Source organism: Shewanella sp. H8 (assembly GCF_040285065.1).
Taxonomy (GTDB): domain Bacteria; phylum Pseudomonadota; class Gammaproteobacteria; order Enterobacterales; family Shewanellaceae; genus Shewanella; species Shewanella polaris.
Genome location: NZ_CP157213.1, coordinates 980,413 through 1,441,785, shown reverse-complemented (window position 1 = coordinate 1,441,785; position 461,373 = coordinate 980,413). Strand labels below are relative to the sequence as shown.

The window sequence follows — 461,373 nt, the reverse complement described above, 5'->3', positions numbered from 1 at the left end:
ACTTAATGCGTTATGAGGAATAAAGTATTCCTGACTAAAATGAACCGGTATCGAGCATTTTGTAACGGATAGCTAAACGGGTCAACTCAACATCACCACCAATGCCAAGCTTAGCAAATAATCGATAACGATAACTATTGACCGTTTTTGGACTTAAATTTAATTTTTCCGAGATGTCATTAACCTTTTCACCATTGGTTATCATCATCATGATTTGTAATTCACGTTCAGACAAGCTGCTAAATGGGTTTTCGTCAGAGTGATTAAATTGACTGAGCGCCATTTGCTGGGCAATTTCTGGTGACAGATATCGTTGGCCACGAGCAACTTGAGTAATTGCGCGTAATACTTCAGGCGATGTAGACCCTTTTGTTAGATACCCAGAAGCCCCCGCCTGCATCACTTTAGTCGGAAATGGATCTTCAGTTTGTACGGTTAACACAATAATTTTTGCATCTGGCTGATAGCGCAAAATCTTACGGGTGGCTTCTAACCCCCCCATGCCAGGCATATTCATGTCCATTAAAATGACATCGGCTTCATTCTGTCGAGACCACTGTACTGCGGTTTCGCCATCAGGAGCTTCACCAACGACTTTAATACCACGCTCATCTTCTAAAATGCGACGAATACCCGTTCTCACGAGCTCATGATCGTCAACCAAATATACAGATATCACCTAAACCCACCTATTATTATATGTAACTCAATTTTGAATTTTAGGGCCATTTTTATATATAAAACATTTACATGCGAAATGTTACCGTGAAAATTCAAGGTAGCATTACATATCTTACACATCCCACTAAGCAGTATGAATTTAGCATCTTTACATTTACTTACACAAGCAAAGTCATAATTGAACGTGAGGGATGTATATAAAATACACTGCTTTGTTATATGAGCATTGCAATTTTAACCTTTTTGAATCATTCACCTTGAAGTGTAGCAATAATGGTGCGCGCAGAAGCATGGTCTCGATGCTCACATAAATATAACCCTTGCCAAAGACCAAGGTTAAAGCGTCCGTTAGTAATCGGGATTGTTTGACTCACGCCTATCAAGGTCGACTTTATATGGGCAGGCATATCATCAGCCCCTTCATAAGTGTGTTGAAAGTAAGGTGCATCTTCCGGCGCGAGTACATTAAAATGACGTTCCATATCTCCACGAACCGTGGGATCAGCATTTTCGTTAATGGTCAATGATGCTGAAGTGTGCTGAATAAACACATGCAATAATCCAACATTCAATGATCTCAGCTCTGGCAGTAATTTCATCACTTCGTCGGTAATTAAATGAAATCCCCGTCGCTGAGGTTTAAGTATTAATTCTCGTTGTAACCACATTAAATCCATCTCCATCGTATCCGAACTTACAGATAACAGCCATGGCAGTTTCGGTCACATCATTAAATGCCAAATCTGAAGCAGATATAAGAATATTGTACATTCTGAAGTGTCTATTACTCATTGCCACATAATTTACGCTATTTACTCATTTTTAACCGATTTACATCAACGTCACGGTAAATGAACTAACTTACATCAACAAACCTTATCAAATTTATAACCTTGTTAACCCCTATATTGATAGACAAAGACTGACGTGCTAAACAGTAAGCATTCAATGTTAATGCACAACTCGTTATTGCTTGAAATTAATCCCATAATGACATTTCAATTGCCACATAACCCTAAGTGTAAAAAAGAAGAGAAATATTATTGAATAGCGGTGTTTCAAGTGATATTTAACCATGGTTGGATGGTGCTATTTCTCTCTATATTCATATTAAAAAAACAAAGCCACTTGCTAACGGCGTCCGCCTTGTCGATATGTTATGTACCAAGGTTAAACGTTAAATAGTCATAATCATTAATCGAGTAAGCAGAAACCCCAAATTGAATATCACACAGAAGAACACGATCCCATTGAGACGATCCTTGCACTAATGGAATAATGTCATATAGGTTTACTCATAAAAATGACTTAAAAGAGCAATAAGCACTTAAACATAAGAAATTTTACCGCAGATACTAAGAACTCCACAGTCATCATGTCCAAGGCAGAACATGATGACTGAGCTGTTAATTTATTAAGACAAGCATCATATTAATTAATAATGAATGTCCTATGCTATGTAATGTCCAATATAAACACTACAAACATGCCCCCCAATTAATACCATCCGTACTGCATTGCTTTATATTAGTATGATTACTTTGCTCAGTTAACCGAGTCCAGCTAATCACCCCAGTATTTGCATCATAGTTTTTATCGGTGGTCACTCTATGTTCTTGAGAGTCGTCAGTTTTACGTTTGTACCAACTAAAGTCAGTATCTTGTATGCCAGTATCATCTGTAAACGTATAACCATAATCAGTTAATAAAGTGACTAACTCTGTGGTTGAATATTCTGCAGAACGGTCTTGTAAATTAACCCAATCATTAAGCGTGGGAAATGCCCCATTCGTTTTAAATTGTGAAAACTGCATAAGATAATTAATATTGTTTTCACTATAATCAACGTAATAAACACGCTCATAAGCTTGAGTAAAAATGTCGGCCGTGAATTGACACTCACCAGTATCTGTTGAGTAGGTATTGCTTAATGTAAATTGTACCGGTACGAGTTCGACGTCATGAGTAACCATAACACTTTCGTTATTAAAACAAGTCTCTAACTGGCCATCAGCGGTATTTCGCTCATCATAACTAGCGATGTACCTGCCATTATCCCCCCATGAAAATGCGTTGTTATGACGGCGATAATAGACATATAGAACGGCATCAGTTACGTCGCCATTATCATCGCTGACCATTCTTGCTGATTCTGAGAAAAATTGACGATCGTCAGGGTAGAAAACAACGATATCTCGGTACCAGACATTTTCAGTAAGCTCTTCTGCTGCAGGCGCTTTATCTAGATAATGAATGACTCGAATATAACTAGCGTCTTTGTATGAATCATTTTTTAACAGTTCAGCTTTCTTCTTCAAACTTAAGCTTAACCCTGTAACGTAACGGCGTGCCGTCTGTTGCAGTGCTTGATTGCCATTTTCAATAAAATCACTGAATAAATCATCAATCGATATATTAGATTTTCGAGTAAAATCATCAATGGCTTCATTGATAAGCGAAGCATAGTTCAGCTGGCTTTGAGGATTTTCAATGATCTGCTTACAACTAGCTTGAAGGACCTCGGTATTTTTATCTGTACTGTTAACGGTAGGAGATGAAGATAACATGTCCCAAACAGCCGACGTTAATGGCGTAATATATGCGGCTTGTTCAGGATTAAACTGACCATAAAGCGGTGGGTAAACAAGTTGATAAGCGGAGGTAACAACACCTTCGGTTTCATCAATTGCACCGACAGGAACATCAACTCTTACTGGTACTAAAGTTGCACATACTTGTTGTTCGGCATTATATTTCAACGAATACTCACCGCCTGTATCGGTGACGTCATTTGGTTCATCTTCATCAAACTCACCATTATTGTTAATATCTAACCACACTGTTGCACCAGTTAAATAGCCATCAATCACTCTACCTTGATGCCCTTGTTGTAAAGGGATAGGTAATACAGTAAGCAGTGTTTCAACACTATTTGTTGCACCTTCATTATCGGTAACAGTTAGTTGCAAACGAAATTCGGTCTCTTGTTGTACGTCAGGAGCAATAAAACCAGTTACAGATTGCGTGGAATCAAAAAACACAATCGAGGGTGCACCATTGTCAATTTGTAGCCATTGATAAGTTTGAATTTGGCCATCGGAATCAGCACTACTGGAGCCATTCAATTGAACTTCGGTCATAGAAATAACAGATGAAATAGACGTGATATTGGCTATTGGAATAATATTTTCCAGAGGTGGAGGTTGAATCAATGATATTGGTTCTGATTCACCGTCACTGCCACCACCACATGCTGTTAAACCCAGTAATATCGTTAATGTTATTATTCTTTTTAAATTCACTGTATATCCTTATTTAATAGTTGGCTCTATTTAATAGTTGGCCCTGCATTATTGTTAATTAAAAGGAGGCTAATTGTTAAATAAATGCACCATTTTGGTTAATTCAAAAGATACTATCACTGTTAATGATTCAAACAAAGCTAAAATTATAATTTTAACAAGTTGATATTTAATATGAATACGCCACTAAGCACTGCGTCTTAAGCGTTTAAAACTAATCACCGTGGATGTTTATAATTAAAGATAATTTAGCGAAATAATAGACACACAGCTCATTAGACCGAAAACATTAATTGCAACAGTAAACGCTAACGCTCAAAACTAGAATTTAAGTCGGATTAATTTTACTCGATAAATATTGTCCCACTCACTAGGGTGGGTTTATAAAGTACCTTATAGTATAATTTTAAGCTCGATGCTAGAAATCAGACCTAAGTCAATGTGCGATACAAGATGTTCCTAAATATCGTGTAAATGCCGGCAATTAACTGTTGAAATGATACTCAATGATTTTAGATACAACATTTGGGAAAAAGCACATATATGTTACCCGTAATAGAAAATGACAAACCTTGGGTTTTAGTTGGGTTTTATCAGTCCCTAGTAAAACCTTTAGGGGCTATCGGTTTGATCTTGGGAATGATATCAATATTTGGATATCTTTTCGGCATTGAAGCATTATATAGACCAATGGCAAATGGACCCGCTACTAACCCGTTAACCGCAATATGCATGATTTTTATTGGACTAGGTTTGCTATCCACTCTGAATAAAAAAAATCAGAAGCTGCAGTATTTACTTGGGATTGTTGTCATTATCATTACAGTAGCAAACATCTCAGATTTTATTTTTAATGCAAATTTATCGACACACATTACCCCATTCTATAGCCAAGTATTACTTGACCAAGAGTTAGGAAAACCCAATGACTTAGGGATTAATTCCGCTTTGATGTTTTTGGGGTTAGGTTTTAGCCTAACATTATTCCACTTTAATAAACTTACTGCAGCTCAACTGATTGCTTTCATCACTTTAGCCATACCCATGATATCCATTACTGGTTATGCATATGGACTAAACGAATTTTATGGAAAAATGTCACTATTAACGGCTTCCACCGGTGTTGCTTTTTCAATCGCCACGTTAGCGTTAACAGCAAATATTGGCGCGGTAAAAGCAATACTCAGTCCTTATATTGGTGGAAGAATAGCTAGGTTACAAACCATTTGTGGATATGCTATTCCAAGTATTCTTGGCTACCTTTTGGTCAAATCACTTAATTCTGCTGGCATCGATTCGTTTGGTCTCTATGTTGTGACAATATGTTGGTTTATCATTTTGATGGTGAGTATCTCAGCAATATTTCAAGAAAGAGTCGACATTGAACGTCGCAAAGGCGAACAGTTATTATCAATTGCAGCCATGAGTGACAATCTAACAGGACTGGCGAATCGAAGAAAATTTCTTGATTTTGGGCAAGAAGCCATTGAACGAATTAAACGTACTCGTAAACAAGTTTGGATCTTAATGATAGATATTGATTACTTCAAACGAATCAATGATACCGCTGGTCATGCTATGGGAGATAAAGTGTTAATAGCAGTAAGCCAGACGCTTAAAGAATCAGTTCGAATTGTCGACTTAGTCAGTCGAATGGGCGGAGAAGAATTTTCTATTATATTGATTGATGCTGATATTAAAGGGGTTGAGTTAGTTGCTGAAAAAATCCGTTCTAACGTGGGTAATATGCAAGTCGAAGGTTGGACTAATTTACATGGCGCGGTCAATATTTCTATCGGCTGTGGATTAAACGATGGCAATCAGACTCTCGATGAAACCCTTAAAGATGCCGACGGCGCATTATATCAAGCTAAAAATAATGGCCGAAATCAAGTTTGCTTTGCTCGAAAATAACAAAATAGTAACGAGCGCAACTAACTACAGACCTTACAAACAAAGCATTTGAAACCGAGATATTTGATTGCTATATACATTTTTCCGTTGATGATATAGCAATCATCTTGTAAATATTGAGGCCATTAACCCACACGATTTGACAACTCAAATATACGATTAGCTGATACTATTAAGTTGATTGACTACTGTTTATCTAGAGGTAATTAAAAAATTACCTCTATTTTCAATAAATTAAACAAACCTATATTGATATTTCATTAACTAAAACAGCTCTGTTTTTACCCAACGTTATTCAAATTGATTCTGAGATAAAAGACTTGTCACCATGAGGTAATGACAAAAAATATAAGTATATAAATATAAAATTTTCGCTGGCTACATTACCTTATTGACGATAGTCATCAATACTTGCAAGCACTTGAATAACGACAACTCAGTTGATACCAACTAACTCAGAACAAAAACCTCATAAAATCAAATGTGAAAATCAAAATAAATATTGATAGTCACACACCCAATTTATAAATGAGTCCAGAAAAACCCGTGGTCCGAACGGAGCAAAAGTCGCCGGATAATTCACTAATCCCACCAAGAATAATTAACTATGTCTCAAACAAATTATAAAGTTGACTAATACATCCAAATAACACTTGCATACTTGCGCAAGTGATCGTACATTGCGTTTTGTACTTAATTCTACTTTTAAGAGGCAACAACGTGGATATAAATAAAATTACAATTGCATTGAATGAATTCATTCATGTAGGAGGGGCACTAATTATTGTTATAGCTGTAGTTTCTGTTTTAACAGGCTTTATGCGCGAATATATTCCACAAGATAAGCTACAAAAAAAACTTGTTAAACATGAAAAATGGGGACCATTACTGGGTGCTCTGTTTGGAATGTTGACACCTTTTTGTAGCGCTTCTGTTGTGCCTGTTACTATGGGAATGGCAACTATGGGTGTGTCATTAGGTACCCTTTTAAGCTTTTTGATTTCAGCACCGCTTTGTAATTTTATTGTATTGGCCATGATATTCGCCACCTTCGGATTAAAAGTGACACTGAGTTACTTAGCGATTACCTTATTTGCAGCAATCTTTGGCGGATGGTTTATTACCAAAACACCTTGGCGCAATGAAATTAAGCGCGGGGGCGAGTTAGAAACCAAAACAGCCCCACCACGTTGTTCAGCATCAATAGCTAAAACGCAAAGCTGTGCTACATCACAACCAGCACAGACATGCGGCAGTATAAATAGTGGCTGTGACTATTCAGCTACACTCACTATGGTTGACGTAATCCCCTCAAAATCGACTAATGCACTGCGTTTTGCGTGGGCTTTATTCAAAAAAATCATCCCCTATGTATTGCTTGGTGCTCTGATCAGTGGCGTGTCTGCAGCATACTTATCTGCAGATATCGTTGAAAAGTATGTCGGTGGAGACAATGTGTTTTCGATCTTAATTGCCGCTGTAATTGGGGTTCCAGTATATTTACGTATCGAAATGGCTATTCCACTTCTTAAAGTATTGATTGTGAAAGGTATGGGTATGGGTCCAGCTATGGCGCTTATTATCGGGGGAACTGGTGCGAGTCTTCCAGAAATTGCACTTGTTTCTGCTGTGCTAAAGCCAAAAGCCGTTGTTGCGTTCGTCTCAATTATACTCACAACAGCCATTATCGGTGGCCTATTATTTCAATATGTTATTTAACATCTAACTAAGTGATTGTTGGTTATTCCTAATAGACTCATTTTTTACATGTACAAATTAATTATTACACATGAAATCAATGAGTCTTATCTATCCTAATGTCTCATTTATAGAGTTGATTATGAAAATTGGAATATTGTTATGTGGTGATGTACCAACTCCCTTAACGGAAAAATTTGGAGATTACCCAAGTTGTCTTAAAAATCAATTGAATTTGGAACGTGACGCAAAGGTGACAGTTTTGAACGTTTATCAAAAACTAGAATTGCCAAGTGATATTGATAATTATGACGGTTACATCATCGGTGGAAGTCTCTCTGGAGTAAATGATGACCTTGACTGGATAAAACAACTAACACTATTTATTCGTAATGTTTTCTATAGTGGGAAAAAACTTCTAGGCATTTGCTTCGGACATCAAATGATCCATCATGCATTAGGTGGTGTTGTCATGCGCTCCCCTGCTGGTTGGGGGTTAGGTGCTTATGAAGTGACATTACGCCAAGACTTTGAACAACTACACGCTGGAGAAACAATATCAATATTAGCCATCCATCAAGATCAAGTTGTTCGGCCTGCAAAATGTTTTGATATTATCGCCGGAAATGATTTTTGTCCCAATTATCTAACACGATATAAAAAACAAGTATTAACGGTTCAAGGCCATCCAGAATTTAATTTCCTATTTTTTTCAGCATTAATCAATGCAAGTGAAAACAGTTTTTCACCAGCAATATTAGAACATGCAGTAGAAGGACGTACGAGCGAAAAAGATAGACTTTATTTTAACCATTGCGCCAATAATTTTATCCTTGAACGATAAGAGAGGCCTCTAATGCAACAAATTTTATTCGTCAAAACGATAAGCAAGATGTTATCTGGTATAAGTAAATGGTGCGCTTATAGTCAAATGTATCAATTACTGTTAGCGCTTTTTAACGGTGCAGAATGGTCCGAACAGACAAAAGTAGGTAGAAATATTGCATTGCTCGGAATTTTCTGCCCTTTTTTCTGGTTTGCTTTGTTTTCTGGTGCAGATTCATCGGTACTTACTTTTCATGCTTGTCATTCAAGTATCGTTTTCTTAATTGGAGTCGTTATAATGATTATCAGTCTCACAAACAAAAAGCAAAACTGATGGATAATGAACAATATATAGATGCTTTAAAAGCACTCGCCGAACCCAATAGGCTGCGTCTATTTTGGCTACTAATACATGTTGACCAACGAATTACGCTTGCTGAAGCCATGGATGTGACCAAAGAGACGCAATATAATGTATCGCGGAATTTAAAAATACTTTACAAAGCAAAACTACTCACTCAAGAAAAATCAGGTAAGTGGGTTTATTACACTCTTGCGGAACAGAAACTGCCTCATTGGTGTGCCATTGTTGAATCAGTACGAACTCTTCCACCAACGGGATTCTCGGATGTGTCATCCCGTTGTATGAAACGTTTAGCAATGAGAGTTAACAATCAATGTGTGGTTGGACCCAATAGTGATGAATGGCTCAATCAATTTTAAAATGATTGTTTAAAGAAATGAGTTTTACAAAGCCCTGCTTACAATCACACTTTAAATCAATCAATGATGAGTTAAAACAATAACGCGAATAAAGGCGCGGTGATCACCATGGCTATACCAGTAAAAATCATCGTTAAACTTGCGACAACGCCTTCTTCTCGGCCAATTTGATTCGCTTTAGCTGCTCCAGCACCATGGGCTGATGCGCCTAATGATATTCCTCGTGCCAAGCTGCTTTTTATCTTGGCAGCTTTAAAAAGAGGGTCACAAATGAGCATTCCCATAATACCTGTCACTAACACTAACATTGCGGTTAGTTCAGGGACCCCACCAAATGCACTTGTTGCTTCAATAGCAAAGGGAGTTGAAACCGACCTTACAATTAGGCTTTTAGATAGTTCTGCCGGCATATGAGTGAAATGGAGAATCAACCATGATGAGCCAACGCCCAAACATAACCCCACTAAGACACCAACACTTATGGTTAATGGATAACGCTTAATCAGAGCCCTTTCTTTATAAATGGGTACCGCAAAAGCAATTGTCGCAGGCGCTAATAACGCAGGCAGCCAATGGGTAAATTGAAAATAATCGACTAATGGAATTTGAAATATCACCACAGTCAACAAAATAATAGTTGGTGCTAAAATAATGGGGGCAAACCAAATGCGCTGCTGACGTAAGTACAAACGCTTACTAAAATAATAACCTACCAACGTGAGTAATAAACACAATACACCTAATAATGAACTATTCATTGCTACTACCCATTCAATTCAATTTAAACTGCACGTAAACGCTGAGATGTAATGTTGTTTAAACGTTGCTGACGTTCAAATTTAAATAGCTTATCGACAATAAACGCCGTCCCCAATAAGACACTCGTACTCGCCAATAACATACATATAATCAACTCAGCACCATAGCTTTCGAGTATTAATTTATACTTGGTCATAGCGACTACAGGGGGGATAAAAAATAATAGCAAATCACCAATTAACCATGCTGAACCTTGATTAACAATTTTTTCGGGAACCCACTTACAAGACAATAAGACTAATAACACCCCCAAACCAATAACACTGCCAGGAATAATAGAATGAACGGAGTGAGCTGCCAATTGACATAACCAAGCAAATAAACATAAACCACTCACTTGGATAATTAAGGTTGTTTTACACTTTAAATAAGTGTTATGGGTATTCAGTAAAGATAACATTTGGTTTCACGACATGGTTTTTTAGTTGATATAAAGAGTTTACCCTTGCTTAATTGATAAAAAAAATGAATATTAATGATTGACTACATCACTTTTGGTTATGGTAATGGATCTTAAAGCACTGCACTATTTCATTGAGGTTGTTAATGCTGGCGGTTTCGCTAAAGCATGTCACACAGCATTTGTAACTCAACCGGCCCTCTCAAAGGCGATACGCCTACTGGAAGAAGAACTTGGTATGGTATTGCTAGAACGCGGTAAACGCGGCTCACAAATACGGTTAACTGAAGCTGGCCAAGTAGTATATCAACATGCATTAACGTTACTGGAAGGTCGCCAACACATGATGGCTGAGCTCGATAGTTTACGTAACTTAAGTGGTGGTACGCTAAGGCTAGGTTTAGCGCCGCTTGGAAGTGCTGAGTTATTTGCCCCTGTGATAGCAAAGTTTAGGCAGCAATATCCTAATGTTGAGTTGAAGTTACTGGTACGCGGTGGGATAGAACAAACTGTAGCCTTACACAAAGATGAAATAGAGCTTGCGACTGGCATTATTGATTTCGAAGATGAGTTTGATGGTATTCGCGTTCGTAATGAGTCAATGGTGGTAGTACTGCCCGCAGCTCATGAGTTAGCGAGTAAAAATACCCTACAGTTAAGTGAACTGAATCAATTAGCTCAGGTGATGTTTGAACCAGAATACGCCCTATATGAACTAGTATTAGCCGCTTGTGCAAAGGCAGGATTTAAACCGATAAATATCACTCGTGTTAGCCATGCCGATTTTGGTATTGCACTGGTGGCCGCTGGCATAGGGGTAATGATACTGCCAAAAATTATTGCTGAACGATACAGAGTCGATGCGGTTGTTAATATTCCCTTAGCCAGTGAGGATTTACGTTGGGAACTATCGCTGTTTTGGCGTAAACAAAAACATTTATCTTTTGCGGCGCAAGCCATGCTTAAACTAGTGAAACAACATTTGAGTCAACTAGAGAGTCAACCAAAAATCTAATCAACTGAACAACATATACGTTTTACAAAAAATTTCTAACCCAAGTCTGACACTCTGTCTTTCACCCAATAAAAAGGCCTTATTCTTGTTCGTTGGATTTTGCGGAGGGATAGCTTGCTTGTAATAAAGAGGAACCCTTGGGTTCAAAGTCCTATCTTTCGCCCAAATAAAAAGGCCTTATCTTTGAGATGCCTTACTAGTTGGATCTTTCGGAGGGATAGTTTGCTTGTAATAAAGAGGAACCCTTGGGTTCAAAGTCCTATCTTTCGCCCAAATAAAAAGGCCTTATCTTTCGATAAGGCCTTTTTATTTGAATGTGGCGGAGGGATAGGGATTTGAACCCTAGAACGGGATAAACCGTTGCCGGTTTTCAAGACCGGTGCATTCGGCCACTCTGCCATCCCTCCGAACGGGCAGAATAATATAAGTAACGCGTTTGGATGTAAACCATAATTTAAAAAAAATTATCTGAATGGATAGCATTTAATCAAAATAAGCATATTTTTATCATCATTAATACCTATGTTGACAATGACAATGTCTATTCGCTGACTTTTTATTGTCTTTAATCATTTAAATGACAATGAGATGACATTGAATGATGGAATCTGCTGAGGCTTTTACGGCGCTTTATGCTAATATCATTTCATTATTTTCATTGTCGCAGTCAAATTACCACTATATGAATTCAACGCTATTGCCTAGTGCGAAACTCGCTCCTCAATATCATTTACCAGACTCATCGACTTGTGCATTTTTCCCTAGTCATTTATTGCTTGGTCAAGAACGAGTTGTCGATACCTTCAAACTCATGAGCAAAATAGATTCACAACATTTATTTCTTGCTGATTTTTTAGGTGTAGATAGACCACTATTTATCGATGCGTTGGTAACTCAAGCGAATACACCATCAAGTCAATACTTGGTGGCAACTAAAAAGTTACAGGAAGATAGTGAGATTCAATTTAAATGGCAGCAAACGCTTCCACCTGAACATGTCGGTATTATCGCTAAACAAGAGTCACTGTTTTGCTATTTACAAGGGACAATTCGCCGTGCGGATCTACTAGGTAGAATGCTTAAAACGGATAAATCAAGCGTTTATAAGCCTGGCGCTTTAGCGTCTAACCATTTCGTGTTTATTTGCTTAGCATCATTATGGCAGCGAGAAAACCTTTGGGATTTGTTAATGCAAATTCTGCATGATGGTTTTTACCGCATCAATAATGAGTTAGCCCCCATTCCACTTAATTGTAAGATCATACTTGTAGGTTCGGGTTTATCGTATAGTCAGCTTAGAGTTGAAGATCGAAACTTTAGTCGTCATTTTCCATTGCTGGCTGAAATGAGCAACGAAGTCGATTTAACACAGCATCCTGAGTCTGCGTATGTACAGTGGTTGAATGTGCTTGCCCACGCAGAATCGGTTGAGTTAGAACCGCCTAGTCTATTACCGATATTTTGGTATAGCTCCCGTTTGGTCGAGCATCAGCAACGGTTAAGTTTAAGCATGTTGGAATTTAGACAACTATTAGGTCAAGCAAAAGCCTATTGTGGTCAATCTGCATTAAATGCTGGCGCTATTGCTAAAGCATTGGAAAAGTTAACCTTCCGTCATAATAGTTCTGAAGTATATTCTGCTCAAAGTTTTGATGATAATTTCATCAATCTGCCAACTAAAGGCGCTATGGTAGGCCAAATTAATGCCCTTACGGTGATAGATACTGGTGATTATACGTATGGCGAACCTGCACGTATTACCTCATCAGTTCATTATGGCGATGGTGAAGTGGCAGATATTGAACGTAAATCAGAGCTAGGCGGCAATATTCACGCTAAGGGCATGATGATCCTATCTGCTTGCTTATACCGAATTTTTGGTCGTGATGCACCTCTTCATCTCAATGCTAATATTGTATTTGAGCAGTCTTATCAAGAAATTGATGGTGATAGTGCTTCACTCGCAGAGTATTGCTGTTTAATGTCTGCAATAGCAGAGCAACCTATTATTCAAAGTTTAGCGGTGACAGGCGCATTAGATCAGTTTGGCAATGTGCAAGCGATTGGTGGCGTAAATGAAAAAATTGAAGGTTTCTTTAATTTATGTCAACGCCGAGGCCTAAGCGGTGAACAAGGTGTTATTATGCCTAAAGCCAATGTATTACAATTGAATCTCGAACCCGCTGTCATTGAGGCTATTGATAAAGGATTATTTCATATCCATGCTATTGAACATATGGATCAAGCAGTTGAACTGCTGATGCAGATGCCTGCTGGTATTGCCAATGAAGATAATGACTTTGATCCAGACACGCTTTACGGATTAGTACAACAACGTTTAGATAAATTAGCAGGGCAAGATGACGACGATGTGCAATTGAACTTTTTTGCTAAATTGTTAGCTAGATTACACATTATATAGTGATCGGAGTTGTTTAGCTTACACGTGTTCGCTATCTTGTTAAAATTATCAGTCAATTAAGTGGTATGAATTTAAATGGAAAAAGCTAATAGTTTCACGAAAGAACAACTTATCGCCTGTGGTCATGGCAACCTTTTAGGTCCAAACAGACCACGTTTACCTGTCGACAATATGTTGATGATAGATCGTATTATTACCATTAATGAAAATGGTGGAGAATATGGTAAAGGTGAAATTATTGCTGAACTTGATATCACACCTGACTTATGGTTTTTTGATTGCCACTTTGTCAGTGATCCCGTTATGCCTGGTTGCTTAGGTTTAGATGCAATGTGGCAACTGGTTGGCTTTTACTTAGGCTGGGAAGGCGCTGAAGGTAAAGGTCGTGCATTAGGCGTTGGTGAGGTGAAATTTACCGGACAAGTATTGCCTGAAGCCAAGAAAGTGACTTACAAGCTCAATATTAAACGTAAAATTCATCGTAAATTGGTTATGGGTATTGCCGATGCTACTATGGAAGTCGATGGTCGCCAAATTTATGCTGCAACTGATTTAAAAGTGGGTATTTTCAGCGACACCTCAACGTTTTAAACACTCTCGGTAACCTTGATTAGCTTCCATTATCACATTTAATGCCCTCCGATATTTATCGCGAGGGCATTTTTTTATTTGTGGCTCGTTAGGTTAAGTATTACTTGTTAAATAGGCCATTGAGGCGACCGTCAATACCTTCACGCCAACCGCCTAACCATTGAGACCGAGAATCCAGATTTGAATGGGGGCAAACCTCTTTCGATCGCCCTCCCACTCCGGCTTGAAATCCTTTTGAAAATGCCCTGTCTAAACGATCTCTTTTCTGTCTTTTCATATAAATGCCCTCTTCCATTGACAGGCTTCTGTTGACACGATGTAGCTGAAGCCTTGAATATAGGAATAGAACGTTTTTTAACCAAAATCAATCTAAAAAAACGTCACTTTAATGATTTTCTATTAAGATATTGAGAATTAAGTTAAAAAAAATCGAGGTTTTTTACCTCGATTTTCTATAATTCTAGACTACCTCGTTGGTTTGAGGTACTAGATGCTATTGATTAGAGTAAGCTACTTTTTGACTCGACGACGTAACCATAATAATGGCAAGGTGAATAGCCAAGCAAAGCTAGCTGCACCTAAACGCTCATAAGACTCATCATCATCGTCTACATCAGAAGAACTACAGGCTTCACCACCAGTGGTCTTCAAAACAACCATACGTGGCAAGTAAGATGTGACAGGATCACCATTACCATCTAATTCAAACAGAGGTAACCCATTCTCACCAATGATTAATTCACCATAGATATCGTATTGATATTCAGGCTTAAGGATAAACCCAGTCCCGACGATAGTGCCATCTTCATTAATACTATTAGCTTCTACGATTGATATATCAGTTCCATAGGTTAATATTTCACCGGTACCATCTTCAACACTTATAGTGTGACGAACCCATTCACCATCAGTATTTTTCTCATAACCTTTAGACTCACAGGTTAACTGATCATTTAAGTTTACAAATTCGCTGGTGTTATTATCAAATAAGAAACCAACTTTCGGACGAGGTTTTTCTTGATCGTAGGTAGATTCAATATAACCAACCACTTGACCTTGATTATTGATGTCTTTTGGCTTACTGCTTAAATCTGATAACGACGTTAGGAAGTCATTAGGCGTTATGATGCCTTCTTCTGGATTATTGGTATCTAATGTAAAGAACTTACTACGTAAATAACCATCAATATACTTGCTGTAACTGCCCACAAGAATACCGGAATCATTGATATCATAAGCAATGGAATAATAGACTTCGTCATCCATTTCAACCCAATTGTATTGATAGTCGCCATTAGCATCTTTTATCCAATAGGCAGCATCAAAGTACAAATCATCTTCGTTACCATTACGATATACATGAGAACGACCTGCAACATCACCGTTAGAGTTAATACCAAGACCTTGCGCTGTATAAATAAGCGTTGAATCTTCGTCAGGGGTAAGTCCCAATTCCAATACTGTTAGCTCTGGTAAACCATCTTCATCTAAATTATCGAGATCCCACACAAAACCACGAGTTTGATAATTAATATAACGCGTGCCGTAATCTTCATCAGGGTATTGCCAAGCCTGTACACAAATATCTGTTGGAATTGGATTATCTGCATCGGTATCTTCTGCAGCAGTAATACAAGCATCGATAAGGTCTTCACTTGAGGACGATAAGGCTGTGCTGCCATAACCTACTACAAGGTTATTGCTATTCACCCTTGAAGCAACAGACCAACCACCCACTTCAACAGTCGCAGCATCAATGTCAGCAGTTTGTTCACGCTCATAAGTAGTATAAGAAGGTAATAACGGATATTCGATGTCATTTTTGACGGCTATACCGCGCATTTCAAAATCACGATAGTAAAAGTACTCTTGAGTGGTGCTGGTACCTTCGTAATCTAAAGTGAGTTCTTCACCCGTATAAGCACCTACTTTGACACCATTGTTGTTGATACCGTAAAAATAGGTATCTACATCGTTCACAATTAATTCATCGTCTGAATCAGTATCAGTACTAGAAGGATCAAATGTGCCCGCTAAGCTAAAAAATTCAGGAACCCAAGAACCCACGGAGGCATTTTCACTTGAAATGAAGGTAAAGTTGTTAGCTTCAATTTCAGAATAGACTGAATAGGTAATGGTTTCAGCTTCAGAAATACCATCTTCCACATCAATGATTGAATCATCAACGTCATCTACCGTTAACTTATTTTTACCTTTGGAAATGCCAACGAGTTCATCTTCATCATTAATGGCCATGGCATAGCCATTTCGTGTGCCATCAAGGGTACCGTTTAAATCGAAATCTTCGATATTAACAATTTCATATACTGATGCAGCTTGGGCCGATCCAATGACACTTAGAACACCTATCGCAACAAGTGATAAGGCTTTATCAAACTTTAACTTCATGTAACTATTCCTGTTTTATTATGCTTTACTTCAGTGACTCAAGCTCTTCCCATCGCTCGAAGCAAACTTCTAAATTTTGTTCTTTTTCAGCCAACAGTTGTAATTTTTTATTCACTAAATCCTGTGGTTGACTATAGAAATCTGCGCCTGCAACTGTTTGTTGCAATTGCGCAATATCTTGTTCGAGCTGTTCCATTTGGCTCGGAAGTGTTTCTAATTCTTTTTGCAATTTATAAGACAGTTTTTTGGTAGCTTTCTCAGGGGTGCTTACAGGCTTTTTCTCAACCACTGCAGAAGGTTGGACAACAATATCTACAACAGGTTCCTCAGAATAAAATTTTGCGCCTTGAGCGACGGCATCTTGGTAGCCACCAACATACTCAGCCCATTGACCATTACCAGCAAACCACCAACTACTAGTAACTGTGTTATCGATAAATGCCCTATCGTGACTCACGATAAGTAATGTACCTGCAAAATCGGCAAGTAGCGACTCTAACAACTCTAAAGTCTCAATATCAAGATCGTTTGTTGGTTCATCAAGAATAATTAAATTTGCTGGACGCAATAATAATCTCGCCAGTAGCAAACGGTTCTTTTCACCACCCGAAAGTGCTTTTACAGGAGTACGAGCACGCATTGGCGAAAATAAAAAGTCTTGCAGATAACTCAGAATATGGCGATCTTGACCATTAATTGTGACGGTACTTTTACCGTCTCCAACATTTTCTTCTACGGTTTTCTCTGGATCAAGCGCTTCACGATACTGGTCAAAGTAAGCAACGTCTAGTTTGGTGCCCACTTTTATTTCGCCTGATTGAGGTTTGAGCTTTTCAATCAGCAACTTGATGAGTGTTGATTTACCACAACCATTTGGACCAATTAATGCAATTCGGTCACCGCGAATGACTGTGGTATTGAAGTTTTTCACCAAATTTTTGTCAGGTAAATTATAGTTAAGATCTTTTATATCAAATACTAACTTACCAGAGCGTTCGGTATCAGACACCGCCATTTTGGCGTTACCTTGACGGTTTAAGCGTTCGCTACGTTCGGTACGTAATGCTTTTAACGCTCGTACGCGGCCTTCATTTCGAGTACGGCGAGCCTTAACACCTTGACGGATCCAAGTTTCTTCGTCGGCAAGTTTCTTATCAAAATGCGCGTTTTTCTCGGCTTCAACACGTAACCATTCTTGCTTACCATCTAAATAGGCTTGGTAGTTACCAGGAAACGAAATAACCACACCGCGATCTAAATCGACAATACGCGTTGCCATGCGCTGAATAAAACCACGGTCATGGCTTACAAATACGATTGCGCCTTTAAAGCTCAATAAAAATTGCTCTAACCACTCAATGGTATCAATATCGAGATGGTTGGTTGGTTCGTCAAGCAACAGTAAATCTGGGTTAACGACCAATGCGCGAGCTAATGCCACTTTGCGCTGCCAACCACCAGACAATTCGTTTAATGGCTTATCTGGATCTAAGCCTAACAATTCACAGTTTTGAATAATACGCGAATCTAATTGCCAACCTTCATTGTGATCTAACACTTCTTGCAGACGTTGCATTTGATTAAGCATGCGTTCCATCTGCTCAGGATTGGCATCTGCAACATCATGGGATAATTGATGGTACTTTTCTAAAGCTTCACCAATTTCTTTAAGGCCTGCTGCAATGTAAGCGTAAACCGTTCCAGTTTCTGCTTTAGGAGGATCTTGTTGTAAACGGCTAACATTAACGTCATTTGCAATATTAAACTCACCATCATCAAGTAATACATCACCTGATAACACTTTCATTAAACTTGATTTACCAGTGCCGTTGCGACCAACAATACACACGCGTTCACCAGGTTCGATGGTAAAATCTGCATTTTTCAGCAAGGGAGTGTAACCGTAGGCTAACGAGCCATTATTAATGCGTACCAGACTCAATCTAATCTCCTAAAAATTCTTGTAATTGCTCGGCATCAAAAGGCCAAAATAGTTCACGTTTACCCTGTACAAATACCGGAATATTCATACCGTAACGTTCTGCAAGTGATTCGTTCTCGCAAATATCAATATGTTGATAATCGATAGCAGTTTGTTCAATCAAAGCTTGGGCTATGTCACACAGATGACAACCCTCTGTGTGATAAAGCACGTACGCTATTGAACTATTTTTTTGCATGGGTCAGTAACCACACATTATGAATATGCGGATTACGTTTATAATCCAGCGGTAAACATAAATGGTCGATATTAGTCACGTCGATACCAGCTTGATTTAACGCTTCAATATCCATTTTAAATTTACGTTTGTTATTTGAAAATATAAGCTCGCCATTTGGAGACAACAGCTTAATCAGTTCACCTAACATTTCAGCATGGTCACGTTGAACATCCCAACTGTCTTCCATACGTTTTGAATTTGAAAACGTAGGAGGATCAATAAAAATTAGATCAAACTTCTGTTGGCTGTTGTCTTTGATCCACTGTAAACAGTCTGCTTGAATAAAGTCGTATTGTTTACCCGACAATCCATTTAAGGCAAAATTTTCTTTAGCCCAAGTGATGTAGGTGTTGGACATATCGATGGTTGTGACCGATTTAGCCCCACCAATAGCCGCATGTACAGAGGCAGAACCAGTATATGCGAATAAGTTAAGGACATTCTTACCCTTAGATTTATCGCCAACCAACTTACGTGTAACACGGTGATCAAGGAACAAACCAGTATCCAAATACCCCGTTAAGTTGAGTTTAAATTTAGCACCGTATTCTTGTGTAATAACTTCAACTTTACGTTCATCAATCTTTTGATACTGGCTAGCACCTTTTTGACGCTCACGGGTTTTTAACGTAATACGATCTGGATGGATACCTAAAGCACCAGGCAACGCTAATAACACATCACTAATACGGCGTTTAGTAACCGCTTCTGGGATCGTTGCTGGTGCTGAGTATTCTTGAATAACCACATAATCGACATATTTATCAATCGCGACGTTATATTCTGGCAAATCGGCATCATATAATCGGTAGCTGTCGATGCGCTCTTTTTTAGCCCATTTAGCAAATTGTTTAACATTCTTTTTAATGCGATTAGCAAATGCTGGAGCGATGTCGGTAATATCAACGCCTTCTGGCAATACCGGTACATCTCGGCGAGTACTTTTAGCATGCAAAGTGTAAATATTGAACGCGCACTCTAATGCACCGTTAAACATTTTCATCTGCTTATCGGCTTTAAGTTTTAGAGAAGAAATTAGTTCAATATCGCTGCACAACATGGCAATTTTCCAGCCACCAAACTCTTTCTTAAACTTGTCACCTAATTGGTAGTAGAGTTGTAAAAGTTCAGTCACATTACCTAAACGCTCACCATAAGGAGGATTAGAAATCAAAAAGCCTTCACTCACTGGTGGAGTGACATCGAGTGCATCTGACACGCTAAATTCAATTAATTCAGCCACACCAGCATTTTCAGCATTGCGCTTAGCGATAGAAATCAGGTGAGGTTCTATGTCTGAACCGTAAAATTTGAGCTTACAACGAGTTTTGCCCAATGTTGCACGCGCTTGAGCTTCGTCAAAAATAACCTGCCACATTGCTTTATTGTGACTTTGCCAATTTTCGAAACCAAATTTCTCGCGTTTTAACCCTGGTGCAATATCGGCAGCCATTAATGCAGCTTCAATGAGTACCGTTCCACTACCACAAAATGGGTCAAGTACAGTAATAGGGTTAGCTTGCCAACCACTGCGTACCAACATATTAGCAGCGAGATTTTCTTTTAATGGTGCTTCACCCGTAGTTGAACGGTACCCACGCTGATGTAAAGAGGCGCCAGAGAAGTTCATTGAAATAGTTAGTTGACCGTTACGGTAATGAGCATCAATTTTAAAATCTGGATTAACACGTTCTACATCCGGACGAGGTGTACCATCATCACGAAAACGGTCAACTACAGCATCTTTAATTTTCAACGCACCAAATTGAGTGTTGTTAATAAATCCACCCGTGCCGTGAAAATCAATACTGAAGGTTTTTTTATGGGAAAAATGTGATGGCCAATCAATGCAGTATGCTGCGTTATAAAGTTGCTCAGCAGAATCACAAGCACCTTTATAGATCACTAATACGATACGACTCGCTAAACGGGTCCATAATGTAATTCGATAAGCCAGCTCTAGAGATGCACTAAAATACACTCCGGCAACACTTTCTTTGACGTCGGTGGCTCCAAACTCTTTAAGTTCAGAAGCAAGGCTATATTCGAAACCCTTTGGGGCAGCAGCAAAAAAATTAAACATGTATTAGTCAGTCATCGGTTACGCAAAATTCAGTGCAGCATTATACCTGCTCAAACACATAACCCCAACGACTTATCGAAATGGGCGGTTAAATTAGCTTATTTTAGGGCTAATTTGGTATTATTGTACGATAAAGCAGTGACTCGCTTATTTTACCAGCAAACAAATTACAAGCGCCTAGATTTTGCTTGCAAATATAAAGCGAGATCGCTATAGTTCGCCCCGCTTTGAAGCAGACTGTTAAACACGTTAACTAGCAAGTTTGATAGAATGAATTAAAGCAGCGTTTATCGGACGCGGGATGGAGCAGTTGGTAGCTCGTCGGGCTCATAACCCGAAGGTCGTAGGTTCAAGTCCTGCTCCCGCAACCATTTCTTTAGTCAATAGAATTAAAACAATTGAAAGCGTTTATCGGACGCGGGATGGAGCAGTTGGTAGCTCGTCGGGCTCATAACCCGAAGGTCGTAGGTTCAAGTCCTGCTCCCGCAACCAATTCTTGTTTAACAAGAATAAAGATAAACGGATTGAGAATACATTCTTCGTCAATAGAATTAAAATAATTGATAGCGTTTATCGGACGCGGGATGGAGCAGTTGGTAGCTCGTCGGGCTCATAACCCGAAGGTCGTAGGTTCAAGTCCTGCTCCCGCAACCATTTTCTTGTTTAACAAGAATAAAGATAAACGGATTGAGAATACATTCTTCGTCAATAGAATTAAAATAATTGATAGCGTTTATCGGACGCGGAATAGAACTATTGATAGCTCGTAGGGCTCAACTTTATATAAACAAGAGTCGAAGGTCGTAGCTTTTTATCAAGTCCTGCTCCCGCAACCACTTTCTTATTGATAAGAATAATTAAACGCAGTCAAAATCAGTCGCGGGATGGAGCAGTTGGTAGCTCGTCGGGCTCATAACCCGAAGGTCGTAGGTTCAAGTCCTGCTCCCGCAACCAATTTTGAAAAGTAGAAGATAATGTATTCTTAATCAATAGAATTAAAATAATTGATAGCGTTTATCGGACGCGGGATGGAGCAGTTGGTAGCTCGTCGGGCTCATAACCCGAAGGTCGTAGGTTCAAGTCCTGCTCCCGCAACCATTTTCTATTAGTAAATATCTATTCTTACCTAAAATCACATCATAAAAAAAGCACTTAACTAGATTCGTCTGGCTCAGATTTTATAAACAAAAAGTCGAAGGTCGTAGTCTTTTATCAAGTCCTGCTCCCGCAACCATTTTCTATTAGTAAATATCCATTCTTACCTAAAATCACATCATAAGAACAGCACCTAACTAGATTCATCGGGATCAGCTTTTTATCAATAAAGAATTGAAGGTCGTAGCTTTTTATCAAGCCCTGCTCCCACAATCATTTTCTATTAGTAAATATCCATTCTTACCTAAAAGCGCATCATAAACCCGGCTCCAAACTCGTCAAGCTCAAAGTTGAAAACGGTTATAACCTCAAGACAATAATTATCATCAAGAAACGAACAACATATTGTCTTATTGTTAGCATTTTATTTCGATGTTGGCAGCGATAATTTCCACCAGCTAAGCATTCCATCTTCAAGTTGATATACTTCATCAAGTCCAAACTGTTTGAGTTTTCTAACCCCTGGAATACTTCGATGAGCTGATAAACAAATAACAACAGTTGTTAAGTCTTGTGATAGACCAAGCTGTTTTATTTTTTCAATTGAAAACGATGTAATAGGCAGGTTTAACGAGCCTTCAATATGTGATTTGTCCCATTCCATTTTAGACCGAACATCTACAATCTGAATATCATTTTTTTGTAGGCGTTTATACACCTCTGGGGCGCTCATTTCGGGCACTTTCCCAAGCGGTAGCCACTGGAACAGTTTCTTTAATATCGGCATATATACATTCCTAATATGAGTCCTAAAATGAAGTCCTAAAAAACTTCATTCAGAACGTTCAAACCTGACTAAGTCATCAATCTAATGACGATTAGCACAAATCTCATTATTTTCACTTAAAGGTCTTTTATAATGGTCTTTCTATTTATAACGTCTACCACTTGAGTCAATAATTCAAGTTTTCATCAACTTATGATCTGTATTTATCTCACAGGCTGCAAATCAAACATTCATTACTAACAAATCCCCATAGTCTCTCCGCTATTTGAATACAATTACGCTGCATGGCATGACAAGTCATTACCATGATTAAACATTACAAACATTCCCAGTGATACTTGTCAGACCTTTATGGCAAAGTATTTTATGTTTTAACACGCTCAAATAAAAATGCCGGATGATTTCTCATCCGGCATTTTTTGTATACTTAAAAAAGTTACTTCAACCAGTGTTTCACTTTAGTGCGATTATTATTGTCTCGGCTTTGCTTAATCAATTCATCATCAGCTTTGATTTGAGTCGTTTTAGCTAAACGGTCATAAAGCAAAACATTCACAGATGCGGCTAAATTCATACACCCGACAGTAGGTACATACACAACATCATCAGCAGCATCAATTAATTGCTGTGGAATGGTGCCATCTTCCGGACCGAAAATATAAAAGGCATTATCTGGATGAATAAATAAAGGCAACGGCGTCGCCCCAACAACAAGATCAACACATACTATCGTTGCGCCATCAGGCACACTATCAAGTAGTGACTCTACGCCAACTAATGGGATACGCTTGGCGGCATCTTTAGTGTCCACATCGTATTGGGCATCACCCGACTTAGCCGCTAATTCGTAGCGTTTGCCTGTATAGCAAACATTATCGACATTGTAACAACCTGCAGCTCGCATAATGCCGCCAACATTGACCGGCGTTTTTGGGTTAACTAAACCAATAGTAACTTGTTGAAAAGGAGAATTTACCATAAAAGCTGTTTATCTATTCCAAGTTATGCCGCTTGAGCGGCAATACGTTGACGTAACTGCTGCCATGCAGCTTCCACTAATGAAAAATCGTGTTCATCTAATTCTTCATTTGCCAACGCAAGACATTTAACCAACTTTTGATCAAGCGCGGCTAAATCTTGTTCAGGTTCGACTTCTAACTCGGCTAATACTACGGCTACGTGGCCTTGTAAATAACCACAGGCAAATAACGCATCGTCATCGCTGTGGCTAACGCTGTCTTCAATCCAAGACTCTAATGCTGCATCGTACTGCTCTAACATGTTCTAATTCTCCACTAAATCTGGGTTGGCTACTTGATACATCACGTAATCATGGTAACCCGTGACTATTTTGTAATAGCCAGTAAGCGCTTTATCTAATTCAGGGTCGCCACTATCCACAATTAATGGTCTACCTTCAAGTGCTTTTAGCTTAGTTTTTGTGGCTAGGATTAAAATATCGTCTTTTTCTAGTTGCCGGATGAGTTCCGGTGACAACTGCTGATTGCCACGGCCCAATATATGCCCTTGCCCGCCGATTAAGGTAATCACCAGTTTGGCCCTAGGATACATTTTTTTATCAGCGATTAACGCGAGTAATTGCTGTGCTGTAACATCCTTAGCAATGACGCTTTTATGATGAATAACATCGACACCAAGCAAAGTATTGTCTAAGCCAAGGTCTTCCATTACTGCCGCTACGGTGCTACCTGATCCCATGATATAAAGTTCATCGTCCATCGATTCGATCACATCCGCGGCAATATCGGCCAACACTAATTCATCAACCTCTTTACCGCCCATCTTCACGGCTTGTATATAACGTGGAGCAGCAGGAACCGTCATTTCACCAAACCGTTTCGCTTTTACAATTCCCTGCCTAAAGGCAATCTCATCAATGTCCATGATGTCAGCAGACATTAAGCTCACTAACTCACCTTTGAGTAACATACTGACGACGAGCCCAGAAGCATGTGGGGTTATACCATAAACACCCGAGTGAATTTTAACACCAGCAGGAACGCCCAACACCGGAAACGAGTCATCAACCATAGAATAAATATCGCGTGCAGTACCATCGCCACCCGCAAATAATAATAAATCCAGTTTTTGCGTTAGCAAACCGATAACAGCTTGTTGTGTATCTAGCGAAGATGTTGTTTCGTGACAGGTATAAATCTCTTGAGTGGTAAACCCCATTTGGCGACATAATTCCCCTCCCATGTCACCAGATGCAGTAATAATTTCGATTTGTGGCGCAAACGGTAAAATGACTTCCAGAGCCTGTTGCATACGTAATTGTGCTTTTGGCGTTGCTCCTTTGGCTACAGCTTCTACCGCCACGCCATCAGAACCTTTTAAAGCAACACTGCCGCCGAGGCCTGCTAACGGATTAATGATTACCCCTAAGCGAAAACGTTTCACGTCGACTCCTTAATACTGTGATTACAAGGTATTGCGACAACACAAGTAAGATTAGCTTTTTAGTGTATTAGCAGGTGCTTCGCCATTAATATTGGGAATAAGCAATACCGCTATCATAGATAAAAATGCACAAGCGGCAGCAAATACCCAAACCCACATTGTACTACTACCATCTCCCCAAATCATGCCACTTATCCAAGTGCCTAATGCACCGCCTACACCAAAGCTGACACTGGCATATAACGCTTGTCCAGTGCTGCGATGACTGACATTAAAATGACGGTGAATAAAATGGATGGAAGCGGCATGGACTAAACCAAAAGTAAATGCATGCAATAATTGGCTAATGACCAATAATGAAACGTGTTCAACACCAAAAGCTAACAGTAACCAACGAACGACTGTTAACAAAATACTCACAACAAGTAATACTCGAATACCGTATTGACGAATAAGCCGGGATGAATAAAAGAAGATAACAATTTCGGCTAGCACACCTAAGGCAACTAGCACTCCAGCGATGGTCTCGGAGTAGCCAACCTGCTTTAGATACAATACAAAAAAGCCATAAAATGGTCCGACACTCATCTGCAGCAACATTGCAGACAACATAAACCACACCAATGATGCATCAAATGTTAGTTTAGGCCGTTCAGATTTATTGACTACCACACTGCGGTTAGCTGGTAATGGTAATGAGCAAGCAAACAAACCTAAAAACAATATCATCCCCATATAAGGCAATATTTCTGGGCCCCAATGATCAATGGCTAGGCCACCACTAATGACCAGAACGATATACCCTACGCTACCCCAGCTACGAATAGCACCATAACGCTCAGCTTTATCGCCTAGCGTTTCTAACGTAATCACTTCTAACTGAGCAAGAATAGAATTCCAAAAAAAAGTGTATATTGCCAAACTAACCGCAAGGTATAAGAAGCTGCCGTCAAAGAAAAAACTGATGTAGGTAATCGCTGCAGCACTGGATCCAAGCTTTATCAATTCTGAACGCATACCAGTACGATCGGCCACGGCCGCCCACACATTAGGCGCGACAATTCGAGTGGCCATTAAAATGGCCAACAAAAAACCTATCTCTTGGGCATTGAAACCTCGGCTATCAAAGAATACTCCTAAATAGGGAACCATGATGCCAAGAATAGAGAAAAAGAAGAAATAACAAGCGCTGAGCCAGCGTAAATCTGGCTCAGCGCGTTTAACTGAAGGCATTATCGCATTCCGATTACAGGGGTTTGGCTAGTCACATCGTGGTTTTGCGCACGATGTCTCAATAAATGATCCATCAACACAATTGCGAGCATCGCTTCGGCAATAGGCACAGCACGAATGCCGACACAAGGATCATGACGACCTTTCGTAATCATATCAATAGTCTCGCCCTGCACTGTCATGCTTTGACCCGGTACGCTAATACTCGAAGTAGGTTTTAGCGCAATATGAGCCACAACAGGTTGGCCAGATGAAATGCCGCCCAATACACCACCAGCATGGTTAGACGCAAAGCCTTGAGGTGACATTAAGTCACGACCTTCAGAGCCTTTCTGAGTAACAACGCCAAAACCATCACCAATTTCAACGCCTTTAACTGCATTTATGCCCATTAACGCATGCGCGATATCAGCATCAAGACGATCAAATACCGGTTCTCCTAATCCCACCGGAACACCAGTGGCGGCAACAGTAATTTTGGCGCCTATTGAATCACCAGATTTACGTAAGCCACGCATGTACTCATCTAACGCTTCTAATTTAGTGGCATCAGGGAAGAAAAATGCATTTTGCTCAATTTGAGCTAAATCAATAGTGTCAGCACTTATAGGTCCTAATTGAGCTAGGTATCCATGAATTTCAATACCATGAACTTGCTTGAGGTATTTTTTTGCTACCGCACCAGCGGCTACTCGCATTGCTGTTTCACGTGCAGACGAACGGCCACCACCACGATAATCACGCATGCCATATTTTTGTTGATAGGTATAATCTGCATGACCAGGACGAAAAGTGTCTTTAATGTCTGAATAATCCTGGCTGCGTTGATCGGTGTTCTCAATCAACAAACCAATAGAAGTGCCAGTGGTTTTACCTTCAAACACTCCAGACAAAATTCTCACTTCATCAGCTTCTCGGCGTGCCGTTGTGTAGCGTGACGTGCCAGGACGACGACGGTCTAAATCATGTTGCATATCCTCAACAGTTAACTCCAGTCCTGGAGGACAACCATCAATGATACAACCTAGTGCAACACCATGGCTTTCACCAAATGTTGTAACAACAAAATTTTGACCAATACTATTTCCTGACATGCGCGTTAACTACCTCTGTTAATTATTCACTTCATTGAGTACGATTCTTACCGCTATTATTCACTATCTTTATAGATGGCGAAAAGTGATTCATTTTCAACTAGCTGATCACGGGTTAACACAAATACGCCATCACCACCAAATTCAAAATCAACCCAAGTAAACGGCATATCAGGATATTGCTCAATCAGATGTACCATTGAATTACCAACTTCAACGACCAGCAAACCACTTTCGGTAAGATAATCTGCTGCATTAGCTAAGATACGCTTGGTTAAATCTAAACCATCATTACCAGATGCTAACCCAATCTCGGGTTCATGATGATATTCTTCAGGCATATCGCCAATATCTTCAGCATCAACATAGGGAGGGTTAGATACAATTAAGTCGTAATGCTGACCTTTTGGGATTGCCGAGAACAAATCAGATTGCATCGGGAAAACACGATCCAATACACCCAAAGATTCAATATTAATTTGCGCGACTTCTAGTGCATCTTCGCTAATATCTAACGCGTCAACTTCAGCGTCTTCAAATGCATAGGCACAAGCAATGGCAATACAAGCACTACCGGTACATAAATCCAAAATGCGATTAACCGGTTTGTTGTATAACCAAGGGCTAAATTGATTATTAATCATTTCGGCAATGGGTGAACGCGGTACAAGTACGCGTTCATCGACGTAAAATTCAAGCCCTGCAAAATTAGCTTTATTGGTCAAATACGGTACCGGTAAACGTTCACGTACACGGCGAATAATCAACTCAACAATTTTGTGTTTTTCACTACTGGTTAAGTTACTTAAAATAACCTGCTGGCCAACTTCTTCGGGTAAATGTAATGCATCAAAAACCAATGCAACCGCTTCATCCCAAGCATTATCCGTTCCGTGACCATAATAAATACCGGCATCATTAAAACGGCTGACAGCCCAACGTAACATATCAGCGATGGTACGTAACTCAGTGACAGCTTCATCTACAAAGATCTTATCCAAAACACACTCCTCAAAAATTGTTCTGAGCTATTGTAACTGATGTCTATTAAGATGACCTAGAATTCAATACAATACCCTAATGAAAGACGATAATTATTCAGACTTATCGCTGTTTAGTGCATTAATAGAGGGAATCAAACCGCTAAGGCAAGATACTCACCACTTTAAACAGCCTGTCAAAGCCAAACAACAGTTCGAAATAAAAGAACAGCAGATCCATGCTGATAGCTATTTTTCGGATACGTATCAGCCGCTTCTGCCGGTCGATGGTCCTATGCGTTGGATTAATAACAACACAGATAAACATGAATTAAAACGCTTAAGACGAGGAGATTACTCACCCGACCTATTGCTTGATTTACACGGAATGCGTCAAGCAGAAGCTAAACTTGAATTAGCAGCACTTATCCAAGCATGTGTGAAGCAAAGCACAATATGTTGCTGTGTGATGCACGGTTATGGAATGGGGATTCTAAAGCAACAAACACCAATGTGGTTAGCGCAACACCCAAATGTTAAAGCGTTTCATCAGGCACCGAAGGAATGGGGTGGCGATGCGGCATTATTAGTATTAATTGATATAGGTGATCAACCTCACCGACGTTGATCAAAGAATAAATTTTCTGCAAGCTGCAAGCTGCAAGTAAGGTAAGTAACTACTTACCTTACTTTAACGGTACAAGTTAACTGTTCATTATTTAACAAAATAATTATTTATAAATAATCGTAATCAACACAGCCATTACAATACAACTTGATGTGGTGAGATCATTGTCACTATACGATTATCAGACTCATTTTTATCAATGTGAGCCACTGCCGAGGTTGCAAATAAAGGTGGTTCCATACTCGGAACAAACTCACTCACCATAAAGCCTAATATTGGCATATGTGAAATGACCAACACATTATCTGCTTTATATTGTTCAGCATAAGCCAATATGATATCTACAGCTATTTTAGGATCACCAGACGGAACAACATCATCATCAACTACCCATTTTCTGGGTTCAGGTAAGTGGGTACTTACCTCTTGCCAAGATTGTTGAGCACGAAGGTACGGGCTAACAATGACCAAATCAAAATGACTAACCTGTTTAGCTAACCAATTTGCCATTAATTCAGTCTCAATACGGCCAGTTTCTGTTAATTTTCGCTCTTTATCTGACGGCGCGTCAAAACTCGCTTCGCCATGACGCATCAAAAATAGCTGCATACTTCTCTCATGATGATTTTTATTATTGTTCCTTGCCAATTGTAGCGCTAATCACTGCAACAACAAACCCAGTAGAAGGGTTATTTAGATAAACTTTAGTCGATAATTAAATAAAATAAGCCAAGGTAATTTGCTAAAAAGTAATAACAAGATCAATATATAACAAGTTATCTTTTCTGGAGCCTCCTCTTGCCTGAATTTCCAGCGGTTTATAAAAGCAAAAATGATCATCGTCAATATCAATATCGAGTATTAAACAATCAACTTCGAGTGTTGTTAGTTGAAGATATGCAATCAAATCAAGCAGCTGCATCTATGGCTGTCAACGTTGGTCATTTTGACGATCCCGCAACTCGACCTGGTATGGCGCATTTTCTTGAACACATGTTGTTTTTAGGTACCGAGAAATATCCAGACTCTGGCGAATACCATGCTTATATTAATCAACATGGTGGTAACAATAATGCGTGGACAGGCACAGAACAGACTAATTTTTTCTATAGTATCAACGCAGAAGCTTTAGAAGGTTCATTAGACCGATTTAGCCAATTTTTTATTGCTCCTAAGTTTGACTTAGAATTAGTTGATCGAGAAAGACAGGCAATCGAATCTGAATTTAGTTTAAAATTAAAAGATGATATTCGCCGAGTTTACCAAGTTCAAAAAGAAACCGTTAACCCCAAGCACCCTTTTTCGAAATTTTCCGTCGGTAATCAAACAACCTTAGCGGGTAAACAAGCAGACATTCGAGATGAGTTGCTGGCTTTTTATCAACAACATTACAGCGCCAATATCATGACATTATGCGTTGTCGCCCCCCGTCCAATAGCAGAACTGGGCATTATCGTTGAGCAATATTTTTCAAAGATCCTCAATAGAAATGTAAGTAAACACTATCCATCTGAAGCGTTGATAACAGAGGCTCAACAACAGAAACATATACAAATTGTACCGTTAAAAGATCAAAAGCGAGTCAGTATTAGCTTCGCACTGCCACAGATAGATCAATTTTATAAGCGAAAACCACTCACATTTATCAGCCATTTGCTTGGTAATGAAAGTCCGGGAAGTTTACTGTCCTATTTAAAAGTACAGGGATTAGCCAATAACTTATCTGCTGGCGGTGGAGTTAATGGTTACAATTTTAAAGACTATTCAATCAGCATACAATTAACCGACAAAGGATTTGCTGAACTTGATGAAGTCGTATCCTGTGTATTTGAATACATAGAACTGATTAAGCAACAAGGTATTCAAACATGGCGCTACCAAGAACGAGCTAATTTACTTGATACAGCATTTCGTTTCCAAGAACAGATCAAAACCTTGGATTTAGCGAGTCATCTCAGCATCAACATGCACCATTACGATATAAAAGACATTATTTATGGCGACTATCGTATGGATGAGATGCTTGAGGATGAAACCAAGCAATTGCTGTGCATGATGTCGGTGAACAATATGCGCCTCATCACAGTAGCAAAAGACTCGCAGGTTGATAGTCAAGCAAAATGGTATGACACCCCTTACCAAGTCAGCTCATTAACGGCTCAACAAATAGCAAAATGGTCAGCAATTTCTATAAGAGAAACACTTAAACTTCCTGAAAAAAATCCGTTTATTGTCGCCAACCCACGAGCTCGAGCAGACAAAAGTAATACACCAATACCGGCCATAGTCGCTGAAGGTGAAGGCTATCGTATTTGGCACAAAAAAGATGATGAATTCAAAGTTCCTAAAGGACATTTATACTTATCAATGGACTCAGATCAAGCCAGCTCTACGCCAAAAAAAGCAGCTTTAACTAGGCTGTACGTTGAAATGCTTATTGATTATCTAACGGAGCCGACTTACCAAGCAGAGGTTGCAGGACTTAATTACAATATCTACCCTCACCAAGGCGGTATTACGCTGCATTTAACAGGTTTTACCGGTAACCAAGAAAAGTTATTAACCTTGATTATCAATAAAGCACGCGAACGTAATTTTACTGAACAGCGCTTTAACATGATTAAAAAACAGATTTTACGTAGCTGGAATAATGTTGCTCAAGCCAAACCAATATCACAATTATTTACCAGTTTAACCGTCTCGCTGCAAAAAAGAAGTTTTGAACCCGCGAGAATGGCAGAGGAACTGGCATTACTCACCCTTGATGATTTACATAATCACGTAAGCGAATTTTATAAAAAAATATATCTTGAAGGATTAGTTTACGGAGATTGGCTAGTTGAAGAAGCTCAACAACTTGGCAAGCGATTACAACATCTATTGTCTTTAGTCACCAAACCCAGCGCCGAATCATCACGCGAACTTATCAACCTCGATAAAAGAGGCTCGTTACTTCTCGAAAAAGCCATTGATCATCAAGATAGTGCGATTATAGTCTACTACCAATCTCGAATGGCAACTCCGGAACGTATGGCGTTATTCAGTTTATTAAACCATACCATGTCATCTACCTTTTTCCATGAATTGCGCACTAAGCAGCAATTAGGTTACATGGTCGGTACTGGTTATTTACCACTAAACCGACACCCTGGGCTAATTTTTTATGTTCAGTCCCCCACAACAGGTCCAAGACAACTGCTCGAAGCAATTGACGAGTTCATAGCCGACTTTAATTATGCTGTTATGCAAATTACCAATGAACAATGGGAAAGCACTAAACAAGGCATGATCGCTCAAATAATGGAACACGATACCAATCTAAAAACTCGCAGCCAACGTTATTGGGTGAGCTTAGGTAATCGTGATTATGCATTTAATCAACGTGAAATGGTTGTGGCTTGTGTGGAACAACTCACAAGAGCCGATTTAATCAAGTTTATGGTAGCTCACATGCGCAGTAAGAATTGCGATCGATTAGTGCTGTTTAACAGTGGCGAACAGCATAATCAACAAACAAATTTGCGTTCAGATAATATGATCGTTGATTTAAAGGCGTTTAAACAGCAGGCCGATAAATTTCAGTTTTAGTGAATCTCTATCTCAGAAAAATGAAAAACATAAAATGAAAAATAAGTTGTTGTTAAGTTAACAAAGCTTGGCAAGCGAGGTTAACGGTACAAGGTACTAAATAAAACGTAAGTATTATTATAACTAATTGATTAAAAAATAACTTTATGCAATTTTTATTGTAATATCTGAGTAATATTCTATCAATCGCACTTTTTTTGTTAACATGCTTTTGACAAAGGGCCAGCTTTCTGAAAAAGTAGTCAATTCATCAACTTCTTTGCGGCATCAAAAGAGAATAAGTATAAATCTATGCCTAAAATATTACTATTAATCTGTGTTTATTTTATTTTTAGCTTCGGCGTAACAGCCATTGAAGCTGATGACACAGAACCAAAGTTTGATATCCTGCTTAACCACACTAATTATGGTGTTGCTGATGGTTTATCCCAGGACACCGTAACGTCCATCGTTGAAGATCCAGAGGGTTACGTTTGGGTTGGCACAATCAATGGGTTAAACCGTTTTGATGGCAACGAATTCAAACAATTCTATGCTGATGATAATGCAAATTCTCTACCCAGTTCTTTTATTCGCAATTTGCTTATAGATGATAATGGCATACTGCTAGTCGGAACGGATAAAGGTCTGGTTCAATTTGATAAGGAAACAGAAACTTTTACTAGAAACAGTATTTCTGCCCTAATTGGTGAACAAGCCGTTTGGTCAATATCAAAACAAGATGATGATATTTTCATCGGTTTAAATAATAAGTTTATATCTTATAAAAATAAAAAAGATGAGAATTCAGTTTTTGAGGACGAAAATCTAAAAGAAATAAAAAACATAATAAAGGTTGATGATACTTTTTACATTAGAAACTATGATGGCAATATTTTCAAAAAGAATATTAAAAATACAACTAAAATATTAGATGAATCTAATGACATTATAAGAATCAATACAAAAGTAATTGCTTCAACCGAAAAGGGATTATACTTTATCAATGAAAAGGTTAAAAAAATATCTTCTTTAAAACTCATGAGCTTATCCGCTGAAGATAGTCAAAAAAACAATATCATTGGCTTGTATGGAAATAAATTATTCAGTTTTGAAATAGTTAACAATGAAATCAAATGGAAGTCTTTAGGTGAACTTAGAATTAAAAGTGAAAAGTTCATTAAATCTTTTATATTTTCCAATGGGAAAAACTTTTACATTTCCAACTACACTGATGGGTTTATAGCCATTTCACCTGAAAATAACTTTATAAAAACAATTAAAGGAATATCAAACAACATATGGTCTATATCAAAATATAAAGATGATATATTTTTAGTTAATGATAAAAAAAATATATATGTATATAACAATAATATTATATTAACCAATATCATTAATACTTCTCTACCACACGGACCAAAAACAATATTAGTATTAGATAACCGAGCATTTATTGGAACTAAATCTGGACTGTATTTAATAAACATTGAAACTGGCACAGAAAAAAAACTAAATAGTGAATTAATTGTCAACATAAAATATAACAAAGAAACAAACCAAATTTACAGTTCAAATTTTAAAGGTGAAATACAAATTTTATCAACAACTGGTGAAGTTGTAGAAGAAATAAAAACCAATCTTGACTACCCTATTTATGACATGATAAAAGTTGATTCTAAGTTATGGATTGCATCACAAGCAGGATTGCTAGTATGGGAAAATAATAGCATAACAAATGTTTTTAATGAGGATATAGTCTTTAATATCGCAATTAAACAAAGCACCATATATTTTGGTACTCGGAATTCGATTTTTTCAATAGATAAAAACAAAATTAACAAACCAATAATAATACTTAATAGAAAAAAAATTATATCTTCAATGGCAATCATTAATAATTTAATGGTCGCATCGTCAAATAGAGAAATCTATATCATCAACCTTGACACCAATATCATTCACACATTAAATACTAAGAATGGTGCATTGAAAGATTACAACACTCAATCGTTACTAGCATTGAATAACTCTGTGTTGTTTGGAGGACCAGACGGGATCAGTGTAATAGAACCTAATAATATTTTAACGGCGATGTCAAAAAATACCGTAGACACAATAAAGCTAACTGACTTTCTACTATTTAATCGTCATGTCAATATCGGGTCTGGCATCCTAGAAAAACCAATAAACAACTCAGAAAAAATAACATTAAAATACTCGGACTACCCATTCACAATTAAATTTAATATTTTAGGTAAAAACAATAATGATTTTGATTTTTTTTATTACTTAGAAGATCTCGAAAAAAACTGGCTATCTACAAATGGAAATAATAATGTAACTTACACTAACTTATCTGCAGGACAATATACCTTTAAGGTATATGCAAAAAACAAACTCTCAAGTAAAAATACGGATATAAAAAGTATTAAAATATTAGTAACACCTCCTTGGTGGTTATCTTTAGAAGCCAAATTGGTCTACGGTATATTTATATTACTTATTATAACGTTATCTTTCAGAGTTATAATTCGTCGTCGAGAAATCCAAAAGCAAATAGCCCAAAGTGAAGAACGCTTAAAGCTATCCTTATGGGGCAGCGGCGATGAAATGTGGGATTGGGATATTGAAAGTGGCAAAATCTACCGTTCTAACATTTGGGGCTCTTTAGACTTTCCTCAAGACGGTCGCCGCTCGGGTAACCCTGATGAAGAAAGTAATATCCACCCACTAGACAGAGAACGGGTGACAAAAGCCTTAAACGATCACTTTAATGCCCTAACTGATCACTTTGAAATTGCTTATCGCGTTAAAGCGCGTAATCAGCAGTGGATCTGGATTTTAGACAGAGCCAAAATAGTTGAGCGCGACCAAAAAGACCAGCCTCTGCGAATGACTGGCACCATTAAAGACATTAATAATATCAAACAAGCCGAAGAGCAATTACGTTTGTTTGCTCGAGCAATCGAAAACATCTCAGAAGGAATGTTTATCCTCAATGAGAAGTATCAATTTGTTGAAGTTAATAATGCTTGTTGTGAGCTGACCGCATCAACAAAAGAAAAGTTTGTCTCCGAAACGCTTAATTTTACTCGCTATCCAGCAAGTTATTCGGAACAAATAAGGAGCTTGCTAAAACAACAGGGGCGTTGGAGCGGTGAACTTGAAGCCAGTAAAGGTAAAGACAATTTTTTCTTAATGGAAATCACAATTGACGCAATATACAATGAACAAGGTGAAACAAGTCATTATGTTGGCGTATTTTCCGATATAACCCGCCGTAAGCAACAAGAAGAAGAACTGAGAAAACTAACCAATAATGATTTGCTTACAGGTCTTCCTAATCGCTCTAGCTTGCAAGTGACACTCAGTAACTTAGTTAAAAAAGATGTTCATCACACTCTGATGGTGCTTGATTTAGATAATTTTAAACGTATAAATGACTCATTAGGTCATCAAATTGGTGATGACCTATTAATTGGTGTTGCCGAACGAATTCAGTTAGCCATTCCTAAGCATGCCAGCTTATACCGTCTAGGAGGCGATGAGTTCGCCTTACTTGTCGATCAACATCCAGATATCGGTTCATGTGCTGCTATTGCAACACAAGTGATAAATTGTCTAAAACCTGCCTTCAACCTTAATAATGACTCACTGGTGCTAGGTATTAGTATCGGCATTGTGCTTTATCCTGAAGACGAGCAAAATGAACAAGCATTATTGCGCAAAGCAGATATAGCTATGTATCACGCTAAATCTGGTGGTGGAAATCGCTATCAATTTTATTCAGAATCATTAAACCAAAATGCACTACGCCAGCTAGAAATAGAAAATCTGATCCGAGAAGCATTAAAAGATGACTTATTTGAAGTGTATTACCAACCTAAAATTGATGTAAAAATGGATCGACTCAATGGCATGGAAGCATTAGTTAGACTCAATCATCCTAAATTAGGCCTGATTGGACCAAATGAGTTTATCCCCCTTGCTGAAGAAAATGGTTTAATAGTAGAAATTGGTGATGTTGTACTAAGAAAAGCCTGTTTTGCCGCGCAAAAATGGCTCGAATTAGGTCTATTTAGCGGCAGAGTCGCTGTCAATTTATCGTCGAGGCAGTTTGCACTCCCTGATTTACAGCAACGAATAGAGTCAACTTTACGACTCACAAAACTTCCGGCCAAACACTTAGAACTAGAGATTACTGAAGGCACTGTCATCAAAAATCCAGAACAGGCCATTAAAGTAATGCAACAATTAGCGAAAATGGGCGTCAGTCTGGCGCTTGACGATTTTGGTACTGGCTATTCTTCTTTATCATATCTAAAAAGATTCCCTATTCACTGTTTAAAAATCGATAAAACTTTTGTTGATGATATAGATAAATCAGACCGAGATCTCAAGATGGTCGATTCTATTATTACCATTGCCCACAATATGGGATTAACAGTTGTTGGTGAAGGTGTAGAACAAACAGCACAACTCAATATATTAAAAGCACTTAACTGTGAAGAAATTCAAGGCTATATCTATAGTAAGCCTATTAGAGAAGCTGACTTTGAGCTAATGCTGACAGCAGATAAGCTTAAATTTGACACTATTAACGGCACCTTAACGAAAAAATAAATCATTCATTCTTATATTTGGCACGACAAATGCTAATTAAAACTCAGTTGTCAAAATAATATTGTTATTTAACCCTGAGCTTGAATTACTAAATATAAGAGAGATTAAAAATGATTAAAGGAATAATTACAGTAGCTGTTATATCTGCATTATCTATCAGTAGTGTTAATATTATAAATGGATCAGATACACGAACGGCTAGTATCCCAGCAATTAAAGTTCTAAATACTCAAACGGCTAGTATTCCAGCAATCAAAGTGCTTGATATACAAACAGCTAGCATTCCTGCAATTAAAGTTCTAAACACTCAAATGGCTAGTATTCCAGCAATCAAAGTGCTTGATATGCAAACCGCTAGTATTCCAGCAATCAAAGTGCTTGATACGCAAACAGCTAGCATTCCTGCAATTAAAGTACTAAATACGCAAATGGCTAGTATTCCAGCAATCAAAGTGCTTGATACGCAAACAGCTAGCATTCCTGCAATTAAAGTGCTTGATATGCAAACAGTTAGTATTCCAGCAATCAAAGTGCTTGATACGCAAACAGTTAGCATTCCTGCAATTAAAGTGCTTGATATGCAAACAGTTAGTATTCCTGCAATTAAAGTACTAAATACGCAAATGGCTAGTATTCCAGCAATCAAAGTGCTTGATACGCAAACAGCTAGCATTCCTGCAATTAAAGTGCTTGATATGCAAACAGTTAGTATTCCAGCAATCAAAGTGCTTGATACGCAAACAGTTAGCATTCCTGCAATTAAAGTGCTTGATATGCAAACAGTTAGTATTCCAGCAATCAAAGTGCTTGATACGCAAACAGTTAGCATTCCTGCAATTAAAGTTCTAAATACTCAAACAGCTAGTATCCCAGCTATTAAAGTCCTAGATACACAAACAGCTAGTATTCCTGCAATTAAAGTTTTAAACACCCAAACAGCTTAAGGAGAACCCTATGTTTACTTCTCTAAAAATAGCACTTGGTTTAGCAAAACCAGCTCGTAAAAAAGTAAAATTACCTGAAGGTTTAAACCACCTTGAAGTTATCCAAGCAAGAGCTTGGTGGAAGTAATTCGTAAGATACTGATGATTAATCATCAGCCATAAAAAAGGAGCTTAAGCTCCTTTTTTTATGGCTGAATGTTGATACAGCAAACCAAAATTAGTTTAGCAATCTATTCTATATCGCCCATGTCGCCAAACTTTCATATCAGCTAAGCGTTTATGTGTACTAAATAAAGGGTAAGTAAGTGGCCCTAGAATACAGCCAACGCATCTTCAGCGCTTTACAGCTAGTCCATGTTTATAAGCAGCAAATCCAAATAAAAAGCCACTGCTTACATTTTGATACTAAAAGCAAAAATAACCCACTGAACAACATTCTCACAGAACCTCAAACAACTCAGTTAATCTAATCCCTCCGACTCTTATTAGACTCGTAAAGAATAACCTTAATATTAGATGATATTAGCTATTACGGCTTAATTCAGAAGTTAAATTCATATGATGGAATAACATTATAATACTTTAAAATAGGTATTATACCGAAAAGAAGTATCGAATTGATCAAAAATCAGGCAAAAGAATGCCTTTATACAATAAAAAAGCGGCAATAACTTACCGCTTTTTTACAAACCGATAACTAAAAAGCTATCAGATAGAAGTATTTACTTTATTTTTTATAAAATAAACTTCCATCATTAGCCATGTTTACTAACGTATCACATGGTGCAAAACGATCACCGTAGAGTGTTTGGTAACGATGTAACGTTGTCACTAAATTGGCGGCACCTAAAGTATCAATGTAACGGAATGGACCACCAAGAAATGGCGGGAAACCAATACCAAATATGGCACCAATATCACCGTCTCTAGCTGAGGCGATAATCCCCTCTTCTAAACATCGAACCGCTTCGTTTAACATTTGGATAGTACAACGCTCTGCTACTTCTTTCGCTTCTTTATCCGAAGCGGTTGCAATATCCAACACCTTGTAAATAGACTCGTCTACTAACTTGGCTTTTTTGGCTTTAGGTCCATATTGATAGAAACCTTTCCCATTTTTACGACCTTTACGATCATCAGCTAATAATTTGTCAAAAGCCGCAGGCGCTTTAAATCTATCACCCAATTCTTTTTCTAATATAGGCGAAATCTTAGCACCAACATCAATACCCACTTCATCAAGCAATGTCATTGGGCCAACGGGAAAACCGAATTTAACCAGAGCATTATCGACATGCTCTATTCGTTGACCTTCTAGTAATAACTGCGCCGCTTCATTCATATAAAGTGCAAGAATACGATTAACGTAAAAACCAGCGCCGTCTTGTACAACTATTGGCGTTTTACCTTGCTTACGAGCAAAGGCAACTGTTGTGGCAATTGTTTCAGGTGATGTGCTTTTATGCGCAATCACTTCAACTAATGGCATTTTTTCTACTGGAGAGAAATAATGTAAACCAATTACATTTTCAGGACGTTTTGCCGCTTCGGCAATCTGCCCAATGGGTAACGATGAAGTATTAGAAGCAAAAATGGTGTTTTCACCACACTCACGTTCAACATCTTTCACCATTTGATGTTTCAAAGCTAAGTCTTCAAATACTGCTTCAACAACAATATCAGCATCTTTAATTCCGTTATACTCAGTGGTGGTCGTCATTAATGCCATTATATTATCGCGAACGGCAGGTATCATATGACGACGCTTAACACCTTTATCTAATAGATAATAAGCATATGCTAAGGCATTACTCAAACCTTGTTCTGAAATATCTTTAACGCGAACAGGTATCTTTGCCTTAGTGGTTGTTACAGACGCAATACCGCCGCCCATTAAACCGCCACCTATCACCATCACTTTTTTGACTTCGCGAGGTTCAGCACCTTCTGCACCAGTCTCTTTTTTCATCTCAGTCGTAGCAAAAAATAAACTTCTTAACGCAGCAGATTCTTTAGACATCACCAAATTAGCAAAATGAGTGGCTTCAACTTCTAAGCCTTTCACCACACCTTTACTCATACCTTGACGAACGCAGTCAATAATCTTAGCTGGGGCAGGATAATTACCTTGAGTTTTCTTGAGCACTTGCTTGCGTGCTTGATCAAAAATAATGTCTCGGGTAAATGACGTTGATTCTAAAAACTGATTAATTTTAGATTGAACGACAGGTTTAGCGGCTTTCTTGCCTTTCTTAGCTAACTCAATCGCAGTTTCAAGCAAAATAGAATTGGGTACAACATCATTCACTAAGCCCATTTTCAATGCTTGTTTAGGACGAATTTGTTTACCGGTTAACATCATATCCAGTGCGGTAGTAATACCCACTAAACGAGGTAAACGCTGAGTACCACCAGTACCAGGTAGCAAACCGAGTTGCACTTCTGGCAAACCTAACATGGTTTTTTTATCATCACTGCATATACGTAAATGACATGCTAGCGCTAACTCTAAACCACCGCCTAAACAAGCACCGTTTATGGCCGCAACAACAGGAATCGATAATCCTTCAAGTTCTGAAAATAATACATGACCTTGTTGTGACAATGCCTTTGCATCCGCTTCACTCTTACATGCTGCAAGCATGCTAATATCAGCACCGGCAACAAAAGAATCGACTTTCCCAGAAATTATAACCAACCCTGTGATGTCTGAATCAGCTTTAACTTCAGTTAAAATATCTGTAATTTCAGGGCCAAACTCTGCTCTTAAGGTGTTCATGGTTTCACCAGGAACATCCATGGTTAAAATCGCAATACCATCGTCACGACGAGCTAAATTAAATGTTTTTTCCATGCTCATTACTCCACCTCTAAAATCATTGCGACGCCTAAACCACCTGCAGCACAAGCAGTTGCCAAACCAGTACCACCACCACGGCGCTTAAGTTCACGACATACTTGAGTGATCAAACGGGTACCAGTTGCCGCAAAAGGATGACCATAAGCCAGCGAACCACCTAAAACGTTAAACTTACTCATGTCGATTTCGCCAATAGCGCGATTACGACCTAATTTCTCTTGGGCAAACTTTTTAGAACCAAACATTTGCATATTCGCCAATGTTTGCGCAGCAAATGCTTCGTGCATTTCAATCAAGGTTAAATCTTCTAATTCCATACCGGCACGTTTTAATGCTAATGGTGTGGCATATGAAGGACCCATCAACAAATCTTGCCAAACATCAATGGCAGTAAACGCATAACTTTTGATGAAACCTATTGGCTGATAACCCAATGCTTTGGCTCGGCCTTCACTCATTAGAATAATCGCAGATGCACCATCGGTAAGCGGCGTGCTGTTGGCTGCTGTTACCGTGCCGTGTTTGCGGTCAAACGCGGGACGTAATTTAGCATAAGACTCTAATACCGAGTTTTCACGAATATTATTATCGCGATCGATAAAGGTTTTATACGGCGGAACATGCGCTGTCATCACTTCATCGTGAAGAACACCTGAATTCCAAGCTTCGGTCGCCAAAGTATGCGATCGGTGGGCTAATGCATCCTGATCGGCACGACTAATATGATAAGTCTTTGCCATCTGTTCTGCAGTTTGTCCCATAGACAAACCTGTTGAGTACTCAGCAACGGCTGGCGGTACAGGTAAAAGATCTTTCAAACCTAAACGACGTGCAATCGCAAATTTCTCTTTAAACGAACGCGCTTTATTGAGATCGACTAAAGCATGAGCCAGTTTTCTTGATACTCCAATTGGTAAAACCGAAGACGAATCTGAACCACCGGCTAAACCGATTTCAATATTACCGGTCATAATGGACTCAGCCACGTTAACGGTAGATTGAAAACTCGTCGCACAAGCGCGAGTAACAGAATAAGCATCTGTATTGACATTCATCCCAGTTCCTAACACAATTTCACGAGCGATATTGGGCGCAGCGGTCATTTGTACCACTTTACCAAATACAAGTTGTTCAATTAATTTAGGGTCAATTTCAGAGCGAGACAGCAACTCATTTACTACCATTTTGCCCATATCCAACGCATTCACGCCATGAAAAGCGGTTGCTTGTTTCGCAAATGGGGTTCGTAAACCGGCAACAATCGCAATGCGATCACCCCGGGAATTTGTTACTTGTTGTCTATCACTCATATGCCACCCTCTATTATTGTTAGCTCAACTCGGCTCCGCCGGTAAGTTTCTATTTTTTGTTAGATAATCTGGTCAGACCATCAAAGTGTGATCTGATTCTAACTTTTTATTGAATAGTTTTAAACAGGCGTTTACAACTATCGTTCAAGTAAAGCGTTAAATTGTGTTAATCCTACTAGCCAAAAACCAATAGAATTCATAACATAGGTTCTAATAACCCCAATACCAACTAAATAAATTGAGTACTGCTATGCCGTTAAGTCGTTTCCACTCACTTCGCGCCTATTTAGATTCTGTCGTATTAGGCCAGCCCGTATTAACTGAAAACTTGCTGATAGCACTTATCGCCAATGGACACTTATTAGTTGAAGGCCCTCCAGGGTTAGCCAAAACCCGTGCTGTAAAAGCCTTGTGTGATGGAGTTGAAGGTGAGTTTCATCGGATTCAGTTCACGCCCGACTTACTACCAGCCGATTTAACGGGTACCGATATTTATCGTCAACAAACGGGTACATTTGAATTTGAAGCCGGACCTATTTTCCATAATTTAATCCTTGCTGACGAAATTAACCGTGCCCCAGCCAAAGTACAATCGGCTTTATTAGAGGCAATGGCTGAAGGCCAAGTTACCGTAGGTAAACACAGTTATCCTTTACCGGAACTGTTTTTAGTAATGGCAACACAAAACCCGCTAGAAAATGAAGGGACTTATCCGCTGCCAGAAGCACAATTAGATCGTTTCTTAATGCATTTAAACCTTGATTATCCTAGCGCTGAAACTGAATTTGAAATTTTACGCCAATCCCGTAATGAGGCCAAAACCCATCAATTACCAACAATAGAGCCCGTCGCCCAAGCCGATGTGTTTGCAGCACGGGACCAAGCATTAGAGATTTATTTAGCTGAACCCTTAGAAAAATATATTGTTGAAATTGTGATGGCAACGCGCCAACCTTCCCGCTACAGCGCTGAGCTAGCAAAATGGCTTGAATATGGTGTAAGCCCGCGCGCGACGATCTCGTTAGAACGTTGTGCAAGAGCACGAGCTTGGTTATATGAGCGTGATTTTGTATCACCAGAAGATATTCAAGCTGTAGCGCCTAATGTATTACGACATCGTTTGTTACTCAGTTACCAAGCTCAAGCTGAAGGCGTTACGGCCGATCAGGTAATTGATCACATACTTAGCCAAGTTGCTGTACCGTAAATGTTCCCATTCGAACACCTATTATTAAGCATTATCAGGTTATGATGAACCAAACTAATTCATTACCACTTTACAGTGATGGTGTGAGCTTAAATGAGCAAGAGCTTATAGCTTGTCAAAGTCTGTCGCGCGCGATTCCCGATCGTAAATCACGCGCAAAAGCAGCATTGTCAGGTCATCGAAGCAGTCTTATCAAAGGCCGCGGGATGGAGTTTGCTGAAGTGCGTCATTACCAAAATGGTGATGACGTTCGCACCATTGACTGGCGGGTAACGGCGCGCACAGGAGTGGCACACACTAAGTTGTTTGTTGAAGAGCGTGAACGCCCTATTCTGCTATTAATTGATTTAAGCCACAGCTTGTATTTTGGCTCACAACTCTTACTTCAATCGGTTCAAGTGGCACATTTAGCCGCAACATTAGGTTGGAACGCTATCAATAATGGCGATAGAATTGGCGCATTAATAGCCAGTGAAACAAATCATTTAGAGCTCAAACCACGTAATCGTCGTCAAGGTATTTTGCAGCTAACCTCAGGACTAATTAATGCTCATCAGCAGCAATTAGACCAAATTAATCAATTGTCACCCGATCCAGGTCATATGTTTAAAGCCTGCCAACGTTTACAGCGTATTGCGAAACCAGGATCACTTATTTGGATAATCACAGACGGGCAACACATTAACCAACAATGCTTAGCACCATTAACTGAATTATCCCGCTACTGTGATATTGGTGCATTTGTCGTAACCGATCCTTTAAGACAAGGGACTTTAGCGTTACCCAAAGAATTTGCCTTACCGGTGCGTGATGGCCAGCAACAACTGACGTTAACACGCCAAAGTTATGAAGCTTGGCTAAGCACTCAGCAACAACAAATACAGCAATTTGTCTCGTTAATGAATTTGATTAAAGTGCAACCAAAATTTATTGATGCAGGCAAACCGCTCAGTGCACAATTGGAAATTTTACGTTAAATGACCACTTCAAATTTACCAACACAGCCAATGCCTACTGATGAACATGTATCAGCATTATCTCAAATGCAAGATATTCAATTACCGGATCCAGTAAGCGCAATTCCCATTGCACCTGGATATTGGATAATCGCAGCTGTATTTATCATTTTAATATTGTGGTTAGCCAAGCGCTTATATAAACAGCGCCAATATCATGCTCCACGCAAAAAAGCGCTGACGCTACTCCAGAGTTATAACATTGAAGATGATAACTTCGCCGCACAGGTAAATAGCTTACTTAAGCGCACCGCATTAACGTATTTACCTCGCGAACATTTTGCCAAACTCAACGGACAACCTTGGTTTGATTGGTTAGATACTCGTATGGCGCCTGAACAACAACATAAAATTGGCCAGTTATTAATTAAGCGTCATCAGGCTAACGGTCTAAACCCATCTGAAAAAGTGCAATTACTACATTTAGCAAGCGCTTGGTTAAGTAATAAACGTCATTTTAATGATGTAACCTTAGCATCCAACCCTACGCATCAGGAGGCCTAATGTTAGCACTTTATTGGCCATGGTTATTAATATTGCTACCGCTACCGTTATTGATTAAACGTGTCAATATGAACAGCGCTGGCGGGTATTTACAATTACCGGGGATTGCCTCAACGGTCACCAACACCACCCCAACAAACCATAAATTTGGCCGAAAACGATACTGGTTAATGTGGCTTTTTTTGTTATTAGCAATAGCCCGTCCACAATGGCTTGGCGATCCAATTGAACTACCAGCAAAAGGCCGCGATTTAATGATGGCTGTTGATTTATCGGGCAGTATGCAAATTGAAGACATGGTAGTAAACGGTAAAACGGTTAACCGATTTACGCTAATACAACATGTGCTTAGTGACTTTATTGAACGTCGAAAAGGTGATCGGCTCGGGCTAATCCTATTTGCTGACCATGCATATTTACAAGCACCACTGACGTTAGATCGTCGCTCAGTTGCCACATTTTTAGATGATGCGCAGATAGGCTTAGTCGGTAAACAAACCGCTATAGGTGAAGCAATAGCACTTGCAGTTAAACGCTTTGATAAAGTGGATGAAAGTAACCGAGTATTGATTTTACTGACAGACGGTTCTAATAACGCCGGCAACATAGAGCCAGACGTTGCCGCGCAAATTGCCGCTAAGCGTAATATCACCATTTACACTATTGGTGTTGGCGCTGATGTATTAGAACGTCGCACTATATTTGGCAAAGAACGTGTTAATCCATCAATGGATTTAGATGAAGGTCAACTCAAAAAAATAGCAGACCTAACTAAAGGTCGTTATTTTAGAGCTCGAAACAGTGAAGATCTCGAAGGTATTTATCAAGAAATAGATAAACTAGAACCTGTGAGTCGAGATCAATTGAGTTATCGCCCTAAAAGTGAATTATTCTATTGGCCTTTATTAATGTCATTATTAGTCAGTTTCTTAATTAGTTTGCAACAACTATGGCCTTCGTTGTCATTACCTAAAACAAACACAAGCAAAGAGGCGAACCGATAATGGTACATTTTATTCGCCCTGAGTGGCTTTTGGGGCTCATTCCAGTATTGATATTAAGTACACTGTTTTGGCGAAAACAGAGTCAACAATCTGCTTGGAAGCAATATATCGCCCCGCATTTAAGCCAATTATTAATAAGCCAAACCGTTGAGAAAACCCATCAACCAAAATGGTTATTAATAGCTTGTTGGATCATTGCCGTTATAGCGATTGCTGGCCCTGCATTAAATAAACAAAGTCTGCCGGTATTTGCTACCGAGCAAGGTAGAGTGCTAGTGATGGACATGTCTCAGTCCATGTTCGCTACTGACTTAAGTCCTAATCGGTTGTCTTATGCTAAATTTAGAGCGACCGATTTACTTAGTGAGTTAAAAGAAGGTGAAACCGGACTGATAGCCTATGCCGGTGATGCTTACACTATTAGTCCGTTAACTCGTGACAGTGGCACCATTTTAAATTTACTGCCTACATTATCGCCCGATATTATGCCGACCAAAGGCTCAAACTTGGCAGCAGCATTAGCTCTGGCAGAAAAACTGCTCGAACAAGGCGGTCACGTCACAGGTGACATTATTGTTATGACCGATGGCATTTCTGCACATCAATTTAATCAAGCAACCACAGTGCTAAACAGCCGTTATCGTCTATCGATCATGGCTTTTGGCAGTAAGCAAGGAGCCCCTATCCGATTAGCTGACGGCCAATTACTACGTGATAATAGTAACGAAGTCGTTGTCGCTAAAACAGATTACGGTTTATTACAAAAACTGGTGCAACAACATCAAGGGATCCTCGTCCCTGCGCAAACTGATGGCAGCGATGTTACCACCCTAACCCAGTGGTTGGCATCCGACGGTAAAGCAACCGAAACAGAACTTGCTGGAGAAGCATGGCAAGATCTGGGACCATACCTTGCTATGTTATTAATCATCCCGATGTTAATGAGTTTTAGACAAGGATTATTAACCATCTTGCTTAACCCAGCATTGTTGCTGGCGACTGCAATGGCATTTAGTCTGACACAGAGCCAACCGGCGCAAGCCTCAGTGTGGCAAGATTTATGGCAAACCCAAGATCAACAAGCACAATCGGCATTCCAACAAGGTGAATTTGCTCAGGCTGCTGACACATTTAAAGACTCGCAATGGCGTGCTTCTGCCCATTATAAAGCGGGTGATTATCAACAAGCACTAGAAGGATTTGAGCAAGATAATAGTGCCCAAGGTTTATATAATCAGGGTAATGCGCTGATGCAGCTAAAAGATTATAAAGAAGCAATCACTCGTTACCAAAAAGCCATTGCCGCCCAGTCTCCTTTTAGCGAGGCAGAAAAGAATTTGGCCTTAGCTCAACAATTGCTTCAACAACAGCAACAAGATCCCTCTAAGCAAGAGTCGGATAAGTCAGAACAAGATCAATCAAATTCAAATGATGACAATTCATCATCAGAGCAATCTTCGTCAGATAAAAGCGATTCAGATCAATCAAAGCCTGATCAGTCACAATCAGGCCAACAGAAAAATCAACAGGGTCAACAAGATCAATCTGGCCAACAAAGCCAAGATCAGAGCACGGAAAATCAATCTAACGATAACAATGACCGTTCATCTGATAGCGAGCAACAACAGTCACAGAATCAACAGCCACAAGCTGATCAGACATCAAACTCTGATGAACAGCAAAACGGTGAGCAATCGCAATCGGCACAGAATGATCAGCAACAAAGTGACCAAAAACAAAATAGCGCTGAGCCGCAGGCACCACAATCATCTGAAGGTAACCAATCTTCTCAACAAAATGATGTTGCAAACCAAGACACGCCAGAGAGTAACGAAGCGAGTATGCAGGCCAATGCGAGTAAAAGTGGTGAACAACAAACTGATGACAGTCAAAAAATGAATACTTCTGCAGCCTCAGCACAACCAAGTGACAAAACGGCAACAGAAGGTAAATCATCAGAAGTGATATCTGCATCGCAAGCAAACCAAGATAAACTGCCAGCAGATATGGAACGAGCCCTTCGCGCTATCAACGAAGACCCACAAGTGTTGATCCGTAATAAAATGCAGCTCGAATATCAAAAACGTCGTCAAAATAGTCAACCGACTAAGGATAATGAACAGTGGTAATTAGAACCTTTTGTAGCCTATTGCTATTCATCATTGCAGCCCCGGTATTTGCCCTTAGCCAAGTGCAAGCAACAATAGATCGTAACCCTGTCATTGCTGGGGAGTACTTTGTGCTCGATATTACGGCCGATGATGACCTCAGCGCTGGAGCGTTAGATACTTCAGTGTTACTCAAAAACTTTATTGTTGGCAGAACCAGTGTTGGCCGCAGTACCAAAATGGTTAACTTTGACACTACAAAAGAAACCCGATGGCAGGTATTACTGTCACCTAAATCATTAGGTGATGTCACCATACCGGCGTTCAATATCAACGGAGTAAGTTCACAGCCCATCTCGGTGAAGGTCATGCCTCAAGGTGCCAAGACCAGTGAAGCACAAAACGTGTTTATTAAGACTAACACCAATACTTCTGACGCTTATGTCGGTCAATTAATTACCTATAAAGTGAAGCTCTATTTAGCCGTTGAGCTGCAACGCGGTGTCATAAGTGCTCCCACCGTAGAAGGTGCGCAAGTCAAACAAATTGGTGAAGACAAAGACGGTAGCGAAATTGTCGATGGCCGTCGGTTTAGAGTGATAGAACGCACTTACGGTATTATTGCCGATCTCCCAGGAGAATTAGTCATCAACGGCGCGAGCTTTTCAGGCGATGTACTTGTGGAAGCGCCAAGACGAGGTGGAATGTTTGGCTTTAACGAAAGTCGGCCGATGCAAACTGAAGCAGAAAGACAAGTCATTCAAATCAATTCAACACCGCCAAGCTACCAAGGAAAATGGCTTGTCAGTGACATTGCAGTATTAAAAGAAACTTGGCCAGACGATATCAGCGAATTTGAAGTAGGCAGCCCTATTACTCGCACCATTAGCTTGATAGCATCAAATACCGATGACACCAGCTTGCCCGATATCGATATACCGCTGGTTGAAGGATTAAAAGCCTATCCAGAAAAGCCTTTAAGGCAAACCTTTGTACGCGACAATCAAGTGGTATCACAGTACAGTTTAACGACAGCCATAGTACCAACAAAACCGGGTACATACACATTGCCAGAGATACGGGTGCCTTGGTGGAATCCACATCTTAAAAAACAACAATTTGCCACTCTTCCTGCGCGTACTATTAATGTTATTGGCAGTACCGTAACGCCAACAGATATTCCATCAGCGGACCGTTTTACGGTAAATAGCTCTGCTGGATATTGGCCGTGGATTAGCGGAGTATTGGCACTACTGTGGATAATAACGTTAGTATTATGGCGAAAAGCGGTAGCAGCAAACACTAGGGATAATCAGGTTTCTCCTAACCACAAAAAAACGCCATTAAAAAGCACTACCTCAGAATTAAAAGCCATTATTCATGCTTGCGATCGTAATGACAGTAGTGCCGCTATTAAAGCATTACAAGATTACTTTAGCGATCGCTTAGGTCAGCCAATGAGCTTGACTCAAATTAGTAGATTATCAACACAACTTGAAATTGCCATTAGTAAATTACAAGCTGATAAATACAGCCGTCATCCTCAAGCTATGGACAAAAAGTCACTCATAGATGCAATTTCAGCCTATCAACAGCCATCTCAAGCCAGTAGCAAATCGATAATTGCAGAGCTTAACCCTTAGATTAAAAAGCTAAATAGCAGAGTGTTTCTGCTATTTAGCTTGCTATTAATCCCACCTCTTTTTAAGCTGTTACATATGATTAACTCAAAAAAGTTAAAAAATGTTTGATTACCTGCGTAAGAAAAAGGCTGAACCCGCGGTCTTATCTGAGATGCTAACAAAACAACGACGATACGATAGCCTTGTCAGGGCGCTTCATACCGACATTTTTCGCTATGCCTTTTGGTTATGTGGTGATAAACATGTCGCAGAAGATATTACTCAAGAAACGTTCTTACGAGCGTGGCGCTCTTTGGACTCTTTAAATGACGAAAAAGCCGCTAAAGCCTGGTTAATTACCATTTTAAGACGAGAAAATGCCAGACGTTTTGAGCGTAAACAATTTGACTACAGTGACGTTGAACAAGATTTACTTGAAGATGTTTTATCGACAAGTCATGAAGATGATACCGAGCAGTATTGGTTACGTCGTCAAATAGGTAAACTCGATATTGAATACCGAGAGCCTTTGTTATTGCAGTTGATTGGCGGGTTTAGTGGTGATGAAATTGCCACCATGCTCGAACTTAATCGAAACACGGTAATGACCCGTTTATTTAGAGCCAGAAACCAGTTAAAAGACGCTCTCGAAGCACCAGAGGTAAGAGGTCAATCAAATGGATGATCTACAGTTTCGTCGCCAAGCATACGGTGACCCCAACAATCAATCTGAAGAATTTTTAGCTCATTTAGCTGAAAATCAAGATGATGCTAAATTTGTCAAAGACCTAAAAGCATTTGACCATAAACTCACTCAAGCACTCAGTATAGATGTGCCTAATGATTTAGCGGATAAATTAATTTTACGACAGCAATTAAGCCAACATCAAAAGAGCAAAAAACACACTCGTTATATGATGGCGATGGCGGCATCAGTGGCTTTCATTGTGGGTGTAAGCTTTAGTTTATTGCGCTTTACGCCAGTAAACCTAGGAGATAACTCATTAGCGCATGTTCATCATGAAACCAAAGCATTAATCATGGAACAGGATATTGACTTTAATGATGTTAATTTTAAACTAGCCAGTATAGATGGATTGAGTGATTCCAAGTTTATCCAACAACCTGGGCGTGTTTTTTACACTTCATATTGTGATTTTCAAGGTATCAAATCATTACATTTGGTGATGGCTGACGAGCTTGGAAACAAGGTTACCCTGTTCATTGTGCCCATAGAAAACCGGATTGTATTAGAAGAAGCCTTTGCTGATAATCAGTATAAAGGCAAAAGCTTTCAAACAGCCGATGCCTATATGGTCTTGGTTGGAGAACCCGCTTCAGACCTTGATTTTGTCAAAAAAGAAGTTGAAAACACCTTTATTTAATATCTACTGATAACCATTTAAAATCCGCTACTTCATTGAATAGCGGATTTTTTTTCAACTAGAAAAATCAAAGTGTGAACTAAATCAAACTTCTGCTAGCATGTTGACCATAAGAATAATAACTTGGAAGCAATATGGATATTCAAACACCAATCATCATTACCTTCATCGGATACCTCGCCTTAATGATGGCAATTGGTTACTGGGCCTACTGCAAAACCGATACCGTGGATGATTACATTCTTGGTGGCAGAAAAATGGGCCCCGCTGTAACAGCGTTAAGTGTTGGCGCATCAGATATGTCAGGTTGGTTATTACTTGGTTTGCCTGGTGCCGTATATTTAAGTGGATTAGGCGAAGCATGGATTGGTTTTGGATTAGTGTTTGGGGCTTGGCTTAATTGGCTATTTGTTGCTAGACGTCTGCGCATTTACACCCAAATGGCCGATAATGCATTAACATTACCCGACTTTTTTGAAAATCGATTTAATGATTCTCATGGGCTATTAAGACTTGTTTCGGCATTAACAATCCTAATTTTTTTCACCTTCTATACTTCTTCAGGCATGGTCGGCGGCGCAATATTATTTGAAAAAGTATTTGGCCTCGATTATACCGTTGCCTTATTGATCGGTTCATTCATTATCGTTTCTTATACCTTTGTTGGCGGATTTTTTGCCGTTAGTTGGACAGACTTCTTTCAAGGTTGCTTAATGTTAGTCGCGCTCGTCATTGTACCTATTTCAATCTTTAGCGAACCTAATACACAAGCCAATTTTGAACACATTGATCCCACCATGTTGTCGTTTATTAGTGAAAACACCACGGTGATAGGTCTTGTATCTTTATTGGCTTGGGGACTGGGTTATTTTGGTCAGCCGCATATTTTGTCTCGTTTCATGGCAATTGGAAATCCAAAAGATCTGATGCTTTCACGTCGTATTGCCATGAGTTGGATGTTAGTGTCGCTAGTCGGTGCCTTAGCAACAGGTATTGCTGGTAGTCTTTACTTTGCCGCAGAGCCACTTAAAAACCCAGAGACGGTCTTTATTCATTTAGCCAATGCAGCTTTTAATCCTTGGGTAGGCGGCTTACTCATTGCGGCCATTTTATCTGCCATCATGAGTACCATTGATTCACAATTATTGGTCTGTTCTAGTGTAATCACTGAAGATTTTTATCTTAAATGGTTGCGTCCTCAAGCTAGCAGTAAAGAATTAATGTTAGTGGGTCGAATAGGTGTCATTGCTATCGCCTTAGTTGCAGGCTTAGTTGCGTTAAACCCGGAAAGCAGTGTATTGGGTTTAGTCAGTTATGCATGGGCTGGGTTTGGCGCGGCTTTTGGTCCTGTGGTGCTATTATCACTTTTTTGGCAGGGTTATAGCCGTAATGGGGCTATTGCAACCATTTTGGTGGGTGCGATAACTGTTGTAGTGTGGAAACAAATGACCGGGGGGCTTTTTGAGTTATATGAAATCGTTCCTGGGTTTGTTTTGGCAATGTTATTTGGCATTATTATTAGTAAAGTTTCACCACCAACACAGAAAACTATCGCAGATTTCAACGTTTTTCGTCGTTCATTAACATCATAATTTTTACATAATTGAATGATATAAATAGCTCAACTTCTGTTCTCGAGGTTGCGTTATTTATTAACCGTTATTTCACCATTAGATAATAAACAACAATAAGTAAGACGATGTTAAGCGGTAAAAACCGATTGTTCTAAATTGTCATTCAGGCGCTTAATATTCATTCAGTATGAATAAACTTTAATTTACTTTATTTGGTTGTTTACTATCACATTAGTGCTGCCGCTAATTTACATATAGTGCCACGCTATCAAACACCTACTTCACGATTAAGATCTTAAATTAACTTAATGTTAACAACAGCTAACATCTGGTCGGAGTTGTTACATTGATCGCACTTACCTAAGATGCCCTAAATTTTTGCCGTCAACTCTCTAAAGTGATTAAAATTAACTCGAAAACGGTAATAACAAATGGGAAATAATAATGAATAAATTCAACAAGACACTCATTGCTGCTGCAGTAGGTTTAATCAGCGCACAAACGTCTGCAGCTGGTTTCCAGTTAAACAGTCAATCCGCTACTGGTATTGGTCGTGCCATGGCTGGTGATGCTGTTATTGCTGACAACGCCTCAGTTTTATCTCGAAATCCTGCAGCAATGGCTCTTTTTGATGAAACAGCACTATCTTTAGGCGTCGTTTATGCTGATATTGATGTATCGGTATCTGATATAGAAGGCAGTTTTGCTGGACAAGATGTCGTTTTTGGTAGTGAACATGATGCGGCTGAAGCTAAACTCATCCCAAATTTTTATTATATCAATCCCATTAACGACAAAATGGCTTTCGGGGTTGCCGCATTCACTAACTATGGTACCGGTACCGACTTAGGTGACTTGTCAAACAGAGCTCCTACTATTAGCGGTAATGCTGTCGCACTTCCACCGCCAGTTGATTTATTAGGTAATACTGAAGTGGTTACTATTAATTTCAATACCAGTATGTCATACCGAGTAAATGATGAGTTTAGTTTTGGTTTCGGTATTGATGCTATTTATGCCAGCGGAACCCTAACTCGAACTAACGAGCAATTGGGTAGCTTAGTTGATGTTGATGCTGATGGTTGGGCATTAGGCGGGATTGTCGGAGTGGTTTATGAAGTCAACCCAGATAACCGCTTTGGTTTAAGCTATCGTATAAGCCCTAAACTCACAGCTAAAGGTGATGTGAACTACTTGTATTCTGAATACAATGAAATTGATATTCCACTTGCTGATATTGCTCAGTTTGCCGGTTTCCACCAGCTAACAGACAAATTTGCCGTGCATTATACGGCCCAATGGACTAATTGGAGTGCATTCGACAAAATCGTGGTTAAAGACGGCGAGAATGGTGTCGACAAAGCTGATTTAAAAGAATACCACTGGAAAGATTCGTGGTTCTTAAGTTTAGGCGCTACTTATAATCTTACCCAAGATTGGACTTTACGCGCAGGGTTAGCAACCGACCAAGGTGTGGTTGATCAGCATTCATCTTTATCTATCCCAGATTCTGACCGAACTTGGTATACCGCTGGTGTGAGTTACGATTTAAATCAACAATCTACCGTTGATTTTGGTGTTGCTTTGGTTCGCGGAGAAGATGTAACGGTGTTAGAAGATAGTAACCTTCTTGCACAAGTCGCTGGGTATAATAGTGAAATATCAGCTCAAACCCGCTCAAATGCTGTTTATTACTCAGTACAATATAACTACAGCTTTTAACTAGCTGTTTTTAAATATTAATATCTATTGTTTTTTTTTGCGCTCACTCACGACGGGCTAAAAAACCAAACGGATTCCACTAAGTCGCCGGTTATCTTTAATTGGCGGCTTTTTATATCAACATGTTCTAATTTATAAAGTTTTACAATTTATCGGTTGCTTAACTGGTTAAAGTCCATTAGAATTTTCTTATGAACATCAATCAAGGCTATCGCTATGTCTCACTTATCCAAAAAATTATTCTTCAGTGCCATCTTAGCCTCAATCATTTTACCCGGTGCTGCACAAGCCTCTGATGTTAAAACATTAACACTTGCATATTCCCAACAACTTCAACCACGACTTTACGATGCTAAAATTGAAGCAATTAAAGCAGCAACGGTGTCGGCGCAAACCTCAGGGCGAATAATAAAAATCTTGTTTGATGTGAACGATCTTGTTCCGCAAGGTGCGGCATTATTAGAGATAACCAACAAAGAACAAGGCGCTGGATTAGCGGGTGCCGAAGCTGAACTCGCAAAAGCAGAAGCCCTTAACAGCGAGGCTCAAGCGCAATATCTCCGTTATAAGACTTTGTTCCCAAAGGGAGCGATATCTAAAGGCGCAATGGATGAAGCCACTGCCAAAGCAAAATCCAGTAAACAAGCCGTCAGCGCAGCTCAAGCGTTATTAATTAAGGCGAAAGAAAGCTTAAATTATACTGTCGTTAGCGCGCCCTTTAGTGGCCGAATGACCCAACGTTTTATTGAATTAGGTGAAACGATATCCTACGGCCAAGCGTTATTTTCCGGTTACGATACTCAACACCTCAGAGTCGTATTTCAAATACCACAACAAGACGTAGCCCTATGGCAGCAACAGGATCAAGTAACCGTACAATTGTTCAACGGAGATAAAATCACTTCAAAAGAGATTAACGTATACCAATTTGCCGATCCGCAGACTCATCAACATCAAGTTAGAGTCAACCTTGATGCTAATAACATCGAAAATGTGACTGTTGGTGAGTGGAGTAAAGTTATAATAGACATTCCTAGCGAACCCAGTTTAATGATCCCACTATCAGCTATACACCAAGTCAGTGATTTGACGTCTGTATACCGTAAAAATGCAGATAAGGTAGTACTCAATCAAGTGCGTATAGGCCGAATTGATACTAAAAATAATACTGCAGAAGTATTATCCGGCCTCATGGTTGGTGACGAAATTGTTATTGACGCCGGCCGTTATTTAATTAATTCCTCAGCAGCACAAGCTCAGGAGTAATCTCAATGACAACACCAAATGATTCAAAAAAACTCGGTATTTCTGGCTCCATAGCAAAGACATTTCAACATAATGCCATTACACCTTTGTTAGCCATTTTGGGGTTATTACTCGGTATTTTTGCCGTAATCATCACCCCAAAAGAAGAAGAACCTCAAATTGATGTCACTTTTGCTGATGTGTTTATTCCCTACCCTGGTGCTACACCCACAGAAGTAGAGAATCAAGTTACCTTGCCAGCAGAACGCATCATTTCTGAAATAAAAGGGATTGATACGCTTTACTCCTTTTCTCAGCCTGATGGCGCGCTCATTATTGCCATTTTTGAAGTTGGGGTTCCACGAGATGAAGCCGTGGTTAATTTATATAACCAACTTTACTCAAATAGCGACAAGTTTAATCATGCAGCAGGTATTGGTCAGCCGTTAATCAAACCCAGAGGCATTGACGATGTGCCAATAGTAGGATTAACGCTTTGGTCTAAAGACCCTAGCATGACGGCAGAGCAACTCACCTTAGTTGCATCAGGTCTAGAAACTGAACTAAAACGGATACCGGGTACACGAGAGATTTATACCCAAGGTGGCCATGAAATAGTGTTAAATGTGCGTATAGATCCGGTGAAAATGAACAGCTTCGGGGTGACATTTACCGATATCAGTAACGCACTGCAGAATAATAACCAAGCGTCGACCCTCGGTTCGATGACGCAATATAATCAAGAAATTAAGCTGCAAACGGGTCAGTTTTTACAAACTCCGGATGATGTCAGTAATCTATTAATCAAAGTGAATCAACCCGAGGCAACTACAGAACAAACTCCATTGCCTCAAGCAGTATATTTATCTGATATTGCCAATGTAAGTCTTAAAAGCGATATCCCCAAACAACACGTTTGGCATGTAACAGATAAAGGCACTTATCCTGCTGTTACTATCGCAATCGGTAAACAAGCCGGTCAAAATGCCGTTGATATTGCTAATGCTGTGTTAGCTAAAATCGATGCCGTCGATAATGTGTTAATTCCAGATAATGTTGACGTTGCAGTCTCCCGAAACTACGGTAAAACAGCCGGAGATAAATCCAACACCCTTATATTCAAGCTGATTTTTGCTACATCTGCAGTTGTGCTCTTGGTGTTTTTCGCCATGGGATTACGCGAGTCAGCCGTGGTCGGTGTTGCGATTATTATCACTCTCGCCATTACCCTGTTTGCATCTTGGGCATGGGGATTTACGTTAAATCGGATTTCATTGTTTGCACTTATTTTCTCTATTGGTATTTTGGTCGATGATGCCATCGTGGTGGTAGAGAATATTCACCGACATATGGCAATGAGTGATAAACCCATTGGTGAACTTATTCCTCATGCCGTTGATGAGGTGGGCGGACCAACAATATTAGCCACCTTTACGGTAATTGCAGCGTTATTACCTATGGCATTTGTATCAGGACTAATGGGACCATACATGAGCCCAATTCCAATTAATGCCAGCATGGGGATGATTATTTCATTGTTAATCGCCTTTATTATGACGCCTTGGCTAAGCAACCATTTACTTAAGCCTCATAAAACGTCATCTAGTTCAAATAGTGCAGCGACAAATACTGGCATTGCGGTTGAAGAAGACAATCGATTAACACGTTTGTTTACGCGAATAATGAGTCCTTTTTTAATCGGCGAGCATGCCCCAAAAGCACGTAAAGGCTTAGCTTTAGGGATCATATTATTGATTGTCTTTGCTACCGCCTTACCTGTAATGCAAGCTGTGGTATTAAAAATGCTGCCTTTTGATAATAAATCAGAGTTTCAGGTGATGGTCGACATGCCTGAAGGAACTCCTGTGGAGCAAACACAAAGAGTACTACAAGATCTTAGTCAATATCTCAGCAATGTAGAAGAGGTTGAGCATTTACAGTTGTACGCCGGTACACATGCTCCAATGAACTTTAATGGTTTGGTACGACATTATTTTTTACGTAGCAGCCAAGAGCTGGGAGAAATCCAAGTTAATCTAGTGGATAAGAAACATCGCGACCGTGACAGTCACACGATTGCATCATCTGTACGCGAACCATTGCAACAAATTGGTCTACGCTATCAAGCCAATATCAAGATTGTTGAAGTGCCTCCAGGACCGCCAGTTTGGTCCCCTATCGTAGCCGAGGTTTATGCACCTAACACTGAGTTACGTGAGCAAGCAGCCAATGACTTGTTACAGCGTTTCAAAGATACTGAATACGTTGTTGATATGGATATCTATCTGCCAGCACAGCAACAGAAATGGCAAGTCATTATTGACCGTAATAAAGCCAGTTTAATGGGGGTTTCTTATGCAAGTATCGTGGAAGCTATCAGCACTGCTGTTGATGGTAAGGATGTCAATTATTTACATCAAGAACAGTTAATGCAGCCCACGCCGATAAGATTACAGCTTGATGAAGCGGCTAAATTGGACTTAAAACAAGTATTGCTATTACGTTTGCCGAGTCAGTCAGGTAGCACAGTACCATTGGCTGAATTAGTAAAAGTACATCAACAGACTATTAATGCACCGATTGTTCATAAAAACATGGTGCCAATGATCATGGTCATTGCTGATATGGCAGGCCCAACAGGCAGCCCTCTTTATGGGATGTTCGACATGGTTAGTCAAATTAATCAACAAAATGAACAAGGTGACTCAAGCTATCCTATTCAACAAAACTTGGTTAATCAGCCTGATGGATTAACAGATGTATCTATTTTATGGGACGGTGAATGGAAAATAACTTATGAAACCTTCCGCGATATGGGTATTGCATATGCCGTTGGCATGATCGCCATTTACTTACTCGTAGTGGGTCAATTTAAATCTTATATTGTGCCACTCATTATCATGGCGCCAATTCCATTAACTATTATCGGCGTTATGCCAGGACATGCTTTGTTAGGCGCTCAATTCACCGCGCCTTCTATGATAGGCATGATAGCGCTAGCCGGCATTATTGTTCGAAACTCAATATTGCTAGTTGATTTCATTAATCAACAAATAGCCGCAGGCGTGCCTTTAGAGCAAGCTGTTATCCACTCTGGCGCGGTACGGGCAAAGCCCATTATGTTAACAGCATTAGCGGCAATAATTGGAGCATTATTTATTATTGATGACCCCATTTTTAATGGTTTGGCCATCAGTTTAATTTTCGGGATTTTTATCTCAACCATTTTAACGTTAGTCGTTATTCCGGTGTTGTATTTTTCTGTGATGAAACATAAACACACGATTAAAGAAAGTTAACTTATTATTTTGCAAACAGGGCAAAGCCCAATAGGAAGTTAAAAATGTCATTAGAAAGATGTATTATAGCCTTTGGCGGTTTTATGGTTTTACTGTCCGTAGTGCTAACCGTAACCGTCAGCCCATATTTTGTCTGGCTTACTGTATTTGTAGGCGCTAACCTATTCCAGAGTGCATTTACAGGTTTTTGTCCTGCCGCGATAGTAATGAAAAAAATGGGCATCAAAACTGCTGCTGAAATAGCCTTAAGTAAATAACAAGGAAATAATTGTGTTTAAAAAATCTATACTGTTGCCTGCCAAATTTATATTGGCACTCTTAGTCATGTTAACTGCATCATTAATGCCTACGTTGGCAGCAGAGCAAGATCCTAGCGTTGCATGGGAAAAAATAGACCGCGGTGTCATGTTAATTGATGTGCGCACAGCTGAAGAGTTTGCTGCAGGCCATATTCACAGGGCAATTAATATTCCCTTTGAGAATATCGTACCTGAGTTAGCAAAACTCAATATCACTAAAGATACTGAAGTAGTTCTTTATTGTCGCAGTGGTAATCGTAGTGGTATGGCACAGGAATCACTCATTAAACAAGGTTATAGCAACACCTATAATGCTGGTGGTTTAGATAACTTGATCTCCGAAAGAAAACCTCACTAACAATATAAAACTACAGTTATAGACAGTGATTTTATTGATCATATCTAACAGTTTATCGTATTGATATCCTCATCATATCAATACGATAAACCTTGTCATTATCACTGCCTACATTTAGCCTGTAAAACATTATTTACGTACAATATTAGATAATTATTCATTAGCATATAATGGATTAATTTATGCACTTTTAAATTATACGACTTCATAATTTTAGTCTTTATAAATCAGGGCAATAATACATTCCCGAGTCAACCATTAGTGCATCTTAATTCAACTTTAACGAGTTTTAACTCAACCCAATACATTCATCAGTACCCATTCATTGATAAAAAACATTAACATACTGTTTACATGTGACAGAAATATGATTACCTTTTAAACAGGTAAGCAGAATAAGCTTATCAATAAAACATAATTATAAAAGACATTACGTCCCCTGATTAACATGGAAGATAATATGAAAAATCATAAAAACCCAGCTGTCGTGCTTAGCATGACTGCACTCGCTTTGGCTATTTCAACTCAAGTCAACGCAGCACCAGCCCCTTCTCAACTCTCAGCAACTAACCAACAGATTCAGCAAGAATCTCCCCTACCTAAACGTTATATTGTTAAATTTCGAAATGACAATGCCGCACAAACATTGAGTAGTAGTGCAGCAATACAAAATTTGGCTGTAGAAACAGACAGCAATAGCATGTCTTATGAACCTCGTTCAAATGAAGTATTCACTCAGTATAGAGCGTTAAATAGCGTTAAAGCACGAGAAATGAAACGTGTTGGTCGTAGTAATAGTTACTCGGTGAAACTCGACTCGCCTTCGATTAAAGCATTGCGTTTGCGTCAAGACGTTGAATATGTAGAAGAGGATTTGCCTCGTAGACTGCTCGCAGAGACAACGCCTTGGGGACAAACTTTTGTTGGTGCAACAGTCTTAAGTGACAGCCAAGCAGGTAATCGTACTATCTGTATTATTGATTCTGGTTATGACCGTAGCCACAATGATTTAAGTGGTAACAATGCAACTGGTACCAATAATTCAGGCACAGGTAACTGGTATCAACCAGGTAATAATAATGCTCATGGTACTCATGTAGCAGGTACCATTGCCGCTATTGCTAATAGTGAAGGTGTTGTTGGGGTAATGCCTAATCAAAATGCCAATATTCACGTTGTTAAAGTATTTAATGAGGCAGGATGGGGTTACTCGTCATCATTAGTAGCCGCTATCGATACCTGTGTTGATTCAGGTAACGCAAACGTTGTCACCATGAGCTTAGGTGGCAGTGGCTCAACAACCACTGAGCGCAATGCATTAACGGCTCATTACAATAATGGAGTGTTATTAATTGCGGCGGCGGGTAATGCTGGCGACAGTTCTTATAGCTACCCAGCATCTTATGATAGCGTTATGTCTGTTGCGGCAGTTGACAGCAATCTCGATCATGCTGCTTTTTCACAGTATACAGACCAAGTTGAAATTTCGGGACCCGGTGAGGCAATTCTATCAACGGTAACCGTCGGCGAAGGTCGTTTAGCTGATATAACCATTGGTGGCCAATCATACTTTAACAATGGCGTAGTACCGCACAACCGCTTAACGCCATCAGGGAGCAGCTATACTGCTGCACCTATTAACGCGAGTGCTACGGCCACACTGGCTGAATGTACCGTGAGTGGGTCTAGCTTTAACTGCGGTAATATGAGCAACAAAATTTGTTTAGTTGAACGTGTTGGGAATCAAGGTTCTAGCTATCCCGAAATAGACTCAACAAAGGCCTGTAAAGATGCTGGTGCATCTGGGATCATCGTCTACAGTAATAGTGCGTTACCTGGCTTACAAAATCCATTTTTGGTTGATGCTAATAGTGACATAACCGTTCCATCTGTCTCTGTAGATCGTGCTACGGGTCTGGCACTTAAAGCCCAAATAGGCCAATCCGCTACGGTAAGTAACCAAGGTAATGAAGATTACGAATATTACAATGGTACCTCAATGGCAACACCACATGTGTCAGGGGTAGCAACATTGGTGTGGAGTTACCACCCGGAATGTAGCGCCAGTGAAGTACGTGCAGCATTAAATGCAACAGCAGATGACCTAAGCGTTGCCGGTCGTGATAACCAAACAGGTTACGGTATGGTCAATGCAACCGCAGCAAAAGCTTACCTAGACGAATCATGTAATGGCCCAACCGATCCGGGAACAGGTTCTGGTGACAGCGTACTTGAAAACGGTGTGGCAAAAACAGCTTTAGCTGGTGCTAAAAACGATGAGTTATATTTCTCGTTAGATGTTCCTGCAGGCGCAAGTGATTTAAGTTTCACCATGAGTGGTGGTACAGGTGATGCTGACTTGTATGTACAGTATGGCGCATCTCCTACCAGCAGTAGTTACGACTGTCGTCCATGGAAAAGTGGTAATGCTGAATCTTGCCCAATAGCAACACCTCAATCTGGTACCTACTATGTGATGGTACAAGGTTACAGTGCATTTAATGGTGTAGGTTTAGTGGCTAACTACACCGCTGGTAGCACTGGTGGCAGCAACACAGGCGGCCCTGCTAGCTACACTAATACTGGGAATTATACGATCCCAGACAACAGCACTACTGGCATTACTAGTCCTATAACGGTTAGCCGCAGTGGTGATTCTGGAACGGTATCAGTGTCTATAGGAATTATTCATACTTATATTGGTGATTTAAAAATCCAGTTAGTTAGCCCTACGGGCCAAACTGTTGTACTGCATAACAACGCTGGTGGTGGTACTGATAATCTAACCCAGACTTACACAGCTAATATGGCAGGTGTTGAGTCAAGTGGTATATGGACATTGAAAGCAGTTGATAATGCCAACCAAGACACCGGATATATCGATACTTGGAGTTTAAGCTTCCAATAATATAGTTCGGTTGAACATAAAAATAGCCACATAATGTGGCTATTTTTTATTCATTAGTTAATGGGGGGTTAACTTTAATATTATGGTACTTTCAGTCCAACAGGTTGCTGATTTTTAGTAATAACGTCAAATATTGATGCAAAAGAGTTTGGTGTACTTACATCGACGGCAAGCTTTAATCGGCGAGCAATATCATTAGCAGATAATACGCCTCGAATAGTATGATTTTCTCGATCTAACACTAAACAATGCTGTTGCCCTGCTGACTGTAATGTCTCAATCACATCACCTATTCGTGCATAACTTAAATCGTCAAAATCAATCGCTTTAAGTTGTTCCTTAGGGATCATAAAATCAGCAACCGTAAGCTGTTCACGCTGATGTCCCGCAGCAACACGTTTTAATATCTCTTGATTTTGTAAAGACTCATAACTGATTAAGCCGATAAATCGATCTTTATTATCGATCACCAATTTTAGACGTACATGAGACTTCTGCATTAAATGTTCAACGTTTACAGCTGATGTACTCGATTCAATAACTTGTGGAGTTACTTTCTTAAAATCAGTAAACACATTTATAGCCGAAGAAAGCATCGAAATGTCTTCATGAGCTTCTGGCGAGGTCAATTCATCAATTCTTTCAATTGGGTACAGGGCTAATTGCTTCACAATAACATCCTTAATCAATAACTATCGTAAAAATAAAACATCATATATATTAATGATTTAGTCAGTCATTTGATGTTTACTATCTGATTTGATTATCTGCCTGTGTTTTTATTAGTACAAGACCCATTTAATTAAACTTAATTAACCATTGCTAAACTAAGGTTGAAATCACTTTATTGTCGTTACAAATATGGTTCAGACCGCTACTTACTTTAATATTTCAGGCTCGATCAACACACTATCATTTGCATCAGATAACCACACTTGCCCCTCGCTTATGCTGACTTGTAATGCCATATTTCGATTAACAAATACCTCCATTTGTTTGACCGCCTCTTCAGGAAAATTGATCACCGTTAAATTATTGTATCGGATGAAGGCTTGCTGGTTTTGTTGCCACCAAATAGGCACACTTCGACCACCATAAGTATATAGAATGACTTGTTTTGATCGTCCACAAGCTTTTCTGAGCCACTTTTCGTCCGCTTGACCAAACTCAACCCAAAGATCGATTTCACCACTCAAGCTTTTGTCCCAAAGCTCTGCTTCATCATCAACGCATAAACCTTTACTAAACACTAAACTATCTGATGCATTTAAGGCGAAAGCCAGTAAACGTACCATCATACGAGTGTCCGTTTCAGATGGGTGTTGTGCTAGGGTAAATTGATGATCCGCATAATAATGACGATCCATATCAGCAATCTGCAGTGATACTTTAAAAACGGTAGCTTTAGCAGCCATATAAGGGTTCCAAACAATATAAAAAAACGAGTCTACTACAAAGTAGACTCGTCATAATAGAATATCTGGAAAAACGCTTTAAATCGCGCCAGGTCGTAGATGTTTTGCCATCGGGAAATGTGCACTGAACTGAGCGATTTGAGCAACAGAAGAAACGATTAGCATACGACTTCCTTGTTCATATTGATGTGTGATATCACTTACTAAAGGAATAACGTCTCTGTTTGCATCTCGCCTTAATAATTCATTAATCTCACTATCCAGCGCACTATCGCTGTAGATCACGTCTAACGTCTGTAACAAAGGCATTGCAGCAATCGGGAGTAAATGTGCCGGCGTATCCACAGTCAACAAGAGGATTTCCCCCTTAACACCAAAGTTGTCAAAGGCCTCTAGATAGCGCTGTTCTGTTGACGAATCAAATTTATCTTGGTTAATGGTAAAAAACCGCTCCCAAAACAATCGTCTATCTTTTCCAGCAAGCAATTTATTTTGTACTTCTTCGCGTTTACTGGCAACAAAATCAAACAGAGGGGCTAACGATGACGGTAGCATTGTCTCGAGGCGGGAACGAATAGTTCGCGCAAAAACTGGCGCTGCACCTGCGGTACTTATCGCAACCACTAACCGACCGCGATCCACTATCGAAGGCGTAATAAATCGACAAAATTTAGGACTATCGACCACATTCACCCAAATCCCCCGCTCAGTTGCCAATTGCGCAAAATCCTTGTTCAATTGCTCATCGGCAGTAGCAAGATAAATGATATCAACATTGGCAATATCATCACTGCGCACTTCGCGGCGAGACAACTGAATGCGCCCTAGGGAATAATAATGTTCAATATCGTTGGCAACCGTTGGTGCTATTACATGAATATGAGCATCTGTACGAGACAACAGATCTAGTTTACGAGTGGCAACCTCACCAGCACCCACCAATAAGACCCGCAGACCTTGAGTATCAACAAATAATGGGAAATATTGCATTAACCTACTCAGTCTTCAACGATAGGGAATTGATGTTGTATCCATGCACGGTAACCACCAATCATTGAGGCAACTTGCGTATAACCCATAAGCTGTAAGTTATAGGCAGATAATGCTGCACGTTGACCTGCTCCACAATAAAGTAATATTGGGGTATTTTCATCTGGGAAACGATGCTCTATATCACGTTCAATAATGCCACGACTGAGGTGTTTTGCATTAGGTAAATGTCCTTGTAACCACTCGCTATCTTCTCGTACATCAATTAATTGCAATTGATCTTGTTGTTGATATTGTTCAATCGTTAACAAAGTTACATGGGGTAAAACAGAATCAACCAAACTAGCGAATGCTGGTGATGCTTGCATAATACTTCCTTAAGATAGGTAACGTCACTCATCCGTGACACATTAAGTATCCAATACGTCATAAACTTAAAAGTGGTTTCACAAAATTATTTATATGCTCACACTGGTTGACTAAAAACGATCTTATCCAAGTGCTTATTCATTATGCATTTCACTTTTTGGGGAACTGCATTGCCAACACAATTCAAAACTTCCTTCGTTAATTTCATGGCATTGAACACATTGCCATTGAGGTTGCTCGATATCGAGTGCATCAAGTAACGTTTGCGCAGCGACAAGTTGATTATTTGCTACCCATAACTCGACCGTCTGCATTTCTATAGGCAAACCGCCGACACCACCAATGAGTGCCTCGCCTTTAAGATCAACTTCAATGCCACTGGTTTCAAGTAACCCTTTCCATGTGTGAGCCTGCAGTAGATTACCACCGGCCAATAATACTTTTCGTTGTTCCATGCGTTATCCTGCTGCATTGCTCTTGCTGGCAAATTTGTTTTATCCTACTTCCTCTATCAAAATCTGTCGAGTCTTGTTTATAAGTTGGACATTTGCCATAGACAATGGTTATGTTAACTATATACAAGCTATTCGCATTTAATAACATTATAAGCGGGTTTCTACATGACAAAAATAGTCTTAAAAGGTGTATTTCAAATCACAGCTTGGAATGAATCGACTTATGCTGAACACGACAATAACAGCAAACAAACCATTGCTGAAATTACTCAAACTTATTCTGGTGATATCAATGGTTCAGCTCAAATTCGCTATGTAATGTCATATCAAAATGGGGAGGCTGCGGTATTTGTTGGAATGGAGTACTTAACCATAAACACGCCAGAAATAGCTGGCACCATAGTGTTACAACATAATGGGGTATTTTCACAAGGTGTTGCCCAAAGCCAGTTCAATATAATCGCTGACTCGGGTACCGAAAACTTGCATCAATTTATTGGTCACGGTGAGTTTACATCAACTGAAAACGGCCAAGCTGAATACCTCATTACCTTAGATCATGACTAAGATAACTATTTCTCGTTTGGAGACGAATGTAGGTACATTTAGAGTATCTGGCACTATGACGTTAACTTCACTGATTTTAAACGCTATTGAAATACTCGGCAGTGATGGATGGGAAGCTCTGATAATCGATCCACAAACTCAATGGTACAAAACGTTAATTGCTGCCTGTGAAGTGCATTTAGCAGAACAAAAGAAGTTAACTTAGCCATAAAAAGAAACCCCAGCAAGCTGGGGTTTCTTTTTAGTGATTAAGATTAATAATACCTATTAAGGCATCATTGAAGGTTGATCTGCACCTTCTTTCTCAATCTCTACTGGTAACATATGCTCACGGTTAATACCCAATTTAATGGCTAAATAACTTGCCACATAAATCGATGAGTATGTACCAACAAAAATACCTAATAACAATGCAGTTGCAAAGCCATGGATCATTGTGCCGCCTTTTAAAAACAGCGCTATAACGGTAATTAATGTAGTACCTGTGGTAATAACAGTACGACTCATAGTCTGAGTGATTGAGGTATTTACAATCTCTACTGGAGTAGCTTTACGCATTTTAAGGAAGTTTTCACGGATACGGTCATACACTACGATAGTATCGTTAAGTGAGTAACCCACAACCGTTAATAAACCTGCCAATACAGTCAAGTCAAACTCAAGCTGTAATACCGAAAATACCCCTAAGGTTACAATAACGTCATGTGCTAACGCGGCAACAGAACCTGCAGCTAAGCGCCATTCAAAACGAAAGGATACATAGATAAGAATACAAATTAAGGCAACAATAACCGCTAAGCCACCCTGCTCAGCTAATTCCTTACCGACTTGTGGCCCAACAAATTCAACACGTTTTTGAATCACGCCTGAATCAATTGACTGGGCTGCAGTTAATACTGCCGCAACCTGCACATCGCTTTTTAGCTCATTTCTGACGGGTAGACGAACTAAAATGTCGCGGCTTGAACCAAAGTTCTGTACCACTGCACCTTCTGCTTCATCTGTCGTCATTGTTGCACGTAAAGCATTTAAGTCGACTGGAGCTGAAAACTCCATTTCAACAACCGTACCACCGGTAAAGTCTAATCCCCAGTTAATACCTTGGACGCCTAACGACACAAAAGAAGCAATAACTAAGATCAACGACATAACACTAATAGGAAGTGCATGACGAAGGAAGTCGACGGTGTTCTTTACTGAAAATATCTGCAACATATTCAACTTCTCCCTTAGATAGACAAAGACTTAACGCGCTTACCACCCCAAACCGCATTCACGATTGAGCGAGTGCCAACTATGGCTGTAAACATCGAAGTCGCGATACCTATCATTAAGGTAACAGCAAAGCCTTTCACCGCACCGGTACCGACAGCAAATAAAATTAACGCGGTCATAAAGGTGGTGATGTTAGCATCGGCAATCGTTGAAAACGCATTACCATAACCTTCATGGATAGCTTGTTGAACGCTGCGACCAGCAAGTAGCTCTTCGCGAATACGCTCAAAAATAAGCACGTTACCATCAACAGCCATACCCACTGTTAGCACCATGCCGGCAATACCCGGTAAGGTTAACACCGCACCTGGGATCATAGACATCACACCAACAACCATGATGAGGTTAGCCATCAATGCAAGATTAGCAATAAAACCAAATGCACGGTAATAAATCATCATGAAGATTAATACGACAACCATACCCCAAACCATCGCTTGAACACCGTTTTGAATGTTTTCAGCACCTAGGCTTGGACCAATGGTTCTTTCTTCAACAATCGTTACTGGCGCAATCAACGCACCCGCACGTAACAGTAACGCTAAGCTTTGTGCTTCAGTGTGTTCTAGACCGGTAATCACAAAGTTACGGCCTAAACGAGCTTGGATAGTTGCAACAGAAATAACTTCTTCAATCCGAGTCATTTTCACTGTGCCATCAGGATTGCGTGTACCGCTATCTTTATATTCGATAAACAATGTTGCCATTGGTTTACCGATATTATCTTTGGTGACGTTAGAGAATATTGAGCCGCCTTTTGAATCAAGATTAATAGCGACCTGAGGACGGCTATATTGATCAAAAGTAGGTTGAGCACCAGTGATATGATCACCCGTTAGCATCACTTCCTTCTTCAATACTGCAATTCCGCCTTCACGACGTTGATATACTTCATCACCAGGAGGGACACGACCACTTGCAGCAGCACTTACGTCAGCTTTGTCATCAACCATACGAAATTCAATCGATGCCGTAGCGCCTAAAATTTCTTTTGCACGAGCAGTGTCTTGTACTCCGGGCAGCTCAACAATAATACGCTCGGCGCCTTGGCGTTGTACTACCGGCTCAGCTACACCCAACTCGTTTACACGGTTACGAATGGTGGTAATGTTTTGTTGTAATGCTTCTTCCTTAATTTGCTTAAGATAAGCATCACTCATAGTAGCAAGAAGCATAAACTCATCACCGCTACTTGCATCGGTGTATGTCATGTCATTGCTGCGAGTTTTTAAATAAGTCTCAGCTTGGTCAACCGTTTCAGCATCTCGAAACTTAATCGCAATTCCGTTTGGCGTTTTACGAATACCAGCATAACGAATTTTTTCTTCACGAAGCTGGCTTCTGAAATCAGCTATTTTAGCTTCTTCCATTTTACGGACTGCTTCGCCCATATCCACTTCCATTAAGAAATGAACTCCACCACGTAAATCTAAACCTAATTTCATCGGCGACCCACCAACAGCTTCAAGCCATTCAGGGGTTGCCGGTGCTAAGTTCAATGCCACGGTATATTTTTGACCAAGCAGTTCAGCGATAGCCTCTTTGGCCACCAGCTGCTGCTCTGGGTTTTGCACGCGAACTAATAATTGACCATTTTCGAGCTCTGCACGCTTTACAGCAATACCCTGAGCCTTTAATAAATCAACCACAGACGTTTGAGTCGATGCCGTAACTTCTGCACCACGAGTTGCGACAATTTGCACCGCATGGTCTTCACCAAACAAATTTGGAATTGCATAAAAACTACCAATGGCGATGACAAGCATCACCATGATATTTTTCCACATTGGGTATTTATTTAACACACAATAGCCCTCTTGGCTTATAACGACTGGATAGAACCTTTAGGCAATACCGCTGCGATATAATCCTTTTTAATCGTGATTTGGTTGTTATCATTAATGGCTAATAATACATAATCACTTTCGTCACCAATTTTGGTCACTTTACCAAGAATGCCACCACTAGTTAACACTTCATCACCTTTTGAAATCGATGCCATTAGGTTTTTGTGCTCTTTAACACGCTTTGACTGTGGACGGAAAATCATGAAGTAAAAAATTAATCCAAACATGACGAGCATGAAGACTAACTGCATGGTTTCGCCACCGGCTGCACCACTGATTGGACTTGCATATGCATTTGAAATAAACATAGTTCTCTCTTCTTATTAGCTAAAATTAAACGATTAACTCAGGTACTTCACGACCAAGACTGGTGTAGAACTCCTTAACAAAGGTGTCTAATGTACCTGTCTCAATTGCGCCACGCAAACCTTCCATCAACATTTGGTAATAACGTAAATTATGAATGGTGTTTAAACGTGCACCTAAAATTTCATTGCAACGATCTAAATGGTACAAATAAGCACGTGAATAGTTTTTACAAGTGTAACAATCACACTTAGCATCTAATGTTGCAGTGTCATCACGATGACGTGCATTGCGAATTTTAATCACACCTTCACTGGTAAATAAATGGCCATTACGGGCATTTCGCGTTGGCATGACACAATCAAACATATCGACACCACGGCGCACCCCTTCAACTAAATCTTCAGGTTTACCTACGCCCATTAAATAACGTGGCTTATCCGCAGGAATTTGCGGGCAAACATGCTCTAAAATGCGGTGCATATCTGCTTTAGGCTCACCCACAGCTAAGCCACCTACGGCATAACCATCAAAACCAATATCTACAAGACCCTTTACACTCTCGTCACGTAAATCTTCAAACACGCCACCTTGAATAATACCAAACAAAGAATTTGGATTTTCTAAGCGGTCAAATTCATCACGTGAACGTTTAGCCCAACGCAGTGACATTTGCATCGACTTACGCGCTTCATCATGTGTTGCTGGATACGGAGTACATTCATCAAAAATCATCACTACGTCAGATCCCAAAGAATCCTGAATTTGCATTGATTTTTCTGGATCTAAGAAAATCTTTTCACCATTTATTGGTGAACGGAAATGAACACCTTCTTCAGTGATTTTACGAATATCACCCAAACTGAACACTTGGAATCCACCCGAGTCAGTTAAAATGGGACGCTGCCAGTTCATAAAGTCATGAAGGTCACCATGCTTACGCATGATTTCTTCGCCTGGACGTAACCACAAATGGAAGGTGTTACCCAATAAAATGTCGGCGCCAGTGGCTCGCACTTCTTCAGGTGTCATGCCTTTTACCGTACCGTATGTTCCCACTGGCATAAATGCTGGCGTTTCAACAGTGCCACGATCAAAAATAAGTCGTCCGCGACGTGCACGACCGTCCGTTGTGTCTAATTCAAATTTCATAAATCACCTTGCCAGATAAACAGTCTGACTTGTTTAGTTTCTATAGTTATGAGGGTAAATTTTAATGCTTCAAGGTTACTGACACATTAAATCAAAAAAACACCCACTATTGTGGGCGAGTATATTAAATCAAATTGATTGCTTAGGGGGCTTTTTTCGTCACAAACATGGCATCACCATAGCTAAAAAAGCGATATTTTTGTGTTATGGCGTGTTGATAGGCATTCATTACCTCATCAAAACCGGCAAAAGCACTTAATAACATGATTAATGTTGACTCGGGCAAATGAAAATTGGTCACCATCGCATCAACTATTTTAAATTGATAACCTGGGTAAATAAAAATATCGGTATCGCCACTGAACGCTTTTAATGGACCATCTCCACTCGCTCGAGCTGCACTTTCAAGTGAACGAACTGACGTGGTACCAACGGCAACGACACGATGACCATTGGCTTTAGTTTGTGCTATAAGGTCAACGACATCTTGCGGAACGTTAGCCCACTCTGAATGCATCTTGTGCTCAAGAATATTATCGACTCGTACTGGTTGGAACGTACCAGCTCCCACATGCAAGGTCACAAACGCAATATTGACACCCTTGGCTTTTAACTCTGCCAGCATGGCATCATCGAAATGTAAGCCTGCGGTAGGAGCAGCAACGGCGCCTGGTGTTTGGTTATATACCGTTTGATAACGCTCTTTATCAGCATCTTCATCCGGACGGTCAATATAAGGAGGCAGTGGCATATGGCCGACGTCTTCAAGTACTTCTAATATGGTTTTATCAGACAGTAACTCAAGCTCAAATAATGCATCATGACGCGCTAGCATTTTCATTTGATAGCCGCCATCTAAATCAATAAGCGTATCAACTTTAGGGGATTTTGAACTGCGAACATGGGCTAAGATACGCTTATCGTCAAGCATGCGCTCAACGAGAATTTCAAGCTTGCCACCAGTGGACTTTTGGCCGAACAAACGCGCAGGAATAACTCGAGTGTTATTGAACACCATCAAGTCACCAGGATTGATCATATTGAGTAAATCAGTAAAGTGCTTGTCAGCGAGTTCACCGTTTTGACCACTTAATGTGAGTAAACGCGAAGCATTACGTTGTGCTGTCGGATAGCGAGCAATCAGCTCATCTGGTAGGTCGAATGAAAAATCTGCTACACGCATAGTATAATCTCAACAATAAAAACGGCCGCTAGTCTATGGCTACTGCGGGTTAAGATCAAGTTTGGTGATTACTTTGTCGGCTTTTGTTCTATCGACTCGATGTTGATACCGTCCAATTCAATAGTATTTGGCTTCACTGAATCAAAGCTGTGATGTGATTTATATGAATGCTCTTCATAACGCATGTCGATATGTACTTTATTTCGTTTGGGTGTAGCAGGCCTACCCAATAATTTTTTAATCCACTCTTTCATCTTCCTTGATCCTTAAAATTAATCCTATACCCTTTAACAGTACTTACATCTATCGCAACAATATAATGTTAATACTCAATGACATTCGCACGTAAATCGTTATGATTACGTAAATACGAGTACTTCCCTGTAACGTCTTGTTACAAACGGTTAGTATCATACTGTAAAATAATAAAATTAGAAGTACAATTTATGAACTTTTTAGCTCACTTACATTTAGCCGACATCAGCGATACCCACTTAATAGCTAATTTGTCGGGTGATTTCGCCAAAGGTAACATAGGACAACACCCAAAACATTTACAACAAGGCATATGGCTTCATCGTCAAATAGATCAGGTTACTGACAGCCATGAAATTATTGTCGATCTCCTGAAACTGTTTCCTAAAACATCACGCCGTGTGGCACCGATATTAATTGATTTGGTATTCGATCATTACTTAGCGTTTTATTGGGAAGAGTATCATCACCAACCATTAGATGAGTTTTGCCAAAAAGCGTATCAACAACTGAATGCGACAGCGGAATTGCCTCCAACATTACAAGCCATTGCACCGCAAATTATCCAACAAGATTGGTTAAATAGTTACCAAACAAGACAAGGCTTAAATCAAGCGATTAAAGGTGTGAGCAAGCGTTTATCTAAACCAGAACTGTTTGATCATGCCATTAAGGATATTGATAAGATTTATATTGATATTGAAATTGCATTTAGGACTTTCTATCCGCAATTGATGGCCTATAGCAAAATTTATAGCCGTAAAACTCCAATAGAATATTTACCTTAATTGAAGGCAACAAGAGGAGTGAGATAAGTATGGCGCCATGGTTTATTAACCTACAGTTCAAACTAAAATCCAGACGCTTTTGGTTAACCAGCTTACGCGATATCATACTTATTGGCGTTATATTATTTGCCATTGCGAGTTATTTACAGCGAGATATGAAAACAGGTGTTGCCACTCCAATTAACGCACATTCGATTACTCAGAAGCCAATTTCATTATTTACCTCAACAGCAACTGGCGCTCAACAACATGCAAAATGGCAAACAAATTCTCATAAACCCACCTTAGTTTATTTTTGGGGTACTTGGTGTCCGGTATGCAGCGTCACCTCGCCAATGGTGGACTCGGTTAACCTAAAGCAAGATTATCAAGTAGTTTCCATTGCGGTAGCCTCTGGTACCGATGCAGGCATTAATACTTTTATGCAACAACATCATTATCACTTTGATGTAATCAACCAACAAAAACAGCCTCAAACAATATCATTGAGCCAACAATGGGGCGCAATGGCCTTACCTGCTATTTATATTGTTGATACTGAAAATAATATTCGATTTGTGACCTCTGGGATAACCAGTAGTTGGGGAATGTCACTTCGATTATGGTTAGCAAGGTGGTAAAGCAAATTTCATAAAATACCTTATGCACTGGGTAATTGTTTTTTTTCGTTATCTGCAAAATTTTGTTAGTATTCGCAATGTTAATTTTTGCATCATGAATAACTGATTCCGTCCTATAAGAGAGAACGCCCTATAATGCACATCTTTACTTATCAGCCGCCGTCCATTCCATGGTTGGACATACGCTATAAAGACCGTGACATTATCGTCATCAATAAACCTTCAGGTTTGTTATCAAATCCTGGGCGATCACCTGATACACACGATACGGCAATAACCCGTTTACAACGATGCTATCCAGAAGCTATTCTCATCCATCGCTTAGATTGTGACACTTCAGGCATCTTAATTTTTGCTCGAACCAAAAAAGCAGAATCGCATTTAAAAATACAATTTCAAAACCGCCAAGCTAAAAAAATATATATTGCTGAAGTCATGGGCCATGTCAGCGAGCAACAAGGCAAAGTAAACTTTGCCATTGGGCCAAATCCTGATTCGCCACCATTCCAAATACTCACAGACTCAGGCAAAGCAGCGCTAACCTACTTTCAAGTGCTTGAGCATAGAGTTCAGTCGACCTTGATGGAACTTAAACCGCACACAGGTCGCACCCATCAACTTAGAGTGCATATGCTTGCGCTGGGACACGCTATTTTAGGTGATGAATTCTATGGCGATACCGAAACAATAAATGCCAGTAAACGCTTAAACCTACATGCGCAATCACTCACAATTACCCACCCTTACAGCCAAGTCGAAATGACCTTTTTTAGTCAGCATCCGTTTTAATACCACGGCAATTTATACCCAATTAGACAAAAAAATACCGACACAATTGCGTCGGTATTTTTTAATGAATATACATAACCTCAACTCGGGTTAATACATAGGATAAGTAAGCTAAAATAACAACATTTGGCCTCTTTCATTTCAAACTTGTCACTTGTTTTGTTAATAAGACGTATTGACGCCTCAATAGCTAGCCTATTGCAAGTCGATACAACAAAGGTAGCAAGACAAAGGACTGTTTGATAACTGTTTATTATCCCGAGCTGAGGTCACATACAATATTAACTGACTTGAGCGGCTTGCTTTGCCTCTTTAACTTCAGCCGCTTCACATGCTGCAGCAGTAAAGATCACATCAGTTGAGCTGTTAAGCGCCGTTTCAGCTGAATCTTGAATCACACCAATAATAAAGCCAACAGCGACAACTTGCATGGCAATATCATTAGAAATACCAAACAAACTACATGCTAATGGAATTAATAGTAGCGATCCACCAGCAACACCAGAGGCACCACAAGCAGAAACAGATGCGATGACACTCAATAATAATGCCGTCAAAAAGTCTATTTGAATACCCAAAGTATGGGCTGCGGCTAAGGTCAATACCGTAATGGTAATTGCTGCGCCGCCCATATTAATCGTGGCGCCTAATGGAATTGAGACAGAATAAGTGTCTTTATGCAGTTTTAGTTCTTCACACAAAGCCATGTTGACCGGAATATTAGCAGCACTTGAACGAGTAAAAAATGCTGTCACTCCACTCTCACGTAGACACTTAAATACTAATGGATAAGGGTTACGTTTAATTTTGACATAAACAATAATAGGGTTAACAACCAACGCAATAAATAGCATGGAGCCAACAAGTACCATTAATAGTTGGCCGTAACCGGCTATTGCTTCAAAGCCAGTTTCAGCAAATGTCGCAGCCACTAGACCGAAAATACCAATTGGCGCAAGACGGATGACAAAACGGACAATGTTAGATACCGCATCACTGACATCAGAAAGCATCCGTTTAGAACTGTCACTGGCATGATGCATGGTTATACCTAATCCTGCACCCCAAACTAAAATACCAATATAATTGCCGGTTAATAATGCGTTAACAGGATTATCGACAATTTTAAATAATAAGGTATTAATGACTTCGCTAATCCCTTGAGGAGGATTTGAGCCTTCAATACCAGTGGTTAACAATAAAGTAGTTGGAAATGCAAAACTGAATAATACAGCAGTTAATGCTGCCGCAAAGGTTCCCAATAGATATAGAGCAATAATTGGGCGCATATTGGTTTGACTATTTTTCTTTTGATTGGCAATCGATGATGCTACCAAAACAAAAACCAGGATCGGTGCTATAGCTTTTAGCGCTCCTACAAAAAGAGAGCCTAAAAAGGCCACATTATTAGCCCCAGTTGTGGAAATACTTGCCAGGACCACGCCCAAAATAATTCCGCTGATAATCTGTAGCACAAGGCTACCGCTAGCGATACGAGCTAACAGTGATGTTTTTTGATTCATTGCTTAACCTATGATTATTATATTTATGGCGTTTTGTCTGTTGGTGGACACTTATCGTTAATCAAATTGTTTAACCACATTAGCTGGCTATTGCTTAGCGATGGCTTTGCGAAACGTAAAGCCTTCTTTTGTGAACAGCCAAAATACCGAACATGACAAAAGTCTTGTAGCTATATATCAGGATGCCATGTGATAAGTCTAGTGTTAACCCAAAATGAATAAAAAAATCACTTGTCGGTCATTAAGTAAGCATTACCAATAGCGGGACCAACAAATAAAAAAGATTACCTTTCCGCTCCTCATTAAACCGTCTCTATCGCCTCAGCACCTCTTAACATTGCCTCAATTAACTCTTTAGCATCAAATTTGGTGAGCGCTTCATTAGCACCGACTTGTTTCGCTTGGCTAACACTAATTTCACTGGATAACGAAGTATGTAAAATAATATATGCATGCTCAATAGCAGGGTTATTCTTAACTTCAAAAGCCAATTCATATCCATCAAGCCCTGGCATTTCAATATCACTCACCAGTAAGTCAATTGGCATTCGGTCTTCTGCGGCTTGTTGCATAATGGAAAGAGCGTCACGACCATCGGCCGTCACTTGATAGGGGATATTAATTGAGTCTAGTGCGTCAGATAATTGCTTACGGGCTACTTTAGAGTCATCAACCAACAAAATATGCAATGGCTTTAATTTTTCACGTTGAACATCTGTCAATATTGCACGATGAGAAATAGGATCGTCAGGAAAGATCTTTGATAATAATAACTCAACATCCAGTAATTGAACTAATTGATCATCAAAACGGGTTACTCCTGTTAAAAAGGCGTTTTGACCTAAGTTACCAGACGGAGCTTCAATGTTTCGCCAGTTACACTCAATGATTTTATCGATGGCTCGAACCAGAAAGCCAATAACCATTCGCTGGCAATCCGTAATAATGATATAGCAATCTTTACGCTCGGAGTCGGTAATAGGTTTATAACCAACCGCTGCAGCCATATCTATCACAGGAAGAGTATGACCCCTCATAGTTGCAGCTCCCAGAATGGCGGGGTGAGAATGTGGAATTTTAGTTAGAGGTGTATAAGGCACGAGTTCACGAATTTTCAAAGTACCTAAAGCAAACAGTTGTGTTTGGTTCAACTTAAAAAGCAATAAACCCTGTGATTGATTCGCTTTGCTCATTTTCGGACTCATCATTACCCCTTTAATGGAAGACTAAAATCGATTTAACTATAGCATTTATCGTCAATTTTTAGATTAACTTTAATCATCAATTTTATCTAAAAACGTCATTACAAATCACAAAATTAGCAATTCATCCGATAATAGTTAACTTTTATATCGTTTCTATTACGATTTTAATTAACTAGATAATACTTGAGTAATAATAGATGCTTGAATAACAAGTATTGGTGATAACAATAATGAGCAAATAATATTAATAAATTTTTTATTAGGATCTTCGACACAATTAACAGTGAAAATTATAAATCGCCTCCCTCCTCTTACTGCAATACAAATATATCAGCCGTGACTGACTAAGCTGTCAATTAGGTAATTGCATCACACTTGGGGTTTGGAGGATTTAATTAATCGATACGTTATTAAAATAACAAAGGGAAACAATAATGATTAAATCAGTTGCTGATCTAATCGATTGTTTCCCTATAATACGTTGATTAATATTTACTTAAATCAATTCGAACTTGATTGTAGCTCGTAAAGTACGTCATAAACAAACTGATCCCAACCTTCAGCCTCAAAGGCTAAACCACTGGCATTACGAACTTGGCTAACGGCATGCAAAGGTGCTGCACCGTTTTCCATCATATAATAAGCCATTACCATTTCGGTGCGATTAATCCCAGAGCGACAATGGAGTAACACTGGTAACTGATCGGCTTCACATTCACGAATAAATGTTAAAACCTGAGGAAGTATTTCAGCACAAATGGCTAGGTCATGCGGTTTAGGTGGAATATTATCAGGTAAATTAAACACTTTATGACGAAGACCTAATTCAGCCATAGCGTCGGTATCACAACCTTCAGCATTATTTAATGATGCGATTGCACCGAAACCAGCCTGCTTAAACTCAGCTAAATCCCACGCATCTTTGTTTGGACCACTACGGCCTGCAATTTGTCCATCAACTAACCAAAAAATATGTTTCATATTACCTACTACTAATCTGGTTTTTTAGCCCAAATATCAACATTAACTGAGGACAACTTCTTACGTTTTTTCTTGCCGCTACCTTCTGGCTTCGCCATTGGCTTAGGTTGTTCCAGTACGCTTTCAGGCACTACATCATCAGCCTCAAATCCGTTAACTTGTTCACGTTCAAGGCGAATTTGATTCTTTTTCTCAATAACAGAGAAGTGATGATACTCATCATGCGACAACAAGGTCAACGCTAAACCGACCTCTCCCGCACGTCCGCTGCGACCAATTCGATGCATATAATCTGCTGGACTGCGCGGTAAGTCAAAATTTATTACTACAGGTAATTTTTCAATATCAAGGCCACGAGCAGCAATGTCTGTTGCAATAAGCACTTGAATATCACCAGCCTTAAAACCTTCCAATACACGACTTCTCGCGCCTTGGGCTTTATCACCGTGAAACACCTCTGCAGTGATACCACGTTTAGCCAGTTTTTGAGCTAAATGATTGCAACTATTTTTAGCGCCAACAAAAATCAACACTTGGCGCCATTGATGCTGTTGTAGTAAATGTGCAAGTAAAGCGGTCTTTTTTTCACGATTAACCGTCATTACCCGTTGTACTAACGTACTCGCCTCAGCGCTTTGTAATTGTATCTCAAGCGGGTTAACGAGCAGCGCTTGCGTTAGTTGGCGAACTTCATCTGGGAAAGTCGCTGAAAACAATAACGTTTGTTTTTGTTTAGGAAGTAAATTGAGTACTTGATTCAATTCCACAGTAAAACCAAGGCTTAACATTCTGTCAGCCTCATCAAGTACTAACGTGGTCACTTGGGACAGCTTTAATGCATTTGACGATACTAAATCGAGTAAACGACCAGGCGTCGCGACCACCACATCCGCACCACCACGCAATGCTAGCATTTGAGTATTAACAGATACACCGCCAAATGCAGCAACCACTTTAATGTCGCCATTTAAATGAACCGCATAGGATTTAAAGCTGTCGGCAACTTGCTTAGCAAGTTCTCGCGTTGGTACCAAGACTAACGCACTAACAAAATTACCTTTGGCAGATGTTGTTGCCCGACGACTCACCAATTGATGTAATATCGGCAATGCAAAAGCCGCTGTTTTACCTGAGCCAGTATTGGCACCCGCCAGTAAATCTTTACCAGTTAGTGTGCTAGGAATGGTTTCAGCTTGGATTGGTGTAGGCTGAAGGTATTTAAGCTCGGTTAATCTGGCCAACAATGGAGTATGCAGGCCAAATTCAGCGAAAGTCGTAGCTAAAGAAGCTTGGGTCATGTATCAAATGCGCTCAAAAAAATGGATATCAATCGCACATTTTAACGTACTTTGGCACGGCAGTCAGATAAATTAGTTAATTTCTTCAATCCCTTCTAAGTCCAGTAGCCACTGCTTCATATCGAGCCCATAAGCATAACCAGTTAACTTACCGCCTTTGCCTATCACCCGATGACAAGGAACGATAATAGCAATTGGGTTTGCACCATTTGCAGCCCCAACAGCTCTGACGGCTTTAGGTCGTCCAATAGTATTAGCGATATCACTGTAACTGCAGCGCTGACCGAATGTTAATTGACTCAGAGCAAGCCAAACCTCATGTTGAAAAACAGTCCCCTTAGGCGCTAGAGGAACACTAAAATGTTGCCTTTGATTAGCGAAGTACTCTGTTAATTGAATGACCGTTGAATCAATATGTTGTTGGGCTTGTATCAATAAATCTTGAGTCGTCTCAGTATTACTTTGTTGGAGTCTAAACTGAGTTTGAATCTCTACAAGCGAGCTCGTTTGGGCAAGGTCTTCAACCTGCAGATGGGTTAATCCATGCTCAGATGCTTTAAGAGAGAGTAAACCAACAGGACTTGTGACTAAAGCATGGCACTTGGGCGAAGTAAAATGGGTCATAATACTATCCGTTTTTTGCAGCGACAGGATCGTTACCCCAAAGCTGGAAGGTTAAGTAGCTGCCCCAAGGTGATGCTTGTTTTGCAATGTCGGCAGCAATGCTTATGTAGGATTTAGGGTTTTCAATGGGGTTACCCGATTGCTCATGTAATGCATGAAGACGATTTTTGATGACTAAATCAGAACTAAAAAACACATCAGGATCACTCAAACCTCGCATATTTGCATAAGCAACAGTCCATGGGCCGATACCTTTTACAGACAACCAATCGTCAGGTGTTGAGTCAGCATTCTGATGCACAAATTGCCCCAAGGCATTTAATGCTAATTTTCGAGCGCCTGGCATTTTAAGTTCATCTAAGGAAGCGTTAGCAATAGCTTGTGCCGTAGGAAATAACCGCCAAGTATTACCATCGATGAACAGCGTTTCGCCATAGGATTCTACCAATAAATTTAATAGCTTAGTGGCTTGCACGACACTGACTTGTTGCCCTAATACGGCACGGCAAGCGGCTTCAAATACACTGCCAGCGGCAGGAATACGTAAACCATTATCAATTTGGGCACCTAATTTAATGATGGGAGATAATGCCTGCTGGATTATCTCCATGTCAGCATCTAAATCAAACATACGGCGTAATTGCAGAGTAATATAATGCAAGGATTTAATATCATTTGCATCAGCTAAGTAAATACTCACATCAAGTTGGGATTTATCGGCATTTGGTGAAATGTAAAAAACGCCTTCTACGCCATTAAACGAAAAGGTTCGGCCATAACGTCCCGAAATATCATCAATGACCTCCATATCATCAACTTGACGAAAGGCATAAAAAGCCAACATCTTCGCCCAATTAAAGGGGGGACGGTAAGATAATGCTAATGTTATTGGTTTAATGTTAGTGCTCACTTGATTATCTTTATAAGGATGAGTTACATCAGTTGAATGTCGGCTCTTTTGGCGTAATTCGCTAGGTGTTAACAATAGTTCTTGCTTAAAAATTTCATTAAACCGCCTGATACTATTAAAGCCAGCAGCCATGGCGACCTCTGTCATTGATAATTGTGTTTGGTGTAATAACTGCTTAGCAAACATCAACTGCTGATATAACGCAAAACGTTTAGGTGAAGCCCCCAAACCTTGGTTGAAGAGCTTATTTAAATACCGACTGCTAATACCTAATTTATCAGCCAACTTGACGACCGTTCCTGAATTCTCACCATTTAAAAAGCCTTGATCAATTAACGCGATGGCTCGCATTAATGTTGTTTGAGTGCCTAACCACGCAAATGAACTTGGTGCACTATCGGGCCGGCATCGCAGACAAGGCCTAAGCCCTGCATTAGCCGCTTTTATCGCAGAATCAAAGTAACGGACATTTTTTTCATAGGGTGCAGGGGCGGGACAAATCGATCGGCAGTAAATACCAGTAGTGAGCACACCAGTAAAAAATTGACCATCAAAACGAGTGTCACGACTAAGCCTTGCTTGCTGGCAGATCTGTGCTGCAATATAACAATCACTATTAATCTGGACCATTAGTCTATTTAGCCTTATATCACTCAATGGAAAACTGAACTATTTTCTGCTTATAGCGTATTTAAGAGATTACTTTACCGAAATACAACAACCACGACTAGCGGAAAACGGAACTCAATCGTTTCGTATATGGTAACAATTTAACCCATTACATTTGGCCTTTTTGCGTTATCCTAGTTAGCAGAATTTTCACCATTAAGTTAGAGCATTAGATGTTTAAATTTTTTGAATCATTGACCCAAGCTTTACCGCAAGAAGAACCGACTCAGCCACCCAATACTTTGTACGCATTTTGTCGTCATTATACCCGCGGGTTTGGTTTGCCTTTAATTATCATGTCAGTACTAACAGCCATAATGGCAATGTTGGAAGTGTCACTGTTTGGCTTTATGGGACAACTGGTAGATTGGTTAGTCACCAAAAATCCGCAAACATTATGGCAAGATGAAAGCACTACCTTGATTACCATGTCAGTGATTGTCTTAGTCGTCATACCGCTGGTTGTCTGGTTACATGCTTCTATCGTGCACCAAACGCTTTTGGGTAACTACCCCATGGCCATTCGTTGGCAAGCACATCGCTATTTACTCAAACAAAGTATTTCATTTTATCAAGATGACTTTGCAGGACGGATCGCCACAAAGGTAATGCAAACTTCGCTTGCTGTACGTGAAACGGTTATGAAATTACTGGATGTACTGATGTATATTTTAGTGTATTTCACCTCTATGTTGGTCATGATTGCCACTGCAGACTTACGTTTAATGTTACCCATGCTCGTTTGGTTAGCGGCTTATGTGTTGATTCAATGGAAACTCGTTCCAAAGCTGAAAGCAATATCGACAGAACAAGCCGATGCTCGCTCGACAATGACTGGCCGTATTGTCGACAGTTACACCAACATATCAACCGTAAAGCTGTTCTCGCATACGACACAAGAAGCTGACTATGCCCAAGATAGTATGACGCGTTTCTTAAAAACCGTTTATGGCCAAATGCGTCTGGTCACGATCATTAATGTTTTAGTGCAAATCATTAATTACTTATTAGCGTTCACCATTGCAGCTGTGTCTATTTGGTTATGGGCAGACAATGCGATTACTGTTGGTGCCATTGCGATTGCGGTGAGTTTAGCGTTACGTTTAAATGGCATGTCACAATGGATTATGTGGGAAATTAGTTCACTATTTGAAAATATTGGTACCGTTACCGATGGTATGAATACCTTATCAAAACCCATTGCTATCCAAGATAAAATCGATGCAAAAGACATTGTTGTTGACCACGGTAAAATCGATTTCAATCAGGTTTGCTTTCATTATGGTGAAAAAACAGGCGTCATTGAGCAACTAAACTTGAATATTAAAGCAGGTGAAAAAGTCGGCTTAGTGGGACGGTCTGGTGCAGGGAAATCGACCTTAGTAAACTTATTAATGCGTTTTCATGATGTTGAAAAAGGCCAAATACTGATTGATGATCAACCTATAACGGATATAACCCAAGACTCATTACGGGCAAATATTGGTATGGTGACTCAGGATACGTCGTTATTACATCGTTCTATCCGTGAAAACATTCTGTATGGTGATCCACATGCCAGTGATGAAAAATTAATGGCGGCGATAACTCAAGCACAAGCTGCAGAGTTTATTGACAATTTAACTGATCCCTTTGGCAACAAGGGACTCGATGCTCAAGTTGGTGAACGCGGCGTTAAGCTGTCTGGTGGCCAACGCCAACGGATTGCCATTGCAAGAGTATTACTTAAGAATGCGCCAATTCTATTGCTTGATGAAGCCACTTCAGCATTAGACTCTGAAGTCGAAGCCGCGATTCAAGAGTCTCTTTATGAATTGATGGAAGGTAAAACAGTAATAGCGATAGCGCATCGGCTCTCAACGATTGCAGCTATGGATAGACTCATTGTATTAGATAAAGGCTGTGTCGTTGAACAAGGTACTCATCAAGAGCTGATTAATGCCAAAGGGATATACGCACAACTGTGGGCCCATCAAACTGGCGGTTTTTTAGGATTAGATTAATCAAAACTTGAACCATTAACATTAGTTAGCCACTCAAATATGAGTGGCTTTTTTATGCACAGGAATAAAAAATAGGCAAAAAAGTGTAAGTAGAATATTAATTGCTTGGACTGCTTGGATTGCTTGGACTGCTTGGATTGCTTGGATTGCTTGGATTGCTTGGATTGCTTGGATTGCTTGGATTGCTTGGATTGCTTGGATTGCTTGGATTGCTTGGATTGCTTGGATTGCTTGGATTGCTTGGATTGCTTGGATTGCTTGGATTGCTTGGATTGCTTGGATTGCTTGGATTGCTTGGTAAAACTTTGAAGGATGTAAGAGGAATAATACAGAAATAAAATATGGTGGTCGCTACTGGGCTCGAACCAGTGACCCCCTCCTTGTAAGGGAGGTGCTCTCCCAGCTGAGCTAAGCGACCTGGGATAAAACGATAAATAAAGTACAAATTGATATGGTGGTCGCTACTGGGCTCGAACCAGTGACCCCCTCCTTGTAAGGGAGGTGCTCTCCCAGCTGAGCTAAGCGACCTGGGAATATCAATTCTTTTAACATAGTAAAATATGGTGGTCGCTACTGGGCTCGAACCAGTGACCCCCTCCTTGTAAGGGAGGTGCTCTCCCAGCTGAGCTAAGCGACCTGGGATATTTTACTTTCGAGTCACCACTCTATTTGAGAAATGGTGGTCGCTACTGGGCTCGAACCAGTGACCCCCTCCTTGTAAGGGAGGTGCTCTCCCAGCTGAGCTAAGCGACCTGGGACTCTACACAACAGTTTACATAAATTATATGGTGGTCGCTACTGGGCTCGAACCAGTGACCCCCTCCTTGTAAGGGAGGTGCTCTCCCAGCTGAGCTAAGCGACCTGGGATATAATTAACAGTAATAACTTCATAAATGAAATTATGGTGGTCGATACTGGGCTCGAACCAGTGACCCCCTCCTTGTAAGGGAGGTGCTCTCCCAGCTGAGCTAATCGACCTCGCTGTGTGGGGCCGTATTATAGGGGGCAAGCAAAACCTGTCAACGCTTTTTATTTAAAAAAACGTCAGTCGGACTAAATTTGTTCGCTTTGATGCATTGTTAAACAAAGATTTGACTCGATAAAAAAAGGAATATTCAAAAACTATCACAGGTTTAACGGTCCGCCATTTCCACTAACGAGTTTGGCTGTTAGAATGGCAACCACATTTTTGCTTGTCTTCTTTTTATAGACGTATTTATATAGGTTAGTGTCCGATTATGACAACTAAGACGCGTTTTGCCCCAAGTCCAACTGGCTTTTTACATGTAGGCGGTGCTCGTACTGCTTTATATTCATGGTTACATGCAAAAGCAAATAACGGTGAATTTGTACTTCGTATTGAAGACACCGATATTGAACGTTCAACTCAAGAAGCTTGTGATGCGATTCTTGATGGTATGAACTGGTTAGGTTTAACGTGGGATGAAGGTCCTTATTATCAGACTAAACGTTTTGATCGTTACAACGAAATTATTGAGCAGATGCTAGATAACGGCACGGCTTATAAATGTTATTGCTCACGTGAGCGTGTTGAAAAAATGCGTGAAGATCAGGCTGCACAAGGATTACAACAAAAATACGACGGTTGCTGTCGTGACCTTGCGCCTCGTGATACTAACGAGCCGTTTGTTGTGCGCTTTAAAAACCCAATCGAAGGCAGTGTGATCTTTGATGATCACGTTCGTGGTCGCATTGAAATTTCAAACGATATGCTTGATGATCTTATTATTAAGCGTACCGATGGCGTACCAACTTACAACTTCTGTGTTGTCGTTGATGACTGGGATATGGGTATTACGTGCGTTGTTCGTGGTGAAGACCATATCAACAATACCCCTCGCCAGATTAATATCCTTAAAGCATTAGGAGCTCCTATTCCTGAATATGCTCATGTTTCGATGATTTTGGGTGATGATGGTGCCAAATTATCTAAGCGTCATGGCGCTGTCGGTGTAATGCAGTATCGTGATGATGGTTATTTACCTGAAGCACTATTAAATTATCTTGTTCGTTTAGGCTGGTCTCATGGTGATCAAGAAGTATTTTCAATGGAAGAATTGAAAACACTATTTAAATTAGATGACATCAATAAAGCCGCTTCAGCTTTTAATACCGATAAACTTATTTGGTTAAATCAACATTATATCAAATCACTTGATCCTGTTTATGTTGCATCGCATTTACAGTGGCATATGGATGACCAAAAGATTGATACCAGTAATGGCCCTGCATTACCTGAAATTGTGACTGCATTATCTGAACGCGCTAAAACATTAAAAGAGTTAGCAGCTTCTAGTCGTTATTTCTATGAAGACTTTGATAACTTCGATGAAGCTCAGGCTAAAAAGCACCTACGTGGTGTGGCAATGGAGCCTTTAACCTTGTTCAATCAAAAGTTAGCAGCAATAACAGACTGGACAGTTGAAAATATTCATCAAGCAATTGAAGCTACAGCAGCAGATCTTGAGGTGGGTATGGGTAAAGTCGGAATGCCACTACGTGTTGCGGTAACGGGCGCTGGGCAGTCTCCTGCGTTAGACTTAACCTTATATTTAATTGGAAAAGATCGATCTGCACAAAGAATATCCAAAGCGATTGAATTTGTAGCAAATAGAATAAATTCCTAAAAAACGAGTTGACACTTTTGGGTATGCTGCATAGAATGCGCCTCGCAGTTGAGACATGACTTCAGATTTTTTTGTAGCATATCCAAAAGCAATTTGTAAGAGGGGCTATAGCTCAGCTGGGAGAGCGCTTCGCTGGCAGTGAAGAGGTCCACGGTTCGATCCCGTGTAGCTCCACCACTTACGAATATATCTTTAACTAGATAATAGCATTGATGTTTAGCCTACAGACATTGATGAGTATTCACTCAATACAGAGTATAACGTATCAAATGTGTCCCATTCGTCTAGAAATAGAGCTTAGGACATCGCTAACTTTGGTTTATAAAGAGTCGGCGGTAACAGGGGGTCGAATCCTTAGGGTTTTGATCTTCATTATAGGTAACTAGCACTGGTGTTTAGCCTACAGACACTAATGAGTATTCACTCGATGCAGAGTATAACGTATCAAATGTGTCCCATTCGTCTAGAAGTAGAGCTTAGGACATCGCCCACTTTGGTTTATAAAGAGTCGGCGGTAACAGGGGTTCGAATCCTTAGGGTTTTGAGCTTCATTATAGGTAACTAGCATTGGTGTTTAGCCTACAGACACCAATGAGTACTCACTCGATACAGAGTATAACGTATCAACTGTGTCCCATTCGTCTAGAGGCCTAGGACACCGCCCTTTCACGGCGGTAACAGGGGTTCGAATCCCCTATGGGATACCATATTTAAGATGGTTGAACATGATTCGAAACTATTGTTTTAGAAAATGTGTTTGATGATCTATATAACACTGGTGTTTAGCCTACAGACACCAATGAGTATTCACTCGATGCAGAGTATAACGTATCAACTGTGTCCCATTCGTCTAGAAATAGAGCTTAGGACATCGCCCACTTTGGTTTATAAAGAGTCGGCGTTAACAGGGGTTCGAATCCTTAGGGTTTTGATCTTTATTATAGGTAACTAGCACTGGTGTTTAGCCTACTGACACCAATGAGTATTCACTCGATGCAGAGTATAACGTATCAACTGTGTCCCATTCGTCTAGAGGCCTAGGACACCGCCCTTTCACGGCGGTAACAGGGGTTCGAATCCCCTATGGGATACCATATTTAAGATGGTTGAACATAATTCGAAACTATTGTTTTAGAAAAAGTGTTTGATGATCTATATATCACTGGTGTTTAGCCTACAGACACCAATGAGTATTCACTCGATGCAGAGTATAACGTATCAAATGTGTCCCATTCGTCTAGAAATAGAGCTTAGGACATCGCCCACTTTGGTTTATAAAGAGTCGGCGGTAACAGGGGTTCGAATTCTTAGGGTTTTGATCTTCATTATAGGTAACTAGCACTGGTGTTTAGCCTACAGACACTAATGAGTATTCACTCGATGCAGAGTATAACGTATCAACTGTGTCCCATTCGTCTAGAGGCCTAGGACACCGCCCTTTCACGGCGGTAACAGGGGTTCGAATCCCCTATGGGATACCATATTTAAGATGGTTGAACATGATTCGAAACTATTGTTTTAGAAAAAGTGTTTGATGATCTATATAGCACTGGTGTTTAGCCTACAGACACCAATGAGTATTCACTCGATGCAGAGTATAACGTATCAAATGTGTCCCATTCGTCTAGAAATAGAGCTTAGGACATCGCCCACTTTGGTTTATAAAGAGTCGGCGGTAACAGGGGTTCGAATTCTTAGGGTTTTGATCTTCATTATAGGTAACTAGCACTGGTGTTTAGCCTACAGACACTAATGAGTATTCACTCGATGCAGAGTATAACGTATCAACTGTGTCCCATTCGTCTAGAGGCCTAGGACACCGCCCTTTCACGGCGGTAACAGGGGTTCGAATCCCCTATGGGATACCATATTTAAGATGGTTGAACATGATTCGAAACTATTGTTTTAGAAAAAGTGTTTGATGATCTATATAGCACTGGTGTTTAGCCTACAGACACCAATGAGTATTCACTCGATGCAGAGTATAACGTATCAAATGTGTCCCATTCGTCTAGAGGCCTAGGACACCGCCCTTTCACGGCGGTAACAGGGGTTCGAATCCCCTATGGGATACCATATTTAAGATGGTTGAACATGATTCGAAACTATTGTTTTAGAAAAAGTGTTTGATGATCTATATAGCACTGGTGTTTAGCCTACAGACACCAATGAGTATTCACTCGATACAGAGTATAACATATCAAATGTGTCCCATTCGTCTAGAGGCCTAGGACACCGCCCTTTCACGGCGGTAACAGGGGTTCGAATCCCCTATGGGATACCATATTTCAAATTTTAGTCGTTATTTAGCTAAAGTTCGGGGCTATAGCTCAGCTGGGAGAGCGCTTCGCTGGCAGTGAAGAGGTCCACGGTTCGATCCCGTGTAGCTCCACCAATCATTTAATATTCGAATATGATTCTACATATTTGAGATAAAAAACCACCTCACGGTGGTTTTTTTGTTTGTGTCCTTTTACGCTGTTATCCAATGTATCCGCATAAACAGATAATCAAATTCATTCTCCCTAAATCAATAACTTCTAAGCAATTCTTTTTAATGAGATCTATATAGCATCACAACAAAATGTGTGACATTCCACCCAACCATACCCCCTCGGTGTGTGACTATCCGCACACTAAATCAGTATAACTATACACACATAAATTAAAGTTAATAAATATCATACGGTTACAAATGGTTAACATTCTGGCCTGATGCTTGCTAAGTTTTATCTATCCTCATAAAGCGTTTATGGCGTCCTTGTTCTGGAACAAGTCACCACCTTGAGGAAAATATAACACTAAAAAAAGGAAGTTAACTACCATGAAAAAATCGATAAATACTTTTATACGTCCACTAAAGTCAATGGCTAAACTAGCCGCTGTAGCTTCAATTCTGGCAGCGAGTTTTAATGTTTTTGCTGAGCCTGTAGAAATTAAGTTTTCTCATGTTGTTGCAGAGAACACGCCAAAAGGACAAATGGCACTTAAGTTTAAAGAATTAATAGAACAACGTTTACCTGGTGAATATGTTGTGAACGTATTTCCTAACTCACAGTTATTTGGGGATAACAACGAGCTAGCAGCATTGCTGTTAAACGATGTGCAGTTTGTAGCACCATCACTATCTAAGTTTGAGCGTTATACAAAAAAACTACAAATCTTTGATTTACCATTCTTATTTGAAGATATGGCGGCCGTTGATCGCTTCCAACAATCGGATGCGGGCCAAAAACTATTGAACTCAATGAACCGAAAAGGGGTTGTCGGCCTAGGTTACCTTCACAATGGTATGAAGCAATTTTCTGCCAATGACCCACTAGAATTACCTAAAGATGCTAAGGGTAAAAAGTTTCGTATTATGGCATCAGACGTGATTGCAGCTCAGTTTGATGCTGTTGGTGCTATTCCGGTTAAAAAGCCTTTCTCTGAAGTGTTCACCCTGTTACAAACACGCGCTATTGATGGTCAAGAAAATACTTGGTCAAATATCTATTCAAAGAAATTCTATGAGGTGCAAAGCTACATAACCGAAAGTAATCATGGTGTTTTAGATTACATGGTCGTGACCTCAAATACTTTCTGGAAAAGTCTACCCGCTGACAAACGCGCAATCTTTAAATCTTCACTTGAAGAGGCTATTGCACTTGGCAACAGCATTGCAGCAGAAAAAGGCAATAAAGATAAGCAAACTATTTTAGATTCAGGACGTTCTGAATTAGTGACATTAACGCCTGCGGATCGTCAACAATGGGTTAATTCAATGAAACCTGTTTGGGCTAAATTTGAAGATCAAATTGGTAAAGACATGATTAATGCAGCACAAGCTGCAAATACCAAATAGTCTCAATACTAAATGTGGTACTGAGTTGCTTATTGGATCAGTACCACCCTTTTTTTACTCAAGGAGTATGACCGTGATTTCAAGACTATTTGGTTATTTTGAAGAAGGGTTCCTTAATCTTTTGATTACACTCATGACATTGCTTGTTTTTGGCGAAGTCATTGCACGATTCTTTTTTAATACGGGTTTTTTATGGATCCAAGAACTTACCCTCACTCTATGTGGTTGGTTCGTACTTTTTGGTATGTCTTATGGTGTAAAAGTAGGGGCTCATATCGGTGTTGATGCCTTTGTTTCTAAATTGTCAGGCAAGCCTCAAAAAGCAGTCGCCATCTTTGCATGCTTATGCTGCTTGGTTTACTGCGGAATATTTTTAAAAGGATCGTGGGACTACCTCAGCCAAATGTATCAAATTGGCATCCCTATGGAAGATATTGATTTTCCGGCTTGGTTTATTCATCAACTTGACCCTGACTTTGCTTGGGAGACTTTACGTATTGATGTAGAAGACGGGGCAATACCTATCTGGTTATCTCAAAGTATTATAATAATCGGTTTCACTATGCTCACTTGGCGTTTTATTGAATTATTTATCGCTATCTTAAAGAACCAGGCTGTTGGCTTCCAATTGGCTGACGAAGCTAAAGACAGTATGCATTTAATCGATGAAGCTGCACTATCCGCATCACCTGAACAACAAAATGATAAGGATGCGAAATAATGACTATAGCCACACTATTTCTCGCTTTATTTATTTGCATGATGATTGGGATGCCTATTGCGATAGCCTTAGGTTTTTCAAGCATACTCACGATTTTGTTATTTTCAAATGATTCGCTCGCCTCAATTGTACTAAAACTGTATGGGTCAACCTCAGAGCATTACACCTTATTAGCCATCCCGTTCTTTATTTTATCATCAGCATTTTTGTCTACTGGTGGTGTAGCAAGGCGCATTATCGACTTTGCTATGGACAGTGTCGGTCATATACGTGGTGGTCTTGCCATGGCATCCGTTATGGCTTGTATGTTATTTGCAGCCGTATCGGGCTCATCTCCAGCCACTGTTGCTGCAATTGGTTCTATTGTCATTGTCGGCATGGTGCGCGCTGGTTATCCAGAAAAGTTTGCCGCTGGTGTGATTACCACATCAGGAACGTTAGGCATTTTAATCCCCCCTTCTATTGTTATGCTGGTTTATGCCGCAGCAACTGAAGTGTCAGCAGCAAGAATGTTTATGGCAGGCTTAATTCCAGGGTTAATGATGGGCTTTATTTTAATGTTGGCTATCTACATAGTTGCCCGTATAAAAAAGCTCCCTTCACGTCCTTTCCCAGGAATAAAAGCCCTAGGTTTATCAAGTGCCAAGGCTTTTGGCGGCTTAGCATTAATCTTTATTGTATTAGGTGCCATTTATGGTGGTGTCGCGAGTCCGACTGAAGCCGCTGCTGTAGCTTGTGTATATGCTTACTTTATTGCTGTATTTGGATATCGTGATATTGGGCCACTCAAAAATGTTGCTTGGCGTAATAAACAAGAATCTATAGCGGTCGCTTCATTACGAAACATTGCCTACATGCTACTTGCTGTTATCAAAACACCTATTGATAAAGAAATTCGTCATGTTGTACGAGATGGCGCTAAAGTCAGTATTATGTTGTTATTCATTATTGCCAATGCAATGTTATTCGCGCACGTTTTAACAACTGAACGTATCCCGCACATTATTGCAGAAGCAATTGTGAGTTTAGGCTTACCAGCATGGGGCTTTTTAATCATAGTTAACTTGTTATTATTAGCCGCCGGTAACTTTATGGAACCTTCAGCCATTTTGTTAATTATGGCCCCCATTCTGTTTCCTATAGCAACCCAACTTGGTATTGATCCTATCCACCTAGGGATCATTATGGTAGTAAACATGGAGATAGGCATGCTCACACCGCCCGTAGGACTCAATCTCTTTGTTACGGCTGGGATTACTGGTAAAAGTATGGGATGGGTCATTCAGTCCTGCCTGCCTTGGCTAGTACTGTTACTCGGTTTCTTAATGTTAATTACTTATATTCCACAAATTTCACTATTTCTACCGGAATACATCGACAAATTAAACGGTTACTAGTTTAATAATTAGCGTATTATAAACGAGCCTTAATTAAGGCTCGTTTTTTTATCTCATCACTAAGTCATAATAGCCACAGGGAATATGAATGCTTTCATTCTCTAGTATCAAAAAACGGAATTTCTTTATAGGCATGTTGCTTATTTTAGGCCTGTTATTCACTCTAAAAATTACATATTGGTATTTACTGGAACAAGGCACAGAGACAATTGCCGAACAGTCTGATAAACAAATCAATGAATTGGTGATTTTTATTGATAATGCACTTTCACATTACGAAAATATCCCAGCGGTACTGGCACAGAACCCCATTTTAGAACAGGGCTTACTCGATCAGCAAAACCCTCAAACGATTGAAAAACTCAATGCTTACCTATCTGAGTTGCAACAAGTTACCGAATCATCAGACATTTACCTTACAGATGCACTCGGTGTCGCTATTGCAGCCAGTAATTGGAATATACCAAACTCTTTTATCAATCATGACTATTCATTTAGGCCCTACTTTATTGATGCTATCTCTGGCAAATCAGGACAGTATTACGCGGTCGGTACGTCATCAAATAAACGTGGCTTTTATTTTGCAAATCCGGTTTATCATAAGGGTGTGGTATTAGGGGTTATCGTCGTAAAAGTCGATATTAGTTTAATTGAGCAGCAAAGTAGTGGAATTGCAATTGCCAGCCAATATGAATTTATGATCAGTGATCCTGATAATATCGTATTTCTTTCGAGTGTAAATAGTTGGCGATTTAACTCATTAACACCGCTAACTCAAGCCAAACGTTTTGCGTTAAATGCTTCCAAACGGTATGCCAACAGACCTATTGGAGAGCTCAGTTTGAGCCCTAGTTTTATCGTCAGTGATGCAGATACATCTCCGGTATATAAAATATCATCATTAGACGGGAACGCTAAATACCTCGAACGGCATCAACTAATGCCAAATGCAAATTGGAACGTTCACATTCTCGCGCCAATGAAGCCTTTATATGAATCGTTACCACCGGTCATGCTATTGGCCACTACCCTGTATTTATTATTGGCATTATTTATACTGTACAGTATAGAGCGTCGTAAAAATTTGCGTAGAATGCGTCAAGAACAAAATCAACTAGAACAACGCGTAAAAGATCGTACGTTAGCATTAGAACAAGCCAACACGCAGCTTAAAGATACCCAAGATGAACTAATCCAAGCAGCAAAGCTTACTGTGATTGGCGGTCTTTCTGCCAGCATTAACCATGAACTTAATCAACCTTTGGCTGCATTAAGAAGTTACGCCCAAAATACTCAAACGTTTATAGATCGTAATATGATTGATGATGCGGGAAGTAATATCAAAATAATGATAGAACTAACTGACAGACTTGCTGATATTATTGGTCAATTTAAGAGTTTTACCCGCAAATCCCAAGGTAAAGATAGCGCCATTGAAGTTAACCAATCCATTGAGCAAGCACTCACTATCGTTCAGCCCGAAATGGACAAACAGAGTGTTAGGTTGTCATTAACGTTATTAGATGGAAAATGCCAAATATGGGGCGACAGTGTCAGGCTACAGCAAGTATTAGTTAACTTAATAAGTAATGCCATTGTTGCAATGCAGCAATCCATTGAACGACTGTTGCGAATTGAAGTCTATTGCGACAGTAAAGTGAATATTAATATTCAAGACAATGGTCCAGGCGTAAGAGAAAGCCAAATGAGTAAAATATTTGAGCCCTACTACACCACCAGTGAACGCCAAGGATTAGGGCTAGGATTATCTATATCGCAGCGAATAATCGAATCAATGCAAGGCTCTATCACTGTCGAGAATGCACAACAAGGTGGCGCCATTTTTCATATTATTTTGCCGCTTTATTTACGTGAGGAAGTGTAAACGTGACCCAAATACAAGACATCAACAACTACCAAGTCATTATTGTTGACGATGAGCCCTATATCGGCACAGTATTACAGCAATTATTTAAGCTCGAAAACATCAAAGCTTTGGCCATTACCGACCCACAGATCATTGCTCACCACATCAGTCCAAATTGGCCAGGGATAATAATCTCCGATGTGAATATGCCACAATTAGATGGCTTAAGCTTATTACAACAACTAAAGAAGCAAGATAATGACTTGCCCGTTGTATTGCTGACCGGATTTGGTGATATTGCCATGGCAGTCGATGCATTAAAAAAAGGTGCTTACGACTTTATCGAAAAACCGTTTAACAACGAACATATATTAGATGTGACCAAACGCGCATTGGATAAACGATCTTTAACTCTAGAAAACCGAAAATTAAAGCGCGAACTAGAATCTCACATCGCACCTGGCCCACGAATTCTAGGCAACAGCCCAAGCATAATGAAGATGCGTAACTTAATCGACCAAGTACTCGACACACCTGCAGATATTATGATTGAAGGTGAAACTGGTGCAGGTAAAGAATTAGTCGCACGCTATTTACATGATCATTGCTATCGAAACAAAGCCAACTTTGTTGCTATTAACTGCGGGGCAATCCCTGAAAACTTAATCGAAAGCGAACTCTTTGGTGCAGAATCAGGAGCTTTTACCGGTATAGATAAACGTCGTATTGGTAAATTCGAATACGCCAACGGTGGCACGCTATTTTTAGATGAAATCGAAAGTACCCCAATGGCGTTGCAAGTTAAATTACTTCGAGTGTTAGAAGACCGAAAAGTAGAACGTTTAGGATCTAATACCCTTATCGATCTAGATATTCGGGTGATTGCCGCCACAAAACTCAACCTACAAAAATTATGCGAGCAAGGTCTATTCAGACAAGATTTACTTTATCGTCTAAACTTAGTCACCATCGTCATCCCACCACTTCGAGAACGTCTCGAAGACATACCGTTATTATTTTTGCACTTCGCTCGCATTGCATCTGCACGTTACCATAAAGCGTTAATCGCATTAACTCCTCAACAAACCATAGTGCTTAGCTCTCATGATTGGCCAGGCAATGTGCGTGAATTACGCAATTTAGCCGAGCGTTACGTATTACTTGGCGCTGAAGCCGCTTTTGCAGGTAACTTAGACAATCACACCACCATGCACACGAGTATGTCACTGCAACAACGAGTTGAGTTTTTTGAACGAATGCAGATTGAAGAAGCATTAAGTCACAATAAAGGCAGCATCAAATTAACCATGGAACAACTCGAGCTACCACGTAAAACCTTGTACGATAAAATGCGCAAGTTCGACCTTGATAGAAAGCAATTTATCGAGAGCTAATTAGACGCGGATACATCAACGAGCTGCTGCTTTTGATGTATCCCTAAACGCCAAATAGCCACCAGCAACAATGCTAAAAGGCTCATAGACCCCACCACAACCCCATTCCATTCAGCTTCATGCCAAAACAACATTAGGTATGGCCCACCTAAAGAGGCACCAAGATAATAACAACATAAATACAGCGATGTAGCCTTAGCACGATGAGTGGTAGCTCGAATGGCCACAAATGAATTGCAACAGCTATGGGTTAAGAAAAAACCACAAGCGTTAATCAAAAAACCGATAACAATCGCTGTTAGTGTATCCACCAAGGTCAACAAGGTACCAACTAGCATTAAGCATAGTGCTACCCTAAATAATGGCATTGAACCATAACGTACAATCCATTTTGCCGACAGGTAAGACGCAAAGGTGCCACTTAAATAACATAAAAAAATCAATGTTGCGTGAAAGCGACTCAAACCATAGGGTTCAGCCATAATATGCAACTGAATAAAGCTAAACTGATTAACCATCATCATAAATGCTAAGCCACCAATAATATAAGCCAAGCGCATTTGAGAGTCAGACAAATGAAACACAAAACCGTCAATATCTTGTTTAACCTTACGTAGCAACGACACTCTTTGTTTAATTATTTGGGGTTTAATTTCTTTTCGTGGTAATAAATATGTTACCAATGCCACACCCATTAATGTCACCACAAACACCAAACCCATAGACGACTGCCATGACAAGTTTTGTGCCATCAATCCACCAAAGATTCGCCCCGCGATTCCGCCAATACTGTTGGACATTATGTATACAGCAGCAGCTTTCAGCATAAATGAAGGTGCCAATTGATCTTTAAAATACGCCATTGCAATTGCAGGTACTGCCGCTAACAAAATTCCCTGCAGTAAACGCACCCACAATAAATCATCAAATGTTTGAGCAAATATTAATAAGATATTTGATGCAGCTAACAGCCACAAACTCACGACGATAGGAGCTAGCCGCCCAATTCTGTCAGATAATATCGCATAAAAAAGCAATGAAAATGCCAACGTAAAACTGGTAACAGACAACACTAAAGTGGCTTGTGCGCCCGACACATCAAAATGCTCAGCAATAGAAGGCAACATGCCTTGTACCGTGTACAAATTAATATAAATCACCATAGAAGCGATACACAAAGCCCAAATCAAACGAGTTTGCGCATGAGAACGATAAATAGGGGTTAACTCTGTCATAAACAACCTAAACAACACTATTAGGGTAGAAAAAGATTATTACCCGTCACATGAATAAATCAATGACGGGGCTAAGAGTTTGTGAGCTACGTTGTTGTTACCTTTGCTTAACCCGTTTCATTAAGACTTGAGTGGTAAATTGACCGTTATTGATCACATGATACTTATTATAAGTCTGAAAAATTGCCTTGCCTTGGTAAGTAATCATCGCAACCACACCATAATCAATACTATTATTAATTAACTCCGCCGGTAAGGTAAATTTAAACGGTACAGGTGCTGTGGCAATATCAAAATTTTTCTGTGAAATAATCGCACCAGGGGTATTAAAATCAATCAAGGCAATGTTAATTTTACAACCTTGAGGCAAGGCAACTTTTTCAGCATAACCGGCATAGCCATAAACAATCACAGGTTTTTCTGGTTCTACGGTTACACAACCATTTAGCATCAAAGTCATGAAAGCGACAAACACTAATATTATTCTTTTCTTAATCATTATTTTCACCCTACTTGGTCATTCTGATTAAACCTTCCTGTGTGGCCGAAGCCACAAGGCGTCCTTGTTGATCAAAAAACTGTCCTTTAACAAAACCACGCCCACCGCCAGCATTTGGGCTATCAATACAATACAAAAGCCACTCCTCCATATTAAATGGCCTATGAAACCACATCGCATGATCAATAGTCGCCATTCGCATGCCCGACGTTAAATAAGACACCCCATGGGGTTGAGTCGCGGTGGCTAAAAAATTAAAGTCTGATGCATAAGCGAGTAAATATTCTTGAATACTGTGATCTGAAGGGACTTGGCCATTAGCGCGTATCCAAACATAACGTTTAGGTTCACATGGACTAGGAGCTATCGGATCAATAGGATTAACTGAGCGCATTTCTATTGGAGAATCTGCCATAAACTTTTCAAGCATTGCCGCAGGTACTTTATCACGCATGGTCATCGCGAGTTCTTGTTGATTCAGCAACCCCTCAGGCCCAGGCACATTTGGCATTTTGTCTTGATGACTAAAACCTTCTTCAACAGTCTGGAATGAACAGGCCATATAAAAAATTGGTCGACCTTTTTGAATAGCCTTCACTCTACGCGCACTAAAATTGCCACCATCACGCATATTTTCAACATCATAAATTATCGGTAATTTTTCATCACCAGCACGTAAAAAATATGAATGTAAAGAATGTACATGGCGATCTTCACTAACGGTTTGTTTTGCCGCGCTTAATGCTTGCCCCATTACCTGACCACCAAACACATGTCCAAAACCTAAATCTTGGCTTTGGCCACGAAACAGGCCATCCTCAAGTTTTTCAAGTGATAATAATGACAATAAATCGTTTAATACCTGACTCATAACACCTTCTCTACAACATCAATTAACCTTAGATTACCTTAGTTAAGCTGATTTTTTCTAGCTTAATCTATCCTAATGACTGAATTTAGTTTTCAAATGACAATTTCTAAAATAGTGATGCAACGCAAATATTCATATCTGCAGTTTAATTGAATATTTGATATGCTATTAGACATGACTAATCAATGCTGCGTCTCACAATATTATGCAATCTAGCTCAATTCAATCATGGTTTATGGCGATTCGTCCTCGAACGTTACCTGCTGCAATTGGTCCATTATTAATTGGCAATATGCTCGCCATCGGGCTAGAACAATTTAGCTTACTCATCGCCTTTACTTCAATGCTATGTGCCATATTGTTACAAATATCTGTTAACCTCGCTAATGACTATTTTGACTTTAAAAATGGCATCGATACCGAAGAACGAATTGGCCCTGTTAGAGTAACCCAAAGCGGTATCCTTGCTCCCTCAGCGGTGCGTAATGCTATGATCGGATGCCTAATCACAGCGTTATTAGTCGGTTCATTGCTGATTTTTCATGGTGGATGGCCCATTGCTATTCTTGCTGCGGCCTCTATTTTAGGTGCGTTATGTTATAGCGGAGGCCCTTATCCGCTTGCCTCACATGGATTAGGCGAAATAGCTGCATTCGTGTTTTTTGGTCTAGTGGCCGTTGTCGGCAGTTATTACCTACAAGCAGGAGCAACCACGTTAACAGCATGGTTACTTGGTTGTGCCATTGGCTTTTTTAATGCCGCTATCATGCTAGTTAATAATACTCGCGATATTTCTACCGACACCAAAGCAGGTAAAAATACTTTGGCCGTTCGTATTGGTGAGGCGCAAGCAAAAATTCTGTATCAAAGCTTTGTCTATTTACCTTTTGGGATCATCATAGGGGGCTTTTTGTTAGGTTCACTCGATGGATTGCCGGTATTGTTATCAGGCGTATCATTAGTCATTGCACGGAATCTCAGCCACGAATTTCATAATAATTCTGGTGAGGCATTAAATCCGATACTTGGCCAAACAGCAAAATTAACTATGATTTTCAGTCTACTATTTAGCACTGGATTGTATTTCTCTTTGGCTTAAAAACCTTATAACGTCAACGCAAAAACCATTAAAAAGGCGCCTAATTTTACAATTAGGCGCCTTTTTTAGCGATGTTACCGACTACATTTTAGATAACGTACGTTGCTTCGCACTCCAATCTAAATGGTATTTATCGCCCGCAGGTTTGTCTACACGCTCAAAGGTGTGCGAACCAAAAAAGTCACGCTGACCTTGTAACAAGTTAGCGGGTAATGTTTCGCAGCGGTAACTGTCATAATATGCAATAGCAGAACTCATACATGGTGCAGGAATACCTTGCATAACAGAGGCCGCAACTGTTTTACGCCAATTAAGATGTTTCTGTGACAATGTTTGACTAAAACTGTCAGCCATCAACAAGTTTTCAAGGTTTGCATCATCTTGATAAGCCTGAGTAATTGATTGCAGGAACCTAGCACGAATAATACAACCAGCTCGCCAAATTTTAGCTATTTCAGCAAAATCTAAAGACCATTTTTGCTCTTTAGCATTCATCGCCATCAGCTGGAATCCTTGCGCATAGCAACAAACTTTGGCGCAATATAATGCATCTTCAAGATTAGCAATAAACTCCACTTTTTCTGCATCACTAAAACTAACAGGTGCAGGGCCTGCAAGCTTTGCGTTTAACTGCATACGTAAGTTTTTCTGGGTACTCACTGCACGTGCGTAAACGGCTTCTGCAATGGTTGGTGCTGGACAACCAATTTGTAAACTACTCACCGCAGTCCATAGACCAGTGCCTTTTTGACCCGCTTTATCCAAAATCATTTCGACTAGCGGTTTACTTGTTAATGGATCGGCTTGCTGCAAGACTTCTGCACTGATTTCCATAAGATAACTGTTAAGAATACCTTTATTCCAACCATTGAACACATCACCGATGTCATGGGCAGACATGCCTAAACCATCACTGAGTAATTGATAGGCTTCGCAAATAAGCTGCATATCCGCATATTCAATACCGTTGTGAACCATTTTAACATAATGACCAGAGCCAGCAGGACCAATATAAGTCGTACACGGCTCACCTTCGGTTACTGGATTACCCGGTTCAAAACGCTCAATAGGTAAACCGGTTGCCGAATCCACTTTAGCGGCAATGGCTTTCCAAATCGGTTCAACATAACGCCATGCGCTTTCATGACCACTTGGCATTAATGACGGGCCAAAACGTGCGCCGACTTCACCACCAGATACCGCTGAACTAAAGAAAACAAACTGATCTTTATAACGTGCTTCGCGTTCTATTGTGTCAGTCCATAAACTGTTGCCAGTATCGATAACAATATCGTTTACTTCAATACCTGCCTCTATCAGAGATTTACACACACCGTCTACTGGTGCGCCGGCAGGCACTGATAAGACAATAACTCGAGGGGTAGTCAAATTGGCAAGCATTTCTGAAAGATTATGACAAGCTTGCATGCGTACTGCTATACCCGTTTTTCGCTCGTTTTGCTCTTGAGTAATCGCGGCATTAACTTTCTGAGTATCTAAATCGAAAACAGCAACATGATAGCCGTTATCTGCTATGTTTAATGCAAGGTTTTTGCCCATCACACCGAGGCCAATAACGCCGACGTGAGATTGTTTGAAGTGGTTAGTCATTAGCATATTTCCACTGGTCACAGAGATTAATCGCGTAGTGCGAATCCATTTGGAAGATGATTATACTGATTTATGTAACTAAATTACAGTCACAAAATGTGCATACACTATTACATAAAATGCAATATAGGTGATAAATAAAACACTATCCAAAATACATCATTAAAGACAATAGCTTAATAAATAATATCAACACAGGTTAAGAGATGGGGTAAGTCCGCCAATATCAGAGTTTTTTGCCTATTTCATATCAAACTTGTCTTTTTTTTACTCACTATGGATATTGACACACCTATAGCGCATCTATATAAGTCAATAAGCACCATTAGTTAGTAAGACAAGATGATTTAATCACCGTTTATTATCTTGAGCGTAGTTAAATAAAATCAATGATAAAATAAAGGTTGATACTTTTCAGTATCAACCTTTATCACTCTATTTTACATTATTTAATGAACGATATTTTAGCAATAAGCTATCGCTTATTTAACGCCATGCATAACATCGACACCTTCACTTTTCCCCTCAGCATGACAAAGAATACAGCTTTCATTACCGGGTTGATAAATAGCACCTGAACTCGCGTCGGCTTGATAAACACCGCCAAATGCTCTCGCATGTCCGGCCCATTGATCAATATTGCTGTGGCAAGTCGCACAAACTGACACAGTAGGTGAATACTCTGCTGTTTCACCAGCTAACGTTGCACCTTTTCGTGCCACAATAACTGAGGATTCATATGCTAAGTTTTCTAATGTTAACTGACCCTCATCATGGCAAGCACGACAATTACTTGCATCACCAGGATATGTCATCATTTCACGATCACCGTCAATCGTATCTTGAGTTGTACGCGTATTGGCATGCAACGAATGCACTAACTCACGATAACTCAAACTATTTTCAAGTGTTCTAGATGCTTTGATACTTGCTTCACCAGGAGTATGCATAACAGTCGCATTCATGAATTTAACCATGTTATTACTATGACAACTTTTACAACTACCATCAGCCAAACCTGTGGCTATTTGTGGTGCGTGACATGATCCACAATCAGCGCCGTTAGCAGGAGCGACTAACATAGAGTGAGCGGTATTGATGCGGTCTTGGAACTGATTATCATGACAGGCAACACACTTTTGCTCACTAACAAGTTCAGTGTATTTTGTAACGTTTGCTGTTAACGCAATAGCAGAATCAGCTGAAACTTCTACCGATGTTGCGGTGTCTGATTCACATGAAGTCACAATTCCAGTCTCTTTATCGCCACAAACAAAAGCTTTAGCGTATAACGACCCCGTAGTCGTAAGTCCAAAATCTGCCGTATTAATATTGCTAATTACAGCGGTAATTTTGTTGTCAGCTCTCACTAAGCTAACATTATCGTCACCATCAATAAGGTTCCATACTAAACGTTGGCCATTATTGGCTGGCATATTAACTTGGTTTTCATTACCAACTGCAACTAACCATAAACTTTCAAATGAAGGATCGGAGTCAGGGCTTAAACTGAGGCTATCGAACGTTAATTCGGCGGTTAATGTGCCAGCATCGCTATCTAATACACTACTTGTCAGTGCAAATTGATATTTCGCTGCTACGGTTTCATTAATTTTTGCCGTCGCATTATGGAATAAAGCAGAACCTAGCGGATTATTAGCATCTGGATGACAGCCACTGCAGCTCATGTCCCATGCTTGTGGAAAAGCATCTCGATCATGAAATAACCCAACAGCAGTTCCATCCCAGTTTTCTGGCGCATATTCTTCATGACAACTTAAACAGGTTTCTTGGCCAGGATATTGATAAAAATCGGCTTGTGGCACCACGTCTTCAATATGACATTGCTGACATTGATGCATATCACCAGGATAAGTTACACCACTATAATCATGCACTGCACCATGATAACCAACAATTACATAATCACTCTTATGAATTTTATGTACTAATGTTGCCATACCAATACTGGCACCCGTTTCAGGATCACCAGAATAACTGGTGTGACACATCACACAACCTTCATAATCAAAGCGCTTACCACCATGCATTAATATACTGTTGTCAGATGTTAAATCAGTAGTGTGACAACGATTACAACTTTGTTCTTGAGATACCAACACACGACTGTCGGCAGGATCAGCTTCGACACCCGTGAGAGGATCAAAATCAAATGTAGTATTAACCAACATGGTAGAAGCAGATGCTTCAGCGTATGGCAATAACTCTAGATAGATACGGTGAACTAACTCTGGGGCATAATGAGTATCAATAGCATCAATTGCAGAATAGCTTTCTAATGTTTGTTTAAAAGTATAACGATATACTCCATTACCTATAGATGTTATGCACTCCACTCCGCAATCGGTTTCAATACCAGCTTGCCATTGACTCCCTTTATTCTCATCCCAACCTGTTTTTAAATCGTTATCAGCCACATCTCCAGGTTCAACGAGATTATTAATGTAACTAGTCCACTGAGGTTGTGGGGATAAATCAGAATTTTCTTCTGCAGTAACAATCTCTTGATCACTATTTAATGGTCTAATTCGTTTTTGTTCGTCACCTAATTTGGCTATACCGGCGCCAAGTGTCGGAATAGACTCTAATGTATCGAGACCGACAACAGCAACACCGTTGGCATTACTCAAGTAAAAATCAAATGAAACAGCAAGATTATCATCAATTGAGACCGTTTCTATTGATGCTTTTAAAGATTTAGCCGACAAAATAGAAACATTTACATTCCCATCGCCAACATCTTCTCCCACTGGATCATCTGAACTATCCGAACAAGCCGTAAGCGTAAATATGGGAACCAATATAAATGGCAGCATCAACCATGGCTTATATTTCCCCGCTAATTTTACATTCATCATAGGTATTCCTTTTTTATTTTTGTCACGGACAACTCTATTTATAATGATTTCTCATCTGAAAGAATATTATCGTGATTAAGATCATGTAAATAATTATATTGGTACAATTTGACTAAGTATTAATTAAATATACAACAAGCATTTGTATTACAGAAAACGACATATGAAATCGGCAATTATAAAATGTAGAATTAAACTAACTTATAATCCAAAACAGAAAATACCAAAATTAAAATACAATAAATTAATATCTAAAACTCAATCCAATATAATATATTCGCTTAAATAGTGACTCATTTTATACATTCATAAAATTGTGGACAATTGCGGATTCAAACGTGATCAATATCAACTTATTTCAATTATTATTAGCCAATACTTACACTAGATTAATTAAAAGAATAATTATATTTTCAGTTAATAACTAATATAAGGAAAACGAAAATGATTACAAGGAGAACGTTACTTGCCAATGGAGCAAAAGTTGCTGTTGGTACAGTTTACTACGGAACCTTGGCTAGTTTTCTAACTGGTTGTGGAAGTAGTGATGATGATACAAGTGAAACCCCTGTAGTAAAAGTTCTTGCTGGTGGGTTAATGGTCGTAAATCCTGTTTATTGTGTTGGTTGTCGTCGTTGTGAAATTGCTTGTAGTTGGAGTCATGGAACCTCTGCCGTAAGTCCAAGCACAGCAAGAATCAAAGTTGATAGAAATCTTAATTTTGGTCCTTTAGGTGTTCAAGCCAACTATGAAGACCAGCGTGGCGAACAAGGAGATGGCACTATTGTTCCGTCTACATGTCGCCAATGTGATGTCTGTATGACAGTGTGCCCTCAAGGCGCTATTTATATCAATGAGGCCACAGGAGCAAGAGTTGTAGATGACTCTCTTTGTGTTGGTTGTGGCTATTGTGCAGACAAGTGCCCACAACAAGTTATCACAATTGATAGCCTAACAAGAAAGTCACTTAAGTGTGATCTTTGTGAAGGAGCTCCTAACTGCGCCCAAGTTTGTCCGACTGGTGCTATCAAATTTTATACGTGGGAAGACGCCGTTGCTGCAGTGGAACAGCATGAGAAATATTTAACTCTCATTTAACTCTCATTTAAATATTAATAAATTTTAAGGAATCATTATGAGTAGTACATATGGCGGATGGGCTGGTTATATTCTACGAGTGAATTTAACGACAAGTACAATTACTAAAGAAACAACAGAAAAATACCACGATTATATTGGCGGCATGGGTATTGGTTATAAAGTATTATGGGATAACCACGTCGATGGAATTAAAGCAACCGATGAAGAAAATAGATTAGTTATTTCAGCCGGCCCACTAAGTGGTTCTGGCGCAATATGTTCTGCACGAACAACTATTACCTCTCGAAACCCTGTAATCAGGGGGCATTTAATTACCGACGGACATTTTGGTGGCCATTTTTCACCTGAATTAAAATATGCTGGATACGATGCAATCATTATTGAAGGTAAATCGCCTTCGCCTGTGTGGTTAAAAATTCTTGATGACAAAGTTACAATTGAACCTGCAGATTCATTATGGGGCGTGGGCATATTTGATACCTTTGCCGCTATTAGTAAAATGATGGGACAACAAGCCCAAGTGGCAGCAATTGGCCCAGCCGGAGAAAACTTAGTTGCACAATCCACCATACAAACCCAAGGTGGTCACTCTGCCGGTGGGCATGGTTCAGTATTAGGTTCTAAAAAATTAAAAGGCATTGGTATTATCGGTACAGGTCGTGTAGAAATTGCCGAAAGCACGACCAATGAACAACTACGTGCACTGGATGATCACATTCTAGGTATTATCGGCGCAAACAATCAGGGCGTGGTCCCTCATGACCCTCAGTCTTGGGCAGAATTTAACGCTGGTATTAGTCGTTGGCGTGGAGGTCCTGGGGTGACTTGGGGTGCAGCAGATGACCCAGTTATTCTGGAAGAAACACCTTGGGATGACCGTCAAAAAGTCGGTATGCGCACATCAATGGCCGAAATGTATTTTGGCCGTGAAGAAGCCAATAAAATCTTTAAACGCCCTGGTGGTTGTCACTCTTGCCCAATCCGGTGTTTTTGTGAACTCAAAAACCCTAAAATGAAAACTGAGTATAACTTACCAACAGAATACCTCACCAACACGTGTATGGGATTTCTAGATCCTTGGTATTCAATGGGTCAACCTGGTAACGGTGAAAAAAAGACTGATATCATGACTATTGGTGGTTATTACATGGATAACTTAGCGATTTGGAGTGCCTATGGTCAATTGTCACACCTAATGCGCGAATTCACTAAACGTTCATTTTGGGAAATTTTATTACCTGCTGAAGAGTTTGCAGCCATAAATTGGGAACAGTATGCAAATCTAGATGCCCACTTTATGCAAGATTATTATACTCGTATTGGTTTAGCCAAATCTTATAATGGCTCGAATTATTTTGGACGTTTTCTCGGTACCGGATTACACAATTTTATTAATGATGAAGGTGAATTGTATAACATTCAAGATGTTCTCGATGATGTTGAATCACCAAGAATGGCAGGATTAACATTTGCCCTTGAATCTGATGCTGAAGAGAATTTATTAGGTCAAACCTATAGTGTATTCCTTGATGAAGGCGTACATGTCTTTAACCGTTCAATGGTGGGTGGTCTACACCATGCGAGTGAAGCCGCTGGTCAAGTCGGTGCATTATTGGCAACGGTATTTAACCGCGACCCACAATGTCACTCACATATTAATTTAATTAATTGTGGCCTACCTTATGCAAAAATTGCCGAAGTAGCGGAATCAATGTGGGGCGAAAATGCTTTTGACCCTGTTAAACACTATACAGCGATGAATGTTTCTAAAGCCAAGTTTGCCAAATGGTGTTTAGTGAAAAACGTTCTACATGATTCTCTTACTGTGTGTAACTGGATGTTCCCACTGCTTGTCTCTCCAGATGTTAACAAAGACTATCTTGGTGATAGCTCAATTGAATCACAAATGTTCTCTCTGGTTACAGGGATTGAAACCTCCGAGCAAGAGCTTGATGATAAAGCAGAGAGAGTCTTACAACTTCACCGTGCATTATCAGTACTACAAATGAAAGAACCGGATCAACGTAACAAACATGATGCATTATGTGAGTGGGTTTATGACATGGATCCAGAAGCTGCATTTGGCGATGAAGGTACAATAAAAATGGATCGTGACGACATTCAACTTGGATTAGACTTGTTCTATGAAGAAATGGGCTGGGATCAAGCAACCGGTGTTCCTACACGTGCCACCCTTGAGAAATTTAATCTTGGCTACGCAGCAGATAGACTTGAAGGCTTAGGTTTATTACCTGCTTAATTCGATGGTGAAATTATGATTGAATTAGTTGATTACATCCGTTTATTAAGTCGAGATGGTCGCCTTGTTACTGCAGATCAAATTATTGCAGTAGCAGGTCTAGAGTTAGAAATAGAGGATATCAATGCCGCATATCAAACATTAATTGAAGATGAACAATATGCAGATATTGTTATTATCGAAGCAAAAGATGATTTTTACTTTTACTCTAAAAAGTACATAGTAAAAAGTTACGCGGTGCAATGGATTGGTGTTCACAATGGTGATTTACTTGACACAATAGCTAACGAAGTTAGACGCTATTCAGAACTAGGTGAAGTTATTCCTGCAAGTAACTTCACTCATCCTCCCTATAATTTGGAGAAGGCAGAGTTAGGTGAATTATTAGGTAAATTCCAAGCTGCAGAAGGCTTTGATGATATCGGTATGCAAACATCTAACGACGGAGTTGAGCAATTTTTTTCAACTAAATTTATAACAATCAAGTACGCATCGGTTTTGGGTAATGTAGATCCTTTTGAATATTCTGCATAACCCAATAATATAAACGATATTAAAAAGTGCCAAGTTAATACTTGGCACTTTTTTAATTGTTCGAATCCTAATCTTCACGTCAATTGACCTATTTCAATTAACCTATTTTCAGCTCATAACAACATACACGCCTCAATATATTTAATTCAGCCAATCACACCATTAAACGGTTAACTCTTTAGCCAATGCATCGGCATAACCCATCTTAGTCAATGCACTACGAATGATGTCCAAGGTCATCGGGTCTTCAATCGTTGCTGGAACCGTATATTCATTGTTATCGGCAATTTTACGCATTGTAGCGCGCAATATTTTACCCGAACGGGTTTTGGGTAATTTTTGTACCGCACTGACTAATCTAAATGCAGCTACAGGGCCGATTTCATGGCGCACTAATGCTAGTAACTCTTTGTATAAAACCTCATCTGACAAAGTGACGCCATTTTTAAGCACCACTAACCCAAGTGGCACTTGGCCTTTAAGTTTATCTTGCACACCAATTACCGCAGCCTCTGCGACAGCCTCGTGTTGGCATAACACCTCTTCAAATCGACCTGTGGACAAACGGTGTCCAGCAACATTTATGATGTCGTCAATCCGGCTCATAATGTATAAATAACCATCCTCATCAATATAACCCGCATCTCCGGTTAAGTAATAACCTGGATACATAGACAAGTAACTGTCGATATAGCGTTTATCGTTTTGCCATAAAGTCGTCAACGTACCCGGTGGTAAGGGCTGTTTAATCACTACATTTCCACTTTCATTCGTGGCCACTTGTTCGCCCATGGCATCTAAAATTTCAACTTGATAACCAGGCACAGCTCTTGCTGGCGAACCCGCTTTAATTTCAATAGGGTCAGTTCCCATTAAATTTGCCGCCACAGGCCAACCAGTTTCAGTTTGCCACCAGTGATCAACCACAGGTTTACCTAAGTGTCGCTGACTCCAGTTTAGGGTTTCAGGATCGCAACGCTCACCCGCTAAATACATTTGCTTCAGACAGGATAAATCAAATTGTTTGATAAAGTCGCCTTCTGGATCTTCCCGCTTAATGGCACGAATAGCCGTTGGTGCAGTAAAAAAGCTCCGCACTTGTTTTTGTTCGATAATACGCCAAAATGCGCCAGCATCAGGAGTACCAATAGGCTTACCTTCATACATTATGGTTGTTGCGCCAACCAGTAATGGCCCATATACAATGTACGAGTGCCCCACCACCCAACCCACATCGGATGCAGCCCAAAAAACATCGCCTACACCAATGTCATAAATGTGTTTCATCGACCACGCTAATGCAACAGCATGGCCGCCATTATCACGCACAACACCTTTAGGTTGCCCTGTTGTGCCTGAGGTATATAACACATACAAAGGATCGGTTGCATCGAGCGATACACACTCAGCGTCTGGCGCATCTACTAGCGCTTCGTACCAATTAACATCTCGGGGCGAGATAAGCTCAGCTTGGAATTCAGTACGATTTAAAATAATACAATGGTCAACTTTATGACTTGCTTGAGATAATGCGTCATCAAGTAGAGGCTTATACGGTACAACACCAGAAGGCTCAATACCGCAAGAAGCTGATAAGATTAGTTTAGGTTTGGCATCATTAATGCGGGTCGACAACTCATTCGCTGCAAAACCACCAAATACCACTGAGTGGATAGCGCCAATTCGAGCACATGCCAGCATGGCATAGGCAGTTTCTGGCACCATTGGCATGTAAATAACCACTCGGTCACCTTTTTCAACACCTAGAGACACCATCAATCCAGCCAATCGTTTTACCTGCGCCAATACAGATTGATAACTGATTGAGTATTCATTTTGAGTGACAGGGCTAATATAATGAATCGCAGTTTGCTCTCCTCTTCCTGCCAATACATGGCGATCTAAAGCATTAAAACAAGTATTCATTTTTCCATCAGCAAACCAACGATAAAAAGGTTTGTTGCTATCATCTAAGACCATTTTTGGCGCAAGGTCCCAACTAATGGCCTTTGCTGCTTGTTGCCAAAAGACTTCGGGCTCGGCTATCGATTGTGCGTGCATTGATAGTCCCAAATCAGCCATGTTGCTCTCCATTCATCAACTTATATTGTAATGATTATGAGCAGAATTCATCGAATAGCCCAATTAGACAAAGGGATAACATCCATCAACATTGATAAAAAAGCCTATAGTTTCAATCGAGTGTTTAATTGCAAGCAACCCAATAACCACTAATAAAATATCCACAAAATAACAATAGGTTAAGGTATAATACCCCCATAAGTGGCAAGCAAAATTAACACGCACTTAGCCAAATATAATTTGAAACCCACCCTTGCAAACTTTACCTTTACGTAAACTTCATATATCTTGCATCAAAAGGAACACTTTTGGTGACATGATGAGCACAATCCATAACCCACAATCGACATATTCTATCAGTGACTTATCAAAAGAATTTGATATCACCACCCGCAGTATTCGCTTTTACGAAGATCAAGGTTTGATTAAACCTAAACGTCGTGGACAAACACGCATATACAGCCTGAAAGACCGAGTCCGTTTAAAACTCATATTACGCGGTAAACGCCTTGGCTTTTCGTTAGCTGAAACCCGCCGTCTATTTGAGCTTTACGATGCAGATAAAAGTAGCTCTACTCAGCTCAACACCATGCTTGACTTGGTTAACGACAAAAAATCAGCATTACAACAACAAATGGACGACATTAAAGTTGTGCTCATGGAACTCAACTCCGCCGAGCAGCAATGTAAAGCGGCATTAGTGGATAACTCAGTTAACAAAACCAAATAACAACAAAATATAAATGGCTGACTCAATTCAGCCAATAGCTTTGCCCCACTGCCAAAAACGCAACCATAAAGCGTTGGCAGCACATTTATTGCCAGACGATAATAAAAATTCAACAGGACACAAGCAAATGAGCAACTTATATACCAGCCTAAACTTCGGTTTAGGTGAAGATGTAGATATGTTACGTGACGCCGTTCGTGGTTTTGCCGCCAACGAAATTGCCCCCATGGCCGCCCAAGTCGATATCGACAATGCGTTTCCAAATCAATTATGGTCAGTACTTGGCGATATGGGTTTATTAGGTGTCACTGTTGATGAGCAATATGGCGGCGCTAACATGGGCTATCTGGCTCACGTGGTGGCAATGGAAGAAATCTCCCGCGCATCAGCATCTATTGGATTAAGTTATGGCGCTCATTCAAACTTATGTGTGAACCAAATTAACCGTAATGGTAATGACGCTCAAAAAGCCAAATACTTACCTAAGCTCGTCAGCGGCGAGCACATTGGTGCACTTGCCATGAGCGAACCCAATGCGGGTTCTGATGTGGTTTCAATGAAACTGCATGCTCGCAAAGAAGGCGATCGCTACATCTTAAATGGCAATAAAATGTGGATCACTAACGGTCCTGATGCCCATACCTATGTGATTTACGCAAAAACCGACTTAGAAAAAGGCGCACATGGCATTAGCGCTTTTATCGTCGAGCGTGAATCGAAAGGTTTTAGCCAAGCTCAGAAACTCGACAAGCTCGGTATGCGCGGTTCGAACACTTGTGAATTGGTATTTGAAGATTGCGAAGTGCCAGAAGAAAACATCTTAGGCGGCCTCAACAATGGCGTAAAAGTGCTAATGAGCGGCCTTGATTACGAACGAGTGGTGTTGTCTGGTGGGCCATTGGGCATTATGTCTGCTTGTATGGACATCGTAATCCCGTACATTCATGAACGCGAACAGTTTGGTAAGTCGATTGGTCAATTCCAACTAGTACAAGGCAAGTTAGCCGATATGTACACAGGTATGAACGCTGCACGCGCTTATGTTTACAGTGTTGCCAAGTCATGTGACCGTGGGGAAACAACCCGAAAAGATGCCGCTGGCGCCATTTTATACAGTGCAGAACTTGCCACTAAAATGGCTTTAGATGCTATTCAATTATTGGGCGGCAATGGCTATGTAAACGAATACGCAACAGGGCGTTTATTGCGTGATGCCAAGCTTTACGAAATTGGTGCAGGCACCTCTGAAATTCGCCGCATGTTAATTGGTCGCGAATTGTTTAACGAGTCAAAATAGCCAGCCTTTACAGTACGAAGGCGACATATCAAGCGTGCCATGTCGCCTTAATCAAGCCCCCTATTTTTTGCTTCATTAAGGATATAGAAATGACGCAACTGAGCAGCCGTATCAATCCTCGCAGTGACGAATTTAAAGCCAAGTCAGACAGCATGGCGTTATTGGTCGATGATCTTCAACAAAAACTCAAAAAAATCGAACAAGGTGGTGGCCCTGTTGCCTTAGAACGCCATTTATCTCGTGGTAAATTATTGCCGCGCCAGCGCGTTGAAAAGCTGCTCGACCCGGGTTCACCCTTTTTAGAAATATCGCAATTTGCCGCTTACGAAGTCTATGACGAAGAAGTCCCAGCGGCAGGCGTTATTGCTGGTATCGGTCGTGTCAGTGGTGTTGAGTGCATGATCATCGCCAACGATGCCACGGTCAAAGGTGGCACATACTACCCAATTACCGTGAAAAAACATTTACGTGCGCAAGACATCGCTAGCCGTTGTCACTTACCGTGTATCTACTTAGTCGATTCAGGCGGCGCGAATTTACCCCGCCAAGATGAAGTATTTCCAGACCGCGATCATTTCGGCAGAATTTTTTATAATCAAGCAAAAATGTCAGCCAAAGGTATTCCGCAAATTGCTGTCGTTATGGGTTTGTGTACCGCAGGCGGCGCCTACGTTCCTGCAATGGCCGATGAATCTATTATTGTCAAAGATCAAGGCACCATCTTTTTAGCCGGCCCTCCATTAGTGAAAGCAGCAACCGGTGAAGAAGTCAGTGCAGAAGAGCTTGGCGGTGCAGAAGTTCACACTAAAATATCCGGTGTTGCCGATCATTTAGCGCAAAATGATGACCACGCGCTTGAGCTTGCTCGCCGAGCAGTACTGCGTCTTAATCATCAAAAAGAAATCAAAAGCCTATTAAGTCCAGCCAAACCTCCTAAGTTCGATATCCATGAATTGTACGGCATTGTCGGTACGGATCTTAAAAAGCCGTTTGATGTAAAAGAAGTCATTGCCCGTGTGGTTGATGACTCTGATTTTGACGAATTTAAAGCCAACTACGGTGCAACCTTAGTGTGTGGTTTTGCGCGTATTCACGGTTATCCTGTCGGTATTGTGGCCAATAACGGCATTTTGTTTTCGGAGTCGGCGCAAAAAGGCGCTCACTTCATTGAACTGTGTTGCCAACGTAAAATTCCGCTGTTATTCCTGCAAAACATTACCGGCTTTATGGTGGGTAAAAAGTACGAACACGAAGGCATTGCTAAACATGGTGCCAAAATGGTAACCGCAGTATCTTGTGCCAATGTGCCTAAATTTACCGTCATTATCGGTGGCAGTTATGGCGCTGGTAATTACGGTATGTGTGGTCGCGCATTCGAACCAACCATGATGTGGATGTGGCCTAACGCGCGTATTTCGGTAATGGGCGGCGAACAAGCTGCAGGCGTATTAGCCACAGTGCGCCGCGATGGTTTAGCTCGTAAAGACGTTGAATGGTCTGCAGAAGATGAGCAAGCCTTCCGTAAACCAATTGTTGAGCAATACGAAAAAGAAGGTCATCCATATCATGCCAGTGCCCGACTTTGGGATGATGGCATTATTGATCCGGCGCAAACACGTGACGTGGTCGGCTTAGCCTTATCGGCAGCATTAAATGCTCCTATTGAAGACACCCGCTTTGGGGTGTTCCGCATGTAATTCATGTGGTTAATTCAGATAAATAAGGAGTAAAAAATAATGCTATCAAACCAATACAAATTCATTGAATGCCGTCTATACCAAGGCGTGGCAGAGCTCATTTTAAACCGAGTTGAAGTGCATAATGCCTTTGATGAAGTGATGATCAGCGAGATGATCGAGGCTATCGAACATTTTGCCAAAGACAGTCAATGCAATATGTTGATATTACGTGCTAATGGCAAAAACTTCAGTGCTGGCGCCGATCTTAATTGGATGCTCAAACAAGCCCAAATGGACTTTGAACAAAACCTGGCTGATGCCCACCAGCTTGCCAAGCTGATGCATGTATTAGACAAGTTTCCAAAACCAACCATTGCCTTAGTACAAGGCGCAGCCTTTGGTGGTGCATTAGGGTTGATTTGCTGCTGCGATATTGCCATTGCCAACACTCGCGCCAGTTTTTGTTTAAGCGAAGTGAAGCTAGGTCTTATCCCTGCTGTGATAAGTCCGTATGTGATTCGTGCCATGGGTAATCGCCAATCACGCCGCTTTATGCTGACCGCTGAACGCTTTAGTGCTGATGTTGCCTTAACCCATCAAGTCATTCACGAAGTTAACGACGACTTAGATGCTGCTGCGGCCCCTTTTATCGCAGCATTTAATGCCAACAGTCCTCAGGGCATGGCATGGGCAAAAAATCTCGTATCGCATTTAGAAAACTGCGTGATTGACGACGCTACGCTCAATTTTACCAGCGAGCAAATTGCTCGTATTCGTGTATCAGATGAAGGTCAAGAAGGCCTTAATGCTTTCTTTGAAAAACGTACGCCTACATGGCAAGCCGCTAAATCTGATCCACAAGGAGCCTAATAATGTTTACCAAATTACTGATCGCTAACCGTGGTGAAATTGCTTGCCGTATTATTAAAACGGCTCAAACCATGGGTGTTCGCACCATCGCCCTTTATTCCGATGCCGACAAAGATGCCCGTCATGTGGCCATGGCGGATGAATCGTTTTACTTAGGTGGCAGCGCCCCTGCCGACTCATATCTAAAAGCCGACTTAATCATCGACATCGCCAAAAAATCGGGCGCAGAAGCGATTCATCCTGGATATGGTTTTTTATCTGAAAACGCCGAGTTTGCCCGTAAATGTGAGCAAAATGGTATCGCCTTTGTCGGACCGGGTAGCGATGCGATTGATGCCATGGGCAGCAAAAGTGCCGCCAAAGACATCATGTCAAAAGCCAATGTGCCCTTAGTGCCGGGTTATCATGGCGACGATCAAACGGATGCTACGTTAATAGCAGAAGCCAAAGCTGTTGGCTTCCCGTTACTGATTAAAGCTGCCTATGGTGGCGGTGGTAAAGGAATGCGCATCGTTGAAAACGACGGTGAAATTCTTGAAGCCATTAAATCCGCACGCCGTGAAGCCAGCTCGTCATTTGGCAATGACAAACTGTTAATGGAACGCTACTTACGTCAACCACGTCATGTTGAAGTGCAAGTGTTTGCCGACACTCAAGGGAACGCTATTTACTTATCTGATCGTGACTGTTCTATTCAACGTCGCCATCAAAAAGTGGTTGAAGAAGCGCCAGCCCCCGGTTTGTCTGACGAACTACGAGCACAAATGGGTAACGCCGCCGTTGCAGCCGCCAAAGCCATTGATTATGTTGGCGCGGGCACCGTTGAGTTTTTACTGGATACCGACAACAGCTTCTACTTCATGGAAATGAACACCCGTTTGCAAGTGGAGCACCCAGTTACCGAAATGGTGACTGGCCAAGACCTAGTAAAATGGCAGTTAGTTGTCGCCAGTGGTGGTGAATTACCGCTGCGCCAAGATGAAGTGCGTATCCATGGTCACTCATTTGAAGTGCGAATTTACGCTGAAGATCCGCAAAACGAATTTTTACCTGCCAGCGGTAAGCTAAACTTTTTACGCGAACCAGAACAAAATCGTCACGTGCGTATCGATTCAGGTATTCGTGAAAACGATGTCATCAGTAACTTTTATGACCCGATGATCGCCAAATTAATTGTGTGGGACGAGTCACGCCCTCGCGCACTACAACGTTTAGTACACGCACTTGAGTCATACCAAATCAGTGGCCTTAAACATAACATCGAGTTTTTAGCCAATATTGCTGAACACCCAGCCTTTGCTGCGGCAGACTTCTGCACCGACTTTATTGAGCGTTATGGCGACACCTTAATTGGTGATGCTGCTATTGAAGCCGACACAGCGTTAGCACTAGCAGGACTTTTTCAAGTCTTATCGCGCAAGAAAGCAGCCAAAGCATTGGCCATTAACAGTGCTGATCCGTATTCACCTTGGGGCCTCGTGAGCGGTTTTAGACTCAACAGTTCAAGCGTGCATCATGTGTCGTTATTAACTGACACATCAGCCGAAGTGCAACAGCATGACTTGCTACTGACCGCCGTTGGCGAGCAATATCAATTGTGTTTACACGACCAAGTGTTGACGTTAGCTGGTGAATTGAAAGCCGACTTACTCTTAGCTGAGATTAATGGCCATAAGAGCAAAATCCCTGTTAGCCATCAAGGCGATGACTTTACGCTATTTCTACCTTCTGGCAGTTATCACTTTAAAGCCATATTGGCTCAAGTCATTGAAGAAGTGATTAACCATGCAGATAAGCTTAAAGCACCAATGAATGGCACTGTTGTGACCCATTTAGTGGAAGTGGGCGAGCAAGTCAAAGCAGGCCAAGGCTTATTGGTAATGGAAGCCATGAAAATGGAATACACTATCGAAGCACCGTTTGATGGTGTGGTGAGCGAGTTTTATTTCCAAAGCGGTGAGCTTGTGAGTGACGGTGCACAACTATTAAATGTTGAACCATTAGCCATTGAAGCTAACGTCGAGGAAGCGTAAATGTTATCCACTAAAGTCAGCATTTTTGAAGTCGGTGCGCGTGACGGTTTACAAAATGAAGTGCCAGTGACCACTGCAGACAAACTCACGCTAATAACACAACTTGCCGATGCAGGTGTTAAGCGCATTGAAGCGGGCAGCTTTGTGTCACCTAAGTGGGTGCCACAAATGGCTGATTCCGATGCCGTATTGCAGCAACTCAAACGACAAACTGGTGTGGTTTACAGTGCATTAACACCTAACCTAAAAGGGTTTGAACTAGCCCTTACTGCAGGCGCGGATGAAGTGGCTATTTTTGGCGCTGCATCAGAAAGCTTCAGTCAAAAAAATATTAATTGCTCTATCGATGAGTCAATCGAACGCTTTATTCCGTTAATGGAAGCGGCCAAAAAACACAATATAGCAGTGCGCGGGTACGTGTCTTGTGTGCTTGGTTGCCCATACGAAGGCGATATTGATGTTAATGAAGTCGCTAGAGTGTCTGAGATCCTTTTCCAGATGGGTTGCTACGAAATCTCATTAGGCGACACCATCGGCGTTGGTACTCCCAATAAAGCACTGCAGATGGTTGAGGCGGTCGCCAAAGTGGTTCCGGTTGATAAGTTAGCTTTGCATTTCCACGACACATACGGCCAAGCGTTAGCCAATATTCTGGCTTGTCTCGACACTGGTGTCAGCGTGTTTGATGCATCGGTTGCCGGTCTCGGTGGTTGTCCATACGCGAAAGGGGCGTCTGGCAATCTCGCCACTGAAGATCTGGTTTATATGTTCCATGGCATGGGAATAGATACCGGTATTGACCTCGCTAAGCTTGCACTGGCTGGCGACAATATTAGCCGTATTTTGGGGCGCGCTAATGGGTCTAAAGTGGCAAATGCAATCAGAACATAATCACATATACTCACACTGGTTAGCAGAAAAATACTCACCGTTGTGAACATAACAATAAGGACAACAAGATGGCAGGATTCAATAAAGTCGTCCACAGCTATGACGAAGCACTAGCAGGACTAAATGACAACATGACCATTATGGTCGGCGGGTTTGGTTTGTGTGGTATCCCTGAAGGCTTAATTAACCACATGGTTAAATTAGGTGTAAAAGGCTTAACCGCCATTTCAAACAATGCTGGTGTTGATGATTTTGGTTTAGGCTTATTGCTTAAACAACATCAAATTTCGACCATGATTGCCTCTTATGTTGGCGAAAATGCCACCTTTGAACAACAAATGTTGTCTGGTGAGCTTAATGTAATACTCACGCCACAAGGCACATTGGCTGAAAAAATTCGTGCTGGCGGCGCTGGCATTCCAGCATTTTTCACCGCTACAGGTTACGGCACGCCGATTGCTGACGGTAAAGAAACCCGCGAAATTAAAGGTCGTCACTACGTATTAGAAGAATCATTGACGGCAGACTTTGCCTTAGTTCGTGCATGGAAAGCCGACACTATGGGTAATTTGGTGTTTCGTAAAACCGCCGCTAACTTCAATCCAATGATGGCTACCGCAGGTAAAATTACCGTGGTTGAGGCTGAAGAAATTGTTGAACCAGGCGAGCTCGACCCAGACCACATTCATACACCAGGTATCTATGTTGATCGCGTTATCAAAGCCAGCTTTGAAAAACGTATTGAACAACGTACCGTCAAAGCTGCGAAATAAGGGAGATAACACCATGGCACTGACCAGAGAACAACTCGCCCAGCGCGTAGCAAAAGAATTGCAAGACGGTTTTTACGTTAATTTAGGTATTGGTATCCCTACCCTTGTGGCTAACTATATTCCACAAGGTATGCAAGTGATGCTGCAATCTGAAAATGGTTTACTCGGCATGGGCGAGTTTCCAACCGAAGAAACCATAGACGCCGATCTCATCAACGCTGGCAAACAAACAGTCACCGCAGTTGCTGGATCGTCATTCTTTTCATCAGCAGAAAGCTTTGCGATGATCCGTGGCGGCCACGTAGACTTAACCGTATTAGGCGCATTTGAAGTCGATGTTAACGGCTCTATCGCCTCATGGATGATCCCAGGAAAACTGATTAAGGGCATGGGCGGCGCAATGGATTTAGTCGCAGGTGCTGACAATATCATTGTCACCATGATGCATGCAGACAAACACGGTAATTCAAAATTATTATCAAAATGTGAACTGCCATTAACCGGTTATGGTTGCATTAAACGTGTAATGACAGATTTGGCCTTTATGGAAATTAAAGATGGCGCATTCCATCTGTTAGAACGCGCACCAGGTGTATCTGTTGAAGAGATTGTCACAAAAACCGCTGGTAAGTTAGTGGTGCCAGAGCATGTGCCTGAAATGACCTTTTAATGTAAAATACACCATCATCAATAAAGCCCAGTTTCCCCGCTGGGCTTTATATTATCTGCATATTAATGAACATGGTTATTCCTCTGCGGGAATAACCAATACATTACTGCGCATACGGCCTAAAATGGCTTCCGCAGTATTACCAATAATGCGACCTAACAATCCTTGTCGTTGCCTTGCACCGATCACAAAATATTCACTATTTAATCGACATGCCAGCTCAAACAAACACAAATCTGGTTCCCCAGATATAATGTGCATACAATCGGAATCTATACCGATATCTGCAATTTGCTGTTTATGATCTGCATAGGCTTTTTTAACTAAAGCGTTAATGTCGAGCAAATCCATATCGCGAATAATTTGAGGGATTCTTAGCACATAAGCAGCATGCAACTGAGTTCCGGTAGCCTCTGCTAGTTGCTTCCCATGCACAATAACAGCGTCATTGAGGCGTTGTTTGGTTGAATTTTTAGTGTCTAAATCAATAGAAATAAGCGTGGTTCCACCTTTATTGAGTGGATTGTTTGTAAGTAATAATAATGGGATTTTAGTATGACGAATTAACTGCCAATCTGTGGGTAGATAATGATCAGCATGATGGACGGCCTTAATCATAAGATCGAAACTATGTCGTGCAGAATGATGGCAAGCATGTTCAAAAAGATACTTACTCCATATTAGATGTAACGGAACATCTTTAGCGTCAAGGGAGTCTAATTGAGCTAACAGTTGATATTCTCGTTGCTCCATTAACGTCTTCTGCACCAGCCCAGCAAGTCGTGGTTGATCAGTGTCTTCGGCACCTAAATATGCATAAATGTAAGCAAAGACCTCTGCTCGCTTATTCATCTGTTTTGTTAATGTTAATCCAATAGCAACGGCATCAGTATGCGCTTGTTCCATTTGAGCAATAATAAACACTTTGTTCATTTAAATCTCCTTATATCAGCTGACTTTTCACTGCGACAAGCGCCTAGGAACAGCACCATTGAGGTCAATAAGTAAACATTTATAGATAAGCTTAATAAAGCCGACAGGCTGGTCCCACCTAATTATCACTCTTAAATTCCAATGGCGAAAATGAGGTTATATAACTGAGCAAAACGTGAGCAAGTAACTATCTTTAGATTAGCCAATAGCGTAAGTTTGTGCTTAAGAATCAGTAAAAAAGTTGATCAAAATCAATTTTTTTAAGCAATATAGATCAATTGCATATTGCTCAACTTAAGGGGGAACCATGGCAATAGACAATTTTGTTATGTCACTATTTCTCATTCTGGTTGCTGGTAGAATATTAGGTGAACTAATTGACAGGATAGGGTTTCCAATTGTCGTGGGCGAAGTCATTGCTGGCATTCTAATTGGTCCCTCATTATTAAATTGGGTCACACCTAATAGCACTTTAGCTGTCATCGCGGAGCTTGGTGTCATTTTGTTGTTATTTGATATTGGCTGTGAAACCTCCATCAAAAAACTGGCTTATTCAGGCAGCAAAGCTGTCAAAGTCGCGGCGTTAGGTATTTTAACGCCATTCATCGTTATTGGGTTGGCTAGCTTTTATTGGCTTTCTATACCGCCCTTTACTGCATTATTTTTTGGTTGTGCTCTATCGGCCACCAGCATTAGCATTTCAATGTCCGTATTAGCATTAAACAATCAAACCCAAACTACGGCTGGACAAATTATTCTGGGGGCTGCAGTCATTGATGATATCGTTGGTGTAATATTACTGAGTGTGTTGTTTAATTTTGCCTCATCTGGTGAGTTAGATATAAGCTCAACATTAATATTATTTATCATGATAGCTAGCTTCATTATTCTCAGTCCGCCACTGGTCAGGGTTATTATCTATTTAACTCGCGGGCTACACATTAAAGCGCACGTACCCGGTTATGACATTTTTGTGGTGATGTCGATTATTTGTTTATTTGCTTGGTTAGCACACTGGTTTGGTACCCCAGCAATTTTAGGTGGATTTGCTGTCGGTATGGGTTTGTCACGGCAATTCACTTCGCCTTTTAATAAATACCTTAAAAACCCCTTTGCTTATACCTTGAAACTAGAAAAAGCAGCAAAGCCGTTAGTTCAACTACTTAGTCCAGTCTTTTTCGTTTATGTCGGTATTAGCTTAGATCTAAGTCAGCTTGATATGAGTTATACAGGCTTATTAATACTCGCTTGGCTGACCGTAATCGCTGTTGCGAGTAAATTTATCGTAGGGCTATTGGCCAGCTCAAACTGGCAAGAAAGGTTCATTGTCGGTTCGGCAATGGTGCCAAGGGGCGAGGTAGGATTAGTGTTTGCTGAAATGGGCCGCCAGCTTGGCGTCATTGAAGCTAAAGAGTTTGCCATATTAGTCATGATTATTGCTTTAACCACCCTAATTGGACCGCTGATATTAAAATATGCACTGAGGAACAAAATCTAATGGCTATCTATGTCCACGATACTGTTCTCGCTAGCAAATGAGAACAATGAACAAAAATAGCCCGATTGTTGCTTTCGCTATTTTATCAAAAACTGCACCGCTTTATCTAAGTTAGGATCATCAGGATTAGCAGTATTGGTTACCCACGCAATATGACCGCTACGGTCAATGAATACTGTTGTTGGTGTTCCCCTAACGCCATACAAGTTAGCAACCTCATCCCCCAATACCAGCGTCTTCATCTCTACGCCGCGTTCACGTAAACTTTGTCCGGGTTTGGCATTAGCGTCTTCATTAAAACTAATACCAATCATCTTCAAATCAGTATCCTGATAGTTAAGTCGAAGTTTCTCTAAACCGGGTTGAAGCTTTTTACAATAAGGGCACCATGTGGCCCAAAAATGCAAAATCACCGGTTTGCCAGCATAATCATGTAAATTGAATGCCTTACCGTCAGCCGTGAATAATTCGAAATTAGGTGCCACGGAGTCATCCACTTTCGCGGCGGCATCAGCTATACCTAATGGTACAAAAGACAACAATAATAAGCCAAATGCACTCAAGCTTGAATAAATCGATTTCATAACCACCCCCTTTAATGAGTATTTTTTGATAGACAACAGATATAGACCGGACAAAGACCTTTATGTATTCGTTAATCAGTTAACATCAACATTATTGCCCAATAATAAAGATAATATTAAGCAATCGCTAACCAACTCATGGATAAAACGACAAGTGGATCGGGTTTTATATACCAACAAAATAAGGTCCGCCTGTCAGTAAAATTTTGCTGAGTTTTTAATCAAATTGGCGTAGATTAAATAGACAGACTTAATCAGATTGGACCTGTAGCCAGTTTCAGCTTTGCTACCCACGCCAAGCTGAAACACACAGTAACCAAGGAATGATCTTATGCCTATTTATCAAGCTCCTCTTCGAGATTATCATTTTATTCTGTCTGAACTGCTCAATGTCTATCAACAAACTGATTTACGCGGTTTTGATGAATTAGATGAAGATCTCACCGATGCGATTCTACAGGGCGTTGCCGACTTCGCCACCAAGGTCATGCTACCACTCAATGCGAGTGGTGACTTAGAGGGCTGTAAACTGGTAGGCGGTAAGGTCATTACTCCAAAAGGCTTTAAGCAAGCTTATAAACAATATGTAGAAGACGGCTGGGCAACATTAACCTGTGATCCTGAGTTTGGCGGCCAAGGCCTGCCTGAAGTCATTGGTACCTTTGCCACTGAAATGAAATCGGCTACCAACATGGCATTTGCTATGTATCCAGGATTAACCCATGGTGCGTATTCAGCTATTCATGTTCACGGTAGCGATGCATTAAAACAAAAGTATTTAGCCAAATTGGTCAGTGGCGAGTGGACCGGGACCATGAACTTAACAGAGTCGCATGCTGGTACAGATTTAGCCTTGCTTCGCACTAAAGCCATTCCTGCAGCTGATGGCTTATTTGCTATTAGTGGGGAGAAAATATTTATCTCATCTGGCGATCACGACCTAGCCGAAAATATCGTTCATTTAGTATTAGCTCGCTTACCAGATGCGCCAGCAGGCGTTAAAGGGATTTCGTTATTTGCCGTACCTAAATTTTTAGTGAATGATGACGGTAGCTTAGGCAAAGCTAACACCCTAAGTGCGACAAGTTTAGAGCATAAAATGGGCATCCACGGAAACTCGACTTGTGTGATGCATTTTGACAGCGCGATAGGTGAATTAGTAGGTGCAGCGCATCAAGGCTTAAAAGCCATGTTCACCATGATGAACCAAGCACGTTTAGGGGTCGGTCTTCAAGGTTTAGGCGTATCAGATATTGCTTATCAAAATGCCCTCGTCTATGCCAAAGAACGTATTCAAGGCCGTGCATTAAGTGGTATTAAACAACCTGAACAAGCCGCAGACTCATTATTGGTCCATGGTGATATTCGTCGTATGCTGTTATCGCAAAAGTCATTTAACGAAGGTACACGTGCATTAATGGGCCAGCAAGCGTTATGGCTTGACCAAGCAGAACGTCACACCGCCCCTGCTCAAGCAAAACAAGCCTCTGCACTAGCAGCGCTATTTACGCCTATCGTTAAAGGCTTTGTCACCGACCAGGGGTTTAAAGCCTGTGTGGATGCACAGCAAGTATATGGTGGTCATGGTTATATTACCGAATGGGGTATGGAACAGTTTGTGAGAGATAGCCGGATTGCAATGATTTACGAAGGTACAAACGGAGTACAAGCTCTTGATTTAGTCGGCCGTAAATTACTTTCCGATAAAGGCGCTGCATTAAAGATATGGTCAGGTATGGTTAGAGAGTTGATTGAGCAACACTCAACTAATGAAGATATGAAGCCTTATCTTGCAGGATTAATCGATGCGGCTGGCGATCTCGAAAAAGCCACCGGATTTATTGTGCAATCAGCCAGTAAAAATCCAGACATCATTGGCGCTGCATCCATGGCCTATATGCAATTATTTGGTATTACAGCATTAGCTTGGATGTGGACTCGAATTGCAGCAACATCAATAGCGGCATTAGAAATGGGCACTGAAGAAAGTCAATTTTACCAAGCAAAACTTAATACTGCTAAGTTCTTTATGACTTATTGGGGTAGCCAAACCCGTAGTTTACGCAAACAAATTGAAGCCAGTAGCGCTAACATTGTTGAATTTACCGACTCTGACTTTTAATCGCTAATATGATAATTTAAAGCCGCCCCAATTGACTTGAAGCGGCTTTTTTATTCAGTCATGTTGGAGTTAACTTAATCCCACAAAAACTCACGAAAATGCTTTCGACAAACCGACTCATAACTTTCATTACCACCAATGGCAACTTGCTCACCTTCACTCATAGGCTTACCGTCATGATCAAGACGGACAACCATGTTAGCTTTGCGGCCACAATGACAAATAGTTTTCAATTCGACTAACTTATCAGCCCACGCTAATAAATAATGGCTGCCAGTAAACAACTCACCTTGAAAGTCATTACGTAAACCATAACATAACACTGGAATATCCATGTTATCGACTACATGTGTTATCTGCCTGACTTGCTCTTTACTTAAAAACTGACTTTCATCAATCAATACGCAATGAATTTTTTGCTCATTATTGGCCGTCGAAATTAGCTCAATTAAATTATCAGTGCTACCGAATACCTGCGCATCGGTTTCAATGCCAATACGTGATGACACTTTGCCGACACCATAACGATTGTCTATCGATGCCGTCATCACTAAGGTGTGCATACCACGTTCGCGATAATTATAAGAAGACTGCAGTAATGATGTTGATTTACCGGCGTTCATTGCCGAATAATAAAAATACAGTTGCGCCAAAATGAAGCGTCCCAATAGTTAGTCAGATAATGTCGTTCATTTTACCTTTATTAACATCGCAACAACAAACAAAAATGCCATATTCGTTATGAATACGGCATTTTTATGCGGTAGTAATCTGTTTATTAATTTACATTAGCAGATTAATTTGCGTGCACAAAATAATGATCAAGCATTACTTTTTAGCAACAAAGTGCAGTACAACAATACTAATAGCAAACATTACCGAACAGCAAAGTAATCCGGCGATTAAGGAACCCGTAAAACCAAGTACGATATATCCCACGAAACTTATCAATGCTGCAATCAGTGCATAAGGTAACTGCGTTACTACATGGTCAATATGGTGACAAGTCGCCCCTGTTGACGACAAAATAGTGGTATCAGAGATAGGCGAGCAATGATCGCCAAATACCGCACCAGATAACACAGCAGCTAACATAGGCAACATCATAGTACTGTCACTGCCCATGGCCATATCTGCGGCAATAGGTAACATAATCCCAAAGGTACCCCAACTAGTTCCGGTTGAAAATGCCGTAATACCCGCTAATAAAAACAACACGGCAGGCAGCATGGCAAACGGAATATTATCGGTGGCTAAACTGGCCATGTACTTGCCTGTTTCTAACTCACCTATTACGCTAGCAATAGTCCAAGCAAACAGTAAAATATATATTGCTGGCAACATAGAACGCGCACCAACCAGCATCCCAGATAGCAACATAGGCAACTCAACTTTTTGTTGAATGCCTAAAATCACCGTGGCAATGAGACCAATAATCGATCCAAAAAATAAAGATGAACTTACATCAGTATTTTCAAATGCACCCAACACATTAAAGGGTAAATCTTTAGCTGCTAATGCATCAGCACCGCTTGAAACCATAAAATATATTGTGGCAAACACTAATATGGCGATAGGCAAAAATAAGCCCATCACCTTACCAGTATCCGCTTCGGGTAAATCGGATACCGCGCCTGGTGGTTGCCCTTTAGATTCATCGAACAAATTACCGCGTAATGCATTTAATTCATGTTGACGCATAGGGCCAACATCTAAGCCAAATGCCGCGACAAATAGCAGTAACAACAACGAAAACACCGCATAAAAGTTCATTGGGATCATTTGCATAAAAACACTTAAATAACCAGAGTCAGTAAATCCATGCGCCGTTAAAATACCACCAATTAACGCGATGATATATGCCCCCCAGCTAGACACTGGTGAAATAACACATATAGGTGCAGCAGTAGAATCGAGAATATAAGCTAATTTGGCCCGCGAGATATGATAACGATCAGTAATAGGCCGAGAAATAGAACCTACCACTAAACTATTAAAATAATCATCAATAAATACCACACAACCCAAAAACATGGTCATCAGCTTGGCATCACGTTTACTGCGTATATGTTGTTTAGCCCAATCAGCGAATGCCCGAGCAGAACCACTCACGGTAATTAACGCGGTTATCATGCCTAGTACAACCAAAAAACCTAAAATATACACATTCCAATTGTTCAATCCACCGTCTTTCCAAACGAGTTGACCTACTGTGTGTAATATATATTCACTGGTAGCAATAACTGAAAAGTCGCTCAGTAACAAAGCACCAATAACAATGCCTAACCCTAGCGAAAGTAGCACCTTACGGGTTAAAATGGCGAGTAAAATAGCCACAAGTGGTGGCAAAACGGAAAGTGCCGAATCGGCATAACTTATTATCATAATTTAATTATTTCTTCGTTGGATACGAATAGAGAAAACTAGAAATAAGGCTAAACATACGCCGAAAGAGTATGCATTAACTTAACTAGTAGCGCTCCACAGTAATACCCACTTAATATGAATATCATTCTTTTATCATATAGATAAAAACTCTATGACAGTGCAGCCCCTTTCGAGTACTGCACCAACAAATGTGTTTGATAGACTCATTTGTTTCGGCATTGCATCCTTTAATACTGAATTATTGGCATCACCCAATTCAATACGACTTTTACGCAATGCACCTCTACTTTGGCCATTTGCATTTAAAATGCATTACAAACAGCGCGAACATACAATCATAAACGACTTATTCTATGCCAGAAAAAAACACTAAATCGCAGTACAAATAACAATATTGCCAACAAAATCCACAATTGCATAGCATTAGTCTAACGTTTTTAAGTCAAATGCACACTAGCGTAATGGGCACAAAAACAGCAACAGCATCAAACTATTGATTTTTGAACTGACATTTTTAAAACTCAACATAAAAACTAATACTAATTCAAAACTAATCTAACACTAGCCCAATAAAAAAGGTTTCTACTTTATGAGTAGAAACCTTTTGAATAGAACAACGGACGTTTAATCGCGCTTCAAAGTCGGCTGAAAACACTAACTTAATCAACGCCTCCATCTAACGACTTAACGTCAGATTAAATTAGATTGTTCAATGCTGGTACTGCTTCAAATAAGTCGGCAACCAAACCATAATCCGCCACTTGAAAAATAGGGGCTTCAGGGTCTTTGTTAATAGCAACAATCACCTTAGAGTCTTTCATACCAGCAAGATGCTGGATTGCACCAGAAATACCCACTGCGATATACAAATCTGGCGCGACGATTTTACCCGTTTGACCCACTTGTAAGTCGTTTGGAACAAAGCCAGCATCAACCGCAGCACGAGAAGCACCCACAGCCGCGCCCAGTTTATCGGCAAGTTGTTCCAAAATAGCAAAGTTTTCACCGCTACCCATACCACGGCCACCAGACACAATAATGCCAGCATTACCGAGTTCAGGACGCGCTGATTCTGTTAACGATTGAGAGATAAACTCAGTACGCGCCTCAATAGCTTGACTAAGATTAACCACTTCAGCACTGCCTGTTGATGCGACGGCATCAAATGCACTTGAACGCACTGTCATGACTTTTTTATCATCTAAACTTTGCACGGTTGCTAAAGCATTACCCGCATAAATAGGGCGAACAAAAGTGTCACTACTGACAACTTCAATCACTTCAGAAAGTTGTGACACATCTAATAATGCTGCCACACGCGGTAACGTATCTTTACCAATACTGGTTGCTGCCGCTAGAATATGCTCATAGTCGCCCGCAATCTCTACAACTAATTTTGATACATTTTCAGCTAGTTGAGCACCATATTGAGCACCATCAGCAACTAACACTTTACTCACACCTGCCAAACTTTGTGCTGCACTTACTGCAGCGCTACAATCAACACCAGCAACTAACACATGGATATCACCACCAATTGCGGTTGCCGCGCTGACCACTTTGGCCGTATCGGTTTTTAAACTAACATTATCATGTTCTGCTAATACTAAAATGGCCATGTTAGATCACCTTCGCTTCATTTTTTAACTTCTCAACCAACTCTTCTACAGAAGACACCATAATACCCGCTTTACGATCAACAGGAGGAGTGACCTTAAGCACAGTTTGATGTGCTTTTAAGCTAACACCTAAATCAGAAATCGTCAGCGTTTCTAGCGGTTTACGCTTGGCCTTCATAATATTAGGCAATGATGCATAACGAGGCTCGTTTAAGCGAAGGTCGACCGTAACAATCGCCGGTAAAGGCATTTTTAAAGTTTGTAATCCGCCATCTATCTCACGAGTCACTGTGACAGTATCACCATCAACTTTGACCTCTGATGCAAATGTCGCTTGGGGCATATCAGTTAATGCCGCTAACATTTGTCCAGTTTGGTTGTTGTCACCGTCAATCGATTGCTTACCGAATAATATTAATTGCGCTTGTTCTTTTTCTTGCACGGCTTTTAACAGTTTAGCAATTGACAATGGTACTAGATCTTCATCAGTTTCAATATGAATTGCTCTATCGGCCCCCAGAGCCATAGCCGTTCTTAATTGTTCCTGTACCACTTTTGCGCCCACACTCACCACGACAACTTCGGTGGCAATGCCAGCTTCTTTCAAGCGCACAGCTTCTTCTATTGCAATTTCACAAAATGGATTTAACGCCATTTTAAGGTTAGTAGTCTCAACACTTGTGTTATCAGCTTTTACCCTGACTTTCACATTGGCATCGACTACACGTTTAACAGGCACCAAGACTTTCATAGGGTTTCCTTCCTACAACTTCAATGAACGTGGACAACACATTGACTGTGGCCAATGCAATATGGGTTTACTCTACGTCCTGCTAACGTTAACGTCAACAAAAGTCAAACGCTTGTTTACATGTTTTTGTTGTGATAATGGCAACCAAACAGAACAAACCCTCATTGATTATTTGCTTAATTTATACATTTATATAAATTATATTTCATAAAAAGATAATTTAATTTGATTCAATACCGAATAGTTTCTATTATTGTATCCATATTCAGTGTTTATTAAACTTTATGGGTAATCATTAGGGATTTAAATTTACTTATATTAATAATAAGACTATAAAAAACAACATTAATACTTAAATTAACCAAAAAGATAGATAATTTTATCTATTATCGCTTTTACATTTATTAATAAATCATTTAGGGAATTTACAACATGAGTGACTTTTTAGACATATTAACCCATGGCCGTCGTTTTAAAGCTGCAATAAAAGAATTATCTCTTGATGATTTACGTGAAACAGCTGCCAAATTAGAAAAAATTATTACCGAACGTGAAGAAGAAGAAAAATTAGAACTTGAAGCGAATGCTGAACGTAATGCTCGGATTGCAGAAATTCTTGCTCAAATTGAAAACAGCGGTTTATCTATTGAAGATTTAGGTGAAGTCACGTCTTCAGTTAAAACAGCAACTAAAAAGCGTGCGCCACGTCCAGCAAAATATCAAATCACTGTTGATGGCGAATTAATTCAATGGACAGGTCAAGGTCGCATGCCAACCGTATTCAAACAACAAGTTGATAGCGGAAAAAATATGACTGAATTTTTAATTCCTGGCATGGAATAATTATTCTAACCAGCGATTAACAACACGATTACGTTTTTAGATTAAAAAGGGCTTACTTACGGTAAGCTCTTTTTTTATGACATTAGATTGCTTTATCATCACCATGAGACAAGGTAAACTACCCTTATTGAACCACTCTTATTAATTGAAGGTGACGGTTATGACTTCCCCCCTTAAATATGCATTTATTGCCTCTTCTATAGCACTATTATTAAGTGCATGCGCAAGTGATTATGCGTTCAACAGTAATTTAGACAAAAAAGCAATCAATGATTACTTTAAAGTCGGCGATGTAACGTTATATGAAGGAACTAATCAACCTAGAGGAAAGTTTGATGTATTAGGTTTAGTTGAAGGCGAAGCCTGCCAAGAAACCCTTCGAGATGCACCGCCACAAATGGCCGTTGCACGTACAAATGCCAGAAGAGCAGCGGCAGACATAGGTGCTAATGGTTTTGTGGTTAAAAGCTGTTTTATGATAAATGAAGCAGACAACAGCTGCATTAGCCGTGCTCTTTGTGTTGGGCAAGCGATTAAAACCCTTACAGAAAAATAACAACTCAATATAATATATTGGTAGCCTATAAATGATGAGTGCTCATATAACACTCATCAACATTATTTATATTTAAGTTATGATTCCCTTTCTCTGCTTAATTCAGGTATTGCATGACACAAGGCAACGATCAACACCAGCAAATAGATCCTATTAATAACCGTTCTAGCGTTCCGTTTAGCAGTCAATTAAATGCAGTTGCAATATGCAGAACACCTTATAAGCAAAAATTTGGTATCCCGCGTCAGCCTGGACTAGTCAATGCCATTGGCTATATTGAATTTGAGCCAGATTTTAATCACCTTGATGCTGTAAGAGGAATAGAACAATATTCTCACCTATGGTTATTATTTTGTTTTCATGAAAATCTAGCTCAAGGCTGGAAAACCACAGTACGCCCTCCCCGTCTTGGCGGTAATGAAAAACTAGGAGTGTTTGCTACACGTTCGACATTTAGACCCAATGGGATTGGTCAATCAGTGGTCAAACTCCATAGTGTTGTTCAACGTAAAGGTAAAGTGTGTTTAATGATCTCTGGCATGGATTTATTAGACGGCACACCTATTATCGATATTAAACCCTATGTTCCGTTCTCCGATGCGATAACTGATGCTAAAGGTGGAATTGCCCAAGATGCTCCCGTGCTTATTCCAGTAACTTATACCCCTGTTGCAGCAACTCAAATTAGCCAATATACCATTCAACAACAATACCAAGGCTTAGCCGAATTAATTAATGGCGTATTATCCCAAGACCCTCGCCCAGCCTATAAAAAAGCCAAAGATGATCCCAAACGCTATCAAGTGGCGCTGTATGATTTAGATATTTTTTGGCATGTCACGAAGCAAGGAATTGAAGTATTAGAGCTTAAACCGACCAAAGTGACATTATTAAAGGATTAAGCTTATGCCAGACATTGATTATCAAGCTCAACACAAAAAACGTTTATCATGGATGCCATGGCTATACTTTTCACTTAAACCCAAACATCTCCTTTGGGCTAAACCTTGGCAAGATGAAATTCAACAGCAACTTTGCCAATTAGAAACGATTCATATTGGTGAGCAATGTTTTATTGCCCCACAAGCACAACTTTTTGCTGAACCGGGTCGTGATATCTCTATTGGTAACCAATGCATGATTGCCGCCGATGTGTTTATGCATGGCCCTATCACCTTAGGTAATGAAGTGGCCATTAATCATTGTTGCAGTTTAGATGGTGGTCGTAAAGGTATCAAAATTGGTAGCCAAACTCGTATTGCTAACAACGTCACTGTTTATGCCTTTAACCATGGAATGTCAGCCGACACACCTATCTATAAACAACCTGCAACATCCAAAGGGGTAGTGATTGGCCAAGATGTATGGATTGGCGCTCAAGTAGGTATTGTTGACGGTGTGACCATTGGAGATAGTGTTGTCGTTGGCATGGGCTGCATTGTCACAAAAGATGTTCCAGCTTACGCCATCATTGCCGGTAATCCTGCTCGAGTCATTGGCGATAGACGAGATAAATAACTTCTATAAAGAATGGAAGGTGAAATAAGAAATACATAAGTTGACAAAAATCAGTTTATTTCTCGTCTGCAATATCAAACTTGCCATTTAAGCATCACAAAGCCTACTGTTGAATTGAATTAGCAGGTGACATCATTAATGCAGGTGCTAAAATGGCGCTCATTAATAGCAACTATTTTGGACATTGGTAATGCGAGTTAGTAAGTACCTGCTTTCAACACAAAAAGAAACTCCTGCAAACGCAGAGGTGATTAGCCATCAGTTAATGTTACGCGCGGGTATGATCCGCCGTAATGCGTCAGGTCTTTACAGCTGGTTACCGTCAGGTTTACGTGTATTACGTAAAGTTGAAGCCATTGTTCGTGAAGAAATGAACAAAACGGGCGCTATCGAAATATTAATGCCGTTAGTACAACCAGCTGATCTATGGGTTGAAACAGGCCGCTGGGATAAGTTTGGCCCTGAATTACTGCGTTTCCAAGATCGCAATAATCGAGACTTTGTATTGGGACCAACCCATGAAGAAGTCATCACAGATTTAGTCCGTAAAGAATTAAGTTCATACAAACAATTGCCAATTACTCTTTACCAAGTACAGACCAAATTTCGTGATGAAGTACGCCCTCGTTTTGGCGTAATGCGTGCACGTGAATTCTTGATGAAAGATGCCTATTCTTTCCATTTAGATCAAGAAACAATGGACAGTACTTACCACGCAATGCACACCGCATACAGTAATATTCTGACACGAATGGGCTTATCATTCCGCCCAGTGCTAGCAGATACAGGCTCTATTGGCGGTAGCTTGTCGCATGAATTCCATGTACTCGCTAGCAGTGGTGAAGATTTAATCGCTTATTCAACAGGTAGCGACTATGCCGCTAACATTGAAAAAGCAGAATCACCAATGCCAAGCCAAACACGTGCACAGGCAACGCAAGCAATGACGTTAGTGGATACCCCTAACGCAAAAACGATTGCAGAATTAGTTGAACAATTTGGCCTAGACATCACCCAAACGATTAAAACGCTAATTGTTAAGGGTGCAACAGAAGAAGCACCATTAGTCGCATTAGTGATTCGTGGCGATCATGAACTTAACGAAATCAAATCTGACAAACTTGAATTAGTCGCATCACCATTTGAATTTGCATCAGAAGCTGAAATTCGTGATGCCGTGGGTGCAGGTCCAGGTTCTATCGGACCTGTTGGATTGACCATGCCAATTATTGTTGATCATAGCGTCACTGTGATGAGCGATTTTGCTGCTGGTGCAAATACTGATGATAAACACTATTTCGGCATCAACTGGGAACGTGATTTGCCGTTAGCTACTGCAGCGGATATTCGTAATGTCGTTGAAGGAGAACCAACACCAGACGGTCTTGGTACTTATGCCATGGCGCGTGGTATTGAAGTTGGTCATATTTTCCAACTAGGTACAAGCTACTCTACATCAATGAATGCCACTGTGTTGGACGAAAATGGTAAAGCACAAGTGTTATTGATGGGTTGTTACGGTGTCGGTGTCAGCCGTATTGTGGCTGCAGCCATTGAGCAAAATAACGATGACCGCGGTATTATTTGGCCAGAGTCGATTGCTCCTTTCACTGTGGGTATTTTACCAATGAATATGCATAAATCGCATCGCGTTGCTGACATTGCCGAAAAACTTTACCAAGACTTAACCGATGCAGGTGTTGAAGTCTTAATGGATGATCGTAAAGAACGTCCAGGTGTGATGTTTGCAGACATGGAATTAATTGGTTTGCCTCATGTGGTCGTTATAGGCGACCGAAATATCGATGCGGGAGTATTTGAATATAAAAACCGCCGCACCGGTGAGAAGCAAGATATTCCATTTGATGAAATCGTGGCATTTTTAACGAATGCAGCCAAAGGCTAATAGTTAATAGTTAATAGTTAATAGTTAATAGTTAACGAGATGGTATTTTAAGAACGCACTTTACGGTGCGTTTTTTTATTTCTGTTAGAAGATAATTGATGCTTATGTTTATCAACAGCAGTGACTATTAAGAGCTTAATATCCACGACAACTAGAACAACGACAAAACGAAAGTCTGAACTCGTACAAATGAAAAACAACATAGTCGACTTATTGGTAACTGGTGTATGACGTAAAAACAACTCATACTAGCATTCAAAATATTAAAAGTATAAAGGATCAAGATTGTCAGTATCAATAGCATTGGTGTTAGGTGGTGGTGGCGCTAGAGCAGCGTATCAAATAGGCGTATTGAAAGCCCTAGTGCAATGTTATCCACGCAATCACAATGTCCCATTCGATATTATTTGCGGGACGTCCGCAGGCGCGATTAACGCAACGTCACTGGCAACCCATGCATCTTGTTTTCATCTAGCGATAAAAAAACTCGATTGGGTCTGGCGTCATTTTGAAACAGATAAAGTATATCGAGCTTCCATCCCCCAAGTATTAAGACACTTGGGTCGAATGGCCATTAAAGGCTTACAAGGTGACAAGGTGAGCACTGATGCAAGCAGCTTACTCGATAATCAACCATTACGCGAATTGCTGAACAATCTAATTGATTTTAAAAGAATTGACCGTAATATCAGCAATAATGCCCTCAAAGCAATTAGTATCGACGCCTCCTGCTATAACAACTCACGATCGTACAGCTTTTATCAGGGTAATGAACATATTGACGATTGGCAGCGCGCGAGACGAATTGGTATTCGTAGCTTATTAAATACCGAACATTTATTGGCAAGCTCTGCTATTCCAATGGTATTTCCATCAATTAAACTTAATCAAGCCTATTATGGCGATGGGTCTGTACATCAGTTATCACCATTATCAAGCCCTATTCATCTTGGTGCGAATAAAATATTTGTGATTAATTTAGACAGCCCTCATAAACATTTCCCAATCGAGTTTGAACAACATCCTAAAACAGCAACAATAGCCGGACATTTATTAGATACCATTTTCTCGGACACATTAAACAGTGACTTAGAACGCTTGCAGCGAGTAAACACCACAGTATCAAAAATTTCACCTCAAGAACGAGAAGCGTTAAATCTCCGCCATATTGAAACCTTAGTGATTAAACCAAGCCAAGATTTAAGCCGTATTGCAGCGCGTTATTATGACGACATGCCCTTTGCGATTAAGACGTTATTAAAGTTCATAGGCATTAATCGCCAATCTGACTCGAGTATCGTATCGTATTTATTATTCGAAAAAAGCTATACCACTACCTTGATGGATTTGGGTTATCAAGATGCGATGGACAGAATTGATGAAATAAAACAATTTTTTGATATCTCAACGACGACTTAATATTCAACCACGATACTATGCTTAGATGACTAATACTGGTTAAGGATGTCATGTCCGTTATCAAAAATTGAATTATCTTTGCGGTATCATTTTCTCATGCAATAATTTTTACCATCAATGATGAAATATTTCGCTTTAGCTTATTATTAACTTTAGGTAAAAAGAACTTGTACCAACAGCGGTACAGCTATCTGGAATGTTGAAAATGTCACACTCATTTGAATTTGATGAAGATGATGCGCCATGGGGCGATAGCATCAAGGGAAAACCAAAATCGAAAAAAGTAAAACAACGCCGTCGAGATACTAAGCGACGTTACTTTGACGATAATGTTGGAATGGAGTTAGCGCCTGCTAAGTGGAAATAATTTAACAGGATTTTCTCATCAAGTTTAAAAAGCAAGTTGCCTGCAGCTTGCTTTTTTATTGAAAAATGGCCTTGATAAACTCAAGACCATTTAATGAATAACATTGACCCTTAAATAACTGATAACTGTTGATGTCGATATCCCACCTCATACTGACTTAATCAATTTTTACCGACAAAGTGCAGTCTTCTTAAAGATACAATATCGTTGCCAGCCCTAAAAAAGTAAAAAAACCAACCACATCTGTCACTGTTGTCAGAATAACTGATCCTGATAAAGCCGCATCTTGCTTAAAACGCTGTAGGATCATTGGCACCATTACTCCCGCAATGGCAGCAACAGCCATATTAATTAAAATGGCACAGGCAATAACCACGCCCATAATCGTATCGCTAAACCACCAACCGGCGATAATACCAATAACAATCGACCACAAAAGACCATTAAGCGCACCGATCCCGAGTTCATTTTTCATCAACGACATCACGTTACCAGCAGAAATCTGACCCATGGCCATACCGCGGATCATTAGCGTTAACGACTGGCTGCCCGCAATACCGCCCATTGAAGCAACGATAGGCATCAATACCGCTAATGCAACCACTTGCGACAACACATTTTCAAATAATCCGATAGTCGCAGACGCTAAAAATGCAGTCAGTAAGTTAATCCCAAGCCACACAGCTCGACGTTTTGCGCCCACCACGATTGGTGCAAATAAATCGTCATGTTCATCCATACCAGCGGTAGCCATTAATTGGGCTTCGTAATGTTCACGCACTAGGGCGGTAGCCGTTCGCAGTGTCATTCGCCCAATCAAAATGCCTTCTTCATCAACAACAGGTAACTCAAGTTCACTACTGTGCTCAATAGCTTCCGCCGCTTCTATTAATGATGAATCAGCAGAGATAACACGGTTATCTTCCCATATTAGCGTCTGCAATTGAGTATCAAGATCGGCCGTTTTAAAAACGTCATAACGACGTACCGTCCCCAAATATTTATCGACGTTATCCACTAAAAAAATATGGTCATTACAATCTAAATCAATTCGACGAAAAAAACGTTGTCCTTGAGCGACTGTAGACGTAAGACTTAATGCCAACATCTGGTGATCAGCATAACGACCAATTTCATTTTCAGAATATTGGTCATACAACTCAAAGTGCTTACGTTGACGCTCCCCCATCTGTGCTAATGCACGATCGGTAATATCATCAGGTAACGAATCACTCCATTCAATAAGGTCTTCTGGACTTAATTGAGAAAAAAGTAAGTCTAATTCCTCATCGGGCATTTTCTTAACAATGCCCAAACGAGGATCAGCACGCATCAAGTTTAGAACATCAACACGTTCTGCAACGTTGACTTGTTGCCAACGATCATAACGTTCATCAAGTGGCAAAGATTCTAATAGTAACGCAATGGTCCCAGGTTCAGCTTCAGTTAAAATATCACTGAACACTTCTGCCTGCTCATCACCTTCAGCTTCCGTTAACAGATGCACCACTTGACTAACATCGGCTTGGGGTTGCGAACTAGTATCGACTTCATCTTCAGGACCAAGTTCGTTGTTCAATTCACTCATTAGCCCGTCCTTAATTCTTGGTAGTTAAATATGCGCGAACTATATTTAAATTAGTAGTTATAAGCAAATAGATAAATTAAGTTGCGCACAATTTAATTGCTACCCCATAACTTTTACTTTATAGTTTAACTCTCATATATAAGGAGTCTCACATGGCCACAACAATTTACTCTATCACCGTAAAAGATATCCAAGGCAATGACGTTGTCATGGAGCACTTTAAAGATAAAGTTTTACTTATCGTAAACACGGCAAGTAAGTGTGGTTTCACGCCTCAATATAAAGCACTAGAAGCCTTATATCAGCAATATAAAGACCGTGGTTTAGTTATTTTAGGATTCCCATGTAATCAGTTCGGCAAGCAAGAACAAGGCAATGAAGAAGAGATCAGCCAGTTCTGCGAACTTAACTTTGGTGTGACCTTCCCACTCTTTAGCAAAATTGAAGTGAATGGTACTAATACCCATCCCTTGTATCACTTTCTTAAAAAATCTGCCAAAGGCCTTTTAGGTAGCGAGTCAATTAAATGGAATTTCACTAAATTTTTAGTCGATAAGCAAGGTAACGTAATTGAACGTTATGCGCCAACAACTAAGCCTGAAGAGCTTAACGCTATCATTGAAAAGCTACTTGGTTAACCGTCACGTTTACCCATAATCAAATCCCGGCAATAAATATAAGCTTGCTTTGGGTGATTGATATCAGGTTAATCACCTTATCTTTGCCAACTAGATGTCGATAAGTGGCACCTAACAGATAAATATCCTGCACAGCCAAATGTTCATTTATTGGAAATGCTCAAGTCATAAAAAATATCATAAAAAACATCAAAACCTAAGTTAATGATAAATATCTATTTTAAAATTAACATCGATATTTTAATAAAAATAATACGTTTATATTGAACTTTTATACCATCAGGTACTCAAACTTAGTAACAGTGATATTCACTTTTGTTCATCATCTCCCTGGGACTTCTAGCGCGGTCCCCTTGATCGCTAAGTCGATCGATAGGCAATCATTTGATTGCCTTTTTTTATGTCTGTTTAATCCCTATTTTTCGCTTTCAATAAGAACTCAATCGCTGCAATGTATGAATTGTTTATCATCGACAGTATTCACTTAACAATTAGGCAATGATAATAATGCCGTCGCATGACCGTATATACAGTCATACTCAGCCAAGCTTGTTGGAATATACATTTTTCGCATTTATTCAAGAACACTCAGAAATATGTTTTATATGTGACTTATCAATAAGTTACCTTTGGTTTGCTCATAAGAAATAATAGAGACAGTGCTAATAAGAAATTATTTATAAATTTATTGCATCATTTAATGAACTTTTCCAAATAGCCCCAGTCTGAATATATGTAGCAAGTAAGACAGCAAATTCGGTAAACGTCCTTCATCAGCGTTTTAGTTTTTGCCTAAAAGTTAGCGTAATCACTTTTATTTACTTGTTGCTACTATTTTGTGTTTATTGTTCATCATCATCCCTATTGGGGAGTATTAACACGCTAGCGCACCGTTAATCACACCCCGCAAAGAACGTCTTAGGCAACCAGATTGGTTGCCCTTTTTTTATCTTCATTTTATGAATTATTCTTATTTATAACCATAAGCCTAGTCTACAAGTCATCATCATAGCGTTCTCTCTAACCTATAATGAGCTGCATTTGATCTCTGTACGATAAATAACATTGACAATTGAAACGCATAAATCACGCAAGAAAACTATCAAGTCATTGTTATATAATATCATTATTGTTACCCCATATTTATTAACACTCAAAGACTGAAGTCCAAAAAATTAGGGGCATAACTCAATAAAACCAATTTTGTTTAAATTAATTAAAAAACTCAATTTTTCGGTGAACTTTCTTGATAAGCCCCGGTCTTATTAATTGTACGGTTTAGAAATAGTTTGAAGTAAGTGCAATATGATAATTAACCTTCTCCCCCGATGTTAATTCATTAAATTGCCAAGTGAATCACCTACTTACCTCGAGCTTTTGTTAGGTTTAAGTTATTGCTATACCGTTTTATGTTTATTGTTCATCATCATCCCTATTGGGGAGTATTAACACGCTAGCGCACCGTTAATAACACCCTACAAAGAACGTCTTAGGCAACCAAATTGGTTGCCCTTTTTTTATCTTCATTTTATGAATGATGCTTGTTTATTGGCACAAGCTTAGCTTCCAAGTCATCATCATCTCGTTCTACCTAACCTATAATGAACATCATTTGTTCTCCGTAAGACAAATAACATTAATAACTAAAATGCATGCCCCATGCTTAAAAAAATCAATATATTGCATAAATTCAACAACTTATGGTTGGTCATTATTATTTTTAATTATTAGTATTTGTTTAAGTTCAAAAAACTGGTGTCTCCAAACTTAGGGTCACAACTCAATAAATATAATTCCATGTAAATTAATTAAAAAAACTCAATTTTTCGGTGAACTTTCTTGATAAGCCCCGGTCTTATTAATTGTACGGTTTAGAAATAGTTTGAAGTAAGTGCAATATGATAATTAACCTTCTCCCCCGAAGTTAATTCATTAAATTGCCAAGTGAATCCCCTACTTACCTCGAGCTTTTGTTAGGTTTAAGTTATTGCTATACCGTTTTATGTTTATTGTTCATCATCATCCCCATTGGGAAGTGTTAACACGCTAGCGCATCGTTAATGACAACCCGCAAAGAGTTATTTTGGCAGCCAATATGGCTGCCATTTTTTTATCTATTTTTACGTAAAAAAGTTCAAGAAATCAACTTGTTAAAAATTCAGTAAACTATCTAGCTGAACTTGCAAAGAAGGATGATAACCAGCACGCGCTTTTATATAGATATCTTTTAATTCTTGCTGATAACCCGCTAGTTGTAATTCAACAAACAATGGCCTAACAAACTTAGCACGCCCTATACTGCATAAATAATCACTTAGCGCAGGTAACACGGAAGCAAAATGATTGCGGATCGCGACTCTAAACCAATCACATGCTATTTCGGCATTGAGACTGTCAGTTAAATTAAAGGTTTCATCTAAATCTAATAATGTAGTTTGGCTAACAACTAACGGTAATTGAGTGAGAAAATACTGCCAGTGGTGAACTCGCCATTCACCTACCTGTAACTCACTTGCAGGAGTGCCTTCCATAATAGCCTCTACAGCCTGATCCACTTTATTTAGGCTGTTTGACGTTGGACCAATAAACCATTGCGGCAATCCTTGGCCATACACCCATTCATTAAGCTCTGATAAGGTTAGCTTATCGCTATGCTCCACCAGCAATGTCTGTTTTGCATAATTAATAAACATTTCGGTAGTAATAGCATTAAACGAGAAATGCTCAACATACTGGAAAAGAAATCGATCGAATGCAGCCCGACCTAATCGGCTTTCAAGTTCATGTACAAACATCGATGCTTTATCGTAGGTAAACCGATTAAACGCTAGGTTAGGATCACGATCTTGCACATTAGCAGGTAGAGTTTGGTTAGCTAAAGGCATAGTGGCGAGCTCTTCTTGCAGCCGTCCATACTCGATAACCCATTCAAGCTCAGCCTGCTCTTTACCATAAACGGCTTCTACAATTCGATTGGTAAAGTAAGTCGTAAACCCTTCATTAAGCCATAAGTCTCGCCAGGTCGCATTACTGACTAAATTGCCAGTCCATGAATGAGCGAGTTCATGAGCTACCGTTGAAACTAAGCTCTTATCTCCAGCAATTAACGTAGGAGTCATAAATGCCAGCATAGGATTTTCCATGCCACCAAATGGGAAACTCGGTGGCAATATAATCATGTCGTAGCGTCCCCAAGCATAAGGTCCTAATATGGACTCAGCCATTTGGATCATTGACTCGGTATCTTCAAATTCTTTGGCTGCCGCAGCTAACATACCTGGTTCAGTATAAATTCCACTTCTAGGGCCAGTGGCTTGGAAACTTAATTCTCCGACAGCAATGGCTAATAAATGGGTAGGAATGGGTTTATTCATACAAAAGGTAAACACACCATTATGGGGTAATTTAGGTGTATTTTCTGCACTCATCACTGCACGTAAACCTTGTGGAGCAGTGACTGTTGCATTAAAAGTGATTCGCGCTTTTGGAGTATCTTGTAGCGGGATCCAACTACGAGCATTAATAGGTTGCGATTGGCTAAACAGATAAGGTAATTTTTTGCCTAAGGTTTGCTCCGGTGTAAGCCATTGAAGCCCTTGAGCTGTTGTTGAAGTACGATAATGAATGACAACCTCATCAACTTGCTCGCCTACATCAATAACCAGCTTTTGACCTAATATGGCATTCACATCAATCACATCATACGACAGTTTATTAGCATGACTGTCAGTGATATCTTCTATGATCAAATCTCGACAATCTACCACTAAAGATGTTGCAGGCATTTCCCGAGTAAATTGCAGCTGGGCGGTACCACTAAGTTGTTGTAAGTCAAAATCAACCACAAGATTGAGCTCAAGATGATACACACATAAAGCATCAGTATTAGCACTTGAATGGTAATCGTGTTGTACATTCCAGTTTGCAGTCATAAAAAATCCTTATCTGACAGGGAAATATTAAATCTGCCAAGGATAATAACACTCGCATGATGAATAATATGCTGTAAAAAAGCTGATTAAATCCATTTTTTGAGTGAATTAAGTTTTGCGTTTGCGTCCAGCATAAACTTATTAATCAATAGAGAAGAAAAATTTTAAATTCATTAGCATAAAAAATGTGGGCCATATATTTAATAGACACACAATAAATATAAGTCATTAATAATAATAGATTAAATAATATAAAAAACGTTTTAGGGTTCTCAATTCTTGTATCTAATTTTATTTTTAATAAAAAAAGAGCATTTTTTTGCTCTTTAAGGGAACTAACTTCACATAGAGCAGTCTGATTATATGAACCGAATTTGCATTACTTATTTATTGATAGCGAGTAGCGTTTTTTTGTTCATCATCATTCTCCTATTTGATAGTAGTAACCTCTATCTACAGCATTGCCCTTAGCAATAGCAGCAACCTCTTAGTTAGGTTGCTTTTTTTTATCTTTTTTTCAACAACGAAAAACAAAAAAGGCCTCAAAGAGGCCTTTTTAAGTTTACGAAAAGTTCGCTAATTAAAGCTTGATACCTACTTTTTCTAAATCTTTAGTAATCACAGATGTTGGTAATGGAACATAACCATCTTTCTCAACAATTTGTTGACCCTGCTTAGACAATACAAAGCGTAAGAATTCACGATCCATTGGTGATAATTCTTTATTAGGATGCTTGTTCACATAAACATACAAGTAACGTGAAAGCGGGTAAGTACCACTTGCTGCGTTGGCTGCAGTTGCTTCGATAAACTTATCACCTTTCTTAGAAATAGCGACAGCTTTAACACCCGCAGTCTTGTAACCGATACCAGAATAACCAATGGCATTTAGAGACTGTGACACTGATTGAACAACAGAAGCAGAACCTGGTTGCTCGTTTACATTTGGACGGAAGTCACCTTTACATAATGCTTTTTCTTTAAAGTAACCGTATGTACCAGACACTGAGTTACGACCGTAAAGTTGAACATCTTTTACTGCCCAATTACCGTCTAAACCGGCGTCACCCCAACGATTAATTTCTTTACCGCCACACTTATGTGTAGAAGAAAAAATAGCATCAATTTGCTCAATACTTAAGCCTGTTATAGGGTTATCTTTGTGTACAAATACGGCTAACGCATCAATTGCAACGCGTACTGCAGTTGGCTGGTAGCCATAATGCTTTTCAAACGCTTCAACTTCGTTAGGCTTCATTTTACGGCTCATTGGACCGAACTGAGAAGTACCTTCAGTTAATGCTGGTGGCGCAGTAGAAGAACCAGCAGCTTGAATTTGGATGTTCACGTTAGGATAAATATGTTTAAACTCTTCAGCCCATAACGTCATCATGTTTGCTAATGTGTCAGAACCAACAGAAGACAAGTTACCAGATACGCCGCTTGTTTTTTCGTATGTTGGTAAAGTTGGATCAATAGCAGCCATAGACGCTGCTGAGAATACGCCAGCGGCTGTAAGAGTAATTGCGCCGACAAGTTTGTTCAGTTTCATTTTAATGCTCCAGAATTAAGCGTACTAAGTTTTTAAAACGTAGTCAGTATCGACCTCATTGATGACAAGTCTATGACGATGATGTGACAGTTGTGTGACACTAGTAGTAAAACTGTCTTATTTCTACAAAACTAACATAATCAATTTATTATCAGTAGCTTACAATGTTACATTGGCAATACATTATTTTATCCAGTAGATAAAAAATCACTAAACACATTATAAACGAGATATTAACTGCTCAAAATTATAGCAACAACACTAAATTGTGACATTCGTAATACCAGTATAATCGAAAAGACTTATGCTTTTTCAACCATTGATTAACGCCACCCCAACTATGTCTATATACATTAACAGTCCCCGGCAGTTTTGAACTGTTCAGGTCAATAACATTAGTCATTTGAATTGAAAATTTATAATAAAAAACAGCACATATGCTGTTTTTAAGGGTTGAACATCTTGATGTTATTTATTGTCGAATTAACAAATGCGACGGAATAATAAAGCTAAAGATACTGCCTTTGCCGTATTCACTGGTTACGTTTAGTTCACTGTGGTGATGGTTGAGAGCATGTTTTGCAATGGCTAACCCTAAACCACTGCCACCCGTTTTGCTCGAGCGGGCATTATCTACCCGATAAAAACGTTCAGTTAAACGATTAATATGTTGTGGCGCGATCCCCACCCCAGTATCTTTCACCGAAAACAATGCTCCCGTTGCCACGCTTCGCCACGTCACTGAAATGATGCCACCAGGAGTGGTATAACGAATAGCATTTGAAATCAAATTAGAACAGGCACTCCGTAATTGTAATTCGTTACCATGGGTATTCAAACCCGGCTCACAATTAAACTCTAAAGTATACTCAGTGCCCGCCAGAGCTTTAGCTTCTTCTTTAAGAATATCCATCATCAGTGCCATATTGACGGTTTGCGATAAATCGATATCAGCGGCATCTTCAATACGCGACAACGCTAACAACTGTTCAACCATTGACTGCATACGAGTTGTTTGTTGCTGCATCAGGGAGAGTGGTTTGTGATTAGGAGAATCAGTTTCGGCCATGGTTTGCATTATTTCCAAATAACCTTGCAATACCGTTAACGGGGTTTTGAGTTCATGGGAAACGTTAGCCACAAAATCTTTGCGCATACCTTCTAATTGTTGAATACGGGTAATATCACGCGCTATCAATAATAATTGTCGATCGCCATAGCTCATAACCCGAATTTCAAGTAAACGCTTATCGGACACTGGAGATGGAATTTCTAACGGTTCTTGATATTGTGCTTTTTTAAGATAGATGGAAAAGTCTGGGTGGCGAATAAGGTTGTCGATCCTTTGGCCATTATCCTGAGGCCAAACAAACCCTAAAATTAACTGAGCCAGTTTGTTGCACCACAAGATATTGTGTTCGGCATCTAGTACCACTGCAGCATCAGGCAAAGCTTCTGCACCTTGGCGAAAACGCCCTAATAACATTGCTAACTGACCTACCCGACGACGATTTTTTCCCTGCAGACGATATATCCCATTAAACACGCCTTCCCAACTTCCTCTCCCCTGTGGTGGAGTGAGTTTTTTATCTTTCCATAACCAGAAATTTAAACGGGTAATTTGGCGATAATGCCACACGAGTAATACAATAGTTCCAACTAACATTACAATAATGACATGCCCGAATAAGGCACCAATAAGCATGAATAAAACAAGCAGTAAAGCTAACCGAAAAAATAAACGATATCCAGAATACGCGATAAACATAGGCTACCTAAATGCGAAATAACGCCGCCAAACATTCAGCATCGAAACTGATAATGAGGGCTAACGAGGAACCACAAGATAGCCTAAATAGACTGATATGGCTAGACAGCAAAACAGTTTCCAAAAAGGTAATGTCTATTATGACAAAACCTTTAAAAATGCTAATAAAAATTACATTCTGGTTGAAAAACGATAACCGGCACCACGAACAGTTTGGATCAACTTATCATGTCCACCTTCTTCTACCGCTTTTCGTAAGCGTCGAATATGTACGTCAACGGTTCTGTCTTCAACATACACATTGGTACCCCAAACATTATCGAGTAACTGCTCTCGGCTATATACCCGCTCAGGATGAGTCATAAAGAAATGCAACAAGCGAAACTCAGTTGGGCCCATATCAAGCACGGCTTCACCGACGGTAACTCGATGACTCACAGGATCAAGTTGTAAACCTTGCACATCAATAGTTTCTTCTAGGCGAGTCGGGGCACTTCTGCGCAATACCGCTTTTATTCTGGCCACCAGCTCTTTAGGCGAAAAGGGTTTAGTAATATAATCATCAGCACCAACTTCTAGGCCTTTAACTTTATCTTCTTCTTCACCACGTGCTGTGAGCATAATAATTGGGATCTGACGCGTAAATTCATCTTGCTTTAAGCGTTTAGCTAATTGAATGCCACTTCCGCCAGGAAACATCCAATCCAATAAAATCAAGTCTGGGTAAGGCTCTTGAAGCAACTCAATCGCTGAATCAAAATCTTCAGCAGCAGCTGTCGTAAAACCATGTTGATCCATCACAAATGTCAGCATTTCACGGATTGCTGATTCATCTTCTACTATTAAAATCCTAGCTGTCATATTGGGTTTCTACGTTGATTTGCCACGAGGCTATTATTAGACACTTTTGTTACAGATTTATGATCTAACGACTAACTTTGACATTAATCATGCTGTTTTGTCATAAAAAATTCATTACTGTTAGTACAATGTAAATCGAATTAGGATAATAAACTACCGAATAACAACACATCTCCTCGTTAATATTATCGCCTTCACAACAGTAGCTGGCAACTAATGAGTAAGTAAACCCTGTTAAAGACGACTTAACAAATATGTTATTTGGTAAGTAAACTATTTTGGTTTGCCCTATTTCACCCAGTCTTATTTCGAGTAAAAAATAAGTCATTATAAATGATCAATATTCAATCCTACAGAGACTAAATTTATCATAGTTAGTGATATCGGAACGACGGGATTCAGCCTTGCTAAGGTTTCAGAATTATTTTAGCCCTTAACGACGTGCTTATATAAGTCAGTTCAAACCCCATTAATTAACCATAAACCAAGCCATCGTAATGGTTTAAAGCACATCAAAACAAATGTAATAATTTAACCTAGTCCACTTTGAGTGATTGGATTTTGCTTAACCAGTAGCGTTTTTTGGAGGTTTACCACTTCGCTTCTATACCGTAGACTTAGCATATTGTGTTTTTCTTCTTAATTAATGAGAGCCTTCTATGTGGTTTAAAAATCTCACCTTATATCGTTTCAACAAACCTTTCTCCACCGACACAGAAACATTAGAAAATGCCTTAGCCGATTTCACTTTCTCGCCTTGTTCAAGCCAAGATATCAGCAAATTTGGTTTTTCAAATGCCCTAGGTAAAAAAGGCCAAGCATTAGTACATAGCGCAGAAAATCGTCATTTGATTTGTGTCACTAAAGAAGAAAAAATTCTCCCTGGCCAAGTGATCAAAGAAGCTTTAGATGAAAAAGTGGCGGAAATTGAAGAGTTAGAAAGCCGCAAAGTCACAAAAAAAGAAAAAGACACCATTAAAGACGAAATCACTACGACTTTACTGCCGCGTGCATTTTCTCGTCGTAGCCAAACTCACGCACTCATTATGCCTGAACTAGAGATGATTCTGGTTGATAGCTCCAGTGCGACTAAAGCAGAAGAGTTATTAGCGCTACTTCGTAAAGCTTTAGGCAGCTTACCGGTTATCCCGCTAAGTTATGCAACTCCAATTGAGTCGACTTTAACTCAATGGTTACAAGCTGGCGAAGCACCTGCACCATTTGAAATGCAAGATGAAGCAGAACTTAAGTCAGACTCGGATGAAGGCGGTATCGTTCGCTTTAAGCAACAGGTTCTTCAAGAAGATGAAGTGCTTGCCCATATTGCAACAGGTAAACAAGTGCACAAATTAGCATTGCATTTTGGCCAGTCGATTGCTTTTTTAATGCAATCAGATGCCAGCATTAAGCGTCTTAAATTTTCTGAAGAATTTAGAGCCGGCAATGATGAAGTTGGAACGGAAGATCCATTAGCGCGTTTAGATGCCGACTTTGCTTTAATGGGCAGCGAGTTAGTCGCCTTTATTAATGCCATAAATCAAGCATTTGGCCCTCTTGAACAAAGCGTCTAATTCAACAAGGACATACTATGAAACTATACGGTAGCTTCACATCTCCTTTTGTTCGGCACTGCCGAATAGCCCTATTGGAATCTACATTAGATTATCAATTTATTGAAACCGATCAGGCAAGCAGCGCAAAATTATCCCCAACAAAACGGGTACCTTTTTTGCAAGATGAGGAGTTATCGTTAACGGATTCTAGTTCAATCTTGTGCTACATCCGCCATAAATCATCAAAACCATTCCTTGAAACTGTGATAGAACTTGATCAGTTTTGCATGGTCAATACGGCGTTAGACAGTTCAATTAACTTGTTTTTCTTGTCTCGTGATGGCGTTGATATAGCGCGTTTTGATTACACCATTAGACAAGCCCAGCGTATAAACACCACATTAGCAGAGTTTGAAGCATTAGCACTCCCATTACATGGACCGTTTAATGATGTGCAATTGCGCTTGGGTTGTTATTTAAGTTGGGCGGTTTTCCGCCAACGGATTGATATCAAAGATTATCCAAAACTGAAACTATTTTTAGCCGCAATAGAAAAAGAGCCATTTTTTATCGAAACTGCTCCTCCAGCGTAATACTTGACATAAAAATGCCCTGTTATCAGGGCATTTTTTTCAATGCTGGCATCTCAGTGCTCAGAGCACAATGACACGAGTTGATTTAGTCAGCAGTGCTAATCCACTCACCTTTATCATCAAATGGCCAATCAACGCCTAACCACGCTTTATAAAACGCTTTTTGGGCATCGGTTGCCTTATCTAGAGGCGCAATAGTTAAGTCACCTTTAGGCTGCTCAGTCAGCCGTAAACTCACCTCTTTTAAACGATCATCACTGAATATGCTTAGCTTGATGGTATCGCCAACAATAAAATCGTTAAGGCGTTTAGTTAGTCCGTCCGCCGTTACCTTCAATCCATTAATAGCCACAATCTCATCACCGGCAGTTAGCCCTGCTTTCCATGCAGGTCCATTTTTAATCACTGTAGCAAGGATTAAATCATCATGCAGACCTGATAACGTCATTCCAGCATCAACAACAGTTTTAGCTGATTTACCATAAGTGGTGGTTAAGCCTGCGTGCGCCAATAACTCATCAAACGGTAGACTGAACGGTTGATTGACAAATTCTTGCCACCAAGATTGATAATCCTTACCTGATAGTTGCTTCAAAATGGATTGCACATCGGCAACGTTATAACCCATTGGGATTTTGTACTCTTGATAAAGCGCCTTATGAACATCTCGGTATGAATGTTCAAGCTGTGTATCATTCAACAAACTAAAATCAAGCGCCATTGATGCCAAATAACCTTCAGAGTAAATATTCACACTATGATTAAGTGCATAATCTCCCCAAGTACTGCTCCATTGGCCTAAACTGGCTTCTGCAATAGATTGGACCTCTCGACCTGGATTGTGTTGGTTGAGCACTATACGTTTACTTAAATCATCAAAAAATTCTTTTGCCGTGATAACTTCAGCTCGTAGCAACAACTGATTTTGAAAATAGCTAGTAGAACCTTCAGCCATCCACAACAGATCAGTTAAGTTTTCTGATTGGTAATCATATGGCACCAACCCTTGTGGTCGGTACGCTTTTACATTCCAAGTATGAATAAACTCATGAGATGCGGTGCTAATAAAACGTAAATAGTCTTCACGTTCACGGAAATTAAATCGAGGAATTTGAATGACAGTCGAATTCAAATGCTCTGTCGCACCACGAGCACCACTGGTAGCATGAACCATATACAAATAACGTTTAAAGGGATAACCATCCCAAATAGCAGATGCTTGGCCACTTATTTTGGCTAAATCTGCGACAATTTTTTGGGTATCGTAATTACCTTCCCCCCAAAATACCACGTCATAATCGCGGCCATCAGCCTCAAAGCTAACATGCTCACTGATCCCTGTTTCAATCGGCGAATCAACTAGCACATCATAATTTGGGGCGCTAAATGAATGTGATTTAGGGCCTTTATCCATACCAGAATAACTTTGCCAACCTTCAGGCACAGCCATTTTGATTGTTACGGGTTGCTGACGAAATGCCGGGCTATACATAAATACACCACTGGCATCTAAATAAGCATGGCTATTATCAATGTGACGCAAACGGTCGCCTAGTTCATTGGCATGCAGTTGATAAGTCACCTTAACCGATGTCGGTTTGGTTAAGGCTATTTGCCATTCACCGCTTGCAGTTCGTTTCCACGGTAATGACTGTCCTTTACTGTCAGTCGCATTAAACAATCTTACACCATCTGCAACGGGTAAGACTTGATAGCGACCCGTTCGCCATACCGGTAAATTAACGGTCAATTTGTCTGAGTCAGTTTGAGGAAATGAAACACTCACTTGAGCTAAATGATGCGCTGGTTGATTAATATCGATATGGTAATCAACATCTGCCAGTGCAGGTATTACCCAACTCATCGAAAAAATGGCAGTAGTGGTTAAAATTACAAGAGAAGTAGGTTTCACTCTAGGTTCCTTCTGGTATGATTCTATAGTTTTTGTTTTAAATTCTGAACAATTATAACGATCTAGGCACATTAACACAGTGGTAATTTACAACGTGGCAGTCAATACACTGAAATGACGACATCAAACCACAGTAAATGGACTTATCTTAATGAAGTCTACAATGTGGTTTATGCTAACTAAAACGATAAAGGTATCTCTTGCTATGCTGCGATGTTTTCCTCTAGTCAAATGTTGTTCAATACTATTCATATGTTACTCAATACTATTCAGTTCAGTGGTATCTGCACGAGACATTGAACAACAAGAGATATTGCTCAAAGAGAACCCACAAAAACTTTATACAAAGTTAGTTAGGGCCACCGAGTTTCCGTTGAAGTTTTCAAATAACGCAGAGTTTACACAAGCTGCTGAAGAATTAAGTTACCAACCAGATGAACTCCATCGAGATTTAGAACTATTGGCCCGGTTGAATTTAGAGGCAAAACTTAAATCATCGACTAAATATCAAGATGCTGAAATACTCATCAATCAACTAGATGCCATCGCATCTACCCCCCTTGAGCAAGCCATCGTAATAATGCTTAAAGCACGGATTAAGGGACGACAAAACCAAGAATATAATCAGGTGATAGTCCAATATAACAATGCGTTAAATATGGTTAACACAGATGTTAGCTTAGAAAGTACCCTTTTCAAATCTTCGCTACATGAGCAATTGAGCATGTTACACTCAATGTTGCTTCAACCTACACCTGCGTTATCTCATTTAAATCGTTACCGTGAAATCGCTTATCAACTTCGCAATGATTACTTTATATCAGATGCGGAGACTGAATTAGGCCGTTATTACAATCTGAATGGTGATCAAGCAAAATCATTACAGCATTATAGTGAAGCGTTTCGTCTCGCCAGCAACCTAGATTACCCAAGTATTAAAGCACACACACAACTCAATTTAGCCCGCACATACCGTGATTTAGAACAATGGGATGATGCACTAAAATATGCTCATAATGCTGCAGAAATACTTCAAGATTTAGGTCAGGATGCATACTTGTCTGACACATTGACTGTCATTGCAATGATTTACGCAGGACAAGATAAATGGAACCGAGCTGTCGATTATTATTTAAATGCACAACAAGTGAATGAGCGTAGTGGTAACGAAATAGCCACGGGGATCACTTTCCACAATTTAGGTGAAGCGTATTTCAAATTAAATAATATCCAAGCGGCATTGAAGGCATTGCAACAAGCAAACAATATCTTTAGAGAACGCAAGGTAAACCATTATTTAGTGCATAATGAATTATTATTTGCCCAAATCGACACTAATCAAGGCATGTGGCTTTCAGCCATTGACCACGCCAATAAAGCAATTGAATTGGCTAAAAAGAAAAACTTAATTGAAGTACAAATTGAAGCTCTGAGTTATTTATCTATAGCATACCGTAAAACTAACGACCTTAATGCCGCAATAGAAACCACTGATAGCATTATTCAACTGACCAATAAATCTCAAGAAAAAGCGCAACCAACTAATGATTATGCTGAACTTACTGAACAAAAACTCAAATTTGAATTGGGTTTGTTACAAGAAAAACTCGTAAAACAAACAACTAAAAATCAATATAATCAATTTATCATCTTAGTGTTAATAATTAGTTTCAGCATTGTAATTACATTATTAATTTTCATTTATAAAAAACTACAACAAAAAAACGAATTATATCTTAATAGTCAATATTTAAACTCCATTGATCCCATAACACAAATCCAAGGATACAGAGCTTTTATTCAACGAATAGACAATATAAGGCATATTGAACCTAAAACATTGGCACTTGTTAATATCAATGAATTAAATAATATTGATATTCAACTTGGGCTTACTGAATCAGTAACACTAATGCAGCAGTTTATCACTCAGTTTAGTCAACAATTAGACACCGAAGCATTCATTATACGTTCAGGCTTAATTGCCTGTTATTTCGATAAACAATATGAAGCTGATGCAATCTTAAAAGCGGTAATAACCTGCATAGAACAATTAAAATTGACCCAATTTACTATCCCCAACTTTATACATCAATCCGCTGGTCAGCACGTCAGTATTGGTCACATTAGTTTACCATTACTCGATAATCCTGATGTGAAAATTAGTGCTACATTACAATTCGAAACATTGCAGTATGCACTTGCCGCTGCAATGAAAATAACAGAGCAACCCGCTTATGTTTCATTACGACCACTTAATTTTGCCCCAGCGGCTATTTTTATGCCTCCACTGTTTTTAAACCTTACTCAAGCACTTAACCGAGGTATAATTCGTGCAGAAAGCAATCATGACATGCAAGATTTTGAATGGCCAAAACATTAATTGCTTAATAAACTCGCATTTTAATTAATTATATTGTTTTGTAAGTTAATTGGATTTGCTGCACAACATTTTTGAGATAACATCACTACAATGATACAACATGATATGTTAATTAATATGCATTAACATTGGTGTCGAATTAATATACTAATGATGACAATCGATACCTTTTTAGCTGACAAATTAGAGTAGGCGCTGCAAAATGAAAGAGTCAAATACAACGATAACTCAAATTTCGTTGATGAAGCAAAAGCTCAATGCAGCAAAGCTTGCACTCGAAGAAATTAATACTGACCGCAATGAAAAATTGAAGGTATTAATTCAGTTTATTACACATCTCAGCCTCGCATGTAAGGGGCAAAATATCGAGCTCGATAATAAGTTGGCTAAATTACGCCATCATATGCACAACTTTGAGCAAATTGATGAAGCCTTGCCAGAATTAGTCGATATTGAAAGGTTATTGAAATCTCAATATAGTCATACCATGTCTCGTCTAGAAGATAGCCGTAATGGACTCAATCGAGTCATTCGTCAGATCCAGCGTATTGATGCTGCACCAGACAAACTAAAAAAAGAAATAACCTATTTTAAACAAGAGCTAAATAAACCTTTTCATACCGTATGGGAATATATCCCCAAAGTTGAAAAACTTATTTTTTTCTACGAAGAAATTTTAAAACACCAATTTTCAGATGCCGACAACTATAAAATTTTGCCTCAACACATTCTGTTAGCCAAAGAACTAGCAGCTAAAATTTCTGAGATCGAATTTAGAAAAGATCAACGCGACCAAATTCTAGTCATTAAAGAAGTCTTACTCGGTGATATTAGTTTAAGTCACTTGTTGGACTCTTACCAAACAATACTCAGTTTACTGCTAGATAACATTGCACGCGAGAAAACGGCTTCGCAAGATTTTTTATTTTCCCTTAATGACGCCCTGCTTATTGTTCATGATGTAGTCAATAATGTCCATAATAACAGCCAACGAAATGAACAGCTTAAAGGGCAATTAAACCAAGAGATTAATTTACGGGTTAATAGTACAGGTGAATTAGTGACAGGTGCGGATAACCTTAACGAATTAAAAACTCAGCTAACGGTGCAATTGTCTTCAATTCGAGATGCTCTTTCTCGTAAAGAGGCACTAGAGCAACGCGAACAAACCATCTTGCGTAAATCGATTGAGTCAATGCGTAAAGAGCTCAACGCTATGAGTCAAGAAGCGAGTAATTACAAAGAAAAATTGTTTGAACATCAAAAGCTCAACCTGCTTGACCCACTGACTCAATTGGCAAATCGTACTGCGTTAGAAGACCGAATGGAACAAGCATATCGAAACCACATTCGCTATAAAACACCGTTATGGATTGCGATAACAGACATTGATCACTTCAAAATTATTAATGATAACTTTGGTCACAGTACTGGAGATAAGACTTTACAAGTCATTGCAATGGCTCTAAAAAATTCATTACGCGATAGTGAGTTTGTGGCTCGTTATGGTGGTGAAGAGTTTGTATTATTGTTGCCAGACATTAACAATGATCATATCTCAATATTATTGAACCGCGTGAGAGAGAAAATCAAAAATATTCCATTTAAATTTAAAAATCAGAGAATTACAGTTACATTATCTATAGGTGCTGCACAAGTAATGGAAAATGAATCACTTGAAGATGCTTTTGAAAGAGCTGATGCAGCATTATATCAGGCAAAAAACAATGGCAGAGACCGAGTCGTTATTGATATATAGTCCATCCCAAGATCGTTTTCTTTGGACTCAGGTATCACTCACTCGCGTCCAAAGGAATGGCTTATGAGCATAAAAATTAGTCCACGCGGTAGTCTAGATCAACTGTCACAATTAGAGGTTGAACGACTAAAACAAGGGGCTAAAAGCGATCTTTATCAATTATATCGAAATTGTTCACTTGCGGTATTAGCTTCAGGTCTTGTTAGTGACAGTTCTGAAGCACTCTTTAGTCGCTATAAATCATTTAGTATTAATATATTACAACACGAAAGAGGTATTCAGATAGAGCTGATCAATCCTCCTACGCAAGCTTTCGTTGATGGTGAAATTATCGCTGGCATTCAAGAGCATTTATTCGCAGTACTCCGCGATATCATCTACATCAGCAACAAGTATGAGAATTTAAAGCACATAGACTTAAGTAATGCGACTCACATTACCAATGTTGTATTTGATATTTTACGTAATGCCCAAGCCATTTCTCCCATGAAAGACCCTAATGTTATTGTCTGCTGGGGAGGACACAGTATCAACGCGGTTGAATATCAATACACTCGCGATGTCGGGTATCAACTTGGTTTACGTAAATTAGATATTTGTACCGGTTGCGGCCCTGGTGCAATGGAAGGGCCAATGAAAGGCGCTGCAATTGCGCATTCCAAACAGCGGGTACACAATGCCCGTTATATTGGCTTAACCGAACCCAGTATTATTGCCGCAGAACCCCCAAATCAAATTGTTAATGAATTAGTCATTTTACCTGACATAGAAAAACGTCTAGAGGCGTTTATCCGTTTAGGTCATGGTATTGTCATTTTCCCAGGAGGGGCTGGCACAGCAGAAGAATTACTTTATCTCCTTGGCATCTTATTAAATAAAGACAATAGTCATGCCTGTTTTCCACTGGTGTTAACGGGCCCCGCAGAAAGTGTGGAATATTTTACTGTCATTGATGAATTTATTGGGGCAACATTAGGCCCAGAAGCACAAAGTAAGTATCAAATCATTATTAATGATCCCGTCAAAGTCGGACAAATAATGAAACAAGGTATGGAACAAGTAAAAATTTATCGTAAACAAAAATGTGATGCTTACCAATATCAATGGTCATTAAAAATTGAACCCGAATTTCAATTACCCTTTGCTCCAACCCATGAAGTGATGGCAAATTTAAACCTCTACTTTCAAGACAACAAAGCTGAACTTGCCGCCAACTTACGTAAAGCGTTTTCAGGTATTGTCGCGGGTAACGTAAAAGGCGATACCATCAAGTTGATCCAAGAGTTTGGTCCCTTTAAAATTAAAGGAGATGCTAAACTCATGCTGATGATGGATAAGCTATTAACTGCTTTTGTTAAACAACAGCGAATGAAACTGCCAGGAAGCGCTTATGTGCCCTGCTACAACATAATAAAAACAGATGAATAAATTACTTATAATTGATGGACTCAACCTTGTACGCCGTATTCATGCGGTACTACCAGATGAAAATGATATTACCAGCGTGCAAGAACGTACGTTAGCGGCATCAAAAAAAATGCTGTTGCAGCATCAACCCACTCATTGCATTATCGTTTGGGATGGCAATGAAACATCTTGGCGTAAAACATTGTATAACGATTATAAAAAAGGCCGTAAACCCATGCCAACGGCATTAAGTGATGGTCTGGTTAACATTAAAGCCACACTGGCAGAAAACGACATCAACTCATTCGATGCCCAATCTGAAGCTGATGATGTTATCGCCACCATCGCAATGAAAATGATCAGCAATGATGGTGAGGTGATCATAGTTTCAACGGATAAAGGGTTTAGCCAACTACCGAGTAAAAATCTTACCTTGTGGGATCACTTTAACCAACAGGTTTTTGATGTTCAACAATATGAAAAAAAACTTGGGATAGAGCAATATCAAATGCTTGATTTTATTGCACTCGCAGGTGATAGCGGCAATAAAATCCCCGGTATCACTGGCATAGGGCCAAAGTCTGCTGCAGACTTACTTAATAAATTTAGAACACTAGCCAATTTGTATCGTTCTTTAGACAATCTAGGAGCCAAGCAAGCACTTAAATTAGAAGAAGGTAAAGAAATGGCAAGAATTAGCTATAAATTGGCGCAGTTGCAATGCGATATTCCACTAAATATTAATTTGAAACAATTTAGAACCAAACCGATAATAAACTAATGCAATAATAGGATATCAATACCATAACGGATTATCCAGATTATGAACGCTAAAGTGACTTATATTATCGGTGGAATATTCACAGCTTATTTACTGTTTGTTGCTGTAGTCATTTTTGTATATGAACCCCAGCCAGAAGACCGGGCTTGGGATGACCGTCAAGCATTTAATTTGCAAAAAATGAGTGAAATCAGTTTTGGGCAAAACCTTGATGAGATACGAACATTATTAGGCAGTGCTGATTTTGTCGAAGCCAAAACCGGCATTGATGGCCAATACCAAGTAATGTATTACCGAACTCACCATATGAAATCTGACGGAGAAACGACTAAAGAAGAATGCACTCCATTATTATTTAGGGATAATCTACTGATTGCATGGGGACAAGACACACAAGAACAATACTTTGCAGTGCCAATAACCAATCAAGCCCCGCAATAGATCGGTTTCCACATCATGCTCATCAACATAAAAACGCCCTAACAATATCTGTATAGGGCGTGAAAATTCAATGTAAACTAGTACTTATAAAATAACAATCAGCTTTAATCTGCTTTTTTATATTCCCGATAAGCTTCACCTTGGCGTAACCAATCAGGGGCTGGCGCACCTTTTAAATAATGGTCAAAGTATTGTTTCATCTTAATACTGTAATCAAGCTTGTTAGGGTACTTTTTCAAATGATGCGGTTCATCTTCATATTGCAAAAACACCACGTCTTTACCTGCACGACGCATCGCAAGATATAACTCAACACCTTGCTCCCAAGGTACAGCATCATCTTTATCACCAAACATGATCATCATTGGGGTTTGAATACGATCAACATAAAATATAGGCGAGTTTTCAATATACTTTTGTGGGGCTTTAAACAAACTTTCGCCAATGCGGCTTTGGCCTGTTTCATATTGAAACTGCCTTGCTAAACCCGATCCATGACGAATACCACTGTATGCACTGGTCATATTCGACACTGGAGCCCCCGTAACAATCGCTTTAAAGATATTAGTTTGTGTCACAGCATAAGCACTTTGATAGCCTGCCCAAGAATGGCCTTGAATACCAATTGCGTTAGGATCGCTCACGCCCATCTCTATCAGCTTTTGCACACCTGCGGTCAATGCTTTTACTGATGAAATGCCAGGATAACCGATCTCAAAGCGGATATCAGGCAGAAAAATAGCGTAACCATTGTCAGCGTACCAAGCAAAGTTAGGCCTATGATTGAGTTTCATATCAGGAAATGCATGTAATCTATCGCTCATAAAGCGGTAAAAATACACTAAAGTTGGATACTGTTTGCCAGCTTGATAATTCGCGGGCTTAATGAGTACCCCATCCATTTTGATACCATCACCATCACGCCAATGCACTAATTCCGCATTGCCCCATTTAAATGGCTTACGTTGTTTATCTAGGGTTGTAAGCTGTACAGCTTTCTGTGGCGAAGTATTATCCGCAATATACAAGTCTGGATACAAATCATAGCGCTGTTTTGAAAACACCACAGTCGCAGCTTTATCCGCTCGAGCAAGCAAGGTTAATTTGCTGTTACTCTCGGTTAACCTGTTCACGCCTGCTACACCAATTTTGACGCTGAAAAAACCATCTGCTTTTGATAGATGACTATAGCCTTGCAATAACACTGTTTCAGCATTATTCACTACCGCGGGTAACGGCTTATCTTGGACTAAACCAACTATTCTAAATTGAGTTTTTTGTTTTCGCCCCTCCCCGTTAGTCAGCATAAAACCTTGCTTCGATGCACTATTAAACTGCCATACATCGTATTTATCATATACCGTTATTGCACTCCCATCGGCTAACCAAGGACCAAAACCGTATCCAGGCGCTTCACTTGGGTAATCATGATCTTCATTAGCAAAGGGGGTGGAAATATTCGCGGTTAAATTAATCTTACGCTGGGAAGCAACATCATAAAGGTAAACATTACCTTGCTGATAATAAGCTAAATATTTAGCCTGCGGCGATAGCGTCGGCATTTCACCACTAGGTTGCTGAGTTAATACAGGGATTTTATTACCGTTGCTTACATCAACCAAATACACATCACGATAGAAACCTGCCCAGGTGATCATTTTTTGATATGGCACATCTGAACTAGCCAATAGAAAACGAGTTTGTTCACCGTAAGTGACATCTGGCACCATTTGATCGGCTAATTGAACTAACGTATTTGAATCTAGGTGTAAAACCGCTAAATATGTGCGTTTTAATTCTTGCTCATATTCTTTAACTTCTTGAGGCTTAATTTTGGCGTCATCGCCATGCCAAATGCGTAACTGCTTTTTCGCCGTAATAATCTCTGGATTAAAGACATCATTTGGTTTTTGGTAATCAGCAAGTTCAGCTTGTTGTTCTACTTTTGGCACTCGACCGACAAATAAACGCTGACCATCTTTTGAAAACTGCAGGCTTGAGTATTGGTTATATGTCCAACCTTCTGACTGAGCAAATTGTTGTTGTTTATTCTGCTGCACATCTATAAGTAACATATTGTACTCACGACCATAGCGTATAGCACTCGCAGCGCCTTTTGTCACGGCAACATATTGGCCATCGTCACTCATTGCTAATGCTTCAATATGTTCATCTGTACTTGTATAAAGTTGGTGCTGTGTTTGGTTATCCAGCGTGATTAACACAACCTGGTGCAGCTTACTCTCGCCTTGATTAACCGCAGCAACAAAATAATTACCTGTTTTATCAAAAACAAATCGTGTTACATCAGACAACTGAGTTTGCTGTTCTGTAGCTAGGTTTATTAAGCGAATATCCGCGCCTTTATCAGCCTTTTCAATCTCTGGGGGCTCACTATCAGCTTTTGCATTGTTAGTATTTTTCGTTTCTGAAGCTGTTGACTTTAACGCTATAGGCTCTGAAGTAGTTGGTTCTGGAATTTTTGATTCAGTATTTGCCAACTCAGACTCAGCAGGCTCTGGTTTATTAGCTTCAAACTTCACGACTAAAAAATGACCGTCATCGCTAAATGAAGCTGAATTGACCTTGTCAAATTGTTGCTGTTTTCCATTTTCGGTATTGAGCAACACAATTTGATGAGGTAAATCGTCCTTCTTTTTGGTTTCTCGATCAAATAAAGTTGCTTCAATTGTAGCCAACACAAATTTACCATCAGCACTGACGTTAACATCGGTGCCATTGATAATTTCATATTGCTTGCGATTATCACTAAAACGAATTAATGCACGACTATCTCCCCTATCTGGAGTAGCCTGTACCGCAATCACTTTGCCATTATCCGAAATAACTGGCTGTTGTAAGGTTTCAAAATGCATTATGTCATCAAGAGACAGTGCACGTTCCGGAGCCGCATGGGCACTAAATGACAGGCAAATTGCCAATGGAATTAAATTGAATAATTTCACAGTTTTCCTCTAATGGTTGCCGTAATGGATTATCTGTAATTTTAACTAGGTAATAATAAGCTTAACGTGCCAGCAGTAGACTTAACACACTACACTCGACCAAAGTCGTCTATATAAAAAATGCTCACCGCATAAGCTAATGCTCGCCAATAGCATATTGAACTGCCGATAAATTTTCAGCCTTAAGATATGTTACAAGTAAACAACTTGTAACAAAGGCTCATAGTAAAACAATCGGAATAGATTTGACTTAAAAATAACGGAAAAAATGTGATAATACTCACTATTTTCTGTAAATAAACGTTAAAAGTGGTTAAAATACGCCGCAGAAATCGACGATTTCTATCGTCACTTGGCCGTGTTATGTATGCGGTCTAACAATTGCAGTAACCACAACCGTGGAAGGACTATTCATGTCAAAACGTACAATAACCGTGATCCCAGGTGATGGGATTGGACCAAGCATTATCGATTCAGCATTAAAAATCCTCGACAAAGCAGGATGTGATTTTGAATATGAATTTGCAGATGCAGGGTTAACGGCGTTAGAAAAGCACGGTGAACTCATACCCCAGCGTACTTTAGACCTTATCGAAAAAAATCGTATAACGCTTAAAGGTCCGTTAACTACACCTGTCGGTGAAGGTTTTACGTCTATCAATGTCAGCTTACGTAAAAAGTTTGCATTATATGCTAACGTGCGCCCGGTGATTTCATTTAAGGGAACCCAAGCGCGCTATGAGAACATCGATATTATTACCGTGCGTGAAAATACCGAAGGTATGTATTCAGGCTTAGGTCAAAAAATCTCTGATGATGGCCAAACAGCAGAAGCGACCAGTATTATTACTCGTCATGGCGCAGAACAAATCACCACATTTGCTTACGAGCTAGCCCGTAAAGAAAACCGCAAAAAAGTGACTATCGTTCACAAAGCTAACATCATGAAATCAACTTCGGGTTTATTTTTGAAAGTTGCTCGCGAAGTAAGCTTACGTTACCCAGATATCACCACAGAAGAAATGATCGTTGATGCCACGTGTATGAAACTGGTTATGAACCCTGAAAACTTTGATGTGATTGTGACCACTAACCTATTTGGTGACATTTTATCTGACTTATGTGCAGGTCTAGTGGGCGGTTTAGGTATGGCACCAGGCGCAAACATTGGTCGCGATGCGGCTATTTTTGAAGCCGTACACGGCAGTGCACCCGATATTGCAGGTAAAAATCTAGCCAATCCAACTTCTGTTATTTTAGCGTCGATTCAAATGCTGGAATACTTAGGCATGTCAGATAAAGCTGAGATGATCCGCAGTGCAGTAGCAGCGGTTATTGAAGAAGGTGACCGTACCACCCGCGATTTAGGCGGCACTCACGGCACAACCGACTTTACGCAAGCGGTACTTGACCGTTTAGGATAATGCTTATTTTTTAAAATAAGCAATTAACTAAAAAAGCCCCTCATGCATTGCATAAGGGGCTTTTTATTAATGTAGCTTTAGTTTCACAATAACGGTTTATGCGTAGCTAACGCCCTTTTCAGGGAAAATCCATAAATGTACAGTCACTTCATCGCGATCGTGATAAAGGTGCTTACACTGCATTTTAAAATCAATTTCATTTTCAGTTAAAATGGTCGCCATGGTTTGTAAAATCGTGCTGACTTCTTTATAGCGGCTCTTCATCGGTAATTTAAGGTTAAAAATAGCTTCTTTAAACCAACCATTAATCGCCCATGCTTCCATCAATTCTGCAACTCGAGCTGGCTTTTCAACCATGTCACACACTAACCAATAAATATTTTTACGTGGTGGTTCGAAACGGAAACCATCTGCACGAAAATGCTTCACTTGGCCCGTTTCCATCAATTTTGGATCCATAGGGCCGTTATCAATGGCTGCAACCATCATCCCACGGCGAACTAATTGGTAAGTCCAACCACCAGGGCAAGCACCTAAATCTACCGCGTTAAGACCACTACGGCAGCGAGTTTCTTGCTCTTCTTTAGTTAAGAATGCACCAAAGGCTTCATCGAGTTTCAGGCTTGAGCGACTAGGAGCATCGGCTGCCATTCTTAAACGAGGGATCCCCATAAAATGAGGAGAGCTATTATGGTTTAATGAATATCCGGCATACGCTTTACCCGGCCCAATAAAGCACACATGAATAATCGGTCGACGCGGATTTTCAGCATTAAGCAGCGCACCACTCTTTTTTAGCCCTTGGCGAAGCGGTACAGTCAACTTCCGGCAAAATGCAGATAATTCTTTAGCTTCATTGGTGTCTGGTGTTTCAACGCGCAACTCACCACACTTTGACATTTTAGCTAATGAGGCAACGATAGGACCAACACGGTCTTTCTCTGGCAAATCACTCAGCAACTCACCTGCAGCAAACATTTGGCGAGCAAAAATCAATGAACTCAGTTCCAATTCCTTAACTAACGTATCGGCACCATTTTCATCGAAACATTGAAATATCACATAAGCATCGTTGAGATTGGTTTTAACAAAACCATCGACATTTAATTCAGCTGCACGTTGTTGAATTTCTGCCGCACAGTCTTTTTCATAGCCTGAGCGACAAAATAGGAATAGGTTTTTCATTTGGAGCCTTAGCTTAAGGGTATTCGCATAATAGCGAGACAATAATCTCGCTATTATACCCAAAAACACTCACGGTGGGAGAATTTAGCCAAGCCATTATTCTGCTGATTTTGCATGCCAAATAGCTGCCGCAAATAATAACCACCCCACTAAGAAACATAAGCCGCCTATTGGTGTAATTGGACCAATCCATTTAGCCCCCGTAAAGGCATAAAGATATAACGAACCAGAAAACAATATTATCCCAGCAATGAAGCTATAAGCAGCCCAGTTAATCAGTTTTGACGGGATCCAATGTGCAGAAAATGCCAACGTAATCAGTCCAAATGTATGATAAAACTGATAATCGACCCCTAGTTTAAAAATACTAACCAGCTCTGGTGGCGCAATAGATTTAAGTCCGTGGGCAGCAAAGGCACCAAGCGCTACCGCCATAAAACCACTCAACGCAGCAATTAATAACAAGCCTTTTTTCATCTTACTTAACCTTCTTCATACTGATACTCGACGCATTTTAATAATGATGTGAACCCATTTTTGTGACTTGAGGCACGAGCTTTGATATTGATATGTCGGTAACCATAGTTTAATTAAAACTAGTCTACTCGAGCAATAAACTGGCTGATGTGATCAATTGCAATATTAAGATTACCATCAAGGGTATAACCTGACGATTTTCGCGGTTGTAAACTATGGTCACCATCACCAATCCAACAGACTTCAGCATGTTCACCTAAATCCCATGTAGGCACTTGCTGAAGATTGCCAAACTTATCTCGTTCACCTTGAACAATTAACATCGGGTGAGCATTATGCTGAATGGGCGCAAGTCTTGGCTCTCCACCTTTAAGTGGAATAAACGGATAGCCTAGACACACCACCGCAGCTATTTTATCGATTACAGAGGCAATAAGTGGCTGTTGTAATTGATGATCTGAACTGGTCAATATTGCTGACATACGTCCGCCCATAGACTTACCCATCAGAATTATCCGCTGACAATTGATCAGGCCAAGCGCCATCTTTTGCTGAACATCCATCAATACTTGTTCATAATGTACCAGCAATTTAGGCGCTCGATCAGGCGGACGACGTTTACCATCTTGCATATTGGCTTGCATATACAAAAAATTAAATCGATAAACTTGATAACCTTGTGCGACTAATTTATCTGTCATTGAAACCATATACTCATGGTGCATATTAGCACCAGCCCCATGAGCAAAAATAATCAATGTGTCGCTTATCGGCCCTTGTAATAGATAATCAATAGCTAACATCGGAGCATTATCCGGTGAGCAACTCACTACGAGACTCCTCTGTAAACATATCAACCATCCATTCCCTAAAGGCCGACACTTTACCTATTTCAGAATGACTTTGCTGACACACTAAATAATAAGCATCTTTGCTGACTAATACCTCAGCAAACGGACACACCAATCGCCCTGCTTTGATATCAGGCCTAGCAAGTACGCTATAGCCTAGTGCTACACCTTGACCATGGGCCGCGGCTTGCAACACCAATGAAGAGTGACTAAATATAGGACCTTGATTCACATTGATGTCAGTCACGCCACATTGCCTAAACCAAGCCTGCCAATCTTGGCGGTTGGAATCATGCAGTAAGGTATGGAACTTTAAATCACTCGGTTGGGTTAATGGTTTAGGACCATTGAGTAATAATGGCGAACACACAGGAATAAGCACTTCATTACGAAGTTTATCAGCACGTAATCCAGGCCAATTTCCTTGCCCATAATAAATAGCCACATCGACATCGTCAGTTAATGAATTAGAATCACTGTCTACGGCTTTAATACGTACATCAATATCAGGATTCTTTTCACTAAACTTTGCTAAACGAGGAACTAACCATTGAATAGCAAAACTAGGGGACATACTCACTGTTAACGAGCCGACAGCGCTTCGAGCCAGTAGACGATTAGTCGCTTCTCCAAGCTCAATAAAAATATCTTTAATGTCTAGAAAATAGCTTTGACCCTCTTCCGTTAACAATAATGATCTATTTTTACGTCTAAATAATTTTAGCCCTAAAAAATCTTCTAATGCTTTAATCTGATGACTCACCGCGGCTTGAGTGACAAATAACTCTTCTGCGGCGCGGGTAAAGCTCAAATGTCGTGCTGCAGCTTCAAATGCTTTGACTGCATTTAAAGGCGGTAATCGTCTAGACATAATGATCAATCTCTCATTTTTTAATTAGTTTTTCTAATGATTATCGGTATTTTTTGTCGTTTGTAAAGAACTCTGTGTTTGGTTAAATTAGCGCCATTGAAAATACAGTTGGACAATCTCTACGACGTAAACGGGATAGTCCGGCAATTGTGATTGATTAGCCTGGAGGCTCACCCTTATGTTCAACCTAAATACCCTTTTTGCTATAGCGCTAACATCCATTCTAGGATTAACAACAGCCCAAGCGACTGAACTAGAACCTATCGATATGGTTGATTTACATGCAGAGTTATCACAAAGCATTGAAGCCATGCAAATCGATATGAATAATGATGTTAATAGTATTTTAATTGCTGACAATGATGAACCACAAGAATCATTAGAAGTGACATCATCAAATTAAGTGATTAAATAAGACATCAATTTACATTCTCAATTTCACTGACCGTAATATCATTGTACCATTAGTAACGTTGAGCAACGCCTAGTAAAAACAATATAGAATGTAGCATAAAAAAACCGCATATAATGCGGTTTTTTTATTTATCATGCTTAGCATCACGGTCATTGGTGACGTTATCACTCACAGCCTAAGGGCGATAAACTTTAACGTTTGTATAACCCTGCTCAACAAGATATAAAGCTTGCAGTTTACTCATCACACCACGGTCACAATATAACAAATACGTTTTAGACTTATCTAAATCTGCAAATTGCGTCGCTAATTTAAAAAATGGAATGGTTTTAATCATTACATTTTCAATCAATAGTGGTTTTCTTTCTTCTTCTTCCGGCGCGCGTACATCAATAATTATTTCGCCAGAAGCGACATCTTTAACCGTTTCGGTTTCGGTTACTTGTTGATTCATTTCAGCCTCAATATCACGAATATTCATCACTACGGCAGCCTCAACTACCCTATCAATTAAATCTTCAGAGAACTTTAACTCTTCCGCTTCAACTTTAGATAATACCGCTTTAACGGTAGGTTTTTGTGAGATCACACCACAATATTCAGGAATCGACTTAGCAAAATCTTCAGTACCAATAATACGACTCTGATTAATAATGTCTTGTTTGTCCATGGCGATAAGCGGACGTAAAATAAGTAAATCGGTGCTACGATCAATCACATTCAAGTTAGTCAGTGTTTGACTCGATACTTGACCTAGGCTTTCACCTGTTACCAATGCTTGAATACCATACTTGTCTGCAATACGTGTTGCTGCACGCATCATCATACGTTTGAGAATAACACCCATTTGGCCATTCTCAATACGTTCAAGGATCTCTTCAACCACAGGTTCAAATGGCACAGACACAAAACGTACTTTGTGTGATTCACCATACTTTTTCCATAAATGGTAAGCGACTTGCTTAACGCCAATCTCGTGCTGAGCGCCACCTAAATTAAAGAAACAGTAATGGGTACGTGCGCCTTTTTTAATAAACTGGAAACTCGATACACCAGAATCAAAACCACCCGAAATAAGCGACAACACATCTTCTTGTGTCGCCATTGGGAAACCGCCCAAACCTTCAATGCGACGTTCTACCATGTAAAGCTTATCTTGATTGATTTCAAGGTTAACAGTCACATCTGGGTTTTTAAGTTTAACGCCTAACGCATCAGTGTGTTGATTTAATCCACCGCCGACATAACGTTCAACTTCAATTGAATTGAAGTCATGATTACCAGAGCGTTTTACCCGGACACAAAAAGTTTTACCGGAAATTTCATCACGGTATTTTGGCAAAGCTTGCTGATAAATATGGTCGATCGAATCAAAACTATATTCACTCACTTGCACAACATGAGCAATACCTGGAATACAGGCTAGTCGCTCTGCAAAAACGTCACATAATTCCGGTTTATCGCTCGGTACTTGCACTATAATACGATCATACAAACGTTGTACTTTGGCACCTTCATCCACATTTTTAAGCACATTACGTATATTAGTTTCAAGCATTTTGGTAAAGCGCATTCTTACCGACTTGCTCTTCATCATGATTTCAGGGTACAGCTTTACGATAAACTTCATGGGGCGTCCACAGGTATCAGCATCACAATAGCACTACACTCTTTGTAGCTAAGTAAATAGAGATAGTAATACGTTGATAATAAATTGAAAAAATAGCAAGGCTCAGTCTACTCAGTTTGCTTACGTTATTAAGTAAAAAGCAAAGCATATGCAATAATTCGTGGATTATACCAAAGGATGCCTATTAACCAAACCTATTCACTTTTTTATCTGCTATTTATTATACCAATCCTATTAGATATGTGATTTTTCAGCGGGAGTTCAAAGTGCTGTAGGTAAGGCAGATGATTGAAGCGAATAGTGATTCTCGGTAACAAGCTCCTGCGTTACTCTACCTCCAGCATCTGACCGCCATGGATGGTGGGAATGTCTTATTTTTTATGGAAAAAAATAGACCATGCAGTCGTATTTTGAAAGCATCTAACGAAGGATAAAGGACTTTGAAACCCGCCAGAATGGAGTCTCTCAGGTATTCCACTTCTGTGTTACATCGATTTAAAAGGGAACAACCATTTCTACATCAATGTGCCTTGAATTGAAAAACCTGAGAGACTCTGAACTGACCAGATATTTAATGAGATTGGTATTATAGACAACGACATAATGAATAACCTTCAGAGTCAGCATAACGTCGCTAAAAAAGCCATGTTGATAATTAAAGCAGACTTAAAACAAAAAGGGCAAGCCCTACTAAAGAGGTTGCCCTTTTGTTTATGATTAAAACGACCCACTATTCAGTAACGATAATTTCATCCGACTCTATAGGCTTACCTTGTTCAATGGATATTTCAACCCGTCGATTTCGGGCTTGATTCTCTTTAGAATCATTAGGTACCAACGGTCTATTAGATGCTTCGCCAACCACCTTCATGCGAGATTCATTAAAGCCCGAGACTTTTCTTAACTCGTGGGCCACAGCCACAGCTCGTTGAGTCGATAACTCCCAATTTGAACTGTACAGTTCATTATGGATATCTGCACCGTCAGTATGACCCGACACCGTAATAATACCAGGAACATCCTTTAATAACTCACCTATTGAACGCACAATCGGTTTAAATTTCGGTTGTAAAAAACCAGAACCTGATGCGAACGAGCCTTTTTCGCGAATACGGATGATAATTTGCTGACCTAAAGATTCAATTTCAATGGCACCATCAACAATTTCTTCATTGAGCTTTTCAGCCATTTTTTTAACTTGTTCATTGATATTTTCTTGCGAAGACGCTGCATCTTTTTTAACGGCTTCAGCTTCTTGCTGAGCGGTCGCGGCAGCATTACCGCCACGTTGTTCACCATTTTGTTTCTGAGTGCCACCCGCACTGTCATCCTCACCGGCTTGATATTCAATCGTTGGCTGAGTCATTTCATTGGTTTGTTGATTAATGATCTCAATAGGGGTGGGATCAGGTCGTCCAGGGCGAAACTCAAGCGCGATAACCGATGTTCCCTTAGGAATATCTTTCACTTCAACTTTGTTTTGTACTCCAAATGCATATTTCATTGAACCGGCAATCTGCTTAAACTTCATGACGTCCATTTCTGAGAACGCCAAAAGCAACACAAAGAAACACATTAGCAACGACATCAAGTCTGCAAAGGTAGCGAGCCACAAAGGTGCTCCCGCTGGTGGACAATCACACTTGGCCTTAGCCATGAGTTACTCTCCGTCCGTTGTGTCAATGACTCGGAGTTTTTCTGATAGGTAATTCTTCAAGAATCCTTCAATCACCCGTGGATTTTGACCATCTTGAATCGCTAGTACCGCATCCATGATTAAATTACGATTCAACAATTCTTCATTCATCCGTAATGATAATTTATCCGCCAACGGGATAGCTATCATGTTCGCAATCACGGCACCATAAAGTGTCGTTAATAATGCCACGGCCATTGACGGACCAATAGATTTAGGATCATCCATATTAGACAACATCGCCACTAAACCCACTAGAGTACCAATCATACCCATCGCAGGGGCAACATCTCCCATGGCTTTAAAAATACTAATGCCTGTTTTGTGCCGCTCTTCCGTCAATGCAATATCTTTTTCTAAAGCATTACGCACCACATCACCATCATGACCATCAACTAACATATCGACAGCTTTTTGCATAAAAGTGTTGGTAATAACCGCCTCTTCTAAGGCTAAAAAACCGCCTTTACGGGCTGCATCAGCCATGGTGACAGCTTGTTCAATCAAATCTTCAGGTTTATCTAATTTAAACATGAAGGCTTTCATACCAATCTTTATCGAACCTAAAAACTGCTTGAGGTTAAATTTCATCATCACAACGAATAAAGAGCCTGCCACAACAATCAAAACTGACGGTACATCGATAAATAATCCAACACCGCCGCTGGTTGCCATCGCGCCAATAATAAATGCAAAAGCACCGATAATACCTATTAGGGTAGCTAAATCCACAACATCTCCTCAACCGCAGTCATTACGCTGCCTATTTTTGCTACTTTATTGTGCTACGTTATGATGCATTAGCGCACGCTATATAACCCGAATAATCCGACATCATATCGTGTAAACTATCTTGCCCATCGTTATGTATTACAGCAAGAGTTGCAATACTATTTTACGTTAGCAATGTTAAACCATGACTTGTTATCGGACAAACTCCGCTCAAGTTTAGCTTGTTTTTGCATATTCTAAACAAAATTCAATAACAAAGCGTGCTGTTGAGCAAATAACCAGCGACTGTATTTGACCGATACGCTGGGCTGATATACCTTGTCACACGCTGAATGAAAGGAATATTAATCGTGGCTAAAAAACCAGAAAACCTCAGTTTTGAACAATCATTAACTGAACTTGAAACCATTGTTGCTCATTTAGAGCAAGGTGAAGTCTCGCTAGATGATGCACTTAAACAATTTGAGCGAGGCATTAAATTAGTGCGACAAAGCCAAGCCAAACTTGAGCAAGCACAGCAAAAAGTCTCTATCTTATTAAATGAAGATGATGCTGAATTAGCGCCGTTCACTGTTGAAAGTGAATAATCGTCAAATAGTGTGTATTGAATAATAGGGCTTGATACGTGTTAGCTGAAGCGATAAAAACATACCAAACACGCGTTAATGGTATTCTAAACCAACATTTAACGCAGCTTGATGATGCGGCACCAGACTTAAAAGCAGCAATGCTTCATGGGGCATTATTGGGTGGTAAACGCATTAGGCCTTTTTTAGTCTACAGTGTCGGTGAGATGCTTGGGGTTAATAGTCATGCGCTTGATAAGGCCGCTGCTGCCATTGAATGTATCCATGCTTATTCGTTAATACACGATGACTTACCGGCAATGGACAATGATGCACTTCGTCGTGGTCAACCCACGGTTCATATTGCATTTAATGAAGCCACAGCAATTCTTGCGGGTGACGCACTGCAAACCTTAGCTTTTGAAATAATGACGGCACCCTGTAGCGACTTACATCCAAAACAGCAATTAGCCATGGTTAGGGCATTAGCAAAAGCATCCGGGTATCAAGGCATGTGCGGTGGTCAAGCAATTGATCTCAGTGCCACAGATAACAGTATAGAATTAACTAGATTAACCGAATTACATAATAAAAAAACCGGGGCATTAATCAGTTGTGCCGTCGAGCTTGCTTTAATTGCTGCCGACATACCTGATGAACACTATCAATTGATGATGAAATACGCCCAAACACTTGGATTAGCGTTTCAAGTACAAGACGATATTTTAGACATCACAACAAGCACAGAAGAGCTGGGGAAACCTCAGGGTTCTGATCAGCAATCGAATAAAAGTACCTTCCCCAAATTGTTAGGTCTCGAGGGTGCCAAAGACTGTGCGGAACAACTAATACAAGATGCACTATCAGCGCTGACTAAATTACCATACAATAGCCAGTTAATTGCAGACTTCGCCCACTATATAGTTGAGCGAAGATTATAATAAAGAGTCTGAAAATCTCGCTATGAGTTTTGATATTTCTAAATTCCCAGTACTAGCTAAAGCTAATACGCCAGAAGAATTAAGGAAGTTACCTCAAGGTTTACTTCCACAAGTGTCTGATGAACTTAGACAATTTTTACTTCAGTCTGTAGGTATTTCTAGCGGACATTTTGCTTCTGGCTTAGGCACAGTTGAATTAACTGTGGCACTTCATTATGTCTACAATACCCCATTCGATCGACTAGTGTGGGACGTAGGCCATCAAGCATATCCGCATAAAATTCTCACCGATCGCCGTGAGCAAATGCACACCATTCGACAAAAGAATGGTTTACATCCTTTCCCATGGCGTGAAGAAAGCCCATACGATACCTTTAGTGTCGGTCACTCTGGCACTTCTGTTAGTGCAGCATTAGGGATGGCAATCGCCGCGGAAAAGGAAGACGCTGGGCGAAAAGTAGTTGCTGTCATTGGTGATGGCGCCATGACGGGAGGGATGGTGTTTGAAGCCCTTAATCATGCTGGCGACTTGCACAATGACATGCTTGTGGTCCTCAATGACAATGAAATGTCGATTTCAGAAAACGTTGGCGCACTTAATAATCATTTAGCACAGCTAATGTCAGGCCGTTTTTATACCACTATTCGTGAAAACAGCAAAAAAGTCCTACAAGGTATGCCCGTCATTAAAGAAATGGCTAGACGCACTGAAGAACACCTTAAAGGCATGGTAGTACCTGCTACATTATTTGAAGAGCTTGGGTTTAATTATATTGGCCCAATTGATGGCCATGATGTGGACTCCCTTGTCGAAACCTTGCGTAATATGCGTAACCTGAAAGGGCCACAAATATTGCATATCATGACCAAAAAAGGTCGTGGTTATGAGCCTGCTGAAAAAGATCCTATCGGTTGGCACGCAGTGCCTAAATTCGACCCAAGCCAGTTTAAGAAACCGGTAACAAAACCAGGTTTACCCACTTTTTCACAAGTGTTTGGTAAATGGTTATGCGATATGGCGGCCACTGATGATAAGTTAATGGCGATTACACCTGCTATGCGTGAAGGCTCTGGAATGGTTGAGTTTTCGCAGCATTTCCCTAAGCAATATTTTGATGCTGCAATTGCAGAACAACACGCAGTGACTTTAGCTGCAGGTTTTGCCTGTGAAGGTTTAAAACCTGTCGTCGCTATTTACTCGACCTTTTTACAACGTGGATATGATCAACTTATCCACGATGTTGCATTACAACGTTTACCCGTTTTATTTGCCATTGACCGTGGTGGTATTGTTGGCGCAGATGGACCAACTCACCAAGGTGCATTCGATTTAAGTTTCATGCGCTGTATTCCAAATATGATCATTATGGCGCCATCTGACGAAAATGAATGTCGCCAAATGCTTTACACTGGATATTGTTATCAAGATGGACCTGTCGCTGTTCGTTACCCTAGAGGGTCTGCAACAGGTGCCGAGCAAATTGAAACCATGACAATACTCCCTATTGGCAAAGGCGTGTTAACCCGTCAAGGCCAAAAAATTGCCATTATTAACTTTGGCACTACACTGGCAGCGGCAACAGATGCTGCTGACAAGTTAGATGCCACAGTTGCCGATATGCGCTTTGTTAAGCCGCTTGATCTAGAATTACTTGAACAAGTTGCAAACAGTCATGATGTCATTGTGACCATAGAAGAAAATGCAATCATGGGTGGAGCGGGTTCAGGAGTGCTTGAGGCATTGCACAAAATGCGTATTGAAAAGCCTGTATTGCAGATTGGTTTGCCAGATGAATTTATTAAACATGGCGCACCTGATGAAATAATCGCAGAACTTCGACTTGATGCAGCAGGTATTTTAGCGCAAATCCAAGAGTTTATAGCTTAATGCTTTTGTAGTTTTTATGGTTGCGATGATTATATTTGCTATTCATAGCATCAAATAAAGCCAATAAAAAAGGGCTGAAGATTCAGTCCTTTTTTGTGTCTGTTTTTTAACAACTCATGATGAATGCTAAAGATCAATACCATCGACTAATACAAGAAGCTAATGTTGAATACTAATATTAGAGACCTATATTAGTAACTAACTTAAGTGTCAGACTTAAATTAATCTTTATGCTTCGACATCCACACTTTCGCCGCCTTGAGATACCATCACCATTGCTGGGCGTAATATACGACCATTCAATAAGTAACCTTTCTGCATAACCATCATCACAGTATTAGCAGGATACTCAGCACTTGGTTGCATACCAATGGCTTGATGATGTTCAGGGTTAAATGGTTGACCTAAAGGATTAACTTGGGTCACACCAAACTTCTCAACCGAGGTTAAAAAACCCTTCATGGTCAATTCAACACCTTCATAGATAGATTTAGTTGCTTCATCTTCAGGATTAGTACCCTGTAATGCTCGCTCCATATTGTCTATCACAGGCAATAATTCGTTAACAAATTTTTCTAAAGCAAATTTACGTGCTTGTTCGACATCTTTGGCCGCACGAGTACGGATATTTTGCGTTTCTGCTGCTGCACGCATTTCAACATCTTTACGTTCAGCTAGTGCAGTTTCAGACTCAGCAAGGCGCTGCTCTAATTCTTCAATTCTAAAATTTGCTTGGGTTAATTCATCCATCAAACTTGCTTCATCAGCCGCGACATCAGATGTGACGACTTCTTCCACTTGATTTTGCGATTCGTTACTCATTTTCACTCCGGCTAAAAAATGCGTTATTGGCTATTCTAGGACAATAAATAAAGTGGCCATTTACTGGAATTTAACAGTAAATCTCACACTTTTAATTTGTTTGAGTATATTATGGGGATCAATTTTCATGTTTCAAGGCCTAAAGGCATAACAAACTCGAATATGACTAAAATGTTTCAGACTATTGGACTCATCGGTAAGCCACATCATCAAGGTACTAACCTTACATTAACCCGGTTGCATCATTGGTTAAAAATGCAAGGGTATAAAGTCATTGTTGAAGAACGAGTATCTGCAGAATTAGGTTCAGACGTTTGTTCAATGGATCTGCTTGAAATGGGTGAACACTGTGATTTAGCCATCGTAGTCGGCGGTGATGGCAATATGCTAGGTGCTGCCAGAGTATTGGCTCGTTTTAACGTTGCTGTTATTGGTTTAAATCGAGGAAACTTAGGTTTTTTAACGGATTTACCACCCGATAATTTTGAAGAAGCTTTATCGAAAGTGCTTAGCGGTGAATTTGAAACCGAACACCGTTTTTTATTAGAAGCTGAAGTTCACCGTCATGGAAAAATAACCTCAAGTAACACAGCTGTAAATGAAGCGGTTCTTCACCCAGGTAAAATTGCTCATATGATCCAATTTGAGGTCTATATTGATGAGCAATTTATGTATAGCCAGCGCGCAGATGGAATGATTGTCTCCACTCCTACCGGTTCCACTGCTTATTCTTTGTCTGCTGGAGGCTCAATTTTAACCCCTAATCTGCAAGCGCTTATTTTAGTGCCTATGTTTCCACATACCCTGTCTTGCCGCCCTATTGTGGTCGATGCATGCAGCATTATAAAACTTGTAGTATCGCCAGATAATGGTGAAAACCTCGAAGTCAGTTGTGATGGCCATGTGCATTTAGCGGTATTACCTGGCGATGAAATATTTATTCGCCGATCGTCTGAACGCCTTAGACTCATACATCCCAAAGGCCACAATTACTTCCATGTATTACGCCAAAAATTAGGCTGGGGCAGTAAACTCTTTTAACATTTTACACTTTTTTACATTTTCAATATCTGTCGCGTGAACCCCTTCACATTAACATTGACTAATTAACGTTATTTTAAAGCCAATCGTTCAATCGTTTGGCTTTATTTGAATGTCTCTGCGTCCCCAAAATGAGTCTCTAAACCGATACCACAATTCCAGTATTAGACACAGATCTCATTTTTATCAACGAAAACGTTATCTTGGTTATTAAAATGATCTCGATCAACACTTTTAACACTTAAATAACGTCTATTACAGCCTCGTTAGCGAAACGCTAACAAATAATAATAATTTAGTACCCACAATACCAGAGGTATGCATGACAATATTACAGTTACTCGCTAGCTTAACGCCCATTATAAGCGTAATGGTATTTTTAGTCCTTATGCGCTTACCGGCATCCAAAGCGATGCCGATATCAATGGTAGTGACAGGGCTAGCGGCGGTCTTTATTTGGCAAATGGACACGCAACTCCTTGCTGCATCTGTCGTTGAAGGGCTTCTATCTGCATTAACCCCGTTAACCATTATTTTTGGTGCGGTATTTTTGTTAAACACACTCAAATATTCCGGGGCTATGGACACCATTCGAGCTGGTTTTACTAACATCAGTGCGGATGCTCGTGTTCAAGTTGTGATAATTTGTTGGTTGTTTGGCTCCTTCATTGAGGGCTCAGCAGGCTTTGGTACACCAGCGGCCATTGGGGCGCCGTTGTTAGTACTATTAGGCGTACCACCGATTGCAGCTGCTGTGGTTGCATTAATAGGAGACTCTACAGCCGTATCGTTTGGGGCGATTGGTCTACCCGTATTGTTTGGTATGGAACAAGGTCTAACTGAAGGTGGCGTCAACATGGCAGCAGGTCAATTTGCTGAACATGGTGGTACTTTTGTGGGTTACGCACAGTTTATTGCTAAGCACATGATTACAATAGACTTAGTGACAGGTTCATTGATTCCGTTAGTAATGGTTTGTGTCTTAACCGGCTTTTTTGGTCGAAACAAATCAATTAAAGAAGGCTTACAAATTTGGAAATTCGCCCTGTTTGCTGGCTTTGCCTTTACGGTACCTGCATGGTTAATTAACTATTTTGCAGGTCCTGAGTTCCCATCGGTTATTGGTTCACTTGTGGGTATGGCATTAGTCATTCCAGTGGCTAAAAAAGGTTGGTTATTACCATCACAACCTTGGTGTGATTTCAGTGAAAATGACAATAAATCAGACGGAGATCTAGCTGTTAATCAAACACCCGTTAAGTTTTCACAAATGGCAGCTTGGTCGCCATACGTCATTATGGCAGCCTTGTTAGTCTTGTCTCGTGTCATTGCGCCATTTAAAAGCTGGTTAACCAGCTTTAATATTAGTTGGACAGGTTTACTGGGTACCGAACTTAAAGCAGGCTTTGCCACGCTCTATGCTCCGGGTGTATTCTTTGTCGTGGTCTGCTTATTCGGTTTTATCTTATTTAAAATGAAGCCTGCTGCAATGAAACAATCAATTACCGTATCTTGTCGTTCAATGCTGCCAACGATTATTTCTTTAGGTGCATCAGTACCTATGGTGAAGATATTCCTTAACTCTGGAGTAAATAGTGCAGGCCTCGAGTCAATGCCAGTTGCATTAGCAGACTTACTGGCCAATAGCATGGGTTCAGTTTGGGCTTGGGTTTCTCCAATTGTAGGTATTTTTGGTGCCTTCCTTTCAGGTTCGGCAACCTTCTCAAATATGATGTTCTCAGGCCTACAGTACTCTGTTGCCGACAATATCGGAATGAATCACGCTATCGCGTTAGCCTTACAAGGTATTGGCGCTAATGCGGGTAATATGATGTGTGTGATGAACGTCGTGGCTGCAGCAACCGTTGTGGGAATGGCAGGAAGAGAATCAGAAATTATTCGTAAAACAATGCCTATTGCCCTAGGTTATGCCCTAGTAGCAGGCACCATTGCAGTTATCTGGGGTGGATTTTAATTCACCATAAAGTGACTTCTAATCTAACGATAACAATACAATAACAGTAGGCACGCTATGCCTGCTGTTCATCCAAGTGTTAAGAGAACATGTTATGACTATTAATTATCAAGTAGTGATGGATACGTTAACGTCACAACTCGGCGCTGACGCCGTATCGAATGATCCTGTCCGCCGTTTTGCGTGGTCAACAGATGCCAGTTATTTCCGTATCGTACCTAAAATTGTGGTGCATGCAGATACCCCTGAACAAGTTAAAATCACCCTTAATATTGCCAAAGCTAACAGCGTACCAGTGACTTTTCGTGCCGCAGGTACCAGTCTATCGGGTCAAGCTATCGGTGAAGGTATTTTATTGATTTTAGGTCATGATGGCTTTCGAAATATTGACATCAGCGAAGACAAATTATCCATCACGTTAGGCGCCGCAGTGATTGGTTCTGATGCTAATTTAGCGTTAAAGCCGTTCAATAAAAAAATTGGCCCCGATCCTGCCACCTTAGCTTCAGCTAAAATAGCAGGTATGGTGGCAAATAATGCCTCTGGCATGTGTTGCGGTACCGCTCAAAACAGTTATCAAACAATCAAGTCGGCTAAATTAATATTCGCAGATGGAACTGAACTTGATACAGGCTGCCCACATTCAAAAGCGGCATTCAGTCAATCGCAGCCCATGTTGCTAGCGGCCTTAAGTGATTTGGCACAATTAACCCAAAACAATCCGACTTTAGCAGCACGTATTCGTAAAAAATTCTCAATTAAAAATACCACGGGCTACAGCATAAATGCACTGGTAGACTTTAGTGATCCCTTTGATTTAATCAATCATTTAATTGTAGGTTCTGAAGGCACACTCGCATTTGTTAATGAAGTGACTTATCACACGGTTGAAGAGGCCAAATACAAAGCCTCTGCCATGGCCGTGTTTTTCAATATGGAAGATGCCGCGAGTGCAATCCCCCCTATTATAGGTGATAGCGTAGCTGCAGCAGAATTACTTGACTGGGCATCAATTAAGTCGGTTACCGGTAAAGCTGGTATGCCGCTATGGCTCAGTAATTTACCCGAAGGTTCAGCAATTTTATTAATTGAGTGTCGTGCAAACGATGCTGAAACATTAACAAAATATACTGAAGATGTGATTGAAAAAATCGCTCATATCAAAACGGAACGTCCAACCGAATTCAGTAATGATCCTGCTGTTTATGGCCAATATTGGGCGATGCGTTCTGGTCTATTCCCTATTATTGGCGGAGCAAGACCAAAAGGCACATCAGTCATTATTGAAGATGTTGCATTTGAGGTTCAGCACTTAGCCGCCGCGGCAGCCGACTTAACCGCATTATTCCATAAACACGGTTACCCTGAAGGGGTCATTTATGGCCATGCATTAGCGGGTAACTTCCACTTTATTATTACACCCACTTTTGCCTCACAAGACGATATCAATCGTTTCCATGGCTTTATGCAAGATGTCGCAGAAATGGTGATCAACAAGTACGACGGGTCAATGAAAGCTGAACATGGTACCGGTCGTGCTGTCGCCCCATTTGTTGAAATGGAATGGGGTAGCGACGCTTACACCTTGATGAAGCAAATTAAACAGGTATTCGATCCAAGTGGATTATTAAACCCTGGGGTTATCCTCAATGACGACACGCTGGTGCACGTTAAAAACATTAAACCTTGTCCCGTGGTTGATGACTTTGTCGACAACTGTATTGAGTGTGGTTTTTGTGAAAAAACCTGCCCTACATCGGCACTGAATTTCTCGCCACGTCAACGGATTGCGGTACTTCGTGAAATAGAACGTTTAGAACAATCTGGTGACCAACAAGCTGCGGCAAAAATGCGTGCCAGCTCCAAATACGATGTTATTGACACCTGTGCAGCGTGTCAGTTGTGTACCATTGCCTGCCCAGTTGATAACAGCATGGGTGAGTTGACTCGTAAATTACGTACACCATACATCACCACCACAGAACAAAAAGTGCTCGACTTCCAAGCTAAGCATTATGGTGCGGTTAACCAAGTGATCAGCACAGGCTTTGATATTTTAAACATTGTCCATAAAATAACAGGTGATGGCATTACCAATTCGATAATGAAAGCCGGCCGTCTTATTTCAAAAGAAGTACCCTATTGGAACCCTGACTTCGCTAAAGGCGGAAAAGTAACTAAGCCTTCAGCGCCTAAAGAAGGTCAGCCAACGGTTTTATACTTCCCAGCTTGTGGAGGTAGAACCTTTGGCCCAACACCGAAAGATCCTGACAACCGCACATTACCAGAAGTGGTGATCACCTTACTTGAGCGTGCTGGCTACAATGTCATTATTCCAGAGAATACTCGTAGTTTATGCTGTGGGCAGATGTGGGAGTCAAAAGGTGATTTTAAAAATGCCAACGCTAAGCGCGATGAATTGATAGAAACATTAAGTCGACTGTCTGAAAATGGCAAAGTACCTGTAGTAGTTGATGCACTGTCTTGTACGTACCGCACACTAACGGGTAATCCAAAAGTGAAGGTGCTCGATTTAGTTGAGTTTATGCATGATGAATTATTACCAAGCATGACCATTACTAAGAAAGCCAACATTACCCTTCATCAAGGTTGTAGCGCTCGTAAGATGAAGCTAGAGCCTAAACTGCAAGCTATTGCAGATGCATGTACTCACAATGTTGTATTACCTGAAGGCATTAATTGCTGTGGTTATTCTGGTGAGAAAGGCTTGTACAAGCCAGAAATTAACGCCAGTGCTTTGCGCAACATTAAAAAGCTCATTCCGCTAGAAACCAAAGAAGGTTATTACGCTAACCGAACGTGTGAAGTGGGGTTAACTCACCATAGCGGCATTTCTTACCGTCACTTAGCTTATCTACTTGAAGAATGTACACGTTAGTGAACTAGGAACAAGGTCAATAAAAAGGACATTGATAATCTATCAATGTCCTTTTTTATTGGGATATGAAAGTGATGCCAAAGTGTATAACAAGTTCTTGCTAGATCTCGCAAGCAAACAACTGCTGTTGCAATGTATCGCCATCAAGTGGTGTCTCGCTAATGATCTCAATTCGCGAATCAAGCGCATCATCTAATTCATCTAAGCTCAGTGTGTCATCGACCATATTGACACTTAAAATACCATCGTCAGTGATAACTATCACTTTAAGCCTAAGCACATTTAACGCTTTGACCAATTCAACCCACCGCATAAACAGCTCAAAGTTGAAACTGCGTTGGCTATCAATAATCCAGCCACTACTGTAACAACTTTCACCTTGATTGGTTTTATAGATAAAACCTTTCTCAGCAAGCTGTTGTTGGTCAAATTGTTGATCATCGTCATTCACTGGCGATGTTGACGAGGCCATTGGCAAAAACCATTGCTTAGCACCGCCTGTTAATAAACGTGTAGGCTTAGTCGATGCTAATGATTGCTTGCGATTAAGCTTAGCTGTGGGTTGATCCAATAAATCGATAATCTGTTGCAATAACGCTGTTTGAGTAAAGTGATCATCACAATAAAGTACCGGAGTCTCGGCTCGCTGTAGCTGAGCCATAAACTCGGTTAACTGTTGTTTATCTTGCTCAGTATAGTATTGCGCTTTATTGGCAATCACCGTATCAGCAATTTGTAATTGCTGAATAAAAGTATAATGGTTGTAATAACGGTCGTCACTGATTTTGCGGGCGTCTACCAAACATAAGCTGGTTTGCAATTTAATCACTTGTTGAAAATGTGAGGCCTGCAATAACGATAGGATTTCCGCAGGATGACCGAGCCCTGTAGGTTCAATCAATAATCGGTCAGGTTTAGCTTGTTGAATAAGTTGATTGATCGCCACTTGTGTCATCACACCAGCAGCACAGCAAAGGCAACCACCGGGCACTTCTTTAATCACCACACTTGGCAATGCTGCTTGGTTTGGCTGCTGATCAGCTTGATTATTATCTGAAGTTGCCGTAACAGTATTAAGCAAACTGCCATCAATACCAATTTCGCCAAATTCATTAACCAACACAGCCCACACTTCATCAGGTGGTTTATGGGCTAACAATTGCTTAATGAGCGTGGTTTTACCCACCCCCAAAAAGCCAGTAATAATATTAGTTTTTATCGGTTTGGTGATCATTTTTTCGCTTTAGCGTATTTGCCTTTTCGGGTAGGCTTTACGTCTGTTTGAGAAGGCTTACCACGTTTATGCTTAAACGCTTTTTTCGTTTTTTCTGCCGCACCATCTCGGTATCGAGCAGGCAATGGTGCGCCTTCTTCATATCCTGTTGGTACCATTATTGGCAATGATTGTTCAATAAGCTGTTCTATCGCACCAAGCAATTCAAGCTCTTGTGGACTCACCAACGAAATGGCTTCACCACCTAATCCAGCTCGCCCTGTACGTCCAACACGATGAATATAATCTTCGCACTCTTCTGGCAGTTCAAAGTTAATCACTCTTGGCAGCGCTTGGATATCAAGGCCTCGAGCAGCCAAATCGGTAGCGATTAATACCCGTAACTGACCCGCTTTAAACTCTTCTAAAGCACGGTTGCGTGCCCCTTGGCTTTTATCACCGTGAAATACCGATGCCTTAATACCGTCTAGGGTTAACTCACGGTATAAATGATCTGCCGTTTCTTTGCGGCTGGTAAACACCATAACTTGCTGCCAATTATGTTTACCAATGAGTTCCGATAACAACTCGGCTTTTCGGCGAGTATCTACTTTATACACTTGCTGGACAACATTGGCGGCTGTGGTTTGGGTTTCAACATGGACGAATTCAGGATCGTTTAGCATCTTAGCCGCAAGGGTTTTAACCTCTTCAGAAAAAGTAGCCGAAAACATCATGGTTTGATGCTTTCGAGCAATTAAGCGTTTCACTTTTTCGATATCTTTAACAAAGCCAAGGTCGAGCATCCGGTCTGCCTCATCAATGACTAAATGAGTTACCGATGATAAATCCAATTCATGCTGACCAATAATGTCGAACAATCGTCCTGGCGTTGCCACCAATACATCCACGCCTTGCTCTAATGCCTTACGCTGAGGGTTAATACTGGCGCCACCATAAACGGCTAAACTAGTAAGATTAATAAACTGGCTGTATTTAACTAAGTTCTGTTCGATTTGAATAGCTAACTCACGCGTAGGTGTCATGATAAGTACACGTAAGCGTTGCGACGGCGACAAGTCCAAATCATCTTGTGCCATGAGCTGGCTTAACAAAGGTAATGCAAAAGCGGCTGTTTTCCCTGTGCCGGTTTCAGCACTGGCTAATACGTCTCGACCTGCTAGCGCTAGTGGGATCACCGCTTGTTGGACAGGAGTAGCAGTTTGATACCCAGATTGATTAACCGCATCTAATATTAATGGCGGTAACCCTAGCAACGTAAATGACATAACAGACTCAATAAACAATGAAATAGGTCGCTATTGTATACTAATCCCCAACAGAATAACTAACCTCAGTTAGGTTTAAGGGATGAGATAAAGATAGAGAGAAACCAATCTTTCACCGATTTCATATCAAACTAGTCATATGTTTTATCTGCAAGGTGTGTTCATCTAAAGCGGCATCAATAGCGGGTCGATGGTCAGTGAATACAAATGAGTAAATGCAAAATGGCTGTTGGTTAATCGTTTATTATCCGTAGCAGAGCTTCATCTTGTTATCGTACTGTTTATCGACGTCAGCATACGAAAAAGGCTTAATCGATAACAAGTATCAACAATATTTTAGGGTATTAGAATGTGATGGTATTAGGTTAACAATTGACTGTTTAAAATACGTTTATGCTCTTGGGTTTGGGTTGGTATTAAGTACTGCTGTTCAAAGTCATCACGACATAAAGCATGTGAAAATAAATACCCTTGAGCATAATCACAACCTACCAAGGTCAGTAAACGCCGCTGGTTTTCGGTTTCTACACCTTCGGCAATCACTTTCATCCCAAGTTTATGAGCCATTACAATCATCGCTTCACACAAACACAGATCATTACTACCCGCAGCCAGATTATTCACAAAACATTGATCAATTTTAAGGTAATTAACACTGAATTTCTTTAGATAAGGTAAGGATGAATATCCGGTTCCGAAATCATCGAGCGACATTTGCATACCCGCTTTGCGATAAGCTAATAATTTGGCCTCAACATTTGTCTCAACATTAAACAATAAGTTTTCAGTAATTTCGATACAAATATTTTTCGTCGGTAAGGCCAATTGCGACATATGCTTAAGCCAACCTTCAATGTCTGTAGACTCATTTCGAAACTCCACCGGTGACTTATTGATACTGATTTGCACATCAAAATTAAACTGCGTTTTCCATTGTGCTGCCTGCTTGCAAGCTTGATAAAATACCCAATTGCCAATATCGATTATCATTCCAGTATCTTCAGCAATAGAGATAAAATCTGCCGGTGGAATTAACCCCATAGTAGGGTGCCTCCAACGTATCAATGCCTCAGCTTTGGTGACCTGCTGATTAGTAACATCAACAATTGGCTGATAATACAACTCAAATTGATGTTGAATAATGGCAACTTTGAGGTCCTGAATTAACATGATCCGTTTTTGTGCATGGTCTTGCATTGCAGGGGTAAAATAATTAAATCGATTACGCCCACTTGATTTAGACGTATACATCGCTTGATCAGCATTCTTTAATAACGTGTCGGTTGTTTTGGCATCGTCAGGGAATAAGGTGATACCAATACTGCCACTAATATGAGCAATTTGATCACCTAGAATATAAGGCTCGGCAAGCGTTTTTAGAATTTGTTGGGCTACACGTGCTACCCCGTTAAAATCTGCTAGATTGGTTAGCACTATTGTAAACTCATCCCCACCGAGGCGGGCCACTAAATCGTTTTCTCGTACACATTTTTTGAGACGGTCTGCAGTATCAAGTAATAACACATCGCCCATATCATGACCCAAAGAGTCATTAATCTCTTTAAAATAATCTAAGTCTAAAAACATCAATGCAAAATGATTATCTTGTCGTTCAGAGAGCAATATTTCTTGGTTTAAAAAGCTTAATAACATTCGGCGATTAGGTAACCCCGTGAGCGCATCATAATTTGCCTGACGCCATATAAATTCTTCAGTTTGTTTTTTCTCGGTAATATCAGAAAATAACGCCACAAACTGTGCAGTTTGAGATTTTGTTTGGATAATTGAATTAATGGTTAATAATATAAGATAGTTTTCACCATTTTTTCGCTGCATCCACACTTCGCCATGCCAATGCCCTTCCCGATTGAGCTGTTTTCTAAGTTGTTGATAAAAACGCTTAGGTTGCAGGTCTGTTTCAAACATACGTAAATGCTTGCCTTGAACGTCCTCTTTGCTGAATCCTGTAATTAAAGAAAAAGCAGGGTTTGAATCAACGAGAATTCCCTTAGTAGTAAACACACTCATGGCTTCACTGGAGTTTTGATAAACAGAAGTAGCAATACTCAACGAGTCTTCAACTTGTTTTATATCAGTAATATCACTATGGGTTCCGCAGACTCTAAGTGGTTTACCTCTGTCATCAATATCAACCACTTTGCCAGTTTGTAAAATCCAATGACTAACGCCCTTTAAATCCGTCAATAAGTACTCAACTCGCTGGCTAATACATCGACCTTTTACCATTTCATTGATACTGCGCAGAAACTTAAATTTGTCTCTGGAACGTATCGCGTTGAACCACAACTCAGGATGTAGATTAAGATCTTCAATTGAACACCCTAGAATATCTGCACTATATTGATTCACGCTAATACGGTCACTGACAACATCCCAATCCCATGCCCCTAATTCACTGCTATCAAGCACTAACGCGAGATGCTCTTTACTTTGTAATAAGGCTTGTTGAGATTGTTTTTGCTGGGTAATATCTAAAAAGCCCGCTATCACTAAAAAAGTATTGTCTTGAACATGACGACGGCATGCAACGGTCATATGGGTGTAAACAATCGATCCATCTTTGGCAATAAAACGCTTATCAGTTTCATACTCATCAAGTTCGCCGTTGGCCATCTTATCGAATAACAATAAATCTTTATTGAGATCACCTGGGTGAGTTAATTCTGGCCAGGTTAATGATGTTAATTCTTTTTCTGTGTAACCGAACATCCGGCATAAGTAAGGATTTACTTTCAGCCAATATTTCGTTTTAGTCGTAATTGCAATCCCTATATTACCAATATCAAATTGATTTTTAAAAAGAAAATCTTCTTGCAATTTGACTTGAATATTGCGGTCATAAAATTCTATTTTGACAAGTAAATGGCCAATAACGATGGTGAATAAGGGTAAAATAACTAATATAGGAAATAACACATTACTTATGGCTTGTAAGGCTTGTTCATAGGGCAATAAAAATAACCACAACAGCGAAATGACATGTACAACAATGCCAAAAATGAAGAATTCTCGATAACTAATTTGATCTAATTTGTTATGCCTAAATTGACGCCAAACCAACCCTATCAGCCCACTACTTCCCAACATGAATATTCCAATCCACACAGCTACGCCGCCTAAATGGAAACGATAAAGTGCCATGATAATTGTTGCAAGCAAGGTTGGAATGGCACCAAAGAACAATCCACTTAAACAAAGCACCACAGAGCGAGCATCAAACAATGCTTCTTGTTGGTTTACCAAGGGATCTATCATGATCACGACACCAATGGTACCAATCAGTCCACCCATTAAAAATTGCCATAGAAAAGACGCCACCTTGCGTTGATGGGAGGACGATAGCGAATACACATAAACCAGCGCTAGTAATAACGCTGCATTTTCTAAAATTGAGAAAAAAACATTTAGATTAAACACCTATACATTTCCCTTATCCATAACAAACACAGTAGCATCCAGGCTATCTCTATTTAGTGTAGTAGAAGCAAACCAACTGAAAGGTATTTTTAACTTTATACCGTAACTCATCCCATATAAAGAACATAATATTTATGTATCATTTTTATACTACATTCTATCGTTACCGCATCACAAACAAACTTAATGCACGTGTAAAAGAGCTACTCAATATTCCGGCTATGCCAAGAACGCCATCATCTCAGATCACAGTTACGCGTAAAGTGTCGTACTTGTTATAAAATCACTTAATTATTGTTACTTATTGGATACAAACTGGCTCCATGTCACATAATAACGCGTCTAATATAGATATGTTTGCTGTAGAGAATATTTAATTTTATAAAAAGGACAATCAATATGGCGACTAAATTTTTTATCCCCAGCGTCAACATTCTTGGTCAAGGCGGCGTAGATGAAGCAATTAAAGACATTAACGCATTTGGCTTTACCAAAGCATTAATTGTCACCGACAAACCATTGGTAAAAATTGGTTTAGTTAAAAAAGTGGCTGATAAACTTAATGCCAACGGCATTGAAGTGGTTATATTTGATGGCGTACAGCCGAATCCAACAACAGGTAACGTGACAGCGGGACTTGAACTATTAAAAATCAATCAGTGTGATGTGATTATTTCTTTAGGCGGCGGTTCACCACATGATTGCGCCAAAGGCATTGCACTTGTTGCCACCAATGGCGGCAATATTAAAGATTATGAAGGTGTGGATGTATCAACTAAACCACAAATGCCGCTAGTTGCCATAAACACCACTGCAGGAACTGCAAGTGAAATGACTCGTTTTTGTATTATTACCGATGAGGCAAGGCACATTAAAATGGCCATTGTCGATAAAAATACCACCCCAATTCTTTCTGTGAACGATCCTGAATTGATGCTTGAAAAGCCTGCATCACTTACAGCCGCTACAGGTATGGATGCATTAACACATGCTATTGAGGCTTATGTTTCTATTGCCGCTAACCCCATCACAGATGCCTGTGCAATCAAAGCTATTGAGCTCATCCAAGCCAATTTAATTAACGCCGTTAAGCAAGGTGATAACATTCAAGCCAGAGAACAGATGGCTTATGCACAGTTTCTAGCTGGCATGGCTTTTAATAATGCCAGTCTAGGCTATGTACATGCGATGGCACATCAGCTTGGCGGTTTTTATGATTTACCACACGGTGTATGTAACGCATTATTGCTACCTCATGTACAAACCTACAATGCCCAAGTTGTACCTGCACGTCTCGCGGACGTAGCAAAAGCAATGGGAGTAGACACTACAGCAATGTCTGATCAACAAGGAGCCAATGCGGCAATAGAAGCCATTAAGCAATTGTCGAAAGCCGTTAATATTCCTGAAAATTTAACTCTGCTCGGTGTAAAAGCAGAGGATATTCCAACATTAGCAGACAACGCACTCAAAGATGCGTGCGGTTTTACTAACCCTAAGCAAGCAACACATCAAGAGATTTGCCAAATTTTCACTAACGCACTATAGCCAGTTCGGTAAACTAATACTCAAGCTCACATTAAATTGTGAGCTTTTTTTAACCGATCATTTAATGTAAAAAACTAGCAATGACAACAACTTATTTTTAATTTAGTAAAAAGTGATGCTTAGATCTAAGTTCTTAAAATAAGGATTGACCAAAATAAAAAATAAGGTCTATAGTAAAACCACTTAGATAGCGAATAGGTAGGTAAGCAATGACAGCAATTACTCATGTATACAATTACACAGTTAGATGCCCGCATTATCAAGATAATGAACAACCTCCAACATGGCTAAACCACATCGAAGTAAACCAGTCTTGTGAAATTGCACTCGACCGTATCACTAAATGGCACAACATCTCCGGCACTAAATCATTCGAGCTTGAAGATTTTGTGGTTAGAAAAGCCGATAATGAAGAAGCTTTTTTTGCCATGCAAAGTAGCCGCCTTAAGAACGATGGCCATGCCCTTGTCACCTTTAAAATCTTTTTAGACAATTGTTGCCAAGATGCTTCTCCAAATCAAATAATGGAGCATTTAATCGATGACTATCAACAACGTATCGCTAAAATTGAATAATAAATTCAGCCTATTTCACATTCATATTAAGGAGCTATAATAGCTCCTTAATTTTTATTTTTTATTCTTTGCTTTAGTATTAATCCATCACCCACACCACAACTTATCTTTATGGCCAACGCTCATAATGTTCGCAAATAATACACATCATTAAAGCAATTAAGCCGCGTTAGCACGCATACCATGTGGAATAGGTAAGCCATTTTCATTTACATTTACAAATACCATTTTATCGATAAAGGCTATCGGCGCATGATTGACTTTATTGCGTATTTTACAACGTACCGTCACAGAGCTTTGGCCCAAGCTTACTAGCTCAAATCCAAATTCAATGATGTCGCTAGTTTGTGCTGGTGCCATAAAGTTAATTTCAGATATAACCTTGGCAATATGAAATTGGCTGCGCATTTGGCAACTGGCAAAAATACTAGCTTCTTCATTTACCCAACTCAATAGTTGGCCACAGCATAAACTTTTAGTGCTATTAAGATGAATTGGCATGACGATATGACGTGAGAAATATTTCATGATGACCCCATTATTTGCTTAATTAATTTTGCGCCAAGCGACGCATACCTCAAAATAAGTAGCAATGTTCAAGCCAATTATTTTAATCATTAAAAACAGACAGATAAAACCATTATACGTTTTTCATGAGGTCGTAATGCCCTCAAAAAATACATTACCGCACCAAAAAAGACAAAGGTCACACTCAGTGTGACCTTTAATGAAGCAATTTATTTACGAGAAGATTAACCCATAAGTTGTTTTAAAGTATTAACAAACACCTTGATGTCGTTCGCACTAATATCTTTATGAGTGACCAAGCGTAACTGCCTACTTGGGCTAATAATGATACCTTTATCTGCTAATGAAGCGGCAAGCATCTTGGGGTCGATATCATCTGCTAATGTCGCGAATACCATATTAGTTTGTACCAAATTAGCATCAACAGTAAATTCTGGCATTTCAGCCAGCAATAAAGCCAAAGCCTTAGCATTATGGTGATCATCCACTAAGCGGTCTACCTGATCGGTTAATGCTAACTTTGCCGCTGCAGCAATAATCCCCGCTTGTCGCATGCCACCACCCAACATTTTTCGCCATCGAGTGGCTTTACCAATTAGCCTCTCATCGCCTAACAGAATAGAACCTATCGGCGCACACAAGCCTTTTGATAAACAAATCGATACTGAGTCAAAATATTGAGTAATATCAGCTATGGCAATACCTTGAGCTACCGCAGCATTAGCGACACGAGCACCGTCTAAGTGAATTTTAAGGTCACGATTAAACGCAAGGCTTTGGGCTTGAGCTAAATAATCTTGGCGTAATACCTTACCGCCGATGGTATTTTCTAAACTCAATAACCGTGTTCGAGCAAAATGCACATCATCAGGCTTAATAGCCGCTTCAATATCACTCAGCAAAATGCTGCCATCAGTTTGATTATTCAGTGGTTGAGGTTGAATACTACCTAATACTGCAGCCCCACCGCCTTCAAACTTATAGTTATGTGCTTGTTGGCCACAAAGGTATTCATCGCCCCGTTCACAATGCGACATGAGTGCCAGCAAGTTAGCTTGAGTCCCCGAACTGACAAACAAAGCGGCATCAAAACCAAACATATCTGCAGCCATATCTTGTAAATTGTTTACTGTGGGGTCGTCCCCATAAACATCATCTCCGACCTCAGCTCTAGACATAGCTAAACGCATTGCTTCAGTTGGTTGGGTAACCGTATCACTTCGAAAATCAATCATCCTGAACTCTATCCTCATTCACACAATAATTGCAGAAACAACACCATTACTTCGCAGCAGCTGATATTTCAGTTAATGCCGCTAATGCTGCATCATAATTGGGGTGTTCACTGACTTCGGTTACTAATTCTTGATACTTCAATAATCCTTGAGTATCAATAATAAAAATAGAACGCGCTAACAAACCGTGATCTTTAATCAACAAACCATATTTTTCACCAAAATCACGCCATACAGAGTCTGATAATACGATAATGTTATCTACGTCTTCAGTTTGGCAAAAACGTTTCTGGGCAAACGGTAAGTCTTCACTAATAGTCAGCATCACCACATCAGTATCAAATTGAGTAAATTCTTTATTAAACCGTTTAGTCTGTAACGCACATACTCCAGTATCTAAACTGGGAACGGCACTAATCAATACGGTTTTACCTTTGAAATCACTTAAACTGACAGGATTGAATTTTTCATCCACTACAGTAAACACTGGTGCAATTGTATTTAAACTCGGTATTTTACCTTCTAAAGCGACAGGGTTGCCGCCCATGGTAATCATGGTTTTTTCGCCAGCAAAACTCTGAGTACTAATAACCGATGTGGATAGTAATGTAATCGCTGCAAAGGTAGAAAATAGCTTCATGGAAAACTCCTGGTATAAAAAAACCAGCAAATGCTGGTTTTTATCAATATTAAGTTGGCAGCAATATTATTTTGCTGGAACTTCTTTAACATGTAAATCCATTTGTGGAAATGGAATTTCAATATTTGCTGCATCTAATGCATTCTTGATTTGCTCAAGTAATTCAAAGCGTGCAGGCCAATAATCACCTGTTTTAACCCATGGGCGAACCACGAAGTTAATTGAGCAATCAGCAAGTTCTGCTAAACCGATAGTGTAACCAGGATCTTTTAATACAGACTGGTTGTTATCAAGGATCTCAGCAATAACTTTCTTCGTTGTTGCAATGTCAGCAGAATAAGACACACCAATCACTAAATCGATACGACGCTTTTCTAACGCAGAATAGTTAGTAATAGTACCGTTCATAATCGCTGAGTTAGGCGCAATAATGATTTTATTGTCACCCGTACGAAGACGTGTTGAGAAAATAGTAATTTCATCCACTACGCCAGCAACACCTGCGGCTTCAATAAAGTCACCAACGCGGCATGGACGGAAAAGCACCATCAACACACCAGATGCAAAGTTAGAAAGCGAACCTTGTAACGCTAAACCAACAGCTAGACCTGCAGCACCTATCACAGCAACTAATGATGCTGTTTGCACACCAACTTGACCAAGTGTGGCGACAATAGTAAATACAAATACTAAGGCCCAAGCTAAGTTAGCCACAAATGAAACTACAGTTGCATCTACTTTTCGATTAGTAAGTAATTTGCTTGTTATGCGTTTTGCTACACCGGAAAAATATTTACCGATAAGAAAAATAACAATTGCAGCTAAGGCTTTAAGACCATAAGTCATAAAAAACTCAGGCGCCTGCTCGATTAAAGCGTCTAAACCTTCTAGGTGTTCCATTTTTTGTCTCCCTTTATAGCAGAATTACTCTGCCGAAATAATAAACTCTACGCGCCGATTACGCTGCCGCCCTTCTATTGTGGCGTTATCCGCCACCGGCATATTGCTACTCATTCCAACGACCTCAATAGAAGATGGTTGGAATTGGTATTCATTTACAAGTAAATCTTTAATTGTAACTGCTCGTCTTAACGACAACACCCTGTTAAAGGCATCACTACCAATACTATCGGTATGCCCTTCTAAACGAACAACCACTTGTGGGTTTTGCTCAATATATTGTTGTACTCTAATGAGAGTGGGTCTCTGAGTTAACAACACTTCTGATTTATCAAAATCAAAATACACAGGTTGAAGAATAGACCCAAAACAATCTACCGCTAGTAAAATATCTCGTTGTTGACGACATTGTTCAGCAATAAGTGCAGCATTATTGGTAATTGTTGCACCTAATTCTGCTTCATCAAACTCATCATCAACTTCGTCATCTTCATCGACAATGAGTATTTCAGTATCAATACAACCATTTGCCATAACAACACTATTTGCAGGAGTATCATTACAAGCGTCTTTCTTATCAGGCACTCCATCAAAGTCAGTATCAACCCAAGCATAAGCATTACAGATAAAAAAACCAAACAAGATCAATGTCACAGTTCGAATGATAGCCATACATACCCCTTCGACATGACATCGAAATTTGTTAACGAGTCGTATTTTAACTGTTTATGGCTTAAATTAAAAGACAACTCCTTATAATCAATATCTTGCGAAAAATATTTACAAAAGTGCCAGATAAGCCCAGCCATAGCTATCGGCCTCACTCCCAATAACATTACCCAATTCAGCCCTATTTAGTAACAAAAGACAAACAAGCTATTAACCAATATAAACAGAACTTGTTGCTTTGACACAATTTATAACAAGCTTAATATCTCTGTTCCCCGCATTAACATTGACTTTGCCGCATTGAAAAGGGTATATAAGGTTAGCTTTTTGATGTTTGATTTATATTTAGCACCAAACTGATATTATTTATTATAAAAAATAAACAATAAAGTTGCTCAGAACTGCTTAATTGCCTTCAAATACCCGATATATCAGGTATTAATTGCATAAGCAGTCATAGACAACTCTGCAAACAATTATTTCTGTGGCAATATTTTATCACAGGCAATCACAAGCTTAAGGTGGAAGACTTAATGAGTGACGCAAAACCTCAAGGAACACTGTTTGGACACCCTAAGGGGCTGTTCTTACTTTTTACAACAGAACTATGGGAACGCTTTAGTTACTACGCTATGCGTGCCATTTTGGTACTTTATCTTGTTGATAAAGTGAAAAGTGGTGAAGGTGGTGGTGGTCTAGGCTGGAGCCAAGCAGATGCATTATCACTATATGGTACTTTTACTGGCTTAGTATATTTGACTCCACTTATTGGTGGTTGGTTAGCCGATAACGTATTGGGTCAACGTAAGTCCATTTATATTGGTGGCTTCTTAATGGCAGCAGGTCAATTTACCCTTGCTGCACCACATAGCTGGATGATAGGTTTCGAAACCACAATATTTTATATTGGCTTAGGAACCTTAATCATAGGTAATGGTCTATTTAAGCCAAATATTTCAACCATGGTTGGTGATTTATATCCTGCTGGTGATCACCGTCGCGACGGTGCATTTACTATTTTCTATATGGGTATCAACTTAGGCGCTGCACTGTCAGGCTTTATCGTTGCTTGGGCTTATACTTCATTTGGTCATGAAGCGGTTATCGATGGTAAAGACGTATTTATCAACAACTGGCAAGCAGGTTTCTTCTGTGCAGGTGTCGGTATGATCGTATCCTTGATTATTCAATTCTTCTTTGCGCAAAAATTACTTGGCGACATCGGTACCGAACCGGCCGCTAAAGTTGAACAAAGAAAAAATGAAGCTAAAGGTGAAACCAGAAGTGAGCCACTAACGAAGGTTGAACGAGATCGTATTAAAGTCATTATGGTAATGGGACTATTCACCATTATTTTCTGGGCTGGCTTCGAGCAAGCTGGTGGTTTAATGAACTTGTTCACGAACAATTTCACCGATCGCATGATTGGTTCATGGGAAGTGCCTACCACTTATTTCCAATCACTCAATGCTATTTTCATTGTTGTGTTTGCACCTGTGATAGCTTCTATTTGGATCCGCCTAGGTAAAAATGAACCCAACTCACCGATTAAATTTGCTTTAGGCTTATTCTTATTGGCTATTGGTTTCTTATTCATGATGGGTGCTGTGTTCGAGATGGGCGGCGATGCTTCTGTTAAATCAAGCATGTGGTGGTTAGTAGGAGCTTACTTCTTCCATACCATGGGTGAATTATGTTTATCTCCTATTGGCCTATCAATGGTGACTAAACTTGCTCCACTGCGTATAGCCTCATTAATGATGGGTGCATGGTTCCTCTTTATTGCTGCGGCAAACAAAATTGGTGGCCTAGTGGGTTCATTAATTGGTCACGGTGGAGATGTCGAAACACAACTTGAAAATGCAATGGCTATTTTTGCCGGTATTGGTATTACCGCTGTTGTTTCAGGGATCATTTTATATTTAATGTCTGATAAGTTAGTTGATTGGATGCATGGTGCAGAAAGCAAGCATGACACTGAAGAACAAGCTTTAGAAGATGAGTTATCAGTAACAGCAGACCACGAAGCAATTAAACGTTAATTTGGTTTAAATTCACGGTAATAACGTTACAATAAAAATCCCCTCCAAGTTAACTTGTGAGGGGATTTTTTATTTTGCCTTGGCATTCTTCACCTGCAACAATTAATAAGTGCCCTAATTTACCGACAAGCTAACTGCATAAAACCACCAGCCTTAATATCAGATTGATAAACCAAACCCGTAAAGCGATTTTCAAGCAATTGCTGCTTATGCTCATAAAAATGGGTGCCAATACAAATCTGTTCATCTCGCAATAAAATTCTAGTTTGTAAACTCGGTTTACTCCATTGAGTACAGCCAAGGGATGGAGACTCTGGTAACACCAAAGGAGTCAGGTCATTACCATGACGTAAATAGCACCTTAGGCCTTTTCCTGACTGTCCAATAGAGACGCGGTATTGGGGCAAATCGATGCATACATAAATAATATCGGTATTGATACGCAACCCAGATTTCACCATGCGTTCATTAAGATAAGCCAACAAATTATCTGGTTCGATTAAGGTGTTACTTAAGCCATTTCTAAACAACTTTAGTTTCTGATTAATAAAACTGCGCAATAATATACAACCGAAAGCAGCGCTGTTGTCCTCTGGCGAAAAATGCGCCATATACATGACTAAATGGTCTTCACCCACCATGGTTGAATCAATAAAGTAAGCACTCACATCATTGTTTTTAAACAAACTATAATTGATATCCGCAGTGGGATAAGAAATATGGGAAGCTGGAAATAACTGTTGTTGAACACTTTTGGCGGCTTGGGAGTTTTGCTCGAGTAAAAATAAATTGTCCGTGAGTTCTTGATAAGACAACTCATTCATTTCTTGTAAATGTGACAGTCCTGAAACATTCATTGGCGTAGCAGCAGACATCATTGCCTGTATAATAGCCTGTTCAATCATGAATAAATCAGCAATAGGTTTAGTCAAATAGTCGCTGGCACCGAGACGCAATGCTTCCACAACATCAGCCATCACATCATTACCAGAAATGACAATCGCAGGTATCGCAGGATTAATATCTTGCATTTGCTTAAGCATCGACAGACCATCAAGGCCTGGCATAGTTAAGTCAGCAATAACAATATCGAAAATGGCATGTGAAAAAAAAGAAATACCTTCATGGCCATTACAGGCTTGTTGAACTCGAGCACCTTGGCACTGCAAAAACTCAGTAACCACATGGCGAAATATTGGGTCATCTTCAACAAAGAGTATCTCAACATCAGTTAGTGCCATAAAACAACCTCATAGACCTACATTATCGAGGTTGTTTTATACCTCGACTAATCTAGTTCATCTAAATATTCGTCAAGTAAATCATCATCTACCTGAGTTGATGGTACATCACCATCAAAAACCTTGTAATCCATATGCTGCAAATAAGCATTTTTTACAAAAGCATAAGGGTCAAGAGCATTGTCTAGTAATCTTTCTTGATCAATGGCTTTAGTACGAGCGTCTAAGCCTTTTAAACCCCATTTGAGTACAGACTGCCACATCGTTAACTCAGATAAAGGAAAGTATAGACCATCCACCCAATCAGAGGCGATTTCTCTCGTCACAATTGGTCCATAAAATGGTGCCATAAAATAAGGACCATTTGGGGTTCCGTAATAACCTAAAACTTCGTTGAAATCGTCTTGTTTGCGGCGCATTCCCATCATGTCAGCAACATCTACCAAGCCCAGTAAACCTACGGTAGTATTGATGGTAAAACGGCCACCAGCATTAGCTGCCCACCCCCACTTTCCTTGAAGGGTATTATTTATCATCGAACTAGGCTCTTCTAAGTTATAAACAAAATTATTGACCCCCGTTCTTACTGGGTTAGGAACATAATCTTTATAACTATGTGCCACAGGACGGATAAAGTATCTGTCTAAAAACAGATAATTAAAATCCCACATGGTGCGGTTAATCGCTTCAAATGGATCACGATGATCATTGTATTTGATTTCAACTGCGGGTAATGATGCGACAACTTGAGGTGCTTCGCCTTTGGCATACACGGGCATGCTAACTGCAACAACCACCTGAAGTAATATCCATTTATACTTCATATAATTCTCTTTAAAATGACAAAAGGTACTACTCAACAAACTGCTCTTTCTGTCTTTTTATTAAAGCAATTTTTGTTCAAGTCGATATAATTTAGCTGGCAGTGTTAGGCTATACCTTACAATGTTTAACCATCAAGCCTTGATAGTATGTCTTTGTTTCCAGCATTATCCACTAAATCTATAGTGAGTTACCCTGTTCAAAGGTAACGGAGGGCTAAGGATACTGAGCCTGTTGACAATATCAATCAAAAATTTGTAAATGAGGTTAATATTCTTCATTGACATCCTGGTTGATTTCAATAAATAAGCATGTTTATTTGATAGGATTTCTATGGCTGTACCCACAACATTTCCCGCTAAAACGGTCAATACCGTCATATCAAAGCCTGCAGATGCAAGTCAACAAACCGTGCCAGAAAAAAAACAAACACAAGCTAATAACCCCCCCTTACCAACGCAAACTTCAAGCGATAAATCAGTGGTATCCACTTCAGCAGCCGCTAAATCTGATTTAGCAGCAGTATTACTGCCAGTCAAGGTCGTACAACCGCCAGCAAGTGCACAACTCGATGTCACCATTGAAAATAAACAGTATCAACTTAATAAGACCGCTGAACTGCAAAAATTATTACAACAAACAGCACAAGTTGTTATTGCAAGCGATCAAGCTAAACTGGTAGCCCGAGCAGAGGCTAATGCAAACCAAGCTCAGATCCAAGCACAAGTGCTTAATAACCAAGCCAGTGGCATATCCCCCCTTCAAACCACACCGACAAGCTCAACGACGCCACAACCAACCCAAACGCTTGCTACTCAAATAATTCTTCTAGCGCAGCCCATTCAGCTTGCGCTACCACCAGCACTTGAAGAACTGGCAAAACAAAATGGAGTATCAACACAACAGCTAGCTGCATTAGCAGCAAGGGTACAAGGTTACCCACTGCCAACGGCCGTGCTCTCTCAGGGGCAATTGACATTTTCAAGCGGTACAAGCATACAATTACCTAGCAATATATCACTCAATGCAGGGCAGTATTTAGCAAAGGTGGTAGTGCAAAATCAACAATTACAGCTATCTCTTACACCAGTGATAGCAGAAGTGAATGTTGATTTAACTAAAGTAGTAAAAATGCCTCAAACAGCACAATCTTACTCAGCAGAAAGTATCGTTATAACCAAAAATGAACCAGCCCAAATTCTTAGCCAATTTCTAAAAAAACTCGAAGCGACCTCATTACCGCCAACCGATAATGCGGTAAAGGCAAATGACATTCCACAGAAAAATGCTCCTGCATCAACGACATCAATTACAACTCCGACTCAAGATAACAATGCCACTAAAGTGACCTCTGCCGCCATTAACCCGTCGGCAAAACTCGGTGGTTTAGATAGCAATCCTACAGTGTTAAATAACGTATCAACAAAGCAAACCGGTCAAGCCACACCGCAGTCAGAAGCCAATCTAAGTAAAACGACTACAACAACATTAGGCTTAGACAATGGCGCCACAAAAGATGTGCTCGGCAAAGTGAATAAAGACCCTGCCCCCATTGAAGTATTGAATAAAGCCTTATCAAAAGCGGGAGCAATGCCAATAAAACAACAATTGACTCAGCAGACCCCGCATAATTTGGCGACAGAATTATTTAAACATTTACCCCAAATGAGCCCACACCCTTTAAGTGCATTGAGCGATCCAGCATTACTCAGCAGCGAACTATACAGTTTAGCAGCGCTTAACCTTGCTCAAACACAACTTGGACATTCAACTAACTTACAGCCCTCACCACTATTTTCTGGGAGCGCAATAACCACCTTATTCCAGTTATTATTGGGCGTAAAAACAAAATCAACAGGTTCAGGGATCAGCGATAAACTTCAAGCACATCTCGCACAATTACAACAACGGACACTCAGTAAACTCAGTGCAAATTCGGGATTATTTGCAGCATTGGATAAACTAGGTGGAGCAGACTCTCTGGCACAATTGGCCAGCAGTATTTCGTTATACCAACACGCCAGTACCGATCCTAATCAAGCCATGACATGGTATTTTGCCCTACCCTACTCAATTAACCAACGCAATGAACAATTTGAAGGTAAATTTGAGCAAGAGCAAGATCAAGATAATAACAAAAAAGCAGGATGGAAACTCCAACTCAAATTTAACTTAGCGCAAGGTTCATTATTAATTTGCGCACATAAACACGCTGAAGTGCTTGATATTCAATTTAAAGGCAATAATCAAATGTTACTCAGTAAAGTCGATCGCTTTAATCAAGCATTAGCAGATAAAATAACTCAAATAGGGTTTACGCCAGGCAAGCTTACAACACAGTTAGCCCAAATACCGGCAACCTTATTACCTGGTGATCATTATTTAGTTAAAACTCGAGCCTAGGGTCTGTTGATCTTTGCAGGTTAAATTTTGTTCGAGATAAAAACGTTTTAATCGAGGCGAATGGATTGCTGTAAAAACAACCTTGAAAGATCAACAGGCCCTAATAGAGAACATGATGACAGACGATCCTAAAAAAATATCACAGGCTGTTGCACTCAGTTTTGATGGTAAAAGTGCCCCTAAAATTACCGCTACAGGTAAAGATTTAGTAGCCGAAGAAATCATATCAATTGCCAAAGAGGCCGGGATCCATATCCACCAAGACCCACATTTAAGTGAATTTTTGCAACTGCTAGAATTAGGTGACGAAGTGCCTAAAGAACTCTATTTGTTGATAGCTGAACTCATTGCGTTTGTGTACATGCTAGATGGTAAATTCCCGGAACAATGGAATAACCTCCACCAGAAAATTGTAGTTCAAGTGTAAACGATGACACAATGCTAGAGGCATCAGAACTCACACAAAGTAAAATGAGAAATATACGCTATAAGTCAATGAATTAAGCTATCATTCAGTGCGTCCGTCATCATAGTGGCTAGTACACATCAATTCAAAATATAATAATGTGTTGATATAACTGAACCTCATAATGTGTTCCTTTTTAGGCATTTAAATAATGTTGCTATACCTTCATAATGTACGCTACCTCGTCACCTCACAATGTGGATTATAAAGACAAAATACAATCAACATTCGAAGTCGGCACACACTTAAATTAAGCAACTGAAGAGTTAAATCGACAAATGTTTATGAAAACCAGCCTTAAACTGATATCCGTACTGAGTCTTACCTCTATCTTGCCAGTCTATGCACAAGTGGTAAATTTTAATGATTACGGGCCGTTACAGGTCTATGCTCAATCACCAATGCAATCGATCAATCTTAGCCCACTGTTACGCTCTGGTTTTTCGTTGCCAGAAGGGCAAAAGGAATGGTATATCACAGCGAATGCGGCTAGTGTCTGGTCAGAGTCTGACGTGCTATTAGCTGATTATTATCAAAATGCAATTAGCAGTGGTCTAAAATGGCAAATCACCGAAGATTTACTGTTTGATGCCAATTACACTTGGCAATTTAGCGGTGATAACCATCTGGACTCATTAACAATGTGGTTTCATGATGCTTTTGGTTTTGATCAAAATGGCCGTAAGCAACAAGCTAAACATCAAAACCAAATCCACTCAAAAAAATACGGTATCAATATTGATAGTTTTACAGAGGACTCCCTCAATAATTCTTTCAGTGCCTATTTAGGCTATCAATTATTGCATAATGAACATCACGGCTTATCAGTCGGTGGAACGTTATATTACAAGTATGTCGATTCCGGTCCATTTGCTGACGAAAGTTTCCAACAGAGCGTACAAATTAACTACGGTTATCACAATGGTAACCACCATGTTAATTCAACTCTTGGAGTCAGCTTTTTAAACGATAAGGAACCTTTGTCACAAAGGGACTTTGAACCATATTACTTAATGCTGGGGCTGGGTTATGAATACCGTACAGGCCGACATGGTTGGTTAGCTGAATATCATCGCTACGATGGCATGGTAGACTGGGATAAAAATTTCTCACAAGCATCTAACGAAGCCCTGTTGGGCTATCGCTATTACTTCAACACTAGTGCCATAGAGTTAACCATGATCGAGAATTTTTTGAATATGGATAACAGTGCAGATATTGCCTATACCTTAGGTTATCGCCATAAATTTTAATATGAACCCGGTATCGCCTATTAATTAATGTCATCAGTGATGGGTAATACATAAGTATCTGTATAAATGACGGATTAATAGATTGATAATCTACCTTATACTCGAAAGGGGTTGCAGCGTTAATACACTCAAGTTAGCGTTACGTCGCTTGGGTGTATTAGCATTGATAATACTAAATTTAAAAGTATTAGAGTACTAGACCGTTTAATTAAAAAATGAATTATACCGCTACGGTGTCGTCTGTAATATCACAACCTATCACTCTGTTCCTGCCTCGGTCCTTCGATAAATACAGCTGTTTATCCGCCGCCTTAACAAGGTCTTGGTAAGATGAATCACCACGAGGCGTAATCGTTGCTACTCCTGCGCTAATAGTCACAAAATCTGATACCTCAGAATTTTCATGAGTGATTTTAAGTGACAAAATACTGTCGACGATTTGCTGTGCCACATAAGTGCCGCCAATAGCGTCAGTATTGGGTAAAATACAGATAAACTCTTCACCACCATAACGCGCCACTAAATCATAAGGTCGATTAACTGTATCTTGTATTTTCTGGGCCACTATACGTAAACATCGATCACCTTCGGCATGACCATAGTTATCATTGAAGTGCTTAAAAAAATCAATATCGAGCATAATAATGGTCAACGGATGCTTATCTCGCGCACATTGCAACCAACAAATAGGCAAAGTTTGTTCAAACTTACGTCGATTGGCTACCCCCGTTAATGCATCGAGTAGTGCAATAGTGCGTAATAAATCAGTCTGTGATTTTAACATGATCTGATTTTTAACCCGTGTTTTGGTGATCACCGGATTAATGGGCTTGTGAATAAAATCCACAGCCCCTAACTGAAAGCCCTTCACCTCTTTCTCTTCATCAAAATGACCAGAGACAAAAATAATGGCAATATCTTCAGTATCAGGATCATTCTTTAAATGCGCGCACACATCAAATCCGTTCATCATCGGCATTTCAATGTCTAACAACACAATATCAGGATTGACTTTTTTACACATATCAATAGCCTGTTGACCATCACGGGCCATAAAAATGTCATAATCATCCTGCAGCAGTTGATGTAATATTTTAATATTCACAACCTGATCATCAACTAACAGTATTTTGCCTCTAACTGGTGCTACGCCAGAAATATATTCATCTATGAACACGCATCACTCCTTTATTATCGATTTCAGGGTATCGATAGCATCCAAAAACTCAAGTTGATTCACTTGTTTCTTCAACTTTAACACTTGGTCATCAAGCTCTACATTACTTAATAAAAGCTCAAGATACTCTATGGCATCTAAATTTTGTTCCACTAACAACGCCATTAATTGATCCATTTTATTCAAATCTACGCTCTTTATCGGCAATAGTATTTTTTTCTCTAGCGAATCTGCTGTTAATTCTTCGCTTTCGTCTGGAAATAACGTATCCAACATATGTAAACTGTCGTTAATCTGGCCTTGCATTTGACTTAGGTAAATGGCTGGCTCGACATCAACAGCATGCTTCATATTTTGCTCTAACGTAGCAGCAAAAGCAGCAAGTCGCTTAGCACCAATATTACTCGCAGTACCTTTAATTGTATGAGCAACAAGACTGATAGCATTGTTATCTTGTTGCTCAAAAGCCTGAGTGAGTAATGATAATTGCTCATTCATTTCAGATGCAAAATGATGTTTCACATCAATGATAAATGCGCGTTCACCACCAAAACGACGTAAAATAGAATCTGCATTTTCTATAATGGCATCATCATTAAACCCATCAGATAATGCTATCGGCAGATTATTAACGAGCGAATCTGAATAACTATTGTCTTCACGTCCTAAGAGCCTAAGCATACAAGGTAATAAACTCGTCATGTCTATTGGCTTACCAATATGATCATCCATACCAGCTTCCAAGCATAATGTTTTATCAGCAAGCGATGCATTAGCCGTCATAGCCAAAATAGATAAATCATTAAATCGACCATCAGCGCGAATAAGACGAGTGGCCTCAAGTCCATCCATAACTGGCATTTGCATATCCATGATAACAATATCAAATTGATTATTTGATTTAGTGACCCAATCTACACCCTCAATACCATCTTTAGCCAAGGTAACAACCGCACCTTGCAATCGTAATAACTCATCAATCACTTGGCGATTAAGCTGATTATCTTCCACCACCAACACCCTGACGCCTTTTAATACTAAATGAGTTATTTTTTTAGCGGGTAACGGCAGTGCGACCCCATTAATTGCTTGAAAAACGGCTTCAAGCATTAAATTGGCCGTCACAGGTTTAGTGAGCATATTAACAAAAGGCGGTTGAAGGTATTGTTTGGTTTGTTCCATCACCTCTGCACCATATGCAGTTAACATAATAATCGCAGGCGCTTTGCCTACAGCAAACATAGTTTGAATATGATTGGCGGTTTCCAAACCATTCTTATCAGGCATACGCCAATCCATAATAATCACATCATAATGATTACTGGCATGTAAACTTTGCTCAATTAGATCAATAGCCTGTTTACTATTATGTGCTTCATTCACAACTGCGCCATGAGTCGTTAAGGTTTTTGATAAAATTTTACGGCTCATCTTACTGTCGTCAACAATCAGAATATTCTTATCTTGTAAATCTATATCAGAATCACTGCTTGTCGCTTCAACAATATTAAACGTTAAATCAAACCCAAAACGACTCCCTTCACCAACCTGACTCGATAGGGTTAATTCTCCCCCCATTAACTCAATTAAATTTTTAGTAATCGCTAATCCCAATCCTGTTCCGCCAAATCGTCTTGACGTTGAGGATTCTGCCTGGACAAAACCTTGGAAAATTTTATCGCCCTGTTCCTGACTAATTCCGATGCCAGTGTCGGTAATCGAAATAGTCAAATTCACTTGGTTTGCTGTAAATTCGTTACAAAGCACACTGACAATAACGTGACCTTCTGCCGTAAATTTAAGCGCATTACCCGCAAGGTTTAACAACACTTGGCGCAAACGAAGCTCATCACCTTCAATCAAGTACGGAATAGCAGGATCTAAATCAAAAATAACTTCTACATTTTTACTGTGTCCATTAGTTGCCAGCATCACTGCTAACTCGCGCATTAAGGTTTCGAGTTTAAACGGATGAAAATCAAGTTCTAACTTACCCGCATCAATTTTAGAAAAGTCTAAAATATCATTTAATAGTCCTAATAATGATTTTGCTGCACTCTCGGCTTTAGTCACATAATCAGCTTGTTGGAGGCTCATATCAGAATGTTGAATAAGTTGAAGCATACCTAATACGGCATTCATTGGAGTACGTATTTCATGGCTCATATTGGCTAAAAATGCAGATTTAGCGGCACTGGCCGCATCAGCAGCTTGCTTAGCCAATCTCAAGGTTTGTTCTAGTTCTTGTTGCTCAGTAATGTCACGGTTAACCCCAACAATACGCACGGGTTTATTCGATTTGTCGTAATATATTTGGGCACCAGCATGGATATAACGAATTTGATTTGAGCGGGTAATAATCCTAAATGTCGTCTCATAAGTGGGTGTTAAAGAATCTACCGCTTGTTGAAAAGCCGTTTCTGCCATATTGAAATCATCTGGATGCAGTCGTTGTTGCCAATGTCGGTAATTTAATCCTGCTTCACCGAGCGCTAATGGATAATCGTACATGGCAAACATACGATCATTCCACTGTAGGTTATCAGCCACTAAATCTAAATCATAAATACCTAACTCAGCCACTTCAGCTGCTTTGGTCAATTGATTACTGGTAGACAACAATTCTTTTTGCTGCTTGAGCATTTTATCAATATTTACGGCTACGCCCAGAAAACCGATAACCTCACCATTATGGTCGCGCATAGCAGATAACGATAACGACACTTGGCATTGAGAAAAATCTTTACGTACATATGTCCAAGTACGCGTTTCGGGGCCGACATTTTTCGGCCCGTATACAAACACATCCGAAATACCAACATCTTCGCCAAACTCTTCACTTAACTCTTTACTGCGTTGACGAACTTCAGCGGGAAGATGCCATATTGCAGGACTTTGTATGCCCACAACTTCTTCTGCCTGGTAACCAAGTAATAACTCCGCACCGCGATTAAAAATATTAATAATACCGTCATCGTCGGTCGAAATAATGGCGACTTCCGATGCGGCGGCAAGCACATTGGTAAGTAAAGCCGCGAGTTCATTATTTTCAAGTTGGGTATTTTTACGTTCAGTAATATCAATTCGCAATGCAATACAACGTTGAAGATTACCGTTCTCATCCATAACAGGGGCTATAACGGTATCAAACCATTTAATATTACCTTGCCTATCATTATTACAAACTTCACCTTGCCAAGTTTTACCAGAGATAATGCTTTGCCACATATCCGCCCAAAAAGCATCATCATGTTCGTTAGACTTTAAAATTGAATGTTTCTGGCCGATCATTTGCTCGCGGGTAAAGCCTGACGTAACACAGAAATAATCGTTAACCGCTAGGATAACCCCATCACTGTTGGTTTCTGAGTACAGTAATTGTTGATTAATATTATCCAGCAAGGTTTTATTTTCTAACAAGGCTTGTTGTAAAGCATGAGTTCGTTCAGTTACTTCTCGCTCAAGTCGAGCATTATGGTTTAAAATTTGTTTTTCAGCTTTTTGCTGAAGCGTAATATCACGAATAGTTTGACTCACACCGGTGATCACGCCTAATTCATTATAAATAGCCATTGACGTCATCGAGGTTGAGAGCAACTCATTATCTTTACGCTTGTGCTGGCACACATAATTTAATATCGGCTTCCCCTTCAGCACTTGAGCAAAGTGTAATATCTCTCGTTCACTATCACCTTCAGGAATAATAAAATCAGTACTTTTAGAGCCAATGACTTCATTTTCATTATAATGAAAAAGGGTTTCAGCACCCTGATTCCATCCTGTGATAATGCCATCACAATCATAACTAATAATGGCATCAAGAGAATGCTCAAGAATATTAGCGCGTCTTGCTGTATCGGCTAACAGTATCCGTTTACGACGCTGATTAAACACATATAATCCAACCACACCTGCAAGTAATAGGCTTAAAATAAAACCATAAATAAAGACGAGAGTAGGATTAGTTAAATGTAACTGACTAATAAAATTAGGATACGCGGTTAACGACACTTGCCACTTGCGGCCAAAAATATCTCGTTCCATCGATGAATTATATTCGGAGAGAATATTGGTATCATCAGCATGGGTTTGAAAAAACATTACGGTATTTTTATCATCCGTAACATCAACTAATTTCAACTTTGTTGAATTTCTTGATAGGGAAATATTCGCAAATACTTCATTAGCCACTAACGGTGCATAGCTCCAACCAAAAGCTTGTTCTTCTCTTTCTTTAAGGGTGACGGGGGTAAAACCTGTATGGTAAATCGGCATTAAAATTAAAAATGCTTGTAAAGGATGGCCACTAGCTTGTACTAAGGTTATCGGCCCGGTTAAGCGAACCTCACCGCTTAAATACGCTTGTTTTGCCGCATTCATGCGGTTATCTTCCGAGGCGATATCTAACCCTATAGCAGAATTACTATATTCTATAGGTTCAATATATTGAATAACATAGCGTTCACCATCATGAGCATTTAGCTGCTTAATGGTAAAATCAGGCCAATTATCTAATTTCTGTTTTTCAACAAAACGGGCTTCATCGGCAACCGGTATCCGGCGAATATAGCCAAATCCTCGAGCACCCGGGAACTCGGTTGCAATATCGCGAGTTAAGCTATACTTTTTAAAAATTTCGCGGGTAATATTATCTTCACCTACCGTAGCAACCGCACCACGAGAACCTCGTAAACCATATTGATACTGTACGATACGATCAATAATATTATTGGTAACTTGCTCGGTTACAGTGTTAAGTGATTGGCTAATAATGATATTATTTTGATTCTTAACATTTACAGCAATACCAAAACTGACCACTAAACCTAAGGTCAAAACACCTAAACCCCATTTTAGTGCATTTTTGTAGCTAGATAGTTTGGTCATTTTAATAATTAATTAAGAGTCATTGCGATTCACTGTGGACGATAAAATCATTTTTTACAAGCTAGACATTGAAAAATATAGTTTTTTAAACCGTGCCAATGTCATATTACTAGGGAGGTAATTTAAGAAGAAACTGATAGATAAAAAGCGATAGCAAGAAAAGGGAAAAACTGACGAATGGTCAAGATGATCTCAAAAAAGTCTCCACCACACTTTGTGACGTTTTGAATCACTATAAATATTAAATTTAAACCATTTTTGAACAGTCATTCAAATGGTGTTATTATAGTCATTATTGCTTTATTGATAACAATTCGGTTTAATCAGATAATCCATATATAAAGTACGATGAGGATGAGATGTCATGGCAAAGAAGAATTACCAAAGAGAAGACGTGTTAGATAACGTCATCAAGTTGTTTTGGCAGCAAGGCTATGCAGCATCAAGCATTCAACAAATCACTAAAGCCACCGGTTTAAAGCCTGGTAGCATTTACCATGAGTTTGAAAGTAAAGAAGGGCTATTCCAAGCCGCGTTAGCACGCTACGCTGAATTTTCAATAAACGCAGTTCACCAAAAAATGGCCGATGCACCAAGTGTTAATTTGGCGATTAAACAAATTTTACAAGATTTGGTAGAGCAATCTAAAGCCTGCGACTATTGCGGTTGTTTTTTAATTAAAACGCAACTGGAATTGGCATCACAAGGCAATAAGTTATATCAGTTTGCCTCAGCCCAACTGGCCAACATTGAGCTAATTTATGTAGATTACTTACGTAAAAGCCACACCGAAGAACAAGCTAAAGCTTATGCAGCACAGTTAATGACCGTGATTTTTGGTATTCGTATATACGGCTACCAAGCTGACTCCGCAAACACAATAAATCAGACTATTAATGCACTACTACCTTGGTTAAGTGCTTAAATCACACTTTACGAGAATAGTATTTTACTCATATTTTGGCTTGCAGATTTTGACGCGTAACATTGCGAATAATGTTAATGACTGGTGAATGATATGAGCCAATTCGATGGCCTTTTTTAAACCCATGATTAGCACCTAAACACCAGCATTAAGTGTTGGTGTTTTTATGTTTAGCGGAATGATTTATAACGATAAACCTTTTACCGTTATAAATTATGTTGGATAAGCCAATCCGACCAATGATCGGATTGGCAATGAGTATTAGAACGGTGCGTCTATATCAACCACTGAGATCAACTTGTGATTGACGAACTCCTTGATGCCGAGACCAACAAGTTCGCGTCCATACCCTGAACGTCTTATACCACCAAAGGGCAAGTCTGCTTTAGCCATTGTAGGGTGATTAACGAAAACCATACCTGTGGACATTCGCTTAGCGACTTCTGCTCCGTGCTTTGCATTGGCGGTAAAAACTGACCCACCCAAACCAAACGGTGAATCATTTGCAATATGCACAGCGTCATCTTCATCCTTTGCACGAAACAACATCGATACCGGACCAAAAAACTCCCAGTTGCGCGCTGGGTTATCTTGTGAAATATCAGTCAGAATGGTCGGTTGCACAAAATTGCCCGAATCAGGAACACTTGGCCCTACTTCAGTTGCCGTGGCACCATAAGAAACCGCTTGGCGTATCTTGTCTTTAATGTCATCTGCGGCAGCCCTAGAAGAAAGTGGTGCCAAGGTAGTGGATGGCTCAAATGGATCACCCGCTTTCAGTTTCGCAACACCGGCGATATAGCCTTCAAGAAAGCGATCATACACCTCATCAACAATGATCATGCGCTTTGAGGACACACAGACTTGACCACCATTCCAGTGGCGGCCAAAGACCGCCCAGTTGATGGTTTTTTCCATCTCAGCATCGGCTAGAACAACAAATGCATCCGCACCGCCAAGTTCAAGCGTCGATTTCTTCAAAGCCTTACCTGCCTGAGCGGCAACAACTGCACCAGCCCTTTCCGACCCTGTTAATGCTACCCCATGAACTCGTGGATCATTAATGATGGTTTCGAGCTGCGACCGTGTTGCATAGAGATTTTTAAACACCCCCTGAGGCAAACCAGCCTCCAACATTAATTTTTCAAATGCAGCAGCAGCCTGCGGAACATTAGACGCATGCTTAAGCAACAGGGTATTACCTGCAGATATTTGTGGTGCCGCAATTCGGACCACCTGATAAAACGGAAAATTCCATGGCTCAATCGCCAACAATACCCCTAGCGGCTCGGCGATAATCTCGGCCTCGCAATCGGTAACGGGCAGCTTTTGCGGTGCCAGCAGCGTTTGAGCATTAGTTGCATAATAATCAAAAATATCTGCCGACAGAGCAACTTCGGCTTTAGCTTCGGATACAAGTTTCCCCATCTCGATAGTCAGCAGATTGGCGAAATAATCAACCTCACGGCGTAATATCTCTGCCGCGGCGTGCATCACGCGTGCGCGCTCAGTAAACCCTGTTTCTTTCCATAATAAAAATGCAACATGCGCATTTTCAATCGCTTGATTAACCTCGAAGTCGGTTGCATCCGGGAAAGTGACCAGAAGAGCACCCGTATAAGGGTTACGTGTTTCATAAGTCATAATAGTTACCTTTGTTGGATAATGTACCAACGGGGGACTGGTGTTTCAAAACCGTCCCCGGTCCAATGTTGCAAAAGCTTGTGCCAGTGCGGCGTTACTCGTCCTAGGGCCAAGTCAGTACATCATGATTGTTATGGGTTAGACTTTGATTTGTTGGCCCACGTGGATCACGCGTTTGCCGAAATTCTCACCGTTAAGCAGACCGATGAATGCATGAAGAGCATTTTCCAATCCCTCAATATTCTCTTCACGGTATTTGATCTTGCCACTTTCAACCCAGCCCCCCATCTCCTTGGCAAAGTCGGGGTAGAGATAGCCAAAATCATCAAAAATGATAAAGCCTTGCAGCTTGATCTTCTTGCGTAGGATCTGCCCCATCAGCCAATTCATCCGATCCGGCCCAGCTGGCAATCCGGTTGCGTTGTATTGCGACACAAGTCCACAGAGCGGGATCCGAGCTTTCGGATTCAATAGCGGGATGACCGCATCAAAAACCTTGCCACCGACACTCTCAAAATAGACATCTATGCCATCTGGGCTCGCCTTGGCAAGTTGATCAGCAAAGTCTCCGGCCTTGTGGTCAATACAGGCGTCAAAGCCCAACTCGTCTACCGCATAAGCGCATTTTTCAGCGCCGCCGGCAATCCCGACAACACGACAGCCCATCAATTTGCCGATCTGGCCAACGGTAGCACCAACCGGACCTGTGGCAGCAGCCACTACGATGGTTTCGCCGGCCTTTGGCTCACCAATCTGTTTCAGGCCAGCCCAAGCGGTAAAGCCCGGCATACCCAAAATCCCAAGCGCCCAAGAAGGATGCAAAGGTGACTTGCCGAGGTTGGTCAACCCTGCTCCATCTGACAGAGCATAGTCTTGCCAACCATTAAAACTGAGCACGTAGTCGCCAGGGGCAAAACCATCGATATTCGAATCGACGACCTGCGCAACCGTACTCCCAACCATCACTTCACCAATCTCGACGGGGACTGCATAAGATGGTGCATCGCTCATCCGACCACGCATATAGGGGTCGAGCGAAAGAAACTCAGTCCGTAGTAGCATCTGATTACCAGATGCTACTGGAATAGCTTCCTCAATTAAGTTCAATGTGTCTTTAGTGGGTTCGCCTTTAGGTCGTTCGGCTAGAACCCATTGTCGATTTGTTTTGTTTGTCTGTGCCATGTTCAGTGTCCCCTATAGTGACGCTTCAAGAATACGACGAACATCAGTTGGGCTGATGTCATGGCGTTCACCGAGGGCAGTCATGCCATGGGCCTTCAAGTCGGTGATAATACGCTCAATCTCGGGCGCACCAATATCGTAGTCACTTAACCTTGTTTTAATACCTAATTTCTCGAAGAATGCCCGAGTCGCCATAATCGCAGCGTCAATTCTTACATCATCGGAGCCCTCGTTGATCCCCCAAACATTGCTGGCATATTGCAGCAGTTTGTCGTGTTTATGCTCGCGTTGATCGTTCATCAATGATGGCAATACAACCGCAAGTGTACGTGCATGATCAGTATTATTAAGCGCGGTGATCTCATGTCCGATCATATGAGAAGCCCAATCTTGTGGCACACCCGCACCAATTAATCCGTTCAAAGCTAATGTTGCAATCCACATCAGATTAGCGCGGATATCATAATCTTCAGGTGTCTCAAGTGCTTTTGGACCAAGCTTGATCAGAGTTCGCAACATAGATTCGGCAAAACCATCCTGAACATATGCGGCACTAGGATAAGTCAGATACTGTTCGACAATGTGGACAAAAGAATCTACCACCCCGTTGGCAACCTGACGAGCAGGCAGCGTATAAGTAATCTCGGGATCGAGTACGGAAAATAGCGGGTAACAATATGGGCTTCTGAAAGCAAGTTTCGCTACTTTATCTGGATCAGTTATTACAGCACCAGAGTTCATTTCAGATCCTGTAGCGGGCAACGTCAGCACGGTACCAAATGGCATCGCCGCCTTAATATTCGAACCGCCGGAAGTAAGGATCTCCCACGGATCACCATCATACAAAGCTGCAGCTGCAATAAATTTGGTGGCATCGATGACAGACCCACCGCCAACGGCAAGTAAGAAAGTGATGTCATTATCGTTGATGACTTGGATGGCATTTAACGTAGTAGTATAGTGCGGGTTCGGTTCTATGCCGCCAAACTCAACCAATGTACGGCCTGTAAGTGCTGCGCGGACTTGGTCTAGAACACCGGTTCTTTCCGCGCTACCACCACCATAGATAATCAATACTTTTGCATCAGCCGGAACATGCTCATTCAGATCCGCGATACGGCCTTTACCAAAGAGAATGTGTGTTGGGTTGTGAAAATCAAAGTTTTTCATGATCTAAATTTCCTTCTGTTTCAATGTGAAGGTGTACGTCTATGTGGGCGTACATCGATTTTTCTGCGCGTAGCATTTGAATGTGGGTAGATGTGATGAGTGGCTTTAGCTAGCTGCCGCGCGCTCTCTTCAATCATTTCCTAATGGCAGGCGGTGATAACGAGTTTAAGCAGATTGGCCATCTAGTCTGTCTACTGTCTGAGTAGTCAGTTATTGCCAAGCGTAAACCGCTATTGGAGAGGGGTGGTATGTTTGCTGCGACAGATTCTTGCCTAACAACGAACAATGGCTCATTCATGAGGTCATTGGCGGGTCGTTTGTAACTATCACAGCGTCCATTGGCGATAGCCTTAATGCCATACAACTTATTGTTCGTACTCGCTTGCTTCATACCTGCTCACATATAGTTTACTATATAGTCAACTATTAAAATGAATTGATGTTAGCTAAATAACGGCAATAAACTAGCCTGAATAAGACTTAAACTGCCATGGGTAAATTAATGGTTAACACGCAAAAGACACCATATATTACTAACCCATCAACATAATATGCATCCCCCAGAACACAAAATCAATGATAACCAACAAAGGTTAATACAACGCTAAGTGAATGACTCCAACAGTGAATACCAACGTAAAAAATCTGCCATTTAAAGAAGCAACAACATTCATAGTCGCATCATAGCAGAGTCTATTTTCAGTTTCGCAACGACGATTAAGGTAAACATATAAGTCGGTGGCATAATCTCTGCCAGTTCAGAATTTAACCAGTCATTGTCGAGAGTAGAAAATAATCAGAAACCATCAATATGGTGGTGATATAGCTAGCTTGTTTAAAAATAATTAATCACAGTTCACGTTTTTACCTGCTAAGTCCCATCCCATGTAACACCTAGCATTTGTAACGTCCCCGGCCAAATATCATCTAATAAAGTAGGATCGTTGCAGACCTGAGCATGGGTCAAAACCCCTTCAAAAAAGCCAAGCACACAGCGGGCACTCATAGCAGGATCGGCGACATTAATTATCCCTTCCAACTGGGCATCTCGGATTGCTGATTCAATATATTTGAGCAAATCACTAAACGTACGCTGTAACTTTTTATCCAGTTCAGGCGCGAGACCACTAATCTCGGCACCCACATTGAAATTGGGACAACCGAGGATCCGGCCATGCTTCTCGAGCGCCTCATACTGTGTTTGTCGTATATCGTCAAAATAGGATCTCAGTCGCTCTAAAGGGGGTCGAGTAGCAGAAAAGAACGTATTCATTTTCGGTTTCTTTGCTTCCCATCCCTCGCGGATCGACTCAGCAGCAAGCTCGGACTTGGAGTTGAAAAAATAGTAGAAACTGCCCTTCTTTACACCCGCGCGTTCACAAATAACATCAATCGTGAGAGTGCCATAACTGCTCTCCCACATCAGGTCTGATATTGCCCGTAGCAGACGTTCTCTACCATCACTTTTTCGACCCATTTTCTGATACCTATCATCGATTTTAATTTATTGTAGTTGACTGTTTATCTATGTCAATACTTCGGATTATTCTAGCCTTGACGTTATTTTCATAAATCAAAAGTGTCTACTGATTTAGGGGAAAATCAGGTTTCAAAATGAAATCAACATGGAAATTTGAGATGATAAAATCGAACTCATATAATTTCTATAAGGTTTAGCTTTTTAAGCTATAACGATCCACTGCTCAGTAACCGCTTACACTTATTGTGACTTAACAAAAAGCCCCGCAATGCGAGGCCTCTAGAAATATAAAGCAGCTTATTGCTCTGTCGTCTCAGGGTAAAGACTATTCCACCATTCAGGCTGATCTTTTAACTTCAAGTCAAACCAGGCCATAGTGGTATTCCACCAATCAAAGCGCGCTTGACGGCTGTTGATGTGATGGTTTTGGCCATTAAACTCAACCAATTCTACCTCTTTGCCTAACAGCTTTAGTGCGGTGTACATGTAATGGCTTTCACCCACTGGCACATTCGTATCAGCATTACCGTGGATCAGCAATAACGGCGTAGTAATTTTATCTGCATGATATAACGGACTTTGCTCAACATAGAGCTCAGGGTTATTCCACGGAAAACTGCCACGACTCGCCACACCAGAATAACCATAACCCCACCAGCCATGGCCCCAGTAAGATGATAAATTACTGATCCCAGCATGAGACATTGACGCAGCAAAAATATCGGTTTTGGTGGCTAAATACATGGTCATAAAGCCGCCGTATGACGCACCCATGTTGCCCACTCGTTTAGGGTCTACAAAACTATGCGCGTTTAAGAAGGCTTTAGTCCCTTCAATAATGTCATCAGCACTGTATTTACCCCATGCATTCACATGGCGGCCACTGAATGCTTGACCATAACCTGTTGCACCATTGGGTTGTAGCACATACACCACATAACCTTCGGCAGCCCATAAGTTAAATGGCCAACGACCAGTAAAGTGACGCCCAACAGGAGAAGTACCGCCATAGTAATACACTAATGCCGGATACTTTTTGTTGGCATCAAAGTCAGCCGGTAAATACACCCGACCATCGATATTTTGGCCAAGCTTATTTGTAAAATCGAAATCTTGGATCTCACCCAAACGGGTATTGGCATAACTGAGTTTTTGGCTGTCGAACAACAACTCTTTACGACTGGAGTTTAATGCCATTTTATACGCTTTTTGTGGCACGGTGGCCGACGTACCCGCAAACACGATAGTCGGGGTTGATTGTTCAACCGCGACACTAAAGTTAGTCACCATATCAATACCGGTGTCTATTTTGCTAAAACGACGGTTACTTTTATCAAATAAATACAGTGGTGAGCGGTCGCCTTCGGTTACGGTTAATATCACATCACCATTTTCAAGCTTAGTCATGCTGCCAATAGCGGGATCAAAGTCTTTGCTTAGCGCACTGACATTACCCTTGCTATCACGCCAATATAATTGACCATCATAATCATTCACTTCAATGGTGTTATCTTGTATGCCAACGCCATCCATAAAGCGAGGTCCCGCAGTGATGTACATGCCATCATCGGCGTATAATGCACCGCTAAAACTACGATATTCACCAATTATGGTTTCGGTTAAGTCTTTTAGATTCAATTCAATTAACTGAGTTAGTCCATGGGCAGGCTCAACATAATCAACCGGCGAGCGAGTCAATAACAGCGTGTTTTTATCGACATTACTATCAACAAAATCAGTGCTAATTTTATTATCAGTTAACTGACGAATAAAGCCTGAAGCCACATCTAATTGATAAAGTTGGCTATTGTCACGCCAATAACTCCAGCGATCTTCTAATGCTCTAAATCGCTTTGAGGTGGCTTTTTCATCGGCTTTAAACGGTTTTTGCCAACTAAATAACAGGCTGTCGCCGTACCAATGCAAACCAGACACATTCTCCATATCGGCCGCAGCAACGTGAATAACTAAGTTTGCCATATTGAGTAACTGAATTTGATTATTAGCCGCATACGCCAATTGTTTACTGTCATTGGACCATACAGCGCTGCTTGGGCGGTTATCTTGCCAGCGATACACCACACTGTTGTCTGACACCTTGCGTAACTCAGTCACTTGAATAGGGGTATCACCTTGGCTTGGCTGGTATTCAATAGTCGATTGCAATAAGTACTTACCATTAGGTGATAAGGTTAAGTCGCTAATCACTTGGGCATCAAATAGCTGTTCTGCAGAGACTCGTTGCGTTTTTTGCTCAGAAAAATCGAGCTCGTCAATATCGCTTTTTCCCTGCCAATCAAGACTAAATGGCATGTCTTGTTGCTGGCCATCGGCCAAGACTAAAATATGGTAATCGCCATTCACTAACTCTAGGCTGACTTCATTCGCTGACTTGACTAATTGGCCATTCAAATACACCTGCGGATTATCAAGCCCTTTTACCGTTAACGTACCTTGGGTAAAACGCTGGGTAGAAACAGGTAATTGATAGGCTAACCAGCCCTCACCTTCTGCTTTTGATGATGCCGTCTGCCAAGTCAGTTTTTGATTAAAAAACTGAACCGGTTTGGTATTCTTGTGGCTTGATTGCTCAATTAAACTCGCAACCAAATTTGCACGCAGCGCGTCAGCATGAGCACTTTGAAATAAGGCAGTTGCCATCTGTTGATTAACAGGGCCTAAGCGTTGAATGTGGCTGAGATCGATTTCAGTCCCGTACGCAATGCCAGAAACAGCCATCGCTAAACTGGTCAATACCAGAGAAAAAGCTTTCATTACACGTCCTTCTTATTGTTATTAGTAATAGGTCAGTTATTAGTAATAGGTCAGTTGCGATGACTATTTTCTATAATCGCTGAGGTATACCAGGTTAGTGGTATCTACTTTGCCGTCATCAGTTGCAATATCTTGTAACCAAGAATCTATAAACACATCGTTAGGGAAAAAGTGGCTGCTACGCCCTTTCGCATTGCGAGGAACCTGTCCCATAAAGGCACTAAATTCAATAAACTCATTGGGCATTAACAGCATCCCATCTTCATAGCAGTGACGCTCCAAGTGCCAGACAACATCGTTCAAATGTCCTTGCACGCTGCGATCACTTCGGGGATGAAACACACAGGTATTATATTTATCATTATATCGTGCTAATGCTAAATCAGCCTCGACACTATCCACACTTTTTTTATTGGCTAAAAACATAAAATTGGATTTTAGCATTTGCTCAAACATATTGAGAAAATCGATTTCATTACCTTTTTTCGTCGCCAAAAACGTCAAGCAATAACGGCTGGAATAATCCATCACTAATAAGTATTTTTTACGTTTAACAGTTACGCAATGCACTACCCAATGCCATTGACTACCGTCGTGTTCATGTGGCTCAACATCGATGGGGAAAACAGGCTCAGCGACTGACTCAGCAATGGTTTTATGCGGCGCAGGCTCTAAGCAAGACAACACTTCGCCTTTGCGAGTGACACTAAAAAAATCAACCGCAGCTTTGGTGCAATTAAATACTAACATTCGCTTCCTACTCACCCGGTTAAAAGCAAGTGTTACTATTTGAGGTGTGTTTTACTTATTTTGCCAAACCTATTATTAGATGTCGATGAAATCCAGTGCATCTAATCATATTGGCGCAAATAAATATCTTTTAAGGTCAGCTGATTTTTAAGATGAAATTTACAGTTATCTTAGGCTATTTTATACAAAATAGAGCTTATGGCATGTCGTTATTCTGCATAAATTAGCGATACCGCAGTAGCAAGACCCTATAACCATTTTCTGAAGTAAACAGTCCAACTGTTTTAACATCAAGAGAGTTGTTGCAAGGTATTTGCTTGCAATAACTAAAACGTATAGAAACAATAAATACTTGCTATCCTTATTCAGCAAACATAAGCCACAATATGCTAAGCAAAGTATTAAACATATTTACAGGCTCTTTTCACCATCAATTACTCATGTAACTGCCCTGATGTTACCTCGCCTATTTGACTGAAAAATGAGCGAATGACTTAATAGCTTAATAGCTTAATGCGGTTTGCATTTCATCATGTTCAAAAGCTCTAGTCATTAGCTCAATCTCTCGACTGGGAGCACCTCTTTTATTGGCATAATCTCGCCATTGTAACGTCACCTTTGCGATCTTTTTTATCACTTCCTTAGCCTCAACATCGCTAATACCAAAGTATCCAGCAACCTCAACAAGAAGGGTTAATGAAGCAGTCGAGTTCTCATAATCGATACAAGTTCGCAGACTACCACTCGAGTTATAAACAGGATTAACATCATAAAGAGGACTTAATTGCCAACCGCGACCACTATTCCATAAAAAACCATGATTTCTAAAGTGATCATCAACATTAGAAATTAATATAGAAAACGCAATCCGCTTAAAAAGTTGTTTAATGTCCACAGATGGATTCGCGCCAGTTTCTGACAACACATCAACCAATTCTAAGTAGCTACAATCATCATCACCATCGTCATGATCAGTCAAAGCCATTGCAGAAATAAAAGGTATCCGCTCACCGTGTAGCGCACCATCAGTTCGGTCAAATCGCTTCGTTAAATACACTTTTTTCCCAGCGACATCGGTTAATTGATATTCACAAACATCCAGCCCAGCATCATTTGCCATATCCATGGCGATGGCTTCCCATCGCTCTACCGAATAACCATCAGAATCCTTAGGAAATTTAGCAATATATAATGTGTCATTGCTATCTGTTACCGAGGCTTTAGGTCTTGCTCCGCCTAAAGAAGATCCGGGGGCGAACAATATGAAAAGATCATCTTCCGTATCTTCGCCACGCTCCACTCTTTCAGCCGCTTCCATTAGTTTTCCCAAGCTAACCATCGTAGGAATAGTCTTATTAATTGGGGCTTGGTAATAACCGTCAAATGAAAATCTTAGCGATCCAAGCCTTGGAAGATCTGCTACGCCAAGTAAATAATCGACTTCTGATAAAGCTCTGCGGTGTCTGCCTTCTTGCTCTGCGGCTTTAAGCTCACGCCTGTCTAATAGCTTTCTACCCCAAGTATCTGGTGCGCTATCGCCAATAGCACCAAACAATCTTTTCCCCAACGCTGGATAATGGTATCCCCTCGATTTTGGTAGCGTTGGATCAAATTGAAAAAAGGATGAGTTGGCTAACCATTCATCCTTGAATTGAAAAGAAACGGATCTCTTTCCTCTACTTTCATCTTGCTGTAACTCACCAACATGATAGCTTTGACCTTGGCTTTCTAAAAATACATCGACCTTCACTTTTTACTCCTAGGAGCTCTTTCTCTTGCATCCATTTGTAATAGTTCCTCACCAAGGTCATCATTAATTGATAACGCTTCAGGTAAAATCCCAAGTGAAAGTAAAACCATTAGATAAGAGCCCATCGCCACAGTAGGATCTCCATTTTCAATTCGTTTTAATGTCGATAACGATATTCTTGCTCGTTCTGCAATCAAATCTTGAGGCAACTTTCTCGCCAGCCGAGAACGCTTAACTTGGCTCCCCAGTTGACGACTAACTCGAACAACTTTTGGGCTGGATTTTAATTTAGACATTGGTTAACAGCTCACATATAACCTGTAAAGCATAACAATAGCTCAAATGTAAACCGTTAACAACTTACTTTATCTAAAAGAGTATTAACTTAATGGCAGAACCTAGCAGTGACGAAGTCACGTCCTAGCAGACCAAAGGTCGCCCTAGCAGTGACGAAGTCACGCCCTAGGCCCCTAATATCGTTGTTTTATTGGCCAAATTTAATATCCACTGCTAAGTTAACCTGAACGAGGGAGAATTCAACGTACTCGATACAATTAACACTTGATTCAACTAAAGGACTCATCATGCAGATCATTCACCATGGAGCGGTAAACGGTGTAACAGGTTCGTGTCATCAGCTGGATGTGAATAATCACACCAATAGTATCAGCAGTTATCTTATCGATTGTGGCCTGTTTCAAGGCGCTGAAACAGCCGGAAAAAGCTCTGCAGAACAGCTACAAATAGACTTTCCTATCGACAACATCAAAGCGCTTATTGTTACTCATTGTCATATCGATCATGTGGGGCGGATACCTTATCTGCTAGCAGCAGGTTTTAATCAACCTATTTATGCAACAACAGCAACGGCTGCACTATTACCAATGGTAATAGAAGATGCCTTAAAAGTCGGTGTTACCCGCGATCAAACATTAATTCAAGCCTGTCTGAGTCGTCTTAAAAAACTACTTGTGCCAATTGACTATAATCAATGGTTTTTGTTACCGATAAACCTTGTCCCCAAAAACAGTAACATCGACGCTGAGACGTTTACAAAAGCCAAACTCAAATTTAAACCTGCAGGGCATATACTCGGGTCGGCGTATGTTGAAATAGACTTAACAGGCCCTAAAAGCCACCATCGAGTAGTGTTCTCGGGGGATTTAGGGGCAACCTATTCGCCATTGCTGGCTAGCCCCAAAAGCCCGTATAGAGCAGATACCTTGGTGATTGAATCAACCTACGGTGATAAAAATCATCAAGGACGAAAAGATCGCAGTAAACAGCTTAAAAGTATTATCGAGAAAGCGGTCAAAGATAATGGTGTGGTGCTCATACCGGCATTTAGCATCGGTAGAACCCAAGAGCTACTCTACGAATTTGAACACATAATACATCGCAATAAAAATAACCCCATGTGGCAGAACATCAATATTATTGTCGACTCCCCCATGGCGGCTAACTTCACTAATCAATATCGTCAATTCAAGCAACTATGGGACAACGAAGCCAAACACAAACTCGCTCAAGGACGTCATCCTCTGGACTTTAGCCAGCTAACGACCATCGACAGTCATCAAGACCACTTAGCGGTGATCAACTATTTAGACTCAGTCAATAAACCCGCCATTATCATCGCCGCATCAGGCATGTGTACAGGTGGACGGATCAGCAATTACCTCGCCCGATTTTTACCTAAAGCCACCACAGACGTATTATTTGTCGGTTATCAAGCCAAAGGCACCACCGGCCGAGACATACAAACCTATGGCCCACAAGGCGGATACGTTTATATCAAGGACCAAAAAATTGATATCAAAGCCGTTATCCACACCATCAGCGGTTATTCGGCCCACGCAGACCAACACAACCTCATCAACTTCGTCAAACGCATGCACCACAAACCTTCACATATAAGGATTGTCCACGGAGACGACGAAGCAAAACAAGCACTGGCAAAGGAATACAGGAAACTAATACCTACGGCAGAAATCGTTATCGGTAAGGAATGATAAAGCCTAGATCGCTACGCTGCTAGGACGCTATGCGGTTAGATACGATAAAATCTTAGCAACAGCCGAGATCGCTACGCTGCTAGTACGCTGCGCGGCTAGATTCTATAAAAGCAAATCGCAGATAAATTTATCATTTGGGGGGGAAGGCAAAGAGCAGATGACCTATTCAGGCTTAACTGTTCGATCAAATATTGAAGTCAGGGAAGTCAGGGAAGAGAGTAAGAAAGTGAAGCGAGGGATGACACTAAAGGGGGATTGTATTGTTAATACCATTTAAAAAACAAACTTACTATTCACTTGATATATAACAGTTAAATATAATTATCAGAGAATAGAACCTCACAAACATTAATCCTCAAGGCATCAGTTTATAAGACAATTAAAACAACAAACATCGACATAATGCTCAAAAGAAAACGATTAACACATGAAGATGCTAGACGGATAAAGCAACTTCTTATGCAGGCAACCTTATTAGCATGATGTATTGTCAATCTAACCTATGTGACTAATTATAAATGTTATAAACACTGCGCGTGTTTGAGCAATATGCTTTGTTGAGCATCTCTATTTGATAATAAAGGCGGGTTATCCAACGGCCATTTAATCCCTATATCAGGGTCATTCCAAAAAATGCTCACTTCAGATTTTGGGCAATAATAATCAGTACATTTATAAACAATCTCGGCGACTTCACTGGTGACATAAAAACCATGAGCAAAACCTTCCGGCACCCACGATTGACGTTTATTTTCTGCAGATAAGTAAACGCCAACCCATTGACCAAAAGTCGGTGAGCCTTTACGAATATCAACCGCAACATCAAACACTTCACCACTAACAACTCGAACAAGTTTTCCTTGAGTATGCGTTGATTGATAATGTAAACCTCGTAAAACACCCTTCTTTGACTTTGAGTGATTATCTTGAACAAAAGCAGTTGGTTTGCCTGTTACAAGTTGCTCAAATTGTTGTTGGTTCCAGGTTTCCATGAAAAAACCACGATCATCACCAAACACGGTCGGCTCAATTATTTTAACCTCGGGGATATTAGTATCGATTATTTTCATTATAAATAGTCTTTAATTCTTGTTAACGCTGCTTGCCAATCACTTTGTTGAATACCAAAAATACGCTCAATTTTATGGCAATTTAATCGTGAGTTCGCAGGTCGTTTAGCCGGTGTAGGATAATCTTGAGTCGTTACCGCATTAACGTGTATCGAGTGTTTTAATATGTTTTGGTCTAACGCAATATCAAATATTTTTAGGGCAAAAGCATGCCAACTCACATGAGGAAAACCTGAATAATGATATATGCCATATGCTTGATTACCAGCAACGATCTGTTTTGATATTGTCACTATTGCTTTAGCTATATCACCCGCATAGGTTGGGCCACCCCATTGATCAGCAACCACAGCCAAAGTATCTTTGGTTTTAGCGAGACGTAGCATGGTATTAACAAAGTTATTGCCATGTTCACCAAAAACCCAGGCAGTTCTTAATATAATATGTTGTGCACACGCATCAGTAACCGCTTGTTCACCAGCCAGTTTACTCCGGCCATACTCACTGTGAGGGTTGGTATTATCGGTTTCAACATAACACTCAACACTATCACCAGCGAAAACGTAATCAGTTGAGATATGGATAATGACAGCATTGATTTGGTTCGCTGCAACGGCGAGGTTATAAGGGCCATCACGATTAACGGCATAAGCCAATTCAGATTGTAGCTCAGCCTTATCAACCGCAGTATAAGCAGCGGCATTAATAATAATATTCGGATTAAACTCTGCCACCACGTTATTGACGTTAATTGCGTTAGTAATATCTAGCTGCTCACTATCTAATGCTAACAAGGTCACATCAGGCATAGTGTTGAATTGGTTAACTAAACAACTGCCAATTTGGCCATTTTTACCAGTAACCAATATTCTCATTTTATGCTTGTGTTTCCAAAGTATCTGAAATTGTCTAAAAGTAGTTTCTACATGAACTTAATTATAAATAACAGCAACGAATGCTTTCAATCTTAAAACGTCTCTAGAATAATCTATTTTAGACAGTGTTATCTTCGCTATATCATTAGAAAGTATATTTACTGCATTTATAAACCCAACAGGCCAAAAAAGTTGACAAAAAAGTTGACAAAAAACCTTAAAAATTTTGTGGATAATCATATCGGTTAGACGAATATACGTTCGCCACTTTTAAGAAAGTAACGAACGAATCAAGCATCAGGCCATAACCTACATGTTATGCACGAACCGCTTTTGCTATGTGCTCTGCTTGTGTTTGTGACATATCAGGGTCGATTGATTCAACCATCACGCGAATAAGAGGCTCTGTGCCCGACTTTCGAAGTAACACGCGGCCCTTATCGGCAAGTACCGCTTCAGCTTCAATAACGGCTTGTTTTACTGCTTCTGATGCTAATATCTCATTAGCATTGTTAGCAGTTAGGCGAACATTGAGCAGCACCTGTGGCAATTTTTTCATACCAGATACTATGTCTTCCAATGATTGCCCAGACTGTAATATAGCTTGTAAGACTAATAACGACGCAACCACACCATCACCGGTGGAAGCATGGTCAAGATGTAATATATGACCTGAGCCTTCACCGCCAATGCGCCAGCCGGTGGCTTTTAATTGTTCAACCACATAACGGTCACCCACTTTGGCGCGTTTAAACGGAATATCCATTTCTTTTAAGGCTATTTCAAGACCGAGGTTAGACATTAATGTACCAACAACACCACCACTTAATGTGCCTTGTTGCTTAGCCGTTTTAGCTAAAATATATAAAATTTGATCGCCATCGACTACATGACCATTGTGATCAACAAACATCACTCGGTCTGCATCACCATCAAGTGCAATGCCTAAATCAGCTTCATGTACCATTACCGCTGTTTGCAAGCTGTCTAGGTGTGTCGCACCACAATGGTCGTTAATATTGGTGCCATTGGGTTTATCATTAATGCTAATCACCTCAGCACCCAATTCACGATACACATTCGGCGCAATATGGTAAGCAGCTCCGTTAGCGCTATCGATCACAATTTTAAGCCCAGCTAAGGTTAAGTCTTTAGCAAATACACCTTTACAGAACTCAATGTAACGACCTGCTGCATCGTTAATCCGACGTACCTTGCCTAAATCTTCAGAGGCGACACATTCCATCGCATTATGATTCAGTGCTTGATCTAACAATGCTTCAATATCTAGCTCTTGCTCATCATTAAGCTTAGTGCCGGAATTAGAAAAAAACTTAATGCCATTATCATAAAAAGGATTATGTGAAGCACTAATCACCACACCAGCATCCGCCCTAAACGTCGATGCTAAATATGCTACTGCAGGTGTTGGCATTGGACCAACTAACGCTACATTCACGCCTGCAGCCGAAAGTCCAGCCTGCATAGCCGATTCCAACATATAGCCACTGCTACGTGTATCTTTGCCAACTAACACCTCTTGAGTACCAGATGACGCTAATACTTTGCCAGCAGCCCAACCCAGCTTCATTGCAAAGTCAGGCGTAATAGGAAAGGTCCCCACCTTTCCACGCACACCATCGGTGCCAAAATACTTACGAGACATAAAAAACTCCAAAAATAAAAAATTACCTAGGGCGCTGCGCTGCTAGGTACGAGGTACTAGGAACTCGCAGGCTCGCCAGAGTGCGGACTGCGTCCTGCTAGGGACAGCTTCGCTGCTAAGATTATATAGCATCTAGCCGCGTAGCGTCCTAGCAGCGCAGCGCTCTAGGCTTTTTGACTCCAAAAACAAAAAACCAACTACAAAAGAGTTGGTTTTAAAACACACAACAACTAAACGTTATTGATTAGCGAGTATCTTCTCAACGCTTTGTTTAAATTCCGCACCTAACTTAGCATCGCGTAATCCATACTCAACAAACGCGTTCATATAACCCAATTTGTCACCACAATCATGTGATTTACCGGTCATGTTAAATGCTTCAACCGTATCTTGTTCAATGAGCATATCAATGGCGTCAGTTAACTGAATTTCATCACCAGCACCGGCTGGTGTTTTAGCAAGTAGTCGCCAAATTTTTTCAGATAACACATAACGCCCCACTACAGCTAAATTTGATGGCGCTTCACCCACTTCTGGTTTTTCAACCATGGCTTTAATTTTAGCGGAATCACCAGGCTCGATATCAACACCATTACAATCGGCAATACCATACTTATTCACTTCACTTTCTGGTACAGGTGCAACCATAATTTGGCTTGCAAATGATGTTTTGTAACGAGCAATCATTGCAGCCAAATTTTCAGTTTTTTGATCGGCTGTATAGGCATCTAAAATAACATCTGGTAACACTACCGCAAACGGGTTATTACCAATACAAGGATGCGCACACAATACCGCATGACCTAAGCCTTTTGCTTCACCTTGACGCACATGCATTATAGTCACGTCTTTAGGGCAAATGGCTTGTACTTCTTCCAGTAACTGACGTTTTACACGTTTCTCAAGAGTAGACTCAAGCTCGTAAGATTTATCAAAGTGGTTTTCAATGGCATTTTTACTGGCATGAGTCACGAGTACTATTTCTTTCACACCTGCAGCAACACACTCATCGACAATATATTGAATAAGCGGCTTATCAACCAATGGCAACATTTCTTTTGGAATGGCTTTTGTGGCTGGCAACATACGAGTACCGAGTCCAGCAACGGGAATAACTACTTTCATCTAAAATCCTTAAAATTCAGTTCACTTGATAAAAGCAATATTAATCAATGCGCTTTAACCAAGTAATAATTTGCCAAACATGAGAGAGTGCCCAATTATAGAATACAAATAAAATGATAAACACACTAAACATTATTGATTCTGGGACGTGGTAAAACTCACCAGCTATACCGCCTAGCGCTAGCAATAAGGATAGTAGCGTAATTCTAATTAGCGTCTGTTTACGATTGTATCCAGCACGTTCAAAAATATGATGTAAGTGATCACGATCAGGCTTAAAAGGCGAGTGACCTTTTTTAACTCGTCGATACATTATCGCGGCCATATCCATTAATGGAATCGCAATCAAAAACAGAGCCGTCACAGGTGAGAATGAAACAGGATTCAATATTGCACCTTGATGGACATTAATAGATTGAGTGCCTAATACTAATAACCACACAACAGTCAACCCAATTAACATACTACCTGCGTCACCCATGAATATTTTTTGAACCGAATGAAAAGGCCAACGAAGGTTAAACAATAGATAAGCAATTATCGCAGCATCAAATAATAAAGGTAATAAATACCAATCGTTGCCAGCACGATAAAACAAAATACTGAGTGAAGTAAATGTCACTAGGCTCAGCATACCTGCAAGACCATCAATACCATCAACCATATTAAAGGCATTAATGCAGCCTATTACGGCAATGATAGTGACTAAAATACCTACATAACCTAACTTAAACTCAAAAAAGTAAAAAATATCTCCGAGTGTCGTGAGGTAAAAACCAGCACCGAAGATCAGTATTGACGCAACTATAACTTGTGCAACAAGTCGTACGCGTACAGAAAGATCATACCTATCATCTAGTACACCAATGAATAGGATCAATGATGACGAAATGAGATACAAATTGAGAGTTTGGCTGTTCTTAATAAACAAGCTGGATGCCAGTAACACACTGCAGAAAATGGCGATACCACCAATAAGCGGGATGGCACCGTCATGACACTTACGTTCATTAGGTAAATCTAACAACCCAACCTTGGCAGCAACAGGTTTGAAGACTAATATGGCAGCAACACTTAATAAAAAAGCAGTTGTAAACGGAACTAGATAGTCCATCACCTCATCCTTAGGTTACATATAAAACATTGTAAAAATATGATCAAACCAGCGTCATATTACCATTGATGGAATTAATACAATAATTAACTTTCAGATTTAATTTCAACGTTAAATTTATAGAGAAAAATCCTGACACAAGGGGTCATGTTACGGCTGAGTATGTCTATAGGTCTTTTTAAAAAAAGCCGTAATTCGCCAAATATTTGCAATGACAGAAAAATAAAAAGCAAAAGTCACCAAAAATAGAAAAAACATCATTGACTCAGGTACATCATAAAGTTCAGATAAAATACCCACACCAGCCATTAGCGTTGCTAACAGGCAAATAACTAACAATGAAAGGCTTGAAGACAGTCCTATGCGCTGACAAATATGATGCAAATGCTCTCTGTCAGGTTTGAATGGTGATTGTCCTTTCCTAATTCGTCTGGTCATAATGCAAACCATGTCCATCAGCGGTAATGCAATAAACCAAAGTGCCGTTACTGGGCGAATAACAAGTTGATTTTGTCCTTGGCTAGCTTCAATGAGTAACCAAATAGCGGTAAAACCGATAAACATACTGCCTGCATCCCCCATGAACACCTTGAAACGGCGACCAAACGGAAAGCCTAAGTTCAGCATGATATATGGGATCAGCGCACCAACGAACAACAAGCAGTAAAGCGCTAAATAGTCCTTCCCAGCAAGATAAAACATTAAACCAAGAGCTGAGAATGTTACTGAAGCAAGGCCGCCTAGCAACCCATCGATACCATCAACCATATTAAAAGCATTAATTGCCCCTATTACTGCCAAAATCGTGACTATATAACTTATATAAGTTGGAATAACTAACGCCGAACCACTGAACATAGCACCAAGGTAATGCAAACTTTTATAACCTATCAATATCATCGCTAGAGAAATAGCTGCCTGAACCACTAGACGCGATTTAAAACTCAAATCATAGCGGTCATCTAGTGCCCCCAAGACAATAAGCACTGTCGAACATGCAACGTAAAGTAGTAATGAGTTGGTAATAGGGAAAAGGATAAATAAAGCGATCATTAACGTGCAGTATATTGAAATACCGCCAACGAGCGGGATCTGACCCACATGGTGTTTCCGTTCATTTGGCTTATCAACCAAACCAACGCGTTTGGCCAACTTCCTGAAAGCGAGCAGACTGATAAAAGAAAGGCAGAAAACGAAAATGACTGAAATGCTAATGGACATATATGACTCTGGCTGATGAAGAATTAAACACATCGAAAAACATAAATTGATTGTGCTGAAAATAGAAATGTAAATTATGTTGGATTGAAACAAAAGGGGTGATTTGAGCAAAATAAGGGTGAGAACGAGACAAAAAAGTGTCTCACCCACACTATATCCAATTGAATAATTGGATGATATTACTTTGGCCTAATGGTACCGACTATTGATAAAGCAAGAGCACAAATTAAAATACTAGCGTAAAGGTACAGATAGATTTGCATTAACCTACTTTACTCAAACTAACAGAAAAATAGAGATAAAAATGACAAGGGTATCTCATTTGAGTTGATACTCTAGACATTATAGATATGTTTCTTCGTACAAATGATTAATAACTTTCCATGTATAGCGGGTCTCTGCAATCTGCTTCATGTCACTAGAAATTACCGCTAACTCATCTCTAGTAACCTCTGACAGCTTGTCACTTAACTCTTGTGATGAAGAAAAATATACAGCTTTATCTTCGGTACTGTACCTATTAAAATTACAATCGAAAGCAAAAATTGGTTTTTCGAAGTGCATAGCCTCGACTAGTGAAGGATTTGTTCCTCCTGCTGAGTGTCCATGAATGTAACCCTTACATTCGCTTCTTAGCAAAAACAGCTGCTTAATATCGTATATAGGATCAATAATATCGATATTTGGTTTATCAGAGAATGCCTTTTTAAGATCTCTACCGAATTCACTCGAATTCCAATTACCAACAAATTTTAATTTTTTATCACTATTTACAAACGCTTCTAAGATCATTTTAACATTGTTCTCAGGCTCTATGCGACATAATGATAGATAGTAATCTTGTTCTTGGTCAACGTCGATACCTTTGATAATTGCATGATCACCACCATAGGCGATAACAATATTTTCTGTTGAATATTCGACTTCAACATAATCACCAATGGCTTTGTTATCTGTAATTATCACGTCAGAATATTTAACTGCTACTGATTCTGAAAACTTTAAGAATTTCTTAGCCCATTTGTTCCATTTATCACGTTTCCATTCTAAACCATCTATATTAGTGACGATTTTAGATTTAGAAAAAAATTTAAAAAAAGGTAAGAAAAGGCATCCAGAAACCCCTAATATTAGTACTGTATCAGGCCTTAAAAACCAACATTTAATTAATGATAAAATATCATATGGTATACTTTGAATACCATTTGCGTTTAAAGGCAAATAAACTAATTTAGCATCGTTATAAGTATCTACTTTTTCGAAGTAAGATTTACCTGAGCAAAAAATAGTATAATCAATCTCATTTGACTTATATAATGTTAAATTTTCGACTAGCGATTCAAACCCACCATAACAAGCAGGTAAGCCAACTGTACCAACTACTGCAACCTTCTTCATTAAAGTAATTCCTGATCTTTCATTCTGGTAGCAGACTCGTCTTTTTCTGAAAGAATCGGTTGATTAACTAAAGGCCAAAGGATGCCGATTTCCGGATCGTTCCAAATAATAGAATGCTCTGACTTTGGATTATAATAATCAGTACATTTATAAACAAACTCAGCATTTTCACTCGTTACGTAAAAACCATGAGCAAATCCTTCAGGCACCCAAAGTTGACGTTTATTATCAGCTGAGAGAAACACTCCTACCCATTGACCTAAAGTTGGTGAGTTTTTCCTAACATCCACAGCAACGTCAAATACTTCTCCAGACACGACACGAACCAGCTTGCCTTGGGTATTTTCAGTCTGATAATGCAAACCTCGTAAAATACCTTTCTTGGACTTTGAGTGATTGTCCTGCACAAAATTTGTTTCTTTGCCTGTTACAAGTTCTTCAAACTTTTGCTGACTCCACGTTTCCATAAAGAAACCACGTTCATCCCCAAATACTGCTGGCTCGATGATTTTAACGTCCGCAATGGTTGTATCAATGACTTTCATTTATGAATACTCTTTAATTCGCACTAACGCTCTTTTCCAGTCGCTCTGCTTAATGCCAAATGCATTATAAATCTTGTCACAATTTAGACGTGAGTTAGCAGGGCGTTTAGCTGGTGTTAGATAATCTAGTGTTGTTATTGGATTAACTTGAATAGGTTGGATTAGTACGTTTTGCTCCAATGCCATTTCAAATATTCTTTCAGCAAAAGTATGCCAATTGACATGAGGGAAACCAGAAAAATGATAGATTCCATAAGCATGATTATCAGGCGTAATCTGCTTTGAGATTGTAAGTATGGCATTTGCTATATCCCCAGCATAAGTTGGACCACCAAACTGATCAGCGACCACACCTAAGGTATCCCTAGTTTTAGCAAGGCGGAGCATGGTTTTAACAAAGTTATTACCGTGTTCACCAAAGACCCATGCTGTTCTTAATATAATATGTTTAGGACATGCCTGAGCAACCGCTTGTTCGCCTGCTAACTTACTACGACCGTACTCACCTTGAGGAGCTGTCACATCTGACTCAGTATAGCTCTCAGGGCTATCGCCATTGAAAACATAATCTGTGGAAATATGAATAATTGCGGCATTGATGTCATTAGCTGCAATCGCAAGGTTATGTGCACCATCACGATTAATTGCATAGGCCAATTCACTTTCTTGTTCGGCCTTATCAACGGCGGTGTACGCAGCTGCATTAATTATGATATTTGGATTGAATACAGCGACTATTTTATTAACTTCAATTACGTCTGTAATATCAAGCTGATCACGATCTAATGCTAAAAAGGTGACATCTGACATTTTACTTAGTTGATCAACTAAACAACTGCCTACCTGGCCATTCTTGCCTGTAATTAAGATCTTCATATTATAATCCGTTCGCTAAACGAGTTAAATATTGACCATAGTTATTCTTCATCATTGGTTTAGCTAAATCAGCAAGTTGCTGCGAACTTAACCAGCCATTACGCCAGGCAATTTCTTCTAAACAGGCGACTTTAAGGCCTTGCACATTCTCAATAGTCTGTACGAAAGAAGATGCTTCGTGTAAGCTTTCATGAGTGCCAGTATCTAACCATGCAAAGCCGCGGCCGAGTAATTCGACATTCAGGTTACCTTGGTTCAAATACATTTCATTTAAGGTGGTAATTTCTAACTCACCACGGTGTGATGGCTTAACTTTTTTTGCCATTTCGACAACGCTGTTGTCGTAGAAATATAAACCTGTGACAGCATAATCTGATTTTGGCTTGGTTGGTTTTTCTTCTATCGATATAGCTTTCATGTGTTGATCGAATTCAACCACACCAAAACGTTCCGGATCTTTGACTTGATAGCCAAATACTGTCGCCCCGCTTTCTCTATTCGCCGCATTCTTCAGTGTTTTACTAAAGGATTGACCATAAAAGATATTATCACCCAAGACCAAACAAACACTGTCGTTACCGATAAATTCTTCGCCAATGATAAAGGCTTGAGCTAGGCCATCTGGTGAAGGCTGAACTGCATACGTTAGATTGATTCCAAAATCAGAACCATCACCTAATAAACGCTTAAAACCTTCATTGTCTTCTGGTGTAGTAATAACCAATATATCTCTAATGCCTGCAAGCATTAATGTTGACAATGGATAGTAAATCATTGGTTTGTCGTACACTGGCAATAACTGTTTTGATACACCTCTCGTGAGTGGGTATAGACGCGTTCCTGAACCACCTGCTAAAATAATTCCTTTCATAAATCCTCAAACGTTACACTTTACACATGCAAATATAAAAAATACTATCAAGAATTAATACCTAAGCGCTCACACTGATAGCTACCATCTTGTACATGTTGACACCAGGTTTGGTTTTTTAAATACCATTCTATGGTTTTACGTAAACCCGTTTCGAAGGTTTCTTGTGGTTCCCAGCTCAATTCATTACTCATTTTACTTGCATCTATGGCATAACGGCGGTCATGACCAGGTCTATCGGTTACGTAAGTGATTTGTTCAGAGTAAGGAGTCTCTTTAGGTACTAGGGAGTCTAAAATACTGCAAATGGTCTGTACCACTTCAAGATTTTGCTTTTCGTTATGGCCGCCAATATTGTAGGTTTCACCAACTTTACCGGTCGTCACTACTTTATAAAGTGCACGTGCATGGTCTTCTACATAGAGCCAATCACGTATTTGATCTCCTTTGCCGTAGATTGGAAGTGGTTTTCCTTCTAACGCATTTAGGATCACTAAAGGGATTAATTTCTCAGGAAAATGATACGGACCGTAGTTATTAGAGCAGTTAGTCACAATCGTTGGTAAACCGTATGTGCGCAACCATGATCTAACGAGGTGATCACTTGATGCTTTCGTTGCTGAATAAGGACTGCTAGGGGCATATGAAGTTGTTTCTGTAAATAATGGTAGCGTAACATTTGATCTCTGACCATATTGCTCATCAGGATGAGGCAAATCACCGTAAACTTCGTCGGTAGATATATGATGAAAACGAAATGCTTTCTTGGCATCGGCTGATAAAGTATACCAATACTCTCTGGTCGCTTCTAATAAGGTGTAAGTACCAACAATGTTGGTTTGAATAAAGTCAGATGGGCCTGTGATAGACCGGTCAACGTGAGATTCAGCTGCAAGGTGCATCACTGCATCGGGTTTATATTGCTTAAAGACGCGGTCTAATTCAGCGCGGTTGCAAATATCTACTTGTTCAAAAAAATATCGATCGCTATTTTCAATACTTGTAAGTGACTCTAGATTACCTGCATAAGTGAGCTTATCTGCATTAATTGCAATGTCTTGTGTATAATTTATAATATAACGAACAACTGCGGAACCAATAAAACCTGCTCCACCTGTAATTAATATTTTCATATTCACTCTTGTTTATTTTAAAATATTATTGTCATCTATAATATTTTTCATTAGCTTAAGAAAATTTCTTTTATAATTTTCTGTTGAAAAATCTAAAGATTTTTCTTTTGCATTTTTTGCTTTAATATACCAAACTTCGAAACTTTCATCTAATTTTAAAATGAAATCAATAATTATGTCTGTATCCCTCGCATCTACGAGTAAACCAAAAGAGCTTGATACAAATTCTTTTGGTGCACCGACCTTAGGTACAACAACAGGGCAGCCATAACTCATCCCCTCCAAGATCGACAATCCAAATGTCTCTACCCATCCATCAGGAAGTGATAAATTCATTACACAGTAGGCACTTTCATATAGCTCTAACAGATGAGTAGGCCTTGATAATAAATCTAAGTTTTCAGGAATGACATTATCACTTATGAAAGCCTGTAGATCTTCATACTCACAATTAAGAGCAGCTGTAAACTTAAAACGTTTTAGGTTACTTGCTATTGCAATATATTGATGAATACCTTTGTAATCTTTTAAAGATGCAACAAATAAAATATTTTTGTTAGCAAACTTATGCTTATAATCAATATCTGTAGTATGCAATGTATTAAAGTCACTTCTCAGTCCATTATGAATAACGAATTGCTCAGGTTTTCTAAAACCCTCGACACCCATTACATAATTGGAAACAAAGAAAACATAATTAGAACAACTTTCAACAAAAAACCTAAGGAATGATTTAAAAAAAAATGGTTTAATAGCTGTCTCGTGAACATATGCAATTGTCGTAACACCAAATAACTTTCCTGCAAGATAACCACCAAAAGGTAGCATCGTATTTACAACTAAATAAGTATTGAATCTGTGCTTTTTGTATTTCCTTAGTAAAAAGCTAAGTTTACAAAATAATACTAATTGAGAAAAAAAAAGATAAAATAATTGGAGAATTTTAGATTGACTCCTCTTATAAAAAACATTCACTCTATTAACAGAAAGATTAGTTAAAAAACCAATATGCTTACTCGTAAAGATACAACAATCTTTTTTGGGAATTGATTCACACTCAATAGCATCAGCCAAGACTCTGGGACTACCACTAAAATCATTATATAAATGAACAAAAATAAATTTATTTAACATCAGAAATCACTTTTATAATTTTAGCGGGTATTCCACCTAGAACAACATTATTAGTAAATAAACCTCTCACAACAGATCCTGCTGCTATGACAGTGTTATCACCTATTACAGCCCCGTCAAGTATCGTAACTTTTGAACCAATCCAGCAGTTCTTCCCAATCGAAATCCCTTGTCTTGAAACACCTTGTAAACGTATCAATTTACTTGTATCTGAAAAAAAATGGTTTTCTGGATGGCAGCTGAAATATTGACCGATTATTGTATCATCACCAATAGTAACGAGACCTGCACCACCAATATAACTAAACTCACCTATGCCGACATTATTCCCTATTTCGATACCATGACCAATATCAGATATTGAACCAGAAACAATAAGTTGTGAATATGCACCAATAGCTACGTTATTACCTGTAACTATACCGAATTTCCCCATACCATTCAATTTTGCATTATTGTTGATAATGGTGCCTTTACCGAGTGAAACTTTATTTTTACAAATAATATTACAGTTTTTAAATAAAAAAGAACCTCTATAACCGGAGAAAAAACCTCTTAAATAGGCAAAAAAATATAACAGTATTAATTGACTAAGATACGCAGAACCGACTTCCTCGTCTAATCCAACCTCACGACCTCTAAAGTAAAGACTAAAATAATTAATAACTTTCTTCATCTAATCCTCTGCATGAATTATAAATTTATTTGACAACTTCTTCCAAAAACCTATTCCAAGAATATATTCCCCTGTTTAAAGTCGCAATGTTTTCAGCATTTTTTTTGAATGAATAATAATTCTGCATAGCGGCTTTTATAACTGTCTGAAAAGAAAAAAAAGTATTATCAGTGATAACGAATCCATTTTCACCATGAATAATCAATTCTCTTATTGCATTATGGCAACCTTTAAAATAGTAACCAATTACAGGAGTTCCACAACATAAAGATTCAGATATAACATGACCATAAGACTCATTAAAAGAAGGTATTATTAAATACGAAGCTTTTACATATTCATTAGCTAATCTTTCACCATATATAGCACCAATAAATTCGATCTGTTTATTGTGCATATAGAGTTTAGACAAATTAGTTAGCAAACTACCATCACCTGCAATCACAAGTTTACACTGAAGCCCCTTAACCCTGTCAAAAAAATCTAACAACATATCAATATTCTTGCCGGGTTCCACACGCCCAACATATAAAAAATTAACACTATCAGTTTTTTTTAAGGGATCTACATTTAAAATAGCTGTGGATATTCCAGGACGAATAACGCGAATACCATTCTTCTTGACCCGCATTTTGAAATTACCTGTTAACCGGTTCTTTAAATTATGACTGAACGTAACTATATTTATGTCAGTATTCATAATTATTTTTTTTTCAATATAACATTCAGAATACATATTTCTTACATTAAGAACAGCCTTAATGTAATGTCGATTCTCATAAAACCTTTTGATTATTGGTAAAAAGAGATCTTTACTGTAATGTGATGGTATATAGACAAGCTTAAAATCAATATTATTCTTTTTTTTAACTTTATTTAAAGCAAAAGCCATTGCTGAACTTCTAACAAGAACTATAGAGCCAGTTAATTGTGATATGATTTCTTTATTATTTATTAATAAAAAATATGTAAACAAATAAAACGCTATTGTCTTACCAAATAAAGCTGTGACTGATTTAAAAAACCTACCATTTTTGAGTAGATAATTTGAGTTATTATCTGTTCGAATGAGTGTAATCAAGTCAAAAGGAATGTTTTTATTTTCACATATATTTTTTATTTCCAAAGCTGTCTTTTCAATTCCACCTACATTAGACAATATTGGAGCAAAAAAAATAATTTTTTTAGTAAACATGTCATTAACCATAATTATTAATACTGCCCATAAAACTAATGAATTTGAACGACATTAGTTTTTTTGATAACTTTATTATACAAATTCAAATAAAAAGTAACAATAACTAATGGTATTGTTACTTGCAATGAAAAAGCTACGTGCCCTGCGATAAATGAGTGTAGAAAAATAGAAATTAAACATAGAAAAGGTACAAAAAAACTTTTTCCACAAAAATTCATATACCTTTTTACCGTAATATAAATTAAAACAAAGAAAGCTAAATTAATACATATACCAAAAAAACCAAATCCAAATAACAAATCCAACGAATCCATTTCAATTGAAAACCGTCCTTCCGAATGAAGATTTAGCCCTGTTGATACCATCTTTACCGTATGATAATCACCATGCCCTATTAACAATTGAAACAGGTTATTAGTTGCACTATCTACATATTGGTATTGTGATAAATATGCATTTACATAAATATCTCGGCCCCTAAAAAAAAATGATAATGGGTCTTCCTGTAAAGATGAAAAGAAACTATTAGATAAAAAGTATAAAAAAGCATTATTTATTCTTACATATTCTTCAAAGTACAAATAAGAAAAACAAAAAATGATTATAAATAAAATTATTAGTTTATGTTTTGAAATGTGAAAAATATAAACTAAACAAAGTAATGAGCCTATTAATGAAGACTTTGTGAAAACTAACACCCCAGATAATGCAAGTAATAATAAAATAATAACAATTTTTTTCTTATCTTTTTCATTATATGCTAAAGATAAACACAAAACACAAACACAAATAAGAATACCAACTTCATTAGCACCAATAAAAAAACCTTTGAACCCAGTAAAAGCTGAACCTCTTCCAATTATCTCTGCCCCAAGACCCGTTATTTTTCCAAGAAATAGAGATGATAATAAAAAAAAACTAATAAAAATAGAAAAATATATAACCCTTACTTTAGGTTCATTAAGAGTTATATTACTATTGAATAATAAAAAAATTAATATAATTGGATATAATAATCTAAATGAATAATTTAAGTTATGTGAAAGGCTACTAAAATCAGTAGAAGACCATGCGAAATTTATTAAAAGGTAAAATATAATTATAAACAATAGAAAAAAAACATTCGTTAGTTTAGGCTTCTGAATAAATAAATAAAAAGCAAAGAATAACAAAAGTAATTTTGAAAAAATTAATAACCCCCCTGAGAAATAAGCATAAGAATCAAAAAAAACACACAACACAGACAAGAAAAACAAAGTAGTTTCTTTATTTAATCTGTGTTTCATGATTTACATTCCTATAGTGTTTACCAGAAACAATAGCTTTATAAACATATTTCAGATTATAGAGTTCATCATTTTTATAAGTAGCTTTTATAGACAACAATAATAAATTTTTTAAATTAATAAAACTAGGATAATATCTACAATATAAACCAAAAGCATAACTTCTTTCTTTGACTCTAAAATAAGAGTTATTATTATTATTTAGTCTAGATAAATCATGCTCAAAACCACGAATTACTGTAATATAGGTACTTTCTTTTAGAGAAAATAACGTGTTAAAAAAAACAGTGTCTACACCATACAAATAAAAACGTTCATCGAAAACAAGATCTTGAATAACCTTAATCCGTTCAATGATATAACGGGACAAAACTAACCCACTCCCAATACCTTGCAGCATTGTATCATTATCTATATTTCCTAATTTCAAATCACCTTTTAAAACTGTAGGACTTATAATATTACTTTCTGCAGTAATGATAGGGATACACGTATTAAATTTATTTGCAAAAAAAATATCATCTAGGTACTGTTTATTAACATTTGAATCATCATCAAAAAAAACATACTTATCGGAATTAAAACCATCTATTATTGTATTATATATTTTAGCTAATGATTCATTACCTCTGTGATCAATTAATTCAACTTCAATAGTTTCGAAATCAATCCCATCAAAATCACAACATAACTTGCCATTATTCCAAATTATTAATTTCGAATTACATTTCTGTGAAAAGTTTTTAATCAAACTTATTACAGTTGAAGAATTGGATACTCTTTTATTATATAAAACGACAGTAAATACGATGTCAAGTTTCACGTTCTTCCTTTGATTCTACTAATTGAATTTCCTAACTCTTGTTTATGATCTCTCACCCATGTCCAATCTTCTCTTCCGTGAAAAACATCAATAACACTCCCCAAATCAAAGAGGTAGAACTCTTTTTCAGGGTATTTATCTCGTATCCGTTTCATAAGGATTTTAGCAGTAGTTCCACAAGAAAAAACTATAGTAATAATTTTTTCTGTTTTCACTTTAATTAGATAATCATCAATCTCTTTAAAAACATTATTTATTTGACTATAAGCATCTCTGGGGAGAGTTTTTATAATTTTTTGAGGGGAAAGTAGCTCATTTAAGATAATATCATTATTCGCATCACTACCAATAAATACATTGCATCGAGTTTTTAACTCCTTAAAAAACTTTGTAGTTAATTCAATTTCATGAATTAGACAGTGGTGTAAAGCCACCGGAGAGTATATTTTGGTACCTATAAAATATTTTGCACATAATGAAAGTAAAACATCTGCAACTCGATCGCTTTGCAAATGGCTCCCAGTTTTCATGCCAACATCATACCCATATTTGATTGAGTGTATTGGAATAGATTTAATTATATCATCTCCATTCATTCCAAAACATTTTTCATATTCAATTTTTAATGTTTTTGTTTTAACTTGTTTTCTGCCACTTTTGTTATTTAACAAAAATATATCACCATCTCCGAAACGAAAGTATGTAGTATTTTCACCGTTAGCTAGACGTTTTAAAAGTATTTCTAATGTAACTTTAGCACTAATAATTGAGCAAGGTTTTAATCCTTTATACATAAATTTGAAAATGATAAATTTTAGTTTACACTTAATTCTAACCAGTAACTCAATCACGTTACTTTCCCTCCATTAGCTAACTTATTAAATGCGGGGGAATGCTCAATTAATTCATCGAAAGTCCCCACACCAACACATTTGCCATTTTCCAAATGAAATATCGTGTCGCAATCTTTAATAGTGCTAAGCCTATGAGCAATGATAACTATTGTTTTTCTTCCGCACAATTGACTTATTGTGTCCATAATAGCTTTTTCAGAAATAGAATCAAGTGCACTAGTGGCTTCATCAAAAACTAGCACATCTGTGTCTTTATATAACGCCCTAGCGATACCGATTCGTTGCTTTTGTCCTCCGGACAACTGAACGCCTCGTTCACCAACTTTTGTATACTTACCTTCCTCTAGCGTATTAACTAACTCATCTAGATGAGCTAACTTTAAAGCATCATCGACTCTCTTATGACATATATATTCTACATCAACCCCGAAAGCAACATTCTCTTCAATCGTTCCATCTGTGAGATATACGGATTGAGGTACAAAACCAATTACGTTTTGCCATTTAAAAATAGAATCACCGCTTATTACATCACCATCAATAAACAAACTTCCTTCAGTCGGTTCTATAAGTCCCATTAATATATCAATTAAAGTAGATTTCCCAGAACCAGATGAACCTACTAAACCAATCATACTATTTTTCGCTATTCTTAAACTTATGTTGTCAAGTACATTTTTCTTATTATTATACGTAAAAGAAATATTAGTTAATAATATTTCTTTTTCAAATACTATTCTATTGTTATTCTTAATTGAAGAAAAACTCGAATCTACAATAACATCGTTAAATTTTATCAAATCAGGTTCTATTAAATAAAAAGAATTAATATTTCCTTTGACCTGAGTTAATGCTAGATATACATTCTGAAGAGCTGGTAATAATTTAAAACAAGCCAACGCATATATAGATAATGAAGCTAATATATCTCCGATATTTTGACTGTTAGACAACACCAAATAAATAACTAAACAAATAATTAATCCATATACAAAAAACTCAATAGCATAACGGGGCACCTGACCAATTGCTTGATTCATTCCTAATGAATGCGAGTATTGATTCCCTTCAGAATTATATTTTTCTTCATAAAAACTTTGTTTATGCGAAAGCAATACCTCTTTAATTCCTCCAAAGCTTTCGGCCATTAGTTTTAAACGTTGCCGTTGTGCATTAACAATCTTGTTATCGCTAACATGAAGCTTATTTCTTACGAAGGCATAAAGCGAAAAATATACAATTGACAATGCGATCAAACCAAATGAGGCCACTCTTGGATCGTACCAAAACAACGAAATACTTATTACAATTACCACCGCTACCTTAGCATTAAAATTAAGCAAAGGCATAATTACACCATTGGTAACTCTAACACATTGTAACGATAGAATGTTTATGTAATCACTAGAATTATGTTTAGTGTGGTATAACCAAGGACGACTAATATAATACTTATATAGATTATCTGATAGCTCAACTCCAATTTTAGACCCAAACTTGGCAATTTTATATGTTGCATACATACTAAATAATGTTGTGAATGCCAGGACAATCAAAGCACCAACACCCATAAATACTATAAATTTATAGTATTCAGTTATTCCACTATATATATATATATTTCTAATATAGCCATCAGATTCTATTACTGAAATATCACCAACTAAAGTCATAAAAGGGACGATAGATATTATGCCTACTAATTCAAAAAATGACATAAGAAGAATAAGAAATTGCAATAAGAAAAATTGTTGTTTGTTTTTTTTATCTAATATCCTATATATTCTAATTATACTCCTCAACATAAATACTTTTACCTTTTTATTTATTATACCAATCTACTAATTTTTCAACACCTTTTAAAATATTGAATTTTGGTTCATACCCTAAATCAAGAATAGCTTTCTTTATGCTCGCTTGTGAATGTTGAACATCACCTGGTCTAAAGTCTCTATATATTGGTTTCTTGGTATATTCAGCGCCATTATCATTAAGTTTGTTAACTAAAATATCAAACAGTTCATTTAATGATGTTCTGTCACCTAAAGCAACATTATAAACGTTATCTTTTACTGTTTCTTCTGCGACTGCAGCCAATATATTCATCTGTACAGTATTATCTATGAAACAAAAATCTCGACTAGTTTCACCGTCACCATTAATGTAAATATCATCTCCATTAATTATAGATGAGATCCATTTAGGTATTACTGCTGCATAAGCACCATTAGGATCTTGTCGTTTTCCAAAAACATTAAAATATCGAAGCCCTATGGTTTTAAAACCATAAGTTCTTGCATAAACATCAGCATACATTTCATTTACATATTTCGTTACGGCATAAGGTGAAAGTGGATTACCTATATTTTCTTCAATCTTTGGTAGTGCTGGATGATCGCCATAGGTAGAACTGCTTGCTGCATAAGTGAAACTTTTTACAGCCCCTTCTTTTGCACTATGCAGCATATTTAAAAAACCAGTTATATTAGAAGCGTTTGTAGTTATTGGGTCTGCAATTGAACGAGGTACAGACCCCAAGGCTGCTTGATGTAATATGTAATCAACCCCTCTTACGGCTTCTACACAAGTTTCAATATTGCAAATATCACCCTCAAAAAAAGTGAATTTAGACCATTGTTCACTTGAAACTTGATCTTTCACTTCATCTAAATTCTGTTGATGACCAGTGGAAAAATTATCTAATCCAATCACAGTTTGATTTAGTATTAATAATTTTTCGAGTAAATTTGATCCAATAAAACCTGCTACGCCCGTCACTAACCAAATTTTCGGAATGCTAAGTAGTTCTTGTTGAATTTTTTCATATTGTGTCATTTATATTCTGCCTATGCTTATTTAAATATTTGTTATTGTAATTACAAACGCATATCCACATCGGCTTTATCTAGTACATATTTTAAATCATATAGCACGTGATTAGACTTACCAAAACCCTTAATGGTATCAACTCCCATAGCTTTAAATTCATCATGCGACACAGCTAAAATAACAGCATCATAATAGCCTGATTTGATTTCAACAGACAGTTTCAATCCATACTCACGCTGCGCTTCTTCATTTGAGCACCATGGATCCAACACATCGACATTTATATTGTATTCTTTTAATTCAGCAACGATATCAACAACTTTTGTGTTACGAAGATCTGGACAGTTTTCTTTAAAAGTTAGCCCCATTACAAGCACGTTTGCATCGTCAACTTGGATGCGTTTTTTAAGCATCTTCTTAACCAACTGTGATACAACATATTGCCCCATCCCGTCATTTAATCTACGTCCAGCAAGAATCATTTCAGGGTGATATCCAACAGCTTGGGCTTTGTGAGTTAGATAATATGGATCAACTCCAATGCAGTGTCCACCAACTAAGCCGGGACGAAATGGTAAAAAGTTCCATTTAGTACCCGCCGCCTCTAATACTTCAAGGGTATCAATATCTAATTTATTAAAGATTATTGAAAGCTCGTTAATTAATGCAATATTTACGTCACGCTGGGTATTTTCAATCACTTTTGCTGCTTCTGCTACTTTAATAGATGAAGCTTTATGCGTTCCAGCCTTGATAATTTTTTTATATAATTGATCGACATACTCTGCTATTTCTGGTGTTGAACCACTTGTGACTTTTAAGATATTTGTAATGCGGTGCTCTTTGTCACCAGGATTAATTCGCTCTGGTGAATAGCCTGCATAGAAATCTTTATTAAAAGTAAATCCAGAAATATGTTCAACAATGGGGATACATTCTTCTTCAGTAGCCCCTGGGTATACTGTTGATTCATAAATGATAATATCCCCTTTAGATAGTACTTTTCCAAGCATCCCGCTTGCTTTAATTAACGGGGTTAAATCAGGCTGCTTGTGGTCATCAATCGGTGTAGGTACAGTTACGATATAGACATTACACTCTTTTAAATCATCAACAGAAGCACTAAACTTTAAGTATGTGGCTTCGTTAAGCTCATTGCTTGAGCACTCTAAAGTTGAGTCAGTTCCTTCTGAAAGTTCTTTTACACGACCGAGGTTTATGTCAAAACCTATTACATTAAATTGCTTACCAAACTCAACAGCTAAAGGTAAACCTACGTAGCCTAACCCTATGATCCCGATTTTTGTTTTATCTAATGATAAATTCATCTCACAGCCTTCTTATTAAGAATTGAATATTTTTACAGTCAAATAAATTGATTTCTTTAGAGCTTCAATATTATCCATAAATAGTTCGAAAATAAAAATTTTTTACATCTCAGTATTAAAAAACAGACTGAGACAGAACAATCTTCGCTAACCTCTGTGGGACGAAGATTTTACTGTTTTGCTTGGACAGTCCCAATAGACTAATAATTTGTTAACAGTTTATGAACACTGCGTTTACGGATAACAGTAAAAGAAAAGAGTCTTAATTCTCTTTTCTAATAAAATATCGAATTAATACAAACATTACCGCTAACATCCCACCTAACATGGTACCAAGTACACATATCAGTGCGCGTTTTGGTTTAGCTTTTTCTTCGGGTACTAATGCCGGATCGATAGTTTTAAATACATATTCGTCACGTACTTCTGCAAACATAATTGTTTTTGCTTGTTCTTCGATAAGTTTGTATAAAATAGAGCGTATATCGGCGATATTCGTTTGTTGAATTTGTGTCTGTAAAAAATCTGTACTTCGTTTAGCTTCTGCTACGTCACGTTGTTTCATTTCTTTATTAATGTCGGCGACGAGCCAATTAACCCATTGCTGGGCAACATCTGGTGAAAGGTGCTCTACAGATACGGTTACCATACCAGTGTCTTTTGCAGCATTAACGGCAATAATTTTTGAGAATTTTTTAAATGCTTCTTGCATAGATGGTTCAGGTTTATAGGGTGGTTTAACTTCACGTACCCATTTACTTTCAGCCGCGTTATACAAATCATCATCATAACTAATGGTGTTATCAGCCATATTCCATTTTTTGGCAGCCATTAAGTCAGCAAGGATATTATGATTTTTTATAAATGAACTCGCAAATTGACGCGATTTCATCACCTCTATTGCCATTTGCGTTTTATCTACGCCACCGCCGCCACCTAAGTTGATGCCTGCCATGCTGGCTAAACCACCAAATTGACCAGCAAGTGCCGCTAAACCACCACCACTTTGTTCTGAGTCTGCTGGCGCTAACAGCGCTTCTGACTTATAGATATTTGGTTGGCTAATTGCGAATAATACAGAGCCAACAGCAAAAATAAACGTGATTGCAATAATTAACCATTTGCCCTGCCAGATAACAGAGAATAGTTCGCGCAAATCGATCTCGTCTTGAGCGCTTCCCATTGGTTGGGTGGATGAAAAGTTCGCGTCACAAGTGGGTTGTAGGTTTTGTTTAGTCATCATTTCTTGTCTGTTGGGAAGCGCTTTGCTTCTAGATTCTAGGACGCTTCGCGGCTAGATCGCTACGCTGCTATAAAGTCAAAAGATATCAGCAGTAATCTGCTAAGTGTTTAGTTTGTTGCTGGTTGTATTAAAAGCAAAAGCCTAGATTCTAGGACGCTTTGCGGCTAGAGCGCTATGCTGCTATAAAGTCAAAAGCAAAAGCCTAGATTCTAGGACGCTTCGCGGCTAGAGCGCTACGCTGCTATAAAAGAAAAGCAACCGCAAAAGCAAAAGCGCTTCGTTAGATTACTCTATTGTGTAATCGGCGTTATTTTCTTTTATCTGTGCTTGTTTTTGTTTGATAAGAGCACCTAATATTTTGGCTAACTCTTTAGCTTCTTTTACCATCGACATAGCAATTTGTTTATCAAGGTATTCTATTTCCGCTCCGATATATAGCTGAGTAACAAGCTCACCTAGAGACCCTTTTGCGTAGTATAGAAATCTTATCTTTTCTTTTAGGGTTTCACGTTCTTCACCCTCAGCTATGTTTGAGGGGACAGATAATCCTGAACGTGTAATTTGATCTTTGAAGCCCCAATTACTTACCGACTCAGTCAACTTATAAATGTCACAAGATAATCTAGAAGCTCTTTTCCACACATCCAGTTGTTCGAAACGCATATCAGTTCCTTGTCTAGTACCTAGAATCTAGAGCGCTTCGCTGCTAGAGAGGCATAAGATCTAGCTACTAGAATCTAGAGCGCTTCGCTGCTAGAGCGGCCTACGGCCTGCTATAAAATCTTAGAAGCGTAGCGACCTAGAAGGACGTAGTCCGCCCTCTGGCGAGCCTGCGAGTTCCTAGAAGCGTAGCGTCCTAGTAGCTTAGATCCCTGAGACTGCTGCAAATGCTACGGCGGTGTTGTAAATAATCTGCGTGACTTGCGACCATAGGGTTAAGTTATCTTTGTACTCAGTGTCTAGAGGCACGATAACCGTGTCACCCGCTACAATTTGTGACTCGGTATTAAACCAAATATTGTGAGTTGGCATCATTACAGAGCCATTAGCCTTAATGACATACACTCGGCCTTCATCACCACGTTCTCTTGGGCCACCCGACATCACTAAATAGTCGTCTAAGGTTAAACCTTCTTTAAAGCGATGCGTTGAAGGATGTTGAACTTCGCCCATAACGGCTACGGTTTGCTTAATGGTTGGTACATATAGCACGTCATTGTTTTCTAGTTGCAGGTCGGCTTCTTTAATGCCTAATTTAAGCGCATTTAAATCGATAACTAAGCGCCCTACAGCCTTGATGTTTGCTAAATCAGTTAACATCATTTGTGCTTCTGAATAATCAACAGCTAGACCATCTTTTGAAACACCACGAGTTGCTATGTCTCGACGGAGTTGATCTGCTAACTTTTTAATTTCTAGCTCTTCTTGCATTCGCACTGATTCACGAACAAACACTGCGGCTGAAGGGTAAGCATACTCAGTATATCCACCCGCTCTAGCGATAACATCGGATAATGTTTCTCCGCGCCTGATGTTATAAGTGCCAGGGAATTTAACTTCACCTTTAATTTCGATGATTTTTCTTTCCTGCCATTCTGGCGTGGTAAGAATCGTCACCATATCTCGACCTTCCAGTTCAAGATCCTCTTGCTGATTACCATTGATAACTGCATGAAGGTTAATATTCTTGTGGATAATATCGGACATTGCTGCTGTAGTATGAGTGCGTGTAAGCTCTGCACGTTCAGTGTAAGCACCTTCTAGTAAACCACCAGCGGCTTTGAGCAAATCGGTTACTTTGGCATTACTGGTTAACGGATAGACTCCTGGATGACGAATTTTGCCTGCAATAGCAACAATTTTAATCCCTTGCTGTGCATTACTCTGTTGAGTAAGTTTAGTTACTACTGGGAACAGTAATTCTTTGCGTGACATAACCGAACTAAGTTTGATTAAGTCACGGTCTTCAAATAGATTTGATAACATTTTAGCCACTTCAGTGCCGACTAGGTTTTGCTCTTCTATTTGGTCTTCTTTTGATGCATCACCCGTTAATGCGACACCAGCAATTTCGTTGGTATATTTGTTAGTAACGGTATTGTCTAAGGTTTCAAATCCAGCTTTAAATAAATCGGCATCTAATAATGAATCACCTTTAAGTGATTCCACTTTGCTTACGCGTTTTTTTACCAGTAAATTTAATTCGAAGCGATTTTGAGTGTCGTCATTAAAATTAAATATCATTACCTTATCGCGGGGTTGCAAGGCTAGGTTTTGAATAGAGTTAGGTGCAGTAATTGCTTCACCAGGAGAAAACTGTAAGGTTTCGATGTCGCCATGTTGGTTTATTTCACGAACAATTAAGCCATAATCTAAATCGGCAGACAGTAATAAATCCCCCCAAATAGACGGTAGTAAATCACTAATACGTTGCTGCTTCCATTGATATTTGCCAGGGCGAACGACCGCACCAAGCACGGTAATAGCATCTTCATATTGATTTGACGCACTTTTAACCCGAACAAAATCGCCTGCTTTGGCTAAGGTATTATTGCCTTTTGGAGAGGTTAAATCGACATTAATAATGGTTTTTAAACCGTTGTTGTTATAACGCTCGATACTACTATTTTTTGGATAAGCACCTTGGTTAAGGCCTGCTGCCATGTTGATAACATCGGCAATGGTTTCATTCTTTTTCAGTTCATAAATAGCGGGTCGTCTAACCTCACCCGCTACACTGACTAAACCACCAATTGATGGAATAAAGACGACGTCACCAGAACGGAGATTAATGTCGCCAGATGCATCGCCTCTAAGGAGTAAATCGTATAAATCAAATGCGCCGATTAATTTACCATTACGCTTAACTTGTACATTACGTAAGCTACCAATTTCATTGACACCACCAGCCACAAAAAGAGCCTGCGTAATAGTAGATAAACTTGAAACTGTGTATGAACCCGGTTTATAGGCATCGCCAGCGATAAAAATACGAATTGAACGTAATTCGCCCATGCTGATATTTGATTCAATACCAATCATTTGTTGCTTTATACGCTTAGTCAATTCTTGACGTAAGTCAGAAAAACTTAATCCAACAACCGAAACGGGACCTAAATCGGGAATTTGAATAGTGCCATCACGATTAATGGTTAAACTGTATTCGTTACTTTCCTTACCATACAGCTGAACTTTAATCACATCTCCAGGACCGACCATATAATCACTTGGTATTGGTACATCGGTAACAGGAGCAAATGTAGTAGGCTCACCTTCGAACATTTCATAACCGAAACGTTTTAGTTCATCTTTATCACTGTCTTCTTTGAAGTCGAATTCGCTCTTTTTCTTGTTATTTTTATTTTCGAATGAGTCTTGGTCGTTATCGTTGTCATTTTCACGCGGATTAACAACATTAGGATTTGTTACGTTAACAGAGCTATTGGAACTGCCTGACAACATTGAAGGATCGATACCATACTGACTTGCAACCCTTTCCTGTTCTGATTTTGGCAATTGTTTAAACTGCTCAATCATCTCCGGTGTTGGAGTAACAGCATTTACTTGTGTGGTTAAAATAATAAAGGCAGATAAGCCCGCTATTAATGTTTTTTTGGTTTTATGTAGCACCAGGTATCTCCAATATTATTTTTTATAAGAAGGGTCTAAAAATGCGTTAACGGATTACGGCTTACGGAACGCTTCGCTTACAGGTCCGAGATTCTAGGAACTCGCAAGCTCGCCTGAGAGCGGACTTCGTCCTTCTAAGTTCTAGCAGACCGAAGGTCGTCCTAGCAGCGTAGCGTCCTATTTCAGGCACGCTACCGACCCGCGTGGCGGGCGAGACGCCCTTCGGCGTTCACTAAAAGACAGAAATTATTCTGTCTTTTGTCTTTATAAAATACGTCCTGTATTTTCCCCTACGGGCCAGCTGAAGCTGTTAATAATTGTTCCTGACAATTATTTTCAGGCACGCTACCGCCCATGGATTACGGCTTCCAAAATGCCCTTCGCAGTGCGAAATAGTTGTTTTTAATGGTTACAAATACATAACCGCCATCAAGCAAGCGCGAAATTATACTTAAAAATCCGCGTTAATGCTTGAGTAAAAAACTGTAAACATTTCAAAAATGTTTCAAAAAAGTAACGAATCGACACAAGTGATTAAAAGCTAACCGCTTTAACCTAAAACAGTGCGATAAACCGTCAAGGTTCATTTTAAGAATAGCCAATATCCTACACAGAATATCGCCTTTCTCTTACAAACTTACGGTTTAATCCCTTAATCCGTTTTTTGTATGGCTTGTAAATTTGCAAAATCGACTAAAATTCGTTTCTGTTGCCCCATGATGTTAAATAGCACATGACAACGTTTGTCTGGATTATTCTCATCGAATATGGCTTCTAAGTCTTTAAAAGGGCCATCGACAAATTTAACTTTATCCCCTTTTGTTAACGATTTTTCTTCTTGTGGCACATAATCTTGGATACGAATTTTAAGCGCTGAAATAATTCTGTCGTCGATGGGAGTCATATCTTCTCTACAACCCACTATACGGTTCGCTCCACGGGTATTGTGGATTTTGCTTACGCTAATAATTTGAGGATCAAAATAGATAAACAGGTAACTAGGAAACAAAGGTGAAGTCACCATTTGCTTTTTATTACGTACGGTTTTTAGCTGGGTGATCATCGGTAAATAACTCTCGACGTCTTGCAAAGCCAAGTTTTGCTGGGCACGAACTTCATGACGTGGTTTGCAATACAGTAAATACCAAGATTTCATTATGACTCGCTTGTTTATATTTGCTCATCAGCCTGAGCAAGTGACATCCCATTCACGGCTAGGGATATTAACAAAAATACCAACCAATTTGAATGGTTTTTTAGTTCTGAATGCCCATAAATACAGCGTTCAACCTATTTTCAGCTATAATATAAAGTCGATAAACGAGTACTTATTTAGTCGCTTCAGGTGAGTAGTCATCTTACCGACATCAACACCTTTATATGCTCAGCTCGGTTTGAACCTTACCGATACCAGATTGTATTGAGTTATGCTCTTTAGACTAAAGAAATAGATCACTCAGTTAATCATGAGAACTGAAAAGTTTACTTTGACACGTAAGTCACCTAGAAGGCAGCAAAAAGCCTCGATAAGCGAGGCTTGATTTGTATTAAAGGCTACTTAGTTGGTTTAGGTGGGTAATCCATCATGACAGTGCCAATGGCCTTATTGATGATTTGAATTCGCTCTTCTGGAGTATTTTGTTCGCGGATGGTATCTGCAACTGTTCCGCGCCAAACCAACTTATTGGTTTTATTGTCAACAAGATCAACCATTAATGTACCTACATTATATTCACGCACAGTCGTTTCGGTTTGAAGACTACCACCCCATCCCCAACGAGGACCGTAATATGGGTTATAGCCGTAGTGACTGTTAAAGGTATCGATATTGATTTTTTTGTCGACTTTGGTGATGTAGTTAACCAATAAGTCAGCATCTTTCTTATCTGTTTTGGTGAATCCTTTTTGACTCAATTGACTTTCAATTGCGGCGCGGACACGTTGGTCCATCAGTCCATCTAAATGATAGCCTGCAACGTCATTTTTGGTCACTACCCATGAATAGGTTTTATATTGGTCAAATGATGCCGATGGATCGAAGTCTGAAGATGATTTTAAGGTACTGCAGGCGCTCAATAATAATACTGTCGCGATAATAAATAATTTTTTCATACAGGCTCCAAAATGACTATTAATAGTCATTAGCTTATAGAGCGCTAAGAGGTTGTCAAGTTAACAAGGTTTCATAACACATTAATAGCCAGACTCTAGAACGCTTCGCTGCTAGGACGCTACGCGGCTAGATACTATAAAATCTTAGCAGCGAAGCTGTCCCTAGAAGCATAGCGACCTAGTAGGACGTAGTCCGCCCTCTAGCAAGCCTGCGAGTTCCTAGATTCTAGCAGGACGTAGTCCGCCCTCTAGCGAGCTTGCGAGTTCCTAGATTCTAGAAGGACGTAGTCCGCCCTCTGGCGAGCTTGCGAGCTCCTAGATTCTAGCAGGACGTAGTCCGCCCTCTGGCGAGCTTGCGAGTTCCTAGATTCTAGCAGGACGCAGTCCGCCCTCTGGCGAGCCTGCGAGTTCCTAGCAGTGACGAAGTCACGCCCTAGATCCTAGCGTGCCCTAATTACTAATCCAAACAGTTTGATAGGGTTGCAGTTGCATGGTTTGGGTGGTGTCTTCAATCGGTTGTCCGGTTAATAGATCGACCCAATTTTCTGCAATAATAAGGTTAAGCTCGTTAATGGGTAAGTCGGTAACTTGATCAGATATATTACTGATGCAAAAAATGCTTTGTTTACGATTACGACTTTGGCGCCAAAAGCCAAATAATTGTAAACCTAGATGCAAGGTAAACTGAGTTGCATTGGGGTGAAACGCAATTTGTTGAGTGCGAATATTAATTAACCCAGTGAGCGCAGTTAACACTTGGCTATGGTCACTGCTGGTATCATTAAGTTGCAGTGCTAATTCTTCTAACTCCCAACGATGGCGGTTAATCGCACGGTTATGTGATGTGTTGGCTAACTTTTCATAGTCGTTGCGCGTGCCCAGTAAGCTGTGAATATAAATACCTGGGATGCCCTCAAGCGCTAACATAATGGTATGTGCGCACACAAAACGTTGCATACCCCATTGGTCTTTGCCTTTAGTGGTGCCTTGAAGCGCATCAAATAAAGCGATGTTCATTTCGTAAGGTTTTTGTTCACCCTCTTCTGTGGTTCTTGATGATATTTGACCGCCAAATTGTTTCATGGTGTCGACTAGGGTGGTGATTTCCTCTTCGTCTAATAAGCCTTCGACTGGTCTTAAGCCAACACCATCATGAGACGCGATAAAATTAAAGTATGTGGTGCCATCTTGTGCAGGCGGCATACTCATAAGCCAACGCTTTAAGTACAAACAACTGCCAGTAATGAGACTGTTAATCAACAATGGTGGCAGTGAAAAGTTATAGATACAGTGCGCTTCGTTAGCATTACCAAAATAGGTTAAGTTTTGAGTATTGGGGATATTGGTTTCGGTAATGATGATGGCGTCTTGCTGGCTATGTTCGATGAGGGTTCGTAACAAACGAATGACACTATGAGTTTGTGGTAAATTAATTGACTTAGTGCCTACTATTTTCCATAAAAAAGCCACTGCATCGAGGCGAAAAATACTCACGCCAGCATCTAAGTATTGACGAATAATGCGGACAATTTCGATTAATACTTGTGGGTTACGAAAATCGAAATCGACTTGATCATGACTAAAGGTACACCAAACATATTGAGTCCCTGTGGGTGTTTCTGTTGGTCTTAGCAATGATGATGTTCTGGGGCGTACAACCGCACTTAAGTCATCATTAGGATCCGCCGTAAAGAAGTAGTCATGACCGAGCCCTTCACCTTTACAGAAATTCTGAAACCATAAACATCTGCTAGAACAATGATTAATCACCAAATCAGACATTAATCGGCGTTTGCTGGCAATTGCACTGATGTCTGCCCACGACCCCAGCCCTTCGTTAACGCTTGAGTAGTCAATAACGGCAAATCCGTCATCTGAACTATAAGGGAAGAAGGGCAAAATATGCACTGCATTGATGCAACTTAAATAGCTGTCGATAAATTGTGCTAGCGTGGTAAGGGGTCGTTCACCTTGTTGGATCACGCTATCACCATAAGTGATCATAACAATGTCTTTCTCAGACCAATGATTTGCAAAAGGTTCTGGTACTTGGCAATACTCAGTGATCCGCATGATTTCGATGAGTTGATCAGCTAATGCTGTGGTGCTTATGTCAGGATCGACATCATTGTAAATACTGCTAAGTTGTTGCTGCAGCTTTTGCTGCAAGCCGTCCATTACTGACATAAGGTGTCCTTTAGATCGATTTTGAGGCTAACTAAACTCGGCATTATCAGCTTCAACTGCAGCTTTTAGTTGTTCAAGTACGTCAGGCATAGCGCTTACCACTCGACTCCAAGTTGGCATAAATGGGGTTTCCATTGGATTATCTAAGAAGCGTTGCCCTGCTGTGACTATATTTTGTGCAAACATTTCGACCGCTTTTTCTTCTAAATGAATGTCAGTGGTTAATCCGTTCATTAATGCATCGTTATGATAGGTTTCAACATAATCTAAGGCAATACGGTAATAAGTCGCCTTAAGGGTTCGGAACGATTCGGTGCTAAAGGTATTACCTTGAGTCGCTAATTTACGAAAGAATGCCTTAGTAATATCAATCGACATTTTAGATAAACCCGCATCTTCGTTATCTAAAGATAAGTCTTGATGTTTATGGTCGTAATTGTCGGCAATATCCACCTGACAGATACGATTATGGGCATAGTTACGCTGCATTTCTGACAATACACCGATTTCTAATCCCCAGTCACTTGGGATACGTAAGTCGTTAAGAACATCTCGTCTGAATGAAAACTCACCTGCTAATGGATAACGAAAACTGTCCATATATTCTAAGTATTCGTTATAACCAACGACTTTTTTAAGTGCTTTAATCAAGGGTGTCACTAACAGGCGTGACACTCGACCATTAATTTTGCCATTAGAAATTCGTGCGTAAAAGCCTTTACTGAATTCATAATTAAACTGTGGATTAGCTACCGGATACAGTAAACGGGCGAGTAATGATTTTTCATAGGTTACGATATCGCAATCATGCAGTGCTACTGATTCAGTTTTACCAGAAGCCAGTATATAACCCATGCAATACCAAACGTTTCGTCCCTTACCCAGTTCTTTGGGGGCTAAGCCTAACGCTTGCAGTTTTGCATCCAACGCTTGTAAACGTGGGCCATCGTTCCACAAAATGCGATGATGTTGCGGTAATTCGCCAAAGAAGCTGAGCGCATGTTTGTACTGTTCAAGGTCTGCTCTATCGAGTCCGATGACAATTTCGTCTAAATAAGGCACTTCTTTCAATTTGCTGACAATATCTTTAAGTGCGTCGCCTTCTAACTCGGAATACAACGAGGGTAAGATTAACCCTAAAGGTCGTGTTTTTGAAAACTTAACTAAATCTTGCTCAAGCTCTTCGTGGGTACGTCTGGTTAAATTATGCATTGTAGTGACAATGCCATTTTGATAAAAATCGGCCATGTTACGCCCCTTCTGATGATAGTGGGTTGTTCTGTGATTCTACGGATGACGACAGTAACGTTTTATTAATACATTCTGCCCAGCCTTTAGGGCCATATTCAGTACTTTTGATGGTTTTTTTGTTGGTCGTTAATGTAGGAAATTCATGAGTCGGTGATTTAATTTGTATGGCAATGTCAGCGGCTTCGAGCATGGCATTATCATTACCACTGTCTCCAAGAGCAACAGTGGTTACGGGAGTGCCATATTGTTTGGTATACACATCGGCTAGCCATTTCATCGCTTTGCCTTTATCTGTATCACCGCCGACATGTAAAAAACGTCCGCCCTGCAAAGTATGTGCACCAACACTGGTCATCAACTTTATAAAAGCTTGTTTACTGGTTTCATCTCCTTTCCAGAGCAATGGTTCTGCATAATGTCTAACAAGTGCAAGCTTGGCATTGTCGGGTGATAAATCGGTGAGTTCGCATAACTCTTCAACCGATAAAGATGAGAAACCAACGAAGTCACTTTTGAATGCTTGGGCTTGTTCATTTAGCAGTTCAAGCCAATATTCTCGTGGTTGGCTAAACTCTTTGACCCAATAATACCCTTGGGTAAATGTATCTTGTGGTTGTTGTTCAAAGTAGCCAATCGGAATATAAATCACGGCGCCATTTTCTGAAATAAACGGTGAATTAAAGCCAACGGTCTGCTGTAATTTTGTCATTTCGGCAAAGGTTTTACTGGTATTGGCAATAATGGGTATTTGGCGCTCATTAAGTGCTTCAATCACTTCAATTGCAGGACTAAAGCTGTAGTCAAAATGATCAAGTAAGGTTCCATCTATGTCAGTAAAGATAAGTGGTCGGGTTGTCATATCGTGTCCCTTTTCAATAAATAAATGAAACTAAGCATAGATGCTAGATGCTAGAGCGTGACTTCGTCACTGCTAGAGTCGCTGCGCTGCTAGGTTCTAGATGCTAGCGCGGACTGAGTCCTGCTAGGTACCAGGTTGCTGCGCGGCGAGATTATATACAAGCAATAAATATAGCGAATGAGTCATTCTCGCGCTTAATCTAATCCGATTTACTTAAGATAGATTCAGGATGTGTGCCAAGCATTATAATTTTGCACCTTAATGGAACAAATATAGTTTACTTATTGATATATAGAAGATTATTTTTGTAGCAAAAGCGGTGATATAAAAAACTGTGTTGGATAGGATGAGTGAACATGTGCAACAATGAATAAAAAACGCACCATTTCAGTGCAAAATAAACTAACAGTGACGAAGTCACGCCCTAGTAGGACGAAGTCCGTCCTCTGGCGAGCCTGCGAGTTCCTCGCACCTCACTAAAACTGATTTTCAAAATAACTTTCGATAATTAATACCGCCGAAACCGCATCAATTTGCCCTTTGGTTAAGGCTTTAAAGCCTCCCAATTCAAATAAGCGAGCTTTGGCATCGGCTGTTGTTAATCGTTCGTCTTGAGTGGCAATTTTGATACCAAAACGGCCATTAATTCGATTAGCAAATTTACGAGCTCGTTGAGTCATTTCTTGTTCGGTTCCGTCCATATTTAACGGTAAGCCCACCACCACAAGATCTGGCTGCCATTCTTTTAATAATTTATCGATATCATCCCAATTAGGGATCCCATCAACCGCTTTAATTGATAATAATGGTGTCGCACTAGCAGTAATGGCTTGACCTATCGCGACGCCAATACTTTTGGTGCCGTAGTCGAATCCTAAAACGGTTTGGTGTTGCATGTTTATCTCTTTGTTTAATCTTTAGAGGATGCTTTAAAAGCAACAGCCTAGAGCGCTGCGCTGCTAGGACGCTTCGCGGCTAGATGCTATAAAATCTTAGAAGCAAAGCGACCCTAGCAGGACGCAGTCCGCCCTAGAAGCGTAGCGACCTATTTGTTAAGCATGGCCTATTTGGCTGGACATTTGCCATATATCAAAACCGAGTTGTTGGGTTGCCACTTGCCACATTTGTTCGTGATCAATGCTGAAAAGTAACTCTGGTGTGGCTTTAATAGTTAACCAAGTATTATCTGCAATTTCTTGTTCAAGTTGATCTTTACCCCATCCTGCGTAACCCAGCGCTACAATAAAATGTTCAGGGGATTTTTTCGAACCTATAGCCGCCAATATATCTCGTGAAGACGTTAGCATAGTGTGTTCACTAATTTCGGTGCTATTGAGCCAATGCGGTTGTGGAGTGTGCAACACAAAGCCTCGTTCGGGTGCCACTGGGCCACCTATGAGTACTTGGCTATCTAAGGAGAACAAAAATTCTGGCGATAAATATAGCTCCATTTGTTCAAGCAGATCTTCAACTTCTACGCCGATTGGACGGTTAACCATTAATCCCATGGCGCCTTTTTTATCATGCTCACAAATATATATCACTGCACGTTCGAAAAATGTGTCATCTAAAGATGGCATCGCAATTAAAAAGTGGTCTTTGAAATTATCCATATGCTCTCCTCAAGAGTGCTTTAGCGTTTTGTATTATCCACCCGCTAATTTCACTGTGAAATTCAACTTTTCTAATATGGATTTTATTTGTTCGCGATTGTCGGTTTGTACTTCAATACAGAAGTCTTTCACTGTACCACCACAACCACATTGTTTCTTTAATTTCTGCGCCAGATCTTTTAAGGCTTTCTCATCGAGCGCAAGCCCTTTGATCACACTGACACCCTTACCTTTTCGACCTTTACTGTCTTTATGGATCCGCACTATGCCATCACCCGTAGGAATTTCAGCTTGTGCTTTAGGTTGTTCAATACGACCTTTATCAGTGCTATAAACTAATGCAATATTGGGATCTATTCTCATATTATTTCTTTAGCAATAAAACATTGTTTGAGTTTAACAAATCATAAAAGCAGAGGCGAGGATAAAGCTAAAAGCCTAGAGACTAGAACGGCCTGCGGCCTCGAGGACGCTACGCTGCTAGGCGACCTTCGGTCTCGAGAACGCTGCGCTGCTAGGACGACCTTCGGTCTCGAGGACGCTGCGCTGCTAGGACGACCTGCGGTCTCGAGAACGCTACGTTGCTAGGACGACCTGCGGTCTCGAGGACGCTGCGCTGCTAGAACGACCTGCGGTCTCCTAGTACCTGGGAGCAAAGCGACTCTAGCAGTGACGAAGTCACGTCCTCTGGCGAGCCTGCGAGTTCCTAGAACCTAGAACCTAGATGAAAGGTTTAACAAGATTCGCCATCATGTTGATGTGGTCTTCATTGTCGTTTAGACATTCGATGTATCTAAAGTTTTTACCACCAGCTTGTTCAAACACTAGGCGGTTCTCACCTTTAATTTCTTCCAAGGTTTCGAGACAATCTGCACTAAACGCTGGGCAGATAACGGCAATGTCGGTGATCCCTTTTTCTGGCAAGCTACCTATTGTTACATCAGTATAAGGTTGTAACCATTTTGCTTTACCAAAGCGAGACTGGAACGTTGTTACGTAGTCGTCTTCACTAAAGCCTAATTTCTCTACCACTAAACGAGTCGTTTTCATGCAGAAGCAGTAATAAGGATCGCCTAAATGTAGATTACGTTCTGGCATACCATGAAAAGATATCACTAATTTTTGTGGCTTACCGTGTTGGTCAAAATCTTTTTGAATTGACGCGGCAAGCGCATCAATATAGTCAATGTTGTCATGATAAGTGTTAATAAAATGCAGGGCTGGAATATAACGCCATTTCATTAGTTCTTTGGCCAACGCATCAAATGCAGACGCGGTTGTAGGCGCGGCATATTGCGGATACAAAGGCAAAACGACTAAGTTGTCTACGCCTTGTTTGTGCATATCTTGCAACGTGCTAGACACTGATGGTGAACCATAGCGCATAGCTAAATGTACACTGGCATCTTGCCCTTGTGCTTGCAGTTGCTTGGCAAGTTTTGTTTGCTGACGTTTGCTGATAGCCAGTAAAGGAGATCCCTCGTCGGTCCATACTTCTTTATACAGCGCTGCTGATTTAGCTGGGCGAGTACGTAAAATAATGCCGTGAAGAATAATCATCCACACTAATTTTGGAATTTCTACCACTCGCGGGTCTGCCAAAAACTCAGCTAAATAGGTGCGAACAGCTGATGTGGTTGGCGCATCTGGTGTCCCTAGATTTAATAATAATACGCCAGTCTTGCCACGAGCTTTGTGGCCGGTTTCTTTATCTAGCCCTGAAAATCTAGCCAAAGTATCTTCTCCGTTATTGGTATGGATTCATAAAGTAAACTCACTATAAGCCACTTGTGAGATTAGGTGAAAATTGTATCGCATTCATTTAAAACAAAAAGAGTGCTAGGTATCGATTTTATCATCAAATCAAATTAACGTAACCCGAACTGGGTAAATACTCATGTAAACTCGTGCTGATTATTTGCTCAGTTAAGTCACTTAGGAAATAACAGCGCTATTGAACCATTATAAAATGGATTCAATCGCTTTTTTAAGCTCATCACTATCAGGTTTAACCCGCGAGTTAAATTGCTGGACAGTTTGGCCATCACCAGAGACAAGATACTTATAGAAGTTCCATTTTGGTGCAGCACTTTTATCGGCCAAATATTTAAAGACTGAGTTAGCCTCACTGCCTTTTACTGGAGATGTTGCGACCATGGTAAACGTGACACCATAATTAATAAAACACACATCAGCGGTTTTGGCTTCGTCTTTTTCTTCTTGAAAAAAATCATCTGACGGAAAACCAATCACCACTAACCCTTGGTCGGCATATTGCTTATGCAATGCTTCAAGCGCTTCAAATTGCGGTGTAAAACCACAATGTGAAGCCGTATTAACAATTAATACGGCTTTGCCTTGGGTGAGTTCACATAAATTAATGTTTTCTTTGGAGTGTAATTTACGGGCTTCAACATTGAGATAGTCAGGACAATTTGCAGCTAAAGTGCCAACACTAAATGCGAATAAGCCAATTGCCGTTAGATATTTAATCATTGGTATGTGTCCTCTCAATATTTATAGAAATCGAAAAAAATAGGCATCGATAAATTAATTCATCGATGCCTATACGCAGTAGCTTTTACTTCAGATCAAAAATGTTTAGAAATAGAAGCCAATATTGATATTTAAGCGAGAATGCCATGCAGTATCACCATTGTTGATACCTACGCCTGGACCATCAACAAACCACATATTTTTGCCGGCAATCCAATCTACATAAGAATAGAATTTACCCGCAGTGATGGCAACACCAGTCACATTCTGGATAGAGTCATCAAGCCCTTGACCAGACGCCATTACTTGGCTGTAATCGTTGTAAAAATTTACATTAGTGATTGGTCCCCAATCAACGTCAAACGCTTTAGCAATGTTAACGGTAGCAACATCGGCTTCAGCAGCAATTTCAAATGGATATTGGAATGCACTTAGCGCAACACGTTCACTGTTATCTATATCATAGTCATAATGAATATATTGTAATTGTAATTGCCATTGTTTCCAGTCAAGTTGCCAATGCGCTGCAGCGGCAAGACCATTGGTGTCTTCACCCACTACGGTAGCTGCATCAGCCATAAAATCTAATTGGCTGTATTGTAATGAACCACCTAACTTATGAGTGACTTCACCAGAAGTAAATTCTCGCTCAACTCGAGCGTTGATTTGACCCGCTTCTTCATATGGCGATGTCGCTGTTGTCGCTACGTCAAATGAGTAACGATCATAATTAGAACCGTCGCCAATTTCGTCATTGACAAAATAAGCTAAATCATAGCGCCAACCATTTTGTTCATTTTTGTAATGGATACCTGCATCGTAATCATCTTCAAAACCAAGATAATAGGTTGCGCCGAACCAAAATGAATGAGCAGCATAAGGCAATAAACCAAATGGGACTTGGGTTACACCCACTTGCACTGATTGAGCTTCATCAAATTGATACCCCATATAGGCATGGTGTACTACGTCCATGTTTTCATACCAACGATACTGAGCTGAGGCAAATAAGCCATCTTTACTCTTATAGTTGACGTCGGCGCGGAATAATTCAAACTCAAGCTTTGAGTTGTCGTCGTAGTCTTTCCAGCCGTAGTTCACCCGAACTGCACCGCCAATATCAACTTCATCGGTGACAGGTACAGCCGATGCCGAAAGCGGAAGTAAGATTAACGAAGAAAAAACGGTGATTTTTTGCCATAACTGCATGAAACATCCTTGAAAGAACAATGTTATAAAGCGTGATAAAAATGAGTAACGTATAATGAAATTATACGTATAAGGTTTCTAACTAAAGATTTTAATATATTTCCGTCATTATAACACCTACAACAACGACAATATTATTAACAACAATGGCAGTTATAATAACAAAAAAAGGCCGCAAGATGTGACTTGCGACCATTAATAAAACGCAGTTTGATTAATAATTTGATTTTTTATTGATTTAAATCACATTAATCCTTATCGAAAGTAATTCCTTCCATTATTCCCGTAGAGGTCGTTTCGTTACTCTGTAATTTAATCATTAAGCGTAAATCATTAGGTGAGTCAGCATGGTGTAATGCATCGGCATAACTAATTTCACCCTCTACATATAAATCTAACAAAGCTTGGTCGAACGTTTGCATGCCTTGTTCACGTGACTTACCCATGGTTTCTTTTAGTAAATGCAACTCATTTTTAGCAATCAAACTGGCCACGCGAGGGGTATTAATTAACACTTCAATGGCGGCGCGACGGCCGGTTCCGTCTGATTTAGGTATAAGCTGTTGCGCGACAATGCCGCGTAAGTTCAATGACAAATCGAATAAGAGTTGATTGTGCTTACTTTCTGGCACTAAATGCATGATGCGATCAAGTGCTTGGTTAGCATTGTTAGCATGCAAGGTCGCCATGCATAAATGACCCGTTTCAGCAAAAGACAGCGCAAACTCCATGGTTTCTTGAGTGCGGATTTCACCAATTAGGATCACATCTGGTGCTTGGCGTAACGAGCTTTTAAGTGCGGCATCAAATGACTCAGTATCAATACCCACTTCTCGTTGAGTAATAATACTTTTACGATGGTTATGAACAAACTCAACTGGGTCTTCAATAGTAAGGATATGCCCACGGGCATGCGCGTTTCGGTAACCCACTAGTGCAGCCAACGATGTTGACTTACCAGTACCCGTTCCGCCGACCATAATGATAAGACCACGTTTACTCATGACCAAATCTTTGAGAATAGCAGGCAGTTTTAAGTCATCGACTTCTGGAATTTGAGTTTCAATACGACGCATTACGCAGCCAGCTGATTCACGTTGCCAAAATGCACTGACACGAAAGCGCCCTAAATCTTTTGCCGCAAAAGCAAAGTTACATTCACTGGTGTCGTGAAACTCTTTCTTTTGCGCATCACTCATCAACGATTCAACAAACACCAACGATTGCTCTGGTGTTAATCGATTTTCAGAAAGTTGACGTAATTCACCATCAATTTTTGCACTGGGCGGAAAACCTGCGGTGACAAATAAATCAGACGCCTTTTTCTCAACCATGATATTTAAAAATGGACGAACATCCATGACCCAGTTCCTTAGAAATTAGTTTGTTTATTCGAACTTTTTTGCATTGCATCTTCACGGGTGATTAAACCACGATTGACTAAGTTTTGCAGACATTGGTCAAGGGTTTGCATACCGTGAGACATACCCGTTTGAATGGCAGAATACATTTGCGCGACTTTATCTTCACGAATAAGATTTCGAATCGCTGGAGTACCCATCATAATTTCGTGAGCGGCAACTCGACCACCACCAATTTTTTTGATCAGTGTTTGCGAAATAACCGCTTGAAGTGATTCAGACAGCATGGTGCGAACCATACTCTTTTCACCTTCGGGAAATACATCGACCACACGGTCAATGGTTTTTGCGGCTGATGTAGTATGCAAGGTACCAAATACTAAATGGCCCGTTTCAGCGGCTGTCATGGCTAAACGAATGGTTTCAAGGTCGCGCATTTCACCTACAAGAATAACATCCGGGTCTTCACGTAATGCACTTCTCAGTGCAGCGTTAAAGCTATGGGTATGCTTATGAACTTCACGCTGGTTGATTAAGCATTGTTTGTTCTGATGAACGAATTCGATTGGGTCTTCAATGGTTAAAATATGATCGTGTCGATTTTCATTAACGTAATCTACCATTGCTGCCAAGGTGGTTGATTTACCTGAGCCTGTAGGCCCAGTAACTAAGACTAACCCACGAGGAAAGCTGGCAATTTTCTTAAAAATGTCTGGTGCGCCAAGTTGCTCAAGTGACAAAATGTCTGACGGAATAGTACGAAATACGGCGCCAGCACCACGAGACTGATTGAATGCGTTAACACGAAAACGTGCTAGGTTAGGGACTTCAAATGAAAAATCGATTTCAAGATGTTCTTCATAGTCTTTACGTTGTTTATCATTCATGATGTCATATACAAGACTATGAACGCCTTGATGATCTAATGCAGGTAAGTTAATTTTTCTCACCTCACCATCAACACGGATCATCGGGGACACGCCCGCTGAAAGATGTAGATCTGATGCTTTGTGTTTTACACTAAAGGCGAGTAATTCAGTGATTTCCATTGTAGAGACATCCATTTAGCCAACATTATGACAACAATAGCAGACAGAATATCAATCGCCCAGAGTAGAATTAATCAAGCGGCGCAAAATTGTTCACGTTCACCAAACGAGATAATCTTACTCGCTGTGAGCAAAACTAAACCCATCAGTGACATCATTGCCGCTTATCAAGCTGGACAACGTCAATTTGGTGAAAACTATGTCCAAGAAGGTGAAACTAAGATTAATGCCTTGCAGGCAGATTATCCTGATATTGAATGGCATTTTATTGGCCCATTACAATCCAATAAAACCAAAATTATCGCTGAACATTTTGATTGGATGCATACCCTAAGCCGCGACAAAATTGCTCAACGCTTGAATGAACAACGTCCGAGTAATAAGCCACCATTAAACGTGTGTATTCAGGTTAATATTAGCCAAGAAGAGTCTAAGTCGGGGGTCAATGGTGCTGATGTTGCTACGTTAGCACTTACTATTACTTCCTTGCCTCATCTTACGTTGCGCGGATTAATGGCCATTCCAACCGCAACTGATGACGTTCAACTTCAGCAACAAGAATTTAGCCAGTTAAAACACCTTTTTGACCAGCTTAAACAGCAATATCCAAGTGTTGATACACTCTCTATGGGGATGAGCGGCGACATGGACATTGCTATTGCCAACGGTTCAACCATGGTACGCATCGGCAGTGCGATATTTGGTGAAAGATAAATAGCCTAGAGCGCTGCGCTGCTAGAGCGGCCTATGGCCTACTATAAAATCTTAACAGCGAAGCTGTCCCTAGAAGCATAGCGCTCTATCGCGTAGCGGCCTAGCAGGACGTAGTCCGCCCTCTGGCGAGCTTGCGAGCTCCTAGAACCTACAAGCATAGCGTCCTAAGACTGAATTAGGTAACATATAAGCAATTGAACATAAATTCACTTATTTATTGGATACAGACTTAATGACTCAAGCAAAAGTATGTTTTATCGGTGCGGGTAATATGACTCGTAGCATTATTAGTGGCTTAGTTAAACACGGCTATCCTAGTGATCTTATCCATGCAACCAATCCAAGCCAAGGTAAATTGGATGCGTTGCAGCAAGATTTTGCTATTCAAGTTTCTCATGATAACCACGCGGCAGCAAAAGCTGCAGACGTCATAGTGTTAAGCGTAAAACCTCAACTAATGGCATCCGTTTGTGAAGACTTAAGCTCATTGGATTTAACCAATAAGTTAATCATCACTATCGCTGCAGGTATTCCGGCGTCTCGTTATCAAGTTTATTTTAAACAGCCTATTAAACTGATTCGCACTATGCCGAATACCCCGACCCAAATTGGTTATGGTATGACAGGCATTTATGCCGATGACAGTATTTCTGCCGAACATAAAGCCATTTGCGAAACATTGATGCAAAGTGGTGGCAAGGTGGTTTGGGTTGATAAAGAATCTGAATTAGATCAAGTTATTGCACTTGCTGGTAGTTCTCCTGCATATTTCTTCTTGTTTATCGAGTCAATGATCGCTTCTGGGGTCAAAATGGGTATGCCAGAAGACAAAGCAAGACTGCTTGCAGAACAAGCTGCTTTGGGCGCCTCACAGATGGTGATCCAAAACCAGCAATTATCGGTAACAGAATTACGTCAGAATGTAATGTCAAAAGGCGGTACCACCGCTAGAGCGGTTGAAACATTCCAACAAGGCGGTTTAGTTGAATTGGTGGATAAAGCGATGACAAACTGTGTTGCTAGAGCCCAAGAAATGGCTAAAACTTTTTAACATTATCTGATGAATGATTATTTAACTTAAGATTAACGTCTTTGGTGTAAAATAGCTTAGCTAAAGCTTGAACAAACAAAATATGAGTTATCGTTGTAATACTGACAGCTCGTTGAGCGGCTCTGTTAAATACGAACTCAGCTAATTTGAGCACTGATTTTAGGCCCTAAATTACCTACAGTAAGGCAATATACATGAATGCAATGAGTTTTTTAGTTAGCACCCTGTTTGACTTATATCTAATGATCGTCATTATTCGTTTTTGGTTACAACTTGCAAGAGCGGATTTTTACAATCCATTTAGTCAATTTGTTGTTAAAGCGACACAACCGATTATCGCACCAATGCGTCGAATATTACCCTCTGTAGGACGTATTGATACTTCATCAATATTACTGGCATTACTGGTAGTATTAGTCAAAATGTTAGTGCTTACTTTCATGGCAGGTGCCGCAGTTGATATTGTTACCTTGTTATTATTCTCACTTGTCTCGGTGGTAAAACAAGCTGGTGTATTACTTTTTTGGATGCTACTTATTCGCGCTGTATTAAGTTGGTTCAACCAAGGTTATAACCCAATAGTCATGGTAATGACCCAATTAACTGAACCTATTTTAGCCCCTGTACGCAGAATAATACCTGCAATAGGTGGGTTAGATTTATCGGTATTAGTGGTATTTATTGCGATGAACTTCATAAATATGCTGTGCGCACAATATATTCCATTTTGGTCATTTATTTAGTTAACGGACGTCATTAAATAATGAGTGCGGTAAGCTATATCAACGATGAGCAGCAAGGTGACTTGCTGCTTTTTGTCTATGTACAACCTAAAGCAAGCCGGGATCAAATTATCGGCTTGCACGGTGACGAATTAAAAATAGCCATCACAGCGCCACCTATTGACGGCAAGGCAAATGCTTATTTATCTAAGTACCTTGCAAAAGCCTGTAAAGTCCCTAAAAGTCAGGTACATATTCTCAAGGGTGAACAAGGTCGGCACAAGCAAATTAAAATATGCCATCCAAAAATAATCCCCGCGGAAATAGCCGCACTTTTATAACTGACTCACTACAACTATAGCCGACTCAACTACAAGCGATTAATTTACACCAGCATTTTTGCTCATGCCCGCTAAGGACCAGATTATGTTTCAATCATTGCGTTTATCTCGCTCAGTTCTACAAATACTGTTGTTATGCTTTATCACAGTAACCAATATTGGTTTTGCTAATGCAGAGCAAAAGCACCAAGTCGGTAATTTTGATATTCACTATATGGCACTTAATAGCACTTTTATTACCCCCGAAATAGCCAAAAAATATGGGATAGTGCGAAGCAGTTACAAGGGATTAGTTAATATCACTGTGTTAAATACCAATCTAGAAGGACACCCTGCTGTTCCGGTTGAAATTTCGGGTATCGCCAATAACTTACTTGATGCCCGTATAAACCTAGATTTTAAAGAGATCCGTGAAGGGAAATCGATCTATTACATTGCAGAAATACCTTATCGTGATGATCAAGACGTTAACTTTACGATTGCCATTAAAAACGGTAATCAATTAAATACATCTTTGAAATTCAAGCATAAGTTTTATGTAGATTAAGGCCTAACATCTCGATGACAAGCGATAAAAAGCCTAGAGCGCTGCGCAGCTAGGACTCTTCGCGGCTAGAAGCTATAAAATAAAAAGACACAGAAGAAAGAGTCGGTGACGAGCGATATCGAGCGATGGCAAGCCAACAGCCTAGTCGCCCAGCGACTCAATCTTAGCAGCGAAGCTGTCCCTAGCAGGACGTAGTCCGTCCTAGAAGCAAAGCGCACTATCCGCGTAGCGGCCTAAGATCTTAGCAGTAATGTGGTCACGCCCTAGAAACGAAGCGCACTATCCGCGTAGCGGCCTAGCTCCCCCCCGTAGCCTATCGCGGGGTAGTTAGGGTATAATGACGGCAAATTTATCCTCATTTCAAAAAGACTTATGCAGACTCTCGTCAAACAACAAATTGTTCTTGCCAGTGGCAACAAAGGCAAACTTGCCGAATTTGATCAAATGCTGACAGCATTTAATATTGAAGTATTACCACAGAATCAATTTAACGTGACAGAAGTTGCAGAGACAGGCACGACGTTTGTTGAAAATGCCATCATTAAGGCTCGTCACGCAGCTGAAATAACCGGTAAAGCGGCTATTGCAGATGACTCTGGTATTGAAGTTGATGCACTACAAGGTCAACCAGGGATATATTCTGCCCGTTACTCTGGTGAAAATGCGACTGAAACCAGCAATTACCTCAAGTTACTCGAGGCATTACAAGGTGAAACGCTGCGCACTGCCCGTTTCCAATGTGTACTTGTGTACATGCGTCATGCAAAAGATCCTACGCCAATAATTTGCCAAGCATCATGGGAAGGAACAATAAATCATGCTCAACAAGGTGAGCAAGGCCATGGCTATGATCCAGTATTTATTCCGCAAGGTTTTGATTGCTCTGCAGCAGAATTAACGCGTGATCAAAAAAATGCCCATAGTCATAGAGGTAAAGCACTTGAACTGCTAGTGAGTGCAATGAAAGCACAAGGGATTATCTCATCGACTAATACACCAAATAACACAACGGATGATCATCAATAAATGACATTGCAATTACCACCGCTTAGTTTGTATATCCATATTCCTTGGTGCGTACAAAAATGTCCTTATTGTGATTTTAACTCCCACGGTCAAAATGGTGAGTTACCTCAGCAACAATATGTTGATGCGCTATTGGACGATTTAAAACAAGACTTGGCTTACGTGCAAGGCCGAAAGGTGCATACCATCTTTATCGGCGGTGGTACGCCATCGTTATTTGATGCCAGCCAAATTCAGCGCCTGCTTGAAGGCGCGCAAGCCTTAATCCCTTTTGAAGATAATATTGAAATCACCATGGAAGCCAATCCAGGTACGTTAGAACATGACGATTTTAGTGCTTACCGTGGTGCGGGTGTCACTCGGTTATCGATTGGAGTGCAAAGCTTTTCCAAAGAAAAACTTAATCTGCTTGGGCGTATCCACAACGAGGATGAAGCTAAAATAGCCGCTCAAAAAGCCAAGCAAGCTGATTATTTAAGTTTTAATCTCGACTTAATGCACGGTTTACCCAACCAAAGTTTTGACGAAGCAATGCATGATATCGATACAGCAACAGCCTTAGCTCCGCCGCACCTTTCTTGGTATCAACTCACCATTGAACCCAATACCTTGTTCCATTCAAAGCCGCCACAATTACCAGACGATGAGAATCTGTGGCAAATTTACGAGCAAGGTCAGCAGCGCTTAGCAGCATTAGGTTACGAGCAATACGAAATATCGGCCTATGCCAAACCAGGGTACCAATGTCGCCACAATTTAAATTATTGGCAATTTGGCGATTACCTCGGCATAGGTTGCGGTGCGCACGGAAAAATCACCCTGCCCGATTCAAATCGAATTGTCCGTACCGTAAAAATAAAGCACCCTAAGGGCTATCTCGCTGCAGATAAATACACTTTTGAAACAACTGATGTCATTGAAGAAGATCGCCCATTAGAATATTTAATGAACCGTCTTAGATTAATGACGCCAATCCCTAAAACAGAATTTGAGCAACGTACAGGCCAATCTGCAGAGGTCGTAAAATTGGGAATGCAAAAATCAATTGAACGGGGGTTATTAACAGAAACTACAACACATTGGCAATTAACACCTAAAGGTCACATGTTTGTAAATGATCTCTTGTCTCAATTTATTTAAGTCTTCGCTGTTGCGTAGAACTGCGAATAAGGGATAAGTAGCTCAAACATTCAGATTTTGGCCTCCTCATCATGCCCAAATTGAGATTAACTGATTGAATAGCACAATATGATCCGCAGGTATTTTGATAAACAAATATCTGCGAATTAACTTTATAAAAAATCTCAAAAAAACCACATCCAAGTAACTTATAAAACACACTTTCTAACATTTATATTCACACTTTTAGGCAAAGCTTGATTAGGATATAACCATATAATCAGCTGAGGGTTTATCTTTCACAGTCGAAAGGTCAGCAGGCCCTAAGTACTTTGGGAAAAATTAATGTCTATAAATACAAAAACAACTCTCGTTGCTTTGGCGTTATCAAGCTTATTAAGCACGTCAGCCACTGCAAATTTGAATAATTTACCGCAGTTGAACCCACAAGAAAGTACAACAGCTGTCAGCCAACAAACTGAGTCAGAAAAAGCCAATGCATTGTTTGAAGCCATTTTTATGGAAAATGTGATGGCTAATCCAGTTAACCAAACTTATCTTGGTATCAAACAAGACTATGGCAAATGGAATGATTTATCCGATGCCGCTGCCGATGCCGATGCCGATTTAGCCCGCAGCAAAGATCAACTAACAAGACTCACTCTCCTTGATGTCACCAAGTTGAATGAACAAGCCGCCCTCAGTTTTGAATTATTAAAGGCTGGATTGGAGCACAGTATTAGCGATGATAAATGGCGTTATCATACTTATCCGATTAACCAAATGTACGGTGTCCATTCAAGAGTGGCCTCATTTCTGATTAATCAACATCAAGTTACCGATGAAAGTGATGCAAAAGCCTATATCAGCCGCTTAAATGCAATACCGACACTAATGTCGCAATTAGAAACTTCGTTAGAAATTCGTGCTAAAAAACATATCATCGCGCCCAAATTTGTATTTGCCTATGTGATTTCTGACAGTCAAAACATTATCTCCGGGGCGCCATTTTCAGATACGGGTAAAGACAGCGCGTTATGGGCTGATGCCAAACGTAAAATAACAAAACTTGATATAAGTGATGACAACAAACAAGCCTTATTAGCTGAAGTGAAACAAGCTCTGCTTACTAAGGTAAAGCCAGCTTATGAGCAATTAATCACCTATACAAAATCACTTGAAGCGCGTGCAGATACGAAAGATGGTGCATGGAAACTACCTGACGGGGAAGCGTTTTACAATAATGCCCTCGCCCGCACCACCACCACAGACATGACCGCAGATACTATCCATAAACTGGGTCTATCTGAAGTTAACCGTATTCATGATGAAATGCGGGTCATTATGAAAAAGGTACATTTTACTGGCACCTTACAAGAGTTTTTTGTCTTCATGCGTGATGACAAACAGTTTTACTATCCTGACACCATTGAAGGTAAAACGGCATATCTCGCCCAAGCAAAATTGCTGATTGATACCATGGAGTCTCGTTTAGACGAAGTGTTTACCATTAAGCCTAAAGCTGCATTAGTGGTACGAAAAGTAGAAGCATTTAGAGAAAAGTCAGCAGGTAAAGCATTTTACGACCAACCAGCACCAGATGGCTCTCGTCCGGGAACCTATTATGCTAATTTGTATAAAATGGACGCAATGCCAAAGTATCAAATGGAAGCGCTGGCTTACCATGAGGGGATCCCTGGGCATCACATGCAAATTGCCATTGCGCAAGAGCTACAAGGCATCCCTAAATTCCGTAAATTTGGCGGTTATACTGCGTATATTGAAGGTTGGGGACTTTACTCAGAATATTTCCCTAAGGAAATGGGCATGTATGCCGATCCTTACTCTGACTTTGGCCGTTTATCAATGGAACTATGGCGCGCATGCCGTTTAGTGGTTGATACTGGGATACATGCTAAAAAGTGGACACGGGAACAAGCAATCGCTTATTACGTTGAGAATACTCCAAACGCTGAGTCTGATGCGATAAAAATGGTCGAACGTCATATTGTTATGCCATCACAAGCAACAGCGTATAAAGTAGGAATGATTAAAATACTTCAGCTACGTGAACAGGCTAAGAAGACGCTAGGAGCCAAGTTTGATATTCGCGAGTTTCACACCATAATCCTTAAAAATGGTCCATTGCCATTAGATGTTCTTGAAGAACAAGTAAACAAGTGGATTAAACAAGTTCAGTCGCTGTAAGCTAGCATCTGCATTAACGTAAAACGGCAACCTTAGGTTGCCGTTTTACGTTATCAACTCCCACAAAAAAATAACCCCAGAACAAAGTCTGGGGTAAACCAAATAAACTAGGGTGATGGTTTTAAGGTTGGCATTATTTTAGTTCGAAAACCATAGCCAACTCGGATCCAAAAATTGCTACCTTGCAGATTTGTACGCTTGTCTAAAAAGGGGTCATTTCTCAAACAAACGTATGGTCAAATCATTTTGAATCAACTCCTAACTATTGTATTGATATCAGAACAAACTTCAACTATTTAACAAATATAAATCACTAACTGCTTGATTATTACCGTTACACCTAACCGATACCAAAGCAGGGTAAGACTTTGATTTAAATCAATTAAAAATAAAGCCACAACCTATGTTGTGGCTTTATTTCAAAATAAGAACAATGTTTTCACTTTTACTTACGAAGCTTATACAAATGCTCGAACTTTGCATCCCAATATGGTGGGCTACCAATATGCGTTTTAATGAAATCAATAAACGCACTGACTTTGGGAGCCAAATGTTTGCGGCGAGGATACACGGCTTGTAATGGAAGATTATGAGTCAACTGCCAATCGGGCAACATTGGCACCAATGTCCCTTGGGCAATTTCATCTTCCAGTAAATAACTGGCTAAATATACAATGCCTAAACCGCTCACAGCAGCCGATTTTAACGCTGGTGCATTATCGACACGGAAATTGCCTGAAACACCAATTTCGCAATAGTCTTCACCCTTCTTAAATTGCCACATACTGTGCTCATGCCACTCGCCTTGATACACCAAACAATTGTGTTCAACTAATTGCTCTGGGCGGCTAATATTACCATGTTGGGCAATATAACCCGGCGATGCCACTAGTAAGAAATTGCATTTCATTAACGGTCTTGCCACCATACCAAGCGGCAATTGCTCTGACATGGTTAACAACAAATCTAAGCCTTCGCTAACAACATCGACTTTGTGATCAAGCAAACTGACTTGTAGTTCAAGATCTGGATGTCTTGCCATAAACGCCGGTAAAGCGGGAATAATATGCATAGTGCCAAAGGATTGCGATATCCCGACTTTTAACACACCACGGGTAGCATCATTTAAGTTGTGAACACTCGATACTGCTTGTTCTGCATCTCGAAGTAATTCTTCACCTTGCAAGTACAATAAATTACCGGCTTCAGTAAGACTTAAACTCCGAGTAGTACGTTGAATAAGTTGAACACCAAGTTTATGTTCAAGATCTGCAACTTGAGTACTCACTTTAGATTTAGAAATGCCAAGACGTCTGGCTGCAGCACTAAAACTTCCGGCACGAGCAACATGGGTAAAAATTGCGATAGGTTCTAACAGTTCTAACATGAAAGTCGCCTTAAGCTGGTTACGACATTAATAAAAATTTCAGATATCTGTTTGTCACTGCTAATAACTATACCTTGCTAAAAATCAGTATCAATATCAGCATTCAGTGATTGTGATGATTGAAGCGAAATAAACACCAAAACCAACCAATCTTACAAACTAGTGCAAACAAATGACTATTCCGAAATATAACCACATCTAAAGTAGGGAGTAATATTGTTATAGTTTTTATGAGTATAACAAATAAAGCCTATATGGTTCTATATTTATGATAGACAATTTTTTTATCAGAACAAAGCTACACTAGCTATAGCGGCGAAATGGCTAAATTAAGTCTAAAAAAAAGCCCCAGTGTCTTTAAAAAAGCACTGGGGAAAGGTGGGTGTCCAGGAAGGACGGTTTTACACAACAAATACACTTACTCTTTTAAATCGCCTAACTTAGCTAAGGTGTAAGGAGCAAGTTCAGGGATGGCTTGACGCACTTGGTTCTCTAACACTAGTAATCCTTCAAAATTATCACAAATCTTATTAGCACGTAGCTCCAGCCCTTGTGATTGTGACTCTAGTTGTTGCTCGATATCTTTACCGACATTGTCCATTTTTACTGAAAACGCATTCATTTTCTCTTCAAATGAACCTCCTTCAGAAGACATGATCTGGCTGCCTAATGTCATCATTAATGAACCCATTGAGTTCGTCACCATTTGTTCTATTTCTTGCTCAAACTCTTCATTAAATGCATGTTCAATTGAAGAATCTGTTGAACCTAAATAAAATTTATCACCTTGCTGATAAGCCATAGTATCGATGCGTTTTTGAATGCCGCTGGTTAACTTATCAATTTGGCTACCTGTAGCATCACCAAATATGGGTGTTAACGCCATATTAACGGCTTGAGATGCCATAGATACCACATCGGCCACCAAATCAATTACGTCAGGTAATTGGCGAGACAGTTCGTCAGAATACTGAGTTAATAACAACTGTTGTTTATCATTTAATGTGACCTTTTTACCATCGACATACAACTGACCCAATTCAACGCGATATTTCTCAGTTCCGTTATCGCTAATCTGTAAATTTGTTGGTTCAACGGTAACGTCATAGTTCAATGTAACATTGCACTTTTCATCATTAATTGACATTTTTGCCATGGCTGGGGTCAGCGTTCCCGCGGTAAACAGCATGCTGGTTAATGCTAAACCACAAATCAATTTTTGCTTGGTCATGATAAAAATCCTTTTGTTATACGAGTATCTATAAGTAAGTCAGGTATGAGTGTTATAAAGCACAAGTTATGCCAACAATGGTAAAGTAATGATTTTTATACAATAAAGTTAATAAGGAGTTTGTTATTAAGCTGAAGGATGAACAATTGCGGAAGTGTATTCGTAAAACAAACCAAAAAGTAGTCTATTTTACGAATCTCAATAAGAATTAATTTAGCGAGTGTTAATCAAAAAATGGAACGACCTAACTGTTGGCTTAAATGTTCTAGCATTGCCGTGCCCGCTAATGAGTTGCCATTATTATCGAGCTCTGGAGACCAGACGCAAATAGACATATCGCCAGGGATAACGGCAATAATACCGCCTCCAACACCACTTTTACCCGGCATACCTACTCGATATGCAAACTCGCCGGCGCCATCATATAAACCGGATGTCGCTAGTAACGCATTGAGTTGCCTAGTTTGTACCGGAGAAACTAAGCTGTCGCCATCCAGCGTTTTACCCCGATTGGCCAAATAGAACATCGCACGGGACAAATCAGCGCAATTCATTCTTAAGGCACAATAATGAAAGTAACTTTTAAGCACGGTATTAACGTCGCCGTCAAAATTACCAAATGATTTCATTAAATAGGCAATAGATGCATTGCGTGCGCTGAACTGGAACTCAGAATCCGCCACCACTTTATCGTAGGATAATGTCGCGTTCTGGCTCAATTGACGTACCACCTCAAGCATACGATGCTTAGGCGCCCCTAAACGGGCTTGCAACAAGTCGGCAATGACCAGCGCGCCAGCATTAATAAAAGGGTTACGAGGTTTACCACGTTCTAATTCAACCTGTACAAGCGAGTTAAATGAATGCCCTGAGGGTTCTTTACCCACACGACTCCAAATTTCATCTTCTGTGTATAAATTAAGTGCCTGAGTCAGGCTAAAAACTTTAGAGATACTTTGAATGGAAAAGGGTTCGAGGTAATCGCCAGCACCAATTGTGTTTCCGTCGATGGTGGTAACTGCAATGCCAATTTTATTGGGGTCAACACAGGCAAGAGCAGGAATATATCCTGCTACCTTGCCTTTACCCAATAACGATCTTACTTTATCGACCGCTTGTTGAAGTAATAATTGCTCAGGCAATTTGGCTTAACCCCACCAAATATCGAACAACTCGCTGACTTCTAGGTCTGATACTGGCTTGTCTTTCCAAAATGCATTAACTGCAGCTGTATCTTCTTCAGTACATTTACCAATAGTTTGGGTCGCAATAATGCCTTCCCATTGCTTATGTCCACCACCGTGGAAACCTAAGTCACGAGGTTCGATGACTTCAATAAGGAACTGATCAACCAAATTATCAATATCTTGCTCAGAAACAGACTCATCAAAAGTCCAGTTTATTTCAAAACCGAGTTCTTGAAACTCATCTACTCGTAATTTTTTACGTAAACGACGGCTGCGATTTTGCGCCATGGTGTATTCTCCAATTGTTGAAAGTGTAGTTGTGATTAAGCGATACGCTCAAACATGATATCCCATACGCCATGACCGAGTCGGTGGCCTCTAGCTTCAAACTTTGTTAGCGGACGATGCTCTGGACGTTCGACAACTGTACCAGTTGTAGATTGATTTTTATAACCTTCTGCAGCATTCATTATGTCTAACATATGCTCACTGTAATTTTCCCAATCAGTCGCCATGTGAAACACGCCACCGATCTTAAGCTTACGACGGATGAGCTGTACAAACTCAGCTTGTACAATCCGGCGTTTATGATGACGTTTTTTGTGCCATGGATCAGGGAAAAATAATTGCACTCGCGCAAGAGAGCCATCAGCAATACTGTGTTCTAACACTTCCATTGCATCGTGATGATATATTCGTAAATTAGTGACGTTAGCTTCACCAGCATCCGCAAGACACGAACCAATACCAGGCTTATGAACTTCGATGCCAATAAAGTTTTGCTCTGGAGCTGCTTGGGCCATTTGTACTAATGATGCGCCCATACCAAAACCAATTTCCAAAACGGTATCAGCATCGCGACCAAACACTTGGACCAAATCCAACGGTTGTGGAGTGTAATCAAGGCCCATTGTTGGCCAATAAGCTTCAATAGCCTGAGATTGGCCTTTCGTTAATCGACCTTCGCGTAGAACAAAACTTCTGATTTTACGAATGTACTTACCGTCTTCGTTAAATTCAGCTGTGGTAACGTCGCTCATTATTGCCTCATTGTCTGCGTATTTGCTTATGCTGTGGTACTAAATCTAAATATTTATGTATCTAAGCGCTAGGATACCTAGCTTTATCAGCACAATACGCAATTGCTATCTGTAATAGATCATTTATTAAAGTTCAGTGGCGCATTATACCTAAACTCATTGCACATGTTTACGCTAATTTAGCCAAAACATAAATTTAAAGTAGTGCGGTTACTTGTGTAATAAAATGGCTATGGATACACTGCGACCATGAAAAATATGACTCCATTTTCTGAGCGCATTATCGCTTGGTATGACCTAAATGGTCGTAAATCCCTGCCTTGGCAGATCAATAAAACACCATATCGTGTTTGGGTATCGGAGATCATGCTCCAACAAACTCAAGTTGCGACGGTTATTCCATACTATGAAAAATTTATGGCTCGTTTCCCTAGCGTTGTCGATCTTGCTAATGCTCATCAAGATGAGGTGCTGCATTTGTGGACAGGCTTAGGTTATTACGCCAGAGCACGCAACTTACACAAAGCAGCCCAACATATTCGCGATACCTTTAACGGTGAGTTCCCCACTCATTTTGATGATGTCGTCGCCTTATCTGGAATAGGTAAATCGACTGCTGGCGCAGTATTATCGTTATCACTGGGGCAACACCACCCTATTTTAGACGGTAATGTTAAACGAGTATTAGCCCGACATGGTGCTATTGAAGGTTGGCCAGGACAAAAAAAAGTTGAACAACAATTGTGGCAATTAACCGATTCCTTAACACCAAGCAAAAACATTGAAAAGTTTAACCAAGCGATGATGGATATTGGCTCAAGTGTTTGCACCCGCAGTAAACCCAACTGTTCAGACTGCCCTGTAGCGATTGATTGCAAAGCTCAACAAGCAGGGAATCAAAGCCTGTATCCCGGCAAAAAACCTAAAAAAGTCACGCCAGAAAAATCGGCTTTTATGTTAGTTTTAGTCGATAACAGCGAAGAGTCAGTAAAAGTTCAACTTATTCAACGTCCACCAGCAGGTATATGGGGAGGATTATGGTGTTTTCCTCAATTTGAACAACAAGTAGAATTAGATGATTATTTAACACTGCATAATTTAACAGAGTCTGAGCAAGGGCTTGCAGGGTTTAGACATACATTTAGTCACTTTCATCTTGATATTAAACCTGTGTTAGTTGAACTATCTCCAGATCTCGCTAGCGGCATCATGGAACAAACCTCAGCTCTCTGGTATAACATAGAACAACCAGCGAAAGTCGGGTTGGCAGCCGCCACAGAACGTATTTTGGCTAATTTAGCCGTACTTTTCGTCACACATTAGTTATTAACGTTAGTAAGGAATCATCATGGCTCGCACAGTTCAGTGTCTACATCTTAACAAATCAGCTGACGGCTTAGATTTTCAGCTATACCCAGGAGAATTGGGTAAGCGTATTTTTGATAATATTAGTAAAGAAGCTTGGGGCTTATGGCAAAAGAAACAAACCATGCTCATTAATGAAAAAAAACTCAATATGATGAATGTTGATGATCGCAAGTTTCTTGAAGAGCAAATGACTCACTTTTTATTTGAAGGTAAAGATGTTGAAATCGAAGGCTATGTACCACCAGCTGAAGATGAATAATGCATTGATATAATTAATGACTAAACTTATAAACCAAGCCGCTTAACTAAGCGGCTTGGTGTTATCTAGGGTTTGTTCGTTCATTGTTATAATGACTTAACACCTATCTTTACTTATCTGAATTAAACGTTAACAAAAGCCAAACCAAAATCAATTTAGACAGTAAATATTTTAAGGCTAACGTGGTTTACCAGTCATTTTTGTACGCTAATTTCTGCATAATCCTTTACCCTCACCATTAATCAGCACAACAACTCTAACTGATTATCAAAAATAGAACTTCTAGACCACAAGCAATAATGAAAGCCACTGATGCTACGAGCAAAAAACAAACAATATTATCAACTACCTAGTGACTATTCTGCTATTTTATTCAATCGGTTACCTAACTCCGATGATTTCACTAAATTACAATTAGTGACTAAAAGTTGCTTTTGGTGTTAAAAACACCATAAACCGATAAAAAAGTACCTATTTGTGCATTAACTAAGCGAATGAGTAAAAACATTTGAAAAACCACTTGCACGATAAAAACCATCACTATATTATGTGCGCACTCCAGACGAGACAGGCATTGATTACCAAGTTAATACCTAGTCTGAAGTAGATAACTAACGCTTAGTTAGTTGCCCGAATAGCTCAGTCGGTAGAGCAGAGGATTGAAAATCCTCGTGTCCCTGGTTCGATTCCGGGTTCGGGCACCATAATTTAGCCGGCATAGCTCAGTTGGTAGAGCAACTGACTTGTAATCAGTAGGTCCCGAGTTCGACTCTTGGTGCCGGCACCATAAAAACAAAAAAGCCACTCAATGAGTGGTTTTTTTGTATCCAAAATTTATTAGACTCATATTTAATTTAATAAGCTAAAAATAAAACGGGCACTCCATGAGTGCCCGTTTTATTTAGAACTTGGTGGTTATCTACCAAGAACTTCGATACGTGCTAATCGATTAACTTGGTTTAACGATCCTAAATGACCATAAATAGGGCCGAGTAAACCACGCTTTTTAAGTTCAATGAATTCTTCATCGCTTAGCTCATTTAATTTAGCTTCATCTATTAAATATAAGCCATTAATATTGCGTTTCTCACCCGCCACATCTACAGTTAATATTTGATTTATTAATAATCCTTTTTCAGCTAAATACCCTAAAATTCCACGTGTAGCTTGATCTTGTTCATAGTGACTAATTAAGGCTTTCTTACGCGCTTCTAAAAATGGCGTTTCTTTACCATCTTCAAACATTGCCTGCCCTTCTGTTTTAGTCACTTCTTTAGCATTCTCACGAATACCAATCCATACTTTGTCTTTAACATCGGGGTTAACGATTAAACCAAGAGGATAATCACGGACAACGGCAGGAATATACAAACCTAGCCATTTACCGTCTTTTACACTTAAATTCTGACCTGGCTTTAAGCCTAACATAGCCACTGATTGAAATTCATTAGTGTCACTGTTTTTTACAAATACGATAGGATACTCAGTAGCAGCACGATTAATTTCATGTAACGTTACTGGCACAATGTGTTGTTCTGCTATGTGTGAATAATCACTTGGGGTCAGTTTTAAATCACCATGTTTGGTTTGTTCTAATAATGTAATTTGGTTAGGCATCTTGGCTCCTTGAAGCACTGATTATCTTTTATTATATAAGTACAACATCATTGTCATACACTACGTTAACAAATAATTAATAACTGAAACTACCAAGTTAAATCTTAAATTCAAGTACATTTAAGTTAAATTGCATCAATTAGCCCCAAATGGCGATTTCTTGCTCAAAAAAGGCTTTATATTAACGGTACGGTTCATTAATTAACGAGCTAAAAAATTTATAACTTAATGTAATTTAAGCTTAGGACGTTGCCAGCGTAGTAATTTTTGCGCAATCCGATATACCGAGGCGGAAAACCAGCCATATAAACTGGCTAAATGACGTTGATAAAGTGAAATATACATCAAACGAGCAACATGCCCTTCAACAAAAAAATCTCCCGAGCGGAGGTTACCCATTAGATTACCAACGGCAGAAAAACGACTCAGTGATACCAATGAACCATAGTCTTTATACACAAAAGGCTTTTCAGGTTGTTGCTTCATTTTTAAACAGATATTCGCATAAAGGCGATCGGCCATTTGAGCTGCTGCTTGAGCTCGTGGCGGTACAGGTTTCCCTGAGGGTAGTATTAATTGTGCACAGTCACCTAAGGCATAAATATCATTTATACCTTTAACATGCATACATTCATCAACATCGATTTGATTACGTGGCGTAATGGGAAGTTGAGTGAAGCTCTCAAATACTTTTGGACCTTTAACACCTGCTGCCCAGACTTTAATGTTAGCTTTAATCGTATCACCCGCAGCAGTAACAAAGCCTTCTTTGGTCACTTCTTTAACCTGTACACCCAAATGTAATTTTACGCCTAATTTTGACAGCACAGTTTGCGCTCTGGAGCTAACTTGATCAGGTAATTGTGGCAAGATTTTATTTGATGCTTCAATCAAGTTTATGTCTAAATGATCTTTAGAAATATTTTGATAGCCGTACTCTCTCACCGACTCAATAACGTGATGGAGCTCAGCGGAAAGCTCTACGCCTGTTGCACCAGCACCGACAATACCGATACTTAACTGGTCTTGAGTTTCATTAAGCTGTAACAGAGCATCCATAAGCTTATGATGAAAAAGATTGGCACTGTCTAGGCTGTCTAAGAAAATACAATGTTTTTCTGCACCGGGTGTATTAAAGCTATTTGATACTCCTCCTAATGCGAGAACCAAAGTATCGTATTCAATATTACGCGCAGCAATGATCATCTCACCTTCATCGTTATACACTGGAGCAAGTTGAATTTGTTTAGTACTCGGATCGCACTGTTCAATTGCACCGCGAATATAGCGATAACCATTCTTTAATCCGTGGTCTCGATATTGCAAACCTTCAATTGATTGGTCAATTACACCAACGGCAACCTCATGCAATTTAGGTTTCCAAATGTGAACGGTATTCTTATCAATCAAACTAATATCGATTAACGGATTTTTACCAAACTTTCGTCCCAATTTAGAAGCCAACGCTAACCCAGCTGCCCCACCACCCACGATAACAATTCGTTGCACCATATATTCCTCGAAGCAAACTAACATCCACAACTAAGTCAATAAAACAGAGCGTACAAATATAAAAAAAGGCCCTTATGGGCCCTTATGAATCTTATACTGCTTCTTCGTTTTCTTCGCCGGTACGAATACGAATGACACGTTCAATATTGGTAACAAAAATTTTACCGTCACCTATCTTTCCTGTTCTAGCAATGTCCACTATCACATCTATCGCACGTTCAAGAAGTTCATCTTGAATAACCAACTCAATTTTTACCTTAGGTAAAAAATCAACCATGTATTCAGCACCACGGTACAGTTCAGTATGGCCTTTTTGACGTCCAAAACCTTTTACTTCAGATACAGTCATACCTGTAATACCAATTTCAGCAAGTGATTCACGCACATCATCAAGTTTAAACGGTTTAATAATGGCTTCGACTTTTTTCATTATATACTCCTGTCATCGGCTAAATTGTTGGTTAAACATATGTCGGCGTTGACGTTTATTGCTATCAAATTTTGTACAAATATCTTACTTGAAAGCGAAGACAATTGTCGCTGCTATTTTACTTATTTATGAAAAGATATTTCTCAACTAAGCTTTTGGTGTTTTTTTGTACTACATTTAATGTTACTGCAGGATGCAGCCCACCACGTTTAAGGATGAACATGTATGCCTCATTATACTCATATCAAAGGCTTCAATCTTATCGAAGTCATTATCACCACAATGATTGCCGCATTGCTTTCTCTTATCGCTATACCGTCGTTTAAGGACTTTAACGAACAAATCAGAGCCAATAGCAATATTCAAGTTATCCAACAAACCATCCTTTTGGGTAGAAATATGGCAATAAGTTACGGCTCAAGGGTGACCGTTTGCCCATTAGCCAACAATTTGTGTTCATCAGACTGGAGTATTGGATTAAGTGTATTTATTGACCATGGACAGAAAAATCAACTTGATGGCAATGACCATTTGCTTCAACAGACTGATTCTTTTCATGAAGATGACCACATTGATTACAATCGGCCCGCGATTAGGTTTCAACCTGACGGGTTAGCATCCGGTACTAATGGAACATTAACTTATTGTCCTGGAAAAGTGGATAGCAAATATTCAAAAGCCGTTATTGTTAATCAAGCAGGGCGAGCAAGAATGTCAAAAAAGAAAAATATAAAATGTAAGCTTTAATTAGACACGAATAAAATCACTGTATCTGAAATAGAGTAAGTCAGAAGACCTATTAAGAAATGGCTAATAAAACACTGTAATTTATGCTGCGCTTAGTGCTACTCTGCTTTATATAGCAGAGGATTTGCGCATGAAAAAAATACAATTGGGTTTTACCTTAGTAGAGATGATGGTAACAGTTGTAGTAGCAGGGATACTCATTGCTGTTGCGGCACCATCTATGAATTCTCTTTATGAGGGAATGAGAGCAAAAAGTACAATTAGCACCATCGAATCATCATTTATATTTGCTAGGAGCCAAGCCGTAAGTTACGGTGGTAGAGTATCGGTCTGTCCTCTAAGTACTACATCTTGTGGAACAGATTGGACACAGGGATTTAGTGTCTTTATCGATAATGGTACACTTGGAACAATGGATACTACCGATGGAATTGCTGATATAATTTTACGTAAAGTGGATGCATTTAATAGTAACGACTTCATCAAATCGGACTTGGCAATATACAGTTTCACCCCCGATGGTATGGTTATTAATGGCAATAGTGGCACGTTTAGATATTGCCCTGGCGACACCGATAGCAGTTCATCTGAGGCCATAAGCATAAGTGCTTCTGGTAGAATATCTAACGTTACCACGGCGATAAATTGCAATTAAAAAAGGCTCACATTAGTAAGCCTTTTTTCGTCGATAAATGGGTAGCATTAATAAGTTCTTTGCTCATCCATCTCACGTATAAAAATATCTTTAAACTGTTTATCTTCTGCAATGCATTCAATAACACGTTTAACCAACAGACGTTCATTAGATATAGTAGGTACATAATCTGCCAATAAAGCACTTTGCTCTTTAATGAGCAACTTAGGATCCCATACAAACAAAGCAATATTTGCCCCGTTAGGTGTTTCTATGTGACATTTATAAGCAATTGGCTCTCTATCTTCTTTTGCCAATACAACAAAACTAACCCAAACAGATAACATCGCTATTAAAATTGTCGCTATTCTCATTTCCAACACTCCGAAGGTGATTTAGTACCCGTTGAGGTTAATGATATCGTTGCACAAGTTGCATCGCGAGTAGCTTGGACACCGATAGCTGTCGAGGTCACGGTATAATCATCCCCGCTCAACGTTGTGTCTACCTTATAATAAGTATTCTCAACAATCCAAGGATCCGCCGTCAAACCAAGCTTTGTCATATCAGCAGTAAAGCTTCGATGATCCAAATAATATTGCTCTTGCAAATTTGCAACACGCATAACCCCTGCTAAACCATCACCACGCGCTCCTTTAGCAACAAATTGAATATAACTTGGGTATGCAATTGAAGCTAAAATGCCAACTATCACAACGGTGATCATCACTTCAATTAAGGTGAATCCTTTCTGATTTTTCATTACGAGTTATACTCACTTTTACTCATCTATATGATAGTAAATCCTGTTAACACCAAGTCCTGCACGAATGCACTTATTGTCACCTTCCGCACAGCCATCATCATCACCATCAACTTTTTCCATTTTATCACCAGCTGAACCAATGCCTATTAAGTACATGTAACTCTCATCATTTTGGTTTGTGGAATCATCAGGATCACTAGGTTCATCATTAGGTGGAATAACTAATTGAGGCGTATCAGGGACTCTAGACCCCATTTCTAAATACTCTTGTGTGTAAGAGCGGGTACCTTTATGTAAATCAAATCCATATAAGCGGCCTTGACCAGATACTAAACATTGATTAGTCGAAGTATTGTCACCTGGAACATAAGAGGTAAAATAAACTCGCCCTTCAATAATGGTTGAAGCCGATACACTTTTCTCTCCTGATGCGGAAAAGTTATAAAACCAACCCCGTTGTTTACCAAATTCAATATTCTGCTCTTCAGTAACCGGAGGAGTAGATGATACATTATAAAGATTTGATAACTCTAATGTTGCTGGTACCTCCTTACCCGTAGCCCCAGTGAATGACTTACTAATAACATTACGGTCTTGTAGCACAAAAAATTTATCTGAACGCGTTGTATCTAATGGATGCGGACGATTACCACTTCCAACAGTTACCGCATCATAAGGAACGTTCTGATAAGTGACACTTGTAGTTGTTGTTTCTGACACCGTGACAGAAACCTCGGAAATATTAGTAAACACGGTTTGCGCAACGGCTGGTTCAGCAAAAAAACGTCTGTCTGTTGCTTGCGTCGCTCCCCCTAAACTAGCAAATTTAAATGCTGTCCAAGGATTAGTTGAATCATTAGACGAAGCACTAGGCATATCCATACGCCAAATATTAGCACCGGTATCAGTAGCATATATTCTGTCAGTTAGACCATCGTTATTACCGTCTAAAATTGCAACACTATTAGGGATACTATCAACAATACTAGGTAGTGTGGTTTTGTTGGTTCCAGTGGATGTTCCAAATTGATGTACTAAAGCGCCTGTTTCAGCATTTAACACATAAACACTTCGACCAGTAGTGTCATCGGTACCAATACCAGAACCATCTTTAGTGGAAGGATTATAGCCCCCTCCAAGAATGACGACTGGAGTCGCACTCGTCGCCGACATATTGCCTGAAGGTACACCTGGAATTAACGTAACTACAGGCTCAGCCCAAGACTGCCCCATTTCACTCATTCCAGATGAACTAGGATCGACCTTCCACATAAATGATGGTAAATCTGGGTTAGTGATATTGAGGGCATAATAGGACTTACCACCACGTCGCATACCAACGAATAACCAAGCTTTTTCAATAGCCCCTGATGTATTACGTTTAACATAAGCAACCGGAGGGCTGTCCATACCATAAACTGAGTGAACACCAGTTGGCACGTTAGCTCTTAGCTCACGTAAATTAGGCAATAACTCTTGTGGCATAAATGCCCAAGATTCTTCAACGCTATCCCCTTTATCTTTAAACATATGCAAAAAACCAGCATTCGTGCCAAGCAATATGCGCACATCTGGTGAGCCTTCTGTACCATAGTTTATCGCTAATGGTTTTGAATGCAGTGGATCACCCATAATATCTAAACGTGTATCAGATGTTGAATTATCTTCATCTTCGTCGTCAACATCGATACCGATGGCCCAATCAAATAATTTAGTTAATTCGGTTTTATCAACCCCCATAAAGGTTGCTAATGATGCTTCACTACTAATACCTGGACTACTTGCAGCATTTGATTTAGTAAATGCTTTTAAGGAACCATCACTACCAAAGTTGCCGTATAGCGTCCTATTAGAAGTATTTTGAAGCTTGGTTAACGTACCACCGATTTCAACATTATTACCGTCCCCGCCGCCACTAGTTGCACTACAGACTGAATCATCTGTCCAATATGAACATGCAGATGATTTTAAATTTCCATCATCACCTATGGCATTATCACCATTTTTATCTACAACATCACCAGAACCTGTAACAGTAAACTTTTTAAGGTTTCCGACCCAGCGAGGGCCTTCATTAGGTAAAAACATTGCATAGTAAACAGAGTTTAATGTTTGTGTTCTATCAAAGTTATTACTGGCAATAGATGGAGACGTAAAGCTTGAGTTAACTTCTAGGATATTAGAAAAAATATCTTGTAACGCTTCTTGTAATTTTTGTGCATTTTTGGCTGAATAATACTCTCCCCCACCACGAGTGGCTGTTTCTGTAAGGATGTCTTTAGCATCATCAGCTCCTTCACTAAAACCAATAGTGTAGGTTGATACGGTTTGGATACCATCAAGGTTGGTATTTACGTCATTTTTGTTTAACCAACCAGCAAGGGCAGGTAAATAGCTACTTGAGTGTCGATCAGATGTTGTCACACCAGAAAGATTTAAGATTGCATTATCGGCTGCCGTATCTTGGGTTGGCTCTCCATCTGTAACATAAATAACGTAGGCTTTATCTTGGCATTGTTTATCGACAAAAGGTGATATGTATGATCCATTGTGCTCAACTGACTGATCTCGACTTGGAGTCCTACTTGGATCATCATCACCAAAATACACCCCTAAACCAGCAAAGTAACGATAGGCTTCATATAAGTTTTCACACAAAGGTGTATTACCATCAGCATTAAAGTCACCAATGGTATTGAGTAAATTAGTTCTGTTAGTCTCATTATTTGTAGTTATACCGTATACTATACGCCCACCATCACAACATCTATAATTATAGTTAAATATACTCAAGCCAAAATCAACACTCGGAGTGGTGACAATAGTATCTTCAATAACTCGTTTAGCTATTGCCATACGAGAATAACGATGTTGAGATTTCGTGCTGTAATACCAATTAATATATTTTTCTGTGTACAAGGTTATGGGTTGGCCAATACCTAAATTAGTTAACTTGGCCTTTTCAATAGCAGCATCAATTTCAGCCGTTGTTGATGAGCTATTTGCAGTAGTATAACGAACAGGACTAGCGCTAGAGCCTAAACCATCAACAGGAAAACCATAAAAGTTTGTGCCATTATTGTAATAATTGCGATCCGCAATATCTTCATAACAATCAACTTGTTGGATTGAACTACCATCAGTTAACGGCAATTCAGACCACACACCATTTTCACCAATATATTTATGTTCACGTAGGTAACCAGTAAACATACCGTAATCTTCGAGATATTTCTCGCCGACATCACAACCGTTTACACTGTGTAAGAAGTATTGGTTACTGCTTGCCTCAGGGATATTGCTACTACTACGGGTAAAATAAAGCTTTGTATTACCTTGTAAAGTACCATTATTGGTATTTTCCTCCCCTCTTTCATAAGGATCATCAGTACTAAAACTAGTACTCATACTGCCCGATGTATCGAAAATAATTAACACCTGGGGCTTAGAGCCAGATCGAGCTGTCGACTCAAATACATATAATTCTGTGTCATCTGCGAAGCTAATCGATGAATGAGCCAAGATTGCAAATAATAATACTGACAGTAATTGTTTTAAAAACATGACTAACTCCCTGTTAATACTTCTTGTTCTATTCCTGATACAACGGTGACGAGGCCCATATCACTCCGTCCAAATGTTGCAGAGCTGGATATTTCAACTCGACGGCAATAGATGTCTGAATTAGCTTTAGGACTTCGACATTTAACATCAACAATGGTCAATGGCGTTAACGTATTTGAAACACCCAAATCATTATCTACCGTGGTAAAAGCGACCGTCATATCCGTTAGCCTATTATTAGTATAAGTCAAAATGGTTTTATCTTGTTCACCTTGAGCTAATGCCATAGCCTCTAGGCGCTCAGAACCAGCACCAGCCATTCTTAATGACTGTGTAGAATTGACGGCTAAAGCCACACCAATCAATGTCATTAACACTAATACTATTAATGAAAAAAATAATACTATGCCTTGCTGATTTTTTGTTGATTTGATCATCATCTCACCTTCAGAGCAAACTTAATCATGCATTTAATACAAGTACAACAAATAACTTTTTAACAGATAACCTACGCTACCTATAAATTAATTAATTAATATTTGATTGTCTAACATGATGGTGGTTGAAACGACTTTACGTCGATAATTATCATTTAATGGACCGATAGTCTTATCCCCTAGCGTATAAGTCGTATCATTTTTATAACTACCATCTTCTTCATTTGAACGAACTAGCAAGAATAACCTTAAAGAAACTAAACGCTGAGACAGTGCATTATCCCACATTAATGTGGTCACATTTTCTACTGGCATATAGCTATTTGCAGTTCCATCGCCGTTACTGTCAAAACCATATAAAATACGCATATTTTCTATGCCCTCAACGAGTTGTTCTTCGTTATTCATACCATTATTTATCGAAAGAGTACGACGCCTTAATACAGGTATATCACCATCATCCCGGATAAAATATACATGATGTTGATATTCCCATAATCGGCTATTAATAACCCCAGGAATTGCATCGCTGCCATTGAAAAAAACAACTTCAACTGACGAAGCCGCGGCATAATAGCGAGTGGCAGTTAATGCCGTCACAGGCGGCCCAATAAAACGTTTAACTTGAATTACATCAGTATTACTATTCGGCGTAATACAAGTCATGGTTTCTGCACTTACGCCTTGTTCATATCCCCATAAATGCCGAAAGTTAGGTGTCTGAGTCGTATCTGGGAAGCTGGCGTTATTCAACCCAGCACCAACGCAATCGACAGTAACAGCGGTTGCAGAAAATGTACTATTGATATCATTAAAATTTGTACCAGTAAAATCTCCCAAAAAACCTAATTGACTAAGGTCTCTCTCCATTATAGCTAAAGCAATACGACCATTTTCTTGGAGTTGATTAAATTGACTTGTGGTTGTCACATTACTGGAAGACATGTTAAACATAGTAAAAAGCCCTGCTGTTAAAAAAAGGCTGATTAACATAGCGACCATTAGCTCTACCAACGACATTCCTCGTTGACTTTTAAATATTCTCATCATCTTATTATCGCCGTATTAACAACAAGTGTACGTCGCCTATCACTACTGGAACCACACCCTTTAATAAAATCACTTTTATCTGCAGTTCCGTCTGATGAAGCTCGTACACCTTTCCAAGTTATAACAACTGTTACATTTGTAGTATTAATATCAATACACGCGGTTGGTGAATCTAATCCTCCCACATTTTTATTATCAGAAGATTTTTCGTTTTCACCTAAAAATGCTCGTTCCCACTGGTATAAATCCCAGTTCCTGGTTTCAATATTGGTGCAAATAACCGTCACACCAACAGCAACGTCACAAGCTTTAGCGGATGTAATGGTTGTGCCAGTATAGGTGCCTGCATAAGTCGCTAGTTGACCACTATTTATGCGCATACGATTAATAATATCATTAGCATAATATGATGCTTGAGTTTGCTGAAAAGATTCAAAACTGCCTTTTTTGGAAACTAAATGAAGATTAAAAATACCAATAAGTCCTACCACCAGAATAACCAGTGATACCATTACTTCAATTAAGGAAAATCCATTCCTTTTTGGTAGCATGAGCGTCAAACCTCCAGAAAAATAAACGCAAAATAATCTCTACCTTTGAGATTAGCATCTAAAAAGGTAAATATTAACAACACTATCGTGGTTATATAATAAACGTATCATAGCCGACTTAAATGTAATCAGATAGTATCAATATTGTATACTGACCATTAATTATTGGTGCATTGATTAATGAGTATAATACTCTGTTTATTTTTAAGTACAAAAAAACCCGCATCCTAAAGCCGGTTGCGGGTTCAAATTTAGCGCATTTAGTTTAATTAATTAGCGTAATTCGGCAGGTACGGCAAAAACAGTATCTTCTTTACGCCCTTCTATTTCAGTAATCACACTTGGTGCAAGCGTCGCTATAGCGTTAACAACTTGTTGCACTAGCACTTCTGGCGCCGACGCTCCTGCTGTTACTGCCACTTTTTTCACATCATTAAACCATACCGCTTCAACATCGGCGGCAGTATCAACTAAATAAGATTGGGTACCGGTTTTTTCCGCTAGTTCACGTAAACGATTTGAATTAGAACTATTTTTAGAGCCGACAACAATCAATAAATCGACTTCAGCAGACATACTTCTTACTGCATCTTGACGATTTTGTGTTGCGTAGCAAATATCATCTTTACGCGGTCCTTCAATTGAAGGAAAACGTTGTTGTAGTGCACTAATGATATCTAAGGTGTCATCAACAGAAAGCGTGGTTTGGGTAACAAAACATAAGTTATCTGGGTTATTGACCTGAAGATTATTTACGTCTTCAGGTGATTCAATAAGATAAACACCACCGTTAGGATTATCATATTGTCCCATAGTGCCTTCTACTTCTGGATGGCCTTCATGACCAATCAAAATACATTCAATGCCTTTACGACTTGCACGAGTCACTTGTAAATGCACTTTTGTTACCAGTGGACAAGTCGCATCAAACACTTTTAAGCCACGCACTTTAGCTTCTTTTCTTACCGCTTGTGATACACCATGAGCGCTAAAAATAACAATGCTGTTGTCTGGCACTTGATCAAGTTCATCAATAAAAAGAGCACCACGCTGTTTTAGATTTTCAACCACATAACGATTATGTACTACTTCATGGCGTACATAAATTGGCGGTTCAAATAACTCTAAAGCACGCTCAACAATACTGATAGCACGATCAACTCCGGCGCAAAATCCGCGAGGGTTAGCCAGTAAAATACTCAGTTCAGGAGACGTCGGATCTACTTTTAGCATGTGATACCTTTTACTCAGTTATGACACTGATCACTTCAAGTTCAAACGTAATCACGCGACCTGCTAGTGGGTGGTTTAAATCTACGGTAATGGAATCGCCAGCAGTATCGCGAACAATACCCGGTATTTCGCTGCCACCAGGGCCTGCAAAACTCACAATAACCCCTTCTTCAAGCTTCATATCCGCAGGGAAACGGCTTCTGTCCATATAATGAATTGCATCAGGATTGGATTCACCAAATGCATCTTGTGCCGCTAAGGTAAATGTGTGCTTATCACCTTCATTCAAACCTTTAAGCTCATGTTCAAAAGCAGGACTTAGACTACCATCACCAATATTCAAACGAGCGGGTTTCCCCGACGCTTTAGTGCTGTCTGCCGTTGAGCCATCTTCCAGTACAATATTCATGTGACACAATAATGAACGACTGTCTTGTTGAGTTAAATCTGTCACTGTTACTCTTGCTCCTTCGATGGTTTTACATCCGGTTTAAATGATTCCCAAATGATCAGCACTGCGCCAACAAAAATACCAGAATCAGCAATGTTAAATGCTGGGTAGTGACTTGTTTTCCAGTAAAAATCTATGAAATCAATCACAAAACCATGCATTAGACGATCAACTAAATTACCTAATGCACCACCAATCACTAAGGTGAACGCTAAATTACTGCGCCACATTGTGTGTGACTGTTTACGCAACCAAATAGTCAGTAAAGTACTAAAACCAATTGCAATAACAGCAAACAGCCAACGCTGCCAGCCGCCAGCATCATCTAAAAAACTAAAGGCTGCACCAAAATTTCTCACATAGGTGAAATTAAAAAATGGCAGCAGTTTTACCGACTCATACAGTTCGAAATTTTCCAGGACCCATTGTTTAGATAGCTGATCGGCTAAAAACACCAATGCAGCTACCCAATACCAACGCAAGCCACTGTCTTTCCATGTTAATGGCGCAGTACTCATTATCTCACTTCCTTATGCAAACTCGCGTTGCTCGCCTTCACCTTCAATATTGGTCACACAGCGTTGACACAATGTTGGGTGAGCTTCGATAGTGCCAACTTCTTCGCGGTAGTGCCAGCAGCGTTCACATTTTTCAGCTGCACTTTTGGTAACCACTAATTTGAGTGAACTCAACTCAGTTTCAATGGCATCATCACCAGCTTCAGATATATCCGCAACAGCCGCTTTAGAGGTTATAAGAATAAAACGTAACTCATCACCTACTTTTGCTAACTCGGCAGCTAAATCTGCATCAGCGTACAATGTCACTTCGGCTTCTAATGAACCACCAATACGTTTATCACGACGCGCTTGTTCGAGTACTTTGTTAACTTCATTACGGACAGTTAACAGTTTCGCCCAATATTCATCGCTCAAGTCACTCTCAAGTGTGATGGATTCTAAGCCTTGATACCATTCTTGAGTAAAGACGTACTTTTCACGCTTACCTGGCAATAATTGCCATACTTCATCGGCTGTGAAGCTTAATATTGGCGCCATCCAGCGCACCATAGCCTCAGCAATAAGATAAAGCGCAGATTGACAACTACGACGAGCATGACCTTCCTGCTTAGCGGTATATTGGCGATCTTTAATAATATCAAGATAGAAACTACCTAACTCTACAGAACAGAACTGCATCAGTTTTTGAGTGACTAAATGGAAGTTGTATTGGTCATACGCTTCGATGATTTCTTGTTGTAATGCAGCTGCACGACGTACAACCCAACGGTCTAACGCAACCATGTCCTCAGTTGCAATCATATCGGTTTCTGGGTTAAAGCCATTCAAGTTTGCCAACAAGAAACGGGCCGTGTTGCGGATACGACGATACGCATCTGCACTACGATTTAAAATCTCATCAGAAACGGTCATTTCACCGCTGTAATCAGTTGCAGCAACCCACAAACGTAAAATATCGGCACCGAGTTTATTGATCACTTGTAAAGGTGCAATAACGTTACCAACAGATTTTGACATTTTGCGGCCTTTACCATCAACGGTAAAACCATGGGTCAATACTTGCTTGTAAGGTGCTTTACCATTCATCGCAGTTGAAATCATCAATGATGACATAAACCAACCACGATGCTGATCGCTACCTTCTAAATACAAATCAATGTCATGTCCATGAAACTCTGGACGTGCAGCAACAACAGATGAGAATGATGAACCCGAATCAAACCAAACGTCTAATGTGTCAGTAACTTTACGGTACTGATCGGCTTCATCACCAAGTAATTCACTGGCGTCTAAATCCCACCAAGCTTGAATGCCTTGCTGTTCAATGCGATTCGCTACACGTTCCATTAATGAAATACTATCCGGATGCAATTCTTCCGTTTCGCGGTTTACAAACAAGGTAATAGGCACGCCCCAAGTACGCTGACGTGAAATACACCAATCAGGACGGTTTTCGACCATCTTTTCAATACGGCTTTGGCCCCAATCAGGTATCCACTTGGTTTTCTTTATCTCTTCCAGTGCTTGTGTACGCAAGCCATGGTTATCCATTGAAATAAACCACTGTGGTGTCGCACGGAAGATAATTGGTGTTTTGTGGCGCCAGCAATGCGGATAGCTATGGCGGATAGCTACATGCTGAAGTAGTGCCCCCTTTTCTTCTAACAGCGCAATCACATTAGCGTTAGCTTTAAAGACATGCTGACCGGCAAAAAATTCAGTGTCAGCTTTAAACACGCCGTTATCGCCAACAGGGTTAGCGACTTCTAAACCGTATTTTTGACCGACAATAAAATCGTCCTGACCGTGACCTGGTGCAGTATGTACAATACCGGTACCGGCATCAGTCGTAACATGGTCACCTAAAATAGCTGGCACATCAAAAGCATAAAATGGATGATTAAAGCGCATTAACTCAAGCTCAGCGCCTTTCACTTCACCTAAAATAGTGTGCGACTCCGCGCCATAACGCTCAAGACATGACTCAACCAGTACTTGAGCCAAAATCAAAGTAGTGGTTTTACCCTCTTTCACAAATTCAACCAAGCTATAATCTAACTCAGGACTCAGTGATAATGCGCGGTTAGCAGGCATGGTCCATGGCGTGGTAGTCCAAATAGCCATCGCTACCGGCTTAGTATAATTCTCAACGCCAAACTTAGCGGCAACAGCTGAGCTATCAACGGCAAAAAAAGCCACATCGATTGCTGGTGATGTTTTATCTTCATATTCAACTTCGGCTTCTGCTAATGCTGAACCACAGTCTGTACACCAATGCACAGGTTTAACACCTTTGTGCAAATGACCGCTTTCAATCACTTTTGCGAGTGAACGAACAATATTCGCTTCAGTTGAAAAATCCATGGTTAAATACGGATTTTGCCAATCACCTAATACACCTAAACGAATAAAGTCTTCGCGTTGACCGTTAACTTGGATAGCGGCATATTTGCGACATTCTTCACGAAATTCAGCAGCAGAAATCTTAACACCTGGCTTGCCGACTTTTTGCTCAACTTTCAGCTCAATCGGTAATCCATGACAATCCCAACCAGGAATGTAAGGTGCGTCAAAACCAGACATGGTTTTTGACTTTATAATAATGTCTTTAAGAATTTTGTTTACGGAATGACCAATATGAATACTGCCATTGGCGTATGGAGGGCCATCATGCAGAATAAAAGATTTACGTCCAGCACGACTTTCACGGATCTGTTGATACAGTCCATCTTGCGTCCAACGATTTAACATTTCTGGCTCGCGATTGGCCAAATTACCGCGCATCGGAAACTCTGTTTCCGGTAAATTCAAAGTAAATTTATAGTCGCTCATTGATCCCATACCGTTATTTAACGCTGATTCGTTTCAGCTAGCATCGTTACTAAATAAAGCGCGAGCTTCATTTGCATCATTTAAAATCTGTTTTTTTAGCGCGTCCAATGAATCAAAAGGGTGTTCATCACGGATCTTTGCAACTAATTCTACTTCCACTCGTTTGCCATATAAATCACTATCAAAATCAAACAAATGGACTTCTAATCTGCAGGTTTGACCATTGACAGTTGGTCTAAAGCCCACATTGGCGACACCCTCGTAAATATCACTGCCATCCCAATACAAACGAACAGCAAACACCCCTCGAACAGGCACAACGTGTCGCTTTAGTGCAATATTGGCGGTTGGAAAACCGATTGTACGGCCTAATTTTTGTCCGTGAGCAACCTTACCACTTAAAATGAAAGGATGACCCAATAAACGTCTTGCTTGTTCTAAGTGCCCTAATGCTAGTTGTTCTCTCACTGCAGTAGAGCTTACCCGTGATGACCCAACAACAAAGCTCTGGGTACTGACAACCGTAAAGCCAAACTTCTTGCCGGCTTCAACCAGCATATCAAAATTACCTAAACGACCTTTACCAAAGCAAAAATCATCACCAACAACAAGATATTTAACCCCAAGTTTTTTAACCAGTAACTCTTCAATAAACGCTTCCGCAGGTTGACTGGCAAAGGCAGCTGTAAAATTGATACAAAGTAACTGATCAACTTTAAGCTCATCTAACAATCTAATTTTATCACGTAGAAGACTGAGGCGAGCTGGCGCATCAGTACCACGAAAACGTTCTTGTGGTTGAGGCTCAAAGGTCATTAACCTTGCAGGTAGTTGAAAATGATGCGCTTTATTAACCAAGCTGCTTATCACCTGCGCATGGCCACGATGAACACCATCAAAATTCCCGATGGTCAAAACGCAACCATGATGGGAAGGTAAAATATTGTGTATACCGCGGATTAATTCCATTACGCTCAATACTGCCTATAGCAAATCGGCAGATTATATACCCAAACAGATGTCAGATGCGAGTTTCAAGCTCAGATTATTACACCGGATTTAGGATAATCCGTCGATATTCGCTCAGCCATTCATAATAGGATAAATTAACCTTGATGCTTAATTTTCCATGGGCGGACACCTAAGAGAAGTAAACTCAATAAATAAATAACCGCCCCACCGACAATAAGCTCAATCAACATAAGCATACGCTCAAAGGTATGCAATTCTAACCATACGGTAAGCTGTGGCATAAAATACAAAATAGCAATGCTCATCAAGGCGGTTGAAATGATCACTTTAAATAAGAAAAACAACGTTTGACGGCTCATTTGATAAACGCCCGCTTTATGTAAACCTCGATATAACAAACTCGCATTTAACAGCGCAGACATTGATGTTGCAATAGCTAAACCTACATAGCCAAATGGAATCGCAAAAATAAGATTGAACACCATATTGCAGACCATGGCAATGATGCCATATTTAACTGGCGTTTTAGTGTCTTGGCGTGAATAGTATCCCGGAGCTAAGACTTTAATCATCATAAAGCTCAATAAACCACAGCCATAAGCAACCAAGCTGTATGACGCCATTTCAACGTCATTTAGGCTAAATGCACCGCGCATAAACAACACCATCAGCATTGGCTTTGCGAGAATGATTAGACCTAACATTGCCGGAGTACCTAATAACAAAATGGCTTTAACTCCCCAATCCATGGTTTGATTAAAACCACTTCCTTGGGCATTAACATGTTTTTGCGATAATGCTGGCAAAATAACTGTCGCAATAGCAATGCCAAATAAGCCCAAAGGAAACTCAAGTAAACGATCGGAGTAATAAAGCCAGCTAATAGACCCCGTCATTAAAAAGCTCGCTATAAATGTATCGAACAATAAATTGATTTGTGAAACCGATACCCCAAATAAAGCGGGGATCATTAATGTTCTAATTTTTACCACACCAGGATGATTCCATCCCCAAGAAGGCCTAACCAGAGCTTTCTCACGGATTAAAAATGGAATTTGGAATAAAAACTGGATTAAGCCACCAACAAAAACACCCCACGCCAAACCGATTTCAGGATTTTCTAATGTGTGCGCATACCACATAGCTACTGCAATAATAGAAACATTTAAAAATACCGGAGTGAAGGCTGATACAGCAAAACGGCCACGAGTATTTAGTATCGAACCCGCTAAGGCCGTGAAGGTAATAAACCATAAATAAGGAAAGGTTATTTTTAACATAACGGAAGCAAGTTCAAATTTTTCGGCGTTAGGTCCATCATTTAACCAGTCAACAAACCAGCCACCACCAAAAAGAGCTGCCAGTACGGGTGAACAAACAACACCGACCAAAGTCACTATCGTCACCAGCACGCCTAACGTTCCTGCCACTTTACTAATCAGCTCACGGGTATCTTCTGGCGTCATTTTCTCTTGATATTCAGTTAATACCGGAACAAACGCTTGAGCAAAAGCACCTTCGGCAAATAGTCGCCTTAAAAAATTGGGAATTTTATTGGCAAAGAAAAATACATCTGCACTACTACCTGCGCCCATTAAATTAGCAATGACCACATCACGAACCAAACCTAATACTCGCGAAATCAGCGTCATAACACTTACGACTAAACCTGATTTAAATAATTTTTTGCTCAAACAGCCCCCGGACACTCAATCACTTGTAAGAAAATTAATGGGTTTTATAACAAATATTCGATTATAACTCTGTCACACAGACTCAAGAGCTGGTAGAATGCGCCACATATTACACGAGTTGGGTTGAAGAAAGGCACGCTAGATTGGATTAATTTATCTTTATGATAAATATTTAATTGCAGTCGTTGACAAAACGATAAAAAGCAGGCATATTCCTCGGCCTTAAAAGTATCAAATCCAGTTTTTAGGAGTTGCACCTTGGCTAATAGCAAGTCTGCAAAGAAGCGCGCGCTTCAGTCTGAAAAGCGTCGCCAGCATAACGCTAGTCGTCGCTCTATGTTACGTACATACGTTAAAAGAGTCATCGCGGCTATCAAAAGCGGTGATCATAAAGCGGCTACAGAAGCGTTCGCTACTGCACAACCAATTGTTGACCGTATGGCGACTAAAGGTCTTATTCATAAGAATAAAGCCGCTCGTCAGAAGGCTCGCTTAAACGCAAAAATTAAAGCTATTGCAGCTTAAGTTTTTTGTTTAAGATTTAAAAAACCGGCTTAGGCCGGTTTTTTTATACCTGTTTTTTACCAGCTTATCTTATGCCTCCCCTTAGCCACCCCATTCAACAACCAATAATTCATCTAGAAATGTAATCATCTTGTCGCTTAGCAATATAACTTCTCTGCAACAATGTTGCACCGCTAAAAAACAATACCATTCAAATCTAAGACCTTTGACGTCATCAATTCTGTACTAATTAGTCATAGCCGCAATGCTGCCGAACATAAATCATCTAAGAAAAACATACTGGAAGTTATCCGAAAACGGCCGTCAAGCATTACGAAGAACAATGAAAAAATAAATAAAGCAGGTATTGGGATTTAGGTTCAATAAGGCTAATGAATAAATTGTGGGATTTTGTACAGAATGAAAATGGATTTATTTCGATAATGAGTTGTACACTTAAATGATGGTTAACAGTACTGAGTGTGCAGAATGATTATGCTTTCATACATATGTAATTGATTAGCGTTTACTACGACACACACCATGTATCAGTTAAAACTAAACGTCTTAACTTAATACATCATAAATCAGATGCATTAGTTAAGACGTTTACGGAGTTAAGTTAATAACAATACATATTATTTAATACTTGGATTAACTCTTTTACCTCATGACTTTTTAATGAATAAAAAACAGTTTGGGCTTCTTTCCTAGTACAGACTAAATTGTCTTTACGAAGCCACGCCAAGTGTTGAGATAAAGCAGATTGACTTAATCCCAGCTTCTTATTCATTTCACCAACACACATCTCACCTTCGTTAAGTAGGTGACACAAAATAAACAGTCTACGCTCATTTGCTAAGGCTTTTAGCAACACGACCGCATGATCAGCTTGATGTTGCATTTTTTCTATATTCATCACGCGCTCTTTCTCCTCATCTAACCCCGCCCTAATATAGCGTTCCCTTACAAATTGAGTCGGGACATAAAGCACACTTTTTGGTAGATTGTTGTGAAAAATGAGACATAGCTAAAATAATCAAAGGAAACTCATGAAAAAATATCAAAGAGTGACGCTGGTAGGAGCGATATTTGCCGCATTAATGGGTTGTCAAACCACAGGTTCCACCCAATCGAATACAACCAATTTAGAGATCAATAATTCAGATGATGCCAAAATTAGCCAACAATTAGCCAAGCAGGCTTTATCATCAAGTTTGAGTTATGACATTGTTGAGTCACTTACGGTTGAAGTCGGTCCGCGTTTAACAGGTACAGATAAAGATATTATCGCCGTTGAATGGGCCATGGAAAAACTGTGGTTGCTCGGTTTTGATAAAGTCTACAAAGAGTCGGTTCAAGTTCCAGCTTGGTCTAGAGGACATGCTCACGCAAGTATCGTGTCCCCTTATGAACAACCACTTGTCATTACCGCACTAGGTGGCAGCATTGGCACACCGGCTAAGGGTATTCAAGCGCCTATTGTTCGCTTTGATAGTTTAGAAGAGTTGTCCAATGCATCCCCAGGTCGTATTGAAGGAAAAATAGTCTTTATCGACCATAAGACCGAGCGACACATTACGGGTAAAGGTTATGGTGAAGCCGTTAGTGGACGCTCTCGAGGCGCTATAGCCGCAGCTCAAAAAGGTGCTGTTGCTATTGTTATCCGTTCTATTGGTACCGATCATGACCGAATGGCTCACACAGGTATGATGCGTTATGAAGAAGGCACGCCTAAAATTCCTGCGGCGGCTATGTCAAATCCGGATGCCGATTTAATTAATGCAATGCTAAAACGCGATCCAAATATCACCTTATCATTAAATATGACCTCAGAAAGCCTTGGTATTGCCACCTCTTATAATGTTATTGCTGAAGTCACGGGAAGCAGCAAACCTGATGAAATAGTTCTTATAGGCGCTCACCTTGATTCATGGGATGAAGGCACTGGTGCGATTGACGACGGTGCAGGTGTCGCCATTGTGACCACCGCAGCTAAACTTATTCAAGATTTACCACAAAAGCCTGCACGCACTATAAGAGTCGTATTATACGCGGCTGAAGAAGTGGGATTAGTGGGTGGTAAAGCCTATGCAGCACAACATGCTGATGAGTTAGATAAGCATTATATTGCAGCGGAATCTGATTTTGGCGCAGGACCGGTTTATAAAATTGACTTTAATGTTAATCCCGCCACTTTTGAGCAAGTTAAGCAACAACACTCTGCTATGACATTAAACGGGGTTGAATTAGGCAACAATCAAGCCTCAGGTGGACCTGATGTGTCGATACTGCCAGCATTGGGCGTACCTGTTGCATCGTTAAATCAAGATGGTACAGATTACTTTGATTATCACCACACCCCAAATGATACTTTGGATAAAATTGATCCTAAAAAGTTGGCACAAAGTGCAGCAGCTTATGTTCAATTTGCTTATATGATGGCGCAATCTGAAATTGATTTAAGACCCGTCACTAAGAAAAAAGGTCAGCACTAGCCAGTTTAACTCGTTCGAGTTCAAACTTAAAAACTAAAAAGCCCTTATTTAAGGGCTTTTTTATTGGTCAGCAAAAACTGATTATTCTTATCGTAAAGATTAGGGTCTGTTGATCTTTGCAGGTTGAATTTTGTTCGAGATAAAAACGTTTTAATCGAGGCGAGCGGATTGCTGCCTAGCAATCTAAGCTAAATTCGCTCAACAAAGAGTAAAACGTTTTTAGCCGAACCCTTCGGGCAGCGTTTGTTGGTCATTTTTACTGCGTTATCGACTTTTTATGTAGAATAACTACACCACAAAGTCTCTGCCTTGTACAAATGACCAACAATTCGCTGCAAAAACAACCTTGAAAGATCAACAGGCCCTAAAATAAGCTATTTTTGTTCATTGCGCAAAAACACGGGGTCTGCAGGCGTCGATTGCACTTCGCTGTAATAATAACCGTCGAGATCAAATTTAGTTAATTGTTCTACTGTCGTAGGTTTAGTGTCAACGATATAACGAGCCATCAATCCACGGGCTTTTTTGGCGTAAAAGCTAATCACTTTAAATTGGCCATTTTTACAATCTTTAAACACTGGCGTAATCAATTGCCCTTCAAGCTGCTTAACCTTGACTGATTTAAAGTATTCATTCGATGCTAAATTAACAATAATATCGTCGCCCTGCTCTTTCAATGCCTTATTCACTTCAGTAGTGATAGTATCGCCCCAAAAAGCATATAAGTTGCTTCCCTGTGGGTTTGCTAGCTTAGTGCCCATTTCTAACCGATACGGTTGAATCAAATCTAACGGTTTAAGTAAACCGTACAAACCTGATAAAATCCGCAGATGCTTTTGACTAGAGGCCATTTGCGATTCAGATAAATGATCGGCATCAAATCCTGTGTACACATCGCCTCGAAACGCGAAAATAGCCTGTTTGGCATTATCAAGGGTAAACGGTGGTTGCCAGTCAGCAAAACGCGCAGCATTTAGTCCGGCAATTTTATCGCTTACTTTCATTAAACTGGCAATATCCATTGGTGTTAATTCACGGCATACATCAATCAATGTTTGGCTTTGTTTAAGTAAACACGGTCGAGTATGGGTATTAGTGATAGGTGGATTTTCGAAATCTAATGTTTTCGCAGGTGAAACTAAAACCAGCATAAGTACGCTCCGGATAAAATCATAATGTCATCATACTGAACTGATATAAAAAAACCATGCTGTAGTAGCATGGTTTTTTCGATTACCTTAATAGGTAAATATTATTTTTCGGCCACCTCTTCAGAATTAGGCCAAATTTTTTCTTCTAGTTGTTCTGCTAGTTCAGGAAACTTACTGGTATCAAAAACGGGATCGATCCCCGCATCAATTTGTTCACGATAGTCATTAATGACTCGAATCGCGAGACTAGACAACAGCAACAGTGCAACAATATTAACGATGGCCATTAATCCCATTGATACATCGGCTAAATCCCATACCAAACTAATTTTAGCCAGAGAGCCAAACATCACCATACCTAAAACTACCACACGAAATATCGGTAGGGCTTTTTTACTATTACCCGTTAAGAACATTACATTTGTTTCTGCATAAGAATAATTGGCAATAATAGAAGTAAAACAGAAAAGTAAAATAGCAAAAGCAATAAATGCCCCGCCCCAATCGCCAACATGGCTAGTCAGTGCACTAATAGTTTTAGCAATACCATCAGAGCTAGATGCCGCATCACCAGATAATAAAATAATGGCTGCCGTTGCAGTACAAATAACAATAGTATCAACAAACACCCCCATCATCTGCACAAACCCTTGAGAGGCAGGGTGATTAGGGTTTGGTGATGCACTTGCGGCTACGTTAGCGGCACTGCCCATGCCCGCTTCATTTGAAAACAATCCTCTAGCAATACCAGCTTGCATTGCTTGGGCAACACTGTAAGCCACACCACCAGCAGCAGCTTCTTGCCAGCCAAATGCACTATTAATAACCAACATAAAGATATCGGGTAATTTTTCAATATTCATTGCCACTACAACAAAGGCAATAGCAATATAAGCAATTGCCATAATAGGCACGATGAGCTCAGATACTTTCGCAACCTTCTTAAGGCCTCCAACAATCACAAATGCACTGCAAATAACAATACCAATTCCAACGTAAACAGGCTCAAAACCAAACACTTGAGTCATTGCACCTGTAATGGTGTTAGCTTGGACAGCATTAAATACCAGGCCAAATGCTAAAATTAACAATAAGGAAAAAACCACCCCCATCCAACGCTGACCAAGGCCTTTCTCCATATAATATGCAGGTCCACCACGATACTGGCCATCACCATCTTTGACTTTATAAACCTGGGCAAGTGTTGACTCAATCATTGCGGTAGCCATACCAAGCACCGCAATCGCCCACATCCAAAACACTGCACCAGGTCCTGCTGCACCAATAGCAACAGCGACACCGGCCATGTTACCCGCACCTACACGTGCTGCCATACTGGTACAAAAAACTTGAAAGGATGATAACCCATGTTTACCTGGCCGACGGCTAATTGCCAATACTTTAATGCCATGAACAAAATGGGTGATTTGAATGAAGCCGAGACGAATGGTAAAAAACAATCCTGCTCCTACCAGTCCATAAACTAATAACTTGCCCCAAAGCAAGCTATTCATAAAATTAATAATCGTTTCTAACATCGCCATATTGACTAATCTTCCCTATTAATAGGTTATTATTTTTTATCAAGCCACTGCTATTAAGCCATTGCGCTGAATATAAATCACATAAGTAACAGACCAAGCACTTCATGTGCAAGCTGCTATATTTCAAACTGTAATACGAATACAAAGGTATTTGCGTAAAGTCGCCATTATAAAAGGTAATGGCCGTGGATTAATAGGTATTGATGGGTAATAACAGTGAATACGTAAGTCACATTAACAACGATAGACATTATCAAAGTAAATAATACTTTGAAGTAACACAAATTAAACAGAAAACCATAAGCGACACAAATCACGCTTTACCAATTTGATGTTGACAATCTATTTTTAAATCATTGTAAATCGTTATTAAGTTTCAATCAATTACTGATTAATGGACCAGAAATGCTATTTCAATGAAAAAGCATTGATCAAAAATTAGATAAAGGCCACATTATTGTAACAAAATTACAGATACTGTGTTCTCAAAGAAAGTTAATTAATTATTATTTTTACTTTAAACCGAGGTCATAATGACTAATTCAAATGAAATAATCGCGCTAAAAAAATACGTAAGAGCTACGAATTTCCTTGCGACATCGCAGATTTATCTCAAGCAAAACGTACTTTACAAGCGCCCTTTACAACATACTGATATCAAGCCTCGCCTACTAGGTCATTGGGGGACTTGTCCTGGAATTAACTTTGTCTACGCAAACATTAACCGTCTAATCGTTAAACATAAGCGTGAATTTATTTACCTTGTAGGCCCTGGTCATGGTTTCCCTGCCGTGCAAGCTAACTTATTTGTTGAAGGCTCGTTAAGCCATTTTTACCCAGAAACGATTCCTTATACAGAAACTGGTATTGAAGATATATGTAAGAAATTCTCAGCGGCTTATGGTTATCCATCACATGCAAACCCAGAAGCGCCAGGTCAAATCTTAGAAGGTGGTGAACTTGGTTATTCACTGTCTGTAGCATGGGGTTCTGTACTTGATAATCCAAATCTTATTGCTGCCTGCTTAATTGGCGACGGTGAAGCCGAAACAGGTCCATTAGCTGCATCTTGGTATGCAAACCGTTTAGTCTCACCTAATAACAACGGTGCTGTGTTACCAATAGTACATATTAACGGTTACAAAATTTCTGGCCCTACCCGTATGGGACGTATGAGTCATGAAGAACTGGATTTAGAGTTCCGTGGTCTTGGTTATCACCCAATCATCGTTGATGATGAAATGGAAACCGATATTTTTGAACAAATGACCGCTGCAATGGACTTGTCATATGACATGATTAACGATATTCAACGCCGTGCTCGTTCTGGCGAAGATGTCGTCAAGCCTCGCTGGCCTGTTATCTTAATGAGAACAGCCAAAGGTTGGACTGGTACCGCTGAATATGATGGTAAAAAACTAGCCGGTAACTGTGAGTCTCATCAGGTTATAGTGAGCAATTGTGCTAAAGATAAGGGCCACCTTGAAGCACTTGATAAATGGTTAGCAAGCTATAAATTCGATGAACTAGTACAAACAACTGAAAGTGGCGAACTTGTATTTGATAAAGACATTTTATCATTAATGCCACCAAAAGATTTATGTTGTGGTCGTCAACGCCTAAGCTACGGCGGAGAAGTGGTTCGTGCTTTAGCAAACCCAGACTTAAGTAAATTAGGTTATGGTTCTGAAACACATCGTGGCCAACGTGGTTTCTCGATGTTGAAAATGGGTGAATGGATGCGTGATGCATTCAAACTAAACCGTGATCAACGTAATCTACGTATTTTCAGCCCGGATGAAACTTATTCTAACCAGCTACAAGCAGTGTTTGAAGAAACTGACCGCGCATGGCAATGGCCAATCGAAAGCTGGGACCAAGATATGTCTCGCGATGGCCGTGTTATTGAATTGTTATCTGAAAACTTGTTATTTGGTATGTTACACGGCTACACAGTAACAGGCCGACATGGCATGTTCCCTACCTACGAATCGTTCTCACAGGTAGTGTCCTCAATGGCTGATCAATACTGTAAATACGTTCATGCAAGTCAAGGGATTCATTTCCGTAAGCCAATTCCTGCATGTAACATTGTGTTGTCATCACTATTAGAGCGTCAAGATCACAACGGTTATTCTCACCAGAATCCGTCTTTCTTAGGCGCAATGTTAGAAAAACATCCAGACATTATTTCAGCTTATTTACCTGCAGATGCTAACAGCACCTTGGTTTATACTGAACGAGCTTATGCTGACCGAGATAAACTTAATATCATCGTTGCCGGTAAAAAATCATTGCCACAATGGTTATCATTAGATGAAGCCCGTAAGCAAAGTAAAGATGGTGTAATGATATGGGATTTTGCTTCTGACGAAAATCCAGATGTTGTACTTGCAGGTTGTGGTGATTACGCCACTCAAGAATGTATGGCTTCACTAGTACTTATTCGTGAAATCTTACCTAGAGTACGTATTCGTTTTGTGAGCGTATCAGAACTTCACAGTGACGGCTTAGGTAGTATTAAATTCCAAAGCAAGCCTTGGATGATGGATGAAGTCTTCACTGAAGATAAAGGTGTGGTATTTAACTACCATGGTTACCCAAATACTATCAAAAAACTGGTATTTGATTATAAAGGTAACCGTCGCTTCCGTATTAAAGGTTATGAAGAAGAAGGTTCAACGACTACACCATTTGATATGGGTGTACGTAACGGTACTTCTCGCTACCATCTAGTTATCGATATGGCATACAAGTTATTCCAGCAAGGCGTTATTGATGAATCACAACATGTGACTATCACCACCGACATGCTGCAACGCTTGGTTGACCATAAAAACTACATAAAAGCACACGGTGTGGATCCAGAAGAAATCGAAAACTGGGTATGGACTCGTTAACTAGATACATTTTATTAACAAAAATACGCCTTTAGGGCGTATTTTTTGTTTTAACCCGCTCAAAATGTTGCATCTTTAGGCTATATCTCACTAACTTGTTAAATATAAAGATTATATTCACAATTTCCGACCATTTATTTTAAATTCAAAAAACAATGTTTACGCCATGTTTTAATTAGATTTTCTTAATTAACGCCAACTTTTTAACGATGACATTTTATTGACCATTACTAAAAATTAATCTTTTTACTATGGAAAAACATCTAATTACCGACCATAATTGCGCCGCTGGCTAAAATACAAAGGAACACCACATTAAGTGTCAGCAATGCATGACTATAACAACTCCGTTACATGCATAAATGGTGGAGTAAAATAACAATGGACTTAAATATGATGAAGAACACATTAAAAGTAGTATTACTCACATCTATGTTGCCTTTTGCTGCTTCTGCTGCAGAAGAACTAACGCCTTGGTATGTTGGTGCAGGTTTAGGCGTCAATAACTATGAACCAAATTGTGACCAAAAAACCATGAAAGTATGTGGTGAAGATGATCCATATGCTTGGGACGTATTTGGTGGTTATTTATTTAACGAATATGTTGGTATTGAATTAGGTTATCGTGACCTTGGCCGTGCTGAATGGACTGATTATTCAGACAAACGCAATGATGTTGGCGCTCGTGGCGTTGCATTAGGTTTTGTTGGTTTTTACCCTCTTGCAGACAAGTGGAGTTTATCGGCTGAAGCTGGTGCATTTAACTACCTAATCTCGAACAAAAAAGAATACAACACTGAATATTACAGTGATAGCGGTATTGCACCATACCTTGGTGCAGGTGTTGGCTATAACTTTACCGATAATTTAAAGTTACAAGCCAAATATCGTCGTTATGAAAATCTTGACGAAGAAAAGTGGGACACGCTTTCAATGGAAAGCAATTATTGGGGCCTTGAACTAAGCTACCGTTTTGGTGCTAGTACTCCAGCTCCTGTTGCCGCTCCTGTTGCCGCTCCAGTTGTTGCACCAGTTGTTGTTGCTCTTGGTGATGATGACAAAGATGGCGTAACAAACAACATAGACAAATGTCTAGACACTCCATCAACTCATAAAGTTGATGCGACTGGTTGTACTGTTTATGAAAACGTTACAACTAAGTATGACTTAGGTGGTATTTTATTTGCTAATGATTCAGCTGATATCCGTTCTGGTTCATTTGCTGATTTAGAAAAACTTGCTGATCATTTAAATAAATACCCGCAACACACTGTATCTATTCAAGGCCATGCGTCTAACGTAGGTAAAGCGGCATACAACATGAAGCTTTCTGAGCGTCGTGCGGTAGCTGTTGCAAATTCACTAAACAAAAAGTACGGCATTAGCATGAGCCGTATCAATTCTGTTGGTTACGGTATAACTAAACCAGTTATGCAAGGTAGCTCAGCTGAAGCTAACCGCGTTAACCGTCGTATTGAAGCAATCGTTACTGGTACTGAAAAACGTCCTGTAATGCGTTAATTGTCACAATAATACGCTACACTTTAAAAGTCGCTGCTTGCAGCGGCTTTTTTATTTTCAGAACAACCTAAACTGAATCTAAATGCGACTGTCATTGACCTTGCGGACATAATATTGCAAGTCACTTTCTACTTCATTAATCTATTCTGTCTTTTTAGCAACAATAATGGCGTTAAATAAGTAAAAATAACCGCTTTTTTCGTAATTTTTTTACAAATAAAGTTGGAATAATCCCTAAAATCGCTTCTAATAAAGATATTGATCTATATTCACTGCTTATCGAGAGGAAATTCCCATGGCCAACACACTCGCGCAACTCAAATCATTCACAACCATAGTTGCTGATACTGGCGACATAGAAGCGATTAAACGTTACCAGCCAGAAGATGCTACAACTAATCCATCACTTATTCTAAAAGCCTCTCAGATCCCTGAGTATGCTTTCCTTATTGAGAATGCAGTTGAATGGGCCAAAACTCAAAGCAACAATATTGAGCAACAAATTGAAGATGCGGGTGACAAACTTGCTGTGAATATTGGTGCAGAAATTTTAAAGCTCGTACCGGGCAGAATTTCAACTGAAGTCGATGCTCGCTTATCATTTGATAAACAACGCTCAATTGATAAGGCCCACAAGCTAATCAAATTGTACCAAGAAGCTGGAATTGATAAATCACGTATACTGATTAAATTGGCTTCAACTTGGGAAGGTATATGCGCGGCTAAAGAACTTGAACAAGCAGGCATCAACTGTAACCTAACTTTACTGTTTAGTTTCGCTCAAGCAAGAGCTTGTGCTGAAGCGGGGGTATACCTGATTTCACCTTTTGTTGGTCGTATCTTAGATTGGTATAAAAAAGATACTGGTCAAGAATATACTGCAGAAAACGATCCAGGAGTGGTATCAGTTACTGAAATCTACAACTATTATAAGCAGCATGGCTATAGCACTGTAGTGATGGGCGCAAGTTTCAGAAGTATCGGGGAGATTATTGAGCTAGCGGGTTGTGATCGTCTAACCATTGGCCCAGCATTGTTAGAAGAATTGGCTAACACTGATGTCAAAATCAGTCAGAAATTGATTGCTACTACAGCAACACATAGTGCGCCAACACCAATGACTGAATCACAATTTCGTTGGGCGTTTAATGAAGACCCGATGGCAGTTGATAAATTAGCCGAAGGTATTCGTAATTTTGCCATCGACCAAGGCAAACTAGAAGTGATGTTAACAGCAAAATTAAGCTAGTTGGAGGTTTTACTCGTGACGACACTGACTCAAAGTACGACTTGGAAAGCGCTTCAAACCCATACAAGTCAATTACCTCACATGCGTGAATTATTTGCTCAAAACCCACAACGTTTTGAACAAATGAGTGTTACGGCTTGTGGTCTGTTTTTAGATTATTCTAAAAACCGTGTGAACGATGAAACACTTAAGTTACTATTTTCGCTGGCTAAAGAAGCCAAATTAAGTGAAAAAATCACCGCGATGTTCAATGGTGATATGATAAACAACACTGAACAGCGAGCTGTATTGCATACTGCATTACGCAGTAAAGCCACTCAAACAATTATTGCTGAAGGCGTGAATATCGTTCCTGAAATACAACAAACATTAGCTAAAATGGCTAAATTTGTTGATTCAGTACAATCTGGCAATTGGAAAGGTTATACCGGTAAAGCGATCACAGACATTGTGAGTATTGGAATTGGTGGTTCGTTTCTTGGACCAAAAATTGTTTCACAAGCACTAAAACCCTATTGGCAAGGTGGGATTAACTGCCATTTTGTCGCTAACGTTGATGCTACCTCTCTTTGTGAAAAGTTAAAAAATCTCAATGCTGAAACAACATTGTTTATTATGTCGTCAAAATCCTTCAACACTCAAGAGACGCTCACAAATACACTCAGTGCCAAAGACTGGTTTTTGGCCCAAGGAGCAAGCCAACAAGATGTTGCTAAACATTTTGTGGCAGTAACGTCAAATGTGGCTAAGGCAACAGAGTTTGGTATGGACGCTAACAACATATTCCCAATGTGGGATTGGGTTGGTGGACGTTATTCGTTGTGGTCAGCCATTGGTCTACCAATAGCGCTACTTATTGGCATGGATAACTTTAAAGACTTGTTAGATGGTGCACATCAAATGGATGAGCATTTTACTAACACGCCTATTGAACAAAACATGCCCGTGATCATGGCAATGCTATCGGTGTTATATAGCAATTTCCATGGTTCTCAAGCACACGTCATTTTAGCTTATGATCATTATTTGCGGGGTCTACCGGCTTATTTCCAGCAATTAGACATGGAGAGTAATGGTAAGTCAGTGACCTTAGATGGTACTGACGTTGATTACAGCACGGGCCCAGTAATTTGGGGCGGTGAAGGCACCAATGGCCAACATGCTTATCATCAATTATTACATCAAGGTACAGCACTGATTCCTGCTGATTTTATCATGCCATTGCAAAGCCATAATCCGCTGGGCAAACATCATGATCAACTTGCGTCTAACTGCTTTGGGCAAACTCAAGCGTTAATGCAGGGTCGAACTTATGATGAAGCACTTGCTGAACTAAATAATAGTTCATTGGAACCCGCTCAAATAGCACTTATTGCCAAGCATAAAGCGATGCCAGGTAATAAACCGAGTAATACTCTACTGATGGACAAACTGACACCGAGCACATTAGGTGCGTTAATCGCGTTATATGAACATAGGACCTTCGTTCAAGGTGCAATATGGCAAATTAACTCATTTGATCAATGGGGAGTTGAACTAGGTAAACAGCTGGGTAATGACGTATTAGACCGTATTGGGGCACCAGAAGAGGCTAGTCAGTTAGACTCATCAAGTAATGCGCTGATCAATTTGTACCGTAAGGGACAGCTTTAATACTTAACCTCAATACGGAATAAACAGATAATTTATTACTGTTACCCTCCCGAACTGCGGTCTGTTAACACATTTGAGAAAAACCGTTGATAAAGCACCTTTAGCATTAATTGTTGAAGGTGCTTTTTTATGTTCAATATTCATTTAAAAACGCATCATAGAATATTAAAACCGCTGCAGAAATTCATCAAACTGTTACCGATTAGTAACATAAATGAAACTAAAGTATTGCAACCTATAGTTGAAATATGATACTTATTTATGCAGAGACATCATAATAACAAGGGAGGTTACCATGGATCGATTAGACTATGGTGGTGCGCTAGACGAAGTTGTTGAAAGACCAAGCCGCTCAAAAAGCTCATCAAAAAAACGCAAATGGCGTGAAATTGAAGCCATCAAAGATAAGCAGCGTTTACTCAAGGAATTACAAGATATTGACGATTCATTCAATTTTGACGTCAATACATTAATACTTTAATTGTATTCCGTCGCAGTTAACATTTAGCGATAAAATCCAGTAAAAGAGCGCATTCTGCGCTCTTTTTGTTGTTCAAGACTAGTGTATTAGTCATAAAATAAACACCCGTCACCTCAAAAGGAAACAACAATGGGATTATTTCTTGTCCGCATTTTCAATATAAACACGTAAATCTTCAAAAATCGTTTTGTCATTATCATTAAATAACGGATCGTCAATTAACCGTTTTTTGCATAAAACAGTGATTTTTTGCCAGTCACTATCATCGAATACCTTAACAAAATTTGGAAAAACATCTCGCTCTTCATACTGCATATGCGATAGCTGTAGTTTAATATAATCTTGCAGATCGTTAATCAATTTTTCCCGTGAAATCACCACATCAGATAGAATCATATTCAAGCTATACACTAAAGCGCCAGATGCTTCAGCTAAACGATGATGTTCGTTATACAATTGACCACAATTTGCCTGACCCGTTTTATTACTGTAGTAATCAAAAATGATATCTTCTAATGGATGATGACTGTGTTCAGCATAGCTCTGCATATACTCAACAATATCTCTAACCAAATGGAAATCAACTCCTTGCCCCTCAGCCAATCGAGTCAACTTATTTGAAAGAATATTTAACAAAGTGGCAATATTTTTATGATCGCGCATTAAACGTTGCAACATAATCGTCTCCCATTACCAATGAATTTATGTCTAAATAATAGCCAATAATATGCCATTTACTAATCTACACTGGTATAAACAATTTGAGGTATGACCCAGATCATAATATTGGAATTTAAAAAAACACCTTATATCAAGATAAGCGACATAAGGTGTTAGGTAGTTTAGTAGCCTTAATTATGTTAATACAGCAAACATATGGGCTTTAAGTTGTTCAAAATCGGCTGGCAACTGTGCCGACAAAATCTGTTTTTGCTCAACAGCAGCTAATTCAGGCGGCAATGGCAAATTAATCGCCAACTCACGGTCAACCACATCCTTAAACTTAGCTGGATGCGCTGTACCAAGAAACACTCCGGTTTCATTACCAACTAGACCAAGCGTTAATGCATGAGCCGCAATCGCTGCATGAGGCTCTGACAAGTAGCCCTGTTGATAAAGTGAAGCTAATGATCTAGCAGTATCTTCTTCAGACAGTGCAACACCTGTCACCAATGATAGAGGCCATCCCATTTGGGTACAAATGGCTTCAACACGGGGCCAATTACTTGGCTCTGATACATCCATGGCATTTGACATGGTTGCCACTGTTTTATGCGGTTGCCATTCTCCCCCCATTAAATATCGCGGCACGGTATCATTACTGTTGGTTGCTGCAATAAAGCGTTTAATGGGTAATCCCATCGCTTTAGCAAATAGTCCCGCCGTTAAGTTACCAAAATTACCACTGGGTACAGACATAACAATCTCATCTTGTCCGGCTTGCTTAGCTTGCACCACCGCTTCAAAGTAATAACAAATCTGAGCTAACAAACGACTTATATTAATTGAATTGGCTGAATTTAATGCTAAACCATCGCGAACATCACTGTCATCAAAAGCGTGTTTAACTAGCTCCTGGCAAGCATCAAAGTCAGATGTAACGGCTACGGTATGGATATTTTTACCTAATGTGGTAAACATCTTTTCTTGCAGTTCGCTGATTTTACCTTTTGGGTATAACACCATCACATTAACGTTATCCAAACCATAAAATGCATCCGCGACTGCAGCACCTGTATCACCCGATGTCGCGGTCAAAATGGTCAGTTTTCTATCGCCAGCAAGTAAATTGACACACTGCGCCATAAACCGAGCACCAAAATCTTTAAATGCTAAAGTCGGTCCGTGGAAAAGTTCTAAGCAAGCACGCTTGTCATCAACCTTAACTAACGGCACATCAAAGGTAAACGCCTTATCAACTAACTTATCAACACTCTCCTGACCTAATTCATCAGCTAACCAAGCCCCTAGGACTTTTTTACTTCGCTCAGCAAAGGGCAATGCCAATAATGCATCAATATCAGCTATTACAGGAATGGATTTTGGAAAAAACAATCCTCTGTCTTTGCCTAAACCAAGCTGAACCGCTTGACTGAAGTTCACCACCTGCGATGGGTGTTTTAAATTATATAATTCCATTGCGACTGCCTTTAAATTTCAATATAAATAATGCGAAAAATGAGCGTTACACGCAGCGCGTGCCAAGTTTATCTAATTTACAAACATGGGAAAAACCACCTTGCTCAGAAATATAATGCTGCATTAGCCAGTTTTTAGCTTTTTCTGCGGTGGCTAAATCGTCAGTTACACTAAACAATGTTGGCCCACTGCCAGAAATACCGGTAGTCAACATGCCTAATTCAGCTAATGCTGTTCGCGCTTCGGTATAACCCGGAATTGCAGATGCCCGATAAGGTTCAGCCAAAACATCTTTCAGCATTTCAATTGCCAATGCAGCATCTTGCTGATAACTCGCGTGAACAAATGCACTTAAATAACGACCAAAATCAATCGCAACAGATTTGTCATACTGTTCAGGTAATAATTGACGCATTTTAGCCGTTGATAATGAAATACCTGGATAAGCGATAACCCAATACCAATTATCAAAACTAGGAATCGTTGCACACGCTTTGTTACTGGCATTAAGCATTAACTGCATGCCACCTAGATAACATGGTGCCACATTGTCATAATGGACACTACCCGATATTTTACCTTCAAACTCGCCCATTAAAGCTAATAAAGCTTGCTGGTCAAATGGCTGACCAAAATGTTCATTCAACGCATATAATGCTGCAACAACCGAGCTAGCACTTGAGCCTAAACCACTGCCTACGGGAAGATTTTTTTCAAGACAAACTGTTACGCCATCTTGTCTATTTAATTTATCTAAAAAGAACTCTGCACATTGATAGACAATATTGTCTTTTCCGTCAGACGGTAATTTATGTGCCCATGGGCCAGTCTGACTATATTCAATGCCGCTAGCCGCTGCGCCGATCATGACTCTATCACCCAACAGAGAACCATCAACGGGCGCCAGTGCAGCACCCAACAAGTCAAAACCAACGCCAACGTTCCCCATCGATGCCGGGGCATAAACCGTAAGCATGTCTTGACTGACCTTTAATGTTTGATTCATAACCCAACCTCACGAGTCCAGTTTAGGGTTCTTAACACGTCAGCAAACGCTCCAGCAGCAGTGACATCAGTACCTGCGCCATACCCTCTTAACACAAAAGGGATTGGTTGATAATAACGACTATAAAATGCCAAGGCATTCTCGCCACCTTTTACACTGTATAACGGGTCGGAGGCATCCACTTCAATAATTCTGACATGACATTGCCCCTCTTCAATTTGACCAACATAACGCAATACCTTGCCTTCGGCTTTGGCCGCTGCGACTCGGGCTGAGATTTCAGCATCCAATGAAGGAAGATTTGCCATAAATTGGTTTACATCGCCAGAGTCATCAAAGTCAGCAGGCAATACTGATTCAATATTAATGTCTTCAAGCTCTAATGGAAGGCCAACTTCACGAGCGAGAATGAGGACTTTACGTGCGACATCCATACCACTAAGATCATCACGAGGATCGGGTTCGGTAAAACACTTGTCGCGAGCAATTGCCGTCGCCTGCGACAAGCTCATGCCTTCATCTAACATTCCAAAAATATACGATAGCGAACCTGATAAAATACCATTGAATTTATGGAGTTTATCACCGGCATACATCAGTTTTTTCAAGTTGTCGATAACTGGTAAACCCGCTCCGACAGTTGTTTCATACAAAAATTGGCGACGTTGAGTTAATGCCGTATGACGCAATGCCTGATAGTAAGCGTAATCACGAGTGTTTGATTTTTTGTTAGGAGTGACAACATGGAAACCGGCATTCATCACATCAAGATAACGATCTGACACCAACTCACTTGAAGTACAATCAACTAACACAGGGTTAAGCAATTGTTGCTCTTGACCCCACTCGAGTAAATGAGCTAAATCATACGGTTGACCTTTTTCAGCCAATAACGATTGCCACTCATTCAGTTCAAGTCCTTCGCTGTTTAATAACATTTGACTCGAATTAGCGATCCCACATACACGAATACTAATGTGCTGTTCTTTTAACATCGCACTTTGTTGTTTAATTTGCTCTAATAATCCAGCACCGACATTACCACTGCCGACTAAAAACACATCTAGATATTGCTGTACATCGAAAAATGCTTGATGACATGCACCAATGGCATGCTTGGTTTTTTTCTGTTGAATAACGGTAGAAATTGATCTTTCTGATGATCCCTGTGCAATAGCAATGATATTTACGCTGGCCTTAGCTAGTGCAGTAAAAAATTTAGCCGCTACTCCCTTGTGAGTTTTCATACCATCGCCAATCAAAGACACGATCGCCAAATCTTGACGCAATTCAATCGGTTCAAGTAATTCACTTTTAAGCTCAAGTTCAAATTCTTGCTCTAGTGCCCATTTTGCTTTGTTCGCTTGAGAGGTTGAGACACAAAAACTGATGCTGTATTCAGATGAGCTTTGGGTAATAAGCGACACCGAGATACCACTGCGAGAGATAACCGCCAAAGTCCGACTTGCCATACCGACCATGCCTTTCATTCCTGGGCCAGAGACGTTAAACATGGTTTGATTGTCTAGATTTGAAATTGCTTTAACTTGTAAACCCGTTTTATCATCATCATCAGACACCAATGTGCCGGGAGCTGATGGATTAAAACTGTTTTTGATATAACAAGGAATTTGATATTGGGCAATGGGTGCAATCGTTTTAGGGTGCAACACTTTGGCGCCAAAGTAAGAGAGCTCCATCGCTTCTTGATAGCTTAATTGCGACAATAATTTAGCATCAGCTACTACACGAGGATCCGTATTGTAAACCCCATCAACATCAGTCCAAATTTCACAACTTGAAGCGTCTAAACAAGCCGCTAAAACAGCAGCGGAATAGTCAGAACCGTTACGGCCTAATGTCACTACTTTGCCATGTGCATCTGCAGCGGTAAATCCAGGCATCACCCAAACTCGGTACTGATCAAGTGGCAACAAAGCGAACCTTGGTTTGCTCACTGTAATATCAACTACCGACTCTAATGGCTGTCCATGAGCTAAAAATAAGGCCACTGGATCTAATTGTGCTGATGTTATGCCTTTTGCTAGCATAACTTGTTCCATTAATGCTGCTGATAAGCGTTCGCCAGTCACCACTAATTCAGCACGAACACTATCAGGACATTCGCCCAATAACTTTATGCCATAAAGCTTATCTTTCCAAACTTGCATTTGCGCAGCTAATTTATTAACCAGTAATGTATGTTGAGCGACTGTAATAAGTGATGTTGCAGCATCAGAAAATAAACCACTAAATACACCATTGATGTGGTCTAACACTGGCTGATAGTCTTGTTGATTCACAGCAATATCAACCATCTCTAACAGCGCATTGGTTACTGTTGCAGGAGCAGAAAGTACCGTAGCAACAGATTCTGTCGAAGCTGTATCAGCAATAATGTCTGCCGCCATCGAAAAACGAGGCCAGTTCGCCAACGATGTTCCACCAAATTTCATTACTTTCATGTTGCTCTCCTTGCCACTCATATAGTGACAACATTAAATTAAAATCAAATACCAGAATTAAAACAAAAAAGCCCGCTTCAGTTGTTAGAAGCGGGCTTTTTTTGCAAATCTTTTAGGGTGTAATCAGCCCGCCCCCACTATGGTAATAGTGGTGGTTGTAATGGTTGTAATTACAACAAGCAAGAGGGTAAACATTTGATGATTCTCTTCGTTTTATTAAATGTTGACTGCTGATAATATTTAATCAGATTAAATAGCTGACTCCACGTTGGCTAACAGAATTGCTTTTTTTACCTAAGGTTGTCAACCCCTCATTACAGTTTATTCTCTAGTTATTTTAGATGTTGAGTTGATTTTTTAAATATTCAATATAATTAAAACATAAAATATGTTGTAACAGCCAAGACTGACAGCCGAATTTAACTTTAACACTAACGTAACCCTAATAAAAACTAACGACAAAAATCAATAAATACATGTAGATGCCACAAATTAAACAAAATATTATAATGAATACCTTGTCGATAAATAATTTATCGACAAGGTATTCATGCTTTATAAATTTACTCCACCATTTTGATGATTTATTTTCAACATGAGATTAGATAAAACCTGCAGCATAAGACAAAATAAAAAAAGCTGTGATTGAATAAGCAAAAACTGATGTTTATCATCGCAGTCCAATAGCAAAATACGCTATCATATCTTCATCACAATTGGAGGCGATATGAAAATTACAAAACATGCGGCGGTCACTATTCATTACCGCTTATCTGATGAGCAAGGCGTACTTATTGAAAATTCATTTGAAAGTGAACCGATGGTTTACTTACATGGTACTGAAAATTTAATTCCTGGACTTGAATCAGTTTTAGAAGGTAAAACTGCTGGTGAAAAAATTGAGGCGAAGATCCCGGCTGAACAAGCTTATGGCGAATATCACCCTGATTTAAAGCAAGAAGTACCTGTAAGTGCTTTTGGCGATATAGAAGACATCGTTCCTGGTATGCGTTTTATTGCTGAAACTGAAATGGGTCAACGCCCAGTTCAAGTAACTGAAGTGAAAGACGATGTCATTGTTGTTGATGGCAACCACCCTCTTGCAGGTCAAACACTGCATTTCAGTGTTGAAGTTATCGCGGTAAGAGAAGCTACAGCAGAAGAACTGTCTCATGGTCACATTCATGCCGAAGGCGGTTGTGGTAGCCATGAACACGGCCATGATCACGAATCATGTGGCACAGAAAAACCTGGCTGTGATGGTAATGGCGGTTGTGGCTGTCGTTAATGCGTTAACGCATTATTTATTCGATAAATAGACCTGTTACTCGTTATTTCTTAAATGTCTGTTCGTCAGTAAAAAGGTTGAAACATCTTAAGGCACTGTCTAGTTACTAGGCAGTGCCTTTTTGTTTAGGTTATAGTTCATAAGGTAATCATACTAATTCCATCAATTAGTCAGATTTATTGTCATCACAGTTAAGGATGATCTAAAGGCAACAATTCTCATTAATTGACCTTCAACAGAATAATTAATACATAGCGACGGAGTGCATATGGTGATTAAACCGCTATACGAATTATTGCCTTTCACTTACATGATTGTTGGCAGCATGAGTATTTTTCTACTAGAACCGAATTTTGCTGTCATTGCTTCTATCGTGGTGTACTTATATGGTGCACATATTTATAACTTACGGTCCAAAAACCGCCGAACAGATCTAAAACGTAAACGAAAGTCAGGTTTAATACCTGAAACGCTTTATGGTTTATTACCTTTTATTTACGTTTTAACTGCTGTGGGTATTTATCGTTATTACCCAAGAGATTCCAGCACACTTTTTGCTTTGTGTTTAACGTCTTATGGTTTATATCTGTTCTTAAGGCGTCTAAGTTATCGTCATCACCGACTACCGCGGGGCATTAACTAATATTGTGGCTTGCTTCGCAGCAGGTAGTATGAAAAGAGGCTTACTAAATAATCAGTGTAACTATATGATGAGTATTGACATACTTAAAATTCAGTTTCAATAAGCCGTTTCGAGTTAGGGACTAATTAATCATGTTAGCGGCTAGATAGTTGATATATTTCTTATTGAACGAACAATACTAATGATTGATATTGGTTCAAAAAACTCAGCATATTTTGGGAAGCACATAACAAGCATTCTGTATCGACATGATCAATGTCAATGACCGCTTATCTAGTCTAAGATTAATTTTTTAACTAATTCTCTTTGATTGGTAGGCATATTTTTTAAATAATTTGAACATCGTGTAATAGTTGCAATACTGACTTGATGATCTGCAGCAATTTGTCTTTGACTTAATTCCCCAGCCAATAACGTTTGAAACACCTGTAAACGCCCAGAAACTGAACTGCGTTCTTCTTCTGTCAGCAACAATTGAAACAACACAGACAAATCATCTTCATTTGCATGAGTTAATATTTTTTCTACAACTAGATTCCAGTTGGCACGCATTGTTTTTCTCTTTTTAGTAATGCCGGGACATTACAAGTGTACCAAGGAACTGTCCCGACTTGCAAAAATGCTCCTAACTTAAGCTGTAATGAATTATATAACCGTAAAATTGAAAGCAACTGATAAAACATATCGCAAATATGCAATAAAATTGTGTAGAATAAAGTGTGATTGATTACACATTTATTCTCATAACAGTATGTGTGTCATGATTAAAAATGCTTATGGAACCAGTATCATCAACAAAGAGTGAAGGATGACGATGAAAAAAATATTATTAGCCATTGCGGCAACAACAATGATTATCCCTGCTGTGTTTGCAAATAATTTTAAAGAACCTGCTGATGCGATTGAATATCGCCAAGCTGCATTCAGCTTAATTGGTTATAACTTTGGTGATATGGCTGCGATGATGAAAGGTAAAAAACCTTTTGATGCAGCAGTATTCAGCACTCGTGCAGAAAATGTTGCAGCATTATCAAAAATACCACATGAAGGTTTTATTGTCGGTTCTGATAAAGGCGACACAGAAGCCTTAGCTAAAATTTGGCAAGACAAAGCTGATTTTGATGACAAAATGACAACATTTCAAACTAATGCTGCTGCGTTAGTTGTTGCAGCTAAAACCAACGATAAAAACCAAATCAAACAAGCTTTCGGTAATACGGGCAAAAGCTGTAAAGGTTGTCACGACGTTTACAAAAAAGACTAATTTGGTAAGCTTTTGAATAGGGCAGCAATTAGTTTGATTTTCCGCTTCAGGCTATTTCGAGGTTACTCTGTTCTGTAGCAAAATGATTAAAGCCCACAAATGTGGGCTTTTTTATTAGCTTTAAATTATAAATAACTGACAACAGGTTCGAGTAACAACCACCAAATAAACGCAAAAATGACCAGTCCTATTGCTAACGCGATCCAAGGTGAACGTAACTTGGGAGAAGACACTTGCTCACTAACATATTTATAACCAGTAAACATGGCCTTAAGGATATTGTCGCCCTTTATGACATAGGCTATTACAGCAATAATATGGATCACTGCCAAACCGAGAATAAGGTTAAAATTGGTTTTATGCAGCCATGTTAACCACCCTGCAGTATCTGACGATACAAGATACATTAATGGACCTTCAGTAAAAATATCATCTGTGGCAAATAGCCCTGTGATTAACTGCAACACGAGTAGGCTTAACAACGCTATCACCATGTACCCACCTAATGGATTATGGCCTAGTGATACTGGTTTTGGTTGAGCTTTTACGTAAGCAATCACTTTTTTAGGTGAAACAAAAAAGTCACTAAACTTGGCGGTTTCACTACCAACAAAACCCCAAATTAATCTAAAAGCAATCAGCGTCATTAATAGATACGCCAATACTTGATGCCATTGCATTTCTCCAATGTCAGCAGTCCACCATAATCCACCTAACAGGCATACCATTACCCAATGAAATAAACGAGTAGGAAAATCCCATACCTTTATTTTTTGTTGTTCTATACTCATTAATATCAGCCTATATCTTTTTATCTATGGCTAGATTATAAGCTAAACAAATATGAATTAAATCACACGAGTATCAGTTTATGGGTAATTTAGACAATATTTTATAACCTTGGAAAAATAATCAACAGGCTACATTTATCGAGTGGAACTCAAAGTGAGTAAAAGAGGGGAGATTCAAGCAGTAAGAAAGTTAGTTTAGGAATGACTTATCCAATTGAATATGAGCCTATCTGAACGGTAATACAAGCACATTTTGACTCTTTTTGATTAAAAATGTCTAAGCGATCAAATAAGTCGCACTCGACAACTACAGTCACACAAAATATGATCTAGATCACACTTTTTATACTTAATCTTGGTAATCTGAACTTAAGCAAACAACAAGAAGGTGCCAAATATGCTGAAAATCACTAGCAAACAACTTGAAGTCACTGCCCTCATTCGTGAACGTATAGAAGGAAGATTAGAAAAACTATCTCGACATGATATACAGTTAATTAACCCGCATATCATTATTAATCAAGAAAAGCAGTTGTTTAAAATAGAGGCCTCAGTTGGATTACCTAGTGGAGAGTTATTCGCCCAGGCAAAAAGTGAAAACCTATATGCAGCAATTACTGCAATGGGACAAAAGCTGGAGAAACAGCTAAATCGCCTGACCCATAAACCCCAGGCTCAACGCCGAGAATCATTAACAGATGATTCGGAAAGCGAGTTTGAGTATGCATAAGGAGGAAAAAGCAGCTTGAAGTTATTAATATCTAACCAGCGCACCTCAGGGTGCGCTTTCTTTTAGCTATAATAAGCTAAACAACACCTTGATGAGTAAAATTACATTGACAGCCGTCAGCCAGAGCTTTAGTTTTAAGTCATGAACAAAAAACTATTTAACCTTTTTATTTTCTTTTTTATTCAGCCCACCCTCGGAGGCGGATTTTCTGTGTAAAAACGAAACTGAAAATTCAAGAGCCTCCCAACTGGGAGGCTTTTTGTTATATAAACACTGCTGTATATCAGTAAAACAGTATGTAGCGTTACATTGAGGTCAATATGCAAAAACCACCTGAGTTAAGTCAAACTCGCGAGCAGATAACGGCTCTGGATAAATCTTTGTTAGCGTTGCTGTCTAAACGCCGAGAGTTGAGCTTAAACGTTGCACGCAGCAAAGAAATTGATATCAGACCAATTCGAGATACTCAACGAGAAAAAGAACTGCTTGAGCGACTCGTACAGCAAGGACGCGAGCAAGGTCTTGATGCTCACTTTGTTATTTCACTGTATCAAAACATCATTGAAGACTCTGTTTTATTTCAACAAACCTATTTGCACGGCAGAGCAAACCCTGACACTCAAAAGCAACAATACACAGTGGCATATTTAGGTGCAAGAGGGTCATATTCATATTTAGCAGCCAGTCGCTATTGTTCACGTCGCCAAGTAGAAATGCTTGATTTTGGCTGTAAAAGCTTCGATGACATCGTTAATGCGGTTGAATCAGGGCATGCCGATTATGGATTTTTACCGATTGAGAATACTTCGTCTGGATCTATCAATGAAGTATATGATGTGCTGCAACATACAACGTTATCAATTGTAGGTGAAACAACAATTGAAGTAGGCCATTGTTTACTGGCCAAAGCTGATAGTAAACTGACTGATATTAAAACTATTTATGCTCACCCTCAGCCAATTAGTCAATGTAGCCGCTATTTAAGCCAGCATCCTGATATTAAACTCGAATATTGTTCAAGCAGCGCGGAGGCAATGGTTAAAGTCGTTGAAGCAGACTGTAACTCTGTCGGCGCGATTGGCAGTGCAGAAGGCGGATCGTTATATCATCTTATTGCGATTGAACAAGGTTTAGCAAACCAAAAAATCAACCAAAGTCGTTTTATTGTTGTCGCCAGAAAAGCTTCAGCGGTTCCTTCTCAACTACCCGCTAAAACTACTCTAATTATGGCGACCGGACAAAAACCTGGCGCATTGGTTGAAGCACTACTGGTTCTTAAAGCCCATAATTTGAATATGAGCAAGCTAGAGTCTCGCCCTATTCCTGGTACACCATGGGAAGAGATGTTTTACCTTGATATTGATGGTAATTTAGCAACCACGGAAGTCCAACAAGCGATCAAAGAACTCGAACGACTAACCCGCTTTATTAAAGTCCTGGGTTGCTATCCTTGTGAAACAGTAAAACCTACTCAACTATCACAAGCTCAGTTATTGATTGAACCTGATAGTTCGAAACAGCAACCAATAAAGTCATTACCTATTAGTCATGCCAAACATTCTCGCGACTACAACTCACAAGATACCCAATTATTCTGCAAGCACTTACAAATAGGTGCAGGACAATTTAGCGCATTTCAGCAAATCAACTTACCGATAGACAATACTGAACTTGCTGCACAAGCTAAGATTATCAAAGAATCAGGTTTTCAGGCCATTGTGCTAAACGATTTAAAACAACAACTTAATGAACAACAATTAAAACTACATGCACAAGTCATTGAGCAAGCTGGATTATTGTGTGTAATGCAAATAGAACAAGAACAAGAATTTGCTATTGCGAGTCAAGTAGCAGACATGTTGATTTTAAGTGGCAAACAAATGTATAACCCTGACATGCTAACGTTAATTGGCTCCGTAAATTTACCCGTAATATTAGAACGTAACACCATGGCCAGTATAGATGACTGGTTACATGCTGCCGACACAGTGCTTAGTCAAGGTAATCAACAACTCGGATTATGTGAATCAGGCGTGCGAAGCTTCACTCACCCAGAGCAATTAAGCCTCGATTTGGCTGGATTGGTTGAGGTGAAATTACGCAGTCATTTGCCGGTTATTGTTAATACCAGCTTCAGTGGTAATGCTTCACTAGCCAACACTCATGCCATCGCAGTTAACCAACTAAAGGGAAATGGTATTATCATTTTGCATCAAGACCAGTTGTCTCATGCGGAATTGATCCATGATTTATACCAAGCAAATTAAATCAATCTCTACCTAAAATAAACAACCAACAAAAATGCCGAGAGTTTATCCCGGCATTTTTATTAGTCTCGTATTTAGTTTACACCGCAATACCATCATTGAGGCTTATCCAACCTTTAAAAATACGGTAAGTGAACCAACTAATACCAAGAATATACATAGGTAAACTTAACCAAAGTGGACTAAGAAAATATCCAGCAATAAAAAAAGGACATAAACCAATAATGCTCATCCGTTGCCAACGTAAGTGGCTGCCTAATACAGAATGGGGATTAACATTTTTTTGGATAAGATTAAGCCAAAGACTCAACAAAACCGGTATAAAAAATAATGGAAAGGCACTCATTAAACCATAAAGGAAATGCCCTAAAGAATTATCTTCAACCTGTTGAACGGGTAACATATGCGATGGCATCATCGACATGGGGTTCCTCCAAAAGCAACCGCACTTACAAAATCAACACGGAATTTAAATTAGCGTATAATTAACCATAAGCCTTGTATGATTATTTCGCAATGTTAACATCAATTAATAATCATTCATTTAACGCTAACTAAAGTTAACTCCCTTTCATGTCATTAACTGATTGTAGCATTGCTCTACTTTCTTGCTGAAATTGTGGAGCAAAATCACCAAACCATTTAGCGACGCGTTGAAATTGGGTAATAAATTCTTGGCGATTACCCGATTTCAACATGGCTAAAGCATCACGATAGTTATCTAGGTAATCACTAATTGCATGCTGACTTCCTTGCTGGGCAAAAATAATATCGGCATATAATTCGGGATCTTGAGCAAATAATCGCCCAACCATTGCCAACTCTAAACGATAAATAGGTGAGCTAAACTGCAACAAGTTATCAATATCAGCTTCTTCTTTACACAGATTTAGACCATAAACAAAAGTCGAAAAGTGACGCATAGCCTGTACTAACTGCATTGCCTTATCATGCCGTTCAGCTTCTGCTTCAACAATGCGAGCGCCCCAAATTTCAATTTGTTGTAATAACCACTGGTAAGTTTCGGCTTGGCGACCATGACATACCACCACAACCTGTTTTGCAAGGCTGCCTACATCTGGGCCAAACATTGGGTGTAAACCCACTACAGGGCCTTTATGGGCGTCAAGCATTGCTGCTAGTGGTTTTTCTTTAATCGACGTTAAATCGGCTAAAATACAGGTTTCTGGTAATTGAGTTAACTTTTCTACAATCACATCACAAGTAACATTAATCGGCACTGTAACAATTACTAAGCCGGCACCATCAAATATGGCTTCAGCATCCTGCCAATCATTTTTATCAATACTTTTTACCTGATAACCCGATAAAGTGAGCATTTGGGTAAATAATTGTCCAAGTTTACCTTCGCCACCAACCACCACAACATGACCTAAATCTTGCTTAACTTGCTTAAAGCCCACATCTTTTTCATTCAGATAAGACTCGCGCATTAAGCGACGTAAAATATCCTCAATCAACTGAGGTGAAATATTCATTTTTTGCGCTTCAGCTCTACGCTTGGCTAACATTGATGCTTCACGCTGAGGTGCATAAATTGGCACCCCTGCAGAATGTTTAACCGCGCCAACTTGAGCAACTAAATCAAGACGTTTCCGCAGTAAATGTAACAATTGTTGGTCAACGCCATCAATTAAATCTCGCAGATTTTCTAGATCAGCAGTAGTCTTTTCGTTCATGTGTTTATTCATCAACCGTTGGCAACCTGTAGTGTATCGAACCGAGTCGGTAATACTGCAGACAACTGGTTAGCGCCTTGTCTTAAAATAGTTTCAGTAACGTCCCAATCAATGCATGCGTCAGTAACAGATACACCATATTTTAGCTCTGCTAAGGGTTTATCTGAACTCTGATTACCTTCATTGAGGTTACTTTCAAGCATAACACCAATGATAGATTTATTGCCTGCTTCAATTTGGTTAAATACATCTTCACAAACCTGTTTTTGGCGCTGGTGATCTTTTGAGGAATTACCATGGCTGCAATCTACGACTAAACGCGCACTGAGTTTTGCCTTATGGATCTGTACCTCACTTTCTGCAACACTAGCCGCATCATAATTAGGCGCTATGCCTCCGCGTAAAATAATGTGCCCATCTGGATTCCCAGCCGTTTTAAGCAACGCAACTTGGCCTTCTTGATTAATTCCCATAAAACGATGACTATTAGCAGCGGACTTTAATGCATTGATTGCTACCTCTAACTTGCCATCGGTACCATTTTTAAAACCTACCGGCATAGATAGACCTGAAGCCATTTCACGATGAGTTTGCGACTCGGTGGTTCTTGCGCCAATTGCAGACCAAGTAACTAACTCAGACATATACTGTGGGCTGATCGGATCCAGCGCTTCCGTAGCGATAGGTAATTCAAGCTCTGCAAGCCAAATCATGAGTTCACGAGCCATTCTTAGTCCTTTTTCAACATCAAATGATTCGTCCATATCAGGATCATTAATCAAGCCTTTCCAACCGACGGTTGTGCGAGGTTTCTCGAAGTACACTCGCATTAAAATGTAGAAGTCGTCACTGAGCTCATCATGTAACTTTTTAAGTTTTAATGCATACTCTTTTGCCGCTGCAATATCATGGATGGAGCAAGGCCCCGTCACTACAAGCACGCGATTATCGCGTTTGTGGACAATATCGGATACTTGTTTACGTGCATTAAGAATATATTGATAAGCATGAGTTGATAATGGAAGTTCTTGCTTTAACTCTGCTGGAGTCACTAGCACTTGCTCTGAACTGATGTACACATTATTAATGGTATCTTGTTGCATACTTAACACTCTCTTTTGACAACTGACCTGCGGTCACTAATAGGTTTGTTTTATTGGTATTGGATAGTTAATCTGTATTTTTGTAACGCTACACCATTACACCATAGAGCAACTATGCCTGTACCAAGGTCCGAGAGCAAGGCTTATTTACACAAAGCATAAAAAATTACTTAATCGATGATATTTCGTGCACAAGAACAACGCCAACTATACGCTCTGTGTTTGCACGCTGTGAACGCTTTATTCGTTGTGATTAAAAGCCTCACAATTTTTAAAAGCCCCACAAACAAAAACCCGCCTTTCGGCGGGTTGTTGTGCGAACACTGCATCTTTATTCTGTATCGGTAACTATTACTTAGTTGCCAATTTTTCACGGATACGTGCAGACTTACCTGAACGCTCACGTAAATAGTACAGTTTAGCGCGACGAACACGACCGCGACGCTTAACTTCGATGCTAGCAATTAATGGGCTATGCGTCTGGAAAGCACGCTCAACACCTTCACCATTAGAGATTTTACGTACTGTGAATGCTGAATGCAGACCACGGTTACGCTTAGCGATAACGATACCTTCAAAAGCCTGAAGACGCTCTTTTTCACCTTCTTTAACACGTACTTGAACTACTACTGTATCACCAGCACCAAAATCAGGCACATCTGTTTTCATTTGCTCATCGTTGAGCATTTTAATGATGTTGTTCATAATTACTCCATCCTAGTAATAACTGAGCGTTGACTATGCGGACTTGTCCGTTTCATTCACGAACTGCGCTAATAAAGTCGTTTGTTCGTCAGTCAGAGCTAGATTTTCAAATAATTCTGGTCGTCTCAAAAAAGTTCTTCCGATACTTTGTTGTAAACGCCAGAGTCTAATTTTTTCGTGGTCACCGCTTAGCAGCACTGCGGGTACGTCAAGACCATCCAATTGTTCAGGGCGAGTATAATGAGGACAATCCAGTAATCCATCAGAGAAAGAATCTTGCTCTGCTGAAGCTTGCTTACCTAGTACACCAGGTACTAAACGAGCCACTGAATCGATTAATGTCATTGCTGGTAATTCGCCACCCGAAAGTACGTAATCACCGATAGACCATTCTTCATCAACTTCTGTTTGAATAATGCGTTCATCAACACCTTCGTATCGACCACACACTAAAATCAAACTATGTGATTTAGCCAACTCAGTTACGCCTTGCTGATCCAGCTTACGTCCCTGAGGAGACAGATAAATCACTTTTGCCCTATCACCTGCAGCTGCTTTAGCTGCATGGATAGCATCACGCAAAGGTTGCACCATCATCAACATACCAGGTCCACCACCATAAGGTCGGTCGTCCACAGTATTATGTCTATCATGGGTGAAATCCCGAGGATTCCACGTTTGCACCTTTAGCAGGCCGTTTTTCACGGCTCGACCCGTAACCCCAAAGTCTGTAACAGCACGAAACATCTCTGGAAACAGGGTTATTACCCCTAACCACATATGTTGCACCTCGACTTAGAAGTCAGGATCCCAATCCACTAAAATCTGTTTCCCTTGCAAATCCACCTGTTTGATGAACTGCTCAGGGACAAAGGGGATCATACGTTCCGCTTTGCCGAAGGCATCTTTGGCATTAGCTTTAATCAATAATACGTCGTTCGATCCTGTTGCCACGATCTGATCGACTGTACCCATGTTATAGCCGTTTATATTGGTCACTTCGCAGCCGATAAGATCACGATGATAGAATTCACTGTCATCCAATTCTTTCATTTGCTCAGACTTAATGGCAATTTCACAATTTGTGAGCATTTGCGCATCTTCTCTGGTAGCAACACCTTCTAGTTCAGCCACAACAGCTTTACCTTGAAAACGCCACTGAGCAACCTTAACTTCACGCCAAACGCCTTGTTCTTTTATAAGCCAAGGCGAATAATCGAAAATACCTTCAACAGAATCGGTATAGGAAGTGATTTTTAGCCAACCTTTAATACCATGACTGGAGCCTAACTTACCCAGTACAACTAGTTCTTGGTCACTACTCATCTATCTATACCTTATACGCAATTAAGCAACAGCTTTACGCGCGTCTTTGATCAGTTTTGCAACACGCTCAGATGTTGCAGCGCCAGTAGCAACCCAATGCTCAACACGATCAAGATCTAAACGTAAAGTTTCTTCTTGGCCACGAGCCAATGGATTGAAAAAACCAACACGTTCGATGAAACGACCGTCACGAGCATTGCGGCTATCAGCAACAACGATATTGTAAAATGGACGCTTTTTTGCGCCGCCACGAGCTAAACGAATGGTAACCATGCGTTTTATTCCTCTAATGATTTGCTAGAAGCAAAAATAAAAACTGGAACTCCGTGTTCGCAAAGAGTCCCAGAAAGAAAGCCGGAAGATTTTACCTGACTTTTGAACTATTGCAACCTAAACCGATGATTTTTAGCTCATCGGTTTTGTTGTAATAAAGCCAAGCATTTAACCTAACCAACTGATTGAATGTAAATAAACTGATTTAATACTTGAAAGATGTTGTTATTATCTACCAGGAAACTTCATCCCTGGAGGTAACATTCCGCCCATTCCACGCATCATTTTCTTCATTCCACCCTTACCAGACATCTTTTTCATCATTTTCTGCATTTGGGTGAATTGCTTCAATAAACGGTTAACATCTTGAATTTGAGTGCCAGAACCGACAGCGATTCGACGTTTACGAGAACCTTTAATGACATCTGGATTTTTGCGTTCTTTAGATGTCATCGAATTAATAATGGCTTCCATCTGACCAGTCATTTTACCATCTTGAACTTGAGCTAATGCTTCTGGTGGTAATTGTCCTACACCCGGAAGTTTCTCAATCATGTTCATCATCCCGCCCATGTTTTTCATTTGCTGTAATTGCTCACGAAAATCTTCAAGGTCGAAACTGCCACCTGACTTAACTTTTGAAGCCAGTTTCATCGCTTTGTCTTTATCGACGCCACGTTCAACTTCTTCAATTAATGATAACACGTCACCCATACCTAAAATGCGTGACGCAATACGGTCTGGATGGAACGGTTCTAATGCATCGGTTTTTTCACCAACACCTAAGAATTTAATTGGTTTACCCGTAATACTACGAATAGATAACGCCGCACCACCACGAGCATCACCATCGACTTTTGTTAAAATAACACCCGTTAATGGTAACGCTTCATTAAATGCTTTAGCTGTATTAGCGGCATCTTGACCTGTCATCGCATCAACAACAAACAAGGTCTCAACAGGATTAACAGTGGCATGCAGCTGTTTGATTTCATCCATCATGGCTTCATCAACATGCAGACGACCTGCTGTATCAACAATGACCACATCAATGAATTTTAATTTTGCATAGCTTATTGCTGCTTTAGCAATATCTACCGGCTTTTGGCTCACGTCAGATGGAAAGAACTCGACTTCGACTTCTTCTGCTAGTGTTTCAAGCTGTTTAATCGCTGCAGGGCGATAAACGTCAGCGCTGACCACCAGAACGGATTTTTTATGACGTGTACGTAAAAATTTACCTAATTTTGCTACTGAGGTTGTTTTACCCGCACCTTGAAGACCCGCCATCATAATAACGGCAGGAGGAATAGCCGCTAAGTCGAGGGCTTCATTCGCCTCACCCATGGCTCTTTCAAGTTCGCTTTGAACAATTTTAATAAAAGCTTGCCCTGGGCTTAAGCTTTTTGACACTTCTTGACCCACAGCGCGTTCTTTTACGCTGTTAACGAAGTCTCTAACAACAGGTAAAGCGACATCCGCTTCAAGCAGTGCCATACGCACTTCACGAAGGGTTTCTTTAACGTTGTCTTCTGTTAAGCGACCACGGCCACTAATGTTTTTTAATGTGCGTGACAGTCTGTCAGATAAATTTTCAAACATTGAACGGCTCTTTTAAGCATATCGATAATTGAACCTATTATACCCAAGCCACTCCAAATTACGATACTTGCAACACGAAGAACTCAAACACAAACACACTTTAACGTAAATTAATTACCGCTTAAGGCAGGAAACTGTTAAATTTTGAGTCTTAGGTCACTGCCCTATTGGGTCCTGATCATGTTAATCTAAGACAAATAATGAAAATGTGATGTTTTGATAGTATTGTTCAACACTCACTACGCATTTTTTCAGCATAAACTACTTTGATAGGTTGATTTTTAATGGTTATTTTTTCAGCGGCAGCCATGCTATTTTATTGCTTAGCGTTGGTTTTAGTCACAAGCCGACTTTTTCACATCGAAGGACCAAATCGCAAAGCGGTCATGGTGGCTTCAGGTCTTGCTGTGATCATGCATGGATTTGCGCTTTCAGATGCTATTTTTACAGCTGATGGACAAAATTTTAGTTTAACCAACGTAATTTCTTTGGTTAGCTGGATGATGGCATTAGCCTTTACCATTACAATGCCGCGACTTAAAGTGATCATTGTTGTTCCTGTGGTATATGCCTGTGCAATAATATCTGTGGCACTTTTATGGTTACTGCCGCCACAATATATTACTCACTTCGACATGCACCCAGAACTTCTCGCACATGTAGTGTTATCACTAATGGCCTACAGTGCTTTATTGATTGCTGCTATGTACGCTGTTCAACTATGGTTTATTCAAAATAAGCTTAAGAAAAAACAGATGATGATGAGTCCAGCAATGCCGCCATTAATGACGGTAGAGAAACAACTATACCATCTCATTATTATTGGTTTTATTTTATTAAGTTTGTCACTAGTGACCGGATTTGTTTTTTTAGAGAATATGTTTTCTGATGGTCAAGGGCATAAAGCGGTATTATCAATAATTGCTTGGATTGTGTATGCCGTTATGTTGTGGCAACAGTATACTGTTGGCTGTAGAATTCGTACGGCAGTGATTTACAGTTTATCTGGCGCTGGCTTACTGTCTTTAGCTTACTTTGGCGCTAGAATAGTTAAAGAGTTGATATTAAACTAGTTTTAATATCGGTTTCACTCAAAAAACATTTTGCCTCATTGAAAAATAAACAAGATAACTTGACTCTAACGGCCAATAATAAATAATGGCCGTTAAATTAATGACTATTTGACCTTTAGGTCAATTTCACACCACCTCATGGGGCCCCTTTTTTGGACGCTATATCTACCAGCGCACTTCTTATTTTTCTTTTGGTTTTAATTGTGATTTCTGCTTATTTCTCTGGCTCAGAAACCGCCATGATGAGCCTCAACCGCTACCGCTTACGACATCTCGCTTCCAATGAGCATAAAGGTGCCCTTCGAGCCTTAAAGTTACTCGATCGCCCAGATAGACTTATTGGGTTAATACTCATTGGTAATAATCTGGTTAATATTCTAGCCTCGGCCATTGCGACGATTATCGGTATGCGCTTGTTTGGTGACATGGGTGTTGCTATTGCTACAGGTGTTTTGACCATAGTGGTGTTAGTGTTTGCTGAAGTCACACCCAAAACGTTTGCGGCTTTGTACCCTGAACGTATTGCATTTCCATCGAGCATTTTATTAGGCTGGTTATTAATTTTGCTTTCGCCATTAGTGAAGGCAATCAACTTAATTACCACGGTATTTCTTCGTATGATGGGTATCAAAACCGTCAAAACAAATGATGCTTTAAGCCAAGAAGAACTCCGCACAGTTGTACATGAAGCTGGAGCGCTCATTCCACAACGTCACCAAGAAATGTTGTTGTCGATTTTAGATTTAGAAAAAGTCACCGTTGAAGACATAATGATTTCACGCTCAGATATTTATGCCATAAACGTCAATGACGATTTTAAATTGATTAATAAACAAGTGACTCACAGTCCACATACTAGAGTATTGGTTTATAGAGATAATATTGATGATGCCGTAGGGTTTATTCATTTACGTGATGCATTGCGTTTACAATCAAAAGAGCAGTTCAGTAAGTCGTCTTTGCTCCGTGCAGTCAAAGAATTATACTTTATTCCTGAAGGTACCCCGCTGAACGTTCAGTTAAGTAATTTCCAGCAAAATAAAGAACGCATCGGACTCGTTGTTGATGAATATGGTGATATTCAGGGCTTAGTAACCCTAGCAGATATTCTTGAAGAAATTGTCGGAGATTTTACTACTTCAATGCTCCCCACTGCCAGTGAAGAGATTAATGTTCAGCAAGATGGTAGTTTTCTAATTGATGCTACCATTAACATTCGCGACCTTAATAAAGAAATGAAATGGGATCTGCCAATTGACGGGCCGAAAACATTAAATGGTTTAATCATTGAGTTTATCGAAGACATTCCGGCTGCGGGTACCAGTTTGCGTATTGCAGATTACCGAATTGAAGTTATTGATGTTGCAGATAATAGAATTAAAACAGTTAGGGTTTTGCCTGATAATTTACAACTAATCGATGATACCGAATAAATAGCCTATGGCTAATAAAAAAGGCGCTAATAGCGCCTTTTTTATGACTGTTGAAACATCATCTTATAAACTACGACGTTTATTTTCCAATGCACGGCGCTTCTCTCTTGCAATAGGTGTTATTTCAGCGGCTAACTCTTTCTCCCAACCGAAGATAAAATACAATTCCGCCATCAAAAAAAATGGTCCAATCAATAATTGATTCAAATCATCCATAAAAGCAGGTTTAGCCTTTTCATATTGATGGCCAACAAACTGTATCACCCAACCAATAATAAAAATGCTAATCGCGATATAAAATGGATGAGAGGTATGAACAACTAGTTCACTGGTATATAAAACTGGCAAAATAAATAACACTAAACCAAGTGCCAAGCGCAAGTGAAGTGCCATGTAATAGCCTAATACCACAACAGTTAATATCATCGCGGCACTAACTTGATAGTCCAGCCATGCAAATCGAAGTGTCCCCAGCATTAAAAATGCCGACCAAATAATCATAGGCACACCAATAAAGTGAGTGTTAATATTTTTCGGGTTTAAGTGTACGCTTTTATAGGTTGAAAGTTGTTCAACTGCAGATTTCATTTTGAGTCTCTCTAGTTATAGTTATTATTTTGTTAACTTACCCCACTTCAGTGGATTTTAAAAGCCTACAAAAAAGGCGCTAATGCGCCTTTAATAAATAGCCTAATGTTATTCACATCAACTTTCTAACACAACGGTGGCTACAGCATAATGTTTTTCATCGGCAATACTGATAAAACATCGATTGCCCGTTAATAGTTCAAGCCTTGCCAATGCGCCATCTGTAAAACTAATCAGCGGTGCACCATTGTCATCATTATCGATATGAATATGTTGGAACGATACCCCTCTGCCAATCCCGGTACCCAAGGCTTTTGCTGCCGCTTCTTTGGCGGCGAACCGTTTCGCCAAAAATCGCTCAGGTTGTTTTGATTGCAAGTAAGTTGTTAGTTCTGACTCTGTCAGTACCCGTTTAGCTAATCTGTCACCTAGGCGTTCTCGCTGCTCAGCTATTCGGGCTATCTCAACTATATCGGTACCTATCCCTATAATTGCCATTACTCGCCTCTACGACCTTCAAGCATAAGCTTTTTCATATCTCTGACTGCAGTATCTAAGCCATCAATAGCGGCTCTAGCAATGACTGCATGACCGATATTAAGCTCGTATATCTCGGGAATAGCCGCTATAGCTTTAACATTGTGATAATGCAACCCGTGACCAGCGTTAACCACTAACCCTTTGCTATGGGCATATTGCGCCATTTCAGTGATCCTAGCTAACTCGATAGCCTGTTCATCATCGGTGCTAGCATCAGCATAACAGCCTGTGTGGATTTCGATATAAGGTGCACCACAAGCCACAGAAGCATCTATTTGGGCTTTATTAGCATCGATAAATAATGACACTTTAATGCCTTTTGCAGCTAAACGAGTCACTGCAGAACTTATCTTGTCTAATTGACCAGCGACATCAAGACCGCCTTCTGTAGTCAGCTCCTCACGCTTCTCGGGGACTAAACACGCATAAGCAGGTTTAACTTCACAGGCAATCGAAATCATTTCCTCAGTCACTGCGAACTCAAAATTCATTCTTGTTTTTAAGGTCTTAGCCAATAGATATACATCACGGTCTTGAATATGGCGGCGATCTTCACGTAAATGAATAGTAATACCATCAGCACCAGCATGCTCAGCTACCGCTGCAGCATGGACAGGATCAGGATACAGAGTACCGCGTGCTTGACGTAGTGTCGCGATATGATCGATGTTAATTCCTAATAATATTCCGCTCACATCGAGCTCCTTAACGTAATAAATAACACTGAGAAAACACACAATACCAAGCTTGATATAAAACAGTATCGTATTAGGTTTATGTGTTTGGTTGAATAAATATTATATGCTAATCCGCTTTCTTACTGAATAATTGCCTACTTAATAATGGCTTGTTACCTAGTAATGGCGTCAGTAAATAACGCATTAGCCCTTTGGCTTGATTGAACTGCTCTGGTTGTAGATCTTGCGCGGCTAATGCTAGCAACATTGCCCCAGATAAACAGCCTTTCCCATGAGAAAAATATGACTCTTGAGTGGTTGCCACTGGTAGGAAACCACTCTCGGCAATAAATCGATACTGACAATGCTTATCAAGCAAATCACCTTGGGTATCATAGGCAAGAGAAGGCAAAGCACCTAACTCTAATAACAGTGCCATTTCAAAATAGCGAAGGTGACTTGAGCAAAACTGCTTAGCTAGTGCGAGTAACGCTCGGTGATAGTCTAAAAACAACCCTTCAGCTTGATGTTCCACTGATAAAAGGCGAACCAATAACTCATTAAGGTAAAAACCTGAATAGAGACTATTACCACCTAACGGCATAGCAGGCGCAGCGGCTTCAATATGAGTAATGTTTTTTAAACCCAGATTTTTTGTTTCTGATTTGGCACTGAATTGGATAATTAGCGGTTGAAAAGGTTGTAAGATACTTTTTATAGACCGTTTACCAGAGCCCACTCTAGTAATGGCATCGACACGCCCAACACCTTCTATCAGTAAATTGACAATCACGCTCGATTCACGAAATTGACGATGATGAAGCACATAGCCACGTTGCATAGTGGCCATGCTTAAACACAAATAATCAATAGCACAAAAAGATATTTAGTCTTCGCCATAGCCTAGACTTCTTAATGCACGTTCATCATCAGCCCAACCTGATTTCACTTTTACCCATACTTCAAGAAACACCTTATTATCAAATAATGTTTCCATATCTAAACGGGCTTGAGTTGCAATCGTACGAATACGTTCACCTTTATTGCCAATAACCATGCGTTTTTGGCCTTCACGTTCAACCAAAATTAACGCATTAATCTGGTAAACACCATTATCCATCATTTTAAACTGTTCAATTTCTACAGTGGCATCATAGGGAAGTTCATCCCCAAGAAAACGCATTAATTTTTCACGAACAATTTCAGATGCCATAAAACGTTGTGAACGATCTGTCACATAGTCTTCAGGGAAATAAAATGGCGCTTCAGGTAACGATTCACGGGCCATATCTAAAATACGTTGTATGTTGGTGCCTTTAGTCGCTGATATTGGCAAAATTTCATCGAAATCAAACTTTTTAGCCAACTCAGTTAAATAAGGAAATAACGATTCTTTATCTTTAATGTTGTCGACTTTATTAATGGCTAAGATAATTTTGCGGTCATCATTACGATGCTGAAGCTTTTGCAACACCATTTCGTCATCAGCAGTCCACGTCATACCATCAACAACAAAAATAACCATTGCCACATCAGCTAACGAACTGGCAGCAGCACGATTCATTAAGCGGTTGATGGCACGCTTTTCTTCGATGTGCAGACCTGGTGTATCAATAAATACTATTTGGCTTGGGCCATCGGTATGGATACCCATAATTCGATGACGCGTTGTTTGCGGTTTTTTTGACGTAATACTGACTTTTTGCCCAAGTAGCTTGTTCAAAAGTGTCGACTTGCCCACATTAGGGCGACCGACAATAGCCACCATGCCACAATACGTTACATCAAACTTTGCATTGGCGTTTGGTGCTGCTTGGTTCATCCTTGCCAGCAGTTCATCTAAGCTAGGTTCTTGGCTATCACCTGCTGGCAAGTCTGTTTTTTTGGTCATTTATTCAGTAGCTCCAATACCTGAGCAGCAGCAAGCTGTTCAGCTTTTCTTCTTGAACTTGCCACACCGGTGACAACTTTATCTAATTCACTAATTCGGCATTCTACAGTAAAGGTTTGCTCATGCGCTTCACCCTCTACAGCGACAACTTGATAATCAGGCAATGGTTTCTTAAACCCTTGTAGATGTTCTTGTAAAATTGTCTTTGGATCTTTTTGATTAATGCCTGGTTTTATTTCAGCTAAGCGTGCTTGATACCATGATAATAATAACTTACGGCAAACTTCAAGATCGGCATCAAGGTAGACAGCACCAATAATGGCTTCCACGGCATCGGCTAAAATAGATTCGCGTCTAAAACCACCGCTTTTGAGCTCACCAGGACCTAAGTATAAATAGTCGCCTAATTTGAACTCTATAGCGATTAACGTCAGGGTATCACCTTTAACCAAGGTGGCACGCATTCGGCTTAAATCACCTTCTGTCGCTTTTGGAAACTGATGATATAAGGCATCAGATATAATGATCGATAAAATCGAATCACCTAAAAACTCTAAACGCTCATTATGTTTATTTGCTGCGCTACGATGTGTTAATGCCTGAATAAGTAATTCAATATTATTAAACTCATAACCTAAAGTACGGCACAAACGCGGCAAATTTTTAATGGGTTCCATCAATGTATTCCACCTACTCTGTCAAAACGTACGCCTGTTGGTATCCATGTTGGTAACATATCACTCGGCTTACGATCAAATTCAAAACTAATCCATATGGCTACCGCTTTACCGACAAGATTCTCTTCCGGTACAAAGCCCCAGAAACGACTATCGGTACTATTATCACGGTTATCACCCATCGCAAAATACATCCCCTGAGGGACAACGAACTCACCAGCAGGAAGGCCTGCTTGAGGATAAAAGTGCTGTCTGAAATCAGGTCGCGACGGATTAAGCAAAATATCATGCTGAACATCGCCGAGTTGCTCACTTAAACGAATTAATGGCGTGCCATTTTGGCTAAACTCGCCACGGCTAATCTCGGTATGCTCAATAACATGAGCGCCAGGGCAATCTGTTTGACTATCACATGCCTCTTGGATCATAAGTTGTTTATTACGGTAAAAAATTTTGTCCCCAGGCAAACCCACTACACGCTTGATATAATCTAGCTTTGGATTTTCAGGATATTTGAATACAAATACATCTCCGCGCTCGGGCTCACCAGTTTCAACCAGTTTGCTACGCCATACAGGGTCGCGTAATCCGTAACTAAACTTCTCAACCAATATAAAGTCACCCACTAAGAGGGTCGGCATCATTGAACCCGAAGGGATTTGAAATGGTTCATAAATAAACGAGCGTAAAATCATTACAAACGCAATCACCGGAAAAATGGCATGCGCAGTTTCAACTAATACAGGCTCACGGATTATTTTGTCTATCGCATCTGCGCTCAATTGAGCTGAATTAGCTTCTGCGGCTAATAAATTTTCACGGCGTTTCGGCGCAAAAAAGACCACATCAATTAACCAAATAATTCCGCTAACAACGGTTACGAGCACTAAAATAAGTGAAAAATAGGCTGCCATTACTGATTTATCTCCTGCTGAGTGTGTTGGATCCATATGGCTTGAGCAAAGGCTCAAAAAACTCAATCCAGTATGGTGATTAACGAATAAACATTCACCCAGTTGAGTGTTACAAAATATATAGTAAAAATAACGATAACGCCGCAATACGCGGCGTTATTTAGCACATTAATTCAATTAATTATTATTAATCGTTTAACTTCAATACCGCTAAGAATGCCTCTTGTGGCACTTCAACGTTACCGACTTGCTTCATGCGCTTTTTACCTTCTTTCTGCTTATTAAGCAGTTTTTTCTTACGCGAAACGTCACCACCATAACACTTAGCGGTTACATCTTTACGTAACGCTTTAATACTTGAGCGGGCAATAATCTGACTGCCTACGGCAGCCTGAATTGCAATATCAAACATTTGACGAGGAATTAGCTCTTTCATTTTTTCAACTAAAGCCAAACCACGATGACGAATATTACTGCGGTGAATAATCATCGCTAAAGCGTCAACACGATCACCATTAATTAAAATGTCTAACCGAACCATATCTGCAGCGTCGAAGCGAATAAAGTTATACTCTAATGATGCATAACCACGGCTCGTTGACTTAAGACGATCAAAGAAATCCATTACCACTTCTGCCATCGGCAAGTGATAAGTTAAGGCCACTTGATTACCGTGATAAACCATATTGGTTTGCGTGCCACGCTTTTCAATACATAACGTAATCACGTTACCTAAGTATTCTTTAGGCACTAATATATTGGCTTCAACAATCGGTTCACGAATTTCTTCAATGTTATTTAGTGCAGGTAAACCAGATGGATTATCAACATAAATAGTATCACCATTGTTCATGATAACTTCGTAAACCACTGTGGGTGCCGTGGTGATCAAATCCAGATTGTATTCGCGCTCTAAACGCTCCTGAACAATCTCCATGTGGAGTAGACCGAGAAAACCAATACGGAAACCAAAACCTAACGCAGATGATGTTTCAGGTTCAAAAAACAGAGAGGCATCATTCAAGCTTAACTTATTCAATGCATCACGGAAGCTTTCATACTCATCGGTAGAAATCGGGAATACACCGGCATAAACCTGCGGCTTGACGCGTTTAAAACCTGGAAGAGGTTTGTCTGCGCCATTTTTTGCATGGGTCAAGGTATCGCCTACAGGCGCACCATGAATTTCTTTAATACCAGAAATCACATAACCCACTTCGCCAGCACGAAGTTCTGCTTTGTCTTTTTCTTTTGGTGTAAAAATACCCACTCGATCGGCGTTATAGTTTTGTCCTGTGGACATCACTTTAAATTTTTCACCTTTCTTAAGTACACCATTTTTAATGCGAACCAAAGATACCACACCAAGATAGGCATCAAACCATGAGTCGATAATTAATGCTTGTAGTGGCGCAGATTCATCACCCACTGGAGGAGGGATTTTTGCGATAATTTCTTCTAATACTAAATCAACACCAACACCAGTCTTTGCAGAACAACGCACAGCATCCATGGCATCAATGCCAACGATATCTTCAATCTCTGCTGCTACACGATCTGGCTCTGCCTGAGGTAAGTCAATTTTATTTAATACAGGAACGACATCCAAATTCATTTCTAGTGCGGTATAGCAGTTAGCTAATGTCTGAGCTTCTACGCCTTGACCAGCATCAACTACTAACAATGCACCTTCACAAGCAGCCAAAGAACGTGATACTTCATAAGAGAAGTCAACGTGTCCTGGTGTATCAATGAAGTTGAGTAGATAAGTATTACCATCTTTTGCATGGTAATCTAAGGTGACACTTTGGGCTTTAATCGTAATGCCACGCTCACGTTCTAGATCCATTGAATCTAAAACCTGTGCAGCCATTTCACGGTCAGTTAAGCCGCCACATACCTGAATCAGGCGATCGGATAAAGTTGATTTACCATGGTCGATATGGGCAATAATCGAGAAGTTTCTAATGTGTTTCATTATGCTGCAATGACTACTACTAAATTTGATGAAAATTAAGGTGGCAAATTGTACCTGATTAGGGGGGTAATACCAATCAGATTAACCAATAGTATCAATTTTGCTACAATTATTGGTCTTAACGAGGTATTTTTGAGTCTATTTTAATAGGTTTACAGCAGTTTTTGGTTGATTCAAGGGACTATTTTGCGTCAATGAGTATCATAGAAATACTTAAAAGAGTGTCTCACTGACCGCACTAAAAACAATAACTAATTGCTTGCTTGAATAATATCAATTTCTTGACCTAGATGGACAATGATCACAGGTGTAGCATCTGCTTCAAGTTGAGTGGCAAAGTGTTTACCAATAAACCACGCAAACAATGCCCCAAATGCACCAAAAAACATTGCAAAACCATTGGTATTAAAACCTAATCCAGCTGCCAACATTTGCCCAACCATTGCAAATAAAAACAAGCCTATCAAGGGTAACAGATACACTAACGCCGCGGCTTTAATAATCACACTTTCTGGTAAGCCTATCTTAAGCATGTCACCAGAAAGGCAAGGTTTATCACTCGGTAATGAAAAACGCTGAGTATGAACAGAAAAGGCTTTAGCAATAGTTGAAGTACCACAGTTTTCACTGCTGGCGCAGTGATTACAAGCACTTTTCAATTCAACTTCAACAGTTACCCAGCCTTGTTGATAATCAACCACTCGGGCAATTTCTTCCATCATTGAAGAAGTAGAAGACTCGTGAATGTGGTTATTCATTTAATAAACTCAACCTATAAATAATGACTTATTTTAGCATAATTCGCCACATTGGCTAAGTAAGTTTACCGCTAAGGTATATCACTTAACCTTCATATCTTATCACCAGAAACACGTAAGCCGTGGCACAATCACATTGAGTCACGGCTTACCTATCAATCAGCGATTGTTTATTTTAAGACTAAATTATTGGCAATTTTATCCAAGGTTTCAGAAGGTACCTTGCCAATGGCTACCACCTCAAGAGCACCCACTTGCACTACCACCATAGACAAACCATTACGGATCAGTAATTCATTCGGCATTGGATTTTCACCTGACCGACCAACATAAACAGAAATATTCGCTAATCCATCTGTTAATGCCACATATTCAACAGGCTCATGAATTCCAATCAAACGGTGATGATCGCGAACGACAACATCAAAACCTTGTGGCAACCAAGTAAATTGCCAGTTTTTACCATCTGTACGTTCGGCTTGGTTCATCACGGCTGGCCATTCTTGCTTCGCAGCTTCAACTAAAATAGAAGCGGGCTCAGTTAATTCAATCAGTTCGATGACCATGGTCTGTTCAAGTAATTGTTTGTCTTTGTTGAGGCTATCAAACCGTAATGGCAAATAAGTGTCCATATCAATCCACACTTGAGCATCATAACGATTATCATCATTTGCCATTAAACGGATCATTTGGCCTGGACGTCCAGCAATACGAGCTCGACCACCTATAACAAATTGATAACCTTTTTCAAGCTGACTTAAATCACCAGATAAAGCTGCAGGCCAAACACCTTGAATACGAGGTGCAATGACACTATACGGCTGCTGGTCATGTTCTATAAACGTAACAGTATTTCCAACTCGTACCGCATTTTTGGGAGGGCCATTAAGGTATTCAAGTAAAGCAACTTCTTTATTGTCGACAATGCCATGAATATAAACAAGCGGACGAATATGATCGGCTTGTAATTGAATAATGGAGGTTTTAAATTGTTTATCGTGCATTGCTTGGCTCATATTGTTAAGCCAAGCTTTTGCTGATAAATCATCTTCAGCGTATGTCGAAAAAGATAACACTAACATTGCTAGCAGGATAAGACGCAAGCTAACTCCTAACATGATAAGACAAGATTTCTGTCAACGGATTATGGATTTACCGCAGCATCTTGCACACTATTTCCATCAACTGCAACACCTGGATTTAAGCGTTGTTGCAACATATGATCTTGAATATAAGCATTAATACGACGACGCTGCTCTATCACTTGTTCATTAGAATAGCTTTGCTGATTTTGCACTGCACCAGTTTGATAACTTACCGGAGACACACTGCCCACCAAAGGACGCGTCATTAATACAGGTAAAGGAGATTCTGCATCATTGGTTTGGTTAACGTTTTGCACTCCCACAATGGCTACCATAGCAACAGTTGCAGCAATAGCATATTGACCTAACTGCTTGAAAAATGGGACCACATTTGAACGTGGACTCGCTTGTTCTACAACTTGATTCGACTTAGATTGAGGTGCAATGATTGTCGGTTCAAGCTCAATCGCTGCTGAGATACTTGCAAAAAGGTCTAAGTCAATGGTTGCCGGCAACTCACCGCGCATTGCATCGCCTATCATATGATAGCGTTGCCATTCATCATGTGAATCAACGTCAGCAGAAAGTTGTGCCAATGTTTTATCATCGACTTCGCCATCAACTGCACCAGATACCCACTCTTGACTTGATTTAAGCATTATTCACCTGTCTAACGTTAAGGCTGTTACTTTTCCAGCAAAGGCTGGAGCTGTTTGTCGATTGCTTCACGAGCACGAAAGATACGCGATCTGACTGTGCCGACTGGGCAATCCATTATATTGGCAATATCTTCATAACTCATTCCTTCTAACTCTCTGAGCGATATTGCCATTTTTAACTCTTCAGGCAGAGTATCGAGCGTATCAAAGATCACCTTACTCATTTGATCTTTCATTAATAACCGCTCTGGTGATGCAAACTCTTTTAGTGCATCACTGCCGTCGTAATATTCTGCATCTTCTACATCAACGTCGTTTGCAGGAGCCCTGCGTCCTTGTGATGTAAGATGGTTTTTTGCAGTGTTTACTGCAATACGGTACAACCAAGTATAAAATGCACTTTCACCACGAAAATTAGCTAACGCTCTATATGCTTTAATAAAGGCTTCTTGTGTAACATCCGCCACATCCGCTTGATTGCGCACATATCGAGAAATCAAACTCATCACTTTATTTTGATACTTCAGCACTAACAGGTTAAATGCGTTTTTATCGCCTTGCTGTACTCGCTCAACTAATTGTTGATCACTATATTGTCCACTCATCCGAGCCGACTACTCCTAAATCTGTAATGCTGATTTCTCAGTCGCTCGAATCCTGTTCATATAAGTAGACCTACTGATATGAAAAAAGTTCGATATTTAATTAAAAAAAGTTAATTAATTTTACCTATATACAAACCATCTAAGCAAAATCACAATAAAAATCGTTGTAAAAGTATCCTACCAAAGTAATTTGATCTACTATAATCAAACCACAAAGCCACACCATGATACCTGATGAAACAAGCAGTTGAACACCAATCTGACATTTTGGTCATCGGCAGCGGTGCTGCTGGACTAACTTTAGCACTACATCTTGCTGAAAAATCAAAAGTAATTCTTCTTTCCAAAGGCCCATTATCCGAAGGGTCGACATTATATGCTCAAGGTGGAATAGCCTCTGTATTCGATGAAGGCGACACTATAGAGTCACATGTCAACGATACCTTAATAGCTGGCGCTGGATTATGCGATAAATCTGTTGTGACATACACCGCAGAAAACGCCAAAAGTGCAATGCAATGGTTAATTAATTGCGGTGTCGCATTTGATAAAGAAGAAACATTAACTGGAGATGATAACAACAAGGCACCTTATCACCTTACTCGTGAAGGAGGCCACAGCCACCGACGCATTTTACACTCTGCAGATGCAACGGGCAAAGCCGTTCAAACCACATTACAAGAACGTGCACTCGCCCACCCCAATATACAAGTATTGGAACGTTATAACGCAATTGATTTAATTACGACGCGCAAATTGCATCGACCGGGTAACCGTGTCATTGGTGCTTATGTATGGAATCGCGATGCAGAACATGTTGAAACCATTAGAGCAAAATTTGTTGCACTTGCCACTGGCGGAAGTTCAAAAGTATACCAATATACTTCAAATCCAGATATTGCCAGCGGTGATGGTATCGCTATGGCGTGGCGTGCAGGTTGTCGAGTTGCCAATATGGAGTTCAATCAATTTCATCCAACGTGCTTATTTCATCCTAATGCCCGAAATTTCTTACTCTCTGAAGCACTTCGTGGTGAAGGGGCTTATTTACGTCGCCCTGACGGTAGTCGTTTTATGCTTGATTTTGATGAACGCGCAGAACTTGCTCCACGGGATATTGTCGCCCGTGCAATTGATTATGAAATGAAACGTTTAGGGGTAGACTGTGTCTATTTAGACATTAGCCATAAACCCGCAGACTTTATCATTAAACACTTCCCGACCATTTATCATCGTTGTCTAGAATTTGGTATTGATATTACTAAAGAGCCAATACCTTCAGTTCCAGCAGCTCACTACACTTGTGGCGGCGTGATGGCAGATCTTCATGGTCAAACTGATATTAATGGCTTATATGCCATTGGTGAAGTGGCTTATACTGGTTTACATGGTGCAAATAGATTAGCGAGTAATTCACTATTAGAGTGCTTAGTCTTTGCCCGTGCAGCATCACATGATATCGAAAGCCAACTGAACAAAATCGCTATGCCAGATCCATTGCCGGTATGGGATGAAAGCCAAGTAACCAATTCAGATGAAGAGGTTGTTATTGCCCATAATTGGCATGAACTACGTCTATTTATGTGGGATTACGTTGGTATCGTTCGCACAGACAAACGTTTAGAGCGTGCGTTGAGACGATGCTTGATGCTACAACAAGAGATTGAAGAGTATTATTCAAACTTCCGGGTCAGTAATAATTTATTAGAACTGCGAAATTTAGTCCAAGTAGCAGAACTTATTATTCGCTGTGCCATGAAACGTAAGGAAAGTAGAGGTTTGCATTACAATCTTGATTATCCTGAACAAATCGACAATCCTAAACCAACCATTTTGCAGCCAAGTAATTAATTATTATCCAGCACATGGACAATAATCCATGCCATTAATGGCTTAATAACAGACGACACAGATTACGATATGCTGTGTCGTCTAACATATCACGCCATACCAACAACAACTGTTTCTCACCCGTTTGCAACTGCAAATAAAGTAAACATAATAATGGGCTAATAAATGGCTTTTTAGTTAATCTGAATTTATTAGGCTCACTGTTGCCCGCCAATACTAATGTACCAGCACCGTTATTACCCAATGAAAACACACAATGCCAACGAGACAACCTGCGCCATCCCAATACAAATATGATGATTATGGTAATAAATAATATTGTTTGAACAATGTAGAATATAAAAGAAGGATAGTGAGGCCAAGCCAAGAAACTACTTGATACTATGGCCAGTGACATTAACCAAGCACCACGTTGTAATAACGAAGCACTCAATGCAAATTGTCGCATATGAGTGCTGGTATTGAGCAGAGAGTCAATCGAAGGACTAAGGGGCTGCTCTTCCACGAATTTTAACTATCATGTCAGCTAACAGTTGATCTTGGCATTGCTCATGCCCCATAAACCAAGCAAATAATTCAGGGTCTTCACACTCTAATAAACGAATAAAAGTGTTTTTATCATTATCTGTCATGACTTCGTATTGAGTTTCAATAAAGGGTTGCAACAACACATCGAGTTCTAACATTCCACGTCGGCATGCCCAACGTACGCGAGCTATATTCATTAATTCCAACACAAATCTCCTGATGTCTATATCACAAGCTAACTTATACGGTTTTCAAAATCTTGTACTTGCTGATCTCGTCCAGCAAATAAATCTCCAAAATCAGTCGCTAATAAAGATTTTACCGCCGGATGTTGGATCATTCGCTCGGCGAACATTACATGATATTCTTCTTTAATATCGGTAGTTTCACCAAGTAATACCATCCCTTGCGACAGTATATCATGACGATAAATAGACGGTGCCACAAAAATACCTCTATTAAAATAACCGAATGCCTTCATCATTTCAGCATCGTCAAACTCTCCCAAAATACTAACATTAAGGTTTTTTTCAGCAAACCAACCATGCAATTGCTGTCCTAATGACGTCCGCTTACCCGGTATTAGTAATTTACGCTGCTCAAGACAGGCGGGAAATGGAAGTGGAATAGTTTCTGCCGAGAAAAAACTGACACCGCATTCGCCAAGCTTTTTCGATAATATCTCGGGATACTTCAACGAACCACCCGCACAATCAGATAAAATCATATCGAGCTTATGCTCTCGTAAACGTTCAATTAGACTTTCATGAGTTGATTCATAACACGCTAAGTGCACCGAACCATCATCGGGTATTACAGTTAATAAGACCCGGCTAACCAGTGCTTTAGACAAAGCGTCAGCAATACCAACTTCAAATAACAACGAATTTTCTTTCTGATAATTGAGTAAATCGAGCATTTCATAGCTAAGACTGAACATCTTATCGGCATAACGAAAGACTAATTCACCTAGTTCAGTTGCTTCCAAGTTACGCCCGACACGCTTAAAAACAGCTCCTTTCAATCTTTGTTCCAATGAGCGAATCTGACCAGTAATAGTCTGAGGAGCAAGGCATAATACTTCAGCGGCTTTAGTCACTGAGCCTTTTTTTTGTACCATCCAAAAATAATATAAATGGTTATAATTTAAATGCTGCATATCAATCACAAACCTAACAAAATTCACTCACACTACTATAGCAAATAAACCGCTACTTCTATTGCTCATTGATCTATACCAATCAACGACAATATTAGCTCAGCATAGTTAGTTCACCATATTGATTAGCCAAGATTAACCATAAAAAACGCAGCCAAACGGCTGCGTTAATAAATAACCTGATTATCTACTCAAGCGGCAATCCATTAAACTAGTGATCACTGACTCAAGCTCATCACTGTTCTTGACATTGTTTAACGATACCTGCTCTGTGAGTGCTGATACAATTTCAGATTTCACCGGTATATGACTAGAACAATAATTCAAATTCGCCGTTTGATAACGTTTTCCAGCTCGGTATTTTAGTGCTCTTGACTCGTAATCGTTAGGATCAATTCTTTTCTTTGCCAAATCATCCCGATACATTAATGCACCATCTACCACACCTTCTAGATAACTTTGGCAAGTAGGGGAATCAGATGATTCGAGACAAACATTAAATGATTCAGCCGATACAGGAATAACAAAACTGGTCAGTAGTATTCCAAAGGTTAATTTATTCAATTTCATGATTTTACTCCATTTTCAGGCAGTACCTTGGCTAACCAAAAGTAACCAATCACAGCCGCAAATAACGATCCTGTTAAAATACCTAGTCTTGCATAATCACCAAATGCAGCGGGTGAGTTTTCAAATGCTAACGAAGCAATAAACACCGACATGGTAAAGCCAATACCACACATAACAGCAACCGGTATGATATGCCTCCAGCCAATGCCTGGTGGTAATTCAGCTAGCTTCAGTTTTACAGCTAAATAACTAAATAGCAGCACTCCAATAGGCTTACCTAACAACAGACCCATGATAATACCCAGGGTGATAGGTTCAGCAAATGTATCAAATGACATATTGGTTAATGACAAACCTGCATTCGCAAACGCAAATACCGGCAGGATCATAAAGGCACTCCACGGGTGTAGCTTATGTTCTAAGTGCTCCGACGGTGAAGAACCATCTTTTGCTCTAAGTGGAATACAAAATGCGATAATCACTCCGGCCAATGTCGCATGTACTCCAGACTTCAATACTGCAACCCACAAAACAAAACCAAGTAAACCGTAAGGCAAGATTGAACTGACTCCTTTCCTGTTCAGTGCGACCATCAGCACGATTGATACCGCGGCAATAACCAAACTAAGCATAGATAAATCAGTGCTGTAAAACAGAGCAATAATGACAATGACTCCTAGATCGTCAATAATCGCCAGAGCTAACAAAAACACTTTTAACGCAACGGGCACACGACTACCGAGCAGTGCCATAATACCTAGCGCAAAGGCGATATCAGTAGCTGCAGGGATGGCCCAGCCGATCTGAGTTTCTGGGTTTGAGTAATTAAATGCTAAGTAGAATAATGCCGGAAATACCATACCACCAATTGCAGCAAAACTGGGCAATGATGCCTTAGCTACGCTCGACAGCGCACCTTCAAGTAATTCGCGCTTTACTTCTAAACCGATTAATAAAAAGAATAATGCCATCAAGCCATCATTGATCCACAGTAAAAGCGGTTTATCGATATCAAGATCACCTACTCTAACCTGCACTTCTGTGCTTAAGAAATCTTGATATACACCCGCTAACGGTGAATTGGCTAAAATCATCGCCAATGCGACGGCAACGATTAATAAAATACCGCCCGCAGACTCTTGGCTTAAGAAGTTTTTAATTGCACGTTCCATATAACACTCCTAAAAAACAGTAACCTAAGTCTATCTGAATCATTGAAACAATAATAATCGATTGTTTCTTGATATTAACTCGGTATTTCCGAGGTATCAAATTTCTACAAGACTACTTTATATTTTTATTCCAGTCATGCTGACATTGTTAAACATAGCGTAGATTAAGCCATAACGTACAGATTAGGCGGTGTAAATTAATCATCGTTTGGGTATAATCTATAAAAGTAAAAAGGATTAAACAGATGAAACAATATCTAGATTTGTGCCAGCGTATTGTCGATGAAGGCGAATGGGTTAATAATGCACGAACAAACAAAAAGTGCCTAACTGTCATTAATGCCGATTTAGTTTATGACGTTGCCAACAATCGATTTCCACTCGTCACCACGCGTAAAAGCTTTTGGAAATCTGCCATTGCAGAAGTGCTGGGTTATTTACGTGGCTATCAAAATGCTGCTGATTTTAGGGCATTAGGCACTAAAACGTGGGATGCCAATGCCAATGAAAACCAAGCCTGGCTAGATAACCCAAACCGCAAAGGGCCGGACGATATGGGGCTTATTTATGGCGCATTAGGACGTGCATTTCCAAAACCCGATGGTGGCCATGTCGATTTATTGCAACAAATTGTCGATAATCTCAGTAACGGTATTGATAACCGCGGTGAGATTTTAACGTTTTATCACCCAGGTGCGTTTGACCTTGGTTGCTTACGTCCTTGTATGTACGAACACCATTTTTCGCTGCTTGGAGATACCTTGTACCTCAATAGCACACAGCGCAGTTGTGATGTTCCGCTGGGGTTAAACTTTAACATGGTACAAGTATATGTATTGCTTGCATTAATGGCCCAAATTACTGGCCATAAACCGGGTAAGGCGTACCATAAAATAGTCAATGCTCATATTTACGAAGACCAACTTGAACCAATGCGGGATATTCAGCTAGTACGTGAACCCTTTGCATCGCCCAAGTTAATCATCAATCCAAAGATTAAAACCCTAAAAGACATCGAAACCTGGGTTACCTTAAATGACTTTAGTGTTGAAGATTATCAACATCACGATCCGATTAAATACCCTTTCGCTGTGTAATTCATTAACCCAACATCTTTGTTCAAGTAGTTGAACAAAGATGTTTTTATAACCAATTAGAGTTAACTCAATAGTAATTTGACCCCGACTACGACAAGTAAACCTGCAAAGATTTTTTTCAATATGGGTGTAGGCCAAGTACTGGCAGCTTTTACACCGATTGGCGCGCACAACATTGAACTAATAATAATTCCAATTAAGGCCGGTAAGTAAATAAACCCAACCGATCCCTCCGGTAAATTCGGCACATCATAACCAGCAATAATATAGCCTACCGTACCAGAGACCGCGATAAGCATCCCCGTTGCCGATGAAAACCCCACTGCTTGGCGCATTTGTAATCCGCAATAGCACAGGAATGGCACCAGTAATACACCACCACCAATCCCCATTAAGCCAGCTATTAACGCTATGGCTGAAGAGACGAGAAACAAGACGCCAAAACTGGGCATGCTGCCACCCGTTTTAACCTTAAACGGAAACGCCATTTGGAAAGCCATCAACACTACAAAAATCGCAAACGCCTGTTGTAAATCATCTGATGCGATTTGTTCAGACACAAATGCCGATGCCAATGAACCTATAACAATCCCTGGGAAAATAGGCTTAAACAACTTCCAAGGAATATTGCCGCGTTTATGATGAGCACTTGCCGAAGACATAGAAGTTAAAATAATTGACGCCAATGATGTAGCAATTGCAACCTGAGTGATTTGTGACGAGTCAATGCCCACTGAAGGTAAAATGTATAATAATGCTGGTACAATAATTAAACCGCCGCCAATACCCAACAATCCAGCTAAAAAACCCACCACTGAACCTAATAAGAGGCAAATGACAAAGACTTGTAACAAACTATCCACGATGACATCCTTATATGGCATTTTACTGAAATAAACCATAGTGAAACAGCGCCAGGAGTTATCACCAAAGATTCAATTGTATTGTTAATCTACATTAATTAACTCTAACAAATTATGTGACCGTAAAAAGTGTGCTAATAATCCTCGAACTTGGTCACCATTTGACTGCTGTAAAATAGAGCTCAATAACTCAGTCAATTGTTGCTTCGATACTCGTCTAAGTAAAAAGTTGATTCTGGCCAAACTACCTTGGTTCATGCTGAGTTTGTTATAGCCCATTGCCACAAGTAGTAACGCACCATAAGGCTCACCAGCAAGTTCACCACAAACACTGACATCTAAGTCATACAGTTTACATTCGTCGACGGCTCGTTTAAGCGCACGTAAAATACCAGGGTGATAGCTATCAAATAACGAACTCACACTAGGGTTATTTCGATCGACAGCCAATAAATATTGGGTTAAATCATTACTCCCCACCGATACAAAATCGACTCGTTTAGCCACATCTTGCAACTGATACAATAATGCTGGCACTTCGAGCATTACCCCAATTTTAGGCCTAACTAAAATAACATTTAATTCTTTTTTTAGTTCTGAAAATGCTTGTTCTAAATATTTTAATGTTTGATCTATTTCATCAAGATTACTTACCATTGGCAGTAAAATTTGCAATTGATTACCATTACCAGCAGCTTGTAACATCGCGCGTAATTGCACTAGAAATAATTCGGGATGGTCCAGGGATAAACGTATGCCGCGCCAACCTAAAAACGGATTATCTTCTTTAATCGGAAAATACGGCAGCGGTTTATCACCGCCTACATCCAAAGTACGCATAACAACAGGCCTATCACCTGCCGCACTTAATACTTGTCGATATACATCAATTTGCTCACTTTCGCTCGGAAAACGTTGGTGCAACATAAAAGGAATTTCGGTTCGATATAAACCAATACCATCAGCACCTTCAGCAATTTCAGAGGCTATACCACTAAGCAGTCCAGCATTGAGGTATAAATGTATCCGCTGACCATCTGTGGTTATAGAGGGTAAACTCAACTCTGCAGAAAATTGCTTTTGTTTTTCAACATCAGCATCAATCAATAATTGATATTCTTCAATTACTGCTGGCGATGGTGACACCAGCAACTGGCCACGATTCGCATTCAACACCAAAAGTTTTTGATCGATGTCTATTGATAGAACATTATCAACACCAATAATTGCAGGCACACCCAAAGCTCGCGCTAAAATAGCCGCATGGGCATTAACCCCGCCACGTTCCGTGACAATACCAGCCAACTTTTGTCGAGGAAACTCAGCCAATAAAGTGGCATCCACTTCTTTTGCGACTAAAATAATAGGTTTTTCAGGCTCTAACTCTAACCGGCCAGGTTCTATCAGTTGGCGAAGTAGTTTTTGCCCCAATTCGCGAATATCACTGGCACGTTCCTTTAGATAAGGGTCTTCCATTGCCAAAAACTGTTCGATATAACGTAATGACACTCGGCTTACCGCGGACTCAGCCTGCCAACCTAAAGCCACTTCTCTGATGTATTCACCACCAAGACTAGATTCATCCAACAATAATTGAAATGCGGTAAAAATAGAGGCAACATCTGCAGATTTTTCACGTTCAAAACGTTGTGAGATTGAAGACAACATGTCTTTACAACGATTCACAGCTAATTTTAAGCGTTGAGTTTCAACATCTATATCAGTACAGATTACCTCAGCTTGCTCCAGTGAAATAACACCACCTAAAACCAGGCCATGAGCAATAGCAATACCACTGGAGGCTTTCACACCACTGAAAACCACTTGCTGTTGCACATTTGTAACGGCCGCTTTGTGTTTCAAGCTGCGCACAACCACTGCGAGTTGAGCGGCTAGAGTCATTAGGAAGGCTTCTTCATTTTCACTGAACTGACGGGATTCAGGCTGTTGAACAACAATGACACCAACGACTTGTTTTTGAAAAATGATCGGCACAGCTAAAAATGCACGATATTCTTCTTCTGCAGCTTCGGGGAATAATTTAAAACGAGGATGAAGACGAGCATCGGCAAGGTTAATGGCTTCTTCCCGTTCTGCCACTAAGCCCACCAAACCTTGAGATAATGGCATACTGACACGACCAACTGCAGACTTTTTAAGCCCTTCTGTGGCCGACAATACTAAATGTTGCTGCTCAAGGATATAAATAGAACAGCAATGGGTAGCCATCGCTAATCGAGTTTGTGAAACTAAAATATTTAATGCACTCTCAAGGCTGTTGGATCTTGCAACAGCTTGAGTGATATCCCTGAGCATATTTAACACTGTTTCAATCCTCTTTGAAATCAGTTAACTCCGTTGTTTGCCTCGTTTCTTACTAAATTCGCGCGTTTGCAGCGCTAATGTCGTCGATGCGAACTCTTTCATTACCTTTCTATATACATCGCGTTTAAAAGACACTACCTGACGAACAGGATACCAATAACTCACCCAACGCCAATCATCAAACTCGGGATGTCCGGACGAATTGAGGTTAATGCTATTTTCGTGACCTTTTAATTGTAGTAAAAACCATTTCTGTTTTTGGCCAATGCAAACAGGTTTGCTTTCTTGGCGAACCAAACGCTTAGGTAAACGATAACGTAACCAAGAACGTGTGGACGTTAAAATCTGAACATGCTCAGGTCTAAGCCCCACTTCTTCGTAGAGTTCTCGATACATAGCTTCTTCCGCAGATTCGCCATCATCTAACCCACCTTGTGGAAACTGCCATGAATGTTGACCAAAACGTCTGGCCCACATAACCTGCCCAAATTTATTACAGATAATGATGCCCACATTTGCGCGAAAGCCGTCGCTATCAATCACATGGACTCCAAAAATTACTAAATTTTATATCGTCTGATTGTTTCACAAAGCATGCCTATCAGCAAACCTCTATTTACTGAGAATAATTGAATAACAATGTTAATAAATCAAAATTATCAACAAGTGAATAATTTTGTATCATAGATTATCCACAAAATCTGTGGATATCTCTGTTCGAAACTTTGGTAAAGCTTGATTACAAGGCAAAAATCAACAAGATACTTTTTTCTACAAGCAATAATAAAATCAAAACAAACCTTAATAAACAATAAGTTAAATAATAACTTAAACATAATGAATAACGGATCGATCGCATTGATTAAAAATCAACCAATAAAATTTTAGATAACAAATCATTGATTAAGCAATTTAAGTTATACACAAATAACAAGACTTTTTTTAAATTAAACCCACCAAAAAGCCATTTTATTGCGTTGACTTGGTGTTTTTAATCAGTTAAAGGCAAATTTTATTATAGTTATCCATTAAAACTGTGGATAACTATGTGCAAAATGTAGGGGAAAGTGAGTGTAACTTGGGACAACTATATAAACAAAACAGGAGCAATGTAAAAATCCATTTAAAAACATGTAATTAAACAAAAATTCAATCAAGCAATTTCAAACGGCGGGGATGCGGTGTTTTTTCAACCAACGCCAAATGAATAACGAAACTTGTTATCGATGAATATTACTTGATAGCATAGCTTGACGAGTTTGATCGACCACTCATATCTTTTTTAAAGGCAAATACACATTCATGGCAAAATCATCGCCCTTAAGTCTCAACGAGTTAATGGAACGAGCCCACAATATGGCAGGTATTCGTTTAGCTGACATTGCTTCCGATAATAACATCATGGTCCCTACTGACTTACGGCGTGATAAAGGTTGGATCGGGCAATTGATCGAATCTGAATTAGGAGCACTTGCAGGATCAAAACCTGAGCAAGACTTTCTACATTTGGGTGTTGAGCTCAAAACAATTCCTATTGACCACAAAGGCAAGCCACTCGAAACAACTTATGTCACAGTCGCACCACTGATAAACATTCAAGGTATGACGTGGGAAAACAGTGTGGTTTACCACAAACTACAGCGTGTACTATGGGTGCCAGTTGAAGGAGAACGGAGTATACCAGTGGGAGAACGTCGCGTTGGCACCCCTATTTTATGGCAACCCACGGCGCAACAGGCCAAGCAATTACAACAAGATTGGGAAGAAATAATGGAGCTCATTGTCCTCGGTCAGGTTGATAAAATTACCGCTCGTCAAGGTGAGGTATTGCAATTACGTCCTAAGGCGGCAAATAGTAAAGTGCTAACCGAAAGTATTTCAGAAGATGGCAGCATACAGTTATCTAATCCACGTGGTTTTTATTTAAAAATTGATTTTACTCAGCAAATTTTAACCAATGAATTTTCATAATAGGGATCAATTATGAGTTCACGCAACGTTAACAAGATTAAAAATTTGCGTTTGTGCACATTTTTACACTCTTCTATGGATCTAAATCACAAATAAACTATCACATTTGAACAATTCTTCTATACACTAGCCTCCTTAATACACTCCATCATTTGGGCAACCACCTTCCCCGTGAAAGCACGCCGTCAAACACAAAAATTATTGTTCGCTATTTTTGCCTGGTGTGTAGCAATGGCTTCTTTCGTTTTTTTTCGTTACTCACAATCATCACAACTGCCAGAATGGGCAATTGGTAATGGCGATTTAGCCATGCTAGCCGTATTTATGGGAGTCATTTTTGGTAGCTTGCATTGGATGTCAAATCTGATTGCTGATTTCAGTGCCATCAGCCGCTTACCCTACCTTTTCTCCGTTGTGTTTAAAGGGTTGTTCTTGTTACTCGGGGCAACAACATTGGCGTACGTGACGCAATTTTTAAACATGTGGGCCATTGATAACCACATGGTCACATTACGACAAATGCTCACTGTTGAAATTATTTACAGTCCATCATTCCAAGCATTAGTGGTTTACCTCGTTGTGGTTCGAGTCAGTTTGGCATTTATTGAACAAATGTCGCTATTAGTAGGGCCTAAAGTATTACTCAACATTGGTCTTGGTAAATACCATAAACCACGTTACGAGCAACAGTTGTTTTTGTTTATTGATATGGTGTCATCAACAGCACATGCTGAAACGTTAGGCGATTATCGCTTTAGCCGTTTAATCCAAGATAGCTTTAGTATGCTGGCGGACACGGTGACAGATAACGAAGCCGAAATTTATCGGTATATGGGCGATGCGGTATTAATCCACTGGCCATTAGAACAAGGTATTAAACACGATCGTTGCTTAAATATTTATTTTGAGTTTTGTCAGCAACTGCAGTGGCAAAGACAGTATTTTGAACAACAATATGGTTTTGTGCCAAAATTTAAAGCAGCAGCTCATTGTGGTCGAGTGGTAGCTGCGGTAGTGGGAGTTCATAAACAAGAAATTAGTTTCTTTAGTGATGTCATCAATACGTTGGCAAGGCTCCAAGACCAATGTAATCCCCTCGGACAAAGAATGCTGTTATCTGGTGATGTTGTTCATCGATTAGAACAGCAAAACAGTCAATACGAGCTAACAGATTTAGGCCCTATTATCCTTAAAGGTAAGCAACACCCTACTGAAGTCTATGGTGTTGCTCCGATTAAACCTGCTCACTAACCAGCCCAAAACGGTTACATTATTTAGCTAACGTCTGAGTTAATAGTTTTGTTTGAATCGCTGTACCTAACGTTCTGAAAGTCGAAATACGACTGGTAGTTTGACGCCATACTAAACCAATATCACGGTAAGGCGCTTCACCAGGTGGGTCTATAGCAACCAAATCGGTGTCGTGTAAAATCCCAGTGTCAATTGCCATTTGTGGTAAAAAGGTAGTACCCAGTCTACTGTTTACCATTTGTACTAAGGTATGCAAGCTTGTTGCGGCAAACGGATTCACTTTGGCACTATCACCGAGTTGACACGCAGTAATTGCATGCCCAGTAATACAGTGTTCAGCTTGAAGTAAAAAAATACTTTCATCAGGCATTTTCTGATAATCAATGGGTTGAACAATACTCTCTGATAACTCTTTATGCATAACCATTTTAAATGGATCAATACCCACTTTCATACTGTGAAAACCGCTTGTATCAACAGGCAAAGCTAAGATCAATAAGTCTAACTCTCCTTTCGCTAATGCATCCAACAGCCGCTCAGTCGTATCTTCTTTTAATAACAAACTCAGTTTGGGATAATCTTGTTGGCATAACTTGACCACACGGCTAAGCAAAAAAGGCGCAATCGTTGGAATACAGCCTAAACGAATTTCACCTGTCATCGGCTCGCCTTGGTTTTTCACCAATTCGACTAAATCATCAACGTCCGTCAGAATATTGCGAGCGCGTTCGACCACTTCTTCACCAATTGCCGTAAACATAAACGACTTATGGTCACGTTCAATTAATTGATAACCCAATTGTTCTTCAAGATTTTGAATCCCGCTCGAAAGGGTTGATTGGCTAACAAAGCACATCTTGGCGGCGCGATTGAAATTTTGCTCCTGATGTAAATTAACCAAATAGTATAGGTTTTTGAGGCTTGGAAGGTTTTTCATATAAACGATTGCCCTTATCTACGTTAATTCAAATAATGAATTAAATTTGGCGAAATAACAAGATGCTAATGTATAAAGCACAACTTACACCCATAAAAAATGCCTCTTTAGTCAGAGGCATTTCAAAAAATGGTTTTAGGTTCTAGGTTGTAGGTTCTAGCACAACAAACTAACAGATAATAAAAACATCAATTCTGCTATCCACGCTACTTAAGCTTAAACTCTCGCTTCTAAGTAAGCTTTCAATTGTTGTAAATCCTGTGCGGCATATTCAACAATTTCAGCAAGCCATACTTTATGCTCGTTTTCCCATCGAGCTTCTTCACCGTGTTGTAATAACTGTGAAAATTGCTGAATGCGTTTTAGGCCCACAGATCCTGCAGCACCTTTAAATTTATGAGCTTCTGCACATAAGGTTTCTTTATCATTCGCATCACCAGCTTTGACTAAGCTACTGATATATTCAGGCATTAGCTGCTCGAATAACACTACGCTTTTTAATAACGTCCCAGCACCTATGGCACTGATATATTGCTCAAGGGTATTGAGATCCAATATTGAGTCTAACTGCGATGTGACCATAATGGCGCCTCTATAAAATATCTAACTCTATAAAATTGCAAATATAATACCGAGTAAAATCCCCTATGCAAGACTTGCTAATATATAAGCGCTATTTAATGATAAAAAGTTACATTTGATTAACATAGCTACTCAAATGGTATCACCAATGTTTAAAAACACTCCAAACTGGTAATCTTTTACTCAATTAGTCGCAATAATAATCACGCTCATTTAGTGTTATCAATTGTTGTACTCAATAAAAATATTGCCTTACACATACTCAGACAAATAATGATCGATTACTTAATCCAATCTGCATTAAGCAATTTTGCTTTGACTTAATGCCAACGCACTACCTTGTCCACCAAAATCACGCAACTCATTAACAATAGCAACAAGACCATCCCAACGAAAAGCACACCAATCAGGCGCAAGCAACATTGGCTTTTTGGCATAAGCGGTCACACGATGAAAGATAATCTCTTTTGGGGTATGGCGAATGAGTTTAGCGGCCTCTGATGCATACTCTTCTAGACTCATCAATGGCATAGGATTATATCGCCATTGCTTTGCCATAATACTGCCGTCTACAATATGTAAAGGATGTAGTTTCAATCCATCTACCCCTATGCCCAATACCGTTTGTAAACTATTAAAGTAGTCAACAGAAGTCTCACCTGGAAGGCCTAATATCAAATGAGTACACACTTTAATCCCTCGCGCACGGGCATTTTTAACTGTCTGACGATATTCTGCCAGTTGGTGTCCACGATTAATCCGCTTTAACGTGTGATCATTGGACGTTTGCAAACCCAGCTCTAGCCACACTTCAATGCCTCTTTGTTGATATTCAACCAGTAAGTCAAGTACTTCATTAGGCACACAGTCAGGACGAGTGCCTATATGAAGTCCAACAATATCAGCATCTTCAAGAGCTTGGTCGTACTTTCTCTTAAGGACTTTATATTCGTCGTAAGTACTGGTATATGCTTGAAAATAAGCAATATACTTTGCAATTGGAGTAGGGGCCACGTCTATGGGTATGGTTTGTTTTTTGGCTGAATTCGCACGAATTTTTCCTTCGCTTAATTGCATTGCAATAGGCTGAACACTGTCTTGTTGTCCACTAAAAGAGGCCACATTACAAAAGGTACAACCGCCTACTCCTAACGTGCCATCACGATTCGGGCAGGTAAATTGGGCATCTATGGTTAATTTTTTAATCCGTTGACCATATAAACGTTTGCAATGCGCACCAAACGTATTAACGTAATCGTCTAAACCCAAAATTTATTCCCATTATCACAAAAAAGTTTGCCAGTGTAATGAGCAGATAAGCACCTGTCTTGGTGCTAAATCAATAAAACAGTCTAACGATTCAACTTGACTATAAACTTGTGCAGTAACTCAAAAAATACTTATACACAGTTTGGCTCACGCCCATATGGTTAAAATGAATACTTAGTCACTTAGAATAATTTTTTACCCAAACACTGTATTTGTAAAAAAATTCATTATTTTTATTTCAACAACAATTCCATGTTGTTGTTAAAAAAAAGTAACCAAGCGTTTACGTGTTTTCTAAAATTCTTTTTATTCATAACGTTATAGGTTAAATTATACAGTTGACGTTAACGTAAACCTACTGGGTTATTATGTTTTAATAGTACTAACATTTCAGTTTGTTGCATTTTTTTGGTTTGACCTTTGTTCATTCTCGGTTTAATTTGAATGGTTCGGGTGCATATCTATAGATATTCTTCAAATTTACCCCGAGTCATATCTAGTAGAGGTTTAGGGGGTTTTTTGTATGAGCTTGTATCATCCCAGTTTTGAGCGTGACAATTGCGGGTTTGGTTTAATTGCACAAATGGATGGTGACGCTAGTCACCGCATCGTGCGTACCGCGATTCATGGTCTCGATCGAATGAAGCATCGTGGTGGTATTGCAGCTGACGGACGCACAGGTGATGGCTGTGGTCTATTAATGCAAATGCCTACAGATTTTTTTGAAGCTATTGCCGCAGAGAATGATTGGCATTTAAGCCGAAAGTTTGCTGTAGGTATGCTGTTTCTCAGCCAAGATGAACAACGCGCAGATGAAGCGAAGTTTATTTTAGAAAAAGAACTACAACGAGAAACACTGAGTGTTGCTGGCTGGCGTAAAGTGCCAATTAATCCTGATGTATTGGGTGAGGTTGGCCGGAAAAGTTTGCCACAAATTTATCAAGTATTGATCAACGCGCCTGTGGGATGGCGTGAAAAAGATCTTGAACGTCGTCTATATATGGCGCGTCGACGTCTTGAGCAACAAATAACGGATGACAAGGATTTTTACGTAGCCAGCCTTTCTGGTCAAGTCATTGTCTATAAAGGCTTAATGATGCCAGCTGATCTGCCGTCATTTTATACCGACTTAGCAGACATACGTTTAAAAAGTGCCATTTGTTTATTTCATCAGCGCTTTTCAACTAACACATCACCAAAATGGCCATTAGCACAACCGTTTCGTTATCTCGCTCATAACGGTGAAATCAATACCATAACGGGTAACCGTCAATGGGCAAGAGCGCGTGCCTATAAGTTTAATTCGCCTTTGTTACCGGATTTACAACAAGCGGCACCTTTTGTTAATGAAACAGGTTCAGACTCCTCTTCTTTAGATAATATGCTCGAAATGCTGTTATCTGGCGGAATGGATTTATATCGCGCGATGCGTTTGCTTATTCCACCAGCTTGGCAATCAAATCCAGAAATGGATGATGAGTTAAAAGCCTTCTATGACTTTAACTCCATGCACATGGAGCCGTGGGACGGCCCTGCTGGCATTGTAATGACTAATGGTCGTCACGCTGCCTGTGCGGTTGATCGCAACGGCCTACGCCCTTCTCGTTACGTTATAACCAAGGATCGTATCCTCACCTTAGCGTCTGAGGTTGGTATTTGGGATTACGCCGCCGATGAAGTGATTGAAAAAGGTCGTGTTGGCCCAGGCGAACTATTGGTCTTAGACACCCTAAACGGTCGTTTGTATCATTCATTTGAAATTGATAACGACTTAAAGCGTCGTCATCCTTATAAAGAATGGATGGCTAAAAACAGCCAAACCTTAATCCCTGCAGAGCAAATGGCCCCCGCTAAACTGGGTTCAAGTGGCTTTGATAGCAAAACACTGCTGCAATATCAAAAACAATTTGGGTTTACTCGAGAAGAGTTAGAGCAAGTTATTTGGGTGCTGGCCAGCAAAGGTGAAGAAGCTATCGGTTCAATGGGTGATGACACGCCTATGGCGGTATTGTCGAAAAAGTCCCGTTCATTGTATGACTACTTCCGTCAAAAATTTGCTCAGGTGACCAACCCGCCAATTGACCCATTACGTGAAAAACACGTAATGTCATTGGCCACTTGTGTCGGTCGCGAACAAAATCTGTTTAGCGAAACCACTGGTAACGCTTATCGTGTAATGTTTAATTCGCCCATTTTATTATTCAGTGATTTTAACCAATTACTAGGATTAGATAGTACTAACTATCGCGCCAATACGGTTGATTTAAACTATGATGCCAACGAAACTTTAGAGCAGGCTATACGTCGTATTACCGATGAAGCTGAACGCTTAGCGCGAAGTGGCACGACATTGTTAGTATTGTCAGACCGAGCCGTAGCGAAGAATGCTCAAGTTATCCCCGCTGCGATGGCGGTAGGCTCAGTACAAACTCGTTTAGTGGATAAAAGTTTACGCTGCGACACCAACATTATTGTTGAAACTGCATCGGCACGCGATCCCCATCATTTTGCGGTGTTAATCGGATTTGGTGCTACTGCTATCTACCCTTACCTTGCTTATGAATCTATTTCTGCGATGGCAAAACTGCATCACGTTGAAGATGTGACCTCATTATTGCTTAACTTCCGTTATGGCATTGAAAAAGGTCTACGTAAAATCATGTCAAAAATGGGTATCAGTACTGTCGGTTCATACCGTTGTAGCCAACAATTTGAAGCGGTAGGATTAGCCAGTGATGTGATTGAATTATGCTTTAAGGGCGTGATAAGTCGTATTGAAGGCGCCAGCTTTACGCATATCGCTGAAGATCAGAAAACACTTCATACTGCTGCGTATCGCGCTCATTTACCCTTGCCTCAAGGTGGATTATTGAAATATGTTGAAGGTGGGGAATATCACGCCTTTAACCCAGATGTGGTCAACACACTTCAAGCATCACTCAAAGATAAGAACTACGCTGAGTATAAAAAGTTTACTCACTTAGTAGATGATCGCCCAGTGGCCACGTTACGCGATTTAATTGGCGTCAAAGGTCAGCTTGATGCTGTTGAGTTAGACACAGTCGAAACCGCTGAAAAGCTCTACTCTCGCTTTGACAGCGCAGCCATGAGTATTGGCGCATTAAGCCCTGAAGCACATGAAGCCTTAGCGGTTGCAATGAATCGTCTTGGTGGTCGCTCAAACTCTGGTGAAGGCGGTGAAGATGCCAATCGTTTCAATAGCGAGCGTAATTCTGCTATTAAACAAATTGCATCCGGCCGATTTGGTGTAACTGCACACTATTTAGTTAACGCCGATGTACTACAAATTAAAGTGGCTCAAGGTGCTAAACCAGGCGAAGGTGGTCAATTACCTGGTCATAAAGTCAGTGTTGAGATTGCCGGTTTACGCCATTCTCGTCCTGGTGTTACGTTAATTTCACCACCACCGCACCATGATATTTATTCAATTGAAGATTTAGCTCAGCTTATTTTTGATTTAAAACAAATCAATCCAAAAGCATTAGTGTCAGTCAAACTGGTATCAGAACCTGGAGTAGGCACCATTGCAACGGGTGTGGCTAAAGCTTATGCCGATATGATCACTATTTCTGGTTACGATGGTGGCACCGGTGCTAGCCCGATAACCTCAGTAAAATACGCAGGTTCTCCATGGGAACTTGGCTTAGCAGAAGTGCATCAGTCGCTAGTAGAAAATGGCTTACGTCATAAAATTCGCCTGCAAGTGGACGGTGGCTTAAAAACTGGTACTGATGTCATTAAGGCAGCACTGCTTGGCGCCGAAAGTTTTGGTTTTGGTACTGTGCCAATGATTGCATTAGGATGTAAATACTTACGTATTTGCCATCTAAACAACTGTGCAACGGGTATCGCAACCCAAGACAAAAATTTACGTGACAATCATTATCATGGCTTACCTGAGCGAGTAATGACTTACTTTGAGTTTGTTGCTCAAGAAGTGCGTGAATGGATGGCAGCTTTAGGCGTAACTCAGTTCGAAGACTTAGTCGGACGAAGTGATTGGCTATATACTATTGAGGGTAAAACTGACAAGCAACGTGGTTTAGATTTAGCGCCAATTTTATACCAACCTAAAGTTCAACCAAACTCGTCACTAACTTGGAAAGAAACTAATCCACCATCTGATGTTGGTCAATTGAACCAAACCCTATTAGCTGATTGTCGTGAAGCAGTTGAAACAGGTGAACCGTTTTCCTATCAATATCAAATTAATAATACTGATCGCTCGGTAGGCGCGACATTGTCAGGCTTTATTGCTACGACAGTGGGTGTGACTGGTGCAAAACAGCCGTTAACCCTTGGCTTTAGTGGCAGTGCAGGTCAGAGTTTTGGCGTGTGGAACAGCCCGGGCCTTGAGCTTAAGCTATGCGGTGATGCCAATGACTATGTAGGTAAAGGCATGTCTGGCGGTAAAATCGTTATTCACCCACCTATTGGCAGCCCTTTCCAAAGTGAACGCAGTGCCATTATGGGTAATACCTGTTTATACGGTGCAACTGGCGGCAAGTTGTTTGCAGCGGGTCAAGCTGGCGAGCGTTTCGCCGTGCGTAACTCTGGTGCCATCGCGGTTGTAGAAGGCAGTGGCGATAATTGCTGTGAATACATGACAAGCGGGATCGTGGTAATCCTAGGTAAAACAGGAGTCAACTTCGGTGCAGGCATGACAGGCGGATTTGCTTATGTGTTTGACCAATTTGGTCGCTTTAATCGTCGAGTTAATACCGAAATGGTTGATACTCATAAAGTAGAATCAAAAATCCACCAACAACACTTAAAAGAATTAATTGAAACGCATCATGCTGAAACTGGCAGTGAACATGCCCACATGATTTTAAGTGATTTTGAAAACTGGTTGGATTGTTTTGTATTAATTAAACCAAAGAATATTGCCGTTGCTGACCTGCTTAAAATTGAGCAGAAGAGTCCGGAATTAGTTGTAAAGGCAGGGTAATCATTATGAGCAATGACTTTCAGTTTATCGAAGTCGGTCGAGTAGACCCTATAAAACTTAAAGCAAAAAAACGTGCCACACAATTTATTGAAATTTATCAGCCGTTTACACAACCTGAAGTCAAAGAGCAAGCCGACCGCTGCCTTGACTGTGGAAACCCGTATTGCGAATGGAAATGCCCACTGCATAACTACATTCCAAACTGGTTAAAGTTGGCTGAGCAAGGCCGCATTATGGAAGCCGCAGACTTGGTACACGAAACCAATACTCTGCCAGAAATTTGTGGTCGAGTGTGTCCACAAGATCGTTTATGCGAAGGCGCTTGTACCTTAAACGACGATTTTGGTGCTGTTACCATTGGTAATGTTGAAAAATACATTACTGATACTGCTATCTCGCAAGGTTGGCGCCCAAACATGACTCAAGTGACGCCGCGTAAAGAACGTGTAGCAATTATTGGCGCGGGACCCGCGGGTCTTGGTTGTGCTGATATTCTGGCTCGCAATGGCGTTCAAGCAGTCGTGTTTGATAAATATCCTCAGATTGGTGGCTTGCTAACATATGGTATTCCTTCATTTAAGCTGGATAAAGAGGTCATGGCCACTCGACGCTCAGTGCTTGAAGGTATGGGCATTCAATTTAAAATGGGTGTCACAGTCGGTAAAGATATTAGTTTTCAGAGCCTGTTAGATGAATATGATTCGGTATTCCTTGGCATGGGCACATACACTGCCATGAAAGCGAAACTACCTAATGAAGAAGCTCAAGGCGTCATTCAAGCGCTGCCGTATCTTATTGGTAATACCCATCACATTATGGGCACTCATGACGATGCAACACCGTATTTAAGCCTTGAAGGTAAAGATGTGGTGGTATTAGGAGGCGGAGATACCGCGATGGATTGTTTACGCACTGCTGTACGTCAAGGAGCTAAAAGCGTGACATGTGCTTATCGTCGTGATGAAGCCAACATGCCAGGTTCGCGTCGTGAAGTACAAAATGCCAAAGAAGAAGGCGTTAATTTCTTATTTAATCGTCAACCTGTGGCGATTAAATCTGAAAATGGCCAAGTGGTCGGTATTGAATGTGTTGAAACCCAAATGGGAGAAGCTGATGCCAGTGGACGTCAACGCGCCGAAATCATTCCTGGTAGTGAGCAAGTATTAGCAACCGATGCGCTAATTATAGCCTTTGGTTTCCAAGCCAGCCCTGCTGCTTGGTTTAGTGATTTTGGCATCGAAACCAATGAATGGGGATTAGTTAAGGCTAATAAAGCTGCTGACAACCCTTTCCAAACCACTAATCCAAAAGTGTTTGCCGGTGGTGATATGGTGCGAGGATCTGACTTAGTTGTCACTGCAATAGCAGAAGGTCGAGATGCAGCGTTAGGCATTTTGAACTACTTTGATTAATCGATACGCTTGATTAACAGTTGTATCAAAATAGTTTTTACTTGTGAATTAGCGTATCTTCGGATGCGCTTTTTTTTGCTTATATCAAACAGTAATAATGAATACCACAACCCTCTATAGACAAGCACCAGGTCTAATCCACTAAAACCACATAACTCATTGTTTAATAGGTAGCTATTCGATATAAACTCATTAAAAAGCAACTTCCATTGTTTAATCATTTCGCAATAAAGTGTATTTTGCTTAACCGCTCTGGCTAACACACGCCTTGAGTGATTGATTCGCTTCATGTAAGAAAGTAAAATGATAACCATTATCATTTATTGTTTAGTTTAAAGAATAATTCCTTCATTTCTATTAAGGCAATCCCTTGAATACTTTCTTAAGCAGCTTCACGTTATGGCGACAACAGCTCACATCTTCTGTATTCAACAGATGTCTGTTGGTTGTCATTGCCTCGGTGTTTTCAACGTCTTTATGGGCACAAAGCCCGGCCGTCACGCCACAAGAGACATCACCAGATTTTTTAAAACAAACACGACAAATTCTTCAATTAGCTGAATACATTGGTGTTGATTATTCAGAAGCCGTAACCGAAGGTAGTATCTCTAATCCAGATGAATTTGCTGAAATGCAGCAATTCGCTGGCATCATCATAGAGAAAACCAACCTCCTCGCCAATGATGTGCCAAACTCATTAACGGCCGATGCATTACAATTACAGCAAGCCATTGCAGACAAATCATCACTGGATGTTATTCAAGGGCTTAGCCAAAAAATACGTAACCAGTTATTAAGTCAGTCTCCAGCATTAGTGTTACCAACACAGCTTTTAGCTAAAGAGAATGTTAAACAGCTGTTTATTGAAAATTGTTCAACATGTCATGGTGATTTAGGCCTAGGCGATGGACCACTTGCCAAATCATTGTCACCAGAGCCGACCAACTTTACTGACCAAGAACGTGCATTAAACCGTTCATTATTGGGGCTTTACGATGCGATTTCAGATGGTTTAGATGGCAGTGCCATGCGTGCTTTTAGTGAATTAAATGATCAACAGCGTTGGTCATTGGCTTTCTATGTAGGTAGTTTAGCTTTTGAGCCAACAGCTACCACAACAAAACACATCGAAAACGATACTAATATTGAATTACAACAATGGGTCAATAGCAATCCAACCCAATTAATTCAGCAGAATGTTGGAATTGATAAAGCCAAATTATCATTACTACGCTCACAACCTGAGCTACTGTTTCAACATGCTGACTCGCCTATTTCGGTAGCCCGTACTAACTTACAGGCAGCAGTCAAAGCCTATCAAGCTAATGAGTTTTCACAAGCACAAACCTTAGCTGTAAGCGCCTACCTCGATGGTTTTGAATTAATTGAAAACAACTTAGATGCCCACGATAGTGGTTTGCGTAAATCAATCGAAAGCCAGTTGCTTAATTTTAGAAACATCCTAAAAACAGCAGGACAGGATGGCCAGGTAAATCAACAGTTGACCAGCATATTGGCTCAACTAGACCAAGCCGACACCCTATTAACGGGGCAATCACTATCGAATAATGCCATGTTTTCGGCTGCATTAATCATCCTGCTACGCGAAGGATTAGAAGCACTGTTAGTAATCATTGCTTTAATGACAGTGTTAATTAAAACCGAACGTCAGGATGCAATTAAATTTGTTCATTTTGGTTGGATATCAGCACTCGCCGCTGGTGTATTAACCTGGTGGGCGGCAGATAACCTTATTAGTATTAGTGGAGCATCTAGGGAGTTAATGGAAGGTGGGGCCGCACTATTAGCGGCATTAGTATTGTTTTATGTCGGCTATTGGATGCACAGTAAAACCCAAGGCTCGAAATGGCAAAGTTACATTAAAAACAATGTCGATCGTCATTTAAATACTGGCACTTTATGGGGACTCACTGGGCTGGCATTTATTTCGGTCTATCGCGAAGTGTTTGAAACCATCTTGTTCTATCAGTCGTTATTAACGCAAGCCATTGGATCCGCCAGCAGTAATGAACAAGTAAGTTACTTGGTTTATGGTTTGTTTTCTGGCATAGCCGTTTTAGCCGTTATTGCGTGGTTAATGGTGCGTTATTCGGTTAAATTGCCGTTGGCACGCTTCTTTGCTGTGAGCTCTTACTTCATGCTTATTTTAGCGTTTATTCTGGCAGGTAAAGGTATTTCAGCGCTACAAGAAGCAGCTGTAATTAGCCTGACACCTTTTCCGATTGATGTGTCGATTAGCTGGTTAGGCATTGCCTCAACGTGGCAAGGATTAATCACTCAAATGGTGATTGTAGTGTTATTTAGCTTTTTAGTTATTCGTAATCGTGATGCTAAATAATACACGCTGCTATGTGTACCCTAATTAACCTTTAAGGCTTGATTCGGCATTACATCGATAAAACAATGTTCCAATAAGCATTGCTTCAATAAAAAGACCGACTAAATACATTTAGCCGGTCTTTTTATATTAGAACATGTATTAAATATCTGCTTAAAGTTTACTTCACAGTAAACTTAGTATCTTGATCTCGTAATAGATACAATGCAAAACACGCTGCCCACATTGGCCATGCCGCAAAAAACAATAAGTTATTAAATGCATCAAAATACTGATTAAATGCCGACAAAGTGGAAGCGCCGTGCATTAAGAAAATCACGCCATAAGTGATGCGTTTTTTAATACCCAATACAAAAGCAAACACGAGTAATAATTGTAAGCCACCCATAATGTATGCTGCGACTTCACTCACACCGCCAATTCCATAAAACTTCTCGAATATTCTCATGCTATGGCCAGGATTAACAAACTTATCCAATGTCCACACTAGCATCACTAAAAATACACCTAAGCGTAAAGACAATAACGACCATTGCAATTTGCTTTGAACATCGCTAGTAAGTGTTGTTTGCATCATAATTCCTTAAAAAATATAAATAAAACTCATTATGTTGAGCTTTTAATAGGCTAAACTGATTTTGACTAAAAAGTTAATCAGCCGTTAATTGACCGAGTAAGCCAAGATTATGTTGCACAAACACTTATGCCATTTAGTTCTAAACAAATAAAATTCGACATAACATTGTTGAAATAAACTTGTTAACAACAGGGTCTCTTTCACCAAGTTCATTACAGCAGAAAAAATTATGCCTATTTATCGTTACCCTAACCGTTCACTTACCGCACTAGCTATTAGCGTAGCCTTGTATTCATCAATGGCTTCATCGATGGCTACTGCAGCCGAAGACACCTCTTCTATCGAGGTCATTCAAGTGTCAGGCAAAGCGATTAATGACAAAGGCATGTCACCTAAAAACAGCACTGTTGATGGCCCATTTGGTGACGGAATAGCATTAAAAGATATTGCTCGTTCAGTGACGCCTATCACCAGTGAAATGATTGAACAGCTTAATATCATAGACTTGTCTGACATTCAAAAAGTCAGCCCAAACAGTTATTCTGCTAGCGGCTTTGGTGCATCAAGCCTACCCACGATTCGTGGCCAACTAGGCGAGCTATATCAAGACGGTGTGCGTCGCCAAGCGGGCAACAATGGCTTTGGTATACCCATGTCGTTTAACGCAGTCGAACAAATTGATGTGGTAAAAGGCGCACCGCCAGTGCTATTAGGCACCAGCCAACGTAATGGTGGATTTGTTAATATACATTCTAAAGTCGCGCCTACTGACGACCAGTTTACTAATCTCACCTTATCTGGCGGTAGCTGGGATCATTACCGTGCACAAATAGATGTTGGCACCGACATCGTGCCCAATGAAAGCGGTATTCGCTTAAGTGCCGAACATATCGATAATGGCAGCTATTACGATTACTCAGGCTTTAAAAGCGACAGCGTTTTTGTGGCATTTAGATTATTGCCAGACGATGCCAGCACTTGGGACATTAATGTCGAATACTATGATGTTGAGTTTACCGACAACGCGGGGATTAACCGCCCGACTCAAGCATTAATCGACAACGGTTTATACGTTACAGGTCATGGTGTACAGCCTAATGGCAGCACTGTAGCTGGCGCCAATGCCATCGTATCCCCTACTGGGTTAGTTGAGATAGATCGCAGCCAAGTATTAACCGACCCCGACAATATCAATAACGCCCAAACCTTTTTACTTCACAGTACTTATGTTCGTGAGTTAAGTGATAAAACGACCTTTAAAAACATAACTTATTATCAACATTTAGAACGTGAAGAAATCGCTAAAAATAGTTTTGTTGAAATTATTGATGGCGCCGATACCGCCCAAAACAGAGTTGAATTAGCCTATCAGTGGAACGATAGCCAAAGCACTATTACTGCGGTCGATATCCGCTACAACAAAGTGTTAGGTTACAGTCAATTTACCACCGAAGCGGACTTACCTATCGACTTGACTGGTCCCATTGAAAACCGCCGTATTCCTCTTACTGCTGAGCAGCAAGCAAGGCTAGTTGAACTTCGTCTAGGTGTGTTTGTGTCACCCGGTGCCCAGTACGATACCAATGGCGATGGCAGCGGCAATTTTTCATTGTCTGACACCACTGACTCAACCAGTTGGCAAACGGGTCTAGCCATTCAACATAACAGCCAATGGACAGATAAATTGTCGACCAGCATTGGTTATCGTGCCGATTTTTATGATGTAGATGCGCACGATCCGATTGCCCCGCAAGGGCAAATCGCAGCAAGCGATTCGATCAGTGAAATGCTTGAATCAGGGCAAATCAGTGTTAGTTATCAACTCAGCGATTTTATCACCACCTATGCCAGCGCCAGTTATAACGAGTCAACCTCAAACAGCATGGCTGGCGGTACCACGTTAGGCGCCAACAACCAAATTAGTAGCCAAAACTTTGCCACCGAAAATACCTTAACCGAAGTGGGCATTAAATATTCACCAACGGACAGTGCTTGGTATGTTGACGCTGCAGTGTTTGACCAAAAACGCAGTCTGCGTAATCGTGATGGCAGCAATACCGGCATTCGCACTAAAGGTTTTGAAGCCCAAGCCTTTTATGATGCTGATCCATTTTGGTTAAGCGCGGGCTACAGTTATTTAGACGCGCGTTATGATGACTCCGCCAGTAGTCAAGATACAGTACAAGTTGCCGATACGTTTGATAACTCACGCCCAGATATTATTCAAGGCACAGGTATTGGCGCACCAAACTTCGCTTCATTTGCACCGTCGGACCGCCGTGTACAAGGCCTTCCTGAACAAACGTTCACAATTAATGGCGGAATGTCCATTACTGAGAAATGGAAAGCTGGTTTCTCCGGTCTATATACCAAGAGTTACCCATTGGACTATTTAGCGACTGTGTATATTCGCGATCAGTACACGCTTAACATTAACACTCGCTATGATTTTACTGAGCAAACAAGTTTAAGGCTGGACGTCAATAACGTTACGAATCAAGAGAACTGGCGCCCGGTATTTGAAGGCGGTTATTTCGGTTCTACCTTGGTTTATCCTGAACTACCGGTTAACGCCACCCTGACTTTACAGCACTCATTTTAAGGCTATAAATTATGTTTAAAAAAATTGTTTTATTACTGATTGCTGCATCATTAGTGGGATTATTTTTCCACTTTGACTTGCATCAATTACTGACCTTAGAGGGCCTAAAGGGCTCGATGAATGACTTTAGTCAATTACGTGAAGAGTCACCACTGTTGGTTATTGGCGGGTTCTTTTTATTGTATGTGGCAGTGACCGCATTGTCCTTACCTGGTGCCGCGATTCTTACCATCGCTTCGGGTGCCTTATTTGGCATCGTAGAAGGATTAATTATTGCGTCGTTTGCCTCGAGTATCGGCGCAACACTGGCATTTTTAGTGTCGCGTTATCTGTTGCGTGATTCAATTAAACAACGTTTTCCAGAGCGCTTAGCGGCCATTGATGCCGGTATTGAAAAAGAAGGTGGCTTTTACTTATTTACCTTACGTTTAGTGCCAATATTCCCGTTCTTTTTAATCAACATGCTGATGGGTGTAACCGCCTTTAAATCGTGGACTTTTTACTGGGTAAGCCAAGTCGGTATGTTCTTGGGCACCTTTGTTTACGTTAATGCGGGGACTCAGTTGGCACAAATTGACAGCTTATCGAATATTTTATCTTTTAACCTTATCGTGTCATTTGCACTATTAGGTTTATTCCCCATTATTGCAAAAGGTATTGTTAACATGATCAAAAAACGTCGCGTATACAGCAAATGGACCAAGCCTGCTAAATTTGATCGCAACATGATTGTGATTGGCGCAGGTGCCGGTGGCCTAGTAACCAGTTATATTGCTGCCGCAGTAAAAGCTAAAGTGACCTTAATTGAAGCAGGCGAAATGGGCGGCGACTGCTTAAACTATGGCTGTGTGCCGAGTAAAGCGATTATTAAAAGCGCTAAAATTGCTCAGCAAATAAGAAACGCCCATCATTACGGCTTAGAAGACAGCACTCCTGAATTTTCATTCAAAAAAGTCATGGCGCGCGTGCATCAAGTGGTTGCCGATATTGCTCCCCACGACAGTGTTGAGCGTTACACCAACTTAGGTGTCGACGTAGTCAAAGGCTATGCAAAATTAGTTGACCCATGGACAGTTGAAATTAGCCACCCAGACGGTAACACCAGTCGCTTAACCGCGCGCAGCATTGTTATTGCTACTGGTGCTCGCCCATTTGTGCCACCGTTACCAGGCATAGAAGAAGTTGGTTATGTCACCAGTGATACCTTGTGGGACGAGTTTGCAAAACTCGATACAGCACCACAAAAATTAGTGGTACTAGGCGGCGGCCCAATTGGCTCAGAACTGGCACAAAGCTTTGCCCGTTTAGGCTCGCAAGTGACTCAAGTTGAAATGGCTGAGCGCATCATGATCAAAGAAGATCTTGAAGTGTCTGAGTTTGCCACCCAAGCCTTGCAAAAAAGTGGCGTGAATATTTTAACCTCACACCAAGCGCTGCACTGCGAACTACGAGACGGTAAAAAATACCTTATTGTTAAACATCAAGAGCAAGAGTTAGCGTTAGAATACGACCAGCTATTATGTGCTGTCGGTCGTAGTGCCCGCCTAAGCGGTTACGGCTTAGAAGAGTTAGGCATTGAAACCAACCGCACTATCGTCACCAATGAATACCTAGAAACCTTATACCCAAATATCTATGCGGCAGGTGACATTGTTGGGCCTTATCAATTTACTCACGTAGCAGCGCATCAAGGCTGGTACGCGGCAGTCAATGGACTTTTTGGCCACTTGAAAAAGTTCAAAGTCGACTATCGCGTCATTCCATGGACCACATTTATCGATCCAGAAGTGGCTCGTGTGGGTATTAATGAATACGAAGCCAAACAGCAAGGGATTGATTATGAGGTCACTCGCTTTGATTTTGCCGAGCTTGATCGCGCCATTACAGACAGTGCTACCGAAGGGTTTATTAAAGTGATTACCCCTAAAGGTAAAGATAAAATCTTAGGTGTAACGGTCGTGTCTGAACACGCTGGTGATTTAATTGCTGAATTTGTATTGGCAATGAAACACGGATTAGGGCTTAACAAGATTTTAGGCACAATTCACAGTTACCCAACATGGGCCGAAGGCAACAAGTACGCCGCAGGTGAATGGAAGCGTAACCATGCACCAGAAACTGTATTGCGCTGGTTAGAAAAATACCACACATGGCGTCGTGGCTAACCTGACAGAGAAATGACTCAGGTTCACGTAACTATGGTTCACCTAGCTAAGGCTCACAAAGTTGGGCCTTAGCTTTTGAATCATTTAGATTTTGAATCATAAAGATGGATCTTAAAAATAGGTCTCAGATAATGAAAATATTAACGCGATTTACTCAATCATTTTTACTGACTATTGGTCTTTTGTTGAGCTTGCTTTCCAGTAATGCGGCTATTGCGGCTGTGGATGAGTCTGAGGTGCTTTCTGATGCTAATCATCTTGTGCAGAGCCAGACAAAAATGGCACTACATGATGAGTGGAATACCTTACTCAGCCGTCATGTAAAACCGATTAACCAAGGTCACAGTAGCGCGGTAGATTACGCCGCGATACAACAAGATCGAACCATATTGACCGACTATCTCAACCAATTAAGTCTGATAACCCAAGCAGAGTTTGATGCTTGGGACAAAGCATCGCAATTAGCATTTTTAATCAATGCTTACAACGCGTGGACCGTTGAGTTTATCTTAACTAAATACCCTGACATCGACTCAATCAAAGACCTAGGCAGTTTTTTTAGTTCTCCATGGGATAAAAGCTTTATTCCATTATTAGGTAAAACCCGCAGCCTAAATGATATTGAGCACAAACTCATTCGTGGTAGTGATCGTTACAACGATCCCAGAATCCACTTCGCGGTAAACTGTGCCAGCATTGGTTGCCCTGCACTGCGTGAAGAAGCCTATACAGGTGCTAAACTCGAACTGCAATTAACCCAGCAAACTGAACGTTTTCTTGCCGATAGTAGCCGAAATTATGCCAAGGGAGACACCCTGTATTTGTCTTCTATCTTTAAATGGTATGGCGACGACTTTACCAAAGGATTTCGCAACACTCATTCGATTGAAGCATTTTTATTGCTTTATTCCAATAGTGATAAAGGTGTTCTGACATTGACGCCAGCACAGCGTCAAGCGGCAGAAAAACAACAACTCGATATTGAATACTTAGATTATGACTGGTCACTTAATATTGCTGGCTAATTTACGCTGGCAGCATATCGTTAGCACGGCATTTTACTGCAATCTTATAAAGTCTAGGGTTGCAGTAAGCTTTGGGCTTAGTGCTTTTTTGCTTATTACTGCCCTTTGTACTGGTATGGCTCATGCTTCTGTAAACGATGTTGTAGATAAACCGGCAGCACAAACCCAAATATTAACGACACCATCAATCCCAGTATCTAATCAAGCATCAGCTCAAGCATTGAAATTATCATGGCCAGAGATTGAATCTCGAGGTGCTAATCAAGATGTGTACTTTCATGCTTGGGGTGGCGATCCGCAAATAAATCGTTATATTCAATGGGCCGCGAAACAAGTTAAGCAGCAATATCAGATCAATTTACACCATGTAAAACTCACTGACACCAGCGAAGCGGTCAGCCGAGTATTAGCCGAAAAATCAGCAAGCAATGATCATCAAGGCCAAGTCGATTTAGTGTGGATTAACGGTGAAAATTTTGCCGCCATGGCCAAGCATCAACTGCTAGCGCCAAATTGGGTTACGCAATTACCCAACTTTGGTTTAACCGATCCAGACAATAATCCTGCGATGACTCGCGACTTTGGTGTGCCAACACAAGGGATGGAAGCACCATGGGGTAAAGCTGCGCTGACGTTTTACTACGACAGCATATTGACCACATCACCACCGCAAACTTTGCAACAACTAAGCCTATGGGCCAAACAACACCCAGGCAGATTCACCTACCCTAAGCCACCTGACTTTTTAGCCACCAGCTTTTTAAAATACGCCTTAATTGTGCTGAACAACTCACAACCTGAGGCGATTAAAAATCTGCTTTATCAACCCGCGACAGCGCAAAACCAGGCTTTGTTATTACCGGTATTGTGGCAATATTTAGATGAGCTACATCCGCATCTATGGCGCAAAGGTCAACACTTTATGTCCAGTGGCATGGAGCTACGTCGCTTAATCGGCGATGGTGAACTTGCCCTAGCGTTTACCTTTTCAGCCGCCGAAATTCCCGCGGCCGTTGCACGTTTTGAATTACCCGACAGCAGTCGCAGTTATCGTATGCAAGATGGCAGTTTGAGTAATATTCACTTTATCGCCATTCCCTATAATGCCGCTCACCTGGACAGCGCTAAATTGGTAGTCAATTTTTTACTGAGTCCACAAGCTCAAGCACACAAACAGCAAGCGAATATATGGGGCGACACCAGCGTGTTAGCACTATCAAAGCTGACAGCCGAACAGCAAACTTGGTTTGAGCCACCCGCTCAGTCACATCCCAGTGCCACTATTGCTAACCAAGCAATCAGCCCAGCGTTAAGCGAGCCAGATCCAAGTTGGAGTAAGGTTATTACAAAGCTATGGTTACAACGCTATGGAGTGATGCAATGAACACGGTAGCCAAGCTGTTCAATCCAATTGTGCGCTTCAGTCCATTTATGATGATGGCTTTGTTACTGATCCCTGTATTGGGTGGGTTAATTGGCGTTATTCTGCCTGCGTTTGGTTGGATCCCAGCACTGGATCAAACCCATTTTAGCCTGAATGGTTTTCAGCAATTATGGCAAACGCCGGGCATTGGCCACATGGCGTTATTGAGTATCACCACCAGCTTGATGAGTACCTTGTTGGCCTTTTTAATCACCATATTGATCCTAGCAAGTTACTTTACCAGTCCGTGGCTGGGTTATATTCAACGCCTTTTAGGACCTATTTTGGTTATCCCTCATGCTGCTGCAGCCATTGCTATTGGATTTCTTATCACCCCGTCTGGCATGTTGTCTCGCTTAGTGTCGCCTTGGTTAAGTGGTTGGGATGCACCACCAGATTGGCTATATCCACACGATGCGATGGGGCTGAGTATTATTCTAGGCGTGACCTTAAAAGAACTGCCTTTTTTATTACTAATGGCACTAGGCGTATTAGCACAACCCGACCTTGGGCAAACATTGCGGGCACAACATAAAGTGGCATTGAGCTTAGGTTATTGCCCAATGACGGCTTTTTTCAAAGTAGTGTTACCCAGCTTGTATCCCCATTTGCGCTTACCAATATTAGCAGTATTGGCTTACGCCAGCGCCAGTGTCGAAATCCCCTTAATTTTAGGCCCTAACAATCCACCGACATTGGCAGTGGCAATTATGCAGTGGTTTCATGACGTGGACTTAAGCCTACGCATTAAAGCGTCTGCTGGGGCAATATTACAAATTCAACTGACGTTATTAGTGTTAGCCTGTTGGTGGTTACTCGAACGCTTAGTGAGTCAATTTGCTAAGCCGATGTTAACCAATGGCGAGCGCGAATACGGCGGCGCTATCATCCAAAAGATAACCCATGTCATCACCGCATTAATGTTAACTATCATCGGTTTGGCTTTAGTGGGAATGCTGTTGTGGTCTTTTGCTGGCTTTTGGCATTTTCCTGATGCCTTGCCGCAACAATTTGTAATGCTGCACTGGCAAACGGCATTACAACAAATGCACACACCACTTATCGACACGGTACTGATTGCCCTCTGCGCCACCGTTCTGGCGATAACTTTAACCTTGCTCACCTTAGAAGCGGAGCAGCATAGCGGAAAATCGCTATCGCTTCTGGGCAGTGTATTAATTTATCTGCCCTTGCTTATTCCAAGTATCGCGTTTTTATTTGGTTTGGTCTGGTTACTTGAGCAAGTAAACAGTCAACATACTTTTATCAATGTGGTACTGGCCCATTTGTTATTTGTATTACCTTATGTGTTTTTATCGCTGGCCAGTAGCTATCGTCGTTTAGACCCACGCTTTAGTATTGTTGCGGCCAGTCTTGGGGCCACCAAAGCAAAAATATTTTTCCGGATTAAACTGCCCATGTTAATTGGGCCTATATTCATTGCTTGCGCATTAGGTTTAGCCATTAGCTTTAGCCAATACTTACCAACCTTACTCACTGGTGGTGGACGCATCAATACCATTACCACTGAAGCTGTTTCGCTAGCCAATGGAGGAAGCCGTAGGATCAGTGCCGTATATGCGTTAATGCAAATGATCCTCCCCGCTTTAGGTTTTTTACTGGCTTGGCTATTGCCAAAAATGTTAGTCAAACGCCACCAACAAGGATAATAATGCAAACATTCGCGAGTACAGCCAACGGCTCAAATACCACCTCAACATCAGAACTCACCATTGATGGGCTGATCTTGCGTCGTCAGCAACAAAACTTATTATCATTAAGCGCGACCATTCGTGGCGGTGAAATATTAACAATTATGGGGCCATCTGGCAGCGGCAAATCAACGTTATTAAACTGGTTAACAGGCATGTTGCCAGCGGGCTTTAGTGCTGAAGGTCAATTGCATTTAAACGGCCAAAATATTACGAAAACAGCCAGTCATTTACGCCATATTGGTTTGCTCTACCAAGACCCGTTATTGTTCCCGCATTTATCCGTGGCAGGAAACATCGGCTTTGCTATGCCGCCAAGCCCTAAAGCACAGCGACAAGCCGCAATTAGTGAAGCGTTAACACAAGTCGGTCTGGGTGGATTAGAACAACGTGACCCGCAAAGTTTATCAGGCGGTCAGCAAGCTAGGGTGGCATTGCTGCGGGTATTGCTTAGTCAACCCAAAGCCATATTATTAGACGAACCCTTTAGTAAGCTGGACAGTCAGTTACGTCAAGAAACCCGACAATTGGTATTTGATCAAATACGCCAGCATCAGCTACCTGCCATTATGGTGACTCACGATCAAACCGACGCGGATGCAGCTCAAGGTAAAGTCATTAAATTAACATCAAGTGAAATGATATAAACCACTATTTTGACAAACAACAGCTGAATTAACAGACAACAGATCGATTAACATACAACAGCTTAATTGGAAACGACGCATGTTAGATAAATTTATTACTCCAGTGATTAAACAAATATTATCCCCAGTAGTGGTGTTACTCGATAAGCAAAAAGTGCACCCAGACCAATTGACATTAGTCGGTTTTGGTTTAGGCATGCTAGCCGTGCCGTTTCTCGTAATGCAGCAGTGGTATACGGCATTATTTTTTATTGCCCTCAATCGTATTATTGATGGCCTTGATGGCGCCCTCGCTCGCTATCAAAAACACACCAGCGCAGCAGGTGGTTTCTTAGATATTTGCGTCGACTTTGTATTTTACGCAGCCATTCCATTAGGATTTGCCTTAGCCAACCCTAATGAGAATGCCCTAGCCGCAGCGGTTTTATTAACCGTGTTTATTGGTACCGGCTCAAGTTTTTTGGCTTTTGCGATACCAGCAGAGCAGCTGAATCTTCCTAGGCCACAATTTGCCAATAAGAGTTTCTATTATTTAAATGGCTTAACCGAAGGCACTGAAACCATCGCCTTTTTTGTCGCATTTTGTTTATGGCCAGCCTATTTCCCAGAACTTGCATACAGTTTTGCATTTTTAGGCGCGATTACCATTTTTACCCGTATACATGGCGGCTATCACACATTGAAAAATCATACCGTTAAAGAATCCGGCTCAAAGAAACTTGAAGTTAACAAACCTGCAGTAAAGGAAACGGTCATTGAGGAGCCTAGAATATGATAGATGAAATAGCAGCAATCAGATTAGGGGTATTTTTAACCATTCTTGTGTTGATGATGAGTCTAGAACTGTTGTTTCCCGCAAGAAAGTTAACCAAAACACCACAATCAGCCACCATGCTGACTCGTTGGTTTGGTAACTTTGGCTTATTGATAATCTCATCTGTAATGGCAAGATTAATACTGCCGCTGGGTTTAGCGGGTTTTGCCTTATACACCACCCAACAACAATGGGGATTATTACATTACGTTGAGCTGCCATATTGGGCTAATATTATTATCAGTATATTGCTGCTGGATATGCTTATTTATTGGCAGCATAGGCTATTTCATATAATTCCGTTACTGTGGCGCTTACATAAAGTCCACCACGCAGATCGCCTTGTCGACAGCAGTACAGCTTTACGTTTTCATCCTTTTGAAATCATTGCCAGCCTTGGCATTAAAGCGCTCGCGATTGTGATATTGGGGATACCCGCAGAAGCCGTAATACTGTTTGAAATTTTGCTTAATGGATTTGCGATTTTTAACCACACTAATATTCGTTTACCAAAACAACTCGAAAAAGTGGCTCGTTATGTCGTGGTAACCCAAATACTCCACCGCATACATCACAGCCAGATTATGGCTGAAAGTAATACCAATTTTGGCTTTAGTGTTATTTGGTGGGATCGGATTTTTGGCACCTACTCCAACGATGCCAGTAAACCTGATAATCAAATTGATATTGGCCTAACTCAATACCCCAATGCAAAACAAAATGCTTGGCTCTCCGGTTTATTATGGATGCCTTTTACCACTAAAAAATAACAGTACGGTGCAGTGTAAATCATCAGAGGTTTAAACAATATGTACAATTAAATCCAACTCATTGTATTTAATCTATAAATAGAATCGCGTACTGTTAGACGTAAACTATTAGAAGTATTTATTATGCGTTTTTGTGATGTGAGACTTCTGAAGTTCTTGATTAATCGATGATACTTTACCATTATATGACTAATATATTATTAACGGATAAAGATACTATGATCGGTTTTACTCAAGGTTTGAAAGCTAGAATAGCCGATTTAGAACACCAATTAGTCACTAATAAACAGCACCATTCTGATGAATTAAATCAATTACAACTGACTATTTCTCAGTTAAGTCAGCAATTAAATCATTTAAATAGCCAATCCGGATACGATGCAGCACGTGCCGACCTTCAATTACAAGGTGCAACAATGCTCAACGATATTCGTGATACCACCTTAGAAAACTCAATTAAGCTAGATAATGAAAAACAAATGCTGTCTGAACTAGACAAGTTATTTGGTCAAACGCGGGTAGCAATAGGCAACTTAAAAGACCGTGCGGGGCATTTAAATGATCACGCAGAGAAAAGCATGACGACTGCGGCAGAACTCAGTCTATCTGCAAATGGGATCAGCAATCTAGTGTCATCTATTCAACAAATCTCAGAACAAACCAATTTGCTAGCGCTCAATGCTGCTATTGAAGCAGCTCGAGCAGGTGATGCAGGTCGTGGTTTTGCCGTGGTAGCGAGCGAAGTTCGTCAATTAGCAGGTAATGCGCATGAAGCCAGTACGAATATAGAGAAATTAGTATCCAAAGTAATTGACCAAACTGAACAAATTAAGCAAATGGTAGTAACAAACCAAACTTGTGCGAGTGATATTGCGGTATCTTCGGAACAAATTAATCAGGTAGTCTCCGATGTATTGCAAAGTTCTGACGTAATGAAACAAGTTATTGGTGATGCCTCATTGACTGCATTTTTAACAACGGTCAAATTAGATCATAGCGTGTGGAAAAGTGATGTATACCGAATACTCGCCAGTAAAGATCTTAATGCTAGTGTCAATAGCCACGCTGAATGTCGACTCGGTAAATGGTATTACCAAGGTGAAGGACAACAATTCGCGAGTTTATCGAGCTTTAAAGCGATTGAGCACCCTCATAAAACAGTACACAGTTCAGGAAAAGCCGCTGTGGAAGCAATGCGGTCGGGTGATGAACATGCTATTTCGGCGCAACTTGAACTCATGGAAGATGCAAGCATCAGTGTAGTTCATGCTATCGATAATTTACTTACTCAAAGTCAGCAGTAATATCGGCCATGAAATTAAGAAATACAACTTACTTTTCCATCGCATGTTTATGTGATGGAACTGTTTTATTTGCACAAAAAACCACTAGTGTCCCAACAAGTATTATTCAATTGATTGATTGATTGATTTAAAAAAACTATACTATTTAACAACCCTACGGTTACTAATGCGTAATATTGTATGAGTTTTTTAAACACCTTTTTCCTGCTAAATGATGATATTAACGCACATCAATCGATACCCAATTGGCGAATAAGTGCACTGAGGATAATCCTAACCTCTGGATTACTATTGTGCCTAGCCACTGCGTTGGATACATTCAGTAAAGCATTACAGCTAAATTATTTATGGATAATTGCGCTGACAATTGGCTTTACATCGATATTATTATTGCTGTTACTCGCAAGCAAGCGATTCTATTATTCCTGCGCTCACCTACTTCTTATTGCACTAGTTTTGGCTAGTTTAGCAATGAATTTAACCCTCCCTGAATTAGCATTAGCCCAAATCGGCAGTATGTTGATGTTTGTCTGTCCTGCCATCGCGCTAATGCTGTTAGGACGCAGAGTGGCAATATTTTATGCCTTATTAAATATTGTGCCGTTTTACATGATGTTACACGACATCAATCTATCTAAATATACTAATATAAATCAACAGCTTCCAGACGCTAACTGGTATATTACTGGCGTGATTTTTGTATTTTTTAATATCTGCATTCCTTTAGCAGTGGCAAGAACCATTGTCGCAGCTAAGCGCCTTAACAAAACAACATTATGTTCAAATGCTTATCTAAAAAGTAAAAATGATCTCTATCGCACTTTTTTTACTGAATCCACCATTCCAAAAATCATTGTCGATGATATGGGGATGATTACAGATGCTAACCAACAAGCTATTGATTTGCTGAAATTACCTAATCCATTAAATCATCAACAATTGTTGTTCTCTTCTATTATTCCGAACTTTAAAAGTTGCAATTCTGATAAGCAAGAACAGATACTGCAACTCAACAATACCTATCAACGTGTTGAACATCAGCAAGTTACGGATTCTGACTTTTGTGTTTATGAATTTCATGATTGCAGTACCGAGCAACACATTAAAGATAATTTGACCGCGATGGAGGAAGAGAACAAACGCCTGCGTTATCGCGATACACAAACACAACTACCTAACCGTGATTGGTTTGAACTGCAATGTAACCGCCTGATAGCCAAATATCGAAAAGGCTTTTATGTGGTTGTCGCCCAAAGCGCCAATAATGACTATTTGAATATCAAGTTTGGTAACCATAACAGTCAAACTATCACCCAAACAGCCTTTAAACGTCTGCGTAATGACATTGAAGGCCCCTTGTTATGTGCTCATATAGGTCCAGGTAAAATCGCCTTTATACTTGGCAGCCCTAATGAAAATGACCTCTATAGTGCCTTACCTAAAATCAAACATATTTTAGATAAAAATTATAATTTACTTGGCATTAAATCTTCACAGTCATTTTTATTTGGTATTGCTCATTGCCCTGAACATGGTGATTCCAGTGAGAAAGTTGTCGCTCATGCCCTCGAGGCATTAAAGCTAGCAAATACCAATGAGGTATTCAGCCTTTACAACGAAACCAATTCACAGAGCTTTTTAGAAAAATATGAAATTTCGATGTTGCTAGATGAAGCACTGCAACAAGGGGAACTCAGTGTACATTACCAACCCAAGGTAACTAATACAGGTAAATGCATTGGTCTTGAAGCACTTTCCCGGTGGAACAGCCCAATTTTAGGCTCGGTATCACCAGCCGTATTTATCCCCATAGCAGAAGAGTACCGTATGATCAGCCGTTTAACCGATTTAGTGGTTCAAAAAGTCTGTTCGCAAATTAATCAATGGACTCAACAAGGGTTTAACTGTGTACCAGTAGCAATTAACATTTCCTTAATCGACTTTAGCCAAAGCGACTTTATCTCTAAATTAGTTAAACATTTAGCTGACTTTGCTGTCAGCCCAAATCAAATTGAATTGGAGTTAACCGAAACTTCATTAGAAGCGAATCAAGCCCATTCGTTAATATTAATGAAAACCTTACAATCATGGGGTTTCACTATCTCGGTGGATGATTTTGGCGTCGGTTATTCCAATATAGCGCGCTTAGCTGACTACCCTATCAATAAACTTAAGTTAGACCGTTCCCTAATCAGCCAAATTACCACTTCGGATCGTCAGCAAAGCCTAGTGAGAGCCATTCATAATATGTGTGAAGAACTCAGTATAAAATGTGTTTCAGAAGGAGTAGAAACAGCCGAGCAGGTAAGGATTATGGCTGATATGGGCTGCAAAGAATTCCAAGGTTTTTATTTTTCAAAACCCATTACGCCGGAACAATTTTTTGCTCATGTTAGTCAAAAGGGACTGATATTTGAGCATCAAGACACTTTAATAAAAGCTTAGCAATAAGTACAAAAATAATGAGGTAACTAATAATCTGAAACGTGACAAACATAATAATAAATAGAGTCGGCTTTTTTACTAACCTAAAGCGACCATGGTATATTAGCGCCCATTCGTATTTGCTCATTCTGTTAAGGTTCACACATGAAAATCGGTATAATTGGCGCTATGGAGCCAGAAGTTGTTCATTTAGTTCAAGCTATTGTAGAACCAGTACATACAACAATTGCTGGCATCGAATTTATTAGCGGCAGTATTGCCGGGAAAGACGTGATAGTTACCCGCTCAGGTATTGGTAAAGTAGCTGCTAGTATCGCAACCACATTATTAATCGAAAAGTTCGCCGCTAGTCATGTGATTAATACCGGTTCGGCTGGCGGCTTTGTTGATTCACTCGCGATTGGCGATATTGTCATTTCATCTGAAGTGCGCCACCACGACGTAGACGTAACGGCTTTTGGTTATGAAATAGGCCAAATGGCCCAACAACCTGCTGCATTTATGCCTGATAACATGTTAGTCAATGCAGCCAAAGAAGCTGTGATGTCATTAGGTGAAGTCAACGTAATAGAAGGGTTAATTTGTACTGGAGACAGCTTTATATGCGATCCTGTGCGTACTAAAGTGATGCGCGAAAACTTCCCTACAATGGCAGCATGCGAAATGGAAGCTGCGGCTATAGCCCAAGTGTGTCATCAATTTAAAGTGCCATTTGTAGTAATCCGTTCTTTATCAGACAATGCCAATAATGATTCACCGGTGGATTTTGACTCTTACATCATTAAAGCAGGTTTGCATTCTGCCATGATGGTGACCGCATTGTTACAACAGCTATAAACCGTCTAGACTCTGTTCAGGTATTATGATGTTCATAATACCTGTTCCTGAGAAAACAACATTTGACGGTCCAACAACAGCCCAACTATTGAGTCTCTATGGTAAATCAATTATTCAATCCTCAATTACTTAGCCAAGATGGCGGGTTACTACAAACTTGTTGTATTGTTTTTTGTGCCTTAATATTGGCTCGATTTGCACCAATTCCAAGAGAATTACAACCATTACTCTGGTTTAACCGTTTAGCCACACTCATTGCCGCCAAGGTAAATCATCCCGAACGTGCAGTGAGCCAACAGCTTATCGCTGGCATTTTAGCCACATTCATTTTGATTGTACCAAGTGGCATTATTGTCAGTTTTTTACTTAGCTTTGCCGCCTACCCTTGGTTTTTTGAACTGATTATTTTGTATTTTTGTTTATGTGATTCCGCTTTTAAACCTGTTGCACAAAAGGTAGTTAATGCAATAAAAACGGGTAATAAGCAAGATGCCAAACAGTTGTTAGCACCTTGGACAAAACAAAATACTCAAGTTTTGTCTGAAGTAGGTATAAGTAAAACAACTATCGAAAAACTGTTTACCACCCCAATCTATGGCACCTTAGCCACTGTAATATTTTTTGCTCTCGGTGGTGCCACCATGGCGTTAATGGTGCGTATGTTAAGACAGTTAGAGCATTGTTGGCCGCCTTATCATCCGCATTTTCATATTTTTTCTAGCTTTGTTGGCCAATTAAATCGGCTGATCTTTTTTATTCCTACCTTGTTATGGCATTGCTCATTAGCCATCCAATTTGGTCAATTGGGTATTCGATCTATTTTTTCGAAAGCCACCATGTCACAAACCAGCAAAAATCAGTTAAATAATCACTACAGCAGTTATGCTCTGGCTGCGCAGTTATTAAAAATAGAATTAGGAGGTCCGCAGCAATTTAGTGACAACGGCAAAACCATTCGGGTCGACTTAGCAAAAGTAAAAGCAGGTCCATTACCTGATCATCGACACATCAGCCAAGCCATCACCATCACTCAAACTGCCAATCTATTTTGGATCAGCTTAACCTTGCTGCTACCCTTGATTTGGACTGGATTAAGATTACTTTAAAACATATAAATCTTGTTTTAAACAGGCTATCATTCAGCCAAAATCAAATGACTGCATATGCTTAATTAGGAATATCACTTTGTTCAATAGTTTACACGTATCATTAACGACACCTGCGTTATTATTTCCGGCTATTTCGTTATTACTATTAGCGTACACTAACCGTTTTTTTTCATTGGCGGCGTTGATCCGTCAATTAAGCAACAATAAAACACCAATACAAGACGATCAAATTAAAAATTTACGCCAACGGATTATTATCATTCGAAAAATGCAAGAAGCTGGTGTCAGTAGTTTTGCTATGTGTGTGTTTTGTATGATTTTAATTTATGCCGGTTTTAATCAAACTGGCTCAATAGTGTTTGGTTTAAGCTTATTACTGTTACTTTATTCATTGATTTTATCGGTTATTGAAATTCGTATTTCCGTTGATGCGCTTAATATTCACCTAAAAGAGCTAAGTAAATGAGTCAGTGGATCTACTTTTTTGATTTATGTGGTACCGCTGTATTTGCGCTTTCTGGCGCATTAGCAGCAGGTAAACATCGCATGGATCCATTCGGTGTTATCGTGTTAGCTTCTGTTACTGCAATTGGTGGCGGCAGTATTCGCGATGCATTAATCGGTTCAACACCCGTATTTTGGATCCGCGATCCTAACTATATCTATGTTATTATTGCAACGGTAATCGCATGTTTAGTTTTGGTGCGCAAACCCTATAAATTACCAGCCGTCACCTTACCCATTGCCGATGCATTTGGTTTAGCATTGTTTACCGTCATTGGTGCAGAAAAAGCCATATTATTAGGTTTATCTGGTATGGTCGCGGTAGTGATGGGATTAATAACAGGCGTTGGCGGCGGCATTATCCGAGATTTATTATGTCGGCAAGTCCCAATGGTGTTGCGAACAGAAGTTTACGCAACAGCTTCCATCGTTGGCGGAATATGTTATACCTTGAGTATATTTGTCGGCATGGATAATATGACATCATTATTGATTGCTATATCAAGTACACTCATCATTCGTTTAAGTGCTATCCGTTGGCATTTATCTTTACCGGCTTTTGATTTAAAAACCAAGAGAATTTAATGTGCGAATAATCTTAATATTATGCTGTTTGCTATTGAGCTTTCCGAGCAAAGCCAATATTGGTGATATGCCTCGTGAACAACAGCTTGCGATGCAATATATGGAAGCTTTGACGGACCATGACTATACCGTCTTGCGACGATTTTATTCTCGCGATACCGTGTTTTACGACAAAACAGCGAATACCACTTATACCGGTGGACGACATATTATTGCATTTTTACAACGCGCACATGAAGGCGTATTAGAGTACCGTTTAAACGTAGAACATATGTTTAATACTGGCTCGCTGGTAGTCATTATTGGCAGTTACCGCTTACGAGGCCCGGGCGATCAATATGGTAAACCCGGCAAAATTATCGATCTTGCCGTACCAGGGGTAACCACACTTAAATTTGATAACAACACTGAGCGATTGGTTGAACAAATGGATTTAATGGATTACCAGACAATGACTGACCAACTGGCTTCCCAGTAACTTATCTCTATTAATTATCCCTAATTCGGTTATGTTTAGTTTAGTTATGAATCAGACATAAAAAAAACGGCTTAACCAATAAGCCGTTTTTTATTGTCTCATTACTGGGTTTATTTCAAGATAACTTTGGCAAACTTACGTTTACCCACTTGGAATACGGCTTCAAGACCAGCATTAAAGCTTTGGCGACTGTCTTCTATCTTGTCGCCATCCATCTTCACTGCGCCTTGTTTAATCATGCGCATACCATCAGAAGTAGACCCCACTAAGCCAGCATTTTTAAGTAAGTTAGCAATGGCTATGCCTTCACCAGCTTCTAATACCACTTCTTCGATGTCATCAGGGATAGCACCTTTTTGGAAACGGTCAATAAACGCCTGGTGAGCGGCTTGCGCTTGTGCTTCATCATGAAAACGAGCAATAATTTCTATGGCTAGCAAAATTTTGATATCGCGTGGGTTAGTGCCATTTTCAACATCCACTTTGAACTGGGCAAGTTCGGTTAACGGACGGAATGACAACAACTCTAGATAGCGCCACATTAAATCATCTGAAATCGACATTATTTTGCCGAACATTTCATTTGCTGGCTCGCTCACACCAATATAATTATGAGCTGATTTGGACATTTTTTTAACGCCGTCCAGCCCTTCAAGCAAAGGCATCATGATCACTGTTTGCGGCTTTTGCCCTTCTGCTTTTTGCAACTCACGACCCATCAATAAATTGAATTTTTGGTCGGTACCACCAAGCTCGACATCCGCTTTAAGTGCGACAGAGTCATAACCTTGTAGTAAAGGATACATAAATTCGTGTATCGCAATCGCTTGTCCTGATGCGTAACGTTTTTTAAAATCATCACGTTCCATCATACGCGCTACGGTTTGCTGAGATGCTAAGCGGATCATACCCGCAGCACCTAATGGCTCTAACCAGCTTGAATTAAATTCGATACGGGTTTTTGCGGGGTCTAAAATTTTATAAACCTGCTCTTTGTATGTTTCAGCATTAGCAAGCACTTGTTCACGAGTCAGCGGTGGACGAGTACTATTTTTACCGCTTGGGTCACCAACCATGCCAGTGAAGTCGCCAATTAAGAAAATCACTTCGTGACCTAACTCTTGAAAGGTACGCATTTTGTTTAAAATGACGGTGTGACCTAAGTGAATATCTGGAGCGGTAGGATCTGCACCAAGCTTGATGCGTAATGGCCGTCCTTCTTTCAGTTTCTCAAGCAAATCCGCCTCAAGTAATATCTCATCGGTACCACGCTTAATCTCTGCCAATACTTGATCTAAATTCGCCATCTCTACCGCAACTCCTAGGGCTCGCACAAAAAATAAAGAGGTCTATGTTACTTGTTAGCCACAGCAAATGAAAGAGTGTACACTTAGGAGATCATAACTAGAGAGAAAATTGGTATCTTCGTCAATGGCAAAGCTTCTTACTTTATTCACATTGTTGCCAAAAGCACATCAAATCACATTATCTTTATTAGTGATTTTAACGACTGTTATTCTGATGTTTCCATCGGAAGATGCTCAAGCCTCGAAACAAACTAGCTTAACGAGTTCGTCGGCTGACAAATCAGCCATAGAAACCCATAAGCGCTATGACATTCCGCTAGCCTTTCGCACACCAACACCACCGGGTAAACATAGTGTTGAGCAAGATGAACCTGATGTTCTCCTCTCGAGCGATGACAGTAGCAAGTTAATCAGCGGTGAAACACCAGACGATGAAGCTTTTGCACAACATCTTGCGATGTTACAAACCAGTACCTCTGATATTGACGGTATGATCAATGATATTGATGATCAAGTTGCCGCGCAAAAAGCCCTGCTTAAACAACAAACGGCTAATGATGACAACATAGTTGAATATTTTGAAGTGGCCAAAGGCGATACTTTAGGTGGCTTATTTAGCCGTGCAGGACTCAGCGCCAAAGATGTCTACGACATTACCCAACTACCACTCGCGAAAAAGAATTTACTCAAAATTATGCCCGGCGAAGAAATCGCCATCAGTAAAAATGAACAAGGCGAATTACAAGAATTAACTTATCGTATGGATAAAGTGTCGACGTTAGTCATCAGCCATCAAAATGACGAATACAAAGAAACCGTTAACGTCAAAAAAGTTGAAAGTCGTACTTCATTTATCGCCGCTAATATTAAAAGTAATTTTTGGAATGCGGCTGCCGATGCTGGTTTATCGGGTAACCACATTATGGAATTAGCCAATATTTTTGGTTGGGATGTCGACTTCGCCCTAGATATCCGCAAAGGCGATCACTTTGCATTATTGTTTGAGCAAGAATATGCCGATGGCCAATTTTTACGTAATGGCAATATTTTAGCTGCTGAATTTTATAACCATGGTGAACGATACACAGCTGTACGTTATACCGACGGTGAATATTATTCTGAAAATGGTAGTAGCATGCGCAAAGCTTTTTTACGCTCTCCAGTAGACTTTAAATACGTCAGTTCTAACTTTAACCCACGTCGTCTTCATCCGGTAACAGGGCAAGTAAAAGCCCATAGAGGTGTTGATTATGTCGCCGCTATTGGTACCCCCATAAAAGCTGCTGGTAAAGGTAAGGTTATTGAGTCGAGTTATAACCAATATAATGGAAACTATGTATTCATTAAGCACAATGACACTTATACCACCAAATACTTACATTTAACCAAACGTAAAGTGAAACGTGGTGAGACGGTTAAGCAAGGTCAAATAATTGGTACTCTGGGTAAAACAGGTCGGGTAACTGGCGCGCACTTACATTATGAGTTTATTGTTAATGGCGTACACCGTAATCCAAGAACCATTAGCTTGCCTAAATCAACGCCTATTGATCGTAAAGAGAAAAACAAATTTACCGCCATCAGTAAACAATTAATGGCGCAATTAAAGTCAAATCAACAACAGCAATTAGCAAGTAACTAGCAAGTAATTAATAGCTTGTTTTAATTGCCACTAAAAGAGAATTTTCAATGCCTAAGCCAGAATATTTTATCGGCCTAATGTCAGGCACAAGTATGGATGGTATTGATGCCGTTTTGGTTGATTTTTCCGCTGCAAAGCCCATGTTAATCGCCAGCCACACTGAAACTATTCCAACTCACTTACTCAAAGGTTTACAACGTCTATGTCGTCCCGACACTGATGAAGTTAACCGCTTAGGCAGACTCGATCGTAGTACCGGCCAATTGTTTGCAAAAGCAGTTAATAATTTGCTAACAAAAACCACGGTTACTGCCGATGAGATTATCGCGATTGGTTCACATGGACAAACCGTTCGTCACATGCCCAATCTAGACATTGGTTTTACGTTGCAAATTGGTGATCCCAATACGATTGCTATTGAAACCAATATTGATGTAATCGCTGACTTTAGACGTAAAGATATCGCCCTTGGCGGTCAAGGCGCACCATTAGTCCCAGCATTTCATCAACAAGTATTTGCTAAACAGGGCCACAAAAGAGTGATTTTAAACATAGGTGGCATTGCCAATATCACCTACTTACCCGGTAATCACGACCAAGTATTAGGCTTTGATACGGGACCCGGCAATACGTTAATTGATGCCTATATTCAACAAGCACTTGGACAACCTTTTGATAGGGATGGCGCATGGGCTGATTCAGGTACTAGCCAGCCAGATTTACTCAAACAGTTATTGTCGCACTCTTATTTCTCACAGGCCTACCCTAAAAGCACAGGCAGAGAGATGTTTAATCAAGCTTGGCTTCAACAGCAACTGGCTGACTATAGCGATCTAGATCAACAAGATATTCAATCTACCTTGCTTGATCTTACTTGCCACAGCATTGCCAACGACATTAACAAATTGTCGCCTACTGGAGAACTGTTTGTATGCGGCGGTGGCGTGTTCAATAAAGCCTTAATGCAACGATTAGCCATCTTGGTTCCTGGCTATAAGGTGGATTCCACGAGCGCCTTAGGCGTTGATGCAAAATGGGTTGAAGGAATGGCATTTGCGTGGTTAGCAATGCGTTATCATCATGATTTGCCAGCTAATTTACCTGCTGTCACGGGTGCGTCACGCCCTGCTGTGTTAGGTGGCCATTTTAAAGCAAGATAAATACACCTAGGGTCTGTTGATCTTTGCAGGTTAAATTTTGTTCGAGATAAAAACGTTTTAATCGAGGCGAGCGGATTGCTGCCTAGCAATCTAAGCTAAATTCGCTCAACAAAGAGTAAAACCTTTTTAGCCGAACCCTTCGGGCAGCGTTTGTTGGTCATTTTTACTGCATTATCGACTTTTTATGTAGAATAACTACACCACAAAGTCTCTGCCTTGTACAAATGACCAACAACTCGCTGCAAAAACAACCTTGAAAGATCAACAGGCCCTAATATGAGTGGTTTACTTTTGCAATTGTGGCCTCAATGTTATGATGCCCACAAATTTGCTTAACCATTTCAGGCTAAGCAAAGCCGTAACTTAAGATGAGAGTTAATATGAGCAACAAAATCAAAAGCGTATCTGAACTAATAAATCTTACGCCTGAAGGCCGTTACGATTATATGGTTGAACAAATTAAAACTGAAAATGTCATTTGGACACTTCAAGATCAAGATGGCTGTGTCATGCTGACCACTGAAGATGAAGATTGTATCCCTATGTGGCCGTCAGAAGAAACTGCAGCACTATGGGCTGTCGATGAGTGGAAAGAATGTGAACCATTAGCCATTCCACTGAACGAGTTCCAAGAACGCTGGGTTAGTGGCATGGAAGATGACGATTTATTTATCGCAGTTTTTCCAGTACAAGAAGACTTAGGTGTTGTTGTACCACCGTATGAAATGAATGAACGTATTTCACCAAAAACACAGCAAAAGCATTAATTTGTCATGACTGATACCAGCACAGAATCAAACCAAGCAACCGTAGCTAAAATTGCCATCAAGCCATATTTACCGAAACGGTTAATAGCCTTATTGGTTGTTTATACTTTATCAGCCATCAGCGGATTAATAGCAGCAAACTCATTAGCAGATTTAAGTGCCATGTTGTGCATTTTAACCTTAATGATGGTGTTAGCTATTTTGGGACGTCAGAAAGCTGGCTTATATTTACTGCGGGTTTATTGTGTGCTGCAACTGCTGCTATATAGCCTATTGCCGATTATTATGTATGATCCTGATAATTTAGTTGCGGGTCCTACAACGTTTGATTTTGGTTTGTTTCAAGCAGTTGTGGCTGATTGGGTTATTTACTCGGTGCTTATTGCACTGGGGATAATTCAAGTGTGGATTAGCTTTAATGTTAAAGTGAAAGCGTGGTTTAAACCACGGATGAATCTGAATATTATGAGCAGTTAGTCGTAGGTTATCCTTTGATTGCTAAACCATGCTCTAAAAATCAAAAAAGCCGTCAATAGACGGCTTTTTATTGCATAAAAACATATTAAAGGACACAAAGTTAATATTCGTCCTAAGATCTACTTATCGGTGTATCAAAATCGTTATACAGAGAAACTTGCCCCACAACCACAAGTGGTCGTTGCATTAGGATTTCTAACGAAAAAACGTGAACCTTCAAGACCTGATGTGTAATCCACTTCACCGCCCACAAGATACTGAAGACTCATTGGATCAACTACCAGTAGTACACCTTGCTTTTCAATAGTGAAATCACCTTCGTTGACTTTTTCATCGAATGTAAAGCCATACTGAAAACCTGAGCAACCACCACCTGTAACGTACACACGTAGTTTTAATTCAGGATTCTGTTCTTCTTCCAACAGTCCTTTTACTTTTATCGCCGCCGCATCGGTAAATTGGATCGGCATTGCTGCATCAACTTGTTCAGTCATTACTACCTCTTACTTCGGTTTCTACTGAGAATTATCCTTTACCTGACTATTTTGTTCAAGTATTACCCGCAGTTCTTTTTCACCCATCAACAACTCCGGTACATTAAAGGTTTGCTCAATCTCGCCACCTTTAACACCACGGCTGGCATTGACCTTCACTGTAACGGATATCCTTTGCAAATTAAAACCTACAGGTAAGACAAAATCAGTGTCCATAATTTGAAAATAATTAAACTCGAAATCCAGTTTTTTATTCACCAACTTACTGAGTGACAACTCGGCAGGATGGCCGTCTTGGGACCCCAGCAAGATTACACTAGCCCGAGCTTTCGCTTTGACTTTTATTTTGCGTTTTTGCAACTGGGTTAGAATTAAACGCAATTGATATTGCTCGGGAATTAACCCTCGGGACAACTCTACCCCATCAATCGCCACGCCTTCAATGTCTGCATCATTTACCATGACACTGCGATAAAATGATAATTCTTTTTCTAATTCTTTTTGCTCAGTTAATTGACGGCTAAACATCTCTTGCATTTCTTTATTGGCATTTTCTGCAATGCTTAACGCTAAATTTCGACTGGCAAGCGCTTGTGCTTGTGTGTCGAGTTCCAGCAATAATTTGCGTTTGCCACTAACGCTATTAGGTGTCGCCTCTGGAGCAAAAGAAAGCCATAAATTAAAACTTATCGCACCAATTAAAAAGCACACTAACATTAAACTTATTAAGTATATGCCCGATGTCCGGTTTTTTCGCTCTAAAACTTGCAGTCTGTCTAACCAACGGTGATAATTTAACATTAAGTAACAACCTTTTAATAACGCACCTCAACTCGGGTTAAGAGATGAGGTTAATAAAGCAATATCAGTAAATATGATTAATTCTATATCAAACTGCTCATTTGTTTTGCTAACAAAATGAATTAACACTGCAATAGTTTATCTATTGAGAATCCATTTTACGCTGTTAGCAGGACCAAGAACGGTTCGATATCCGTTTATTATCCAGAACGGAGGTTAACTACTGTATGCTTGATAATGCCAATCAGCTTAGAGCGAAACAGTGCAGTTTAAGATAAATAAAGTTGCTATTATTCACGCCAAAAGAGCTGCGCGCAAATATCTGCGTAACGAATTTAGAGATAAATTATCTCAAGCCAAAATTAGTGTGCAACTTTGCGCACTGGCACTGCTGTTTGCGATTATCGCTTCAGTGGTTATTATTTTATTTCGTTTATGCCTTGTGTGGTCAGAGCAATATCTGCTTTCTGATACAGCTCATATCAGTTCAACCTTAACAGACTGGCGCATTTACCTCCCATTAATGGGTGCAATACTGATTTGGTTACTGTCACTTATTGGCTCAAAACGCTATCGGCGTATGGGCATAGCCTATGTATTACATCGATTTAAATTACACTATGGTAAGGTTCCACTTCAGTCTGCTGCAGGACAGTTTTCCCAAGCATTAATTGCATTGATGGCTAATTTCTCTGTCGGGAAAGAAGGTCCCGCAATTCACCTTGGTGCTGTTAGCGCTAGTGTTATGGCTGAAAAGTTTTCGTTGCCAGACAATAGCGTGCGCATTATGTGTGCCAGCGGAATAGCCGCTGGTATAGCAGCTATCTTCAACGCACCACTTGCAGCAGTATTATTTGTGTTTGAAGTTATTGTTCGAGAATACAAGATCCAATACTTCTTCCCCATTATGATCTCTGCTATTTGCGGTGCAGTTTCCAGTCAACTTGTGTTTGGTAATATTCATGAATATGAGTTAATCAATGTCATCCACATTCCATTGGACCATTATCCAATATTACTCATTGGCGGCGTAGCATTGGGGTGTGTCGCAGCACTGTTTAACTTTTCGCTCATGAAAGTAACCGCTACAGGGCAAAACTGGCCATTAATTTATCGACTGCTTATTGCTGGAGCCGTAACCACACTAATAGGTTTGGTGATGCCACAAGCGCTAGGTTCTGGTGATTTTGCGATTAGCGAGGCAATTAGCGACCACCCTAGTTTATTATTTTTAATTGCGTTGTTATTCGCAAAAATGTTGGCAACTATTGCGGCTATAGGATTAGGTGTACCAGGCGGACTTATTGGCCCTCTTTATGGTATTGGCGCATTGATCGGCGCAATTTTAGCCTTAATCAGTAGTTTACTATTTCCATCTATTGCGCCTTATGTGGGTTTATATACCGTAATTGGCATGACGGCAATGATGGGCGTTTGCCTTAGCGCACCTTTGGCGGCCTTAGTTGCACTTCTTGAATTAACCAATGATGCGTCGATTATTTTACCTGCCATGTTTGTTACCATTCCAGCATTTTTAACCGCATACCAAGGCCTTAACACTAACTCTCTGCTTTTGAAACAGCTCGATATTATGGGCCTGGGTTACAAAGTTGCTCCATTGAACCAAGGGCTACAAATGAAAGGCGTCCGAGTATTAATGGATAAACGTTTTGTTATTGTCAACGATGATGACGAACTGTTGCTTGAAGTACTAAAACGCGCAGAAGGTCGTCCGGTATTGGTACGTAATGCCGAGGGACAGATTGAAATGTTACGACTCGAAATGCCATCTGTTGAAGATTCAACCACGCTCTCGCGCCATCTAATGCTAGGGTTATCAGATACCGCTACCTTGAACGAAGCCTATGAAGCTCTAGCACCTAAACGATCTGGTGAAGTATATATTTACCGATATAGCCCCAATAGCCCTAATAATCAAAAAGTGGTTGGGGTGATTAGTTGGTCCAATTTATTACAAGAAATTCGCGCGGGCCAAATATAAATAGCCATTGTTATATTCTGTGGGTGTTGGTTAAATTAATGAGAACGACCATAGAAATGGAATGAATAACCTCAGCTAAAAACCCAAGAATGTTCTTCTCAGCAGCAAGTGAATCTGTTATTTCTACACGGTTATTATATTTATCTGTTCGTTATTTTCTGCTACAATTTTGCCTCAGCCACATTATAAAAAAAATCGATAAATACCCTATAAAATAACGGTGAAATAACATGCTGTTCTGGTGCCTATTTTGCCCTACACTTTGGAAATCAGGCTGATGACGCAGTTCGAAGGTTCACACATCCTTTCAGTAAACCAGTTAGATCTGGATTCAATTAACACTATTTTTAACGTCGCAAGTAGAATGACCCCCTATGCTTTACGTGAGAAACGCACTAAAGTATTAGACGGTGCTATTTTAGGTAATCTGTTTTTTGAAGCGAGTACCCGTACTCGGGTCAGTTTTGGTTGTGCCTTCAACTTACTTGGCGGTCATGTACGTGAAACGACTGGAATGGCATCGTCGTCATTATCAAAAGGTGAGTCTTTATATGACACAGCAAGAGTGTTATCAACATACTCAGATGTAATTGCTATGCGTCATCCAGATGCCTATTCAGTCAAAGAATTTGCAGAAGGAAGCCGAGTACCTGTTATCAATGGTGGCGATGGTTCTAATGAACATCCAACTCAAGCTTTGCTGGATTTATTTACCATCAAAAAAGAGTTAGGCCATGCAGGTATGGGTATTGATGGTATGCATATCGCAATGGTTGGCGATTTAAAATATGGTCGTACTGTACATTCATTATCACGCTTACTTTGTATGCATAAAGACATTCAGTTCACATTGATATCACCAAGTGAACTAGCAATGCCTGACTATGTGATCGCCGACATTGAAAATGCTGGCCATAAGATCACAATAACAGAACAACTTGAAGGTAATTTGCATCATGCAGATATTCTATATCTGACACGCATTCAAGAAGAGCGCTTTCCTTCACAAGAAGAAGCCAACAAGTACCGAGGAAAGTTTCGCTTAAATCACAATATTTATACGCAGCATTGCAAATCAAATACGGTGATTATGCATCCACTACCTCGTGATTCACGCGCGCAAGCAAATGAACTCGATAATGATTTAAACAGCCATCCAAGTTTGGCTATTTTTAGACAAGCCGACAACGGCTTACTTATACGCATGGCACTTTTTGCATTAACACTTGGGGTTGAAAACCAACTCGAAAAGTATGAGTGCCCAGTAAACTGGTATTCACGTAAAGCCGATAGATAATTGGCGCATAATATTAAGGATTAGACATGACCCGTTCCGAAGTTTTATTTGAACAGGCTAAAAAAACCATTCCTGGTGGCGTTAATTCACCAGTACGAGCCTTTGATGGTGTAGGTGGTTCACCACTGTTCATTGAAAAAGCTGATGGCGCTTATATTTTTGATGCCGATGGCAAAAAATACATCGACTATGTGGGTTCATGGGGACCTATGATTTTAGGCCATAATCATCCTAAAATCCGTCAAGCGGTGTTAGAAGCTGTCGAAAACGGCTTATCATTTGGTGCGCCGACTGAACTTGAAGTAAAAATGGCTGAAAAAGTCATTGCTATGGTGCCATCGATAGAACAAGTACGTATGGTCAGTTCAGGTACCGAAGCAACCATGAGTGCTATCCGTTTAGCCCGTGGTTTTACTAATCGTGACAATATTTTAAAATTTGAAGGTTGTTACCACGGTCATGCTGATTGCTTATTAGTTAAAGCAGGATCTGGCGCGTTAACTTTAGGGCAACCAAGTTCTCCAGGGATTCCTGAAGACTTTGCTAAACACACATTAACTGCTACTTATAACGACCTTGATTCGGTACGTGCGATCTTTGAGCAACAACCTGATGGTATCGCTTGTATTATCGTTGAACCTGTCGCTGGCAATATGAATTGTATTCCACCAGTAGAAGGCTTTTTACAAGGCTTACGTGCCATTTGTGATGAATTCGGTGCGTTATTGATTATTGATGAAGTGATGACCGGTTTCCGTGTATCTATGAGCGGCGCACAAGGTCACTACGGCGTAACTCCAGACTTAACCACTCTTGGCAAAGTGATTGGCGGCGGTATGCCTGTAGGCGCATTTGGTGGCCGTAAAGATGTCATGCAGTTTATCGCACCAACGGGTCCCGTTTATCAAGCGGGAACTTTATCTGGTAATCCTATTGCCATGACAGCTGGATTAGCGCAAATGGATGCTTTGTGTGAACCTGGTTTGTATGAAGCACTTGCTGATAAAACTAAACGTGTTGCAGAAGGCTTTAAAGCCGCGGCAGATAAGCATGGAATTCCACTGAACATCAATTATGTGGGCGGCATGTTTGGTATATTCTTCACCGAAGATACCGCGCCAATGACGTCATTTTCTCAAGTGATCAAATGCAACATGGATCACTTCCGTCATTTCTACCATGGCATGCTAGATGAAGGTGTTTATTTAGCACCAAGTGCTTATGAAGCTGGTTTCATGTCAATGGCTCACGGCGACGCTGAAATTGAATTAACATTAGCGGCTGTAGATCGCGTATTTGCCACAATGAAATAATTAACTGCATTCCTTAACGCTAGTGGTGGTTAATCTACGTTAAGCGAATAGCTGGTAATTAAAAAGTTGGTCACAAAAATAGGATAAATAACGACGTTATTTGTCCTATTTTTATTTGAGATAACACATTTATCCCTTCCTCGTCCCCTTGTTCAAATGTCTATGCACTTCTTTAGTCGATTGTTGCTGAATTAACTGTGATCTGTGTTGCGAAATGGCTCATTATGTGATGTGATCGCCACCGCAAAACGGAAAGCTTAATTTAACCTTAAAATGGGGTTGAACTAGGTTAGCAAAAATTCAGGGTAATGATATTGGTTACCTACAACACAAAGTTGGAATTGCAGTCATGCTACATACCTTTCTTATCTCACTTGCAGTGCTTGCGCTGTTAAGTATTGTGCTCGAAGAAGTTACCCATATTAATAAAGCGAAAACCACCCTGTTTCTTGGCTGTATTGCTTGGATCACATTATTCATTGCCTCTGGTAGTCCTGAGAGCAGTAAGTTGGTTGGCAAAGAGCTTAATGAAAACTTATTAGAAATCGCCACATTATGGCTATTTTTAATGTCTACCATGACCTTTGTAGCTTACCTTAATGCTAAAGGTATGATCCAAGTACTGGTGCAAAAAATATTTCCACAACAAGTCTCAGTGCGAATGTTAATGATTCAGGTAGGCATATTTTCATTAGTATTATCGACTTTTTGTGACAACGTTACTGCCACACTGGTGTCATTAGGTTTACTGACAACCTTTAATTTAGATAAACAAATACGCCGTCGTATGGCAGTGTTAATTATCTTTGCTGTGAACTCTGGTGGAGTTGCATTAATCACTGGTGATGTGACAACGTTGATGATTTTTCTTGCGGGAAAGGTACATATTTCAGAATTATTAATACTGTTCATTCCTGCAGGCATTAGTGTCACTATTCTGGCAATACTGTTCTCACTCAAAGCAGAAGGACATGTAAGCACCACACCTACTGCGCAAAATTATAATACCGTCGATATTGTTATCGGGGTGATTTTCTTCACGACCATTATATTAACAATGGTGCTTAACGTCCTCTTTGGAATCCCCCCTGTATTGACCTTTTTATTCGGTTTATCAGTGATGTTCTTAGTGGGAAATACCAATAAAAGTAAATCTGAAGAAGTGCAAGTATTAGAATATATACGTCAAGTAGAATTCGACACTCTATTGTTCTTCTTAGGTATTTTATTACTTGTGGGTATGCTTAAAGAAATCGGCACCCTGAATTTATTAACCGAAGTCTATGGCATGTATAACCCAAGTATTTCTAACTTCTTCACTGGTGTCGGTTCTGCACTTTTAGACAACGTGCCATTAACGGCAGCACTGTTAAAAGCAGATCCTATTCTAACAACTGCACAATGGTTAGGATTAACCTACTCTGTTGGTGTGGGTGGTTCGTTATTAGTTATCGGTTCTGCATCAGGTATTATTGCAATGAGTAAAGTTGAGGAGCTGACATTTGTCAGCTACTTAAAATATGTTCCTGCATTACTATTATGCTACTGCATAGGTTATGGATTAACCTTATTTTTAGCCAATCAGATCCACGGTTAAGCATTAGTTAGAGCTTACCCCATAAAAAAGGCGCTTATAGCGCCTTTTTTGATCTGAAATTAATCAACATAAATGATAATGGTTGAGTTAAATGGCTGGTACCCTAAATTGTTCACCGTCAATTTCTAACACTATATCCCGAGGGCGAATTTCAACGATAGTGAGCTTATTCTGAATCATGTCACCCTGCTGTAATTCAACCCCATCGACATTTAGCCAACGGTTACTGGGTTCTGTCGAATAGACATGAGCATTAATAGTAAACTCGGGCACTTGTAACTGCACACTGGCAGGTAAATCACCATACTTTGGAATTTGATTATTACTTGGCGTTGGGATCGGATCAAGCTTTGGTTCGGTCACTTGTTGATTGACAGAATGCTCATATTCAACATCTTTGAGTGCCGTTTGAAAGGCCGCTAACAAATTATTACGTTCATCAATCGATGGTTGTTTTACCGAAGAAAAATCAACATCTTTTGCAGCAGCATTGACTTGTAAACGTAATGCTTCAAGTTCTGCCAACCCTCGGCGGTTAGCATTAGCACCTAAAATAATCTCTTGTTGCGCTTGCTCTTCTTGGCGATTAAGGGCTGCAGCTTGATCAATACGATCTTGCTCGTTTTGATCATCCTGTTGCTGGTCGTTAGATTGATTTGCTTGGCTTAACTGGTTTGATTGAGAATATGATCTATCAGCCTCTGCTGATGCTGTATAAGTTTGGGGGTTGGAGTTAACATTTGAACCTACGGATGCCGCTAAGCTAAAATTATTAAACGGTTTTGCAATAGGCAATGCCACTTTACCTGCCAAGCGAATCTCATCATTATTTTGCGCCGCGAGCTCCACCTTTGTAGTAACCGAAGGTTGAGCGGTTGACGTTACCAACAAATTTTCTGGCGCGGCAATGACTGTAGCTTGAGTGCCTACCGCGGTTATTGGTTCAACGGTCCCTAATTGCTTTGAAGGAGATTGTAATAACGCACTCATTCCCCAAGCAGCGCCAATACCAATTGCAATAGTAACGGCAAGCACACTGAACTTATTAAGCTTTCGAGAGCCCTTAGTGGGTGGTGAATATTGATGGGATGGTATCGACATTATATCGACAACATCAGTTTGCTGCTGCTTTTGACGATTGACTGCATCTAATAGAATCGACATTAATTGCGCTCCTCAGAGGCACTTAATCGTGGACCTTGCTGACTTAAATATAAGTTAAGTTGAACCAAGGTCTGATTTCCAGCAATACCATCGGGTTTTAAACCATGCTGACGTTGAAATTGCATTAACTGTTGTTCTAAATCGCTGTCAAATTGGGTAAGCAATCTAGCAGGACGTTTATTAACTAACGCTAAGCTATTTTCAAGCCACTGAACTTGCCCCAAACTGGAAGACAAACTAATTTCTCGAGGCAATACACTATCTGGTTGCCATAAAATTTCGAAGGTGCCACTAAAGTGACGATCAAACCAATCTTTATTCACCCAAAATTGCTGCTCACCTAACTGCAATAAAATTTGCTCGGCTTGGCGCTCTACAATCACACCATAAAATACGTTCGCTTGTGCATCTTGTAAATACACCACAGCAGGGTAATTCAAGCGCATAATACTGTACCAATTACCTTGTTGCTGGTAACAGGCTAAACCTTGCTGTTGCGCCGCCTGGCAGGCCGACAAGCCAATAATAGGTTGTTTATTCCACAAGCCAAATAAACCCGCAAAGGCATTATCAATATTGCTGCTTTGCAACATAGCTTGATTGAGTATTTGTTGCTGTGCATTAACGGCTGGCGTGGTTGTTTGGAGTTGTTGAGTCTGAGTGGTTGTAGGCAAGTTTGTTACACTGGGAAGTACTGCTGGATTTTTAGTATTTTCAGGCTGTAGGGTTGCGTTATTAACTGCTGCCGCATTCGCGTTAAAGTTGTCATTAATAGTCGAGCGGTTAAATAGATAAAATGACAATCCAAACACCAAAACTAACACTGTCGCAGCAACAAATGGCCAGCGCTTATCACTAGGCGTATCAATATTACCTAACACTTCAACCGCTGCTTGATTAACCATTTTATGATCAATCGGTACCTTAGCTTGACCATATCCAGCCATAAGCGCTCGTTCACATAGTAAATTGGTTAAGCGTGGAATGCCGCCAGAATGCTTATGCAACGCAGTTATCGCTTTACGGGTAAACAGGGGCTCGTGTCGACCAGCCACTTGTAAGCGGTGCAGTACATATAAGCCAATTTCATCTTTATTTAACGGTAATAAGTGATAACGAGCTGTGATCCGTTGTGCTAACTGACGTAAATCTTGACGCTTTAACAGTTGCTGTAGTTCTGGCTGACCAATCAAAATGACCTGCAACAGCTTTTTGGTATTGGTTTCTAGATTAGTCAATAAGCGCAGCTGTTCTAATACTTCAGAACGTAAATGTTGTGCTTCATCAATAATCAATACTGTATTACGACCATTTTTATGATTGTTGAGTAAATACTGACTAATCAAATCTGTAAGCTGCTTTAAGGTTGGATTATCGCCATATTGAATTCCCAACTCATCACAAAGCGTTGCTAAGAGTTCAAGCTCAGTCAACGAAGGATTAAGAATAAAGGCTGTGTCAGTATTGTCTGGTATTTGTTGTAATAAACACCGAGAAACAGTGGTTTTTCCTGTGCCAACTTCACCGGTTAATAATACAAACCCACCAGTTTCACCCAGACCATAGGTCAAATGAGCTAAGGCCTCACGATGACGATCACTTAAAAACATGTAATGAGGGTTAGGCGCGATAGAAAAAGGATTATCATTTAATCCATAAAAGGCTTTATACATACGACCAAAAATCCTTATTTGAAACTGACGGCTCACGTTAATGCTTGTATCACTGCTTGTCAAAAGTTAGCCGTAAAAATCTAACTCTGGTAAGATTTAAGCCACTTATTATTACACGTTGTGGTACGCCATGAAGATTTATTTAGTAGGCGGGGCCGTACGCGATACCCTTCTAAACCAAACTGTCGTCGATAAAGATTATGTGGTTGTTGGTAGCAGCGTTGAAGAAATGCTGGCATTGGGTTATCAACAAGTTGGTAAAGACTTTCCGGTTTTTCTACACCCGAAAACTCAGCAAGAATATGCGCTTGCCAGAACAGAACGGAAAACCGGTTATGGCTACCAAGGTTTTAGCTGTGATGCCAATAAAGATGTCACCCTTGCCGATGACTTATTGCGCCGCGATCTGACGATAAATGCCATCGCACAAGATGAATACGGCAAACTTTATGACCCTTACGACGGAATAGCAGATATAAACGCGAAAATACTTCGCCATGTATCAGATGCGTTTGTCGAAGATCCATTAAGAGTATTGCGCGTGGCCCGTTTTGCGGCACGTTTTCATCACTTAGGCTTTACGATTGCCCCCGAAACCTTACAGTTAATGACCGACATAGCGAATGGTGGCGAATTGGATCACCTCACGCCTGAGCGAGTATGGCAAGAATGTGACAAGGCATTAAGCAGTCAAAGTCCGCACGTTTTTTTCGAAGTATTAAAACAATGCCAAGCATTAGTCGTGTTGTTTCCAGAAATTGATGCATTATTTGGTGTACCACAACCAGAAAAGTGGCACCCAGAAATAGACTCTGGGATCCATACTCTGATGGTCCTCGAACAAACCAGCCTATTAAGCCACAACAAAGCCGTGCGTTTTGCCGCATTGGTACATGATTTAGGCAAAGCCATTACACCGAAACAAGATTGGCCTAAACATCACGGTCATGGTCAAAAAGGCTTGCCGCTGATCAAAGGCTTATGCAAACGCTTACGAGTACCCAATGAATATCGAGATTTAGCATTATTAGTCAGCGATCAACACCAAAATATCCATAATGCATTTGAACTCAGAGCCGAAACCATTATAAAAATCTTTGATAAAGCTGATTTTTGGCGTAAACCTCAACGTCTCAACGAGCTATTATTATGTTGCCACGGTGACCTCAGAGGACGCACTGGATTTGAACAAGCCCCGTATCCACAAGCAGAATATTTACAGCATTGTTATCAACAGGCAAGTGAGGTCGATGTGCAATCAATAATAGCCTCGGGCTATCAAGGTGCAGAGATTAAAACTCAATTACAGCTAAAGCGTATTGAGCTCATTAATGACTATAAATTACAAATGGTTAAAAAGTAACAATCGTGTTACAACTGTATGTGGTCGTATTTATGATAAAGAGCGAAAAAACACATTTTTTAGCAGTGAATTAGCAATAAATCACTAAGATTTATATAAAATCGCTAAATAATGATGCTTTTCGTCCCATAGACTTGCAATTTTCATTTATTTCGCTATTTTAAGTAAATAATCTTATATTTGCCTATAGCAAATAAAAAAAACTGTGACATAATTACCACGTTGCAAAGGCAGACGCCGTTGCACTATTTAACAACCTATATTAAGGGATTTACCCATGAACAAGAAAGTACTGATGATTGCTGGTGTTGCGATGACTGCTTTATTAGGTGGTTGTGCTAACACTACAGCTTTAGAAGAAAGCGTAGCAAACCTAGGTAACAAAGTTGATCAACTATCAGCACAAGTTGGTTCTTTAAAGTCTGAGCAAAGCAAGCTATCTGCTGATGTTAAAGGCGCTAAAGCTGCTTCTATGGACGCACAAGCCGAAGCTAAACGTGCTAACGACCGTTTAGACAACATGGCTACTTCTTACAAAAAGTAAGAATTGCTATTAAAAAATTAGCTTATCTAATAGGTTGATTATTAGGGCTTGATTGTTGATATAACTACTTTGTAGTACTTCAACATCAAGCCTTAATTATTTCTGCTCTGTACAGAAAGCGGTATCAAGCGGTATCAAGCGGTATCAAGCGGTATCAAGCGGTATCAAGCGGTATCAAGCGGTATCAAGCGGTATCAAGCGGTATCAAGCGGTATCAAGCGGTATCAAGCGGTATCAAGCGAAAAATCTAAACACCTGCAGCCTCTCAACACCAGCTTTTTCATTATTTAATCTATGCATTGTTCAACCATTTAATCTTTCTAAACAATCTCACAGAAATCTTAGCATTAGCTCTCATAGCATCTAGCCGCGAGACGTCCTAGCCCTTGGGCTTTAACGTTCTCACCGCATTGTCATAGCTTGTCATCAGCTTTCACGCTTGTTACTTTTTTCACATATTTACAAGCGTTTTTTAAGCGTTATAATTTGCCAATCAAACTCTAAATCTGAAATAGCTGTCGATTTAACGTGATGCTTTAGCTGATCATTTGCACGCCAACCAAATACCGACATATCCAGCAAGGTTAAGGCTTGCTCACCGGTTACCGACTGGGTAAATGCCAATTGTTGCTGTGTATCAATTTCAACATCGTTGGGTAAATTAAGCTGCAGTGGTTTCTCAACTAAATCGGGATAGATTTGCTGTTTAATTTGCCATAAATGCCGAATACCAGGTTGCAATAATACAATCCGACCGTCATCTTTTAAAATCCTAATACACTCTTTACCCTTTAGCGGTGAGTCTAGTACCGTCACGATATCAATTGATTGTGATTCAAAAGGTAATGTCTTTAATGCCAATAGTAATAAGTTAGCCGGTGTTTCAGATTTAGCCGCTGCAAAAATAGCATTTTCAGCATCGGTAATTCCCCAATGCTGGCACGATACATTTGCTTGAGCCAAAGCAGGAACAAGCTGGCGTAAATAATAGCCATCAGCACATTGGTAATCAATATGCTGCAATTCGGTGTCACCACGAGAGGCACACAAGTCCAACAGTACTGTTTGAAGTTGTTTAATTAACGGTGCAAATAAACCTGATTCTAATAAAAAATGACGTCCACGCATTTGCTGACGAGACTCAACTTGTGGCTTAGTTTTAGCCTTAGTATTACTCAGCAATGGCCAGTAGCCCTTAGGGTTTTTATCAAAATGATGTTTGTTGTCGCAATAAAATCCCGATGAAGCTTGATGTTGCTTTAGTGAAGCAGAACACACTGGACATAATAAAGTTAAAGTCATAATTACACTGATAGTTAATTAAAAGATGGAAAACAAAAGTCGCTTAAGTGTTTACCTTAGAGATAAAGCAATCCGAGCAATACCGCACCAAGCGCAAGGCGATACAATACAAACGGTGTCATGCCAATTTTGCTAATAAACTTTAAAAAGAAATGGATACATAAATACGCAGCAACAAAAGATACAACAATCCCTAAACCAAGCGCTTGGTAATCAATAGGGGCTGGGCTTTCAACTAAATCTTTTGTCACTAATAACGCTGCACCAAAGCTAACAGGTACAGACATTAAAAATGAAAAACGAGCTGCAGCGTCACGAGTCAGCCCTAACATCAATGCTGCTGTCATGGTAGCACCAGAACGTGACGTGCCAGGAATTAATGCCATAGCCTGCGCTAAACCGATAAGCAAAGCCTTTTTCCAGCCCATTTGAAATTCGGTTAACTGTGCCTTTGACATTCTATCTGCAAACCAAAGCAGTAAACCAAAGACAATAGTCGTGATAGCGATAACTAAGGTATTTCTGAAATGGGTTTCAATAAAATCTTTCGCCGTAAAGCCCACAATAACCGCAGGAATTGTCGCCAAAATAATCCACCAAGCGAGTTTACTTCCTTGAGTTTGTTGCTTACTTACTATGCTGGTAAACCATGCTTTGGCTAGGCCGATAATCTCATGGCGGAAGTAAATAATCACCGCAAATAAGGACCCAGTATTCACCGCAACATCGAATGATAATCCTTGGTCTGTCCAACCTAATATTTGCGATGGCAAAATTAAATGTGCCGAGCTAGAAATCGGTAAAAACTCTGTTAATCCTTGGATTAATGCCAGCAGAATAACTTGAAACGTTTCCATATTTGTCCTTGTGAGTTTAACTTCTCAGATAGCCATGATCTGGTAACTAATACCTAATAGCGATTAATGTGGTACGGGTAATATTTCTGCTGGGAACTCAAATACAATAGGCCATAATTGCTGGCTTTGTTTATCATAATGTTGCCAAAGAGTTTGATAGTTTTGCAATGTCACCGGATGGCATAAATTAGGCACTAATTCAGCCAAAGGCCATAATACAAATGCATTAAACAATATTTCACCACGGGGTAATTCAACGGGAATATCACAAATAACATCGTCATACAGCAACAAGTCAATATCAAGGCTTCTTGGACTAAATTTTTTCTCGCCTCTAATACGGCCGTTGTCTTGTTCAATTTGCTTAAATGTTGCCACAACTTGAGCAATTGATAAATCAGTATCAGCAGCCGCCACCATATTTAAAAAGTTAGTGCCTTTAAATCCTACTGATTCACTTTCAAAAACGCGAGATAACTGAAGTGGACCAAAATGTTGCTGTAAATCAACCAAACCAGCCTTAAGGTGGTGCTCAGGTGAAATGTTAGTTCCTAAGCTAATGTAAATACGTGCCATTGACAGACCTAATGCTAAACAATAAAAAGAAAATATGGCTTAAATAACCTGATCTCGAGGTAAGAGATGAAAATATAATAATAAAGATAAATTTTAGTTATTATATCTATCAAACTTGCCATTTGTGTTACTAACTAAACGAGTTTAGGTTAACAACTACCGCGTTCAATCTCTACACCGACTGAAGCCGCATGAGGAATGGCACCAGGTTTCATCACCACCACTTTTACCCACGGCACATTAAATTCATCTTGTAGGCAATGAGCAATCATTTCAGCGACAGTTTCAATTAACTCAATCGGCTTTTCAGTAATTAATGACGTTAATCGATTTGATACTGTTTCATAGCATAATGCCTGCTCGTAACTATCGTTGGCCGCAGCAAGGCGATTATCCCATGCCATATCCAAATCGATAAGCAAGGTTTGATGAAGCTTTTTTTCCCATTCATAGATACCGATAACGGTCTCTATCGCTAACTGACGTATGAGTACTTTATCCATATTAATCTCTACCTTAATCCACGTTAAGAAAGCCCAATATCATGATAATCAAACTTTATTTCCGATTATATGCTTAATAATCCACATTTAAGCTTTTTCCTAATGAATTAAAGCAGTAGGATAGGCATTATTATGTAATTAACATCAACCAAATAGTTAATGTTAACGCGAAGGCGGCTTCAGTGGATACTGAAAATTACTTGTCTCGCAAATGAATGCGCGATGATACCCTAAGAAGAGTAAGGAAACCAATTTGAGCGCCGTTACTGTCACACTATTGATGATCATTACTGCCTACTTGGCTGGTTCGATCTCAAGTGCCATACTGGTTTGTAAAATAAGAGGTTTACCTGATCCAAGAACCAGCGGTTCTGGCAATCCTGGTGCCACTAATGTGCTACGTATTGGTGGTGTAAGCTCGGCTGTCATGGTGCTTTTTTTCGATATGCTCAAAGGTGCATTACCTTCATATCTGGGCTACAAAATTGGACTTGATGCCGCATCGTTAGGTTTTATTGCTGTCAGCGCTTGTTTAGGTCATATATACCCAATATTTTTTGGTTTCAAAGGGGGTAAAGGTGTTGCGACAGCTTTTGGCGCAATGGCACCCATTGGTGGTGATTTAGCTCTGTGTTTAATCTTAACTTGGATTGTATTTGTTCTATTAACCCGTTATTCATCTGTGGCCGCAATGGCAACAGCCACCTTAGCGCCTTTTTATACATGGTGGTTAGACGAACGATTTATTCTTCCCGTTGCCATGTTATCAACCCTGATTTTAATTCGTCACAAAGACAATATTGGTCGCTTGCGTATTGGTAAAGAAACTAAGATGACCCGAAAAAAGTCCATTAAAAAACCCAAGGCTTAATAGCATTAGGTTTTCTATTCGTTTAAACAGCTTAGCAACAACGTAAACGAGTCAAATTAATCAACCGCAGGTAACGTGTCCAAAGGCCATCTAGGTTGACCTTTAACCGCAAGTCCTTCTATATGTCCCGCACGTAATCGCTGTAATCCTGCATACGCAATCATGGCACCATTGTCAGTACAAAACTCCCCACGCGGATAATAGACTTGACCACCTAAGTTGGTCATCATCTCAGCCAATGACTCACGTAAACGCGTATTAGCACTGACACCACCGGCAACCACCAAACGTGTATAGCCAGTCTGTTTTAACGCACGTTTGCATTTAATAGCCAAGGTATCAACAACAGCTTCTTCAAATGCTCGAGCTATATTGGCGCGAGTTTGTTCATCATCAGGCTCTTTAGCAATTGTATTAGCCGTAAAGGTTTTTAATCCAGAAAAGCTAAAATCTAATCCCGGTCTATCAGTCATTGGGCGTGGAAACTTATAGCCTGCAGGTAAACCTTTTTGAGCCAATTTAGCTAAACGAGGTCCGCCAGGGTAATCTAATCCCATTAACTTGGCCGTTTTATCAAACGCTTCGCCAGCTGCATCATCAACAGACTCACCAAGCACTTGGTAACGACCAACGCCTTCCACTTGCACTAACATTGAATGACCGCCAGAAACTAATAACGCTAAAAACGGAAACTCAGGCGCATCATCTTCCAACATGGGTGCCAATAAATGGCCTTCCATATGATGTACACCAATTGCAGGTTTGTTCCACGCATACGCTAACGAACGTCCAACACAAGCACCAACCAGTAATGCCCCTATTAAGCCAGGTCCTTTGGTGTATGCCACACCATCGATATCATCTAAACTTGAATCAGCTTCTGATAAAGCTTGCCTAATTAAAGGCACAATTTTACGAACATGATCACGAGAGGCTAGCTCAGGCACCACACCACCGTAATCGGCGTGTAATTTAACTTGGCTGTATAACACATGTGACAATAAACCTAATTTATCGTCATATACTGCAACCCCAGTCTCGTCACAGGATGTCTCAATACCAATAACCCGCATAATCTCTCGTCTTCATTAAAAATAAGGCCGACAATTCTACCCGTCTATGGGTAAATACTCCAATATTTCAGCATTTATAGATGCAGAGATTTGATTAAATGAAACTGTTCCGCTTTAGTCGAAGAGAAAATCAATCAGGGGTTTACAAATGGTCGCCACTCGGTGTAAAATTCCGCACCATTTTAAATAGCCTTTGGTTTGAGTTGAATCGCTAAAAATGTTTAGTCGATTTAATCATCCAGCATAACTACACCTAAGGGGTGATGGCGTATGCCAATAATTAAAGTACGTGAAAACGAACCATTCGACGTAGCTCTTCGTCGTTTCAAGCGCTCTTGTGAAAAAGCTGGTATTCTAGCTGACGTGCGTGCTCGTGAATTTTACGAGAAGCCTACTACTGCCCGTAAGCGTGCAAAAGCAGCTGCAGTTAAGCGTCTAGCAAAGAAGCTTTCTCGCGAAAACGCACGTCGCGTACGTTTATATTAATCTCATTATGAACTTAACCGATCAGCTAAAAGACCAAATGAAAGAAGCCATGCGTGCTAAAGAAAAAGTGCGCTTAGGTACAATTCGTATGGCACTTTCTGCCATCAAACAGATTGAAGTGGATACCCGCGAAACTCTTACTGATGAACAGACAATAGCTGTATTAACCAAAATGGTTAAACAACGCCGTGATTCGATTGCTCAATATGAAGCAGCGAATCGTCCGGAGTTGGCAGCTATTGAAGCAGAAGAAGTTCGAGTTATCGAAAAATTTCTGCCGACACCGCTAACAGAAGATGAAATTGCAACGATTATCGATGCAACTATTACTGACGTTGGTGCTGCATCCATGGCGGATATGGGTAAAGTAATGGGAGCATTAAAATCTAAAGTTCAAGGACGTGCTGATATGAGTGCCATTGGTACAATGATCCGCGCTAAATTGAAGTAATCAAGTTTTAATGTTGAATAAGCCGTGCACTTGCACGGCTTGTTTGTTTAAATCAGTTGATAAAGTAAATTCGAGAACAACAGCAATCAATGGCGATACCTCGTGATTTTATCAATGAGCTAATAGCTCGAGTAGACATTGTCGATCTAATCGATCGAAAAGTGCCGTTAAAAAAAGCGGGTAAAAACCACTCGGCTTGTTGTCCTTTTCATAGCGAAAAATCACCCTCTTTTACCGTCAGCAGAGATAAACAGTTTTATCACTGTTTTGGTTGCGGTGCCCATGGCAATGCAATTGATTTTGTCATGGAATATGACCGCCTAGAATTTGTTGATGCCATTGAAGAACTTGCGGGTCAACTTGGTCTTGCCGTACCACATGAGCAAGGCACAGGGAAAAGACCTGATCAAGGATTAAGTCGAGATCTATACGAACTGATGGAAGAAGCCAACCTCTTCTATCAAAGCCAACTTAGGCAACATAACGACAAACAAAAAGTCATCGATTACCTTGATTTTCGCGGATTATCAAGTGAAGTGGTTGAGCAGTTCGGCATTGGGTTTGCACCCGATGGTTGGGATGGTTTACTGGGTCGTTACAGGCAAAATTTGCCCGCCCAAGATAAATTATTAACAGCAGGCATGTTAATTGCCAATGATAGCGGTAAACGCTATGACCGATTTCGTGACAGATTAATGTTCCCAATACGCGATCGTCGGGGTCGTGTTGTTGGATTTGGCGGAAGAGTTTTGGGTGACGGCACCCCAAAGTACTTGAATTCTCCAGAAACGCCCATATTTCATAAAGGTAATGAACTTTATGGTTTATATGAGTTAAAGCAAAAACACCGTGACCCACAAAAAGTATTGATTGTTGAAGGGTACATGGATGTTGTAGCGCTCGCCCAATTTGGGGTTGATTACGCTGTAGCATCATTGGGAACAGCAACGACGGCAGAACAATTTCAACTGTTATTACGCAGTGCAAAGGAAGTTATTTGCTGTTACGACGGCGATAAAGCAGGAAAAGCAGCTGCTTGGCGTGCTCTTGATACTGCTCTTCCTATATTGAAACCGGGTGTTCAAGTTAGGTTTATGTTTCTCCCTGAAGGAGAAGACCCTGACTCATTAATTCGCAAGATTGGAAAAGAGGAATTTGAAAGTCGCTATTCAGCAAGTAGCACATTAGAAACTTTCTTATTTGATAATTTAGCGTTAATGCATGGTCTGAATGAAGCCGCATTGACGAAAGATGCTATTTCGTACATTGAAAAGGTACAAGACAGTGTTTTACAAGGAATATTGTTAAAAAATTTAGCATATAGAATGAAAAAAAATAACATCATTGAATTAAGACGAGATATTAATATCAATGTTGTAAAACAGAAACCATTAAATGCAAAAGGCTTACAAGGTCGCGGCACGCCATTAAGACTGGCTATTGCCCTCCTAGTCCAAAACCCAAGTTTAGGCTTTGGTTTGGCAAAACAGCCTGCACTAGATCGATTACAAATGACCGGCATAGAATTGCTCAATCATTTGTTAGATATAACTCGAGAGCAAACGTTAAACAGCGCACAACTACTTGAAATGCATAGAGAGCATAACCAAAAAAGCACTCTAATAAAGCTAGCCCAATGGGAACATCAAGTGGCGGATGAAAACGTATTGCCAGAGTTTAAGCAAACCCTGATTTGGTTGAATAATCAATATATCGAACAACGATATCAGGAATTAAGCCTAAAACAGGCTTTAACAAAAGTTGAAAAAATGCAGTTAACAAAGCTGATTTCGATAATGAAAGGCATAGCAAAGTAATACGCAATATATTCGTTAAGAATCTGCGTACAAACACTGCCATGGACTAGCTAAGATTAGTCCACACAGCTATAATTGACGATTTGCGCGCCACTTAGCACAGCTAAGTTGGCCTATCGTTTTATCAGTTACCCAAAATTGGATGATATCTATGGATCACACTCCGCAGTCGCAACTCAAACTGTTGCTCGCTAAAGGTAAAGAGCAAGGTTACTTAACCTATGCAGAAGTGAACGACCACTTACCTGCAGACATGGTCGATTCCGATCAGATTGAAGATATTATCCAGATGATAAATGACATGGGTATCCGCGTTTTTGAAGAAGCGCCAGATGCCGATGACATGATGATGTCGGAAGACAACACAGACGAAGATGCTGCAGAAGAAGCAGCGGCAGCTCTCGCAACCGTAGAAAGTGAGCTAGGCCGAACCACAGATCCTGTCCGCATGTATATGCGTGAAATGGGTACGGTAGAGCTACTTACTCGCGAAGGCGAAATTGTTATTGCTAAACGTATTGAAGAAGGTATCAACACTGTACAGAGCTCTGTCAGTGAATACCCTCAAGCGATCGCAATGATCTTAGAGCAATTCGATAAGTATGAAGCCGAAGAATTGCGCTTGTCTGATATTATCTCTGGATTTATCAATCCTGACGACGATGACGTCGCACCAGCAGCCACCAATGTCGGTTCAGAATTAGCTGATAAAGACAAAAATGACGATGATGACGATGACGATGAAGAAGAGGAAGAAGGCAACAAAGGGCCTGATCCTGAAGAAGCTAAAGAGAAATTCACTCAACTCAGAGAAGCTTACGAAAAAAGTTTAGCCATTATTGCTAAAAAAGGTCGTGACCACCCTGAGGCGATAGGCTCATTATTTGTTATCGGTGAATTGTTCAAAGAATTCCGCTTAATCCCTAAACAATTCGACCGTTTAGTGAAAAGCATGCGCAGCATGATGGATCGCGTGCGAGTTCAAGAACGTTTAGTTATCAAGCTTTGTGTTGAACAAGCTAAAATGCCAAAGAAAAACTTTATTAAAGCATTCACAGGCAACGAAACTAATTTAGATTGGTTTAACAAAGAAAAAGCAAGTAGCAAGCCTTACGCAGAAGCTTTGCGTTTGATCACCGACGACGTAACACGTTGTGTGACCAAGTTAGGTGCTATTGAAGTAGAAACCGACTTAACCATCGCAGGCATTAAAGACATTAACCGTCGTATGTCTATCGGTGAAGCGAAAGCGCGTCGTGCTAAAAAAGAAATGGTTGAAGCTAACTTACGTTTGGTTATCTCTATTGCTAAAAAATACACCAACCGTGGTTTACAATTCTTGGACTTAATTCAAGAAGGTAACATTGGCTTGATGAAAGCGGTAGATAAGTTCGAATACCGTCGTGGTTATAAGTTTTCAACTTATGCAACGTGGTGGATCCGTCAGGCAATCACCCGTTCAATCGCTGACCAAGCACGTACAATTCGTATTCCAGTACACATGATCGAAACGATCAACAAGTTGAACCGTATTTCTCGTCAAATGCTTCAAGAAATGGGCCGTGAGCCTTCTCCTGAAGAATTAGCAGAACGTATGATGATACCTGAAGATAAAATTCGTAAGGTACTGAAAATTGCTAAAGAGCCAATCTCAATGGAAACCCCAATCGGTGACGATGAAGATTCGCATTTAGGTGATTTTATCGAGGATACTACCCTCGAGCTACCATTAGACTCAGCAACCAGCGAAAGTCTTAAGAACGCCACACACGAAGTCTTAGCAGGCCTAACAGCCCGTGAAGCCAAAGTACTGCGCATGCGTTTTGGTATCGATATGAATACCGACCACACATTAGAAGAAGTGGGTAAACAATTTGATGTAACACGTGAACGTATTCGTCAAATTGAAGCCAAAGCGTTACGTAAGTTACGCCATCCTTCTCGTTCAGAAATCTTAAAGTCATTCTTAGACGAGTAAGAATCCTGAAACCATATTGAAAAAACCTGCTTCGGCAGGTTTTTTTTATGTCTAAATGCCAAAAATTGCTTAACAGATAACCAATTGAAACAAGATAAGTAAATAGTAGCTAAAACACGGGTGACAACTGCCAACAAACTTCGTATACTTCCATCCGCTTTCGATAGTGACGACTAACGTAAGTCGGCCCCTTAGCTCAGCTGGTTAGAGCATACGACTCATAATCGTCAGGTCCACAGTTCAAGTCTGTGAGGGGCCACCAATTTAGATAAGCCGTAGTAGGTATTAACCTACTACGGCTTTTTCGTATCTAGTGAAATGGGTATTGTCGTGGGGCCTTGTAAGGTAATAGCAGTGAATGTTGATTGTTAGCCTTTAGATATTTTCTAAGCCTATATACCAAAATAAATAATGATGTGCTGCCTTCACGCTTTCTTAGAGGTGTGTTCAACTTAAATGATTCGCTTATAACCAGCCATTCAACTTAAGTTAAAACCAAGGTTATTGATTTAAACCTTGCTCTTGTATTTTTCTTAGCTTTCTCGCGAATTATTTAATCCACTACAATACAGTTTCTGCCTGAACCTTTGGCGGTATACAAGGCGCGATCCGCTCTTTGGAACCACTCTTTGAAAGATTCATCTGCGCCAAGAGTTGCCATCCCAGCACTAAAAGTTAATCGGTCGACAGGCGCAAAGTTCATCAGAGATATTTTATTACGCATTTGATCGATGTACTTAAACACTGAATCAGAAGTGGCTTCAGGTATCAAAATGACAAATTCTTCTCCTCCCCAGCGACAAATGAGATTTTCTTTACGCATATTTGCAGACAATTCGTGAGCAAAATGACACAAAATATCATCACCGACATTATGACCAAACATGTCATTAATTCTTTTAAAATGATCAATGTCTAATATTACAAGAGTTAACGATAAATCATGTCTTTTAGCCCGAGAGATTTCTTTATCCACTAGGGTGCTAAAAGCACGACGATTATAAAGCCGAGTTAGCGGATCTTTAGATGCAAGCTCTTCAAGTTTGTCGTTCTGTTGACTGAGTAGTAAATTTTTAGCGGTAACTTCTTCTGTGCGGTGATTTACCATTTGTTCTAAATGAGTGGTGTGTGAATGTATTTTTTGAAGACTATCGTGAAAAGCTTGAGAAAGCTGACCGATTTCATCATGTGAATCAATGATTTTTAGATAACTGCTTTTGTTATTTACCGATTCTTTTACACCTTTAGTCAGTTGAACAATTGGTTTTGTTATCCTATTTGCTAGATGAGTAATGAGTAATAAAAACACCAGCATTAAGACAATAGCAATTATCAATACATTGTACATAATTGCATAACTATTGTGAAAAATCTCAGACTCTTTGGTTGTCACAAACAAAGTCCAGCCAGGTAAATAATCAATTTTAGAGAATGTGACTATTTTTGACTCATTTAATTGGGCATCTCTATAACGACCATAACCATCATTTTGTAACTTAGTCTGCCTAACGATTTTATAAAAACCGGGATAGTTAACATTTTCCGTCATTGAAAGTTTATTCTTCATGATAAAACTTTTATTTGGATGTGAAACCATTAAGCCGTTTGAGTCAGTTAACCAAGCGTAACTCTCTTTTGCGAGTTTAATTGAAGACAATTTATTCGAAATAACAGTAAGCGGCACTGCAACTGCAAGAGTACCAATCCATGTTTTTTGTTCATCTAAAATAGGTACAGCCACCATTATCACTGGTGTTTTTTCAAACCGACTGTAGAGAGGTACTGTTATGTTATATTCTTTGGCTTGCCATTGTTGACCACGTAAAAATGTAGGGTGAGTGACTTTATTGGTGTTACCTAGAGCATCAATCAGGTTCAAGTCTTTATCGACATAAACAGCATTAATGAAATTACCGTTACCGATTGTCATTAATCGTTGAAGTAAGCGAGCAATAGTCAGTTTATTACCTAATTCTATCTGAGGATTATTGCTCAGCATTTTTAACATGACAACATATTGAGCAAACTATTGACTGAGAAGATTTGCATGCATCTTTGAAATTTCGGTAGATTTTTCTAGTTCTAAATCCAGTACACGATCACGCTCATTGATAAACATGGTAAGCAAAAGTATAGATGTAAAAGCAATCATCACTAAAGAATAGAGAGTAATCACTTTGGCCTTAATACTATTAAACATACCACCTCTCGAACATACCCAGTTGATAAATAACAATATCTAAAAACTATTAAACCCAATAAACCAAATAAACCAAATAAACCAAATAAACCAATGTATCAAGCACCTACAAAAATCCAGTCGTCACTATTTACAAGGTTTTTTGGCTATTTACATTCAGACTAAAACCTACCAATATACAACGCCATTTTATTGATTTTTACTGTTATTAATTCGCGATGATGATTGCTCCATTGTGCACAATCAAAATACTACCTGTTTATTAAACCTTTCATAATTATTAAGTAGATATACGAAAATATCGCATTGAAACATTGTCATAACTTAATCCCGACGTACATAAGAAGGATTATTTTCTAAATAGGCTTGTGCAGCCGTAATAGCCACTACGGCCTTAGAATTAAATTCACGCTGATACAGGGTGTACACGACAAATAAGCTGGAAAAAATAAGCATTCCCGGATGCATAAACCAACACAATGCAGCCATAGAGTAATAGTATGAGCGGAGGCCATAATTATAAGAATGTGCAGCTTGGTCTTGCACCACAGCGACTTGCCTTGCGTAGCCTAAAGCAGTTTCATCGGTTCCAGTTTTGTCTAACGGCACCGCACCAATCATAATATTCACAAAACCATATTGACGCATAGACCAAGTAAATTGGAAAAAAGCCAGCACAAAAATACTCGCCAAAAGAGCGAGTTTAACCTGTATCAAGGCATGATTAGGCGATGCAGTATAAGGAATAGAACCTATAACGGTTTCAAGTTTTTCAACTTGAGAGAAAAGTGTTAACACCCCGGCAAGTACCAGCAAAGTGCTTGAGGCAAAAAAAGCAATATTACGTTCTAAATTGCCCAATAAAGCCGCATCTCCAACACGGACTTCTTTAGTTATAACTTGAGACATCCAATGAATACGTTGTTGATGCATTACGCGGGCGATGCAATTGGTATTTTTGGCTTTACGACGTGCAAAACTGGTATATCCTATCCAACTGCCTAAAAATATGCTTAAAGCTAGAGCATCCAACCAAGAAATCAACATACGGATGAACCTATAAAAAATTAATAGAGGATTGATTATGCATCAGTTTTCATCATACTCAAATCAGTTTATCACTTTAATAGTCAAATCTTTAACAAGTTAAAACGGACATGAACACACAAAATCAATTCGTTTCTCTGTTAAAGGATGAGTAAATGATAAAACAGTAGCATGTAGCATTAGTCTATCTGACATCTGCTGTGAATTTTCATTACGGTATAAATCACAACCTAATATTGGATGACCAATTTGCTGGCTATGTAACCGTAACTGGTGAGTTCTACCTGTAATAGGGGTAAAACACACTCGAGTACATAGTCTTTGTGGGTGACGGCTAATCACTTGATATTGACTTAATGCAGGTTTGCCAGTGCTGTGGCAAATTTTCATTAGTGGAAAATGCTCACTATCTTTAGCTATCGGCAACTCAATATCACCGCGGTCGTTAATTAAGTCACCATGCAACACAGCAGTATATTTTTTGCTAACAGTGCGCTGCTGAAACTGTTTCGTTAATAGTCCATTAACCGCTTTATTTAACGCCACAAGCATGATGCCAGAGGTACCAAAATCCAATCGGTGTACTAACGTAGCGGTGGGAAAGTCTTGCACTAAACGATAGTGTACCGAGTCCTTGTTTAATGGATTTTTCCCCGAAAGGCTCAATAATCCTGTCGGCTTATTGATCAACAATAAATGTTCGTCTTGATATAACACTTCAATAACCCCATCACAGGGTGGCGCAATAAATTCAGTCATAATATTTTGTTATTCAATCTAAGCCTCGATCATAATGGTAAAGATGGCACTTTAGCCACCTTTGAATGGTGTAAATACTATTTTCAGCAGCTTAAGTACTAAAACGTCCAAGCTGTAAATGCTGCTGATGAACTAATTCAGCTAAGCGGTATTATAAATCGCAACGCTAAGGGAAAGCGAATAGTCGAGATAAGAATTAATGCTATAAAAAATCCCGCTAAAAGCGGGATTTTATTAACTCACATCAAAAATAGACTAACTATTTAAACACCGTTTGAAATGTAGCATCCATTATCGCAAGGCCAGCATCAATTTGTTCATCTGGTGCAGTTAAGGGTACCAACACGCGAATGACGTTACCGTATGTGCCACAAGACAATAAAATAAGACCACGGTTACGAGCTTCGGTTAAAATCTTACCGCTGTATTGTGGAGCAGGTTCACCATCTTCCATCAATTCAATGGCAATCATCGCACCTAAGCCACGAACATCTGCAATTTGTGAATACTTAGCCTGCATATTGGTTAATGCCGACTTAAGCCGATTACCTACATCATTAGCTCTAGCCAATAATTGCTCTTCTTCAAACACTTCAATCACTGCTAATGCCGCAGCACAGGCAATAGGGCTACCACCATAAGTGCCGCCTAAACCTCCTGCGGTTACAGCATCCATAATTTCCGCTTTACCAGTAATACCTGACAACGGAAAACCACCAGCAATTGACTTAGCAAAAGTGGTAATATCTGCCGAAACCCCCATTTGCTCCATGGCAAAAAAGGTTCCCGTACGACCAGCACCAGTTTGGACTTCGTCAGCAATTAATACTATGCCATGGTTGTCACATAACTCACGTAAGCGCTTCATAAATGATGGTGTGACAGCGTAAAAACCACCCTCACCTTGCACTGGCTCTAAAATAATTGCGGCTATATCAGCAGGCTCTGCATCATTTTTAAAGATACGTTCAATCGATGCCATAGCGTCATCTTCAGATACACCATGCATTTCACAAGGAAACTCGGCACGGAATACATTGGCAGACATTAAGCCCATGCCTTTACTGTAAGGGGCGACTTTACCGGTTAACGCCAGCGCAGCAATCGTTCTGCCATGGTAACCAGAAGTAAATGCAATAACGCCTGCACGTTTAGTGTAAGCACGAGCCACTTTAAGCGCGTTTTCTACGGCTTCAGAGCCACTGGTAAATAAAGCGGTTTTTTTAGCAAAATCACCTGGTACCAAATTGTTTAGCTTTTCACATACGGCAATATAACTTTCGTAACCCAACACCATAAAACACGTATGCGAAAATGCATCTAACTGTGCAGCAACAGCCGCTTTGACTTTAGGGTGTAAATGACCCGTATTGAGAACCGCAATACCACCCGCAAAATCTATATATTCACGGCCTTCAACATCCCATACAGTGGCGTTTTCAGCACGTTCAGTAAAAATAGGGTGAATTTGTCCTACACCTTGAGCCACTGCCGCTTGGCGACGCGCCATTAATCCATCATTTGTTTTAGTCATAGCCCGCCCTCTTAAACTGACATGCAGATATATTTCATTTCTAGGTATTCGTCGATACCAAACTTAGAACCTTCGCGGCCTAACCCAGACGATTTAATGCCACCAAAAGGAGCCACTTCGGTCGAGATTAATCCAGTGTTAACACCCACCATTCCGTACTCGAGCGCTTCAGCCACTTTATAGACCAGTGAAATATCACGACCATAAAAGTAAGCAGCTAAGCCAAATTCAGTATCGTTAGCTTGTTTGATAACGTCATCTACCGAGTCGAATTTAAACAATGGTGCTAATGGGCCAAATGTCTCTTCTCTTGCCACCAACATCGACTTATCAACGTCACGTAAAATAGTCGGTTCGAAGAAAAAGCCACCTAAGCTATGAATATTACCGCCAGTGACGATACTTGCACCTTTAGCAACAGCATCAGCTAAATGACGTTGTACTTTAGCCACTGCGTCGGCATTAATTAATGGCCCAGTAGTAACACCATCATCAACACCATTACCTACACTGAGTTTAGCAACCGCAGCTGCGAACTTTTGCGTGAACTGCTCATACACGCCAGATTGCACATAAATACGGTTGGCGCATACACAGGTTTGGCCGGCATTTCGATATTTAGCAATCATAGCGCCATCAACTGCGGCATCAATATCTGCATCATTAAAGACAATAAACGGCGCATTACCACCTAGCTCAAGTGACAGTTTTTTGAGTGTTGGAGCACATTGCTCCATCAACTTAATCCCTACCGCAGTTGATCCGGTAAATGATAACTTACGCACAATAGGGCTTGCGCATAGGGTATTACCAATCGCTATCGCGTCCCCGGTAATCACACTAAATACCCCAGCAGGAATGCCCGCACGATGTGCAAGCTCAGCGAGTGCTAATGCGGTAAACGGAGTTTGCGGCGCAGGTTTAACCACCATAGTACAGCCTGCGGCAAGTGCAGGACCTGCTTTACGGGTGATCATTGCTGCCGGGAAATTCCACGGTGTTATCGCCGCGGTTACGCCAACAGGTTGTTTAATCACTGTCAGTCTTTTATCGGCTTGATGTCCCGGAATCGTTTCACCATAAATACGTTTCGCTTCTTCAGCAAACCACTCGATAAACGAAGCGGCATAAGTGACTTCACCCCTTGATTCCGCTAACGGTTTACCTTGTTCTGTGGTCATCATCAACGCTAGGTCTTCAGCATTTTCATGCATTAACTCAAACCAACGGCGCAATTTCTGGCTACGTTCTTTTGCGGTAAGTGCTCGCCATGCTGGTAAAGCATTATTAGCGGCTGTGATGGCAGCATCGGTTTCTGCTTCCCCCATAACAGGCACATGCCCAATGAGTTCTAGGGTGGCAGGATTGGCTATGGCAACGGTTTCACCGCTGTTTGCACTCAACCACAGGCCATCGATATAACATTGTTCATGCAATAAGCTTGGATCATGTAAAATCACAATAAGCTCCTAGTAATTCGAAAATAATTATCTTAATAATCAGTTAACAATAAATAGGTGATCACTCGGCAATCACTCAATATTAAATCCCGAACTTATCACGCAAGGTATAATACCAAGCACCAATGGCACTAAACGGTACACGCATTGCGTGACCACCAGGGAATGGATAATGTGGTAATGCAGCAAAGGCATCAAAACGTGTGGCTTGACCATTGAGCATTTCGGCAATTAATTTGCCCGCTAAATGAGTATAGGTAACTCCGTGCCCACTGCAGCCTTGCGAATAATAAATATTGTGTCCAATACGGCCCACTTGTGGCAGACGCGACAAGGTCATTAAAAAGTTACCTGTCCAAGCATAATCAACTTTAATCCCTTTTAACTGTGGGAATGTCTTTAATAACTTAGGCATAATCAAGGCTTCAACGTTGGCCGGATCACGCGCACCATAAACCACCCCACCACCAAAAATAAGGCGTTTATCGCCAGATAGACGGTAGTAATCCAGCAGATAATTACAATCTTCAATGCAATAGTCTTGCGGCAATAAACTCGCAGCCATTTCATCTGACAGTGGTTCTGTTGTGATAACTTGCGTACCACAAGGCATTGATTTAGCTTGTAACTCAGGCAATAACTTACCCAAATAAGCATTACCAGCCACCACCACAAATTTACATTTAACTTGCCCTTGCGCTGTGTGAACTACTGGTGATGCACCATCATCCACTTTAATCACCGCTGAATCTTCAAATATCAGACCACCTAACGATTCCACTGCACGGGCTTCACCTAATGCAAGGTTTAGGGGATGAATATGGCCGCCGCTTTTATCAAGTAAACCGCCAACATATAGGTCGGTATTAACCACATTACGTATGCCATCTTGATCAAGCATTTCTAAGTGATTGTTATGACCATGGGCTTCCCATAACTTTTTCTGCGACGCTAGATGGCCCATTTGTTTGGCATTAAGTGCTGCAAAAACACCACCATCTTTTAAATCACAATCGATATTATATTTGGCAATACGATCACGAATTATCTGCCCACCTTCAAAGGCCATTTGCCCAAATAACTTGCCTTGCTCTTTGCCAACGACCTTTTCAATACTGTCGATATCACGACTGAATGAGTTAACAATTTGCCCGCCATTACGACCCGATGCGCCCCAACCAATTCGGGCCGCTTCTAAGATAACCACTTTCATGCCGCTCTCTAATAAATGCAGCGCTGATGATAGCCCGGTATATCCCGCACCAATGATACAAACATCGGTTTCTATTGAAGATTCTAAGCGAGGGCGTTCGACTTTATCATTGGCCGACGCAGCATAATATGAACTAGCGTGAGGTGTGGCGGACATAGCGCTTCCTTTATAGTTTCAAAACAAAATACAACTGACTCATCGTACACTTAAGCAAATTTAAACACTAGCATTTAAAGTGCAATTTTTTACACTTTGTACAATATATTTAACACTAAAATCTCCGTTATTGAAAAAAAAGCCACACTTAACAGCATGGCTTTTGGCGATCATAGTGCTGTTTGTTACTCCATTGCCTCTTTGGCTTTTCGTTCTGAACGACGCGCCAAATACCATGACAAGAACGCTAGCAAAGACACACTTAAGATAATAATAGTCGCCAGCGCATTAATTTTAGGTGATACCCCTAAACGAACCGACGAGAACACCACCATAGGCAAGGTTGTTGCGCCAGGTCCGGAAGCAAAGCTGGCAATAACTAAATCATCTAAAGACAAACTAAATGACAAAAACCAACCAGCAATTAACGCTGGAGAAATCATCGGTACAGTGATTAAGAAGAATGTTTTTAGTCGCGTTGCACCCAAGTCCATAGCCGCTTCTTCAATTGATAAGTCCAATTCACGTAACCTTGACGACACCACCACCGCTACATAAGCAGCACAGAAAGTTGAGTGTGCAATCCACACCGTTAACATGCCGCGTTCTGCTGGCCAGCCAAAGATCTCTGACATTTCGACAAATAACAATAACAATGACAAACCGGTGATAACCTCAGGCATAACCAAAGGTGCGGTGATCATGTTAGACAAGGTTAGCTTGGCCCAAGAGCGGCGAAAACGCGTCATCACAAACGCAGCCATTGTGCCGATAATCACTGCCATTGAAGCACTGTAGAATGCAATACGTAAACTGGTCCATACCGCACCTAATATTTGATCGTCTTGTAATAGTTCACCGTACCATTTTGGCGAAAACCCGCCCCAGACTGTGACTAATTTAGATTCGTTAAACGAATAGATGATCAAAATAAACATCGGCACATACAAAAACAGTAAACCAAACCACAACATCACTTTAGAGAAACTTAGCTTCTTCATACATCGTTCTCCATACCACGTGATTGATAACGGTGGAATAACGTAATAGGGATAATCAATAATGCCAACATAACAATCGCTAATGATGAAGCCACAGGCCAATCGCGGTTATTAAAGAATTCTTGCCATAACACTTTACCGATCATTAATGTATCTGGTCCGCCCAATAATTCAGGAATAACAAACTCACCAACAGCAGGAATAAAGACCAACATTGAACCCGCAATCACGCCGCCCATTGATAAGGGTAAGGTGATTTTCCAAAACGTATTGAAACTGCTTGAACCTAAATCAGATGCAGCCTCAATCAGGCTTAAATCCAATTTAACTAAGGTGGCGTATAGCGGCAGGATCATAAAGGGCAAATAAGCGTAGATAATCCCAATATATACGGCAAAATTAGTATTGAGCATTTGAATGGGTTCAGACGTCAGGCCTAGCCACATTAAGGTGTTATTAATTAGACCGTTGTTACTTAAAATGCCCATCCACGCATAAATACGAATTAAAAATGACGTCCATGATGGCAACATCACCAATAAAAGGAATACCGTTTGTAAACGCGCTGGTGCTCTAGCAATAGCATATGCCATTGGGAAGCCCAGAATTAAGCAACCGATTGTGGATATTAACGCCATTTTTAATGATGATAAATATGCCATGTAATACATTGAATCTTGTAGTAACAGTAAATAGTTACCCATGTTCAATGAAATATTTAGCAATTCATCAATATAGCTAAATGTGGCTTCGTAAGGTGGAATAGCAATGGCCGCAGTAGAAAAGCTCAGCTTTAATACAATGGCAAACGGTAAGGCGAAGAACATCAACAACCACAGGTATGGCACCCCCATGGTGAGATATCGACCTTTAATTATTTTCAGTGGATTCTTCATGAGTGTAATACAACCCCGCTGCTGTCTTCCCAACTGATATACACCTCATCTTCCCATGTTGGATGGTCGGCGCGGCGTTCACGGTTAATCATTGAGCATTGTACAATTTGGTTGTTTTTTAACTTAATGTAATACACAGACAAGCCACCAAGATAAGCAATATCATGCACTACACCATGGGCCCAGTTGTAATCACCTTCTGGCTTCTGGCGAGTAATAATGGTTTTCTCTGGGCGTAAAGCCAAAAATACATTTTTGTTTTCTAGGCTGGTTGAAATACCGTGACCGATATAAAACGGTTGCGATAAGGTCGGAGACTTAATAATGGCGTGGTCAACTTCATCTTCAGTAATCTCGCCTTCGAACAAATTAACCGTACCAATAAATTCTGCCACCAAGCGGCTGGCTGGTGACTCGTAAATATCCATAGGGCTACCGGTTTGAGCAATCCAACCTTCGTGCATAATAGAAATGCGGCCGGCCATGGTCATGGCTTCTTCTTGGTCGTGGGTTACCATCACGCACGTTACACCTACAGCCTCTAAAATATCGACCACTTCTAACTGCATTTGGGTACGCAGCTTTTTATCTAATGCACCCATTGGCTCATCGAGTAATAACAGCTTAGGTCGTTTAGCTAACGAGCGAGCTAATGCGACACGCTGACGTTGTCCACCAGACAATTGTTGTGGTTTACGTTTGCCGTATTTTTCCATGTGCACTAGTTTAAGCATTTCTTTTACGCGTGCAGCAATATCAGCCTTAGGCATTTTGTCTTGCTTGAGTCCGAAAGCAATATTTTGCTCAACGGTCATGTGTGGGAATAAAGCATAGGATTGAAACATCATATTAATAGGACGTTCGTACGGTGGCATATCAGTAATGTCGACACCATCAAGAAAAATACGTCCTTCGGTTGGCTTTTCAAACCCCGCTAATATGCGTAGTAACGTTGATTTACCAGAACCCGAACCACCCAATAGCGCAAATATTTCTCCACTGTTGATGGTTAACGATACATCGTCTACCGCACGCACATCATCGAAAAGTTTGCTTACACGATCTATCTTAAGCAGTACTTTGTCTTGCGTCTTTGTGGTTGGTTTATTGGTGACGCCCGAGGTGTTTACCATAATACTGCTCCGCCTTTTTGGAGTATGCGTACCGCAACAGAACAGCCTGTTTTAAGGCACACGTAACAATCTGTTAAAGTGGCTAAATTAGCCAATAAATACATCAATACTGCTGAATAAACAGGGCGAGTTAACCCGCCCTGAGTCTGAGTGAGTAGGTTATTGGCCTGACTTCACTTTGGTCCAAGCACGTGTCGCAACACGTTGAATTTTTAATGGACGAATATCACCAATGTACAACTTATCAATTACCGACTGTGGTGGGTAAATGGCTGGATCGTTACGAATGGCTTCATCGACTAACGCTTGCGCAGGTATGTTAGGGTTCGCGTAAGCAACATAGTTACTGATAGGAGCAATCACTTCAGGGCGAAGTAAATAATTCATCAGTTTAAGGGCGTTATCAACGTTAGTGGCATCTTTTGGAATCGCTAACATATCAAACCATAAGTTGGCGCCCTCTTTTGGAATAGAATAGCCAATTTTATTGCCATTACCGGCTTCATCAGCACGAGCGGCAGCCTGAAAAACGTCACCAGAGAAACCAAACGCGACACAGATATCACCGTTTGCTAAGTCAGAAATATAACGTGATGAATGGAAGTAAGTAATATACGGACGTACTTTCTCCAATACTTCAGCGGCTTTTTCATAATCAGCAGCATTTTTACTGTTAGGGTCTAGGCCTAAATAAATCAGTGCTTGAGGTAACATATCATCTGCAGAATCAAGCATTGCGAAACCACATGTTCCAATCTTTTCAGCGTATTTAGGGTTAAAAATAAGCTCTAAAGAATCAAAAGGTGCATCTTCGCCTAATACCGCTTTAACTTTGTCGATGTTGTATCCAATGCCGTTTGTGCCCCATAAATAAGGGATAGCATATTGATTATCAGGGTCAGCTTTTTGTAACTGCTTCATTAAATCTGGCTTTAAGTTGGCGTAATTAGTTAACTTAGCGCGATCTAACTTTTGAAAAGCACCGGCTTTAATTTGCTTAGCCAAAAAATGATTTGACGGCACCACAATGTCATAGCCGCTGTGGCCAGAAAGTAATTTAGCTTCGAGCACTTCATTACTATCAAACACGTCATAAATAACATGAATACCGGTTTCTTTTTCAAAGTTGGCGAGAGTATCTTCGGCAATATAATCCGACCAATTGTACATTTTGACCACTTCCTCGGCCTGAATAGCAGCGCTTGACAACACACTCGCTGTAATGAGGGCCAATGTGGATAGTTTGTTTAGTAGCTTCATACTGTCTCCCTTTTTGGATAATGGTCAGAATGGTACTGACTTTCGTTTTTTCGCTAGCTATACCAGCGTGTAAATCTTCTTTCTATTGAAAGAAATTATCCAATGCTACAACTTTACTACGCATCGGTATGATTACAGCAACGGCATACGCTCCCATAATTTTGCAGTTTTTATCAACAACATTTTCGATAATAAGATCGCTTAAATACCATTGATAAAAAATAACTCTATTAAATAAGCATTCGGTAGCTAAATGCTTATTCCAATCCTTTTACGTATTGATAAGTATCATCTAATGCTTGTGTTGCTTTGGTGACTAACTCATCTATCTCAGTGTGACTGATGATTAACGGTGGCGAAATAATCATAGTGTCGCCAACTGAACGCATCACTAAACCATGAGCAATACACGCATCACGACAATAGGTTCCCACACCAACTTTGCCATCAAAGCGTTGATGCGAAGATTTATCGTTAACTAACTCAATGGCGGCCACTAAACCAATGCCACGCACTTCACCCACTAATGGATGTTGCGCCAATTCTTGTAAACGCGACTGTAAATACGGTGAGGTATCATTAGCCACACGTTCAACTAAGTTTTCTTGCTCAATAATTCGAATGTTTTCTAACGCAGCAGCGGCGGCAACGGGATGACCTGAATAGGTAAAACCATGGGTAAATTCACCACCATCTTGCTTAATCACATCTGCCACTTTGTCTGACACAATCACCCCACCCATTGGCACGTAACCAGAGGTCATGCCTTTAGCGATAGTGATCAAATCGGGCTGTAAATCAAAGTATTCTGCCGCAAACCATTTCCCGGTACGACCAAAGCCGCTGATCACTTCGTCAAGAATGAATAAAATATCGTACTTAGCTAAAATACGTTTAATTTCAGGCCAGTAAGTCGATGGAGGAATAATCACCCCACCCGCCCCTTGAAACGGCTCTGCAATAAACGCAGCGACATTATCTTCACCTAACTCAATAATTTTGGCTTCAAGTGCCTGCGCCGTTTTTAATCCAAATTCTTCTGGAGATAAACCGTTACCCTCGGCATACCAATAAGGTTGCGCAATATGCACCACCCCAGGTATAGGTAAATCACCTTGTTCATGCATGCCAGACATTCCGCCTAAACTCGCACCTGCAACGGTAGAACCATGATAAGCATTGTCGCGGCTAATGATGGTTTTCTTGCTTGGTTTGCCTTTTAAATCCCAGTAACGTCGCACCATACGTAAATTGGTGTCATTTGATTCAGAACCAGACCCAGTAAAAAACACATTGTTCATGTGTGCTGGTGCTAACGAAGCAATTTTTTGCGCCAATTCAATAGCGGGTGGATGTGAACATTGGAAGAAACTATTATAAAAAGGCAGTTTCTGCATTTGTTTACTGGCGGCATCTACAATTGACTGACGACCATAACCGACGTTTACACACCACAAACCTGCCATTGCATCTAGCAACTTATGACCCATGATGTCCCACAAATACACGCCATCAGCACGCTCTATCACCCGAGTACCTTTTTCGGCTAACCCCTTTGAATCGGTAAATGGGTGGATAAAATGCTGCTTGTCTGCGGCTTGCAGACGCTCAAGATGCTGTTGTTGATCCATTGCATCCGTCGGTAATGGGTTTGTCATACATATATCCTTTCAAGCAGATAGCAAACCCTGTGGTATTTGCTATCTGTTATCCACAAAATTAATCATGCGAGCTAAAACGCTCAGTCATCATTACACTGTCAATAATAAGAACTCACGTTCCCACGAACTGACTACACGACGGAAGTTTTCAAGCTCAGCTTGTTTTACCGCCACAAAACCTGTGGTAAACGACTGGCCTAAATACTCAATACAAGCTTCACTTGTTTGCATTGCAGCTAACGCTTCTTCTAAGGTTAACGGTAAACAGTTTTCATTATTAGAACGGCTTTCGTTCGACTTACCCGTTACGGGTGTTGAAGGTTTTAAGTCCTCAACCATTCCGATATAACCACACAATAAACTGGCCGCAATGGCGAGATAGCAGTTAGCGTCAGCACCTGGAATACGGTTTTCAATACGGCGATTTTGTGGTGATGACTCAGGGATACGCAAACCACAAGTACGGTTTTCAACACCCCATTCAAGGTTTACGGGTGCAGATGTACCAGGCAAGAAGCGGCGGAACGAGTTAGCACTTGGTGCCATTAACGGCAATAACTCAGGAATATAATGTTGTAAACCAGCAATATAGCTGAGGAATAATTTACTTTGAGTACCATCTTCTTTAGTGAAAATGTTTTTGCCGGTTTTAATATCAAGCACACTTTGGTGAATGTGCATTGCGCTACCAGGCTCGTCGGTAACTGGCTTAGCCATAAATGTGGCACACACATCATGCTTTAATGCTGCTTCTCTTAAGGTACGCTTAAAAATAAATACCTGATCGGCTAATGACAATGCATTACCGTGACTGAAGTTAATCTCCATTTGCGCAGGACCATCTTCATGGATCAAAGTATCAATATCTAGCCCTTGGACTTCACACCATTCATACATGTCTTCAAACAACGGATCGTATTCGTTAGCAGCGTCAATAGAGAAAGACTGACGTCCTGCTTCTGGGCGACCAGAGCGACCAATAGGTGGTTTAAGCGGTAAATCATGATCATCTGAACGTTTGGTAAGGTAAAACTCCATTTCTGGCGCAATAACCGGTTCCCAACCTTTATCTTCATAAAGTTTAAGTACTTTCTTCAACACGTTACGAGATGACAATTCAATTGGGTTACCCATACGATCATAACAATCGTGGATCACCTGAGCGGTAGCTTCAACAGTCCATGGCAACATGAAAACGGCATTTTCATCTGGCACACACACAAAATCGATATCGGCATCATCAAGAAGTTGATAATAAATCTCTTCATTGATGAAATCACCGGTAACGGTTTGCAATAACACGCTTTCTGGTAAACGCATGCCCTTTTCAGAAACAAACTTATCCACTGGAGCTATTTTGCCACGCGCAATCCCAGTCATATCACTTATGACACATTCAACTTCGGTAATTTTTTTGTCTTTTAAAAAAGCAATTAACTTATCCATTATTATCTCACTTGTGTTGCCGCATATTGTCTACAGGCTTGTCCGAATGCCTCGAAAATTGCAGTATAAAATGCATTTTCGGTTACTTTCCATTCTGGATGCCACTGAACACCTAATGCAAAACTTTTCGCATTTTTCACTGAAAATGCTTCGATTAATCCATCCGGAGCGAATGCTTCTGGCTGTAACCCTTCACCTAGGCGCTCCACGCCTTGAGTATGGACAGAGTTTACCTCTGCAGTGTCACAGCCCCATGCATCGTGAAGAAGACCGCCGGCCACAAGATTAACTTGATGCGATAGACCATATTGCACATCTACTGGTGCATGCTTATCTTCTCTATGTTCAATAAATGTGCCAACTTCATGCAGTTTTTGATACAAACTGCCACCATAGACCACGTTCATTTCTTGAAAACCGCGACAAATGCCTAGCACCGGAACACCGGCCTCAATCGCCGCTTTAATTAACGGTAACGTCATGGCATCGCGTTTAGGGTCGTGGTGAGTACCAGCTTCACTTGGCACACCTTGGTAATGATGAGGCTCAACGTTAGATGGAGAGCCTGTAAATAAAATACCATCAAGGCGAGCAAGCAAATCTTTTGTAGGTAATTCAACATCTAAAGAAGGGATAACCAATGGAAATCCTTTGGCACCATTAACCACGCTAAGCAAATATTTTTCTCCCACTATATTAAATGGATGTAGGCCAATTTGCTGATTGCATGCTACGACCCCGATAAGGGGAATACTTGATTGGGACATATCTCACCTTTGGCAAAGATTGTGATGAACTTATTGTTTTACGTGTTCATTTTTTCACACACTACACGCATTTTTTTAGCTAGGCAAGAGGATAACGAATGATAAAATCAACTTTTAGGAAAATAAAAATAAAACATCATTAAAACAAGTTGATAACTATAAATCGACAGGATTGTTAAAAAAATTACCTAAGGGGTTAATTGACTAATACCGAGTGTAAAATGCGCTAAAATGGGGCGGGCAATGCACAAAAAAGGGGAATTTATTGCTTAATATTCTTTACACAAATGAATAATCATATGCTAGGAATGAAATCGACAACGGACAAAAACCAATACATTATCCGCTATTTAATCAGTGGGAATAGCCAAGTTTATTGATTACCTTACACTATTCCCCAGAACAAAAGCATTGGCTGTAAGCAGAACCAATTCAATGATACACCATCAAAAATCAGCGGGGGTGGTTGCACTCATCACCTTACAAGGTTCATCAAATGGGTTACGGAAACGATGAGGCTGTTCACTATTAAAATAATAACTGTCACCTTCTTCTAAAATAAATTCCTCTTCGCCAACAGTTAGTTCAAGTTTACCCGCAACAATGATACCGCCTTCCTCGCCCTTATGTTGCAGCATTTCAGCACCAGTATCTGCATTAATAGGGTATATTTCACTCATTACCGACATTGCTCTATTTGGGTAGTCACGGCCAATGAGTTTATACACTAACTCGCCAGTACCAATATCCAATAATTCATTGGCACGATAAACCACTTTCTGATCACCGATAGAGCCATCATCAATTGAGAAAAAATCCACTAACGACATTGGGATCCCGGCTAATACTTTTTTGAGTGAGCTAACAGATGGGCTAACACTGTTTTTCTCAATCATTGAAATTGTACTGTTGGTAACCCCTGCTCGCTTGGCTAACTCGCGTTGAGATAAGCCTTTCAATTTGCGAATAGCTTTTAGGTTTGCACCAATATCCAAATTCGTTCTCCTACTAAATGTTGACCAATAGCTTGCTGTTAAAGTGTTGCAGATTATTAACACTCTAACAAAATCTGTATCAATAGAGCATGATAATTTACTTAAATCAAAGCAATTGTATTTTACACTAAATAAGTGTTAAATAAAATGCACACCCTAGATGAGTTAAATTACATCTAACCATTCATTTATAAGTTGTTATTTCATTTATAATCAACAACTTGGAGCGTTTATGTCACATAAATCCCCAATTCATAGCCTACACTATCCAGACTCCTTTTATGTGGCGACCGCAAAAGAGCTTTATCAACATCCAAAACTAAACGAAAACCTGACAGTCGATGTGTGTATTGTTGGTGGTGGATTTAGTGGTATTAATACTGCCATTGAACTCAGACAACGTGGTTACAGTGTGGCATTGCTTGAAGCCAAACGCATTGGCTGGGGAGCCTCTGGCCGAAATGGTGGCGAGCTCATCCGCGGGATCGGCCATGACGCAACCCAGTTCCGTAATGAGATTGGTGAAGAAGGTGTAAAGTCAATTCAACAGATGGGTTTTGAAGCAGTAGATATTGTCACCGACCGAATAGCCCAACATAACATCGATTGCGACTTGCACATGGGCTATTGCGATCTAGCCGTCAAGCCAAGGCACATGGATGACTTAGCACAAGAATACCAAGACCTAACATCCCAAGGCTATCAAAAACCGATAACCCTATTAGATAAATCGCAAATCAGCGAAGTCATTGGCTCAGATTTTTACCAAGGCGCATTAGTCGACATGGGCAGTGGCCATTTACACCCTCTCAATTTAGCCTTAGGCGAAGCCCGAGTTGCACGTGAACTTGGCGCACAGTTATTTGAATACAGCGCGGCAGAAAAGATTATTAAAGGGGATAAACCCAAAGTGATAACTGCCGAAGGTGAAGTGACCTGTGATTATCTGGTAGTGGCAGGCAATGGTTATATTGGTAATAAATTAAGCCCTTTCCTTGGTGGCAAAGTGCTACCAACAGGAACTTACTTATTAGCCACAGAGCCGTTAACAGAACAACAATGCGCCAGTATCATCCCGCAAAATATGGCATTTGCCGATATGCGTGTGGCGTTAGATTACTTCCATTTATCCGCAGACCGTCGTTTATTGTTTGGTGGTTTATGTACTTATTCTGGTAAAGACCCTAAAGACATTGAAGCCGAGTTAAGGCCTAATCTTGAAAAAGTATTCCCACAATTAAAAGGCATCAAAATTGATTATGAATGGGGCGGAATGATGGGCATCGGTGCCAACCGTATGCCACAAATAGGCCGTTTACCTGACGCAGCTAACATCTATTTTGCCCAAGCGTATGCTGGTCACGGAGTGAATGCCACTCACATGGCAGCAAAGTTGATTGCAGAAGCCATTAGCCAGCAGTCACAACGTATCGATGTGTTTAATGACATTAAACACATGACCTTCCCAGGTGGGCCAATGCTGCGATCGCCACTCCTTGCAGCAGGAATGTTTTATCATAGGATGAAGGATTTGCTATAGAGTTAATGGATTTGCTGTGGGTTGGCAAAAGGGTCAACCTTTGTTCTTTTTATGGCCTACGGCCAAGTTAGACTTTTCAAACTTCGCTTGAAGTGCCACGACTTTAGTGGCCGTAGGCCATAAAACAAAAAATACCCACCAATTATTCAATTGGCCCTACTCTATAGGAAGCGCAGCATCTCCTCCCCAAACCGCCCAAGAACCATCATAAAGAATGGTTTCATGATGTCCTGCTACATACGACGCTAAAATCAAAATACAGGCCGTGATCCCAGAACCGCAGCTAAACACCCGTTGAGCATTATTACTGGTATTTAAAGCCGAAAAAATGCTTTGTAACTCACGTGGTGATTTCATTTTAAAACCGCTTAATACCTGAGCAAACGGCAGATTTAACGAGCCGGGAATATGACCACCGCGCATCCCAACACGAGGTTCCGGTGTAGTACCATTAAAACGCCCTGCTGCGCGAGCATCAATAATATCCACTTTTGCATGACCAAGATGGGTTAACACAAACTCAGTGTCACATACCTTGTATTGTTGTAAACGACCTTTAATATCACCAGACTCAGTTGCTGTCGCAAATTGACGCACCGTATCTCGTCCTTCAGCTTGCCATTGCGGTAAACCACCGTCGAGAACAAATACCTTATCAAATCCCATCGCTTTAAAGGTCCACCAAGCTCTTGGCGCCGAATAAATACCTTGGTTATCGTAAATCACCACTGTGCTGTTATGGTTCACGCCCAATGATTGAACTGCTGCAGTAAATTGATTTTCCGTGGGTATAGCGTGAGTTTGTGAAGAAATATGATCGAAAAAAAGCTTATCCATTTGGCACGATAATGCACCAGGAATAACGTAAAGCTCATCATAAACGAGTGGTTCTTTACCCAGTACAATGTCCATGCTGGCATCTAGTAATACAAGGTCTGGATCATCAAGATGCAATGCCAGCCAATCGGTCGTCACTAAAGGAAAATTCATATTCAATCTCTCCAAACTGTTAGGGTAAATAATAATGCTAACTTAACAATGATTATCCAAATATCGTTGAGTTAACCCACTTAAATAACTGAATAAAATAATACCGACAGCATCGGCGGCTAAGTCGAAGATATCTAATGTTCTTGATGGGATGAAACCTTGACTGATTTCTTCTCCCAAGACGAATATCGACACTAACACAGTCCCGTAATAAAGCGGAACACCACCAAGTCGAAAATGACGACTCAACAAGGCTAAATTAGCCACATAGGTTAACAAACCAAATAGCAGCATATGGCCAAACTTGTCGCCATAAGGGATTTGTTTTATGACATCGAAAAATACACTGTGACCGCCGATATTGGCTAAATAAATAACCCATAGAACAAAGCTAAACAACGCAACAGTCACAATAATAGCCAAACGAGAAAAAGTTTTATGAATCATTCTGTCCTCCGTAAATGACATGATGGAACCAAGTCATTTGACTAAACGTGTTGATAAAAATGCTGTTCAAATGACCAGATGGTTAATACGAATGATATTAGTCTACTGCTAACGTGGCGTTTTTGAGCGTTAATTAAACTTAACCTCATAAGCCGACTGGGGTTGGAGTGACTTGGCGGTTATTGAATAAAAAAAAGCCCTTTATTGCTAAAGGGCTTGTGGTAAATCAATACAATAAATGGATGTTATAGGGCAATCCAAGTGGCTTTGAGTTCGGTGTACTTGTCAAACGCATGTAATGACTTATCTCGACCATTACCCGACTGCTTGTAACCACCAAACGGCGCGGTCATATCACCCCCATCGTAATGGTTAATCCACACCATGCCACAGCGCAATGCTTTGGCCGTTTTATGCGCTTTGCTTAAGTTTGATGTCCACACACCAGCGGCAAGACCATAAATAGTGTCGTTAGCAATCTCAATGGCTTGTTCCATGCCATCAAATTCGATAACGGCTAATACAGGGCCAAAGATTTCTTCGCAGGCAATGGTCATGTCGTTTTTAACATTACTAAATATGGTTGGTTGCACAAAGGCTCCGCCAGTGTCTGCCATTACTTGCAATCCGCCCTCAACTAAAGTGGCACCTTGTTCATGACCGGCTTTAATATAGTTCAACACGTTATTAAGTTGCTGTTGATCAACCATAGCCCCACAAGTGGTTTTAGGGTCTAGTGGATGCCCTGGTTGCCAGCTTTGCATTTCTTCGGCAATCAGTTTGATCAACTCATCTTTTACGCCAGCTTCAACCAATAAACGCGAACCTGCAGTACACACTTCACCTTGGTTAAAAGCAATCGCAACTGCGGCAGCTTCGGCCGCGGCTTTTAAATCTGGTGCGTCGTTAAACACAATATTGGGGCTCTTGCCACCCGCTTCTAACCACACGCGTTTCATATTCGACTCGCCTGCGTAAATCATTAACTGTTTGGCAATTTTGGTTGAACCAGTAAACACCAAAGTATCAACGTCCATGTGTAATGCCAACGCTTTACCCACGGTATGACCAAACCCAGGTAATACGTTTAATACCCCAGCCGGAATACCCGCTTCAAGTGCTATTTGCGCCATACGGATTGCGGTTAATGGTGATTTTTCTGATGGTTTTAAAATGACACTGTTACCGGTAGCAAGTGATGGCCCAAGCTTCCAACACGCCATAATCATCGGGAAATTCCACGGTACAATGGCTGCTACAACACCAACGGCTTCACGGGTGATCATGCCAATTTCGTTATGGGCAGTAGGGGCAATTTCATCATAAATTTTATCAATGGCTTCACCAGACCAACGGATAGCTCTAGCCGCGCCAACCACATCAACGCCTTTAGAAAATTGAATAGGCTTACCCATATCGAGGGTTTCAAGCAACGCCAGTTCATCCGCATTTGCTTCAAGCAAGTCGGCAAACTTTATCATTACTTCTTTACGTTTAACTGGTGGTAAGTGAGCCCAAGTACCGGCTTCAAATACTTCGCGAGCATTAGCGACTGCCACATTGGCATCGGCTAAGTCACAGCTAGCCACTTTGGCGAGTACTTGGCCATCGATAGGACTAATACAGTCAAATGTATCGCCCGACAGCGATCCTTGATATTGGCCATTAATAAATGCATTACCATTGATTTGCAGATTTGCTGCCAGTGCTTCCCAATCGCTACGACTTGTTGGAGTACTCATTGTGACCTCGAAATAATAAATGGATTGATAAACACCAACATTAATAAATAAAGCAGGTGCTAAGACAAATTTGTGCCGTATAAAATGGATTATCGACACAATAACGTTAATGAATATTGTCACCTGATTATGCTCAACGGCAAGATATTTTCAATATATTTTACAAAATAGCCACATTTAGTTTAAATAAATGCACAAAACCCTTTTATGTTCATTATTTTTGACATAGCATAGCGAATATTCGTCACTCGTTATTTAACCAGTTTTAGATGAATCCCTAATAATTGTAGCTATCAAAGTAGAGTCAATTTATGAGCGAAAATCAAAAAATCACCGCTGGCGATTCATCGCAAACATGGCCAAATATGGATCATTATTGGATGCCGTTTACTGCCAATAAGCAGTTTAAAAGCAATCCTCGGCTGTTAGTGTCGGCCCAAGGAATGTATTACACCGACAATAATGGCAATAAAGTGCTCGATGCCACTGCAGGGTTATGGTGTTGTAATGCTGGCCACGGCAGACAAGAAATATCTGAAGCTGTCAGTAAACAAATTAACCAAATGGACTTTGCCCCATCGTTTCAAATGGGTCATCCGCTAGCCTTTGAGTTGGCCCATAAACTCAGTCAAATTAGCCCTGATGGATTAGACCATGTATTTTTTACCAACTCGGGGTCTGAATCTGTTGAAACTGCGCTAAAAATGGCGCTTTGTTATCATCGCGCTAATGGTCAAGCGACTCGCACTCGATTTATCGGCCGCGAGCTTGGTTATCATGGTGTCGGCTTTGGTGGTATTTCGGTCGGCGGCATTAGCAATAATCGCAGAACCTTTAGCCAACAATTACTCCAAGGCGTTGATCACTTACCTCACACGCTAGACATTGCCAATAATGCCTTTAGTCATGGCTTGCCGCCACACGGATTAGAGAAAGCCGAAATGCTTGAGCAACTCATTACCTTACACGGCGCCGAAAATATTGCCGCTGTAATTGTTGAGCCAATGTCAGGTTCTGCAGGGGTCATTTTACCGCCAGATGGATATTTAAAACGTTTACGCGAGATCACTCAAAAGCACGGCATTTTGTTGATATTCGACGAAGTCATTACTGGCTTTGGCCGATTAGGTGCTGCATTTGCCAGTGAACGCTGGCAGGTCACACCCGACATGATCACTACCGCCAAAGCGATTAATAATGGTGCTATTCCGATGGGGGCTGTGTTTGTCAGTAACACCATTCACGACACCTGCATGGACGGTCCTGAGCAACTGATTGAGTTTTTCCACGGATATACCTATTCAGGCCATCCCGTTGCGGCAGCATCAGCATTGGCAACGTTATCGATTTATGAAAACGAAAAGTTATTTGAACGCGCTAAAGGCCTAGAGTCTTATTTTGAACAAGCGGTTCACAGTCTTAAAGGGCTACCCAACGTCATTGATATTCGTAATACCGGTTTAGTCGCAGGTATTCAATTTTCACCAAGTGACAAAGGTGTCGGTAAACGCGGTTATGACATATTTGATCATTGCTTCAGAAACGGTGCTTTGGTGCGGGCAACGGCCGACATTATTGCCCTGTCACCACCACTGATTGTCGAAAAATCGCAAATTGATGACATGGTGAATCAGCTTGCCGATGCCATTAATGCCGTGGGTTAACCCATTTTTAGTTTATAAGGATAGAGTTCATGCTTAACATCAACCATTTTGTTAATGGGCAACACACACCAGCAAGCCAGCGCAGCCAAACAATTTATGATCCCGCGACAGGCGAAGCCCGTGGCCAAGTGTCATTAGCAAGTAAAGATGAAGTGGCTGGCGCCATTGCCGCCGCTAAAACAGCGTTCGAAAGCTGGTCGCAAGTGACCCCGCTTAACCGCGCTCGGGTGCTATTTAAATTTAAAGCGTTAGCCGAACAGAATATCGATAAACTAGCAGAGCTCATCACCCTTGAGCACGGTAAAGTGTTAGATGATGCCAAAGGCGAAATTACCCGAGGCTTAGAAGTTGTTGAATTTGCTTGTGGTATTCCGCATTTACTAAAAGGTGAGCACACCCAACAAGTGGGCGGCGGTGTCGATGCATGGTCAGTAAATCAAGCGCTAGGCGTTGTGGCTGGTATTGCGCCATTTAACTTCCCTGTAATGGTACCCATGTGGATGTTCCCGATTGCGATTGCCTGCGGTAACACCTTTATCATGAAACCGTCGGAAAAAGATCCTAGCTCGGTGATGTTTATTGCCGAGTTACTCAAACAAGCAGGACTTCCCGACGGAGTGTTTAACGTCATTAATGGTGATAAAGAAGCCGTTGATGCCCTGCTCACCCACGACGATATCAAAGCCGTTAGCTTTGTCGGCTCTACTCCAATTGCAGAATACATTTATACCACTGCCTCGGCCCACGGCAAGCGTGTACAAGCATTGGGCGGTGCAAAAAACCATATGCTATTAATGCCAGATGCTGATTTAGATCAAGCCGTGAATGCATTAATGGGTGCAGCATATGGTAGTGCAGGTGAACGTTGTATGGCGATTTCAGTGGTATTAGCCGTAGGCGATGTGGGCGACAAATTAGTTGATGCATTATTACCGCAAATAAGTGCCTTAAAAGTGGGTAGTGGTATTACACCAGAAATGGACATGGGGCCGTTAATTTCAGCGCAGCACTTAGCCAAAGTGCGCGACTATGTTGAAGCTGGCGTAAACGAAGGCGCAACCTTAGTAGTCGATGGTCGTGATATCAGTATTAGCGACCACCAGCAAGGCTACTTTTTAGGGGCCTGTTTATTTGACCATGTCACACCACAGATGAGCATTTACCAACAAGAAATTTTTGGCCCTGTGTTAGCCATTGTACGTGTCGATAACTATGGGGAAGCATTGGAATTGATTAACCAACATGAATTTGGCAATGGCACAGCTATTTTCACCCAAAGTGGCCAAGTCGCACGTCACTTTTGTCACCATGTTGAAGTGGGTATGGTTGGCGTTAATGTACCCATTCCAGTGCCAATGGCATTTCATAGCTTTGGTGGTTGGAAACGTTCGCTGTTTGGGCCACTGCATATGCATGGACCCGATGGAGTACGCTTTTATACCAAACGAAAAGCCATTACCGCCCGTTGGCCACAAGCCAAAACCGACACGAACGAACCTTCGGCATTTATTATGCCGACAATGAAATAAGTGAACTCAATGAGCAAACATATTAACGATATTATGCTTTTTAGTGGTCAATCAACTGAGCTTGAGTCTTATCACTTAGCCGATGAAAAACTCATTAGTGGTAATCCTCTGCAATCGGTGCAGAATCATTTTGAAAGCCCATGTAAGCAGTTCAATGTTGGCGTTTGGCAAAGTGAAGCAGGTTGCTGGCAAGTTAATTATAGCGAATATGAGTATTGCGATATTGTCGAAGGCAGTAGCGTTATCTCCGACAGCCAAGGGCACAGCTTAACGGTTAATGTGGGTGATAAATTTGTTATCCCTGCTGGTTTTACTGGGACATGGGAAGTTATTAATCACTGTAAAAAAATCTACGTTATGTTTGAACAACAATAACGTTTAACCGCCATGCGGTACAGAAAAAACCTTTGCGGTTTTGATTCTGATAAGTGGCATACGCAGAAGCTAGAGCTTGAATTAGCAGCGACTGCATTTTATGTAAATGGAGATAATATCGTGTCAAACACATTAAAAAGAACGCGAATTGCACTGTTAAGCGGATTAACATTATCGGCTACCCTACTGGCTCCGTTAGCTATGGCAGAAGTGTCTGGTGCTGTCACGGTAACCAACGATTATCGTTTCCGTGGTGTATCACAAACAGCCGCAGACCCAGCGCTACAAGCCAATATTGATTGGAGCCATGAAAGTGGCTTTTTTGTCGGAGCTTGGGGCAGTAATGTCGATTTTGATGAGCCAGGCTATAACGGTCCAGACGTAGAAATCGATCTATATGCTGGCTATTATGGCGAGATTAACGACAATACCAGTTATGACTTAACGCTATATCGTTACAACTACCCAGGTGATAGCGAGTTAGACTATTTAGAAGTAAGTGCAGGCATTGACTTTAATGGTTTTAGAGCCGCTTACTGGTTTACCAATGACTATGGTGGAAGTGACCAAGATCTACATTACACCGAAATAAACTATGGCTGGGAGTTTGTCGAAAACTGGAGCCTAGATTTGCATTATGGCTACAACTTTGGCGACGCCATTGATGACGGAGAAGGCTTTGACAGCTATTCGGATTATTCTATTGGCGTATCAACAGAAGTTGCTGGTTTTGGGCTGTCAGTTGCTTACTTAGATACCGACATTGATGGTGTTAACGAAGTAAGTTCTGATCTGTATAAAAACACCGGCACGTTATTGGCGAGCGTTAGTTACTCGTTCTAGTGATAACAGTGAATGAGTACGAGTTTGTACTCATAAAAATAGACTCTGGTGAATACAAAAAAACCGCTTAAGTGCGGTTTTTTATTACCCAAAAATTTAGATAAAAACGGCTCAACACCGTTATAGTGATTACATTAACAGTCTGTTCGATTCAAATAATGAATACCTTTGTTAATAACGATATATCCACTGAGATCAATCGCCATACAAGACTTAAAGGCAAGGTATGGCGATCATTTAGCCAGTTGTTTTTGTAAGACTTAGACATCGCGCATAAATTTCAAAAAAATTGCATTGCATACCGCGCTTACGGGAGTATCTTACAATAATATAACACCTTAAATATGCGCTACAAAGGAGCGAACTATGGCTGATACCATCATTAAAATTCTGGTGATTGCAGGATTATGCTTTCTGGCCTATAAACTGATTTTCAGTAGTAGCCGTGGATTAACCCTTTTTGAAATGCATTTTAAAGACGGTAAGCTCAATAAGCATAAAGGCAAAATACCAGAGAAATTTGAACGTGATTGTCGTGCAATCGCCAAATCGAATAAGCTAACCTGCACTGTTAGAGCAGAAAAATCTGGTGATGTACGTTTGCATGTAACGGCCAATATAGGCGATAACCTAGTCCAGCAAATCCGTAACCAGTTTCCGTTTGAATATTACGACAAAAAACAGACTGACGCATCTAAGCTTAAAGGCTAATACCGCCGGTTGATCAACATAAAAATGGACTCTAATGAGTCCATTTTTTGTCAGATTCGATTTGAAAAATCACTGTAATTTCCAACTCAACGCCTTGGTATTCTTAGCAGTCCCATTACGTAAGCTACTGCTTAGTTAGGCTGCTTAGAAATGACCAAAGTCACTTGGGCAACCGTTACACCAAATTTTATAATATCGCTTTTATTAATAATGGTTTGCTCATCAACTAAAAACATCCAATCGTCAAAATGAACCTCATACTCGTTACCATCTACCGGCAATATCATGTCGTAACGCCAACGTAATGCACTACCGCGCGACTCACCTTGGGCAATGCCTAGAATGTCATTAGCCGTTCCCTGGTATAGCCCATTACCTTTGTCAGTAATGTTCCACACTCGAGTTTGCTTTTCGCCATCATCATAAATAAACCATTCATTTATCACCCCCTGCTTACCTTCAGGTGAATCAACCCAGTGCGCTTCCATGGTGACTGTAAATTTGCGAGTTACCTTGCCTGAAAAATCTTGTACGACTCCAGCGGCTGTTAATTTACCGTCAAAAAATGTGGCTAAATCTAACGTTGGAGTTGTTTGTTGATAATCTTCAATCGATGCAGACGAACATGACATTACGCCTAATAGTATTGCGCCGTATAAAAAGGGTTTAGCGAGTTTGCCAGTGCATCTTTTAGTGTATTGGACAATGCGATTTTGCGTTAACACTCGTGTAAAAAAATGCTTTGGCTGACGGATGGATAATAGAACTGAATTCATTAGTTAACTCCAATCAGTTGTTTACGTAACTCAGGGTGGCTGGTTTTTTCTGATAACCAAATATCAAGAAAAGCTGCAGGGAATTGAGCATTACTGACTTGGTAATAAGGTGCGTCGTTGAGTAAGAATGCAGCATCCTCAGGGGTGTTAACCCTAAAGGTCAGTCTGTCGCCCTCTTTCACATCAGGCCATGCATTAACTAATTGTTGGCGATAGAGTTCAATATTTTCTTCGGCTAACCCTAAATGTTGCCATTGCTCAATAGTGGCAGTAACCAAATCAATGGCATCGATATCGCGGTGATATTTGATATCAAGTATCAGTGGAAATCGATTGGCTCGATACTTGCCATCAATAGAAAATAATTTTGCACTATAAATATCAAACCATAACAGGCTCATCTCGGCAGTACCGACTTCAACAAGTGAGTCATTAGTGGTGTTGGTGATAAAAAGAGGTGTTGTCGCGCCTATATCGGACTCACTGGCTGAGGCATCATTAATACTAAACATAACGGTTAGCGCTAAAACTACTGCACCCACCATACCAAACAATAATTCTACCAACCAATGTGTCGATAGGGACGGCCTAAAATGTAGATTTTCTTTGGCAACATTATGTAAGGTTTTCATGTGCGATCCTCCATAGCAATATGCCGTCGAGTAATACGATGGCTAATATGGAGTAATACGGGAAATAAGCCACTCCAGATCAAAGCCAATATAAATACACTCCAGACGTTACCCAAAGGCAACACCACTGCATCAAATTTTGCTCCGGCCATGTAACTTAAACAACCGAATAGACCGCCCAATAATGATTGTAACCATATGGGAAACGTTCTAAATATCGCTAAGCTGTAATGTAAACTCAGTGCAAAGTAGAGCCACAACAACCCAAGCCAATAAGGAATAATATTGAACTCAAATACACCAAACCCTGTTAATAAACTATCAACAACGATACCAATCCCACCACAAACACACATTACTCTAGCGTCATGGTTAACGGATGTTGATAATAAAAAATGACTAACAATCAGTAAAATAGACAACAAGACAAGTTGATTATGGCCTAATACACCAGCCCACCATACCAATTGAAAACACACAGCGTTAATCACAATAAATAACGTTGGTGGAAGACTAAGAGTAGACATAACACCTCACTCAAACAGGATGAGACGTCCCGGCAAAATATTACCGGGGATGTGAATGACTATGTAGCATTAGAAAATGACAACCGTATCTAATCGATTAAAGACGGTATTGAGGGCGAACAGCGACTAAATGTACGGTACTGGTGGTGCGTTCTAAAAAACCGCCTTCACAGTAGCTTAGGTAAAACTTCCACATTCGAATAAAGTCGTCGCCGTAATTTAACGCTTTAATCTTGTCGTAAGCGGCATCAAAGTTCTCATGCCAGTGGCGTAATGTCCGCGCATAATCTTTGCCCATATCACTAACAGACCAAGTCACCATGTCGGTTTTTTTTGCAATGTGTTTGGTCATTTCACTCACTGAAGGCAGGCAGCCCCCAGGGAAAATATAGCGTTGAATAAAGTCGACACTGTTGCGATAGCTGTCATAACGTTGATCGGCAATGGTAATCGCTTGAATTAACATCCGCCCGTTTGGCTTAAGCAATTGCTGTAACTTTTCAAAAAAGCCGCCAAGATATTGATGACCTACAGCTTCAATCATTTCTATCGACACTACACGGTCATATTCACCGGTCAATAATCGGTAGTCTTGTTTGAGCAAAGTAATGTTATCTTCCAGCCCTTCTAGCTTCACTCGTGCCTGTGCATAGTCAAATTGAGCATCCGAAATGGTGGTGGTAGTAACATGCACACCAAAGTGTTTAGCAGCATAAATCGCTAACGCGCCCCAACCAGTTCCTACTTCAAGCAAGGTTTGACCTGGAGTTAACTCCAATCGTTCACAAATGGTATGCAACTTGTGTAATTGCGCTTCATCTAAACTGCTATCGTCAGTCGGATATAGCGCGCTGGAATACATCATTTCTGGGTCTAAAAACTGCTGATACATGTCATTACCTAAATCGTAATGCGCCAAAATATTGCGTTTAGAACCTGCTTCAGAATTGCGATTTAGCACATGTTTGATTCGGCTAATGCCATTACTTAACCATGAAAAATAACGTTCTATATTGTCGAGTAAGGCTAAGTTACGGGCAAAGACTTGCACCACTTTGGTTAAGTCTGGGCTAGACCAATGACCTTGAATATAGGCTTCACCTGCACCAATTGATCCACCAAATACGACTTGGCGATAAAACTTAGCATGTTGAACTTGCATGGTAGCGTGAAGATCACTTTTGGCATCACCAAACTCAGAAGTTTGATTGCCATCAACAATGGTTAAATGACCTTCAGCAAGATGCGCTAGTGCGCGAAGCAGAATTTTTCTTGCTAGGCTGTCAGATAAACTTGCTTGAGCCATGCTACTTTGTGTGGCCGTGTTTTCCATGTATTGTCTCCAGTTCATCAACTGCTATTGATTGGGTCACTTTTGCTAAGTAACTATTAGCGAGGTAACTATTAGCTAACTAGTACTGATATAACCCTATTAGCAGTCAATACGTTGCGTCAGTCCATTTGGTTTACATTTGTTTTGCTGTCGGTGAATAAAAGGGTGTTGATTACGCAGGTTTTGTCGTTTGCTTGCCAACAAAAGGGATGCGTTTAACAAATAACGTTAACGCTTGCCAATAAATACCCAACATAATCTTGCCGGTCATCAGCGGAAAATGCAGCATAAAATTACGCATGCTTTTAGCGGTAATAGGTTGGCGTTTGAGTACTAAACCGGCATCAAATAATTTGCGGTTATCGTCATTACGATTCTCGATGGTCACTTTTAAGTGTTTGCCCGGAGGCGTAATCCGCCACAAATAATGCATGTCTAAATTCATAAACGGAGACACATGAAAGACTTTGTCGGTGTGAGTGCTATTAGCAATATCAACCAGATAACAATGGCGCTCATTCCATGGTGTATTGCTCACTTCAGCCAACATATAAACCATTTCATCTTGATGGTAACAAAAGTAAAAATTCACCGGACTGAAATAAAAACCAAAGTGACGAATTTGCCCAGAAAAAATTACTTTGTCACACGTTTGACTTGCGCCTAAATGCTTAATCGTTGCTAGCACCCGTTGTTTTAATGCAAAAGCATCATCGCCACTGCACGCGTCAGGCAGCACAAGCTTGTCGGCAAACTGCTTATCCAGCGCGTTAAGGTAATCGCTTGGTTTAAATTTTAGCGGCGTAAACCTATCGGTTGAAAACAACTTAGTGGTTGCAGTAATGGCTTCAACCTCATCCAAATCAATCGCCATCATCGCAATACGATAACCAAAACTGTGCAATTTAGGCTCGTGGCGACGGTGGTTCACCATGCCGGTGTATATGCCACTGTTTAAACAATCGGTTTGATATGAAGTTAAGGTCATAGACTGATTCCAAAAAGCTGACATACATCAACAGCACTGCGCACCCCGTCTTCGTGGAATCCATTGTGCCAGTATGCACCTGCATAGTAAGTATTACGTTTACCATTAATTAGTGACCGCTTGGCTTGAGACTTCATACTGGCATCATTAAACACTGGGTGAGCATAATTAAACTTACGCAAAATTTTACTGTCGTCAATGATGTCAGTTTGATTCAAGGTCACGCAAAAAGTCGGTGCATCTTTAGGTAAACGCTGCAAAATGTTCATGTTGTAAGTGACACTGGCAGGGCGCTGAGTGATATCCTGCTGATTTTCGCCATCGAGGCGATAGTTCCAACTGGCCCATGCCGCTTTACGTTTGGGTAATACGTTAATGTCAGTGTGCAACACAACTTCGTTATTTTGATATTCCATTGGCGCCAATATATCAGTTTCATCTTTGCTTGGATCGGTTAGCATCGCCAAAGCTTGGTCGCTGTGACACGTTAGCACCACATCATCGAACTGTTGCCACTCGCCATTAGCCACTTGAATATGCACACTTTCATCACTGCGTCTAATTCCGCTAACGGGGGAATTAAGATGAATACGATCTTTAAACGGCGCAGTGAGCGCAGGAATATAACTTCGTGAGCCACCTTCGAGTACCGACCACTGCGGGCGATCGTTAACATTTAATAAGCCATGATGCTGAAAGAAACGAATAAAAAATCGCAGTGAAAAACCACGCATATCATCAATACTGGCAGACCAAATTGCCGCGCCCATTGGCAAAATGTAGTGTTCACAGAAAAAGCCTGAAAAGCCCTGCTGATCTAAATACTCGCCTAAAGAAGCACTAGGATAATCATCGGCTTCGTAAATGGCTTTACAGCCATTGTTAAAGCGAACAATTTCAGCTAAAAATTTATAAAAACTTGGACGAAATAAATTACGACGCTGAGCGAACAAGCTCCATAAGTTATGGCCATTATATTCAAGTCCCGTAATGGCATTGTTTACGCTAAAACTCATCTCAGTAGGCAGTGATTTAACCTTAAGTTGCGCCATTAAGGTTTCAAAAAGTGGATAAGTTCGGTCATTAAAAACAATAAAACCGCTATCGATAGCATAGGGTTTCCCCTCGACTTCAACATCAACCGTTGCAGTGTGACCACCAATATAATCATTGGCCTCAAACACGGTGACCTTGTGCTCGCGACTGAGTAAATACGCGCAGGTTAACCCCGAAATTCCAGTACCGATAACGGCGATATTTTTCATTTAATAATCCTTCGTTCTAGCATTTAGAAGTGAGTTGCTAACCATTTTTAATATTAGGGGCTGTTGATCTTTCAAGGTTGTTTTTGCAGCGAATTGTTGGTCATTTGTACAAGGCAGAGACTTTGTGGTGTAGTTATTCTACATAAAAAGTCGATAACGCAGTAAAAATGACCAACAAACGCTGCCCGAAGGGTTCGGCTAAAAACGTTTTACTCTTTGTTGAGCGATTCTTTGTAAATCAAGTGGTGCTTAGATTGCTAGGCAGCAATCCGCTCGCCTCGATTAAAACGTTTTTATCTCGAACAAAATTTAACCTGCAAAGATCAACAGACCCTAATTATATTTAGCTATTTTTTTGTCAATAACGATACCAGTAATGATTCTGGTAACAAGGATGCTAATTTTAGTAACCAGGTAAATTTACCCGGAAAATGAATTTCATTACGTTGACGCTGCATGCCATTATAAATAGCGACTGCAGCTTGCTGTGCGGTTATTTGCATCGGCATCGCAAAATCATTTTTATCTGTTAGCGGTGTTTTAACAAAACCTGGGCAAATTACGCTAACCCCAATACCATGCTCAGCAAGGTCAACCCGTAAGCTGCGGCCTAAATAACTAATTGCGGCTTTTGATGCGCCATAAGCTTCGGCACGAGGAAACGGTAAATAAGTGGCACTTGAGCTCATTAATCCGAGTCGTGCACCGCGATTGAGTAAAGGCAAAAAATGTTCGAGGCAATACCCCATAGCAACCACATTGGTGTTGATTACTCGCGCAAATAACGCTGAATCAAAATGTAGTGCATCGTCAATATATTCGCAGCTGCCAGCATTAAGTATCACCTGCTGTAGCTGCCAGTGGTTATTGTGTAATAGTTGCTTAAGTTTAATTGCCGCGGCTTCAACCTGAGTGCTATCAGTAATATCAAACTCAAGTGCTGTTGCACCTGTAATGGCTTTTAAAGCTTGAGCATTGCGGCCACAGGCAATGACCTCAGCACCTTGTCTGAGGTAATGTTCGGCCAACGCAAAACCAATGCCAGAACTGGCTCCAGTAATGAGTACAACGGGCGTATCAACGGTTACTGTAGCCATTATTTTGCCGCTCGGTTTTTTAATATACCAATTAAGCCGCCTAGAAAAGGAATTTGCTCGTATAGCATTTGGCCTAAATCGAAATAGTCACGGTGGGAATAGATTTTGTCATCAAACTTAAGCTGCGACATGCCCTCAACATTAATCAACTGACCTTTACTCAATTTTGGATGTGAATAGCTCATAGTCCAATACAAGGCAGCTTGATCATTATCCTTGCTCACAACCACTTCTTTAATATCAAATTCGATGTGAGTGACATTTTGATACATGTTGTCAAAGTAGCGAGTTAAAGCTTCAATACCGTTGACTTGATGGATAGGATCACGAAACTGAATGTCATCTCGATACACTTGACGTAATAGAAATAAATTATCTTTATTAAGCTTTTGATACATATCAATAAAGGCATTAATGATAGCTGGATTATCATTAACAGAAGTTAGGTTGCCCGTATCCAATGATGGTGATGAACTATCAACTATCGATTGTGCAGCTTGCATTTACATACTCCTAATACGCGACTGATGACATTCACGATGACTAGCGATAACAATGCCTTATATGACAATAACATAAATTTGTTTTATGTCTGTGAGGCAAATATTAACCTGATTAGAAGTTTATACGAGAGATTCATGAAAGTAGATCACCAAGATAAGCCATATAAACAGCCACACAAACAAAAACGCCTAAGCAATGCTTAGGCGTTAATGACTTGAGTTGATACTTTCTAGAGGTTAGTAACCGGTTCTGGCTACTGGTTGCCAGTATTTATCAACTTCTTCTTTAATAAAAGCTTCCTTAGCCTTTATGGCGTCAGCTTCAACAAATCCTATGGCTGCATGGGCTTTTTCTTTGGTACTGTAATCTGGATATTCAACCTTAGTTACTGATAATTGGCCCAATATGCGTGCTAATGCTTCACGTGCATAGGTTACTTGTTCAGTAGATTTATCCAGTAATTCAATCCCTTCTTTAGGATTATGAGCGTACATGCCATGTGATGCAGTGGCAAAGTCCCAACGCCATTGTGCATGACGAATACCCATAATCGCATCATTCATTTGCGGCCATGTGGCTCCCGCATCCCACGCTGCTTTTGCTTCGTAATGTGCTTTAATCAGCAATGACTCTACATTACGTGATTTAGCATCAATAATAGCTTTGGTTTTATCAAGCTTTTTGGTTATGGCCGCTTTACTGCTATGGCAACTTGCACAGGTGCGATCAAAATTATCTAACGCGCCTGCAACTTTATGATCGGTATATGTAGCGCCTTTTTCATCAGTCGCAGGTGGCATATGGCACGTTATACACGTCACGCCTTGTTTTGCATGAGCCGAACGACTCCAATGTTCAAATTCTGGATGACGCGCTTTTAATATTGGTGTTTTAGAAATTGGGTGGATCCATTCGTAAAAGCGACGCGTGTCGTAATACTTTTCAATTTCGTCAGCCGTGCTGCCGAAAATCCATGGAATGTTAACCTTGTTATTATTTTCTGGCTGGAAATAATAACTCACATGACATTGACCACAAACCTGTGCCCCTTGCATTGCGTGGTCTTGCTTATCAAAAGGCAGTTTAATTTTGGCCATGGCATTTTGTGCATGGGGACGTGGTAATGCGAGTTCTGCACTGCCATCAACATGACAATCACTGCAATAGACAACAGATTTGATTTCTCGGCCTAAATCGACAAAATTGGCACCAGAAAAACCTTGAATACCCATTTCATTCATCAATCTTGGCGCATCAGGCGATTTACACGTCCAGCAACTGGCTGATAAACCTTTATCACCTTCGGCTACAGCAACACCTGTACGCAAAGTATGTGTTATGTCTGCAACGGCAAACTGATGTCCACGAGGGCTATGATATTCTTTCGCAAACGACGAACCAGCCCATAGAATGATATTAGCTGGATATTGCGCCAGTATGTCGTCGCGTTCTACTTGTTCTTCTGTTGCTTGCCAAGATTCAAATTGCTGTGGAAACTTAAGTTGATTTGGGTCAACCTCTGCACTTTGTAAGCCCCAAGATGTTAGCAGCAGTACTGCAAGTCCGCCGATAATAATACTCAAGCCTGTCTTACTGCGTAAAGATCGAGTGACGGGCATCATCACTTCTATTAATGGATTAATCATGTTGCTTACCTTAAAACTGTATTGATAAATACCAGGTTAATTGCAGTGCATTAACCTGGGCGACCATCGAGTCTTGGACGGACTAAAATGGGGGCATAAAACCACACAAACATTCCAAAACCAATAAACCAAAATGCCCCAGCAGACCATAACCATGTTTGGGTATATTCTGGCAAAAGTAATGGCATAATTGCGCGAAACACTGCAGCTAATGCAATGCTCAAAAAGGCAATTGTCATATTAGGACCTTGATAAATATTGCGACTGGTGTGACCAAGAGACACGCGGGAAATCATTGATAAACATAATGCTGCAATGCCGCCGATAGCAAATAAATGTAACAGCGTGCGGTAGGCATATTCATTGTCGATATTAATCGCCATCAAAAGTAACGTGATGGGTAACGATATATATGCCAAATGCAAAGACCATAGCATTGGCTCTTTTAGGGTTTTATGCCCTTGCCAACACGCAAAACGGATAAGGTGCAAACCACCAGCAACAGCCAATAAAACTTGTTCTACCCCTTTGGGGAACCAATGGCTTACTGCTTGTACAAACAATAATCCCATTATGAATAATAATGTATTTTCCAATATACTAATGGGATCTGGCTTGGGTTGTTTAATACGCATAGCGGTAAAAAATGGAATAACTCGGCCACCAACGATAGTAATGATCATTGCGACCCACCAAATCATCCCTTGCCATAGTTGGGTAGACAATGAAAAGTCGCGCTGATATAACGCATAATAACTGGTTAAGTTAACCACCAGTGCCACAACCAATAGTAACGGAAACCCAATATTACGCCATTGCTTAACCGGATAAATACAGCGCCACAACGCCAACGCACTTAACCCTAAAAATAAGCTATCGAATATGGCTGGTAATACCAAAGGAATGTCCATTGGAAGTAACAACATCAACCGAGCAATAAGCCAACAACCAAAGGTGACCATCAATGAACGTCCGGTTATGGTGGGCTGATTAGTCCACGCTTGCACTGCTGTAAGCAGAAAACCACACACTATTGCCATCGCAAAGCCAAATAACATCTCGTGTGGATGCCACCATAATGGCACTACGTTAGCCCAAAACTCACTGTTAAATAAGCTATATTGCGGTGTAAACCAACCCATTAACCATAATGGGATGTATAAAGCAGCAACGCTTGCCCCACCGAGAAAAAACGGTCTAAAGCCTAAACGCCAGATTGCAGGGGTGTTATCAGTTATCGCTGGGTCATCAATATTCAGCATAAGCAGCTCACTCACTTAGTGGGTTAACATCAACAGGATTTAAACATGTATGATATATAAATCTTTAATGTCGTCATTCTATGCTGTTACTCAATGTGCTTCAATCATTACTCATCAATCTACTAACAGCCCATCTAATAGTGTGATCTAACGCAAAAAAAAGACTGTTATTAACATTAAAGATAATAGCAGTCTGTCGTATATTTGCTGATTTAGCGAATTTTTGAATTGGTATTAAAGCAACAAGGTCATCTTTATTGAATCAATAATGGATTTTACATCAAAAACTTAACCACGTTTAAGTGCACTTAATACTTCAATTGCTCTTAAGCGCGCCATTTTATGTTCAACCATAGGCTGTGGATAGCCCTCATCCAGCCGTTGGCCAAATAAGTCATTTACATTAACCGTTTTAGGTAAATGAATGTCAGCCAAAGACCATCCAGACACCTCGGGAACATAACGTTTTATAAAGCTAGCATCGGGGTCAAATTTGCTGCTTTGAGTCATAGGATTAAACACTCGAAAATAAGGTTGCGCATCACAACCAGTTCCTGCAGACCATTGCCAACCACCATTATTAGCAGCTAAATCACCATCAATGAGATTTTGTCTAAAGTAACGTTCTCCCCAACGCCAATCAATCAACAAATGCTTGGTTAAAAAACTCGCGACCACCATACGTAATCGATTATGCATCCAACCCGTTTGATTTAATTGACGCATAGCGGCATCCACAAGTGGATAGCCCGTTTTCCCATCACACCAAGCGTTAAATTCATCGGCATTATTGCGCCAAGCGATACCATCGCCCAACTCATTAAAGTTACACCCCATAGATAAACGCGGAAATGCCACCAATAAATGACAGTAAAATTCACGCCAAATCAGTTCATTTAACCAGGTCTTAGCTGGGCAAGCATCGTCGACTAAGGCTTCGGGGTAACGGGCAAGAATAGCGGCAACACATTGGCGTGAACTAATGGCACCAATAGCCAAATAAGGCGATAAACGACTGGTTCCTTCTAAAGCTGGAATGTCTCGCTCTACATGATAATCGGCCACTTGGTTTGCTAAAAATTGATCTAATATTCTTTTAGCGGCACCTTCACCTGCTGGCCATAGATCGCTGCTGACTTTGTCACAATGAAAGACTATGTCATCTGGCGATGTTAAAGCCGTGGCCATTGGCGCAGGCACGCGCTTGGTAATAATCGCTCGCTGATTGGCGATATTCTTCCATTTTTTAGCAAAAGGGGTAAAGACTTTGTACATGCCTCCCGCTAAATTCTTCACCGTATTTGGTGCTAATACACAATCTTGATCTATTAAGGTTAATGGCAAGCCACTATCGATTAATGCACTATCACGACGACGTTCATTTATTTCGGGCTCATTACCGGCAAACACAGCACCAATTTGATGCTTTTCAATATAAGTGGTTAATACCTCTTGTACCTCAGCAAAATCTTGTACATGCACAACATCAAGTTGAATGCCTAAGGCGGCCAGCGCTTGGGCCAATAAATTAACGTGTCGTTGCATAAAATCAATTTGTATCGGCGCAACATCATGCTGCGCCCACTGAGAAGGCGTGACAAAATATACGGCTCGAAGATGACTATTATTACCAATGGCAAAATCACACGCGGCTACTAAGGCAGGATTATCTGCCACTCGTAAATCTTGCCTAAACCACATCAAACTATTCATAGACGTCATTAATACTCGACCTAATAGGCATAACGAAGCTTAAGTGCTTCTGGATGTGGATTTAAATACACCTGCTCTTCAATGTACGGCGTTGGGAACTCACGCACATAATGATTAATCAAGGTAATTGGCACAAGTAAAGGCAATAAACCTTGGCGATATTTTAAAATGGACTCACTCAGTTCTTCTTTCTGTTCAGCCGTAAGTTGCTTCTTAAAATAACCTTGAATATGTTGCAAAGTACTGGTGTGGTTTTTGCGAGTGGCAATGATTTTGAGTGCCGTCATAAAGCCTTCAAAATATTGCTGAGCCGATTGTTCGATATCTTGAATATCCGCCAGAATAGGACCCAGCTCGCGATACCACTTAGGGCTGTGTGCCATGATTAAGTATTTGTAACGTGAATGAAACTGCATCAATTTGTGCTTAGTTAATCCAGATTGCTTCATTTTTTGCCAATCGTTATAAGCAAATATACGAGTAAAAAAGTTTTCTCGCAGCGGCAAATCGTGCAAACGCCCTTCTTCTTCTACTGGCAACAACGGATAACGCTCCATCAGGGCCTTAGCAAAAACACCGACACCCGTTTTAGAACCATTATTGGTACCAATTTTATATTCGGTTACTCGCTCCATTCCGCAGGTTGGCGATTTGGCACATAAAATGTAGCCGCCTAAGTAGTCCAGCTCTTCAACTTTAGCTTTAGAATATTCATTAAGCTTGTCGGTAACATCTAAACTGCCATCTGCACTGCGAATATGAACAATATCACCATCACGAATTTGGCGGATACTTTTGCGTGGAGCGCCCATACCAATAGCCATTTCAGGGCAAACATTGGTATATTCAAAAAACGGTTCTATTTCTTGTTTACAGTAATATGAGTTTTTATGACCACCGTCAAAACGAACTTGATTACCAAGAAGGCAACTGCTAATCCCAATTTGGATTTTTTCTGGCACAAATGTATCGATATTTGGCATATTATGCACTCCTGTGGCAACCGTAATATTCCCAAAGTGGGATAAAAAAAGATGTCATGCTAACAACACATGCGATTAAACAAATATACGAGTAAAACCCCCATAAAGTTCATTATTTATAGCGTTATTTATCATTTTTGCAAAATGAGTCTTCATATTAGTCAAATAACGCACACAAAAAAGCAGAATCGAAGTTCTGCTTAATCTTTATCTGAAAATGTTTATCCGAAAAATGTCAGATATTTGTTATCCATGGGCTTTGTTACCAACGCGCTCGACTCCCCACACTAAGCCAATGCCCACCAGCACGCACACAATAGCGATAATGATTTGCGAAGATTCACCAGTGACTTGCTCAAACTGAAATGGAGATAAGTTTTGTTCTACTAGTGGTACTAATTCCCCTTTAGAGTTTTCGCGCCAGCTGATCACTTGTTTCCATGGCCAAATCTTACCGAGTGTGCCCAACATTAATCCGGTTAAAAAAAGTAACGTCGCATCCTGAAATTTACGTAACAATGCGGATAACACGTGGCTAAAACTTAATAACCCGACCACTGCGCCCACAGCAAAGCAGGCTAAATAAACAATATCGAATCCTTTAGCGGCGGCTAACACCGCTGGATACATGCCTAATAGCAGCAGAATAAAGCTACCTGAAATACCCGGTAATATCATGGCGCAAATGGCGATAGCACCACAAAAGAAGAAGTTAAGATAAGTATCTTGCATTTCAATGGGGTGCAACACGGTAATAGACCATGCAAATGCAACCCCAATAAAAAACATCACAATCCGCAGAACGTTAAATTTTTCAACCTGCTTCAGCATGTGCACCACAGAATAAATAATCAAACCAAAGAAAAACGACCAAACCGGAATAGGATGAGTGGCCAATAGCCATGAAATTAACTTAGCTAAGGTAAAGATACTGGTTAAGATACCGCCAAAAACACAAACTAAAAAAGGCCCGTTGATATGTAAAAAAGCCGCTTTAATACCTTGCTGTTTTACAATGCCAAACAAAGACAAATTTATTTTGCGAATACCGTCTAAAAGCGGGGTCAATATTCCGGTAATAAATGCGATGGTGCCGCCAGAAACACCCGGAACAACGTCTGCGGCCCCCATGGCCATACCTTTGATATAATTTAACAACAAGTTAGATTTCAAAATTTATCCTTAAAGAATCGACACCAGTAAAATTATACCTGTCAGTAGCACAATGAGCGATGGAAAATATTGATCTGCACTTCACCACGGGTTACAACAATGTTAACCTCATCCGACCAGACAACTTACTTACACAATAACCAGAGTCTTTCTAATGACCCAAACTAAACCCAATAAAGTGATGGCGCTATATAAAAAAGTGACATCTTACCCTTTCGGCAAACGTATTTTCTCTAAAATGGTGTCACGCATGGCGCCTTATTTTGGCACTGTGCATCCTTATATAAATGATTTACGTGTTAACCGTTGTGAATGTTTAATTAAAAAACGTAAAAAAGTCCAAAACCATATTGGTACCGTACATGTTATTGCTATTTGTAATGGCTTAGAGATGGCAATGGGCACTATGGCAGAAGCCTCTATTCCTGCGCATTTACGTTGGATCCCTAAAGGAATGTCAGTAGACTATACCGCAAAAGCCGGTAGCGATATTTTGTGTGTTGCAGAGGTAACACCAGAACAGTGGCAAGTTGGTGATATGTTAGTCGACGTTAAAGCTTATGACACTAGCGGTACTGTGGTTGTTCAAGGACATATTAAACTTTGGATTTCAGAGAAACCTCAAAAATAATTGTCGTTTTAACTATTGCTTATAGTGCTAACCGTTCTAAACGCTATCACAACGAATAAATCAAAAATATTCTAATTTCACTTTTGCTAGGGAAGCATAATGTTAAAAAATGATCTGGCGCAAGCCAACATAAATCATCTAGGAAAAATCATTCCTATCGCAATTTTACTGATAATACTTATCAGCTTATATAGCAGCTGGTACACAGTCGATCAGGGCGAACGTGGGGTGTTATTACGTAACGGTAAAATTATTGATACTGCAGAACCAGGACTTGGATTTAAAATTCCTTTAATGGACACTGTTGTTAAAATTTCAACCCAAACACATACCGCAAACTATCAAGGTTTACAGGCGTATAGCCGTGACCAACAACCCGCAACGTTACGCGCATCAGTCACATTCAGTATTCCTCCTGATCGCGTTGAAGAAGTCTATGCTAATTTTAAAAGCGTCGACTTAATGGTATCGCGTTTACTTGACCGCCAAGTACCGACTCAAATTGAGAATATTTTTGGTAAGTACACTGCCATTTCTGCCGTCCAGGAACGTATAAAGTTTGGTATTGATGTTACCGCGGCCATTACTCAATCGATTAAAGGCCCTGTTACCATTAATTCAGTACAGATTGAAAATATTGATTTTAGTAATGCATACGAGAAATCAGTAGAAGACAGAATGCGCGCCGAAGTTGAAGTGCAAACCCAATTGCAAAACCTTGAAAAAGAACGGGTAAGTGCAAAAATAGCCGTCACTCAAGCACAAGCGGAAGCCGACTCACAACTGGCTCGAGCCATTGCAGAAGCGGAAAGTATTCGAATTAAAGGTAATGCAGAAGCATCAGCCATTAAAATCCGTGCCGAAGCACTGGCGCAAAATCAAAACTTAGTTGAATTGACTAAGGCTGAACGTTGGGACGGTAAGCTGCCAACCACTATGTTGCCAACCGGTACAATTCCGTTCCTTGAAGTGCCAACAACAAAATAGCCTCATTAATAAGCTAATAAAAAACCAAGCACTTGCTTGGTTTTTTTATTGTTTACTTTCCAATTTAGAATATATTATCTAGTTGCATTACTTCATTTGGCTGTTAATCTCTGTTAGTGCATTTTTAGTTATTAAAGATGGTTTATAACCAACAAATAGAAAAGGAATTCAACGATTAATAGTACAACTATCATGGATGAGTATTGTTCTCCGACACAACGTCTAGCTAATCTTGATGCCATTCGTGGTGTTGGCGTATTAGGTATTTTCTTCCTCAACATTTATTTCATGGGCAATAGTTTTTTTGGCTATGCCCCCCATGAGATACAACCCACTGCCGATATTGCGATACTTATTTTTAGCAATTTTTTCTTAGAGGGGCGTTTCTTTAGCCTGTTCGCAATGCTGTTTGGGGTTGGGATGTTAATCCAATTCCAACGTAAGCAAATGAGCATTGATACTGCCAACAATAGCCAACCCAAAAAAACGTCATAAAAATGCGTTTGTATTGGTTAATTGTATTTGGGGTGATCCACGCGATTTTTATCTTTCCTGGCGACATCTTGCTCCCTTATGGCGTGGGAGGACTGTTGGCTTTTCGCTATATCAATCTCAATGCGGACGAACTACTGCAAAAAGCAAAATGGTTTATCTTTTTATCATTAATCCCTATCGCGCTCATTTCACTTATCCCCGATGAACAAGTTTACACTCGTAGTTCAGCATTATTTATTGAACAACTGCCTATTTGGATAGGTACCTACGGCCAACAGCTTAAAATGCATTTAACCATGTTTGGCTACATGCTGCTGGTTATTCCGTTAACCCTAATGTGGTTTGTTGCTGGTTTAATGTTATTAGGAATGGCGCTATATAAACGCAAGGTTTTCATCAATGGTTTAGATAATAAAACCCTATGGCAATGTGTATTTTGGACCCTGCTGTTATCATCATTAGACTCGGTACTTAGTATCAGTGGCAACCCTATGTTAGAAGCTATTTCCGATCTCTTGGTTTGGCTTAGTGCTGTAGCAATGGCATTAATTTACATCCACTTTATCTGCAAATTTTGTCAGAATTCTGCATCTAAATTAACGCTATTGCAAAACGTCGGGCGGTTAGCTTTTAGTTTGTATATCCTGCAATCCATTGTAGGTATTTTATTGCTCCGTTATATTGCTCCTGAATGGCTGTACACGTTAGACAGAATTGGTTATATGTCGATTGCGATTATTTACAGTGTACTGCAATTGGCATTAGCCAGTCTTTATCTGCGAAAATTCAATCAAGGTCCGTTAGAAAAACTATGGCGAGGCTTAGTCTCTCGAACAAGCTAAAAATAGCAAGGGTTCAAAAATAGCTACATTCAATTAACTCATTGTGTTTGATAAATTAATCTATTCAGCATAACAGTCATTGCCGCTAGCACATTGACCAAAGGCATAAGACAATGATGACCAGATTAATATTGATACAGTTAGCAATAGCATTGAATTCCTATTTAAATCTGACAAGATGATGCGCCACGAGTAAATACTAAATCGCCACCTAAACTAATTAACACTGCTGGATGTAGCGTAAAATGAATAAATTTGCTTGGCTGATGTTGGCTATTTTTGGCGCCATTATAGCAATTATCCAACCTTGGCTAGCTGGGGTATATGGATTGATAAATCTCATTACATTCGGTTTGTACTATCGAGATAAATCTGCAGCTAAGCGTGGCCGCTGGCGAGTAAGCGAAAACACTTTGCAGCTTTTTGCGTTAATGGGCGGTTGGCCTGCAGCATTACTAGGGCAATACCATTTACGGCATAAAACCCAAAAGTCATCATTTAAACGAATACTATGGTGCTGTATCCTACTCAACTCAATCGGATTTAGCTTACTGTGTTACCAACAATTACAACCGCGGCTTATGGTATATCTTTGATATAAAATATGAGGTTAATGGTAAATTCAATCGAGTTGATATGTGTTAGGTCGTCACTTTTTGCGCTAAACTAGCGACACTGTTTTCCAACTATTCAAGAGCAACTATGCGCATACTTTTAGCCATTGTGGTCATTGCCGGCGTTATTTTTTATTTTTTTACTCAAGCAAACAACTCAAAAGCCACCAAAGAAAATATCGCACAAGGTAAGATTTTTTTAGCTGACAATGCAAAACGCGAAGGCGTAGTGCAAACTTTATCAGGCTTACAATATGAAATACTCACCAAAGGCGACAACACCGAACACCCAAAAGCCAATAGTAAAGTCACTGTGCATTATCACGGAACACTTCTTGATGGCACAGTATTCGACAGTTCTGTAGACCGTGGCGAAACCATCAGCTTTGGCTTAAACCAAGTGATTAAAGGCTGGACTGAAGGTGTACAGTTAATGACAGTGGGCGATAAATTCCGTTTTTATATTCCTAGCCAACTCGCTTACGGCAATCGTTCAAGCGGTAAAATTGAAGGTGGTTCAGTGTTGATTTTTGATGTTGAATTATTTGAAATTAACTAACTAAACTCACACAAAATAATCTATTAAAGCACCGCTAAAATGAATAGCTAAAACTATTGATGACAATAAGTCGTTAGCATAAGTGCCAAAAACAACGCCTCTATCCACGACGAAGAGGCGTTTTTTATTGGCGTTAATCGGTGGATTTAATGAATTGATTTAATGAATTGATTTAATGAATTGATATATCTTGTGCCTAATACCACCCACCAGCAAACCATTTCAGATAAAAAATAGCGACAGTTAAGTCGCTATTTAATGGTTAATACTATTACTGCAATATCAGCTTATGACTTCATCATCACTATGTGAAATGTTAGCCATACAGTCATCAGCCTTGGTGCAATCCCTAGGGCCTGTTGATCTTTCAAGGTTGTTTTGGCAGCGAATTGCTGGCCATTTGTACAAGGCAGAGACTTTGAGGTGTAGTTATTCTACATAAAAAGTCGATAACGCCGTAAAAATGGCCAACAAACGCTGCCCGAAGGGTTCTGCTAAAAACGTTTTACTCTTTGTTGAATGGATTTTGCTTAGATGACTAGGCATCAATCCATTCGCCTCGATTAAAACGTTTTTAACTCGAACAAAATTCAACCAGAAAAGATCAACAGGCCCTAGTTATAAATCGATGTAGTGAGGCCAGCCAAGTAATCCGTTAAGGCCTTCTTTGTGCTCAAAACGTTCAAGCTTTTCAGGGCTTGCACCTTGCATAAGTAACTCACGGTAACCTTTGGCAAAATACATTGTGCGCAGCAGGCCTTGGTTATAATGCTTACTTAAATCAGAGCGTATGGTGGCGACGAGATCAGCTGGTAATAGTGTTAGTGTTTTGTCGGTTTGCGCCATTAAATAATCACTGTCAAACCACGCATCATCTAACTCAATTTTGCCTAAACGCTTTTTAAGATCTTCTCTTACTTTACTGTCGGCAAACAAAGTACGGTACAGCACAGCTTCGGCTAATACCGCTTCAATGTTTAAGCAATCTACGAGATCGAGATTTGAATGTTGATAAAACGTTTTCAATAAAACACTAATAGCCTGCAAACGATCATGCTCGGCTAAAGCTTCTTGATAACTCTGCCAGCCTTGCCATTCATCCATATCAGGCGGACTAGACACTTTCTCAAGCAAGCTTTGGCTTACATCACCATAAAGTGATTTTGCGGTGTTAAGGCTGCTTGCTTGGGTTAATAAGCTCCAGCCTTTTTGAAAACATTTAAGTATGCCATCACTTGTTTGCAACAGAGGTAAAGAAGTGGCGGGTTCGTTGCCAGTAAGGGAAATAAGCCCAATACTCACCACACCAATTACATCGTGAGCCGCTTGTTCAAGCAAATGCATCTTATGCTTGTTATAGAACTTATCAGCAAGTTTAAGGCTCATCAAAATAGCTTTAGCCTTAATTTGAGCCAGCTCTTGCTGGCTTAACTTGTCTTCAAGCTGACCATAAGCCAGTACTTTGGTTAAATAGGGGCCTTGGTTTGAGTCCCGTAATGCCAGTTGCATATCAGGATCCTTAATCTAAAAAGCTAAACATATCATCAACTTCAGCGTATTCATCCGCTACTTGATTTTTCTCTTTCGCTTGCAGTACCAGCTCGTTAACAAACTTAGCAATAATCTGTTCCCAACCTGAACTCTCATTGCGGAGTAAGTTTTTAATCGACTGAGCAACATCTGGCGCTAAATCTTGGATCAGTGCCATCAAACTGCGAGGATCATCAAGGCTTAGACTGTGAGATTCTTCGCTAGTATTCCAGTTGTCGTAACCCACTGTAGTACCATCATCTTCATCGTCAAATATATCCTGCTCGTCCGCTTCATCAAACTCACTTGGCGCTAACATGAGCTCAATAAATGGAATGGATAAATAGAACAAACCGGCAGGATCTTCTGCAATACATTCTAAAATAGCAGCTTGCTTGGCTTCGCTGTCTTGAATACGAATAAGATATGTCAGAAACTCAAACGTGTGGTTAATAAGCTCATCAACGTTGGTTTTAACTTGCTCTTCCCAATACAGCGGCTGCTGGCAGACGATGTCGCGAATTTGCTCTGGGCTCATGAGCTCTGACATAATTGATGGGCAAGAAATGTCATGATGACTGTTAATTTGAGTCAGAGTAACGATATCCATTTGCTCTATCACGTCAACTAGCTGAGCGTCACTCATGGTGTTGGCAATGATCTCAAAACGCTTGCTGGCCTGTTTTGGCTCTACATCAGCAAGCTGCTTGATTTCCGCTGCGGCAATCGCAATCAGATTAGTTGTCATTATCTGTCCTCGTCATCATATTGATCGTAATAGCCTTCTTCCTCACTATCTTCATCGTCTTGATCATAGTCATCGTTTGACTGGCCGTATTCATCGTCTTCACTGTGAGGCGGTTTAGCTTTTTTGCCACTGCCATTGATGTCTTGATTCAATAGATATAGCACTGCGCAGCTTTCGATCAACAAAGACTCACTTTTACCGCGAATAGCTTGTACTAACGGAATGTCGTCATTATTGAAAGCAATGCTCACCTTAAAATCATCCCACTCGGGTTGAATGGCATGATCAATCCAGTAAGACCACTTAATCATAGATTCAGGTGAAAACTTCACATGACCAAATAAAGCGATTGGTAAATACTCTGGAACAGAGGAAAGAATGCTGATATCGGCCAGTAACACCTGCTTTATCTGGCGGGTGAAATTATCCAAAGCATTGGGACTATCAGAATCATTGTATGATTCAATAGTATCGTAGGCGTTACTTTTAAGCTCTTGAATACGAGTAAGATTTAATGATTTAGGCATTGGGTGCTCAAGGGTAAAATTGGTCCCACAACTCGCACATTGCGGCGTTAGGATCGGTCACTATTACATTGTTAAAATCTTTAATAAACGCGTTTCTTAGCTTTTTATCACTCAACACGTCATAGGCTTGTTTCACTCGTTGAAGCTGAACTGCGGCCTGCTGTCTTTCTTCATCAGAAGCTGAGAGTAATTTATCTGGGTGATACTTATTGGATAAGCGTTTATAGGCTTTTTTTATTTCATCTTCTTTTGCACTAGCTTTGACGCCAAGCACGGTGAAGTGGTTAATCATAAAGGTTACCTGTAGGCGATGATGCTATCAAAAGGTAGACAAATATTGTCATTCATAAAAATATGAATAATTGATCGTCAATGATAACAGAGATAGCCTGATGTCAGCAATTAACACTAACATATCAGCACAGATAACTGCTATCGATGGGACCTTAACCGCTAAACGATAAGTCGTCATTCAACATAAAATAAATTGTGGTTGGATTAGCGGTTATAGCTGAAAGAGTAAAGATGAAATACAATTTAACAGCATGGGTTAGCGATAAATCTGCTAACCCATGCTGTTATTCTCAATTTGTTAAGCCAAATAAAATGGATCATCAATCGATTTAGCTGGCGCGGTAAACCATTTTGGCCCTTGGTCAGTCATGTAAAAATGATCTTCATGGCGTATGCCAAACTCACCTGGCACACATAACATTGGCTCATTACTAAAACACATACCCACTTCCAGTGGCGTCATATCATTTCGCACTAAATATGGCCATTCATGAATATCTAAGCCAATGCCATGACCCGTTCGATGAGGTAAACCTGGCACCTTATAATCTGGTCCAAACCCTGCGGCTTCTAATACTGTTCGAGCAGCCGCATCCACGTCACTACACAGAGTCCCTAACGTAGCAGCATCAAAAGCAGCAATTTGTGCATCCTGTTCAAGTTGCCATAATTGACGCTGACGAGCATTTGGCTCACCAAATACGTAAGTACGAGTAATATCAGAGTTATAGCCTTGTAACTGGCAACCAGTATCAATCAATACGGTGTCATTTTTTTCAAGGACTTTAGGTGATTTAACCCCATGCGGATAAGCGGTATCTTCACCAAATAGAACGATGCAAAAATACGAACCTTTGGCTGCACCCACGGCATAGTGAGCTTGGTTAATAAAGTCTTCGACTTCTGCAGTGGTAATGCCTTCACGTAAGATACTGGCGGTTGCTTTATGCACTTCAAGTGTCATGTCTTTAGCGCGTTGCATTAAGGCAATTTCGGTAACCGACTTAATCATCCGACATCCAGCAGTTACTGTAGTCGCACTTACAAATCGATGTTGTGGAGCCGCTTGAGCAATGCCATCGCTAATGAAAAAGGCAGTTGACTCATCAATACCGATTTTTGCTTGGCTCAAGCCAATGTTATCTAGCACATTGGCAAAAATCTGGTACGGGCTTTCATCCTCATGCCATGTATTCACTTGACCTTTAATGGTCATATAACCCTGTAATGTATCGAGTTCAAATGCAGGAGCAATATACTGAACCTCACCTACAGCAGGAATGATCGCACCCACCATACGTTCGCTGGCAAACCAACGGGTACCCGTAAAATAGTACAAATTAGTACCGGCATTAACATAGATTGCTTCTAAACCGTGTTGCGCCATCAATCGTTGTGCATGTTGAATTCGCTGATTAAATTCATCATCACTTATCGCAGCTACGCCGTGAGTCATATTAATAAGTGTGGCTAATGCTTGTTGCGGACTAACGCCGCCGACACCGATTGTCATAGGTTTTCCTTTAGTTATTTTTATTGTTATTAATCTAGCAACGGATTGATTAAATCAAATCGTTTTACCTTGTTCAAATACACAAGATAATCAATGCCGACAAGGATACCGTCTACATCGCTTTGTTACCATTGTATACAATATAAGTTTACAATTTTTATCTGCCTGATAAACATTATCTAAGCGACTTCGCTTGCCAGTTTACCGTCACACTTGCGATAATCGAGGCTCATTCTACAGAGCTGAGTTCATCAGTCGCCTCCAACGGAGAAACCATGTCCAATATTATTGCTACCCGCCTTAACGCCATTCGCCAGCAGCTTGAAGTCAACCAAATAGATGCATTCATTATTCCCCGCGCTGACGAATATTTAGGTGAATATGTGCCTGCTCGTAATGAGCGTTTACATTGGGCTACTGGCTTTACGGGTTCTGCAGGCATGGCAATCGTGCTAAAAGACCGCGCGGCAATATTTACCGACGGCCGTTACACGGTGCAAGTGCGCCAACAAGTAGACGGTAACTTATTTGAGTATTTAAGCTTGCATGACGACCCACAAATTGACTGGTTAATCGATACATTACCTGCAGGATCGAGCGTCGGCATAGACAGTCGCCTACATACCCTAGCTTGGTATCAACAAACTAAAGCGCAATTTGATAAAGCCCAAATCAATTTAGTTGAAGTGGATAACAACCCGATTGATGTCAGTTGGTTAGACCGCCCTGCACCGTCAGCATCCACCATGACTTTATTTAGCCACCAAGGCGCTGGACGTAATAGTGTCGAGAAACGTCAACAAATTGGTCAATTGATTAATAAGCAAGGTGCCGATGTTGCCCTTATTGCCGCATTAGATTCATGTTGTTGGTTACTGAATATCCGTGGTAACGACGTTCCACGCTTCCCCGTCATACTTGGCTGCGGATTATTATCTACCAATGGCGACATGACCTTTTTTACAGATTTAGCTAAAGTGCCGCAAAATATTGAACAACACGTAGGTGCAGGGGTAAGTTTTAAAGATGAAGCTGAACTGGCTACCGTACTTGCACAAATGGATGGTGTGAAGTTATTAGCCGACCCTCATTCTGCCAACGCCTATTCGCAATTACTGGCACAAAAAGGCGGCGCTAAACTGATTGTTGGCACTGACCCTGTTGCATTACCTAAAGCACAAAAGAATGATGCCGAATTAGCTGGTATGCGAGCGTGTCATATTCGTGATGGCGCTGCCGTTAGCCGTTTTTTAGCCTGGTTAGACAGCCAAGTCGAACAGAACATTATGCACGATGAAGCGCAACTGGCTGACAAATTAGAAAGCTTTAGATTACAAGACCCCCTGTATCGCGAACCAAGCTTTGACACTATTTCAGCCACTGGTGCCAATGCTGCCATGTGCCATTACAACCACAATAATGGCACTCCAA

Annotated in this window: 387 protein-coding genes, 23 tRNA genes, 1 riboswitch and 2 other annotated features (1 of these 413 only partly in view); of the genes, 177 read left to right on the top strand and 233 right to left on the bottom strand. The window is 40.1% G+C overall.

The window, feature by feature from the left end; all coding sequences use genetic code 11:
- Window positions 1-34 precede the first annotated feature (34 nt).
- The 3 genes from uvrY to ABIS04_RS06315 form a co-directional block, all read right to left on the bottom strand.
- The gene (gene uvrY / locus ABIS04_RS06325; RefSeq protein WP_140233784.1) at window positions 35-679 is read right to left on the bottom strand and encodes a UvrY/SirA/GacA family response regulator transcription factor; all 645 of its coding nucleotides are present in this window, start codon (window positions 677-679) and stop codon (window positions 35-37) included.
- A gap of 250 nt (window positions 680-929) precedes the next feature.
- Window positions 930-1,349, bottom strand: a complete 420-nt coding sequence (locus ABIS04_RS06320) for a secondary thiamine-phosphate synthase enzyme YjbQ (RefSeq protein WP_140233783.1) — start codon at window positions 1,347-1,349, stop codon at window positions 930-932.
- A gap of 810 nt (window positions 1,350-2,159) precedes the next feature.
- Entirely contained in the window at window positions 2,160-3,983 is a 1,824-nt protein-coding gene (locus tag ABIS04_RS06315) for a putative Ig domain-containing protein (protein WP_350432931.1), read from the bottom strand.
- Between the two features lie 639 nt (window positions 3,984-4,622).
- On the opposite strand from ABIS04_RS06315, the gene ABIS04_RS06310 reads away from it, so the two are divergent.
- The 5 genes from ABIS04_RS06310 to ABIS04_RS06290 all read left to right on the top strand — a co-directional run bounded on the left by ABIS04_RS06310 (window position 4,623) and on the right by ABIS04_RS06290 (window position 9,143).
- Window positions 4,623-5,897 carry a GGDEF domain-containing protein gene (locus tag ABIS04_RS06310; protein WP_350432930.1) on the top strand — a complete coding sequence of 425 codons (1,275 nt, stop codon included), beginning with the start codon at window positions 4,623-4,625 and terminating at the stop codon, window positions 5,895-5,897.
- Between the two features lie 720 nt (window positions 5,898-6,617).
- The gene (locus ABIS04_RS06305) at window positions 6,618-7,616 is read left to right on the top strand and encodes a permease (RefSeq protein WP_350432929.1); all 999 of its coding nucleotides are present in this window, start codon (window positions 6,618-6,620) and stop codon (window positions 7,614-7,616) included.
- Between the two features lie 121 nt (window positions 7,617-7,737).
- Complete coding sequence (locus ABIS04_RS06300; protein WP_350432928.1) at window positions 7,738-8,439, top strand: type 1 glutamine amidotransferase; 702 nt, start codon at window positions 7,738-7,740, stop codon at window positions 8,437-8,439.
- A gap of 12 nt (window positions 8,440-8,451) precedes the next feature.
- The gene (locus ABIS04_RS06295) at window positions 8,452-8,754 is read left to right on the top strand and encodes a hypothetical protein (RefSeq protein WP_137221665.1); all 303 of its coding nucleotides are present in this window, start codon (window positions 8,452-8,454) and stop codon (window positions 8,752-8,754) included.
- Window positions 8,754-9,143 carry a metalloregulator ArsR/SmtB family transcription factor gene (locus ABIS04_RS06290; protein ID WP_350432927.1) on the top strand — a complete coding sequence of 130 codons (390 nt, stop codon included), beginning with the start codon at window positions 8,754-8,756 and terminating at the stop codon, window positions 9,141-9,143. The genes ABIS04_RS06295 and ABIS04_RS06290 overlap by 1 nt, the downstream gene beginning before the upstream one ends.
- A gap of 71 nt (window positions 9,144-9,214) precedes the next feature.
- On the opposite strand, the gene ABIS04_RS06285 is transcribed toward ABIS04_RS06290, so the two are convergent.
- Together ABIS04_RS06285 and ABIS04_RS06280 are read right to left on the bottom strand one after the other, a co-directional pair.
- A complete protein-coding gene (locus tag ABIS04_RS06285; RefSeq protein ID WP_140233777.1) occupies window positions 9,215-9,901 on the bottom strand; it encodes an LrgB family protein in 687 nt (228 codons plus the stop codon).
- Window positions 9,902-9,924: 23 nt separating this feature from the next.
- Window positions 9,925-10,362, bottom strand: coding sequence for a CidA/LrgA family protein (locus ABIS04_RS06280; RefSeq protein ID WP_140233776.1), 438 nt, complete (start codon window positions 10,360-10,362; stop codon window positions 9,925-9,927).
- A gap of 106 nt (window positions 10,363-10,468) precedes the next feature.
- Here ABIS04_RS06280 and ABIS04_RS06275 point away from each other — a divergent pair, with 106 nt between their 5' ends.
- The gene (locus ABIS04_RS06275; RefSeq protein WP_350433396.1) at window positions 10,469-11,377 is read left to right on the top strand and encodes a LysR family transcriptional regulator; all 909 of its coding nucleotides are present in this window, start codon (window positions 10,469-10,471) and stop codon (window positions 11,375-11,377) included.
- 317 nt (window positions 11,378-11,694) lie between these two features.
- On the opposite strand, the gene ABIS04_RS06270 is transcribed toward ABIS04_RS06275, so the two are convergent.
- Window positions 11,695-11,784 (bottom strand) — tRNA-Ser (locus ABIS04_RS06270).
- A gap of 275 nt (window positions 11,785-12,059) precedes the next feature.
- On the opposite strand from ABIS04_RS06270, the gene ABIS04_RS06265 reads away from it, so the two are divergent.
- Together ABIS04_RS06265 and fabA are read left to right on the top strand one after the other, a co-directional pair.
- Window positions 12,060-13,799, top strand: a complete 1,740-nt coding sequence (locus tag ABIS04_RS06265; RefSeq protein ID WP_350433395.1) for an AAA family ATPase — start codon at window positions 12,060-12,062, stop codon at window positions 13,797-13,799.
- A 75-nt stretch (window positions 13,800-13,874) separates the two neighbouring features.
- The gene (gene fabA / locus ABIS04_RS06260; protein WP_140233775.1) at window positions 13,875-14,390 is read left to right on the top strand and encodes a bifunctional 3-hydroxydecanoyl-ACP dehydratase/trans-2-decenoyl-ACP isomerase; all 516 of its coding nucleotides are present in this window, start codon (window positions 13,875-13,877) and stop codon (window positions 14,388-14,390) included.
- A gap of 100 nt (window positions 14,391-14,490) precedes the next feature.
- Here fabA and rmf read toward each other — a convergent pair whose 3' ends face one another.
- From rmf to rlmKL, 5 genes are all read right to left on the bottom strand, one after another.
- On the bottom strand, window positions 14,491-14,667 hold the full coding sequence (gene rmf / locus ABIS04_RS06255; protein ID WP_011638106.1) for a ribosome modulation factor: 177 nt from the start codon (window positions 14,665-14,667) through the stop codon (window positions 14,491-14,493).
- Window positions 14,668-14,900: 233 nt separating this feature from the next.
- Window positions 14,901-16,799 (bottom strand): DUF3466 family protein, encoded by a 1,899-nt coding sequence (locus ABIS04_RS06250; RefSeq protein ID WP_350432926.1) that lies wholly within the window; start codon window positions 16,797-16,799, stop codon window positions 14,901-14,903.
- Between the two features lie 25 nt (window positions 16,800-16,824).
- Entirely contained in the window at window positions 16,825-18,741 is a 1,917-nt protein-coding gene (locus ABIS04_RS06245) for an ABC transporter ATP-binding protein (RefSeq protein WP_140233773.1), read from the bottom strand.
- 1 nt (window position 18,742) lies between these two features.
- Window positions 18,743-18,979, bottom strand: a complete 237-nt coding sequence (locus ABIS04_RS06240; protein WP_350432925.1) for a glutaredoxin family protein — start codon at window positions 18,977-18,979, stop codon at window positions 18,743-18,745.
- On the bottom strand, window positions 18,966-21,104 hold the full coding sequence (rlmKL, locus tag ABIS04_RS06235; protein ID WP_350432924.1) for a bifunctional 23S rRNA (guanine(2069)-N(7))-methyltransferase RlmK/23S rRNA (guanine(2445)-N(2))-methyltransferase RlmL: 2,139 nt from the start codon (window positions 21,102-21,104) through the stop codon (window positions 18,966-18,968). The genes ABIS04_RS06240 and rlmKL overlap by 14 nt, the downstream gene beginning before the upstream one ends.
- 295 nt (window positions 21,105-21,399) lie before the next feature.
- Between rlmKL and ABIS04_RS06230 the strand changes: the two genes are divergently transcribed.
- The 5 genes from ABIS04_RS06230 to ABIS04_RS06210 all read left to right on the top strand — a co-directional run bounded on the left by ABIS04_RS06230 (window position 21,400) and on the right by ABIS04_RS06210 (window position 22,202).
- A tRNA-Met gene (locus ABIS04_RS06230) sits at window positions 21,400-21,475 on the top strand.
- A gap of 45 nt (window positions 21,476-21,520) precedes the next feature.
- A tRNA-Met gene (locus tag ABIS04_RS06225) sits at window positions 21,521-21,596 on the top strand.
- 86 nt (window positions 21,597-21,682) lie between these two features.
- A tRNA-Met gene (locus ABIS04_RS06220) sits at window positions 21,683-21,758 on the top strand.
- 224 nt (window positions 21,759-21,982) lie between these two features.
- Window positions 21,983-22,058, top strand: a tRNA-Met gene (locus ABIS04_RS06215).
- A 68-nt stretch (window positions 22,059-22,126) separates the two neighbouring features.
- A tRNA-Met gene (locus ABIS04_RS06210) sits at window positions 22,127-22,202 on the top strand.
- A gap of 421 nt (window positions 22,203-22,623) precedes the next feature.
- Here ABIS04_RS06210 and ABIS04_RS06205 read toward each other — a convergent pair.
- The 7 genes from ABIS04_RS06205 to prmB all read right to left on the bottom strand — a co-directional run bounded on the left by ABIS04_RS06205 (window position 22,624) and on the right by prmB (window position 28,738).
- A complete protein-coding gene (locus tag ABIS04_RS06205; protein ID WP_140233770.1) occupies window positions 22,624-22,986 on the bottom strand; it encodes a rhodanese-like domain-containing protein in 363 nt (120 codons plus the stop codon).
- Between the two features lie 436 nt (window positions 22,987-23,422).
- Window positions 23,423-23,965 carry an RNA methyltransferase gene (locus ABIS04_RS06200; RefSeq protein WP_140233769.1) on the bottom strand — a complete coding sequence of 181 codons (543 nt, stop codon included), beginning with the start codon at window positions 23,963-23,965 and terminating at the stop codon, window positions 23,423-23,425.
- 23 nt (window positions 23,966-23,988) lie between these two features.
- Complete coding sequence (locus tag ABIS04_RS06195) at window positions 23,989-24,267, bottom strand: YfcL family protein (protein WP_140233768.1); 279 nt, start codon at window positions 24,265-24,267, stop codon at window positions 23,989-23,991.
- Between the two features lie 3 nt (window positions 24,268-24,270).
- On the bottom strand, window positions 24,271-25,410 hold the full coding sequence (locus tag ABIS04_RS06190; RefSeq protein WP_350432923.1) for an ATP-NAD kinase family protein: 1,140 nt from the start codon (window positions 25,408-25,410) through the stop codon (window positions 24,271-24,273).
- A gap of 51 nt (window positions 25,411-25,461) precedes the next feature.
- Entirely contained in the window at window positions 25,462-26,643 is a 1,182-nt protein-coding gene (locus ABIS04_RS06185; protein ID WP_350432922.1) for an MFS transporter, read from the bottom strand.
- Window positions 26,643-27,737, bottom strand: coding sequence for a chorismate synthase (gene aroC, locus ABIS04_RS06180; protein WP_350432921.1), 1,095 nt, complete (start codon window positions 27,735-27,737; stop codon window positions 26,643-26,645). The genes ABIS04_RS06185 and aroC overlap by 1 nt, the downstream gene beginning before the upstream one ends.
- Before the next feature lie 56 nt (window positions 27,738-27,793).
- Window positions 27,794-28,738, bottom strand: coding sequence for a 50S ribosomal protein L3 N(5)-glutamine methyltransferase (prmB, locus tag ABIS04_RS06175; protein WP_350432920.1), 945 nt, complete (start codon window positions 28,736-28,738; stop codon window positions 27,794-27,796).
- Window positions 28,739-28,817: 79 nt separating this feature from the next.
- On the opposite strand from prmB, the gene smrB reads away from it, so the two are divergent.
- Window positions 28,818-29,345, top strand: coding sequence for an endonuclease SmrB (gene smrB, locus ABIS04_RS06170; RefSeq protein ID WP_140233764.1), 528 nt, complete (start codon window positions 28,818-28,820; stop codon window positions 29,343-29,345).
- A 135-nt stretch (window positions 29,346-29,480) separates the two neighbouring features.
- Here smrB and sixA read toward each other — a convergent pair whose 3' ends face one another.
- Window positions 29,481-29,954, bottom strand: coding sequence for a phosphohistidine phosphatase SixA (gene sixA / locus ABIS04_RS06165; protein WP_350432919.1), 474 nt, complete (start codon window positions 29,952-29,954; stop codon window positions 29,481-29,483).
- A 189-nt stretch (window positions 29,955-30,143) separates the two neighbouring features.
- Between sixA and ABIS04_RS06160 the strand changes: the two genes are divergently transcribed.
- From ABIS04_RS06160 to ABIS04_RS06150, 3 genes are all read left to right on the top strand, one after another.
- Window positions 30,144-32,933, top strand: coding sequence for an insulinase family protein (locus ABIS04_RS06160; RefSeq protein WP_350432918.1), 2,790 nt, complete (start codon window positions 30,144-30,146; stop codon window positions 32,931-32,933).
- 291 nt (window positions 32,934-33,224) lie between these two features.
- The gene (locus ABIS04_RS06155; protein ID WP_350432917.1) at window positions 33,225-37,538 is read left to right on the top strand and encodes an EAL domain-containing protein; all 4,314 of its coding nucleotides are present in this window, start codon (window positions 33,225-33,227) and stop codon (window positions 37,536-37,538) included.
- Between the two features lie 110 nt (window positions 37,539-37,648).
- Window positions 37,649-38,482: a hypothetical protein gene (locus ABIS04_RS06150; RefSeq protein ID WP_350432916.1), complete on the top strand. Its 834-nt coding sequence runs from the start codon at window positions 37,649-37,651 to the stop codon at window positions 38,480-38,482.
- Window positions 38,483-39,209: 727 nt separating this feature from the next.
- Here the strand turns inward: ABIS04_RS06150 and fadJ are convergent.
- Window positions 39,210-41,336, bottom strand: a complete 2,127-nt coding sequence (fadJ, locus tag ABIS04_RS06145) for a fatty acid oxidation complex subunit alpha FadJ (protein ID WP_350432915.1) — start codon at window positions 41,334-41,336, stop codon at window positions 39,210-39,212.
- Between the two features lie 5 nt (window positions 41,337-41,341).
- Entirely contained in the window at window positions 41,342-42,652 is a 1,311-nt protein-coding gene (gene fadI / locus ABIS04_RS06140) for an acetyl-CoA C-acyltransferase FadI (protein ID WP_350432914.1), read from the bottom strand.
- Between the two features lie 250 nt (window positions 42,653-42,902).
- On the opposite strand from fadI, the gene ABIS04_RS06135 reads away from it, so the two are divergent.
- From ABIS04_RS06135 to ABIS04_RS06065, 15 genes are all read left to right on the top strand, one after another.
- A complete protein-coding gene (locus ABIS04_RS06135) occupies window positions 42,903-43,859 on the top strand; it encodes a MoxR family ATPase (RefSeq protein WP_350432913.1) in 957 nt (318 codons plus the stop codon).
- 41 nt (window positions 43,860-43,900) lie between these two features.
- The gene (locus ABIS04_RS06130; protein WP_350432912.1) at window positions 43,901-44,836 is read left to right on the top strand and encodes a DUF58 domain-containing protein; all 936 of its coding nucleotides are present in this window, start codon (window positions 43,901-43,903) and stop codon (window positions 44,834-44,836) included.
- On the top strand, window positions 44,837-45,379 hold the full coding sequence (locus tag ABIS04_RS06125) for a DUF4381 domain-containing protein (protein ID WP_350432911.1): 543 nt from the start codon (window positions 44,837-44,839) through the stop codon (window positions 45,377-45,379). It begins immediately after the preceding gene.
- Complete coding sequence (locus ABIS04_RS06120) at window positions 45,379-46,383, top strand: VWA domain-containing protein (protein WP_350432910.1); 1,005 nt, start codon at window positions 45,379-45,381, stop codon at window positions 46,381-46,383. Before ABIS04_RS06125 ends, ABIS04_RS06120 begins: the two co-directional genes overlap by 1 nt.
- Window positions 46,383-48,512, top strand: coding sequence for a VWA domain-containing protein (locus ABIS04_RS06115; RefSeq protein WP_350432909.1), 2,130 nt, complete (start codon window positions 46,383-46,385; stop codon window positions 48,510-48,512). Before ABIS04_RS06120 ends, ABIS04_RS06115 begins: the two co-directional genes overlap by 1 nt.
- The gene (locus ABIS04_RS06110; protein ID WP_350432908.1) at window positions 48,506-50,134 is read left to right on the top strand and encodes a BatD family protein; all 1,629 of its coding nucleotides are present in this window, start codon (window positions 48,506-48,508) and stop codon (window positions 50,132-50,134) included. The genes ABIS04_RS06115 and ABIS04_RS06110 overlap by 7 nt, the downstream gene beginning before the upstream one ends.
- Window positions 50,135-50,234: 100 nt before the next feature.
- Window positions 50,235-50,798, top strand: a complete 564-nt coding sequence (locus ABIS04_RS06105) for a sigma-70 family RNA polymerase sigma factor (RefSeq protein ID WP_350432907.1) — start codon at window positions 50,235-50,237, stop codon at window positions 50,796-50,798.
- Entirely contained in the window at window positions 50,791-51,498 is a 708-nt protein-coding gene (locus ABIS04_RS06100) for a DUF3379 domain-containing protein (RefSeq protein ID WP_350432906.1), read from the top strand. The genes ABIS04_RS06105 and ABIS04_RS06100 overlap by 8 nt, the downstream gene beginning before the upstream one ends.
- A 134-nt stretch (window positions 51,499-51,632) precedes the next feature.
- The gene (putP, locus tag ABIS04_RS06095) at window positions 51,633-53,090 is read left to right on the top strand and encodes a sodium/proline symporter PutP (RefSeq protein ID WP_350432905.1); all 1,458 of its coding nucleotides are present in this window, start codon (window positions 51,633-51,635) and stop codon (window positions 53,088-53,090) included.
- A gap of 426 nt (window positions 53,091-53,516) precedes the next feature.
- Window positions 53,517-54,794: an outer membrane protein transport protein gene (locus ABIS04_RS06090; protein ID WP_350432904.1), complete on the top strand. Its 1,278-nt coding sequence runs from the start codon at window positions 53,517-53,519 to the stop codon at window positions 54,792-54,794.
- A gap of 216 nt (window positions 54,795-55,010) precedes the next feature.
- Complete coding sequence (locus ABIS04_RS06085; RefSeq protein ID WP_137221768.1) at window positions 55,011-56,060, top strand: efflux RND transporter periplasmic adaptor subunit; 1,050 nt, start codon at window positions 55,011-55,013, stop codon at window positions 56,058-56,060.
- A gap of 5 nt (window positions 56,061-56,065) precedes the next feature.
- Window positions 56,066-59,338 (top strand): efflux RND transporter permease subunit, encoded by a 3,273-nt coding sequence (locus ABIS04_RS06080; protein WP_350432903.1) that lies wholly within the window; start codon window positions 56,066-56,068, stop codon window positions 59,336-59,338.
- A gap of 44 nt (window positions 59,339-59,382) precedes the next feature.
- The gene (locus ABIS04_RS06075) at window positions 59,383-59,595 is read left to right on the top strand and encodes a DUF2892 domain-containing protein (protein ID WP_350432902.1); all 213 of its coding nucleotides are present in this window, start codon (window positions 59,383-59,385) and stop codon (window positions 59,593-59,595) included.
- 13 nt (window positions 59,596-59,608) lie between these two features.
- The gene (locus tag ABIS04_RS06070; RefSeq protein WP_350432901.1) at window positions 59,609-59,995 is read left to right on the top strand and encodes a rhodanese-like domain-containing protein; all 387 of its coding nucleotides are present in this window, start codon (window positions 59,609-59,611) and stop codon (window positions 59,993-59,995) included.
- Between the two features lie 460 nt (window positions 59,996-60,455).
- Entirely contained in the window at window positions 60,456-62,903 is a 2,448-nt protein-coding gene (locus ABIS04_RS06065; RefSeq protein ID WP_350432900.1) for a S8 family serine peptidase, read from the top strand.
- An 80-nt stretch (window positions 62,904-62,983) separates the two neighbouring features.
- Here ABIS04_RS06065 and ABIS04_RS06060 read toward each other — a convergent pair whose 3' ends face one another.
- The 5 genes from ABIS04_RS06060 to ABIS04_RS06040 form a co-directional block, all read right to left on the bottom strand.
- Window positions 62,984-63,574, bottom strand: coding sequence for a CBS domain-containing protein (locus ABIS04_RS06060; protein WP_350432899.1), 591 nt, complete (start codon window positions 63,572-63,574; stop codon window positions 62,984-62,986).
- A 207-nt stretch (window positions 63,575-63,781) separates the two neighbouring features.
- A complete protein-coding gene (locus ABIS04_RS06055) occupies window positions 63,782-64,318 on the bottom strand; it encodes a YaeQ family protein (protein WP_350432898.1) in 537 nt (178 codons plus the stop codon).
- 78 nt (window positions 64,319-64,396) lie between these two features.
- The gene (locus tag ABIS04_RS06050) at window positions 64,397-65,308 is read right to left on the bottom strand and encodes a bifunctional precorrin-2 dehydrogenase/sirohydrochlorin ferrochelatase (RefSeq protein WP_350432897.1); all 912 of its coding nucleotides are present in this window, start codon (window positions 65,306-65,308) and stop codon (window positions 64,397-64,399) included.
- Between the two features lie 8 nt (window positions 65,309-65,316).
- The gene (locus tag ABIS04_RS06045) at window positions 65,317-65,676 is read right to left on the bottom strand and encodes a rhodanese-like domain-containing protein (protein ID WP_350432896.1); all 360 of its coding nucleotides are present in this window, start codon (window positions 65,674-65,676) and stop codon (window positions 65,317-65,319) included.
- A gap of 135 nt (window positions 65,677-65,811) precedes the next feature.
- Complete coding sequence (locus tag ABIS04_RS06040) at window positions 65,812-66,132, bottom strand: putative signal transducing protein (protein WP_137221784.1); 321 nt, start codon at window positions 66,130-66,132, stop codon at window positions 65,812-65,814.
- Window positions 66,133-66,297: 165 nt separating this feature from the next.
- Here ABIS04_RS06040 and ABIS04_RS06035 point away from each other — a divergent pair, with 165 nt between their 5' ends.
- Both ABIS04_RS06035 and ABIS04_RS06030 read left to right on the top strand, forming a co-directional pair.
- Complete coding sequence (locus ABIS04_RS06035; protein ID WP_140233751.1) at window positions 66,298-66,699, top strand: DUF3224 domain-containing protein; 402 nt, start codon at window positions 66,298-66,300, stop codon at window positions 66,697-66,699.
- A 55-nt stretch (window positions 66,700-66,754) separates the two neighbouring features.
- On the top strand, window positions 66,755-66,904 hold the full coding sequence (locus ABIS04_RS06030) for a hypothetical protein (protein WP_167495986.1): 150 nt from the start codon (window positions 66,755-66,757) through the stop codon (window positions 66,902-66,904).
- A gap of 62 nt (window positions 66,905-66,966) precedes the next feature.
- Here ABIS04_RS06030 and secF read toward each other — a convergent pair whose 3' ends face one another.
- The 6 genes from secF to ABIS04_RS06000 form a co-directional block, all read right to left on the bottom strand.
- The gene (gene secF / locus ABIS04_RS06025) at window positions 66,967-67,914 is read right to left on the bottom strand and encodes a protein translocase subunit SecF (protein WP_137221790.1); all 948 of its coding nucleotides are present in this window, start codon (window positions 67,912-67,914) and stop codon (window positions 66,967-66,969) included.
- A 14-nt stretch (window positions 67,915-67,928) separates the two neighbouring features.
- Window positions 67,929-69,779: a protein translocase subunit SecD gene (gene secD / locus ABIS04_RS06020; protein WP_137221792.1), complete on the bottom strand. Its 1,851-nt coding sequence runs from the start codon at window positions 69,777-69,779 to the stop codon at window positions 67,929-67,931.
- A 17-nt stretch (window positions 69,780-69,796) separates the two neighbouring features.
- Window positions 69,797-70,129, bottom strand: a complete 333-nt coding sequence (gene yajC / locus ABIS04_RS06015) for a preprotein translocase subunit YajC (protein ID WP_137221794.1) — start codon at window positions 70,127-70,129, stop codon at window positions 69,797-69,799.
- Between the two features lie 25 nt (window positions 70,130-70,154).
- Window positions 70,155-71,279, bottom strand: coding sequence for a tRNA guanosine(34) transglycosylase Tgt (gene tgt / locus ABIS04_RS06010; protein ID WP_137221796.1), 1,125 nt, complete (start codon window positions 71,277-71,279; stop codon window positions 70,155-70,157).
- 142 nt (window positions 71,280-71,421) lie between these two features.
- Entirely contained in the window at window positions 71,422-72,462 is a 1,041-nt protein-coding gene (gene queA, locus ABIS04_RS06005) for a tRNA preQ1(34) S-adenosylmethionine ribosyltransferase-isomerase QueA (RefSeq protein WP_350432895.1), read from the bottom strand.
- Window positions 72,463-72,530: 68 nt separating this feature from the next.
- Window positions 72,531-72,716, bottom strand: a complete 186-nt coding sequence (locus tag ABIS04_RS06000; RefSeq protein ID WP_140233749.1) for a hypothetical protein — start codon at window positions 72,714-72,716, stop codon at window positions 72,531-72,533.
- Between the two features lie 192 nt (window positions 72,717-72,908).
- Here ABIS04_RS06000 and ABIS04_RS05995 point away from each other — a divergent pair, with 192 nt between their 5' ends.
- The 3 genes from ABIS04_RS05995 to ABIS04_RS05985 all read left to right on the top strand — a co-directional run bounded on the left by ABIS04_RS05995 (window position 72,909) and on the right by ABIS04_RS05985 (window position 74,914).
- Entirely contained in the window at window positions 72,909-73,505 is a 597-nt protein-coding gene (locus ABIS04_RS05995) for an ACP phosphodiesterase (protein ID WP_140233748.1), read from the top strand.
- Between the two features lie 29 nt (window positions 73,506-73,534).
- Window positions 73,535-74,125 (top strand): protein disulfide oxidoreductase, encoded by a 591-nt coding sequence (locus ABIS04_RS05990; protein ID WP_350432894.1) that lies wholly within the window; start codon window positions 73,535-73,537, stop codon window positions 74,123-74,125.
- Window positions 74,126-74,260: 135 nt separating this feature from the next.
- On the top strand, window positions 74,261-74,914 hold the full coding sequence (locus tag ABIS04_RS05985; RefSeq protein WP_140233746.1) for a pseudouridine synthase: 654 nt from the start codon (window positions 74,261-74,263) through the stop codon (window positions 74,912-74,914).
- A gap of 281 nt (window positions 74,915-75,195) precedes the next feature.
- Here ABIS04_RS05985 and sstT read toward each other — a convergent pair whose 3' ends face one another.
- From sstT to ABIS04_RS05955, 6 genes are all read right to left on the bottom strand, one after another.
- On the bottom strand, window positions 75,196-76,437 hold the full coding sequence (sstT, locus tag ABIS04_RS05980) for a serine/threonine transporter SstT (protein WP_350432893.1): 1,242 nt from the start codon (window positions 76,435-76,437) through the stop codon (window positions 75,196-75,198).
- 302 nt (window positions 76,438-76,739) lie between these two features.
- A complete protein-coding gene (locus tag ABIS04_RS05975; protein ID WP_140233744.1) occupies window positions 76,740-77,630 on the bottom strand; it encodes a chemotaxis protein in 891 nt (296 codons plus the stop codon).
- 513 nt (window positions 77,631-78,143) lie between these two features.
- Window positions 78,144-78,623 carry a dual specificity protein phosphatase family protein gene (locus ABIS04_RS05970; RefSeq protein ID WP_350432892.1) on the bottom strand — a complete coding sequence of 160 codons (480 nt, stop codon included), beginning with the start codon at window positions 78,621-78,623 and terminating at the stop codon, window positions 78,144-78,146.
- Between the two features lie 11 nt (window positions 78,624-78,634).
- The gene (locus tag ABIS04_RS05965; protein ID WP_350432891.1) at window positions 78,635-79,921 is read right to left on the bottom strand and encodes a DEAD/DEAH box helicase; all 1,287 of its coding nucleotides are present in this window, start codon (window positions 79,919-79,921) and stop codon (window positions 78,635-78,637) included.
- Window positions 79,922-79,993: 72 nt separating this feature from the next.
- Window positions 79,994-80,545 carry a methylated-DNA--[protein]-cysteine S-methyltransferase gene (locus ABIS04_RS05960; RefSeq protein WP_350432890.1) on the bottom strand — a complete coding sequence of 184 codons (552 nt, stop codon included), beginning with the start codon at window positions 80,543-80,545 and terminating at the stop codon, window positions 79,994-79,996.
- A 4-nt stretch (window positions 80,546-80,549) separates the two neighbouring features.
- A complete protein-coding gene (locus tag ABIS04_RS05955; protein WP_350432889.1) occupies window positions 80,550-82,085 on the bottom strand; it encodes an AlkA N-terminal domain-containing protein in 1,536 nt (511 codons plus the stop codon).
- A 212-nt stretch (window positions 82,086-82,297) separates the two neighbouring features.
- Between ABIS04_RS05955 and ABIS04_RS05950 the strand changes: the two genes are divergently transcribed.
- Window positions 82,298-84,127, top strand: coding sequence for an ABC transporter ATP-binding protein (locus ABIS04_RS05950; protein ID WP_350432888.1), 1,830 nt, complete (start codon window positions 82,298-82,300; stop codon window positions 84,125-84,127).
- A 43-nt stretch (window positions 84,128-84,170) separates the two neighbouring features.
- Window positions 84,171-84,428 carry a hypothetical protein gene (locus tag ABIS04_RS05945; RefSeq protein ID WP_350432887.1) on the top strand — a complete coding sequence of 86 codons (258 nt, stop codon included), beginning with the start codon at window positions 84,171-84,173 and terminating at the stop codon, window positions 84,426-84,428.
- A 41-nt stretch (window positions 84,429-84,469) separates the two neighbouring features.
- On the opposite strand, the gene ABIS04_RS05940 is transcribed toward ABIS04_RS05945, so the two are convergent.
- The 6 genes from ABIS04_RS05940 to ABIS04_RS05915 form a co-directional block, all read right to left on the bottom strand.
- Window positions 84,470-84,545 (bottom strand) — tRNA-Val (locus tag ABIS04_RS05940).
- A gap of 34 nt (window positions 84,546-84,579) precedes the next feature.
- Window positions 84,580-84,655: transfer RNA gene (locus tag ABIS04_RS05935), tRNA-Val, on the bottom strand.
- Window positions 84,656-84,688: 33 nt separating this feature from the next.
- Window positions 84,689-84,764, bottom strand: a tRNA-Val gene (locus tag ABIS04_RS05930).
- Between the two features lie 40 nt (window positions 84,765-84,804).
- Window positions 84,805-84,880, bottom strand: a tRNA-Val gene (locus tag ABIS04_RS05925).
- A gap of 33 nt (window positions 84,881-84,913) precedes the next feature.
- Window positions 84,914-84,989 (bottom strand) — tRNA-Val (locus ABIS04_RS05920).
- Window positions 84,990-85,029: 40 nt separating this feature from the next.
- Window positions 85,030-85,105: transfer RNA gene (locus tag ABIS04_RS05915), tRNA-Val, on the bottom strand.
- Between the two features lie 260 nt (window positions 85,106-85,365).
- Between ABIS04_RS05915 and gltX the strand changes: the two genes are divergently transcribed.
- The 14 genes from gltX (at window position 85,366) to ABIS04_RS05845 (ending at window position 95,998) form a co-directional block, all read left to right on the top strand.
- Window positions 85,366-86,775: a glutamate--tRNA ligase gene (gene gltX, locus ABIS04_RS05910; protein ID WP_350432886.1), complete on the top strand. Its 1,410-nt coding sequence runs from the start codon at window positions 85,366-85,368 to the stop codon at window positions 86,773-86,775.
- Between the two features lie 101 nt (window positions 86,776-86,876).
- A tRNA-Ala gene (locus ABIS04_RS05905) sits at window positions 86,877-86,952 on the top strand.
- Window positions 86,953-87,406: 454 nt separating this feature from the next.
- A tRNA-Glu gene (locus ABIS04_RS05900) sits at window positions 87,407-87,482 on the top strand.
- Window positions 87,483-87,793: 311 nt separating this feature from the next.
- Window positions 87,794-87,869 (top strand) — tRNA-Glu (locus tag ABIS04_RS05895).
- Between the two features lie 311 nt (window positions 87,870-88,180).
- Window positions 88,181-88,256, top strand: a tRNA-Glu gene (locus tag ABIS04_RS05890).
- Window positions 88,257-88,567: 311 nt separating this feature from the next.
- Window positions 88,568-88,643 (top strand) — tRNA-Glu (locus tag ABIS04_RS05885).
- 132 nt (window positions 88,644-88,775) lie between these two features.
- Window positions 88,776-88,851 (top strand) — tRNA-Glu (locus tag ABIS04_RS05880).
- A 132-nt stretch (window positions 88,852-88,983) separates the two neighbouring features.
- Window positions 88,984-89,059 (top strand) — tRNA-Glu (locus ABIS04_RS05875).
- A gap of 35 nt (window positions 89,060-89,094) precedes the next feature.
- A tRNA-Ala gene (locus tag ABIS04_RS05870) sits at window positions 89,095-89,170 on the top strand.
- Between the two features lie 429 nt (window positions 89,171-89,599).
- Entirely contained in the window at window positions 89,600-90,619 is a 1,020-nt protein-coding gene (locus ABIS04_RS05865; RefSeq protein WP_350432885.1) for a TRAP transporter substrate-binding protein, read from the top strand.
- A 67-nt stretch (window positions 90,620-90,686) separates the two neighbouring features.
- Window positions 90,687-91,340 carry a TRAP transporter small permease gene (locus ABIS04_RS05860; RefSeq protein WP_137221828.1) on the top strand — a complete coding sequence of 218 codons (654 nt, stop codon included), beginning with the start codon at window positions 90,687-90,689 and terminating at the stop codon, window positions 91,338-91,340.
- On the top strand, window positions 91,340-92,737 hold the full coding sequence (locus ABIS04_RS05855) for a TRAP transporter large permease subunit (protein ID WP_350432884.1): 1,398 nt from the start codon (window positions 91,340-91,342) through the stop codon (window positions 92,735-92,737). The genes ABIS04_RS05860 and ABIS04_RS05855 overlap by 1 nt, the downstream gene beginning before the upstream one ends.
- A gap of 88 nt (window positions 92,738-92,825) precedes the next feature.
- On the top strand, window positions 92,826-94,622 hold the full coding sequence (locus ABIS04_RS05850; RefSeq protein WP_350432883.1) for an ATP-binding protein: 1,797 nt from the start codon (window positions 92,826-92,828) through the stop codon (window positions 94,620-94,622).
- A gap of 2 nt (window positions 94,623-94,624) precedes the next feature.
- Entirely contained in the window at window positions 94,625-95,998 is a 1,374-nt protein-coding gene (locus ABIS04_RS05845; protein WP_350432882.1) for a sigma-54 dependent transcriptional regulator, read from the top strand.
- Here the strand turns inward: ABIS04_RS05845 and ABIS04_RS05840 are convergent.
- The 3 genes from ABIS04_RS05840 to tesB form a co-directional block, all read right to left on the bottom strand.
- A complete protein-coding gene (locus tag ABIS04_RS05840; protein ID WP_137221836.1) occupies window positions 95,995-97,233 on the bottom strand; it encodes an MFS transporter in 1,239 nt (412 codons plus the stop codon). The two genes, ABIS04_RS05845 and ABIS04_RS05840, sit on opposite strands and share 4 nt — an antisense overlap.
- Before the next feature lie 97 nt (window positions 97,234-97,330).
- Window positions 97,331-97,732, bottom strand: a complete 402-nt coding sequence (locus tag ABIS04_RS05835; protein ID WP_137221838.1) for a YbaY family lipoprotein — start codon at window positions 97,730-97,732, stop codon at window positions 97,331-97,333.
- Between the two features lie 10 nt (window positions 97,733-97,742).
- On the bottom strand, window positions 97,743-98,603 hold the full coding sequence (gene tesB, locus ABIS04_RS05830; protein ID WP_137221840.1) for an acyl-CoA thioesterase II: 861 nt from the start codon (window positions 98,601-98,603) through the stop codon (window positions 97,743-97,745).
- Window positions 98,604-98,808: 205 nt separating this feature from the next.
- Between tesB and ABIS04_RS05825 the strand changes: the two genes are divergently transcribed.
- Window positions 98,809-99,702 (top strand): 1,4-dihydroxy-2-naphthoate polyprenyltransferase, encoded by an 894-nt coding sequence (locus tag ABIS04_RS05825; protein ID WP_137221843.1) that lies wholly within the window; start codon window positions 98,809-98,811, stop codon window positions 99,700-99,702.
- An 81-nt stretch (window positions 99,703-99,783) separates the two neighbouring features.
- On the opposite strand, the gene gndA is transcribed toward ABIS04_RS05825, so the two are convergent.
- Together gndA and ABIS04_RS05815 are read right to left on the bottom strand one after the other, a co-directional pair.
- Window positions 99,784-101,313 (bottom strand): NADP-dependent phosphogluconate dehydrogenase, encoded by a 1,530-nt coding sequence (gndA, locus tag ABIS04_RS05820; protein WP_350432881.1) that lies wholly within the window; start codon window positions 101,311-101,313, stop codon window positions 99,784-99,786.
- A 482-nt stretch (window positions 101,314-101,795) separates the two neighbouring features.
- A complete protein-coding gene (locus ABIS04_RS05815) occupies window positions 101,796-104,192 on the bottom strand; it encodes an OmcA/MtrC family decaheme c-type cytochrome (protein WP_350432880.1) in 2,397 nt (798 codons plus the stop codon).
- 444 nt (window positions 104,193-104,636) lie between these two features.
- Here ABIS04_RS05815 and ABIS04_RS05810 point away from each other — a divergent pair, with 444 nt between their 5' ends.
- The 3 genes from ABIS04_RS05810 to ABIS04_RS05800 are packed head-to-tail and all read left to right on the top strand — an operon-like array spanning window position 104,637 to window position 108,087.
- On the top strand, window positions 104,637-105,290 hold the full coding sequence (locus ABIS04_RS05810; RefSeq protein ID WP_350432879.1) for a 4Fe-4S dicluster domain-containing protein: 654 nt from the start codon (window positions 104,637-104,639) through the stop codon (window positions 105,288-105,290).
- A 37-nt stretch (window positions 105,291-105,327) separates the two neighbouring features.
- Window positions 105,328-107,553 (top strand): aldehyde ferredoxin oxidoreductase, encoded by a 2,226-nt coding sequence (locus ABIS04_RS05805; protein WP_350432878.1) that lies wholly within the window; start codon window positions 105,328-105,330, stop codon window positions 107,551-107,553.
- Between the two features lie 15 nt (window positions 107,554-107,568).
- Entirely contained in the window at window positions 107,569-108,087 is a 519-nt protein-coding gene (locus ABIS04_RS05800; RefSeq protein ID WP_137221852.1) for a hypothetical protein, read from the top strand.
- 162 nt (window positions 108,088-108,249) lie between these two features.
- Here ABIS04_RS05800 and ABIS04_RS05795 read toward each other — a convergent pair whose 3' ends face one another.
- Window positions 108,250-110,169 carry a propionyl-CoA synthetase gene (locus ABIS04_RS05795; protein ID WP_137221854.1) on the bottom strand — a complete coding sequence of 640 codons (1,920 nt, stop codon included), beginning with the start codon at window positions 110,167-110,169 and terminating at the stop codon, window positions 108,250-108,252.
- 319 nt (window positions 110,170-110,488) lie between these two features.
- Between ABIS04_RS05795 and ABIS04_RS05790 the strand changes: the two genes are divergently transcribed.
- From ABIS04_RS05790 to ABIS04_RS05755, 8 genes are all read left to right on the top strand, one after another.
- Window positions 110,489-110,899, top strand: coding sequence for a MerR family DNA-binding transcriptional regulator (locus tag ABIS04_RS05790; RefSeq protein ID WP_137227312.1), 411 nt, complete (start codon window positions 110,489-110,491; stop codon window positions 110,897-110,899).
- 127 nt (window positions 110,900-111,026) lie between these two features.
- Window positions 111,027-112,196, top strand: coding sequence for an isovaleryl-CoA dehydrogenase (locus ABIS04_RS05785; RefSeq protein ID WP_350433394.1), 1,170 nt, complete (start codon window positions 111,027-111,029; stop codon window positions 112,194-112,196).
- 89 nt (window positions 112,197-112,285) lie between these two features.
- Window positions 112,286-113,893, top strand: coding sequence for a carboxyl transferase domain-containing protein (locus ABIS04_RS05780; RefSeq protein WP_350432877.1), 1,608 nt, complete (start codon window positions 112,286-112,288; stop codon window positions 113,891-113,893).
- A gap of 39 nt (window positions 113,894-113,932) precedes the next feature.
- Entirely contained in the window at window positions 113,933-114,745 is an 813-nt protein-coding gene (locus tag ABIS04_RS05775) for an enoyl-CoA hydratase-related protein (protein WP_350432876.1), read from the top strand.
- Between the two features lie 2 nt (window positions 114,746-114,747).
- Window positions 114,748-116,778 carry an acetyl/propionyl/methylcrotonyl-CoA carboxylase subunit alpha gene (locus ABIS04_RS05770; protein ID WP_350432875.1) on the top strand — a complete coding sequence of 677 codons (2,031 nt, stop codon included), beginning with the start codon at window positions 114,748-114,750 and terminating at the stop codon, window positions 116,776-116,778.
- Complete coding sequence (locus ABIS04_RS05765; protein ID WP_350432874.1) at window positions 116,779-117,669, top strand: hydroxymethylglutaryl-CoA lyase; 891 nt, start codon at window positions 116,779-116,781, stop codon at window positions 117,667-117,669.
- A gap of 68 nt (window positions 117,670-117,737) precedes the next feature.
- Window positions 117,738-118,442, top strand: coding sequence for a CoA transferase subunit A (locus ABIS04_RS05760; protein WP_137221863.1), 705 nt, complete (start codon window positions 117,738-117,740; stop codon window positions 118,440-118,442).
- Between the two features lie 13 nt (window positions 118,443-118,455).
- Window positions 118,456-119,112: a 3-oxoacid CoA-transferase subunit B gene (locus tag ABIS04_RS05755; protein ID WP_137221865.1), complete on the top strand. Its 657-nt coding sequence runs from the start codon at window positions 118,456-118,458 to the stop codon at window positions 119,110-119,112.
- A 75-nt stretch (window positions 119,113-119,187) separates the two neighbouring features.
- Here the strand turns inward: ABIS04_RS05755 and ABIS04_RS05750 are convergent, their stop codons facing one another.
- The gene (locus tag ABIS04_RS05750; RefSeq protein ID WP_137221867.1) at window positions 119,188-120,045 is read right to left on the bottom strand and encodes a universal stress protein; all 858 of its coding nucleotides are present in this window, start codon (window positions 120,043-120,045) and stop codon (window positions 119,188-119,190) included.
- 307 nt (window positions 120,046-120,352) lie between these two features.
- Between ABIS04_RS05750 and ABIS04_RS05745 the strand changes: the two genes are divergently transcribed.
- Entirely contained in the window at window positions 120,353-121,543 is a 1,191-nt protein-coding gene (locus ABIS04_RS05745) for a cation:proton antiporter (protein ID WP_350432873.1), read from the top strand.
- Between the two features lie 77 nt (window positions 121,544-121,620).
- On the opposite strand, the gene ABIS04_RS05740 is transcribed toward ABIS04_RS05745, so the two are convergent.
- Window positions 121,621-122,127, bottom strand: coding sequence for a TlpA disulfide reductase family protein (locus tag ABIS04_RS05740; protein WP_350432872.1), 507 nt, complete (start codon window positions 122,125-122,127; stop codon window positions 121,621-121,623).
- A gap of 331 nt (window positions 122,128-122,458) precedes the next feature.
- Here ABIS04_RS05740 and ABIS04_RS05735 point away from each other — a divergent pair, with 331 nt between their 5' ends.
- Window positions 122,459-124,249, top strand: a complete 1,791-nt coding sequence (locus ABIS04_RS05735; RefSeq protein ID WP_350432871.1) for an acyl-CoA dehydrogenase C-terminal domain-containing protein — start codon at window positions 122,459-122,461, stop codon at window positions 124,247-124,249.
- A gap of 74 nt (window positions 124,250-124,323) precedes the next feature.
- Here ABIS04_RS05735 and ABIS04_RS05730 read toward each other — a convergent pair whose 3' ends face one another.
- The 4 genes from ABIS04_RS05730 to ABIS04_RS05715 form a co-directional block, all read right to left on the bottom strand.
- The gene (locus ABIS04_RS05730) at window positions 124,324-124,902 is read right to left on the bottom strand and encodes a thymidine kinase (protein WP_137221873.1); all 579 of its coding nucleotides are present in this window, start codon (window positions 124,900-124,902) and stop codon (window positions 124,324-124,326) included.
- 175 nt (window positions 124,903-125,077) lie between these two features.
- Window positions 125,078-126,634 (bottom strand): Na+/H+ antiporter NhaC family protein, encoded by a 1,557-nt coding sequence (locus ABIS04_RS05725; RefSeq protein WP_371833620.1) that lies wholly within the window; start codon window positions 126,632-126,634, stop codon window positions 125,078-125,080.
- An 81-nt stretch (window positions 126,635-126,715) separates the two neighbouring features.
- Window positions 126,716-126,931: riboswitch (Lysine riboswitch) on the bottom strand.
- A 401-nt stretch (window positions 126,932-127,332) separates the two neighbouring features.
- Window positions 127,333-128,256, bottom strand: a complete 924-nt coding sequence (locus ABIS04_RS05720) for an FAD-binding protein (protein ID WP_350432870.1) — start codon at window positions 128,254-128,256, stop codon at window positions 127,333-127,335.
- Window position 128,257: 1 nt separating this feature from the next.
- Window positions 128,258-129,007: an electron transfer flavoprotein subunit beta/FixA family protein gene (locus ABIS04_RS05715; protein WP_140233722.1), complete on the bottom strand. Its 750-nt coding sequence runs from the start codon at window positions 129,005-129,007 to the stop codon at window positions 128,258-128,260.
- Window positions 129,008-129,439: 432 nt separating this feature from the next.
- Between ABIS04_RS05715 and ABIS04_RS05710 the strand changes: the two genes are divergently transcribed.
- The 7 genes from ABIS04_RS05710 (at window position 129,440) to ABIS04_RS05680 (ending at window position 135,616) form a co-directional block, all read left to right on the top strand.
- Window positions 129,440-129,850, top strand: coding sequence for an H-NS family nucleoid-associated regulatory protein (locus ABIS04_RS05710; protein WP_140233721.1), 411 nt, complete (start codon window positions 129,440-129,442; stop codon window positions 129,848-129,850).
- A 160-nt stretch (window positions 129,851-130,010) separates the two neighbouring features.
- Complete coding sequence (rcsF, locus tag ABIS04_RS05705; protein WP_140233720.1) at window positions 130,011-130,406, top strand: Rcs stress response system protein RcsF; 396 nt, start codon at window positions 130,011-130,013, stop codon at window positions 130,404-130,406.
- A 113-nt stretch (window positions 130,407-130,519) separates the two neighbouring features.
- Complete coding sequence (tsaA, locus tag ABIS04_RS05700) at window positions 130,520-131,308, top strand: tRNA (N6-threonylcarbamoyladenosine(37)-N6)-methyltransferase TrmO (protein WP_350432869.1); 789 nt, start codon at window positions 130,520-130,522, stop codon at window positions 131,306-131,308.
- 4 nt (window positions 131,309-131,312) lie between these two features.
- Window positions 131,313-131,924: an acyltransferase gene (locus tag ABIS04_RS05695; protein ID WP_350432868.1), complete on the top strand. Its 612-nt coding sequence runs from the start codon at window positions 131,313-131,315 to the stop codon at window positions 131,922-131,924.
- 190 nt (window positions 131,925-132,114) lie between these two features.
- Window positions 132,115-133,830, top strand: a complete 1,716-nt coding sequence (locus tag ABIS04_RS05690) for a proline--tRNA ligase (RefSeq protein WP_350432867.1) — start codon at window positions 132,115-132,117, stop codon at window positions 133,828-133,830.
- Between the two features lie 285 nt (window positions 133,831-134,115).
- Window positions 134,116-135,249, top strand: a complete 1,134-nt coding sequence (locus tag ABIS04_RS05685) for a patatin-like phospholipase family protein (RefSeq protein ID WP_350432866.1) — start codon at window positions 134,116-134,118, stop codon at window positions 135,247-135,249.
- Between the two features lie 205 nt (window positions 135,250-135,454).
- Window positions 135,455-135,616, top strand: coding sequence for a small highly charged protein (locus ABIS04_RS05680; RefSeq protein WP_350432865.1), 162 nt, complete (start codon window positions 135,455-135,457; stop codon window positions 135,614-135,616).
- A gap of 190 nt (window positions 135,617-135,806) precedes the next feature.
- Here ABIS04_RS05680 and ABIS04_RS05675 read toward each other — a convergent pair whose 3' ends face one another.
- The gene (locus ABIS04_RS05675; protein ID WP_350432864.1) at window positions 135,807-137,204 is read right to left on the bottom strand and encodes a magnesium transporter; all 1,398 of its coding nucleotides are present in this window, start codon (window positions 137,202-137,204) and stop codon (window positions 135,807-135,809) included.
- A gap of 152 nt (window positions 137,205-137,356) precedes the next feature.
- Here ABIS04_RS05675 and ABIS04_RS05670 point away from each other — a divergent pair, with 152 nt between their 5' ends.
- Window positions 137,357-137,842 carry a glutathione peroxidase gene (locus tag ABIS04_RS05670; RefSeq protein WP_350432863.1) on the top strand — a complete coding sequence of 162 codons (486 nt, stop codon included), beginning with the start codon at window positions 137,357-137,359 and terminating at the stop codon, window positions 137,840-137,842.
- A 2,150-nt stretch (window positions 137,843-139,992) separates the two neighbouring features.
- Here the strand turns inward: ABIS04_RS05670 and ABIS04_RS05665 are convergent.
- From ABIS04_RS05665 to phoB, 4 genes are all read right to left on the bottom strand, one after another.
- On the bottom strand, window positions 139,993-141,774 hold the full coding sequence (locus ABIS04_RS05665) for a M1 family metallopeptidase (RefSeq protein WP_350432862.1): 1,782 nt from the start codon (window positions 141,772-141,774) through the stop codon (window positions 139,993-139,995).
- A gap of 580 nt (window positions 141,775-142,354) precedes the next feature.
- The gene (locus ABIS04_RS05660) at window positions 142,355-143,326 is read right to left on the bottom strand and encodes a phosphate ABC transporter substrate-binding protein PstS family protein (protein ID WP_350432861.1); all 972 of its coding nucleotides are present in this window, start codon (window positions 143,324-143,326) and stop codon (window positions 142,355-142,357) included.
- A 472-nt stretch (window positions 143,327-143,798) separates the two neighbouring features.
- A complete protein-coding gene (gene phoR / locus ABIS04_RS05655) occupies window positions 143,799-145,094 on the bottom strand; it encodes a phosphate regulon sensor histidine kinase PhoR (RefSeq protein ID WP_140233714.1) in 1,296 nt (431 codons plus the stop codon).
- Window positions 145,095-145,265: 171 nt separating this feature from the next.
- Window positions 145,266-145,955 (bottom strand): phosphate regulon transcriptional regulator PhoB, encoded by a 690-nt coding sequence (phoB, locus tag ABIS04_RS05650; protein WP_137221905.1) that lies wholly within the window; start codon window positions 145,953-145,955, stop codon window positions 145,266-145,268.
- 659 nt (window positions 145,956-146,614) lie between these two features.
- On the opposite strand from phoB, the gene rdgC reads away from it, so the two are divergent.
- Window positions 146,615-147,526 carry a recombination-associated protein RdgC gene (gene rdgC / locus ABIS04_RS05645; protein ID WP_137221908.1) on the top strand — a complete coding sequence of 304 codons (912 nt, stop codon included), beginning with the start codon at window positions 146,615-146,617 and terminating at the stop codon, window positions 147,524-147,526.
- Window positions 147,527-147,543: 17 nt separating this feature from the next.
- Entirely contained in the window at window positions 147,544-148,101 is a 558-nt protein-coding gene (locus ABIS04_RS05640; RefSeq protein WP_350432860.1) for a glutathione S-transferase family protein, read from the top strand.
- Window positions 148,102-148,186: 85 nt separating this feature from the next.
- Here the strand turns inward: ABIS04_RS05640 and ABIS04_RS05635 are convergent, their stop codons facing one another.
- Window positions 148,187-150,013 (bottom strand): PDZ domain-containing protein, encoded by a 1,827-nt coding sequence (locus ABIS04_RS05635; protein WP_350432859.1) that lies wholly within the window; start codon window positions 150,011-150,013, stop codon window positions 148,187-148,189.
- A 373-nt stretch (window positions 150,014-150,386) separates the two neighbouring features.
- Between ABIS04_RS05635 and ABIS04_RS05630 the strand changes: the two genes are divergently transcribed.
- The 5 genes from ABIS04_RS05630 (at window position 150,387) to ABIS04_RS05610 (ending at window position 156,784) form a co-directional block, all read left to right on the top strand.
- Window positions 150,387-152,396 carry a tetratricopeptide repeat protein gene (locus ABIS04_RS05630; protein ID WP_350432858.1) on the top strand — a complete coding sequence of 670 codons (2,010 nt, stop codon included), beginning with the start codon at window positions 150,387-150,389 and terminating at the stop codon, window positions 152,394-152,396.
- A 202-nt stretch (window positions 152,397-152,598) separates the two neighbouring features.
- Entirely contained in the window at window positions 152,599-154,155 is a 1,557-nt protein-coding gene (locus ABIS04_RS05625; protein WP_350432857.1) for a GGDEF domain-containing protein, read from the top strand.
- Window positions 154,156-154,218: 63 nt separating this feature from the next.
- The gene (gene ppnN, locus ABIS04_RS05620) at window positions 154,219-155,583 is read left to right on the top strand and encodes a nucleotide 5'-monophosphate nucleosidase PpnN (RefSeq protein ID WP_137221918.1); all 1,365 of its coding nucleotides are present in this window, start codon (window positions 154,219-154,221) and stop codon (window positions 155,581-155,583) included.
- Window positions 155,576-156,343, top strand: a complete 768-nt coding sequence (xni, locus tag ABIS04_RS05615; RefSeq protein WP_350432856.1) for a flap endonuclease Xni — start codon at window positions 155,576-155,578, stop codon at window positions 156,341-156,343. The genes ppnN and xni overlap by 8 nt, the downstream gene beginning before the upstream one ends.
- A 42-nt stretch (window positions 156,344-156,385) precedes the next feature.
- Window positions 156,386-156,784, top strand: coding sequence for a DUF3192 domain-containing protein (locus ABIS04_RS05610; RefSeq protein WP_137221921.1), 399 nt, complete (start codon window positions 156,386-156,388; stop codon window positions 156,782-156,784).
- A gap of 104 nt (window positions 156,785-156,888) precedes the next feature.
- On the opposite strand, the gene ABIS04_RS05605 is transcribed toward ABIS04_RS05610, so the two are convergent.
- Entirely contained in the window at window positions 156,889-159,750 is a 2,862-nt protein-coding gene (locus tag ABIS04_RS05605) for a prolyl oligopeptidase family serine peptidase (protein WP_350432855.1), read from the bottom strand.
- 413 nt (window positions 159,751-160,163) lie between these two features.
- Between ABIS04_RS05605 and ABIS04_RS05600 the strand changes: the two genes are divergently transcribed.
- Complete coding sequence (locus ABIS04_RS05600; RefSeq protein ID WP_137221925.1) at window positions 160,164-161,174, top strand: isocitrate dehydrogenase; 1,011 nt, start codon at window positions 160,164-160,166, stop codon at window positions 161,172-161,174.
- Between the two features lie 96 nt (window positions 161,175-161,270).
- Here the strand turns inward: ABIS04_RS05600 and rlmM are convergent, their stop codons facing one another.
- The 4 genes from rlmM to ABIS04_RS05580 all read right to left on the bottom strand — a co-directional run bounded on the left by rlmM (window position 161,271) and on the right by ABIS04_RS05580 (window position 164,558).
- Window positions 161,271-162,359: a 23S rRNA (cytidine(2498)-2'-O)-methyltransferase RlmM gene (gene rlmM / locus ABIS04_RS05595; protein WP_140233708.1), complete on the bottom strand. Its 1,089-nt coding sequence runs from the start codon at window positions 162,357-162,359 to the stop codon at window positions 161,271-161,273.
- 96 nt (window positions 162,360-162,455) lie between these two features.
- Complete coding sequence (locus ABIS04_RS05590) at window positions 162,456-162,836, bottom strand: DUF423 domain-containing protein (protein WP_140233707.1); 381 nt, start codon at window positions 162,834-162,836, stop codon at window positions 162,456-162,458.
- 119 nt (window positions 162,837-162,955) lie between these two features.
- Window positions 162,956-163,666 carry an alpha/beta family hydrolase gene (locus tag ABIS04_RS05585; protein ID WP_137221931.1) on the bottom strand — a complete coding sequence of 237 codons (711 nt, stop codon included), beginning with the start codon at window positions 163,664-163,666 and terminating at the stop codon, window positions 162,956-162,958.
- The gene (locus ABIS04_RS05580; protein ID WP_137221933.1) at window positions 163,647-164,558 is read right to left on the bottom strand and encodes a transcriptional regulator GcvA; all 912 of its coding nucleotides are present in this window, start codon (window positions 164,556-164,558) and stop codon (window positions 163,647-163,649) included. The genes ABIS04_RS05585 and ABIS04_RS05580 overlap by 20 nt, the downstream gene beginning before the upstream one ends.
- 178 nt (window positions 164,559-164,736) lie before the next feature.
- On the opposite strand from ABIS04_RS05580, the gene ABIS04_RS05575 reads away from it, so the two are divergent.
- Window positions 164,737-164,961 (top strand): hypothetical protein, encoded by a 225-nt coding sequence (locus tag ABIS04_RS05575; protein WP_137221935.1) that lies wholly within the window; start codon window positions 164,737-164,739, stop codon window positions 164,959-164,961.
- Between the two features lie 187 nt (window positions 164,962-165,148).
- On the opposite strand, the gene thiI is transcribed toward ABIS04_RS05575, so the two are convergent.
- The 3 genes from thiI to pomA form a co-directional block, all read right to left on the bottom strand.
- The gene (thiI, locus tag ABIS04_RS05570) at window positions 165,149-166,603 is read right to left on the bottom strand and encodes a tRNA uracil 4-sulfurtransferase ThiI (protein WP_350432854.1); all 1,455 of its coding nucleotides are present in this window, start codon (window positions 166,601-166,603) and stop codon (window positions 165,149-165,151) included.
- A gap of 730 nt (window positions 166,604-167,333) precedes the next feature.
- Complete coding sequence (locus ABIS04_RS05565; RefSeq protein ID WP_350432853.1) at window positions 167,334-168,260, bottom strand: flagellar motor protein MotB; 927 nt, start codon at window positions 168,258-168,260, stop codon at window positions 167,334-167,336.
- A 3-nt stretch (window positions 168,261-168,263) separates the two neighbouring features.
- Window positions 168,264-169,031 (bottom strand): flagellar motor protein PomA, encoded by a 768-nt coding sequence (gene pomA, locus ABIS04_RS05560; RefSeq protein ID WP_140233703.1) that lies wholly within the window; start codon window positions 169,029-169,031, stop codon window positions 168,264-168,266.
- A gap of 350 nt (window positions 169,032-169,381) precedes the next feature.
- On the opposite strand from pomA, the gene xseB reads away from it, so the two are divergent.
- From xseB to dxs, 3 genes are read left to right on the top strand one after another with little or no spacing between them, the layout of a single operon-like run.
- Window positions 169,382-169,618, top strand: coding sequence for an exodeoxyribonuclease VII small subunit (xseB, locus tag ABIS04_RS05555; RefSeq protein WP_140233702.1), 237 nt, complete (start codon window positions 169,382-169,384; stop codon window positions 169,616-169,618).
- Between the two features lie 38 nt (window positions 169,619-169,656).
- Complete coding sequence (gene ispA / locus ABIS04_RS05550) at window positions 169,657-170,538, top strand: (2E,6E)-farnesyl diphosphate synthase (RefSeq protein ID WP_140233701.1); 882 nt, start codon at window positions 169,657-169,659, stop codon at window positions 170,536-170,538.
- Window positions 170,539-170,560: 22 nt separating this feature from the next.
- Window positions 170,561-172,426, top strand: coding sequence for a 1-deoxy-D-xylulose-5-phosphate synthase (gene dxs, locus ABIS04_RS05545; RefSeq protein ID WP_137221946.1), 1,866 nt, complete (start codon window positions 170,561-170,563; stop codon window positions 172,424-172,426).
- 228 nt (window positions 172,427-172,654) lie between these two features.
- Here the strand turns inward: dxs and grpE are convergent, their stop codons facing one another.
- Window positions 172,655-173,248 (bottom strand): nucleotide exchange factor GrpE, encoded by a 594-nt coding sequence (gene grpE, locus ABIS04_RS05540; protein ID WP_137221948.1) that lies wholly within the window; start codon window positions 173,246-173,248, stop codon window positions 172,655-172,657.
- Window positions 173,249-173,410: 162 nt separating this feature from the next.
- Between grpE and nadK the strand changes: the two genes are divergently transcribed.
- From nadK to ABIS04_RS05525, 3 genes are all read left to right on the top strand, one after another.
- Complete coding sequence (gene nadK, locus ABIS04_RS05535; RefSeq protein ID WP_140233700.1) at window positions 173,411-174,289, top strand: NAD(+) kinase; 879 nt, start codon at window positions 173,411-173,413, stop codon at window positions 174,287-174,289.
- Window positions 174,290-174,611: 322 nt separating this feature from the next.
- A complete protein-coding gene (locus tag ABIS04_RS05530) occupies window positions 174,612-176,264 on the top strand; it encodes an L-lactate permease (protein WP_140233699.1) in 1,653 nt (550 codons plus the stop codon).
- Between the two features lie 94 nt (window positions 176,265-176,358).
- Window positions 176,359-179,163 carry an FAD-binding and (Fe-S)-binding domain-containing protein gene (locus tag ABIS04_RS05525; protein WP_350432852.1) on the top strand — a complete coding sequence of 935 codons (2,805 nt, stop codon included), beginning with the start codon at window positions 176,359-176,361 and terminating at the stop codon, window positions 179,161-179,163.
- Between the two features lie 100 nt (window positions 179,164-179,263).
- Here the strand turns inward: ABIS04_RS05525 and ABIS04_RS05520 are convergent, their stop codons facing one another.
- The 3 genes from ABIS04_RS05520 to ABIS04_RS05510 form a co-directional block, all read right to left on the bottom strand.
- Window positions 179,264-180,397 (bottom strand): GTP-binding protein, encoded by a 1,134-nt coding sequence (locus ABIS04_RS05520; protein WP_350432851.1) that lies wholly within the window; start codon window positions 180,395-180,397, stop codon window positions 179,264-179,266.
- Window positions 180,394-181,665, bottom strand: a complete 1,272-nt coding sequence (locus ABIS04_RS05515) for a DEAD/DEAH box helicase (protein ID WP_350432850.1) — start codon at window positions 181,663-181,665, stop codon at window positions 180,394-180,396. Before ABIS04_RS05515 ends, ABIS04_RS05520 begins: the two co-directional genes overlap by 4 nt.
- A 360-nt stretch (window positions 181,666-182,025) precedes the next feature.
- Window positions 182,026-185,103 carry an EAL domain-containing protein gene (locus tag ABIS04_RS05510; protein WP_350432849.1) on the bottom strand — a complete coding sequence of 1,026 codons (3,078 nt, stop codon included), beginning with the start codon at window positions 185,101-185,103 and terminating at the stop codon, window positions 182,026-182,028.
- Between the two features lie 399 nt (window positions 185,104-185,502).
- Between ABIS04_RS05510 and yiaY the strand changes: the two genes are divergently transcribed.
- Window positions 185,503-186,651 carry an L-threonine dehydrogenase gene (yiaY, locus tag ABIS04_RS05505; protein ID WP_350432848.1) on the top strand — a complete coding sequence of 383 codons (1,149 nt, stop codon included), beginning with the start codon at window positions 185,503-185,505 and terminating at the stop codon, window positions 186,649-186,651.
- Window positions 186,652-186,860: 209 nt separating this feature from the next.
- A complete protein-coding gene (locus ABIS04_RS05500) occupies window positions 186,861-187,226 on the top strand; it encodes a cytoplasmic protein (RefSeq protein WP_140233693.1) in 366 nt (121 codons plus the stop codon).
- Between the two features lie 159 nt (window positions 187,227-187,385).
- Here the strand turns inward: ABIS04_RS05500 and ABIS04_RS05495 are convergent, their stop codons facing one another.
- The 5 genes from ABIS04_RS05495 to ABIS04_RS05475 all read right to left on the bottom strand — a co-directional run bounded on the left by ABIS04_RS05495 (window position 187,386) and on the right by ABIS04_RS05475 (window position 191,201).
- A complete protein-coding gene (locus tag ABIS04_RS05495; protein ID WP_137221965.1) occupies window positions 187,386-187,754 on the bottom strand; it encodes an acyl-CoA thioesterase in 369 nt (122 codons plus the stop codon).
- A gap of 224 nt (window positions 187,755-187,978) precedes the next feature.
- Window positions 187,979-188,989 (bottom strand): low-specificity L-threonine aldolase, encoded by a 1,011-nt coding sequence (gene ltaE / locus ABIS04_RS05490; protein ID WP_350432847.1) that lies wholly within the window; start codon window positions 188,987-188,989, stop codon window positions 187,979-187,981.
- Window positions 188,990-189,035: 46 nt separating this feature from the next.
- Window positions 189,036-189,629, bottom strand: coding sequence for a thiol peroxidase (tpx, locus tag ABIS04_RS05485; RefSeq protein ID WP_137221969.1), 594 nt, complete (start codon window positions 189,627-189,629; stop codon window positions 189,036-189,038).
- Window positions 189,630-189,695: 66 nt separating this feature from the next.
- The gene (locus tag ABIS04_RS05480) at window positions 189,696-190,529 is read right to left on the bottom strand and encodes a mechanosensitive ion channel family protein (protein ID WP_137221973.1); all 834 of its coding nucleotides are present in this window, start codon (window positions 190,527-190,529) and stop codon (window positions 189,696-189,698) included.
- 24 nt (window positions 190,530-190,553) lie between these two features.
- Entirely contained in the window at window positions 190,554-191,201 is a 648-nt protein-coding gene (locus tag ABIS04_RS05475; protein WP_140233690.1) for an OmpA family protein, read from the bottom strand.
- Between the two features lie 530 nt (window positions 191,202-191,731).
- Here ABIS04_RS05475 and ABIS04_RS05470 point away from each other — a divergent pair.
- A complete protein-coding gene (locus ABIS04_RS05470; RefSeq protein WP_140233689.1) occupies window positions 191,732-193,240 on the top strand; it encodes a peptide MFS transporter in 1,509 nt (502 codons plus the stop codon).
- Window positions 193,241-193,359: 119 nt separating this feature from the next.
- Here the strand turns inward: ABIS04_RS05470 and ABIS04_RS05465 are convergent, their stop codons facing one another.
- Window positions 193,360-194,481 carry a response regulator gene (locus ABIS04_RS05465; RefSeq protein ID WP_140233688.1) on the bottom strand — a complete coding sequence of 374 codons (1,122 nt, stop codon included), beginning with the start codon at window positions 194,479-194,481 and terminating at the stop codon, window positions 193,360-193,362.
- A gap of 47 nt (window positions 194,482-194,528) precedes the next feature.
- Window positions 194,529-195,305 (bottom strand): VacJ family lipoprotein, encoded by a 777-nt coding sequence (locus ABIS04_RS05460; RefSeq protein WP_140233687.1) that lies wholly within the window; start codon window positions 195,303-195,305, stop codon window positions 194,529-194,531.
- Between the two features lie 331 nt (window positions 195,306-195,636).
- Here ABIS04_RS05460 and ABIS04_RS05455 point away from each other — a divergent pair, with 331 nt between their 5' ends.
- The 3 genes from ABIS04_RS05455 to ABIS04_RS05445 all read left to right on the top strand — a co-directional run bounded on the left by ABIS04_RS05455 (window position 195,637) and on the right by ABIS04_RS05445 (window position 199,425).
- Window positions 195,637-197,706, top strand: coding sequence for a flagellar hook-length control protein FliK (locus tag ABIS04_RS05455; RefSeq protein ID WP_350432846.1), 2,070 nt, complete (start codon window positions 195,637-195,639; stop codon window positions 197,704-197,706).
- Window positions 197,707-197,818: 112 nt separating this feature from the next.
- Window positions 197,819-198,133, top strand: coding sequence for an EscU/YscU/HrcU family type III secretion system export apparatus switch protein (locus ABIS04_RS05450; protein WP_206194447.1), 315 nt, complete (start codon window positions 197,819-197,821; stop codon window positions 198,131-198,133).
- Between the two features lie 323 nt (window positions 198,134-198,456).
- A complete protein-coding gene (locus ABIS04_RS05445) occupies window positions 198,457-199,425 on the top strand; it encodes a DUF3187 family protein (protein ID WP_140233685.1) in 969 nt (322 codons plus the stop codon).
- A gap of 220 nt (window positions 199,426-199,645) precedes the next feature.
- On the opposite strand, the gene ABIS04_RS05440 is transcribed toward ABIS04_RS05445, so the two are convergent.
- Both ABIS04_RS05440 and ABIS04_RS05435 read right to left on the bottom strand, forming a co-directional pair.
- Window positions 199,646-200,602: a diguanylate cyclase gene (locus ABIS04_RS05440; RefSeq protein WP_350432845.1), complete on the bottom strand. Its 957-nt coding sequence runs from the start codon at window positions 200,600-200,602 to the stop codon at window positions 199,646-199,648.
- Between the two features lie 3 nt (window positions 200,603-200,605).
- Window positions 200,606-205,489, bottom strand: coding sequence for a PAS domain S-box protein (locus tag ABIS04_RS05435; RefSeq protein WP_350432844.1), 4,884 nt, complete (start codon window positions 205,487-205,489; stop codon window positions 200,606-200,608).
- A gap of 364 nt (window positions 205,490-205,853) precedes the next feature.
- Here ABIS04_RS05435 and ABIS04_RS05430 point away from each other — a divergent pair, with 364 nt between their 5' ends.
- On the top strand, window positions 205,854-206,414 hold the full coding sequence (locus ABIS04_RS05430; RefSeq protein WP_350432843.1) for a TetR/AcrR family transcriptional regulator: 561 nt from the start codon (window positions 205,854-205,856) through the stop codon (window positions 206,412-206,414).
- 261 nt (window positions 206,415-206,675) lie between these two features.
- On the opposite strand, the gene ABIS04_RS05425 is transcribed toward ABIS04_RS05430, so the two are convergent.
- The 8 genes from ABIS04_RS05425 to ABIS04_RS05390 form a co-directional block, all read right to left on the bottom strand.
- Window positions 206,676-208,058, bottom strand: a complete 1,383-nt coding sequence (locus tag ABIS04_RS05425) for an NAD-dependent succinate-semialdehyde dehydrogenase (RefSeq protein WP_350432842.1) — start codon at window positions 208,056-208,058, stop codon at window positions 206,676-206,678.
- A gap of 138 nt (window positions 208,059-208,196) precedes the next feature.
- Window positions 208,197-209,240, bottom strand: coding sequence for an NADP-dependent oxidoreductase (locus ABIS04_RS05420; RefSeq protein WP_350432841.1), 1,044 nt, complete (start codon window positions 209,238-209,240; stop codon window positions 208,197-208,199).
- A 12-nt stretch (window positions 209,241-209,252) separates the two neighbouring features.
- Window positions 209,253-210,410, bottom strand: a complete 1,158-nt coding sequence (locus ABIS04_RS05415) for an iron-containing alcohol dehydrogenase (protein ID WP_350432840.1) — start codon at window positions 210,408-210,410, stop codon at window positions 209,253-209,255.
- 871 nt (window positions 210,411-211,281) lie between these two features.
- Complete coding sequence (locus ABIS04_RS05410; protein WP_140233679.1) at window positions 211,282-211,887, bottom strand: TetR/AcrR family transcriptional regulator; 606 nt, start codon at window positions 211,885-211,887, stop codon at window positions 211,282-211,284.
- A gap of 300 nt (window positions 211,888-212,187) precedes the next feature.
- The gene (locus ABIS04_RS05405) at window positions 212,188-214,665 is read right to left on the bottom strand and encodes a S9 family peptidase (RefSeq protein ID WP_350432839.1); all 2,478 of its coding nucleotides are present in this window, start codon (window positions 214,663-214,665) and stop codon (window positions 212,188-212,190) included.
- 63 nt (window positions 214,666-214,728) lie between these two features.
- Complete coding sequence (locus ABIS04_RS05400; protein ID WP_350432838.1) at window positions 214,729-215,415, bottom strand: DUF6933 domain-containing protein; 687 nt, start codon at window positions 215,413-215,415, stop codon at window positions 214,729-214,731.
- A 502-nt stretch (window positions 215,416-215,917) separates the two neighbouring features.
- Window positions 215,918-217,165 carry a HipA domain-containing protein gene (locus ABIS04_RS05395; protein ID WP_350432837.1) on the bottom strand — a complete coding sequence of 416 codons (1,248 nt, stop codon included), beginning with the start codon at window positions 217,163-217,165 and terminating at the stop codon, window positions 215,918-215,920.
- Window positions 217,162-217,461, bottom strand: coding sequence for a helix-turn-helix domain-containing protein (locus tag ABIS04_RS05390; protein WP_350432836.1), 300 nt, complete (start codon window positions 217,459-217,461; stop codon window positions 217,162-217,164). Before ABIS04_RS05390 ends, ABIS04_RS05395 begins: the two co-directional genes overlap by 4 nt.
- Before the next feature lie 288 nt (window positions 217,462-217,749).
- Here ABIS04_RS05390 and ABIS04_RS05385 point away from each other — a divergent pair, with 288 nt between their 5' ends.
- Window positions 217,750-219,177 carry an MBL fold metallo-hydrolase gene (locus ABIS04_RS05385; protein ID WP_350432835.1) on the top strand — a complete coding sequence of 476 codons (1,428 nt, stop codon included), beginning with the start codon at window positions 217,750-217,752 and terminating at the stop codon, window positions 219,175-219,177.
- Between the two features lie 524 nt (window positions 219,178-219,701).
- On the opposite strand, the gene rfbC (ABIS04_RS05380) is transcribed toward ABIS04_RS05385, so the two are convergent.
- The 36 genes from rfbC (ABIS04_RS05380) to ABIS04_RS05205 all read right to left on the bottom strand — a co-directional run bounded on the left by rfbC (ABIS04_RS05380) (window position 219,702) and on the right by ABIS04_RS05205 (window position 260,212).
- A complete protein-coding gene (gene rfbC, locus ABIS04_RS05380) occupies window positions 219,702-220,250 on the bottom strand; it encodes a dTDP-4-dehydrorhamnose 3,5-epimerase (protein ID WP_350432834.1) in 549 nt (182 codons plus the stop codon).
- On the bottom strand, window positions 220,250-221,125 hold the full coding sequence (gene rfbD, locus ABIS04_RS05375; protein ID WP_350432833.1) for a dTDP-4-dehydrorhamnose reductase: 876 nt from the start codon (window positions 221,123-221,125) through the stop codon (window positions 220,250-220,252). Before rfbD (ABIS04_RS05375) ends, rfbC (ABIS04_RS05380) begins: the two co-directional genes overlap by 1 nt.
- Window positions 221,126-221,441: 316 nt before the next feature.
- A complete protein-coding gene (gene glmM, locus ABIS04_RS05370) occupies window positions 221,442-222,791 on the bottom strand; it encodes a phosphoglucosamine mutase (protein WP_350432832.1) in 1,350 nt (449 codons plus the stop codon).
- A 237-nt stretch (window positions 222,792-223,028) separates the two neighbouring features.
- Window positions 223,029-223,916, bottom strand: coding sequence for a UTP--glucose-1-phosphate uridylyltransferase GalU (gene galU, locus ABIS04_RS05365; protein WP_350432831.1), 888 nt, complete (start codon window positions 223,914-223,916; stop codon window positions 223,029-223,031).
- A gap of 40 nt (window positions 223,917-223,956) precedes the next feature.
- Complete coding sequence (gene wecA, locus ABIS04_RS05360) at window positions 223,957-225,030, bottom strand: UDP-N-acetylglucosamine--undecaprenyl-phosphate N-acetylglucosaminephosphotransferase (protein WP_350432830.1); 1,074 nt, start codon at window positions 225,028-225,030, stop codon at window positions 223,957-223,959.
- Between the two features lie 150 nt (window positions 225,031-225,180).
- Entirely contained in the window at window positions 225,181-226,251 is a 1,071-nt protein-coding gene (gene wecA, locus ABIS04_RS05355) for a UDP-N-acetylglucosamine--undecaprenyl-phosphate N-acetylglucosaminephosphotransferase (RefSeq protein WP_350433392.1), read from the bottom strand.
- 342 nt (window positions 226,252-226,593) lie between these two features.
- Window positions 226,594-227,649: a DUF1972 domain-containing protein gene (locus ABIS04_RS05350; protein ID WP_350432829.1), complete on the bottom strand. Its 1,056-nt coding sequence runs from the start codon at window positions 227,647-227,649 to the stop codon at window positions 226,594-226,596.
- Entirely contained in the window at window positions 227,649-228,194 is a 546-nt protein-coding gene (gene rfbC / locus ABIS04_RS05345) for a dTDP-4-dehydrorhamnose 3,5-epimerase (RefSeq protein ID WP_350432828.1), read from the bottom strand. The genes ABIS04_RS05350 and rfbC (ABIS04_RS05345) overlap by 1 nt, the downstream gene beginning before the upstream one ends.
- Complete coding sequence (gene rfbD, locus ABIS04_RS05340; protein WP_350432827.1) at window positions 228,195-229,070, bottom strand: dTDP-4-dehydrorhamnose reductase; 876 nt, start codon at window positions 229,068-229,070, stop codon at window positions 228,195-228,197.
- A gap of 1 nt (window position 229,071) precedes the next feature.
- A complete protein-coding gene (gene rfbA, locus ABIS04_RS05335; protein WP_350432826.1) occupies window positions 229,072-229,941 on the bottom strand; it encodes a glucose-1-phosphate thymidylyltransferase RfbA in 870 nt (289 codons plus the stop codon).
- Window positions 229,942-229,988: 47 nt separating this feature from the next.
- Complete coding sequence (gene rfbB, locus ABIS04_RS05330) at window positions 229,989-231,074, bottom strand: dTDP-glucose 4,6-dehydratase (RefSeq protein ID WP_350432825.1); 1,086 nt, start codon at window positions 231,072-231,074, stop codon at window positions 229,989-229,991.
- Window positions 231,075-231,086: 12 nt separating this feature from the next.
- Complete coding sequence (locus ABIS04_RS05325) at window positions 231,087-232,208, bottom strand: glycosyltransferase (protein ID WP_350432824.1); 1,122 nt, start codon at window positions 232,206-232,208, stop codon at window positions 231,087-231,089.
- Window positions 232,198-232,884 (bottom strand): DapH/DapD/GlmU-related protein, encoded by a 687-nt coding sequence (locus tag ABIS04_RS05320; RefSeq protein ID WP_350432823.1) that lies wholly within the window; start codon window positions 232,882-232,884, stop codon window positions 232,198-232,200. The genes ABIS04_RS05325 and ABIS04_RS05320 overlap by 11 nt, the downstream gene beginning before the upstream one ends.
- Before the next feature lie 25 nt (window positions 232,885-232,909).
- Entirely contained in the window at window positions 232,910-234,079 is a 1,170-nt protein-coding gene (locus ABIS04_RS05315) for a glycosyltransferase family 4 protein (protein ID WP_350432822.1), read from the bottom strand.
- Between the two features lie 35 nt (window positions 234,080-234,114).
- Complete coding sequence (locus tag ABIS04_RS05310) at window positions 234,115-235,368, bottom strand: O-antigen ligase family protein (protein ID WP_350432821.1); 1,254 nt, start codon at window positions 235,366-235,368, stop codon at window positions 234,115-234,117.
- Entirely contained in the window at window positions 235,349-236,191 is an 843-nt protein-coding gene (locus tag ABIS04_RS05305; RefSeq protein WP_350432820.1) for a hypothetical protein, read from the bottom strand. The genes ABIS04_RS05310 and ABIS04_RS05305 overlap by 20 nt, the downstream gene beginning before the upstream one ends.
- The gene (locus ABIS04_RS05300) at window positions 236,188-237,042 is read right to left on the bottom strand and encodes a hypothetical protein (RefSeq protein ID WP_350432819.1); all 855 of its coding nucleotides are present in this window, start codon (window positions 237,040-237,042) and stop codon (window positions 236,188-236,190) included. Before ABIS04_RS05300 ends, ABIS04_RS05305 begins: the two co-directional genes overlap by 4 nt.
- A complete protein-coding gene (locus tag ABIS04_RS05295) occupies window positions 237,039-238,718 on the bottom strand; it encodes an ABC transporter ATP-binding protein (protein ID WP_350432818.1) in 1,680 nt (559 codons plus the stop codon). The genes ABIS04_RS05300 and ABIS04_RS05295 overlap by 4 nt, the downstream gene beginning before the upstream one ends.
- 148 nt (window positions 238,719-238,866) lie before the next feature.
- The gene (locus ABIS04_RS05290; protein ID WP_350432817.1) at window positions 238,867-239,880 is read right to left on the bottom strand and encodes an NAD-dependent epimerase/dehydratase family protein; all 1,014 of its coding nucleotides are present in this window, start codon (window positions 239,878-239,880) and stop codon (window positions 238,867-238,869) included.
- A 41-nt stretch (window positions 239,881-239,921) separates the two neighbouring features.
- The gene (gene tviB / locus ABIS04_RS05285) at window positions 239,922-241,202 is read right to left on the bottom strand and encodes a Vi polysaccharide biosynthesis UDP-N-acetylglucosamine C-6 dehydrogenase TviB (RefSeq protein ID WP_350432816.1); all 1,281 of its coding nucleotides are present in this window, start codon (window positions 241,200-241,202) and stop codon (window positions 239,922-239,924) included.
- A 262-nt stretch (window positions 241,203-241,464) separates the two neighbouring features.
- Window positions 241,465-242,442, bottom strand: coding sequence for a Wzz/FepE/Etk N-terminal domain-containing protein (locus ABIS04_RS05280; RefSeq protein ID WP_371833632.1), 978 nt, complete (start codon window positions 242,440-242,442; stop codon window positions 241,465-241,467).
- A gap of 288 nt (window positions 242,443-242,730) precedes the next feature.
- Window positions 242,731-243,108 carry a four helix bundle protein gene (locus ABIS04_RS05275; protein WP_350432815.1) on the bottom strand — a complete coding sequence of 126 codons (378 nt, stop codon included), beginning with the start codon at window positions 243,106-243,108 and terminating at the stop codon, window positions 242,731-242,733.
- 201 nt (window positions 243,109-243,309) lie between these two features.
- Window positions 243,310-246,075, bottom strand: a complete 2,766-nt coding sequence (locus ABIS04_RS05270; protein ID WP_350432814.1) for an SLBB domain-containing protein — start codon at window positions 246,073-246,075, stop codon at window positions 243,310-243,312.
- Between the two features lie 652 nt (window positions 246,076-246,727).
- Complete coding sequence (gene rfaH, locus ABIS04_RS05265; RefSeq protein WP_350432813.1) at window positions 246,728-247,231, bottom strand: transcription/translation regulatory transformer protein RfaH; 504 nt, start codon at window positions 247,229-247,231, stop codon at window positions 246,728-246,730.
- Window positions 247,232-247,629: 398 nt separating this feature from the next.
- Window positions 247,630-248,187, bottom strand: coding sequence for a DUF4136 domain-containing protein (locus ABIS04_RS05260; RefSeq protein WP_350432812.1), 558 nt, complete (start codon window positions 248,185-248,187; stop codon window positions 247,630-247,632).
- Between the two features lie 450 nt (window positions 248,188-248,637).
- Entirely contained in the window at window positions 248,638-250,374 is a 1,737-nt protein-coding gene (locus ABIS04_RS05255; RefSeq protein ID WP_350432811.1) for a sugar phosphorylase, read from the bottom strand.
- A gap of 27 nt (window positions 250,375-250,401) precedes the next feature.
- Entirely contained in the window at window positions 250,402-251,622 is a 1,221-nt protein-coding gene (locus ABIS04_RS05250; protein ID WP_137222156.1) for a glycosyl transferase, read from the bottom strand.
- Window position 251,623: 1 nt separating this feature from the next.
- Window positions 251,624-252,484, bottom strand: a complete 861-nt coding sequence (locus ABIS04_RS05245; protein ID WP_350432810.1) for an HAD-IIB family hydrolase — start codon at window positions 252,482-252,484, stop codon at window positions 251,624-251,626.
- Between the two features lie 476 nt (window positions 252,485-252,960).
- On the bottom strand, window positions 252,961-253,380 hold the full coding sequence (gene ruvX, locus ABIS04_RS05240; protein ID WP_137222160.1) for a Holliday junction resolvase RuvX: 420 nt from the start codon (window positions 253,378-253,380) through the stop codon (window positions 252,961-252,963).
- A gap of 156 nt (window positions 253,381-253,536) precedes the next feature.
- Window positions 253,537-254,097, bottom strand: coding sequence for a YqgE/AlgH family protein (locus tag ABIS04_RS05235; RefSeq protein WP_350432809.1), 561 nt, complete (start codon window positions 254,095-254,097; stop codon window positions 253,537-253,539).
- A gap of 33 nt (window positions 254,098-254,130) precedes the next feature.
- Entirely contained in the window at window positions 254,131-254,460 is a 330-nt protein-coding gene (gene yciH / locus ABIS04_RS05230) for a stress response translation initiation inhibitor YciH (RefSeq protein ID WP_350432808.1), read from the bottom strand.
- A 357-nt stretch (window positions 254,461-254,817) separates the two neighbouring features.
- Window positions 254,818-255,831, bottom strand: a complete 1,014-nt coding sequence (gene hemH / locus ABIS04_RS05225) for a ferrochelatase (protein ID WP_350432807.1) — start codon at window positions 255,829-255,831, stop codon at window positions 254,818-254,820.
- 228 nt (window positions 255,832-256,059) lie between these two features.
- Window positions 256,060-256,593, bottom strand: a complete 534-nt coding sequence (locus ABIS04_RS05220; protein WP_350432806.1) for a glutathione peroxidase — start codon at window positions 256,591-256,593, stop codon at window positions 256,060-256,062.
- A gap of 105 nt (window positions 256,594-256,698) precedes the next feature.
- The gene (locus ABIS04_RS05215) at window positions 256,699-257,802 is read right to left on the bottom strand and encodes a hypothetical protein (protein WP_350432805.1); all 1,104 of its coding nucleotides are present in this window, start codon (window positions 257,800-257,802) and stop codon (window positions 256,699-256,701) included.
- A 248-nt stretch (window positions 257,803-258,050) separates the two neighbouring features.
- Window positions 258,051-259,163 (bottom strand): PilT/PilU family type 4a pilus ATPase, encoded by a 1,113-nt coding sequence (locus ABIS04_RS05210; protein WP_350432804.1) that lies wholly within the window; start codon window positions 259,161-259,163, stop codon window positions 258,051-258,053.
- A gap of 11 nt (window positions 259,164-259,174) precedes the next feature.
- Entirely contained in the window at window positions 259,175-260,212 is a 1,038-nt protein-coding gene (locus tag ABIS04_RS05205) for a type IV pilus twitching motility protein PilT (RefSeq protein WP_140233637.1), read from the bottom strand.
- 27 nt (window positions 260,213-260,239) lie between these two features.
- On the opposite strand from ABIS04_RS05205, the gene ABIS04_RS05200 reads away from it, so the two are divergent.
- From ABIS04_RS05200 to ABIS04_RS05165, 8 genes are all read left to right on the top strand, one after another.
- Window positions 260,240-260,926 carry a YggS family pyridoxal phosphate-dependent enzyme gene (locus ABIS04_RS05200; protein WP_350432803.1) on the top strand — a complete coding sequence of 229 codons (687 nt, stop codon included), beginning with the start codon at window positions 260,240-260,242 and terminating at the stop codon, window positions 260,924-260,926.
- A gap of 232 nt (window positions 260,927-261,158) precedes the next feature.
- Window positions 261,159-261,977, top strand: a complete 819-nt coding sequence (gene proC, locus ABIS04_RS05195; RefSeq protein ID WP_350432802.1) for a pyrroline-5-carboxylate reductase — start codon at window positions 261,159-261,161, stop codon at window positions 261,975-261,977.
- 194 nt (window positions 261,978-262,171) lie between these two features.
- Entirely contained in the window at window positions 262,172-262,720 is a 549-nt protein-coding gene (locus tag ABIS04_RS05190) for a YggT family protein (protein ID WP_137222180.1), read from the top strand.
- Window positions 262,721-262,740: 20 nt separating this feature from the next.
- Window positions 262,741-263,040 (top strand): DUF167 family protein YggU, encoded by a 300-nt coding sequence (gene yggU / locus ABIS04_RS05185; protein ID WP_137222182.1) that lies wholly within the window; start codon window positions 262,741-262,743, stop codon window positions 263,038-263,040.
- Window positions 263,041-263,125: 85 nt separating this feature from the next.
- Window positions 263,126-263,587: a DUF4426 domain-containing protein gene (locus tag ABIS04_RS05180; RefSeq protein WP_350432801.1), complete on the top strand. Its 462-nt coding sequence runs from the start codon at window positions 263,126-263,128 to the stop codon at window positions 263,585-263,587.
- A 372-nt stretch (window positions 263,588-263,959) separates the two neighbouring features.
- Entirely contained in the window at window positions 263,960-264,613 is a 654-nt protein-coding gene (gene rdgB, locus ABIS04_RS05175; RefSeq protein ID WP_350432800.1) for an RdgB/HAM1 family non-canonical purine NTP pyrophosphatase, read from the top strand.
- Window positions 264,614-265,753 carry a radical SAM family heme chaperone HemW gene (hemW, locus tag ABIS04_RS05170; protein ID WP_350432799.1) on the top strand — a complete coding sequence of 380 codons (1,140 nt, stop codon included), beginning with the start codon at window positions 264,614-264,616 and terminating at the stop codon, window positions 265,751-265,753.
- Window positions 265,754-266,077: 324 nt separating this feature from the next.
- Complete coding sequence (locus ABIS04_RS05165) at window positions 266,078-267,940, top strand: DUF885 domain-containing protein (protein WP_350432798.1); 1,863 nt, start codon at window positions 266,078-266,080, stop codon at window positions 267,938-267,940.
- A gap of 445 nt (window positions 267,941-268,385) precedes the next feature.
- On the opposite strand, the gene ABIS04_RS05160 is transcribed toward ABIS04_RS05165, so the two are convergent.
- The 5 genes from ABIS04_RS05160 to trmB all read right to left on the bottom strand — a co-directional run bounded on the left by ABIS04_RS05160 (window position 268,386) and on the right by trmB (window position 272,785).
- Window positions 268,386-269,327, bottom strand: coding sequence for a LysR family transcriptional regulator (locus ABIS04_RS05160; RefSeq protein WP_137222192.1), 942 nt, complete (start codon window positions 269,325-269,327; stop codon window positions 268,386-268,388).
- 418 nt (window positions 269,328-269,745) lie between these two features.
- On the bottom strand, window positions 269,746-270,558 hold the full coding sequence (locus ABIS04_RS05155; RefSeq protein ID WP_350432797.1) for a YggN family protein: 813 nt from the start codon (window positions 270,556-270,558) through the stop codon (window positions 269,746-269,748).
- Between the two features lie 227 nt (window positions 270,559-270,785).
- Window positions 270,786-271,700 carry a glutaminase B gene (glsB, locus tag ABIS04_RS05150; protein WP_350432796.1) on the bottom strand — a complete coding sequence of 305 codons (915 nt, stop codon included), beginning with the start codon at window positions 271,698-271,700 and terminating at the stop codon, window positions 270,786-270,788.
- Between the two features lie 6 nt (window positions 271,701-271,706).
- Window positions 271,707-272,033, bottom strand: a complete 327-nt coding sequence (locus tag ABIS04_RS05145) for a YggL family protein (protein ID WP_137222198.1) — start codon at window positions 272,031-272,033, stop codon at window positions 271,707-271,709.
- A gap of 35 nt (window positions 272,034-272,068) precedes the next feature.
- The gene (gene trmB, locus ABIS04_RS05140; protein ID WP_140233629.1) at window positions 272,069-272,785 is read right to left on the bottom strand and encodes a tRNA (guanosine(46)-N7)-methyltransferase TrmB; all 717 of its coding nucleotides are present in this window, start codon (window positions 272,783-272,785) and stop codon (window positions 272,069-272,071) included.
- 249 nt (window positions 272,786-273,034) lie between these two features.
- On the opposite strand from trmB, the gene mutY reads away from it, so the two are divergent.
- The 4 genes from mutY (at window position 273,035) to ABIS04_RS05120 (ending at window position 275,199) form a co-directional block, all read left to right on the top strand.
- Window positions 273,035-274,108 (top strand): A/G-specific adenine glycosylase, encoded by a 1,074-nt coding sequence (gene mutY, locus ABIS04_RS05135; protein ID WP_350432795.1) that lies wholly within the window; start codon window positions 273,035-273,037, stop codon window positions 274,106-274,108.
- A 25-nt stretch (window positions 274,109-274,133) separates the two neighbouring features.
- On the top strand, window positions 274,134-274,412 hold the full coding sequence (locus tag ABIS04_RS05130; protein WP_140233627.1) for an oxidative damage protection protein: 279 nt from the start codon (window positions 274,134-274,136) through the stop codon (window positions 274,410-274,412).
- Between the two features lie 628 nt (window positions 274,413-275,040).
- Window positions 275,041-275,116 (top strand) — tRNA-Phe (locus ABIS04_RS05125).
- A 7-nt stretch (window positions 275,117-275,123) separates the two neighbouring features.
- Window positions 275,124-275,199 (top strand) — tRNA-Thr (locus ABIS04_RS05120).
- A gap of 128 nt (window positions 275,200-275,327) precedes the next feature.
- On the opposite strand, the gene ABIS04_RS05115 is transcribed toward ABIS04_RS05120, so the two are convergent.
- From ABIS04_RS05115 to ABIS04_RS05105, 3 genes are all read right to left on the bottom strand, one after another.
- Window positions 275,328-276,029, bottom strand: a complete 702-nt coding sequence (locus ABIS04_RS05115) for a SapC family protein (RefSeq protein ID WP_350432794.1) — start codon at window positions 276,027-276,029, stop codon at window positions 275,328-275,330.
- Window positions 276,030-276,254: 225 nt separating this feature from the next.
- Window positions 276,255-277,541, bottom strand: a complete 1,287-nt coding sequence (locus ABIS04_RS05110; RefSeq protein WP_350432793.1) for an NAD(P)/FAD-dependent oxidoreductase — start codon at window positions 277,539-277,541, stop codon at window positions 276,255-276,257.
- 91 nt (window positions 277,542-277,632) lie between these two features.
- Window positions 277,633-277,971, bottom strand: coding sequence for a P-II family nitrogen regulator (locus ABIS04_RS05105; RefSeq protein ID WP_137222209.1), 339 nt, complete (start codon window positions 277,969-277,971; stop codon window positions 277,633-277,635).
- Between the two features lie 225 nt (window positions 277,972-278,196).
- Between ABIS04_RS05105 and ABIS04_RS05100 the strand changes: the two genes are divergently transcribed.
- Both ABIS04_RS05100 and ABIS04_RS05095 read left to right on the top strand, forming a co-directional pair.
- A complete protein-coding gene (locus ABIS04_RS05100) occupies window positions 278,197-278,718 on the top strand; it encodes a GspH/FimT family protein (RefSeq protein ID WP_140233624.1) in 522 nt (173 codons plus the stop codon).
- A gap of 130 nt (window positions 278,719-278,848) precedes the next feature.
- Window positions 278,849-279,373, top strand: a complete 525-nt coding sequence (locus ABIS04_RS05095) for a GspH/FimT family pseudopilin (RefSeq protein WP_140233623.1) — start codon at window positions 278,849-278,851, stop codon at window positions 279,371-279,373.
- A 47-nt stretch (window positions 279,374-279,420) separates the two neighbouring features.
- Here ABIS04_RS05095 and ABIS04_RS05090 read toward each other — a convergent pair whose 3' ends face one another.
- The 12 genes from ABIS04_RS05090 to murJ form a co-directional block, all read right to left on the bottom strand.
- Window positions 279,421-279,726: a TapY2 family type IVa secretion system protein gene (locus ABIS04_RS05090; RefSeq protein WP_140233622.1), complete on the bottom strand. Its 306-nt coding sequence runs from the start codon at window positions 279,724-279,726 to the stop codon at window positions 279,421-279,423.
- Window positions 279,723-280,115: a type IV pilin protein gene (locus ABIS04_RS05085; protein WP_140233621.1), complete on the bottom strand. Its 393-nt coding sequence runs from the start codon at window positions 280,113-280,115 to the stop codon at window positions 279,723-279,725. The genes ABIS04_RS05090 and ABIS04_RS05085 overlap by 4 nt, the downstream gene beginning before the upstream one ends.
- An 18-nt stretch (window positions 280,116-280,133) precedes the next feature.
- Entirely contained in the window at window positions 280,134-283,682 is a 3,549-nt protein-coding gene (locus ABIS04_RS05080) for a PilC/PilY family type IV pilus protein (RefSeq protein ID WP_350432792.1), read from the bottom strand.
- Window positions 283,683-283,684: 2 nt separating this feature from the next.
- On the bottom strand, window positions 283,685-284,122 hold the full coding sequence (locus tag ABIS04_RS05075; protein WP_240778447.1) for a PilX N-terminal domain-containing pilus assembly protein: 438 nt from the start codon (window positions 284,120-284,122) through the stop codon (window positions 283,685-283,687).
- Between the two features lie 84 nt (window positions 284,123-284,206).
- Window positions 284,207-285,169, bottom strand: coding sequence for a PilW family protein (locus tag ABIS04_RS05070; protein WP_350432791.1), 963 nt, complete (start codon window positions 285,167-285,169; stop codon window positions 284,207-284,209).
- The gene (pilV, locus tag ABIS04_RS05065) at window positions 285,166-285,720 is read right to left on the bottom strand and encodes a type IV pilus modification protein PilV (RefSeq protein ID WP_350432790.1); all 555 of its coding nucleotides are present in this window, start codon (window positions 285,718-285,720) and stop codon (window positions 285,166-285,168) included. Before pilV ends, ABIS04_RS05070 begins: the two co-directional genes overlap by 4 nt.
- A gap of 273 nt (window positions 285,721-285,993) precedes the next feature.
- Complete coding sequence (ispH, locus tag ABIS04_RS05060) at window positions 285,994-286,923, bottom strand: 4-hydroxy-3-methylbut-2-enyl diphosphate reductase (protein WP_350433390.1); 930 nt, start codon at window positions 286,921-286,923, stop codon at window positions 285,994-285,996.
- A gap of 40 nt (window positions 286,924-286,963) precedes the next feature.
- Window positions 286,964-287,407 carry an FKBP-type peptidyl-prolyl cis-trans isomerase gene (gene fkpB / locus ABIS04_RS05055; protein WP_350432789.1) on the bottom strand — a complete coding sequence of 148 codons (444 nt, stop codon included), beginning with the start codon at window positions 287,405-287,407 and terminating at the stop codon, window positions 286,964-286,966.
- Between the two features lie 2 nt (window positions 287,408-287,409).
- Window positions 287,410-287,922 (bottom strand): signal peptidase II, encoded by a 513-nt coding sequence (lspA, locus tag ABIS04_RS05050; protein ID WP_350432788.1) that lies wholly within the window; start codon window positions 287,920-287,922, stop codon window positions 287,410-287,412.
- Window positions 287,923-287,934: 12 nt separating this feature from the next.
- Complete coding sequence (gene ileS / locus ABIS04_RS05045) at window positions 287,935-290,757, bottom strand: isoleucine--tRNA ligase (protein WP_350432787.1); 2,823 nt, start codon at window positions 290,755-290,757, stop codon at window positions 287,935-287,937.
- A gap of 33 nt (window positions 290,758-290,790) precedes the next feature.
- A complete protein-coding gene (gene ribF / locus ABIS04_RS05040) occupies window positions 290,791-291,726 on the bottom strand; it encodes a bifunctional riboflavin kinase/FAD synthetase (protein ID WP_137222237.1) in 936 nt (311 codons plus the stop codon).
- Between the two features lie 137 nt (window positions 291,727-291,863).
- Window positions 291,864-293,423 (bottom strand): murein biosynthesis integral membrane protein MurJ, encoded by a 1,560-nt coding sequence (murJ, locus tag ABIS04_RS05035; RefSeq protein ID WP_140233612.1) that lies wholly within the window; start codon window positions 293,421-293,423, stop codon window positions 291,864-291,866.
- Between the two features lie 258 nt (window positions 293,424-293,681).
- Here murJ and rpsT point away from each other — a divergent pair, with 258 nt between their 5' ends.
- The gene (rpsT, locus tag ABIS04_RS05030) at window positions 293,682-293,948 is read left to right on the top strand and encodes a 30S ribosomal protein S20 (protein ID WP_137222243.1); all 267 of its coding nucleotides are present in this window, start codon (window positions 293,682-293,684) and stop codon (window positions 293,946-293,948) included.
- Between the two features lie 601 nt (window positions 293,949-294,549).
- Here the strand turns inward: rpsT and ABIS04_RS05025 are convergent.
- Entirely contained in the window at window positions 294,550-294,846 is a 297-nt protein-coding gene (locus ABIS04_RS05025; protein WP_137222247.1) for a metalloregulator ArsR/SmtB family transcription factor, read from the bottom strand.
- Between the two features lie 133 nt (window positions 294,847-294,979).
- On the opposite strand from ABIS04_RS05025, the gene ABIS04_RS05020 reads away from it, so the two are divergent.
- Window positions 294,980-296,425, top strand: coding sequence for a M20/M25/M40 family metallo-hydrolase (locus ABIS04_RS05020; protein WP_350432786.1), 1,446 nt, complete (start codon window positions 294,980-294,982; stop codon window positions 296,423-296,425).
- A gap of 374 nt (window positions 296,426-296,799) precedes the next feature.
- On the opposite strand, the gene yaaA is transcribed toward ABIS04_RS05020, so the two are convergent.
- Window positions 296,800-297,576 (bottom strand): peroxide stress protein YaaA, encoded by a 777-nt coding sequence (gene yaaA / locus ABIS04_RS05015; protein ID WP_350432785.1) that lies wholly within the window; start codon window positions 297,574-297,576, stop codon window positions 296,800-296,802.
- A 101-nt stretch (window positions 297,577-297,677) separates the two neighbouring features.
- Window positions 297,678-299,114 (bottom strand): sodium:alanine symporter family protein, encoded by a 1,437-nt coding sequence (locus ABIS04_RS05010; RefSeq protein ID WP_137227321.1) that lies wholly within the window; start codon window positions 299,112-299,114, stop codon window positions 297,678-297,680.
- Window positions 299,115-299,653: 539 nt separating this feature from the next.
- On the opposite strand from ABIS04_RS05010, the gene ABIS04_RS05005 reads away from it, so the two are divergent.
- The 5 genes from ABIS04_RS05005 (at window position 299,654) to ABIS04_RS04985 (ending at window position 306,924) form a co-directional block, all read left to right on the top strand.
- On the top strand, window positions 299,654-302,020 hold the full coding sequence (locus ABIS04_RS05005; protein ID WP_140233609.1) for a phosphoketolase family protein: 2,367 nt from the start codon (window positions 299,654-299,656) through the stop codon (window positions 302,018-302,020).
- 393 nt (window positions 302,021-302,413) lie between these two features.
- Window positions 302,414-303,541 carry an OmpA family protein gene (locus tag ABIS04_RS05000; protein ID WP_350432784.1) on the top strand — a complete coding sequence of 376 codons (1,128 nt, stop codon included), beginning with the start codon at window positions 302,414-302,416 and terminating at the stop codon, window positions 303,539-303,541.
- A 295-nt stretch (window positions 303,542-303,836) separates the two neighbouring features.
- Window positions 303,837-304,790, top strand: coding sequence for a transaldolase (tal, locus tag ABIS04_RS04995; protein ID WP_137222257.1), 954 nt, complete (start codon window positions 303,837-303,839; stop codon window positions 304,788-304,790).
- Window positions 304,791-304,805: 15 nt separating this feature from the next.
- The gene (gene pgi, locus ABIS04_RS04990) at window positions 304,806-306,443 is read left to right on the top strand and encodes a glucose-6-phosphate isomerase (RefSeq protein ID WP_350432783.1); all 1,638 of its coding nucleotides are present in this window, start codon (window positions 304,806-304,808) and stop codon (window positions 306,441-306,443) included.
- 295 nt (window positions 306,444-306,738) lie between these two features.
- Complete coding sequence (locus tag ABIS04_RS04985) at window positions 306,739-306,924, top strand: DUF3545 family protein (protein WP_137222261.1); 186 nt, start codon at window positions 306,739-306,741, stop codon at window positions 306,922-306,924.
- Between the two features lie 135 nt (window positions 306,925-307,059).
- On the opposite strand, the gene ABIS04_RS04980 is transcribed toward ABIS04_RS04985, so the two are convergent.
- The 4 genes from ABIS04_RS04980 to thrA form a co-directional block, all read right to left on the bottom strand.
- Complete coding sequence (locus tag ABIS04_RS04980) at window positions 307,060-307,602, bottom strand: hemerythrin domain-containing protein (RefSeq protein WP_137222264.1); 543 nt, start codon at window positions 307,600-307,602, stop codon at window positions 307,060-307,062.
- 177 nt (window positions 307,603-307,779) lie between these two features.
- A complete protein-coding gene (thrC, locus tag ABIS04_RS04975) occupies window positions 307,780-309,063 on the bottom strand; it encodes a threonine synthase (RefSeq protein WP_350432782.1) in 1,284 nt (427 codons plus the stop codon).
- Window positions 309,064-309,109: 46 nt separating this feature from the next.
- A complete protein-coding gene (gene thrB, locus ABIS04_RS04970) occupies window positions 309,110-310,069 on the bottom strand; it encodes a homoserine kinase (RefSeq protein WP_350432781.1) in 960 nt (319 codons plus the stop codon).
- Entirely contained in the window at window positions 310,066-312,534 is a 2,469-nt protein-coding gene (thrA, locus tag ABIS04_RS04965) for a bifunctional aspartate kinase/homoserine dehydrogenase I (protein WP_350432780.1), read from the bottom strand. The genes thrB and thrA overlap by 4 nt, the downstream gene beginning before the upstream one ends.
- Window positions 312,535-312,595: 61 nt before the next feature.
- Window positions 312,596-312,713: a sequence feature (Thr leader region), on the bottom strand.
- A gap of 548 nt (window positions 312,714-313,261) precedes the next feature.
- Here thrA and slyD point away from each other — a divergent pair.
- Both slyD and ABIS04_RS04955 read left to right on the top strand, forming a co-directional pair.
- A complete protein-coding gene (slyD, locus tag ABIS04_RS04960; RefSeq protein ID WP_140233604.1) occupies window positions 313,262-313,822 on the top strand; it encodes a peptidylprolyl isomerase in 561 nt (186 codons plus the stop codon).
- Window positions 313,823-314,090: 268 nt separating this feature from the next.
- Window positions 314,091-314,465 (top strand): hypothetical protein, encoded by a 375-nt coding sequence (locus ABIS04_RS04955; protein ID WP_350432779.1) that lies wholly within the window; start codon window positions 314,091-314,093, stop codon window positions 314,463-314,465.
- 273 nt (window positions 314,466-314,738) lie between these two features.
- Here the strand turns inward: ABIS04_RS04955 and trpR are convergent, their stop codons facing one another.
- A complete protein-coding gene (gene trpR / locus ABIS04_RS04950) occupies window positions 314,739-315,017 on the bottom strand; it encodes a trp operon repressor (RefSeq protein ID WP_137222275.1) in 279 nt (92 codons plus the stop codon).
- Between the two features lie 262 nt (window positions 315,018-315,279).
- On the opposite strand from trpR, the gene ABIS04_RS04945 reads away from it, so the two are divergent.
- Complete coding sequence (locus ABIS04_RS04945; protein WP_350432778.1) at window positions 315,280-315,729, top strand: cytochrome c; 450 nt, start codon at window positions 315,280-315,282, stop codon at window positions 315,727-315,729.
- A gap of 125 nt (window positions 315,730-315,854) precedes the next feature.
- Here ABIS04_RS04945 and ABIS04_RS04940 read toward each other — a convergent pair whose 3' ends face one another.
- Window positions 315,855-316,520, bottom strand: a complete 666-nt coding sequence (locus ABIS04_RS04940) for a cytochrome b/b6 domain-containing protein (protein WP_350432777.1) — start codon at window positions 316,518-316,520, stop codon at window positions 315,855-315,857.
- Window positions 316,521-316,917: 397 nt separating this feature from the next.
- Here ABIS04_RS04940 and hpf point away from each other — a divergent pair, with 397 nt between their 5' ends.
- The gene (gene hpf / locus ABIS04_RS04935) at window positions 316,918-317,250 is read left to right on the top strand and encodes a ribosome hibernation-promoting factor, HPF/YfiA family (RefSeq protein ID WP_350432776.1); all 333 of its coding nucleotides are present in this window, start codon (window positions 316,918-316,920) and stop codon (window positions 317,248-317,250) included.
- Between the two features lie 143 nt (window positions 317,251-317,393).
- Window positions 317,394-317,515, top strand: a sequence feature (Phe leader region).
- Between the two features lie 55 nt (window positions 317,516-317,570).
- Entirely contained in the window at window positions 317,571-319,517 is a 1,947-nt protein-coding gene (locus ABIS04_RS04930) for a chorismate mutase (RefSeq protein WP_350432775.1), read from the top strand.
- 79 nt (window positions 319,518-319,596) lie between these two features.
- Here the strand turns inward: ABIS04_RS04930 and ABIS04_RS04925 are convergent, their stop codons facing one another.
- From ABIS04_RS04925 to ffh, 8 genes are all read right to left on the bottom strand, one after another.
- Window positions 319,597-319,941 carry a hypothetical protein gene (locus ABIS04_RS04925; protein WP_350432774.1) on the bottom strand — a complete coding sequence of 115 codons (345 nt, stop codon included), beginning with the start codon at window positions 319,939-319,941 and terminating at the stop codon, window positions 319,597-319,599.
- Between the two features lie 136 nt (window positions 319,942-320,077).
- Window positions 320,078-321,217 carry a bifunctional chorismate mutase/prephenate dehydrogenase gene (gene tyrA / locus ABIS04_RS04920; RefSeq protein ID WP_350432773.1) on the bottom strand — a complete coding sequence of 380 codons (1,140 nt, stop codon included), beginning with the start codon at window positions 321,215-321,217 and terminating at the stop codon, window positions 320,078-320,080.
- An 11-nt stretch (window positions 321,218-321,228) separates the two neighbouring features.
- Complete coding sequence (locus ABIS04_RS04915; RefSeq protein WP_137222289.1) at window positions 321,229-322,320, bottom strand: 3-deoxy-7-phosphoheptulonate synthase; 1,092 nt, start codon at window positions 322,318-322,320, stop codon at window positions 321,229-321,231.
- A gap of 351 nt (window positions 322,321-322,671) precedes the next feature.
- Complete coding sequence (gene rplS / locus ABIS04_RS04910; protein ID WP_350432772.1) at window positions 322,672-323,025, bottom strand: 50S ribosomal protein L19; 354 nt, start codon at window positions 323,023-323,025, stop codon at window positions 322,672-322,674.
- Between the two features lie 33 nt (window positions 323,026-323,058).
- Window positions 323,059-323,805 carry a tRNA (guanosine(37)-N1)-methyltransferase TrmD gene (trmD, locus tag ABIS04_RS04905; protein ID WP_137222294.1) on the bottom strand — a complete coding sequence of 249 codons (747 nt, stop codon included), beginning with the start codon at window positions 323,803-323,805 and terminating at the stop codon, window positions 323,059-323,061.
- Window positions 323,806-323,820: 15 nt separating this feature from the next.
- A complete protein-coding gene (gene rimM / locus ABIS04_RS04900; protein ID WP_137222296.1) occupies window positions 323,821-324,351 on the bottom strand; it encodes a ribosome maturation factor RimM in 531 nt (176 codons plus the stop codon).
- A 21-nt stretch (window positions 324,352-324,372) separates the two neighbouring features.
- A complete protein-coding gene (gene rpsP / locus ABIS04_RS04895; protein ID WP_011638368.1) occupies window positions 324,373-324,624 on the bottom strand; it encodes a 30S ribosomal protein S16 in 252 nt (83 codons plus the stop codon).
- A 228-nt stretch (window positions 324,625-324,852) separates the two neighbouring features.
- A complete protein-coding gene (gene ffh, locus ABIS04_RS04890; RefSeq protein ID WP_137222298.1) occupies window positions 324,853-326,226 on the bottom strand; it encodes a signal recognition particle protein in 1,374 nt (457 codons plus the stop codon).
- Window positions 326,227-326,510: 284 nt separating this feature from the next.
- On the opposite strand from ffh, the gene ABIS04_RS04885 reads away from it, so the two are divergent.
- Together ABIS04_RS04885 and ABIS04_RS04880 are read left to right on the top strand one after the other, a co-directional pair.
- Window positions 326,511-327,299 (top strand): inner membrane protein YpjD, encoded by a 789-nt coding sequence (locus ABIS04_RS04885; protein ID WP_137222300.1) that lies wholly within the window; start codon window positions 326,511-326,513, stop codon window positions 327,297-327,299.
- A gap of 152 nt (window positions 327,300-327,451) precedes the next feature.
- Complete coding sequence (locus ABIS04_RS04880) at window positions 327,452-328,732, top strand: HlyC/CorC family transporter (protein ID WP_137222302.1); 1,281 nt, start codon at window positions 327,452-327,454, stop codon at window positions 328,730-328,732.
- Between the two features lie 63 nt (window positions 328,733-328,795).
- Here the strand turns inward: ABIS04_RS04880 and ABIS04_RS04875 are convergent, their stop codons facing one another.
- The 12 genes from ABIS04_RS04875 to rpoE form a co-directional block, all read right to left on the bottom strand.
- Entirely contained in the window at window positions 328,796-329,320 is a 525-nt protein-coding gene (locus tag ABIS04_RS04875) for an Mpo1-like protein (RefSeq protein ID WP_350432771.1), read from the bottom strand.
- Between the two features lie 117 nt (window positions 329,321-329,437).
- Window positions 329,438-329,818 (bottom strand): holo-ACP synthase, encoded by a 381-nt coding sequence (gene acpS, locus ABIS04_RS04870; protein ID WP_140233600.1) that lies wholly within the window; start codon window positions 329,816-329,818, stop codon window positions 329,438-329,440.
- Window positions 329,818-330,555: a pyridoxine 5'-phosphate synthase gene (gene pdxJ / locus ABIS04_RS04865; protein ID WP_137222308.1), complete on the bottom strand. Its 738-nt coding sequence runs from the start codon at window positions 330,553-330,555 to the stop codon at window positions 329,818-329,820. The genes acpS and pdxJ overlap by 1 nt, the downstream gene beginning before the upstream one ends.
- A 109-nt stretch (window positions 330,556-330,664) precedes the next feature.
- Window positions 330,665-331,378 carry a DNA repair protein RecO gene (gene recO, locus ABIS04_RS04860; RefSeq protein WP_350433389.1) on the bottom strand — a complete coding sequence of 238 codons (714 nt, stop codon included), beginning with the start codon at window positions 331,376-331,378 and terminating at the stop codon, window positions 330,665-330,667.
- Window positions 331,379-331,423: 45 nt separating this feature from the next.
- A complete protein-coding gene (era, locus tag ABIS04_RS04855; RefSeq protein ID WP_350432770.1) occupies window positions 331,424-332,428 on the bottom strand; it encodes a GTPase Era in 1,005 nt (334 codons plus the stop codon).
- Window positions 332,425-333,105, bottom strand: a complete 681-nt coding sequence (gene rnc / locus ABIS04_RS04850; RefSeq protein WP_137222314.1) for a ribonuclease III — start codon at window positions 333,103-333,105, stop codon at window positions 332,425-332,427. The genes era and rnc overlap by 4 nt, the downstream gene beginning before the upstream one ends.
- Entirely contained in the window at window positions 333,105-334,019 is a 915-nt protein-coding gene (lepB, locus tag ABIS04_RS04845) for a signal peptidase I (RefSeq protein WP_137222317.1), read from the bottom strand. The genes rnc and lepB overlap by 1 nt, the downstream gene beginning before the upstream one ends.
- 187 nt (window positions 334,020-334,206) lie before the next feature.
- Window positions 334,207-335,997, bottom strand: coding sequence for a translation elongation factor 4 (lepA, locus tag ABIS04_RS04840; protein ID WP_140233596.1), 1,791 nt, complete (start codon window positions 335,995-335,997; stop codon window positions 334,207-334,209).
- Window positions 335,998-336,248: 251 nt separating this feature from the next.
- Window positions 336,249-336,719 carry a SoxR reducing system RseC family protein gene (locus ABIS04_RS04835; RefSeq protein WP_350433388.1) on the bottom strand — a complete coding sequence of 157 codons (471 nt, stop codon included), beginning with the start codon at window positions 336,717-336,719 and terminating at the stop codon, window positions 336,249-336,251.
- A 206-nt stretch (window positions 336,720-336,925) separates the two neighbouring features.
- A complete protein-coding gene (locus ABIS04_RS04830; protein WP_137222323.1) occupies window positions 336,926-337,858 on the bottom strand; it encodes a MucB/RseB C-terminal domain-containing protein in 933 nt (310 codons plus the stop codon).
- 41 nt (window positions 337,859-337,899) lie between these two features.
- Window positions 337,900-338,499 (bottom strand): sigma-E factor negative regulatory protein, encoded by a 600-nt coding sequence (locus ABIS04_RS04825; protein ID WP_137222325.1) that lies wholly within the window; start codon window positions 338,497-338,499, stop codon window positions 337,900-337,902.
- Window positions 338,500-338,525: 26 nt separating this feature from the next.
- Window positions 338,526-339,104: an RNA polymerase sigma factor RpoE gene (gene rpoE / locus ABIS04_RS04820; protein ID WP_137222327.1), complete on the bottom strand. Its 579-nt coding sequence runs from the start codon at window positions 339,102-339,104 to the stop codon at window positions 338,526-338,528.
- Window positions 339,105-339,338: 234 nt separating this feature from the next.
- Here rpoE and nadB point away from each other — a divergent pair, with 234 nt between their 5' ends.
- Window positions 339,339-340,955, top strand: a complete 1,617-nt coding sequence (gene nadB / locus ABIS04_RS04815; RefSeq protein WP_137222329.1) for an L-aspartate oxidase — start codon at window positions 339,339-339,341, stop codon at window positions 340,953-340,955.
- Window positions 340,956-340,989: 34 nt separating this feature from the next.
- Here nadB and ABIS04_RS04810 read toward each other — a convergent pair whose 3' ends face one another.
- The 5 genes from ABIS04_RS04810 to nhaA all read right to left on the bottom strand — a co-directional run bounded on the left by ABIS04_RS04810 (window position 340,990) and on the right by nhaA (window position 344,384).
- Window positions 340,990-341,460 (bottom strand): protein YgfX, encoded by a 471-nt coding sequence (locus tag ABIS04_RS04810; protein ID WP_140233593.1) that lies wholly within the window; start codon window positions 341,458-341,460, stop codon window positions 340,990-340,992.
- Window positions 341,441-341,689 carry a succinate dehydrogenase assembly factor 2 gene (locus ABIS04_RS04805; protein WP_137222333.1) on the bottom strand — a complete coding sequence of 83 codons (249 nt, stop codon included), beginning with the start codon at window positions 341,687-341,689 and terminating at the stop codon, window positions 341,441-341,443. Before ABIS04_RS04805 ends, ABIS04_RS04810 begins: the two co-directional genes overlap by 20 nt.
- Before the next feature lie 29 nt (window positions 341,690-341,718).
- Window positions 341,719-342,642: a transcriptional activator NhaR gene (gene nhaR, locus ABIS04_RS04800; protein ID WP_350432769.1), complete on the bottom strand. Its 924-nt coding sequence runs from the start codon at window positions 342,640-342,642 to the stop codon at window positions 341,719-341,721.
- Window positions 342,643-342,825: 183 nt separating this feature from the next.
- Window positions 342,826-343,212 carry a hypothetical protein gene (locus ABIS04_RS04795; protein ID WP_140233591.1) on the bottom strand — a complete coding sequence of 129 codons (387 nt, stop codon included), beginning with the start codon at window positions 343,210-343,212 and terminating at the stop codon, window positions 342,826-342,828.
- Window positions 343,209-344,384 (bottom strand): Na+/H+ antiporter NhaA, encoded by a 1,176-nt coding sequence (gene nhaA, locus ABIS04_RS04790; protein WP_137222339.1) that lies wholly within the window; start codon window positions 344,382-344,384, stop codon window positions 343,209-343,211. The genes ABIS04_RS04795 and nhaA overlap by 4 nt, the downstream gene beginning before the upstream one ends.
- Before the next feature lie 245 nt (window positions 344,385-344,629).
- Here nhaA and ABIS04_RS04785 point away from each other — a divergent pair, with 245 nt between their 5' ends.
- Window positions 344,630-345,481, top strand: coding sequence for a thymidylate synthase (locus ABIS04_RS04785; protein ID WP_350432768.1), 852 nt, complete (start codon window positions 344,630-344,632; stop codon window positions 345,479-345,481).
- A 62-nt stretch (window positions 345,482-345,543) separates the two neighbouring features.
- On the opposite strand, the gene ABIS04_RS04780 is transcribed toward ABIS04_RS04785, so the two are convergent.
- From ABIS04_RS04780 to rppH, 3 genes are all read right to left on the bottom strand, one after another.
- Complete coding sequence (locus tag ABIS04_RS04780) at window positions 345,544-346,344, bottom strand: sulfite exporter TauE/SafE family protein (protein ID WP_350432767.1); 801 nt, start codon at window positions 346,342-346,344, stop codon at window positions 345,544-345,546.
- Between the two features lie 84 nt (window positions 346,345-346,428).
- Window positions 346,429-348,669 carry a phosphoenolpyruvate--protein phosphotransferase gene (gene ptsP, locus ABIS04_RS04775; RefSeq protein ID WP_140233587.1) on the bottom strand — a complete coding sequence of 747 codons (2,241 nt, stop codon included), beginning with the start codon at window positions 348,667-348,669 and terminating at the stop codon, window positions 346,429-346,431.
- Between the two features lie 24 nt (window positions 348,670-348,693).
- Window positions 348,694-349,212: an RNA pyrophosphohydrolase gene (rppH, locus tag ABIS04_RS04770; protein WP_137222347.1), complete on the bottom strand. Its 519-nt coding sequence runs from the start codon at window positions 349,210-349,212 to the stop codon at window positions 348,694-348,696.
- Between the two features lie 759 nt (window positions 349,213-349,971).
- On the opposite strand from rppH, the gene mutH reads away from it, so the two are divergent.
- Window positions 349,972-350,640 carry a DNA mismatch repair endonuclease MutH gene (gene mutH / locus ABIS04_RS04765; protein ID WP_350432766.1) on the top strand — a complete coding sequence of 223 codons (669 nt, stop codon included), beginning with the start codon at window positions 349,972-349,974 and terminating at the stop codon, window positions 350,638-350,640.
- Window positions 350,641-350,871: 231 nt separating this feature from the next.
- A complete protein-coding gene (locus ABIS04_RS04760; protein WP_240778446.1) occupies window positions 350,872-351,891 on the top strand; it encodes an adenylate/guanylate cyclase domain-containing protein in 1,020 nt (339 codons plus the stop codon).
- Between the two features lie 19 nt (window positions 351,892-351,910).
- On the opposite strand, the gene oxyR is transcribed toward ABIS04_RS04760, so the two are convergent.
- From oxyR to ABIS04_RS04745, 3 genes are all read right to left on the bottom strand, one after another.
- Window positions 351,911-352,828, bottom strand: a complete 918-nt coding sequence (oxyR, locus tag ABIS04_RS04755) for a hydrogen peroxide-inducible genes transcriptional activator OxyR (protein WP_140233585.1) — start codon at window positions 352,826-352,828, stop codon at window positions 351,911-351,913.
- Window positions 352,829-353,044: 216 nt separating this feature from the next.
- Window positions 353,045-353,410: an Hpt domain-containing protein gene (locus ABIS04_RS04750; protein ID WP_140233584.1), complete on the bottom strand. Its 366-nt coding sequence runs from the start codon at window positions 353,408-353,410 to the stop codon at window positions 353,045-353,047.
- 300 nt (window positions 353,411-353,710) lie between these two features.
- A complete protein-coding gene (locus ABIS04_RS04745; protein WP_350432765.1) occupies window positions 353,711-354,679 on the bottom strand; it encodes a TIGR01212 family radical SAM protein in 969 nt (322 codons plus the stop codon).
- A 523-nt stretch (window positions 354,680-355,202) separates the two neighbouring features.
- On the opposite strand from ABIS04_RS04745, the gene gltB reads away from it, so the two are divergent.
- From gltB to ABIS04_RS04730, 3 genes are all read left to right on the top strand, one after another.
- Window positions 355,203-359,651, top strand: a complete 4,449-nt coding sequence (gltB, locus tag ABIS04_RS04740; protein ID WP_140233582.1) for a glutamate synthase large subunit — start codon at window positions 355,203-355,205, stop codon at window positions 359,649-359,651.
- Between the two features lie 5 nt (window positions 359,652-359,656).
- Window positions 359,657-361,063 (top strand): FAD-dependent oxidoreductase, encoded by a 1,407-nt coding sequence (locus ABIS04_RS04735; RefSeq protein WP_140233581.1) that lies wholly within the window; start codon window positions 359,657-359,659, stop codon window positions 361,061-361,063.
- Between the two features lie 370 nt (window positions 361,064-361,433).
- Window positions 361,434-363,422, top strand: a complete 1,989-nt coding sequence (locus ABIS04_RS04730) for a cytochrome c/FTR1 family iron permease (RefSeq protein ID WP_371833619.1) — start codon at window positions 361,434-361,436, stop codon at window positions 363,420-363,422.
- A gap of 160 nt (window positions 363,423-363,582) precedes the next feature.
- Here the strand turns inward: ABIS04_RS04730 and ABIS04_RS04725 are convergent, their stop codons facing one another.
- Window positions 363,583-363,996, bottom strand: a complete 414-nt coding sequence (locus tag ABIS04_RS04725; RefSeq protein WP_350433386.1) for a hypothetical protein — start codon at window positions 363,994-363,996, stop codon at window positions 363,583-363,585.
- Between the two features lie 301 nt (window positions 363,997-364,297).
- Here ABIS04_RS04725 and ABIS04_RS04720 point away from each other — a divergent pair, with 301 nt between their 5' ends.
- The 15 genes from ABIS04_RS04720 (at window position 364,298) to ABIS04_RS04650 (ending at window position 382,419) form a co-directional block, all read left to right on the top strand.
- On the top strand, window positions 364,298-366,601 hold the full coding sequence (locus ABIS04_RS04720) for a TonB-dependent receptor domain-containing protein (protein WP_350433385.1): 2,304 nt from the start codon (window positions 364,298-364,300) through the stop codon (window positions 366,599-366,601).
- An 11-nt stretch (window positions 366,602-366,612) separates the two neighbouring features.
- The gene (locus ABIS04_RS04715) at window positions 366,613-368,766 is read left to right on the top strand and encodes an FAD-dependent oxidoreductase (RefSeq protein WP_350432764.1); all 2,154 of its coding nucleotides are present in this window, start codon (window positions 366,613-366,615) and stop codon (window positions 368,764-368,766) included.
- A gap of 131 nt (window positions 368,767-368,897) precedes the next feature.
- Window positions 368,898-369,791, top strand: a complete 894-nt coding sequence (locus ABIS04_RS04710; RefSeq protein WP_371833618.1) for a DUF547 domain-containing protein — start codon at window positions 368,898-368,900, stop codon at window positions 369,789-369,791.
- 115 nt (window positions 369,792-369,906) lie between these two features.
- A complete protein-coding gene (locus tag ABIS04_RS04705) occupies window positions 369,907-371,175 on the top strand; it encodes an ABC transporter substrate-binding protein (protein WP_350433383.1) in 1,269 nt (422 codons plus the stop codon).
- Window positions 371,172-372,884, top strand: coding sequence for an ABC transporter permease subunit (locus tag ABIS04_RS04700; RefSeq protein WP_350432763.1), 1,713 nt, complete (start codon window positions 371,172-371,174; stop codon window positions 372,882-372,884). Before ABIS04_RS04705 ends, ABIS04_RS04700 begins: the two co-directional genes overlap by 4 nt.
- A gap of 2 nt (window positions 372,885-372,886) precedes the next feature.
- On the top strand, window positions 372,887-373,573 hold the full coding sequence (locus ABIS04_RS04695; RefSeq protein ID WP_350432762.1) for an ATP-binding cassette domain-containing protein: 687 nt from the start codon (window positions 372,887-372,889) through the stop codon (window positions 373,571-373,573).
- 79 nt (window positions 373,574-373,652) lie between these two features.
- Entirely contained in the window at window positions 373,653-374,348 is a 696-nt protein-coding gene (locus tag ABIS04_RS04690; protein WP_350432761.1) for a CDP-alcohol phosphatidyltransferase family protein, read from the top strand.
- Entirely contained in the window at window positions 374,345-375,157 is an 813-nt protein-coding gene (locus ABIS04_RS04685; RefSeq protein WP_140233574.1) for a sterol desaturase family protein, read from the top strand. Before ABIS04_RS04690 ends, ABIS04_RS04685 begins: the two co-directional genes overlap by 4 nt.
- Window positions 375,158-375,342: 185 nt before the next feature.
- Window positions 375,343-376,461, top strand: a complete 1,119-nt coding sequence (locus ABIS04_RS04680; RefSeq protein ID WP_240778444.1) for a methyl-accepting chemotaxis protein — start codon at window positions 375,343-375,345, stop codon at window positions 376,459-376,461.
- Between the two features lie 180 nt (window positions 376,462-376,641).
- Window positions 376,642-378,906 carry a bifunctional diguanylate cyclase/phosphodiesterase gene (locus tag ABIS04_RS04675; RefSeq protein ID WP_350432760.1) on the top strand — a complete coding sequence of 755 codons (2,265 nt, stop codon included), beginning with the start codon at window positions 376,642-376,644 and terminating at the stop codon, window positions 378,904-378,906.
- Window positions 378,907-379,050: 144 nt separating this feature from the next.
- Window positions 379,051-379,743, top strand: a complete 693-nt coding sequence (locus ABIS04_RS04670; protein WP_137222381.1) for a 5'-methylthioadenosine/adenosylhomocysteine nucleosidase — start codon at window positions 379,051-379,053, stop codon at window positions 379,741-379,743.
- Between the two features lie 98 nt (window positions 379,744-379,841).
- Window positions 379,842-380,849: a cobalamin biosynthesis protein gene (locus tag ABIS04_RS04665; protein WP_350432759.1), complete on the top strand. Its 1,008-nt coding sequence runs from the start codon at window positions 379,842-379,844 to the stop codon at window positions 380,847-380,849.
- Between the two features lie 79 nt (window positions 380,850-380,928).
- Window positions 380,929-381,318 (top strand): DUF2721 domain-containing protein, encoded by a 390-nt coding sequence (locus ABIS04_RS04660; RefSeq protein WP_137222385.1) that lies wholly within the window; start codon window positions 380,929-380,931, stop codon window positions 381,316-381,318.
- Window positions 381,315-381,941, top strand: coding sequence for a TRIC cation channel family protein (locus ABIS04_RS04655; RefSeq protein WP_350432758.1), 627 nt, complete (start codon window positions 381,315-381,317; stop codon window positions 381,939-381,941). Before ABIS04_RS04660 ends, ABIS04_RS04655 begins: the two co-directional genes overlap by 4 nt.
- A gap of 67 nt (window positions 381,942-382,008) precedes the next feature.
- Window positions 382,009-382,419 carry a nuclear transport factor 2 family protein gene (locus ABIS04_RS04650; protein WP_240778486.1) on the top strand — a complete coding sequence of 137 codons (411 nt, stop codon included), beginning with the start codon at window positions 382,009-382,011 and terminating at the stop codon, window positions 382,417-382,419.
- A 110-nt stretch (window positions 382,420-382,529) separates the two neighbouring features.
- On the opposite strand, the gene tyrS is transcribed toward ABIS04_RS04650, so the two are convergent.
- Entirely contained in the window at window positions 382,530-383,726 is a 1,197-nt protein-coding gene (tyrS, locus tag ABIS04_RS04645) for a tyrosine--tRNA ligase (protein WP_350432757.1), read from the bottom strand.
- A 124-nt stretch (window positions 383,727-383,850) separates the two neighbouring features.
- Between tyrS and ABIS04_RS04640 the strand changes: the two genes are divergently transcribed.
- The 4 genes from ABIS04_RS04640 (at window position 383,851) to ABIS04_RS04625 (ending at window position 387,772) form a co-directional block, all read left to right on the top strand.
- A complete protein-coding gene (locus tag ABIS04_RS04640; protein WP_140233569.1) occupies window positions 383,851-385,368 on the top strand; it encodes a peptidoglycan DD-metalloendopeptidase family protein in 1,518 nt (505 codons plus the stop codon).
- 47 nt (window positions 385,369-385,415) lie between these two features.
- Window positions 385,416-386,528, top strand: a complete 1,113-nt coding sequence (locus tag ABIS04_RS04635) for an anhydro-N-acetylmuramic acid kinase (RefSeq protein WP_350432756.1) — start codon at window positions 385,416-385,418, stop codon at window positions 386,526-386,528.
- Between the two features lie 380 nt (window positions 386,529-386,908).
- Window positions 386,909-387,295, top strand: coding sequence for a DUF2750 domain-containing protein (locus tag ABIS04_RS04630; RefSeq protein ID WP_140233567.1), 387 nt, complete (start codon window positions 386,909-386,911; stop codon window positions 387,293-387,295).
- Window positions 387,296-387,301: 6 nt separating this feature from the next.
- On the top strand, window positions 387,302-387,772 hold the full coding sequence (locus tag ABIS04_RS04625; RefSeq protein WP_350432755.1) for a hypothetical protein: 471 nt from the start codon (window positions 387,302-387,304) through the stop codon (window positions 387,770-387,772).
- Window positions 387,773-387,915: 143 nt separating this feature from the next.
- Here ABIS04_RS04625 and erpA read toward each other — a convergent pair whose 3' ends face one another.
- The gene (gene erpA, locus ABIS04_RS04620; protein WP_137222401.1) at window positions 387,916-388,266 is read right to left on the bottom strand and encodes an iron-sulfur cluster insertion protein ErpA; all 351 of its coding nucleotides are present in this window, start codon (window positions 388,264-388,266) and stop codon (window positions 387,916-387,918) included.
- Between the two features lie 21 nt (window positions 388,267-388,287).
- Window positions 388,288-389,067 carry a DUF6776 family protein gene (locus ABIS04_RS04615; protein ID WP_137222403.1) on the bottom strand — a complete coding sequence of 260 codons (780 nt, stop codon included), beginning with the start codon at window positions 389,065-389,067 and terminating at the stop codon, window positions 388,288-388,290.
- Window positions 389,068-389,329: 262 nt separating this feature from the next.
- Here ABIS04_RS04615 and ABIS04_RS04610 point away from each other — a divergent pair, with 262 nt between their 5' ends.
- The 4 genes from ABIS04_RS04610 (at window position 389,330) to nhaD (ending at window position 395,276) form a co-directional block, all read left to right on the top strand.
- Window positions 389,330-391,069 (top strand): chloride channel protein, encoded by a 1,740-nt coding sequence (locus ABIS04_RS04610; protein WP_140233564.1) that lies wholly within the window; start codon window positions 389,330-389,332, stop codon window positions 391,067-391,069.
- A 277-nt stretch (window positions 391,070-391,346) separates the two neighbouring features.
- Window positions 391,347-392,366 carry an aspartate carbamoyltransferase gene (locus ABIS04_RS04605; protein ID WP_137222407.1) on the top strand — a complete coding sequence of 340 codons (1,020 nt, stop codon included), beginning with the start codon at window positions 391,347-391,349 and terminating at the stop codon, window positions 392,364-392,366.
- A 26-nt stretch (window positions 392,367-392,392) separates the two neighbouring features.
- Window positions 392,393-393,679 (top strand): glutamate-1-semialdehyde 2,1-aminomutase, encoded by a 1,287-nt coding sequence (gene hemL / locus ABIS04_RS04600; RefSeq protein WP_137222409.1) that lies wholly within the window; start codon window positions 392,393-392,395, stop codon window positions 393,677-393,679.
- A 349-nt stretch (window positions 393,680-394,028) separates the two neighbouring features.
- Window positions 394,029-395,276, top strand: a complete 1,248-nt coding sequence (nhaD, locus tag ABIS04_RS04595; RefSeq protein ID WP_137222411.1) for a sodium:proton antiporter NhaD — start codon at window positions 394,029-394,031, stop codon at window positions 395,274-395,276.
- A gap of 87 nt (window positions 395,277-395,363) precedes the next feature.
- On the opposite strand, the gene ABIS04_RS04590 is transcribed toward nhaD, so the two are convergent.
- Together ABIS04_RS04590 and ABIS04_RS04585 are read right to left on the bottom strand one after the other, a co-directional pair.
- Window positions 395,364-396,440 carry a general secretion pathway protein GspB gene (locus ABIS04_RS04590; protein ID WP_350432754.1) on the bottom strand — a complete coding sequence of 359 codons (1,077 nt, stop codon included), beginning with the start codon at window positions 396,438-396,440 and terminating at the stop codon, window positions 395,364-395,366.
- Window positions 396,440-398,113 (bottom strand): AAA family ATPase, encoded by a 1,674-nt coding sequence (locus ABIS04_RS04585; RefSeq protein ID WP_350432753.1) that lies wholly within the window; start codon window positions 398,111-398,113, stop codon window positions 396,440-396,442. The genes ABIS04_RS04590 and ABIS04_RS04585 overlap by 1 nt, the downstream gene beginning before the upstream one ends.
- A gap of 130 nt (window positions 398,114-398,243) precedes the next feature.
- On the opposite strand from ABIS04_RS04585, the gene ABIS04_RS04580 reads away from it, so the two are divergent.
- Window positions 398,244-399,476 carry a multifunctional CCA addition/repair protein gene (locus ABIS04_RS04580; RefSeq protein WP_140233560.1) on the top strand — a complete coding sequence of 411 codons (1,233 nt, stop codon included), beginning with the start codon at window positions 398,244-398,246 and terminating at the stop codon, window positions 399,474-399,476.
- Between the two features lie 277 nt (window positions 399,477-399,753).
- Complete coding sequence (locus tag ABIS04_RS04575) at window positions 399,754-400,020, top strand: Lpp/OprI family alanine-zipper lipoprotein (RefSeq protein ID WP_137222419.1); 267 nt, start codon at window positions 399,754-399,756, stop codon at window positions 400,018-400,020.
- 459 nt (window positions 400,021-400,479) lie between these two features.
- Here ABIS04_RS04575 and ABIS04_RS04570 read toward each other — a convergent pair whose 3' ends face one another.
- From ABIS04_RS04570 to folB, 4 genes are all read right to left on the bottom strand, one after another.
- Window positions 400,480-401,322, bottom strand: coding sequence for a putative RNA methyltransferase (locus tag ABIS04_RS04570; RefSeq protein WP_140233559.1), 843 nt, complete (start codon window positions 401,320-401,322; stop codon window positions 400,480-400,482).
- A gap of 56 nt (window positions 401,323-401,378) precedes the next feature.
- Window positions 401,379-402,179, bottom strand: a complete 801-nt coding sequence (locus ABIS04_RS04565) for an undecaprenyl-diphosphate phosphatase (protein WP_350432752.1) — start codon at window positions 402,177-402,179, stop codon at window positions 401,379-401,381.
- A gap of 63 nt (window positions 402,180-402,242) precedes the next feature.
- Window positions 402,243-402,755, bottom strand: coding sequence for a 2-amino-4-hydroxy-6-hydroxymethyldihydropteridine diphosphokinase (folK, locus tag ABIS04_RS04560; RefSeq protein WP_350432751.1), 513 nt, complete (start codon window positions 402,753-402,755; stop codon window positions 402,243-402,245).
- 149 nt (window positions 402,756-402,904) lie between these two features.
- Window positions 402,905-403,258: a dihydroneopterin aldolase gene (folB, locus tag ABIS04_RS04555; protein WP_137222427.1), complete on the bottom strand. Its 354-nt coding sequence runs from the start codon at window positions 403,256-403,258 to the stop codon at window positions 402,905-402,907.
- A gap of 253 nt (window positions 403,259-403,511) precedes the next feature.
- On the opposite strand from folB, the gene plsY reads away from it, so the two are divergent.
- Window positions 403,512-404,129, top strand: coding sequence for a glycerol-3-phosphate 1-O-acyltransferase PlsY (gene plsY, locus ABIS04_RS04550; RefSeq protein ID WP_350432750.1), 618 nt, complete (start codon window positions 403,512-403,514; stop codon window positions 404,127-404,129).
- Window positions 404,130-404,185: 56 nt separating this feature from the next.
- On the opposite strand, the gene tsaD is transcribed toward plsY, so the two are convergent.
- A complete protein-coding gene (gene tsaD / locus ABIS04_RS04545; RefSeq protein ID WP_137222431.1) occupies window positions 404,186-405,202 on the bottom strand; it encodes a tRNA (adenosine(37)-N6)-threonylcarbamoyltransferase complex transferase subunit TsaD in 1,017 nt (338 codons plus the stop codon).
- Window positions 405,203-405,472: 270 nt separating this feature from the next.
- Between tsaD and rpsU the strand changes: the two genes are divergently transcribed.
- The 5 genes from rpsU to ABIS04_RS04520 all read left to right on the top strand — a co-directional run bounded on the left by rpsU (window position 405,473) and on the right by ABIS04_RS04520 (window position 410,196).
- On the top strand, window positions 405,473-405,688 hold the full coding sequence (gene rpsU, locus ABIS04_RS04540) for a 30S ribosomal protein S21 (protein WP_006080725.1): 216 nt from the start codon (window positions 405,473-405,475) through the stop codon (window positions 405,686-405,688).
- A 7-nt stretch (window positions 405,689-405,695) separates the two neighbouring features.
- Window positions 405,696-406,139, top strand: coding sequence for a GatB/YqeY domain-containing protein (locus ABIS04_RS04535; RefSeq protein ID WP_140233555.1), 444 nt, complete (start codon window positions 405,696-405,698; stop codon window positions 406,137-406,139).
- An 89-nt stretch (window positions 406,140-406,228) separates the two neighbouring features.
- Window positions 406,229-407,956 (top strand): DNA primase, encoded by a 1,728-nt coding sequence (dnaG, locus tag ABIS04_RS04530; protein WP_350432749.1) that lies wholly within the window; start codon window positions 406,229-406,231, stop codon window positions 407,954-407,956.
- A 151-nt stretch (window positions 407,957-408,107) separates the two neighbouring features.
- A complete protein-coding gene (gene rpoD, locus ABIS04_RS04525) occupies window positions 408,108-409,934 on the top strand; it encodes an RNA polymerase sigma factor RpoD (RefSeq protein ID WP_137222437.1) in 1,827 nt (608 codons plus the stop codon).
- 185 nt (window positions 409,935-410,119) lie between these two features.
- Window positions 410,120-410,196: transfer RNA gene (locus ABIS04_RS04520), tRNA-Ile, on the top strand.
- A 291-nt stretch (window positions 410,197-410,487) separates the two neighbouring features.
- Here the strand turns inward: ABIS04_RS04520 and ABIS04_RS04515 are convergent.
- The 14 genes from ABIS04_RS04515 to ABIS04_RS04450 form a co-directional block, all read right to left on the bottom strand.
- Complete coding sequence (locus ABIS04_RS04515) at window positions 410,488-411,933, bottom strand: diguanylate cyclase (protein ID WP_371833631.1); 1,446 nt, start codon at window positions 411,931-411,933, stop codon at window positions 410,488-410,490.
- A gap of 525 nt (window positions 411,934-412,458) precedes the next feature.
- Entirely contained in the window at window positions 412,459-413,181 is a 723-nt protein-coding gene (locus ABIS04_RS04510) for a DUF599 domain-containing protein (RefSeq protein WP_140233552.1), read from the bottom strand.
- Between the two features lie 99 nt (window positions 413,182-413,280).
- Window positions 413,281-413,940 (bottom strand): RluA family pseudouridine synthase, encoded by a 660-nt coding sequence (locus tag ABIS04_RS04505; RefSeq protein WP_350432747.1) that lies wholly within the window; start codon window positions 413,938-413,940, stop codon window positions 413,281-413,283.
- Between the two features lie 259 nt (window positions 413,941-414,199).
- Window positions 414,200-415,474, bottom strand: coding sequence for a 4-aminobutyrate--2-oxoglutarate transaminase (gene gabT / locus ABIS04_RS04500; protein WP_350432746.1), 1,275 nt, complete (start codon window positions 415,472-415,474; stop codon window positions 414,200-414,202).
- A gap of 11 nt (window positions 415,475-415,485) precedes the next feature.
- Window positions 415,486-416,934, bottom strand: a complete 1,449-nt coding sequence (gene gabD / locus ABIS04_RS04495; RefSeq protein ID WP_350432745.1) for an NADP-dependent succinate-semialdehyde dehydrogenase — start codon at window positions 416,932-416,934, stop codon at window positions 415,486-415,488.
- Between the two features lie 82 nt (window positions 416,935-417,016).
- A complete protein-coding gene (locus ABIS04_RS04490) occupies window positions 417,017-418,303 on the bottom strand; it encodes an FAD-binding oxidoreductase (RefSeq protein ID WP_350432744.1) in 1,287 nt (428 codons plus the stop codon).
- Between the two features lie 185 nt (window positions 418,304-418,488).
- Window positions 418,489-419,304 (bottom strand): ABC transporter permease subunit, encoded by an 816-nt coding sequence (locus ABIS04_RS04485; RefSeq protein WP_137222451.1) that lies wholly within the window; start codon window positions 419,302-419,304, stop codon window positions 418,489-418,491.
- Window positions 419,301-420,200, bottom strand: a complete 900-nt coding sequence (locus tag ABIS04_RS04480; RefSeq protein ID WP_137222453.1) for an ABC transporter permease subunit — start codon at window positions 420,198-420,200, stop codon at window positions 419,301-419,303. The genes ABIS04_RS04485 and ABIS04_RS04480 overlap by 4 nt, the downstream gene beginning before the upstream one ends.
- Window positions 420,197-421,333, bottom strand: coding sequence for a polyamine ABC transporter ATP-binding protein (gene potA, locus ABIS04_RS04475; RefSeq protein WP_137222455.1), 1,137 nt, complete (start codon window positions 421,331-421,333; stop codon window positions 420,197-420,199). Before potA ends, ABIS04_RS04480 begins: the two co-directional genes overlap by 4 nt.
- Window positions 421,334-421,492: 159 nt before the next feature.
- A complete protein-coding gene (locus ABIS04_RS04470; RefSeq protein ID WP_137222459.1) occupies window positions 421,493-422,593 on the bottom strand; it encodes a polyamine ABC transporter substrate-binding protein in 1,101 nt (366 codons plus the stop codon).
- Between the two features lie 257 nt (window positions 422,594-422,850).
- A complete protein-coding gene (locus ABIS04_RS04465) occupies window positions 422,851-424,251 on the bottom strand; it encodes an aspartate aminotransferase family protein (RefSeq protein ID WP_350432743.1) in 1,401 nt (466 codons plus the stop codon).
- Between the two features lie 93 nt (window positions 424,252-424,344).
- Window positions 424,345-425,700, bottom strand: a complete 1,356-nt coding sequence (locus tag ABIS04_RS04460) for a glutamine synthetase family protein (RefSeq protein ID WP_140233548.1) — start codon at window positions 425,698-425,700, stop codon at window positions 424,345-424,347.
- Between the two features lie 2 nt (window positions 425,701-425,702).
- On the bottom strand, window positions 425,703-426,467 hold the full coding sequence (locus tag ABIS04_RS04455; RefSeq protein ID WP_137222465.1) for a gamma-glutamyl-gamma-aminobutyrate hydrolase family protein: 765 nt from the start codon (window positions 426,465-426,467) through the stop codon (window positions 425,703-425,705).
- 446 nt (window positions 426,468-426,913) lie between these two features.
- Window positions 426,914-427,462: a cupin domain-containing protein gene (locus ABIS04_RS04450; RefSeq protein ID WP_137222467.1), complete on the bottom strand. Its 549-nt coding sequence runs from the start codon at window positions 427,460-427,462 to the stop codon at window positions 426,914-426,916.
- A gap of 232 nt (window positions 427,463-427,694) precedes the next feature.
- Between ABIS04_RS04450 and ABIS04_RS04445 the strand changes: the two genes are divergently transcribed.
- The gene (locus ABIS04_RS04445) at window positions 427,695-429,002 is read left to right on the top strand and encodes an FAD-binding oxidoreductase (protein WP_350432742.1); all 1,308 of its coding nucleotides are present in this window, start codon (window positions 427,695-427,697) and stop codon (window positions 429,000-429,002) included.
- A gap of 156 nt (window positions 429,003-429,158) precedes the next feature.
- Here ABIS04_RS04445 and ABIS04_RS04440 read toward each other — a convergent pair whose 3' ends face one another.
- From ABIS04_RS04440 to ABIS04_RS04430, 3 genes are all read right to left on the bottom strand, one after another.
- A complete protein-coding gene (locus ABIS04_RS04440; RefSeq protein ID WP_350432741.1) occupies window positions 429,159-429,992 on the bottom strand; it encodes a sulfurtransferase in 834 nt (277 codons plus the stop codon).
- 42 nt (window positions 429,993-430,034) lie between these two features.
- Entirely contained in the window at window positions 430,035-430,439 is a 405-nt protein-coding gene (locus ABIS04_RS04435) for a VanZ family protein (RefSeq protein WP_350432740.1), read from the bottom strand.
- 245 nt (window positions 430,440-430,684) lie between these two features.
- Window positions 430,685-432,181 (bottom strand): aldehyde dehydrogenase, encoded by a 1,497-nt coding sequence (locus ABIS04_RS04430; protein ID WP_350432739.1) that lies wholly within the window; start codon window positions 432,179-432,181, stop codon window positions 430,685-430,687.
- A gap of 311 nt (window positions 432,182-432,492) precedes the next feature.
- Between ABIS04_RS04430 and ABIS04_RS04425 the strand changes: the two genes are divergently transcribed.
- The 5 genes from ABIS04_RS04425 (at window position 432,493) to ABIS04_RS04405 (ending at window position 437,303) form a co-directional block, all read left to right on the top strand.
- Window positions 432,493-433,845 (top strand): aspartate aminotransferase family protein, encoded by a 1,353-nt coding sequence (locus tag ABIS04_RS04425; RefSeq protein WP_350432738.1) that lies wholly within the window; start codon window positions 432,493-432,495, stop codon window positions 433,843-433,845.
- A gap of 29 nt (window positions 433,846-433,874) precedes the next feature.
- Window positions 433,875-435,374: a CoA-acylating methylmalonate-semialdehyde dehydrogenase gene (locus ABIS04_RS04420; RefSeq protein ID WP_350432737.1), complete on the top strand. Its 1,500-nt coding sequence runs from the start codon at window positions 433,875-433,877 to the stop codon at window positions 435,372-435,374.
- 9 nt (window positions 435,375-435,383) lie between these two features.
- The gene (locus tag ABIS04_RS04415) at window positions 435,384-435,749 is read left to right on the top strand and encodes a cupin domain-containing protein (RefSeq protein ID WP_350432736.1); all 366 of its coding nucleotides are present in this window, start codon (window positions 435,384-435,386) and stop codon (window positions 435,747-435,749) included.
- A 120-nt stretch (window positions 435,750-435,869) separates the two neighbouring features.
- Window positions 435,870-436,592: a TorF family putative porin gene (locus ABIS04_RS04410; protein ID WP_350432735.1), complete on the top strand. Its 723-nt coding sequence runs from the start codon at window positions 435,870-435,872 to the stop codon at window positions 436,590-436,592.
- A 366-nt stretch (window positions 436,593-436,958) separates the two neighbouring features.
- Complete coding sequence (locus tag ABIS04_RS04405; RefSeq protein ID WP_350432734.1) at window positions 436,959-437,303, top strand: DUF3634 family protein; 345 nt, start codon at window positions 436,959-436,961, stop codon at window positions 437,301-437,303.
- Window positions 437,304-437,434: 131 nt separating this feature from the next.
- Here the strand turns inward: ABIS04_RS04405 and ABIS04_RS04400 are convergent, their stop codons facing one another.
- From ABIS04_RS04400 to ABIS04_RS04340, 13 genes are all read right to left on the bottom strand, one after another.
- Entirely contained in the window at window positions 437,435-437,935 is a 501-nt protein-coding gene (locus tag ABIS04_RS04400) for a DUF3833 domain-containing protein (protein ID WP_240778485.1), read from the bottom strand.
- Window positions 437,936-438,078: 143 nt separating this feature from the next.
- Window positions 438,079-438,711, bottom strand: a complete 633-nt coding sequence (locus ABIS04_RS04395) for a chalcone isomerase family protein (protein ID WP_350432733.1) — start codon at window positions 438,709-438,711, stop codon at window positions 438,079-438,081.
- A complete protein-coding gene (locus ABIS04_RS04390; protein ID WP_350432732.1) occupies window positions 438,708-439,238 on the bottom strand; it encodes a DUF2878 domain-containing protein in 531 nt (176 codons plus the stop codon). Before ABIS04_RS04390 ends, ABIS04_RS04395 begins: the two co-directional genes overlap by 4 nt.
- Before the next feature lie 97 nt (window positions 439,239-439,335).
- The gene (locus tag ABIS04_RS04385) at window positions 439,336-440,571 is read right to left on the bottom strand and encodes a cyclopropane-fatty-acyl-phospholipid synthase family protein (RefSeq protein WP_350432731.1); all 1,236 of its coding nucleotides are present in this window, start codon (window positions 440,569-440,571) and stop codon (window positions 439,336-439,338) included.
- Window positions 440,572-440,743: 172 nt separating this feature from the next.
- Entirely contained in the window at window positions 440,744-441,559 is an 816-nt protein-coding gene (locus ABIS04_RS04380) for a DUF1365 domain-containing protein (protein ID WP_350432730.1), read from the bottom strand.
- Window positions 441,556-442,824 (bottom strand): FAD-dependent oxidoreductase, encoded by a 1,269-nt coding sequence (locus tag ABIS04_RS04375; RefSeq protein ID WP_350432729.1) that lies wholly within the window; start codon window positions 442,822-442,824, stop codon window positions 441,556-441,558. Before ABIS04_RS04375 ends, ABIS04_RS04380 begins: the two co-directional genes overlap by 4 nt.
- Before the next feature lie 347 nt (window positions 442,825-443,171).
- A complete protein-coding gene (locus ABIS04_RS04370) occupies window positions 443,172-443,921 on the bottom strand; it encodes an SDR family NAD(P)-dependent oxidoreductase (RefSeq protein ID WP_350432728.1) in 750 nt (249 codons plus the stop codon).
- Complete coding sequence (locus ABIS04_RS04365; protein WP_240778484.1) at window positions 443,921-444,319, bottom strand: nuclear transport factor 2 family protein; 399 nt, start codon at window positions 444,317-444,319, stop codon at window positions 443,921-443,923. The genes ABIS04_RS04370 and ABIS04_RS04365 overlap by 1 nt, the downstream gene beginning before the upstream one ends.
- A gap of 342 nt (window positions 444,320-444,661) precedes the next feature.
- Complete coding sequence (locus ABIS04_RS04360) at window positions 444,662-446,071, bottom strand: ammonia-forming cytochrome c nitrite reductase subunit c552 (protein WP_137222507.1); 1,410 nt, start codon at window positions 446,069-446,071, stop codon at window positions 444,662-444,664.
- 50 nt (window positions 446,072-446,121) lie between these two features.
- Window positions 446,122-447,333 (bottom strand): NnrS family protein, encoded by a 1,212-nt coding sequence (locus ABIS04_RS04355; RefSeq protein WP_350432727.1) that lies wholly within the window; start codon window positions 447,331-447,333, stop codon window positions 446,122-446,124.
- 288 nt (window positions 447,334-447,621) lie between these two features.
- Complete coding sequence (phrB, locus tag ABIS04_RS04350; protein ID WP_350432726.1) at window positions 447,622-449,055, bottom strand: deoxyribodipyrimidine photo-lyase; 1,434 nt, start codon at window positions 449,053-449,055, stop codon at window positions 447,622-447,624.
- An 11-nt stretch (window positions 449,056-449,066) separates the two neighbouring features.
- Window positions 449,067-450,029: a YbgA family protein gene (locus ABIS04_RS04345; protein WP_371833617.1), complete on the bottom strand. Its 963-nt coding sequence runs from the start codon at window positions 450,027-450,029 to the stop codon at window positions 449,067-449,069.
- Window positions 450,030-450,275: 246 nt separating this feature from the next.
- On the bottom strand, window positions 450,276-451,166 hold the full coding sequence (locus ABIS04_RS04340) for a DUF368 domain-containing protein (protein ID WP_350433382.1): 891 nt from the start codon (window positions 451,164-451,166) through the stop codon (window positions 450,276-450,278).
- A 190-nt stretch (window positions 451,167-451,356) separates the two neighbouring features.
- On the opposite strand from ABIS04_RS04340, the gene ABIS04_RS04335 reads away from it, so the two are divergent.
- The 6 genes from ABIS04_RS04335 (at window position 451,357) to ABIS04_RS04310 (ending at window position 455,330) form a co-directional block, all read left to right on the top strand.
- Window positions 451,357-451,833 carry a hotdog fold domain-containing protein gene (locus ABIS04_RS04335; protein ID WP_350432725.1) on the top strand — a complete coding sequence of 159 codons (477 nt, stop codon included), beginning with the start codon at window positions 451,357-451,359 and terminating at the stop codon, window positions 451,831-451,833.
- A gap of 99 nt (window positions 451,834-451,932) precedes the next feature.
- Window positions 451,933-452,820 carry an SPFH domain-containing protein gene (locus ABIS04_RS04330; RefSeq protein ID WP_350432724.1) on the top strand — a complete coding sequence of 296 codons (888 nt, stop codon included), beginning with the start codon at window positions 451,933-451,935 and terminating at the stop codon, window positions 452,818-452,820.
- A gap of 192 nt (window positions 452,821-453,012) precedes the next feature.
- Entirely contained in the window at window positions 453,013-453,315 is a 303-nt protein-coding gene (locus tag ABIS04_RS04325; protein WP_350432723.1) for a hypothetical protein, read from the top strand.
- Between the two features lie 2 nt (window positions 453,316-453,317).
- Window positions 453,318-454,157, top strand: a complete 840-nt coding sequence (locus ABIS04_RS04320) for a DUF418 domain-containing protein (protein ID WP_350432722.1) — start codon at window positions 453,318-453,320, stop codon at window positions 454,155-454,157.
- Window positions 454,158-454,402: 245 nt separating this feature from the next.
- A complete protein-coding gene (locus ABIS04_RS04315; protein WP_137222519.1) occupies window positions 454,403-454,753 on the top strand; it encodes a DUF1294 domain-containing protein in 351 nt (116 codons plus the stop codon).
- 106 nt (window positions 454,754-454,859) lie between these two features.
- Window positions 454,860-455,330, top strand: coding sequence for an FKBP-type peptidyl-prolyl cis-trans isomerase (locus tag ABIS04_RS04310; protein WP_137222521.1), 471 nt, complete (start codon window positions 454,860-454,862; stop codon window positions 455,328-455,330).
- 618 nt (window positions 455,331-455,948) lie between these two features.
- Here ABIS04_RS04310 and ABIS04_RS04305 read toward each other — a convergent pair.
- The 5 genes from ABIS04_RS04305 to ABIS04_RS04285 form a co-directional block, all read right to left on the bottom strand.
- Window positions 455,949-456,839: a hypothetical protein gene (locus ABIS04_RS04305; RefSeq protein WP_350432721.1), complete on the bottom strand. Its 891-nt coding sequence runs from the start codon at window positions 456,837-456,839 to the stop codon at window positions 455,949-455,951.
- Between the two features lie 10 nt (window positions 456,840-456,849).
- Window positions 456,850-457,608 (bottom strand): hypothetical protein, encoded by a 759-nt coding sequence (locus ABIS04_RS04300; protein ID WP_137222525.1) that lies wholly within the window; start codon window positions 457,606-457,608, stop codon window positions 456,850-456,852.
- Entirely contained in the window at window positions 457,608-458,135 is a 528-nt protein-coding gene (locus tag ABIS04_RS04295) for a hypothetical protein (RefSeq protein WP_137222527.1), read from the bottom strand. Before ABIS04_RS04295 ends, ABIS04_RS04300 begins: the two co-directional genes overlap by 1 nt.
- A gap of 7 nt (window positions 458,136-458,142) precedes the next feature.
- Window positions 458,143-458,427, bottom strand: a complete 285-nt coding sequence (locus ABIS04_RS04290) for a J domain-containing protein (RefSeq protein ID WP_137222529.1) — start codon at window positions 458,425-458,427, stop codon at window positions 458,143-458,145.
- A 300-nt stretch (window positions 458,428-458,727) separates the two neighbouring features.
- Window positions 458,728-459,942, bottom strand: coding sequence for a Xaa-Pro peptidase family protein (locus ABIS04_RS04285; protein ID WP_140233484.1), 1,215 nt, complete (start codon window positions 459,940-459,942; stop codon window positions 458,728-458,730).
- Window positions 459,943-460,217: 275 nt separating this feature from the next.
- On the opposite strand from ABIS04_RS04285, the gene ABIS04_RS04280 reads away from it, so the two are divergent.
- On the top strand, window positions 460,218-461,373 hold the 5' portion of the coding sequence (locus tag ABIS04_RS04280; protein WP_350432720.1) for an aminopeptidase P family protein. Its footprint extends 632 nt past the window's final position; the window shows 1,156 of its 1,788 coding nt (coding positions 1-1,156); the start codon lies at window positions 460,218-460,220; the stop codon falls past the right edge of the window.

Bases quoted from the DNA above. Each gene is read 5' to 3' on its own strand.
- ABIS04_RS06320 (WP_140233783.1), bottom strand. From the start codon at position 1,349: ATGTGGTTACAACGAGAATTAATACTTAAACCTCAGCGACGGGGATTT.
- ABIS04_RS06310 (WP_350432930.1), top strand. From the start codon at position 4,623: ATGATATCAATATTTGGATATCTTTTCGGCATTGAAGCATTATATAGA.
- ABIS04_RS06300 (WP_350432928.1), top strand. From the start codon at position 7,738: ATGAAAATTGGAATATTGTTATGTGGTGATGTACCAACTCCCTTAACG.
- ABIS04_RS06295 (WP_137221665.1), top strand. From the start codon at position 8,452: ATGCAACAAATTTTATTCGTCAAAACGATAAGCAAGATGTTATCTGGT.
- ABIS04_RS06290 (WP_350432927.1), top strand. From the start codon at position 8,754: ATGGATAATGAACAATATATAGATGCTTTAAAAGCACTCGCCGAACCC.
- ABIS04_RS06285 (WP_140233777.1), bottom strand. From the start codon at position 9,901: ATGAATAGTTCATTATTAGGTGTATTGTGTTTATTACTCACGTTGGTA.
- ABIS04_RS06280 (WP_140233776.1), bottom strand. From the start codon at position 10,362: ATGTTATCTTTACTGAATACCCATAACACTTATTTAAAGTGTAAAACA.
- ABIS04_RS06275 (WP_350433396.1), top strand. From the start codon at position 10,469: ATGGATCTTAAAGCACTGCACTATTTCATTGAGGTTGTTAATGCTGGC.
- ABIS04_RS06265 (WP_350433395.1), top strand. From the start codon at position 12,060: ATGAATTCAACGCTATTGCCTAGTGCGAAACTCGCTCCTCAATATCAT.
- fabA (WP_140233775.1), top strand. From the start codon at position 13,875: ATGGAAAAAGCTAATAGTTTCACGAAAGAACAACTTATCGCCTGTGGT.
- rmf (WP_011638106.1), bottom strand. From the start codon at position 14,667: ATGAAAAGACAGAAAAGAGATCGTTTAGACAGGGCATTTTCAAAAGGA.
- ABIS04_RS06250 (WP_350432926.1), bottom strand. From the start codon at position 16,799: ATGAAGTTAAAGTTTGATAAAGCCTTATCACTTGTTGCGATAGGTGTT.
- ABIS04_RS06240 (WP_350432925.1), bottom strand. From the start codon at position 18,979: ATGCAAAAAAATAGTTCAATAGCGTACGTGCTTTATCACACAGAGGGT.
- rlmKL (WP_350432924.1), bottom strand. From the start codon at position 21,104: ATGTTTAATTTTTTTGCTGCTGCCCCAAAGGGTTTCGAATATAGCCTT.
- ABIS04_RS06205 (WP_140233770.1), bottom strand. From the start codon at position 22,986: ATGCCGATATTAAAGAAACTGTTCCAGTGGCTACCGCTTGGGAAAGTG.
- ABIS04_RS06200 (WP_140233769.1), bottom strand. From the start codon at position 23,965: ATGGTAAATTCTCCTTTTCAACAAGTTACTATTGGTTTAGTTAACCCA.
- ABIS04_RS06195 (WP_140233768.1), bottom strand. From the start codon at position 24,267: ATGTTAGAGCAGTACGATGCAGCATTAGAGTCTTGGATTGAAGACAGC.
- ABIS04_RS06185 (WP_350432922.1), bottom strand. From the start codon at position 26,643: ATGCCTTCAGTTAAACGCGCTGAGCCAGATTTACGCTGGCTCAGCGCT.
- aroC (WP_350432921.1), bottom strand. From the start codon at position 27,737: ATGTCAGGAAATAGTATTGGTCAAAATTTTGTTGTTACAACATTTGGT.
- smrB (WP_140233764.1), top strand. From the start codon at position 28,818: ATGAAAGACGATAATTATTCAGACTTATCGCTGTTTAGTGCATTAATA.
- sixA (WP_350432919.1), bottom strand. From the start codon at position 29,954: ATGCAGCTATTTTTGATGCGTCATGGCGAAGCGAGTTTTGACGCGCCG.
- ABIS04_RS06155 (WP_350432917.1), top strand. From the start codon at position 33,225: ATGCCTAAAATATTACTATTAATCTGTGTTTATTTTATTTTTAGCTTC.
- ABIS04_RS06150 (WP_350432916.1), top strand. From the start codon at position 37,649: ATGATTAAAGGAATAATTACAGTAGCTGTTATATCTGCATTATCTATC.
- fadJ (WP_350432915.1), bottom strand. From the start codon at position 41,336: ATGGAAAAAACATTTAATTTAGCTCGTCGTGACGATGGTATTGCGATT.
- fadI (WP_350432914.1), bottom strand. From the start codon at position 42,652: ATGAGTGATAGACAACAAGTAACAAATTCCCGGGGTGATCGCATTGCG.
- ABIS04_RS06135 (WP_350432913.1), top strand. From the start codon at position 42,903: ATGCCGTTAAGTCGTTTCCACTCACTTCGCGCCTATTTAGATTCTGTC.
- ABIS04_RS06130 (WP_350432912.1), top strand. From the start codon at position 43,901: ATGATGAACCAAACTAATTCATTACCACTTTACAGTGATGGTGTGAGC.
- ABIS04_RS06125 (WP_350432911.1), top strand. From the start codon at position 44,837: ATGACCACTTCAAATTTACCAACACAGCCAATGCCTACTGATGAACAT.
- ABIS04_RS06120 (WP_350432910.1), top strand. From the start codon at position 45,379: ATGTTAGCACTTTATTGGCCATGGTTATTAATATTGCTACCGCTACCG.
- ABIS04_RS06115 (WP_350432909.1), top strand. From the start codon at position 46,383: ATGGTACATTTTATTCGCCCTGAGTGGCTTTTGGGGCTCATTCCAGTA.
- ABIS04_RS06105 (WP_350432907.1), top strand. From the start codon at position 50,235: ATGTTTGATTACCTGCGTAAGAAAAAGGCTGAACCCGCGGTCTTATCT.
- ABIS04_RS06100 (WP_350432906.1), top strand. From the start codon at position 50,791: ATGGATGATCTACAGTTTCGTCGCCAAGCATACGGTGACCCCAACAAT.
- putP (WP_350432905.1), top strand. From the start codon at position 51,633: ATGGATATTCAAACACCAATCATCATTACCTTCATCGGATACCTCGCC.
- ABIS04_RS06090 (WP_350432904.1), top strand. From the start codon at position 53,517: ATGAATAAATTCAACAAGACACTCATTGCTGCTGCAGTAGGTTTAATC.
- ABIS04_RS06085 (WP_137221768.1), top strand. From the start codon at position 55,011: ATGTCTCACTTATCCAAAAAATTATTCTTCAGTGCCATCTTAGCCTCA.
- ABIS04_RS06080 (WP_350432903.1), top strand. From the start codon at position 56,066: ATGACAACACCAAATGATTCAAAAAAACTCGGTATTTCTGGCTCCATA.
- ABIS04_RS06075 (WP_350432902.1), top strand. From the start codon at position 59,383: ATGTCATTAGAAAGATGTATTATAGCCTTTGGCGGTTTTATGGTTTTA.
- ABIS04_RS06065 (WP_350432900.1), top strand. From the start codon at position 60,456: ATGAAAAATCATAAAAACCCAGCTGTCGTGCTTAGCATGACTGCACTC.
- ABIS04_RS06055 (WP_350432898.1), bottom strand. From the start codon at position 64,318: ATGGCTGCTAAAGCTACCGTTTTTAAAGTATCACTGCAGATTGCTGAT.
- ABIS04_RS06050 (WP_350432897.1), bottom strand. From the start codon at position 65,308: ATGCAATATTTCCCATTATTTGTTGATACTCAAGGTCTGCGGGTCTTA.
- ABIS04_RS06045 (WP_350432896.1), bottom strand. From the start codon at position 65,676: ATGCAAGCATCACCAGCATTCGCTAGTTTGGTTGATTCTGTTTTACCC.
- ABIS04_RS06040 (WP_137221784.1), bottom strand. From the start codon at position 66,132: ATGGAACAACGAAAAGTATTATTGGCCGGTGGTAATCTACTGCAGGCT.
- ABIS04_RS06035 (WP_140233751.1), top strand. From the start codon at position 66,298: ATGACAAAAATAGTCTTAAAAGGTGTATTTCAAATCACAGCTTGGAAT.
- ABIS04_RS06030 (WP_167495986.1), top strand. From the start codon at position 66,755: ATGACGTTAACTTCACTGATTTTAAACGCTATTGAAATACTCGGCAGT.
- secF (WP_137221790.1), bottom strand. From the start codon at position 67,914: ATGTTGCAGATATTTTCAGTAAAGAACACCGTCGACTTCCTTCGTCAT.
- yajC (WP_137221794.1), bottom strand. From the start codon at position 70,129: ATGTTTATTTCAAATGCATATGCAAGTCCAATCAGTGGTGCAGCCGGT.
- tgt (WP_137221796.1), bottom strand. From the start codon at position 71,279: ATGAAATTTGAATTAGACACAACGGACGGTCGTGCACGTCGCGGACGA.
- queA (WP_350432895.1), bottom strand. From the start codon at position 72,462: ATGCGTGTAGCAGATTTTTCATTCGACCTACCAGATGAGCTGATTGCT.
- ABIS04_RS06000 (WP_140233749.1), bottom strand. From the start codon at position 72,716: ATGAAAGAGTGGATTAAAAAATTATTGGGTAGGCCTGCTACACCCAAA.
- ABIS04_RS05995 (WP_140233748.1), top strand. From the start codon at position 72,909: ATGAACTTTTTAGCTCACTTACATTTAGCCGACATCAGCGATACCCAC.
- ABIS04_RS05990 (WP_350432894.1), top strand. From the start codon at position 73,535: ATGGCGCCATGGTTTATTAACCTACAGTTCAAACTAAAATCCAGACGC.
- ABIS04_RS05985 (WP_140233746.1), top strand. From the start codon at position 74,261: ATGCACATCTTTACTTATCAGCCGCCGTCCATTCCATGGTTGGACATA.
- sstT (WP_350432893.1), bottom strand. From the start codon at position 76,437: ATGAATCAAAAAACATCACTGTTAGCTCGTATCGCTAGCGGTAGCCTT.
- ABIS04_RS05975 (WP_140233744.1), bottom strand. From the start codon at position 77,630: ATGAGCAAAGCGAATCAATCACAGGGTTTATTGCTTTTTAAGTTGAAC.
- ABIS04_RS05970 (WP_350432892.1), bottom strand. From the start codon at position 78,623: ATGAAACATATTTTTTGGTTAGTTGATGGACAAATTGCAGGCCGTAGT.
- ABIS04_RS05965 (WP_350432891.1), bottom strand. From the start codon at position 79,921: ATGACCCAAGCTTCTTTAGCTACGACTTTCGCTGAATTTGGCCTGCAT.
- ABIS04_RS05960 (WP_350432890.1), bottom strand. From the start codon at position 80,545: ATGACCCATTTTACTTCGCCCAAGTGCCATGCTTTAGTCACAAGTCCT.
- ABIS04_RS05955 (WP_350432889.1), bottom strand. From the start codon at position 82,085: ATGGTCCAGATTAATAGTGATTGTTATATTGCAGCACAGATCTGCCAG.
- ABIS04_RS05950 (WP_350432888.1), top strand. From the start codon at position 82,298: ATGTTTAAATTTTTTGAATCATTGACCCAAGCTTTACCGCAAGAAGAA.
- gltX (WP_350432886.1), top strand. From the start codon at position 85,366: ATGACAACTAAGACGCGTTTTGCCCCAAGTCCAACTGGCTTTTTACAT.
- ABIS04_RS05865 (WP_350432885.1), top strand. From the start codon at position 89,600: ATGAAAAAATCGATAAATACTTTTATACGTCCACTAAAGTCAATGGCT.
- ABIS04_RS05860 (WP_137221828.1), top strand. From the start codon at position 90,687: ATGACCGTGATTTCAAGACTATTTGGTTATTTTGAAGAAGGGTTCCTT.
- ABIS04_RS05855 (WP_350432884.1), top strand. From the start codon at position 91,340: ATGACTATAGCCACACTATTTCTCGCTTTATTTATTTGCATGATGATT.
- ABIS04_RS05850 (WP_350432883.1), top strand. From the start codon at position 92,826: ATGCTTTCATTCTCTAGTATCAAAAAACGGAATTTCTTTATAGGCATG.
- ABIS04_RS05840 (WP_137221836.1), bottom strand. From the start codon at position 97,233: ATGACAGAGTTAACCCCTATTTATCGTTCTCATGCGCAAACTCGTTTG.
- ABIS04_RS05835 (WP_137221838.1), bottom strand. From the start codon at position 97,732: ATGATTAAGAAAAGAATAATATTAGTGTTTGTCGCTTTCATGACTTTG.
- tesB (WP_137221840.1), bottom strand. From the start codon at position 98,603: ATGAGTCAGGTATTAAACGATTTATTGTCATTATTATCACTTGAAAAA.
- ABIS04_RS05825 (WP_137221843.1), top strand. From the start codon at position 98,809: ATGCAATCTAGCTCAATTCAATCATGGTTTATGGCGATTCGTCCTCGA.
- gndA (WP_350432881.1), bottom strand. From the start codon at position 101,313: ATGACTAACCACTTCAAACAATCTCACGTCGGCGTTATTGGCCTCGGT.
- ABIS04_RS05815 (WP_350432880.1), bottom strand. From the start codon at position 104,192: ATGATGAATGTAAAATTAGCGGGGAAATATAAGCCATGGTTGATGCTG.
- ABIS04_RS05810 (WP_350432879.1), top strand. From the start codon at position 104,637: ATGATTACAAGGAGAACGTTACTTGCCAATGGAGCAAAAGTTGCTGTT.
- ABIS04_RS05805 (WP_350432878.1), top strand. From the start codon at position 105,328: ATGAGTAGTACATATGGCGGATGGGCTGGTTATATTCTACGAGTGAAT.
- ABIS04_RS05800 (WP_137221852.1), top strand. From the start codon at position 107,569: ATGATTGAATTAGTTGATTACATCCGTTTATTAAGTCGAGATGGTCGC.
- ABIS04_RS05795 (WP_137221854.1), bottom strand. From the start codon at position 110,169: ATGGCTGATTTGGGACTATCAATGCACGCACAATCGATAGCCGAGCCC.
- ABIS04_RS05790 (WP_137227312.1), top strand. From the start codon at position 110,489: ATGAGCACAATCCATAACCCACAATCGACATATTCTATCAGTGACTTA.
- ABIS04_RS05785 (WP_350433394.1), top strand. From the start codon at position 111,027: ATGAGCAACTTATATACCAGCCTAAACTTCGGTTTAGGTGAAGATGTA.
- ABIS04_RS05780 (WP_350432877.1), top strand. From the start codon at position 112,286: ATGACGCAACTGAGCAGCCGTATCAATCCTCGCAGTGACGAATTTAAA.
- ABIS04_RS05775 (WP_350432876.1), top strand. From the start codon at position 113,933: ATGCTATCAAACCAATACAAATTCATTGAATGCCGTCTATACCAAGGC.
- ABIS04_RS05770 (WP_350432875.1), top strand. From the start codon at position 114,748: ATGTTTACCAAATTACTGATCGCTAACCGTGGTGAAATTGCTTGCCGT.
- ABIS04_RS05765 (WP_350432874.1), top strand. From the start codon at position 116,779: ATGTTATCCACTAAAGTCAGCATTTTTGAAGTCGGTGCGCGTGACGGT.
- ABIS04_RS05760 (WP_137221863.1), top strand. From the start codon at position 117,738: ATGGCAGGATTCAATAAAGTCGTCCACAGCTATGACGAAGCACTAGCA.
- ABIS04_RS05755 (WP_137221865.1), top strand. From the start codon at position 118,456: ATGGCACTGACCAGAGAACAACTCGCCCAGCGCGTAGCAAAAGAATTG.
- ABIS04_RS05750 (WP_137221867.1), bottom strand. From the start codon at position 120,045: ATGAACAAAGTGTTTATTATTGCTCAAATGGAACAAGCGCATACTGAT.
- ABIS04_RS05745 (WP_350432873.1), top strand. From the start codon at position 120,353: ATGGCAATAGACAATTTTGTTATGTCACTATTTCTCATTCTGGTTGCT.
- ABIS04_RS05740 (WP_350432872.1), bottom strand. From the start codon at position 122,127: ATGAAATCGATTTATTCAAGCTTGAGTGCATTTGGCTTATTATTGTTG.
- ABIS04_RS05735 (WP_350432871.1), top strand. From the start codon at position 122,459: ATGCCTATTTATCAAGCTCCTCTTCGAGATTATCATTTTATTCTGTCT.
- ABIS04_RS05725 (WP_371833620.1), bottom strand. From the start codon at position 126,634: ATGATAATAAGTTATGCCGATTCGGCACTTTCCGTTTTGCCACCACTT.
- ABIS04_RS05720 (WP_350432870.1), bottom strand. From the start codon at position 128,256: ATGGCCATTTTAGTATTAGCAGAACATGATAATGTTAGTTTAAAAACC.
- ABIS04_RS05715 (WP_140233722.1), bottom strand. From the start codon at position 129,007: ATGAAAGTCTTGGTGCCTGTTAAACGTGTAGTCGATGCCAATGTGAAA.
- ABIS04_RS05710 (WP_140233721.1), top strand. From the start codon at position 129,440: ATGAGTGACTTTTTAGACATATTAACCCATGGCCGTCGTTTTAAAGCT.
- rcsF (WP_140233720.1), top strand. From the start codon at position 130,011: ATGACTTCCCCCCTTAAATATGCATTTATTGCCTCTTCTATAGCACTA.
- tsaA (WP_350432869.1), top strand. From the start codon at position 130,520: ATGACACAAGGCAACGATCAACACCAGCAAATAGATCCTATTAATAAC.
- ABIS04_RS05695 (WP_350432868.1), top strand. From the start codon at position 131,313: ATGCCAGACATTGATTATCAAGCTCAACACAAAAAACGTTTATCATGG.
- ABIS04_RS05690 (WP_350432867.1), top strand. From the start codon at position 132,115: ATGCGAGTTAGTAAGTACCTGCTTTCAACACAAAAAGAAACTCCTGCA.
- ABIS04_RS05680 (WP_350432865.1), top strand. From the start codon at position 135,455: ATGTCACACTCATTTGAATTTGATGAAGATGATGCGCCATGGGGCGAT.
- ABIS04_RS05675 (WP_350432864.1), bottom strand. From the start codon at position 137,204: ATGAGTGAATTGAACAACGAACTTGGTCCTGAAGATGAAGTCGATACT.
- ABIS04_RS05670 (WP_350432863.1), top strand. From the start codon at position 137,357: ATGGCCACAACAATTTACTCTATCACCGTAAAAGATATCCAAGGCAAT.
- ABIS04_RS05665 (WP_350432862.1), bottom strand. From the start codon at position 141,774: ATGACTGCAAACTGGAATGTACAACACGATTACCATTCAAGTGCTAAT.
- ABIS04_RS05660 (WP_350432861.1), bottom strand. From the start codon at position 143,326: ATGAAACTGAACAAACTTGTCGGCGCAATTACTCTTACAGCCGCTGGC.
- phoR (WP_140233714.1), bottom strand. From the start codon at position 145,094: ATGTTTATCGCGTATTCTGGATATCGTTTATTTTTTCGGTTAGCTTTA.
- phoB (WP_137221905.1), bottom strand. From the start codon at position 145,955: ATGACAGCTAGGATTTTAATAGTAGAAGATGAATCAGCAATCCGTGAA.
- rdgC (WP_137221908.1), top strand. From the start codon at position 146,615: ATGTGGTTTAAAAATCTCACCTTATATCGTTTCAACAAACCTTTCTCC.
- ABIS04_RS05640 (WP_350432860.1), top strand. From the start codon at position 147,544: ATGAAACTATACGGTAGCTTCACATCTCCTTTTGTTCGGCACTGCCGA.
- ABIS04_RS05625 (WP_350432857.1), top strand. From the start codon at position 152,599: ATGAAAGAGTCAAATACAACGATAACTCAAATTTCGTTGATGAAGCAA.
- ppnN (WP_137221918.1), top strand. From the start codon at position 154,219: ATGAGCATAAAAATTAGTCCACGCGGTAGTCTAGATCAACTGTCACAA.
- xni (WP_350432856.1), top strand. From the start codon at position 155,576: ATGAATAAATTACTTATAATTGATGGACTCAACCTTGTACGCCGTATT.
- ABIS04_RS05610 (WP_137221921.1), top strand. From the start codon at position 156,386: ATGAACGCTAAAGTGACTTATATTATCGGTGGAATATTCACAGCTTAT.
- ABIS04_RS05600 (WP_137221925.1), top strand. From the start codon at position 160,164: ATGTCAAAACGTACAATAACCGTGATCCCAGGTGATGGGATTGGACCA.
- rlmM (WP_140233708.1), bottom strand. From the start codon at position 162,359: ATGAAAAACCTATTCCTATTTTGTCGCTCAGGCTATGAAAAAGACTGT.
- ABIS04_RS05590 (WP_140233707.1), bottom strand. From the start codon at position 162,836: ATGAAAAAAGGCTTGTTATTAATTGCTGCGTTGAGTGGTTTTATGGCG.
- ABIS04_RS05580 (WP_137221933.1), bottom strand. From the start codon at position 164,558: ATGTCTAGACGATTACCGCCTTTAAATGCAGTCAAAGCATTTGAAGCT.
- ABIS04_RS05575 (WP_137221935.1), top strand. From the start codon at position 164,737: ATGTTCAACCTAAATACCCTTTTTGCTATAGCGCTAACATCCATTCTA.
- thiI (WP_350432854.1), bottom strand. From the start codon at position 166,603: ATGAAGTTTATCGTAAAGCTGTACCCTGAAATCATGATGAAGAGCAAG.
- ABIS04_RS05565 (WP_350432853.1), bottom strand. From the start codon at position 168,260: ATGGCTAAGGCCAAGTGTGATTGTCCACCAGCGGGAGCACCTTTGTGG.
- dxs (WP_137221946.1), top strand. From the start codon at position 170,561: ATGAGTTTTGATATTTCTAAATTCCCAGTACTAGCTAAAGCTAATACG.
- grpE (WP_137221948.1), bottom strand. From the start codon at position 173,248: ATGAGTAACGAATCGCAAAATCAAGTGGAAGAAGTCGTCACATCTGAT.
- nadK (WP_140233700.1), top strand. From the start codon at position 173,411: ATGACTAAAATGTTTCAGACTATTGGACTCATCGGTAAGCCACATCAT.
- ABIS04_RS05530 (WP_140233699.1), top strand. From the start codon at position 174,612: ATGACAATATTACAGTTACTCGCTAGCTTAACGCCCATTATAAGCGTA.
- ABIS04_RS05525 (WP_350432852.1), top strand. From the start codon at position 176,359: ATGACTATTAATTATCAAGTAGTGATGGATACGTTAACGTCACAACTC.
- ABIS04_RS05520 (WP_350432851.1), bottom strand. From the start codon at position 180,397: ATGATCACCAAACCGATAAAAACTAATATTATTACTGGCTTTTTGGGG.
- ABIS04_RS05515 (WP_350432850.1), bottom strand. From the start codon at position 181,665: ATGTCATTTACGTTGCTAGGGTTACCGCCATTAATATTAGATGCGGTT.
- yiaY (WP_350432848.1), top strand. From the start codon at position 185,503: ATGGCGACTAAATTTTTTATCCCCAGCGTCAACATTCTTGGTCAAGGC.
- ABIS04_RS05500 (WP_140233693.1), top strand. From the start codon at position 186,861: ATGACAGCAATTACTCATGTATACAATTACACAGTTAGATGCCCGCAT.
- ABIS04_RS05495 (WP_137221965.1), bottom strand. From the start codon at position 187,754: ATGAAATATTTCTCACGTCATATCGTCATGCCAATTCATCTTAATAGC.
- ltaE (WP_350432847.1), bottom strand. From the start codon at position 188,989: ATGATTGATTTTCGAAGTGATACGGTTACCCAACCAACTGAAGCAATG.
- tpx (WP_137221969.1), bottom strand. From the start codon at position 189,629: ATGAAGCTATTTTCTACCTTTGCAGCGATTACATTACTATCCACATCG.
- ABIS04_RS05480 (WP_137221973.1), bottom strand. From the start codon at position 190,529: ATGGAACACCTAGAAGGTTTAGACGCTTTAATCGAGCAGGCGCCTGAG.
- ABIS04_RS05475 (WP_140233690.1), bottom strand. From the start codon at position 191,201: ATGGCTATCATTCGAACTGTGACATTGATCTTGTTTGGTTTTTTTATC.
- ABIS04_RS05470 (WP_140233689.1), top strand. From the start codon at position 191,732: ATGAGTGACGCAAAACCTCAAGGAACACTGTTTGGACACCCTAAGGGG.
- ABIS04_RS05465 (WP_140233688.1), bottom strand. From the start codon at position 194,481: ATGGCACTAACTGATGTTGAGATACTCTTTGTTGAAGATGACCCAATA.
- ABIS04_RS05460 (WP_140233687.1), bottom strand. From the start codon at position 195,305: ATGAAGTATAAATGGATATTACTTCAGGTGGTTGTTGCAGTTAGCATG.
- ABIS04_RS05455 (WP_350432846.1), top strand. From the start codon at position 195,637: ATGGCTGTACCCACAACATTTCCCGCTAAAACGGTCAATACCGTCATA.
- ABIS04_RS05450 (WP_206194447.1), top strand. From the start codon at position 197,819: ATGATGACAGACGATCCTAAAAAAATATCACAGGCTGTTGCACTCAGT.
- ABIS04_RS05445 (WP_140233685.1), top strand. From the start codon at position 198,457: ATGAAAACCAGCCTTAAACTGATATCCGTACTGAGTCTTACCTCTATC.
- ABIS04_RS05435 (WP_350432844.1), bottom strand. From the start codon at position 205,489: ATGACCAAACTATCTAGCTACAAAAATGCACTAAAATGGGGTTTAGGT.
- ABIS04_RS05430 (WP_350432843.1), top strand. From the start codon at position 205,854: ATGGCAAAGAAGAATTACCAAAGAGAAGACGTGTTAGATAACGTCATC.
- ABIS04_RS05425 (WP_350432842.1), bottom strand. From the start codon at position 208,058: ATGACTTATGAAACACGTAACCCTTATACGGGTGCTCTTCTGGTCACT.
- ABIS04_RS05420 (WP_350432841.1), bottom strand. From the start codon at position 209,240: ATGGCACAGACAAACAAAACAAATCGACAATGGGTTCTAGCCGAACGA.
- ABIS04_RS05415 (WP_350432840.1), bottom strand. From the start codon at position 210,410: ATGAAAAACTTTGATTTTCACAACCCAACACACATTCTCTTTGGTAAA.
- ABIS04_RS05410 (WP_140233679.1), bottom strand. From the start codon at position 211,887: ATGGGTCGAAAAAGTGATGGTAGAGAACGTCTGCTACGGGCAATATCA.
- ABIS04_RS05405 (WP_350432839.1), bottom strand. From the start codon at position 214,665: ATGAAAGCTTTTTCTCTGGTATTGACCAGTTTAGCGATGGCTGTTTCT.
- ABIS04_RS05400 (WP_350432838.1), bottom strand. From the start codon at position 215,415: ATGTTAGTATTTAATTGCACCAAAGCTGCGGTTGATTTTTTTAGTGTC.
- ABIS04_RS05390 (WP_350432836.1), bottom strand. From the start codon at position 217,461: ATGTCTAAATTAAAATCCAGCCCAAAAGTTGTTCGAGTTAGTCGTCAA.
- ABIS04_RS05385 (WP_350432835.1), top strand. From the start codon at position 217,750: ATGCAGATCATTCACCATGGAGCGGTAAACGGTGTAACAGGTTCGTGT.
- rfbC (WP_350432834.1), bottom strand. From the start codon at position 220,250: ATGAAAATAATCGATACTAATATCCCCGAGGTTAAAATAATTGAGCCG.
- rfbD (WP_350432833.1), bottom strand. From the start codon at position 221,125: ATGAGAATATTGGTTACTGGTAAAAATGGCCAAATTGGCAGTTGTTTA.
- glmM (WP_350432832.1), bottom strand. From the start codon at position 222,791: ATGTCTCGTAAGTATTTTGGCACCGATGGTGTGCGTGGAAAGGTGGGG.
- galU (WP_350432831.1), bottom strand. From the start codon at position 223,916: ATGAAAGTAGTTATTCCCGTTGCTGGACTCGGTACTCGTATGTTGCCA.
- wecA (WP_350432830.1), bottom strand. From the start codon at position 225,030: ATGGACTATCTAGTTCCGTTTACAACTGCTTTTTTATTAAGTGTTGCT.
- wecA (WP_350433392.1), bottom strand. From the start codon at position 226,251: ATGTCCATTAGCATTTCAGTCATTTTCGTTTTCTGCCTTTCTTTTATC.
- ABIS04_RS05350 (WP_350432829.1), bottom strand. From the start codon at position 227,649: ATGAAGAAGGTTGCAGTAGTTGGTACAGTTGGCTTACCTGCTTGTTAT.
- rfbC (WP_350432828.1), bottom strand. From the start codon at position 228,194: ATGAAAGTCATTGATACAACCATTGCGGACGTTAAAATCATCGAGCCA.
- rfbD (WP_350432827.1), bottom strand. From the start codon at position 229,070: ATGAAGATCTTAATTACAGGCAAGAATGGCCAGGTAGGCAGTTGTTTA.
- rfbA (WP_350432826.1), bottom strand. From the start codon at position 229,941: ATGAAAGGAATTATTTTAGCAGGTGGTTCAGGAACGCGTCTATACCCA.
- rfbB (WP_350432825.1), bottom strand. From the start codon at position 231,074: ATGAAAATATTAATTACAGGTGGAGCAGGTTTTATTGGTTCCGCAGTT.
- ABIS04_RS05325 (WP_350432824.1), bottom strand. From the start codon at position 232,208: ATGTTAAATAAATTTATTTTTGTTCATTTATATAATGATTTTAGTGGT.
- ABIS04_RS05320 (WP_350432823.1), bottom strand. From the start codon at position 232,884: ATGAAGAAAGTTATTAATTATTTTAGTCTTTACTTTAGAGGTCGTGAG.
- ABIS04_RS05315 (WP_350432822.1), bottom strand. From the start codon at position 234,079: ATGTTTACTAAAAAAATTATTTTTTTTGCTCCAATATTGTCTAATGTA.
- ABIS04_RS05310 (WP_350432821.1), bottom strand. From the start codon at position 235,368: ATGAAACACAGATTAAATAAAGAAACTACTTTGTTTTTCTTGTCTGTG.
- ABIS04_RS05295 (WP_350432818.1), bottom strand. From the start codon at position 238,718: ATGACTTTAGTTGGTGATATTTCAGTAATAGAATCTGATGGCTATATT.
- ABIS04_RS05290 (WP_350432817.1), bottom strand. From the start codon at position 239,880: ATGACACAATATGAAAAAATTCAACAAGAACTACTTAGCATTCCGAAA.
- tviB (WP_350432816.1), bottom strand. From the start codon at position 241,202: ATGAATTTATCATTAGATAAAACAAAAATCGGGATCATAGGGTTAGGC.
- ABIS04_RS05280 (WP_371833632.1), bottom strand. From the start codon at position 242,442: ATGACTAAACAAAACCTACAACCCACTTGTGACGCGAACTTTTCATCC.
- ABIS04_RS05275 (WP_350432815.1), bottom strand. From the start codon at position 243,108: ATGCGTTTCGAACAACTGGATGTGTGGAAAAGAGCTTCTAGATTATCT.
- rfaH (WP_350432813.1), bottom strand. From the start codon at position 247,231: ATGAAATCTTGGTATTTACTGTATTGCAAACCACGTCATGAAGTTCGT.
- ABIS04_RS05260 (WP_350432812.1), bottom strand. From the start codon at position 248,187: ATGAAAAAATTATTTATTATCGCGACAGTATTATTATTGAGCGCCTGC.
- ABIS04_RS05255 (WP_350432811.1), bottom strand. From the start codon at position 250,374: ATGTCAGTAATGGACGGCTTGCAGCAAAAGCTGCAGCAACAACTTAGC.
- ABIS04_RS05250 (WP_137222156.1), bottom strand. From the start codon at position 251,622: ATGGCCGATTTTTATCAAAATGGCATTGTCACTACAATGCATAATTTA.
- ABIS04_RS05245 (WP_350432810.1), bottom strand. From the start codon at position 252,484: ATGACAACCCGACCACTTATCTTTACTGACATAGATGGAACCTTACTT.
- ruvX (WP_137222160.1), bottom strand. From the start codon at position 253,380: ATGCAACACCAAACCGTTTTAGGATTCGACTACGGCACCAAAAGTATT.
- ABIS04_RS05235 (WP_350432809.1), bottom strand. From the start codon at position 254,097: ATGGATAATTTCAAAGACCACTTTTTAATTGCGATGCCATCTTTAGAT.
- yciH (WP_350432808.1), bottom strand. From the start codon at position 254,460: ATGAGAATAGATCCCAATATTGCATTAGTTTATAGCACTGATAAAGGT.
- ABIS04_RS05220 (WP_350432806.1), bottom strand. From the start codon at position 256,593: ATGATTAAATATCTAACGGCAATTGGCTTATTCGCATTTAGTGTTGGC.
- ABIS04_RS05215 (WP_350432805.1), bottom strand. From the start codon at position 257,802: ATGCAGTTATGGCAAAAAATCACCGTTTTTTCTTCGTTAATCTTACTT.
- ABIS04_RS05210 (WP_350432804.1), bottom strand. From the start codon at position 259,163: ATGGATGTTCGTCCATTTTTAAATATCATGGTTGAGAAAAAGGCGTCT.
- ABIS04_RS05205 (WP_140233637.1), bottom strand. From the start codon at position 260,212: ATGGAAATCACTGAATTACTCGCCTTTAGTGTAAAACACAAAGCATCA.
- ABIS04_RS05200 (WP_350432803.1), top strand. From the start codon at position 260,240: ATGACAACAATAGCAGACAGAATATCAATCGCCCAGAGTAGAATTAAT.
- proC (WP_350432802.1), top strand. From the start codon at position 261,159: ATGACTCAAGCAAAAGTATGTTTTATCGGTGCGGGTAATATGACTCGT.
- ABIS04_RS05190 (WP_137222180.1), top strand. From the start codon at position 262,172: ATGAATGCAATGAGTTTTTTAGTTAGCACCCTGTTTGACTTATATCTA.
- yggU (WP_137222182.1), top strand. From the start codon at position 262,741: ATGAGTGCGGTAAGCTATATCAACGATGAGCAGCAAGGTGACTTGCTG.
- ABIS04_RS05180 (WP_350432801.1), top strand. From the start codon at position 263,126: ATGTTTCAATCATTGCGTTTATCTCGCTCAGTTCTACAAATACTGTTG.
- rdgB (WP_350432800.1), top strand. From the start codon at position 263,960: ATGCAGACTCTCGTCAAACAACAAATTGTTCTTGCCAGTGGCAACAAA.
- hemW (WP_350432799.1), top strand. From the start codon at position 264,614: ATGACATTGCAATTACCACCGCTTAGTTTGTATATCCATATTCCTTGG.
- ABIS04_RS05165 (WP_350432798.1), top strand. From the start codon at position 266,078: ATGTCTATAAATACAAAAACAACTCTCGTTGCTTTGGCGTTATCAAGC.
- ABIS04_RS05160 (WP_137222192.1), bottom strand. From the start codon at position 269,327: ATGTTAGAACTGTTAGAACCTATCGCAATTTTTACCCATGTTGCTCGT.
- ABIS04_RS05155 (WP_350432797.1), bottom strand. From the start codon at position 270,558: ATGACCAAGCAAAAATTGATTTGTGGTTTAGCATTAACCAGCATGCTG.
- ABIS04_RS05145 (WP_137222198.1), bottom strand. From the start codon at position 272,033: ATGGCGCAAAATCGCAGCCGTCGTTTACGTAAAAAATTACGAGTAGAT.
- trmB (WP_140233629.1), bottom strand. From the start codon at position 272,785: ATGAGCGACGTTACCACAGCTGAATTTAACGAAGACGGTAAGTACATT.
- mutY (WP_350432795.1), top strand. From the start codon at position 273,035: ATGAAAAATATGACTCCATTTTCTGAGCGCATTATCGCTTGGTATGAC.
- ABIS04_RS05130 (WP_140233627.1), top strand. From the start codon at position 274,134: ATGGCTCGCACAGTTCAGTGTCTACATCTTAACAAATCAGCTGACGGC.
- ABIS04_RS05115 (WP_350432794.1), bottom strand. From the start codon at position 276,029: ATGCCTAACCAAATTACATTATTAGAACAAACCAAACATGGTGATTTA.
- ABIS04_RS05110 (WP_350432793.1), bottom strand. From the start codon at position 277,541: ATGGTGCAACGAATTGTTATCGTGGGTGGTGGGGCAGCTGGGTTAGCG.
- ABIS04_RS05105 (WP_137222209.1), bottom strand. From the start codon at position 277,971: ATGAAAAAAGTCGAAGCCATTATTAAACCGTTTAAACTTGATGATGTG.
- ABIS04_RS05100 (WP_140233624.1), top strand. From the start codon at position 278,197: ATGCCTCATTATACTCATATCAAAGGCTTCAATCTTATCGAAGTCATT.
- ABIS04_RS05095 (WP_140233623.1), top strand. From the start codon at position 278,849: ATGAAAAAAATACAATTGGGTTTTACCTTAGTAGAGATGATGGTAACA.
- ABIS04_RS05090 (WP_140233622.1), bottom strand. From the start codon at position 279,726: ATGAGAATAGCGACAATTTTAATAGCGATGTTATCTGTTTGGGTTAGT.
- ABIS04_RS05085 (WP_140233621.1), bottom strand. From the start codon at position 280,115: ATGAAAAATCAGAAAGGATTCACCTTAATTGAAGTGATGATCACCGTT.
- ABIS04_RS05080 (WP_350432792.1), bottom strand. From the start codon at position 283,682: ATGTTTTTAAAACAATTACTGTCAGTATTATTATTTGCAATCTTGGCT.
- ABIS04_RS05075 (WP_240778447.1), bottom strand. From the start codon at position 284,122: ATGATGATCAAATCAACAAAAAATCAGCAAGGCATAGTATTATTTTTT.
- ABIS04_RS05070 (WP_350432791.1), bottom strand. From the start codon at position 285,169: ATGATGAGAATATTTAAAAGTCAACGAGGAATGTCGTTGGTAGAGCTA.
- pilV (WP_350432790.1), bottom strand. From the start codon at position 285,720: ATGCTACCAAAAAGGAATGGATTTTCCTTAATTGAAGTAATGGTATCA.
- lspA (WP_350432788.1), bottom strand. From the start codon at position 287,922: ATGAGTACTGCGCCATTAACATGGAAAGACAGTGGCTTGCGTTGGTAT.
- ileS (WP_350432787.1), bottom strand. From the start codon at position 290,757: ATGAGCGACTATAAATTTACTTTGAATTTACCGGAAACAGAGTTTCCG.
- ribF (WP_137222237.1), bottom strand. From the start codon at position 291,726: ATGGAATTAATCCGCGGTATACACAATATTTTACCTTCCCATCATGGT.
- ABIS04_RS05025 (WP_137222247.1), bottom strand. From the start codon at position 294,846: ATGAATATAGAAAAAATGCAACATCAAGCTGATCATGCGGTCGTGTTG.
- ABIS04_RS05020 (WP_350432786.1), top strand. From the start codon at position 294,980: ATGAAAAAATATCAAAGAGTGACGCTGGTAGGAGCGATATTTGCCGCA.
- yaaA (WP_350432785.1), bottom strand. From the start codon at position 297,576: ATGCTGGTTTTAGTTTCACCTGCGAAAACATTAGATTTCGAAAATCCA.
- ABIS04_RS05010 (WP_137227321.1), bottom strand. From the start codon at position 299,114: ATGTTAGAAACGATTATTAATTTTATGAATAGCTTGCTTTGGGGCAAG.
- ABIS04_RS05005 (WP_140233609.1), top strand. From the start codon at position 299,654: ATGACTAATTCAAATGAAATAATCGCGCTAAAAAAATACGTAAGAGCT.
- ABIS04_RS05000 (WP_350432784.1), top strand. From the start codon at position 302,414: ATGATGAAGAACACATTAAAAGTAGTATTACTCACATCTATGTTGCCT.
- tal (WP_137222257.1), top strand. From the start codon at position 303,837: ATGGCCAACACACTCGCGCAACTCAAATCATTCACAACCATAGTTGCT.
- ABIS04_RS04985 (WP_137222261.1), top strand. From the start codon at position 306,739: ATGGATCGATTAGACTATGGTGGTGCGCTAGACGAAGTTGTTGAAAGA.
- ABIS04_RS04980 (WP_137222264.1), bottom strand. From the start codon at position 307,602: ATGTTGCAACGTTTAATGCGCGATCATAAAAATATTGCCACTTTGTTA.
- thrC (WP_350432782.1), bottom strand. From the start codon at position 309,063: ATGGAATTATATAATTTAAAACACCCATCGCAGGTGGTGAACTTCAGT.
- thrB (WP_350432781.1), bottom strand. From the start codon at position 310,069: ATGAATCAAACATTAAAGGTCAGTCAAGACATGCTTACGGTTTATGCC.
- thrA (WP_350432780.1), bottom strand. From the start codon at position 312,534: ATGAAAGTAATGAAATTTGGTGGAACATCGTTGGCGAACTGGCCTCGT.
- slyD (WP_140233604.1), top strand. From the start codon at position 313,262: ATGAAAATTACAAAACATGCGGCGGTCACTATTCATTACCGCTTATCT.
- ABIS04_RS04955 (WP_350432779.1), top strand. From the start codon at position 314,091: ATGGTGATTAAACCGCTATACGAATTATTGCCTTTCACTTACATGATT.
- trpR (WP_137222275.1), bottom strand. From the start codon at position 315,017: ATGCGTGCCAACTGGAATCTAGTTGTAGAAAAAATATTAACTCATGCA.
- ABIS04_RS04945 (WP_350432778.1), top strand. From the start codon at position 315,280: ATGAAAAAAATATTATTAGCCATTGCGGCAACAACAATGATTATCCCT.
- ABIS04_RS04940 (WP_350432777.1), bottom strand. From the start codon at position 316,520: ATGAGTATAGAACAACAAAAAATAAAGGTATGGGATTTTCCTACTCGT.
- hpf (WP_350432776.1), top strand. From the start codon at position 316,918: ATGCTGAAAATCACTAGCAAACAACTTGAAGTCACTGCCCTCATTCGT.
- ABIS04_RS04930 (WP_350432775.1), top strand. From the start codon at position 317,571: ATGCAAAAACCACCTGAGTTAAGTCAAACTCGCGAGCAGATAACGGCT.
- ABIS04_RS04925 (WP_350432774.1), bottom strand. From the start codon at position 319,941: ATGTCGATGATGCCATCGCATATGTTACCCGTTCAACAGGTTGAAGAT.
- tyrA (WP_350432773.1), bottom strand. From the start codon at position 321,217: ATGAACGAAAAGACTACTGCTGATCTAGAAAATCTGCGAGATTTAATT.
- ABIS04_RS04915 (WP_137222289.1), bottom strand. From the start codon at position 322,320: ATGCAACAAGATACCATTAATAATGTGTACATCAGTTCAGAGCAAGTG.
- rplS (WP_350432772.1), bottom strand. From the start codon at position 323,025: ATGAACAACATCATTAAAATGCTCAACGATGAGCAAATGAAAACAGAT.
- trmD (WP_137222294.1), bottom strand. From the start codon at position 323,805: ATGTGGTTAGGGGTAATAACCCTGTTTCCAGAGATGTTTCGTGCTGTT.
- rimM (WP_137222296.1), bottom strand. From the start codon at position 324,351: ATGAGTAGTGACCAAGAACTAGTTGTACTGGGTAAGTTAGGCTCCAGT.
- rpsP (WP_011638368.1), bottom strand. From the start codon at position 324,624: ATGGTTACCATTCGTTTAGCTCGTGGCGGCGCAAAAAAGCGTCCATTT.
- ffh (WP_137222298.1), bottom strand. From the start codon at position 326,226: ATGTTTGAAAATTTATCTGACAGACTGTCACGCACATTAAAAAACATT.
- ABIS04_RS04885 (WP_137222300.1), top strand. From the start codon at position 326,511: ATGGTTATTTTTTCAGCGGCAGCCATGCTATTTTATTGCTTAGCGTTG.
- ABIS04_RS04875 (WP_350432771.1), bottom strand. From the start codon at position 329,320: ATGAAATCTGCAGTTGAACAACTTTCAACCTATAAAAGCGTACACTTA.
- acpS (WP_140233600.1), bottom strand. From the start codon at position 329,818: ATGGCAATTATAGGGATAGGTACCGATATAGTTGAGATAGCCCGAATA.
- recO (WP_350433389.1), bottom strand. From the start codon at position 331,378: ATGCAACGTGGCTATGTGCTTCATCATCGTCAATTTCGTGAATCGAGC.
- era (WP_350432770.1), bottom strand. From the start codon at position 332,428: ATGACCAAAAAAACAGACTTGCCAGCAGGTGATAGCCAAGAACCTAGC.
- rnc (WP_137222314.1), bottom strand. From the start codon at position 333,105: ATGGAACCCATTAAAAATTTGCCGCGTTTGTGCCGTACTTTAGGTTAT.
- lepB (WP_137222317.1), bottom strand. From the start codon at position 334,019: ATGGCAGCCTATTTTTCACTTATTTTAGTGCTCGTAACCGTTGTTAGC.
- lepA (WP_140233596.1), bottom strand. From the start codon at position 335,997: ATGAAACACATTAGAAACTTCTCGATTATTGCCCATATCGACCATGGT.
- ABIS04_RS04835 (WP_350433388.1), bottom strand. From the start codon at position 336,719: ATGATGGAAGAAATTGCCCGAGTGGTTGATTATCAACAAGGCTGGGTA.
- ABIS04_RS04825 (WP_137222325.1), bottom strand. From the start codon at position 338,499: ATGCTTAAATCAAGTCAAGAGTGGGTATCTGGTGCAGTTGATGGCGAA.
- rpoE (WP_137222327.1), bottom strand. From the start codon at position 339,104: ATGAGTGGACAATATAGTGATCAACAATTAGTTGAGCGAGTACAGCAA.
- nadB (WP_137222329.1), top strand. From the start codon at position 339,339: ATGAAACAAGCAGTTGAACACCAATCTGACATTTTGGTCATCGGCAGC.
- nhaR (WP_350432769.1), bottom strand. From the start codon at position 342,642: ATGCAGCATTTAAATTATAACCATTTATATTATTTTTGGATGGTACAA.
- ABIS04_RS04795 (WP_140233591.1), bottom strand. From the start codon at position 343,212: ATGAAATTGAATAAATTAACCTTTGGAATACTACTGACCAGTTTTGTT.
- nhaA (WP_137222339.1), bottom strand. From the start codon at position 344,384: ATGGAACGTGCAATTAAAAACTTCTTAAGCCAAGAGTCTGCGGGCGGT.
- ABIS04_RS04785 (WP_350432768.1), top strand. From the start codon at position 344,630: ATGAAACAATATCTAGATTTGTGCCAGCGTATTGTCGATGAAGGCGAA.
- mutH (WP_350432766.1), top strand. From the start codon at position 349,972: ATGGCAAAATCATCGCCCTTAAGTCTCAACGAGTTAATGGAACGAGCC.
- ABIS04_RS04760 (WP_240778446.1), top strand. From the start codon at position 350,872: ATGGCTTCTTTCGTTTTTTTTCGTTACTCACAATCATCACAACTGCCA.
- oxyR (WP_140233585.1), bottom strand. From the start codon at position 352,828: ATGAAAAACCTTCCAAGCCTCAAAAACCTATACTATTTGGTTAATTTA.
- ABIS04_RS04750 (WP_140233584.1), bottom strand. From the start codon at position 353,410: ATGGTCACATCGCAGTTAGACTCAATATTGGATCTCAATACCCTTGAG.
- gltB (WP_140233582.1), top strand. From the start codon at position 355,203: ATGAGCTTGTATCATCCCAGTTTTGAGCGTGACAATTGCGGGTTTGGT.
- ABIS04_RS04735 (WP_140233581.1), top strand. From the start codon at position 359,657: ATGAGCAATGACTTTCAGTTTATCGAAGTCGGTCGAGTAGACCCTATA.
- ABIS04_RS04725 (WP_350433386.1), bottom strand. From the start codon at position 363,996: ATGCAAACAACACTTACTAGCGATGTTCAAAGCAAATTGCAATGGTCG.
- ABIS04_RS04720 (WP_350433385.1), top strand. From the start codon at position 364,298: ATGGCTTCATCGATGGCTACTGCAGCCGAAGACACCTCTTCTATCGAG.
- ABIS04_RS04715 (WP_350432764.1), top strand. From the start codon at position 366,613: ATGTTTAAAAAAATTGTTTTATTACTGATTGCTGCATCATTAGTGGGA.
- ABIS04_RS04710 (WP_371833618.1), top strand. From the start codon at position 368,898: ATGAAAATATTAACGCGATTTACTCAATCATTTTTACTGACTATTGGT.
- ABIS04_RS04705 (WP_350433383.1), top strand. From the start codon at position 369,907: ATGGCTCATGCTTCTGTAAACGATGTTGTAGATAAACCGGCAGCACAA.
- ABIS04_RS04700 (WP_350432763.1), top strand. From the start codon at position 371,172: ATGAACACGGTAGCCAAGCTGTTCAATCCAATTGTGCGCTTCAGTCCA.
- ABIS04_RS04695 (WP_350432762.1), top strand. From the start codon at position 372,887: ATGCAAACATTCGCGAGTACAGCCAACGGCTCAAATACCACCTCAACA.
- ABIS04_RS04690 (WP_350432761.1), top strand. From the start codon at position 373,653: ATGTTAGATAAATTTATTACTCCAGTGATTAAACAAATATTATCCCCA.
- ABIS04_RS04685 (WP_140233574.1), top strand. From the start codon at position 374,345: ATGATAGATGAAATAGCAGCAATCAGATTAGGGGTATTTTTAACCATT.
- ABIS04_RS04680 (WP_240778444.1), top strand. From the start codon at position 375,343: ATGACTAATATATTATTAACGGATAAAGATACTATGATCGGTTTTACT.
- ABIS04_RS04675 (WP_350432760.1), top strand. From the start codon at position 376,642: ATGAGTTTTTTAAACACCTTTTTCCTGCTAAATGATGATATTAACGCA.
- ABIS04_RS04670 (WP_137222381.1), top strand. From the start codon at position 379,051: ATGAAAATCGGTATAATTGGCGCTATGGAGCCAGAAGTTGTTCATTTA.
- ABIS04_RS04665 (WP_350432759.1), top strand. From the start codon at position 379,842: ATGGTAAATCAATTATTCAATCCTCAATTACTTAGCCAAGATGGCGGG.
- ABIS04_RS04655 (WP_350432758.1), top strand. From the start codon at position 381,315: ATGAGTCAGTGGATCTACTTTTTTGATTTATGTGGTACCGCTGTATTT.
- ABIS04_RS04650 (WP_240778486.1), top strand. From the start codon at position 382,009: ATGCCTCGTGAACAACAGCTTGCGATGCAATATATGGAAGCTTTGACG.
- tyrS (WP_350432757.1), bottom strand. From the start codon at position 383,726: ATGGCGAATTTAGATCAAGTATTGGCAGAGATTAAGCGTGGTACCGAT.
- ABIS04_RS04640 (WP_140233569.1), top strand. From the start codon at position 383,851: ATGGCAAAGCTTCTTACTTTATTCACATTGTTGCCAAAAGCACATCAA.
- ABIS04_RS04635 (WP_350432756.1), top strand. From the start codon at position 385,416: ATGCCTAAGCCAGAATATTTTATCGGCCTAATGTCAGGCACAAGTATG.
- ABIS04_RS04630 (WP_140233567.1), top strand. From the start codon at position 386,909: ATGAGCAACAAAATCAAAAGCGTATCTGAACTAATAAATCTTACGCCT.
- ABIS04_RS04625 (WP_350432755.1), top strand. From the start codon at position 387,302: ATGACTGATACCAGCACAGAATCAAACCAAGCAACCGTAGCTAAAATT.
- erpA (WP_137222401.1), bottom strand. From the start codon at position 388,266: ATGACTGAACAAGTTGATGCAGCAATGCCGATCCAATTTACCGATGCG.
- ABIS04_RS04615 (WP_137222403.1), bottom strand. From the start codon at position 389,067: ATGTTAAATTATCACCGTTGGTTAGACAGACTGCAAGTTTTAGAGCGA.
- ABIS04_RS04605 (WP_137222407.1), top strand. From the start codon at position 391,347: ATGACGCAGTTCGAAGGTTCACACATCCTTTCAGTAAACCAGTTAGAT.
- hemL (WP_137222409.1), top strand. From the start codon at position 392,393: ATGACCCGTTCCGAAGTTTTATTTGAACAGGCTAAAAAAACCATTCCT.
- nhaD (WP_137222411.1), top strand. From the start codon at position 394,029: ATGCTACATACCTTTCTTATCTCACTTGCAGTGCTTGCGCTGTTAAGT.
- ABIS04_RS04590 (WP_350432754.1), bottom strand. From the start codon at position 396,440: ATGTCGATTCTATTAGATGCAGTCAATCGTCAAAAGCAGCAGCAAACT.
- ABIS04_RS04585 (WP_350432753.1), bottom strand. From the start codon at position 398,113: ATGTATAAAGCCTTTTATGGATTAAATGATAATCCTTTTTCTATCGCG.
- ABIS04_RS04580 (WP_140233560.1), top strand. From the start codon at position 398,244: ATGAAGATTTATTTAGTAGGCGGGGCCGTACGCGATACCCTTCTAAAC.
- ABIS04_RS04575 (WP_137222419.1), top strand. From the start codon at position 399,754: ATGAACAAGAAAGTACTGATGATTGCTGGTGTTGCGATGACTGCTTTA.
- ABIS04_RS04570 (WP_140233559.1), bottom strand. From the start codon at position 401,322: ATGACTTTAACTTTATTATGTCCAGTGTGTTCTGCTTCACTAAAGCAA.
- ABIS04_RS04565 (WP_350432752.1), bottom strand. From the start codon at position 402,179: ATGGAAACGTTTCAAGTTATTCTGCTGGCATTAATCCAAGGATTAACA.
- folK (WP_350432751.1), bottom strand. From the start codon at position 402,755: ATGGCACGTATTTACATTAGCTTAGGAACTAACATTTCACCTGAGCAC.
- folB (WP_137222427.1), bottom strand. From the start codon at position 403,258: ATGGATAAAGTACTCATACGTCAGTTAGCGATAGAGACCGTTATCGGT.
- tsaD (WP_137222431.1), bottom strand. From the start codon at position 405,202: ATGCGGGTTATTGGTATTGAGACATCCTGTGACGAGACTGGGGTTGCA.
- rpsU (WP_006080725.1), top strand. From the start codon at position 405,473: ATGCCAATAATTAAAGTACGTGAAAACGAACCATTCGACGTAGCTCTT.
- ABIS04_RS04535 (WP_140233555.1), top strand. From the start codon at position 405,696: ATGAACTTAACCGATCAGCTAAAAGACCAAATGAAAGAAGCCATGCGT.
- dnaG (WP_350432749.1), top strand. From the start codon at position 406,229: ATGGCGATACCTCGTGATTTTATCAATGAGCTAATAGCTCGAGTAGAC.
- rpoD (WP_137222437.1), top strand. From the start codon at position 408,108: ATGGATCACACTCCGCAGTCGCAACTCAAACTGTTGCTCGCTAAAGGT.
- ABIS04_RS04515 (WP_371833631.1), bottom strand. From the start codon at position 411,933: ATGCTGAGCAATAATCCTCAGATAGAATTAGGTAATAAACTGACTATT.
- ABIS04_RS04510 (WP_140233552.1), bottom strand. From the start codon at position 413,181: ATGTTGATTTCTTGGTTGGATGCTCTAGCTTTAAGCATATTTTTAGGC.
- ABIS04_RS04505 (WP_350432747.1), bottom strand. From the start codon at position 413,940: ATGACTGAATTTATTGCGCCACCCTGTGATGGGGTTATTGAAGTGTTA.
- gabT (WP_350432746.1), bottom strand. From the start codon at position 415,474: ATGACTAAAACAAATGATGGATTAATGGCGCGTCGCCAAGCGGCAGTG.
- ABIS04_RS04490 (WP_350432744.1), bottom strand. From the start codon at position 418,303: ATGTCCGCCACACCTCACGCTAGTTCATATTATGCTGCGTCGGCCAAT.
- ABIS04_RS04485 (WP_137222451.1), bottom strand. From the start codon at position 419,304: ATGAAGAAGCTAAGTTTCTCTAAAGTGATGTTGTGGTTTGGTTTACTG.
- ABIS04_RS04480 (WP_137222453.1), bottom strand. From the start codon at position 420,200: ATGAAGAATCCACTGAAAATAATTAAAGGTCGATATCTCACCATGGGG.
- potA (WP_137222455.1), bottom strand. From the start codon at position 421,333: ATGGTAAACACCTCGGGCGTCACCAATAAACCAACCACAAAGACGCAA.
- ABIS04_RS04470 (WP_137222459.1), bottom strand. From the start codon at position 422,593: ATGAAGCTACTAAACAAACTATCCACATTGGCCCTCATTACAGCGAGT.
- ABIS04_RS04465 (WP_350432743.1), bottom strand. From the start codon at position 424,251: ATGACAAACCCATTACCGACGGATGCAATGGATCAACAACAGCATCTT.
- ABIS04_RS04460 (WP_140233548.1), bottom strand. From the start codon at position 425,700: ATGGATAAGTTAATTGCTTTTTTAAAAGACAAAAAAATTACCGAAGTT.
- ABIS04_RS04455 (WP_137222465.1), bottom strand. From the start codon at position 426,467: ATGTCCCAATCAAGTATTCCCCTTATCGGGGTCGTAGCATGCAATCAG.
- ABIS04_RS04445 (WP_350432742.1), top strand. From the start codon at position 427,695: ATGTCACATAAATCCCCAATTCATAGCCTACACTATCCAGACTCCTTT.
- ABIS04_RS04440 (WP_350432741.1), bottom strand. From the start codon at position 429,992: ATGAATTTTCCTTTAGTGACGACCGATTGGCTGGCATTGCATCTTGAT.
- ABIS04_RS04435 (WP_350432740.1), bottom strand. From the start codon at position 430,439: ATGATTCATAAAACTTTTTCTCGTTTGGCTATTATTGTGACTGTTGCG.
- ABIS04_RS04430 (WP_350432739.1), bottom strand. From the start codon at position 432,181: ATGAGTACTCCAACAAGTCGTAGCGATTGGGAAGCACTGGCAGCAAAT.
- ABIS04_RS04425 (WP_350432738.1), top strand. From the start codon at position 432,493: ATGAGCGAAAATCAAAAAATCACCGCTGGCGATTCATCGCAAACATGG.
- ABIS04_RS04420 (WP_350432737.1), top strand. From the start codon at position 433,875: ATGCTTAACATCAACCATTTTGTTAATGGGCAACACACACCAGCAAGC.
- ABIS04_RS04415 (WP_350432736.1), top strand. From the start codon at position 435,384: ATGAGCAAACATATTAACGATATTATGCTTTTTAGTGGTCAATCAACT.
- ABIS04_RS04405 (WP_350432734.1), top strand. From the start codon at position 436,959: ATGGCTGATACCATCATTAAAATTCTGGTGATTGCAGGATTATGCTTT.
- ABIS04_RS04400 (WP_240778485.1), bottom strand. From the start codon at position 437,935: ATGTCATGTTCGTCTGCATCGATTGAAGATTATCAACAAACAACTCCA.
- ABIS04_RS04395 (WP_350432733.1), bottom strand. From the start codon at position 438,711: ATGAAAACCTTACATAATGTTGCCAAAGAAAATCTACATTTTAGGCCG.
- ABIS04_RS04390 (WP_350432732.1), bottom strand. From the start codon at position 439,238: ATGTCTACTCTTAGTCTTCCACCAACGTTATTTATTGTGATTAACGCT.
- ABIS04_RS04385 (WP_350432731.1), bottom strand. From the start codon at position 440,571: ATGGAAAACACGGCCACACAAAGTAGCATGGCTCAAGCAAGTTTATCT.
- ABIS04_RS04380 (WP_350432730.1), bottom strand. From the start codon at position 441,559: ATGACCTTAACTTCATATCAAACCGATTGTTTAAACAGTGGCATATAC.
- ABIS04_RS04375 (WP_350432729.1), bottom strand. From the start codon at position 442,824: ATGAAAAATATCGCCGTTATCGGTACTGGAATTTCGGGGTTAACCTGC.
- ABIS04_RS04370 (WP_350432728.1), bottom strand. From the start codon at position 443,921: ATGGCTACAGTAACCGTTGATACGCCCGTTGTACTCATTACTGGAGCC.
- ABIS04_RS04365 (WP_240778484.1), bottom strand. From the start codon at position 444,319: ATGTATCAAAAGCTTAATAAAGATAATTTATTTCTATTACGTCAAGTG.
- ABIS04_RS04360 (WP_137222507.1), bottom strand. From the start codon at position 446,071: ATGATTAATCCATTAATAGAAGTGATGATGCCCGTCACTCGATCTTTA.
- ABIS04_RS04355 (WP_350432727.1), bottom strand. From the start codon at position 447,333: ATGCTGAATATTGATGACCCAGCGATAACTGATAACACCCCTGCAATC.
- phrB (WP_350432726.1), bottom strand. From the start codon at position 449,055: ATGACGTCTATGAATAGTTTGATGTGGTTTAGGCAAGATTTACGAGTG.
- ABIS04_RS04345 (WP_371833617.1), bottom strand. From the start codon at position 450,029: ATGCCAAATATCGATACATTTGTGCCAGAAAAAATCCAAATTGGGATT.
- ABIS04_RS04340 (WP_350433382.1), bottom strand. From the start codon at position 451,166: ATGGCCATGGGGGCCGCAGACGTTGTTCCGGGTGTTTCTGGCGGCACC.
- ABIS04_RS04335 (WP_350432725.1), top strand. From the start codon at position 451,357: ATGACCCAAACTAAACCCAATAAAGTGATGGCGCTATATAAAAAAGTG.
- ABIS04_RS04330 (WP_350432724.1), top strand. From the start codon at position 451,933: ATGTTAAAAAATGATCTGGCGCAAGCCAACATAAATCATCTAGGAAAA.
- ABIS04_RS04325 (WP_350432723.1), top strand. From the start codon at position 453,013: ATGGATGAGTATTGTTCTCCGACACAACGTCTAGCTAATCTTGATGCC.
- ABIS04_RS04320 (WP_350432722.1), top strand. From the start codon at position 453,318: ATGCGTTTGTATTGGTTAATTGTATTTGGGGTGATCCACGCGATTTTT.
- ABIS04_RS04315 (WP_137222519.1), top strand. From the start codon at position 454,403: ATGAATAAATTTGCTTGGCTGATGTTGGCTATTTTTGGCGCCATTATA.
- ABIS04_RS04310 (WP_137222521.1), top strand. From the start codon at position 454,860: ATGCGCATACTTTTAGCCATTGTGGTCATTGCCGGCGTTATTTTTTAT.
- ABIS04_RS04305 (WP_350432721.1), bottom strand. From the start codon at position 456,839: ATGCAACTGGCATTACGGGACTCAAACCAAGGCCCCTATTTAACCAAA.
- ABIS04_RS04300 (WP_137222525.1), bottom strand. From the start codon at position 457,608: ATGACAACTAATCTGATTGCGATTGCCGCAGCGGAAATCAAGCAGCTT.
- ABIS04_RS04295 (WP_137222527.1), bottom strand. From the start codon at position 458,135: ATGCCTAAATCATTAAATCTTACTCGTATTCAAGAGCTTAAAAGTAAC.
- ABIS04_RS04290 (WP_137222529.1), bottom strand. From the start codon at position 458,427: ATGATTAACCACTTCACCGTGCTTGGCGTCAAAGCTAGTGCAAAAGAA.
- ABIS04_RS04285 (WP_140233484.1), bottom strand. From the start codon at position 459,942: ATGACAATCGGTGTCGGCGGCGTTAGTCCGCAACAAGCATTAGCCACA.